The sequence below is a fragment of the Streptomyces sp. BHT-5-2 genome, from assembly GCF_019774615.1.
Classification (GTDB): Bacteria; Actinomycetota; Actinomycetes; order Streptomycetales; family Streptomycetaceae; genus Streptomyces.
This window is the reverse complement of sequence record NZ_CP081496.1, coordinates 1,029,745-1,491,117: the sequence shown is the minus strand read 5'-3', so window position 1 is coordinate 1,491,117 and position 461,373 is coordinate 1,029,745. Positions and strand designations below refer to the sequence as shown.

At 71.8% G+C, this 461,373-nt stretch carries 411 protein-coding genes, 16 tRNA genes, 3 rRNA genes, 5 pseudogenes and 2 riboswitches (2 of these 437 cut by a window edge); of the genes and pseudogenes, 290 read left to right on the top strand and 145 right to left on the bottom strand.

Annotation, left to right across the window (positions count from 1 at the left end; translation table 11 throughout):
• From dnaA to K2224_RS06450, 11 genes are all read left to right on the top strand, one after another.
• Positions 1-1,006, top strand: the 3' portion of a protein-coding gene (dnaA, locus tag K2224_RS06500) for a chromosomal replication initiator protein DnaA (RefSeq protein ID WP_221905675.1). The gene continues 851 nt to the left of window position 1, outside the view; only the last 1,006 of its 1,857 coding nucleotides appear in the window; the start codon falls outside the window, past its left edge; it ends in the stop codon at positions 1,004-1,006.
• Between the two features lie 963 nt (positions 1,007-1,969).
• On the top strand, positions 1,970-3,100 hold the full coding sequence (dnaN, locus tag K2224_RS06495; protein ID WP_221905674.1) for a DNA polymerase III subunit beta: 1,131 nt from the start codon (positions 1,970-1,972) through the stop codon (positions 3,098-3,100).
• Between the two features lie 171 nt (positions 3,101-3,271).
• A complete protein-coding gene (gnd, locus tag K2224_RS06490) occupies positions 3,272-4,150 on the top strand; it encodes a phosphogluconate dehydrogenase (NAD(+)-dependent, decarboxylating) (protein ID WP_221905673.1) in 879 nt (292 codons plus the stop codon).
• Positions 4,151-4,192: 42 nt separating this feature from the next.
• On the top strand, positions 4,193-5,326 hold the full coding sequence (recF, locus tag K2224_RS06485) for a DNA replication/repair protein RecF (protein ID WP_221905672.1): 1,134 nt from the start codon (positions 4,193-4,195) through the stop codon (positions 5,324-5,326).
• Positions 5,323-5,856 (top strand): DUF721 domain-containing protein, encoded by a 534-nt coding sequence (locus tag K2224_RS06480; RefSeq protein WP_221905671.1) that lies wholly within the window; start codon positions 5,323-5,325, stop codon positions 5,854-5,856. The genes recF and K2224_RS06480 overlap by 4 nt, the downstream gene beginning before the upstream one ends.
• 409 nt (positions 5,857-6,265) lie before the next feature.
• Positions 6,266-8,320 carry a DNA topoisomerase (ATP-hydrolyzing) subunit B gene (gene gyrB / locus K2224_RS06475; RefSeq protein ID WP_313904755.1) on the top strand — a complete coding sequence of 685 codons (2,055 nt, stop codon included), beginning with the start codon at positions 6,266-6,268 and terminating at the stop codon, positions 8,318-8,320.
• Between the two features lie 50 nt (positions 8,321-8,370).
• Entirely contained in the window at positions 8,371-10,995 is a 2,625-nt protein-coding gene (gyrA, locus tag K2224_RS06470) for a DNA gyrase subunit A (RefSeq protein WP_221905669.1), read from the top strand.
• Positions 10,996-11,010: 15 nt separating this feature from the next.
• Positions 11,011-11,724: a DUF3566 domain-containing protein gene (locus K2224_RS06465; RefSeq protein WP_221905668.1), complete on the top strand. Its 714-nt coding sequence runs from the start codon at positions 11,011-11,013 to the stop codon at positions 11,722-11,724.
• A 99-nt stretch (positions 11,725-11,823) separates the two neighbouring features.
• A tRNA-Ile gene (locus K2224_RS06460) sits at positions 11,824-11,900 on the top strand.
• A gap of 245 nt (positions 11,901-12,145) precedes the next feature.
• Positions 12,146-12,280 (top strand): DLW-39 family protein, encoded by a 135-nt coding sequence (locus K2224_RS06455; RefSeq protein WP_003958712.1) that lies wholly within the window; start codon positions 12,146-12,148, stop codon positions 12,278-12,280.
• A 187-nt stretch (positions 12,281-12,467) separates the two neighbouring features.
• A complete protein-coding gene (locus K2224_RS06450) occupies positions 12,468-14,465 on the top strand; it encodes a VWA domain-containing protein (RefSeq protein ID WP_221905667.1) in 1,998 nt (665 codons plus the stop codon).
• 44 nt (positions 14,466-14,509) lie between these two features.
• Here K2224_RS06450 and K2224_RS06445 read toward each other — a convergent pair whose 3' ends face one another.
• Both K2224_RS06445 and K2224_RS06440 read right to left on the bottom strand, forming a co-directional pair.
• Positions 14,510-15,937: a serine/threonine-protein kinase gene (locus tag K2224_RS06445; RefSeq protein ID WP_221905666.1), complete on the bottom strand. Its 1,428-nt coding sequence runs from the start codon at positions 15,935-15,937 to the stop codon at positions 14,510-14,512.
• Positions 15,938-16,016: 79 nt separating this feature from the next.
• Positions 16,017-16,565 (bottom strand): DNA-binding protein, encoded by a 549-nt coding sequence (locus K2224_RS06440; RefSeq protein ID WP_018542694.1) that lies wholly within the window; start codon positions 16,563-16,565, stop codon positions 16,017-16,019.
• A gap of 129 nt (positions 16,566-16,694) precedes the next feature.
• Here K2224_RS06440 and K2224_RS06435 point away from each other — a divergent pair.
• Positions 16,695-16,767 (top strand) — tRNA-Ala (locus tag K2224_RS06435).
• A 108-nt stretch (positions 16,768-16,875) separates the two neighbouring features.
• Here the strand turns inward: K2224_RS06435 and K2224_RS06430 are convergent.
• Entirely contained in the window at positions 16,876-18,255 is a 1,380-nt protein-coding gene (locus K2224_RS06430; protein WP_221905665.1) for an MFS transporter, read from the bottom strand.
• Between the two features lie 93 nt (positions 18,256-18,348).
• Between K2224_RS06430 and K2224_RS06425 the strand changes: the two genes are divergently transcribed.
• A complete protein-coding gene (locus tag K2224_RS06425; protein ID WP_221905664.1) occupies positions 18,349-19,269 on the top strand; it encodes a LysR family transcriptional regulator in 921 nt (306 codons plus the stop codon).
• Positions 19,270-19,326: 57 nt separating this feature from the next.
• Here the strand turns inward: K2224_RS06425 and K2224_RS06420 are convergent, their stop codons facing one another.
• Positions 19,327-20,043 (bottom strand): DUF5324 family protein, encoded by a 717-nt coding sequence (locus K2224_RS06420; protein WP_221905663.1) that lies wholly within the window; start codon positions 20,041-20,043, stop codon positions 19,327-19,329.
• A 291-nt stretch (positions 20,044-20,334) separates the two neighbouring features.
• Between K2224_RS06420 and K2224_RS06415 the strand changes: the two genes are divergently transcribed.
• Positions 20,335-20,862 carry a peptidylprolyl isomerase gene (locus K2224_RS06415; protein ID WP_221905662.1) on the top strand — a complete coding sequence of 176 codons (528 nt, stop codon included), beginning with the start codon at positions 20,335-20,337 and terminating at the stop codon, positions 20,860-20,862.
• A gap of 174 nt (positions 20,863-21,036) precedes the next feature.
• Positions 21,037-21,942: a rhomboid family intramembrane serine protease gene (locus tag K2224_RS06410; protein ID WP_221905661.1), complete on the top strand. Its 906-nt coding sequence runs from the start codon at positions 21,037-21,039 to the stop codon at positions 21,940-21,942.
• 259 nt (positions 21,943-22,201) lie between these two features.
• Here K2224_RS06410 and crgA read toward each other — a convergent pair whose 3' ends face one another.
• A complete protein-coding gene (gene crgA / locus K2224_RS06405; RefSeq protein ID WP_221905660.1) occupies positions 22,202-22,456 on the bottom strand; it encodes a cell division protein CrgA in 255 nt (84 codons plus the stop codon).
• 177 nt (positions 22,457-22,633) lie between these two features.
• On the opposite strand from crgA, the gene K2224_RS06400 reads away from it, so the two are divergent.
• The 6 genes from K2224_RS06400 to K2224_RS06375 all read left to right on the top strand — a co-directional run bounded on the left by K2224_RS06400 (position 22,634) and on the right by K2224_RS06375 (position 27,382).
• A complete protein-coding gene (locus K2224_RS06400; protein ID WP_221905659.1) occupies positions 22,634-23,404 on the top strand; it encodes a DUF881 domain-containing protein in 771 nt (256 codons plus the stop codon).
• Between the two features lie 36 nt (positions 23,405-23,440).
• Positions 23,441-24,142, top strand: coding sequence for a class E sortase (locus tag K2224_RS06395; RefSeq protein ID WP_221905658.1), 702 nt, complete (start codon positions 23,441-23,443; stop codon positions 24,140-24,142).
• 81 nt (positions 24,143-24,223) lie between these two features.
• Positions 24,224-24,400, top strand: a complete 177-nt coding sequence (locus K2224_RS06390; RefSeq protein WP_018542755.1) for a hypothetical protein — start codon at positions 24,224-24,226, stop codon at positions 24,398-24,400.
• Complete coding sequence (locus K2224_RS06385) at positions 24,397-25,053, top strand: aminodeoxychorismate/anthranilate synthase component II (RefSeq protein WP_221905657.1); 657 nt, start codon at positions 24,397-24,399, stop codon at positions 25,051-25,053. Before K2224_RS06390 ends, K2224_RS06385 begins: the two co-directional genes overlap by 4 nt.
• Positions 25,050-26,609, top strand: coding sequence for a class E sortase (locus K2224_RS06380; protein ID WP_221905656.1), 1,560 nt, complete (start codon positions 25,050-25,052; stop codon positions 26,607-26,609). The genes K2224_RS06385 and K2224_RS06380 overlap by 4 nt, the downstream gene beginning before the upstream one ends.
• Before the next feature lie 26 nt (positions 26,610-26,635).
• Positions 26,636-27,382, top strand: coding sequence for a class E sortase (locus K2224_RS06375; RefSeq protein ID WP_221905655.1), 747 nt, complete (start codon positions 26,636-26,638; stop codon positions 27,380-27,382).
• 207 nt (positions 27,383-27,589) lie between these two features.
• Here the strand turns inward: K2224_RS06375 and K2224_RS06370 are convergent, their stop codons facing one another.
• The 7 genes from K2224_RS06370 to K2224_RS06340 all read right to left on the bottom strand — a co-directional run bounded on the left by K2224_RS06370 (position 27,590) and on the right by K2224_RS06340 (position 36,845).
• Positions 27,590-27,841 carry a DUF397 domain-containing protein gene (locus tag K2224_RS06370; RefSeq protein ID WP_313904754.1) on the bottom strand — a complete coding sequence of 84 codons (252 nt, stop codon included), beginning with the start codon at positions 27,839-27,841 and terminating at the stop codon, positions 27,590-27,592.
• Between the two features lie 950 nt (positions 27,842-28,791).
• Positions 28,792-30,786 (bottom strand): Stk1 family PASTA domain-containing Ser/Thr kinase, encoded by a 1,995-nt coding sequence (gene pknB / locus K2224_RS06365; RefSeq protein ID WP_221905654.1) that lies wholly within the window; start codon positions 30,784-30,786, stop codon positions 28,792-28,794.
• Positions 30,787-30,932: 146 nt separating this feature from the next.
• Positions 30,933-32,402, bottom strand: coding sequence for a penicillin-binding protein 2 (locus K2224_RS06360; RefSeq protein WP_221905653.1), 1,470 nt, complete (start codon positions 32,400-32,402; stop codon positions 30,933-30,935).
• A complete protein-coding gene (locus tag K2224_RS06355; RefSeq protein WP_221905652.1) occupies positions 32,399-33,796 on the bottom strand; it encodes an FtsW/RodA/SpoVE family cell cycle protein in 1,398 nt (465 codons plus the stop codon). Before K2224_RS06355 ends, K2224_RS06360 begins: the two co-directional genes overlap by 4 nt.
• 22 nt (positions 33,797-33,818) lie before the next feature.
• Positions 33,819-35,354 carry a PP2C family serine/threonine-protein phosphatase gene (locus tag K2224_RS06350; RefSeq protein WP_221905651.1) on the bottom strand — a complete coding sequence of 512 codons (1,536 nt, stop codon included), beginning with the start codon at positions 35,352-35,354 and terminating at the stop codon, positions 33,819-33,821.
• 131 nt (positions 35,355-35,485) lie between these two features.
• On the bottom strand, positions 35,486-36,013 hold the full coding sequence (locus K2224_RS06345; protein WP_221905650.1) for an FHA domain-containing protein: 528 nt from the start codon (positions 36,011-36,013) through the stop codon (positions 35,486-35,488).
• Positions 36,014-36,023: 10 nt separating this feature from the next.
• Positions 36,024-36,845, bottom strand: coding sequence for a DUF3662 and FHA domain-containing protein (locus tag K2224_RS06340; RefSeq protein WP_221905649.1), 822 nt, complete (start codon positions 36,843-36,845; stop codon positions 36,024-36,026).
• Between the two features lie 455 nt (positions 36,846-37,300).
• Here K2224_RS06340 and K2224_RS06335 point away from each other — a divergent pair.
• Positions 37,301-37,384, top strand: a tRNA-Leu gene (locus tag K2224_RS06335).
• 123 nt (positions 37,385-37,507) lie between these two features.
• On the opposite strand, the gene K2224_RS06330 is transcribed toward K2224_RS06335, so the two are convergent.
• The gene (locus tag K2224_RS06330) at positions 37,508-38,485 is read right to left on the bottom strand and encodes a LysR family transcriptional regulator (protein WP_221905648.1); all 978 of its coding nucleotides are present in this window, start codon (positions 38,483-38,485) and stop codon (positions 37,508-37,510) included.
• A gap of 99 nt (positions 38,486-38,584) precedes the next feature.
• Here K2224_RS06330 and K2224_RS06325 point away from each other — a divergent pair, with 99 nt between their 5' ends.
• Complete coding sequence (locus tag K2224_RS06325; protein ID WP_260692352.1) at positions 38,585-39,850, top strand: MFS transporter; 1,266 nt, start codon at positions 38,585-38,587, stop codon at positions 39,848-39,850.
• Positions 39,851-40,014: 164 nt separating this feature from the next.
• Here K2224_RS06325 and K2224_RS06320 read toward each other — a convergent pair whose 3' ends face one another.
• Positions 40,015-40,665, bottom strand: coding sequence for an FMN-dependent NADH-azoreductase (locus K2224_RS06320; RefSeq protein ID WP_221905647.1), 651 nt, complete (start codon positions 40,663-40,665; stop codon positions 40,015-40,017).
• A 124-nt stretch (positions 40,666-40,789) separates the two neighbouring features.
• Here K2224_RS06320 and K2224_RS06315 point away from each other — a divergent pair, with 124 nt between their 5' ends.
• A complete protein-coding gene (locus K2224_RS06315) occupies positions 40,790-41,152 on the top strand; it encodes a helix-turn-helix domain-containing protein (RefSeq protein ID WP_221905646.1) in 363 nt (120 codons plus the stop codon).
• A 78-nt stretch (positions 41,153-41,230) separates the two neighbouring features.
• Here the strand turns inward: K2224_RS06315 and K2224_RS06310 are convergent, their stop codons facing one another.
• Positions 41,231-41,653: a MarR family winged helix-turn-helix transcriptional regulator gene (locus tag K2224_RS06310; protein WP_221905645.1), complete on the bottom strand. Its 423-nt coding sequence runs from the start codon at positions 41,651-41,653 to the stop codon at positions 41,231-41,233.
• A 195-nt stretch (positions 41,654-41,848) separates the two neighbouring features.
• Here K2224_RS06310 and K2224_RS06305 point away from each other — a divergent pair, with 195 nt between their 5' ends.
• Positions 41,849-43,144: an ABC transporter permease gene (locus tag K2224_RS06305; RefSeq protein WP_260692351.1), complete on the top strand. Its 1,296-nt coding sequence runs from the start codon at positions 41,849-41,851 to the stop codon at positions 43,142-43,144.
• 221 nt (positions 43,145-43,365) lie between these two features.
• Positions 43,366-44,958: a DUF2252 domain-containing protein gene (locus K2224_RS06300; protein WP_221905644.1), complete on the top strand. Its 1,593-nt coding sequence runs from the start codon at positions 43,366-43,368 to the stop codon at positions 44,956-44,958.
• Positions 44,959-45,021: 63 nt separating this feature from the next.
• Here K2224_RS06300 and K2224_RS06295 read toward each other — a convergent pair whose 3' ends face one another.
• Complete coding sequence (locus tag K2224_RS06295; RefSeq protein WP_221909414.1) at positions 45,022-46,224, bottom strand: IS110 family transposase; 1,203 nt, start codon at positions 46,222-46,224, stop codon at positions 45,022-45,024.
• A 379-nt stretch (positions 46,225-46,603) separates the two neighbouring features.
• On the opposite strand from K2224_RS06295, the gene K2224_RS06290 reads away from it, so the two are divergent.
• Both K2224_RS06290 and K2224_RS06285 read left to right on the top strand, forming a co-directional pair.
• On the top strand, positions 46,604-47,569 hold the full coding sequence (locus tag K2224_RS06290; protein WP_221905643.1) for a hypothetical protein: 966 nt from the start codon (positions 46,604-46,606) through the stop codon (positions 47,567-47,569).
• Positions 47,570-47,579: 10 nt separating this feature from the next.
• Complete coding sequence (locus tag K2224_RS06285) at positions 47,580-47,924, top strand: rhodanese-like domain-containing protein (RefSeq protein WP_221905642.1); 345 nt, start codon at positions 47,580-47,582, stop codon at positions 47,922-47,924.
• Positions 47,925-48,097: 173 nt separating this feature from the next.
• Here the strand turns inward: K2224_RS06285 and K2224_RS06280 are convergent, their stop codons facing one another.
• From K2224_RS06280 to paaA, 6 genes are all read right to left on the bottom strand, one after another.
• Positions 48,098-49,231 carry an acyl-CoA dehydrogenase family protein gene (locus K2224_RS06280; protein ID WP_221905641.1) on the bottom strand — a complete coding sequence of 378 codons (1,134 nt, stop codon included), beginning with the start codon at positions 49,229-49,231 and terminating at the stop codon, positions 48,098-48,100.
• A 111-nt stretch (positions 49,232-49,342) separates the two neighbouring features.
• Positions 49,343-50,389 (bottom strand): 1,2-phenylacetyl-CoA epoxidase subunit PaaE, encoded by a 1,047-nt coding sequence (paaE, locus tag K2224_RS06275; RefSeq protein ID WP_221905640.1) that lies wholly within the window; start codon positions 50,387-50,389, stop codon positions 49,343-49,345.
• A complete protein-coding gene (gene paaD, locus K2224_RS06270; protein WP_221905639.1) occupies positions 50,389-50,892 on the bottom strand; it encodes a 1,2-phenylacetyl-CoA epoxidase subunit PaaD in 504 nt (167 codons plus the stop codon). The genes paaE and paaD overlap by 1 nt, the downstream gene beginning before the upstream one ends.
• Positions 50,886-51,605, bottom strand: coding sequence for a 1,2-phenylacetyl-CoA epoxidase subunit PaaC (gene paaC / locus K2224_RS06265; RefSeq protein ID WP_221905638.1), 720 nt, complete (start codon positions 51,603-51,605; stop codon positions 50,886-50,888). Before paaC ends, paaD begins: the two co-directional genes overlap by 7 nt.
• Positions 51,602-51,922, bottom strand: coding sequence for a 1,2-phenylacetyl-CoA epoxidase subunit PaaB (gene paaB / locus K2224_RS06260; RefSeq protein WP_221909462.1), 321 nt, complete (start codon positions 51,920-51,922; stop codon positions 51,602-51,604). The genes paaC and paaB overlap by 4 nt, the downstream gene beginning before the upstream one ends.
• Positions 51,923-51,969: 47 nt before the next feature.
• On the bottom strand, positions 51,970-52,953 hold the full coding sequence (paaA, locus tag K2224_RS06255) for a 1,2-phenylacetyl-CoA epoxidase subunit PaaA (protein WP_221905637.1): 984 nt from the start codon (positions 52,951-52,953) through the stop codon (positions 51,970-51,972).
• 165 nt (positions 52,954-53,118) lie between these two features.
• Between paaA and K2224_RS06250 the strand changes: the two genes are divergently transcribed.
• The 3 genes from K2224_RS06250 to K2224_RS06240 are packed head-to-tail and all read left to right on the top strand — an operon-like array spanning position 53,119 to position 55,816.
• Positions 53,119-53,790 (top strand): DUF5819 family protein, encoded by a 672-nt coding sequence (locus K2224_RS06250; RefSeq protein ID WP_221905636.1) that lies wholly within the window; start codon positions 53,119-53,121, stop codon positions 53,788-53,790.
• Positions 53,787-55,154, top strand: a complete 1,368-nt coding sequence (locus K2224_RS06245; RefSeq protein ID WP_221905635.1) for an HTTM domain-containing protein — start codon at positions 53,787-53,789, stop codon at positions 55,152-55,154. The genes K2224_RS06250 and K2224_RS06245 overlap by 4 nt, the downstream gene beginning before the upstream one ends.
• Complete coding sequence (locus K2224_RS06240) at positions 55,151-55,816, top strand: TrmH family RNA methyltransferase (RefSeq protein WP_221905634.1); 666 nt, start codon at positions 55,151-55,153, stop codon at positions 55,814-55,816. Before K2224_RS06245 ends, K2224_RS06240 begins: the two co-directional genes overlap by 4 nt.
• Positions 55,817-55,927: 111 nt before the next feature.
• On the opposite strand, the gene paaN is transcribed toward K2224_RS06240, so the two are convergent.
• The gene (gene paaN, locus K2224_RS06235; protein WP_221905633.1) at positions 55,928-57,610 is read right to left on the bottom strand and encodes a phenylacetic acid degradation protein PaaN; all 1,683 of its coding nucleotides are present in this window, start codon (positions 57,608-57,610) and stop codon (positions 55,928-55,930) included.
• Between the two features lie 187 nt (positions 57,611-57,797).
• On the opposite strand from paaN, the gene K2224_RS06230 reads away from it, so the two are divergent.
• Both K2224_RS06230 and K2224_RS06225 read left to right on the top strand, forming a co-directional pair.
• Positions 57,798-59,318 carry a 3-hydroxyacyl-CoA dehydrogenase gene (locus K2224_RS06230; RefSeq protein WP_221905632.1) on the top strand — a complete coding sequence of 507 codons (1,521 nt, stop codon included), beginning with the start codon at positions 57,798-57,800 and terminating at the stop codon, positions 59,316-59,318.
• A 2-nt stretch (positions 59,319-59,320) separates the two neighbouring features.
• Positions 59,321-59,911: a TetR/AcrR family transcriptional regulator gene (locus K2224_RS06225; RefSeq protein WP_221905631.1), complete on the top strand. Its 591-nt coding sequence runs from the start codon at positions 59,321-59,323 to the stop codon at positions 59,909-59,911.
• 195 nt (positions 59,912-60,106) lie between these two features.
• On the opposite strand, the gene K2224_RS06220 is transcribed toward K2224_RS06225, so the two are convergent.
• Complete coding sequence (locus tag K2224_RS06220) at positions 60,107-60,637, bottom strand: Lrp/AsnC family transcriptional regulator (RefSeq protein WP_221905630.1); 531 nt, start codon at positions 60,635-60,637, stop codon at positions 60,107-60,109.
• 248 nt (positions 60,638-60,885) lie between these two features.
• Between K2224_RS06220 and pdhA (K2224_RS06215) the strand changes: the two genes are divergently transcribed.
• The 9 genes from pdhA (K2224_RS06215) (at position 60,886) to K2224_RS06175 (ending at position 71,050) form a co-directional block, all read left to right on the top strand.
• Positions 60,886-62,079 (top strand): pyruvate dehydrogenase (acetyl-transferring) E1 component subunit alpha, encoded by a 1,194-nt coding sequence (gene pdhA, locus K2224_RS06215; RefSeq protein WP_221905629.1) that lies wholly within the window; start codon positions 60,886-60,888, stop codon positions 62,077-62,079.
• Positions 62,076-63,110 (top strand): alpha-ketoacid dehydrogenase subunit beta, encoded by a 1,035-nt coding sequence (locus K2224_RS06210; RefSeq protein ID WP_221905628.1) that lies wholly within the window; start codon positions 62,076-62,078, stop codon positions 63,108-63,110. Before pdhA (K2224_RS06215) ends, K2224_RS06210 begins: the two co-directional genes overlap by 4 nt.
• Positions 63,110-64,477 carry a dihydrolipoamide acetyltransferase family protein gene (locus tag K2224_RS06205; RefSeq protein ID WP_221905627.1) on the top strand — a complete coding sequence of 456 codons (1,368 nt, stop codon included), beginning with the start codon at positions 63,110-63,112 and terminating at the stop codon, positions 64,475-64,477. The genes K2224_RS06210 and K2224_RS06205 overlap by 1 nt, the downstream gene beginning before the upstream one ends.
• A 69-nt stretch (positions 64,478-64,546) precedes the next feature.
• On the top strand, positions 64,547-65,461 hold the full coding sequence (locus K2224_RS06200; RefSeq protein ID WP_221905626.1) for an NTP transferase domain-containing protein: 915 nt from the start codon (positions 64,547-64,549) through the stop codon (positions 65,459-65,461).
• On the top strand, positions 65,458-66,990 hold the full coding sequence (locus K2224_RS06195) for a molybdopterin molybdotransferase MoeA (protein ID WP_221905625.1): 1,533 nt from the start codon (positions 65,458-65,460) through the stop codon (positions 66,988-66,990). Before K2224_RS06200 ends, K2224_RS06195 begins: the two co-directional genes overlap by 4 nt.
• Positions 66,987-68,126 carry a TrkA family potassium uptake protein gene (locus tag K2224_RS06190; RefSeq protein WP_221905624.1) on the top strand — a complete coding sequence of 380 codons (1,140 nt, stop codon included), beginning with the start codon at positions 66,987-66,989 and terminating at the stop codon, positions 68,124-68,126. Before K2224_RS06195 ends, K2224_RS06190 begins: the two co-directional genes overlap by 4 nt.
• 109 nt (positions 68,127-68,235) lie before the next feature.
• Positions 68,236-69,213, top strand: a complete 978-nt coding sequence (locus K2224_RS06185) for an NAD(P)H-quinone oxidoreductase (RefSeq protein ID WP_221905623.1) — start codon at positions 68,236-68,238, stop codon at positions 69,211-69,213.
• Positions 69,214-69,363: 150 nt separating this feature from the next.
• Positions 69,364-70,194 carry a hypothetical protein gene (locus tag K2224_RS06180; protein ID WP_221905622.1) on the top strand — a complete coding sequence of 277 codons (831 nt, stop codon included), beginning with the start codon at positions 69,364-69,366 and terminating at the stop codon, positions 70,192-70,194.
• Between the two features lie 295 nt (positions 70,195-70,489).
• Positions 70,490-71,050: a bacterial proteasome activator family protein gene (locus tag K2224_RS06175; protein WP_221905621.1), complete on the top strand. Its 561-nt coding sequence runs from the start codon at positions 70,490-70,492 to the stop codon at positions 71,048-71,050.
• 83 nt (positions 71,051-71,133) lie between these two features.
• On the opposite strand, the gene K2224_RS06170 is transcribed toward K2224_RS06175, so the two are convergent.
• Positions 71,134-72,789 carry a Stk1 family PASTA domain-containing Ser/Thr kinase gene (locus tag K2224_RS06170; protein WP_221905620.1) on the bottom strand — a complete coding sequence of 552 codons (1,656 nt, stop codon included), beginning with the start codon at positions 72,787-72,789 and terminating at the stop codon, positions 71,134-71,136.
• Positions 72,790-73,101: 312 nt separating this feature from the next.
• Here K2224_RS06170 and K2224_RS06165 point away from each other — a divergent pair, with 312 nt between their 5' ends.
• A complete protein-coding gene (locus K2224_RS06165; protein WP_221905619.1) occupies positions 73,102-74,766 on the top strand; it encodes a protein kinase domain-containing protein in 1,665 nt (554 codons plus the stop codon).
• Between the two features lie 38 nt (positions 74,767-74,804).
• Here K2224_RS06165 and K2224_RS06160 read toward each other — a convergent pair whose 3' ends face one another.
• From K2224_RS06160 to K2224_RS06150, 3 genes are all read right to left on the bottom strand, one after another.
• Entirely contained in the window at positions 74,805-75,848 is a 1,044-nt protein-coding gene (locus K2224_RS06160) for a phosphotransferase (RefSeq protein ID WP_221905618.1), read from the bottom strand.
• A gap of 52 nt (positions 75,849-75,900) precedes the next feature.
• On the bottom strand, positions 75,901-76,317 hold the full coding sequence (locus K2224_RS06155; RefSeq protein WP_221905617.1) for a pyridoxamine 5'-phosphate oxidase family protein: 417 nt from the start codon (positions 76,315-76,317) through the stop codon (positions 75,901-75,903).
• 128 nt (positions 76,318-76,445) lie between these two features.
• Positions 76,446-77,105: a response regulator transcription factor gene (locus K2224_RS06150; protein ID WP_313904753.1), complete on the bottom strand. Its 660-nt coding sequence runs from the start codon at positions 77,103-77,105 to the stop codon at positions 76,446-76,448.
• 325 nt (positions 77,106-77,430) lie between these two features.
• On the opposite strand from K2224_RS06150, the gene pdhA (K2224_RS06145) reads away from it, so the two are divergent.
• From pdhA (K2224_RS06145) to K2224_RS06135, 3 genes are read left to right on the top strand one after another with little or no spacing between them, the layout of a single operon-like run.
• Positions 77,431-78,642: a pyruvate dehydrogenase (acetyl-transferring) E1 component subunit alpha gene (gene pdhA / locus K2224_RS06145; protein ID WP_221905615.1), complete on the top strand. Its 1,212-nt coding sequence runs from the start codon at positions 77,431-77,433 to the stop codon at positions 78,640-78,642.
• 2 nt (positions 78,643-78,644) lie between these two features.
• On the top strand, positions 78,645-79,628 hold the full coding sequence (locus K2224_RS06140) for an alpha-ketoacid dehydrogenase subunit beta (RefSeq protein ID WP_221905614.1): 984 nt from the start codon (positions 78,645-78,647) through the stop codon (positions 79,626-79,628).
• A gap of 21 nt (positions 79,629-79,649) precedes the next feature.
• Entirely contained in the window at positions 79,650-81,107 is a 1,458-nt protein-coding gene (locus K2224_RS06135) for a dihydrolipoamide acetyltransferase family protein (RefSeq protein WP_221905613.1), read from the top strand.
• 106 nt (positions 81,108-81,213) lie between these two features.
• Here K2224_RS06135 and K2224_RS06130 read toward each other — a convergent pair whose 3' ends face one another.
• Positions 81,214-81,393 carry a hypothetical protein gene (locus tag K2224_RS06130; RefSeq protein WP_221905612.1) on the bottom strand — a complete coding sequence of 60 codons (180 nt, stop codon included), beginning with the start codon at positions 81,391-81,393 and terminating at the stop codon, positions 81,214-81,216.
• A 206-nt stretch (positions 81,394-81,599) separates the two neighbouring features.
• Here K2224_RS06130 and K2224_RS41300 point away from each other — a divergent pair, with 206 nt between their 5' ends.
• From K2224_RS41300 to K2224_RS06115, 3 genes are all read left to right on the top strand, one after another.
• The gene (locus tag K2224_RS41300; protein WP_221905611.1) at positions 81,600-82,460 is read left to right on the top strand and encodes a GNAT family N-acetyltransferase; all 861 of its coding nucleotides are present in this window, start codon (positions 81,600-81,602) and stop codon (positions 82,458-82,460) included.
• Positions 82,461-82,596: 136 nt separating this feature from the next.
• Positions 82,597-83,283, top strand: a complete 687-nt coding sequence (locus K2224_RS06120; RefSeq protein WP_221905610.1) for a GntR family transcriptional regulator — start codon at positions 82,597-82,599, stop codon at positions 83,281-83,283.
• Positions 83,284-83,390: 107 nt separating this feature from the next.
• Positions 83,391-84,644, top strand: coding sequence for a nitrate/nitrite transporter (locus K2224_RS06115; protein WP_399019966.1), 1,254 nt, complete (start codon positions 83,391-83,393; stop codon positions 84,642-84,644).
• Positions 84,645-84,748: 104 nt separating this feature from the next.
• Here K2224_RS06115 and K2224_RS06110 read toward each other — a convergent pair whose 3' ends face one another.
• Both K2224_RS06110 and K2224_RS06105 read right to left on the bottom strand, forming a co-directional pair.
• Complete coding sequence (locus tag K2224_RS06110; protein ID WP_221905608.1) at positions 84,749-85,573, bottom strand: maleylpyruvate isomerase family mycothiol-dependent enzyme; 825 nt, start codon at positions 85,571-85,573, stop codon at positions 84,749-84,751.
• 238 nt (positions 85,574-85,811) lie between these two features.
• Positions 85,812-86,342, bottom strand: coding sequence for an LURP-one-related/scramblase family protein (locus tag K2224_RS06105; RefSeq protein ID WP_221905607.1), 531 nt, complete (start codon positions 86,340-86,342; stop codon positions 85,812-85,814).
• Positions 86,343-86,406: 64 nt separating this feature from the next.
• On the opposite strand from K2224_RS06105, the gene K2224_RS06100 reads away from it, so the two are divergent.
• Positions 86,407-88,233 (top strand): NHL domain-containing thioredoxin family protein, encoded by a 1,827-nt coding sequence (locus K2224_RS06100; protein ID WP_221905606.1) that lies wholly within the window; start codon positions 86,407-86,409, stop codon positions 88,231-88,233.
• Positions 88,234-88,270: 37 nt separating this feature from the next.
• Here K2224_RS06100 and K2224_RS06095 read toward each other — a convergent pair whose 3' ends face one another.
• The 7 genes from K2224_RS06095 to K2224_RS06065 all read right to left on the bottom strand — a co-directional run bounded on the left by K2224_RS06095 (position 88,271) and on the right by K2224_RS06065 (position 97,709).
• A complete protein-coding gene (locus tag K2224_RS06095; protein ID WP_221905605.1) occupies positions 88,271-88,909 on the bottom strand; it encodes a DUF4232 domain-containing protein in 639 nt (212 codons plus the stop codon).
• Positions 88,910-89,060: 151 nt separating this feature from the next.
• Positions 89,061-89,966: a helix-turn-helix domain-containing protein gene (locus tag K2224_RS06090; protein ID WP_260692349.1), complete on the bottom strand. Its 906-nt coding sequence runs from the start codon at positions 89,964-89,966 to the stop codon at positions 89,061-89,063.
• A gap of 185 nt (positions 89,967-90,151) precedes the next feature.
• Positions 90,152-91,003, bottom strand: a complete 852-nt coding sequence (locus tag K2224_RS06085; protein WP_221905604.1) for a hypothetical protein — start codon at positions 91,001-91,003, stop codon at positions 90,152-90,154.
• 340 nt (positions 91,004-91,343) lie between these two features.
• Positions 91,344-92,159, bottom strand: a complete 816-nt coding sequence (locus K2224_RS06080) for a DUF4232 domain-containing protein (protein WP_221905603.1) — start codon at positions 92,157-92,159, stop codon at positions 91,344-91,346.
• A 162-nt stretch (positions 92,160-92,321) separates the two neighbouring features.
• Positions 92,322-94,292, bottom strand: a complete 1,971-nt coding sequence (locus K2224_RS06075) for a BTAD domain-containing putative transcriptional regulator (RefSeq protein ID WP_221905602.1) — start codon at positions 94,290-94,292, stop codon at positions 92,322-92,324.
• Between the two features lies 1 nt (position 94,293).
• Positions 94,294-95,589: a M18 family aminopeptidase gene (locus K2224_RS06070; RefSeq protein WP_221905601.1), complete on the bottom strand. Its 1,296-nt coding sequence runs from the start codon at positions 95,587-95,589 to the stop codon at positions 94,294-94,296.
• A gap of 293 nt (positions 95,590-95,882) precedes the next feature.
• Complete coding sequence (locus K2224_RS06065; RefSeq protein ID WP_221905600.1) at positions 95,883-97,709, bottom strand: acyl-CoA dehydrogenase; 1,827 nt, start codon at positions 97,707-97,709, stop codon at positions 95,883-95,885.
• Between the two features lie 191 nt (positions 97,710-97,900).
• Here K2224_RS06065 and K2224_RS06060 point away from each other — a divergent pair, with 191 nt between their 5' ends.
• The 3 genes from K2224_RS06060 to K2224_RS06050 all read left to right on the top strand — a co-directional run bounded on the left by K2224_RS06060 (position 97,901) and on the right by K2224_RS06050 (position 100,848).
• Positions 97,901-98,371, top strand: a complete 471-nt coding sequence (locus K2224_RS06060; protein ID WP_016571781.1) for an SseB family protein — start codon at positions 97,901-97,903, stop codon at positions 98,369-98,371.
• A gap of 205 nt (positions 98,372-98,576) precedes the next feature.
• Positions 98,577-99,530, top strand: coding sequence for a pirin family protein (locus K2224_RS06055; protein ID WP_221905599.1), 954 nt, complete (start codon positions 98,577-98,579; stop codon positions 99,528-99,530).
• Between the two features lie 160 nt (positions 99,531-99,690).
• On the top strand, positions 99,691-100,848 hold the full coding sequence (locus tag K2224_RS06050; protein WP_221905598.1) for an AI-2E family transporter: 1,158 nt from the start codon (positions 99,691-99,693) through the stop codon (positions 100,846-100,848).
• Here K2224_RS06050 and K2224_RS06045 read toward each other — a convergent pair.
• Complete coding sequence (locus K2224_RS06045) at positions 100,764-102,956, bottom strand: SpoIIE family protein phosphatase (RefSeq protein WP_221905597.1); 2,193 nt, start codon at positions 102,954-102,956, stop codon at positions 100,764-100,766. The genes K2224_RS06050 and K2224_RS06045 overlap by 85 nt on opposite strands.
• Before the next feature lie 271 nt (positions 102,957-103,227).
• Here K2224_RS06045 and aspS point away from each other — a divergent pair, with 271 nt between their 5' ends.
• Entirely contained in the window at positions 103,228-105,015 is a 1,788-nt protein-coding gene (gene aspS, locus K2224_RS06040) for an aspartate--tRNA ligase (RefSeq protein WP_221905596.1), read from the top strand.
• A 182-nt stretch (positions 105,016-105,197) separates the two neighbouring features.
• Here aspS and metG read toward each other — a convergent pair whose 3' ends face one another.
• Both metG and K2224_RS06030 read right to left on the bottom strand, forming a co-directional pair.
• Positions 105,198-106,913: a methionine--tRNA ligase gene (metG, locus tag K2224_RS06035; RefSeq protein WP_221905595.1), complete on the bottom strand. Its 1,716-nt coding sequence runs from the start codon at positions 106,911-106,913 to the stop codon at positions 105,198-105,200.
• A 309-nt stretch (positions 106,914-107,222) separates the two neighbouring features.
• Positions 107,223-108,779 carry a VWA domain-containing protein gene (locus K2224_RS06030; RefSeq protein WP_221905594.1) on the bottom strand — a complete coding sequence of 519 codons (1,557 nt, stop codon included), beginning with the start codon at positions 108,777-108,779 and terminating at the stop codon, positions 107,223-107,225.
• Between the two features lie 751 nt (positions 108,780-109,530).
• Between K2224_RS06030 and K2224_RS06025 the strand changes: the two genes are divergently transcribed.
• Positions 109,531-110,802, top strand: a complete 1,272-nt coding sequence (locus K2224_RS06025) for an esterase family protein (RefSeq protein ID WP_221905593.1) — start codon at positions 109,531-109,533, stop codon at positions 110,800-110,802.
• Positions 110,803-110,940: 138 nt separating this feature from the next.
• Here K2224_RS06025 and K2224_RS06020 read toward each other — a convergent pair whose 3' ends face one another.
• Positions 110,941-111,723: a polysaccharide deacetylase family protein gene (locus K2224_RS06020; RefSeq protein WP_221905592.1), complete on the bottom strand. Its 783-nt coding sequence runs from the start codon at positions 111,721-111,723 to the stop codon at positions 110,941-110,943.
• 301 nt (positions 111,724-112,024) lie between these two features.
• Here K2224_RS06020 and K2224_RS06015 point away from each other — a divergent pair, with 301 nt between their 5' ends.
• Genes K2224_RS06015 through K2224_RS06005 form a run of 3 tightly spaced genes read left to right on the top strand, consistent with a single transcriptional unit; the run spans position 112,025 to position 114,413 of the window.
• On the top strand, positions 112,025-112,756 hold the full coding sequence (locus K2224_RS06015; protein WP_221905591.1) for an ABC transporter permease: 732 nt from the start codon (positions 112,025-112,027) through the stop codon (positions 112,754-112,756).
• A complete protein-coding gene (locus tag K2224_RS06010; RefSeq protein ID WP_221905590.1) occupies positions 112,753-113,427 on the top strand; it encodes an ABC transporter permease in 675 nt (224 codons plus the stop codon). The genes K2224_RS06015 and K2224_RS06010 overlap by 4 nt, the downstream gene beginning before the upstream one ends.
• Positions 113,424-114,413: an ABC transporter substrate-binding protein gene (locus tag K2224_RS06005; RefSeq protein WP_221905589.1), complete on the top strand. Its 990-nt coding sequence runs from the start codon at positions 113,424-113,426 to the stop codon at positions 114,411-114,413. The genes K2224_RS06010 and K2224_RS06005 overlap by 4 nt, the downstream gene beginning before the upstream one ends.
• A gap of 84 nt (positions 114,414-114,497) precedes the next feature.
• Here K2224_RS06005 and K2224_RS06000 read toward each other — a convergent pair whose 3' ends face one another.
• Positions 114,498-115,655, bottom strand: coding sequence for an ABC transporter ATP-binding protein (locus tag K2224_RS06000; RefSeq protein ID WP_221905588.1), 1,158 nt, complete (start codon positions 115,653-115,655; stop codon positions 114,498-114,500).
• A 188-nt stretch (positions 115,656-115,843) separates the two neighbouring features.
• Between K2224_RS06000 and K2224_RS05995 the strand changes: the two genes are divergently transcribed.
• Complete coding sequence (locus K2224_RS05995) at positions 115,844-116,785, top strand: NADP-dependent oxidoreductase (RefSeq protein ID WP_260692348.1); 942 nt, start codon at positions 115,844-115,846, stop codon at positions 116,783-116,785.
• A gap of 91 nt (positions 116,786-116,876) precedes the next feature.
• Here the strand turns inward: K2224_RS05995 and K2224_RS05990 are convergent, their stop codons facing one another.
• Complete coding sequence (locus K2224_RS05990; RefSeq protein ID WP_221905587.1) at positions 116,877-117,887, bottom strand: hypothetical protein; 1,011 nt, start codon at positions 117,885-117,887, stop codon at positions 116,877-116,879.
• Between the two features lie 117 nt (positions 117,888-118,004).
• A complete protein-coding gene (locus K2224_RS05985) occupies positions 118,005-119,021 on the bottom strand; it encodes a cation diffusion facilitator family transporter (RefSeq protein ID WP_221905586.1) in 1,017 nt (338 codons plus the stop codon).
• Positions 119,022-119,488: 467 nt separating this feature from the next.
• Here K2224_RS05985 and cbiE point away from each other — a divergent pair, with 467 nt between their 5' ends.
• From cbiE to K2224_RS05970, 3 genes are all read left to right on the top strand, one after another.
• On the top strand, positions 119,489-120,802 hold the full coding sequence (cbiE, locus tag K2224_RS05980; RefSeq protein WP_221905585.1) for a precorrin-6y C5,15-methyltransferase (decarboxylating) subunit CbiE: 1,314 nt from the start codon (positions 119,489-119,491) through the stop codon (positions 120,800-120,802).
• A complete protein-coding gene (cobM, locus tag K2224_RS05975; protein WP_221905584.1) occupies positions 120,799-121,566 on the top strand; it encodes a precorrin-4 C(11)-methyltransferase in 768 nt (255 codons plus the stop codon). The genes cbiE and cobM overlap by 4 nt, the downstream gene beginning before the upstream one ends.
• 144 nt (positions 121,567-121,710) lie before the next feature.
• Entirely contained in the window at positions 121,711-122,088 is a 378-nt protein-coding gene (locus K2224_RS05970; RefSeq protein ID WP_260692347.1) for a hypothetical protein, read from the top strand.
• A 164-nt stretch (positions 122,089-122,252) separates the two neighbouring features.
• Here K2224_RS05970 and K2224_RS05965 read toward each other — a convergent pair whose 3' ends face one another.
• Positions 122,253-123,416, bottom strand: a complete 1,164-nt coding sequence (locus K2224_RS05965) for a cobalt-precorrin-5B (C(1))-methyltransferase (protein WP_221905583.1) — start codon at positions 123,414-123,416, stop codon at positions 122,253-122,255.
• Between the two features lie 17 nt (positions 123,417-123,433).
• On the opposite strand from K2224_RS05965, the gene K2224_RS05960 reads away from it, so the two are divergent.
• Positions 123,434-124,204: a cobalt-precorrin-6A reductase gene (locus K2224_RS05960; protein ID WP_221905582.1), complete on the top strand. Its 771-nt coding sequence runs from the start codon at positions 123,434-123,436 to the stop codon at positions 124,202-124,204.
• A gap of 10 nt (positions 124,205-124,214) precedes the next feature.
• Here K2224_RS05960 and K2224_RS05955 read toward each other — a convergent pair whose 3' ends face one another.
• From K2224_RS05955 to cobG, 3 genes are read right to left on the bottom strand one after another with little or no spacing between them, the layout of a single operon-like run.
• Positions 124,215-125,786: a precorrin-2 C(20)-methyltransferase gene (locus K2224_RS05955; RefSeq protein ID WP_399017790.1), complete on the bottom strand. Its 1,572-nt coding sequence runs from the start codon at positions 125,784-125,786 to the stop codon at positions 124,215-124,217.
• On the bottom strand, positions 125,783-126,415 hold the full coding sequence (locus K2224_RS05950; RefSeq protein ID WP_221905580.1) for a precorrin-8X methylmutase: 633 nt from the start codon (positions 126,413-126,415) through the stop codon (positions 125,783-125,785). The genes K2224_RS05955 and K2224_RS05950 overlap by 4 nt, the downstream gene beginning before the upstream one ends.
• Positions 126,412-127,881: a precorrin-3B synthase gene (gene cobG / locus K2224_RS05945; protein ID WP_221905579.1), complete on the bottom strand. Its 1,470-nt coding sequence runs from the start codon at positions 127,879-127,881 to the stop codon at positions 126,412-126,414. Before cobG ends, K2224_RS05950 begins: the two co-directional genes overlap by 4 nt.
• Before the next feature lie 84 nt (positions 127,882-127,965).
• Positions 127,966-128,118, top strand: a riboswitch (cobalamin riboswitch).
• Positions 128,119-128,150: 32 nt separating this feature from the next.
• On the opposite strand from cobG, the gene cobN reads away from it, so the two are divergent.
• A complete protein-coding gene (gene cobN / locus K2224_RS05940) occupies positions 128,151-131,753 on the top strand; it encodes a cobaltochelatase subunit CobN (RefSeq protein ID WP_221909458.1) in 3,603 nt (1,200 codons plus the stop codon).
• Positions 131,754-131,835: 82 nt separating this feature from the next.
• Here the strand turns inward: cobN and K2224_RS05935 are convergent, their stop codons facing one another.
• A complete protein-coding gene (locus K2224_RS05935; RefSeq protein ID WP_221905578.1) occupies positions 131,836-133,107 on the bottom strand; it encodes an MFS transporter in 1,272 nt (423 codons plus the stop codon).
• A 130-nt stretch (positions 133,108-133,237) separates the two neighbouring features.
• On the bottom strand, positions 133,238-133,975 hold the full coding sequence (locus K2224_RS05930; RefSeq protein ID WP_221905577.1) for a DUF4097 family beta strand repeat-containing protein: 738 nt from the start codon (positions 133,973-133,975) through the stop codon (positions 133,238-133,240).
• Between the two features lie 267 nt (positions 133,976-134,242).
• Here K2224_RS05930 and K2224_RS05925 point away from each other — a divergent pair, with 267 nt between their 5' ends.
• Positions 134,243-134,518 (top strand): DUF1876 domain-containing protein, encoded by a 276-nt coding sequence (locus tag K2224_RS05925; protein WP_221909457.1) that lies wholly within the window; start codon positions 134,243-134,245, stop codon positions 134,516-134,518.
• A 53-nt stretch (positions 134,519-134,571) separates the two neighbouring features.
• On the opposite strand, the gene K2224_RS05920 is transcribed toward K2224_RS05925, so the two are convergent.
• The 4 genes from K2224_RS05920 to K2224_RS05905 form a co-directional block, all read right to left on the bottom strand.
• Positions 134,572-135,906, bottom strand: a complete 1,335-nt coding sequence (locus tag K2224_RS05920; RefSeq protein ID WP_221909456.1) for an LCP family protein — start codon at positions 135,904-135,906, stop codon at positions 134,572-134,574.
• Between the two features lie 273 nt (positions 135,907-136,179).
• On the bottom strand, positions 136,180-136,428 hold the full coding sequence (locus K2224_RS05915; protein WP_260692346.1) for a hypothetical protein: 249 nt from the start codon (positions 136,426-136,428) through the stop codon (positions 136,180-136,182).
• Positions 136,429-136,574: 146 nt separating this feature from the next.
• A complete protein-coding gene (locus tag K2224_RS05910) occupies positions 136,575-137,540 on the bottom strand; it encodes a M56 family metallopeptidase (protein WP_221905576.1) in 966 nt (321 codons plus the stop codon).
• 3 nt (positions 137,541-137,543) lie between these two features.
• Positions 137,544-138,017, bottom strand: coding sequence for a BlaI/MecI/CopY family transcriptional regulator (locus tag K2224_RS05905; protein ID WP_221905575.1), 474 nt, complete (start codon positions 138,015-138,017; stop codon positions 137,544-137,546).
• Positions 138,018-138,237: 220 nt separating this feature from the next.
• On the opposite strand from K2224_RS05905, the gene K2224_RS05900 reads away from it, so the two are divergent.
• A complete protein-coding gene (locus tag K2224_RS05900; RefSeq protein WP_221905574.1) occupies positions 138,238-138,813 on the top strand; it encodes a TerD family protein in 576 nt (191 codons plus the stop codon).
• Positions 138,814-138,870: 57 nt separating this feature from the next.
• Here the strand turns inward: K2224_RS05900 and K2224_RS05895 are convergent, their stop codons facing one another.
• A complete protein-coding gene (locus K2224_RS05895) occupies positions 138,871-139,326 on the bottom strand; it encodes a tellurite resistance TerB family protein (RefSeq protein ID WP_221909454.1) in 456 nt (151 codons plus the stop codon).
• A 264-nt stretch (positions 139,327-139,590) separates the two neighbouring features.
• Here K2224_RS05895 and K2224_RS05890 point away from each other — a divergent pair, with 264 nt between their 5' ends.
• The 3 genes from K2224_RS05890 (at position 139,591) to K2224_RS05880 (ending at position 141,137) form a co-directional block, all read left to right on the top strand.
• Positions 139,591-139,815, top strand: a complete 225-nt coding sequence (locus tag K2224_RS05890; protein ID WP_260692345.1) for a hypothetical protein — start codon at positions 139,591-139,593, stop codon at positions 139,813-139,815.
• A gap of 31 nt (positions 139,816-139,846) precedes the next feature.
• Positions 139,847-140,284: a DUF5994 family protein gene (locus tag K2224_RS05885; protein WP_221905572.1), complete on the top strand. Its 438-nt coding sequence runs from the start codon at positions 139,847-139,849 to the stop codon at positions 140,282-140,284.
• Between the two features lie 346 nt (positions 140,285-140,630).
• Complete coding sequence (locus tag K2224_RS05880) at positions 140,631-141,137, top strand: DUF6344 domain-containing protein (RefSeq protein ID WP_221905571.1); 507 nt, start codon at positions 140,631-140,633, stop codon at positions 141,135-141,137.
• Between the two features lie 551 nt (positions 141,138-141,688).
• Here the strand turns inward: K2224_RS05880 and K2224_RS05875 are convergent.
• Positions 141,689-141,868 carry a DUF5708 family protein gene (locus K2224_RS05875; RefSeq protein ID WP_221905570.1) on the bottom strand — a complete coding sequence of 60 codons (180 nt, stop codon included), beginning with the start codon at positions 141,866-141,868 and terminating at the stop codon, positions 141,689-141,691.
• Positions 141,869-142,231: 363 nt separating this feature from the next.
• Here K2224_RS05875 and K2224_RS05870 point away from each other — a divergent pair, with 363 nt between their 5' ends.
• Positions 142,232-142,804, top strand: a complete 573-nt coding sequence (locus tag K2224_RS05870) for a transglycosylase family protein (protein WP_221905569.1) — start codon at positions 142,232-142,234, stop codon at positions 142,802-142,804.
• Positions 142,805-142,957: 153 nt separating this feature from the next.
• Positions 142,958-143,317 (top strand): hypothetical protein, encoded by a 360-nt coding sequence (locus K2224_RS05865; RefSeq protein ID WP_260692344.1) that lies wholly within the window; start codon positions 142,958-142,960, stop codon positions 143,315-143,317.
• Between the two features lie 99 nt (positions 143,318-143,416).
• Here K2224_RS05865 and K2224_RS05860 read toward each other — a convergent pair whose 3' ends face one another.
• A complete protein-coding gene (locus K2224_RS05860) occupies positions 143,417-143,815 on the bottom strand; it encodes a hypothetical protein (protein ID WP_221909452.1) in 399 nt (132 codons plus the stop codon).
• Positions 143,816-144,055: 240 nt separating this feature from the next.
• On the opposite strand from K2224_RS05860, the gene K2224_RS05855 reads away from it, so the two are divergent.
• Entirely contained in the window at positions 144,056-145,600 is a 1,545-nt protein-coding gene (locus K2224_RS05855; protein WP_221905568.1) for an alpha/beta hydrolase, read from the top strand.
• 258 nt (positions 145,601-145,858) lie between these two features.
• Here K2224_RS05855 and K2224_RS05850 read toward each other — a convergent pair whose 3' ends face one another.
• A complete protein-coding gene (locus tag K2224_RS05850; protein ID WP_221905567.1) occupies positions 145,859-146,260 on the bottom strand; it encodes a cupin domain-containing protein in 402 nt (133 codons plus the stop codon).
• A gap of 106 nt (positions 146,261-146,366) precedes the next feature.
• On the opposite strand from K2224_RS05850, the gene K2224_RS05845 reads away from it, so the two are divergent.
• Positions 146,367-147,473, top strand: coding sequence for a GlxA family transcriptional regulator (locus K2224_RS05845; RefSeq protein WP_260692343.1), 1,107 nt, complete (start codon positions 146,367-146,369; stop codon positions 147,471-147,473).
• Between the two features lie 28 nt (positions 147,474-147,501).
• Complete coding sequence (locus tag K2224_RS05840) at positions 147,502-148,617, top strand: CapA family protein (protein ID WP_221905565.1); 1,116 nt, start codon at positions 147,502-147,504, stop codon at positions 148,615-148,617.
• Between the two features lie 39 nt (positions 148,618-148,656).
• On the opposite strand, the gene K2224_RS05835 is transcribed toward K2224_RS05840, so the two are convergent.
• Together K2224_RS05835 and K2224_RS05830 are read right to left on the bottom strand one after the other, a co-directional pair.
• The gene (locus K2224_RS05835; RefSeq protein WP_221905564.1) at positions 148,657-149,550 is read right to left on the bottom strand and encodes a CoA ester lyase; all 894 of its coding nucleotides are present in this window, start codon (positions 149,548-149,550) and stop codon (positions 148,657-148,659) included.
• A gap of 4 nt (positions 149,551-149,554) precedes the next feature.
• Positions 149,555-150,625: a CoA ester lyase gene (locus K2224_RS05830; protein ID WP_221905563.1), complete on the bottom strand. Its 1,071-nt coding sequence runs from the start codon at positions 150,623-150,625 to the stop codon at positions 149,555-149,557.
• Between the two features lie 508 nt (positions 150,626-151,133).
• On the opposite strand from K2224_RS05830, the gene K2224_RS05825 reads away from it, so the two are divergent.
• The 5 genes and pseudogenes from K2224_RS05825 to K2224_RS40240 form a co-directional block, all read left to right on the top strand.
• The gene (locus K2224_RS05825) at positions 151,134-151,472 is read left to right on the top strand and encodes an RNHCP domain-containing protein (protein ID WP_260693414.1); all 339 of its coding nucleotides are present in this window, start codon (positions 151,134-151,136) and stop codon (positions 151,470-151,472) included.
• 25 nt (positions 151,473-151,497) lie between these two features.
• On the top strand, positions 151,498-151,941 hold the full coding sequence (locus K2224_RS05820) for an RNHCP domain-containing protein (protein WP_221905561.1): 444 nt from the start codon (positions 151,498-151,500) through the stop codon (positions 151,939-151,941).
• Between the two features lie 104 nt (positions 151,942-152,045).
• A complete protein-coding gene (locus K2224_RS05815) occupies positions 152,046-155,249 on the top strand; it encodes a BTAD domain-containing putative transcriptional regulator (RefSeq protein WP_221905560.1) in 3,204 nt (1,067 codons plus the stop codon).
• A gap of 79 nt (positions 155,250-155,328) precedes the next feature.
• Complete coding sequence (locus K2224_RS05810) at positions 155,329-155,718, top strand: hypothetical protein (RefSeq protein WP_221905559.1); 390 nt, start codon at positions 155,329-155,331, stop codon at positions 155,716-155,718.
• Between the two features lie 66 nt (positions 155,719-155,784).
• Positions 155,785-155,976 (top strand): annotated as a pseudogene (locus K2224_RS40240) (winged helix-turn-helix domain-containing protein); the annotation flags it as partial.
• Here K2224_RS40240 and K2224_RS40235 read toward each other — a convergent pair.
• Genes K2224_RS40235 through K2224_RS05800 form a run of 3 tightly spaced genes read right to left on the bottom strand, consistent with a single transcriptional unit; the run spans position 155,970 to position 157,940 of the window.
• Positions 155,970-156,101, bottom strand: coding sequence for a hypothetical protein (locus K2224_RS40235; RefSeq protein WP_260692342.1), 132 nt, complete (start codon positions 156,099-156,101; stop codon positions 155,970-155,972). The pseudogene K2224_RS40240 and the gene K2224_RS40235 sit on opposite strands and share 7 nt — an antisense overlap.
• A gap of 49 nt (positions 156,102-156,150) precedes the next feature.
• The gene (locus tag K2224_RS41295; RefSeq protein ID WP_221905558.1) at positions 156,151-157,233 is read right to left on the bottom strand and encodes a cell wall metabolism sensor histidine kinase WalK; all 1,083 of its coding nucleotides are present in this window, start codon (positions 157,231-157,233) and stop codon (positions 156,151-156,153) included.
• Positions 157,230-157,940 (bottom strand): response regulator transcription factor, encoded by a 711-nt coding sequence (locus K2224_RS05800; RefSeq protein ID WP_221905557.1) that lies wholly within the window; start codon positions 157,938-157,940, stop codon positions 157,230-157,232. Before K2224_RS05800 ends, K2224_RS41295 begins: the two co-directional genes overlap by 4 nt.
• Positions 157,941-158,125: 185 nt before the next feature.
• On the opposite strand from K2224_RS05800, the gene K2224_RS05795 reads away from it, so the two are divergent.
• The 7 genes and pseudogenes from K2224_RS05795 (at position 158,126) to K2224_RS05765 (ending at position 163,525) form a co-directional block, all read left to right on the top strand.
• Positions 158,126-159,130, top strand: coding sequence for a DUF1259 domain-containing protein (locus K2224_RS05795; RefSeq protein ID WP_221905556.1), 1,005 nt, complete (start codon positions 158,126-158,128; stop codon positions 159,128-159,130).
• A gap of 191 nt (positions 159,131-159,321) precedes the next feature.
• A complete protein-coding gene (locus K2224_RS05790) occupies positions 159,322-160,362 on the top strand; it encodes a YncE family protein (protein WP_221905555.1) in 1,041 nt (346 codons plus the stop codon).
• A 210-nt stretch (positions 160,363-160,572) separates the two neighbouring features.
• A pseudogene (locus tag K2224_RS05785) lies at positions 160,573-160,851 on the top strand (transposase); the annotation flags it as partial.
• A 131-nt stretch (positions 160,852-160,982) separates the two neighbouring features.
• Positions 160,983-161,246, top strand: a pseudogene (locus K2224_RS05780) (LysR family transcriptional regulator); the annotation flags it as partial.
• Between the two features lie 67 nt (positions 161,247-161,313).
• Positions 161,314-161,445, top strand: a pseudogene (locus K2224_RS05775) (DUF6192 family protein); the annotation flags it as partial.
• 38 nt (positions 161,446-161,483) lie between these two features.
• Complete coding sequence (locus K2224_RS05770) at positions 161,484-162,695, top strand: MFS transporter (RefSeq protein WP_221905554.1); 1,212 nt, start codon at positions 161,484-161,486, stop codon at positions 162,693-162,695.
• Positions 162,696-162,730: 35 nt separating this feature from the next.
• Positions 162,731-163,525, top strand: a complete 795-nt coding sequence (locus tag K2224_RS05765) for an alpha/beta fold hydrolase (protein ID WP_221905553.1) — start codon at positions 162,731-162,733, stop codon at positions 163,523-163,525.
• Between the two features lie 579 nt (positions 163,526-164,104).
• Here the strand turns inward: K2224_RS05765 and K2224_RS05760 are convergent.
• Positions 164,105-164,178 (bottom strand) — tRNA-Gly (locus tag K2224_RS05760).
• 270 nt (positions 164,179-164,448) lie between these two features.
• Here K2224_RS05760 and K2224_RS05755 point away from each other — a divergent pair.
• From K2224_RS05755 to K2224_RS05740, 4 genes are all read left to right on the top strand, one after another.
• Entirely contained in the window at positions 164,449-164,607 is a 159-nt protein-coding gene (locus K2224_RS05755) for a hypothetical protein (protein WP_221905552.1), read from the top strand.
• Between the two features lie 139 nt (positions 164,608-164,746).
• Complete coding sequence (gene dcd / locus K2224_RS05750; protein WP_221905551.1) at positions 164,747-165,322, top strand: dCTP deaminase; 576 nt, start codon at positions 164,747-164,749, stop codon at positions 165,320-165,322.
• A 69-nt stretch (positions 165,323-165,391) separates the two neighbouring features.
• Positions 165,392-165,889 (top strand): phosphoribosyltransferase, encoded by a 498-nt coding sequence (locus K2224_RS05745; RefSeq protein WP_018539917.1) that lies wholly within the window; start codon positions 165,392-165,394, stop codon positions 165,887-165,889.
• Between the two features lie 162 nt (positions 165,890-166,051).
• On the top strand, positions 166,052-167,617 hold the full coding sequence (locus K2224_RS05740) for a ricin-type beta-trefoil lectin domain protein (RefSeq protein ID WP_221905550.1): 1,566 nt from the start codon (positions 166,052-166,054) through the stop codon (positions 167,615-167,617).
• A 212-nt stretch (positions 167,618-167,829) separates the two neighbouring features.
• Here K2224_RS05740 and K2224_RS05735 read toward each other — a convergent pair whose 3' ends face one another.
• Both K2224_RS05735 and K2224_RS05730 read right to left on the bottom strand, forming a co-directional pair.
• Entirely contained in the window at positions 167,830-168,750 is a 921-nt protein-coding gene (locus tag K2224_RS05735) for a Yip1 family protein (RefSeq protein WP_221909451.1), read from the bottom strand.
• 585 nt (positions 168,751-169,335) lie between these two features.
• Entirely contained in the window at positions 169,336-171,618 is a 2,283-nt protein-coding gene (locus K2224_RS05730) for a (Fe-S)-binding protein (protein WP_221905549.1), read from the bottom strand.
• A gap of 334 nt (positions 171,619-171,952) precedes the next feature.
• On the opposite strand from K2224_RS05730, the gene dnaK reads away from it, so the two are divergent.
• The 4 genes from dnaK to K2224_RS05710 are packed head-to-tail and all read left to right on the top strand — an operon-like array spanning position 171,953 to position 176,194.
• Positions 171,953-173,833: a molecular chaperone DnaK gene (dnaK, locus tag K2224_RS05725; protein ID WP_221905548.1), complete on the top strand. Its 1,881-nt coding sequence runs from the start codon at positions 171,953-171,955 to the stop codon at positions 173,831-173,833.
• Positions 173,830-174,516 carry a nucleotide exchange factor GrpE gene (gene grpE / locus K2224_RS05720; RefSeq protein WP_221905547.1) on the top strand — a complete coding sequence of 229 codons (687 nt, stop codon included), beginning with the start codon at positions 173,830-173,832 and terminating at the stop codon, positions 174,514-174,516. The genes dnaK and grpE overlap by 4 nt, the downstream gene beginning before the upstream one ends.
• 45 nt (positions 174,517-174,561) lie before the next feature.
• Complete coding sequence (dnaJ, locus tag K2224_RS05715) at positions 174,562-175,737, top strand: molecular chaperone DnaJ (RefSeq protein WP_221905546.1); 1,176 nt, start codon at positions 174,562-174,564, stop codon at positions 175,735-175,737.
• Between the two features lies 1 nt (position 175,738).
• Positions 175,739-176,194: a heat shock protein transcriptional repressor HspR gene (locus K2224_RS05710; RefSeq protein ID WP_221905545.1), complete on the top strand. Its 456-nt coding sequence runs from the start codon at positions 175,739-175,741 to the stop codon at positions 176,192-176,194.
• Between the two features lie 69 nt (positions 176,195-176,263).
• Here K2224_RS05710 and K2224_RS05705 read toward each other — a convergent pair whose 3' ends face one another.
• The 3 genes from K2224_RS05705 to K2224_RS05695 form a co-directional block, all read right to left on the bottom strand.
• Positions 176,264-176,668 (bottom strand): hypothetical protein, encoded by a 405-nt coding sequence (locus K2224_RS05705; RefSeq protein WP_221905544.1) that lies wholly within the window; start codon positions 176,666-176,668, stop codon positions 176,264-176,266.
• A gap of 406 nt (positions 176,669-177,074) precedes the next feature.
• Entirely contained in the window at positions 177,075-177,479 is a 405-nt protein-coding gene (locus K2224_RS05700) for a pyridoxamine 5'-phosphate oxidase family protein (protein WP_221905543.1), read from the bottom strand.
• Between the two features lie 45 nt (positions 177,480-177,524).
• A complete protein-coding gene (locus tag K2224_RS05695; RefSeq protein WP_221905542.1) occupies positions 177,525-178,106 on the bottom strand; it encodes a Uma2 family endonuclease in 582 nt (193 codons plus the stop codon).
• 202 nt (positions 178,107-178,308) lie between these two features.
• On the opposite strand from K2224_RS05695, the gene clpB reads away from it, so the two are divergent.
• Positions 178,309-181,017, top strand: a complete 2,709-nt coding sequence (gene clpB, locus K2224_RS05690) for an ATP-dependent chaperone ClpB (protein ID WP_221905541.1) — start codon at positions 178,309-178,311, stop codon at positions 181,015-181,017.
• A gap of 117 nt (positions 181,018-181,134) precedes the next feature.
• The gene (locus tag K2224_RS05685) at positions 181,135-181,671 is read left to right on the top strand and encodes a YbjN domain-containing protein (protein ID WP_221905540.1); all 537 of its coding nucleotides are present in this window, start codon (positions 181,135-181,137) and stop codon (positions 181,669-181,671) included.
• Between the two features lie 76 nt (positions 181,672-181,747).
• Here K2224_RS05685 and K2224_RS05680 read toward each other — a convergent pair whose 3' ends face one another.
• A complete protein-coding gene (locus tag K2224_RS05680) occupies positions 181,748-182,926 on the bottom strand; it encodes a pyridoxal phosphate-dependent aminotransferase (RefSeq protein WP_221905539.1) in 1,179 nt (392 codons plus the stop codon).
• Positions 182,927-183,152: 226 nt separating this feature from the next.
• On the opposite strand from K2224_RS05680, the gene K2224_RS05675 reads away from it, so the two are divergent.
• From K2224_RS05675 to K2224_RS05610, 14 genes are all read left to right on the top strand, one after another.
• Positions 183,153-183,458, top strand: a complete 306-nt coding sequence (locus K2224_RS05675) for a hypothetical protein (protein WP_260692341.1) — start codon at positions 183,153-183,155, stop codon at positions 183,456-183,458.
• A gap of 453 nt (positions 183,459-183,911) precedes the next feature.
• Positions 183,912-184,430 carry a DUF2617 family protein gene (locus K2224_RS05670; protein ID WP_221905538.1) on the top strand — a complete coding sequence of 173 codons (519 nt, stop codon included), beginning with the start codon at positions 183,912-183,914 and terminating at the stop codon, positions 184,428-184,430.
• Positions 184,431-184,552: 122 nt separating this feature from the next.
• Positions 184,553-186,307 (top strand): polyamine aminopropyltransferase, encoded by a 1,755-nt coding sequence (locus K2224_RS05665; protein WP_221905537.1) that lies wholly within the window; start codon positions 184,553-184,555, stop codon positions 186,305-186,307.
• A gap of 126 nt (positions 186,308-186,433) precedes the next feature.
• The gene (locus K2224_RS05660; protein ID WP_221905536.1) at positions 186,434-187,312 is read left to right on the top strand and encodes a carbon monoxide dehydrogenase subunit G; all 879 of its coding nucleotides are present in this window, start codon (positions 186,434-186,436) and stop codon (positions 187,310-187,312) included.
• Between the two features lie 108 nt (positions 187,313-187,420).
• A complete protein-coding gene (locus tag K2224_RS05655; protein WP_260692340.1) occupies positions 187,421-188,254 on the top strand; it encodes an aldose 1-epimerase in 834 nt (277 codons plus the stop codon).
• Between the two features lie 42 nt (positions 188,255-188,296).
• Complete coding sequence (gene pyrE, locus K2224_RS05650) at positions 188,297-188,839, top strand: orotate phosphoribosyltransferase (protein ID WP_221905535.1); 543 nt, start codon at positions 188,297-188,299, stop codon at positions 188,837-188,839.
• 248 nt (positions 188,840-189,087) lie between these two features.
• A complete protein-coding gene (gene fbaA / locus K2224_RS05645) occupies positions 189,088-190,110 on the top strand; it encodes a class II fructose-bisphosphate aldolase (RefSeq protein WP_221905534.1) in 1,023 nt (340 codons plus the stop codon).
• A 109-nt stretch (positions 190,111-190,219) separates the two neighbouring features.
• Positions 190,220-191,770, top strand: a complete 1,551-nt coding sequence (locus K2224_RS05640) for an MFS transporter (protein WP_221905533.1) — start codon at positions 190,220-190,222, stop codon at positions 191,768-191,770.
• Positions 191,771-191,980: 210 nt separating this feature from the next.
• Positions 191,981-192,394, top strand: coding sequence for a DUF3151 domain-containing protein (locus K2224_RS05635; protein ID WP_221905532.1), 414 nt, complete (start codon positions 191,981-191,983; stop codon positions 192,392-192,394).
• Between the two features lie 201 nt (positions 192,395-192,595).
• Positions 192,596-193,486: a tryptophan 2,3-dioxygenase family protein gene (locus K2224_RS05630; RefSeq protein ID WP_221905531.1), complete on the top strand. Its 891-nt coding sequence runs from the start codon at positions 192,596-192,598 to the stop codon at positions 193,484-193,486.
• Positions 193,479-194,861 carry a kynureninase gene (gene kynU, locus K2224_RS05625; protein ID WP_221905530.1) on the top strand — a complete coding sequence of 461 codons (1,383 nt, stop codon included), beginning with the start codon at positions 193,479-193,481 and terminating at the stop codon, positions 194,859-194,861. Before K2224_RS05630 ends, kynU begins: the two co-directional genes overlap by 8 nt.
• The gene (locus K2224_RS05620; RefSeq protein WP_221905529.1) at positions 194,858-195,655 is read left to right on the top strand and encodes a S9 family peptidase; all 798 of its coding nucleotides are present in this window, start codon (positions 194,858-194,860) and stop codon (positions 195,653-195,655) included. The genes kynU and K2224_RS05620 overlap by 4 nt, the downstream gene beginning before the upstream one ends.
• An 85-nt stretch (positions 195,656-195,740) precedes the next feature.
• On the top strand, positions 195,741-197,114 hold the full coding sequence (locus K2224_RS05615; RefSeq protein WP_260693412.1) for a sensor histidine kinase: 1,374 nt from the start codon (positions 195,741-195,743) through the stop codon (positions 197,112-197,114).
• Positions 197,111-197,767, top strand: coding sequence for a response regulator transcription factor (locus tag K2224_RS05610; RefSeq protein ID WP_221905528.1), 657 nt, complete (start codon positions 197,111-197,113; stop codon positions 197,765-197,767). Before K2224_RS05615 ends, K2224_RS05610 begins: the two co-directional genes overlap by 4 nt.
• A 123-nt stretch (positions 197,768-197,890) precedes the next feature.
• Here the strand turns inward: K2224_RS05610 and K2224_RS05605 are convergent, their stop codons facing one another.
• Positions 197,891-199,549, bottom strand: a complete 1,659-nt coding sequence (locus K2224_RS05605) for an ABC transporter permease (RefSeq protein ID WP_221905527.1) — start codon at positions 199,547-199,549, stop codon at positions 197,891-197,893.
• The gene (locus tag K2224_RS05600) at positions 199,546-200,541 is read right to left on the bottom strand and encodes an ABC transporter ATP-binding protein (protein WP_221905526.1); all 996 of its coding nucleotides are present in this window, start codon (positions 200,539-200,541) and stop codon (positions 199,546-199,548) included. Before K2224_RS05600 ends, K2224_RS05605 begins: the two co-directional genes overlap by 4 nt.
• A 93-nt stretch (positions 200,542-200,634) precedes the next feature.
• Between K2224_RS05600 and K2224_RS05595 the strand changes: the two genes are divergently transcribed.
• On the top strand, positions 200,635-201,207 hold the full coding sequence (locus tag K2224_RS05595) for a GbsR/MarR family transcriptional regulator (RefSeq protein WP_221905525.1): 573 nt from the start codon (positions 200,635-200,637) through the stop codon (positions 201,205-201,207).
• Between the two features lie 48 nt (positions 201,208-201,255).
• Here K2224_RS05595 and K2224_RS05590 read toward each other — a convergent pair whose 3' ends face one another.
• Positions 201,256-202,239 (bottom strand): hypothetical protein, encoded by a 984-nt coding sequence (locus K2224_RS05590; RefSeq protein WP_221905524.1) that lies wholly within the window; start codon positions 202,237-202,239, stop codon positions 201,256-201,258.
• A 237-nt stretch (positions 202,240-202,476) separates the two neighbouring features.
• Between K2224_RS05590 and K2224_RS05585 the strand changes: the two genes are divergently transcribed.
• Positions 202,477-203,763 (top strand): adenylosuccinate synthase, encoded by a 1,287-nt coding sequence (locus K2224_RS05585; protein WP_221905523.1) that lies wholly within the window; start codon positions 202,477-202,479, stop codon positions 203,761-203,763.
• 46 nt (positions 203,764-203,809) lie between these two features.
• Here the strand turns inward: K2224_RS05585 and K2224_RS05580 are convergent, their stop codons facing one another.
• Complete coding sequence (locus K2224_RS05580; RefSeq protein ID WP_221905522.1) at positions 203,810-205,381, bottom strand: serine/threonine-protein kinase; 1,572 nt, start codon at positions 205,379-205,381, stop codon at positions 203,810-203,812.
• 362 nt (positions 205,382-205,743) lie between these two features.
• On the opposite strand from K2224_RS05580, the gene K2224_RS05575 reads away from it, so the two are divergent.
• From K2224_RS05575 to K2224_RS05560, 4 genes are all read left to right on the top strand, one after another.
• Positions 205,744-206,544, top strand: coding sequence for a polyphosphate polymerase domain-containing protein (locus K2224_RS05575; RefSeq protein ID WP_221905521.1), 801 nt, complete (start codon positions 205,744-205,746; stop codon positions 206,542-206,544).
• A 301-nt stretch (positions 206,545-206,845) separates the two neighbouring features.
• Positions 206,846-208,189 (top strand): aspartate aminotransferase family protein, encoded by a 1,344-nt coding sequence (locus tag K2224_RS05570; protein ID WP_221909447.1) that lies wholly within the window; start codon positions 206,846-206,848, stop codon positions 208,187-208,189.
• Between the two features lie 150 nt (positions 208,190-208,339).
• Positions 208,340-209,017, top strand: coding sequence for a GntR family transcriptional regulator (locus K2224_RS05565; protein ID WP_221905520.1), 678 nt, complete (start codon positions 208,340-208,342; stop codon positions 209,015-209,017).
• A 97-nt stretch (positions 209,018-209,114) separates the two neighbouring features.
• On the top strand, positions 209,115-209,765 hold the full coding sequence (locus K2224_RS05560; protein ID WP_221905519.1) for a hypothetical protein: 651 nt from the start codon (positions 209,115-209,117) through the stop codon (positions 209,763-209,765).
• Positions 209,766-209,813: 48 nt separating this feature from the next.
• Here the strand turns inward: K2224_RS05560 and K2224_RS05555 are convergent, their stop codons facing one another.
• The gene (locus K2224_RS05555) at positions 209,814-210,629 is read right to left on the bottom strand and encodes an SLATT domain-containing protein (RefSeq protein WP_221905518.1); all 816 of its coding nucleotides are present in this window, start codon (positions 210,627-210,629) and stop codon (positions 209,814-209,816) included.
• A gap of 319 nt (positions 210,630-210,948) precedes the next feature.
• Here K2224_RS05555 and purD point away from each other — a divergent pair, with 319 nt between their 5' ends.
• The 3 genes from purD (at position 210,949) to K2224_RS05540 (ending at position 216,256) form a co-directional block, all read left to right on the top strand.
• Positions 210,949-212,205 (top strand): phosphoribosylamine--glycine ligase, encoded by a 1,257-nt coding sequence (purD, locus tag K2224_RS05550; RefSeq protein WP_221905517.1) that lies wholly within the window; start codon positions 210,949-210,951, stop codon positions 212,203-212,205.
• Positions 212,206-212,728: 523 nt separating this feature from the next.
• Positions 212,729-214,597, top strand: coding sequence for a hypothetical protein (locus K2224_RS05545; protein ID WP_260692338.1), 1,869 nt, complete (start codon positions 212,729-212,731; stop codon positions 214,595-214,597).
• A gap of 177 nt (positions 214,598-214,774) precedes the next feature.
• Positions 214,775-216,256 (top strand): N,N-dimethylformamidase beta subunit family domain-containing protein, encoded by a 1,482-nt coding sequence (locus K2224_RS05540; protein WP_221905516.1) that lies wholly within the window; start codon positions 214,775-214,777, stop codon positions 216,254-216,256.
• Between the two features lie 17 nt (positions 216,257-216,273).
• Here the strand turns inward: K2224_RS05540 and K2224_RS05535 are convergent, their stop codons facing one another.
• Positions 216,274-217,182 carry a LysR family transcriptional regulator gene (locus K2224_RS05535; RefSeq protein ID WP_221905515.1) on the bottom strand — a complete coding sequence of 303 codons (909 nt, stop codon included), beginning with the start codon at positions 217,180-217,182 and terminating at the stop codon, positions 216,274-216,276.
• A 101-nt stretch (positions 217,183-217,283) separates the two neighbouring features.
• Between K2224_RS05535 and K2224_RS05530 the strand changes: the two genes are divergently transcribed.
• Together K2224_RS05530 and K2224_RS05525 are read left to right on the top strand one after the other, a co-directional pair.
• A complete protein-coding gene (locus K2224_RS05530; RefSeq protein WP_221905514.1) occupies positions 217,284-218,531 on the top strand; it encodes an MFS transporter in 1,248 nt (415 codons plus the stop codon).
• 111 nt (positions 218,532-218,642) lie between these two features.
• Positions 218,643-219,542, top strand: coding sequence for a phosphoribosylaminoimidazolesuccinocarboxamide synthase (locus K2224_RS05525; RefSeq protein ID WP_221905513.1), 900 nt, complete (start codon positions 218,643-218,645; stop codon positions 219,540-219,542).
• A 56-nt stretch (positions 219,543-219,598) separates the two neighbouring features.
• Here the strand turns inward: K2224_RS05525 and K2224_RS05520 are convergent.
• The 4 genes from K2224_RS05520 to K2224_RS05505 form a co-directional block, all read right to left on the bottom strand.
• A tRNA-Gly gene (locus K2224_RS05520) sits at positions 219,599-219,671 on the bottom strand.
• A gap of 538 nt (positions 219,672-220,209) precedes the next feature.
• Positions 220,210-220,282, bottom strand: a tRNA-Gly gene (locus K2224_RS05515).
• A 74-nt stretch (positions 220,283-220,356) separates the two neighbouring features.
• A tRNA-Gly gene (locus K2224_RS05510) sits at positions 220,357-220,428 on the bottom strand.
• 119 nt (positions 220,429-220,547) lie between these two features.
• On the bottom strand, positions 220,548-220,868 hold the full coding sequence (locus K2224_RS05505; RefSeq protein WP_039635016.1) for an Lsr2 family protein: 321 nt from the start codon (positions 220,866-220,868) through the stop codon (positions 220,548-220,550).
• A gap of 300 nt (positions 220,869-221,168) precedes the next feature.
• On the opposite strand from K2224_RS05505, the gene purS reads away from it, so the two are divergent.
• The 8 genes from purS (at position 221,169) to purM (ending at position 229,335) form a co-directional block, all read left to right on the top strand.
• Positions 221,169-221,432: a phosphoribosylformylglycinamidine synthase subunit PurS gene (gene purS / locus K2224_RS05500; RefSeq protein ID WP_221905512.1), complete on the top strand. Its 264-nt coding sequence runs from the start codon at positions 221,169-221,171 to the stop codon at positions 221,430-221,432.
• Positions 221,429-222,133, top strand: coding sequence for a phosphoribosylformylglycinamidine synthase subunit PurQ (gene purQ / locus K2224_RS05495; protein WP_221905511.1), 705 nt, complete (start codon positions 221,429-221,431; stop codon positions 222,131-222,133). Before purS ends, purQ begins: the two co-directional genes overlap by 4 nt.
• Positions 222,130-224,379 (top strand): phosphoribosylformylglycinamidine synthase subunit PurL, encoded by a 2,250-nt coding sequence (gene purL, locus K2224_RS05490; RefSeq protein WP_221905510.1) that lies wholly within the window; start codon positions 222,130-222,132, stop codon positions 224,377-224,379. Before purQ ends, purL begins: the two co-directional genes overlap by 4 nt.
• Before the next feature lie 160 nt (positions 224,380-224,539).
• Positions 224,540-225,079, top strand: coding sequence for a helix-turn-helix transcriptional regulator (locus tag K2224_RS05485; protein ID WP_221905509.1), 540 nt, complete (start codon positions 224,540-224,542; stop codon positions 225,077-225,079).
• Between the two features lie 28 nt (positions 225,080-225,107).
• The gene (locus K2224_RS05480; RefSeq protein WP_221905508.1) at positions 225,108-225,311 is read left to right on the top strand and encodes a hypothetical protein; all 204 of its coding nucleotides are present in this window, start codon (positions 225,108-225,110) and stop codon (positions 225,309-225,311) included.
• 81 nt (positions 225,312-225,392) lie between these two features.
• Positions 225,393-226,190 carry a maleylpyruvate isomerase family mycothiol-dependent enzyme gene (locus tag K2224_RS05475; protein WP_221905507.1) on the top strand — a complete coding sequence of 266 codons (798 nt, stop codon included), beginning with the start codon at positions 225,393-225,395 and terminating at the stop codon, positions 226,188-226,190.
• Between the two features lie 481 nt (positions 226,191-226,671).
• The gene (purF, locus tag K2224_RS05470; RefSeq protein WP_221905506.1) at positions 226,672-228,231 is read left to right on the top strand and encodes an amidophosphoribosyltransferase; all 1,560 of its coding nucleotides are present in this window, start codon (positions 226,672-226,674) and stop codon (positions 228,229-228,231) included.
• 33 nt (positions 228,232-228,264) lie between these two features.
• Positions 228,265-229,335, top strand: coding sequence for a phosphoribosylformylglycinamidine cyclo-ligase (purM, locus tag K2224_RS05465; RefSeq protein WP_221905505.1), 1,071 nt, complete (start codon positions 228,265-228,267; stop codon positions 229,333-229,335).
• A 118-nt stretch (positions 229,336-229,453) separates the two neighbouring features.
• On the opposite strand, the gene K2224_RS05460 is transcribed toward purM, so the two are convergent.
• Positions 229,454-229,699, bottom strand: coding sequence for a DUF3073 domain-containing protein (locus K2224_RS05460; RefSeq protein ID WP_221905504.1), 246 nt, complete (start codon positions 229,697-229,699; stop codon positions 229,454-229,456).
• A 313-nt stretch (positions 229,700-230,012) separates the two neighbouring features.
• Positions 230,013-231,131 (bottom strand): Glu/Leu/Phe/Val dehydrogenase dimerization domain-containing protein, encoded by a 1,119-nt coding sequence (locus tag K2224_RS05455; protein WP_221905503.1) that lies wholly within the window; start codon positions 231,129-231,131, stop codon positions 230,013-230,015.
• Positions 231,132-231,321: 190 nt separating this feature from the next.
• Between K2224_RS05455 and K2224_RS05450 the strand changes: the two genes are divergently transcribed.
• Both K2224_RS05450 and bldC read left to right on the top strand, forming a co-directional pair.
• A complete protein-coding gene (locus tag K2224_RS05450) occupies positions 231,322-232,158 on the top strand; it encodes a hypothetical protein (protein WP_221905502.1) in 837 nt (278 codons plus the stop codon).
• A gap of 500 nt (positions 232,159-232,658) precedes the next feature.
• The gene (gene bldC, locus K2224_RS05445; protein WP_003980577.1) at positions 232,659-232,865 is read left to right on the top strand and encodes a developmental transcriptional regulator BldC; all 207 of its coding nucleotides are present in this window, start codon (positions 232,659-232,661) and stop codon (positions 232,863-232,865) included.
• A 533-nt stretch (positions 232,866-233,398) separates the two neighbouring features.
• Here the strand turns inward: bldC and K2224_RS05440 are convergent.
• The 3 genes from K2224_RS05440 to hrpA form a co-directional block, all read right to left on the bottom strand.
• Complete coding sequence (locus tag K2224_RS05440; RefSeq protein ID WP_221905501.1) at positions 233,399-233,635, bottom strand: DUF6274 family protein; 237 nt, start codon at positions 233,633-233,635, stop codon at positions 233,399-233,401.
• 253 nt (positions 233,636-233,888) lie between these two features.
• A tRNA-Asp gene (locus K2224_RS05435) sits at positions 233,889-233,963 on the bottom strand.
• A 107-nt stretch (positions 233,964-234,070) separates the two neighbouring features.
• Entirely contained in the window at positions 234,071-238,165 is a 4,095-nt protein-coding gene (gene hrpA, locus K2224_RS05430) for an ATP-dependent RNA helicase HrpA (protein WP_221905500.1), read from the bottom strand.
• 130 nt (positions 238,166-238,295) lie between these two features.
• Between hrpA and K2224_RS05425 the strand changes: the two genes are divergently transcribed.
• Positions 238,296-239,378: an ABC transporter permease gene (locus K2224_RS05425; RefSeq protein WP_221905499.1), complete on the top strand. Its 1,083-nt coding sequence runs from the start codon at positions 238,296-238,298 to the stop codon at positions 239,376-239,378.
• Positions 239,379-239,596: 218 nt separating this feature from the next.
• Here K2224_RS05425 and K2224_RS05420 read toward each other — a convergent pair.
• From K2224_RS05420 to K2224_RS05395, 6 genes are all read right to left on the bottom strand, one after another.
• Positions 239,597-239,670 (bottom strand) — tRNA-Phe (locus K2224_RS05420).
• A gap of 4 nt (positions 239,671-239,674) precedes the next feature.
• A tRNA-Asp gene (locus K2224_RS05415) sits at positions 239,675-239,749 on the bottom strand.
• Positions 239,750-239,795: 46 nt separating this feature from the next.
• Positions 239,796-239,868, bottom strand: a tRNA-Glu gene (locus K2224_RS05410).
• A gap of 83 nt (positions 239,869-239,951) precedes the next feature.
• Complete coding sequence (locus K2224_RS05405) at positions 239,952-241,619, bottom strand: metallophosphoesterase (protein ID WP_221905498.1); 1,668 nt, start codon at positions 241,617-241,619, stop codon at positions 239,952-239,954.
• A 119-nt stretch (positions 241,620-241,738) separates the two neighbouring features.
• Positions 241,739-242,089 (bottom strand): metallopeptidase family protein, encoded by a 351-nt coding sequence (locus K2224_RS05400; protein ID WP_221905497.1) that lies wholly within the window; start codon positions 242,087-242,089, stop codon positions 241,739-241,741.
• Positions 242,077-243,339, bottom strand: a complete 1,263-nt coding sequence (locus K2224_RS05395) for a hypothetical protein (RefSeq protein WP_221905496.1) — start codon at positions 243,337-243,339, stop codon at positions 242,077-242,079. The genes K2224_RS05400 and K2224_RS05395 overlap by 13 nt, the downstream gene beginning before the upstream one ends.
• Positions 243,340-243,526: 187 nt before the next feature.
• Here K2224_RS05395 and K2224_RS05390 point away from each other — a divergent pair, with 187 nt between their 5' ends.
• The 5 genes from K2224_RS05390 to K2224_RS05370 all read left to right on the top strand — a co-directional run bounded on the left by K2224_RS05390 (position 243,527) and on the right by K2224_RS05370 (position 250,639).
• The gene (locus K2224_RS05390) at positions 243,527-245,818 is read left to right on the top strand and encodes a DEAD/DEAH box helicase (protein WP_221905495.1); all 2,292 of its coding nucleotides are present in this window, start codon (positions 243,527-243,529) and stop codon (positions 245,816-245,818) included.
• Between the two features lie 331 nt (positions 245,819-246,149).
• Positions 246,150-246,225 (top strand) — tRNA-Lys (locus K2224_RS05385).
• A gap of 286 nt (positions 246,226-246,511) precedes the next feature.
• Entirely contained in the window at positions 246,512-248,089 is a 1,578-nt protein-coding gene (locus K2224_RS05380) for an MFS transporter (RefSeq protein ID WP_260693411.1), read from the top strand.
• Positions 248,090-248,320: 231 nt separating this feature from the next.
• The gene (locus K2224_RS05375; protein ID WP_260692337.1) at positions 248,321-249,232 is read left to right on the top strand and encodes a LysR family transcriptional regulator; all 912 of its coding nucleotides are present in this window, start codon (positions 248,321-248,323) and stop codon (positions 249,230-249,232) included.
• Positions 249,233-249,469: 237 nt separating this feature from the next.
• Positions 249,470-250,639 carry a PP2C family protein-serine/threonine phosphatase gene (locus K2224_RS05370; protein WP_221909444.1) on the top strand — a complete coding sequence of 390 codons (1,170 nt, stop codon included), beginning with the start codon at positions 249,470-249,472 and terminating at the stop codon, positions 250,637-250,639.
• Between the two features lie 34 nt (positions 250,640-250,673).
• On the opposite strand, the gene K2224_RS05365 is transcribed toward K2224_RS05370, so the two are convergent.
• Positions 250,674-251,843 (bottom strand): DUF2332 domain-containing protein, encoded by a 1,170-nt coding sequence (locus K2224_RS05365; protein WP_221905493.1) that lies wholly within the window; start codon positions 251,841-251,843, stop codon positions 250,674-250,676.
• Positions 251,844-252,246: 403 nt separating this feature from the next.
• Positions 252,247-252,412: riboswitch (cyclic di-AMP (ydaO/yuaA leader) on the top strand.
• 11 nt (positions 252,413-252,423) lie between these two features.
• On the opposite strand from K2224_RS05365, the gene K2224_RS05360 reads away from it, so the two are divergent.
• Positions 252,424-253,698 carry a M23 family metallopeptidase gene (locus K2224_RS05360; protein ID WP_221905492.1) on the top strand — a complete coding sequence of 425 codons (1,275 nt, stop codon included), beginning with the start codon at positions 252,424-252,426 and terminating at the stop codon, positions 253,696-253,698.
• 100 nt (positions 253,699-253,798) lie between these two features.
• On the opposite strand, the gene K2224_RS05355 is transcribed toward K2224_RS05360, so the two are convergent.
• From K2224_RS05355 to K2224_RS05335, 5 genes are all read right to left on the bottom strand, one after another.
• Positions 253,799-254,101: a hypothetical protein gene (locus K2224_RS05355; protein ID WP_221905491.1), complete on the bottom strand. Its 303-nt coding sequence runs from the start codon at positions 254,099-254,101 to the stop codon at positions 253,799-253,801.
• A gap of 82 nt (positions 254,102-254,183) precedes the next feature.
• A complete protein-coding gene (locus K2224_RS05350; protein ID WP_221905490.1) occupies positions 254,184-255,485 on the bottom strand; it encodes a PrsW family intramembrane metalloprotease in 1,302 nt (433 codons plus the stop codon).
• Between the two features lie 94 nt (positions 255,486-255,579).
• A complete protein-coding gene (gene trmB / locus K2224_RS05345; RefSeq protein WP_221905489.1) occupies positions 255,580-256,434 on the bottom strand; it encodes a tRNA (guanosine(46)-N7)-methyltransferase TrmB in 855 nt (284 codons plus the stop codon).
• 177 nt (positions 256,435-256,611) lie between these two features.
• Entirely contained in the window at positions 256,612-257,895 is a 1,284-nt protein-coding gene (gene lhgO / locus K2224_RS05340) for an L-2-hydroxyglutarate oxidase (RefSeq protein WP_221905488.1), read from the bottom strand.
• 204 nt (positions 257,896-258,099) lie between these two features.
• Complete coding sequence (locus K2224_RS05335) at positions 258,100-259,548, bottom strand: MFS transporter (RefSeq protein ID WP_221905487.1); 1,449 nt, start codon at positions 259,546-259,548, stop codon at positions 258,100-258,102.
• Between the two features lie 691 nt (positions 259,549-260,239).
• On the opposite strand from K2224_RS05335, the gene K2224_RS05330 reads away from it, so the two are divergent.
• The gene (locus tag K2224_RS05330) at positions 260,240-262,312 is read left to right on the top strand and encodes an asparagine synthase-related protein (protein WP_221905486.1); all 2,073 of its coding nucleotides are present in this window, start codon (positions 260,240-260,242) and stop codon (positions 262,310-262,312) included.
• A 462-nt stretch (positions 262,313-262,774) separates the two neighbouring features.
• Here K2224_RS05330 and K2224_RS05325 read toward each other — a convergent pair whose 3' ends face one another.
• Positions 262,775-264,718, bottom strand: a complete 1,944-nt coding sequence (locus tag K2224_RS05325) for a sigma-70 family RNA polymerase sigma factor (protein WP_221905485.1) — start codon at positions 264,716-264,718, stop codon at positions 262,775-262,777.
• A 262-nt stretch (positions 264,719-264,980) separates the two neighbouring features.
• The gene (locus tag K2224_RS05320; protein ID WP_221905484.1) at positions 264,981-265,775 is read right to left on the bottom strand and encodes a TetR/AcrR family transcriptional regulator; all 795 of its coding nucleotides are present in this window, start codon (positions 265,773-265,775) and stop codon (positions 264,981-264,983) included.
• 432 nt (positions 265,776-266,207) lie between these two features.
• On the opposite strand from K2224_RS05320, the gene K2224_RS05315 reads away from it, so the two are divergent.
• The gene (locus K2224_RS05315) at positions 266,208-267,605 is read left to right on the top strand and encodes an NAD(P)/FAD-dependent oxidoreductase (RefSeq protein ID WP_313904752.1); all 1,398 of its coding nucleotides are present in this window, start codon (positions 266,208-266,210) and stop codon (positions 267,603-267,605) included.
• A gap of 295 nt (positions 267,606-267,900) precedes the next feature.
• The gene (locus K2224_RS05310; protein ID WP_221905483.1) at positions 267,901-269,658 is read left to right on the top strand and encodes a SpoIIE family protein phosphatase; all 1,758 of its coding nucleotides are present in this window, start codon (positions 267,901-267,903) and stop codon (positions 269,656-269,658) included.
• A 105-nt stretch (positions 269,659-269,763) separates the two neighbouring features.
• On the opposite strand, the gene K2224_RS05305 is transcribed toward K2224_RS05310, so the two are convergent.
• Positions 269,764-271,053, bottom strand: coding sequence for an MFS transporter (locus K2224_RS05305; RefSeq protein WP_221909442.1), 1,290 nt, complete (start codon positions 271,051-271,053; stop codon positions 269,764-269,766).
• Between the two features lie 196 nt (positions 271,054-271,249).
• On the opposite strand from K2224_RS05305, the gene K2224_RS05300 reads away from it, so the two are divergent.
• The 12 genes and pseudogenes from K2224_RS05300 to K2224_RS05245 all read left to right on the top strand — a co-directional run bounded on the left by K2224_RS05300 (position 271,250) and on the right by K2224_RS05245 (position 284,698).
• Positions 271,250-271,810 (top strand): MarR family winged helix-turn-helix transcriptional regulator, encoded by a 561-nt coding sequence (locus K2224_RS05300; protein WP_221905481.1) that lies wholly within the window; start codon positions 271,250-271,252, stop codon positions 271,808-271,810.
• Between the two features lie 706 nt (positions 271,811-272,516).
• A 16S ribosomal RNA gene (locus K2224_RS05295) occupies positions 272,517-274,045 on the top strand.
• Positions 274,046-274,347: 302 nt separating this feature from the next.
• Positions 274,348-277,470 (top strand): 23S ribosomal RNA (locus tag K2224_RS05290).
• Between the two features lie 71 nt (positions 277,471-277,541).
• Positions 277,542-277,658 (top strand): 5S ribosomal RNA (rrf, locus tag K2224_RS05285).
• Together the 16S, 23S and 5S rRNA genes form the textbook arrangement of a ribosomal RNA operon.
• A gap of 111 nt (positions 277,659-277,769) precedes the next feature.
• On the top strand, positions 277,770-278,420 hold the full coding sequence (locus tag K2224_RS05280; protein WP_221905480.1) for an HAD family phosphatase: 651 nt from the start codon (positions 277,770-277,772) through the stop codon (positions 278,418-278,420).
• A gap of 122 nt (positions 278,421-278,542) precedes the next feature.
• Positions 278,543-279,790, top strand: coding sequence for an MFS transporter (locus tag K2224_RS05275; protein ID WP_221905479.1), 1,248 nt, complete (start codon positions 278,543-278,545; stop codon positions 279,788-279,790).
• Positions 279,741-280,916, top strand: a complete 1,176-nt coding sequence (locus K2224_RS05270) for an acetoin utilization protein AcuC (RefSeq protein ID WP_221905478.1) — start codon at positions 279,741-279,743, stop codon at positions 280,914-280,916. The genes K2224_RS05275 and K2224_RS05270 overlap by 50 nt, the downstream gene beginning before the upstream one ends.
• 159 nt (positions 280,917-281,075) lie before the next feature.
• A complete protein-coding gene (locus K2224_RS05265) occupies positions 281,076-281,891 on the top strand; it encodes a phosphatase (protein ID WP_221905476.1) in 816 nt (271 codons plus the stop codon).
• 128 nt (positions 281,892-282,019) lie between these two features.
• A complete protein-coding gene (locus K2224_RS05260; RefSeq protein ID WP_014144137.1) occupies positions 282,020-282,229 on the top strand; it encodes a helix-turn-helix domain-containing protein in 210 nt (69 codons plus the stop codon).
• A gap of 120 nt (positions 282,230-282,349) precedes the next feature.
• Positions 282,350-282,448: a 30S ribosomal protein bS22 gene (locus K2224_RS05255; protein ID WP_003948845.1), complete on the top strand. Its 99-nt coding sequence runs from the start codon at positions 282,350-282,352 to the stop codon at positions 282,446-282,448.
• A 200-nt stretch (positions 282,449-282,648) separates the two neighbouring features.
• Positions 282,649-283,698: an NAD-dependent epimerase/dehydratase family protein gene (locus K2224_RS05250; protein ID WP_221905475.1), complete on the top strand. Its 1,050-nt coding sequence runs from the start codon at positions 282,649-282,651 to the stop codon at positions 283,696-283,698.
• Between the two features lie 14 nt (positions 283,699-283,712).
• Positions 283,713-284,698: pseudogene (locus K2224_RS05245) on the top strand (lysophospholipid acyltransferase family protein).
• A gap of 79 nt (positions 284,699-284,777) precedes the next feature.
• On the opposite strand, the gene K2224_RS05240 reads toward K2224_RS05245, so the two are convergent.
• The 4 genes from K2224_RS05240 to K2224_RS05225 form a co-directional block, all read right to left on the bottom strand.
• Positions 284,778-285,980 carry a DUF5667 domain-containing protein gene (locus K2224_RS05240; protein ID WP_221905474.1) on the bottom strand — a complete coding sequence of 401 codons (1,203 nt, stop codon included), beginning with the start codon at positions 285,978-285,980 and terminating at the stop codon, positions 284,778-284,780.
• Positions 285,981-286,249: 269 nt separating this feature from the next.
• Positions 286,250-287,038, bottom strand: coding sequence for an ECF subfamily RNA polymerase sigma factor, BldN family (locus K2224_RS05235; RefSeq protein WP_189857057.1), 789 nt, complete (start codon positions 287,036-287,038; stop codon positions 286,250-286,252).
• 330 nt (positions 287,039-287,368) lie between these two features.
• Positions 287,369-288,238, bottom strand: coding sequence for an HAD family phosphatase (locus K2224_RS05230; protein ID WP_221909441.1), 870 nt, complete (start codon positions 288,236-288,238; stop codon positions 287,369-287,371).
• Between the two features lie 250 nt (positions 288,239-288,488).
• Entirely contained in the window at positions 288,489-288,767 is a 279-nt protein-coding gene (locus tag K2224_RS05225) for a glutaredoxin family protein (RefSeq protein WP_221905473.1), read from the bottom strand.
• A gap of 332 nt (positions 288,768-289,099) precedes the next feature.
• Here K2224_RS05225 and K2224_RS05220 point away from each other — a divergent pair, with 332 nt between their 5' ends.
• From K2224_RS05220 to hemB, 5 genes are all read left to right on the top strand, one after another.
• Complete coding sequence (locus K2224_RS05220; protein WP_221905472.1) at positions 289,100-289,879, top strand: redox-sensing transcriptional repressor Rex; 780 nt, start codon at positions 289,100-289,102, stop codon at positions 289,877-289,879.
• A complete protein-coding gene (locus K2224_RS05215) occupies positions 289,876-291,273 on the top strand; it encodes a glutamyl-tRNA reductase (protein ID WP_221905471.1) in 1,398 nt (465 codons plus the stop codon). Before K2224_RS05220 ends, K2224_RS05215 begins: the two co-directional genes overlap by 4 nt.
• Positions 291,270-292,283, top strand: coding sequence for a hydroxymethylbilane synthase (hemC, locus tag K2224_RS05210; RefSeq protein WP_221905470.1), 1,014 nt, complete (start codon positions 291,270-291,272; stop codon positions 292,281-292,283). The genes K2224_RS05215 and hemC overlap by 4 nt, the downstream gene beginning before the upstream one ends.
• Positions 292,280-293,938 carry a uroporphyrinogen-III synthase gene (locus K2224_RS05205; RefSeq protein WP_221905469.1) on the top strand — a complete coding sequence of 553 codons (1,659 nt, stop codon included), beginning with the start codon at positions 292,280-292,282 and terminating at the stop codon, positions 293,936-293,938. Before hemC ends, K2224_RS05205 begins: the two co-directional genes overlap by 4 nt.
• Positions 293,939-294,053: 115 nt before the next feature.
• Complete coding sequence (gene hemB / locus K2224_RS05200) at positions 294,054-295,046, top strand: porphobilinogen synthase (RefSeq protein WP_221905468.1); 993 nt, start codon at positions 294,054-294,056, stop codon at positions 295,044-295,046.
• Between the two features lie 52 nt (positions 295,047-295,098).
• On the opposite strand, the gene K2224_RS05195 is transcribed toward hemB, so the two are convergent.
• Both K2224_RS05195 and K2224_RS05190 read right to left on the bottom strand, forming a co-directional pair.
• Positions 295,099-296,112: a CinY protein gene (locus K2224_RS05195; RefSeq protein ID WP_221905467.1), complete on the bottom strand. Its 1,014-nt coding sequence runs from the start codon at positions 296,110-296,112 to the stop codon at positions 295,099-295,101.
• Between the two features lie 117 nt (positions 296,113-296,229).
• Positions 296,230-297,309 (bottom strand): aldo/keto reductase, encoded by a 1,080-nt coding sequence (locus tag K2224_RS05190; protein ID WP_221905466.1) that lies wholly within the window; start codon positions 297,307-297,309, stop codon positions 296,230-296,232.
• Between the two features lie 269 nt (positions 297,310-297,578).
• Between K2224_RS05190 and K2224_RS05185 the strand changes: the two genes are divergently transcribed.
• Positions 297,579-298,145, top strand: a complete 567-nt coding sequence (locus K2224_RS05185; protein WP_221905465.1) for a Uma2 family endonuclease — start codon at positions 297,579-297,581, stop codon at positions 298,143-298,145.
• 73 nt (positions 298,146-298,218) lie between these two features.
• On the opposite strand, the gene argS is transcribed toward K2224_RS05185, so the two are convergent.
• Positions 298,219-299,973: an arginine--tRNA ligase gene (gene argS / locus K2224_RS05180; protein WP_221905464.1), complete on the bottom strand. Its 1,755-nt coding sequence runs from the start codon at positions 299,971-299,973 to the stop codon at positions 298,219-298,221.
• Positions 299,974-300,194: 221 nt separating this feature from the next.
• Between argS and lysS the strand changes: the two genes are divergently transcribed.
• Entirely contained in the window at positions 300,195-301,928 is a 1,734-nt protein-coding gene (gene lysS / locus K2224_RS05175) for a lysine--tRNA ligase (RefSeq protein WP_221905463.1), read from the top strand.
• Positions 301,929-302,044: 116 nt separating this feature from the next.
• Positions 302,045-302,371 carry a hypothetical protein gene (locus K2224_RS05170; protein ID WP_221905462.1) on the top strand — a complete coding sequence of 109 codons (327 nt, stop codon included), beginning with the start codon at positions 302,045-302,047 and terminating at the stop codon, positions 302,369-302,371.
• A gap of 61 nt (positions 302,372-302,432) precedes the next feature.
• On the opposite strand, the gene K2224_RS05165 is transcribed toward K2224_RS05170, so the two are convergent.
• Together K2224_RS05165 and K2224_RS05160 are read right to left on the bottom strand one after the other, a co-directional pair.
• Complete coding sequence (locus K2224_RS05165) at positions 302,433-303,149, bottom strand: DUF3558 domain-containing protein (RefSeq protein ID WP_221905461.1); 717 nt, start codon at positions 303,147-303,149, stop codon at positions 302,433-302,435.
• Positions 303,150-303,345: 196 nt separating this feature from the next.
• Positions 303,346-304,254, bottom strand: coding sequence for a hypothetical protein (locus K2224_RS05160; protein ID WP_221905460.1), 909 nt, complete (start codon positions 304,252-304,254; stop codon positions 303,346-303,348).
• 162 nt (positions 304,255-304,416) lie between these two features.
• Here K2224_RS05160 and K2224_RS05155 point away from each other — a divergent pair, with 162 nt between their 5' ends.
• The gene (locus K2224_RS05155; RefSeq protein WP_221905459.1) at positions 304,417-305,610 is read left to right on the top strand and encodes an RtcB family protein; all 1,194 of its coding nucleotides are present in this window, start codon (positions 304,417-304,419) and stop codon (positions 305,608-305,610) included.
• On the opposite strand, the gene K2224_RS05150 is transcribed toward K2224_RS05155, so the two are convergent.
• The 4 genes from K2224_RS05150 to K2224_RS05135 all read right to left on the bottom strand — a co-directional run bounded on the left by K2224_RS05150 (position 305,582) and on the right by K2224_RS05135 (position 309,959).
• Entirely contained in the window at positions 305,582-306,430 is an 849-nt protein-coding gene (locus tag K2224_RS05150; RefSeq protein WP_221905458.1) for a DUF2306 domain-containing protein, read from the bottom strand. The two genes, K2224_RS05155 and K2224_RS05150, sit on opposite strands and share 29 nt — an antisense overlap.
• A 188-nt stretch (positions 306,431-306,618) precedes the next feature.
• The gene (locus K2224_RS05145) at positions 306,619-307,386 is read right to left on the bottom strand and encodes an SDR family NAD(P)-dependent oxidoreductase (protein WP_221905457.1); all 768 of its coding nucleotides are present in this window, start codon (positions 307,384-307,386) and stop codon (positions 306,619-306,621) included.
• 404 nt (positions 307,387-307,790) lie between these two features.
• A complete protein-coding gene (locus K2224_RS05140; protein ID WP_221905456.1) occupies positions 307,791-308,126 on the bottom strand; it encodes a YnfA family protein in 336 nt (111 codons plus the stop codon).
• 201 nt (positions 308,127-308,327) lie between these two features.
• Positions 308,328-309,959, bottom strand: a complete 1,632-nt coding sequence (locus K2224_RS05135) for an FAD-dependent oxidoreductase (RefSeq protein WP_221905455.1) — start codon at positions 309,957-309,959, stop codon at positions 308,328-308,330.
• Between the two features lie 100 nt (positions 309,960-310,059).
• Here K2224_RS05135 and K2224_RS05130 point away from each other — a divergent pair, with 100 nt between their 5' ends.
• Positions 310,060-310,758 carry a TetR family transcriptional regulator gene (locus K2224_RS05130; RefSeq protein WP_221905454.1) on the top strand — a complete coding sequence of 233 codons (699 nt, stop codon included), beginning with the start codon at positions 310,060-310,062 and terminating at the stop codon, positions 310,756-310,758.
• Between the two features lie 110 nt (positions 310,759-310,868).
• Here the strand turns inward: K2224_RS05130 and K2224_RS05125 are convergent, their stop codons facing one another.
• Positions 310,869-311,279 (bottom strand): MazG-like family protein, encoded by a 411-nt coding sequence (locus tag K2224_RS05125; RefSeq protein ID WP_221905453.1) that lies wholly within the window; start codon positions 311,277-311,279, stop codon positions 310,869-310,871.
• A 146-nt stretch (positions 311,280-311,425) separates the two neighbouring features.
• Between K2224_RS05125 and K2224_RS05120 the strand changes: the two genes are divergently transcribed.
• The 3 genes from K2224_RS05120 to K2224_RS05110 all read left to right on the top strand — a co-directional run bounded on the left by K2224_RS05120 (position 311,426) and on the right by K2224_RS05110 (position 313,245).
• Positions 311,426-311,980 carry a cupin domain-containing protein gene (locus tag K2224_RS05120; protein WP_221905452.1) on the top strand — a complete coding sequence of 185 codons (555 nt, stop codon included), beginning with the start codon at positions 311,426-311,428 and terminating at the stop codon, positions 311,978-311,980.
• Positions 311,981-311,998: 18 nt separating this feature from the next.
• Positions 311,999-312,328, top strand: coding sequence for a hypothetical protein (locus K2224_RS05115; protein ID WP_221905451.1), 330 nt, complete (start codon positions 311,999-312,001; stop codon positions 312,326-312,328).
• Between the two features lie 98 nt (positions 312,329-312,426).
• Positions 312,427-313,245: an SDR family NAD(P)-dependent oxidoreductase gene (locus tag K2224_RS05110; RefSeq protein WP_221905450.1), complete on the top strand. Its 819-nt coding sequence runs from the start codon at positions 312,427-312,429 to the stop codon at positions 313,243-313,245.
• Positions 313,246-313,448: 203 nt separating this feature from the next.
• On the opposite strand, the gene K2224_RS05105 is transcribed toward K2224_RS05110, so the two are convergent.
• Positions 313,449-314,042, bottom strand: coding sequence for a hypothetical protein (locus K2224_RS05105; RefSeq protein ID WP_221905449.1), 594 nt, complete (start codon positions 314,040-314,042; stop codon positions 313,449-313,451).
• Between the two features lie 337 nt (positions 314,043-314,379).
• On the opposite strand from K2224_RS05105, the gene hemL reads away from it, so the two are divergent.
• The 7 genes from hemL to ccsB all read left to right on the top strand — a co-directional run bounded on the left by hemL (position 314,380) and on the right by ccsB (position 322,225).
• Positions 314,380-315,687 (top strand): glutamate-1-semialdehyde 2,1-aminomutase, encoded by a 1,308-nt coding sequence (gene hemL, locus K2224_RS05100; RefSeq protein ID WP_221905448.1) that lies wholly within the window; start codon positions 314,380-314,382, stop codon positions 315,685-315,687.
• Between the two features lie 35 nt (positions 315,688-315,722).
• On the top strand, positions 315,723-316,418 hold the full coding sequence (locus K2224_RS05095; protein ID WP_221905447.1) for a histidine phosphatase family protein: 696 nt from the start codon (positions 315,723-315,725) through the stop codon (positions 316,416-316,418).
• 144 nt (positions 316,419-316,562) lie between these two features.
• Positions 316,563-317,783: a hypothetical protein gene (locus K2224_RS05090; RefSeq protein WP_221905446.1), complete on the top strand. Its 1,221-nt coding sequence runs from the start codon at positions 316,563-316,565 to the stop codon at positions 317,781-317,783.
• 137 nt (positions 317,784-317,920) lie between these two features.
• The gene (locus tag K2224_RS05085) at positions 317,921-318,535 is read left to right on the top strand and encodes a TlpA disulfide reductase family protein (protein WP_221905445.1); all 615 of its coding nucleotides are present in this window, start codon (positions 317,921-317,923) and stop codon (positions 318,533-318,535) included.
• Positions 318,536-318,539: 4 nt separating this feature from the next.
• On the top strand, positions 318,540-319,304 hold the full coding sequence (locus tag K2224_RS05080; protein ID WP_221905444.1) for a cytochrome c biogenesis CcdA family protein: 765 nt from the start codon (positions 318,540-318,542) through the stop codon (positions 319,302-319,304).
• Positions 319,305-319,307: 3 nt separating this feature from the next.
• Entirely contained in the window at positions 319,308-321,137 is a 1,830-nt protein-coding gene (locus K2224_RS05075) for a cytochrome c biogenesis protein ResB (protein ID WP_221905443.1), read from the top strand.
• Positions 321,134-322,225 carry a c-type cytochrome biogenesis protein CcsB gene (gene ccsB / locus K2224_RS05070; protein ID WP_221905442.1) on the top strand — a complete coding sequence of 364 codons (1,092 nt, stop codon included), beginning with the start codon at positions 321,134-321,136 and terminating at the stop codon, positions 322,223-322,225. Before K2224_RS05075 ends, ccsB begins: the two co-directional genes overlap by 4 nt.
• A gap of 97 nt (positions 322,226-322,322) precedes the next feature.
• Here ccsB and K2224_RS05065 read toward each other — a convergent pair whose 3' ends face one another.
• From K2224_RS05065 to K2224_RS05050, 4 genes are all read right to left on the bottom strand, one after another.
• Positions 322,323-323,750 (bottom strand): alkaline phosphatase family protein, encoded by a 1,428-nt coding sequence (locus K2224_RS05065; RefSeq protein WP_221905441.1) that lies wholly within the window; start codon positions 323,748-323,750, stop codon positions 322,323-322,325.
• 422 nt (positions 323,751-324,172) lie between these two features.
• The gene (locus tag K2224_RS05060; protein ID WP_221905440.1) at positions 324,173-324,787 is read right to left on the bottom strand and encodes a DUF4291 domain-containing protein; all 615 of its coding nucleotides are present in this window, start codon (positions 324,785-324,787) and stop codon (positions 324,173-324,175) included.
• Positions 324,788-324,895: 108 nt separating this feature from the next.
• Entirely contained in the window at positions 324,896-325,471 is a 576-nt protein-coding gene (locus tag K2224_RS05055; protein ID WP_313904751.1) for a nucleoside deaminase, read from the bottom strand.
• Between the two features lie 67 nt (positions 325,472-325,538).
• Positions 325,539-325,964 carry a PLD nuclease N-terminal domain-containing protein gene (locus K2224_RS05050; protein ID WP_221905439.1) on the bottom strand — a complete coding sequence of 142 codons (426 nt, stop codon included), beginning with the start codon at positions 325,962-325,964 and terminating at the stop codon, positions 325,539-325,541.
• 87 nt (positions 325,965-326,051) lie between these two features.
• On the opposite strand from K2224_RS05050, the gene K2224_RS05045 reads away from it, so the two are divergent.
• The gene (locus K2224_RS05045; protein ID WP_221905438.1) at positions 326,052-327,506 is read left to right on the top strand and encodes a menaquinone biosynthesis decarboxylase; all 1,455 of its coding nucleotides are present in this window, start codon (positions 326,052-326,054) and stop codon (positions 327,504-327,506) included.
• A gap of 73 nt (positions 327,507-327,579) precedes the next feature.
• Positions 327,580-328,482, top strand: coding sequence for a menaquinone biosynthesis prenyltransferase MqnP (gene mqnP / locus K2224_RS05040; protein ID WP_221905437.1), 903 nt, complete (start codon positions 327,580-327,582; stop codon positions 328,480-328,482).
• A 118-nt stretch (positions 328,483-328,600) separates the two neighbouring features.
• On the opposite strand, the gene K2224_RS05035 is transcribed toward mqnP, so the two are convergent.
• Positions 328,601-329,206, bottom strand: a complete 606-nt coding sequence (locus K2224_RS05035; RefSeq protein WP_221905436.1) for a rhomboid family intramembrane serine protease — start codon at positions 329,204-329,206, stop codon at positions 328,601-328,603.
• 111 nt (positions 329,207-329,317) lie between these two features.
• On the opposite strand from K2224_RS05035, the gene K2224_RS05030 reads away from it, so the two are divergent.
• Complete coding sequence (locus K2224_RS05030) at positions 329,318-330,040, top strand: UbiX family flavin prenyltransferase (protein ID WP_221905435.1); 723 nt, start codon at positions 329,318-329,320, stop codon at positions 330,038-330,040.
• Here the strand turns inward: K2224_RS05030 and K2224_RS40215 are convergent.
• Complete coding sequence (locus K2224_RS40215; protein ID WP_260693515.1) at positions 330,037-330,171, bottom strand: hypothetical protein; 135 nt, start codon at positions 330,169-330,171, stop codon at positions 330,037-330,039. The genes K2224_RS05030 and K2224_RS40215 overlap by 4 nt on opposite strands.
• A 125-nt stretch (positions 330,172-330,296) precedes the next feature.
• Here K2224_RS40215 and K2224_RS05025 point away from each other — a divergent pair, with 125 nt between their 5' ends.
• From K2224_RS05025 to K2224_RS04995, 7 genes are all read left to right on the top strand, one after another.
• A complete protein-coding gene (locus K2224_RS05025; protein WP_018538856.1) occupies positions 330,297-330,755 on the top strand; it encodes an Lrp/AsnC family transcriptional regulator in 459 nt (152 codons plus the stop codon).
• Between the two features lie 191 nt (positions 330,756-330,946).
• Positions 330,947-332,110: an aminofutalosine synthase MqnE gene (gene mqnE / locus K2224_RS05020; protein WP_221909439.1), complete on the top strand. Its 1,164-nt coding sequence runs from the start codon at positions 330,947-330,949 to the stop codon at positions 332,108-332,110.
• Positions 332,111-332,150: 40 nt separating this feature from the next.
• Complete coding sequence (locus tag K2224_RS05015) at positions 332,151-332,675, top strand: GNAT family N-acetyltransferase (RefSeq protein ID WP_221905434.1); 525 nt, start codon at positions 332,151-332,153, stop codon at positions 332,673-332,675.
• A gap of 94 nt (positions 332,676-332,769) precedes the next feature.
• Positions 332,770-333,057 carry a DUF4229 domain-containing protein gene (locus K2224_RS05010; protein ID WP_221905433.1) on the top strand — a complete coding sequence of 96 codons (288 nt, stop codon included), beginning with the start codon at positions 332,770-332,772 and terminating at the stop codon, positions 333,055-333,057.
• A 478-nt stretch (positions 333,058-333,535) separates the two neighbouring features.
• Entirely contained in the window at positions 333,536-334,906 is a 1,371-nt protein-coding gene (locus K2224_RS05005) for a dicarboxylate/amino acid:cation symporter (protein WP_221905432.1), read from the top strand.
• A gap of 370 nt (positions 334,907-335,276) precedes the next feature.
• Positions 335,277-335,954, top strand: coding sequence for a TetR/AcrR family transcriptional regulator (locus K2224_RS05000; protein ID WP_221905431.1), 678 nt, complete (start codon positions 335,277-335,279; stop codon positions 335,952-335,954).
• Between the two features lie 386 nt (positions 335,955-336,340).
• Complete coding sequence (locus K2224_RS04995; protein ID WP_221905430.1) at positions 336,341-338,257, top strand: long-chain fatty acid--CoA ligase; 1,917 nt, start codon at positions 336,341-336,343, stop codon at positions 338,255-338,257.
• A gap of 135 nt (positions 338,258-338,392) precedes the next feature.
• Here the strand turns inward: K2224_RS04995 and K2224_RS04990 are convergent, their stop codons facing one another.
• From K2224_RS04990 to K2224_RS04980, 3 genes are all read right to left on the bottom strand, one after another.
• The gene (locus K2224_RS04990) at positions 338,393-338,704 is read right to left on the bottom strand and encodes a hypothetical protein (RefSeq protein WP_221905429.1); all 312 of its coding nucleotides are present in this window, start codon (positions 338,702-338,704) and stop codon (positions 338,393-338,395) included.
• A gap of 18 nt (positions 338,705-338,722) precedes the next feature.
• Entirely contained in the window at positions 338,723-338,860 is a 138-nt protein-coding gene (locus tag K2224_RS04985; protein WP_157846767.1) for a hypothetical protein, read from the bottom strand.
• A gap of 659 nt (positions 338,861-339,519) precedes the next feature.
• Complete coding sequence (locus tag K2224_RS04980) at positions 339,520-339,723, bottom strand: cold-shock protein (protein WP_003984261.1); 204 nt, start codon at positions 339,721-339,723, stop codon at positions 339,520-339,522.
• A 250-nt stretch (positions 339,724-339,973) separates the two neighbouring features.
• Here K2224_RS04980 and K2224_RS04975 point away from each other — a divergent pair, with 250 nt between their 5' ends.
• Positions 339,974-340,882 (top strand): menaquinone biosynthetic enzyme MqnA/MqnD family protein, encoded by a 909-nt coding sequence (locus tag K2224_RS04975; protein WP_399017706.1) that lies wholly within the window; start codon positions 339,974-339,976, stop codon positions 340,880-340,882.
• A gap of 45 nt (positions 340,883-340,927) precedes the next feature.
• Here K2224_RS04975 and K2224_RS04970 read toward each other — a convergent pair whose 3' ends face one another.
• A complete protein-coding gene (locus tag K2224_RS04970; RefSeq protein WP_221905428.1) occupies positions 340,928-341,941 on the bottom strand; it encodes an esterase family protein in 1,014 nt (337 codons plus the stop codon).
• 309 nt (positions 341,942-342,250) lie between these two features.
• Between K2224_RS04970 and K2224_RS04965 the strand changes: the two genes are divergently transcribed.
• The 4 genes from K2224_RS04965 to K2224_RS04950 all read left to right on the top strand — a co-directional run bounded on the left by K2224_RS04965 (position 342,251) and on the right by K2224_RS04950 (position 347,609).
• Positions 342,251-344,170, top strand: a complete 1,920-nt coding sequence (locus K2224_RS04965) for a serine/threonine-protein kinase (protein WP_221909437.1) — start codon at positions 342,251-342,253, stop codon at positions 344,168-344,170.
• A gap of 230 nt (positions 344,171-344,400) precedes the next feature.
• A complete protein-coding gene (gene mqnC, locus K2224_RS04960; protein WP_221905427.1) occupies positions 344,401-345,600 on the top strand; it encodes a cyclic dehypoxanthinyl futalosine synthase in 1,200 nt (399 codons plus the stop codon).
• 34 nt (positions 345,601-345,634) lie between these two features.
• On the top strand, positions 345,635-346,291 hold the full coding sequence (locus K2224_RS04955; protein ID WP_221905426.1) for an imidazolonepropionase-like domain-containing protein: 657 nt from the start codon (positions 345,635-345,637) through the stop codon (positions 346,289-346,291).
• 589 nt (positions 346,292-346,880) lie between these two features.
• On the top strand, positions 346,881-347,609 hold the full coding sequence (locus K2224_RS04950) for a demethylmenaquinone methyltransferase (protein WP_221905425.1): 729 nt from the start codon (positions 346,881-346,883) through the stop codon (positions 347,607-347,609).
• A 521-nt stretch (positions 347,610-348,130) separates the two neighbouring features.
• On the opposite strand, the gene K2224_RS04945 is transcribed toward K2224_RS04950, so the two are convergent.
• Entirely contained in the window at positions 348,131-349,042 is a 912-nt protein-coding gene (locus K2224_RS04945) for a D-alanyl-D-alanine carboxypeptidase family protein (protein ID WP_221905424.1), read from the bottom strand.
• A gap of 526 nt (positions 349,043-349,568) precedes the next feature.
• Here K2224_RS04945 and K2224_RS04940 point away from each other — a divergent pair.
• From K2224_RS04940 to K2224_RS04930, 3 genes are all read left to right on the top strand, one after another.
• Positions 349,569-350,852 (top strand): geranylgeranyl reductase family protein, encoded by a 1,284-nt coding sequence (locus K2224_RS04940; protein ID WP_398202399.1) that lies wholly within the window; start codon positions 349,569-349,571, stop codon positions 350,850-350,852.
• Between the two features lie 217 nt (positions 350,853-351,069).
• Positions 351,070-351,513 (top strand): carboxymuconolactone decarboxylase family protein, encoded by a 444-nt coding sequence (locus tag K2224_RS04935; protein WP_221909436.1) that lies wholly within the window; start codon positions 351,070-351,072, stop codon positions 351,511-351,513.
• Between the two features lie 219 nt (positions 351,514-351,732).
• Positions 351,733-352,548 carry an alpha/beta fold hydrolase gene (locus K2224_RS04930; RefSeq protein ID WP_221905422.1) on the top strand — a complete coding sequence of 272 codons (816 nt, stop codon included), beginning with the start codon at positions 351,733-351,735 and terminating at the stop codon, positions 352,546-352,548.
• An 81-nt stretch (positions 352,549-352,629) separates the two neighbouring features.
• Here the strand turns inward: K2224_RS04930 and K2224_RS04925 are convergent, their stop codons facing one another.
• A complete protein-coding gene (locus tag K2224_RS04925) occupies positions 352,630-353,439 on the bottom strand; it encodes a C40 family peptidase (RefSeq protein WP_221905421.1) in 810 nt (269 codons plus the stop codon).
• A 765-nt stretch (positions 353,440-354,204) separates the two neighbouring features.
• On the opposite strand from K2224_RS04925, the gene K2224_RS04920 reads away from it, so the two are divergent.
• Genes K2224_RS04920 through nuoN form a run of 14 tightly spaced genes read left to right on the top strand, consistent with a single transcriptional unit; the run spans position 354,205 to position 370,451 of the window.
• Positions 354,205-354,564 (top strand): NADH-quinone oxidoreductase subunit A, encoded by a 360-nt coding sequence (locus tag K2224_RS04920; RefSeq protein WP_221905420.1) that lies wholly within the window; start codon positions 354,205-354,207, stop codon positions 354,562-354,564.
• A gap of 9 nt (positions 354,565-354,573) precedes the next feature.
• Positions 354,574-355,164, top strand: a complete 591-nt coding sequence (locus K2224_RS04915; RefSeq protein ID WP_221905419.1) for an NADH-quinone oxidoreductase subunit B family protein — start codon at positions 354,574-354,576, stop codon at positions 355,162-355,164.
• On the top strand, positions 355,161-355,916 hold the full coding sequence (locus K2224_RS04910; protein WP_221905418.1) for an NADH-quinone oxidoreductase subunit C: 756 nt from the start codon (positions 355,161-355,163) through the stop codon (positions 355,914-355,916). The genes K2224_RS04915 and K2224_RS04910 overlap by 4 nt, the downstream gene beginning before the upstream one ends.
• A complete protein-coding gene (locus tag K2224_RS04905) occupies positions 355,916-357,250 on the top strand; it encodes an NADH-quinone oxidoreductase subunit D (RefSeq protein WP_221905417.1) in 1,335 nt (444 codons plus the stop codon). Before K2224_RS04910 ends, K2224_RS04905 begins: the two co-directional genes overlap by 1 nt.
• 35 nt (positions 357,251-357,285) lie before the next feature.
• The gene (nuoE, locus tag K2224_RS04900; RefSeq protein ID WP_221909435.1) at positions 357,286-358,128 is read left to right on the top strand and encodes an NADH-quinone oxidoreductase subunit NuoE; all 843 of its coding nucleotides are present in this window, start codon (positions 357,286-357,288) and stop codon (positions 358,126-358,128) included.
• Complete coding sequence (gene nuoF / locus K2224_RS04895; protein ID WP_221905416.1) at positions 358,128-359,507, top strand: NADH-quinone oxidoreductase subunit NuoF; 1,380 nt, start codon at positions 358,128-358,130, stop codon at positions 359,505-359,507. The genes nuoE and nuoF overlap by 1 nt, the downstream gene beginning before the upstream one ends.
• Positions 359,504-362,047, top strand: coding sequence for an NADH-quinone oxidoreductase subunit G (locus K2224_RS04890; protein ID WP_221905415.1), 2,544 nt, complete (start codon positions 359,504-359,506; stop codon positions 362,045-362,047). Before nuoF ends, K2224_RS04890 begins: the two co-directional genes overlap by 4 nt.
• Positions 362,044-363,426, top strand: a complete 1,383-nt coding sequence (nuoH, locus tag K2224_RS04885) for an NADH-quinone oxidoreductase subunit NuoH (protein WP_221905414.1) — start codon at positions 362,044-362,046, stop codon at positions 363,424-363,426. Before K2224_RS04890 ends, nuoH begins: the two co-directional genes overlap by 4 nt.
• Positions 363,419-364,036 (top strand): NADH-quinone oxidoreductase subunit NuoI, encoded by a 618-nt coding sequence (gene nuoI, locus K2224_RS04880; RefSeq protein ID WP_221905413.1) that lies wholly within the window; start codon positions 363,419-363,421, stop codon positions 364,034-364,036. The genes nuoH and nuoI overlap by 8 nt, the downstream gene beginning before the upstream one ends.
• Entirely contained in the window at positions 364,033-364,947 is a 915-nt protein-coding gene (locus K2224_RS04875; RefSeq protein WP_221905412.1) for an NADH-quinone oxidoreductase subunit J, read from the top strand. The genes nuoI and K2224_RS04875 overlap by 4 nt, the downstream gene beginning before the upstream one ends.
• Positions 364,944-365,243 carry an NADH-quinone oxidoreductase subunit NuoK gene (gene nuoK, locus K2224_RS04870; RefSeq protein ID WP_016573026.1) on the top strand — a complete coding sequence of 100 codons (300 nt, stop codon included), beginning with the start codon at positions 364,944-364,946 and terminating at the stop codon, positions 365,241-365,243. The genes K2224_RS04875 and nuoK (K2224_RS04870) overlap by 4 nt, the downstream gene beginning before the upstream one ends.
• Positions 365,244-365,256: 13 nt before the next feature.
• Positions 365,257-367,140, top strand: coding sequence for an NADH-quinone oxidoreductase subunit L (nuoL, locus tag K2224_RS04865; protein ID WP_221905411.1), 1,884 nt, complete (start codon positions 365,257-365,259; stop codon positions 367,138-367,140).
• Positions 367,141-367,143: 3 nt separating this feature from the next.
• Positions 367,144-368,802 carry an NADH-quinone oxidoreductase subunit M gene (locus K2224_RS04860; protein ID WP_221905410.1) on the top strand — a complete coding sequence of 553 codons (1,659 nt, stop codon included), beginning with the start codon at positions 367,144-367,146 and terminating at the stop codon, positions 368,800-368,802.
• On the top strand, positions 368,799-370,451 hold the full coding sequence (gene nuoN / locus K2224_RS04855; RefSeq protein ID WP_221905409.1) for an NADH-quinone oxidoreductase subunit NuoN: 1,653 nt from the start codon (positions 368,799-368,801) through the stop codon (positions 370,449-370,451). Before K2224_RS04860 ends, nuoN begins: the two co-directional genes overlap by 4 nt.
• Positions 370,452-370,538: 87 nt before the next feature.
• On the opposite strand, the gene K2224_RS04850 is transcribed toward nuoN, so the two are convergent.
• Together K2224_RS04850 and fahA are read right to left on the bottom strand one after the other, a co-directional pair.
• Positions 370,539-371,030 carry a hypothetical protein gene (locus tag K2224_RS04850; protein WP_221905408.1) on the bottom strand — a complete coding sequence of 164 codons (492 nt, stop codon included), beginning with the start codon at positions 371,028-371,030 and terminating at the stop codon, positions 370,539-370,541.
• A gap of 98 nt (positions 371,031-371,128) precedes the next feature.
• Positions 371,129-372,358, bottom strand: coding sequence for a fumarylacetoacetase (fahA, locus tag K2224_RS04845; RefSeq protein WP_221905407.1), 1,230 nt, complete (start codon positions 372,356-372,358; stop codon positions 371,129-371,131).
• 632 nt (positions 372,359-372,990) lie between these two features.
• On the opposite strand from fahA, the gene K2224_RS04840 reads away from it, so the two are divergent.
• The 4 genes from K2224_RS04840 to K2224_RS04825 all read left to right on the top strand — a co-directional run bounded on the left by K2224_RS04840 (position 372,991) and on the right by K2224_RS04825 (position 377,718).
• The gene (locus K2224_RS04840) at positions 372,991-374,004 is read left to right on the top strand and encodes a polyprenyl synthetase family protein (RefSeq protein WP_221905406.1); all 1,014 of its coding nucleotides are present in this window, start codon (positions 372,991-372,993) and stop codon (positions 374,002-374,004) included.
• 304 nt (positions 374,005-374,308) lie between these two features.
• On the top strand, positions 374,309-375,574 hold the full coding sequence (locus K2224_RS04835) for a DUF2092 domain-containing protein (RefSeq protein ID WP_221905405.1): 1,266 nt from the start codon (positions 374,309-374,311) through the stop codon (positions 375,572-375,574).
• 136 nt (positions 375,575-375,710) lie between these two features.
• A complete protein-coding gene (locus tag K2224_RS04830; RefSeq protein WP_398202331.1) occupies positions 375,711-376,745 on the top strand; it encodes an ABC transporter ATP-binding protein in 1,035 nt (344 codons plus the stop codon).
• On the top strand, positions 376,732-377,718 hold the full coding sequence (locus K2224_RS04825; RefSeq protein WP_221905403.1) for an ABC transporter permease: 987 nt from the start codon (positions 376,732-376,734) through the stop codon (positions 377,716-377,718). Before K2224_RS04830 ends, K2224_RS04825 begins: the two co-directional genes overlap by 14 nt.
• Here K2224_RS04825 and rarD read toward each other — a convergent pair.
• The 6 genes from rarD to K2224_RS04795 all read right to left on the bottom strand — a co-directional run bounded on the left by rarD (position 377,708) and on the right by K2224_RS04795 (position 385,928).
• Positions 377,708-378,763 carry an EamA family transporter RarD gene (gene rarD, locus K2224_RS04820; protein ID WP_221905402.1) on the bottom strand — a complete coding sequence of 352 codons (1,056 nt, stop codon included), beginning with the start codon at positions 378,761-378,763 and terminating at the stop codon, positions 377,708-377,710. The two genes, K2224_RS04825 and rarD, sit on opposite strands and share 11 nt — an antisense overlap.
• Before the next feature lie 244 nt (positions 378,764-379,007).
• Complete coding sequence (locus K2224_RS04815) at positions 379,008-380,102, bottom strand: 2-oxoacid:ferredoxin oxidoreductase subunit beta (RefSeq protein ID WP_221905401.1); 1,095 nt, start codon at positions 380,100-380,102, stop codon at positions 379,008-379,010.
• Positions 380,095-382,047: a 2-oxoacid:acceptor oxidoreductase subunit alpha gene (locus tag K2224_RS04810; protein WP_221905400.1), complete on the bottom strand. Its 1,953-nt coding sequence runs from the start codon at positions 382,045-382,047 to the stop codon at positions 380,095-380,097. The genes K2224_RS04815 and K2224_RS04810 overlap by 8 nt, the downstream gene beginning before the upstream one ends.
• Positions 382,048-382,353: 306 nt before the next feature.
• Positions 382,354-383,013 (bottom strand): response regulator transcription factor, encoded by a 660-nt coding sequence (locus K2224_RS04805; RefSeq protein WP_221909434.1) that lies wholly within the window; start codon positions 383,011-383,013, stop codon positions 382,354-382,356.
• A 198-nt stretch (positions 383,014-383,211) separates the two neighbouring features.
• On the bottom strand, positions 383,212-384,546 hold the full coding sequence (locus tag K2224_RS04800) for a sensor histidine kinase (protein ID WP_221905399.1): 1,335 nt from the start codon (positions 384,544-384,546) through the stop codon (positions 383,212-383,214).
• Positions 384,547-384,695: 149 nt separating this feature from the next.
• On the bottom strand, positions 384,696-385,928 hold the full coding sequence (locus tag K2224_RS04795) for a sensor histidine kinase (RefSeq protein WP_221905398.1): 1,233 nt from the start codon (positions 385,926-385,928) through the stop codon (positions 384,696-384,698).
• Positions 385,929-386,076: 148 nt separating this feature from the next.
• On the opposite strand from K2224_RS04795, the gene K2224_RS04790 reads away from it, so the two are divergent.
• The 15 genes from K2224_RS04790 to K2224_RS04720 all read left to right on the top strand — a co-directional run bounded on the left by K2224_RS04790 (position 386,077) and on the right by K2224_RS04720 (position 401,275).
• Complete coding sequence (locus K2224_RS04790; protein ID WP_221905397.1) at positions 386,077-387,216, top strand: secretion protein snm4; 1,140 nt, start codon at positions 386,077-386,079, stop codon at positions 387,214-387,216.
• A 460-nt stretch (positions 387,217-387,676) separates the two neighbouring features.
• Positions 387,677-388,930 carry a hypothetical protein gene (locus K2224_RS41290; protein WP_313904750.1) on the top strand — a complete coding sequence of 418 codons (1,254 nt, stop codon included), beginning with the start codon at positions 387,677-387,679 and terminating at the stop codon, positions 388,928-388,930.
• A gap of 282 nt (positions 388,931-389,212) precedes the next feature.
• On the top strand, positions 389,213-389,614 hold the full coding sequence (locus K2224_RS04780) for an NADH-quinone oxidoreductase subunit A (RefSeq protein WP_221905396.1): 402 nt from the start codon (positions 389,213-389,215) through the stop codon (positions 389,612-389,614).
• Positions 389,605-390,261, top strand: coding sequence for an NADH-quinone oxidoreductase subunit B (locus K2224_RS04775; protein ID WP_221905395.1), 657 nt, complete (start codon positions 389,605-389,607; stop codon positions 390,259-390,261). Before K2224_RS04780 ends, K2224_RS04775 begins: the two co-directional genes overlap by 10 nt.
• Positions 390,258-391,340 (top strand): NADH-quinone oxidoreductase subunit C, encoded by a 1,083-nt coding sequence (locus K2224_RS04770; protein WP_221905394.1) that lies wholly within the window; start codon positions 390,258-390,260, stop codon positions 391,338-391,340. Before K2224_RS04775 ends, K2224_RS04770 begins: the two co-directional genes overlap by 4 nt.
• The gene (locus tag K2224_RS04765) at positions 391,337-392,302 is read left to right on the top strand and encodes a complex I subunit 1 family protein (RefSeq protein WP_221905393.1); all 966 of its coding nucleotides are present in this window, start codon (positions 391,337-391,339) and stop codon (positions 392,300-392,302) included. The genes K2224_RS04770 and K2224_RS04765 overlap by 4 nt, the downstream gene beginning before the upstream one ends.
• A 54-nt stretch (positions 392,303-392,356) precedes the next feature.
• The gene (locus K2224_RS04760; RefSeq protein ID WP_260692334.1) at positions 392,357-392,899 is read left to right on the top strand and encodes a 4Fe-4S binding protein; all 543 of its coding nucleotides are present in this window, start codon (positions 392,357-392,359) and stop codon (positions 392,897-392,899) included.
• Positions 392,896-393,486, top strand: coding sequence for an NADH-quinone oxidoreductase subunit J (locus K2224_RS04755; RefSeq protein WP_221905391.1), 591 nt, complete (start codon positions 392,896-392,898; stop codon positions 393,484-393,486). Before K2224_RS04760 ends, K2224_RS04755 begins: the two co-directional genes overlap by 4 nt.
• Complete coding sequence (gene nuoK / locus K2224_RS04750) at positions 393,486-393,890, top strand: NADH-quinone oxidoreductase subunit NuoK (protein WP_221905390.1); 405 nt, start codon at positions 393,486-393,488, stop codon at positions 393,888-393,890. The genes K2224_RS04755 and nuoK (K2224_RS04750) overlap by 1 nt, the downstream gene beginning before the upstream one ends.
• Positions 393,887-395,884 (top strand): NADH-quinone oxidoreductase subunit L, encoded by a 1,998-nt coding sequence (locus tag K2224_RS04745; RefSeq protein WP_221905389.1) that lies wholly within the window; start codon positions 393,887-393,889, stop codon positions 395,882-395,884. The genes nuoK (K2224_RS04750) and K2224_RS04745 overlap by 4 nt, the downstream gene beginning before the upstream one ends.
• A 17-nt stretch (positions 395,885-395,901) precedes the next feature.
• Positions 395,902-397,509 (top strand): NuoM family protein, encoded by a 1,608-nt coding sequence (locus tag K2224_RS04740; RefSeq protein WP_221909432.1) that lies wholly within the window; start codon positions 395,902-395,904, stop codon positions 397,507-397,509.
• Positions 397,509-399,032 (top strand): NADH-quinone oxidoreductase subunit N, encoded by a 1,524-nt coding sequence (locus tag K2224_RS04735; protein WP_221905388.1) that lies wholly within the window; start codon positions 397,509-397,511, stop codon positions 399,030-399,032. Before K2224_RS04740 ends, K2224_RS04735 begins: the two co-directional genes overlap by 1 nt.
• A gap of 148 nt (positions 399,033-399,180) precedes the next feature.
• Positions 399,181-400,047 (top strand): zinc metalloprotease HtpX, encoded by an 867-nt coding sequence (gene htpX, locus K2224_RS04730; protein ID WP_221905387.1) that lies wholly within the window; start codon positions 399,181-399,183, stop codon positions 400,045-400,047.
• Between the two features lie 218 nt (positions 400,048-400,265).
• Positions 400,266-400,658 carry a YccF domain-containing protein gene (locus tag K2224_RS04725; RefSeq protein ID WP_221905386.1) on the top strand — a complete coding sequence of 131 codons (393 nt, stop codon included), beginning with the start codon at positions 400,266-400,268 and terminating at the stop codon, positions 400,656-400,658.
• Between the two features lie 242 nt (positions 400,659-400,900).
• Complete coding sequence (locus tag K2224_RS04720) at positions 400,901-401,275, top strand: hypothetical protein (protein WP_221905385.1); 375 nt, start codon at positions 400,901-400,903, stop codon at positions 401,273-401,275.
• Between the two features lie 196 nt (positions 401,276-401,471).
• Here the strand turns inward: K2224_RS04720 and K2224_RS04715 are convergent, their stop codons facing one another.
• Positions 401,472-401,747 (bottom strand): hypothetical protein, encoded by a 276-nt coding sequence (locus tag K2224_RS04715; protein ID WP_260692333.1) that lies wholly within the window; start codon positions 401,745-401,747, stop codon positions 401,472-401,474.
• A 212-nt stretch (positions 401,748-401,959) separates the two neighbouring features.
• Positions 401,960-402,448, bottom strand: coding sequence for a YajQ family cyclic di-GMP-binding protein (locus tag K2224_RS04710; protein WP_221905384.1), 489 nt, complete (start codon positions 402,446-402,448; stop codon positions 401,960-401,962).
• A 189-nt stretch (positions 402,449-402,637) separates the two neighbouring features.
• Between K2224_RS04710 and K2224_RS04705 the strand changes: the two genes are divergently transcribed.
• Positions 402,638-402,719 (top strand) — tRNA-Tyr (locus K2224_RS04705).
• Between the two features lie 209 nt (positions 402,720-402,928).
• Here K2224_RS04705 and K2224_RS04700 read toward each other — a convergent pair.
• Positions 402,929-403,591, bottom strand: a complete 663-nt coding sequence (locus K2224_RS04700; protein WP_221905383.1) for an NAD(P)H-binding protein — start codon at positions 403,589-403,591, stop codon at positions 402,929-402,931.
• A 126-nt stretch (positions 403,592-403,717) separates the two neighbouring features.
• Positions 403,718-404,971, bottom strand: coding sequence for an amidohydrolase family protein (locus K2224_RS04695; protein WP_221905382.1), 1,254 nt, complete (start codon positions 404,969-404,971; stop codon positions 403,718-403,720).
• Positions 404,972-405,152: 181 nt separating this feature from the next.
• On the opposite strand from K2224_RS04695, the gene K2224_RS04690 reads away from it, so the two are divergent.
• From K2224_RS04690 to K2224_RS04665, 6 genes are all read left to right on the top strand, one after another.
• Positions 405,153-405,225 (top strand) — tRNA-Thr (locus tag K2224_RS04690).
• A 47-nt stretch (positions 405,226-405,272) separates the two neighbouring features.
• Positions 405,273-405,345 (top strand) — tRNA-Met (locus K2224_RS04685).
• 89 nt (positions 405,346-405,434) lie between these two features.
• Positions 405,435-405,599 carry a 50S ribosomal protein L33 gene (rpmG, locus tag K2224_RS04680; protein ID WP_003956487.1) on the top strand — a complete coding sequence of 55 codons (165 nt, stop codon included), beginning with the start codon at positions 405,435-405,437 and terminating at the stop codon, positions 405,597-405,599.
• Positions 405,600-405,684: 85 nt separating this feature from the next.
• Positions 405,685-406,137 (top strand): MaoC family dehydratase N-terminal domain-containing protein, encoded by a 453-nt coding sequence (locus K2224_RS04675; RefSeq protein ID WP_221905381.1) that lies wholly within the window; start codon positions 405,685-405,687, stop codon positions 406,135-406,137.
• 1 nt (position 406,138) lies between these two features.
• Positions 406,139-406,573, top strand: a complete 435-nt coding sequence (locus tag K2224_RS04670; protein ID WP_221905380.1) for a MaoC family dehydratase — start codon at positions 406,139-406,141, stop codon at positions 406,571-406,573.
• 59 nt (positions 406,574-406,632) lie between these two features.
• Positions 406,633-407,697 (top strand): UDP-N-acetylmuramate dehydrogenase, encoded by a 1,065-nt coding sequence (locus K2224_RS04665; protein WP_221905379.1) that lies wholly within the window; start codon positions 406,633-406,635, stop codon positions 407,695-407,697.
• A gap of 51 nt (positions 407,698-407,748) precedes the next feature.
• Here K2224_RS04665 and K2224_RS04660 read toward each other — a convergent pair whose 3' ends face one another.
• Both K2224_RS04660 and K2224_RS04655 read right to left on the bottom strand, forming a co-directional pair.
• Entirely contained in the window at positions 407,749-408,777 is a 1,029-nt protein-coding gene (locus tag K2224_RS04660; protein ID WP_221905378.1) for an adenosine deaminase, read from the bottom strand.
• Positions 408,778-408,903: 126 nt separating this feature from the next.
• Complete coding sequence (locus K2224_RS04655) at positions 408,904-410,139, bottom strand: pyridoxal phosphate-dependent aminotransferase (RefSeq protein WP_221905377.1); 1,236 nt, start codon at positions 410,137-410,139, stop codon at positions 408,904-408,906.
• 188 nt (positions 410,140-410,327) lie between these two features.
• On the opposite strand from K2224_RS04655, the gene K2224_RS04650 reads away from it, so the two are divergent.
• From K2224_RS04650 to truA, 47 genes are all read left to right on the top strand, one after another.
• A tRNA-Trp gene (locus K2224_RS04650) sits at positions 410,328-410,400 on the top strand.
• Positions 410,401-410,506: 106 nt separating this feature from the next.
• Positions 410,507-410,803 carry a preprotein translocase subunit SecE gene (gene secE / locus K2224_RS04645; protein ID WP_221905376.1) on the top strand — a complete coding sequence of 99 codons (297 nt, stop codon included), beginning with the start codon at positions 410,507-410,509 and terminating at the stop codon, positions 410,801-410,803.
• A 71-nt stretch (positions 410,804-410,874) separates the two neighbouring features.
• Positions 410,875-411,753 carry a transcription termination/antitermination protein NusG gene (gene nusG, locus K2224_RS04640; RefSeq protein ID WP_221905375.1) on the top strand — a complete coding sequence of 293 codons (879 nt, stop codon included), beginning with the start codon at positions 410,875-410,877 and terminating at the stop codon, positions 411,751-411,753.
• 167 nt (positions 411,754-411,920) lie between these two features.
• The gene (gene rplK, locus K2224_RS04635; protein WP_016571043.1) at positions 411,921-412,355 is read left to right on the top strand and encodes a 50S ribosomal protein L11; all 435 of its coding nucleotides are present in this window, start codon (positions 411,921-411,923) and stop codon (positions 412,353-412,355) included.
• An 83-nt stretch (positions 412,356-412,438) separates the two neighbouring features.
• Positions 412,439-413,155, top strand: a complete 717-nt coding sequence (gene rplA, locus K2224_RS04630) for a 50S ribosomal protein L1 (RefSeq protein ID WP_221905374.1) — start codon at positions 412,439-412,441, stop codon at positions 413,153-413,155.
• Positions 413,156-413,322: 167 nt separating this feature from the next.
• A complete protein-coding gene (locus tag K2224_RS04625) occupies positions 413,323-414,177 on the top strand; it encodes a hypothetical protein (RefSeq protein ID WP_313904749.1) in 855 nt (284 codons plus the stop codon).
• Positions 414,178-414,486: 309 nt separating this feature from the next.
• Complete coding sequence (rplJ, locus tag K2224_RS04620; RefSeq protein ID WP_221905373.1) at positions 414,487-415,017, top strand: 50S ribosomal protein L10; 531 nt, start codon at positions 414,487-414,489, stop codon at positions 415,015-415,017.
• A gap of 106 nt (positions 415,018-415,123) precedes the next feature.
• Positions 415,124-415,510, top strand: a complete 387-nt coding sequence (gene rplL / locus K2224_RS04615; protein ID WP_221905372.1) for a 50S ribosomal protein L7/L12 — start codon at positions 415,124-415,126, stop codon at positions 415,508-415,510.
• 631 nt (positions 415,511-416,141) lie between these two features.
• Positions 416,142-419,627 carry a DNA-directed RNA polymerase subunit beta gene (gene rpoB / locus K2224_RS04610; protein WP_221905371.1) on the top strand — a complete coding sequence of 1,162 codons (3,486 nt, stop codon included), beginning with the start codon at positions 416,142-416,144 and terminating at the stop codon, positions 419,625-419,627.
• 100 nt (positions 419,628-419,727) lie between these two features.
• Positions 419,728-423,627: a DNA-directed RNA polymerase subunit beta' gene (locus K2224_RS04605; protein ID WP_221905370.1), complete on the top strand. Its 3,900-nt coding sequence runs from the start codon at positions 419,728-419,730 to the stop codon at positions 423,625-423,627.
• A 203-nt stretch (positions 423,628-423,830) separates the two neighbouring features.
• A complete protein-coding gene (locus K2224_RS04600) occupies positions 423,831-424,310 on the top strand; it encodes a DUF1707 and DUF4190 domain-containing protein (protein WP_221909429.1) in 480 nt (159 codons plus the stop codon).
• Between the two features lie 344 nt (positions 424,311-424,654).
• The gene (rpsL, locus tag K2224_RS04595; RefSeq protein WP_003948652.1) at positions 424,655-425,026 is read left to right on the top strand and encodes a 30S ribosomal protein S12; all 372 of its coding nucleotides are present in this window, start codon (positions 424,655-424,657) and stop codon (positions 425,024-425,026) included.
• Positions 425,027-425,028: 2 nt separating this feature from the next.
• Complete coding sequence (gene rpsG, locus K2224_RS04590) at positions 425,029-425,499, top strand: 30S ribosomal protein S7 (protein WP_018538761.1); 471 nt, start codon at positions 425,029-425,031, stop codon at positions 425,497-425,499.
• A 39-nt stretch (positions 425,500-425,538) separates the two neighbouring features.
• The gene (gene fusA / locus K2224_RS04585; protein ID WP_221905369.1) at positions 425,539-427,659 is read left to right on the top strand and encodes an elongation factor G; all 2,121 of its coding nucleotides are present in this window, start codon (positions 425,539-425,541) and stop codon (positions 427,657-427,659) included.
• A 156-nt stretch (positions 427,660-427,815) separates the two neighbouring features.
• The gene (gene tuf, locus K2224_RS04580) at positions 427,816-429,009 is read left to right on the top strand and encodes an elongation factor Tu (protein ID WP_221905368.1); all 1,194 of its coding nucleotides are present in this window, start codon (positions 427,816-427,818) and stop codon (positions 429,007-429,009) included.
• A gap of 425 nt (positions 429,010-429,434) precedes the next feature.
• The gene (gene rpsJ / locus K2224_RS04575) at positions 429,435-429,743 is read left to right on the top strand and encodes a 30S ribosomal protein S10 (protein ID WP_003948644.1); all 309 of its coding nucleotides are present in this window, start codon (positions 429,435-429,437) and stop codon (positions 429,741-429,743) included.
• Between the two features lie 17 nt (positions 429,744-429,760).
• Positions 429,761-430,405, top strand: coding sequence for a 50S ribosomal protein L3 (gene rplC, locus K2224_RS04570; RefSeq protein WP_018538758.1), 645 nt, complete (start codon positions 429,761-429,763; stop codon positions 430,403-430,405).
• A gap of 8 nt (positions 430,406-430,413) precedes the next feature.
• Entirely contained in the window at positions 430,414-431,064 is a 651-nt protein-coding gene (gene rplD / locus K2224_RS04565; RefSeq protein WP_221905367.1) for a 50S ribosomal protein L4, read from the top strand.
• Positions 431,064-431,387, top strand: a complete 324-nt coding sequence (gene rplW, locus K2224_RS04560) for a 50S ribosomal protein L23 (RefSeq protein WP_018538756.1) — start codon at positions 431,064-431,066, stop codon at positions 431,385-431,387. The genes rplD and rplW overlap by 1 nt, the downstream gene beginning before the upstream one ends.
• Before the next feature lie 40 nt (positions 431,388-431,427).
• Entirely contained in the window at positions 431,428-432,264 is an 837-nt protein-coding gene (rplB, locus tag K2224_RS04555; protein WP_016571056.1) for a 50S ribosomal protein L2, read from the top strand.
• Between the two features lie 12 nt (positions 432,265-432,276).
• Positions 432,277-432,558 (top strand): 30S ribosomal protein S19, encoded by a 282-nt coding sequence (rpsS, locus tag K2224_RS04550; protein WP_016571057.1) that lies wholly within the window; start codon positions 432,277-432,279, stop codon positions 432,556-432,558.
• A gap of 44 nt (positions 432,559-432,602) precedes the next feature.
• Entirely contained in the window at positions 432,603-432,950 is a 348-nt protein-coding gene (gene rplV / locus K2224_RS04545; RefSeq protein WP_221909428.1) for a 50S ribosomal protein L22, read from the top strand.
• The gene (gene rpsC, locus K2224_RS04540) at positions 432,950-433,774 is read left to right on the top strand and encodes a 30S ribosomal protein S3 (protein ID WP_221905366.1); all 825 of its coding nucleotides are present in this window, start codon (positions 432,950-432,952) and stop codon (positions 433,772-433,774) included. The genes rplV and rpsC overlap by 1 nt, the downstream gene beginning before the upstream one ends.
• 5 nt (positions 433,775-433,779) lie before the next feature.
• Positions 433,780-434,199 carry a 50S ribosomal protein L16 gene (rplP, locus tag K2224_RS04535; protein WP_016571059.1) on the top strand — a complete coding sequence of 140 codons (420 nt, stop codon included), beginning with the start codon at positions 433,780-433,782 and terminating at the stop codon, positions 434,197-434,199.
• Positions 434,199-434,423, top strand: coding sequence for a 50S ribosomal protein L29 (gene rpmC, locus K2224_RS04530; protein ID WP_004950453.1), 225 nt, complete (start codon positions 434,199-434,201; stop codon positions 434,421-434,423). Before rplP ends, rpmC begins: the two co-directional genes overlap by 1 nt.
• Entirely contained in the window at positions 434,423-434,704 is a 282-nt protein-coding gene (gene rpsQ / locus K2224_RS04525) for a 30S ribosomal protein S17 (protein ID WP_006604882.1), read from the top strand. Before rpmC ends, rpsQ begins: the two co-directional genes overlap by 1 nt.
• 174 nt (positions 434,705-434,878) lie before the next feature.
• Positions 434,879-435,247: a 50S ribosomal protein L14 gene (gene rplN, locus K2224_RS04520; protein ID WP_003998823.1), complete on the top strand. Its 369-nt coding sequence runs from the start codon at positions 434,879-434,881 to the stop codon at positions 435,245-435,247.
• Between the two features lie 3 nt (positions 435,248-435,250).
• Positions 435,251-435,574 (top strand): 50S ribosomal protein L24, encoded by a 324-nt coding sequence (gene rplX / locus K2224_RS04515; protein ID WP_018538752.1) that lies wholly within the window; start codon positions 435,251-435,253, stop codon positions 435,572-435,574.
• On the top strand, positions 435,574-436,134 hold the full coding sequence (rplE, locus tag K2224_RS04510) for a 50S ribosomal protein L5 (protein WP_018538751.1): 561 nt from the start codon (positions 435,574-435,576) through the stop codon (positions 436,132-436,134). The genes rplX and rplE overlap by 1 nt, the downstream gene beginning before the upstream one ends.
• A gap of 5 nt (positions 436,135-436,139) precedes the next feature.
• On the top strand, positions 436,140-436,325 hold the full coding sequence (locus tag K2224_RS04505) for a type Z 30S ribosomal protein S14 (protein WP_003956452.1): 186 nt from the start codon (positions 436,140-436,142) through the stop codon (positions 436,323-436,325).
• Between the two features lie 239 nt (positions 436,326-436,564).
• Positions 436,565-436,963 carry a 30S ribosomal protein S8 gene (gene rpsH / locus K2224_RS04500; protein ID WP_018538750.1) on the top strand — a complete coding sequence of 133 codons (399 nt, stop codon included), beginning with the start codon at positions 436,565-436,567 and terminating at the stop codon, positions 436,961-436,963.
• A 21-nt stretch (positions 436,964-436,984) separates the two neighbouring features.
• Positions 436,985-437,524, top strand: coding sequence for a 50S ribosomal protein L6 (rplF, locus tag K2224_RS04495; protein WP_018538749.1), 540 nt, complete (start codon positions 436,985-436,987; stop codon positions 437,522-437,524).
• A 3-nt stretch (positions 437,525-437,527) separates the two neighbouring features.
• Entirely contained in the window at positions 437,528-437,911 is a 384-nt protein-coding gene (gene rplR, locus K2224_RS04490; protein ID WP_221905365.1) for a 50S ribosomal protein L18, read from the top strand.
• Between the two features lie 46 nt (positions 437,912-437,957).
• Positions 437,958-438,560 (top strand): 30S ribosomal protein S5, encoded by a 603-nt coding sequence (gene rpsE, locus K2224_RS04485; RefSeq protein WP_221905364.1) that lies wholly within the window; start codon positions 437,958-437,960, stop codon positions 438,558-438,560.
• On the top strand, positions 438,557-438,739 hold the full coding sequence (gene rpmD, locus K2224_RS04480) for a 50S ribosomal protein L30 (protein WP_031050958.1): 183 nt from the start codon (positions 438,557-438,559) through the stop codon (positions 438,737-438,739). The genes rpsE and rpmD overlap by 4 nt, the downstream gene beginning before the upstream one ends.
• Position 438,740: 1 nt before the next feature.
• Positions 438,741-439,196, top strand: coding sequence for a 50S ribosomal protein L15 (gene rplO / locus K2224_RS04475; protein WP_221905363.1), 456 nt, complete (start codon positions 438,741-438,743; stop codon positions 439,194-439,196).
• Positions 439,197-439,424: 228 nt separating this feature from the next.
• Positions 439,425-440,738 carry a preprotein translocase subunit SecY gene (secY, locus tag K2224_RS04470; protein WP_018538744.1) on the top strand — a complete coding sequence of 438 codons (1,314 nt, stop codon included), beginning with the start codon at positions 439,425-439,427 and terminating at the stop codon, positions 440,736-440,738.
• Positions 440,738-441,391 carry an adenylate kinase gene (locus tag K2224_RS04465; RefSeq protein ID WP_221905362.1) on the top strand — a complete coding sequence of 218 codons (654 nt, stop codon included), beginning with the start codon at positions 440,738-440,740 and terminating at the stop codon, positions 441,389-441,391. Before secY ends, K2224_RS04465 begins: the two co-directional genes overlap by 1 nt.
• A gap of 198 nt (positions 441,392-441,589) precedes the next feature.
• Entirely contained in the window at positions 441,590-442,426 is an 837-nt protein-coding gene (map, locus tag K2224_RS04460) for a type I methionyl aminopeptidase (RefSeq protein ID WP_221905361.1), read from the top strand.
• 188 nt (positions 442,427-442,614) lie between these two features.
• Positions 442,615-442,836 (top strand): translation initiation factor IF-1, encoded by a 222-nt coding sequence (gene infA / locus K2224_RS04455; RefSeq protein WP_003956442.1) that lies wholly within the window; start codon positions 442,615-442,617, stop codon positions 442,834-442,836.
• 60 nt (positions 442,837-442,896) lie between these two features.
• Positions 442,897-443,010: a 50S ribosomal protein L36 gene (gene rpmJ, locus K2224_RS04450; protein ID WP_003956441.1), complete on the top strand. Its 114-nt coding sequence runs from the start codon at positions 442,897-442,899 to the stop codon at positions 443,008-443,010.
• A gap of 197 nt (positions 443,011-443,207) precedes the next feature.
• The gene (rpsM, locus tag K2224_RS04445) at positions 443,208-443,588 is read left to right on the top strand and encodes a 30S ribosomal protein S13 (protein ID WP_221905360.1); all 381 of its coding nucleotides are present in this window, start codon (positions 443,208-443,210) and stop codon (positions 443,586-443,588) included.
• A gap of 64 nt (positions 443,589-443,652) precedes the next feature.
• Complete coding sequence (gene rpsK / locus K2224_RS04440; RefSeq protein ID WP_004571845.1) at positions 443,653-444,057, top strand: 30S ribosomal protein S11; 405 nt, start codon at positions 443,653-443,655, stop codon at positions 444,055-444,057.
• A 27-nt stretch (positions 444,058-444,084) separates the two neighbouring features.
• On the top strand, positions 444,085-444,711 hold the full coding sequence (rpsD, locus tag K2224_RS04435; RefSeq protein WP_221905359.1) for a 30S ribosomal protein S4: 627 nt from the start codon (positions 444,085-444,087) through the stop codon (positions 444,709-444,711).
• A 109-nt stretch (positions 444,712-444,820) separates the two neighbouring features.
• Positions 444,821-445,843: a DNA-directed RNA polymerase subunit alpha gene (locus K2224_RS04430; RefSeq protein ID WP_003956430.1), complete on the top strand. Its 1,023-nt coding sequence runs from the start codon at positions 444,821-444,823 to the stop codon at positions 445,841-445,843.
• A 191-nt stretch (positions 445,844-446,034) separates the two neighbouring features.
• Positions 446,035-446,493, top strand: a complete 459-nt coding sequence (rplQ, locus tag K2224_RS04425; protein WP_221905358.1) for a 50S ribosomal protein L17 — start codon at positions 446,035-446,037, stop codon at positions 446,491-446,493.
• Positions 446,494-446,616: 123 nt separating this feature from the next.
• Positions 446,617-447,471 (top strand): tRNA pseudouridine(38-40) synthase TruA, encoded by an 855-nt coding sequence (gene truA / locus K2224_RS04420; RefSeq protein WP_221905357.1) that lies wholly within the window; start codon positions 446,617-446,619, stop codon positions 447,469-447,471.
• A 63-nt stretch (positions 447,472-447,534) separates the two neighbouring features.
• Here truA and K2224_RS04415 read toward each other — a convergent pair whose 3' ends face one another.
• Positions 447,535-448,398 carry a hypothetical protein gene (locus K2224_RS04415; protein ID WP_221905356.1) on the bottom strand — a complete coding sequence of 288 codons (864 nt, stop codon included), beginning with the start codon at positions 448,396-448,398 and terminating at the stop codon, positions 447,535-447,537.
• Between the two features lie 341 nt (positions 448,399-448,739).
• Between K2224_RS04415 and rplM the strand changes: the two genes are divergently transcribed.
• From rplM to glmM, 3 genes are all read left to right on the top strand, one after another.
• Positions 448,740-449,183, top strand: coding sequence for a 50S ribosomal protein L13 (gene rplM / locus K2224_RS04410; protein WP_221905355.1), 444 nt, complete (start codon positions 448,740-448,742; stop codon positions 449,181-449,183).
• 41 nt (positions 449,184-449,224) lie between these two features.
• Positions 449,225-449,734: a 30S ribosomal protein S9 gene (gene rpsI, locus K2224_RS04405; RefSeq protein ID WP_221905354.1), complete on the top strand. Its 510-nt coding sequence runs from the start codon at positions 449,225-449,227 to the stop codon at positions 449,732-449,734.
• A gap of 141 nt (positions 449,735-449,875) precedes the next feature.
• The gene (gene glmM, locus K2224_RS04400; RefSeq protein ID WP_221905353.1) at positions 449,876-451,234 is read left to right on the top strand and encodes a phosphoglucosamine mutase; all 1,359 of its coding nucleotides are present in this window, start codon (positions 449,876-449,878) and stop codon (positions 451,232-451,234) included.
• Between the two features lie 78 nt (positions 451,235-451,312).
• Here the strand turns inward: glmM and coaA are convergent, their stop codons facing one another.
• The gene (coaA, locus tag K2224_RS04395) at positions 451,313-452,302 is read right to left on the bottom strand and encodes a type I pantothenate kinase (protein ID WP_221905352.1); all 990 of its coding nucleotides are present in this window, start codon (positions 452,300-452,302) and stop codon (positions 451,313-451,315) included.
• 162 nt (positions 452,303-452,464) lie between these two features.
• On the opposite strand from coaA, the gene K2224_RS04390 reads away from it, so the two are divergent.
• The 8 genes from K2224_RS04390 to K2224_RS04355 all read left to right on the top strand — a co-directional run bounded on the left by K2224_RS04390 (position 452,465) and on the right by K2224_RS04355 (position 460,192).
• On the top strand, positions 452,465-452,722 hold the full coding sequence (locus K2224_RS04390) for a hypothetical protein (protein ID WP_221905351.1): 258 nt from the start codon (positions 452,465-452,467) through the stop codon (positions 452,720-452,722).
• A gap of 33 nt (positions 452,723-452,755) precedes the next feature.
• Positions 452,756-454,603 carry a glutamine--fructose-6-phosphate transaminase (isomerizing) gene (gene glmS, locus K2224_RS04385; RefSeq protein ID WP_221905350.1) on the top strand — a complete coding sequence of 616 codons (1,848 nt, stop codon included), beginning with the start codon at positions 452,756-452,758 and terminating at the stop codon, positions 454,601-454,603.
• Between the two features lie 4 nt (positions 454,604-454,607).
• Positions 454,608-454,976: a holo-ACP synthase gene (locus tag K2224_RS04380; RefSeq protein ID WP_221905349.1), complete on the top strand. Its 369-nt coding sequence runs from the start codon at positions 454,608-454,610 to the stop codon at positions 454,974-454,976.
• Between the two features lie 67 nt (positions 454,977-455,043).
• Positions 455,044-456,474 (top strand): NAD(P)H-hydrate dehydratase, encoded by a 1,431-nt coding sequence (locus K2224_RS04375; RefSeq protein WP_221905348.1) that lies wholly within the window; start codon positions 455,044-455,046, stop codon positions 456,472-456,474.
• Positions 456,475-456,588: 114 nt separating this feature from the next.
• Positions 456,589-457,788: an alanine racemase gene (alr, locus tag K2224_RS04370; RefSeq protein WP_221905347.1), complete on the top strand. Its 1,200-nt coding sequence runs from the start codon at positions 456,589-456,591 to the stop codon at positions 457,786-457,788.
• Positions 457,785-459,092, top strand: coding sequence for an alpha/beta fold hydrolase (locus K2224_RS04365; RefSeq protein WP_221905346.1), 1,308 nt, complete (start codon positions 457,785-457,787; stop codon positions 459,090-459,092). Before alr ends, K2224_RS04365 begins: the two co-directional genes overlap by 4 nt.
• Before the next feature lie 70 nt (positions 459,093-459,162).
• Complete coding sequence (gene tsaE, locus K2224_RS04360; protein ID WP_221905345.1) at positions 459,163-459,699, top strand: tRNA (adenosine(37)-N6)-threonylcarbamoyltransferase complex ATPase subunit type 1 TsaE; 537 nt, start codon at positions 459,163-459,165, stop codon at positions 459,697-459,699.
• Positions 459,700-459,877: 178 nt separating this feature from the next.
• On the top strand, positions 459,878-460,192 hold the full coding sequence (locus K2224_RS04355) for a hypothetical protein (protein WP_221905344.1): 315 nt from the start codon (positions 459,878-459,880) through the stop codon (positions 460,190-460,192).
• 48 nt (positions 460,193-460,240) lie between these two features.
• Here K2224_RS04355 and K2224_RS04350 read toward each other — a convergent pair whose 3' ends face one another.
• Positions 460,241-460,819 (bottom strand): hypothetical protein, encoded by a 579-nt coding sequence (locus K2224_RS04350; protein ID WP_221905343.1) that lies wholly within the window; start codon positions 460,817-460,819, stop codon positions 460,241-460,243.
• Positions 460,820-460,954: 135 nt separating this feature from the next.
• Here K2224_RS04350 and tsaB point away from each other — a divergent pair, with 135 nt between their 5' ends.
• Positions 460,955-461,373 carry the 5' portion of a tRNA (adenosine(37)-N6)-threonylcarbamoyltransferase complex dimerization subunit type 1 TsaB gene (tsaB, locus tag K2224_RS04345; RefSeq protein WP_221905342.1) on the top strand. Its footprint extends 241 nt past the window's final position, so only the first 419 of its 660 coding nucleotides appear in the window; its start codon is at positions 460,955-460,957; its stop codon lies off the right edge, out of view.

The following is a 461,373-nucleotide window of genomic DNA, read 5'->3' as shown; positions in this document are numbered from 1 at the left end:
CTTCGACACCTTCGTCATCGGTGCCTCCAACCGCTTCGCGCACGCCGCGGCGGTGGCGGTCGCCGAGGCGCCGGCCAAGGCGTACAACCCCCTGTTCATCTACGGGGAGTCGGGCCTGGGCAAGACCCACCTGCTGCACGCGATCGGGCACTACGCCCGCAGCCTCTACCCCGGCACCCGGGTGCGGTACGTGAGCTCGGAGGAGTTCACCAACGAGTTCATCAACTCCATCCGCGACGGCAAGGCGGACGCGTTCCGCAAGCGCTATCGGGACATGGACATCCTGCTCGTCGACGACATCCAGTTCCTGGCGAGCAAGGAGTCGACGCAGGAGGAGTTCTTCCACACCTTCAACACCCTGCACAACGCCAACAAGCAGATCGTGCTCTCCAGCGACCGGCCGCCCAAGCAGCTGGTCACCCTGGAGGACCGGCTGCGCAACCGCTTCGAGTGGGGCCTGATCACGGACGTCCAGCCGCCGGAGCTGGAGACCCGGATCGCGATCCTCCGCAAGAAGGCGGTGCAGGAGCAGCTGAACGCACCGCCGGAGGTGCTGGAGTTCATCGCGTCCCGGATCTCGCGCAACATCCGCGAGCTGGAGGGCGCGCTGATCCGGGTCACCGCGTTCGCGTCGCTCAACCGGCAGCCGGTGGACCTCGGGCTCACCGAGATCGTGCTGAAGGACCTGATCCCGGGGGGCGAGGACACCGCGCCGGAGATCACCGCGACCGCGATCATGGCCTCGACCGCCGACTACTTCGGGCTGACCGTGGACGACCTGTGCGGCTCCTCGCGCAGTCGGGTGCTGGTGACGGCCCGCCAGATCGCGATGTACCTGTGCCGGGAGCTCACCGACCTCTCGCTGCCGAAGATCGGCGCGCAGTTCGGCGGCCGCGACCACACGACCGTGATGCACGCCGATCGCAAGATCCGCGCGCTGATGGCCGAGCGGCGCTCCATCTACAACCAGGTCACCGAGCTGACCAACCGCATCAAGAACGGCTGAGGCGGCCCGCCGCCGGCCGGCACGCCATCAGGGCGCCCCGGGACCCGCTCCCGGGGCGCCCTTCGTCGTTCTCGGCCGCGGAGCGCTCCCGGAACCGCTGTGCGGCACGCCGGCGGGGCTCGCGGAGCGGCTTTCCCGGCCGGTGCGGCGGCCGGTCGCGGGTCGTGTGCACCGTCCGCCGTCGTCCCAAACCTGTGGAGGACGGCGGCTCTGTTCGATTCCCGGCGAGGTCACGGCCTCTCTCCACAGATTGGGCAAGAATCTTCCGTCCACAACCTGGGGAGGGGAAAGTTATCCCTGTGAGATCCACAGGCCGGTGTGCTGACGGGCCATCGGACGAGGTCAACCGCGTGTGGATTTGTGGCCAACCGCAATCCACAGCCTGTGGACAACGGACTCGTCCACAGACGTGTCGATGACTTGTCCACCGGCCACCCACAGGTTGGAGCCTGTTGTCCCCAGTGATCGCCGGCTTCTCCACACCGCTGTCCACTGTTCGGCAACGCGACACCACCTCTCACCACGCCGAGTGAAAGCGGTCACACCAAGGTGGTGGGTTGGGCTGTGGGGAACGTGGGTAAACCTGGGGACGGCACTGGGGAGAAGTGCCTCCGCCCTGTGCATGGGGTGTGCAGAACTTCTCCCGGTCCACAGTCGAGGCCGTTTATCCACGGCTTCCACCCACAGGCGCGGTGGACAAAAAATCGGCGCTGACCTGCGCAAAGTCAGTTGTCCACGGTTTCCACAGGGCCTACTACTACGACCACGGATATCTACCGGGGAATTCGTTCGGAATCGGGCCCTGTGCACAACCGGGCTCCGGAGCGCTTCGCTCCGGTCGGCCCGACTTGACCCCGAGCCGCACCGACTGTCGGTGGCGTGCGTCAGACTGGTCTCCGGCAACTCAGCCGACGACGAAGAGCCAGCAGGGCGAGAGCCAGCAACAGCAGGAGGCGGTTTCCGGTGAAGATCCGGGTGGAGCGCGATGTACTCGCGGAGGCAGTGGCCTGGGCGGCCAAGAGCCTCCCGGCCCGTCCGCCGGTGCCCGTCCTCGCGGGCCTCCTGCTGAAGGCCGACGACGGCGCACTGAGCCTCTCCGGCTTCGACTACGAGGTCTCGGCCCGGGTCTCGGTGGACGCGGAGGTGGAGGAAGAGGGCACCGTCCTCGTCTCCGGCCGGCTGCTCGCCGACATCTGCCGGGCCCTCCCCAACCGCCCGGTGGAGATTTCCACCGACGGTGTACGAGTGACCGTGGTGTGCGGCTCCTCCCGCTTCACCCTCCACACCCTGCCTGTGGAGGAGTACCCGTCCCTGCCGGCGATGCCCACCGCCACCGGCACCGTCTCCGGTGAGGTCTTCGCCGCGGCCGCCGCCCAGGTGGCCATCGCCGCCGGCCGTGACGACACGCTCCCGGTGCTCACCGGTGTGCGGATCGAGATCGAGGGTGACACCGTCACCCTGGCGTCGACCGACCGCTACCGCTTCGCGGTCCGCGAGTTCCTGTGGAAGCCGGAGAGCCCGGACGCCTCCGCCGTCGCCCTGGTCCCCGCCAAGACGCTGCTGGACACCGCCAAGTCCCTGAGCAGCGGCGACACCGTCACTCTGGCGCTGTCCGGCTCCGGCCAGGGCGAGGGCCTGATCGGTTTCGAGGGCGCCGGCCGGCGGACCACGACCCGACTGCTCGAGGGCGACCTGCCGAAGTACCGGACGCTCTTCCCGACCGAGTTCAACTCCGTCGCGGTGATCGAGACCGCCCCGTTCGTCGAGGCCGTCAAGCGCGTGGCGCTGGTCGCCGAGCGCAACACTCCGGTGCGGCTGAGCTTCGAGCAGGGCGTGCTGATCCTGGAGGCCGGCTCCAGCGACGATGCACAGGCTGTGGAAAGGGTCGACGCCGATCTGGACGGCGACGACATCTCGATCGCCTTCAACCCCGGCTTCCTGCTGGAGGGCCTGTCGGCGATCGACTCCCCGGTGGCCCAGCTGTCGTTCACGACCTCGACCAAGCCCGCGCTGCTCAGTGGCCGCCCGGCCAAGGACGCCGAGGCCGACGACGCCTACAAGTACCTGATCATGCCCGTGCGTCTGTCGGGCTGACGCCGGCGGACGGCTGTCGTACCGACCGGGCCCCGGCCGTCGCCGGGGCCCTTGCGGCGACCGGCTGACGGGCCCCGATGAGCGGCTGAGCCCACAGCTGTGCACAGGCCCTCGGGCGTAGGCTCGGACTCGGGTACGAACAGCAACGACTACGTGCAAAGAGGGTCTCTGATGGAGCTCGGTCTCGTCGGTCTCGGCAAGATGGGCGGCAACATGCGCGAGCGCATTCGCCGCGCCGGCCACACCGTCATCGGATACGACCGCAACCCCGACCTGGCCGATGTGGGCAGCCTCAAGGAGCTTGTGGACAGGCTCCAGGGCCCGCGGGTGGTCTGGGTCATGGTCCCGGCCGGTGCCGCCACCCAGTCGACGATCGACGAGCTGGCCGAGCTGCTCTCGCCCGGCGACCTCGTCGTGGACGGCGGCAACTCCCGCTGGACCGAGGATGAGAAGCACGCCGAGGAGCTTGCCGCCAAGGGCATCGGCTTCGTGGACTGCGGCGTCTCCGGCGGCGTCTGGGGCCTGGAGAACGGCTACGCGCTGATGTACGGCGGCGACAAGGACGACGTCGCCAAGGTGCAGCCGATCTTCGACGCCCTCAAGCCCGAGGGTGAGTTCGGCTCCGTGCACGCCGGCAAGGTGGGCGCGGGCCACTTCGCGAAGATGGTCCACAACGGCATCGAGTACGCGATGATGCAGGCGTACGCCGAGGGCTGGGAGCTGCTGGAGAAGGTCGACTCCGTCACCGACGTGCGCGAGGTCTTCCGGTCCTGGCAGGAGGGCACGGTCATCCGCTCCTGGCTGCTGGACCTCGCGGTCAACGCCCTCGACGAGGACGAGCACCTGGACAAGCTGCGGGGCTACGCCGAGGACTCCGGCGAGGGCCGTTGGACGGTCGAGGCCGCGATCGACAACGCCGTGCCGCTGCCGGCGATCACGGCGTCGCTCTTCGCGCGCTTCGCGTCCCGCCAGGACGACTCCCCGCAGATGAAGATGATCGCCGCGCTGCGCAACCAGTTCGGTGGCCACGCGGTCGAGAGCAAGAAGTAAGTACAACCAGCTGTAGCAGCCGGGGGAGGTCGGCGCGTAGCCATGCACGTATCGCACCTGTCGCTTGCCGACTTCCGCTCGTACGCCCGGGTCGAGGTCCCGCTCGACCCGGGCGTCACGGCGTTCGTGGGGCCCAACGGGCAGGGCAAGACGAATCTGGTCGAGGCGGTGGGGTATCTCGCCACGCTCGGCAGTCACCGGGTCTCCTCGGATGCTCCGCTGGTGCGGATGGGCGCGGACCGCGCGATTGTCCGGGCCGCCGTCGTCCAGGGCGAGCGCCAGCAGCTGGTGGAGCTGGAGCTCAACCCCGGCAAGGCGAACCGCGCCAGGATCAACAGATCGTCGCAGGTCAGACCGCGTGACGTGCTGGGGATCGTGCGGACGGTGCTGTTCGCGCCGGAGGACCTGGCGCTGGTCAAGGGCGATCCCGGCGAGCGCCGGCGCTTCCTCGACGAGCTGATCACCGCCCGCTCGCCCCGGATGGCCGGGGTCCGCTCGGACTACGACCGCGTCCTCAAGCAGCGCAACACCCTGCTGAAGACGGCGGCGCTGGCCCGGCGGCACGGCGGGCGGCAGATGGACCTGTCGACGCTGGACGTGTGGGACCAGCACCTGGCCCGCGCCGGCGCCGAACTCCTCGCCCAGCGGCTCGACTTGATCGCCGTGCTGCGGCCGCTGGCGGACAAGGCGTACGAGCAGCTGGCGCCGGGCGGCGGGCCGTTGGGGCTGGAGTACCGCGGCTCCGCGGGCGAGGCGGCGGCCGCCGGGAACCGCGAGGAGCTGTACGGCGTGCTGCTCGCGGCGCTGGGCGAGGCCCGCCGGAGCGAGATCGAGCGCGGGGTGACGCTGGTCGGGCCGCACCGGGACGATCTGCTGCTGAAGCTCGGGCAGCTGCCGGCGAAGGGCTACGCCAGCCACGGCGAGTCCTGGTCGTACGCCCTGGCGCTGCGGCTGGCCTCGTACGAGCTGTTGCGCGCGGAGGGCAACGAACCGGTGCTGGTCCTCGACGACGTCTTCGCCGAGCTGGACACCCGGCGCCGGGAGCGGCTGGCGGAGCTGGTGGCGCCGGGCGAGCAGGTCCTGGTGACGGCGGCCGTGGACGACGATGTGCCGGGAGTTCTGGTCGGAGCGCGGTACGCGGTCTCCGGCGGCGCGGTGGAGAGGGTGGAGCGGTGACCGAACCGCAGCCGGAGCGGCCCAGGACCCCGGAGCTGTCGGGTGTGGACCTGGCCCGCCAGGCGCTGGTGGCCGCCAAGGAGCAGGCCCGCGCCCGGGGCGCCGCCGCGCAGCAGAAGAAGCAGGCCCGGCGCGGAGGGCTGCGCTCGGGCGCGCGGGCGGACGGCCGGGACCCGCTGCCGCTGGGCGCCGCGATCAACCGTCTGATCACCGAGCGCGGCTGGGAGACGCCGGCGGCGGTCGGCGGAGTGATGGGCCGCTGGCCGCAGATGGTGGGTCCCGAGGTGGCCCAGCACTGCGAGCCGCAGCGGTACGACGAGGACGCCCGGGTGCTGACGGTCCAGTGCGACTCGACGGCCTGGGCGACGCAGCTGCGGCTGCTGGCGCCGCAGCTGGTGTCCCGGCTCAACGCCGATCTGGGCCATGGCACGGTCAAGCTGATCAAGGTCCTGGGGCCGGGCGGCACCGGCCGCCGGTACGGACCGCTGCGCGCGCCGGGCAGCAAAGGGCCCGGCGACACCTACGGCTGACCACTCCACCGTGACGGGGTGGCGCTGTGGAGGGGGCGGTGTTTCACGTGAAACACCGCCCCCTCGTGCTGTCTTGGCCGGTCACAGGCCGTTTCACGTGAAACAGCGCACTCTTGTACGAGCCCTGTAAACCCGTGTGACGTATGAGACTCCAGCCATGGTCGCCGCCGGTTGACATCTCGAAGCGCTGAGTGCCCGCGTGAGCGTCCTGAGGACCCGTCTCGCATATGGGGAGTCGGCGGACGTCAGTTCAGGGCGGCACATGACGACTCAGGCGCCTGCAAACCCCCATGAGTGTCGGCGCTACCGGTAGACTGGTGACAATCCCGCCCACTCGCGGAACAAGTCGAACGACGAGCCGCTCCCACCTGTCTTTCGCGGGGAGATCGCAACAGGTGCGGAAGGGCTCGTGCTGTGCCAGAAAGGGCGCTTCGTGGCCGACTCCGGCGACCTCAACGAGAACAACATGGCTTCTACCGAAGAGGGGGGTTCGGCCGGCGCCGTGGGCGACTCCTCGGCGGAGAAGTCGTACGACGCCAGCGCGATCACCGTCCTCGAGGGCCTGGACGCGGTCCGTAAGCGCCCTGGTATGTACATCGGCTCCACGGGCGAGCGCGGTCTGCACCACCTGGTGCAGGAGGTCGTCGACAACTCCGTCGACGAGGCGCTCGCCGGGCACGCCGACACCATCGAGGTGACGATCCTCGCCGACGGCGGTGTCCGGGTCGTGGACAACGGCCGCGGTATCCCCGTCGGCATCGTGCCGTCCGAGAACAAGCCGGCCGTCGAGGTCGTGCTGACGGTTCTGCACGCGGGCGGAAAGTTCGGCGGCGGCGGTTACGCGGTCTCCGGTGGTCTGCACGGTGTGGGTGTCTCCGTCGTCAACGCCCTGTCGACCCGGGTGGCCGTCGAGATCCGCACGGACGGCCACCGCTGGACGCAGGATTACAAGCAGGGTGTGCCGACCGCCCCGCTGGCCAAGCACGAGGCCACCGACGAGTCCGGCACCTCGGTGACCTTCTGGGCCGACCCGGAGATCTTCGAGACCACCACCTACAGCTTCGAGACGCTGTCCCGGCGCTTCCAGGAGATGGCCTTCCTCAACAAGGGGCTGACCATCTCGCTCAAGGACGAGCGCCCGGATCACGTGGACGAGGACGGCCGGCCGCTCTCGGTCCGGTACCACTACGAGGGCGGCATCGTCGACTTCGTGAAGTACCTCAACTCCCGCAAGGGCGAGCTGGTCCACCCGACGGTCGTCTCCGTCGAGGCCGAGGACAAGGAGCGGATGCTCTCCCTCGACCTCGCGATGCAGTGGAACACCCAGTACAGCGAGGGCGTCTACAGCTTCGCGAACATCATCCACACGCACGAGGGCGGCACCCACGAGGAGGGCTTCCGCGCCGCGCTGACGGGTCTGATCAACCGTTACGCCCGCGAGAAGAAGCTGCTGCGCGAGAAGGACGACAACCTCACCGGCGAGGACATCCGCGAGGGTCTGACCGCGATCATCTCGGTCAAGCTCTCCGAGCCGCAGTTCGAGGGCCAGACCAAGACCAAGCTGGGCAACACCGAGGTCAAGACCTTCGTCCAGAAGGTCGTCCACGAGCACCTCAACGACTGGCTGGACCGCAACCCCAACGAGGCCGCGGACATCGTCCGCAAGGGCATCCAGGCGGCCACCGCCCGGGTCGCGGCCCGCAAGGCGCGCGACCTGACCCGCCGCAAGGGCCTGCTGGAGACGGCGTCGCTGCCCGGCAAGCTGAGCGACTGCCAGTCCAACGACCCCACCAAGTGCGAGATCTTCATCGTCGAGGGCGACTCCGCCGGCGGCTCGGCCAAGTCCGGCCGCAACCCGGAGTACCAGGCGATCCTCCCGATCCGCGGCAAGATCCTCAACGTCGAGAAGGCCCGGGTCGACAAGATCCTGCAGAACAACGAGGTCCAGGCGCTGATCTCGGCGTTCGGCACCGGCGTGCACGAGGACTTCGACATCGAGAAGCTCCGCTACCACAAGATCATCTTGATGGCGGACGCCGACGTCGACGGCCAGCACATCAACACCCTGCTGCTGACCTTCCTCTTCCGCTTCATGCGCCCGCTGGTCGAGGCCGGTCACGTCTACCTCTCCCGCCCGCCGCTGTACAAGATCAAGTGGGGTCGGGACGACTTCGAGTACGCCTACTCCGACCCGGAGCGGGACGCGCTGCTCGAGCGCGGCAAGCAGAACGGCAAGCGGATCCGCGAGGACTCCATCCAGCGGTTCAAGGGTCTCGGCGAGATGAACGCCGAGGAGCTGCGCGTGACGACCATGGACGCCGACCACCGGGTGCTCGGCCAGGTCTCGCTGGACGACGCGGCCCGCGCGGACGACCTGTTCTCCGTCCTCATGGGCGAGGACGTCGAGGCGCGCCGCTCGTTCATCCAGCGCAACGCCAAGGACGTCCGCTTCCTCGACATCTGAGCCCTGTCGGCCCGCACAACAGCCGCAGCTCGAAAGGACTTTGAACCACCATGGCCGACGAGAACCCCCCTGTGACCCCGGACGGCGTGACCGCCGAGGGCGCGCCCGCCACCATCGAAGGTGTCGGGATGCGCGTCGAGCCCGTCGGGCTCGAAACGGAGATGCAGCGCTCCTACCTCGACTACGCGATGTCCGTCATCGTCTCGCGTGCGCTGCCCGACGTCCGCGACGGCCTCAAGCCGGTGCACCGCCGCGTGCTCTACGCGATGTACGACGGCGGCTACCGCCCCGAGAAGGGCTTCTACAAGTGCGCCCGCGTCGTCGGCGACGTCATGGGCACCTACCACCCGCACGGTGACACCTCCATCTACGACGCGCTGGTCCGCCTGGCCCAGCCGTGGTCGATGCGGATGCCGCTGGTCGACTCCAACGGCAACTTCGGCTCCCCGGGCAACGACCCGGCCGCGGCCATGCGGTACACCGAGTGCAAGATGGCGCCGCTGTCGATGGAGATGCTCCGGGACATCGACGAGGAGACCGTCGACTTCCAGGACAACTACGACGGCCGCAACCAGGAGCCGACGGTCCTGCCGGCCCGCTTCCCCAACCTGCTGATCAACGGCTCGGCCGGCATCGCGGTCGGCATGGCCACCAACATCCCGCCGCACAACCTCCGCGAGGTCGCCGAGGGCGCCCAGTGGGCGCTGGCGCACCCCGAGTCGTCCAGCGAGGAGCTGCTGGACGCGCTGATCGAGCGGATCAAGGGCCCCGACTTCCCCACCGGCGCGCTGGTGGTCGGCCGCAAGGGCATCGAGGAGGCGTACCGCACCGGCCGCGGCTCCATCACGATGCGCGCGGTCGTCGAGGTCGAGGAGATCCAGAACCGCCAGTGCCTGGTGGTCACCGAACTCCCCTACCAGGTCAACCCGGACAACCTCGCGCAGAAGATCGCCGACCTGGTCAAGGACGGCAAGATCGGCGGCATCGCGGACGTCCGCGACGAGACCTCCTCGCGCACCGGCCAGCGGCTGGTCATCGTCCTCAAGCGGGACGCGGTCGCCAAGGTCGTCCTCAACAACCTCTACAAGCACACCGATCTGCAGACCAACTTCGGCGCGAACATGCTCGCGCTGGTCGACGGCGTGCCGCGCACCCTCTCGCTGGACGCCTTCATCCGGAACTGGGTCACGCACCAGGTCGAGGTCATCGTCCGCCGGACGAAGTTCCGGCTGCGCAAGGCCGAGGAGCGCGCCCACATCCTGCGCGGTCTGCTCAAGGCGCTGGACGCGATCGACGAGGTCATCGCGCTGATCCGGCGCAGCGAGACGGTCGACGTGGCCCGCGAGGGCCTGATGGGCCTGCTGCGGATCGACGAGATCCAGGCCAACGCGATCCTGGAGATGCAGCTCCGCCGGCTGGCCGCCCTGGAGCGCCAGAAGATCACCGCCGAGCACGACGAGCTCCAGCGGAAGATCAACGAGTACAACGCGATCCTCGCCTCCCCCGAGCGCCAGCGCCAGATCATCAGCGACGAACTGGCCGCGATCGTCGAGAAGTACGGCGACGACCGCCGCACCCAGCTGGTGCCCTTCGAGGGCGACATGTCCATCGAGGACCTGATCGCGGAGGAGGACATCGTCGTCACCGTCACCCGCGGCGGCTACATCAAGCGGACCAAGACGGACGACTACCGCGCCCAGAAGCGCGGCGGCAAGGGCGTGCGGGGCGCCAAGCTCAAGGAAGACGACATCGTCGACCACTTCTTCGTCTCCACCACCCACCACTGGCTGCTGTTCTTCACCAACAAGGGCCGGGTCTACCGCGCCAAGGCGTACGAGCTCCCCGACGCCGGACGGGACGCCCGTGGCCAGCACGTGGCCAACCTCCTGGCCTTCCAGCCGGACGAGCAGATCGCGCAGATCCTGGCCATCCGCGACTACGAGGCGGCGCCGTACCTCGTCCTCGCCACCAAGGCCGGCCTGGTCAAGAAGACCCCGCTCAAGGACTACGACTCGCCCCGCTCCGGCGGTGTGATCGCGATCAACCTGCGCGAGCAGCAGGACGGCTCGGACGACGAGCTGATCGGCGCCGAGCTGGTCTCGGAGACCGACGACCTGCTGCTGATCAGCAGGAAGGCGCAGTCGATCCGGTTCACCGCGACCGACGAGGCGCTCCGCCCGATGGGCCGGGCCACCTCCGGTGTGAAGGGCATGAGCTTCCGCGAGGGCGACGAACTCCTCTCGCTGAACGTCGTCCGGGCGGACACCTACGTCTTCACCGCGACCGACGGCGGCTACGCCAAGCGCACCGCGGTCGACGAGTACCGCGTCCAGGGCCGCGGCGGCCTCGGCATCAAGGCCGCCAAGATCGTCGAGGACCGGGGTTCGCTGGTCGGCGCGCTGATCGTCGAGGAGACCGACGAGATCCTCGCGATCACGCTCGGCGGTGGCGTGATCCGTACGCGGGTCAACGAGGTCCGGGAGACCGGCCGTGACACCATGGGCGTCCAACTGATCAACCTGGGCAAGCGGGATGCCGTCGTCGGCATCGCGCGGAACGCCGAGGCCGGCCGTGAGGCCGAGGAGGTCGACGGGCCCGACGAGCCCGAGGAGACCGGCGCGGCCGAGGAGTCCGGGGCCACCGCAGCCGAGGGTGAGCAGCCCGCGGCGGAGTAGCACGAGGAGTAGGTCGTGACTGGAGCCACGGGCGCTGCGACGGGCGACGCGGGAGTCGATCAGGACTCCCCGACGGATCCCGCAACCGAGAAGGAACGCAGCGCCCGTGGCTCCGTCGCGTCCGACGGCACCCGGGACGAGGGCGCCCATGAGGGGGGAACCGTGAGCAACACTCGACAGCCGCAACCCCAGCCCCAGCCGCAACCCGGGCCGCAGGCCCGCGGCGGCGGCCGGGAAAAGCCGCAGGGCGGCGCACAGCAGCCCTACCAGCCGCCCCAGGCGTACCGCACGGACGACGGCGGGGCCGGCGCCGCCCAGGCCGTGCGTAAGCCGCGTACGGGCGCGAGCACGGCCCCGCGGACGCGCAAGGCCCGGCTCCGGGTGGCGCGCACCGATCCGTGGTCGGTGATGAAGGTGAGCTTCCTGCTGTCCATCGCGCTGGGCATCTGCACGGTGGTGGCGGTGGCGGTGCTGTGGATGGTGATGGACGCGATGGGCGTCTTCTCCACGGTCGGCAAGACCATCAGCGAGGCGACCGGCTCCGCCGAGGGCGGTGGCTTCGACCTCCAGTCGTTCCTCTCGCTGCCGCGGGTGCTGCTGTTCACCTCGGTCATCGCGGTGATCGACGTGGTGCTGGCGACCGCGCTGGCCACCCTCGGCTCCTTCATCTACAACCTGTCGGCGGGCTTCGTGGGCGGTGTGGAGCTGACCCTCGCGGAGGACGAGTGAGCGCTCCTCGAGGGGGAGGGCAGAGGGCGTTCCCGGGGCCTGGGGGACCGATTTTGGGAACGCCTCTGAAGTGCGCTAATCTTTCGGTGCAGCGAACGAGCGGCTATAGCTCAGACGGTTAGAGCGCTTCCCTGATAAGGAAGAGGCCCCAGGTTCAAGTCCTGGTAGCCGCACCACACAGTCGGCCCGGCCGGAGAATTCTCCGGCCGGGCCGACTGCTTTCGTCGGCGCCCCGGGGACTTTCGGCCGGCGGGGAACCACCACCGGTCGTGATTCGTTGTGAAGGGGCGGGAGTTGGGGCCTTTGGGCACCTCCGGACGGGGTGTTGTCGAGTACGGGCTAGATAACCGATCGGTATCGGCCGGTGTGTATCATCGGCCGACATAGGGTCCCCTACGTCAACGAAAGACGAGGTCGCGCGGTGAAGAAGCTTCTCCTGGTCGCACTGGCCGCCATCGGCGGGCTCCTCGTGTACCGCCAGATCCAGGCGGATCGCGCCGAGCAGGATCTGTGGACGGAGGCGACCGACTCCGTGCCCGCAGGTTCGGGTGTGTGAGACCACACGCACAGCACAGTTCGTATGGACCCCGGTTGCCCCAAGGGCGACCGGGGTTTCGTACGTACCGGGGGCGGGAACACGGGCCCCTGGATTTGCTATCGCACATTGATGGGTTGCAGCGGCAAAGTCGCTGGCCGTGAAGTCGATGTCCGGGCCTGACCTGCGGACGCGAGGGGGACGAGACATGGCACGACCACCACGCACGAGGACGGTGGCGCTGGGGAAACGCCCCGCTCGGACGACGTGGAGAACATGGGGAACGGCGTTGCTGGCCCTGGCCGCGGCGGCGCTCCCGGTCGCCGCGGCGCTCCCCTCGGTGGCCGCGCCGCGGGCGGCACCGGCCCCCGGGGGCAGCGGACTGGTGATGGTCCTCGACTCCTCCGGCTCGATGGCCGGGAGCGACGGGGCCGGCGGCCCCCTCCCCCAAGCTCTCAACTCCGTTCGAGCAGGAGGCACCCCCTTCGCCGCCGCCCGCAGAGCCGTCGGCTCCCTCGTCGACGCCCTGCCCGAGGGCTACCCCACCGGCCTGCGGGTCTACGGCGCGGACAAGCCCAAGGGCTGCGACGACACCCGGCTCGCCCGGCCCGTCGCCCCGCTGGACCGGGACGGCCTGAAGCGGGCCGTCGCGGGCGTGCGCCCCAAGGGAGACGCCCCCATCGGGCTCTCCCTGAGCAAGGCCGCGCAGGACCTCCCCGAGCCGGCGGCCGGCGGCGTCGGCAAGCGCACCATCCTGCTGGTCTCCGACGGCACGGACACCTGCCGGACCCCGCAGCCGTGCCAGGTCGCCTCCCAACTCGCCGCGTCCGGCAGCGATCTGCACATCGACGTCGTCGGCTTCCAGGCGGCCGGCAGCGCCCGCTCCCAGCTGGAGTGCGTCGCCAAGTCCGGCAACGGCCAGTACTACGACGCCCCGGACGCCGGGGCGCTCTCCCGCCAGCTGCAGCGTGCCGGCCAACTCGCCGCGGGCGGCTACCGGTTCCGGGGCACACAGGTCCATGGCACCGACGGCCGCCAGGGCGCCCCGGTCGTCGCCCCCGGGCAGTATCTCGACAGCATCGGCCCCAACGAGAAGCGGTATTACGCCGTCGACCTCGACGCGGAGTCGGTGGCCGACTTCTCGGCGACCATGGTGCCGCCGTCCGGCGCACCGATCGACTACCTCGACACCCTGCGCACCCAGATCGCCCACGGCACGGACAGCAGCTGTGCCTCGTCCACCGCGCTGTTCGGCCAGCGGGAGGGCGCCACACCGCTGACCTCCGGCGTCAGCCGCATCCCGACCCGGAACGGCACCGGGACCTGCGACAAGGCGGGCCGGTACTGGCTGGTCGTCGAACGCCACGCGGACACCGGCTCGGACGCCGCGCGCTGGCCGGTGGAGCTGACGTTTCACGTGGAACATCCGCTGGCGAAGGGCGTCACTGCCGCGCAGCCGTCACCGCAGTACGGCGCCGGCGGCAAGGACGCCACGCTGCCCGACACCCCGCCCAAGGCCGTCACCGGCGGCACCGGCTTCAACGACGCCAGCCCGCTGGGCCCGGGCGTCTGGCGCGACCAGATCCTCCCCGCGCAGACGCTCTGGTACAAGGTGCCGGTCGGCTGGGGCCAACAGCTCCGCTACGACGTGGAGTTCGCCGACGAACCGCGGACGCGCGGCGGTGCGCCCGTCTCGTTCGGCAGCACCCAGGTCTACACGCCCTACCGGGCACCGGTCGGCAGCGGCACCGGCGTCTTCAACCCCCAGGTGCCCTACACCGGGCGGTCGGCCAAGCTGAGCATGGGGACGGTGCCGGTCTCCTGGACCAACCGCTACGAGACCCGTCCCAACGTCATCCCCGTCCACGTCGACGGCGACTTCTACATCGCGGTCTCGCTCGGCGCCCGCGCCGCCCAGGTCGCGGAGAACCCGCGGATCGGCGTGGTGCTGCGGGTCGCCGTCCTGGGCCGGGCGAAGGCCGGCCCGGAGGCCGGGGCCGCGATCGCCAAGGGTCAGGCGTCCGACGGCGGTTCGGGCCCCGACGCCACCGGTGCGGCGGGCGGCGGACGCTGGTCCGGGCTCCGGGTCACCGGCGTCTCGGTGGGCGTGCTGGGCGTTCTGCTGCTGGCCGGGCTGGGCGCGGCGTACGTCCTGCCCCGGCGGCCGCGGCCGGGCCGTGCGGGGGGCGGCAGCGGCGCGAGGTGAGTGCGCGGGGCGGTCCGGTGGGTCGGCCGCCCCGGCACATCCGGTCAGCCGGCGAACAGCGCCCACACCCCGATCGCGATGCACACCAGCGCCACGATCAGGACCGGAACGGCGACCTTCGGCGGCGGGCCCGGCCTCCGTACGACCGCGGCCGGGGGCGGGGGCGGCACCGCCGGCACCTCGGCGCCGCCGGTCGGGGGCTGCTGCCCGGTCAGCGGCGGCTGCCCGGTGGTGTACGGGCGGGTCGCGGACGCCTCCGGGCGGGCCGCCGTCGGCTCGTAGCGCGGCATCGGCGCGGGGGAGGGGGCGACGGCCGGGGCCGGCGGCGGGGTCCGGGGCGGGGTGGTCGGCGGGGCCGGGACGGTACCGCGCGGCGGAGTGGCCCGTGGCGGCGCGGTGGCCGGCGGGGCCGGGGGCGGTGGCGGCGGGGCGCTCGGCGGCGGTGGGACGGACGGCTCCGGCGGCGCGAGATGGAAGCTTCCGGTGGTCGACGGGGACGCGCCCGGGCTCCCCGCGGCCCCGGCGCCGGTCATCGTGGTGCCGTCGGTGGCGTCGGAGCCGTCGGTGGCGTCCCCGCCCGGCGCGGGGCGCAGCGGCCCGTCCGGCCCGAACCCGGCCGGTAGCGGCCCGATGTGGTCGAAGACCTCGATGACCTCGTCCTCGAGCGTCGTCTCCGGCAACAGCTCGGCCGCCGCCAGCAGCGCCTTCCGCGCCCCCGTCGCGGTCCTGAACCGGGCGTCCGGATCCGGGTGCAGCAGCGATGCCAGCACCTGCCACAGCGGCTCCGGCACGTCCTCGGGCGCGTTCGGTATGCCGCCGCTGTCCATGAACCGCCGGACCAGTGCCTCGGTGTCCGGCTTGGCGCCGGTGAGCAGGCAGAGCGCGACCAGCCCGGCCGCGAACAGGTCCGCCGGGAAGTCCGGCTCGGCGCCCAGCATCTGCTCCGGAGCGAAGTAACCCGGCGTCCCCACCACGTAGTTGGCCTCGGTCAGCCGCGGCTCGCCCTTGCGCATCGCGATGCCGAAGTCGGACAGCCGCAGGTGCGGACGGCCGGTGCCGGTGGCCTCCAGCAGGAGGTTCGCCGGCTTGATGTCCCGGTGCACCACGCCCTCGGCGTGCACCGCGGTCAGCCCGGCCAGCAGCTGGTCCATCAGCGTGCACACCATCCGCGGCGGCAACGGGCCGTAGTCACCGATCAGATGGGCCAGCGAACCGCCGTGCACCAGATCCATGGTGAACAGCACCTTGTCGTCGTCCGCGGCCCAGCTCGCCGGGGCCAGGACGTGCGGATGGTCGATCCGCAGCGCCTGTTCCCGGACGAAGCGCAACAGGGTGTGCGCGTCGCTCTGCTGGAGCACCTTGGCCGCCACATAGCGGCGGCGCCGCTGGTCCCAGGCGCGCCAGACCGCGCCCACCCCGCCCCGACCGATCGGGTCCACGAGCTCGTACCGACCGGCGAAGATCTCACCCATTGCGCCCCGTCCGCTGCTGGATCCCGACTCCGGCGGCCAACTCCGCGGCGGCCGCCCGCGCTTGCCCGGTCCAGGGGCCCTAGCTCTGGTGCGCCTCGTAGTGGGCGACCGCGTCGGCGGTACGGCCGGCACCGTAGACCCGGAGGAACTCCGCCAGTTCGGGATGGGTGGCGGTGAGGCTGTTCGCCGCGTCGATGATGTCGCCGGCGTCGGAGACCGACCGCAGCAGCGACTGGATCTCCCGCACCACCCGGCGCACGGTGGTGGCGCCCGTCGACGACGTGGTCTGGGCGGTGTTGTTCAGCACCGACCCGCCCGCCGTCTTCTTGATCTCCTCCATCCGGTCGGTGGCCTCGGCGGCGCTGACCCTGCCGTCGGCGACCTGACCGGCCAGCTCCTGGAGCGCCTGCACCCGCTGCACCACGGCCGGGTTGCCTATCTTCGCGCGCTGCCCGCTCATCAGCTGGGACAACATCGGCGCGGACAGACCGAGCACCGCGGCCAGCCGGGCCTGGTTCAGCCCGAGGTCGTCGATGAGACGGCGGAACAGCGCGCCCAGAGGTTCCCCGTACCAACTGCGCTGGAGCTCCCGGGCCCGCGCGGTGGCTTCCTGCTGTGCTGCATCCATGCCGTCTCCCCTGTATCCCCGATCGCGCTTCGCTGCCGCGAATCTCGCGAAGCATCCTACGGAGAGCGACGGTGCGCGGCGATACCCGGTCGGGAAAGCACCCCGACACCGGGTACCCTGTTCGGCGAAGGGGCCTTAGCTCAGTTGGTAGAGCGCTGTCTTTGCATGGCAGATGTCAGGGGTTCGACTCCCCTAGGCTCCACCCCAAACCCCTCCGACCTGCGAGAACGCAGACGGAGGGGTCTTTTGTGTGCCGCCGTGGGCGGACCGGGGCCGTCGCCGGGCCGCCGAGCCGCACCGGCCGCCGCCGTCACCCGCGGCCCGTGGCGCCCGCGCGGAAGATCAGTACGACGGCGACGAGCCCGGCGGCGAGCAGCCCCCCGCCCGCGTGCGGCAGCCCGCCCAGGGTGCCCAGCACGGCGACCCCGAGTGCCGAGCCGGCCTGCCGGATCCCGTTGAGGGCGCCCTGCGCGGTGGCGGCCAGCTCCGGCGGCGCGGCGACGGCCATCGCGGCGGCCGCACCGGGGATGGACAGGGTGCCCGCGGCGGCCAGCGCCAGCTCGGCCACCAGGAGCAGCGGCAGCGGCGGCCGGCCGCCGGCGAACAGCAGCAGCGCCCCGGCCAGCGCGGTGGCCGTCATCCCGGCCAGCAGCACCGGGCGGGCGCCGTGCCGGGCCACCAGCCGCCCGGTGAAGAACGGCATCACGCACACCGGGAAGGTGAGCGGCAGCGAGGCCAGCCCGGCGGCGAGCGGCGCGAGCGCGTAGGTGCGCTGCAGCCACAGGGCGAGCAGGTACATCCCGCCGAAGTAGGCGAAGCAGGACACCGCCGCGGCCAGCAGGGCGGCCCGGACCCGGGGGAGGGCGAGCAGCGCCGGCGGCAGTACGGGCGCCGCGGCCCGGCGCTCCACGGCGGCCAGCGCGGCGAGGGCGAGCACCGCGGCCGCGACCGGCGCCCAGGCGGACGGCGCGGACCAGCCCTCGATACCCGCCTCGACCAGGCCGAAGGTGAGGGCGCCGAGCGCACCGGTGGACAGCAGCAGCCCGGCCCGGTCCAGGGTGCGCGGCGCGGCGCCGGCGGCCCGCGCGGGCGGCGCCGGGAGCCGGCGGGCGAGCAGCAGCGCGGCCAGCGCGATCGGCGGGTTCACCAGGAACACCAGCCGCCAGCCGCCGAGTTCGACCAGAGCGCCGCCCAGCACCGGGCCGGCCGCCGCGCCCAGCCCGCTCAGCGCGGCCCAGGCGCCGATCGCCCGGGTGCGCCGCGCCGGGTCGGGGTGGAGGGCGATCAGCAGCGCCAGCGAAGCGGGCACCAGACCGGCGCCGGCCGCACCCAGCAGCGCCCGCCCGGCGATCAGCGGGCCCGCGCCGGGCGCCGCGGCGCAGAGCACGGACAGCACCGTGAAGCCGACCAGCGACCAGGTGTACATCCGGCGGGCGCCCCACCGGTCGGCGAACACCCCGGCGGCCAGCAGCAGTCCGGCGAAGACCACCGTGTAGGCGTCGACCGCCCAGGGCAGCGCGGTGGCGGCCGGGTGCAGGGAGCGCCGCAGGTCGGGCAGGGCGACGTTGAGGATGGTGGTGTCCAGGAGGACGAGCAGATTGCCGGCGGCGATCCCGGCGAACGCGAGCCGGGACCGGGTGGGTGCCGGCGAGGTGGCGCCGGCGGCCGGCGCGACGGTGTCGGTGGTCATGGCAGCACGGTCGCGCGGAAGCGGCCCGGCCGGCGACGCCGCACTTCCGATATCCCCATCGGAAACTCCGATGCCCGGTGGCATCCTTGGGGCGTGGACTCCCGCTACCTTCGCGCCTTCGTCGCCGTCGCCGACCACGGCGGAATCTCCGCCGCCGCCCAGGAGTTGGGCTACGCCCAGTCCAGCGTGAGCGCCCAGCTCAAGCGGCTGGAGGCGGAGCTGGACACGGCGGTCCTGGTGCGCGCCGGCACCGGCGCCACGCTGACCGACGCCGGCCGCCGGCTGCTGCCGCACGCCCGCGAGGCCCTGGAGCTGGAGGAGCGGATGCGCCGGGCCGCCCGCGGCGACCGCCCCCGGCTGCGGATCGGCGCCCAGGAGTCGCTGGCGCACGGCTGGATGCCGGAGGTGCTGGCGGCCCTGGAGTACGGCGCGGCCGGGCCCGGCACCGGCGCCGAGGTCGAGCTGACGGTCGGCAACCGCGCCCACGTGCAACGGGCCTTCGGCGCGGGCGAGTTGGACGTGGCGTTCCAGTACGACAACGGGGGGCGGGCGCTCGGCCCGCACACCGTGGTCGGCCAGGACCGCACGGTCCTCGTGGCGGGCCCCGGCCACCCGCTGGCCAAAGAGGAGCGGGTGACGCCGGATCGGCTCCTGGACTGTGTGTTCCTGGTCGCCGAACGGGGCTGCACCTCCCAGATGCTGGTGGACCGGCTGGGCCGGGACCTGCTCGCCGGTGCGCACACGGCGCAGGTCACCGGCTCGCTGTCGGCGCTGCTCCGGCTGACCGCGCACGGCCACGGCATCACGCTGCTGCCGTCGCTGGCGGTCGCCCGGGAGCTGGAGCAGGGCGACCTCGTCACCCTCCGGCTCGTCGAGCCGATCCGCCCGGTCAGCATCGTCGCCCAGTGGCGCCCCCGCCTCGGCCTCGCCGAACGGTCCCTGCACGCCCTCCTCGACCTGGCCCGCCGCGCCGACCCGCTGGCGGGGGAGGAGACCCGGTCAGGGGTGTCCTGACCGGGCCCCGGGCCGCGCCCCTGTGGTGCGCGGCCCATCGGTGGTACGTCGGCGGGTTCAGGCGCCGTGGCCGCCGCCGCGCCGCTTGTCGGAGTCGGCCTGCTCGGCCTGGACCTCGGGGTCGAGCGGGGTGCCCTGGTTGCCGTCGACGGCGCTCAGGTGCCCGCGGTCGCCGACCTCGGTGGGCGCCGGCGGCTCGACCAGCCAGTCCGGGTTGGCCTGCTTGTCCCACCACTTCCAGGCGGCGACCGCGCCGGCCACCACGACGCCCAGCAGCGCCAGCCGCCGGGCAGCCCTGCCGCACGCCGCCCGGCGGCACTGCTTCTTGTGCAGCTTCTCGATCTCCTCGGCCGTCACCTGCCCGCGCAGCACTGCCAGCGCCGCGGCGCCCCGGGCCAGCGCCTCCTCGCGCACCGGCTCGGCCGCCGCCCGGGCGCTGACCACCGCGTTCTCCAGACGCGGGGCGGTGTAGTCGGCGGCCTGCCGGGCGGCCTTGCGGGTGCGGCGGGCGGCCCGGGTCGCCACCGCGTCCACCTTGGGCGGCAGTGCGCCGCGGGCGTGCTCGATCCGTGGGTGCAGACGGGTGTCGTACTGGGCACGGGCCTGGTGGGCGGCCTCGGCGACCTTGGGGGCAAGCCGGGCGCGCGCCTCGTGGGAGTAGTGGACAGCGGTGTCCTTGGCCGTACCGGCGTAGGGAGCCACCACCTCCGCTGCGTGCCGCACGCCGTCCTTGGCGGAATGGGTCGCGGCGCGCACGCTGTCCTTGCGGGTCACGGGGATCCTCCTCCTCGGTGGGGTCCGGGTCTGGGGGCTGCTCCCCCACCTCTGCTGAGTCGCCTGTCCACCCGATTGACGAGCATGCCCGCTCCCTGCCCGCACGGCATGTGCGAGCGGGCATCCGGGTCATTGGGGACTTTCCGGAGTCTTGTGACGACCATGCCATGCGGTGCCGCATCACGCGCAATAATTCAGTACGAACCGTAAGAAGAGGTGGCGGCCCGGCGCCCGGTGGCCGCTTCATGCGAGGATCGGGGACCGTCAGTGAAGACTTATGGAAGGTAGATCGTGGCTGAGCAGCTCTACGCCACCCTGAAGACCAACCAGGGCGACATCGAACTCCGGCTTCTGCCGAACCACGCCCCGAAGACGGTCAAGAACTTCGTCGAGCTCGCCAACGGCGAGCGGGAGTGGGTCGACCCCAACACCGGTCAGAAGACCACTGCCCGTCTCTACGACGGCACCGTCTTCCACCGCGTGATCAGCGGCTTCATGCTGCAGGGCGGTGACCCGCTGGGCAACGGCACGGGTGGCCCCGGATACAAGTTCGCCGACGAGTTCCACCCGGACCTGGCGTTCAACAAGCCGTACCTCCTGGCCATGGCCAACGCCGGCCCGGGCACCAACGGCTCGCAGTTCTTCATCACCGTCGCCCCGACGGCCTGGCTGACCGGCAAGCACACCATCTTCGGTGAGGTCACCGACGAGGCCAGCAAGAAGGTCGTGGACGCCATCGCGGAGACCCAGACCAACCCGCGCACCGACCGTCCCGTCCAGGACGTCGTCATCGAGTCCGTGGTGATCGAGACCCGCTGACCCGGGTCGCGTTCCCCGGCCCGCTCCGGGGAACCATCGCGCCCCGTCCGGTCGTAGATGATAGAGACGGGGCGCGAAGCTCGTCGTGGGGCGGTGGCCGGGCGACGGGAGGGCGGGGCGCGAAGCTCGTCGTGGGGCGGTGGCCGGTGGGAACGAGGACTTTTTAGGGGACCGATGGACCAGGCAGGCAGCCCGCAGGAGCCGCAGCAGGCGCACGGCCATGACGGCCTGCCCGTCTGCCGGAGCCACCCGGACCGCCCGACCGGCGTCCGCTGCACCCGCTGCGACCGGCCGATCTGCCCGGAGTGCATGATCAGCGCCTCGGTCGGCTTCCAGTGCCCGGACTGCGTCCGCACCGGCGGCGGTAGCGGCCCCGCCCCGCAGGCCAGCGCGCCGCGCACGATAGCGGGCGGCACCCTCGCCACCGACCCCCGGCTGATCACCAAGATCCTGCTGGGCCTCAACATCGCCGTCTTCATCGCGGTCACCGCGACCCACGGCGTGCTCGCCGACCGGCTCGACCTGATCGGCCTGGCCGTCGACCCCAGCCGCTACGAACTCGTCGGCGTCGCCCATGGCGAGTGGTACCGCCTGCTGACCGCGGTCTTCGTGCACCAGGAGATCGCGCACATCGGCTTCAACCTGCTCTCGCTGTGGTGGCTGGGTCCGCCCATGGAGGCGGCGCTCGGCCGGCTCCGCTTCACCGTGCTCTACCTGCTCGCGGGCCTGGGCGGCAGCGCCCTGTCCTACTTGCTCGCCGCGCAGAACCAGCCCTCGCTCGGCGCGTCCGGCGCGATCTTCGGGCTGATGGGCGCGACGGCGGTGCTGATGCGCCGGCTGCGCTACGACATGAAGCCGGTGTTCATCCTGCTCGCCCTCAACCTGGCCTTCACGTTCCTGTGGCCGAATATCGCCTGGCAGGCGCACGTCGGCGGCCTGGTCGTGGGTGCCGCGGTGGCGTTCGGGATGGTGCACGCGCCGCGCGACCGCCGGACGCTGGTGCACGTCGGGACGTGCGTGCTGGTCCTGTTGGCGATCGTCGCGACGGTGTGGGTACGGACCCTTCAACTGACCGGCTGAGGCCCTCGGCGCGCACGTTGTCCACAGTCCGTGAAGGATCTTGTGCATGCTGTGCGGACGCCTGTGCGGGCGCCGTGCAGGGTGGTGTTTCCGCAGGAAGGGACGGTTCGGAGGCCCTGTACCAGGGGGTACCGCCGGTCACACCGGCGTCAACCTCCCGAGGGTTATCCACAGATCTTCTGAAGTTTTCCCCGGCTGTGGATAACTGTGTGGATGGCCTTGGGCAGGGCTTGCGCCGCCTTCGGGGCCGCGTCCCGCGCTACTTCCACTGCGTGGAGACGCCGAACCCCACCGCGATGAAGCCGAAGCCGCACACGATGTTCCAGTTGCCCATCGCCTTGATCGGCAGGTCGCCCTCGGACACGTAGAACAGCACGATCCAGGCCAACCCGATCACGAACATCGCCAGCATCAGCGGCGCGACCCAGCCACGGCCCGCGTTCATCTTCAGGTTGGTGGACTTCGCCGGCGGCGGCGTGAAGTCGTCCTTCTTACGGATCCGTGACTTCGGCACGAGGAACTCTCCTGTCGATGTGCTGCTCCCCCGCTCTCCACGGCGAGCGGGCGGTTTCCCCCGCCGCGCGGGGCGCTACGGGACGGCAACCAGGGTACGGACACGAGGGGAACGGTTTTCCTTCCCGGGCGTCCGTTAGCGTAGTGCTTCCGCGGCGTCGTAAGGAGTAAGGGTACGTTGAGCACTTCCGCCGGCTCCCCCGGGCGCCCTTCCCGCCTCCGACTGCGGCCCGTCCGGCTCCTCACCCTCCTCGTCTTCGCCCTCGCCGGCCTGATGTTCTGGCTCAGCTTCGACACCGCCCGCGGCACCAACCTCCGCTCGGACGACTCGATGCTGCGGCTGTCCGACCTCATCCAGGAACGCAGCCACAAGAACGGCGTCCAGGACGAGCGGATGGCCGGCCTGCGCGCGGAGGTCGACGCCCTGGCCCGCCGCGACACCAGCCCCTCCGGCGCGGCGGAGGCCAGGCTCAAGGCACTGGAGCAGAACGCCGGCACCAAGCCGCTGTCCGGCCCCGGCCTGACGGTCACCCTCACCGACGCCCCGCCGAACGCCACCGCCAAGATCCCCGGCATCCCCGAACCCCAGCCCAACGACCTCGTCATCCACCAGCAGGACCTCCAGGCCGTGGTGAACGCCCTGTGGAACGGCGGGGCCAAGGGGATCAAGATCATGGACCAGCGGCTGATCTCCACCAGCGCGGTCCGCTGCGTCGGCAACACCCTGATCCTCCAGGGCCAGGTCTACTCCCCGCCCTACAAGATCACCGCGGTCGGCGACCGCGATGCGCTCAACCGCGCGCTCACCGCCTCCCCCGCCATCCAGAACTACCTCCAGTACGTCAACGCCTACGGCCTCGGCTGGAAAGTCGACCAGCACGAGACGGTGACTCTTCCCGGCTACTCCGGCACAGTGGATCTCCACTACGCACAGCCTGTGCAGCCGTAGCCCGCGCGCCGCGGGCCGGCGGGGAGGGGCGGCCCGATGACGGTGCGGTGGATCGTACGGACGGCCAGCGAGATCTGCCTCACGGCCGGCACCCTGATCGTCCTCTTCGTGGTCTACCTCCTCTACTGGACCGGCGTCCGGGCGGACAGCGCGATGGACGGCGAGATCGACCGGCTCCAGCAGCAGTGGTCCACCGGCCCGGTCGCCGCCGGCACCCCGGCCCCCGGCACCCCCGCGCCGACACCCGCCGCCCCGCCCGGCCGCTACGAGCCGGGCCGCTCCTTCGCCGTGATGTACATCCCCCGCTTCGGCCCGGACTGGGCCAAGCCCGTCCTGGAGGGCACCGGCACCGACGTCCTCCAGCGCGGCCTGGGCCACTACGACCGCACCGCCCGCCTCGGCGCGACCGGCAACTTCGCCGTGGCCGGCCACCGCCGCACCTACGGCGACCCCTTCAAGGACTTCCCCCGCCTGCGCCCCGGGGACGCCGTCGTCCTCACCGACGGCACCACGTGGTTCACCTACCGCATCGACAACCGGCCCTTCACCACGCTCCCCACCGACATCGGCGTGATCGACCCCGTACCGCGGGAATCCGGCTTCACCGGCCCCGGCCGCTATCTGACCCTGACCACCTGCGAACCGGAGTGGGGCCACAGCCACCGGCTGATCGCCTGGGCACACCTCGATTCCACCCAACCCGTCACACAAGGAAGGCCCTCGGCTTTGACCGGCTGACCCACCTGCCCACGGCCTCTCCCCTTACTCTGGTGTCGCAATCGACATCGTCAACGGCATCGGCAAGGGGACAGCGACAGCATGTACGGCTGGATCTGGCGGCATCTGCCGGGCAACACGTGGGTGAAGGCGCTGATTTCCGTGGTGCTCGCCCTGGCGGTGGTCTTCGTGCTCTTCCAGTGGGTCTTTCCGTGGGCGGAGCCCCTGCTCCCCTTCAATGACGTCACTGTCGACCAAGGGATGGCAGCCACCCGATGACCGCGCGGATTCTTGTCGTCGACAACTACGACAGCTTTGTCTTCAACCTCGTCCAGTACCTCTACCAACTCGGTGCCACCTGCGAGGTGCTGCGCAACGACGAGGTCGCCCCCCGCCACGCGCAGGACGACTTCGACGGCGTGCTGCTCTCCCCGGGCCCCGGTACGCCCGAGCAGGCCGGTGTCTGCGTCGACATGGTCCGGCACTGCGCCGCCACCGGCGTCCCGGTGTTCGGCGTCTGCCTGGGCCTGCAGTCGATGGCGGTCGCCTACGGCGGGGTGGTGGACCGGGCCCCCGAGCTGCTGCACGGCAAGACCTCGCCCGTCCTCCACGAAGGCGCCGGCGTCTTCGCCGGACTGCCCTCGCCGTTCACCGCCACCCGCTACCACTCCCTGGCCGTCGAACCGGACACCGTCCCCGACGAACTGGCCGTCACCGCCTGGACGGAGGCCGACGACGCCCCCGGCGGCCGGATCATCATGGGCCTGCGGCACCGCGAACTCCCCGTCGAGGGTGTGCAGTTCCACCCCGAGTCGGTCCTGACGGAATGGGGACACAGAATGCTGGCCAACTGGCTGGTGGAGTGCGGTGACAAGGAAGCGGTGGAGCGTTCGGCGGGGCTTGCCCCGGTGGTCGGCAAGGCCGGGGCGTGACCGCGCTGCGCCCCGAGCGCGACGGACGGCCCTACGAGCCGTACGAGGACCAGCCGTACGCCCCGCACCAGCCGGGCACCCCGTACGACCGGTCCGACGCGTTGGAGACGGCGGTTGAGCGGCTCGACGACCCGCTCAACGACCCCCTGCCCGGCCGTGCCCCCGGGCACCACCCGGGACCCCACCCGCAGGAAGCTCCGACCGTCCGCACCGGCGGAGGAGTCATGGCCGAGGGCTCGCCGTGGTTCCGGCCCCGCCAGGACCCCTCGGCGTCCCCCCGCCCCGCGCCGCACACCCCGCAGCGGCGCCCGGCCCGGCACCGCAAGCCCGACCCCGAGGACGCGGTGCCCCCGCCCCGGCCGGCCCGTGCCCACACCCCCGAGACCGACGCCTACAGCCAGGTGAACGGCGGCCTCGGACACGGCAGATACGCCCCGCCCGCCGATCGCATACCCGGCCCGCACGGCGTCTCGGAGGCCCTCACCGCGCCCCTCCCCACGATCCAGCCACTGCTGCCGCCGCGGTCCGTTCGGCCCGCCCGCTCCGGGCCGGCCGAGACTCCGTCGCGTTCGGACAACGAGACCATGGCGCTGCGCCAGGCCGAACAGCACGGCGGGGACACCGTTTCACGTGAAACCCGCGGCACCGTTTCACGTGAAACCGATGCCGCCACCGCCGTTTCACGTGAAACCACGACGCTTCCGGCGACGGGCGGCCGCGCGGCCCGCCGCAAGGCCGCCCAGGCCGCCGCCAAACGAGGAGGCCGCCACGGCCGCCACGGCTCCCGCGGCGCCTCGCCCTCGGCCTCCACTGCGTCGGCCGAGGCGCCCGAGGCCCCCCTGACCCGCGTCGAGGCCCGCCGGGCCCAGCGCGCCGCCAAGGACAGCCCCGGCCTGATCGCCAGCCGCGCACTGGGCGAAGTGTTCATCACCCTCGGCGTGTTGATGCTCCTCTTCGTCACCTACCAGCTGTGGTGGACCAACGTCATGGCCGACGAGGAGGCCGGCGGCGCCACCAAGAACCTCCAGCAGCAGTGGGACAAGGGCGGCGGAGAGAAGAAGAATCTCGCCGAGGGCGAGCGCTTCGGCATCATGTACATCCCCAAGCTGGATGTGAAGGCCCCGATCGCCGAAGGCATCGACAAGCACTCCGTCCTCGACCACGGCATGATCGGCCACTACGGCGCCGCCAGCGGCATCAAGACCGCGATGCCCTGGGACAAGACCGGCAACTTCGCCGTAGCCGCGCACCGCAACACCCACGGCGAGCCGTTCCGGTACATCAACCGCCTCACCAAGGGCGACAAGATCGTCGTGGAGACGCAGAGCGCCTACTACACCTACGAGATGGAGAGCGTCCTTCCGCAGACCTCGCCCAGCAACACCAGCGTGATCACCACGGTGCCGCCCGGCTCGGGATTCACCAGGCCGGGGCGCTACATCACCCTGACCACCTGCACCCCCGAGTTCACCAGTACCTATCGGCTGATCGTCTGGGGCAAGATGGTCGACGAGCGGCCGCGGAGCAAGGGCAAACCGGAAGCGCTCGCCGGCTGAGCGGACGACTGAAGTGGAGCTACGCGGTGACTGCCAGCGGTATCGACGAGGAACTCGACCGGCCCGCGATGTCACCGGAGCCGCGCCGAGGGTGGCGCACCTTCGCCTCCGTCGTCAGTGTCATCGGTGAACTCCTCATCACGACCGGCCTGGTCATGGGTCTGTTCGTCGTCTACTCGCTGTGGTGGACCAACGTCCTCGCCGACCGCGAGTCGCACAAGCAGAGCGACCAGATCCGCAAGCACTGGGCGGCGACACCACCGGGACCCAAGGGACCGGGGGAGCTGGACACCAAGGACGGCATCGGCTTCCTGCACGTCCCGGCGATGAACAACGGCGAGGTGCTGGTCAAGAAGGGCACCGACAGCGACATCCTCAACGAGGGGGTGGCGGGCTACTACACCAAGCCCGTCAAGTCCGGCCTCCCGCAGGACCCGCAGGGCAACTTCACCCTCGCCGCACACCGCGACGGCCACGGCGCGAAGTTCCACAACATCGACAAGCTCAAGGTCGGCGACCCGATCGTCTTCGAGACCAAGGACACCTGGTACGTCTACAAGGTCTACGCGACGCTGCCGGAGACCTCGAAGTACAACGTCAACGTCCTCGAAAAGATCCCGGCCGAATCCGGCAAGCACAAGGCCGGCCGCTACATCACCCTCACCACCTGCACCCCCGTCTTCACCTCGGAGTACCGCTACATCGTCTGGGGTGAACTGGAACGCACCGAAAAGGTCGACGCGAACCGCACGCCGCCCGAAGAACTCCGCTAGGCCAACCGTCAGGCCCTGTTTCTTCCGTATCGAGCTCGTGCCGGTACACCAAAAACTCCGGTGCGCCCTTTAAGCGCCGCCGGGACATCGCTGCAATGCAATGAGATGCATGCAGCCTCCAGGCCAGAGAGTTGCCGAACGTGGACGCGCCGTCGGCCCCACCGTGGTGCGATGGAGGGCGGTGATCCGAGGGACTTGCGGATTGGCTTATACAGAGAACTCCTCACACCTGACGGCGGATACAAATGCAGACCAGCCGCCGGGGGAGAAAGCCAATGTGGGGCTGTGCGGGTCCTTGGAGTCTCGGACAGCAATCGCTGCGTACGGTGCGTCGGCCAGGTCAGCGACCTCAGCACACTGGGACTGATCAGCCGCTGCGGGTGACGATAGCGGCCGAGGGGTCAGTGCCCCGCCCGCATCCGACTTCCTCCACCGTCCAAGCCCTGAGCAGGGGGGCAATAGTCATGCCGGGCCCGGAGGCGAGGAGCCCCGTTTCAGGGCCACGAAGAAAGTAACGGGGCATCCCGATTGCTCCCTTGAAGGATGCCACGCCAGGCCCGCCCGCGCGGTGAGGGAAACTGGTTCCGCCCTTCCCGGGCTCACTGGGGAAGGGCGGGACTACCCCTTCCCCACTGTCCCCGTTACTGAGGTTGTCGGTATCTCTATGGTGGGTGTATCCCGTTGCTGTTTATAAGAGATATTGAGGTCTATGCCAGGTCAACGGGGTTCAACGAAACGCGTGACAAGGGCAAGGGGCATGCGGTACTCCTAGGAGTTCTGCAGTTTGTAGCTATGTGGTGTCCATCCGTGGCTTGTTCCATCGGACATGTTTCGCGTCATGGCAAATTTTTTCCCTGTGCAGTTAGGGCCAGAGTAGAACACATACCACTTTCCATTTGTTATCTTCGCGGACCCGATCGTTAGGTCGTGGTAGCAGACGCTGTATATTCCTCCAGAAGTCAATAGCTGGCCCTGGTAGTTGGGTCGACTCCAAGTACACAAGGGGGAATCGCATGAGCTAGCTGCGCGTGCGGGAGTCCCGATTATCGGCATTGCGAATATCGCCGCCATGCATGCCCCAATAGCTGACATTTTCTTTACGGAAGTCATTTTCTCTCCTGGATTTCCAAATGCTTCCCGGTTGTCCGGGCTGCTGTCGCTGGATAGTCCGAGATGCTGTCAACTCAAACAAGAGTTCGCAAGTCAATCGTTCGAATTGGCTTGAATGCTTCACTGCATCGAATCCCTGTGGGTGATATATGCGATTCTGCCCTTATTGTGCTCTAATTTTCATGATGCCTGTCACCGCTCACGCAGACTGGGCCAGTTGTCTGCGACCTCGCCAAAGGCAAAGCCCCGGCCGCCCTCCAAGGGCCGCCGGGGCTCCGTCATACGGGGCCGTGCCTGCGCTAGTGCTTCTTCCCCCAGCCGAACGGCCCGCCGAAGATGCCGCCGCCGTTGTCGCCGTTGTCGCCACCCATGGTGGTCAGGTTCACGGTGGTCGACGCGGGGTCACCCTGGGTACCCGGCTGCGGGTCCTGGGCCGTGACCATGGCGTTGTCGTCCTGCGAACTGCCGTTGGCGAACTGGATGTGGGTGAAGCCGGCCTGCTGCAGGATCTGCTTGGCGTCCTTCACCTTCTTGCCCATCACCACCGGCACCTGCGCCTGCGCGGCCTTGCCGACCGTCAGCGTGATCGTCGAGTTCTGGTCCACCTGCTGGTTCCCCTGAGGGGACTGCGAGACGACCTTGCCGTTCTGCGACGGGTCGGTCACGTTCTGATAGGCCGGGTTGACGTGGAAGCCCTGGTCCTCCAGCTGCTTCTTCGCCGTGTTGAAGTCCTGACCCGTGACGTCCGGAACGGTCGCCTTCGGCGCCGCCTTGGCCACCGTCAGCGTGATCTGGGTGTCCTTGCCAGCCTGGGACTGTGCCTTGGGGTCCTGACCCATGACGACGCCCGGCGTCCGGTCGGACTCCTTCTCCGTCTTGGTGACGTTCTTGAAGCCCTTGCTGTTGAGCTCCTGCTGCGCGGCGTCGAACTGCATGCCCTGCACGTCGGGCACGGCCACCGTCACCGCACCCGAGCACATCGTGACCTTGACCGTGCCGCCCTTGTCGAGCTGGGCGCCGTCCGCCGGGTCCTGCTCGGTGATCTGCCCCTTCTTGGCGTTGTCACACTGCTTGCTGCCGTCCTTGACGACCTTGAAGGAGCTGTTCTCGCCGTAGGACTTCGCCTCTTGCAGCGACTTGCCGACGAGGTTGGGCACCGTGATGGAGTTGCTCTTGTTGCCGCCGCTGAACATCGCCTTGCCGATGAAGATCGCACCGACCAGGACCAGGACCGCCGCCAGCACCAGCAGGATCGTCGAGACGTTGCTCTTCTTCTGGCCGCCGCGCCGCCGGTCGCCGCGCTCCTCGTAGCCGTAGCCGCCGTCGTCCGGGTTCATCGGCGGCAGCATCGCCGTCTGCGGGCCGCCCGGATCCTTCTGCGCCCGCAGCATCGTCGTCGGCTGGTCCTGCTCGCCGTAGCCGACCGCGCCCAGCGCGGCGGTCGCCGCGACCGGCTGGCCGTCCAGCGCGGCCTCGATGTCGGCCCGCATCTCGTCCGCCGACTGATAGCGGTAGTCCGGGTCCTTGACCAGCGCCTTCAGGACGATCGCGTCCATCTCCGGGGAGATCTCCGGATCGAAGGTGCTCGGCGGCTGCGGTTCCTCCCGCACGTGCTGGTAGGCCACCGCGACCGGGGAGTCCCCGACGAACGGCGGCCGCACCGTCAGCAGCTCATAGAGCAGACAGCCCGTCGAGTACAGGTCGGAGCGGGCGTCGACCTGCTCGCCCTTGGCCTGCTCCGGCGACAGGTACTGCGCCGTACCGATCACCGCGGCGGTCTGCGTCATGGTCATCCCGGCATCGCCCATGGCCCGGGCGATGCCGAAGTCCATCACCTTGACCTGGCCGGTACGGGTCAGCATCACGTTGGCCGGCTTGATGTCGCGGTGCACGATCCCGGCGCGGTGCGAGTACTCCAGGGCCTGGAGCACCCCGATCGTCATCTCCAGCGACCGCTCGGGCAGCAGCTTCCGCCCGGAGTGCAGCAGCTCACGGAGCGTGGAACCGTCCACGTACTCCATGACGATGTACGGGATCGACACCCCGTCGACGTAGTCCTCACCGGTGTCGTAGACCGCGACGATCGACGGGTGGTTCAGCGAGGCGGCCGACTGGGCCTCACGGCGGAACCGGGCCTGGAAGGACGGATCGCGGGCGAGGTCAGCCCGCAGGGTCTTCACCGCCACGGTGCGGCCCAGGCGGGTGTCATGCGCGAGGTAGACCTCCGCCATGCCACCACGGCCGAGCACCGAGCCCAGCTCGTACCGGCCGCCGAGGCGACGCGGCTCTTCCATAAGCTTCTCCAGCCCTCTCCGTCAGTCCCGACCGCACCCGTGTGTGGTCCGGCGGTGTGCTGTCCGGGCATACCGTACCCGGCACGTCGTGTCGCACCGGACCGGAGCCGCAACCTGATACGTGACCGGTATCGCCATGACCCGCGTCACTTCTCGCCTTCGATGACCGCCTCCATCACGCCCTTCGCGATCGGAGCGGCGAGCTTGCCGCCGGCGATGTCGCCGCGCAGGGTGTCCGACCCCTCGATCACCACCGCCACCGCGACCGGCGTGCCCTTGCCGGTCTTCGCGTACGAGATGAACCAGGCGTACGGATTGTCCTTGTTGTTCTCGCCGTGCTGCGCGGTACCGGTCTTGCCGCCCACCGTCGCGCCGTCGATCTGCGCGCTGGTGCCCGTGCCCTCCTTGACCACGGTCTCCATCATGCTCTGGAGCTTCTGGGCGTTCTCCGGGCTCAGCGGCCGGCTCATCTCCTGCGGCGTGTGCTGCTGCACCACGTTGAGGTTCGGCGCCACCAGCTGCTCGACCATGTACGGCTTCATCAGCTTGCCGCCGTTGGCGACCGCCGACGCGACCATCGCCATCTGCAGCGGCGTGGCGCGGTTCGACGCCTGCCCGATGCCGGCCATCGCGTTCTGCGGCCGGTTGTCCTTGGGGAAGACGCTCTCCGCGGCCCGCACCGGAGTGTCGATCCGCGCGTTGTTGAAGCCGAACTTCTCCGCCTCGGCCTTCATCTTCGCGTTGCCGAGGTCCGCGCTGACCTTGCCGAAGACGGTGTTGCAGGAGAGCCGCAGGGCCTCCCGCAGCGACACGTTCTCGCAGGCGATGCTGCCCTCGTTGTTCAGCGGCTGGTGCGCGGTGTCCGGCAGGATGTACGGCACCGGCGAGTTGGTCTTGGCGTCGACATCGGTGTACAGGCCGTTCTCCAGCGCCGCGGCGGCCGTGACCACCTTGAACGTGGAGCCCGGCGGGTAGGTCTGCCGCAACGCCCGGTTCAGCATCGGGTCGTCGGGGTCGTTCTTCTTCTGCAACGCGTTGTACGCGGCGGCGTCCTTGTCCGTCATCCCCGCGAACGTCGACGGGTCGTACGACGGCGTGCTGGCCAGCGCCAGGATCGCCCCGGTCTCCGGGTTGAGCGCGACCACCGCGCCCTTCTTGTCCCCGAGCCCGTCGAACGCCGCCTTCTGCGCCTTGGCGTCCAGGGTGGTCACCACGTTCCCGCCCTTCTGCTTGCCGCCGGTGAACATGTCCACCGTGCGGCTGAAGAAGAGCCGGTCGTCGCTGCCGGTCAGGATCGCGTCGTTCAGCTTCTCCAGCTGGTTGGAGTCGAACGCCTGCGACGCGTAGCCCGTCACCGGGGCCCACATCTTGCCGTTCTTGTACGTGCGCTTGTACTTGAAGTCGCCGGTGTCGGTGGTCACCGAGCCGGTGACGGCCTTGCCGTCGACGATGATGTTGCCGCGCGGCGTGCTGTAGCGCTCGATCGCCACCCGGCGGTTGTGCGGATCGTTCTTGAGCTGGTCGCTCTCGACGAACTGCACCCAGTTCACGCGGACGAGCAGGGCGAGGACGAGCAGGCCGCAGAAGACCGCGACCCGTCGCAGTGGCTTGTTCACGGTCGGACCACCTGGGTCATCTCGGCGTCGGTGGACGGGGCGGGAGCAGGGGCGGGACGGCGCGCGGTGTCACTGATCCGCAGCAGGATGCCCACCAGCGCCCAGTTGGCGATCACGGACGAACCGCCCTGTGCCAGGAACGGCATCGTCATGCCGGTCAGCGGGATCAGGCCCGTCACACCGCCGGCGACGACGAAGACCTGCAGCGCGAAGGCGCCGGAGAGACCGACCGCCAGCAGCTTGCCGAACGGGTCGCGGGCGGCCAGCGCCGTACGGATGCCGCGCTCGATGAGCAGGCCGTACAGCAGCAGGATCGCCATCAGACCGGCCAGGCCGATCTCCTCGCCGACGGTGGCGAGGATGTAGTCGCTCTTCGGGGCGATGCCGCCGATGAGCCGCGAGTAGCCCTGTCCCAGGCCGGACCCCATCAGGCCGCCGGAGCCGAAGGAGTACATCGACTGCGCGGTCTCCGTCACACCGCCGTTCTGCAGCTCCAGCGGGTTGAGCCAGTTGTGGACGCGCACCTGGACATGGGATTCGAAGGTGGCCACCGCGACCGCGCCGCCGGCGCTCAGCAGCAGACCGAAGACGATCCAGCTGGTGCGCTCGGTGGCGACGTACAGCATGACCACGAAGAGGCCGAAGAAGAGCAGCGAGGTGCCCAGGTCGGTCTCGAAGACCAGGATCATCAGGCTCAGCGCCCAGATCACCAGGATCGGGCCGAGGTCCCGGCCACGGGGGAGGTACAGGCCCATGAAGCGGCGGCTGGCCAGCGCCAGCGCGTCCCGCTTCACCATCAGATAGCCCGCGAAGAAGATCGCGATGATGATCTTCGCGAACTCGCCGGGCTGCAGCGAACCGACACCCGGGATCGTGATCCAGATGCGCGCGCCGAAACGGGCCGGGAAGAAGATCGGGGCGATCAGCAGGACCAGCGCCACCACCATCGAGATGTAGGTGTAGCGCTGCAGCACACGGTGGTCCTTGAGGAAGACCAGCACACCCAGGAAGAGCGCGACGCCCAGCGTCGACCACATCAGCTGCCCCGGCGCCATGGCACCGCCCAGCTGCGGCGTGCTGATCTTCGGCTCCTGGTCGAGCCGCCAGATGAACACCAGCCCCAGACCGTTCAGCAGTGTCGCGACGGGCAGCATCAACGGATCCGCGTACGGCGCCCACTTGCGCACCACGAGATGCGTGACCCCCGCCAGCAGCCCCAGCCCCAGCGTGTAGCCCAGCGCCCCCGCGGGCACCGAACCGTCCTTCGCCAGACCGACGTTGACATAGGCGAACACCGGGATCAGCACCGCGAAGACCAGCAGGGCCAGCTCGGTGTTGCGGCGGCTCGGCGCGGCGAACGTACCCACGGTCGTCGTGGTCGTCGTACTGCTCATAAAACCTCCGACCCCTACGCCCTCACTGCTGGGTGCTGCAATTCTTCTCCAGCTTCTGCTGCTCCTCGGACGGAGTCTGACCGGGGGTGGGCGTGGGGGTGGTGCCGGCCGCCGCGGACAGTGTGCCGGCCACGCCGCTTCCGTCGGCCGTACCGGGCTTGGCGCCGGCGGTGGGCGTACCGGGCTTGCCGGCCTGGCCGCCCTTGCCCTTGGCGGCCGCGGCCGCGCGCTCGGCGGCCTCCCGCTGCTCCTTGGCCTGGCAGGCGTGCGCCTGCTTGCCGAGCTCGGTGACCTTCTCGCCGGCCTGGTTGCGGTTGTCGACCGCGATGGTCTCCTTGACCTGGTTGCGCTGGTACACCGGCAGGTACTTGAGTTCGATCTCGGGGTGGTCCTCGTCGACCGAGTTCAGCTTGATCCAGGCCAGGTCCTGGCTGATGCCGCGGTACAGCGCGACATGGTCGTCCTTGGCACCGACGAAGTACTGCGTCTGCGTCCACTGGTAGCCCGCGTACAGCCCGCCGCCGATCACACCCAGCGCCAGCACCGTGATCAGCGACGCCTTCAGCCACTTGCCGCGCCGCCGCGGCTTGAGGAAGTCCTCGTCCGTGAACGCCCCGAACGAGCCCTGCGGCATCCCGCCGACCTCCGGGCCCCCGCTTCCGGGCGGCCCGAAGGCGCCCCCCGGAGTGTGCTGGGAGTCCCGGCGGCCCAGCTCGGCGGCGCGCGCCGCCGGCGTCTGGAGCGTGCTGGGGTCGTTCAGCTGGTGCTGGTTCTCGGCGACCGCGCCGACGACGACCGGGGTGTCGTTGAACTGCCCGGCCGCCGCCTCGTTGCCGTCCACGTCCAGGACGTCGGCGACGATGCAGGTGATGTTGTCCGGACCGCCGCCGCGCAGCGCGAGCTGGATCAGTTCCTGGATCGTCTCGTGCGGACCCTGGTAGCCGGCCAGGGTCTCTTCCAGCGTTTGGTGGCTGACCACTCCGGACAGCCCGTCCGAGCAGATCAGATACCGGTCCCCGGCCCGCACCTCGCGGATCGACAGGTCCGGCTCGACGTGGTCGCCGCTGCCCAGCGCCCGCATCAGCAGCGACCGCTGCGGATGGGTGGTGGCCTCCTCCTCGGTGATCCGGCCCTCGTCGACCAGCCGCTGCACCCAGGTGTGGTCCTGCGTGATCTGGGTCAGCACCCCGTCCCGCAGCAGATACGCCCGGGAGTCGCCGACGTGCACCAGGCCGAGCCGCTGGCCCGTCCACAGCAGCGCGGTCAGGGTCGTCCCCATGCCCTCCAGCTGGGGGTCCTCCTCGACCATCATCCGCAGCTGGTCGTTGGCGCGCTGCACGGCGGTGCCCAGCGAGGTGAGGATGTCCGAACCGGGGACGTCGTCGTCGAGCTGGACGAGCGTGGAGATCACCTCGGAGGAGGCGACCTCGCCGGCGGCCTGGCCGCCCATGCCGTCCGCGATGGCGAGCAGCCGCGGCCCGGCGTAGCCGGAGTCCTCGTTGCCCTCGCGGATCATGCCCTTGTGCGATCCGGCGGCGAAGCGCAGGGACAGACTCATGCGCACCTCACCCGTCGGCTCGGGGTACAGCCGGTCTCGTCGAGCCACACTGCCCACCCTCCGGTCGGGAGCACGCCCGGGTCCGTCGAGTGGACCGTTACGGCTCGCTCGCTCCGCTCGCTCATGTCGTACTACTTCCGCAGCTCGATGACGGTCTTGCCGATGCGGATCGGGGCTCCCAGGGGAATCGGAGTCGCGGTCGTCAGTCGGGTCCGGTCAAGGTACGTGCCGTTCGTGGAACCGAGGTCCTCGACGATCCACTGGCCGTCACGGTCCGGGTAGATCCTGGCATGCCTGCTGGACGCGTAGTCGTCGTCCAGCACGATGGTGGAGTCGTGCGCCCGCCCCAGCGTGATCGTCTGGCCCTGCAGGGCGACGGTCGTACCGGCCAGCGTGCCTTCGGAGACCACCAGCTTGGTGGGGGACCCGCGCCGCTGCCGGTTCCCGCCGCGGCCGCCGGACTCCTGGCGGCGCTGCTGCTGGGGAGCGGCGGTCTGCCGCTGGGTGCGCGGTTCCGGGCCGCCGCGCCGGGCGGCACCGCGCTGTGTGACGCGCGTGCCGAACAGATCGCTGCGGATGACCTGGACGGCCACGATGACGAACAGCCACAGTACGGCGAGGAAACCCAACCGCATGACCGTGAGGGTCAGCTCTGACATTGCCCCCGCTTCACCCTTCGGCTTGCCGGTAAACGATGGTGGTACTGCCCACGACGATCCGCGAGCCGTCGCGGAGACTAGCGCGGGTGGTGTGCTGCCCGTCCACCACGATGCCGTTGGTGGAACCCAGATCCTGGACCGTGGGAGGCGTGCCGACCCGGATCTCGCAGTGCCGCCGGGAGACTCCCGGGTCGTCGATCCGCACGTCGGCATCGGTGCTGCGGCCCAGCACGAGGGTCGGGCGCGAGATCTGGTGGCGGGTGCCGTTGATCTCGATCCAGCGCCGGGTCTGGGCGTAGGGCTGCGGCCCGGCACCGGGCGCTCCCGTACGGGGCGCGGGCGCCGCGCCGGGCGGCGGGGACGACGGCATGGGCGGGGCCACATGGCCGCCCGCCTGGGGCGGACCGCCGGTGGAGCGGGCCGCCGCGGCCTGGCCGCCGGGCCGGTCCTGGGACGTGCTGGAGGCGAGGGTGCGGCTGCGGACGCGGTACAGACCGGTGTCGAGGTCCTCGGCCTTCTCCAGGTGGACCTTGATCGGGCCCATGAAGGTGTACCGCTGCTGCTTGGCGTAGTCACGGACCATGCCCGACAGCTCGTCGCCGAGCTGGCCGCTGTACGGGCTCAGCCGCTCGTAGTCCGGGGTGCTCAGCTCGACGATGAAGTCATTGGGGACGACCGTGCGGTCGCGGTTCCAGATGCTGGCGTTGTTGTCGCACTCGCGCTGCAGCGCGCCGGCGATCTCGACGGGCTGCACTTCGGACTTGAACACCTTGGCGAAGGTGCCGTTGACGAGACCTTCGAGTCGCTGCTCGAAGCGCTTCAGTACTCCCACGGGGCACCTCCTTCCTCAGTCTTCCTCGGGGTCGTCCTGATACTGCTTACTGATCGTATCCACGCGCCGGGAAATCGGCTGGTTCCCCTTTCCTGCCTGGAGGACGAGTGTCGCCCACCACAGGGTTGCCCGGTGGCCGCCGTACTGCCCGCCACTCTCCTCACGCCGCTTGCTGTGCACTGCGATCGTAGATGTGCCCCGTTAACAGTGTCCCGCAACCGCCGACCCGGGCAGGGGTCCGGGGGCCGACTCCGGCCGTCGTCCCCGGAGCTCCTCCGGAGAACGCGCGGCGGTGCCCCGGAGTGCCCCCGCACTCCCGCAGGCCCGGGACCGGGGGAAAGGCGTGTGAAGGCACCCCCGACACCGTGCTAATGTTCTCGATGTCGGAAGGCGCTCCCGCAAGACCCGGACCGAACGGCCCGGATCGCGTGAGAGAATAAACCGGCAGCACCCATGCGCGGGTGGCGGAATAGGCAGACGCGCTGGATTCAGGTTCCAGTGCCCGAAAGGGCGTGGGGGTTCAACTCCCCCCTCGCGCACAGATGAGGCCCCTGGTCTCCGGAGAAATCCGGGACCAGGGGCCTCGTTTCGTTCCCGGGAACGCCCGGACCCCGCGTCCGATGTGAGTGCGGCCACGTGACCCGTGCGACGTGAGCGCTACGTCACATCCCGCGCCGTTCTTGGTCGTTCGCCCCTCCGGGCGGCATCGAAGTGACTGCCGTCACATCCCGCACGGTGGTCGTGAAGGCACGGACCCGGGCGGTCTCCCGGGCCGCGTGGTGCACCACTCCCAGCGCCGAGTGCGGCAGTCCGGTGACGGGGACGAAGACGACGTCACGGCGCCCGTGGTACTCCGCCGTCGGCCGGCACAGCAGCATTCCGCCCCGGCCCGCCGCGGTCAGCGTCAGCCCCTCCTGGAGGGTGCTCACCCGGGGGCCGGCCGGTATGGGGCGGCCCCCGGGGGTGGCGGTGGGTGCCTGGGCGGTGCGCCAGTACACCGGCGCCGGACCGTCCGGGGAGATCAGGGGCAACCCTGCCAGCTCCTCGGCGCTCAGCGAGGCGCGGGACGCCAGCGGGTGCCGCACGGACAGCGCCACCGTCTGCTGCTGCGCCGAGAACACCGCTCCCAGGACGAGATCGGGCTCGGCAACCGGGAGCAGCGTCACCGCCACGTCCACCGCACCGCTCCGCAGCGCGCCGAACGGGTCGCACAGCGGGACCTCGACGATCTGTGTGACGCAGCCCGGATGCCGGGCGTGGAAGGCGTCGATGGCCCGCATGATCCGGTCGTCCGCGGTCCCCTGGAAGCCGATGGTGAGCCGGCCCTCGATGCCGCGGGCGGCCGCGCGGGCGCTGTCCACCGTGGCACGCAGCGCGTCGTAGGCCGGGCGCAGCGACGCGTGGAACTCCTCGCCCAGCGGCGTGAGGCGGACCCGGCGGCTGGTGCGGTCCACCAGGCGCGCCCCGATTCGGGACTCCAGGGAGCGCAGTAGCTGGCTGATCCGGCTCTGGGAGACGTAGAGCCGCTCGCCGGTGCGGCCGAAGTGCAGCTCCTCGGAGAGGACCAGGAAGCACTCCAGCTCGCGGAGTTCGAGTCCGGGCGCGCCGACGGCGCCGGCGGGCGCGGGCGGACCACTCATGCGTCCCTCCCCGGGTGCGGTCGATCGATGAGTCCTGCTCATAGAAGGGTGAGGAGTTCGCCGTTGTTCCCCCGCGGCGGCGCGGGAAGGGTGGGCACCATGGCGAAGAGCGAGAGCGCGGTGGGCGGCCCGGTTGCCCGGGGCGCGGTGGCCGGATCCCAACACCATCTGGCGGAAGGTGGGTTGAGACGTCCGAGGGGCGGCGGGTGGCCGGCGGTCGGGGCGCTGGCGGCGGGGACGTTCACGGTGGTGACGTCGGAGATGTTGCCGGTGGGGCTGCTGACGCCGATCGGCCGGGACCTGGGGGTCTCGGACGGGACGGCCGGGCTGACGGTGACCGTCACCGGACTGGTCGCCGCGGTCGCCGCACCGGTGCTGACGCTGCTGATCGGCCGCTGCGACCGGCGCGTCGTACTGGCCGCCCTGATGGGCACGTTGACCGTGGCGAACCTGCTGGCCGCCTACGCCCCGAACGTGCTGGTGCTGCTGGCGGCCCGGGTGCTGGTGGGGCTCGGGATGGGCGGGGTGTGGGCGATCGCGTCGGGGCTGGCGGTACGGCTGGTGCCCGAGCGGCGGGTGGCGGCGGCCACGTCCCTGATATTCAGCGGGGTCGCGGCGGCGTCCGTCCTGGGCGTACCGGCCGGTGCGCTGGTGGGCGAACTGGCCGGCTGGCGCGCGTCGTTCGTGGTGATGGTCGGGGTCTGCGCGGCGGTGGGCATCGCGCTGCGGGTGCTGCTGCCGCCGCTGCCGGCGGCCGGTGCCGTGCGGCTGGGCGGAGTCCTGGGGCTGCTGCGCCGGCCTGCGGTGCGCACCGGGTTGCTGGTGGTCGCGCTCCTGGTGACGGGTCACTTCGCCGCGTACACCTATGTGCGGCCGGTCCTGGAGGAGGTGGCCGGCGCGCGGCCCGGACAGATCGGCACCGTGCTGCTGGTCTTCGGGGTCGCCGGGCTGGCGGGGAACTTCGTCTCCGGAACCGGTGCGGCGCGCGCCCCGCGGGCCACGCTGCTGGGGATCTGCGCGGTGCTGGCCGCCGCGGTGCTGCTGGTGCCCCCGATGGGGCGCGCGGCCGGGGTCCTGGGCGCCGCGGCCCTGGTGGCCGTGTGGGGCCTGGCCTACGGGGGCGTGTCGGTCAGTACGCAGACCTGGCTGATGGCGGCCGCGCCGGACGCCCTGGAGGCGTCCTCCGCGCTGTTCGTGGCGGTGTTCAACGGGGCCATCGCGGCCGGCGCACTGGCCGGCGGGCAGGCCGCGGACGGCTGGGGGACCGGCGGCGTGATCACGCTGGGCGGGGTCCTCGCGGCGGGTGCGCTGCTGGCCGTGGCGCTGGGCAGGGGCCCGGCCAGGGGAGCGGCGTCCGCGGGGTGAGGTGTACGGGGCGCGGGCTCCGGCGCGCGGAAGGCGGTGCCGGGCCCGGCCAGCGGCCCTCGGGGCGGGCGGGTGACGGCCCGCCCCTGAGGCCGGACGGTGGGGCCCGCGGCATCGGACCGGCGCGGTCCGGGCGGGCCTCCCGTCGGCGGCGCGTCGCCCGGTCAGGCGGTGAAGCGCGCCACCAGCTCCTTGGCCCGGGCCTCCGCCTGCTCGTGGGCCTTGGCCCGGGAAGCCTCGAACAGCGGCACCAGCTCGGCCATCGCCGGGTTGCTCGCCGCCATCGTCAGCTCCGGCACGATGAACTCCACCTCGAGGCCGAAGCCGCCGTTCAGCACGGCCCCCAGGTAGTTCTGCACGTACTCGAAGGACTCGCGCGGCGTGCCCGGCGCGTAGGAGCCGCCGCGGCTGGCCACCACGACGACCGGCTTGCCCTTCGCCGACGGGTTCTCGCCGGCGGTGCGGCCCATGATGATCGTCTGGTCGAGCCACGCCTTCAGGGTCGACGGGATCGTCCAGTTGTACATGGGCGCGCCTATGACGATGACGTCGGCCCGCTCCAGTTCCTCGGCCAGCTCGTTGCGCAGCGCGAAGGCGGCCTGCTGCTCCGGGGAGTGGGTGGCCGGGTCGGCGAACGCGGAGGAGGCGGCGACGCCGTCGAGGTGCGGCAGCGGGTCGGCGGCCAGGTCGCGGTGGATGACGGTGCCGTCGGGGTGCTGCTCCTCCCAGGTCCTGCGGAACGCGGCGGTCACCGCACGGGACGCGGAGCCGCCCTCGGGGAAGACGGAGGAGTCGATGAGCAGGAGCGTAGCCATGGTGATCGTCCTTCGCTGGGCGGACGGGTGCGACCGACCGCTAGTTGAATTCCGTACGTCACTATTCATAACACGGGAACTTACTTTTCTATAGTAGCCAACGGCAGGGCGGTACCCTGGGTGCATGGCGGACCAGGGCGAGACGATGTGCAGACAGGTCGACGGCCGGATGACACGCGTCTTCGAGCTGTTCGGGAAGCGCTGGACGGGCCTGATCGTGGCCACCCTCATGCCCGGCCCCGTTCACTTCGCCGACCTGCGGCGGGCCATCCCCGGCATCAGCGAGCGGATGCTCTCCGACCGCCTGATGGAACTGGCCGGCACCGGCCTGGTCGTCCGCGAGGTCGCCGCCGGGCCGCCGCTGCGCGTCTCCTACCGGCTCACCGAGGCCGGCCTGGCCATGGAGCCCGCCCTCAAGGAACTGGGCCGCTGGGCCGAGACCTACCTCGCCGACGGCGGGCAGTGCCCGGAGCGCTTCCGGAAGTAGCGCCGCGAACGGCGCCGGGCGGCGGTCGCCGGCCCGGGCGCGTGCGCGCCCGTGGTTCCCGGTGCGTCAACCGGGCTGCTACCGGGCGGTGTTGTAGCGCACCAGATATGAGGCGAAGCGGTCGAGGTCGTCCTCGTTCCAGTCGGCGAGCCGCTCGTGGAACGCCTGGCGGCGGCTGGCGGTCACGTTGCCGAGCACCTGGGCGCCCTCCTCGGTGGGGTGCAGCACCTGGACGCGGTGGTCGTCCGGATCGATGCGCCGCTCGACGAAACCGAGCTTCTCCAGCGCGGCGATCTGCCGGCTGACCGTGGACTTGTCCAGGTGGTAGTGGGCCGCGAGGTCGGTGGCGCGGCATCCCTGCTGGTCGTCGAGGTGCGCGAGCAGGGTGTAGGAGACCAGGGAGAGCTCCGGGTGCATCCGGGCGGCGGCCGCGCGGGCCCGCCGGGCGAACGCGGTCATCTCCTGCTGGATGGTCTCGACGGAGTCGTCGCGATGGGTCACGGAGTTGCCTTTCGGAGAACTAGTTGTATAGTACAACGTGAAATGTGAGTTGTAATTGCCAACTAACGGGGTCGGCCGTCTGCCCATCCACCTCCGGGCGCCGGAACCCCCGCCCCGCTCCTCCTGGCCACAGCTGCACGACGACGACCGGGCCCTCAGGCACCCGGCCCGGACGACTACCGAGAAGGCTTGCCCATGACCGCGGACCGACGACGTCCCGACCACCGAAGCGACCAGCGGAACAACCAGTGGAACGAGCAGCGGAACGACCACCGGAGCGGTCACCGCAGTGAGCACCCGGGCGACCGGCGCACCGTCCGGGCCGGCGACCTGCGCCATGTGGTGACCCACCTGATCACCCCGCTGCTGATGTGCGTCGGCATGGGCCTCGCCTACCTCGGCGCGTTCGCCGACCCGGCGCCGCACCATCTGCCCGTCGCCGTCGTCGGAACGGGCACCCACGCCCAGGTGCTGGCCCAGACGATCAACGACAAGGCCCACGGCGAACTCGAAGCGCGCACCGTCCCCGACCGGGCCACCGCCGTCGGTCAGTTGAAGGACCAGGAGATCTTCGGCGCCTACCTGGCGGGCGGCAACCGGGCCCACGGCGCGAACGCCACCGGCCGGACCACCGCCTCCCCCGGTGGCGGCGACCCGCAGCGCGGCCCCGAACTCCTGGTGGCCACCGCCGGTTCCGACACCAGCGCCACCGTCGTCCAGAAGGTCTTCACCCCGCTCGCCGCCCAACAGGGCGCCCCGCTGAAGGTCACCGACGTCGCCCCGCCCGCCGCGCACGACCCGACCGGACAGGGCGTCTTCTTCCTGCTCGTCGCCCTCAGCATCGGCTCCTACGCCTCCGTCGCCGTCATCGGCGGCGCCGGCGCCGTCCTCCCGATGCGGTTCCGTGCCGCCCTGGCGATCGGCACCTCCTTCGTGGTCAGCATCCTCGGGAGTCTCTTCGCCGGGCCCGTCTTCCACCTCGTCGACCACGGCCTGTGGGGGCTGTGGGGCATGGCCTGGCTGTACTCCGCCGGCATCCTGCTCATCGGCACCGGCCTGCACACCTTCCTCAAGCGCTGGACCACGCTCGGCGTGATGGTGCTGTTCGTGATGCTCAACTTCACCTCCGCCGGCGGCGTCTTCCGCCCCGAGATGCAGAACGGCTTCTTCGCCGCCCTGCACTCCTTCTGGAACGGCGCCGGCTTCGTGGAGGGCACTCGCAGCCACGTCTACTTCGACGGCCACGGCCTCGCCGGACACGTCTGGACCCTCGTCGTGTGGCTGCTCGTCGGACTGCTGACGACCGGTGTGGCGGCGCTGGTCGAGAAGCGGCGGCGGGCGGTCGAGGCCGAAGCGGTGGCCAACGCCGGAGCGGTGGCCGCGGCCGCGGTGGCGGCCACGATGCCGGAGCGCGCCCCGGGCCACGCCCCCGGCCCTCCCGCGGAACGGGCCGGGGCGGAGGAGGAGATGGAGGAGGCCGTGGGCGTCTAGCGGGCGTCCAGGGGGCCTCCGGCGGCGTCGGTCCCAGGCCGCTCCGGACCGGCTCCGAGAGTTGTCCACAGCCCCGCCGGTCGCCGGACGAACATCGGTAACGTCGGTGACCGGCGGGCCGGAAACGGCCGCCGCATCGGACGGACGCGGGGGATGTCACGTGTGCCGGGCACACGCGGGATGCCGCGCGACACCAGGGCGTTGAAGGGGAGGGGGCCGCCATGACGCGCGTGCCGTACGTACCGGGGTTCGCCAGGGCGGACGAGGAGGGGCCGTCGGCCAAGGCCGTGGGGCGGGCGCTGCGGGAGCAACTGCCGCGCGGCGAGCAGGCGGTACTGCGGATCACGGCCGGGCGACCGGACGCGGTGGCGTCGGTCGAGGAGTCCAACGCCGGCCGGTTGCCCGAGCTGACGCCGATAAGGGTCGGGCGGATGGCCGCCGGCCCCTTCGCCTTCCTCCGCGGCTCGGCCGGGCTGATGGCCCACGACCTGGCGGAAGGCCCCGTCACCGGCATCGGGGCCCAGATCTGCGGAGACGCGCATGCCGCGAACTTCGGCGTCTACGCCGACGCCCGCGGCGGGCTGGTCATCGACCTCAACGACTTCGACGAGACCGTCCACGGCCCCTGGGAATGGGACGTCAAACGGCTCGCCACGTCGATGGTCCTCGCCGGCCGGGAAGCCGGCGCGAGCGAGGACGACTGCCGGGCCGCGGCCCAGGACGCCGCCGGCGCCTACCGCCGCACCATGTGGCTGCTGGCCAAGCTCCCGGTGACGGACGCGTGGAACGCCGTCGCCGACGAGGAACTCGTCTCGCACACCGACGCCCGGGACCTGCTGGGCACCCTGGAACGGGTCGAGGCCAAGGCGCGCAGGAACACCAGCGCGCGGTTCGCGGCGAAGTCCACCGAGCGCGGGCCGGACGGCGGCCTGCGGTTCGTCGACGCGCCGCCGGTGCTGCGCCGGGTGCCGGACGCGGAGGCCGCGGCGGTGGCCTCGTCGCTCGCCGCCTATCTGGCGACGCTCCCCGAGGACCGGCTGCCGCTCCTGGCCCGGTACGCGGTGCACGACGTCGCCTTCCGCATAGTCGGGACCGGCAGCGTCGGACTGCGGTCGTATGTGGTGCTGCTGCTGGACCACCGCGGCGAGCCCCTGGTCCTCCAGGTGAAGGAGGCCCGCCGCTCGGCACTGGCGCCCTATGTGACGAAGGCCGGCTTCCCGTCACCCCCGTCGGAACACGAGGGGCGGCGCGTGGTGCTCGGACAACGACGGATGCAGGTGGTCAGCGACCTGCTGCTGGGGTGGACGACGGTGGGGGAGGGCGCGGCGGATGTGACGGCCGCGGCGGGCGGCACAGTGGGCCCGGTGGACGCTGCGAGCGCAGTGGATCCGGCAGACATAGCGGGTGCGGCGGGTGCTGCGGACGGGATACGTGGGAGGCGTGGTGTATCCGGTGTTCCTGGCATAGCAGGGGGTGAACGGCAGAGTGCTGCGGGGGCGCCGGGCGCTGGTCCGGGCGCGGGACTGCCTTTCCAGGTACGGCAGTTCCGGAATCGCAAGGGCAGCGTGGATCCGTCCCGGCTGTCCGGCGAACAGCTCGACGACTACGCCCGGATGACCGGCGCGCTCCTGGCGCGCGCCCACGCCCACAGTGCCGACCCGCGCACAGTGGCCGGCTACTGCGGCAAGGGCGAGTCACTCGACGAGGCGATAGCAGCCTTCGCGGTGGCCTACGCGGAGCGCACGGAAGCGGATCACGCGGACCTGGTCGCGGCGATACGCAACGGCCGCATCGCGGCGGAAAGCGGGGTGTGAGGGGAGGGGCGTTCTACGGGGGTGGGCGCGGGAGGGGGCGGGGGGGTGCCCCTATGGGTTTCGTCAACCCGTGGGGGCTGGTTGGGGTTGGTAGAAGGTGCCGTCGCGGAGCATGGCGAAGAGCACGTCGGCTCGTCGTCTGGCGAGGCAGAGGAGGGCTTGGGTGTGGTGTTTTCCCTGGGCGATCTTCTTGTCGTAGTAGGCCCTGGAGACGGGGTCGGCCAGGGCGGCGAACGCGGAGAGGAAGAAGGCGCGTTTGAGCTGTTTGTTTCCTCTGCGCGATGGCTGTTCGCCGCGGATGGAGGACCCGGAACTGCGGGTTGCCGGGGCGAGGCCGGCGTAGGCGGCGAGGTGGGCGGCGCTGGGGAAGCTGCTGGCGTCGCCGATGTCGATGAGGATGCGTGCTCCGGTCCTGACGCCGATCCCCGGCATGGACGTCAGGACCTTGGAAAGAGGGTGAGCCTCCAGCAGTTCCTCGATCCTTGTGGCGAGGAGTTTGCGCTGGTCAAGTACCGACTGGAGCGAGCTGGCGAGGCTGGGGACGATCAATGCGGCCGCGGCCGTGCCTGGCACGACCACTGTCTGCTCGTCCAGGGCGGTGAAGATGTCATCGACGAGCCGTTCCGCCATCCGTGGTGCCTTTGGGCGGATCAGGTTCACCAGCCGACGCCGTCCGGCCTTGCGGACCTGGGCCGGCGAACCGCACTGGTCGAGCAGCTTGAGCACGGCTGGGTGCTGCATTCGCGGTCCCAGTACCCGTTCCAGCGACGGGTGGATCTGTGTCAGCAGTCCCCGCAGTCTGTTGCTGATGCGGGTGGCTTCGCCGGCCAGGTCGTCGTCGAAACCCACGATCATTTCCAGCTCGGCTACTGCCTCGTCGGCAAGCTCGACGGCCCGCAGAGTGTGCGGCATCGACCGGGCCGCGTCCGCGATGATGAAGGCGTCGCGGGCGTCGGTTTTGGCTTCACCGGGGTAGAGGTCGGCGATCCGCCGCATCGTCAGGCCCGGCAGGTAAGCCACGGGGCAGTCCATGTCGCGGGCCACGGCCAGCGGCAGGGCGCCGATGGAGGCGGGCTGGTCGACGACCACGAGCACGGTGCCGTGCTTGGCTTTCAGCTTGGCGAACACGTCGCGGAGCTTGGGTTCGCTGTTGGGCAGCCGCTTGTCGAAGGCCTTCCTTCCGGCCGGAGTGACGGCGGTGGCGTGGTGTTCGCTCTTGCCGACGTCCAGGCCGAGGAAGGCGCCGATCTCACTGACGTCGATCACGTGCGTCCTCTGGTCGTTCCCGCCCGGCCGTCCCACGGCACCGATCGCCACATCCACATTACGAAGAGCCTCCCGACCTGCGGACAAGCCGGTGGTCATGCCCCTAATCAGCGGTCTGTCGATGCCTCCGGAGCCGGTGACACCACCCCCCAGGCCATACGTTCGACAGGGGGAGAAAGTCATGCCAACTCCGAAGGCCGGGCGCCCCATTGCGGGGCCACCAAGAAGGTAATGGGGAGGGGCCCCAGGGGGCGAACCACGCCGGCCAGCGCCAATCGCGCCTGCTCCCTCCCTCGCCCCCTTTCCGCCTTCTACCCCCACCCCTCCCCCCCCGGGACGCCACCACGCACCCCCTCCCCCAGGGCCGTACGCTGACCGGGTGACGAACTCGCACGCGGAGAACGCGCAGGACGGCCAGGACCGACCGGACGTACCGGGGGCACTCGGCGACCCGGCCGCCCCGCGGGCGGCGGATGCCCGCGGGGCGGTGCCGGACGCGGAGCGGAGCGATCCGGATGCCGCCGCTGCCGGGGCGAGCCCGGAGGGGGCGGGGGACGGCGCGGAACCCCGGGACGAGGGGACCCGGCGGTTGGCGAAGGCGGTGCTGGCGGCCGAGCAGGCTCTGATCGAGTTCGAGATCGCGGTGGAGACCTTCCGGGTGGAGGTGGAGAACTTCTCCCGGCTGCACCACCAGCGGCTCGGCCCCCTGTACGCGCGGCTGGACGAGCTGGATGCGCAGATCGCGGAGGCCGTGGCGGCGCGCACCGGTGACCCCGAGGACATCCGCAAGGCGCGCGAGGCACGTGCGTCGGTGCTGCCGATGCCGCAGGTGGAGGAGCTGTTCCACGGCTGGCTCGGGTCGGAGGGGCTGTTCCCCGAGGCGCACGCGATGCTGACGGACCAGCCCGTCCAGCCGCCGCCGAAGGTCCGGCCGGGCGAGGAGGCCCGCAAGATCTACCGCGATCTGGTGCGCCGGGCGCATCCGGACCTGGCGCGGGACGACGCGGAGCGGGCCAGGCGGGACGGCTTCATCGCGCGGGTCAACGCCGCGTACGGGCGGGGCGACGTGGCGTTGCTGCGGGAGCTGGTGCGGGAGTGGGAGGCCGGTCCGGCGCCCGCCGAGCGGCGGCTGAGCGAGAGCGAGGAGCTCTACGCCCGGCTGGAGTGGCTGGCCGAGCGCAAGGAGCTGCTGTCCTCCGCCGTCGCGGAGCTGGAGGCCAGCGCGATCGGCTCGATGATCAGGATGGCGCCGGACGACCCGGACGCCCTGCTGGACGAGATCGCCGAGAAGCTGCTGGCCGACGTCCGGGAACGCGAGGCGTATCTCATGCAGCTGGTCGGGTAGCGTCGGAAGCATGCAATTTGGTTCTGTGCCCACGGTCGGTGTCGATGCCCTCACGCCCGAGGACTTCCTGCTGGACGTCCGTGAGGACGACGAGTGGGCGGCCGGGCACGCCGAGGGCGCGCTGCACATCCCGATGAGCGAATTCGTCGCCCGTTACGGGGAGTTGACGGAGGCTGCGCCCGAGGGCGGCAGGATCTTCGTGCTGTGCCGGGTCGGCGGGCGGTCGGCCCAGGTGGCGCAGTATCTGGTCGGGCAGGGCCTGGACGCGGTGAACGTCGAGGGCGGTATGCAGGCGTGGGAGGCGGCCGGGCGTCCGGTGTCGGACGGCAACGGCGGCGTGGGGACGATCGTCTAGGGCGTTGCTCCTGGCGGGGCCGCTGGCGGCTTCCCCCCGTTGGCGCTGCCCTGACGGTGCCGCCCCCGCCGCCCCGAGCGGTGCCCGACGGCGGACCTTCGCCGTGCGCGTCCGGTCCGTTGACGCCCGTCGTCGGCTGAGGTGCGGCGATCGGCTGATGCGCTGCGCGGCGATCAGCTGAGGGGGTGCGCGGCGAGGAGTTCGCCGAGTGCCTCCTCGTGGGCGGCGGCCGGGCCGAGGGAGAGTTCGAGCTGTTTGGCCCAGGCGTGGTAGCGGTGCAGCGGGTAGTCGGTGTCGGCGCCGAAGCCGCCGTGCAGGTGCTGGGCGGTCTGGACGATGCGGCGGACGCCCTCGGAGGCCCAGATCTTGGCGACCGCGATGTCCCCGGCGGGCGGTAGCGGTCCCGCCGCTCCGGTGGTGAGGCGCCAGGCCGCCTGCCAGAGGGTGGCTTCCATGGCGCGCAGGTCGATGAAGCGGTCGGCGGTCTGGACGGCGACGGCCTGGAAGGTGGCCAGCGGGTGGCCGAACTGCTCGCGCTTTCCGGTGTAGTCGCTGGTCATGGCCAGGACACGTGCGCCGAGGCCGAGGGCGAGTGCGCAGGTGCCGGTGGTGAGCAGGTCGCGCAGGGTGTCCCAGGCGGCCGGGTCGGTGAGGATGTCCCGGGCGCCGGCACGTACGGAGTCGAGGCGGATCTCGGCGTGGCGCTCGCCGGTGGTGGATATCTGGTCGCCGAGGGTGAGGCCGGTGCGATCGCAGGGGACGAGGGCGAGGACGGTGCGGCCGTCGGGGGTGTGGGCGGGGAGCAGGACGCGGTCGGCGGTGTGGGCCCAGGGAACGGCGGTGTGGGTGCCGTCGAGGGTCCAGGCGGTGCCGTCCTGCCGGGCGGTGACCGCGAGTTCGGCGGGGTCGTGGCCGGTGCGGCCGCCGGTGGCGGCGGTGAGGACGAGGTCGCCGGTGGCGAGTCGGGGCAGGATGTCGGCGCGCAGGTCGGCGGTCGCGTGGTGTCGGAGGGTGTGCGCGGCGGCGTAGGTCTCCAGGAGCGGGACGCGGGCGAGGACCTTGGCGGATTCACGGAGCACGAGGCAGAGGGCGATCGGGTCGAGGCCGGCGCCGCCGTGCTCGGGTGGGACGGGGAGGCCGAGGAGGTCGGCGTCGGCGAGGGTGCGCCACAGGGGGCGGTCGAAGTCGTCGGCGACGGGGCCGTGGGCGAGTGCCGGGCTGGGGACGCCGTCGGGGGCGACATCCGAGAAGACGGCCTGTGCTGCTTCGACGGCTGCCTGTTGTTCCTCGGTGAAGGTGAAGTCCACTGGTCCGTCCTCCCGCGCGCCGTGGCCGGTTCGGCGAGTGATTCCTGACGAGGCGTCAAGTTAGAACATGTTGCAGGAATTGGGAATGGTGCGGACGGCGGCGGGCGGCTCTCACCGGTCGAAGTCGAGCTCGACCTTCTCGGTGGCGGGGTGGGACTGGCAGGCCAGCACGTATCCGGCGTCGACCTCCTCGGATTCCAGGGCGAAGTTGCGGTCCATCCGGATCTCGCCGGAGACGAGGAAGGCGCGGCAGGTGCCGCAGACGCCGCCCTTGCAGGCGTAGGGGGCGTCGGGGCGGTTGCGGAGCACGGCTTCCAGGAGCGACTCGCCGTCGTGGACGGGCCAGGTGCCGGAGCGGCCGTCGAGGGTGGCGGTGACCGTGCTGTGCGCCGGCACGGTGGTGGCGGGCGCGGGGGCCGCGGCGCCGTTGTCGAGGTGGAAGATCTCTTCGTGGATGCGGGTGCGCGGTACGCCGAGGGCGCGCAGGGCCTGTTCGGCGCCCTGGACGAGGCCGTAGGGACCGCACAGGAACCAGCCGTCGACGGCGTCGGTCCGGAGCAGCGCGGGCAGCAGGGTGCGCAGGCGTTCCTGGTCGAGGCGGCCGGAGGGCAGGCCGGTCTGCCGTTCCTCGCGGGAGAGCACGTGCACCAGCTGGAACCGTTCGGGGTGGCGGTCCTTGAGGTCGGCGACCTCCTCCAGGAACATCGCGGAGGCCGTGGTGCGGTCGCTGCGGATCAGGCAGAAGTGGGCGTCGGGTCGGCGGGCGAGCAGGGTGGTGGCGATGGAGAGCACCGGGGTGATGCCGCTGCCGCCGACGATGCCCACGAACCGGCCGGGGCGTGGGGCGAGGGTGAAGCGGCCGGCCGGGGCCATGACGTCGACGGTGTCGCCGACGGCGAGTTCCTTGAGGGCGTAGGTGGAGAAGGCGCCGTCCTCGACCAGGCGGATGCCGACCCGCAGGACGGGGTCGTCGGTGGCGGGGGTGCAGATGGAGTAGGTGCGGCGGATCTCCCGGCCGTCGACCGTTCTGCGCAGTGCGATGTGCTGCCCGGGGATGTGCCGGAAGGTCGCGCGGAGCTCGGGTGGGACCGTGAAGGTGACGGCCACCGCGTCGTCCGTGAGTCGCTCGATCTCCCGCACCTGGAGCGGGTGGAACATCACAACTCCTTGAAGTGGTCGAAGGGTTCGCGGCAGGACTCGCAGCGGCGCAGCGCCTTGCAGGCCGTGGACGAGAACCGGCTGAGCAGGGTGGTGTCGGTCGATCCGCAGTGCGGGCAGCGGATGGTGAGGTCGAGGGGGACCGGTCCTCGGGTCGGCGCGGTGGGTCGGGGCGGGGCGATGCCGAACTCGGCGAGTTTCCGGCGGCCCTCGTCGGTGATCGCGTCGGTCGTCCACGGCGGGTCGAGGACGGTGCGGACCTCGACCTCGGGTATGCCGTGGTCGTGCAGGACGCGTTCTATGTCGGCGGACATCGCCTCGATGGCGGGACAGCCGGTGTAGGTGGGGGTGAGGGAGACCTCGACGCGGTCGGGGGCGGTGAGCCGTACGTCGCGCACCACGCCGAGTTCGGCGAGGGTGAGGACGGGCAGCTCGGGGTCGGGAACGGAGCCGGCGAGCGCCAGCAGCTCCGCTTCGAGGGCGGTGGGGGCGGGGGTCACCATGACGCCCCCGGGTGGCTGCGGTGGAGGTGCTGCATTTCGGCGAGCAGCCGGCCGAAGGATTCGGTGTGGATTCCCCGGCGGCCGCCGCCGGCGCTCCAGGCGCCGTGCCGGGGGCCGGTGGGGACGCTGAGCGTGGCGCGCTCCAGGGTGGCGGTGATGCGGGCGGTCCAGATGTCCTGGAGGGGCTGCCAGGGGACGTCGTCCAGTCCCTCCACGGGGTCGAAGAGTTCGCCGGTGTAGCGCCAGAGGGCGTCCAGGGCGCGCTGCATCCGGGTGTGGCTCTCGTCGGTGCCGTCGCCGAGCCGCAGGGTCCACTGTTCGGCGTGGTCGCGGTGGTAGGCGGTCTCCTTGACGGCCTTGCCGGCGAGCGGTGCCAGCTCGCTGTCGGTGGTGGCGAGGTGGTCGTGGAGCAACTCCTGGTAGGTGGAGAAGTAGAGCTGGCGGGCGATGGTGTGGGCGAAGTCGCCGTTGGGCTGCTCGACGAGCTGGACGTTGCGGAACTGGCGTTCCTCACGGAGATAGGCGAGTTCGTCCTCGTCGCCGGCGAGGGAGAGCAGGATTCTCGCCTGGCCGAGGAGGTCCAGGGCGATGTTGGCGAGGGCGACCTCCTCTTCGAGTACGGGGGCGTTGCCCGCCCATTCGCCGAGGCGGTGGGAGAGGATCAGGGCGTCGTCACCGAGGGGCAGTGCGGGGGTGGCGGTGCGGGGCGTCACAGGTGGTGCACCCCCTCGGGGATCTCGTAGAAGGTGGGGTGGCGGTAGGGCTTGTCGCCGGCCGGTTCAAAGAAGGCGTCCTTCTCGTCCGGGGAGGAGGCGGTGATCTCGGCGGACGGGACCACCCAGATGGAGACGCCTTCGGAGCGGCGGGTGTAGAGGTCGCGGGCGTTGCGCAGGGCCATCTGGGCGTCGGGGGCGTGGAGGCTGCCGGCGTGGGTGTGGGACAGGCCGCGGCGGCCGCGGACGAAGACCTCCCACAGGGGCCAGTCGGTGGGACCGGTGGTGGCCGTGGGGTCCGCGCCGGCCCGGGGCAGCGCCGTTGTGACGGGCGGGGGCGGGACGTTCGCGGGGCGTGGTGCCGTCATCGGGCCGCCTCCTCCTGGTCGGTGCCGCGGTGCGGGCTGCGGGCGGGGTGTTTGGCGGCGTGTGCGGCGGCGGCCTCGCGGACCCAGGCGCCTTCCTCGTGGGCGCGGCGGCGGCGGCCGATCCGTTCGTCGTTGCAGGGGCCGTTGCCCTTGAGGACCTCGCGGAATTCGGTCCAGTCGATGGGGCCGAAGTCCCAGTGGCCCCGTTCGTCGTTCCACCGGAGGTCGGGGTCGGGGAGGGTGAGGCCGAGGGCCTCGGCCTGGGGGACGCAGATGTCCACGAAGCGCTGGCGGAGCTCGTCGTTGGAGTGGCGCTTGATCTTCCAGGCCATGGACTGGGCGGAGTGGGCGGATTCGTCGTCGGGCGGGCCGAACATCATCAGCGAGGGCCACCACCAGCGGTCGACGGCGTCCTGGGCCATGGCGTGCTGGTCCTTCGTGCCGCGGCTGAGGGTGAGCAGGAGCTCGTATCCCTGGCGCTGGTGGAAGGACTCCTCCTTGCAGACGCGGACCATGGCGCGGGCGTAGGGGCCGTAGGAGCAGCGGCAGAGCGGGACTTGGTTGGTGATGGCGGCGCCGTCCACGAGCCAGCCGATGGCGCCGACGTCGGCCCAGGTCAGAGTGGGGTAGTTGAAGATCGAGGAGTATTTCTGGCGGCCGGTGTGGAGCTTGTCGAGGAGCTCGTCGCGGCCGGTGCCGAGGGTTTCGGCGGCACTGTAGAGATACAGGCCGTGTCCGGCTTCGTCCTGCACCTTGGCCATGAGGATCGCCTTGCGGCGCAGGGACGGTGCTCTGGTGATCCAGTTGGCTTCCGGCTGCATGCCGATGATCTCGGAGTGGGCGTGCTGGGCGATCTGGCGCACCAGTGAGGCGCGGTAGTCGTCCGGCATCCAGTCGCGTGGTTCGATCCGCTCGTCCGCGGCGATGGTGGCGTCGAACAGGGCCTCGTGGTCCGTGTTCTCCGGCGCGATCGTCGTCATGTGGTGCCCCCTCCTCCCGACCGACCGATCGTTCGGTTCAATGGTGAGTGGGCGGACCGCGGGTGTCAAGCCTGTGGATAACCGGGGGAAGGTGTGCTGGGGCGGGCCGCGTAGGTACCGTTCCGGAGCGGAGTCAGCCGGTCGAGAACGGGGAACGGGGCGGGAATGCAGTCATACGGGGACGAATCGCGGCCACTGTCCGCGCTGTCGCTGCCCTCGCGGATCGTCATAGGCGTGGCGGCCAGCGGTATCGCGGTCGCCGTCCTGATCCATCTCGCGATGATGTTCCTGCATGTCGCGCCGTCGAACACGCTCAGCAAGCAGCAGGCCGGGCTGATCGGCGACTACGTCTATCCCGAGTACGAGCAGAACTGGAAGCTGTTCGCCCCCAACCCGCTCCAGCAGAACACCGACGTCCAGGTCCGCGCCCAGCTGCGTGCCCAGGACGGCACCACGCGGACCACCGGCTGGACCGACCTGACCGCCCGCGACGGCCGGGCCGTGCTCCACAACCCGCTGCCCAGCCACACCCAGCAGAACCAGCTGCGCCGCGGCTGGGAGCTGCTCTCCAACACCCTCGACGCACAGAACCGCCCGACCGGCGAGCGCGGCGAGAACTTCGCCCGCTACATCCGCCGGATCGTGATGCTCCGGATGTCCGGCGAGTGGACCAGGGGCGGCGACCGGATCGAGCAGATCCAGGTCCGCTCGCAGACCACCCCGGTGCTCCCGCCGCCGTGGAGCGCCGAGAAGATCAGCGACAAGCCCGCCTACCGCGTACTGCCCTGGTGGCAGGTCACCGCGAACGACCTGCCCGAGGGGGCGACCACCCAGTGACGTCACCGACGCCGCAGCAGCCGCACACCGCCCCGCCCGCCCCCGGGACCCCGGAGGCCCCCACGGCGGCCCCCGGGGGCACCCCCGTCACCTACCGGGAGACCCGCCTCGAACGGGCCGTGGGCCGCGGCTTCGGCTGGGTCACCGCCCGGGCGCGGGCCCCGTACCAGACCGCCGTCATCCGGATCGGCTTCGCCGGCACCTGGCTGCTGTTCCTGCTGCGGGAATGGCCCCACCGGGAGCAGCTCTACGGACCCGGCGGCCCCTGGGACTTCGGCATGGCGCGCCGGCTGCTCGAGGGCAACCAGGGCTTCTCCGTCCTGGTCTGGTCCGACAGCGGCGGCTGGTTCGAGTGCGTCTACCTCCTCGCCGTCGTGGCCAGCGCGTTGCTGATGCTGGGCTGGCGCACCCGCACCATGTCGGTGCTGTTCATGATCGGCGTGCTGTCGCTGCAGAACCGCAGCGTCTTCATCGGGGACGGCGGCGACAACGTCATCCATCTGATGTCGATGTACCTCGTGCTGACCCGGTGCGGCCAGGTGTGGTCGCTGGACGCCCGCCGCGCCCGGCGGACGGCGGCCGCCGCCGGCACCGGGGGAGACGCCGCTGTCGCGCCCCGCGACCTGACCGGCACCGTCCTGTGGGCGGTGCTCGGCCTCGCCCTCGCCGTGGCCCAGCTGGCCGGCGCCCCCGGGCTCACGTGGTTCGGGCACGGACCGTTCCCGCACTTCGGCTGGAGCCTGGCCCTGTGGGGGCTGTGGGCGGCGCACGGCCTGTGGTGGGCGGCGCGGCGGTACGCCCCCGGGGAGCCCCGCATCGTCCTGGACACCCTCGCCAAGCTGGCGCACAACGGCGTCCTGCTGGTGATCATGGTCGAGGTCTGCCTCGTCTACGCCACCGCCGGCTGGTACAAGATCCAGGGCTCGCGCTGGCAGGACGGCACCGCCGTCTACTACCCGATGCACCTGGACTACTTCTCCCCCTGGCCGGGACTCTCCCAGCTGCTCGGCAGCAACGGCCTGATGGTCATGCTGATCACCTACGGGACGGTGATCGTCCAGGTCGCCTTCCCGTTCACCCTCTTCAACCGGCGCCTGAAGAACGTGCTGCTGGTCGCCATGATCTGCGAGCACCTCTCGATCGCGGTCCTGCTGGGGCTGCCGTTCTTCTCCCTGGCGATGATCACCGCCGATGCCGTCTTCCTGCCGACGACCTTCCTGACCGGGCTCGGCGGCCGGCTCTCCCGCCTGCGCCGCCGGCTGCTCCCGGGCCACGGCGGCCCCGGCGACGGCACGGTCCCCGGCGGTGGTGCGCCGCCGGCCGTTGCCCGCTCCGGCGGCGATGGCCATACGCTCATGGGGTGAGCAGCGAAACCACCGCCCCCGCCGAGCCCCTCCAGTACGACGAGGGATACGGGCCGACGATCGGCGTCGGCCCGCACCCGCAGCCCTGGCCGCAGGACGGTCGCTACGACCCCGAGCTGCTCGCCCACGGCGACCGCCGCAACGTCGTCGACCGCTACCGCTACTGGACCCGCGAGGCGATCGTCGCCGACCTCGACACCCGCCGCCACGACTTCCATGTGGCCGTCGAGAACTGGAGCCACGACTTCAACATCGGTTCGGTCGTCCGGACCGCCAACGCCTTCCTGGCCAAGGAGATCCACATCGTCGGGCAGCGCCGCTGGAACCGCCGCGGCGCGATGGTCACCGACCGCTACCAGCACGTCCGCCACCACCCGGACACCGCGGAACTGACCGCCTGGGCCGCCGCCGAGGAGCTGCCGATCATCGGGATCGACAACCTCCCCGGCTCCGTGCCGCTGGAGACCACGGTGCTGCCGCGCCGCTGCGTCCTGCTCTTCGGCCAGGAGGGGCCGGGGCTGACCGAGGAGGCCCGCGCGCACGCCTCGACGGTCTGCTCGATCGCGCAGTTCGGCTCGACGCGCTCCATCAACGCCGGGGCCGCCGCGGCTATCGCCATGCACGCCTGGATCGGTCGCCACGCGCAGATCCCGGACGCCTGACGCGGTCGTCCGGCGCGGACCCGTGACGTCGACGTCGGACCCGGGTGCCCGACCCGGCCGCCGCCCGGCCCACGAGGCCGGGGCCCGGGTGGCGCCCCGGGCCCCGGGAGCTCACGGCTCCCGCCGTACCTCCACCGTCCGGAACCTGTTGGCCACGAACGCGCCGTCGCACAGCGCCGCGTTGGCCGCCGGATTGCCGCCCGAGCCGTGGAAGTCGGAGAACGCCGCCGTCTGGTTCACATACACCCCGCCGGTCAGATTCAGCGACAGCTGGGCGCACTCCTCCAGACAGGCGTCCTCCACCAGCCGCTCCACCTCGGTCGAGGTGGTGTAGGCGCCGACCGTCATGGCGCCCTTCTCCCGGATCGTGCGGCGCAGCAGCGCCACCGCGTCGGCCGCCGAGTCGACCGCCACCGCGAAGGAGACCGGGCCGAAGCACTCCGAGAGATACGCCGCCTCGGACTCCGGCTTGGCGCCGTCCAGCTTGACGATCAGTGGCGTGCGGACCGTGGCCCCGGGGAACTCCGGGTTCACCACCTCACGGGAGGCCAGCGCCACCTCGCCGAGCCCGGTCGCCTCGTCGATCCGCTCCTTGACCTGCGGATTGACGATCGCGCCGAGCAGTGCGTTGGCCCGCGCGTCATCGCCCAGCAGGCCGCTGACCGCGCCCGCCAGATCGCCGACGACCTCGTCGTACGACTTCGGGCCGGCGTCGGTGTCGATGCCGTCCCGCGGGATCAGCAGATTCTGCGGCGTGGTGCACATCTGGCCGCTGTAGAGCGACAGCGAGAAGGCGAGGTTGGCGAGCATGCCCTTGTAGTCGTCGGTGGACTCGACGAGCACGCTGTTGACACCGGCCTTCTCGGTGTACACCTGGGCCTGGCGGGCGTTCGCCTCCAGCCAGTCGCCGAAGGCGGTCGAGCCGGTGTAGTCGATGATCCGGATCTCGGGCCGCACCGCCAGCGTCTTGGCCAGGCCCTCGCCCGGCCTGTCCACCGCCAGGCACACCAGGTCGGCGGGGAAACCGGCCTCGGCGAGCACCTCCCGGGCCACCTTGACCGTCAGGGCCAGCGGCAGCACCGCGCGCGGATGCGGCTTGACCAGCACCGGATTGCCGGTCGCGAGCGAGGCGAACAGGCCCGGATAGCCGTTCCACGTCGGGAAGGTGTTGCAGCCGATCACCAGGGCGACGCCGCGCGGCACGGCCGTGAACGTCTTGGTGAGCTCCAGCGGGTCCCGCTTGCCCTGCGGCTTGGTCCACGATGCCGTCCCGGGGGTGCGGGTCTGCTCCTCGTAGGCGTACGCCACCGCCTCCAGGCCGCGGTCCTGGGCGTGCGGCCCGCCCGCCTGGAACGCCATCATGAACGCCTGGCCACTGGTGTGCATCACGGCCTGCGCGAACTCGTGGGTGCGCGCGCTGATCCGGGCCAGGATCTCCAGGCACACCGCGGCACGCGCCTCCGGCCCGGCGCCCCGCCACTCGGGGAGCGTGGCCCGCATGGCCGGCAGCAGCACCGAGACGTCCGGATGCGGATAGGCGATGCCCAACTCCGGCCCGTAGGGCGAGACTTCCTCGCCCGTCCAGTCGTCGGTGCCGGGCTGGTCGAGCGCGAAGCGGTTGCCGCGCAGTGCCTCGAACGCGGCCAGGCCGTCCTGTGCGGCGTTCTCGCCGTACGCCTTGGGGTGCTCGGGGTGCGGGGACCAGTACGCCCGGGTGCGGATGGCTTCCAGCGCCTTGTCGAGGGTCGGGCGGTGCTTCTCGATCAACTGCGCTGCGGTCATTTCGGCGGCCATCGATGACCAACTCCTCGTCGACTGCGCGGAAAGCGGAAAGCGGAAAGCGGAAAGCGGAAAGCGGAAAGCGGAAAGCGGATAGGGACTGGGAGTGATGCGGCAACGGAGTTAGAGTAACCGAACGATCGGTCGGGGCAAGAGGGCCCGGTCAAGCTGTGGAAAACTCGGTCGGGGAGGATCAGCTGCGATGACGGCAATCGGGACCGACACCACCGTGGCGGTGGTGGGCACCGGCACCATGGGGCAGGGAATCGCGCAGGTGGCGCTGGTCGCCGGCCACCCCGTCCGGCTCTACGACAGCGCCCCCGGCCGCGCCGCGCAGGCCGCCGAGGCCATCGTCCGGCGGCTGGACCGGCTCGTCGAGAAAGGCCGGATCCCGACCGCCGAACGGGACGCCGCCCGGGCCCGCCTCTCCCCCGCCGACACGCTCGCCGAACTCTCCGGTGCCGCGCTGGTCGTCGAGGCCATCCTGGAACAACTCCCCGCCAAACAGGAGCTGTTCCGCTCCCTGGAGGACATCGTCCCGGCGGACTGCCTCCTGGCCACCAACACCTCCTCCCTCTCCGTCACCGCGGTCGCTGGCGGACTCCGGCACCCCGGTCGCTGTGTCGGCATGCACTTCTTCAACCCCGCGCCGCTGCTCCCCCTGGTCGAGATCGTCAGCGGCTTCGCGACCGACGGGACGGCCGCGGCCACCGCCTACGACACCGCCGCGGCCTGGGGCAAGGCCCCCGTGCGCTGTGCCGACACCCCCGGCTTCATCGTCAACCGCATCGCCCGCCCCTTCTATGCCGAGGCCCTGCGCCTCCACGAGGAGCGGGCCGCCGACCCCGCCACCATCGACGCCGTCCTGCGCGAGGGCAGCGGCTTCCGGATGGGCCCGTTCGAACTCACCGACCTCATCGGGCAGGACGTGAACGAGGCGGTCACCCACTCGGTGTGGACGGCCTTCTTCCAGGACCCGAAGTTCACGCCCTCCCTGGCACAGCGCCGCCTGGTGGAGGCCGGCCTGCACGGCCGCAAGACGGGACGCGGCTGGTTCGACCACACCGAGGGCGCCCCCCGCCCGGAACCGGCGACCGCCGCCCCCGCCCCCGGCCCGGCCTCGGTCACCCTGCACGGCGAACTGCCCCGCCCCGCCGCCGCACTGCCCGAGCTGATCGAGAACGCCGGCATCGAGGTCACCCGCGACGGCGCACCGGGGGAGTCCGAGGGCTTCGTCCGGCTTCCCGGCGGCGCCGCTCTCGCCCTCACCGACGGCCGTCCGGCCACGGGCCGGGACCGCGGCCCCACCCTCCGCTTCGACCTCTCGCTCGACTACCGGGCCGCGACCCGGATCGCCCTCGCCCCCTCGGCGACGGCCTCCGAGGCGGATGTCGCCGAGGCCGTCGGCCTCTTCCAGGCGCTCGGCAAACAGGTCAGCGTGATCGACGACGTCCCCGGCATGATCGTCGCCCGCACGGTCGCCATGATCGTCGACTTCGCGGTGGACGCCGCGGCCCGGGGCGTCGCCACCCCCGAGGACATCGACACCGCCATGCGGCTCGGCGTGAACTACCCCGGCGGCCCGATGGAGTGGGCCGACCGGCTCGGCGCTCCCTGGGTGCGGACGCTGCTGGACTCCCTGCACCACCAGAATGCCGGGGGACGCTACGTACCGTCCCGGGCGCTGCGGCGCCGTGCGGACCTCGAGGAATGGGTGCTCTAATCATGACCATGGCCAAGCGCGACGCCTACACGCCCGATTCGCTGCTCGCCGTCTCCGTCGAGGTGTTCATCGAGCGCGGCTACGACGGCACGTCCATGGAGCACCTCTCCAAGGCCGCCGGCATCTCGAAGTCGTCGATCTACCACCACGTGCGCAGCAAGGAAGAGCTGCTCCGCCGCGCGATAAGCCGCGCCCTGGACGGGCTCTTCGGCGTGCTGGAGGAACGGGGCGCCCAGGAGGGGCGGGCGATCGAGCGGCTGGAACACGTCACCCGGCGCGAGGCCGAGGTCCTGATGGACGAACTTCCCTATGTGACGCTGCTGTTGCGGGTGCGCGGGAACACCGACACCGAGCGGTGGGCCATGGAGCGCCGCCGCGAGTTCGACCACCGGGTCGCCGAGCTGCTGAAGGAGGCCGCCGCCGACGGCGACCTCCGGGACGACATGGACGTCCGGCTGGCCACCCGCCTGCTCTTCGGCATGATCAACTCGATCGTTGAGTGGTACCGGCCGGGGCGCGGGGGCGCGGCGAGCCGCGAGGAGGTCGCGGAGGCCGTGGTGCGGACGGCGTTCGACGGCCTGCGCAGGGTCTGACGGGGATCCGAACGAGGGCCTGAACGGTGCCGCGGGTACCGGACCGGGGTTGCCGGTACCGGCCCGCGGGGGCCTGGACACCGGCCGGGCCGCACGGGTACCGGCCCCGGATGCCGCGGACACTGCTTCTGCCCGCCCCGGACCCGCCGCGCCGCTCCCGCGTCCCCTGCGTGTGCCTTCCGTCGCTTCCGTCCCTCAGTCCCCGCCCCCCTCTTCCTCGGGTCCCAGGTCCGTCTCCTCGAAGACCAGCAGGGTGCGGGTGCTCAGCACCTCCGGTATGGACTGGATCCGGGTCAGGACCAGCTCCCGCAGCTCGCGGTTGTCCTTGGTGTGCACCAGTAGCAGCACGTCGAAGTCCCCGCTGACCAGGGCGATGTGGGCGGTTCCGGGCAGCGCGGTGAGCTGCTTGCGCACGGTCCGCCAGGAGTTCTGCACGATCTTCAACGTGACATAGGCGGACGCGCCCTGACCTGCCCTCTCCTGGTCGATGAGGGCACTGAAACCGCGGATGACGCCGTCGTCGATCAGCCGGTTGATCCGTGCGTAGGCGTTGGCGCGGGAGACATGCACCTGCTCGGCGACGGAGCGTATCGAGGCCCGGCCGTCGGTCCGCAGCAGGCGCAGGATGGCACGGTCGATGGCGTCCAGGGGCCGGGCGGCCGGCGGGGACGGGGCGGGCGCCGCCGGCGGCTGTCCGCCCGGATTGGCCATCTGTTCCTCCGGCATGTGCTCCCGCCTCCCCTTTGTGGACTCCCTGCCCTCATCACAAGCTGCGGCGAACCGTTTGTCCACAGGCTGAACCCGCCTGTAGCCAAAATGCATCAGCGACCGAACAATCGGTAGGGAAGGGCTCACCCGCCCCGAACGACGCGTCCTGCCCGTCCTCCCGGCGACCGCCGGGTGGCGGCACCCAGCTCGCCCACCACCCATGAGGCGCATCGCGCCACCCCTTCGATGACGAGGAGGTGCCCGTCATGACGGTCCTCGAGCAGCCCGGCAGCAGCAGGCACACCAGTGGCCCGGCCGGCCCGCCGCCCACCTGGCGGCCGCGCGTCGATCCCGCGCCCCTTCTGCCGGACGCCGAGCCGTATCGCCTCCTGGGCACGGAAGCCGCCCGCCGGCTCGACGCAGGGCTGCTGAAGCGGCTCTACGCCGAGCTGGTGCGCGGCCGCCGGTACAACGCCCAGGCAACCGCCCTGACCCGCCAGGGCCGCCTGGCGGTCTACCCCTCCTCCACCGGCCAGGAGGCATGCCAGGTCGCCGCGGCGCTCGCCCTCGAAGCGCAGGACTGGCTCTTCCCCAGCTACCGCGACACCCTCGCCGCCGTCGCCCGCGGCCTCGACCCCGTGCAGGCCCTGACCCTCCTGCGCGGTGACTGGCACACCGGCTACGACCCTCACGAGCACCGCGTGGCCCCCTTGTGCACCCCGCTCGCCACCCAGCTCCCGCACGCCGTGGGCCTGGCGCACGCCGCCCGCCTCAAGGGCGACGACGTGGTCGCCCTGGCGCTGGTCGGCGACGGCGGCACCAGCGAGGGCGACTTCCACGAGGCGCTCAACTTCGCCGCCGTCTGGCAGGCCCCGGTCGTCTTCCTCGTGCAGAACAACGGCTTCGCGATCTCCGTGCCGCTCGCCAAGCAGACCGCCGCCCCGAGCCTCGCCCACAAGGCGGTCGGCTACGGCATGCCCGGCCGCCTGGTGGACGGCAACGACGCCCCCGCGGTGCACGAGGTCCTCACCGACGCCGTGCGGCGGGCCCGTGAGGGCGGCGGCCCCACCCTCGTCGAGGCCGTCACCTACCGCGTCGAGGCCCACACCAACGCCGACGACGCCACCCGCTACCGCACCGAAGCCGAGGTCGAGGCATGGCGAGCCCACGACCCGATAGCCCTCCTGGAGCGCGAGCTGACCGCGCGCGGCCTGCTCGACGAGGAGCTCGCCGGCGCCGCCCGGGAGGGGGCCGAACGCCTCGCGGCCGACCTCCGGGAGCGGATGCACGCCGACCCACCGCTGGAGCCGATGGATCTGTTCGACCACGTCTTCACCGAACAGAGCGATCAACTCCGTGCCCAGGCCGCCCAGTTGCGCGCCGAGCTGGCCGCCGAGGCCGAAGGACACCCCGAGACCGCCACGGGCACCGCGCCCCCCGCCCAGGAGGCCAGGTCATGACGACCACCACCGCGCCCGCCGCGCGCAAACCGGCCACCATGGCGCAGGCGCTCACCCGCGCGCTGCGCGACGCCATGGCCGAGGACCCCGCCGTCCACGTCATGGGCGAGGACGTCGGCGCCCTGGGCGGCGTCTTCCGGGTCACCGACGGCCTGGCCGCGGAGTTCGGCGAGGACCGCTGCAGCGACACCCCGCTCGCCGAGGCCGGCATCCTGGGCACCGCCGTCGGGATGGCGATGTACGGGCTGCGGCCGGTCGTGGAGATGCAGTTCGACGCCTTCGCCTACCCGGCGTTCGAGCAGCTGGTCAGCCATGTCGCCCGGATGCGCAACCGCACCCGCGGCGCGGTCCCCATGCCGCTGACCATCCGCATCCCCTACGGCGGGGGTATCGGCGGCGTCGAGCACCACAGCGACTCCTCCGAGGCGTACTACCTCGCCACCCCCGGCCTCCAGGTCGTCACCCCCGGCACCGTCGAGGACGCCTACGGCCTGCTGCGCGCCTCCATCGCCTCCGACGACCCGGTCGTCTTCCTCGAACCGAAGCGGCTCTACTGGACCAAGTCCGACTGGTCCCCGGACGCACCCACCCCCGTCGCCCCCCTGGGCCGCGCCGAGATCCGCCGCCGCGGCAGCAGCGCCACGCTGCTCACCTACGGCCCGTCGCTGCCCGTCTGCCTGGAGGCCGCCGAGGCCGCCCGCGCCGAGGGCTGGGATCTGGAGGTCGTCGACCTGCGCACCCTGGTGCCGTTCGACGACGAGACGGTCTGCGCGTCCGTACGGCGCACCGGCCGGGCCGTCGTCGTCCACGAGTCCAACGGTTTCGGGGGCCCCGGCGGCGAGATAGCCGCGCGGGTCACCGAGCGCTGCTTCCACCACCTGGAGGCGCCGGTGCTGCGCGTCGCCGGCTTCGACATCCCCTACCCGCCGCCCATGCTGGAGCGGCACCACCTCCCCGGTGTGGACCGGATCCTGGACACCGTCGCCCGCCTCCAGTGGGAGTCGCGCTGGACCGAAGGACGTGATGCGTGATGGCCGTGGTGCGCGAGTTCACCCTGCCCGACCTGGGGGAGGGCCTCACCGAGGCGGTGATCGTGCGGTGGCTGGTCGAGGTCGGCGAGGTGGTGGCCGTCGACCAGCCGGTGGTGGAGGTCGAGACCGCCAAGGCGATGGTCGAGGTGCCGTGCCCGTACGGCGGGGTGGTCACCGCCCGCTTCGGCGCGGAGGGGGCCGAGGTCCCGGTGGGGGCGCCCCTGGTGACGGTCGCGGTGGGCGCGGCACCGGACGCTCGCGCCGGAGACGGAACGACCGGTCCCGGCCCCGCCGCGGTGCCGAACCCGACGCCGCCGGCTCCCGGCGCCGAAGAGCCGGCGGACTCCGGGTCGGGGAACGTCCTGGTCGGCTACGGCACCAGCGCCGCCACGGCCCGGCGGCGCAGGATCCAGCCGGCGCCCGCGCCCCGGCCGGCCGAGCCCGCGCCCCTCGCCACCGCCAACGGTGCAGCCCCTGCCACGGCGACGGCCGACGGCGCCCGCACGGTGGCCGTCATCTCCCCGCTGGTGCGCCGCATCGCCCGCGAACACGACCTGGATCTGCGGGAGATCCGGGGCACCGGGCGGGACGGCCTCATCCTGCGCACGGACGTCGAATCCGCGATCCGGGCGCGGGACGCACATGGTGCCGTCGTCGCCGCGACCGGGACCGTTCCCGGCGAGGAGCGGATCCCGCTCAAGGGCATGCGGGGCGTGGCGGCCGAGAAGTTCAGCCGCAGCCGCCGCGAGATCCCGGACGCGACCTGCTGGGTGGACGCCGACGCCACCGAACTCCTCGCCGCCCGCCGGGCGATGAACGCACCCGGCGCTCCCAAAGTGTCGCTGCTGGCGCTGCTGGCCCGAATCTGTACGGCCGCGCTCGCCCGCTTCCCCGAGCTCAACGCCACCGTCGACACCGCAGCGCAGGAGATCGTCCGGCTGCCGGCGGTTCATCTGGGTTTCGCGGCGCAGACCGACCGCGGTCTGGTGGTGCCGGTCGTCCGGGACGCCCAGGACCGCACGGCCGAGCAGCTGTCCGCCGAGATGGCCCGGCTCACCGATGCCGCGCGGGCCGGCAGGCTCTCCCCCGCCGAGCTGTCGCACGGCACGTTCACCCTCAACAACTACGGTGTCTTCGGAGTCGACGGCTCCACCCCGATCCTCAACCACCCCGAGGCGGCGATGCTCGGCGTCGGCCGGATCGCCGCCAAACCCTGGGTGCACGAAGGGGAGTTGGCGGTCCGGCAGGTGGTCCAGCTCTCGTTCACTTTCGACCACCGGGTGTGCGACGGCGGCACCGCCGGCGGCTTCCTGCGTTTTGTGGCCGACTGTGTGGAGCGGCCCGCGCTGCTGCTGCGCTCGCTGTGACGTTGTTTCACGTGAAACGAAGACGGTCGGCGGCGGGGTGAGCGCGACGTCCCCGGCCATACTCAAGGGGTGAACGACCACACCGACCACGACGCGATCGTGTTGGCCGGCGGCGCGGCCCGACGGCTCGGTGGGGCGGACAAACCCGCCCTTCCGGTCGGCGGCCGCGCTCTGCTGGACCGGGTGCTGGCCGCCTGCCCCGACGCTGCGGTCAGCGTCGTCGTAGGCCCAGCCCGTCCGACCGCGCGCCCCGTGGTCCAGGCCCTCGAAGACCCGCCCGGCGGCGGCCCGCTCGCCGCGCTCGACGCCGGACTGCGGCACACCACCGCCCCCACGGTGCTGGTTCTCTCAGCCGATCTGCCGTTCCTGACGGCCGGGACGGTGCGCGCCCTCCTGGAGGCGGCGACCGCCGGGGGCGACACGCCCCGGGACGGGGCACTGCTGCGCGACGCCGAAGGGCGGGACCAGCCGCTGGTGGCCGCCTACCGCGCGGCCCCGCTGCGCCGCGAACTGGACCGGCTGCGGACCGCGCACGGCACCCTGACCGGCCTGCCGCTGCGCCCCCTGCTGTCCGCGTTGGCGCTCGTCCGCGTCCCGGATCCCACGTCCACGGCGTCCTTCGACTGCGACACCTGGGAGGACCTGGGCACGGCGCGCGCCCGGATCAGGGAGCATGGACACGTGCTGGACGAATGGATCACCGCAGTCAAGGCCGAACTCGGCATCGACCTGGATGTCGACACGGCGGCACTCCTCGACCTCGCGCGGGACGCGGCGCACGGCGTGGCCCGCCCGGCCGCGCCGCTGACGACCTTTCTGATCGGTTACGCGGCGGGCCGGCAAGGTGGCGATGTGGCGGAGCTGTCGCGGCGGATCGGCGCGCTGGCCGACCGCTGGGCGGCCGAAGCCGCCGCCGAGGAGGCCGCCGCTGCGCGCGCGGCCGGTTCCGGTGCCCCGGCTGACGAAGCGCGGCCCGCGGAATGACCGACGGGGAGCGCGGCGACCCGTTCGGCGACGACTTCGCCGACGCGCTCGCCCTGGCCAACGGCGTCGCACCCGGCCCGCGTCGGCCCGGGCCCGCCGACCAGCCGCCCGGCGGCGCCGTGACCGGCGCCCACTCCGCCGACCGCGGGGGAGCGCCCCGCACCGGTGGCGAACCGGGTGCCGGCGCCGGTCCGGACCGCCCCGCCGGCCCCGGCAGGCGGCCCGCCGACCACTCCGCCGTCTCGTGGCGCACGGCCCGCGAGCGCGCCGAACACGCGCTGCGCGAGCCGCCCGGCCCCGGTACGGCCGAGCTGGCCGACGCCCTCGGCCGCACCCTCGCCGCTCCCATGGTGGCCCTCACCGACCTTCCCTCGTTCGACACCTCGGCGATGGACGGCTGGGTGGTCGCCGGCCCCGGCCCCTGGCGCATCGACCGCGCGTCGGACGCTGCCGACAGCGGCCCGGACACCGGCATCCTCGCCGGTCACGACGCCCCCGCGGCACTTCCCGACGGCCATGCGCTCCCGATCGCCACCGGAGCCCGCATCCCGGCCGGCGCCACCGCGGTGCTCCGCAGCGAACACGGCGAGATCCTCGAACTCCCCGACGGCCGGGCCCGGTTGTATGCGCCGCGGCCGGTGCCACCGGGCCAGGACATCCGCCCGCGCGGCCAGGAGTGCCGCTGCGGCGACCATCTGCTGCCCGCCGGCACGCTGGTCACGCCCGCGGTCCTCGGCCTGGCCGCCGCGGCCGGCTACGACGAGCTCTCCGTCCACCCCCGTCCCCGCGCCGAGGTGTTCGTCCTCGGCGACGAGCTGCTGCGCGGCGGACTGCCGGAGGGGGGCCGGATCCGTGACGCGCTCGGCCCGATGCTGGTGCCCTGGCTGCGCGCCCTGGGAGCCGAGACGGCCGCTCCGCGCCACCTCGGCGACGACGCCGACGCGCTCCACGACGCCCTGGCCGGCTCCACCGCCGACCTGATCGTCACCACCGGCGGTACCGCATCCGGGCCTGTCGACCATGTGCACCCCACACTCCGGCGGCTCGACGCGGAACTCCTGGTGGACGGCGTGGCGGTGCGCCCCGGCCACCCCATGCTGCTGGCCCGCCTCGCACCGCGCCGGCACCTCGTCGGCCTTCCGGGCAACCCACTGGCCGCGGTGTCCGGCCTGCTCACCCTCGCCGAACCGCTGCTGCGCACGCTCGCCGCCCGCCGCCCCACCGCGCCGTACCGGGTGCCGCTGGCCGCCGCGGCCGTGGGGCATCCGCAGGACACCCGGCTGGTCCCGGTGGCGTACCGCGACGACGACCGGCACGGACTGGTGGCCTCGCCGCTGCACTTCCACGGGCCCGCCATGCTGCGCGGGATCGCCGCCGCCGACGCGGTGGCCGTCGTCCCGCCCGGCGGCGCGGAGCGCGGCACGGAGGTCGAACTCCTCGAACTGCCCTGGCCGGCGGGCTGGTCGGCGGGCTGGCCGCCCCCGGACACCTCCTACGACCCGGCGGCCCCCTCCGGAGGTGCCCCGTGAAGCTCCCGTCCCACGACGCCGCAGCCCGCGGGGTCCCCGAGGACCGCTCCCACCGGGTGATACTGCCCCGCCGCACCCCGAAGGCACCGATACGGCAGGTCGCCCGACGGTTGATGATGGCCCTGCTGGTGCTCGTCGCGACGGTCTTCATCGTCTGGATCGACCGCGACGGTTACCACGACAACGCCGGTGGCCCCCTCGACCTGCTCGACTGCGTCTACTACGCCACCGTCACGCTCTCCACCACGGGTTACGGCGACATCGTCCCCTACAGCTCCGGCGCCCGGCTGCTGAACATCCTGCTGGTCACGCCGCTGCGTGTGCTGTTCCTGATCATCCTGGTCGGCACCACGCTGGAGGTCCTGACCGAGCGCACCCGCGAGCAGTGGAAATTGACACGCTGGAGAAACGCCTTGCGCGATCACACCGTCATCGTCGGCTACGGAACCAAGGGCCGGTCCGCCGCGCAGACCCTGCGGGCCACCGGTCTGCCGCGGGACCGCATCGTCGTCGTCGATCCCAGCACCAAGGTCGTCGAGTCCGCGGTGTCCGAGGGCTTCGCCGGTGTGGTTGGCGATGCGACCCGCAGCGATGTGCTGCTGCGGGCCGAGATCCAGCGCGCGCACCAGGTCGTCATCGCCACCCAGCGCGACGACACCGCCGTGCTGGTCTCCTTGACCGCGCGTCAGCTCAACAAGCGCGCCAACATCGTCGCCGCGGTGCGGGAGGAGGAGAACGCGCCGCTGCTGCGGCAGTCCGGTGCCGACGCGGTGATCACCTCGGCCAGTGCGGCCGGCCGGCTGCTGGGCCTCTCGGTGCACAGCCCCAGCGCGGGCGCCGTGATGGAGGACCTCATCCAGCAGGGCAGCGGACTGGACCTGGTGGAGCGGCCGGTGGTCAAGGCCGAGGTCGGCAGGTCGGTCCGGGAGACCGACGACCTGGTCGTCTCCGTCCTGCGCGGCCATCGGCTGCTGGGTTACGACGACCCGAAGGCGAGCCCGTTGCAGCCCGCGGACCGTCTGATCACCATCGTCCGCGCCGCCTCCGAGGAGGAGCCCGCCGCCTCCGGAAAGCCGTCCACCAGGCCGAAGTTGCCCGGCACCGCGGTCTCCCCCATGCGCCCGGCGGACGACTGACGGGCGGTCGGGCGGGGCGCCGGCGACCGGACTCCGCGGGTCGTGACCGGTAGTGGGGCCGGGCCCCGCCCTTTCGCTCCGTGGCCGGTCGGCGAGTAGCCTCGCGCCCATGCGAGCGATCACCATCCCCGAGCCCGGTGGCCCCGAAGCCCTCGTCTGGGCCGAAGTGCCCGATCCGCAGCCCGCCGAGGGCGAGGTCCTGATCGAGGTCGCGGCCAGCGCCGTGAACCGCGCCGACCTGCTCCAGCGCCAGGGCTTCTACGATCCGCCGCCCGGCGCCTCCCCGTACCCCGGTCTGGAGTGCGCGGGGCGGATCGCCGCGGTCGGGCCCGGTGTGCACGGCTGGGCGGTCGGCGACGAGGTGTGCGCGCTGCTGTCGGGCGGCGGGTACGCCGAGAAGGTCGCCGTGCCGGCCGGCCAGGTGCTCCCGCTGCCGCCCGGCGTCGACCTCGTCACCGCCGCCTCGCTCCCCGAAGTGGCCTGCACCGTCTGGTCGAACGTCTTCATGATCGCGCACCTGCGGCCCGGCGAGACCCTGCTGGTCCACGGCGGCGCCAGCGGCATCGGCACCATGGCGATCCAGCTCGCCAAGGCGGTCGGCGCGCGCGTCGCGGTCACCGCGGGCGGTCCCGAAAAGCTGGCCCGCTGTGCCGAGTTGGGCGCCGACATCCTCATCGACTACCGCGAGCAGGACTTCGTCCAGGAGATCCGCAAGGCCACCGACGGCAAGGGCGCGGACGTCATCCTCGACATCATCGGCGCCAAGTACCTCCAGCGGAACGTCAAGGCCCTGGCGGTCGCCGGCCGGCTGGCGATCATCGGGCTGCAGGGCGGCGTGAAGGCCGAGCTCAACCTCGCCGCGCTGATCTCCAAGCGCGCCGCGATCACCGGCACCGGACTGCGGGCCCGCCCGGTGAGCGAGAAGTCGGCCATCGTCGCCGCCGTCCGGGAACACGTCTGGCCGCTGATCGGCAACGGTCAGGTCCGCCCGATCGTGGACCGCACCCTGCCGATGGCGGAGGCCGCGGAGGCACACCGCATCCTGGACGCGAGCAGCCACTTCGGCAAGGTCGTCCTGACGGTCTGAGGGGCCGCCGCCCGTCGCCTCCGGGGCCCGAGCGTCCCTCGCCCCTCCCCGTGTCGGCCGGTCCCCCGGCGGACCGGCCCGAGATGCCGCGGTTCACCCGCCGTGTGACGCTGGGCACGTCACTCGACGGCTCGGCACGGGAGGGGCACCGTGGTCGCTCCAGGATTCCGTACGCGCATCGCCACAAGTCTGCTGGTGGTCGCCGCCGCCCTGCCCGTCTCCCTGATCGCCGGTCCGGCGCTGGCCGTGGACCACAAGGCCACCCCGGCCGCCCGCCCCGACGAGTCCCTCGACGCCTACACGCCGGACCTTCCGGTGTCCGTGGAACGTCTGGCCCGGCTGTACCCGGACCTGCCCGACGTGCCCGACCGGCTGCCCGACGTTCCCGGCGCCGACGGCCTGCGGGACCTGCCGGACCGCATCCTGCGCCTCACCGGCGCCCTGACCGGCTTCCCGCGCCATCACGCCGGTGCGCTCCTCCACGTACCGCGGCATCTTCACCGGCATCACCCTCACCCGTTCGGCCCCGACTTCCTCTGGCGTGCCGACCCCGCCCCGGACCCCGACGACAGCGTGCTGGACGGCCCGGACGCGGACGCTCCCGAGCCGGCCGAGGCGCCGAGCCCCCCGGCCGCCGACCCCGTGCAGCTGCCGCCCAGCCACCCCGCGCCGAGGAGGCACCACAGCGCTCCCTCGGCTGCGCCGAAGCCCCACCGGGCCCCACCCGAGGCCGGGCTGCCGTCCCCCTCGCGTCCCCGTGATCTCGCAGAGGGCCCCGCACCGAGCCCGCATCGACAGAAGCCGTCGCCCGCCCCCCAGCCGAAACCCGAGACCACCGTGGCCGGTCCGGACCCGGCGGCCAGCCCCTACGCCCTCGACGCTCCGGGTACCCGGGTCGAGCGGGTGCTTCCGATGGGCGCCGGAATGGCGCTCACGGGCCTGGGGCTCGCCTTCCTCGGCCTTCGGCTGCGGCGCCGCTGAGGCCCCGTTTCACGTGAAACGAAGGGGCGTCCTTTCACGTGAAGCACCGCCGGCTTTCGTCGTTTCACGTGAAACGGCTCGGCCATGGGTTCTCCGTGAAACGAGAGAATGGTCCGGTTTCGCGCGAAACAGTCGGGATTCCGCGGTTTCACGTGAAACAACACGCTGTGCAGACCGGGATCCGAGCAGGCGCCCATTCGGAAACCGCCCTGGTGATCCGCTGTCCCTGAAAGGGTGGATCACCTTCTGACAGGGGCACCACCGTTCTGAAGCTGTCGTACGAGAGAATGGCGGCATGGATATGCCGATGAACGAACGGTCGCAGGAGAACCAGCACGTCCTGGTCGTCGGCCCGGACGGCATGGCGCTCGGCAGCGCCGGCGCCGGTGGCGGGGACGAGGGCGAGGAGCCCCGTGAGGTTCCGGTGACGGACATGGTCGAGCAGCCTGCGAAGGTCATGCGCATCGGCAGCATGATCAAGCAGTTGCTGGAAGAGGTGAAGGCCGCCCCTCTCGACGAGGCGAGCCGGGTGCGCCTCAAGGAGATCCACGCCAGCTCGGTCAAGGAGCTGGAGGACGGGCTGGCGCCCGAGCTGGTCGAGGAGCTGGAGCGGCTCTCGCTGCCCTTCACCGACGAGTCGGTGCCCACCGAGGCCGAACTGCGGATCGCCCAGGCCCAGTTGGTCGGCTGGCTCGAAGGGCTTTTCCACGGCATCCAGACCGCGCTCTTCGCCCAGCAGATGGCAGCCCGCGCCCAGTTGGAGCAGATGCGCCGCGCACTGCCGCCCGGTTCACCCATGGAGGGGCACCTGGAGCAGCCCGGTCACGACGGTGCCCGTTCGGGCCCGTACCTCTGATCGTGGCGCAACGCCCGTAACGGCCGGAGGGGCCGGCACGCAGTTCGCGTGCCGGCCCCTCCGCTGTCGGAGCGCCGCTGCTGTCAGTTGCCGTGGCCCGACGAGATGGTCAGCTCGATGGTGTCGTTGCTGCGGGGGTCCCACCAGCTGACGGCCGCCGGGGTCTGGTCCGTCACGGTGTTCTTGGCCCAGAGCGCGTCGTTCTCTTCCCTGACCACCTTGTATCGCCAGCCGGCGGCCCTGATGCACGCCTCGACCGAATCCAGGTTCTTGAACTTGAAGTTGGGGAAGAGGACCTTGCCCTTCTGGGAGTAGCTCGGCGTCGGGTTGGTGCACTCGGTGCTCTGGATCGTCGCCGTCTTGTCCTCGGGCCGCACGCTGGCGGTGGGCGACGGGGTGTAGGAGTAGGCGGACGTCGGGCCGTCGCTGCCGCCCCCGCCGTCGCTGCCGGCGCTCAGGCCGATGCCGATCGCGATCGCGGTCACCACGATCACGCCCACCACCGCCGACACGATGATCACCGGGCTGTTGTTCTTCCGCGGCCGGGCCGGCGGCATCGAGCCCGTCACCGGCGCGGGCGGGCCGGGGAAGGGCGGCGGCGGGGCCTGGAAGCCGCCGCCGGCGAACGGCGCGGGCGTGGGTGCCGGGCCCGGTGCGGGCGTCGGGTAGGCGTTGTTCACCGGCGGCGGCGTCGAGGGGCCGAAGGCCGCCTGCGTCGGTTGGTACGGCTGCTGGACGTTCGGCGGCACCGGGTTCTGCGGGGCGCCGGAGGCGGTGGGGAACACCGCGGAGGAGACCGACGCGCCGCTGGTGCGGGCCCGCGGTCCCTCGCTGATGATCAGCGGCGTCGCCCCGGACTGCCCGGACCCGGCGATCCGCAGGCACTCGTCCCGCATCGCCTCGGCGGTCGGGAACCGTTCGTTGGGGTTCTTCTTCAGCGCGCGGGCCACCAGCGCGTCCACCGCCGGCGGCAGCGAGCGGTTGATGCTCGACGGGACCGGCGGCTCTTCCTGGACGTGGGCGTAGGCGATGGCCAGCGGGGAGTCCGCGTCGAACGGCAGCCGACCGGTCAGCAGCTCGAAGAGCATGATGCCGACCGAGTACAGGTCGGAGCGGGCGTCCACACCGCGGCCCAGCGCCTGCTCGGGCGAGAGGTACTGCGGAGTGCCGACGACCATGCCGGTCTGCGTCATCGAGGTCACGCCGGACTGCATGGCGCGGGCGATGCCGAAGTCCATGACCTTGACGACGTTGCGCTTGGTCATCATGACGTTGCCCGGCTTGATGTCCCGGTGGACCAGGCCCATCTCGTGGCTCGCCTCCAGGGCGGCGAGCACGTCGGCGGTGATCTTCAGTGCCTTTTCCGTCGGCATCGCGCCGTGCTGGGCGATGTCGCCGTCGAGCACGGAACGCAGCGGCAGGCCGGAGACGTACTCCATGATGATGTACGGCACCATGCCGCCGTCGAGCTCGTCCTCGCCGGAGTCGAAGACCGAGACGATGTTGGTGTGCGTGAGCTTCGCCACTGACTGCGCCTCGCGCCGGAAGCGCTCGCGGAACGCCTGCTCGCGGCCGAGCTCGGTGTGCAGTGTCTTGATCGCGACCTCGCGGTCCAGCACCGAGTCGTAGGCGAGGTGCACCGACGCCATGCCGCCGGCGCCAAGAAGATCACGAAGCTGGTAACGTCCACCGCCGACCGAACGGCCCTCGAATTGGCCCTGAGCGCCGTCCTGGCTCATCGTTCCGCGTCCCCCTGGGCGTACAGCCCGTGTATCCAGCGATCAAAATCCAGATTTCCGCAGCCAAGTCTGCCCCAGGCCACGGACACGTCAAGCTGTGTGCCCGTTCCGTGACCAGATGTGCAAGATCCGGTCACGGGCGTCAGGGTTCCGCACCCCCGATCACCCCGGGTGAACTTGCGGCTCTTGGTGAGAGGAAGGTTTGATGGCCGGTCCACCACGGACCGGTGGGTGCCGCAGAACCTGTAGCGTGCTCTAGCGAAGACCGAGACCTTACCGCTGTAACGCGGATCGATTCGACGGCGAGGACCGATGGCACCGACGCAGAGCCCCCAGGGGCCGTCCGATCCTGACGCCAACAGCTCCAGTGTCCCGGACGCACCGGAGATGTGGGGCAACGGCGGGCTGGTCGGCGACGGCCGCTACCGGCTGACGCGCCGGCTGGGCCGCGGCGGTATGGCGGAGGTGTTCGCTGCCGAGGACGTGCGCCTGGGCCGCACCGTCGCCGTGAAGCTGCTGCGCGCCGACCTCGCCGAGGACCCGGTGTCCAAGGCCCGCTTCACCCGCGAGGCACAGTCCGTGGCCGGCCTGAACCACCACGCGGTCGTCGCCGTGTACGACTCGGGCGAGGACTTCGTCGGCGGCAACACCGTGCCGTACATCGTGATGGAGCTGGTCGAGGGCCACACCATCCGTGATCTGCTGCTGAACGCCGAGGCCCCGCCGCCGGACCAGGCACTGATCATCGTCTCGGGGGTGCTGGAGGCGCTGGCCTACAGCCACCAGCACGGCATCGTGCACCGTGACATCAAGCCCGCGAACGTGATCATCACCAACAGCGGCGCCGTGAAGGTGATGGACTTCGGCATCGCCCGCGCCCTGCACGGCGCGCAGTCGACCATGACGCAGACCGGCATGGTCATGGGCACCCCGCAGTACCTCTCCCCGGAGCAGGCGCTCGGCAAGACCGTCGACACCCGCTCCGACCTCTACGCCACCGGCTGCCTGCTCTACGAACTCCTCGCGCAGCGGCCGCCGTTCACCGGTGAGACCCCGCTCTCGGTCGTCTACCAGCACGTCCAGGACATGCCGGTGGCGCCCTCCCAGGTCGCCGACGCGGTGCCGCCGGAGCTGGACGGCCTGGTGATGCGGTCGCTGGCCAAGGACCCCGACGACCGTTTCCAGACCGCCGAGGAGATGCGCGGCCTGGTCCAGTACTCGTTGCAGATGCTGCACGAGCAGGGCGGCCACACCGGTACCTGGAACACCGGCCCGGTCGCGCTGCCCGAGGGCGGGCACACCATGGCCCTGCGCGGCGGGGTCGCCGAGACCACCGCGCTGTCCCACCCCGACGCCGGGCAGACCACGGCGCAGCCGATGCTGACGCCCGGTATGCGGGACGACGACGGCGGTTTCGAGGGCGGATACCGCCAGGCCAAGGGCGGCCGGGGCAAGGTCTGGCTGATCGCCGTGCTGGCGCTGATCGCGATCGGCGTGGGCGTGGCCTTCGCGCTGCAGAACAAGAGCGGCCCCGACCACACGCAGAAGACGCAGGTCACCCAGTCCCCCTCGCCGTCGAAGTCCGACGAGACCACCGAGCCGCCGACGGACGAGCCGACCACCCCGGAGACCTACCCGGGCGGCTCCAGCGGCGGCGGGAACACCTACACCCGCCGGCCGAGCCACGAGCCCAGCACCCGGCCGTCGACCGAGCCGCCCAGCTCGCAGCCGCCGTCTTCCGAGCCGCCGACCAGCTCCACCGGTGGCACGACCGACGGGGGCACCACCAACGGCGGGACGACGGACGGTGGGACGACCGACGGCGGCACCACCAACGGGGGCACCACCAACGGGGGGACGAACACCGGCGGCACGAACACGGGCGGGACGAACACCGGCGGGACGAACACCGGCGGCACGTCCAACGGCTCCACCACCGGCGGCAGCACGCCGCTGGGCGGCGCGACCGGAGGCTGAGCGGAAGGGCCGCGGGCGGGGCCGGAGCCTCGCCCGCGTCAGCCCGTGAACGCCCTGCGCACGGCCGGATAGGCGCGGGTCCACCACACTGCCAGCGCGGCCGCCGCGGGGAACTGCGGATCGGTGCGCCGGTCGCCGAGCCGGTAGCGCCAGGTGAGCATCCAGAAGTCGTTCAGCCGCTCCCACCAGACCCGGTGCACGGCCGCGGCCAGCTCCTCGGCACCGGCTCCGCACACCCCGCGGTAGGCGCTCGCGTACGCGGCGACCTTCGCCAGGTCCAGCGTCCCGCAGGGGCGGACGAAGAAGATCGCGGCGGCGCGCACCGCCTCCTCGGCGCGCGGCTGGACGCCCAGCCGGTCCCAGTCGACGATCGCGGCCGGTTCGGCGCCGCGGTAGAGCACGTTCAGCGGGTGGAAGTCGCCGTGCACCCAGCCCGCCGCGGGCTCCGCGCCGGGGGCCGGCCGGCGGTGCGCCAGCCGCTCCAGCAGGGCCCGGCGTTCCAGGAGGCGGTGCTCGGCGAGCTCGTCGAAGCTGGTGCGCGGGCGGGCGCTGCGGGCCAGCGCCAGCAGCTCGTCGATCGTCTCGAAGGTCCGCTCGGGGTCGGCGGTGGCGTCCGTGCCGGGCGGCCGCGGCGGCGCCGGCTCGTCGGCCATGACCTGCTCCAGCGTGGTGTGGACGCGCCCGAGCAGGGCGCCCAGCCGCCGCGACTGACCGGTGGTCAGCTCGCCGCCGCTCAGGTGCCGCCCCTCGATCCAGGGGTGCAGGGCGTAGCAGCGGCCGTCCAGCACGGTGAAGGTCCGGCCGTCCGCCCCGGTGACGGGCGGGACGACCGGCAGGCCGAGCCCGGCGAGGCGGCGGGTGGCGCGGTGCTGGCGGGCGAGGGCGGCACGGTCGCCGTCGAGGTGGTGTTTGAGGAAGTAGCGGCCGCGCGTGGTGGCGAGGAAATAGCCGTGGTTGAGCAGTCCCTCGGCGACGGGTTCGCAGGACAGCGGTGCCCCGGCGCTGTCGTAGTGGCGCAGCAGGGATCCGAGGGTGTCGCGGTCGGGCGTCGTCGCCGACCGGACTACAGATGAGCGCAGCACGCGCCAGATGTTAGATCAACGTCGCCCAGTGGAGTGGGTGTCCCGGAAAGCCTTACAGAGGGTGTGCATATCCGAAGACCGGGACATCCGTGAGGTGATGCAGCGTCACGAACTCCGGCTCGATCCGCAGGAAGACCGGGTCGTACGGCTCACCGTCGGCCAGTCGCGGGGTGCGGCCGAACAGCGCCCGCTCGGCCGCGGTGGTCTCGATGACCCGGGCGGTGCCGGTGAACTGCACGGACCAGGTGTCCTGGGCACCGCAGTTGACGTTGTCCGCCTCGTACGCGACGACGCTGCCGTCCAGCGCCCGATGGTAGTCGTAGCCGCGGTGCAGCCGCAGGATGACCCGGTCGTCGACGACGAGGTGCCGGGTGACGGTGGTGAAGGGGAGCGCCCGCCGGCTGGCCGAGACCCGGCCGTAGGGGGTCCTGCTCAGCAGCTCGATGGCACGGAAGACGTCGGTGGGCATGGACACACCCTGCCCGTTCGGTGCGGCGCCGCATAGGGGCGGCCGCCCCCGGTGGGCGGGACGTTGGTCCCTGGTCCCGGCCGCGGAACGATCGCCTCCACGGCCGGGACCAGGGATTTTCCGCCAGGTCAGCGCCTTTCGGCCTGCATACGGGCGACATAGGCGGCGGCCTGCGAACGGCGTTCCATGCCGAGTTTGGAAAGCAGACTGGAGACGTAATTCTTGATCGTCTTTTCGGCGAGATGGAGTCGCTCGCCGATGACGCGGTTGGTCAGTCCCTCGCCGATCAGATCGAGGATCTTGCGTTCCTGCTCGGTGAGGCCGGCCAGCCGGTCGTCGCCCTTGGCGGCGCTGCCGTCGCGGAGCCGTTCCAGGACCCGGGCGGTGGCCACCGGGTCGAGGAGCGACTTCCCGGCCGCCACATCGCGGACCGCGGAGAGGAGTTCGCTGCCCCGGATCGCCTTGAGGACATAACCGGATGCACCGGCCATAATCGCATCGAACAGGGCCTCGTCATCGGCGAACGAGGTGAGCATCAGGCATTTGATGTCCTCGTTCTGCGAGCGGATCTCGCGGCACACCTCGACGCCGCTGCCGTCCGGGAGCCGGACGTCCAGCACGGCCACGTCCGGACGCGTCGCAGGGATCCTGACCAGGGCATCAGCCGCGGTGCCGGCCTCGCCGACGACTTCGATGTCCTCCTCGACCGACAGCATTTCGTGGACGCCCCGCCGTACCACCTCGTGGTCATCAAGCAGGAAAACAGTGATTTTTCCGTCTTCGCGCACGTCCCCAGTCTCACACATCGACTCTTCCCGTGCTCCAGGTCACCGATATAACGTGCCGTTGTCCCGGCGGCCTGCAACGCTGTGACCAGGAGTTGTTCCCAGCCTTCGCGATTTACTTGGAAATCCAAGCAAAATCGCAGGTCAGCGCCATTTCCACTTCGGCTTTGACAATGGGTAACGTGCAATGAGCAGGCCACTCCGGGGCGCTTTGTTCCACCCGGATCCGGCCGCGTTCGCACACACCCCGTGCGCCGTATCGGATACCGGGTGAGCCGCAAACGGCCACCGGCGGACCCCGGGGGCCGGACAGACGGAGGAGCAGCACGTGACCGTGGAAGGCACTGCCGAGCGGAAAACCGCCCGCGGCGGCAGCAAGCGCACCACCGCCAAAAAAGCGTCGCCGGCGAAAAAGGAGACGCAGTCCAGGGCCAGGAACAGCGCCCGGCCGGACCAGGCGGAGCACGACCAGCTCGTACAACTGCTGACCCCGGAAGGGGAGCGGGTCGAGCACCCGGAATACGCGATCGATCTCTCTCCCGAGGAACTGCGCGGGCTTTACCGCGACATGGTGCTGACCCGGCGATTCGACGCCGAGGCCACCACTCTCCAGCGCCAGGGAGAGCTGGGTCTGTGGGCCTCGCTGCTCGGCCAGGAGGCCGCCCAGATCGGCTCGGGCCGCGCGCTGCGCGACGACGACTACGTCTTCCCCACCTACCGGGAGCACGGCGTGGCCTGGTGCCGGGGCGTCGACCCGACGAACCTGCTGGGGATGTTCCGCGGTGTCAACAACGGCGGTTGGGATCCCAACAGCAACAACTTCCACCTCTACACCATCGTCATCGGCTCGCAGACCCTGCACGCGACCGGTTACGCGATGGGCGTGCAGAAGGACGGCGCCGATTCCGCGGTCATCGCGTATTTCGGCGACGGCGCCTCCAGCCAGGGAGATGTCGCCGAGTCCTTCACCTTCTCCGCGGTCTACAACGCCCCGGTCGTCTTCTTCTGCCAGAACAACCAGTGGGCGATTTCCGAGCCCACCGAGAAGCAGACCCGCGTCCCCCTCTACCAGCGCGCCCAGGGCTTCGGCTTCCCCGGCGTACGGGTCGACGGCAATGACGTGCTGGCCTGTCTGGCGGTGACCAAGGCGGCGCTGGAGCGGGCGCGCACGGGCCAGGGCCCCACGCTCGTCGAGGCGTTCACCTACCGCATGGGCGCCCACACCACCTCCGACGACCCCACGCGCTACCGCGCCGACGAGGAGCGGCTGGCTTGGGAGGCCAAGGACCCGATCCTGCGGCTGCGGAAGTACCTGGAGGCCGAGGGGATCGTCGACGATGCGTACCTCGCGGCGATCGACGAGGAGAGCGAGACCCTGGGCAAGCGGGTCCGCGACGCGGTACGGGCGATGCCCGACCCGGACCACATGGCGATCTTCGAGAACGTCTACGCCGACGGGCACGCGCTCGTCGACGAGGAGCGTGCGCAGTTCGCCGCCTACCAGGCGTCCTTCGCCGACGCCGCCGCGGAGGGGAACTGACCATGGCCGTCCACGAGAAGATCACCATCGCCAAGGCGATCAACGCCTCGCTGCGGGCCTCCATGGAGGCAGACCCCAAGGTCCTCGTCATGGGTGAGGACGTCGGCAAGCTCGGCGGCGTCTTCCGGGTCACCGACGGGCTCCAGAAGGACTTCGGCGAGGACCGGGTGATCGACACCCCGCTCGCCGAGTCCGGCATCGTCGGCACCGCGATCGGCCTGGCCCTGCGCGGCTACCGCCCGGTCGTGGAGATCCAGTTCGACGGTTTCGTCTTCCCCGCCTACGACCAGATCGTCACCCAGCTCGCCAAGATGCATGCGCGGGCGCTCGGCAAGGTCAAGATGCCGGTCGTCATCCGCATCCCGTACGGGGGCGGCATCGGCGCCGTCGAGCACCACTCCGAGTCCCCGGAGTCGCTGTTCGCGCATGTCGCGGGCCTCAAGATCGTCACGCCCTCGAACTCCTCCGACGCCTACTGGATGCTCCAGCAGGCCATCGCCGGCGACGACCCGGTCATCTACTTCGAGCCCAAGCGCCGCTACCACGACAAGTCGCGCCTGGACACCGAGTCGATCCCGGACCCGCTGCACAAGGCCCGGGTGACCCGGACCGGTTCGGACCTCACGCTGGTCGGCTACGGCCCGATGGTGAAGGTCTGCGAGGACGCCGCCAAGGTCGCCGCCGAGGAGGGCAAGTCGGTCGAGGTCGTCGACCTGCGCTCGATCTCCCCGATCGACTTCGACACCGTGCAGTCCTCGGTCGAGAAGACCGGCCGGCTGGTGGTGGTCCACGAGGCGCCGGTCTTCTTCGGCTCCGGTGCGGAGATCGCGGCCCGGATCACCGAGCGCAGCTTCTACCACCTGGAGGCACCGGTGCTGCGGGTCGGCGGCTTCCACGCCCCCTACCCGCCGTCCAGGCTGGAGGACGAGTACCTTCCGGGGCTGGACCGGGTGCTCGACGCCGTTGACCGCGCGCTGGCGTACTGAGGGCTGAGGAGAGTCGTGACCATGACTGCAGGGACCGCCGGCGCCGCGAACGCGCAGCGCATCCGCGAGTTCAAGATGCCCGACGTGGGCGAGGGGCTCACCGAGGCCGAGATCCTCAAGTGGTACGTCCGGCCCGGTGACACCGTCACCGACGGCCAGGTCGTGTGCGAGGTCGAGACCGCCAAGGCCGCCGTCGAACTCCCCATCCCCTATGACGGGGTGGTGCACACGCTGAACTTCGACGAGGGCACCACCGTCGACGTCGGCACCGTGATCATCTCGGTCGACACCGACCCCGGCGCCGGGCCCGTCCAGGAGCAGCCCGCGGAGGCCGCCGCGCCCGCCGCGGACGCCGAGGAGGAAGCCGAGCCGCAGGGCCGGCAGGCGGTGCTGGTCGGCTACGGCGCCGCGCCGTCCTCGACCAAGCGCCGGGCACGCAAGCCGCAGCCGGAGCCGGTGACCGCCGGGCTCCAGGCGGAGCTGAACGGGCGGGCCGCGCCGGCTCCGCCCGCCACCCCGGTCGCCGTGCCGGCGCCGCCGGTGGTGCCCGCCGCCTCCGCCCCGGTCGGTGAGCGTCCGCTGGCCAAGCCCCCGGTCCGCAAGCTGGCCAAGGACCTGGGCATCGACCTGGCGACGATCGCCCCGACCGGGCCGGGCGGCGTGATCACCCGCGACGACGTCCACGCGGCCGCCGCACCGGCCGAGGCGCCGGCCGCCGCTTCCGCCGAAGCCGAGGCGGGCGTCCCGGCCGTCGCCCCCGTCACCGCCTTCGACGCCGCTCGCGAGCGGCGGGTGCCGATCAAGGGCGTGCGCAAGGCCACCGCCCAGGCGATGGTCGCCAGTGCCTTCACCGCGCCGCACGTCACGGAGTTCATCACCGTCGACGTGACCCGCACGATGAAGCTCGTCCAGGAGCTGAAGCAGGACCCGGACCTGGCCGGGCTGCGGATCAACCCGCTGCTGCTGGTCGCCAAGGCGTTCCTGGTCGCCATCAGGCGTCACCCGGAGGTCAACGCCGCCTGGGACGAGGCGAATCAGGAGATCGTCTACAAGGACTACATCAACCTCGGCATCGCCGCGGCCACCCCGCGCGGGCTGATCGTCCCGAACATCAAGGACGCGGGCGTCAAGACGCTTCCGCAACTCGCCACGGAGCTGGCCGAGTTGGTGGCGACGGCGCGCGAGGGCAAGACCACTCCGGCGGCGATGACCGGTGGCACGGTCACCATCACCAACGTCGGCGTCTTCGGTGTCGACACCGGTACCCCGATCCTCAACCCGGGGGAGTCGGCGATCCTCGCCTTCGGTGCGATCAAGCTCCAGCCGTGGGTCCACAAGGGCAAGATCAAGCCGCGCCAGGTCACCACCCTCGCGCTCTCCTTCGACCACCGTCTGATCGACGGCGAGCTGGGCTCCAAGCTGCTCGCGGATGTCGCGGCGGTCCTGGAGCGGCCCAAGCGGCTGATCACCTGGGCGTGAGCCGCCGGGACTGACCGGCCGGGCCGGGCCCGTCACGGCAGCGGGGGCGGTGTTTCACGTGAAACGGTCGGCGCGTTTCACGTGAAACACCGCCCCTCGTCGTTGCTCAGCCCCTGACGAGCTCGACCACACGGCTGAAGTGCGCCAGCGGGCCGGTCGGGGCGGACGGGTCGGCCTGTGCGGCGGCGCCACGGGTCAGTGCGGCGCCCGCCCAGACGGCGGCGACGATCAGGGCCAGCACGGCGGCGTTGCGGGCGCGGCGGCCGGTGTGCGTCCTGGACTGCATGGTCAACTCCCCTTGTGCGGTAGGCCGTATCGGCTCCGTGGCTCCATTCACCCACGGAATCCGGCGCGTTCCGTACGCGTCAGGTACGGACTCGCGTACACCTTGAGTCGGACCCGGGATCAACCTGGGGTCCCCCTGTCGACCGGGGAGGGCGCCGGACGGGAATGGGTTTGCCGGTGCGGGCCCGGCTGTTTACGGTCGGCGAAATGAACAGTCACACGGTCATCCGGCGCTACCGCGATGCAGATCAGGACGTGGTGTGCGACCTGTGGTCCAGGGCGTCGCAGCAGGCGCATTCGATCACCGAGGGGGAAGGCGAAGGAGAGCGGGCCCGGGTCCTTCGTGAGGTGTATCCCGCCGGCGCGGAGAACTGGGTTGCCGAGCGCGACGGGGCCGTCACCGGACTGCTCCGGCTGCTGGGCGTCGGCGACGGCGGTGACCGCGACGTCGAGATCGGCGGGCTGTTCGTGGTGCCCGAGGCGCAGGGCGGCGGCATCGGCCGGGAGCTGGTGGAGCACGCGGCCGCGCGGTACGGCGCGCTGACCGCCGCGGTCTCCGAGGCCGACGACCGCGCCCGGCGATTCTTCGCCCAGCTGGGATTCACCGAGAGCGGGCGGCGGATCGACGACCGGACCGGGCACCCGCTGCTCACCATGGAGCGCGAAGCGCCCCTGCGGTCGGTGTCCTGGCTGCATGTGCGCGACGGACGGCTGCTGAGCGTGCGGACGAGGGGCAACGACACCTTCTACCTCCCCGGCGGCAAGTACGAGCCGGGGGAGACCGCGAACCAGGCGCTCTCCCGGGAGCTCTCCGAGGAACTCGGTCTGCGGATCGCCGCCGAAGAGCTGTCCGAGGCGTTCGTCGTCCACGACGTGGCGCACGGCAAGAACGGCCGCCGGCTCCACATGACCTGTTTCACCGGCGGCCCCCAGGACATCGAGCCGGCTCCCGGCCGGGAGATCGCCGAGTACGCGTGGTTCGACCGCGCGGAGTCCTTCGAGCGCTGTGCGCCCGCCCATCGCCAGGTCGTGGACCGCCTGGTCGCGCAGGGCCGGATGACTGTCTGAGCGCGGGCCGGCCGGTGGCTCGATACGGGCCCCGGCCGGTCACTCATAACGCCTCTATCAGGACAAACACCCTCTAGATCGTCCGCATCGCGGAACGGCGTACCGGCCACGAATCTGTTGTATCTATCCTGTGTGCATGCCATCAGCGTCCACCGCCCCCACAAGGGAGACCGGTCCCGTTTCCGCCAAACAGCCGCCCGCCGCCGAGCGGGTCTACACCCACATCAAGGACGCCGTCCTGGAGCGCCGCTACGAGGGCGGGATGCTGCTGACCGAAGGGGAGCTCGCCGAGGCCGTCGGGGTCTCCCGGACCCCCGTGCGCGAGGCGCTGCTGCGGCTGGAGGTCGAAGGGCTGATCAGGCTCTACCCGAAGAAGGGCGCGCTGGTCCTGCCGGTCTCCGCACAGGAGATCGCCGACGTCGTCGAGACCCGGCTGCTGGTGGAGAAGCACGCGGCGGCCAAGGCCGTGCCCGCCACCGAGGCGCTGATCAGCGAGCTGACCGAGCTGGTGGAGACCATGCGGGAGCAGGCCGCGGCGGGCGACCTGGCCGCCGTGTCGGTCACCGACCGCGCCTTCCACGCCGCCATCGTGCGCAGCGCCGGCAACCAGATCCTCGACCGGCTCTACGAGCAACTGCGCGACCGGCAGCTGCGGATGGGCGTCGCGGTGATGCACGCCCACCCCGACCGGATCGCCAAGAACATCGCCGAGCACACCGAAATCCTGGAGGCGCTGCGGGCCGGCGACGCCGAGGCCGCCACCGAGGCCGTGCAGCGGCACGTCAGCTGGGTCCGCAATCTCGCGCGGGGGGACGAGCGATGAGTGGCAGTGCCGACGGCGCCGCCGGAAGCAGCAGTTCCATCGGCGGCGGCATAGGGGCGGGCGGCACCCGCCTGCTGCCCTCGGACCCGCCCGGCGGCCGGAAGGCGGTGGCCGTCTGGAGCATCGGTGTCGCGGTCTACTTCGTCGCGATCACCTACCGCACCAGCCTCGGTGTGGCCGGCCTGGACGCCGCGCACCGCTTCCACATCAACGCCTCCGCGCTCTCGACCTTCTCCATCCTCCAACTGCTGGTCTACGCGGGGATGCAGATACCCGTCGGCGTGCTGGTCGACCGGCTGGGCGCGAAGAGGGTCCTGGCGCTGGGCGTGATCCTGTACACGGCCGGGCAGTTCGGCTTCGCGTTCTCGGACTCGTACGCCATGGCGCTCGGCTCACGGGCGCTGCTGGGCTGCGGCGACGCGATGACGTTCATCAGCGTGTTGCGGCTGGGCTCCCGGTGGTTCCCGGCCCGCCGCGGCCCGATGGTCGCGCAGATCGCCGCCCTGGTCGGGATGGCGGGCAATCTGATCTCCACGCTCGTCCTGGCCCGGCTGCTGCACACCTTCGGCTGGACGACGACCTTCGCCGGCAGTGCCGTGGGCGGGATCGCCGTGCTGGTCCTGCTGCTGCTCTTCCTCAAGGACCACCCCGAGGGCTTCGCCCCGCCGCCCGCGCCCCGCGAGCACGGCGGCGCGGCATTCGTCCGCCGGCAGATCGCCGACGCCTGGCGCGAGCCCGGCACCCGGCTGGGCATGTGGGTGCACTTCACCACGCAGTTCCCGGCGATGGTCTTCCTGCTGCTGTGGGGCCTGCCGTTCCTCGTGGAGGCCCAGGGGCTCTCCCGTGGCACGGCCGGTGAGTTGCTGACGCTCGTGGTGCTCTCCAACATGGCCGTGGGCCTGGTCTACGGGCAGGTCATCGCCCGCCACCACGCGGCCCGTTTGCCGCTGGCGCTGGGCACCGTCGTGGCCACCGCCCTGGTGTGGGCGCTCACCCTGAGCTGGCCCGCCGCGCATGCTCCCATGGCGCTGCTGATCGCGCTCTGCGCGGTGCTGGGCGCTTGCGGCCCCGCTTCGATGATCGGCTTCGACTTCGCCCGGCCGGCCAACCCGCCGGAGCGCCAGGGCACCGCTTCCGGCATCGTCAACATGGGCGGCTTCACCGCCTCGATGACCACCCTGCTCGCGGTCGGCGTCCTCCTCGACGCCACCGGCGACAACTACCGGATCGCCTTCGCCTCGGTCTTCGTGCTGGAGGCGCTCGGCGTCACCCAGATCCTGCGGCTGCGCAGCCGTGCGGCCCGGCGTGAGCGGGAGCGGCTGGTCGTCAGCAGGGTCGAGGCCGTGCACGTCCCGGCCTGAGAACGACCGGTGCCGGTGCCGCCTCCGGCGCACGCGCCTCGGGGCGGCACATCGGCGTCGACGTCGGCGAAGGCTTCGGTTTCACGTGAAACAGCGATCCGGCGTCACGGCGTCACCGCGAAGTTGTCGAGGATGGCCTGGGCCAGCTCCTGGTCACCGTCGATCTTGATGTGCTCGGCGACGGCGGCCGGCCGGACCCGGCCGCAGGCCAGCTGGTGGAAGGTGTCCCAGTCCATCGCCAGTGTCACCGTCGGCCCCAGCGAGACACTGCTGTCGACGGTGGCCTTGCCCTCGTCGTCGACCCGAACGGTGCGCATGAACTCCATCGGACCGCTGATGTCGAAGACCACCGCCGAACGGGCTGGTGCCTTGGCCCGGTTGGTGACGATGCCGGGCAGGACCCGCACCAGCAGATCGCGGGTCACCAGAGCGCCCGGCGAGTCGAGGTTTCCGGGCTTGCCGAGCGTACGGCGCAGGTCCTGCTCGTGTGCCCAGACGTCGAACGCCCGCTGTTCCAGGACGAATTCGAGGGTGCGCTCCTCGCCGAGCGGGCTGCGCACCACGCTGTCCGGCTGGCGGGTCTCGTTCCGCAGCTGCCGGGAACGCCGGATGACGGTGTATTCGAGCTCGCTGAGCATCTCCGGTGCGGTGTGGTGCCGGCGGACGTCGACCTGGACCTCCATCCGGCGGGCCGATTCGGTGCGCACGTGGTAGAGATCGCGCGGCAGCGTGTGGATCGGCCGGGGGTCGCCCAGCATCTCGCATTCCAGGCCGATGACATGGGAGACGATGTCGCGCACGGACCAACCTGGGAGGTCCGTCGCCCTGTTCCACTCCCCCTCGACGAGCGGCGTCACCAGCTCGGTTATCGCTTCTATGGAGTGCGTCCAGGCATCGATGGAGGACTGAAGGCTGGGATGGACGGTCACGGGACCCCTCGAACGGTTCGTACGCGGGCTGCTGTCTGGCAGTTAAGTTACGCTGCGCACGGGCACCCCGGCAGTGCTTTCGGGTGACCATCGTAGGTGGATGTTCGACGGCGGGGCCGCTCGAAAGCGTTGCCGGTGGTACTGTGCGCGATTCGCCGCTCCCGATGGGCGCTGAGCTGGTGGTACCGGCCAATTCCCGTCTGTTCCGGAGGATTTGACCGGTACGTCCGGGCCTTTCTCAGTCGTCCTCCCGTTCCCGCTCGGCCATCCGGATCACGGACACCGCGACGGCGATCAGCAGTGCCGGGTCCGCGTCGTCCCGGATGACGTTGACCCCGTAGGTCTCATGGACGGTCAGCCAGCGTCGGGAGATCTCGGCGAGCAGCTCGCCGTCGTACTCGATCGCGAACTCCCGGTCCAGGAGCTTGCCGCTGACGTCCAGCTCGGTGCCGTCGACCAGCTCGACGCGGTAGTGGTGGCGCAGCAGGGACAGCCGCTTGCGCTTGATCGTCGCCAGCGGCTGGTCGTCCCGCTCGATGGTCATCGTGTCGCGGATGCTGAACATCTTCTTGCGGATGGTGACCAGCACCCGCCGCTCGGTGTCCTTGAGCTCGAAGGTCTCCCGCAGACGCAGTGCCTTCCCGTCCACCAGGAAGGCGTGCCGGCCGTGCTCGTCGTCGACCCAGTAGTCCTCGCCGATGCCGAAGATCCGGTCGTGCACGAAGTACTTGCGGGAGCGGCGGGCGTGCTCCCCGTGGGATTGCAGCATGGGTGACGTGTTCCCCACGCCCCCTGCGGAATGCGTACGCACCGGAGTGACGTTGAATGTCCACATGGCTTCACGTGCGCGCGTCCGGGCCCCCGAGCTGATCGGCAAGGGCGGCTGGCTCAACACCGGCGGAAACGACCTCACTCTGTCCGACCTGCGAGGACGCATTGTCATCCTCGATTTCTGGACGTTCTGCTGTGTGAACTGCCTGCACGTCCTGGACGAGCTGCGGGAGCTGGAGGAGCGCCACCGCGACTCGGTCGTGATCATCGGCGTGCACTCCCCGAAGTTCGTCCACGAGGCCGAGCACCAGGCCGTCGTCGACGCCGTCGAGCGGTACGGCGTCGAGCACCCCGTCCTGGACGACCCCGAGCTGGCCACGTGGAAGCAGTACGCGGTCCGGGCCTGGCCGACGCTGGTGGTGATCGACCCCGAGGGCTATGTCGTGGCCCAGCACGCGGGCGAGGGCCATGCGCACGCCATCGAGAGCCTCGTCGAGGAGCTGATCGCCGAGCACGGCGCCAAGGGCACGCTGCGGCGCGGCGACGGCCCCTACGTACCGCCGGAGCCGGTCGCCACCGACCTCCGCTTCCCCGGCAAGGCGGTACGGCTGCCCGGCGGCACCTTCCTGGTCTCCGACACCACCCGGCACCAACTGGTGGAGCTGGCGGCCGACGGCGAGCAGGTGCTGCGCCGGATCGGCACCGGCGAGCGCGGGCTGGGCCCGGATTCCTTCAACGAGCCGCAGGGGCTGGCGCTGCTCCCCGACGGCAGGGTCGCCGTCGCGGACACCGTCAACCACGCCATCCGGGTCCTCGACCCCGCGACCGGCGCCCTGGAGACGGTGGCCGGCACCGGCAGGCAGTGGTGGCAGGGTTCACCGACCTCCGGCCCGGCGCGCGAGGTGGACCTCTCCTCGCCGTGGGACGTCGCCTGGTGGCAGGACCGGCTGTGGATCGCGATGGCCGGCGTCCACCAGATCTGGACCTACGACCCGGCCGACGGCACGGTGACGGTGGCGGCCGGCACCACCAACGAGGGCCTGGTCGACGGCCCCGCCGCGGAGGCGTGGTTCGCCCAGCCCTCCGGGATCGCGGCGGGCGGCGACCGGCTGTGGATCGCCGACTCCGAGACCAGCGCGGTCCGTTGGATCGAGCGGGCGGCGAACGGCGATCCGGGCGCCCCGGCCGACGGCCATGTCGTCCGCACGGCGGTCGGCACCGGACTCTTCGACTTCGGGCACCGCGACGGCGCCGCCGAGCAGGCCCTGCTCCAGCACCCGCTGGGGGTGACGGCACTGCCCGACGGCTCGGTCGCGATCGCCGACACCTACAACCACGCGCTGCGCCGCTACGACCCGGCGAGCGGCGAGGTGACCACGCTCGCGACCGATCTGCGGGAGCCCTCCGCGGCGGTCCTCGCCGACGACGACATCGTGGTGGTGGAGTCCGCGCGGCACCGGCTGACCCGGCTCCGGCTCCCCGAGGAGGCGGTCCGCGTCGAGTCGGTGGCCCACCGCACCCAGCGCGCCGCCACCGACATCGCCCCGGGCACACTCCGGCTGGACGTGGTCTTCCAGGCGCCGGCCGGCCAGAAGCTCGACACCCGCTACGGGCCCTCGACGCGGCTGCTGGTCAGTGCCACACCGCCGGAACTCCTCGCCGAGGGGGCGGGCGCGGGCACCGATCTGGCGCGGGACCTGGTCCTCGCGGACGATGTGACCGAGGGCGTGCTGCATGTCTCGGCGATGGCCGCGTCCTGCGACGACGCCCCGGACATCGAGTACCCGGCCTGCCATGTGCACCAGCAGGACTGGGGCGTCCCGGTCCGGATCACCGCGGACGGCGTGGCCCGGCTGGGTCTCGTGCTGGCGGGGCTGGACGCGGAGTAACTCCGGCCCCGGCCGGTGTGCCGCGGCCACGGGGGAGCTATCCGACGCCGGCTTCCAGCTTGGCGCCGGAGAGGCTGCTGTTCCAGTTGGTGACCTTGCTCCGGCCGACGGAGATCACGTCGTGCTTGGCCACGAAGTCGTAGACCACGGGCTCGTCGGTGGTCGGGGACCCCGAGGAGCGGCCCATGAACTGGACGGCCACGTTCTTCTGCTTGGTGCCCAGGGCCGCGGGGTTCGTGGTCGGGATGACCGCGTAGGCGGTGCCGTGCGGGCGGAGGGTCACGACGTGGCCCGAGCCCGGCCTCACCATCGGCAGCGGCGTCTTCGCCTGGTCGAACGACAGCAGCGGTGCGTTGTACAGCGTGCAGCGCAGCGTGCCGGAGGAGTTCTGGTACCGCACGGTCACATACCCCTTGGGGCCCGTCTGCTGGCCGAACTGGAGCCGGGACGTGGTGAGGTTGCAGTTCGACGCATGACGGTTGGCCGCCGCGCCCGCGCCCACCCCTGCCGCGGCGCCCCCACCGATGATCTTGCGCTTCTTGCTCTTGGAGGACGAGGAGCTCTTCTTCGACTTCGACGAGTGGCTGTTGCAGCCGGTCAGGGCGACCGAGCCGGCCAGGCCGAGCGCGAGCGCGGCGTAGGCGGCGGAGCGGCGGCGGGTGCGTCGTGCGGTCATGGAGGGTTCCCCCAGGGAGGTACTGCGGACGGCGGGGCGGCTACGTCATGGCACGGCCACGATAGCGACCGCCGCGGGGAAGGCCAGGGCGGGTCCGTTCCGCACCGCCCTGCGCTCGTCTTTCCCCGACACCGCCCGGCAAACCCGGCCCTCAGCGGTTTGCGCAGCGGGGCAGCGCGTCGTCGAGCTGCTCCGGCCGGATGCGGATGCCCGGCAGCCAGGCCGGACCGCCGCTGTGCGCGACCCGGAACCAGATGCTGCTGTGGCCGCCCGCCTCGTCGGTGACGGTGATCCCGTCGGCGATCTTGCAGACGGCGTGCAGCGTGTCACCGTGCCAGACGTGGCCCACGACGTTGGGGCGCTGGTACGGCGCATAGGGGTCGCGTGCCAGCCCGAGCGCGCAGTAGTCGGTACGGCTGTGCCGGCAGACCTGCTCGACGTTGTTCACGGTGACCCGGGCGGGGCCGGTCGCCGGGCCCGGGCTCGCCGCGGACGGGCCCCGTCCGGCGCCGTCCCCGCCCGTCCGGCCCTCGGGACCGGAGCCGGTCAGCGCCAGGACGGCGAACGCGGCTCCGGCGAGGACGGCGGCGGTGCCGAGCCCGGCGAGCGTCAGGCGCAGCCGGCGCCGCCGGGGCGGGAGGTCCCCGGGCTCGGCGCCCGCCGGTTCCGTCTGTTCCGCAGGCTCCTCGGCGCCCGGCCCGGTCCCGGTGTGCGGCGCCGCGGTGGGCGCAGGCGCCTCGTCCGCCGCCTCCTGGGCCCGATGCAGCAGCTTCACCAGCGCGGGCAGCCGGTCCTCGCCGGTGAAGGAGAGCTTGCACCACTGCACCAGCAGCCGCTCGTCGGGCAGGCTCTGCCCGCGCAGATACCGCGAGAGGGACGAGCGGCTGGCCGGCAGCCTTCCCGCCAACTCCTGGAGGCTGTATCCCAGTTCGCCGTGCATGCGGCGGAGTGCGGAGGCGAAGTCGCGTACGGGGCCGGAGAGTTCGGCTGGGAGCGGGGCCAGTGGTTTGCGGCGGATGTTCGTGGCGTCGTTCTCATGGCCGGGCACGTCTCGCATTCCAGCACAGTGGCCATGCGCGTGCGAGGGGCACTTCCGCTCCCCTGTGACGGAAGTGCCCCTCGTTACCCGATCCGGAACGAACACGGACCGTTCGGTGACGTTTCACGTGAAACGGTGCGCCGCCCGCTCGGTGGACTCCGTGGCCCGGACCCGCCGGACGGACCGGCCGCCGTCCGTGGCGTTCAGTCGCCGAACGCCACGGGCCGGTAGGGCTTGAACGCGCTGTCGCCGCCCGGCAGTCCGTAGGTCAGGCTCCGGTGGTCGGTGCCGTGGCCGCCGCGCTGCTCGAAGGCGGTGTACGAGGAGTGCGCGGGGTTGTTCCACGTCTCGAAGATGACGACATGCCGGCTGTTGTTGTCGCCCGTGGCGTCGATGAGCAGGTCCCCGCCCCGCAGCGCGCCGAGCGATATGGGTCGGGTGAGGCTGTGGTCGGTGGCCAGCCCCACGGTGTTGGTGCCCGGCGCCGGCAGTTCGAGTGCCATCGACACATAGCCGGAGCAGTCCTGGCGGTAGCCGTCCTTCCAGAACCTGTCCTGGCCGTACGGGACTTGCGCGCCGTTGTCGGCGGTCATCCAGGTGGCGGCGCGCGCCAGCATTTCCTGGCGCGAGGTGCCCGGTTGCGGCGGCGGACCGCCCTGGACGGGTATCCCCGGCAGCCGGTCCTGCGGTATGTCCACAGCGACCGCGGTGAGATAGCCGCGGAACGGTCGGGTGAGGTGGGCCATGAAGGTCGAGCAGGCGCTGCCCTCGCACACCCGGCGGCCGGTGTCGACCTGGTAGTCGGCGGTGATCCGGTCCCGTCCCGGCCCGGTGGTGTCGATCATCCCGACGGCGGGGGAGTGCGTGTCCGCGGTGGTGTGCACCACCCAACGGGTGCCCCAGGTGGGGAAGTCGGCGGCCGCGGCCTTCCGGGCCTCGGGTGCGGCGCCGCGCGCGACCCCGGCGAGTCCTCCCGTGGTGAGTCCGGCCGCGACGACCGCCGGAACCACCCGGCGCAGCAGGGTCCGACGGGCCGTGGCTCCTCCGAGCTCCACGGAGCTCGTGTCTTCCCCCGCCTGCGTGGTGCCGTGTTCGTCCATGCCCGGTGACCCTCCGCGTCCTCGGTCCCTGTGCCGCTCGCGTGATCGGCTCGCGGCGACGCAGACCATGGTCGGGCGGTGTACGGCCGTGCGGCCGCCGATGCCCGTACCGTGGGACGTACTTCCCGACCGGAAAGGCTTTGACCTGCGAAAACGCCACCCAGGGCGAGTGTTTTCGGGACACCGGCGGGGGCCGCTTGGGACATGACGGGACAGCGCCGGCAGGAGAAAGGGCGCCCGCGGGGGAGTTGCGGGCGCCCTGCTTCGGGGGACCGCCTTCGGGCGGCGGTCCGGGTTACCAGGAGGCGGCGGCCTTCGGGTCGGTCTGCCAGTACGAGACCCGCGCGTTGTCGTCGAGGTACACCGAGCCGCCGGGCAGCGCCACCTTCGCCGAGCCGCCGGCGCTCCCCTGGCCGTCGCGGCCGGCGAGATAGACGGACAGCGAGGTCGCCTGCCGGCCGTGCTCGCCCCCGTCGGCGCCGGACAGCAGTACACCGGCGTATCCGGACTCCCCCGGCGCAAGGGTGACCACGGCCTGCGGCTTGCTGTCCGGCATGTCGGCCAGCGGTGCCTGGGCGTCGTCGAACCGCAGGAAGGGGTAGGCATGGAGATCGCAGGTGGTGCCGGAGGTGTTGGTGGCCTGCAGCAGCAGATGGTTGATCGGGCGGGTCAGCGGCTTCGCCACGATGCGGATCCTGGCGGCGTCGCAGGAGGTCCGCCGGGCACCGGAGCCCTGGCCCCCGCCGGCGGAGGGCCGGCCCGCGCCGCCCGTGGAGGTGCGCTTCCCGCCGCCGGCCGCGCTCTCCGCGACGGTGGTGCCGCCCTTGCCCGACGAGCCGCCGTCGCTCTTCTTCGACGACCCGTCGCCGTCGTCCTTCCCCGTCGGGGCGTTGCTGCCCGGCCCGCCGTGGGCACCGTTGGCCGCCGGGTCCTCGGAGTCCTGCGGGGCCGGGTTGAACGGCTTGGCGTCGCTGGTCTTGAGCGGGTTGTTCTGGCCGCAGGCGGTGAGAGTGAGTGCGGCCACCGCGGTCAGCCCGGCCGCGGCGAGCCGCAACGTACGGTGGCGGGCCGAGCGGACGGGGCGGGCGGCGGTGGCGTCGGTGCGTGGCATGTCCGGTCTCCCCCGGTCGACGGAGGCTGTGGTGCGCTCCGCGGTCCGGCCCGGTGTGGTCGGTCCGGCCCGGTCTGTCCTGTGGTCTGTCCACAAGACTGCCGGGCACCGCTGCCGTCCGACTAACGCCTGCCTAACGCCCGCCCCGTGCGGCGGCGGCGCTCAGCCGGCCCCGCCGCCGGGGTGCCCGTCCCGGTCACCGGGTTCCGCCCCGTCGCCGCCATCCCCCCGCCGTGTGCCGTCCCCGCCCTCGTCCCGGGCGAACAGCTGGGTCAGGGTGCTGATGGTGTAGACGTCGGTGGCCTCCTCGTCCACCAGGTGCATGTCCGCGAGCCGTTCGAGCGCGTCCTGGGTGCGCTCCTGGTCGTAGCCGGCGAGTGCCGCGGCCGCCGAGGCGTTGAGATGCCCGTCGGGACTGTTCGCCAGCGCCCGGAGCAGTCGCGCGTCGTCCGCGGACAGCCGGGCGACGGACATCCGCAGCGCCGCCGCGATACCGGTGTCCTCCGCCGACAGCAGCGTCAGCCGCCGCCGCTCGTCGCGCAGCGCCGAGGCCAGCCTGGCCAGCCGCCAGCGCGGCCGGGCGGTCAGCTGTGCGGCCGCGGCCCGCAGCGCCAGCGGCAACCCGTCGCACAGGTCCACCAGTTCCCGGGCCGCGGCCGGGTCCTCCGCGACCCGCTCCGACCCGAGCATGGCGCCGAGCAGTGCCGCGCCTTCCTCGTGGCCGAGGGCCTGGAGGCCCACCGGCCGGGCGCAGTCCGTGGCCACCAGTCCGTCGAGCCGGCTGCGGCTGGTGACGACCGTGGCGCAGTGCGGGCCACCGGGCAGCAGCGGCCGCACCTGCGCCGAACTCCGCGCGTTGTCCAGGACGACCAGCAGCCGACGGTCGGCGACCAGCGAGCGGAACAGCGCCGAGGCGGCCTGGGCGGAGTTGGGCACCCGCTCCGGCGGTGTGCCGAGCGCCTGCAGGAAGTCGCGCAGGACTTCGGCCGGTGCCGCCTCGTCGCCCTCGCCGAAGCCGCGCAGATCGGCGAAGAGCTGCCCGTCGGGGAAGGCCCCGGCGTGCAGATGCGCCCACTGCACGGCGCACGCGGTCTTGCCGACCCCGGCCGGACCCGCGACCACCGCCAACGGGCTCTCCCCGGTCGTGCGGTCCGCCAACGCCTCGGTCAACGCGTTCAGTTGGCCCTGGCGCCCCAGGAAGCGGGCGGGCGGCCGGGGCAGCAACCGCGGTGCCGTACCGGCCTTGCCGCGAACGGGCTCCACCGCCGTGCCCGGTTGTGTGCCATCGGTGGACGACGCATCGTCGCGATGTTTCACGTGAAACGCGGGCTCGTCGGCCGGAGCGCCCTTGCCGCCGCGGGCCGGCTCCGCGGCCTTGCGGCCCCTGTCCGTGGCCTCCGCACGCAGGATCTCCTCGTACGCCGCACGCAGCCGCTCACCCGGATCGACGCCCAGCTCCTCGCTGAGCAGCCGCCGGGTGCGGTGGTACCACTCCAGCGCGTCGGACTGCCGTCCCGTGCGGAACAGCGCCCGCATCAGCGCGGCGATCAGGCCCTCCCGCAAGGGGTGGTTGACGGCCGCGGAGTACAGCAGGGCGGCGGCCTGTTCCTGTTCGCCGAGCGCACCGTAGGCCCGGGCCAGCGCCTCGACCGCGGAGAGCCTGCGCTCCTCCAGGGCATGCGCGGCGGCCGCGAAGGGCGGGCTGGTGACCGTGCCGGTCAGCGCGGGGCCGCGCCACAGCCCCAGCGCCTCGCGCAGCAGCGGCACCGCATCGCCCGGTGCGGCCTCCGGACGGGCCAACGCGACCAGTTCGCCGAACCGGTGAGCGTCGATCAGCTCCTCCGGGAGCCGCAGCAGATAGGCCGAGCCGTGGGTGGCCAGCTCGATGCCGTATGCCTCGGCGCCGCCCGCGGCCAGCGTGGCGCGCAGCCGCGAGACATGCCCCTGCACGACCGTGCGGGCATGCTCGGGTGGTTCGTCCTCCCACAGGGAGTCGATCAACTGCTCAAGTGGGACGGTGGTGTTGGGCTGCAGAAGCAGCAGTGCCAGCACACTGCGCCGTTTTGCGGGCCCGAGCGAAAGCTCCCCGGAACCGCTCGTCACGGAGATCGGGCCGAGCAGCGAGAATTCCAACTCAGCTCTCCAGGAAGGCCGTCAGGGCGTTCGCCAACAGGTACGGGTCCTGGGCGCCGCACAGTTCGCGGGCCGAGTGCATGGACAGGATCGCGACGCCGATGTCCACGGTCTGGATGCCGTGCCGGGCCGCGGTGATCGGGCCGATCGTGGTGCCGCACGGCATCGAGTTGTGCGACACGAAGGACTGCCATGGCACCCCGGCCCGTTCGCAGGCCGCGGCGAACACCGCCCGGCCGCTGCCGTCGGTGGCGTACCGCTGGTTGACGTTGACCTTGAGGATCGGCCCGCCGTTGGGCATCGGGTGGTGGCCCGGCTCGTGCCGGTCGCTGTAATTGGGGTGCACGGCGTGCCCGGTGTCCGACGACAGGCAGACGGTGCCGGCGAAGGCCCGTGCCCGGTCCTCGTAGGTGCCGCCGCGGGCGAAGACCGAACGCTCCAGCACCGTGCCGAGCAGCGGTCCGTCCGCGCCGGTGTCCGACTGGCTGCCGTTCTCCTCGTGGTCGAAGGCGGCCAGGACCGGGATGCCGGTGAGCCGGCTGCCGGCGGCGGCCGCTGCGGTGAGCGCGGCCGTACCGGCGTGCACGGACAGCAGGTTGTCCATCCGCGGCCCGGCGACCAGTTCGCGGTCCCGTCCGAGGTAGGCGGGCGGTTCCACGCTGTGCACCATCAGGTCCCAGCCCTTGATCTCCGCGGCCGGGACGCCGATCTCCTCCGCGACGAACGCGATCAGATCGCCCTCGGCGACCTCGCCCAGCCCCCAGATCGGCGTCATATGGCGCTGCTTGTCGAGCTTGAGGCCGTCGGCGTTCACCGACCGGTCCAGGTGCACGGCCAGCTGCGGCACCCGCAGCAGCGGCCGGTCCACGTCGACCAGCCGGTTGCTGCCGTCGCTCAGCGTCACCCGGCCGCTGAGCCCCAGGTCGCGGTCGAGCCAGGTGTTGAGGAGTGTCCCGCCGTAGATCTCGACGGCGATCTGCCGCCAGCCGCGGGAACCGGTGTCCGGGATCGGTTTGACGCGCAGGTTGGGGGAGTCGGTGTGCGCCCCGACGATGCGGTACGGGGTCGCGGCGGTCGCGCCCTCGGGCACGTACCAGGCGATGATCGCGCCGCCGCGCAGCACATAGCGTCCGCCGCTCCGGCCGTCCCAGGCGTCGGTCTCCGCCACCTGCCGGAAGCCGGCCTTCTCCAGCCGCGCCGCCGAGTTCGCCACCGCGTGGTACGGCGACGGGCTGGCGGCGAGGAAGGACATCAGGTCGTCGGTGTGGCCGCGGTCGAAGCGGGCGGAGTTGGTCATGGATTCAGCATAAGGAGCCAACTCCGCTCTTCCGCGTGCCCCTGGGGGGCGACTCCATTGCCTTCCGGCCACGATTTCCCCAACGCGGAGCGGATGCGCGGGCGGAGCGCGGGATTCCTCGGTCCACTCGGCCGCACGCGCCTCGGTGGTCTCGCCCGCCCCGGCATGACGGTGCCCGCCTCCCCGGGGGAAGAGAGGCGGGCACCTTCAGTGTGCGCAGTGATTCTGAGAGCTTTGTGAGAACGCTGTGACGGTCCGGGAACAGCCCCGGACCGTCAGGACGCAGCGGAGACTCAGAACGCGGCCTCGTCGAGCTCCATCAGGGACTGGTCGATGGACTCGGCCAGCGTGCGCTGGAGCGCGACGCCCGGCAGGACGTTCTGCGCGAAGAACTTCGCGGCGGCGATCTTGCCCTCGTAGAACGGCTTGTCCTTCGCCGACGCGTCGGCCAGCTTCGTGGCGGCCACCGCCGCGCCCTTCAGGAGCAGGTAGCCGACGACGACGTCACCGGAGGCCATCAGGAGGCGGGTGGTGTTCAGACCGACCTTGTAGATGGACTTGACGTCCTTCTCGGTGGCGGCGAGGTCGGTCAGCATGGCGCCGACGATCGCCTCCAGACCCTCGGCGGCCTTGGCCAGCTCACCGCGGGCCTGCTCCAGCTCGGCACCGCCCTCGCCGTCGGCCAGGAAGGTCTTGATGGTCTCGGCCAGCTGGGTCAGCGCGGCACCCTGGTTGCGGACGATCTTCCGGAAGAAGAAGTCCTGGCCCTGGATGGCGGTGGTGCCCTCGTAGAGAGTGTCGATCTTGGAGTCCCGGATGTACTGCTCGATCGGGTACTCCTGGAGGTAGCCGGAGCCACCGAAGGTCTGCAGCGACTGGGCCAGCTGCTCGTAGGACCGCTCCGAGCCGTAGCCCTTGACGATCGGCAGCAGCAGGTCGTTCAGCGCGTGCGCGGCGGAGGCGTCCTCGCCGGCGGCCTCCTTGATCAGGATCTCGTCCTGGACGGTGGCGGTGTACAGCACCAGGGCGCGCATGCCCTCGGCGTACGCCTTCTGCGTCATCAGGGAGCGGCGCACGTCGGGGTGGTGGGTGATGGTGACGCGCGGGGCGGCCTTGTCGGTGAACGCCGCCAGGTCCGCACCCTGCACGCGCTCCTTGGCGTACTCCAGGGCGTTGAGGTAGCCGGTCGAGAGGGTGGCTATGGCCTTGGTGCCGACCATCATCCGCGCGAACTCGATGATCCGGAACATCTGGCGGATGCCGTCGTGCTTCTCGCCGATCAGCCAGCCCTTGGCGGGGTGGCGGTCGCCGAACGTCATCTCGCAGGTGTTGGACGCCTTCAGGCCCATCTTGTGCTCGACGTTGGTGGCGTAGACGCCGTTGCGCTCGCCCAGCTCACCGGTCTCGAAGTCGAACTCGTACTTCGGCACGAGGAAGAGGGACAGGCCCTTGGTGCCGGGGCCGTGGCCCTCGGGGCGGGCGAGGACGTAGTGGAGGATGTTGTCCGCCATGTCGTGCTCGCCGGAGGTGATGAAGCGCTTCACACCCTCGATGTGCCAGGAGCCGTCCTCCTGCTTGACCGCCTTGGTGCGGCCGGCGCCGACGTCCGAGCCCGCGTCGGGCTCGGTCAGCACCATGGTGGAGCCCCAGCCCTTCTCCGTGGCGATCTTGGCGATGTGCTTCTGCTGCTCGGTGCCCTCCTCGAAGAGCACGCCCGCGAAGGCTGGGCCGGAGGCGTACATCCACACGGCGGGGTTCGAGCCCAGGATCGACTCGGCGAAGGCCCACAGCAGGGAACGCGGCGTCGTGGTGCCGCCGATCTCCTCCGGGACGCCCAGCCGCCACCACTCGGCGTCCATGTACGCCTGGTAGCTCTTCTTGAAGGTGTCCGGCACCGGCGCGGTGTTGGTGTCCGGGTCGAAGACCGGGGGGTTCCGGTCGGCGTCGGCGTAGGAATCGGCCAGCTCGTTCTCCGAGAGGCGGGCGATCTCGGAGAGCACGCTCTTGGCGGTGTCGACGTCCATCTCCGCGAACGGTCCGGTGCCGTACACGCTGTCACGGCCGAACACCTCGAAGAGGTTGAACTCGATGTCGCGGAGATTCGACTTGTAGTGCCCCATGGGTACGGCTCCGTAAGGGTTCGGGAGGGCCTCTGTACGAGGGAAGACCTCGACGCGAGGAAGGGACCTCGATACGCAATACCAGCAAGTAGCTACGATGATGCTACCCACGGGTAATAAGAAGCAACCCCTTACGGCCGATCTGTGACGAGCGTCCCCCCGCGCCGGCCCGAATCAGTACGCTGTGGCGCATGTACGGCTACGACCAGAACGCGGGCGCCGGGCAGCAGTACGGAGCGCCGCCCCCGCCGCAGCAACCGGCCCCCGGAGGCTACGGCGAGCAGCCGCTGTATCCCGAGCCGTCCCCGCCCTCGCTCGCCGACGCGGTGCGGGCCTTCACGACCGGCTCGATGTCGGCCGAGGACTTCCAGGGCATCTTCTCGACCTCCAAGGTCTACTGCCCGCGCGGCGACAACCCCGGTTTCCTGGCGCTGCACAACACCCAGCAGCCGGTGATCCCGATGTTCACCTCGCTCAAGGAGCTGCGCCGGTACGCGGGCAAGGAGTCCAAGTACTTCGTGATCACCGGCGCCGAGGTGCTCGACCTGCTGCCGACCGGCTACGGCTTCGTCCTCGACATGGAGGGCGACCACCGGATGGTCTTCGACGCCAAGGCCGTGGAGCAGATGGTCGACTTCGCGATGCGCAGGATGTACGGCTAGCCGCCCTCGCGCCGCGCCGGCCGACGGTGGCCTCGGGGCGGGCCGCGCCCGCCCCCTTCTCTTCGTCGACCTCCCCCTTCTCTGCTCTTCTCCCTCGCTGACCTGCGGAAATGTACGTGGGGTCGAAACGGGAATGCCGCACGCCTTGCCAGTTGTTCAGCATTCAACTAACTTGTTTGAAGCGCGAACGACCGAGGAGGCCGTCATGCCCGCCGTGACCGTAGAGAATCCGCTGACCCTGCCGAGGGTGGCCGCACCCGCCGGGGCGCGACCCCGGCCCGTACTGGCCGTCACCACCGCCCCGAGCGGCTTCGAGGGCGAGGGCTTCCCGGTGCGCCGCGCCTTCGCCGGCGTCGCCTACAAGCACCTCGACCCGTTCATCATGATGGATCAGATGGGCGAGGTGGAGTACGCGCCCGGAGAGCCCAAGGGCACGCCCTGGCACCCGCACCGCGGCTTCGAGACCGTGACGTATCTGATCGACGGCACCTTTGTGCACCGTGACTCCCAGGGTGGTGGCGGCGTCATCAACGACGGCGACACCCAGTGGATGACGGCGGGCTCCGGGCTGCTGCACATCGAGGCGCCGCCGGAGTCGCTGGTCATGTCGGGCGGCCTCTTCCACGGCCTCCAGCTGTGGGTGAACCTCCCCAAGAGCGACAAGATGATGGCGCCGCGCTACCAGGACATCGGTGGTGGCCGGGTCAAGCTGCTGACCTCCGCCGACGGTGGTGCGCTGCTGCGGCTGATCGCCGGTGACCTCGACGGTCACCAGGGGCCGGGCATCACCCACACCCCCATCACGATGATGCATGTGACGGTGAACCCGGGGGCCGAGGTGACGCTGCCCTGGCGCGCGGACTTCAACGGCCTCGCCTATGCCCTGGCCGGAAGCGGCACGGCCGGCGCGGAGGGCCGCCCGTTCCACATGGGGCAGGCAGTCGTCTTCGGCGAGGGAGACGCGCTCACGATCCGGGCCGACCAGAGCCAGGAGTCGCGCACCCCCAACTTCGAGGTGGTGCTGCTGGGTGGGCTGCCGATCCGCGAGCCGATGATGCACTACGGCCCGTTCGTGATGAACACCCATGCCGAACTGGCCCAAGCCTTCGAGGACTTCCAGGCCGGGCGACTGGGAACGATTCCCGCCGACGCGCTTTGAGCGGCCGCCGAACGCGGGATCGCGGGGGCGGTGTTTCACGTGAAACACCGCCCCCGCACTCATGTTTCACGTGAAACGCCGCGGTACGGGCCGAGCCCCGAACCGTGAGGAGGCCCTCCAATACCCGCCAACAGCCGCTCTGCCGTGGTGGACTGTCCGGGTGCGAAACGACTCGGATCAAGACCGGAGCGGTGCCGAGCCCGGCCGGCCGCCGCACTCCCCGCTGCTCCCGATCGAGGCCCGCCGCGCCGCGGCGTGGTGCGCGGCCGGACTGCTGGTCGCGGCGGTGCTGGCCCTCGGGGTGTGGCTCTGCGTCGAGTTGAGCGCCGCGGTCACGCCCGTCCTGCTGGCACTGCTCGGCAGCGGGCTGCTCGGTCCGGTGTACCGGCGGCTGGTGAAGATGCGGCTCAACCGCTCACTGGCGGCCGGGCTGACCTGCGCCCTTCTGGTGATCGTGGTCGGTGGTGCCGGCTACGTCGTGGTCAGCGCGCTGGTCGACACCGGGGACCAGATCGTCACCTCGCTCAAGAGCGCGGCGGAGGATCTGACCCGGCACTTCGGCGTGGCCGGGAACTCGCTCAGCGATCTGGCCACCAACGCGAAGACGCTGGTCACCAAGTTCGGCAGCACCGCGGCCTCCGGGCTGCTGGCCGGGGTGAGCATCGTCGGGCAGTTCATCGCCGCGGCGGTGCTGGCCCTGCTGCTGACGTTCTTCTTCCTGCGCGACTCGGACAAGGCGGTCCGCGCACTGCACGACTGGGCGCCGCGCAACTCGGCTCCGCAACTGGAACGGATGGCCCGCCGCGGCTTCCAGTCCATCGAGGGCTTTATGCGCGGCACCACCTTCATCGCGTTGATCGACGCCGTCTGCATCACCGTCGGCCTGCTCGTCCTGAAGGTCCCCGGGGCGCTCGGACTGGGCGCGCTGGTCTTCGTCGGCGCCTACATCCCCTACCTCGGCGCCTTCATCTCGGGCGCGGTGGCGATCCTGGTGGCCTTCGCGGACCGGGGCCTGGTGATCGCGCTCTGGGCGCTCGGGGTGGTCCTCGCCGTCCAGGTGCTGGAGGGCCATGTCCTCCAGCCGATGATCCAGAGTCGTACGGTGCAGATGCACCCGGCGGTCGTCATGCTGGCGATCACCGCCGGCGCGAGCGTCGCCGGCATCCTCGGCATGCTGCTGTCCGTCCCGCTGACCGCAGCCGTCTCCGGCGTCCTGCACGAACTGCGCAAGCATTACGCGGCGGGCTCGGGCACGGACTCCTCGGGGCCCGATGACGTCGCGCCGGGGGACTCCCCCACCGCCCCGGCGTCCTCGTAGAGCTCGAACCACGTCGACTTGCCGTCCCCGCGCGGATCCACGCCCCACGCCCCGGCCAGCAGCTCCAGCAGCACCAGCCCACGACCCGAGGACGCCAGTTCACCGGGCCGGCGGCGGTGCGGCAGTTCGTCGCTGCCGTCGGCGACCTCGACCCGGAGGCGCCGGGCACCGTGCTCACCGGCGACCTCCGCCACCAGCAGTGCGTCCCCGTCGGTGTGCGTCAGCACATTGGTGACGATCTCGGAGACCAGCAGCGCCGCGGAATCCACCTGCTCCGGGTCGCGCCAGTCGTGCAGCACATCGCGGATCTGGCGGCGGGCCGCGGCGATCCGCTCGGGCTCCGCCTGGGCGACGGAGAACACGGTGCGCCGCCCGGGCCGCGGTGCCAGCCGGCCCCCGGCTTCCAGACCACAGCCGGCGCTCTCGCGGGAGAGCAGCAGCAGTGCGATGTCGTCCTCGCGGCGATCCACCAGCGGGCCGGTGGTGTGGTGCGACGACGGGCCGTGCACCGCCTGGACCAGGGCGTCGGCCAGCCGCTCCAGGCTTTCCCCGGCCCCTTCCGCTTCCGCCGTGCCCGTGCCGTGCGTCTCGAAGACCTCGCGCAGCCGTCCCCAGCCGGTCTCCAGGTCGTGTCCGCCGGTCTCGATCAGCCCGTCGGTGCACACCAGCATCGTCTCGCCGGGCTCCAGCACGATTCGGGTGGTGGGGTAGTCGCTGTCCGGGTCGATGCCCAGCGGCAGCCCGCCCGATGTGGGCCGGACGATCACCGCGCCGTCGGCCATCCGGATCGCCGGGTCGGGATGGCCGGCCCGCGCCACGTCCAGCAGCCCGGTGGCCGGATCCACCTCGATGTACAGACACGTCGCGAAGCGCTGGTCCTCGCCGTTGCCGTGGAACTCGGTCTCGTTGATGCCGGCCAGGAAGCGGGAGGCGCGGGAGAGCACCGCGTCGGGGTGGTGGCCCTCGGAGGCGTAGGCGCGCAGCGCGATCCGCAGCTGTCCCATCAGGCCCGCGGCCCGTACGTCATGGCCCTGGACGTCCCCGATGACCAGCGCGATCCGTCCGGACGGCAGCGGGATCATGTCGTACCAGTCCCCGCCGACCTCCAGCCCGCCGCCGGTCGGCACATAGCGGGCGGCGACCGCCATCCCGGGGATGTCCGGCTGCACCGTCGGCATCATGCTCCGCTGGAGTCCCACGGCCAGCTCGTGCTGTGACTCCTGCACGCCGGCCCGGGCCAGTGCCTGGGCCAGCATCCGGGCGACGGTGGTCAGCACCGAGCGCTCGTCCGGGGTGAAGGCGACCGGTTCGGCGAAGCCGGCCATCCAGGCGCCGATCGTCCGGCCCGCGTTCACCAGCGGCAGATACGCCCAGGACGTGCGCTCGAAGCAGGCGGCCAGGGGCCAGGTGGCCGGGTAGCGGCGCTGGTAGTCCTCGCGGGTGGGCAGGTAGATGGCCCGTCCGGTGCGCACGACCTCGGCGGCCGGGTAGTCGGTCTCCAGCAGCATCTCGGAGTACGGCAGCCCGTCGTCCGGGAGGTGGCCGTGGTGGCCGATCACCGTGAGCCGGTCGCCCTGGATGCCGAAGACCGCCAGCCCGTCCGGCATGAAGCCCGGCATGGAGAGCCCGGCCGCGACCCGCAGTACCTCGGCCGTGGACCGCGCCTCGGCCAGCGCCCGGCCCGCGTCCAGCAGGAACGCCTCGCGCGAGCGCCGCCAGTCGCCGGTGACCGGGGCCCGCGCCGCCGAGGTGCCCGGCTGGGGCTCGGCCACCTCCTGGAGTGTGCCGACCAGCTCGAAGTCGCCGTCGACGATCCGGGGCCGGGAGCGGGTGCGTACGGTGCGCAGCACTTGCCCGCGCTCGTCCACGATGCGCAGCCGGGCCTCGGCGAGCGTCCCCTCGGAGACCGCGAGTTGCACGACACCGTTGATCTCGGCGAAGTCGACGGGATGAAAACGGGAGCGCACCGCGGCCTCGGTGAGGACGGCCGGCTCGGCGGGAAGGCCCAGCAGCCGGGCCGCCTCGGCGTCGAGGGTCACCCGGCCGGTTGCGTTGTCCCAGAGCCACAGGCCGGTCGCGACGGCGGCCAGGAGGTCCTCGGTGCGCATTGCATCACTTTAGGCGGGTTTGACGCGGCCCGACCAGCACGCCGGGCGTGACCATCGTCGCAGCCCGAGGGCCCGCTTCCACGCCGGGGCGCCGCTGATGGGTATATGTCAACCAGCTCGTCGGGCCCGGGCGGTAACCTGGAGCGGTTATGCCACTCCTGGGGTGGTCTTTCGGGTGATCCACAAGGCGATCGATCGGGCGCGCGAGCCTGCTATCTCCCCTTCTCGCCCGTCAGCTCCCCACCTCGACTCGCGACGACTTGGATGAGCGATGCATCGGTACCGGTCCCATAACTGCGGCGAGCTCCGAGCCGCGGACGTCGACACCGACGTCCGTCTCAGCGGCTGGCTGCACAATCGACGTGACCTGGGCGGCATCCTCTTCATCGATCTGCGCGACCACTACGGCCTCGTGCAGCTCGTCGCCCGTCCCGGCACACCGGCCAACGAGGTCCTCGGCTCGCTGACCAAGGAGACCGTCGTCCGCATCGACGGCAAGGTCAGCGCCCGCGGCGCGGACAACGTCAACCCCGACCTGCCGACCGGCGAGATCGAGATCGAGGTCACCGAGGTCGAGGTGCTCGGGGCCGCCGAGCAGATCCCGTTCACGATCAACGCCGAGGACGGTGTCAACGAGGAGAAGCGCCTCGAATACCGCTTCCTCGACCTGCGCCGCGAGCGCATGCACCGCAACATCATGCTGCGCACGGCCGTGATCTCCGCGATCCGGCACAAGATGGTGGCCCTCGGCTTCAACGAGATGGCGACCCCGATCCTGTCCGCGACCTCCCCCGAGGGCGCCCGCGACTTCCTGGTCCCCTCCCGTCTGCACGCCGGCAAGTTCTACGCGCTGCCGCAGGCTCCGCAGCAGTTCAAGCAGCTGCTGATGATCGCCGGCTTCGACCGCTACTTCCAGATCGCGCCCTGCTTCCGTGACGAGGACGCCCGCGCGGACCGCTCGCCGGGCGAGTTCTACCAGCTCGACATCGAGATGAGCTTCGTCGAGCAGGAGGACGTCTTCCGGCCCGTCGAGAAGCTGATGACCGAGCTCTTCACCGAGTTCGGCGACTGCCGCACGGTCACCTCCCCCTTCCCGCGCATCCCGTTCCGCGAGGCGATGCTCAAGTACGGCTCCGACAAGCCGGACCTGCGCGCCGAGCTGGAACTGGTCGACGTCTCCGACGTCTTCGCACAGTCCGGCTTCAAGGCGTTCGCCGGCAAGCACGTCCGCGCGCTGGCCGTGCCGGACACCGCCGACCAGCCGCGGAAGTTCTTCGACCAGCTGGGCGAGTTCGCTGTCGCCCAGGGCGCCAAGGGCCTGGCCTGGGTCCGCGTCGGCGAGGAGAACGCGCTCGCCGGCCCGATCGCCAAGTTCCTCACCGACGACGACATCAAGGCGCTGGTTGCGGCCCTCGACCTCAAGCCCGGCCACGCCGTCTTCTTCGGCGCCGGCGACTTCGACGAGGTCTCCAAGATCATGGGCGCGGTGCGCGTCGAGGCCGCCAAGCGGGCCGGCCACTTCGTCGAGAACGAGTTCCGCTTCTGCTGGATCGTCGACTTCCCGATGTTCGAGCGCGACGCGGACACCGGCAAGATCGAGTTCTCCCACAACCCGTTCTCCATGCCGCAGGGCGGCCTGGAAGCGCTGGAGACCAAGGACCCGCTGGACATCCTCGCCTGGCAGTACGACATCGTCTGCAACGGCACCGAGCTGTCCTCCGGCGCGATCCGGAACCACGAGCCGGACGTCATGTACAAGGCGTTCGCGATCGCCGGTTACGACAAGGAGACCGTCGAGGCCGAGTTCGGCGGCATGCTTCGCGCCTTCAAGTTCGGCGCCCCGCCGCACGGTGGTATCGCCCCGGGCGTCGACCGGATCGTGATGCTGCTGGCCGACGAGCCCAACATCCGCGAGACCATCGCCTTCCCGCTCAACGGCAACGCCCAGGACCTGCTGATGGGCGCCCCGTCCGAGGTCGACGAGGCCCGCCTGAAGGAGCTGCACCTGAGCATCCGCACGGGTCCGGCGAAGCCGACGCCGTACAAGCCGACCAAGTAGGGCGGCAGCAGGGGGCCCGGGACCGCAGCCGCGGTCCCGGGCCCTCGCACATTCCGCGAGGGGGCACCTCCCTGGCCCTCAATGCCTTGGGGGACTTCGCCGTCCGGCCCCATGACGAGGGCGTCCCCGGACCGACCGGTCCGGGGACGCCCTCGTGCTGTTTCAGGTGTGCGCGGCGGGCCTCAGCCCTCGTCGCCGCCGAACCGCTCCCGGTACGCCGCCAGGTCGTCCTCGGTGATCTTGGCGAAGAGCACCGGCGGCACCGTGAACGGCGTCCCGGCGGGCACGGACGCCAGCGCCCGGGCCTCCTCCGGCGAGACCCAGGTGGCGGTGTCGCCCGCCAGCGCGAACGCGCCCCGCATGGCCTTCGCCGACGCCGGGATGAACGGTTCGGAGACCACCGAGTAGAGGTGGATGAGGTTCATCGCGGTCCGCAGCGTCAGCGCCGCCGCGTCCTTGTCCGTCTTGATCTCCAGCCAGGGGGCCTTCTCCTCCAGGTAGGAGTTGCCGGCGCTCCACAAGGCGCGCAGCGAGGCCGCCGCCTTGCGGAACTGCAGCGCCTCCATGTGGCCCTCGTACTCCGCGAGCAGCCCGGCGATCTCCTCGCCCAGCTTCTGCTCGGCGGCCCCGGCGTCGGCGCCGGCCGGCACCTCGTCGCCGAACCGCTTGCGCGAGAACGAGAGCACCCGGTTGACGAAGTTGCCGAGGGTGTCGGCCAGGTCCTTGTTGACCGAGGACGAGAACAGCTCCCAGGTGAAGGAGGTGTCGTCCGACTCCGGGGCGTGCGCCATCAGGAAGTAGCGCCAGTAGTCGGCCGGCAGCAGCTCCAGCGCCGCGTCGGTGAAGATGCCGCGCTGCTGCGACGTGGAGAACTTCCCGCCGTAGTAGTTGAGCCAGTTGAACGCCTTGAGGAAGTCGACCCTCTTCCACGGCTCGCGGGTGCCCAGCTGGGTCGCCGGGAACATCACGCTGTGGAACGGCACGTTGTCCTTGGCCATGAACTCCGTGTAGCGGACGTCGTCGGCCTCGTACCACCACGACTTCCAGTCGCGCTCCTCCGGCGCCTGGTCCGCCCACTCCTTCGTCGAGCCGATGTACTCGATCGGCGCGTCGAACCAGACGTAGAAGACCTTGCCCTCCGCGGCCAGCTCCGGCCACACGTCGGCGGGCACCGGCACGCCCCAGTCCAGGTCGCGGGTGATCGCCCGGTCCTGGAGGCCCTCGGTCAGCCACTTGTGGGCGATGGACGACGCCAGGGTCGGCCACTCCTTGCTGCCGTTGCCCTCCAGCCAGCCCTCGACCTCGTGCTGGAGCTTCGCCTGGAGCAGGAAGAGGTGCTTGGTCTCGCGCACCTCCAGGTCACCACTGCCGCTGATCGCCGAGCGGGCGTCGATCAGGTCCGTCGGGTCCAGGACGCGGGTGCAGTTCTCGCACTGGTCGCCGCGGGCCTTGTCGTAGCCGCAGTGCGGGCAGGTGCCGATGATGTAGCGGTCGGGCAGGAAGCGGCCGTCGGCGTTGGAGTAGACCTGGCGGACGGCACGCTCTTCGATGAAGCCGTTCTCGTGCAGCTTGCGCGCGAAGTGCTGGGTCAGCTCGACGTTCTCCCGCGACGAGCTCCGACCGAAGTGGTCGAACTGCAAACCGAAGCCGTCGTAGATCGCCTTCTGCTTGTCGTGCTGCTCGGCACAGAACTCGGCGACGGACTGCCCGGCGTCCTTCGCCGCCAGCTCGGCGGGCGTGCCGTGCTCGTCGGTCGCGCAGATGTAGAGGACGTCATGACCGCGCTGCCGCAGGTACCGGGCGTACACATCGGCCGGGAGCATGGACCCCACCATGTTGCCCAGGTGCTTGATCCCGTTGATGTACGGAAGGGCGCTGGTGATGAGGTGTCGAGCCATTGCCGGCTGCTCCCAAGTCGCTACGGTGAGTGATGATTTGCTTTACGCAACGTCAATATCGTACTGGACGGGGTGGGTCGCCCCACCCGAGTATTTTCGGTCCCGGAGGCGGCCTGCGAGCGGCGGCTCGCCCCGCTCGTTTCACGTGAAACACGGCCTGCCCCCCTTCTCGTCCTTCATCATGTGCCTGGCCTGCGCCGCCGCCCCGTTTCACGTGAAACGGTCCTTGCGCTGAAGCGCACAGGGAAGAGGCCGCGGCCGAACCCGATCGGTCCGGCCGCGGCCTTGAGGGGTACGAGGCGAGGTGGCTCAGCTGTCCTTGAGGACCTTGGCGGCGCGGGCCTCGGCGAGCCACTCGGGGAACTCCACCATCAGCTGCTGGTAGAGCTCGTCGTGGGAGAGGCCGCGGGGGTCGCGACCGGCGTGGAAGAAGCCGGCGTTGTCGACCGCGCGCTTCTCCGGGACGGTCAGGTCGTCGAGCTTGCGAAGGAAGTCGAAGCCCTTGGCGTCGGGGTCGCCGAAGCCGATGAACTGCCAGAAGATCGGCAGGTCGGCCGCTTCGCACAGGGCCCGCTCGGCGGCCGGCTTGGATGTCGGCGCGCCGTCGGTCTGGAAGATGACGAAGGCGGGGCGGGTGGAGCCCGATGCCTTGTAGTGCTTGACGACGGCCTCGATGGCCCAGTGGTAGTTGGTGCGGCCCATGTGGCCGAGGCCGGAGTGCAGCTCCTCGATGCGGCCCTCGTGGTTGGTGAGGTCCAGGTCGGTGGTGCCGTCCACGTCGGTGGAGAAGAAGACGACCGGGACGGTGGCCTCTTCGTCGAAGTGCGCGGAGAGGGCCAGGGCCTGCTCGGCGAGGTGCTGGACCGTGCCGTCCTTGTAGTAGTTGCGCATCGAGCCGGAGCGGTCGAGAACGAGGTAGACGGTGGCGCGCTGGTCGGTGAGTTGGTGCTTCTCCAGCGTGGCCCGTGCGGCGTTGTAGAGGGGGAGGAGGGCCGGGGCGGCGGCTGCGACCGGGTTGGCCGCGCGGGGAGCGGGAGTCTCGGTCGTTTCGGCGGTCTCCGTGGCCTCGGCGACTGGAGCCGGCTCGGGCTTTGGCCCGGAAGTCGGTTCGGGCTTCGCCTCGTCGTCGGCTGCCGGCGTTTCCTCCGGGGCGCCCGCGCTCTCGGCCGCCTCGGCTGCGTTGGTCTTCTCCGGCGCCTCGGCGGTCTCGGACGACTCCGCCTTCTCCGGCTGGGCGTCCGTCGTCGGCTCGGGGGCAGTGGCCTCTGCCGTGTTCGGTGCCGGGTTGTCGAACGCCTGGCTGACCAGGTCGGCGGCGCTGGCGGGGTCGGTCGGTTCGGAGGTGGCCGGGGCCTGGGCCTCCGCGGCGGGCTCCGACGCGGTCTCGTCCTTCTCGTCCTCTTTCTCTTCCTTGTGGGTGTCCTCGTGGGCTCCCGTGCCCTGGCCCTTCGAGGTCTGTGTGCCCTCGTCGGCGGCCTTCGCGCTGGCGCTCTCCTCGGTGTCCGCGGGACGGGCCACGTCGGTGTCGGTCGTCGGGGCCGTCGCCTCGGGGGCGGGCGCGGGCTCATCCCGTACCGGGGTCTCGACCCGTGCGGGCGCCTCCTCCTTCGCCACGGGCTCCGGCGCGCGCTCAACCGGGCCGCCCTGCGCGGGTACCGAGGCCGTGGCCGGCGCGGGTGTCGGCTCGACGGGCTCGACGGGCGCAGTACGGGCGGCAGGGACCTCGGCTTCGGGGGCCGCGGTGGCCGGTGCCGGGGCGGCTTCCTCGCGAGCCTCCGGGATGGTTGCCGATTCCGGCTTGTCGGCGCTCTTCCGGGCCGCCTTGGAGCGACCGAAAGCGTTGCGCAGCAGACTCCGAATGCCCATCGGCTGACCTCTCTTGCGTGTGGTGGGTGCGGCGAATGTCCGTGAAGCGCGGACATGTCCCTGACCAGGACGGATACGTAAGAGTAGCGGTCGGCGCAGGCTTGATCGTGGGAACCCGCGCCTCGTGTGGTGGGCCATACGGGGTGTTGAGCGGGGGTCTGGTTTCGAGTGGCGCTTCGTCGAACCGGAAAGGGCGGACCGGTCGGTGGAAATGGTGCACGCGGCCTTTACGGAAAAGCCCGATTGATCGCCGGCAAAGAGGGCAGCGTGATCGTTTGTACGGCGGAGCTTGACCCCATGCATGGCGGGGAAGTTGCGTATGGGGTGCCCAAAGTGACGGATAGCGAAATTGTCCTGGATGTCGTTGTGAGGCTGAGGTTCCGGGACTCTTCTGTGTCAACTGGTGAGACGGGGTGGCAAGTTCGGGTCGGTGTGCAGGGCGCGGCGATGTTCCGGGGCGGCCCTGGAGCCGATGAGGGCGTCTTGTCGCCAGTTGTTCATCGGCGCTTCGTTTCACGTGAAACATCCACGTGGTTCCGTCGGTTGTCAGGGACCTCCCGGCCCCTTCGCGCGCATCACGTGAGGGAAACGAACAGGCAAGAGGTCGGTAAGAAGTAAGTCGTGCAGGTATCCGATTCACGGATGTGCCCGTCTTCTCCGGTGACCATTGTCCTGAGCCGCCCGTTGTGCCTCGGGGGGCGGCCGGTGAGAAGGCAAGAACCCTTTCGAGGGTGACGGGAGATGTGGGCGCATGGGGCTGACCAGTCAGTCGCTCGAAATCACGGTGATCGTGCTGGCGGTGGTCTGCGTTGCCGCGACGGTCTGGCTCTGGCCCCGGCTGGCGCGCAACGGGTGGCGCCACGTGCTGGGGAGGCTGGTGGCCATCATGGTCACCCAGGTGTCGATCGTGTCCGCGCTGGCACTGGCCGTGAACACCAACTTCGAGTTCTACGGCAACTGGGACGAGTTGCTGGGCAACAACGACCAGGCCCCGGCTTCGGTGAGCCAGGGTGACGGGCAGTACGCCACGGTCGGCAACATCAAGGGCGGGCTGATCCAGCCCGCCGGCCCCCAGGGGCTCGACCGGGTGACCGGGCTGCCGACGGGCCCGGCCGACAAGGTGGGGAAGGTCGAGTCCGTACGGATCATCGGCCGCCGTACCCGGGCCATCAACCCGGGCTTCGTGTATCTGCCGCCGCAGTACTTCCAGCAGCAGTTCCACCGGCAGCGGTTCCCCGTCATGGTCGTCATCAGCGGCTACCCGGGCGGCATCATGAACCTCGCGCAGCACCTCCAGATCCCGCAGAACGCGGGGCGGTTGATCTCGCAGGGCAAGATGCAGCCGACCGTGATCGTGATGGTGCGGCCGACGATCGCGCCGCCGCGCGACACCGAGTGCGTGGACGTGCCGGGTGGCCCGCAGGCCGAGACGTTCTTCACCAAGGACCTGCCGGACGCCATGAAGTCGGCCTACCGCGTGGGCCACGACCCCAGCGCCTGGGGCGCGTTCGGGTACTCGTCCGGCGGCACCTGCTCGCTCCAGCTGGCGATGCGCAACCCGAATGCGTACACCTCGGCGGTCTCGCTCTCCGGCGACTACTCGATCAAGGACGACCTCACCACCGGCAGCCTCTTCGGCCCCGGTCCGACCGGTGCCCAGCGCCAGCGCGAGCACGATCTGCTGTGGCGGCTGAAGAACCTGCCGGCGCCGCAGGTCTCCGCGCTGGTGGCCAGCAGCCGCCAGGGCGAGTCGGACTACGGCGACACCATGAACTTCATCCATGCGGCGAAGTCGCCGATGAGGGTCGACTCGATCATCCTGCCCCGCGGCAGCCACCAGTTCGGGACCTGGCGGCGGGAGGTCGTACCGGCCCTGGAGTGGCAGAGCCAGCAGCTGACCTTCCCGCAGGACACCGAGCCGGACAAGCCGGCGCCGGGTTCGACGAAGGGCACGTCCAAGGGGCAGGCGCCCGCCGAGGAGCGGTCCCACAAGCGAGTGGAGGCCGAGCGCCCTCAGGGGTGAGGCTGGCGCCATAAGGGCGGAAGCGCGAGGAAGGGGGCACCGGATCGGTCCGGTGCCCCCTTCCTCGTACGGCCGCTTCCCCGGGTGAGGACGCCGCTCCTGCCCCGGCCGGCTTCACCCGCGCCCGACGGACCCGGCTCACGGCCGGTAGACCATCCCCGGTTCCGGCTTCGCCGGGGAGAGCAGCTGGGACACGGTGACGACCGTGTAGCCGCGCTTCTTGAGCTCCTTGAGGATGCCGGGGACGGCCGGCACGGTGCCCTTGTAGATGTCGTGCAGCAGGATGATGCCGTCGCGCTCGGTCTGGTCGAGTACCCGCTTGGTGATCAGGGCTGAGTCGGTGGTCTGGTAGTCCTTGGCGGTCACGCTCCACAGGACCTGCGCCAGGCCGAGTTCCTTGCTGATCCGGGAGACCTCGCGGTCGGTCCGGCCCTGCGGCGGTCGCATCAGGGTGGGCGTCTTGCCGGTGATCCTGCGGACCTCGTCCTGGACGCTGGACAGCTCGCGCTTGACCTCGTCCGGCTTGATGTCGGTGAGGATCTGGTGGGACCAGGTGTGGTTGGCCAGCTCGTGGCCCTCGGCGTCGATCCGCTTCACCTCGGCGGGGCGCTCGGCGATGTGGTTCTTGCCGAGCATGAAGAACGTGGCGTGGGCCTTGTTCTCCTTGAGGATGTCCAGCAGCCGGTTGGTGTTCTCGCTCGGGCCCGCGTCGAAGGTCAGCGCCACGCACTTGGCCTTGCGGCAGTCGACGGCGCCGCTGCCCGCCGCGCCGGCCTTGACGTCGGCCGGGGCGTCGGCCCGCGCGTCGACCGGGGCGGTGACGTCGTACGAGGCGCAGCCGCTGAGCGCCAGGGCCAGGGAGACGGCCGTCAGCAGCCCGGCTGTGGACGAGCGGCGGGCCGCGGTTTTCTGCTTCGGCATCTGAAGGGCTTTCCTGTTCGCTGGGGCCGGCTGCTGTGGCGTTCTCGGCGGTTCTTCCTCGGACCCCTTCGCTCGGGGTGCCGCCCGGGAGCGTGCGCGGCCGGGATTCCGGGCATGGCGAAGCCGACGCGGATCAGCTCATGACTGGCGCGCCGACCGTCTGCCGAACGGACTCCAAGGACTATACACATGGCGTACACACTGCGTGTATAGCCGGGGGTGGGTGTGCCGTGGGGGCGGCGACAGCCCGATCGGGTGCGCCCCGCGCGACACCCCGCGGCGCCCGCGGTGGACTGCTGCTGTGACCGCCCCACCGGACGACTGCCTGGCCCGCAACGACTGGATCTGCGGCGACTACCTGAGCACCCGCCGCCAGATCCTGCTCGACGCGGTCGGCCAGCACGTGCAGCTGACGGTGGTCTCGGTGGGGCTCGGGCTGGTGGTCGCCTTCCCGCTGGCCCTGCTGGCCCGCCGCCGGCGCTGGACGCTCGGGCCGGTCCTCGGCCTCACCACCGTCGTCTACACGATTCCGTCGCTGGCGATGTTCTCGCTGCTGCTGCCGGTCTACGGGCTCTCCGCCACCCTCGTCGTGGTCGGCCTCGCGCTCTACTCCCTCACCCTGCTGGTCCGGAACATCCTCGCCGGGCTGGACGGTGTCCCGGCCGGCGCCAAGGAGGCCGCCCGCGGCATGGGCTACGGCCCGATGCGGCAACTGCTGACCGTGGAACTGCCGCTGGCGGTGCCCGCCGCCATGGCCGGCCTGCGCATTGCCACGGTCTCCACGGTCGCGCTGACCACCGTTGGCGCCATCGTCGGCTACGGCGGACTGGGCAACCTCATCTATGCGGGCATGAACGCCTACTTCAAGGCGCAGGTGCTGACCGCGTCCGTGCTCTGCGTGCTCATCGCGGTCGCCTTCGACCTGCTGTTGCTCGGCGCGGAACGGCTGCTCACCCCCTGGCGGCGGGCCGGGCGGAGCCCGCGGTCGGCCCGCGGGAGCAGGCCGCTCGCCGCCTCCGGACGGCGGGCATGAGCACCCTCGCCGCGGTCTGGGCCTGGCTGACCACCGCCGCCAACTGGTCCGGCGAGAACGGCGTCTGGCACCGGCTCGCCCAGCACGCCGCGCTCACCTTCGCCTGCCTGGTCATCAGCGCCCTCATCGCCCTGCCGATCGCGCTGACCCTCGGGCACCTGGGCCGCGGTGGCGTGCTCGCGGTCAACCTGGCCAACGTCGGCCGCGCGGTGCCGACCTTCGCGGTCCTCGTCCTGCTCCTGCTGACCCCGATCGGGCGGAACGGCCAGTGGCCGACGGTCATCGCGCTGGTGTTGTTCGCCGTGCCGCCGCTGCTGACCAACGCCTATGTCGGCATGCGCGAGGTGGACCAGGACGTGGTCCGGGCCGCGCGGGGCATGGGGATGACCGGGGTGCAACTGGTGTGGTGGGTGGAGGCGCCGCTCGCCCTGCCGCTGGTGCTGACCGGGGTGCGGATCGCCGCCGTGCAGCTCGTCGCCACCGCCACACTGGCCGCGCTGGTGGGCGGCGGCGGACTCGGCCGCATCATCACCGCCGGCTTCAACCTCGCCAGCACCCCGCAGGTGGTGGCCGGCGCGGTGGTGGTCGCGGTGTTCGCGCTGCTGATGGAGGCGCTGTTCGAGCTGGTGCAGCGGTTCGCGCCGGCCCGGGCGCGCGGGCGGCACCGGTGAGGGCGCTCCGCACGGCCCCGCTGCGCGCGGTCCACCGTGGCGTGTGGGGCGTCCTTGCCGTCCCGGCCGCGCTGGCCGGCCTCGTCTCCTGCACCGGCGGGCCGTCGCTGGAGCACCGTGGCGCAGTCACCGCCTCGCCCGGCGACAGCCGCGACCTCGCCATCGGCTCGGCCGGCTTCACCGAGAGCGAGCTGCTCGCCCAGATGTACGCGGCGCTGCTCCGCCAGGCCGGCTATCGCACCCGCGTCCTCACCGTCGGCAACCGCGAGCTGTACGAACCCGCGCTGGAGGCCGGTCAGATCGACGTCGTACCGGAATACGCCGCCACCTTCGCGGACTGGCTCAACGCCAAGAAGCACGGCCCCGAAGCCGCCCCGGTCGCCTCCCCCGACCTCGCCACCACCATGGCCGCGCTGCGCCGGCTCACCGCCCCGCGCGGTCTGACCGTGCTCCCGGCGGGCCGGGCCGTCGACCAGAACGCCTTCGCGGTGCGCGCCTCCTACGCCGCCGAACACCGGCTGCGCACCCTCAGCGACCTGGGCCGCGCCGGGCTCCCGGTGCGGTTGGCGGCGGGGGACGAGTGCGTCCAGCGGCCGTTCTGCGCACCGGGGCTGCGGAAGACATACGGCATCGACATCACCGCCGTGGACCCCAAGGGCGTCGGCACCACGCCCGCGAAACAGGCCGTCCAGAACGGCCAGGACCAGATGGTGCTGACCACCAGCACGGACGCCACGCTCGACCAGTTCGGACTGGTCGTCCTCGCCGACGACCGGAAACTCCAGAACGCCGACTACGTCGTCCCCGTCGTCCATCGCGCCAGGGCCGGAGGGCCCCGCCCGGCCGCCGCACTGGACCGCCTCAACCGCGTACTGACCACCGAAGACCTGGCCCGACTCAACGAACAGGTCGACAGCTGGCGTCGGCTCGCCTCGGACGTGGCCCACAACTACCTCGTGTCCAAGGGCCTGTTGAAGAGGAGCTGACGACGCCCGGGCGACGTTTCACGTGAAACACCGCTCCCTTAGCGTCGTTTCACGTGAAACAGCACGCTCACCCCGTGCCCCGCCTCATTCCGTCGGGACCGAATCCACCTCCGGCCGCCCCCGCGACACGCCGCGCTGCTCCGGTGCGATGGTGCGGCGCAGCGCCTCGTGCAGTGCCGTCGGGGTCAGCACGCCCAGAAACCGCTGCTCGTCCAGGACCGCGATCCAGCCTGCGTCGTGCTTGAGCATTTCGCTGAACGCGGCCTTGAGGGTCCCGGACGCGGGGATCCACGCCTCCATCCGCCGGGCGTGGTCGGCAACGGTTCCGCCTGCACCCGCCAGGCTCTCGGTGCCCACCCAGCCGTGCAGCGCCCCGTCCGCGTCCAGTACCACCGCCCAGCGCGCGCCCTCGGCACGCAGCCGGGACACCGCGTCCGCGGCCGGCTCGGCGAGCCGGGCGAACGGCGGGCGCTCCAGGTCCGCGCGGTCGATGGGAGTGACCGAGAGTTGCTTCAACGCCCGGTCCGCACCCACGAATTCGGCGACATAGGGAGTGGCGGGGGCGCCGAGCACCCGCGCCGGGGTGTCGAACTGCTCGATCCGGCCGGTGCCGTAGACCGCGATCCGGTCGCCGAGCCGGATGGCCTCCTCGATGTCATGGGTGACCAGCAGCACGGTCTTGTGCATGGTGGCCTGGAGCCGCAGGAACTCCGTCTGGAGGCGGTCCCGGACGACCGGGTCGACGGCACCGAACGGCTCGTCCATCAGCAGCACCGGCGGATCGGCCGCCAGCGCCCGGGCCACCCCGACCCGCTGGCGCTGGCCGCCGGACAACTGGTCGGGATAGCGCGAGCCGTAGACGCCGGGGTCCAGGCCGACCAGATCAAGGAGTTCGGCGGCCCGCTCGCGCGCCCTGGCCTTCTTCCAGCCGGACAGGTACGGCACGGTCGCGGTGTTGTCGAGGACGGTGCGGTGCGGGAAGAGGCCGGTCTGCTGGATGACATAGCCGATCCGGCGGCGCAGCCGGACCGGGTCGACACCGGAGACGTCCGCGCCGTCGACGAGGATCCGGCCGCCGGTGGGGTCGATGAGCCGGTTCACCATCATCATGGTCGTCGTCTTGCCGCACCCGGACGGTCCGACCAGGGTGACCAGCTCACCTTCCTCGACCTCGAAGGACAGGTCGTCGACGGCGGTGGTCCCGTCCGGGTAGCGCTTGGTGACCGACTCGAACCGGATCATTGCGCCATTGAATCCCGCGGCCCCGCACTGGTCCCGTCATGCGGGCAATCGAGTGGGCAAAGTGAACGGCGACGGGGGCCGTACGAGTTGCTTCCGGGGCACCGCCTCCCGTCCTGCCGCGCCGGGCCCGACCGCCGTGCTTACGATCCACCCGGCCGCCTCCTCGAAAGGGTGGAAGGAAACGCCACATGAGAGCCGTAGCAGTCAACGCCTTCGGTGCGGACCCGCAGCTCATGGAGCTGCCGCAGCCTGAACCGGGGCCCGGCGAGGTCCTGGTGCGGCTGGCCGCCGCCGGGCTCAATCCCGTGGACTGGAAGCTCGCCGACGGGGCGTTCGGGGATGCCGTCCAGGCCGTCTTTCCCCTGGTTCTGGGCGCGGACGGGGCGGGCGAGGTGGTCGCGGTCGGCAGCGGCATCCGGCGGTTCACCGTGGGTGACCCGGTGTTCGGCCAGTTCCAGCTGCCGGAGCGGGGCGGTGGTTCGTACGCCGAGTTCGCCGTGGCCAAGGAGGACGCCATCGCGCTGGCCGCCCGCAGCGTCACCTACGCGACCTCCGCGGCCGTGCCCACCGCCGGGATGACCGCGTACAACCTGGTGGAGGAGACCCGGATCGGCGAGGGCCGGCAGGTGCTGGTCGTCGGCGCGACCGGCGGGGTCGGCACCTTCGTCACCCAGCTCGCGGCCGGCCGCGGCGCCGAGGTGATCGCCACCGCCCGCCCGTCCAAGGCGGAGCTGATGCGGACGCTGGGCGCCGCGGAGACCGTCGATCACACCGCGGGCCCGGTCGCCGACCAGGTGCTGGCCGCCCACCCGGACGGGGTGGACGTGCTGATCGACATGGTCAGCGACGCCAAGGGATTCGTCGACCTGACCCGGACCGTACGGGACGGCGGGGTGGCGGTCTCGTTGATCGGCTCGGCCGATGCCGATGTGCTCACCGAGCACAACCTGCGCGGCTTCAACTTCGTCAACCGCCCCTCCCCGCAGCTCCTGGAGATCCTCGCGGGGCACCTCGACGCGGGCCGCCTCACCGTCCTCGTGGGCCTCGAAGTCCCCCTGGAGGAGGCCCCGGAGGCCCTGGCGGCCAGCCGCACCGGGCGAGCACAGGGGAAGACCGTCCTGGCGATCTGAGCACGGCCCGCCTCGGCCACCGGGCGGGCCGTTGCCATGGGGGCCGCCGCCCCGGCCTGCGGGGACGTGTTCGCCGTGTCGTCGTGGGACGCTACCGGCGCGGCCGGCCGACGACGACGCGGTGCGGACGGTCCAAGGCCGTCCGGCGACGGGGACGGGCGGTGAGCGGAGCCGCCGCGGCGAGGGCGGCGGTGGCTGTCGCGGTGCCGATCACCGTCCACGCACCCGAGCGCAGGGGTGCCATCAGGGCGGCCGTGTAGGCGTCGGCGGCCGGACGGGAGACCGCGGCGGGCAGGGCGTCCAGGAGCCGGCTGCGGAGCAACGCCAGCGCCGCCGCCAGGAGGGCGCAGGTCACCGCGCAGCCCGCCGCGGCGCAGACCAGCGCCCTCTGCCGGCGCCGGCTCAGCAGCAGGCCGCCCAGGAGGCAGAGCGCGGAGGCGGGCGGCAGCAGCAGCGCTGCACGCCGCGCGGCCTGGAAGCCGGCCCGCAGCCGGGGCACATCGGGGGATTTCAGCAGCACGATCGAGACGCCGGTGGGCGGCACCTTGCGGACGATGTCGAGGCCCAGCCCGTTGCCGGACAACTGGTGCCGGACCCGCTCGATGACCGGCGAGAGGTCGAGGGCGACGGGGGCGTCGCCGGACGCCGCCAGCGAGCCGTCCAGAGCCCGGTGGGCGGTGCGGTGCACCCCGGTCCAGACCGCGGGGAAGGTCCGGCCGGTGACGACCTGACGGACCTGTTTGTCGACGAACTCGCGGATGCCGCGGGTGAACTTCCGCCGCAGCGCGGGCCGTTCGGCCCGGGGCACCGCCTTGAGCAGGCCGTCCAGCCGGACATGGGGCATCACACCGTTGGTGACGTCGTCGACGATGGCGTTCTGGACGGCGGGGTCCCGGGCGAGCGGGGCGACGGCGGCCACATAGCGGTCGGTGTCGGTGAGTTCGGTGCGGGCCCAGACGGCGGCCAGGCTCAGCGGCAGCAGCAGCGTTCCGAGTACCAGCAGCGCCGCTCCGGCCGACGAGCGGCCGCGGCCCGCGCGTCGGGGCGGGCAGCGTGCCGGTGCCACCCGGTCGTCGGCGCGTGCGGGTGCACTCGCTGACATGCGTCCCGGTCCTTCCTGAAAGCGGCGATGGCTGCCACGCTCCAGGCAAGTCGGTTCGGCGGCGGGCCGCGACCGGGGCTGGTACCAGCGGGTGAACGGGGCCCGACGGCGGTCGGGTCAGTGGTGGTGCGGGCCCGGACGGTGCACGGGACCGTGGGAGTCGTCGCAGTGGCCGCCGGAGGGTTGCTCGGGACCGGGACCGGGCCCCAGCGTCAGCAGCTCGTCCTCGTCCTGTTCGCCGAGGTGGTCGACCTGGAGGGTGGCGTGGGTGATGCCGTACTCGCCGCGCAGCAGCGCCTGGAGGTTGCGGCGGACCTTGTGGCAGTCGCCGCCCGGTGCGACCAGGATGTGTGCGGACAGCGCGGGCTGCCCCGAGGTGATCTGCCAGATGTGCAGGTCATGGACCTCGACGACCTGGTCGGCGGCGACGAGGTGATCGCCCAGCGCGTCCGGGTCGATCCCGGCCGGGGCGGCCTCCATGAAGATCCGTCCGGATTCCCGCACCAGCCCCGTCCCGGCCTTCAGCATCAGCGCGACGACGACGAGCGAGGCGATCGCGTCGGCCCGCTCGAAGCCCGTGGTCAGCACGACGAGACCGGAGATCGCGGTGGCGATGAAGCCGAACAGGTCGGTGAGGATGTGCTGGTAGGCGCCCTCGATGTTCAGGCTGGAGCGGTTCGCCTTCGACAGGAACCAGGTGCAGATCAGGTTGATCACGACACCGGACAGCGCGGTGATCACCACCAGCCCGCCGGTGACCGCGGGCGGGGAGATCAGCCGCTGCACCGCCTCGTAGGCCAGCCAGACGGAGAGCACGAGCAGCGTGATGCCGTTGGCCTGCGCGGAGAGGATCTCGGCGCGCTTGAGGCCGTAGGTGTAGCCGCCCCGTGCGGGCTTCGCGGCCAGCCGCATCGCGACCAGGGCCAGCACGATCGAGACCGCGTCGGTGAGCATATGGGCGGCGTCCGAGATCAGCGCCAGCGACTGGGCCAGGACACCGATGACGACCTCGACCGCCATGTAGGCGGTGAGCAGGATGAGCGCGGCCCGCAGCCAGCGCCGATCGGCGTCCGGGGACACGGCATGGGAGTGGCTGTGCGCATGGCTGTGCCCACTGTGGGCGTGCTCGGTCATGGGCGCGCTCCTTTCTGGCTCCACCTTGCTCCTCGCAGCGAAGCAAACCGCACTTCGGCAAAAGATCCAAAGGCTGCACCGGTGACCGTTGTCATTACCGTCCAACGGGCTATCGCCCCTGGTCAGAGCGGTGCGGGGTGGGAAGGCGTCCGGAGTGGGTCGCCCGGTCGGTCGGGGCGCCCCACCCGTCGTTTCACGTGAAACGACAGGCTTCATGCGAAACGGGGCCGGGCGCCCGACACCCTCGGGCGGTCCGCGGCGACCGCAGCGGACGGTCTGCTGCGTGACGGCTCTCGGCCCGCCGTGCCAGCGGCGTGCCCGGCCAGGTGGTGCCATGCGCCGGGACGTGCCGGGGCACGTGGCCCTCCCCGGGAGCCGGGGCCGTGCGGCCGGTCAGTAGAGTTCGGCACCCGTCCCCGGACGCCCCCGACCTCCGTTTCGTCCCTTCGCGCCCCGAGGTGCCCGCCGTGACTGCCCCGCTTCCGCTCTCCGTCGTAGGTATCGGGGCCGACGGCTGGGACGGGTTGTCGCCGGCCGCGCGACGGGAGCTGGGCGCGGCCGAGGTGCTGATCGGCGGGGCACGGCAGTTGACGCTGCTGCCCGCGGAGTGCGCGGGCGAACGGGTGCCGTGGCCCTCGCCGCTGCGGCCGGCCGTGCCCGGGCTGCTCGCCGCGCACGCCGGCCGCAGGGTCTGCGTGCTGGCCAGCGGGGACCCGATGTTCTACGGGATCGGGCGGACGCTGACCGAGGTGATGGCGGCGGACGCCGCGGTACGGCGGCCGCTGCGGGTGGTGCCGCATCCGTCCTCCGTGGCGTACGCCTGCGCCCGGTTGGGCTGGGCCGTGGAGGACACCGAGGTCGTCACGCTCGTCGGGCGGCCCGCGGAGAACCTGGTGCGGGCGCTGTACGACGGGCGGCGGGTGCTGGTGCTGTCGGCCGGCGCCGGGACACCCGCCGAGGTGGCGGAGCTGCTGCGGGTCCGCGGCTTCGGGCCGAGCCGGATGCGGGTACTGGAACAACTCGGCGGCGCCCACGAGCGGATCGCCGAGGGCACCGCGGAGGACTGGGACGTGTCGCCCGGTGACCCGCTCAACGTGATCGCGCTGGACTGCGTGCGGGCGCCGGACGCACCGCGGCTGCCGGTCGTACCCGGACTCCCCGACGACGCCTACGAGCACGACGGCCAGCTGACCAAGCGTCATGTCCGGGCCGCCACGCTGGCCGCGCTCGCCCCCGAGCCGGGCGAACTCCTCTGGGACATCGGCGGCGGCTCCGGCTCCATCGCCGTCGAATGGCTGCGCGCACACCGCAGTTGTCAGGCGGTCAGCCTCGAACGGGACGCCGTGCGGGCGGCCCGGATTGGCCGCAACGCGCGGGCGCTCGGCGTGCCGGCGCTGCGCGTGGTGCACGGCGCCGCGCCCGCCGCGCTGGCCGGACTGCCGACGCCGGACGCGGTGTTCATCGGCGGTGGCCTGACCGCCCCCGGGCTGCTGGACGCCTGCTGGGACGCGCTCCCCCCGGGCGGCCGGCTCGTCGCCAACACCGTGACGCTGGAGTCGGAGGCGCTGCTGACCGAGTGGTACCGGCGCCACGGCGGCGAGTTGGTGCGGCTCGCGGTCGCCCACGCGGTGCCGGTCGGCGGCTTCACGGGCTGGCGGCAGGCCATGCCGGTCACCCAGTGGTCGGCGGTGAAACCCGCGCGGTCCGGCCCGCGGGGGACCACCGTGACGCCCCGCTCCCAGGACCCCTCGCAACCCCTCCCAGGAGACCGACAGCCATGACCGTCTACTTCATCGGTGCGGGCCCCGGCGCCGCCGACCTGATCACCCTGCGCGGCGCCCGCACCCTCGCCGCCTGCGGGGTGTGCCTCTACGCGGGCAGCCTGGTGCCGCGCGAACTGCTCGCCGAGTGCCCGCCGGGTGCCCGGCTGGTCGACACCGCGCAGCTGGACCTGGACGCGATCACGGCGGAGCTGGTCCGGGCCCACGAGGAGGGCCAGGACGTCGCCCGGCTGCACTCCGGCGACCCGTCCGTCTTCAGCGCGGTGGCCGAGCAGATGCGTCGCCTGGATGCGGCGGGGGTGCCGTACGAGGTCGTGCCCGGTGTGCCGGCGTTCGCCGCGGCGGCGGCCGCCCTCAAGCGCGAGCTGACCGTGCCCACCGTCGGCCAGACTGTCATCCTCACCCGTGTCGCGCAGCGGGCCACGCCGATGCCCGACGGCGAGGACCTGGCCACCCTGGGCCGCAGTGGCGCGCTGCTGGTGCTGCACCTCGCCGCGATGTACGTGGACCGGATCGTGGACGAACTGCTGCCCCACTACGGCGCCGACTGCCCGGCCGCGGTCGTGGCGATGGCCTCCCGCCCCGACGAACTCGTCCTGCGCGGCACGCTCGGCGACATCGCCGGCCAGGTGAAGGCCGCGGGCGTGGTGCGGACCGCGGTGATCTTGGTCGGCCGCACGTTGGGCGCCGAGCAGTTCCGTGACAGCCACCTCTACTCGTCGGAGCGCGAGCGGCCGCACGCACCGTGCGACGGCGGTGCCTGAGGGGCCGTCAAGGATCGGCGTGCACCGGGCCTGTCCGGCTGAATTGTATGACCGCATCGGGGTGAAAGTCCGTTTTTACGATCCCGGAGGTCGGTAAGGAAGCTGCGAGACACATGGGGGGCCGACGCAAAGGAGCACGCCAGAATGCGTACCAGAATGGCCGCCGCCGCGGTGGTCACCGCGACCGTGCTGACCCTCACCGGCGGCACCGTCGCCAACGCCAGCGGCAAGGACACCCCGCGCCGCTCGAAGGACAGCCCCATCAAGATGGCCGCCTGTGCCTTGGGCAGCGCGTTGGGCGCACTGACCGGCGGCGACGACAGCTGCATGCGCGACCGGATGGACCGCGCCCGCAAGGAGGCACGTCGCGAGGCGATGGAGCGCGAGGGCCGCATCGAGCACCGGAGGGCCCAGCGTTCCGAAGGTGCGGAGGACATGGGCCGCCAGGACGAAATGGGCCGCCAGGACGACATGGGGCGCGAGGAGGGGATGGACCGCGGCGAGTATCTGCCGCGGATGTGACGACGGGTGGCACGGCAGGGCGTCGGATCCCGGCTGTTCGGCCGGGGCGCGTTTCACGTGAAACATCCGACGCCGGTCGCGCCAGGGCATGTTGTCACGCTCCCGTCGTTCGCCCGGAGGGCGTGCAGGGCGCCGAACGCCAGGCGGGAGCCTGACCACAGGCCCTAGGCCGCCGGCCCCCGCGGCTCTGCCCGCCCCACCACCAGTCCGGCCCGGTCGATGCAGATGACGTCGACCGCGACCGGAGCTCCTCGCAGCACGGCCAGTGAAGCGTCCCGGGCCGTGACCGCCACCAGGTCGCCGAGCGGAACGCCGGCCGCCGCGCACAACTGGAGCGCGGCGAGGCCGGTGTTCGCCTCGGCCACCGCCTGTGCCAGCGCCTCGTCGGCACCGCCCTGCCGGGCCAGGTCGGCCAGGAAGCCCTTGTCCACCTGGGACCGCGCCGAGTGCAGATCCAGGTGCCCGGCCGCCAGTTTGGACAGCTTGGCGAAACCGCCGCAGATCGTCAGCCGGTCGACCGGATGGCGGCGGATGTACTTGAGCACCGCCCCCGCGAAGTCCCCCATGTCCAGCAGCGCGTCCTCGGGCAGGTGGTGCAGCGCGACGACGACCTTCTCCGACGTCGACCCCGTGCACCCCGCGACATGCCGCCGGCCGGCGGCGCGCGCCACGTCCACCCCGCGCCGGATCGAGTCGATCCACGCCGAGCAGGAGTAGGGCACGACGATTCCGGTCGTCCCCAGGATCGACAGCCCGCCCAGGATGCCCAGGCGCGGATTCCAGGTGCTGCGTGCGATCTCCTCGCCGTGATCGACCGAGATCTCGACCTCGACGTCCGCGGTCGCCCCGCCGCCCCTGTGCGCCTGCGCGACGCGGGTCAGATGTTCCCGGACCATCTGCCGCGGGACGGGGTTGATGGCCGGTTCGCCGACGTCCAGCGGCAGTCCGGGACGGGTGACGGTGCCCACCCCGGGCCCCGCCCTGAACACCACTCCGCTCCCGGCCGGCAGCGCCCGTACCGTGGCCCGCACCAGCGCCCCGTGCGTCACGTCGGGATCGTCGCCGGCGTCCTTCACCACCCCGGCCATGGCGGTGGCCGGCCCCGCACCGGCGGCGGTCAGCTCCTCCACCGCGAGTGCGAACGACGGCGTCTGCCCCTTCGGCAGCGTGATCGTCACCGGGTCCGGGAACTCCCCGCTCAGGAGCGCCGTGTACGCGGCCGTACCGGCCGCCGTGGCGCAGGCGCCGGTCGTCCACCCGTGCCGCAGCCCGGTGTGCGCGAGCTGGGCGCTCCGCCCTCCCGTACCCTTCGGTTGCGCTTCACCCACGGAGGAACCCGCCGCTCATGCCGTCTTCACCCGTCCACGACCCCGTCCGCCATGTGCTGGTTCTCGGCGGCACCACGGAGGCCCGCCGGCTGGCCGCGGCCCTGGCGGAGGAGCCGGGGGTGCGGGTGACGTCCTCGCTGGCCGGCCGGGTGGCGGCACCGCGGCTGCCCGCCGGGGAGGTGCGCATCGGCGGGTTCGGCGGCCCCGAGGGCCTCGCCCGCTGGCTGCGCGAGCATGCGGTGGACGCGCTCATCGACGCCACCCATCCTTTCGCCGACACGATCAGTTTCCACGCGGCCCGGGCCGCCGCCACCGCCCATGTTCCCCTGCTGGCACTCCGCCGGCCCGGATGGGTCGCACGACCCGGTGACGTGTGGCACCCCGTTCCCTCGCTCGCCGCGGCCGCCGCGGCCCTGCCCGCCCTCGGCAGCCGGATCTTCCTCACCACCGGCCGGATGGGCCTGGCCCACTTCGCCCACCTCACGGACCTGTGGTTCCTCGTCCGCTCGGTGGACGCCCCCGAGCCCCCGCACCCGCCCCGGATGACCACCGTCCTGGACCGCGGCCCGTTCACCCTCGACGGCGAACGGGAACTGCTGCGCCGCCACCGCATCGACGTCCTGGTGACCAAGGACAGCGGCGCCGCGGCGACCGCCCCCAAACTGGCCGCCGCGCGGGAGGCCGGGGTGCCGGTGGTGGTCGTCCAACGGCCGCCGGTCCCCGAGGGCGTCCCGGTGGCCGACGAGCCGGGCGCGGCCCTGGACTGGGTGCGGGCGAGCCTCGGCTGACGCCGCGCGCTCAGCGTTCCGGGTACCTCCGCGGCGTCCAGACCGTCTCCGTGCCGTCGTCGCGCCGCACCCGCCGGGTCAGGGACGAGCCGACGAGCAGGATCGTGCGCATGTCGACCTGGGCGGGATCGAGGTCGACGAGCGGGACGGTGCGCAGCGACTCCTCGGGGCCGCCGATGTCGCGGGCGAGCATGACCGGGGTGTCCGGCGCACGGTGCTCCAGGAGGACGTCCCGGGCCTTGCCGACCTGCCAGGTGCGGCTGCGGGAACCGGGGTTGTAGAGCGCCAGCGCGAGGTCGGCGGCGGCCGCCGCGCGCAGCCGCTCGGCGATCACCTCCCAGGGCTTGAGCCGGTCCGAGAGCGAGATCACCGCATAGTCGTGGCCCAGCGGGGCGCCGGCCCGGGCGGCGGCGGCGTTGGCGGCCGTGACGCCCGGCAGGACCCGTACCGGAACGGCCCGGTAGGGCTCCTCCGACGCCACTTCGAGGACCGCGGTGGCCATCGCGAAGATGCCGGGGTCACCGCCGGAGACCACGGCGACCCGGCGGCCGCGACGGGCCAACTCCAGGGCGAACTCGGCGCGTTCGGACTCGACCTTGTTGTCCGAGGGGTGCCGGCGCTGGCCCGGGCGCACCGGGACCCGGTCCAGATACGTGGTGTAGCCGACGAGGTCGTCGGCGGCGGCCAGCGCGCCGCGGGACTCCGGAGTGAGCCAGCGCGGACCGGCCGGCCCGGTGCCGACCACGACCACCTCACCGCGGTCCGCGGCGGCCGGCTCCGGCTGCCCGGAGGCGGAGGCGATGCGGCTCGGCACGACCGCGACGGAGAAGTACGGGACGGTGTCGTCGTCGACGTCGGCCAGCGCGCCGGTGCGCTCCCCGGTCATGGTGGCGCGCTCGACGTAGCGGGCCTCCGCCATCCGGCCGGAGCGCTCCAGGGCCCGGCGAACGCTGGGGAAGGTGCGCCCCAGCTTCATCACGACCGCGGAGTCGGCGGCGCTCAGACGGGCCGTCAGCTCCTCCTCGGGCAGGGTGCCGGGCAGGACGGTCAGCACCTCGTCGGCCTCGGTGAGCGGGGTGCCCAGGCGGGCCGCGGCGGCGCTGATGGAGGTGACACCGGGCACGACCTCGGTCGGGTAGCGGTGTGCCAGCCGCTTGTGCATGTGCTGGTAGGAGCCGTAGAAGAACGGATCGCCCTCGGAGATCACCGCGACGGTCCGGCCGGCGTCGAGATGGGCCGCGAGCCGTGCCGCCGCCGCCTCGTAGAACTCGTCGAGCGCCCCGCGGTAGCCGCCGGGGTGGTCGGTCGACTCGGTGGTGACCGGGTAGACGAGGGCTTCCTCGATGTGGTCCGGGCGGATGTGCCCGGCGGCGATGGACCGCGCGATGGAACGTCCGTGCCGGGCGCTGTGGTACGCCACCACATCGGCCCCGGCGATGATCTCCACCGCCCGCACGGTCATCAGGGACGGGTCGCCGGGGCCGAGGCCGACGCCGTAGAGGCGGCCGGTGGAACGCTCCGGGGAGGGCGCGGCCGGCTGGTCCGCCGCGCCGCTGCTGGCCTGCTGCTCGCTCACGCTCACTCTTCCTCGCTCGCCAGGGCGTTGATCGCGGCCGCGGCCATGGCACTGCCGCCGCGCCGCCCGCGCACCACGATGTGGTCCAGCTTCGACGGGTGGTCGATCAGCGCGTCCTTGGACTCGGCCGCGCCTATGAACCCGACGGGGATGCCGAGGACCGCGGCGGGACGCGGCGCGCCTTCCTCGATCATTTCCAGGAACCGGAAGAGCGCGGTGGGGGCGTTGCCGAAGGCGACCACGGCGCCCTCCATGCGGTCCCGCCACAGTTCGAGGGCCGCGGCGCTGCGTGTGGTGCCCATCCGCGCGGCCAGCTCCGCAACGGACGGATCGCCGAGGGTGCACAGCACTTCGTTGTCGGCGGGCAGCCGCTTCCGGGTCACTCCGCTGGCCACCATGGTGGCGTCGCACAGGATCGGCGCGCCGGCGCGCAGCGCGGCGCGGGCACCGGCCACGACCCCCGGTGTGAAGGCCAGGTCGCGGACGAGATCGACCATGCCGCAGGCGTGGATCATCCGGACCGCGACCCGGCTGACGTCGGCGGGCAGGCCGGAGAGGTCCGCCTCGGCGCGGATGGTGGCGAAGGACTGGCGGTAGATCGCCGCCCCGTCCTTTTCGTAGTCGAACGCGGTCACTGGGGCCTCGGGGTGGTGGGTTGAGGGGTGGAAGGAGAAGGAGAGGGGCAGAACGGCGGAGCGCCGGGCGGTGTTTCACGTGAAACGGTGCCCGGCCGGGGTGTTTCACGTGAAACTGGCGCTCGTAGCAGGGAGTTGGGGCCCACGACGGTGGCGCGATAGCCCTCGGGCGTCGCCAGCACATCGACCCAGGCGCCGTGCGGATGACCGCAACGCCGTTCGCAGCCCGACCAGTGGACGGGCAGTCCGGCGGGCACTTGGGAGGCGTCTGCCGGGACCGGTCGGCCCACGGCGAGCGAGGCCGCCGCATCGCTCCGCACGTCCCTGCGGGACTTGGCACAGCCGGGCAGGCCCGTGCAGGCGGTGACCCGGCGCCAGGGGGAGTCGGGGTCGGTGACCAGTCCGGCGGCGGCCAGATCGGTCAGCCTGCGGGCGGCCAGGGCGGTGGGCAGGCCGGGGACGACGATGCCGCGCCAGGGCGTGAGGCGCAGCGCACCGCGGCCGTCGTCGGCGGCGATCGAGGCCAGCAACCGCCACTGGGTCACGGACAGCCGGCCGAGCGGCGCCAGGGCCACGACGGCGCATCGCCCGTCGGACCCCTCGACCGCGCCCGGGGCGGTGGCATCGGCGTACGGAACGTCCGGTGCCGGGCCGGCGGAGTCCGCTTGCTCCGCGGCGATCCCCGCGGCCCGCAGCGCGCGCTCCACCTCCCGGGCGGTCAGCGGGCGTCCGGCGGGCAGTTCGCGGACCCGCCAGGCGCCGTTGCCGCCCTCCGCGGCGGCGGCCAGGAAGACCTCGGCGGCGGTCAGCGCCGCCCGCGGGACGTCGTCCGCCGCGATCCGCAGCACCGCCCGCTCGTCGCCGACCCGCAGCAACGCGCCGTACCCGGACGCGGCGCCCGGCGCGTACGCGGTGTCCGCCGGGGCCCGCCGGCCGGATTCTGCGAGCAAGGTCACATCGCCGCTCAGGCCCGCCACATCGCCCCGCCCGTCGTCGAGGACGAACAGGAAACGGCCCGAGAGCGCCGTCGCCGACTCGCTCGCGCACAGCAGCGCGTCCAGGCTCCGGGCCCACAACCGCACGTCGGAGGGGGTGTGCCGGTCCAGTCCGGCCAGCGGCGAGGCCAGCACATTGCGGATCCGCTCATGGCGGACGGACGGCAGCAGCCCGGCGTCGGCGAGCAGACCGGCGAGGGCCTGCCCGCAGCCGTCGGGCAGACCGCGCAGTTCGACGTTGCCGCGGGAGGTGAGCGAGAGGTGGCCGTCGCCGAGCCGGTCCGCGACGTCCGCCAGCGCGCGCGCCTGGCGCACCGTCAAGTCGCCGGCGGGAAGCCGCACTCGGGCCAGCTGCCCGTCGGCTGCGGAGTGCAGTCGCAGTGCTCCCGGGCAGGCGTCACCGCGGTCCCGAACCGGCGGTCCGGGCCGGTCGGGGCGGGGTGCGGGGGTGGGCGGCATGGCGGCGAGCATACCTACGTCGGTGGCGCCCGGAACCGGGGCGAGGGGGTCCGGCGGGACGGCTGCGGAGGCCCGCTCCCGCGGTCCGGCGGCAGCCCTTACTATGCAGGTCGGCGGGTCGGCTGACCCGCCGGACGCCAGCGACGGCGCCAAGGGAGGAAGCCCGGTGAGAATCCGGCGCGGTCCCGCCACTGTGAACCCGGCCACCACCGGGTGAGCCAGGAACTCCCGCCGTCCATACGACCACCCGGGGCGTGGACACCCCGAGGAAGGGCTGCGCCGTGATTCTGCTGCTGTCGACCTCCGACACCGACCTGCTCAGCGCACGTGCGGCCACCGGCCCCGTGCCGTACCGGCTCGCCAACCCCGCCCGCCTCGACGCCGCCGAACTCCCCGGCCTCCTGGAGGGCGCCGACCTCGTCGTCGTCCGCCTCCTCGGCGGTCTCCGTGCCTGGGAGGACGGCCTGGACGTGCTGCTGGCCGCGGACCAGCACCGCCCGGTCGTCGTGCTCACCGGCGAACAGGCCCCCGACGCCCAGCTCATGGAGGCGTCCACGGTCCCCGTCGGCATCGCCGCAGAGGCGCACGCCTACCTCGCGCACGGCGGCCCGGCCAACCTCTCCCAGCTGGCCCGCTTCCTCAGCGACACCGTCCTGCTCACCGGCCACGGCTTCGAACCGCCCGCGGCCGCGCCGTCCTGGGGCCCGCTGGAGCGCGCCGAGACGGAGGCGGCCGGCCCGACGGTGGCGGTGCTCTACTACCGCGCCCACCACATGAGCGGCAACACCCGCTTCGTCCACGACCTGTGCGACCAGATCGAGCGCGCCGGCGGCCGCCCGCTGCCGCGGTTCGTCGCCTCGCTGCGGTCCCCCGAGCCGGAGCTGATCGAGGAGCTGCGCGCGGCCGACGCCATCGTCACCACCGTCCTCGCCGCGGGCGGCACCAGGCCCGCCGAGGCGTCCGCGGGCGGCGACGACGAGTCCTGGGACGCGGGGGCACTGGCCGCCCTGGACGTGCCGATCCTCCAGGCGCTCTGCCTGACCGGGTCGCGCGCCGCGTGGGAGGAGAACGACGAGGGCCTCTCCCCGCTCGACGCCGCCTCGCAGATCGCCGTGCCGGAGTTCGACGGGCGGCTGATCACCGTGCCGTTCTCCTTCAAGGAGATCGACGAGGACGGCCTCCCGGTCTACGTCGCCGACGCCGAGCGGGCCGCCCGGGTCGCCGGGATCGCCGTCCGGCACGCCAGGCTGCGGCACATCCCGGCCGCCGAGAAGCGGCTGGCACTGGTGCTCTCCGCCTACCCCACCAAGCACTCCCGGATCGGCAACGCGGTCGGCCTGGACACCCCGGCCAGCGCCGTCGAACTACTGCGCCGCCTCCGCGCCGAGGGCTACGACTTCGGCGACGAGCCGGTGCCCGGCCTCGCGTCCGGCGACGGCGACGAGCTGATCTACGCCCTCATCGAGGCCGGCGGCCACGACCAGGAGTGGCTGACCGAGGAACAGCTGGCCCGCAACCCCGTCCGCATCCCCGCCGCCGACTACCGCCGCTGGTACGCCACGCTGCCGCAGGAGCTGCGCGAGTCCGTCGAGGAGCACTGGGGCCCGCCGCCCGGCGAGATGTTCGTCGACCGCAGTCGGAACCCCGAGGGCGACATCGTGCTGGCCGCCCTGCGCCGCGGCAATCTGCTGATCCTCATCCAGCCGCCGCGCGGCTTCGGCGAGAACCCGATCGCGATCTACCACGACCCCGATCTGCCGCCGTCCCACCACTACTTGGCGGCCTACCGCTGGATCGCCGCGCCCACCGCCGACGGCGGCTTCGGCGCCGACGCCATGGTCCACCTCGGCAAGCACGGCAACCTGGAGTGGCTGCCCGGCAAGAACGCCGGACTCTCCGCCGCCTGCGGCCCGGACGCGGCGCTCGGCGACCTCCCGCTCGTCTACCCGTTCCTGGTCAACGACCCGGGCGAGGGCACCCAGGCCAAGCGCCGGGTGCACGCCACCCTCGTCGACCACCTCGTCCCGCCGATGGCCCGCGCCGACTCCTACGGCGACATCGCGCGCCTGGAGCAGCTGCTCGACGAGTACGCCGCGATCTCCTCGATGGACCCGGCCAAGCTGCCCGCCATCCGCGCGCAGATCTGGACCCTCATCCAGGCCGCCAAGCTCGACCACGACCTGGGCCTGGAGGAGCGCCCCGACGACGACGGCTTCGACGACTTCCTGCTGCACGTCGACGGCTGGCTCTGCGAGGTCAAGGACGCGCAGATCCGTGACGGCCTGCACGTGCTGGGCGCCGCCCCGGCCGGCGAGGCCCGGGTCAACCTCGTCCTGGCCATCCTGCGCGCCCGGCAGATCTGGGGCGGCACCGCCGCACTGCCCGGACTCCGGGAGGCGCTCGGCCTGGACGAGTCCGCCGCCACCCGCACCGCCGCCGACGACGCCGAGGCCCTCGCCCGCGGCCTCGTCCAGGCCATGGAGGACGCGGACTGGGACCCCGCCGCCGCGGCCCGGGTCGCCGAGGGCCACCCGGCGGCGGTCGCCGACATCCTCGACTTCGCCGCCCGGGAGGTCGTCCCGCGGCTGGCCGCCACCACCGACGAACTCGACCACGCCCTGCACGCCCTGAACGGCGGCTTCGTCCCGGCCGGCCCGTCCGGCTCGCCGCTGCGCGGCCTGGTCAACGTCCTGCCGACCGGCCGCAACTTCTACTCCGTCGATCCCAAGGCCGTGCCGTCGCGGCTCGCCTGGGAGACCGGGCAGGCGCTCGCCGACTCGCTGCTCGACCGCTACCGCGACGACAACGGCGACTGGCCGGAGTCGGTGGGCCTGTCCCTGTGGGGCACCAGCGCGATGCGCACCTCCGGCGACGACGTCGCGGAGGCGCTGGCGCTGCTGGGCGTCCGCCCCGTCTGGGACGACGCCTCGCGCCGGGTGACCGGCCTGGAGGCCATCCCGCTCGACGAGCTGGGCCGCCCCCGCATCGATGTCACCCTGCGCATCAGCGGCTTCTTCCGCGACGCGTTCCCGCACGTCATCGGGCTGCTCGACGACGCGGTCCGGCTCGCCGCCGGCCTCGACGAGCCGGCCGAGCGCAACTTCGTCCGGGCCCACGCCCAGGCGGACCTCGCCGCGCACGGCGACGAACGCCGCGCCACCACCCGGATCTTCGGCTCCCGCCCCGGCACGTACGGCGCGGGCCTGCTCCAGCTCATCGACTCCCGCGACTGGCGTACCGACGCCGACCTCGCCGAGGTCTACACCGTCTGGGGCGGCTACGCCTACGGGCGCGGACTGGAGGGCCGCCCGGCCCGCGAGGAGATGGAGACGGCCTACAAGCGGATCGCGGTGGCCGCCAAGAACACCGACACCCGCGAACACGACATCGCCGACTCCGACGACTACTTCCAGTACCACGGCGGCATGGTCGCCACCGTCAAGGCGCTCAAGGGCAAGGCCCCCGAGGCGTACATCGGCGACTCGACCCGCCCCGAGACCGTCCGCACCAGGACGCTGGTGGAGGAGACCTCCCGGGTCTTCCGGGCCCGTGTGGTCAACCCCCGCTGGATCGAGGCGATGCGCCGCCACGGCTACAAGGGCGCATTTGAACTCGCGGCCACCGTGGACTACTTGTTCGGCTACGACGCCACGACCGGTGTCGTCGCCGACTGGATGTACGACAAGCTCGCCCAGACCTATGTCCTGGACCCGGAGAACCGCGCGTTCCTCCAGGAGGCCAACCCCTGGGCGCTGCACGGCATCGCCGAACGCCTCCTGGAGGCGGAGTCCCGCGGTATGTGGGAGAAGCCGGACGCCGAGACGCTCGCGGCGCTGCGGGAGGCGTTCCTGGAGACCGAGGGCGAGCTGGAGGGCGAGGACTGAGCGGCGCGAAGAGAGCGCGGCGGGGCGGTGTTTCACGTGAAACACCGCCCCGCTCTCTCCTTCCGCTCCGGGTCCCGTCCCCTCAACCCCGCGGCCACTCAAGGCGTTTGGCGAAGTGCAGCCACGCGGCCAGGACCACCAGGGCCGCGGTCGCCCCGCCCAGCGTCATCACCGCCGCGGGGGAGGTCCGGTCCACCACCAGTCCGCCGGCCAGCGCGCCGAGCGAGAACGTCGCCTGGAACGACGCGGTGAAGAGCACCGACGTCGCCTCGGGCGCACCGGGCGCCGCCTTGGCGAACCAGGTCTGCGAGGTCACCGGCACCGCCCCGTACGCGACGCCCCAGACCACCAGCAGCGCCAGTGCGCCGGCCGGCCCGCGGCCCAGGACCGGCAGCAGCAGCGTGGCGAGCGCCAGCAGCCCGGCCGCGGCCCCGAAGACCGTGCGCGGACGCCGCCCCACCACGGCACCGCCGGCGAAGTTCCCCACCACCCCCGCGACGCCGTAGACCAGCAGGAACACCGTCACCGTCCCCGCCGACGCGACATGGGCGGTCCGCTCCAGGAACGGCGTCACATAGGTGTACGCGCCGAAGTGCGCCAGCACGATCAGGAACGTCATCAGCAGCGCGAACCGCGTGTGCACCCCGCGCAGTACCTCGCGCAGCGCCGCCGGGCCGGTGGCGCGGACCGCCGGCAGCGGCGGCAGCACCAGCGCGGTCAGCACCAGCACCGCCACCGCCAGCGCGCCGACCGCGGCACAGGCGACGCGCCAGCCGGCCAGATCACCGAGGAAGGTCCCGGCGGGCACCCCGACGACCGAGCCCAGCGGCACCGCGGAGAAGACCACCGCGGTGGCCCGGCCGGCCGACTCCGCCGGCACCAGCCGCGCGGCGAGCCCGGCCCCGATCGACCAGAAGCCCCCGATCACCACGCCGACCAGGACCCGCGACAGCAGCACCAGCCAGTAGGCCGGCGCGGCCGCGGCCAGGAGGTTCGCCAGCGCCAGCAGGGCGACGAACGCGCAGAGCATCAGCCGCCGGTCGATCCGCGCGGTGGCCGGGATCACCGTCGGTGCGGCGCACGCGGCGAGGAGGCCGGGGAGCGTCATCATCAGCCCCGCGGTGCCGTCGGAGACCCCGAAGTCGCCCCCGATCCGCGTCAGCAGGCCGATCGGCAGGATCTCGCTGGTGACGATGGTGAAGATGCCCAGGGTCACGGCGAGCACGGCGAGCCGGCCCTTGAGGGGCGAACGGCCCGCCGGGGCCGGGGGTGTCGCGGGCCCGGAGCCCCGGCGGGCCGTCGGGCGCGGCCGGGATCCGGCGGGGGTGGGCGCGGTGCTGTCGATGGTCGTCATGCCGTCCGTCCTGAGAGGCGACCCGTTGCGGTGCCCTCAGTCCAGCAGCTGCCGCCCCCGCGGTCCGGCGGCTTTCCGACGTGGTGGTTCCCCTCGACGGTGCGCTGTCGGACCCACGCCCCGGGCGGGCTCAGCCGCCGGACTTCGCCACGTGGATCGCCCCGTTGCTGGTGGACAGATCGAGCCGGTAGCGGCCCGCCGGGTCGTTGCGGACCCCGATCTGCTTCCCGCCGTTGTCGGTCCGGGCGGACACCTGGTAGCGGGCGTCCGGCACGGTGACCGTGACCGCGCCGTTGGACGTCTTCGCGCGGACGTCCTGCGCTCTGGTCGCGGTCAGCTCGATCTCGCCGTTGGAGGTCTCGGCCTTGATGCCGTCGCCCGAAAGCCCCCGGCCGGTGATCGCGCCGTCGGTGCTGTGCACGTCCACCGGGCCGGACACCCCGTCCAGGTCGATGGCGCCGTTGCTGGTGGTCAGCCGCACCCAGGCCACCTTGGACAGGCTCAGCGCGCCGTTGGAGGTCTCGCCGGTCACCGGGATCGTGCCGGGCACGTCCACCGTGTACGTCACCGAGCAGCCGTCGCCGCAGCCGCCGAGCACGAGGGTCCCGCCCTCGACGCGGTGCGTCGGCCCCTGCGGCCGGTCGCCCCGGTAGGTCACCTTGCGGTGCACGCCGACCGTGCCGCCGCCCTTGCCGCCGTGCACCGTCACGCCGCCGTCGGCCGTGTCCACCCGCACCGACGTGATCTTCTGCGACACCGTGGCGTCGTCGGAGAAGGTCTCGCCGACCACCAGCCCGCACGCGCCGAGGGCCAGTACCCCGGCACCGACCAGTGCCACCGCTCCGGTGAAGCGGACGTGCCTGTGCATGAAATCCCCCTGGAATCCGGTCCGTTCACGGCTCCGGGCGGCTGCCCGCAGCCCCGTGGTCGGGCCCGGGGCGGGCGGCCTGCCGGCCGTCAGCCCCGGGCCCACCGCCTGACCTTAGGCAGCCCGCGGCCCGCCCGACCATGGGGCTAACCCCCGCTTCCCGGCGGGTGACTGCCTCCGGGTGCGGCGCCCGGGCGCCGGTGCGACGCTGGGAGACGGGGAGTGTTCCGCTGCGGCAGGAGGAGGCTTCCGGTGAGCGGCACGGGTATGCGTACCAACACGAAGGTGTGGAACACCGAGATCAGCATTGTCGAGTCCGGCAGCGAGGTGCGGGCCGAGGCCCGGCTGCGGGGCAAGGAGGGCGGGCAGATCGTCGGTGAGGGATCCGCCCGGTGCAATCCGGCGGACCAGAACGTCCCCGCGATCGGGGACGAGTTGTCGGTGGCGCGGGCGCTGGCGGACCTCAGTCACCAGCTGCTCAGCCGCGCCGCACACGACATCGAGGTGCACACCGCCCGCCCCGTCGAGCGGCTGCACGCCTGACGGGCCGGTGGCGCGGCGCCCGGGCGGCATCGGCCCGCCCGGGCGCACCCGTGTCAGCTGTCCTTCGCCGAGAAGTCCGGCCCGAGCGTGAGCGTCACCGCGCCCGGTGCCGCCTGCGCCGACTCCTCCGCCTTGGTGCCGGGCAGCCGAGCGGCGAGCACCTCGGCCTGGGTCTTCAGACCGGGCGGGTAGGTGATGGTGGTCTTGCCCGTGGACGAGCCGTTGGCGGTGGAGAGGACCGTGAAGCCCAGCCTGCGCAGCTTCTGGGCGCCTTCCGCGGCGAGTCCGGGCGTGCCGGCGCCGTTGAGCACCCGTACCCGCACCGAGTGCGCGGTCACCGGGTTCTTCTGCGCCTCCGCGAACTTCTGCTTCCCCGCGGCGCCGATCTCCCGGTCGTGGGCGAGGTCGCTGAACAGCTCGCTCGCCTCCGGGTACTGCCACATCACGTTGGCCTTGTCGGTGGGGACGTCGGCCTCGCGCGGATAGGTGGGGACGGTGAGGAAGGTGAGGCGGTCCGAGGGGATGTCCTTGACCGTCGACGCGAGGTCGTAGAGCTGCTTGAGCCCGGCCAGGTCCTGGTCGGTGGTCAGGGACTTGGTGGCCGAGTCCAGGAAGCCGTAGAGGGCGGTCGGGCTGGTCAGCTTGGACTGGGCCTTGGCCGCGAGCGCCTTCATGAACTCCTGCTGGCGGCCGATCCGGCCGAGATCGGAGCCGTCGCCGACGCTGTAGCGGGTGCGGACGTAACCGAGCGCCTTCTCGTCGGTGACGTTCTGGCAGCCGGCGTCCATGTCGAGGTGGGCCTTCTTGTCGTGGATGGCGTGCTTGGGGCAGACCTCGATGCCGCCCAGCGCGTTGACCATGCCCTTGAAGCCCTGGAAGTCGACCGAGACGAAGTGGTCGATGCGCAGCCCGGTGTTCTTCTCGATGGTCCTGATGCTGCACGCCGCCGCGTTGCCGACGTTGCCGCTGAGCCCGCCGATGCTGAACGCCTCGTTGATCTTGAAGTGGTGCGGCGCGGACTGCGCGCCGTTGCCCTTGTCGCACGCCGGGATCGGCACCCAGGAGTCGCGTGGGAAGGACAGCGCGGTGGCCCACTTGTGGTCGGCGGAGATGTGCACCACCATCAGCGTGTCCGACTGCATGGTGGTCAGGCCGCCGCCGTACTTCCCGCCGGTGCCCGCCCGGCTGTCGGAGCCGACGACCATGATGTTCTTGGAGCCGGGGCTGAGGTTGACCGGCCGGTCGCCGCCCAGCGTGTTGCCCAGGTCGGCGCTGTGGATGTTGCCGTTCAGGTGCTGGTACACCCACACTCCGGTCCCGGCCGTGCCCAGCAGGAGCACGCCGACCACCCCGCCCGTCCACGCCACGATCCGGCCGCGCCGGGTCATCCGGGCCTTCCCGGCCTTGCCGGAACCGTCGGCCCGCCGCCGCTCGGCCCGGCCGCCCGTGGCACGCTCGCCGTCCGCCGCCGGACCCCGGCCGCTCCGGTCGCCCCGTCGGGCCGCCTGCCTGTGCGTCGTCCTGTCATGCACGCCGATGGCCCTTCTGGTCCTTCTGGAATCGGTCTTGCTGGGCTGAGAGATGTGGGGGTGTGGGGGAGCGCACGGCGGCGGGCGGCGGTGCCGACCGGGGGCCGTGGAGCGGCGGGCCGCCGTGGTGGGTCAGATGCCCTCGGTGGGCAGCAGCCGTACGGACTCCGGGTCGTAGCGGAGCCACCGCGGACGGCCGTCGCCGGGCAGGGTGCGCAGCAGGCACCACTGTTCGCCCTCGTCGTCCTGCCACCATGCGCTGATCCGGCCCAATGCCCAGGCGCCGTCGGGGTATTGGACCTCGACCGGTTGGTAGACCCATCGCACCTCCGCCTCAGGAGGCGGGCTGTCCCAGGTCAGGGGTCCGCACCTCGTCGCCATCTCCCCCTCCGGCAGCGCCCGTTGCGCATGTCGGACGCAACCCTACAGATAACTTCTACAAGGCTGTAGAAGTTCGCAGCTGTGCTCCGGGTCACAAAAAGATATCCGTCGCGTGGCGCGCTGGAGAGTCCGGGATCAGTGTGCCCTCACCATGGCGTTGCCGCCTTCAGAACGAGGAACAGAGCTACCGCCGCGTTCAGCGAGGAAAGCGCGGAGGCCGCGGTGCCCGCCGCCGCGACCAGCGTGGCCAGTCCCGCCGGGGTCAGTGCCGGCGGCCAGCTGCGCGCCGACGGCACCGGCCCGAGCAGCGCCGCCACCCGCCGCGGCACCGGCCCCGGTTCGGGCGAGGCGAACTGCACCACCACCGGGTACGGCGCCGGCCGCGAGATCAGCGCGGCCTTCCCCACCGCGCGGGCGGTCAGCCGCCGGTCGCCGACCGCCCCCGCCGCCTCCTCGTCCGCCCACCGCTCGGCGCTGAAGGCGACCGCGGAACGCAGCGGCAGCAGCAGCGGGTTGACGCACCCGGCCAGCCGCACGGCCAGCAGATAGCGGTGGTGACCGCCCTGCAGATGCGCCCGTTCATGGGCGAACAGGGCGCGCCGCTCGTCGTCGTCCAGGCTGCGCAGCATGCCCCGGGACACCGCGATCCGGCCGGGCCGGGCCGGCCGCCCCGGCCGCGCACCGATGCCCGGCACGGCGTAGGCGTACGGCTCGTCGTCCGGCAGCACCGCCGGGTCGGCGCCGGCCGGCAGCACCGCCAGCGCGCGGTGCGCCCGCTCCCGGATCCGGTGGTCCCGGCGCAGCGCGACACCGCACACCGCGAGCGCGGCGGACAGCGCGAAGATCGCCGCGACCCCGGCCACCTCGGCGTACGGCACCGCGGCCCGCACCTCCGGGTCCGACCAGCCGTCCGGCAGCGGATTGCCGGGCAGTTGGGCGGTCCCGACGACCACCAGCAGCCCCAGGCAGAGCGTGCTGCACAGGCCGAGGACCACGGCCAGCAGGGTCAGCAGCCGGGTGGTGACCCGGGGGTGCAGGTGCTGCTCCGCGAGCCGGGCGATCGGCAGGGCGCTCAGCGGCAGGACGAGCGGCAGGAAGACGAAGACGCCCACCGGTCACCCTCCGCGTGCTTCGTCCGAGGCGCCCGTGCGGTCCGCCCCGGGGCCGTCGTCGGGGGCTCCACCGTCGTCCTCGGCGCGGGCCAGGAGGCTGCGCAGCACCTCCTCGTCATGGGCCGAGAGGGCCGAGACGAAGCTGGTCAGCACGGCGTCCCGGTCCGGTTCGCCGTCCAGGACGCGGCGCATCCGCAGCGCGGCGAGCCCGGCCTCGTCGGCCGCCGGCGTCCAGGCGTAGGCCCGGCCGGCGCGCTCGCGGGTGACCGCCCCCTTGGCGTGCAGACGGGACAGGATCGTCATCACGGTGGTGTAGGCGAGGTCGCCGCCGAGCCGCTCCTGCACCCAGGCCGCGGTGGCCGGGCCGGGCGCGTGGTGCAGCGCGGCCAGCACCTGCGCCTCCAGCTGGCCCTGTCCGCGCCGGGCCCGGTCCCGCCCGTTGCCGCCGAGGGCCTTGCCGAAGGGTGTTCCGCCCATGTCGTCGCCTCCCGTCGCACCGGGCGCCCCGCGGGCCGGGGACGCCGAGGCATTTTACGGCGGCGGCCGCCGCGCCCCGGGGGCCTTTTCACGGAATGCGCCCGGCGGCGTCGTGCTCCGCCGGCTTACTTCTACACTCCTGTAGTTTTCCGACAGGTCCTAGTTCACCGCCGGGGACCGGCAACGGCAACCGGCCCGGCCAATCATCTGGAGGGAAGCCATGGGAGTCTCGCTGGCCAAGGGCGGCAACGTCTCGCTGACGAAGGAGGCACCCGGCCTGACCGCGGTATCGGTCGGCCTCGGCTGGGACGTGCGGACGACCACCGGCGCCGACTACGACCTCGACGCCAGCGCACTGCTGTGCACCGACGCCGGCAGGGTCGCCTCGGACCGGCACTTCGTCTTCTACAACAACCTCACCAGCCCCGACGGTTCGGTGCAGCACACCGGCGACAACCTGACCGGCGAGGGCGAGGGCGACGACGAGACCATCAACGTCGCGCTGAACGGCGTCCCGGCGGAGATCACGAAGATCGTCTTCCCGGTCTCCATCCACGAGGCGCACACCCGCGGCCAGAACTTCGGCCAGGTGCGCAACGCCTACATCCGCGTCGTCAACCAGGAGGGCGGCGCCGAACTGGCCCGCTACGACCTGACCGAGGACGCCTCGACCGAGACCGCGATGGTCTTCGGCGAGCTCTACCGCCACAACGGCGAGTGGAAGTTCCGCGCCGTGGGCCAGGGTTACGCCTCGGGGCTGGCGGGCATCGCGGCGGACTTCGGCGTCAACGTCTGACGGACTGTCCGGAGCGGCGGGAGCGGGGCGCGCGCCGGCCCCGCTCCCGCCGTGCGCTCAGAGGTCGAACTCGGCCGGGGAGATCCCCAGCGCGAAGCACACCTCGCGCACCACGGCGCGCTCGGTCGGGTCGAAGTCGCCGTCCGCGCCGCCGATGACGATGCCGATCTGCAGCACCGCCCGTGCCTCCACCGGCTTCTTCTTCACCTTCCCGATCTCCTGCATCAGCGCCACCTTGCCGAAGTCGAAGTCGGCGGCGAGCTTGTCCAGGCAGCCCTCGAAGCGGAGCCGGAGGTCCTCCGCCGGGAAGTTCTGGAGCACCTCGTTGGTGGCGATCAGCTGCGCCACCCGCCGCCGCTCCGACGGGTCGACGACGCCGTCCGCGGCGGCCACCAGGGCGCACATCGCCATGCTCGCGTCGCGGAAGGCGCCGCTCTTGAGGTCGTTCTTCCTGGCGACGAGCTGGTTCTGCATCGTCTGCGCGGAGTCCTTGATCCGGTCCCACAGCGCCATGTGAATCTCCTCGGCTGGTCGTGCGGCGAGCATGCGGAGGGCGAGCCCTGGGCATGCTTCAGGCATGCGTTTGGTCATGCGTAAGTAAAATCTACAGCCCCGTAGAAGGCGCGCGGATGTCACCCCCGGCCGTCATGGCCACCTTTGGTGCGATATGCCGTCTGCGCCCGGAGTACGGTGGAAAAACCACCGCAAAGCGAAATGTTTCCGACGAGGCCCGGGATGCCCGGTCAGGGAAGACCCGGGGGTATGCGGGTGAGCGCCATGCAGACCTTCTTGTCCGTGCTCGTGCTGCTGGCCCTGATCGTGCTGGGCGTGCTGTTCCTCATCCGGGTCAACGACCAGACGGTCGGGCGCCCCGCCCCGCACCGCTACACGCATCTGAAGGAGACGTTCCAGCGGCGGCTGCACCGGCACCCGCACGCCGCCGCCCCGGGGCCGCACACGACGGGCCCACCGCCTTCCCGGGAGCCGGACGACCACCGGTGACCCCCGCCGCCCGTCGCGCCAGGAGCGCCGTATGACCACCGCCCCCGAGGACCGCTCCCCGCACCCCCGCCCCGCACGGCACCCCGCACCACCACCCGTCGCCCGCCTGGCCATCGCCCCGCACGGCGAGGTGACCCGGCGGCTCGACGGGGTGTGGTGGCCGCACTCCACCGACCTCGTCACCGAACTCCCCGAACTCCTCGCCGCGTTGCCCTTCGACTGGCCGCGGATCACCCATGCCACGGTGAACGGCTCCGGCTGGCCCGCGCTGCCCGGCCACATCCTCGTCGCCGGCCATGTCGTCCGGCTGCGCCGCACCACCAACCGCCCCGGCCCGGACACCCTCTGCATGGTCTCCGCCGGCCTCGGCCGCTGGGACCTGCTGATCCTCCCGCCCGCGACCCCCGAAGCCACCGCGGTCCGGACGATGGCGGAGATGGCCCGGACCGGAACACCGGCACCGGCCTGAGGGCGGTCGGACACCGGCCCGAGGGCACGCTTCACACGCGGGACGGCAGCCCGGCCCGCGCCCGCCTCCCGACGACCGTCATATCCCGGAGATCCGGTGCGCGCATCCGCGGACCCCGCTCCGACGCCCCCGCGACCGTGCCCTCCCGGCCGTCCCGGCCGCCCCGATCCCCCTTCGGCCTGCGCCTTTCCGCGTCCCGTTACTGCGCACGAGTGGTGTTCATCAGAAGAACGCCGTTCCAGCGGCGTCGGTCCGTGATTCCTCCCATTGCGTACTCATCATAAGAAAACGCAACAGAAGGGACGCGTGGATCCCGCTGAGGGATCCCGACCGAAAGCGAGGAATCATGGCTGCGAACAAGGTCATGCAGTTCTGGGCGGCTTGCCTGGCCGTGCTGGGCAAGTTGCTGGCGTCACTGGGTGTCTCCGCCGCCGCCTCCGCGGCCCGCCGGGAGGCCGCGGTCTACGAGCAGACCCTGGGCAGCACCGCTCCGGGGACGGACGGCCCCGACGCGGCGAGCTGCGCCGAACCCGAACATGATCCGGGCCCGCTGCCACCCGCCGCGAGGACGGCCCAGCCCTTCGTACCCGCCGCGCGCACCGCTCCCCGGTACGGCCAGGAAGGCTCCGTCCGTCGCGAGGTCCCGCTGCCGATGCTGCCGCCGACGATCAAGCAGCGGATCCGGGCCGAGGCACACGGCGCCTCCCCCACCGCCCGCGTCAACCGCGGCAACCGTGGCCAGTCGCTCTTCACCGTCGCCACCGGCGCCGAGGCGTACTTCGGCACCGCCCCGGTCCAGCCGACCATTCCGGCGGCCCGCCGCCGCGAGCACGCCACCGCCCGTGCCGCCTGAACCGCATCCGCGTACGTGCGCGACGGCCGCACGACACACCACCCCGTCCGCTGCCGCATACCGGCCGCACGACGACAACAGCCACGCCGGCAGCGAGCACCACGCCGCCGAGCACGAATACGCCGAGCACGACGGTGCAGAGCACGCGAGCGACAGGCCGGCCTGAGGCCGGAGCCAGGTGCGGAGCACAGCAGGATCCGGAGCGATACCGGAGCAGTACCCACAGACTTTGATGTGACGTCGCGTCCGACGTCGAGCAGGACGAGACCCGCCGCCGGGTACGAGAGGCCACCGCAGGAACCGCAGAGCACTGCAGGCATCCGCTGGTTTCACGTGAAACGGCGCACGGAAGAGGGCCGTTCGCGTTCGACCGATCGGCGACCAGGTCGTCGGGACGGGTCACACACCGCCGCACGCCGGGCCACGCGAGCCCGCCGCCGTGTGGCGCACAGGGGGGCGCGGCGCGACGCTGTCGCGTTCCGTCAGGCCGCAGCCGTCCGACCGGGCGGCGCTTTGGCATGCAGGGGGCGAGCGGCGAGGGGCCCGTGCCGCTATTTCGTGGACTTCTTCCCCAGGCTCAGTACGGCGAGCAGCGCCTCCGCGCCCCCGACGATCGCCAGGATCAGCCCGATCTTGTGCAGGGAGACGATCGGCGTCTCCACTTCCTTGGTGGTGAGCCACAGGATGACGCCGACGATCGCCAGCAGAATGCCGACGGCAATGCCCTTCATGAATTCCCACCCCTTGTCGTCGAAGCAGCCGAGGTCGCCGATGCGATGTCGGTCGATGCACCCCAGCCTCTCGTCCGCTTCGGACGGGGGGATCGTCCGCAGGTAGGCATCGGTCGGGCGCCGCCTGTCACTTTCTATGTACGCCGCTCCGCCCCCCTGACCGGGAAACACCCGTCAACCAGCCAAAATTGACGTCGCAACATCCGCGCATTCCTCCCGTCGGGGATCCGCGCGGGTGAAAAACCATCCGCATGGCTCACCCGGACCTGCCATGTGCCATGGCTACGGGTTACCTGGTGCCTGCCCCTCAGTCGTGGCGCTCACGATGTCGCGACGCCGCTGGAGCATGCAGGAGGAAGTGCCATGCCGTCGTCGATCGCCGGACGCACCGCCGGACCGATTCCGTCCGCGCTGCTGGGAATGCTCTCCCTCGTGATGGCGGCCGCCGGCCCTGCGGCCGCCGACCCCTCGCCGCCGTCGGGCACCGACTGGGACCAGATCGCCGCCTGCGAGAGCAGCGGCGACTGGCACATCAACACCGGCAACGGCTACCACGGCGGACTGCAGATCTCGTTGGCCACCTGGCGTGCGTACGGCGGCGAGCGCTATGCGCCGCGCGCCGACCTCGCCTCCCGTGACGAGCAGATCGCCATCGGCGAGCGGATCGTCCAGGACCGCGGACTGTCGCCCTGGCCCAACTGCGGCCGCACGGCCGGCTCGTCCGGTGACCGTGCCCTCCGCGCCCGCCCCACCTCGCCCTCGCTCACGGCCCAGGCCGGCACCTATGTGGTCCGCCTCGGCGACCGTCTCGCCGCCATCGCCCGGCGCAGTGGCATCCCCGGTGGTGCGGACGCCCTTTACACGCTCAACAAGGACCGCCTTCGTGACGGACCCGACCATATTTTTCCCGGTCAGATTCTGCGCGTGGAGGACTGAGGAGGACGAAGGGTCCGTCACGGTGAATCCGGGTGGTCGGTCAGAGTGAACGCGGAAGACCGGCCGCCCCTCAGGCTTGGCCCAGGTGAGTCCTGCCGGTAGCAAGACTGCGGGTTTACCAACCGCGAGGGTCAGGACCACACTGTGAAGAGAATGAGTCCCAAGAAGATGGCGATTGCGGGTCTTTTCGGCCTGCTCCTGGTCGGCAACGGCGCGTCGCCGGCCCTGGCCTCGCCTTGGGGGGACGGTCCGTTCAATGCGAACGGCGACACCTTCAACAAATTCATCGCCACGTTCGAGTGCGAGGGCCGGGCGCGTTACTGCATCAACGGCCCCGTCAACAGCGGCAACATCAAGAACGCCCAGAACGTGGGGATCAACGGGAATCCCAGCTCCAGCGGAACACCGACGAGCAACAGCGGATCGAACAACTCCGGGTCCACCGGCAGTGGTTCGTCGTCCGGCAGTTCCAACAAGCAGCAGCTCGGCGACGGTGGCAGCCTGCACCTGTGAGCCGAGGGCGGGCGTGGTGCCGCGCATGACTCAGGCCCCGGGAATTCCGGGGCCTGAGTCGTTTCCGGATCACATCCGGGAGAGTTCCGGATCTCCGGTTCAGTGCAGGACCTTGAGGATCCGGGAAATGTCGTTCCGGCTGCCGCTCTCCGAACCCGTGGCGGAGTTGAGGCTGTTGGTGGATCCGGCGGCGGTCTCGATGTTTCCGCTGTTCACCGGGTTACCGCGGTTGAGGTAGTTGTTGCTGTTCTTGCTGTTGCCGCTGCGGACCGGGCCGTTGACACACGGGTGCGGCGATTTCCGTTGCGGCGAACGGTAGTTGAAGTCGGCGAGGCGGTTGTCGCACATCACGCCGGAAATCATGCCGGTGATGGTGCCGACGTCGGCGCCCGCCACCGCGGAGAGCAGGGAATCGGCCGGGGGGGTCTGGGCCTGTGCGACTCCGGTGCCGAACAGCACCAGGCCGCATGCCGTCCCGGCGACGGTTCCCGCCTGCATTAGTTTTTTCACGACGCTCCTTGCGTGGTCGGCCTGCTGGTCGCAGACGTATCGTCCTGCGGTTCTCCGCCGCCGCCGCCGACAACCCGCAGGGATTCCAAACGCTCGCGAGCCATATTCAGCCGGGTGGCCCAACGGCCCGGCGGGCTCCCCGGCCGCGGTGCGGGCGGGGGAAAACCCCACCACGACCGGGCGGCTCGCCGGATGGGCGGGCGCCGGCGGGTCAACGAGCCTTGCTCCATGACGAGTTACAGGGGGCGAAAGGCCCAGAGGGCGTTGCTGCTGGGGCTGTCGGGAGTGATGGCCGCGGCGACGCTGACTGCCGTGGCGCCGGGCGCCCGGGCGGCGGACCGGGGCCGGAAGGACGCCGCGGCGGGAACACCGCGGCTGGCGTGGCGATCCTGCGAGCGCCCCGGTGGGCCGGTGGGGCAGGAGTGCGCCGAGCTGCCGGTGCCGCTGGACTACCGTGATCCGGCGGGACCGTGGATCACGTTGGCGGTGAGCCGGGTGCGCAGCGACCGGCCGGCGGCCCGCCGGGGCACGCTGCTGGTGATCCCGGGCGGTCCGGGCGGCTCCGGGATCGGCCGGTTGGCACAGAAGGGCGCGGCGCTGCAACGGGAGATGGCCGGCGCCTACGACCTGGTCGGCTTTGACCCGCGCGGTGTGGGCGGCAGCACCAAGGCCGGCTGCGGACTGGACGCCGGGGACCGGGAACTGGTGACGCTGCGGTCCTGGCCGGCGGCGGACGGCGGCATCGAGGAGAACGTCGCACGGTCCCGCCGGATCGCCGAGGCGTGCGCCCGCAACGGGGGCGCACTGGTGCGCAGCATGAGCACGGCGAACGAGGTGCGGGACATCGAGCGGCTGCGGCAGGCGCTGGGCGAACGGAAACTGTCCGCCTGGGGCGCGTCGTACGGGACGTACGTGGCGGCGGTGTACGCGCAGAAGTATCCCGAGCGGACCGACCGGTGGGTGCTGGACAGCACCGACGACCCGAACCCGCAGCGGCTGGAGCGGGGTTGGCTGGCCAACATGGCACAGGGGGCGGACGACCGGTTCCCCGACTTCGCGGCCTGGGCGGCGGACCCGGCGCGGACGGCGGACGGCCTGCGGCTGGCCCGCCGGGCCGACGAAGTACGTCCGTTGGTGCTGGCGCTCGCCGCGGAGCTGGACCGCAGGCCCAAGCCGTCGAACGTACCGGGGACCCCGCTGACCGGGAACCGGCTGCGGCAGGCGGTGCAGTCCGCGCTCTACGGCGACGAGACCGCCTTCGCCCGGCTGGCCGGACTGATCAGGGCGGCCCAGGACCCCGCCGCGACCCCGCGGCTCCCGGACGACCTGGCCGGGCCGCTGCCCGACCCGGACGCGGCCGTGACCGTGGCGACGATCTGCAACGACGTGGCGTGGCCGCGGGACGTGGCGAGCTACCGGCGGGCGGTCGCCGCCGACCGGGTGCGGCACCCGCTCACCGCCGGGATGACGGCGAACGTCACGCCCTGCGCGTTCTGGAAGGACCGGCCGGCCGACGAGCCGGTCCGGATCACCGACCGCGGGCCGGCCGACATCCTGATGATCCAGAACCTCCGGGACCCGGCGACGCCCTACTTCGGGGCGCGGAACATGCGGACCGCGCTCGGCCGGCGGGCCCGCATGGTGACCCTCGACCACGGCGGGCACGGGGTGTACCTGGCGAACGGGAACGCCTGCGGTGACCGGGCGGTGACCGGGTACCTGCGGGACGGCCGGTGGCCGCGGGGGGACGTGTTCTGCCCGAAGGAGAAGTAGCAGAGGGGCCGGGCCGTCTCCCGAGGCGGCCCGGCCCCGCGGTCTGGGCAGTGCGGTTCGGTCGCGGTCGGCCCGGCGGGCGTTCGACGGAGGCGCCCTGGTCCTTCGGAAAGCACTGGATGGAGGCGTCGCCGCTGGTGTCGTGGGTGTACTCGGTGGTGCCGTACGCGGTGTAGGGGTGGCGGTGCACGCGGATGGTGCGGAAGTGCGGGAGTGCTGCGGGGCGGCCCGGCGGCAGGCGTCGGGCCGCCCCGGCGATCACCCCAGCGCGTGCCCCGTGGTGGCGTCCACGTGGTCGGGGACCTCCTCGTGCCGGTCGCCGACCGTTGACGTCCCGGTGGGTTCGAAGACCAGCAGCGAGGCGCCGGACGGGGCGGACGGCTTGTGTTCGGTGCCCCGGGGGACGGTGAACACGGCGCCCTTGGGCAGCCGGACGGTGCGCTCCCCCGTCTCCTCGCGCAACGAGATCAGCAACTCCCCCTCCAGCACCAGGAAGAACTCGTCGGTGTCGTCATGGGCGTGCCAGAGGTGGTCGCCGGCGACCTTGGCGACCCGGACGTCGTAGTCGTTGACCCGGGTGACGATCCGGGGGCTCCACAGGGCGTCGAAGGAGGCCAGTGCCGCGGCGAGTTCCAGGGGCTGGTGTGCGTGTGTGCTCATGATCCGATCCTGGTCCGCCCTGCCCGGTCGCCGTGAGTGCTAGAAATCGCATATGCCGCAACGATCCTCGCAGCCGGACCGGATACCAGGCCGAATACCGGACCGCATGCCGGGCCGCGCAGCGCACCGCCCCGATCGCCCGAACCGCCCTGATCGCCCGCACCGCCCCGAGCGCCCGCACCGCGTAGTCGCCGTCGTCGACGAGAACACCAACCCCTTCGAACTCGGCTGTGCGATCGAGGTGTTCGGCCTCCAGCGCCCCGAAATAGGGCGCCCGCTCTACGACTTCGCCCTCTGTGCACCGGAGCCTCGGACCGTGATGCGCGACGGCTTCTTCACTCTCACCGGCGTCGCCGACCTGGCGGCGGCCGACAGCGCTGACACCGTGATCGTCCCCCACCGGCCCGATGTCGAGGTGCCCCGCCGGCCCGCCCTGCTCGACGCCGTCCGTCGCGCCCATGCCCGCGGCGCTCGGCTGATCAGTTTCTGCACGGGCGCCTTCACCCTCGCCGAGGCGGGCGTCCTCGACGGCCGCCGGGCCACCACCCACTGGCAGTGGGCCGATGTCTTCCGGGCCCGCTTCCCCGGCGTCCGCCTGGAACCCGACGTGCTGTTCGTGGACGACGGCGACGTCCTCACCGCGGCGGGCAGCGCGGCCGCGCTCGATCTGGGGCTGCATGTGGTCCGCCGCGACCACGGCGCGGAGATCGCCAACGCGGTCAGCCGCCGGCTGGTCTTCGCCGCCCATCGGGACGGCGGCCAGCGGCAGTTCGTGGAACGCCCGGTGCCCCGCATCCCCGACGCCTCGCTCGCCCCGCTCCTGGCCTGGGCCCAGGAACACCTGGACACCCCGCTCTCGGTGGCCGACCTGGCCGCCCGCGCCGCGGTCAGCCCCGCCACCCTCCACCGCCGCTTCCGTGCCGAACTCGGCACCACCCCGCTGGCCTGGCTCACCGGCGAACGGATCGCCCTGGCCTGCCGGTTGATCGAGCGCGGCGAGACCCGCCTCGATGTGGTCGCCCGCCGCAGCGGCCTGGGCACGGCGGCCCATCTGCGCGCCCTGATGCACCGCGAGACCGGTCTGACCCCGTCCGCCTACCGCCGCCGCTTCGGCCCGGACGTCGGCGACGGCGAGCCGTTTCACGTGAAACACGGTGTTTCACGTGAAACACCGCCCGCCGTCCGCCCGGCCGCCTCACCCATCGGCCCCTAACCTGGGAAAAGGAAGCCGGTGCGCGTCGATGACCGCTGAACCCGTCACCCTCGCACTCTGCGGCGATGTGATGCTCGGCCGCGGAGTCGACCAGATCCTGCCTTTTCCCGGCGACCCCGAGCTGCGCGAGCCGTATGTCCAGGACGCCCGGATCTACGTCGGACTGGCCGAGGCGGTCAACGGCTCGGTCCACCGCCCGGTCGCCTTCCGCTACCCCTGGGGCGACGCCCTGGCCGCCCTCGACGCCGCCGCGCCCGCGGCCCGGGTGCTCAACCTGGAGACCTCCGTCACCCGGCACGGCACCTTCGCCCCGGGCCGGGAGATCCACTACCGGATGCACCCGGCGAACCTTCCCTGCCTGGCCGCCGCCCGCCCGGACGTCTGCGTCCTCTCCAACAACCACGTCCTGGACTTCGGCCGCGACGGGCTGGCCGAGACCCTGCGGAGCCTGGCCGCCGCGGGCCTGCGCACGGCGGGTGCGGGCAATGACGCCGAGGCAGCCCGCCGCCCCGCGGTCGTCCATCTGCCCGGCGGTCACCGCCTGCTCGTCGTCGCCCTCGGCATGCCGTCCAGCGGCATCCCCCGCACCTGGGCCGCGACCGCCCGGCACAGCGGCGTCCACTGGGCCGACGGCCCCTCGCCGGCCACCGCCGCCGCGGTGGGCGCCCAGCTGCGCGCCCGCAAGCGGATCGGCGATCTGGCCGTGGTCTCGGTGCACTGGGGTTCCAACTGGGGCTATACCGTCCCCCGCGCCCAGACCGCCTGCGCGCGCGCCCTGATCGACGCCGGCGCGGACCTCGTCCACGGCCACTCCTCGCACCACCCGCGCCCCGTGGAGCTGTACGCGGGGAAACTCATCCTCCACGGCTGCGGCGACTTCATCGACGACTACGAGGGCATCACCGGCTACGAGCGCTACCGCGACGATCTGCGCCCGCTCTACCTCCCGGCCCTGGAACCCGGCACCGGCCGCCTGCGGGAACTGCGGATCGTCCCCTTCCAGAGCCACCGGATGCGGCTGCGCCACGCCTCGGCCGAGGACGCCCGCTGGCTCGGCGCCCTGCTGGACCGCCTCGCCGACGGATTCGCCCCCGGCATCCTGACCACCGACCCGGTCCCCGAGCTGATCCTCCGCCCAGCCTGACCGGCGCCGCCGCACCCCTACGGCACGTCGAGGCCCGGCCTACTCCCTCACGTCCGCCACCGCCGCCGCCAGTGCCAGCACCCGCCGCGCCTCCTCCACATGCAGGTTCTCGATCATCCGGCCGTCCACCGTGACCACTCCACGGCCCTCCCGGCCCGCCTCCTCGAACGCGTCGATGATCTTCCGCGCCCGTGCCACCTCCGCCTCGGCCGGCGCGAACGCCCGGTTGCACGGCTCGATCTGCGACGGATGGATCAGCGTCTTGCCGTCGAACCCGAACTGCTGCCCCTGGACGCACTCCGCCTCGAACCCGGCCAGGTCCTTGACGTCGTTGAACACCCCGTCCAGGATCGCCTTCCCCGCCTCCCGGGCCGCCAGCAGCGCCAGCGACAGCCCGGTCAGCAGCGGCGCCCGGCCCGGCACATGCGCGGCGTGCAGTTCCTTCGCCAGGTCGTTGGTGCCCATCACCAGCACCGTCAGCCGCTCGCTCGCGCCGGCCACCGCACGGGCGTCCAGCATCGCCCGCGGCGTCTCCACCATCGCCCAGATCGCCGTGCGGTCCGGGGCGCCGGCCGCCTCCAGCCGCCGCTCGACCTCCCGCACGGTCTCCGCGGACTCCACCTTCGGCACCACCACCGCGTCCGGACCGGCCTGCGCCGCCGCCCGCAGATCGTCCGCGAACCACTGGGTCCCCGGCCCGTTGACGCGGATCGTGACCTCCCGGCGGCCGTACGCGCCGCCGGCCACCGCCGCCGCGACCCGCTCCCGCGCCGCCTCCTTGGCGTCCGGGGCGACCGCGTCCTCCAGATCCAGGATCAGCCCGTCCGCCGGCAGCGACGCCGCCTTCTGCAGCGCCCGCTCGTTGGCGCCCGGCATGTACAGCACCGACCGTCGCGCCCGCACGCTTCCCTGTTCTCCGCCCGTCGTACCCATGGCCCTACTCCGCTCCCTCGCCGCTCGCCGCCGCATACGCCGCCCGCAGCTCGGGATCCCGTGCCACCAGCGCCTCGGCCAGCTCCACCACCACCTGGCACTGCTTGAACGTGGCGTCGTCCTGCATCTTCCCGTCGATCATCACCGCACCGGTGCCGTCGCCCATCTCCGCGATGACCCGGCGCGCCCAGGCGACCTCCGCCGGCGCCGGCGAGAACACCTTCTTCGCGATCCCGATCTGCACCGGGTGTAGGCTCCACGCCCCCACGCAGCCCAGCAGGAACGCGTTGCGGAACTGGTCCTCGCACGCCACGGTGTCCTTGATGTCGCCGAACGGCCCGTAGTACGGCAGGATCCCGTGCGCGGCGCAGGCGTCCACCATCCGCGCGATCGTGTAGTGCCACAGGTCCTGCTGGAACACCGCCCGCGGCGCGTCCGCCGCACCCGGCACGGGGTCCTCCCGGACGAGGTAGCCGGGGTGTCCGCCGCCCACCCGCGTCGTCTTCATCCGCCGGCTCGCCGCCAGGTCCGCAGGCCCCAGCGACATTCCCTGCATCCGCGGGCTGGCCCCGGCGATCTCCTCGACGTTGGCGACCCCGCGCGGCGTCTCCAGGATCGCGTGCAGCAGGATCGGCCGCCGCACCCCGGCCTTCGCCTCCAACTGCGCCACCAGCCGGTCGACATAGTGGATGTCCTCGGCGCCCTCGACCTTCGGCACCATGATCACGTCGAGCTGGTCGCCGATCTCGGTGACCAGCGTCAGCAGGTCGTCCAGTGCCCACGGCGAGTCCAGGCTGTTGATCCGGGTCCACAGCTGCGTCTCGCCGAAGTCGGTCGCGCGGGCGATCTCGACCAGCCCGTTGCGTGCCGCTTCCTTGCGGTCCGCGGCGACCGCGTCCTCCAGATTCCCCAGCAGCACATCGACGTCCGGCGCGATGTCCGGCACCTTGGCCGCCATCCGCGGGTTTCCCGGATCAAAGAAGTGGATCATCCGCGACGGTCGGAACGGCACCTCCCGCACCGGTTCCGGAGCCCCGACGGCCAGCGGACGGAAAAAGTCCTTCGGAGAGCGCACACTGCCTCCCAGTCGCACCGATCACCCGGCCCGGAGCCGGCCAACGGCGCACACTCTAGGCCCGCGACCCCCCGCTTGTTACCGCGCAGTACGTGTGCCGTTGATCACGGACCGCGAAGAGCCCGACGAGCCCGCCGGTCGCCCGCCCGGCCGGGCGCGGTCGCCCGCCCGCGAGTAATCCGTTGACACTCCGGCGCCGCCCTTGTTGGCTGAGGGCCGCGAGCCAACGCTCCGCGATCCGTTCCCCTCTGGGCACCCGCCCTGGAAACAGGTGTTTATGTTCCGGCCCGCGCCGAGTGCGCCTCGTCGTACCGCGTAACCGTCCGCCTCCGCCGCCCTTCCCGCGGCCGCCACCGGACGTCCGCCGCCGGTACCCCCTCCCCATCGAGGCCGCTCGGCCTGCTCTTGCTGTCATGACCCACCTCTCAGCAAGGAGCTCCGGGTGTCCGACCCGACCCACCCCGCGAACGCCGACCGCAACACCGCCCCCGACGCGTACCACACCCCCCTGAAGACCGACACCTTCGCCTGCGCCTGGTGCGGTCTGACCGTCTCCGCGGACGACGCCGACGGCGCCCGGCGCAACCACTGCCCCTCGTGCCTGCACTCCCGGCACGTCCTGGACCACGTCGAGGGCGGCCCCAGCACGTGCCACGGCCGGATGTCCCCGATCGCCGTCGCCGTGCCGCGCACCGGCGACTGGCAGGTCGTCCACCGCTGCGTGCGCTGCGACGAACTGACCTCCCATCCCGTCCGCCCCGACGACAACCAGCTCGTCCTGATGCGGATGGCGGTCCGGCCACTCGCCCAACCGCCGTTCCCGCTTGAGGCGTTCGGCACCCTCTGACCCCGTCCGGAAGGAGGAACGCACCATGCCACGACGCACCAACGCACCCGACCGCGCCCGTACGCGCCGCCCCCAGCGGCACAAATCCGTCCTCCGCGAACGGAACCGGGACCGGAACCGGGGCGATCACCGCGCCGACGCCTTCCGCTGCGCGGGCTGCCGGCTCGACGTGCCGACGACCGCCCCGGGCACCGCCCACCGCAACCACTGCCCGAACTGCCTGACCAGCCGCCACCTGGACGACCGGATCCCCGGCGACCGCGCCGCGGACTGCCGCGGCCGCATGGAGGCGGTGGCCATGTCCGTCCGGCCGGACGGCGAATGGCTGCTCATCCACCAGTGCCTGACCTGCGCCCGCCTCGGTGCCAACCGCATCGCCGGCGACGACAACCCCCTGGCCCTGGTCCACCTCGCCCTCAAACCCCTCCGTGACCCCACCTTCCCCACCCGAGCCCTCCTCGCCCTGTGACCACCCCCGGGGCCGTACGGACCGACGGCCCCGGGGAGGCAACTCACCTCCTGCCGGGAGAGGTTCGCCCCGAGCGTCCACCGCCCCCATGCCAAAATCACCCCGTGCAGATCGGGATGCTGGGGCCGTTGGAGGTGCGCGCGGACGACGGGGGTCTGGTCGAGGTGCCGGGCGCGCGGTTGCGCGGGCTGCTGGTCGCGCTCGCGCTCAGGCCGGGCCAGGTGGTCCCGAAGGCGGCGCTCGTGGACTGGATCTGGGGGGAGCACCCGCCCGCCGAGGCGGTGAACGCCCTCCAGCGCCTGGTTTCCCGGCTGCGGAAGGCACTGCCGGCCGGGGCGGTCGAAGGGCGGCCGGACGGCTACCGGTTGACGCTGGCGGCCGACGCCGTCGACGCCGTGCGGTTCGAGCGCCTCGTCGTCGCGGGCCGGGCCCGTACCGAGGACACCTGCCGACGGGCGCGGCTGCTGCGCGAGGCCCTCGACCTGTGGCGCGGCGCGGCCGCGCAGGACGCCGGCCCGCCGGACAGCGCCGCGTTCGACGCCGCGGTCGTCCGGCTGGAGGCGTTGCGCCTGACCGCCACGGAGGAGTGGGTCGACGCGGAGATCGCCCTCGGGCGCGGCGCGGAGCGGGTCGCGGAGCTGACCGACCTGGTGGCCGCGCACCCGGTGCGGGAACGGCTCGTCGCCGCGCTGATGCGCGCCCTGGCCGCGGCCGGTCGCGACAGCGAGGCGCTGCTGGTGTACCAGCGCGCACGGGAGGCCCTGGCCGACGCGCTGGGCGCCGACCCCTCGCCGGAACTGGCCGCGTTGCACGTCGCGCTGCTGCGGGGCGAGTTGGGGCGCGGCGGGCCGGGGCAGGGGGAAGCGGGCCGCCGGACCAATCTGCGCGCCGAGCTGACCACCTTCGTCGGCCGGGACGCCGAGGTCGCCGCGGTCCGCGAGCTGCTGGCCGAGCACCGGCTCACCACCGTGGTCGGGCCGGGCGGCTCGGGAAAGACCAGGCTGGCCGCCGAGACCGCGCGCACGCTGCTCGGCGAACTGCCCGACGGTGCCTGGCTGGTGGAGCTCGCCGGCCTCGGCGCGCACGGCGACGTGGGCGACGTCGCGCAGTCGACGCTGACCGCCCTCGGCCTCCGGGACGCCCTGCTCGGCGGCACCTCGAACGCGGAGCCGACGGCCCGGCTCGTCGCCGCGGTCCGCGACCGGGAGGCGCTGCTGATCCTGGACAACTGCGAGCACGTGATCGAGTCCGCGGCGCGTTTCGCCCACCGGGTGCTCGGGGAGTGCCGGCGGCTGCGGATCCTGGCGACGAGCCGGGAACCGCTCGGGATCACCGGCGAGGCGCTGTGGCCGGTCGAGCCGCTGGCCCTGCCGGAGGGCGGCGCCGGCCCGGAGGAGTGCGCGTCCGCCCCCGCCGTCCGGCTGCTGCGGGACCGGGCCGGGGCGGTGCGCCGGGATCTGGCGGCGGACGCCGGCACGCTGGCGACGATGGTGCGCGTCTGCCGGGCACTGGACGGGATGCCGTTGGCGATCGAACTGGCCGCGGCCCGCTTGCGCACCATGTCCGTCGACCAGCTCGCGGGCCGACTCGACGACCGGTTCCGCCTGCTGACCGGCGGCAGCCGGACCGCGCTGCCGCGGCACCGGACGCTGCGCGCGGCGGTCGACTGGAGCTGGGAACTGCTCACCGACGCCGAGCGGACGGTGCTGCGCAGGCTCTCGGTGTTCGCCGGCGGGGCGAGCCTGGAGGCGGCCGAACGCGTCTGCGCGGCCGACACCGGCGACACCGGCGACTCCGGCGACACCGGCGGTACGGTCGCGCCGGAGCAGGTACTGGAACTGCTCACCGCACTGACCGAGAAGTCACTGCTGCGCGCCGAGGACGGCACCGCCCCGCGCTACCGCATGATCGGCACGATCCGGGAGTACGCCGGACACCGGCTGGCCGAGGCGGGGGAGGCTGAGCCGGCGCGCCACGCGCATCTCGCGTACTTCACCGAACTCGCCGAGACCGCGGAGCCGCACCTGCGCCGCGCCGGTCAACTGCACTGGCTGGCCACGCTGGAGGCCGAGCACGACAACATCGGCGCGGCGATGCGCGGCGCCCTCGCGGCCGGCGAGGCGCAGGCGGCGCTGCGGCTCGCGGCGGGCGCCGGCTGGTACTGGTGGCTCAGCGGCCGCAAGACCGAGGGCCTGGAGCTGATCACCGCCGCCACCAGGGTGCCCGGCAGGACGACCGACGACGTCCGGGCCACGGCGTACGCCCTGGTCGTGCTGTTCCTGAACTCCGGTTGGGGTGACGAACACAGCGCCGCGGAGTGGATCCACCAGGCGTACGAACTCAGCCTGCGCTGCCGGCACCGCCACCCGCTGCTGGGGTTCGTCGCCCCGCTGGAACGCATGCTCCGGGCACCGGACGCGTCCCTGTCCGCCTTCGAGCCGCTCCTGGACGACGAGGACCCCTGGGCACGCGCACTGGCCCGGCTGCACCTGGGCAAGATGCGGATCGTGCTCGGCCGGGACGGGCGGGAGGCGGACGCGCATCTGGAGGCGGCGCTCGCCGAGTTCCGGGCGCTCGGCGAACGGTTCGGGACCTCGTTCGCGCTGACCGAACTGGCCGACCGGCTCGCCGTACGGGGCGAGTTCGCCGCCGCGTGCGCGCACTACGAGCGGGCGATCGCGGCCGTCACCGAGATCGGCGCCACCGAGGACCTCATCGGGATGCGGTCGCGGCAGGCGCGCCTCCACCGGCTGCTCGGCGACGGGGAGGCCGCCGCGGCCGCCGTCGCCGAGGCGCAGCGGTGCGCGGAGCGGGTCACCTGGCCGAACGCACTGGCCGAGCTGTCCCTCGTGAAGGCGGAACTCGCCCGTTGGGACGGCGACCCCGAGGAGGCCCGCAAACAACTCGCCCTCTTCGTACGCCTGTTGGGCGACGAGGCCGAACGGGCGAACACCCGCGCGGCCACCCACGACCTGCTCGGCTACCTCACCGACGACCTCGACGAGGCCCGGGCGCACCGCGCGGCGGCCTGCGCCGCGGCGGCCGAGGCCGGACACGCGCCGCTGATCGCGCAGGTGCTCGTCGGGGTCGCGGACCTGGCCCTGCGCCGCGACGAGCCCGAGCAGGCCGCACGGCTGCTCGCGGCGAGCGCGCGGGTCCGCGGCGCGTGGGACCGCTCCCACCCGGACGCCACCCGCATCGAGCACACCACCCGCCACCGCCTCGGCAACGCCCGCTTCACCGAACTGTCCCAGCGGGCCGCCCACCCCGACTGGCCTCAACTCGCCGAATCCACCCTCACCCCCTGAACACACGGCTCACCACACCCTCGCCTCGGCCGCCGTGCCAGGAGTGCTGTCAGCCCGGTGACCGTCCGGTGGCCGCCCGGTGGCCGCCCGGCGTCAGGGCGCCGGAGGAGCGTGGCGGCTGTCATCACTTCAGCGAGCGCGGCCGCGGGGCCGCGGAAAACCGGGGAACCACGCGATCCCCCTCCAGGGCCACCCGGAACCACCGGGCCCGCACACCACGGCTCGCCCGGCGAAGAGCGGCTACGGTCTCGGCCCGTTCGTCCAGAAGACGGGACCGAACTGCGGCGGCACCCGCTGCACCCACGACGGCCACGTCCAGGGCCACGCGACGCTGATGTACAGCCCGCCCGACGGCAGCAGGACCCTGGACGCGTCGTTCACCTACGCGGAGGACGCCGCCCGGTCCCAGGCCCAGGCGTACCAGAAGGCGGTACAGACGCGGGTGACGGGAATCGAACCCGCGCTCTGAGCTTGGGAATCAACGGGGTCATCAGTCGCTATTGGGTAGCTGGCCTGCGTAAACGCGGCCTGTGAGGCAGAGCAGTGCGCCGCGTCCCGGACCGTGGTGAGCCAGCATCTGGCGAAGCTACGGCTGGCGGGGCTGGTGGAGGCGCGGCGGGAGGGGAGGCACATCTACTACAGCCTTCGGGACGGGCATCTGCGGCGGCTGGTGATGGAGGCTCTCAGGCATGCCGATCACCGCGTCAGCGGCGCGGCCGTTCACGAGGTGACCTGGAGGGTTTCAGTCCCGCCGAGCCGGACGCATGCCGCGGGGCCGGCGAGGCCGGTCAGCAGCCATGGCGTGTGCCCGTCCGTGCAGTGGACGTTGTCCGGTCCATCAACGCTCCGCATGGCCAGTACGTTCTGAAGGCAACCAGGGTTGCATGGTGCTTGGGGTGCATCAAGCGGGCCTGGGCGGCGGAGGCAAGGCGGGGAGGGTGATCCATACGACGGCGCCGCCGTCGGGGTGGTTGTAGGCGCCGCACCCGCCGCCGGCGGCGCGGGCGATGGCGGCGGTGATGGCCAATCCGAGGCCGGTTCCGCTGGTTGCGCGGGAGCGGTCGGCCTGGGTGAAGCGGTCGAAGGCGTGCGGGAGGAAGTCGGGCGGGAAGCCCTGGCCGTGGTCGCGGACCTCGATGCGGACCTGCTTCTCATAGGCGCCAGCGGTGACTTCCACGGGGCCGCGGCCGTGCCGCTGGGCGTTGTGGACCAGGTTCGTCACCGCTCGTTCCAGTCGGTCGCGCGGGACGGCCGCGGTCAGTCCGTCGGGGCAGCCGACGGTGACGGCCCTGCCGGGGGAGCCGTTGCGCAGGCGGGCGGCCACACGGTGCAGGAGCCGGGCCAGGTCGGGCACGGCCGACCCGGTGGGGGTGGTGTCGCGGCGGTCGGTGCGGGCTAGGAGCAGCAGGTCCTCGGAGAGTTGGACGAGCCGTTCGGTCTCCTCGTGCGCGGAGACGAGGGCGGCGCGCAGTTCGGCGGCGTCGCGGGGGTGCCGGAGGGCGAGTTCGATCTCGGTGCGCAGCAGGCTGAGCGGGGTACGCAGTTCGTGGCTGGCGTCGGCGACGAAGAGTCGCTCGTGGTCGAGGGCGGTCTGCAGGCGGGTGAGCATGTCGTTGAGGGTGATGGCGAGGCGGGCGATCTCGTCGCGGCTGGGTGGTACGTCGAGGCGGTGGCCGGGGGTGTCCTCGGTGACGGCGGCGGCCTGGGTGCGCATACGTTCCACCGGGCGCAGGGCCGCGGCGGCCAGCAGGTAGGCGCCGATGGTGGCGAGCACGAAGACGAGGGGCAGGGCGGTGAGCAGTTCGCGGACCAGGTCGTCGAGGGCTTCCTGCTGGGCCTGGCGGGCGACACCGGTGACGGCGCCGTACTCGCTCTGGGACTCGTGGAAGCGGCTGAGGGTGAGATAGCCGGCACCGGCCAGGACCAGAGCCATCACGGCGGCGAAGATCGCGGTGAGGCGGATGCGGAGCGGGATGCGGTTCATGATGTGCTGGGGATGCTGCGGGTGGTGGTGCGTCCGCCGTCGCGGCGGATCCGGTATCCCGCGCCGCGGACGGTCTCGACGGCCCGGGTGCCGTAGGGGCGGTCGATCTTGTCACGCAGGGACTTGATGTGGGCGTCGACCACGTTGGAGCCGGGGCAGGTGCCCAGGTCCCAGCAGTGCTCGACGAGCATGGCGCGGGTCAGTACGGTGCCGGGGCGGTGCATGAGCGCCTCCAGGAGGGCGTACTCCTTGCCGGTCAGAGGGATCTCCTTGTCGCCGCGCCGCACCGTCCGGGTGGCCGGGTCCAGTGACAGGTCGCCGGCGGTAAGGATGGCCGGGCGCTCGAACGGGCCGTGGCGGATCAGGACCCGCAGTCGCGCGAAAAGTTCCTCCAGGCTGAAGGGCTTGGTGAGGTAGTCGTCCGCGCCGCCGTCCAAGCCACGCACCCGGTCGGCGACGGCGTCCTTGGCGGTGAGCATCAGTACGGGCAGCCAGATGCCGCGTTTCCGGAGCGTCGCGCAGACCTGGAAGCCGTTCAGGCCCGGCAGCATCACGTCCAGCACCATCGCGTCGTAGGTGGCCACGTCGGTGAGGGCGAGGGCCTGTGCGCCGTCGGCGGCCACATCCACGGCGTAGCCCTCCTCGGTCAGGGCCCGGCGCAGCAGGTCCCGCATCTTGGGCTCGTCCTCGACCACCAGGATCCGCATCGCACCGTCCCTCGTCCGCTGCTGCCACGTGCGTCGTCATGTCTCTCACGATCGTCGGCGCCGCTCATGAAGGTGGCATGAAGACCCACCGGCTCGGGTGGATCTTCATGCCAGCTTCATCCGGGGCGGCTTCGCTGGCCACACAGGCACCTCGACTTCGACAACGATCTCGACGAGGAGTGGTCATGTCATCCCGTTCGCTCACCAAGCCGGCCGCGGGGACCACGGCCGCGCTCCTCCTGGTGACGGGCGCCGGCCTGCTGGCAGGCTGCGGCACCCAGGTGAGAAGCGACGCTGCCGGCGGTACGAGCGCGGTCGCGGCGCAGGCCGCCTCCCAGAACGACCACCTTCAGCAGCCCGTGCAGACCAAGGAGGCGGACTGGAAGCCGGTCGCCGACGCCCTCGGCCGTACCGGGACGCTGATGAAGGGCACCGTCTACCGCGTCCCACTGCCCCGCAAGGACCTCAAGGTCACCACCGAAGGCGTCACCATCAAGCCGGGCCTGTCGCTCGGCGGTTACGCGGCCTTCGCCAAGTACAAGCACACGACCATGCTGATGGGCGACCTGGTCGTCACCGAGGACGAACTGCCCAAGGTCACCGACGCGTTGCAGGCCGCCGGCATCGAGCAGACCGCGCTGCACAAGCACCTGCTCCAGCAGTCCCCGGCGATCTGGTGGACGCATGTCCACGCCATGGGCGACCCGGTGAAACTCGCCAAAGGGCTGAAGCACGCGCTGGACGCGACCGGTATCCCGCCTGCCTCGCCGCCCCCGTCCACTCAGCCGCCGATCGCCCTGGACACCGCCGGTATCGACAAGGCGCTCGGCCGCAAGGGCACCGCCGACGGCGGCGTCTACAAGTTCACCGTCGCCCGCAAGAACACCATCGACGACGGGGAGCACGTGCTCCCGCCCGCCCTCGGCCTGACCACCGGCATCAACTTCCAGCCCCTGGGCGGCGACAAGGCCGCCATCAACGGCGACTTCGTCATGACCGCCCCCGAGGTGCAGAAGGTCATCCAGGCGCTCCGCAAGGGCAACATCGACATCGTCGAACTCCACAACCACTCCCTGGACGAGCACCCACGCCTGTTCTACATGCACTTCTGGGCCACCGCCGACGGAGTCACCCTGGCCAAGGCACTGCGCCCGGCTCTGGACGCCACCGCGCCGGCGCCCGCGTCATGATCGGCGCGACGTGACCGGCCGAGGCCGGATCGACTGCGGTGCGACGCCGCCGGCGTTGCTCGCCGCGTGACCCTCGCCGTACCCCTCGTCGTCGCTGTACCGAACGACCCGGCCGTCCCGCCGCCGCTCACCACCCACGGGCAGCGGCGGGCCGCCCTCGCCGCTTCACCGCCACCCCGGAAAGCCCGCACATGATCCGTCGCCTCAGCCCCCGCGCCCTGCTGTCCCTGACCGTGGGTCTGGCGCTCGCCGTCGTCGCCGTCGTGGCCGGCGTACTGCTCACCCGCGGTGGTCAGCCGTCCAAGGTGGCTCTGCCGCTTCGCGTGGTGAAGGAAATCGCCCTGCCGGGGGACAGCTCCCGCTTCGACTACGCGAGCCTCGATCCCGACCGCGGGCTGCTGTTCATCGCCCACCTCGGCGCGAGCCAGGTCATCGAGGTGGACGTCCGCGCGGGCCGCGTCGTACGGACCATCGACGGTCTGCCCGGCGTCCACGGCGTGCTGGTCGTCCCCGCCCTGCACCGCGTGTACGCCACCGCCACCGACGCCAACCAGGTGGTCGCCATCAACGAGGCTACGGGCACCGTCCTGCACCGCAGCCCCACTGGCGACTACCCCGACGGACTGGCCTACGACCCGCTGCACGGCACGGTGTGGACCACCAACGAATCCGGCGGCTCGGAGACCGTCGTCGACGCCGCCACCGGAGCGGCCCGCGGCACCGTCCCCCTGGGCGGCGAGGCCGGCAACGTCGCCTACGACCCCACCACCCGGCAGATGCTCGTCGATGTCCAGACCCGCAACGAACTCGCCGTCATCGACCCGACCACCCTCCACATCACCCGACGCGTCCCCCTGCCCGGCTGCGAACACGACCACGGACTGATCCTCGCCCCCACCGACCGGCTGGCCTTCGTCGCGTGCGACGGCAACGCGCGCCTGCTCACCTTCGACCTGACCACCTGGCACATCACCGGAACCGACCAGGTCGGCGACGATCCCGACGTACTCGCCTACGACCCCACCGCCAACCATCTCTACGTGGCCGCGGAGTCCGGGTGGGTCACCACCGCCGACAACCACGACCGGTACCTCACCCTCACCGGTCGCGCCCACCTTGCCGACGGCGCCCACGTGGTCGCCGTCGACCCCACCACCCACCTCAGCTACTACCCCGTCCCGCACGGCCCCGGTGGACACCCCGCACTCCTCGTGTACCGGCCACTGCCGTGACCTTTCCGACGAGAGCGGCCGAATTCATGAGATTCACGGTTGCGTGGAGCATGTCTGAAAGATCGTGTAAGTCCGCGATGCGACAGGCCGGCCGAGGCTCAGCCTCGGGCCCTGGCCAGCCGGGACGGACAGAGCATGACGGACAACGAGAAGACCCCGGCCGTCGAGCCGGTCGAGGACAAGCTGGTGGACGAGGTCGTCGAGCGGCTGATGGACCGCGCCGATGCCTCGGGAGCATCCCTGCTGGGCGAAGGCGGGTTGCTGACCGAGGTCACCCGGGCCGTGCTGGAGCGGGCCCTGGACGTCGAGATGACCGAGCACCTGGGCTATGAGAAGCATGATCCGGTCGGCCGTGGGTCGGGTAACAGCCGCAACGGGACCTCGGCGAAGACTGTGCTCACCGACGCAGGTGCGGTCACGGTCGCCGTGCCCCGGGATCGCAACGGCTCGTTCGAGCCGAGGCTGGTGCCCAAGCACGTACGGCGCCTGGCGGGTTTCCACGAGGCTGAGGTCAGCTCGGCTGAGGCTGCGCCTTTGATCCTGCTGCAGGTCGGATGGGGCATCAACGCGCACCTGCGCAACGATCGTGAAGCCCCGGTGAACGATGGCGGGGTATGGGGATGTTGGAGCGGTACGAGCTGGAGGCGTTCCTGACGCTCGCCGAGGAGTTGCACTTCGGCCGCACCGCCGAGCGGCTGCACGTGTCCACGGCCCGGGTCAGCCAGACGATCGCCAAGCTGGCACGCCGCATCGGCGTGCCACTGTTCCACCGCACCAGCCGCCGGGTGGAACTGTCGCCGGTGGGGCGGCAGTTGTACGAGGAGACACGGCCCGCCTGGGACCGGATCGCCGACGCGGTTGCCGACGACCTGGCCGCCTTCCGGGAGGAGCGGGCGATCACCGGATCGACGATGCGGCAGCGGCATCGCCCCTTGGCGAAGTCGCCACGCTTCGCACCCGCAGAAAGCCGAACGGGGCCGGCAAGCCCGCGAGCACTTCGAGGACATCAGTCCGGTCGCCCCGGCGGTCCGTCACATCGACCGCACGGTGGAGTTCCTGCACGTGACCTGCACCGCACCGCATTGACTCTCACACCGATGTGAGACTTTAGCGTCCCGGTCATGACCACCAGCACCGCACGCCCGGCGACCGAGACCTCCGTCCCGTCCGTACAGCGCCGCAGCGCCGCCGCCCTGGCGGTGCTGACCGCGTGCGTGTTCGTCGTGGGTACAGCCGAGTGGGTCATGGTCGGGCTGCTGCCGCAGCTGTCGGCCGACTGGAACCGTCCGCTGCCCGCGGTCGGTTCCCTGGTGACCTGGTACGCCCTGGTGGTCACCGTCGCCGGGCCGCTGGTGACGGTGGGGATGCTGCGGCTGGCGCGGCGCCGAGCGTTGCTGGTGCTGCTGGGCGTGTTCGTCGCCGGCAACCTCGCCGCAGCCCTGGCCGGCAGCTTCAACATCCTGGTGGCGGCCCGGATGCTGACCGCGCTCACACACAGCACGGCGTTCGCGACGGCGATGGTGATCGCCGTTGGCATGGTGCCGGCGGCCCGCCGCGGCCGCGCCGTCGCCGTCGTGACGGCCGGCTGGAATCTGGCCACGGTCCTCGGTGCACCGCTGGGCACCTGGATCGGCGACCACTACGGCTGGCGCACCACCTTCTGGGCCATCGCGGCCCTCGCCGCTGTCGTGCTCTGCGGCGTGGCCGCCCTCGTCCGCCCGCCGGCGCCGCGTGAGGCCGCTCGTCACGAGGGCGAGGCGCGGGGTCTGCTCCGGCCCCGGGTGGCCCTGGTGCTGGCGATCATCGTGGTTGCACAGGGCGGGCTGTTCACCGCCTACACCTACATCGCGCCCTTGTTGCAGCAGGTCAGCGGCTTCACTCCGTCCGCCGTCACCACCCTGCTCGCCCTGTTCGGGCTGGGCGCGGTCGCCGGCAACATCCTCGGCGGTCGCCTGGCCGACCACACCCCCTGGGCCGGGCTGTGCGCCCTGCTGGTCGGCCTGGCCGGTGTACTCGCCGCGTTGAGCTTCACCAGCCGGATCCGGTGGACGGCCGCCGTCACCGTTCTGGTCCTCGGTGTCATCGCGTCCGCCCTCATCCCGCTGCTGCAAGACCGGGCACTGGCCGCCGCCCCGACCGCACCCACCCTGGTCACCGCGATCAGCGCCTCCGCATTCAACCTCGGCGTCGCCGGGGGCTCCCAGCTCGGCGGCCACGCCCTCACCGCCGGCCTCTCCCTGACCGATCTGCCCTGGACCGGCGCTCTGCTCGCCGGCGGCGCCGTGCTCATCGCCGCCGCAACCGTCCGCCACCACCGCACCAGCCAGCAGTGATCACCCGCTGCCGGAACTCAAGGAGAAGAACGAACATGTCCCCTGCTCTGCCGACCTCTCGCCTCGGCCGCATCGTGCGCGGCACCGGCCCCGGCCTGCTCCTAGCCCACGGTGCCGGCGGCGGCATCGACGCCAACTACGGCCCCATCATGGACACCCTGACCGCCCAGCACACCGTGATCGGCCCGGACTACCCGGGCACCGGCCGCACCGAACGTGCCGAGGCGCCGCTCACCCTCAACGGCCTCGCCGACGAACTGGTCGCCACCGCCGTCGAAGAGGGCCAGGACACCTTCGCCATCGCCGGGTATTCGCTTGGCGGCCCGGTCGCCATCCGGGCCGCCACCCGCCACCCCGACCGCGTCACCGCCCTCGTCCTGACGGCCGGCTTCGCCCACCCCAACCCGCGCTTCCTCCTCGCCGCCAAACTGTGGCGCGACCTGCTGTGCGCCGGAAATCTGGAGCAGCTGGCCGCCTTCGTCTCGTTGATCGGACTGAGCGCACCGGCCCTGGAAGCCATCGGCCAGGACGACCTGGACACCGCCCTGAAGACCACCGCGGCCACCACCCCGCCCGGCACGCCAGAGCACCTCGACCTGCTCATCGACCACGTCGATGTCCGGGCCGACCTCGCCGCACTGACCGTGCCGACCCTCGTCATCTCCACCACGCTCGATCAGCTCGTGACGCCACACCACCACCGGCAGCTCGCCGAAGCCATCCCCGGAGCGCGCTACGCCGAGATCGCCACCGGGCACCTCCCGTTCGTCGAGCAGCCCGAACAATGGGCCACCCTCATCCGCGACTTCCTCCGCGACAGCCACACCTGACGGCAGCCGGTCCTGTCTGGAGCCCGCTGAGCGCGTCGCGCTCGACCAGGGGGGCAAGGGTTACACCCTGCGTGTCACGGCTGTGTCAGCGGTCCACCGCCAACTCCTTGCCCGCTGCCAGCCGCTCGACGTTGGCCAGAGCGTCCCCGCGGTCCCGGCCCAGCGCAAGGCCCGCCGCGAGTACGAGAACCGGGTCAGCACACTCGTGCCGCCTGGACCGTGATCGTTCTCACCGATAACCGCTGCGCCGATGTTCCCCGAGGCAGGATCGGTGGCCGTCTTTCAGGTGACAGCCGAGCCACGCCCTGCTAATACTCCCGCCCGTGCTCGTCATGACGAGCACGGGCCAACTGCCGCTTTGTGGATGCGAATTCGCACAGCCGCCATCAATAGATGACGCACGTCATGGAAAACGCGTCTCGCCATTCGAGACGACTCTGCGCTCGGATGTCTTGAGTGGGGCGCAAACACCCCTCCAGTCAGGGAAATTCCGCGAGTTGGGGCACGTGGAGGGCGCGCGGGACATCGAGAGGTCTAGACAACAAACAAGGCCCAGGTCGCTGACCTGGACCTCAACTATGGAGCGGGTGACGGGAATCGAACCCGCGCTCTGAGCTTGGGAAGCTCATGTTCTACCATTAAACTACACCCGCGTAACGCCGATCCGAATGCTGGAGCCGGAGCGTTGCCGCACACTCTACCCCATCACCGCGCCGCGGTGTATTTGGCATGTCCGGGGGTGGATCGCGCCGGCCGTGGAGGGGCTTCCGAGGTGGGTGGGCCGGTGGTCCCCGGGGGCGGGACGCGGGTGCGGGGGAAGGGAGTTGAGGCGTACCGTGGGGCACCGGAGTGCCGCCTGCGAGTGCATCCAGTTCATCCCCTAATGTGGCTTTTGTTGTCCATGCAGTTGGGAGAGGGACTTGATGGAGCGCACCGTCGTACGTTGTGCCGAGGGGCACGTCTTCAGCACCGCTTCGTTCCCCATGCAGGCCACCGACCGGCTCGGTCCCGGACGGCTGCTGCGCTGCCCGCGCTGTGCCCGGTTGCGGCACTCGGTGCCCGTGGAGCACGCGAAGCGGTAGCAGCGGTCCCGGGGTCGCGGGAAGGTCGGCGGTGATCTTCACCCGTGACGTCGAGGTGGGCTTGCTGGAGGCCCGGTCCCTGGTGGGGCCGGGCCCTCGTCGTACGGAGGGGGGTGTGCGGACGCGTATCCTCGACTGCGTGCTTCTCTCAGACAAGGACATCCGGGCCGAGATCGACGCAGGTCGGGTGCGCATCGACCCCTACGACGAGTCGATGGTGCAGCCGTCCAGCATCGATGTGCGGCTCGATCGCTATTTCCGGGTGTTCGAGAATCACCGTTACCCGCACATCGACCCCGCCGTCGAGCAGCCCGACCTGACCCGTGAGGTCGTGCCGGAGGGCGACGAGGCGTTCATCCTGCACCCCGGCGAGTTCGTGCTGGCCTCGACGTACGAGGTCATCACGCTGCCCGACGACCTCGCCTCGCGGCTGGAGGGGAAGTCCAGCCTGGGGCGGCTGGGGCTGCTGACGCACTCCACCGCAGGGTTCATCGACCCGGGGTTCAGCGGGCACGTGACGCTGGAGCTGAGCAACGTCGCCACGCTGCCGATCAAGTTGTGGCCGGGCATGAAGATCGGGCAGCTGTGCATGTTCCGGCTGGCCTCGCCGGCGGAGCATCCGTACGGCAGCGAGCGCTACGGCTCGCGCTACCAGGGGCAGCGCGGTCCGACGCCGTCCCGGTCGTTCAAGAATTTCCACCGTACGCAGGTGTGAGGTACCTCGCGCAGGCGCGGGGCGGGGCCGTCGCGGGCCCCGGAGACGAAGAGAAGGTCTGGGAGAGTCGTGGGTGACGTGCGGGAGAACCTGACGTACGAGCGCTTCGGCGGAGCGATCCGTGAGCTGGCGCAGACGATCGCCGATGACGGGTACGAGCCCGACATCGTGCTGTCGATCGCCCGGGGCGGGGTGTTCGTGGCCGGCGGTCTGGCGTACGCGCTGGACTGCAAGAACATTCACCTGGTGAACGTCGAGTTCTACACCGGGGTGGGGACCACCCTGGAGATGCCGGTGATGCTCGCGCCGGTGCCCAACGCGATCGACTTCTCGGACAAGAAGGTGCTGATCGCGGACGACGTCGCCGACACCGGCAAGACGCTCAAGCTGGTCCACGACTTCTGCCTGGGGACCGTCGCCGAGGTCCGCAGCGCGGTGATCTACGAGAAGTCGCACTCGCTGGTGAAGTGCGAGTACGTCTGGAAGCGCACGGACGACTGGATCAACTTCCCCTGGAGCGTCGAGCCGCCGGTGGTCCGGCGCGAGGGCCAGATCCTGGACGCCTGAGCGCGGCGCCGTCCTGCGTCCCCGTTTTCCGCGAGCCCGCGTACTACGTGGGCTCGCGGGCGTTTTGTGGCGCGCGTTTCGGCCAGTTCTGTTCCGGGTGTTCCACCGGTCACTACCTCCGAGTAGAAACCGGCGGTAACAGCAGACCGGAGGGGAGGCCCCATGGTGCGTGCGAGACGCGGGCGAGGGCGGTGGCTGCGGGCCGCCGTGGCGGTGTCGGCGGCCGCGCTGACCGCCGCGTTCACGGTGACGGCGGGCGGGGCCGGTGCGGTGGGTGCCGGTGGCGCGGCGCCGGGTACCGCGGCGACGGCCGGGCGGCCGACCGTCCGGGCGCTGTCGCCGGATCTGGAGCGGATCCGGGCACGGGAGGCGACGAAGCTCTATGGCGACGCCGCCGTGCGGCCGCTCGACGAACGGAAGACCTCGCTGATCTCGCTGGGTGACAGCGAGATCTCCGGGGAGGGCGTCGGGACGTACGAGCCGGGGACCGACGGGCCCACCAACTGGTGCCACCGGTCGCCGGATTCGGCGATCCACCGGACCGGGATCGCCGCCGACGTGACGTACAACGCGGCGTGCTCGGGTGCCTACACCGGCAACATCCGGATCGGCGGCAGCAAGCAGTACGCCGACGAGCTGGTGCAGAGCGACAGCCTGGCGATCGCGGCGCGCAACACCCGGCTGAAAATGGTGCTGTTGGTCGCCGGCGCCAACGACGACCTCCAGTTCGGTCCGGTGATGACGGACTGCGTCGAGCGCTGGTTCCTGCTCCAGGGCACCTGCGAGCCGAAGTACCGGCCGGGGTGGCAGGCGCGCGTCGACGGCCTGGTGCCGAAGGTCGAGGCCACCGTGCGGGACCTGCGGACCGTGATGCGGGACGCCGGGTACGCCGACGACGACTACCGGTTCGTGGTGATGTCGTACCCGAGCCCGATCGGCCCGGACGTCGAGGACAACCCGCACTACCCGGGGAAGATCCCGGGCGGCTGCACCGGTTACACCTCGGACGCCGGCTGGGGCCGCAACACCGCGGTGCCGGCCTTCGAACGCGGCGTCCGCAAGATCGCGCAGGACACCGGCGCCACCTACCTCGACGCCTCGCGGCTCTTCCACGGCCACGAGGTGTGCATGGCCGACACCTGGGCCCGCGGGCTGTACGTCAACATCTCCAACCCCTTCCCGCCGGACGCCAATTCGGTCCGCCAGTCCTTCCACCCCAACGCGCGCGGGCACGGCGCGTTCGCGTCCTGCCTGACCCAGCTGTACGCGGCGCCGCAGCTGCGCGAGGCGTCCTGCACCGACCCGGCGAACACCGGGCAGCCCAAGCTGTACCCGGGCGCCTGGGACGACGCCTACCGGCCGCTGAAGAACGCCGCGACCGGCACCTGCATGGACGCCACCGGCGGGCTGTCCCGCAACGGCACCGCGGTCGGCGGCTGGGACTGCAACGGGCAGCGCAACCAGGGCTGGTGGTACGACCAGGACCGCAAGTCGCTGCACGTGGAGCTGACCCAGGCCCGGTGCCTGGACGTGCCGGGGGCCCGCTACGAGGCCGGCGCCGGGCTGGTGCTGTGGAACTGCTCGGGAGCGGCCAACCAGCGGTTCGTCCGGGCCGGCGGCAGCCTCCGGCCGGCCGCGGCGCCGTCGCTCTGCCTGACGCTGGGGGCGGCGAAGGACCCGCTGCGGCTCCAGAAGTGCGACGGCTCGGCCGCGCAGCGGTTCGCCTGACCGCCTGCCGCCGGCGGTGAACGGCCCGTCCCCGTAAGGGAAGCCGTAAGGGAAGCCGTACGCGCCAGCCGCCCGCGGGAGCCGCGGACGAAGGCCGTCCGTACGGGCGAGGGGCCCGCCCCGGGAGGTGCCTGAGGTACACGAGGTACGTCAGGCACCACTCCCGGAGCGGGCCCCTCCTTGCCGTGGGCCGGGCCGCGGACGCGCGTCGGCTACAGCGTGCCCAGCTTCACCAGGGCCAGCAGCGCGACCAGCTGGATCGCGGAGGCGCCCAGGGCCTTGGGCCACGGCAGGTCGTGCGACTTGCCGACCATCGAGGTCAGCAGATAGCCGGTGGCGAGCCAGGTGGCCCACCCCAGGACCTGCACCAGCGGGCTGTCGCCGCCCAGGAACATCGCGAAGAGCAGCCGCGGCGCGTCCGGGATCGTCATGACCAGCATGGACAGGCCGACGGTCGGCTGCCAGGCACCGTCGCCGCCCAGCTGGCGGGCCATGGTGTGGGTGACCGCGCCCAGGATCAGGCTGCCGATGATGAACATCACCGCGGTGATCAGCACCCACGGGATGCTGTTGCCGAGTGTGGCGTTGAGCACGTCCGCGCGGGCCTTGTCGAAGCCGAAGACGGCGAGCAGGCCGTAGCCGAAGGTGACGATCAGCGCCGGACCCCACAGCGCGTGGTCCCGCATCTGCCAGAACGTCGGCGTGGGCCGCAGCACGATGCCGGACAGCAGCTGCTTCCAGTGCAGCCGCGGACCGGCCGGCGGCGCGCTCGTCTGTCCGGCGCGGTAGGTGCCGCCCTGTGCGTACTGGCCGTCGCCGCCGTACTGGTCGTCGTACGCCCCGTAGGAGTCCGGGGCGTCGCCGACGCTGAACTGCTGGGTGTGACCCGGGGCGTTGTTGCGGTTGTCGTAGGGCGCGTACGACGGCTCCTGGGGCTGGTAGCCGCCGTCGGCGAAGTACTCGGGCTGCCCCTGCGGCGCCGGCCCGCCGTACGGCCGCGGTGCCGCCTGCCACTGACCCTGCGGGGGCGGGGACTGTTGCCCGTACGACGCCGGCGGCCCGTACGCGTGCGGCCCCTGGGGCCCCGCCTGCTGTCCGTCCTGCGCGGGCCGGGCATCCCGTCCGCGCCCCATCCTGAATCCAGCCACGCCTTCGAAAGTACCTGGTCCCGCGGGGCGGTGGGCCCCGGCGGAAAGCCGATGGCTCCTTTGGAGCCATGCTGTGACATCCCCTAGGGGTTCCCCCTCCGGGGGTGTGCCCCCCCACGTCGTCGGCTTTCCCGCCGTGCGGGTTCCTGTTTTTGCGCCTGGCGGCCCCTCCGCTGCGCGGGGGCTGTTCCGGCCCGCTTCGCGGGCATTGCCGTTCCGCTGCGCGGGGCTGTTGGGTGCGGTGACGGGCCTCCGGGGCAGGGGGTGTGTCCGGACTGCTGCGCTTTACGTCCGGACACACCCCCTGCCCCTCCGACCCGTCCCCTCCCGTGGGTGGTCATGGAAAACGGTGGGCGGGGTGCACCCCGGTGGTTGTCTGACGGTCGTCTATCGGGGGGCTGCCGGTCACCCATCAGTCCGGGGCCTGCACCGGCCCACCGGCCTCCAGCCCCAACTGGCCTGTAGCCCACCCGTCACCGCACCCGACAGCCCCGCGCAGCGGCAACGCAAAAGGAAGACGGCCGGCCCCCGAGGGGCCGACCGTCCGTCACGGCGTCCGGGACGCCGGCACTACTGCGCCGGCGCCGGCTCCGGCGCATCCGCAGACGCTTCCTCGTCCGCCGGCGGGTCCATCGGTGTCTTGACGGAGTCCAGCAGCAGCTGGGCGACGTCCACGACCTGGATGGACTCCTTGGCCTTGCCGTCGTTCTTCTTGCCGTTCACGGAGTCCGTGAGCATCACGAGGCAGAACGGGCAGGCCGTCGAGACGATGTCGGGGTTGAGCGAAAGGGCCTCGTCGACGCGCTCGTTGTTGATGCGCTTGCCGATCCGCTCCTCCATCCACATCCGGGCGCCGCCGGCGCCGCAGCAGAAGCCGCGCTCCTTGTGGCGGTGCATCTCCTCGTTCCGCAGACCCGGGACCTTGCCGATGATCTCGCGCGGAGGCGTGTAGATCTTGTTGTGGCGGCCCAGGTAGCACGGGTCGTGGTAGGTGATGATGCCCTCGACGGGGGTGACGGGGACGAGCCTGCCCTCGTCGACGAGGTGCTGCAGCAGCTGGGTGTGGTGGATGACCTCGTAGTCGCCGCCGAGCTGCGGGTACTCGTTGCCGAGGGTGTTCAGGCAGTGCGGGCAGGTGGCGACGATCTTCTTGGACGCCTTGGGCTTCTTCGCGGACTCCTCGGAGTCGCCGTCGTCGCCGGTCTCGCCGAAGGCCGTGTTCAGCGCCTCGACGTTCTGCTGGCCGAGCTGCTGGAAGAGGAACTCGTTGCCCAGGCGGCGGGCCGAGTCACCGGTGCACGCCTCGTCGCCGCCCATGATCGCGAACTTCACGCCCGCGATGTGGAGGAGTTCGGCGAACGCCTTCGTCGTCTTCTTGGCGCGGTCTTCGAGGGCGCCGGCGCAGCCGACCCAGTAGAGGTAGTCGACCTCGGTGAGGTCCTCGATGTCCTTGCCGACGACCGGGACCTCGAAGTCGACCTCCTTGGTCCAGGCCAGCCGCTGCTTCTTGGCCAGGCCCCAGGGGTTGCCCTTCTTCTCCAGGTTCTTGAGCATCGTGCCCGCCTCGGACGGGAACGCGGACTCGATCATGACCTGGTAGCGGCGCATGTCGACGATGTGGTCGACGTGCTCGATGTCGACCGGGCACTGCTCGACGCAGGCGCCGCAGGTGGTGCACGACCACAGGACGTCGGGGTCGATGACCCCGTTCTCCTCCAGGGTGCCGATCAGCGGGCGCTCGGCCTCGGCGAGAGCGGCGGCGGGCACCTCGGCCAGCTGCTCCTCGGTCGCCTTCTCGTCGCCCTCGGCGGTCTTGCCGCCGCCGGCGAGCAGGTACGGCGCCTTGGCGTGCGCGTGGTCGCGCAGCGACATGATCAGCAGCTTCGGGGAGAGCGGCTTGCCGGTGTTCCAGGCGGGGCACTGCGACTGGCAGCGGCCGCACTCGGTGCAGGTGGCGAAGTCCAGCAGGCCCTTCCACGAGAAGTGCTCGATCTGGGAGACGCCGAACTGGTCGTCCTCGCCCGGGTCTTCGAAGTCGATCGGCTTGCCGGCCGAGACCATCGGCTGCAGCGCGCCGAGGGCGACGTCGCCGTCCGCCTCGCGCTTGAACCAGATGTTGGGGAAGGCCAGGAAGCGGTGCCAGGCCACGCCCATGTCGGTCTTCAGGGCGACCGTGATCATCCAGATGAACGAGGTCGCGATCTTCAGGCCGGCGAAGAAGTAGGTGAGGTTCTGGAGCGTGCCGACGCTCATCCCCTTCAGCCACGCCACGACCGGGTACGAGATGAAGAAGGACGCCTCGTAGCCGTCGACGTGGTGCTGGGCGCCCTCCAGCGCGTGCAGCATGAAGATGCAGACGCCGACGATGAGGATGACGGCCTCGACGAAGTACGCCTGGCCGAAGTTGGAACCGGCGAAGCGGGACTTGCGGCCCGGCTTGCCGGGCTTGGACAGCTGCCGGATGGCGATCAGGACGAGGATGCCGAGCGTCGTCATCGTCCCGACGAACTCGACGAAGACGTTGTACGGCGTCCAGTCCCCGATGATCGGCAGGATCCAGTCGGCCTTGAAGAGCTGCCCGATGGCGTTGACGATCGTCAGCAGCAGGGAGAAGAAGCCCACTGCCACGAACCAGTGCGCCACGCCGACGATGCCCCAGCGGTTCATCCGGGTGTGGCCGAGGAACTCCTTGACCACCGTGACGGTCCGCCGTGCGGGGTCGTCGGTGCGGGTGCCGGCGGGCACCGGCTGGCCGAGCCGCATGTGGCGGTAGATCTGCAGGATGGCACGGCCGAACAGCGCGACGCCGACCGCGATTAGGACCAGCGACACGATGATCGCGGCGAGTTGCATGGGTGGCTCCTCGAACCTGCGAGAGCGGGCGAAAACTTCGGGGATCCGCGCGATCGGGACGGCCGGGCCGCGAGGATCCGAGCGGAACTACTAAGCAGTAACTTTTCAGGTCTGCGGCTGAGGTTACCCAGTATTCCGGGCCCCTTGTAGCCGCCCGGCCGGTGATCTGTGTCGCGCGGGCAACCGTCCGACCGGTCGCGGCGTCCTCCGGAACGGGCCGGTGACGATAAGGGCGACATAAAAGTTGAGCGCACCCCACTCAGGTCTGTTGACAGGTCGGGATCGGTGCTGCACCCTTGAGCCTGTTCCACTCAAGTCAGCTGGAGGAATCGAAATGGCACGTGCGGTCGGCATCGACCTGGGCACGACTAACTCCGTCGTCAGTGTTCTCGAAGGCGGTGAGCCCACCGTCATCACCAACGCCGAGGGCGCCAGGACCACGCCGTCCGTCGTCGCCTTCGCCAAGAACGGCGAGGTGCTGGTCGGTGAGGTGGCCAAGCGCCAGGCGGTGACCAACGTCGAGCGGACGATCCGGTCGGTCAAGCGTCACATGGGCACCGACTGGAAGATCAACGTCGACGAGAAGGACTTCAACCCGCAGCAGATCTCCGCGTTCATCCTGCAGAAGCTGAAGCGGGACGCGGAGTCCTACCTCGGCGAGAAGGTCACCGACGCGGTCATCACCGTCCCGGCGTATTTCAACGACTCCGAGCGCCAGGCCACCAAGGAGGCCGGTGAGATCGCGGGCCTCAACGTCCTGCGCATCGTCAACGAGCCCACCGCCGCCGCCCTGGCCTACGGCCTGGAGAAGGAGGACCAGACCATTCTGGTCTTCGACCTCGGCGGTGGCACCTTCGACGTCTCGCTGCTGGAGATCGGCGACGGCGTCGTCGAGGTGAAGGCCACCAACGGCGACAACCACCTCGGTGGTGACGACTGGGACCAGCGCGTCGTCGACTACCTGGTCAAGCAGTTCGCGGGCGGCCACGGCGTCGACCTCTCCAAGGACAAGATGGCGCTCCAGCGCCTGCGCGAGGCCGCGGAGAAGGCGAAGATCGAGCTGTCGTCGTCCAGCGAGACGACGATCAACCTGCCCTACATCACGGCGTCCGCCGAGGGCCCGCTGCACCTGGACGAGAAGCTCACCCGCTCGCAGTTCCAGCAGCTGACCGCGGACCTCCTCGACCGCTGCAAGACCCCGTTCCACAACGTCATCAAGGACGCCGGCATCTCGCTGTCCGAGATCGACCACGTGGTCCTGGTCGGCGGCTCGACCCGTATGCCCGCCGTCGCCGAGCTCGTCAAGGAGCTGACCGGCGGCAAGGAGGCCAACAAGGGCGTCAACCCGGACGAGGTCGTCGCCATGGGCGCCAGCCTCCAGGCCGGTGTCCTCAAGGGCGAGGTCAAGGACGTCCTCCTGCTGGACGTCACCCCGCTGTCCCTCGGTATCGAGACCAAGGGCGGCATCATGACCAAGCTGATCGAGCGCAACACCACGATCCCGACCAAGCGCTCGGAGATCTTCACCACGGCCGAGGACAACCAGCCGTCCGTGCAGATCCAGGTCTACCAGGGCGAGCGCGAGATCGCGGCGTACAACAAGAAGCTCGGGATGTTCGAGCTGACCGGTCTGCCGCCGGCCCCGCGCGGCGTCCCGCAGATCGAGGTCTCCTTCGACATCGACGCCAACGGCATCATGCACGTGACCGCCAAGGACCTGGGCACGGGCAAGGAGCAGAAGATGACCGTCACCGGCGGCTCCTCGCTGCCGAAGGACGAGGTCGACCGGATGCGTGAGGAGGCCGAGCGGTACGCGGAGGAGGACCACAAGCGCCGCGAGGCCGCCGAGACCCGCAACCAGGGCGAGCAGCTGGTCTACCAGACCGAGAAGTTCCTCAAGGACAACGAGGACAAGGTGCCCGCCGAGGTCAGGACCGAGGTCGAGACCGCCGTCGGCGAGCTGAAGGAGAAGCTCAAGGGCGAGTCCGCCGAGGGCGACAACACCGCCGAGATCCGCACCGCGTCGGAGAAGGTCGCGGCCGTCTCCCAGAAGCTGGGTCAGGCCATGTACGCCGACGCCCAGGCCGCCCAGGGCGCGGCCGGCGCCGAGGGCGCGCAGGCCGGCGGCCAGCAGGCCAAGGCCGAGGACGACGTCGTCGACGCCGAGATCGTCGACGACGAGAAGCCCAAGGACGCCAAGGGTGGTGCGGCGTGACGGAGGAGACCCCGGGCTTCGAGGAGAAGCCCGACGTCCCTTCCGATGCCGCTCCCGAAGACGCGGCACGGGCCGAGTCCGCCGACAAGGCGGGCTCGGCCCCGGCCGGGGACGTCCACGACGTAGCGCTCCAGGCTCAGCTGGACCAGGTGCGCACCGCGCTCAACGAGCGCACCGCCGACCTCCAGCGGCTCCAGGCGGAGTACCAGAACTACCGCCGCCGGGTGGAGCGCGACCGCGTGACGGTCAAGGAGATCGCGGTCGCCAACCTGCTCTCCGAGCTGCTGCCGGTGCTCGACGACATCGGCCGGGCCCGGGAGCACGGCGAACTGGTCGGCGGCTTCAAGTCGGTCGGGGAGTCGCTGGAGACCGTGGTCGCCAAGCTCGGCCTGCAGCAGTTCGGCAAGGAGGGCGAGCCCTTCGACCCGACGATCCACGAAGCGCTGATGCACTCGTACGCGCCGGACGTCACGGAGACGACATGCGTCGCCGTCCTGCAGCCCGGGTATCGCATCGGTGAGCGCACGATCCGCCCCGCGCGGGTCGCGGTCGCCGAGCCGCAGCCGGGCGCACAGGGCGCCAAGTCCGCCTCCGACGAGGAGGGCAAGGGTGCCAAGGGCGGTAAGGGAGCCAAGGGTGCCAAGGCCGCGGACAAGGAGAACGGTGGCCCGGACGAGGGCTGACGCACGGGCCGACATGGGAACCGCCCGGAAGGAGGGACGTCGGGGATGAGCACCAAGGACTTCGTCGAGAAGGACTACTACAAGGTCCTCGGCGTCCCCAAGGACGCCACCGAGGCGGAGATCAAGAAGGCGTACCGCAAGTTGGCCCGGGAGAACCACCCCGACGCCAACAAGGGCGACGCCAAGGCCGAGGAGCGTTTCAAGGAGATCTCCGAGGCCAACGACGTGCTCGGCGACGCCAAGCGCCGCAAGGAGTACGACGAGGCCCGGGCGCTGTTCGGCAACGGCGGCTTCCGGGCCGGCCCCGGCGGGGGCGGGAGCTTCAACTTCGACCTGGGCGACCTCTTCGGGGGCTCGTCCGGTCAGGGCGGCGGCGCCGGCGGCTTCGGCGGCGGGCTCGGGGACGTCTTCGGCGGCCTGTTCAACCGCGGCGGCGGCACCGGCACCCGTACGCAGCCGCGCCGCGGCCAGGACATCGAGTCCGAGGTGACGCTCAGCTTCACCGAGGCGGTCGACGGGGCCACGGTCCCGCTGCGGATGTCCAGCCAGGCGCCCTGCAAGGCGTGCTCCGGCACCGGCGACAAAAACGGTACGCCTCGGGTCTGCCCGACCTGTGTCGGCACCGGCCAGGTCAGCCGGGGCGCGGGCGGCGGCTTCTCGCTCACCGACCCGTGCGCCGACTGCAAGGGCCGCGGCCTGATCGCCCAGGAGCCCTGCGAGGTCTGCAAGGGCAGCGGGCGCGCGTCCAGCTCCCGCACGATGCAGGTCCGCATCCCCGCGGGCGTCTCGGACGGGCAGCGCATCCGGCTGCGCGGCAAGGGTGCCCCGGGCGAGCACGGCGGCCCGGCCGGCGATCTGTACGTGGTCGTCCATGTGGACGCCCACCCGGTCTTCGGGCGCAAGGGAGACAACCTCACCGTCACGGTGCCGGTCACCTTCCCGGAGGCCGCGCTGGGCGGCGAGATCAAGGTGCCGACGCTGGGCGGTCCGCCGGTCACGCTGAAGCTGCCGGCCGGCACGCCCAACGGACGCACGATGCGGGCCCGCGGCAAGGGCGCGGCCCGCAAGGACGGCACCCGCGGTGATCTGCTGGTCACCATAGAGGTCGTCGTTCCCAAGGACCTCGGCGACAAGGCGAAGGAAGCGCTGGAGTCCTATCGCGAGGCGACCGTGGGCCCCGACCCGCGGGCGGAGCTGTTCCAGGCCGCGAAGGGAGCATGAGATGGACAGCCGGGGCGGGCAGCGTCGTAACCCCTATGAACTGACCGACGAATCGCCGGTGTACGTCATCTCCGTCGCGGCCCAGCTCTCCGGCCTGCACCCGCAGACCCTGCGGCAGTACGACCGTCTGGGCCTGGTCTCGCCCGACCGCACGGCCGGGCGGGGCCGCCGCTACTCCGCCCGCGACATCGAACTGCTGCGTACCGTGCAGCAGTTGTCGCAGGAGGAGGGCATCAACCTCGCCGGCATCAAGCGCATCATCGAGCTGGAGAACCAGGTCGCGGCCCTCCAGCAGCGGGTCGCCGAGCTCCAGGGCGCCCTGGAGGGTGCGGCCAGCGCGATGCGGCAGCGGGAGGCGGCGGTGCACGCCTCCTACCGCCGCGATCTGGTGCCGTATCAGGACGTGCAGCAGACCAGTGCGCTGGTGGTCTGGCGGCCCAAGCGGCCCTCCGAGTGAGGCCGCCTGCGACGTGGCGAAGGGCCGGGGTGGTGTGCCCACCCCGGCCCTTCGCCATGCCGCCGGCGGTCAGCAGCCGTTGTACCCCGCCGTCGGCATCGACAGCCGCCGGTGCACATGCGACTTCATCGCCAGGGTGTAGACCGGCTCGTCCAGGTCGGCGGTCTCCAGCCGGACCCCCGCCGCCGCGCACCGCGCGCCGAACTCCTCGGCGCCGTCGATGGCGTACTCCAGCGCCCGCCGGTTGGGCGTGACGAACACGTCGACCAGGCCCTCTTCGACGTCGCGCCACAGTGCGCCGTGGTCGGCGCGCAGCTGGTGCAGGCTGAGCTGGCAGGTCAGGCGGTAGTCACGGGCCGCCGCCCACTGTTTGCACATGGCGTGCTGGCTGCGGTCGTCGACCAGGAACGGATCCTCGTCCAGCTCGGACAGCGGCATCAGGCAGGCGATCGCCGTCACTCGGACCGAGTTCATCGTGCCCTCCGGGGCGTGGCGACTGTGGGGGCGACGATACCCCCGCCGGGGGCCCGGGGTGGAGGGGCGACGCCGGGCGGCGATGCATATCCGCAGGCGTGGCAGATCTTCCAGCCGTCCTGGTTCACGGCCAACTGGCCGCCGCACCGGGGGCAGTTCTCCGCGGACGGCCGGGGGCGGACCGTTCGCCTGCGGGGGCGGCGGCGCGGAACGGTCGTGGTGGTGCTGCCCAATGCCGACGCCATGCGGCCTCCAGCTGCCGTCTTTTTGCCCGGGACAGGTCCGTTGCCGCTCATCGTTGCACGGAGGTGTTCGGTTCCTGTCGTTCCTGAGTACCAGGTGGGCGCGCGGCGGCGGATCCATGGCGTCCGGTTTCGGCCAGGTCCGGACCTGGCCGCGGGCGGCCTCAGGCCCGGCCGAGCGCCCTGGTCACCGCGATCTCGATCATGACGCGGTCGGGGTTGGGCTCCGGGGTCCGGCCGTACCGCTCGGCGTACCGGCGCACCGCGTCGGCCACCGTCACCGCGTCCGTCCGCACTCGGGCGACGCCCTCCAGGGTCGCCCAGCGGCCGCGGTCCACCTGGCAGACCGCCACCCGCGCCCCGTCGGCGCCGGCCGCGAGGATGTTCCTGACCTTGGTGCTGTCCTTGCGCGTGATGATCCGCGCGATCCGCTGCCCGGCGTCGTAGGTCACGCCGACCGGGACGACGTGCGGGGTGCCGTTCGCCCGCAGCGTCGTGAGGGTCGGCATCTGGTACTCGCCCCAGAAGGCGAGGTACTCGGGGGACAGCGCGCTCAGGTCGTGGGCCATGGGGGCCAGGGTAGTGGGGGGCCGGGGCGGGCGGCCCCCGGCCGGTCACACGAAGTCGGCCGTCTCCAGGTCGAAGGAGAAGGGGGCGGGGAGGGGGAGGGGGTCGCCGAAGGGGGCGGAGTGGGTGGTGAGGTAGTCGTCGCCCTTCGGTTCGCTGAAGAGCGTGACCACGGACTTGCCGCGGTCGACGAGCAGATAGAGCGGAATGGCGGCACGTGCGTAGGCGTGGCGCTTGGCGACGCGGTCGTTGCGGGGCTTGCTCGACGTCACCTCGACGACCATGGCGACGCCGTCACTGGGCATCCATGGCTCCGCACCCCGGAAGAGGCGCAACGCGTATGGGGCGATGGTGGCGTCGGGGATCACATGGTCCGCGGGCTGGTCCTCCACGTTGGCAAGGACGAGTCCCTTGTAGCCCGAGATCTGCATGTCGGTTGCGGACCTTCGCGTCACCTGCCTGCCGATGATGCTCAGGTAGTCCTCGTGATCGCCATCCGTGGGTGGTGTCACCACGATCTCCCCCTCGACGAGCTCGACCCGGAACCCCTCAGGGGTGTCCAGGCTGAGAAAGAAGTCCAGGAGGGTTTCCTTGTCCGTGGCCAACGGCTCGTGTGCCATAGCCGTCATGCTGCACCTCCTTGTGGTCGAAGGCCAGTGTCATGGGCCGCCGCCTGCGGAAAGAGGCCGATGGTCGGATCTTCACTCGTAAGCGTGAGCGAATGCCTTGAGTGGAATAGACTCAACTTATCGCACGTTGGCAACGTCAGGATTGGATAGGGAAGCGCGCCGGGCGCCGGACGCACGAGGACACGAGGAGGACCAGGCAGACGTGGACGCCGAGCTGACGAACAAGAGCCGGGAGGCGCTGAGCGCCGCCAGTGAGCGGGCGGTCGCCGCCGGGCACGCGGACATGACGTCCGCGCATCTGCTGCTCGCGCTGCTCGCCGGGCAGGACAACGAGAACGTCATGGACCTGCTGGTGGCCGTCGAGGCGGACGCCGCCCAGCTGCGCTCGGGCGCCGAGCGGCAGCTCGCCGGGCTGCCCAGCGTCCAGGGCTCGACCGTGGCCCCGCCGCAGCCGGACCGCGAGCTGCTCGCCGTCATCGCCGACGCCGCGCAGCGCGCCAAGGAGCTGGGCGACGCCTACATCTCCACCGAGCATCTGCTCGTCGGGATCGCCGCCAAGGGCGGCCGCACCGGTGAGCTGCTGGAGCAGCAGGGCGCCACCGCCAAGAAGCTGCTGGCCGCCTTCGAGGCGAGCCGCGGCACGCAGCGGGTGACCAACCCGGACCCGGAGGGCACGTACAAGGCGCTGGAGAAGTTCGGCACGGACTTCACCGCGGCGGCCCGCGAGGGCAAGCTCGACCCGGTCATCGGCCGGGACCAGGAGATCCGCCGGGTGGTGCAGGTGCTCTCCCGCCGTACCAAGAACAACCCGGTGCTGATCGGCGAGCCGGGCGTCGGCAAGACCGCCGTCGTCGAGGGGCTGGCTCAGCGGATCGTCAAGGGCGACGTCCCCGAGTCGCTGCGCGACAAGCGGCTGGTCGCCCTCGACCTGGGCGCGATGGTCGCCGGCGCGAAGTACCGCGGCGAGTTCGAGGAGCGGCTGAAGACCGTCCTGGCCGAGATCAAGGCCAGCGACGGCCAGGTCATCACGTTCATCGACGAGCTGCACACCGTCGTCGGCGCGGGCGCCGGCGGCGACTCGGCCATGGACGCGGGCAACATGCTCAAGCCGATGCTGGCCCGCGGCGAGCTGCGGATGGTCGGCGCGACCACCCTCGACGAGTACCGCGAGCGGATCGAGAAGGACCCGGCGCTGGAGCGGCGCTTCCAGCAGGTGCTGGTCGCCGAGCCGACCGTCGAGGACACGGTGGCGATCCTGCGCGGCCTCAAGGGGCGCTACGAGGCGCACCACAAGGTCCAGATCGCCGACTCCGCGCTGGTCGCCGCGGCCACCCTCTCCGACCGCTACATCACCTCCCGCTTCCTCCCCGACAAGGCCATCGACCTGGTCGACGAGGCCGCCTCCCGGCTCCGGATGGAGATCGACTCCTCCCCCGTCGAGATCGACGAACTCCAGCGCGCCGTGGACCGCCTGAAGATGGAGGAGCTGGCGCTGCGCAACGAGACCGACGCCGGCTCGGTGGCGCGGCTGGAGAAGCTGCGCAAGGACCTCGCCGACAAGGAGGAGGAGCTGCGCGGCCTGACCGCCCGCTGGGAGAAGGAGAAGCAGAGCCTCAACCGCGTCGGCGAGCTCAAGGAGCGCCTCGACGACCTGCGCGGCCAGGCCGAGCGCGCCCAGCGCGACGGCGACTTCGACACCGCCTCCAAGCTGCTGTACGGCGAGATCCCGTCCCTGGAGCGGGAGCTGGCGGAGGCCGCCCGGGCGGAGGCCGAGCAGGAGGCGGCCAAGGGCGCCGGCGCCGGCGCCGGCAAGGAGTCGATGGTCAAGGAGGAGGTCGGCCCCGACGACATCGCGGACGTGGTCGGCTCCTGGACGGGCATCCCGGCCGGGCGCCTGCTGGAGGGCGAGACCCAGAAGCTGCTGCGCATGGAGGAGGAGCTCGGCAGGCGGCTGATCGGCCAGACCGAGGCGGTCCGCGCGGTCTCCGACGCGGTGCGCCGCACCCGCGCCGGCATCGCCGACCCGGACCGGCCCACCGGCTCGTTCCTCTTCCTCGGCCCGACCGGCGTCGGCAAGACCGAGCTGGCCAAGGCGCTGGCGGACTTCCTCTTCGACGACGAGCGGGCGATGGTCCGGATCGACATGTCGGAGTACGGCGAGAAGCACAGCGTGGCCCGGCTGGTGGGCGCGCCCCCCGGCTACGTCGGCTACGAGGAGGGCGGCCAGCTCACCGAGGCGGTGCGCCGCCGCCCGTACAGCGTGGTGCTGCTCGACGAGGTGGAGAAGGCGCACCACGACGTCTTCGACGTCCTGCTTCAGGTGCTCGACGACGGCCGGCTCACCGACGGCCAGGGCCGCACCGTCGACTTCCGCAACACCATCCTCATCCTCACCTCCAACCTCGGCTCGAACTTCCTGATGGACCCGCTGCTGAAGGAGGAGCAGAAGAAGGAGAAGGTGCTGGAGACGGTCCGGTCCGCCTTCCGCCCAGAGTTCCTCAACCGCCTGGACGACGTGGTCGTCTTCCACCCGCTCGGCACCGAGCAGCTGCAGCGGATCGCCCGGATCCAGCTGGACCACCTCCAGCGCCGCCTGGGCGACCGCCGGCTCACCCTGGACGTCACCGACCGGGCACTGACCTGGCTCGCCTGGCTGGGCACGGAGCCGGTCGCGGACGCCCCGGCTCCGGATCTCTCCTACGGTGCCCGTCCGCTGCGCCGCCTGATCCAGACGGCCATCGGCGACCAGCTGGCCCGCGCCATCCTGGCCGGCGACGTGCTCGACGGGGACACGGTCCGGGTCGACGTGGCCACGGCGGCCACGGCGGCCACGGCGGCCACGGCGGCCACGGCGGCTACCGCCGGCGACGGCGGGCGCCTGTCGGTCACGGCGGTCCGCCCCGCGGCCTGACGGCCGGGCGTCGCGCCACCGCCCCGCCCCCGTACGCGCCGCTCCGCCGCCCCGGGGTTGCCACGACCGGGCGCGTATGGGGGAGGATGGCAGGGACCATACGAAGGGAATTCCACGGTGAGCATCGACCCGTCCTCGATTCCGAATTTCGGGGGCCAGCCCGAACCTCAGCCGTCGGGGCCTGATGGTCCCGTCGTCCCCGACCAGGACCTGGTCAAGCAGCTCCTTGAGCAGATGGAGCTGAAGTACGTCGTCGACGAGGAGGGTGACCTCGCCGCCCCGTGGGAGCAGTTCCGCACGTACTTCATGTTCCGTGGTGAGGCGGAGCAGGAGATCTTCTCCGTCCGTACGTTCTACGACCGCGTCCACGGCATCGACGAGAAGCTGAAGCTGCTGGAGGCGATCGACGACTGGAACCGTCGGACGCTCTGGCCGAAGGTGTACACCCACACCCACGACGACGGCAGCGTCCGTCTGATCGGTGAGGCATCGATGCTGGTCGGCACCGGTGTCTCGCTCGAACACTTCGTGTCGAGCACGGTCAGCTGGGTGCGTGCCTCGATCGAATTCGACAGGTGGCTCGTCGAGCAGCTCGGTCTGGAGGCCGAGATCGAAGGCGACGCCGACGACAAGCCGGGCGACGACGAGAACTGACCCCGTCCCCGCCCCGCTGCGCGGGCCCCGGTGCCGATCCGCTCGGTACCGGGGCCCGCGTCGTGTGTTGCGCCGGCTACAGCCGCTTCAGCCGGCTCGCCGCCTCCTCCAGGACGGCGGTGCTCTTGCAGAAGGCGAAGCGCACGAAGGGGGCGCCCTCGTCCTGGTGGTCGTAGAAGACGGCGTTGGGGATGGCGACGACACCGGCGCGCTCGGGGAGGGAGCGGCAGAAGGCGAAGCCGTCCGTCTCTCCCAGGGGGCGGATGTCGGTGGTGATGAAGTACGTGCCGGCCGGCCGGAAGACCCCGAAGCCGGCGTCGGCGAGGCCGGCGGCGAGGATGTCGCGCTTGGCGCGCAGATCGTCGCGGAGCCCGGTGAAGTAGGAGTCGGGCAGCGCCAGCGCCTCGGCCACGGCGTACTGGAACGGGCCGGCCGAGACATAGGTGAGGAACTGCTTGGCCGAGCGGACGGCGTTGACCAGCGCGGGCGGCGCGGTGACCCAGCCGACCTTCCAGCCGGTGAAGGAGAAGGTCTTGCCGGCCGAGCCGATGGTGACGGTCCGCTCCCGCATGCCGGGGAACGACGCCAGCGGCAGGTGCTCGCCCTCGAAGACCAGGTGCTCGTAGACCTCGTCGGTGATCACCAGCAGGTCGCGCTCGACGGCCAGGGCGGCGATGGTGGCCAGCTCGTCCCGGGACAGGACGGTGCCGGTGGGGTTGTGGGGGGTGTTGAGGAGGATGAGGCGGGTGTCATCGGTGATGGCGTCGCGCAGCTCGTCGAGGTCGAGGCGGTAGGTGCCGGTCTCCGCCGACGGACGCAGCGTCACCGGGACGCGCTTGCCGCCCGCCATCGCGATGCAGGCGGCGTACGAGTCGTAGTACGGCTCCAGCGCGATCACCTCGTCGCCCGGTTCCAGGAGGGCGAGCAGCGACGCGGCGATGGCCTCGGTGGCGCCGGCGGTGACCAGGACCTCGGTGTCGGGGTCGTAGGAGAGGCCCAGGTGCCCGTAGAAGCGCTGGTGGTGGGCGGCGACGGCGGTGCGCAGCTCGGGGACGCCGGGGGCGGGCGGGTACTGGTTGCCGCGGCCGTCCCGGAGGGCGCGCACCGCGGCTTCCCGGACCTCCTCCGGGCCGTCGGCGTCGGGGAAGCCCTGGCCGAGGTTGATGGAGCCGGTGCGTTGGGCGAGTGCCGACATCTCGGCGAAGATCGTGGTGCCGAAGGCGGCGAGGCGGCGGTTGAGCAGCGGTCGGTCCATGTGCGCCATCCTCCGCCGAACCTCTGGAGTTCCTCAACTGTGCTTTTGAGTCGGCCGGGTCCGGGCAGGAGCCCCGCAGCAAGGACGAGGACGGCCGCCGACCAGGGCGGTCGCACGGCGCGGGACGGCGCCGGGCGGGGCGCCGACGGAGCGATGTCCCCCACTGCCCCGAGGGCGTGGGAGACGCCCCGTGCTTCGGGGGAAGGAAGGACGTGAGGCAGTGGTCATGGGGTTGGCGATGTTCGCGTTGATCGCGGTGGTGGTGCTCGTGGTGCTGGGCGTGGGGGCCATGGTCGCGCGGGGCGGCACCCGCAAGGGGAGCGGTACGCGCCGCGGGTACGGGGGATCGGGCAACGCCGTGGGCGGTGGGGGGAGTTGGTGGGTGGCCGGCGGCGGCGACGCCGGTTCCGGCTCGGGCGGCGGGCATCACCATCACCACTCGTGCGGCGGGGGCGGCGGCCACCACGGCGGGCACTCCTGCGGCGGGGGTTCCTCCTGCGGCGGCGGGGGCGGCTGCGGCGGTGGTTCCTGACAGCGACGCCCGGGGCCGCCGAGCCGCCCCACCGGCACGCGTACGCCTGTGCCCATGACCGCCGGACGCGCCCGTCCGCGGTCATGGGCACCGCGCTTTCCACCGCCGCGCCGGCCCCCTTTCCGCGCCCTTCCGTGCCGCCGCGGGACTACACATGCGGGCCGCCCATGCGGCCTCGCATATGCGCCTGGCGCATGGCGTGAAACCGCCCAACGACATTTGTGCGATCGGGTGTTGAACAGGTGAACTGCATGGCCCTCTAGGGGATGGAAACCAGGGCGAAGATGGGTAAAAACGCTGTGTGCGCCGCGCCGTCCGTGATTCCCTCTCCCTTGAGAATCCCCCAGTTCTCGGACCTTCGCGTGGGCACGAGCCGGCAGGCGGTCGTTCATCCCTGATCCCCATCTCGGGCGGGCCGGCCCACCATCCACTGCGTGCTTGCGGAGCCGACCCATGCTCACCACCTTGAAGACGGCTTACACCGATACCCGAGCATCCGACCTGGCCTGGGCCCTGGGCAGGGAACCCCTGCCGGCGCTGGCCGTACTGAACCTTCAACTCGACGACGCCCAGGTGCAGTTGAGGCTGCTCGGGGCTTCTCATCAGGTGCTGCTCGAAGAGGAGCACGGCACGTGTTCGGAGACCGTGGCCTGTATGCCGGGCAGCAGCACACCGCTGCCGCTGGGCGTGGCCAAACGGCTCGGCGACTGGGAGTACGAGTTCGCCGCGCACGTCGAGACGCTCTCCCGCGGCTCGTTCGCGGGGCGCGCGCAGGAGCTGCTCGCCCTGGTCGCCGAGCATCCGCACGGTCTCGCCGGCACCTTCCCGGGCTCGCCGCACGCGTTCACCGCGATGCTGGCGCAGCGTCGGCAGGGGCAGGTGCGCTGGCGCACCTGGCACGCGTATCCGCAGGAGGGGCGGCTGGTGGCGACCCGTACACGGGTGGGGGTGCGGGCGGTGGTCGCCGCCTGACGGCGGGCCCGCCGGGCCTGCGCGCGCCCGGTGCGTGACTGCTTCAACTGATGTGCATGGCACGCAGACTGCACTCGTGTGGGTGACGTAGGGGCACCGAATCGTCACGTAGCGTTCATGTCATGATCGACCCGCCAGAGCCTTTCGTCGCCGGCTCGCTCGGGCCGTCGGAGGCCCTGACTCCGGCGCGGCTGCCGGTGCCGTCCGCGCTCGGCCGGCTGCTGGTGCTCGCCGCGGTCTTCGTCTGCGCCGCCTGCGGCCTGGTCTACGAGCTCGAACTGGTCGCGCTGGCAAGCTACTTGATCGGCGACTCGGTCACCCAGGCGTCGGTCGTGCTGTCCTTCATGGTCTTCGCGATGGGCGTCGGGGCGCTGCTGGCCAAGCGGCTGCGGTGCCGCGCCGCGATCGGCTTCGGCGCCGTGGAGGCCGTGCTGGCGCTGGTCGGCGGCGGCTCGGCGATGGCGCTCTACGCCTGCTTCGCCTGGCTGGGCCAGTCCCGTTCCGCGCTGGTCGGCTTCTCGCTCGGCATCGGCGTGCTGATCGGCGCCGAGATACCGCTGCTGATGACCCTGATCCAGCGGGTGCGCCGGCAGGACGCCGGCGGCGCGGTGGCCGACCTCTTCGCCGCGGACTACGTGGGCGCGCTCGTCGGCGGCCTGGCCTTCCCCTTCCTTCTCCTGCCCTGCCTGGGGCAGTTGACCGGCGCGCTGGTCACCGGCGCGGTCAATCTCCTCGCCGGCGCGGTGCTGGTGCTGTGGCTCTTCGGCCGCGATCTGACGCCCCGTGCGCGGTGGGCGCTGTTCGCGGTCAATGCGCTGGTGCTCGCGCTGCTGGGCGCGGGCGTGGTGCTGGCCGGGCCGTTCGAGCGGGCCGCGCGCCGGGCGGTGTACGGCGCGTCGGCCCGGATCGCGGAGCAGACCGGCGTCCAGGAGGTGGTGCTCACCGGTGGCGTGGGCGGTGCGCCCGAGGGCGGGGCGGGCTCGGGGCGGGGGAGGAAAGGTTCCGGCAGCCCGCTGGAGCTCTTCCTCGACGGGCGGTTGAAGGTCGACTCGGGCGACGAGTGCGTCTACCACCAGGCGCTGGTGGGCCCCGCGATGGCGGGCGGCGCGCACGGCCGGGTGCTGGTCCTGGGCGGCGGTGACGGCCTGGCCGCCCGCGAGCTGCTGCGCTATCGCACGGTCCGGTCGGTGACGGTCGTCGAGATCGACCCGGAAGTGGTGCGGCTGGCGCGCACGGACCCGGGCCTGTCCGCCCTCAACCGCCATGCGTTCGGCGATCCCCGGGTGCGGGTGGTGACCGCCGACGCCTTCAACTGGCTGCGCGGGCCGGGCCGTTCGGCCGGCCGCCGGCCGGCGGGCTACGACGTGATCGTCTCGGACCTCCCCGACCCCGGGATCACCGCCAGCACCAAGCTCTACTCCCAGGAGTTCTACGGCCTCGCCGCGCGGATGCTGGCCCCCGGTGGACGGCTGGTGGTGCACGCCGGCCCCCCGCACGCCCGGCCGCGGACGTACTGGACGGTGGAGGCGACGCTGCGCTCGGTGGGCCTGCGGACCCTGCCGTACCGGATCCCCGTCCCCGGCCGCCGCTCGGGCTTCTCGGCCAGCCCGGACCGCTCGGCCGCCCCCTTCACCCCGCTGAACGGTCCCGGCCCGGACGCGGGCCCGGCCGCGCTCACCGGCGCACCGCCGGGTGAACCGCGGTACTGGGGCTTCGTCCTCGCCGCCCGCCGCCCGCCCCGCCTCGACACCGCCCCGGACGCCCCGTCCACCACCGTTCCCCCGGGCGCCGTGCGGAGCGGCTGGCGCGGCCAGGCCCGGGAGCGGATCCCCGGGCTGCCGCCCTCGACGCTGATGCATCCGCGCTATCTGCAGTGAGCGCCGGGGCGCGCCCCGCGGCGGGGGCCGCGGGCGCCGGTCGGCCGGGCCGGAGCCGCATCCCGCACCACGGACACCGACCAGGGGGTCCCCGCGGCGCGGGTGGAGGAATTAGGCTCCCATGCCATGGAGCATGAGGTGTACGTGCCGTTTCCCGTCGGGACCGTGCGACAGGCGCTCACCGAACCGGAGCGGGTGGCGCGCTGCGTCCCAGGAGTCCAGCTCGACGCCGATGCCGCCCCGCACCGCCCCGAGGGCCGGCTGCGGCTGCGGATCGGAGGCTCCACGATCACCTATCGCGGCGTGCTGACGGTCGACGGCGGTCCGGACGACGGCCAGGGGGACGGCGCTTCCGGGGCCGGCGGGACGGCCGCCCCGGTGGTCATCGAGGCCAGCGGCACCGAGATCCGGGGCGAGGGGACCGTGGCGCTGACGCTGGCCGTCCGGCCGGCCCCGGCCGCCGAGCCCGGTCCCGGGACGACGCTGGTGTGCACCGGCACGGTCCGCAGCGAGGGCCGGCTGGCCGCCGCCGACGACCGGTCCGCGGCGACCGCCGGCCGCCGCCTGCTGGACCGTTTCGCGGAGAACCTCGCGGCGGATCTGAGGGACCGCCCGGTCGCGGAGGCGCCGGAGGAGACCCCCGGGCCGCCGGCGCCCGGCCTCTTCGACACCGAGGTCCCGCCCTCGTCCCTCGATCCGCTCGCCGACGTCGACGACGCCCTGGAGGAGGCCGCGTTCGCCGACGACGAGGACGGGCCGGGTGCCGTGGGCGGTCCGGAGGAGCTGTCCGGGGTCGTGCCCGCGGAGGCCGCGCACGCCCGCCGCACGATGATCGGGCGCAGTGCGGAGGAGGTGGACCACGCCCCGCCGCGCGGCCGGTACGCGCCGGTGCCCGCGCCGGAGCCCGGCGGGAGTTCGGTGCCGCTGCGCTGGGCGGCACCCGCCGCCGCGGTGGTGCTGGCCTCGGCCGTGGTGGTCGGACGGGTGCTGCGGCGGCGCCGCTGACGACGCGGGACGAACCGGCCGCCGGGGCACGCACGTACCGGCGGCGGCGTGGTCCGCCCACCGTCCGGATCCCGGCGTGCGGCCGGGCGCACCGTTAGGGTCGCTTCCGTGAGCACCGAGAACACCATGCAGGAGCGCGGCGCGGACGGCGTACTGCTGTCCGCCGGGGACGCCGAACTGACCGTTCACCCGGACAACGGCTGCCGGCTCGGCAGCCTGCGCGTCGGCGGCACGGAGCTGCTGCGGCAGGGCGACAAGTACGGCTGCTTCCCGATGGTCCCGTGGTGCGGCCGGATCGACCACGGGCGGTTCCGCAACGGCGGAGAAGTGCACCAGATGCCGGTCAACTCCCCGCCGCACGCCATCCACGGCACCGGCCGTGACCTGCGCTGGCGCACCGCGCGCGCCGACGAGACCGGGGCCGCCTTCACCTATGACCTCTCCGACCCCGCGGCACCCTGGCCCTACCCGGGGACCGTCACCCAGGTCGTCGAGCTGGCCGAGGACGGCGGCTCGCTCACGCTCTCCATGGGCGTCGAAGCGACCGGCGACTCCTTCCCGGCGCAGGCCGGCTGGCACCCGTGGTTCCTGCGCAACCTCGGCGAGGGCGGCGATGTCCGGATCGACTTCGCGCCCGAGTGGCAGGAGGAGCGTGGCCCCGACCACCTCCCCGTCGGCCGCCGGATCACGCCGAAGCCCGGCCCCTGGGACGACTGCTTCGGGATGCCGCGCGGCGTCGAGGTGACGCTGACCTGGCCGGGCCGGCTGGAGCTGACGGTCTCCAGCCGCGCCGAGTGGGTCGTGGTCTACGACGAGCAGGAGGCGGCGGTCTGCGTGGAGCCGCAGTCCGGCCCGCCGAACGGGCTGAACACCGCCCCGCGCCTGGTCACCCCGATCGACCCGCTGGAGGTCTCCACGACCTGGAGCTGGCGGGCGCTGTAGCCGCGGGCGCCGTGCCGAGGGCGCTGTCCTAAGCTCGTGCGCATGACTGACGACGTGCGCGGCGAGCTGCTGCAGCAGATCAAGGACAAGGCCGTGGTGCACGGCAAGGTGACGCTCTCCTCCGGCAAGGAGGCCGACTACTACATCGACCTGCGCCGGATCACCCTCGACAGCCAGGCGGCGCCGCTGGTCGGTCGGCTGATGCTCGACCTCACCGCCGATCTCGACTTCGACGCGGTCGGCGGTCTGACGCTCGGCGCCGACCCGGTGGCGACGTCGATGCTGCACGCCGCCGCCGCCCGCGGCCGCCGGCTGGACGCCTTCGTCGTCCGCAAGGCGCAGAAGGCCCACGGCATGCAGCGTCGGATCGAGGGCCCGGACATCACGGGCCGCCGGGTCCTGGTCGTCGAGGACACCTCCACCACCGGCGGCTCGCCGCTGACCGCCGTCGAGGCGGCGCGGGAGGCCGGCGCCGAGGTCGTTGCGGTTGCGACGATCGTCGACCGGGGCGCCGCCTCGGCCATCGCCGACGCCGGGCTCCGTTACCTCACCGGCTACCAGCTCGGCGACCTCGACCTGGGCTGACGACCCGATCGGGTCCTTCTCGCCGACCCGTGGTTGTGCGCCGGGCCCGGTGTTTCACGTGAAACAGAGCAGCGTTTCACGCGAAACACCGGGTGCTGCCGCACGGAACGCCGTATCCCGCATCCGGCCGGCGGCCGTACGGGCGATGTGGAGCAATCCGGTGAGTCTGGGAAGATGTGCCACGGCGAAGTCCTCGCCCCCTGGTCAGGGCCAAGAACGCACACCCCGCACATACAAGGAGCGGACAGATGCCCATCGCAACCCCTGAGGTCTACAACGAGATGCTGGACCGGGCGAAGGCAGGCAAGTTCGCCTACCCGGCCATCAACGTGACGTCCACGCAGACGCTGCACGCGGCGCTGCGCGGTTTCGCCGAGGCCGAGAGCGACGGCATCATCCAGATCTCCACCGGTGGTGCGGAGTTCCTGGGCGGCCAGTACAGCAAGGACATGGTCACCGGCGCGGTGGCGCTGGCCGAGTTCGCGCACGTGGTCGCCGAGAAGTACGGCGTCAACATCGCCCTGCACACCGACCACTGCCCCAAGGACAAGCTGGACGGCTATGTCCGCCCGCTGATCGCGATCTCCGAGGAGCGCGTCAAGGCCGGCCGCAACCCGCTCTTCCAGTCGCACATGTGGGACGGCTCCGCCGAGACCCTCGCCGACAACCTCGACATCGCGCAGGAGCTGCTGGCCCGCGCCACCGCGGCCAAGATCATTCTTGAGGTCGAGATCACCCCGACCGGTGGCGAGGAGGACGGCGTCACCCACGAGATCAACGACGAGCTCTACACCACGGTCGACGACGCGCTGCGCACCGCCGAGGCGCTGGGCCTGGGCGAGAAGGGCCGCTACCTGCTCGCCGCCTCCTTCGGCAACGTCCACGGCGTCTACAAGCCGGGCAACGTCGTGCTCCGCCCCGAGCTGCTGAAGGACCTCCAGGCGGGCGTCGCCGCGAAGTACGGCAAGGCGTCGCCGTTCGACTTCGTCTTCCACGGCGGCTCCGGCTCCACCGAGGAGGAGATCGCCACCGCGCTGGAGAACGGCGTGGTCAAGATGAACCTCGACACCGACACCCAGTACGCCTTCACCCGCCCGGTCGCGGACCACATGTTCCGCAACTACGACGGTGTGCTGAAGGTCGACGGCGAGGTCGGCAACAAGAAGACCTACGACCCGCGCAGCTGGGGCAAGCTGGCCGAGGCCGGCATGGCCAAGCGGGTCACCGAGGCGTGCGCCAACCTGCGCTCCACGGGCACCAAGCTGAAGTAGCCGCCCGGCGGCTCCGCAGGGCCCCGCAGCCGTACCGGTTGCGGGGCCCTGCGCCGTTCGCGGGGCCGCCGGGTGGGCGGGCGCCCGTGGAACGGGGCATGCTCACCGTATGGAGCAACCCGTCAGGAGCGAGCCGGGGCGGGTCCGGCTGTCCTCGTCGCAGGGCCGCTGGGTGCTGGCCACGACCGTCCTCGGCTCGGGAATGGCGATGCTCGACAGCACGGTCGTCAATATCGCGCTGCCCAGGATCGGTGCGGATCTCGACGCGGACCTCGCGGTCCTCCAGTGGACCGTCACCGCCTACATGCTCACCCTCTCCTCGCTGATCCTGCTGGGCGGCTCGCTGGGCGACCGGTACGGCCGGCGCCGGATCTTCACCATCGGCGTCGTCTGGTTCGCGGTGGCCTCACTGCTGTGCGGGCTGGCCCCGAACGCCGGGGTGCTGGTCGCCTCCCGCGCGCTCCAGGGCATCGGCGGCGCCCTGCTCACCCCCGGCTCCCTCGCCCTCATCCAGGCCGTCTTCCACCCCGACGACCGGGCCCGCGCGGTCGGCGCCTGGTCCGGCCTGGGCGGGGTGGCCGCGGCCGTCGGCCCGTTCGTCGGCGGCTGGCTGGTGGACGGCGCCGGCTGGCGCTGGGTGTTCTTCCTCAACGTGCCGCTGGCGGCGGCCTGTGTCCCGATCGCGCTGCGGCACGTCCCCGAGACCCGCGAGCGGGGCACCGGCGAGGTCCGCGGTTTCGACGTACCCGGGGCGGTCCTGGGCGCGCTGGCGCTGGCCGGCGTCAGCTACGCGCTGATCGAGGCGCCGGGCCGCGGCGCCTCGCCCGCGGTGATCGTGCCCGCCGTGGCAGGGGTGCTGCTGGGCGCGGCCTTCCTCCACGTGGAACGGCGGCGGCCGGACCCGATGCTGCCACCCGCGATCTTCAGAAACCGCCAGTTCACCGCCGTGAACGCGGTGACGGTCTGCGTCTACGCCGCGTTCAGCGGCTTCTTCTTCCTCTCCGTGCTCCAGCTCCAGGTCGTCGTCGGCTACTCGGCCCTCCTGGCCGGCACCGCACTGCTGCCCACGACCGTGCTGATGCTGCTGCTGTCGGCCCGCTCCGGCGAACTGGGCCAACGCATCGGACCGCGGATACCGCTCACCGTCGGCCCGGTGCTCTGCGCGGTCGGCATGCTGCTGATGACCCGGGCCGGACCGGGCGCCTCCTACCTCGCCGACGTGCTGCCCGCCCTTGTGGTGCTCGGCGCCGGCATGGTGACACTGGTCGCCCCGCTCACCGCCACCGTGCTGGCATCCGTGGACGTCGACCGCGCGGGCCTGGCCAGCGGCATCAACAACGCCGCCGCCCGCGCCGCCGGCCTGGTCGCGGTGGCCGCCCTCCCCCTGCTGGCCGGCATGGGTCCCGAGACCTACCGCTCGGCCCCCGCCTTCGCCGCCGCCTTCCGCCGCGCCATGCCGCTGTGCGCCGCGATCCTCCTGGCCGGCGCCCTGATCGCCTGGCTGACCGTCCGCCGCGACATCCTCCGCCCCGCCCGCCCGGAAACCCCCGAACCCTGCCACACCGAATGCGCCTACCACTGTGGCGTGAACGCCCCACCCCTGGACCCCGGCGACACGGACACCCCCGACCAGCACCCCCACACCAACCCCCAACCCTGACCCGCCCCCGCACCGACCCACCGCCCCGTGCCTCCGCAGGCCCGTCACCGCCCCCGACAGCCCCGCGCAGCGGCACCGCGCCGCAGGCGCACAAACCAACGCACGACGGGAAAGCCGCCGACATGGGCGGCAGGCGCAGAACCAAGGCACGGCGTGAAAGCCGACGACGTGGGAAGCAGGCCAAGCGCAGCGAACGGGCACACTTGGCACATGCCCATTCACGAAAACCTCCTCGGGGGCCCGCCCCCGACCCACCTGCCCGACGACCCGGAGCCCCGCGCGCTGCTCGCCTCGGGCACCGCGCCCGCCGACGTCGCCGCGAAGTACCCGGCCTCCTCCCTGGCCTGGGCCCAGCTCGCCGACGACGCCTTCGAGGCCGGCCGGGTCGTCGAGTCGTACGCCTACGCCCGTACCGGCTACCACCGCGGCCTGGACGCGCTGCGCCGGGCCGGCTGGAAGGGCCACGGCCCGGTGCCGTTCGAGCACGAGCCCAACCGCGGCTTCCTCCGGGCGCTGCACGCCCTCGCCCGCGCCGCCCAGACCATCGGCGAGCAGGAGGAGTACGAGCGCTGCACGGCCTTCCTCCGGGACTCCTCGCCGACCGCGGCCGACACGCTCTCCTGAGCCGCCTCGACCGCCCGCTCCGGCCCGGGGCGGGCGGTCGCGGGCCGGGCCGCAAGATCATGCCCGGCCCTTGCGCGGTGCTGGTGCAGCACCGATGATTTCAGTGGGCCGGGTCATCCCGCGCCCGAGGGGACCGGGGCTCCCGAGCCGACGAGGAAGGAGCGGACCGCTACCCGGTAGTTCGCACCTGAGGAGTCCCTCATGTCGCAACCGTCTCCCACCCGTTCCGCGGACCAGGTCCCGGCGCCGGACGCCGCGCTCCCCGAGGCGGAACCGCCGCTCGGCCCCGATCTGAGCATCGGCGCCGGCACCACCACGCCGTACGAGGACTACGTCCGGGCGAGCGTCCTCACCCATCTCCAGCAGCTCCAGTCCGACGACCCGGGCGAGATGGTCTTCCTGGTGACCACCCAGGTGATGGAGCTGTGGTTCACCGTCATCGTCCACGAGTGGCAGACCGCCGCCGACGCGCTGCGCCGGGACGACCTGCCGGCGGCGACGGACGCGCTGCGCCGTTCCACGTGGGAGCTGGAGGCGCTCAACGCCGCCTGGAAGCCGCTGGCCCGGCTGACGCCCGCACAGTTCAACGCCTACCGCGGCGCGCTCGGCGAGGGCAGCGGGTTCCAGTCCGCGATGTACCGACGGCTGGAGTTCCTGCTCGGCGAGAAGTCCGCGTCGATGCTGGTGCCGCACCGCGGCTCCGCGGAGGACCACGCCGCGCTGGAGAAGGCGCTGCACGAACCGAGCCTGTACGACGAGGTGCTGCGGCTGCTGGCCCGTCGCGGCCACCCGGTCCCGGAGGCCGTGCTGCGGCGCGACGTGGCCGAGCGCTACGAGCCGGACCCGGCCGTCGAGGAGGTCTGGGCCGCCGTCCTCGCCGGACCGCAGGAGTCCGAACTCACCCGGCTCGGCGAGCTGTTGACCGATGTCGCGGAGCTGGTCTGGCGCTGGCGCAACGACCATCTGGTGGCGACCCGGCGGGCGATGGGCGCGAAAATGGGCACCGGCGGGTCCGCGGGGGTCGCCTGGCTGGAGAAGCGGGCCCGTAAGAACGTCTTCCCCGAGCTGTGGACGGCGCGAAGCCATGTCTGAGAGCCGCGAGACCCCGCAGAGCCCCGTCCCGGACACCGCCGGGGCCCGTACGGAGGCGGCCCGCGCCGCCGAACTGGACGCGGCCGGGCCGCTCACCGCCACCCGCGACCGGTTCGTCCTCGGCGCCTCGCCCGATCGGGCAACCGGCGAGGCGGACGTCTATCTCGACGGCAACTCCCTCGGCGCGCTGCCCCGTTCGGTGCCCGGCCGGATCGCCGAGGTGATCGAACGCGAGTGGGGCGAGCTGCGGATCCGGTCCTGGACCGAGGCCGGCTGGTGGACGGCGCCCGAGCGGATCGGCGAGAAGATCGCGCCGCTCGTCGGGGCGGCACCGGGCCAGGTGGTGGTCGGTGACTCCACCAGCGTGAACGTCTTCAAGGCGGTGGTCGGCGGCATCCGGATGGCCGGGAAGGGCTGCACGGAGATCCTGGTCGACGCCACGACCTTCCCCACCGACGGCTATGTCGCCCGCTCCGCGGCCCGGATGGCCGGCCTCGCGGTCCGGCCGGTGGAGCCGGCGCGGATCGCCGACGAGGTCACCGAGCGGACCGCGCTGGCGCTGGTCAACCACGTGGACTACCGCACCGGCGAGCTCAACGACATGGCCCAGATCACCGCCGCGCTGCACTCCGCGGGCGCGCTGGCGGTCTGGGACCTGTGCCACAGCGCCGGCGCGCTGCCGGTCGCGCTGGACGCGTGCGGGGTGGACCTCGCGGTGGGCTGCACCTACAAGTACCTCAACGGCGGCCCCGGTTCGCCCGCGTACCTCTACATCCGGCAGAGCCTCCAGGAGCGGTTCGAGTCGCCGCTGCCGGGCTGGAACTCGCACGCCGACCCGTTCGGGATGGAAACCGGCTTCACCCCGGCCGACGGTGTGCTGCGCGGCCGCGTCGGCACCCCCGACATCCTCTCGATGCTCGCCCTGGAGGCGGCGCTGGAGGCGTGGGAGGGCGTCGCCGTCGAGGACGTACGGGCCAAGAGCCTGGCGCTGACCGACTTCTTCCTGGAGTGCGTCGCCGCGTACGTGCCGCCGGGGCGGGTCCGTTCGGTGACGCCGTCCGAGCACCGGCGGCGCGGCAGCCAGATCTCGCTGGCGTGCTCCCCCAGGCTCTCCGCTTCGGTCGAGCAGGGAAGTACCCCCGTGGCCGGTGAGGTGATGGCGGAGCTGATCCGCCGCGGGGTGGTCGGCGACTTCCGCCCCCCGGACGTGCTGCGCTTCGGCTTCACCCCGCTCTACACCACCTTCGCGGACGCCGAGCGGGCGGCGTGGGTGCTCGGCGAGGTGCTGCGGGAGCGGTCCGCGGCGGAGCCGTCGGCCGGTGCGGAGTCGGCGGGCCCGGAGCAGGACGGTACGGCGGGCGGCGGCGCGGGGTGACCGCGGCCGACGAGGAGACGGCGCTGCTGGGGCTCGCCCCGGTGGCGCCGGACCGCACGGTGGCGTACGGCCCGCACCCGGACCAGCTCGTCGACTTCTACGGGCCGTGGCCCGGGTCCGGGCCCCTCGTCGTCCTGCTGCACGGCGGGTTCTGGCGGGCCGCGTACGACCGGCGCCACCTCTCGCCGTGTGCGGCGGAGCTGGCCCGGCACGGGCTGCCGGTCGCGCTGGCCGAGTACCGCAGGGTCGGTGCGGGCGGGGGCGCGCCGCGGACGTTCGAGGACGTCCCGGCGGCCGTGGCGGCCGCGGCCGGGGCGCCGCCCCGCGAGACGGTGCTCGTCGGGCACTCGGCGGGCGGTCACCTCGCGCTGCTCGCCGCCGCCCGCCCCGGCCCGCCGGTGACCCGGGTCGTCGCGGTGGCCCCGGTCGCCGATCTGGCCCGCGCCCATGAGCTGGGCCTGAGCGACGGCGCGGTGGCCGAGCTGCTCGGCGCCGGCCCCGGCTTCGCCGGCCGGCTGGCCGACGCCGACCCGGTCCGCCACCCGCCCGCCGGCATCCCCGTCACGCTGCTGCACGGCACCGACGACCCGGACGTCCCGCCGGAGCTCTCCCGCCGCTACGCCGCCGCCCACCCCGCCGCGACCACGCTGCGCGAACTGCCCGGCATCGGCCACTACGCCCCGGTGACGCCCGGCACCGACGCCTTCCGCACGCTGCTGGAACTCATCCGCGGCGGCGGGCCGGGCGCCGCGGAGGCCGTCGCCGAACCGCCCGGTGCCGGCCGCACCGGGTAGTGCCCGTGCCGCGTAGTACTTGAGACGGACCCCGGCAGATCCGCTTCGGTGGGGACGCCCCGAGGAGCCGCCGTTGCTTACCGTGGTGTACGTGAACGAGACCCCCCAGACACCGGGCGATCTGCGCTCCGAGGCGCGGATAGTCCACGGCGTGCTGCACACCCTGCGCCAGGACCTGTTCGCCGGTGCCTTCGCCCTCCGCCCGCTGCCGCCGCTGGACGACGCCAAGCTGGCGCGGCGGCTGTCCTGGCTGCCGGAGCGGGCCCGGCGGTGGGCCCGCTGGCTCCCGCACGGCGCCGTCGGCTTCCTGGCGGCCTGCATCTTCCTGGGGTCCGTCGGCCCCGGTTACGACGCCAGTGCGCCGCGGCAGATGCTGGACATCGTCCTCGCGCTGATGATGACGGTGCCGGCGGTGCTGGTGCTCTTCCGGCCGGTGGGCGCCTTCTGGCTGTCGTTTCTGGCGTTCGTCGTGGGGGCGATCGGCTCCCGGATCTTCTCGCCGTACGCCGACGTCTGGAGCTCCGCCTTCATCGTCCACCTCGCCGTGATGGCGTTGGTGGTGCTGCGCACCCGGCCGCGGCTGGCGGTGGAGATGTGGGCGGTCACCTTCGGGCTGGGGGCGGTGGTCTCGGTGCTCGTCCGGGGCGGCACGCTGGGCGACATGCCGCCGGTGGCGTTCTTCTCCGGCGTGGTGCTGGTCTCGGCCGCCGCGGTCCGGGCCTGGCGGGAGGAGCGCCGGCAGGTCGTCGAGACCCGCAGCGTCACCGCCGAGGAGCGCTCCCGCCGCACCCTGCTGGAGGAGCGCGCGCTGATCGCACGGGAACTGCACGACGTGGTCGCGCATCACATGTCGGTGATCGCCATCCAGGCCGAGGCCGCGCCCTACCGCGTCACCGATCCGCCGCCCGAGCTCGCCAAGTCCTTCGCCACCATCCGGGAGAACGCCGTCGCCGCGCTCACCGAGCTCCGCCGCATCCTCGGCGTGGTCCGCTCCGAGGACCCGGACGCCTTCGCCGAGCGCGACCCGGAGGCCCCGCAGCCGACGCTGGCCAGCCTGGACGCGCTGCTGGAGAGCGTCCGGGGCGCCGGGCTGACGGTCGAGGCGGTGATCACCGGGTCCGCCCGGCCGCTGCCGCAGGGCGTGGAGCTGTCGGCGTACCGGATCGTGCAGGAGGCGCTGAGCAACGCGCTGCGGCACTCGCCGGGCGCGGACGCGCGGGTGGAGATCTCCTACGTCCTGGGCGGGCTGGGGCTGCGGATCGTCAACGGCGCCCCGAGCCGGCTCGCCAAGCCGTCGCCGGGCGCCGGCCACGGACTGCTCGGCATGCGGGAGCGGGTGCAGATGCTCGGTGGCGAGATGACGGCGGACCACACCGGGGACGGCGGCTTCGAGGTCGCCGCCTTCCTGCCGGTGACGAACACCGCGGGCGAGGGCGCGCGGGGCGGGAGCGGGGCATGATCCGGGTACTGATCGTCGACGACCAGGTGATGGTCCGCGAGGGCTTCTCCGTGCTGCTCAACGCCATGCCGGACATCGAGGTCATCGGAGAGGCCGTCGACGGCCGGCAGGCGGTGGAGAAGGTCTCGCTCCTCAAGCCGGACGTCGTCCTGATGGACATCCGGATGCCGGAGATGAACGGCCTGGAGGCGACCCGCGAGATCGTCGCCGCCGACGCGGACGCCAAGGTGCTGGTGCTGACCACCTTCGACCTGGACGAGTACGTCTACCAGGCGCTGCGCGCCGGAGCCAGCGGCTTCCTCCTCAAGGACGCCTCGGCCGGCCAGCTCGCCGAGGGCGTGCGGATCGTCGCCGCGGGGGAGGCGCTGCTCGCCCCGACCGTCACCAAGCGGCTGATCAACGAGTTCTCCCGGCTGGGCTCGCCGCGCGCCCCGGCCCAGGAGCGGATCGGCGATCTGACGGAGCGGGAGACCGAGGTCCTGGTGCTGGTGGCGCAGGGACTGTCCAACGGCGAGATCGCGGCCCATCTCGTCGTCGCCGAGTCGACGGTGAAGACGCATGTCAGCCGGATCCTGGTGAAGCTGGGGCTGCGGGACCGGACCCAGGCGGCGGTCTTCGCCTACGAGGCGCGGCTGGTGACGCCGGGCGGCTGACGGCGGCGTCCGCCCGGACTGTCCACACCCTGTGGACAGCAGGTCGCGGAGAGCCGACCGCGGAGTGCGCCGCCGGGCTCCGCCATGGCTGCGGCGGCGCACGACCGGGGCGGGCCCCGACGGTCAGCCGATGTCGCGGCGGCGGAGGCCGACGAGACCGGCGGCCACCAGGGCAGCCGAGAGGGCCGTCAGCCAGAGGAACGGCGTGGCCGTCACCGCCCCGCCGGGCAGCTTGGGCAGCTGCCCGAACGGCGAGAGGTCCAGCGCCCACCGGGGGAGCCGCAGCACCGGCCCGAGCCAGCCGACGGCGAGGCACCCGCCGGTCAGGGCCCAGACCGCACCGGTGGCGCGGGGGAACAGGCCGAGCACGGCCGTCGCCGCCCCGGCGAGCGTCCACACCGCCGGGGCCTGGGCCAGCGCGGCGGCCAGCACCCGGCCGGTGCCGCCGGCGACATCGCCGACCGAGGCGCCGTAGGTGATCCCCAGGGTCAGGCCGCCGGCGGCCAGCACCACGGCGGTGCCGGCCAGCGCGAGGACCAGATGGCCGGCCGCCCAGCGCAGCCGGCCCACCGCACCGGCCAGGACCGGCTCGGCCCGCCCGCCGGTCTCCTCGGCGCGCATCCGCAGCACCGCGCCGACGGCGTAGAGCGCCGCGATCATGCCGAGCAGGCCGGTGATCGAGGCCAGGAAGGCGTCCGCCATGGACTGCTGCCCGCCGAGCCGCTCGAAGATCTCCCGGGCCCGCGCATTGCCGCCGACCAGGCTCGTGGCTCCCTTGACGATCCCGCCGAACACTCCACCGGCGAGTGCGAAACCGGCCGTCCAGCCCGCCAGGGTCGTCCGCTGCAGCCGCCAGGCCAGACCGGTGGGGCCGCCGAGCGAACGGGGCGCCCGGGCGGGCCCGGGACGGGCCGGCAGGAAGCTCATCCCGACGTCGCGGCGGGCGGTCAGGGCGTAGGCCGCCGCCGTCGCCAGCGCCGTCGCGGTGGCGGGCAGCAGCGCCACCCACCAGCGCTCGCCGGCGTAGGCGCGCAGATTCTGCGCCCAGCCGACGGGGGAGAGCCAGGTGAGCACGGAGCCGGTGCCGCCCCCGGGGGCGGCACCGGCGTCCGTCGCGTCGCCGGCGGCGCGCAGTGCGAAGGCGGCGCCCAGGACCGCGCCGGTCAGCCCCTTGGCCAGCCGGGCGCTCTCGGTGAGCTGGGCGGCGATGGCGGCCAGCGCGGCGAAGAGCAGGCCGGTGCCGCCGATCGCGACGGCCAGGGCGAGCGACCCGCCCGCCGGCAGTCCGGACGCGGTCAGCCCGGCGGCGGTCAGCGCCGCGACGCCGGCGTCGGCGAGCAGCGCCGCCAGCAGGGCCGCGGTCAGCGGCGCCCGCCGGCCGACCACGGCGGCGGAGAGCAGCTCCTGGCGGCCGGTCTCCTCCTCTTCCCGGGTGTGCCGGACGACGATCAGCAGGCTCATCACGGCCGCCAGCACCGCCCCGAGCCCGGCCATCCGCCAGGCGACCAGGCCGCCGAGGGAGTCGCCGAAGACCGGGCCGTACAGCGCGCGCAGCGAGCCGCCGGCGTTCATCGAGGCGGCCAACTGGGCGCGGTCGGCGGCGGTGGCGTAGAGCGACGCGAAGGCCGGGCCCATGGCGGTGACGGACAGGCCGAGGACCAGCACCCAGGCCGGGATCATCAGCCGGTCGCGGCGCAGTGCCAGCCGCAGCAGGGTGCCGGTGCCGGCCAGATGGCGCGGGCGGCCGGGGTGGACGGCGGCCGGCGCGGCCAGGGCGCTCATCGGCTGACCGTCCCTTCGGTCCGGGCGCCGTCCCGGCGGCGGGCCTCGGGGCGGAGGTCGTCCTGATAGTGCCGGAGGAAGAGCTCCTCCAGGGTGGGCGGGGCGCTGGTGAGACTGCGCAGGCCGGCCGCGCCGAGCGGGCCGAGCACCGCGCCGAGCCGGTCGGTGTCGGCCTGGAGCCGGACCCGGCAGCCGCCGTCCCCGAGCGGCTGGACGGAGAGGCCGTGCACACCGGCCAGCCCGTCGAGTCCGGTCGGCGGGCCGGCCAGCTCGGCGACGACGGTCGTCCGGGTCAGATGGCGCAGCTCCCCCAGTGAGCCGGACTCGACGGTGCGGCCCTTGCGGATGATGCTGACGCGGTCGCAGAGCGCCTCGACCTCGGACAGCACATGGCTGGAGAGCAGGACCGTGCGGCCGCGGTCGCGCTCCTCGGCCACGCAGCTCTGGAAGACCTCCTCCATCAGCGGGTCCAGTCCCGAGGTGGGCTCATCGAGGATCAGCAGATCTACGTCGGAGGCGAAGGCGGCGACCAGGGCGACCTTCTGGCGGTTGCCCTTGGAGTAGGTGCGCCCCTTCTTGGTGGGGTCGAGCTCGAAGCGCTCCAGCAGCTCGCTCCGCCGCGCGGCGTCCAGGCCCGCGGGCCGCTTCGCGCCGCCGCTCCGATGCAGCCGCCCGTAGAGATCGATGACCTCGCCGCCGGAGAGATTGCGCCACAGGGTGACGTCCCCGGGGACGTAGGCGACGCGGCGGTGGATCTCGACGGCGTCCTGCCAGGGGTCCTTGCCCAGGACCTGCGCGCTGCCGCGGTCGGCGCGCAGCAGGCCCAGCAGGACGCGGAGGGTGGTGGACTTCCCCGCGCCGTTGGGCCCGAGGAAGCCGTGCACCTCACCGGCCTCGACGCGGAGGTCGAGGCCGTCCAGTGCGCGGGTCCGGCCGAAGGACTTGGCCAGGCCGGACGCGTGGATCGCGGGGAAGGAGTGCGCCTTCGTCATGGTTCCGAAGGTACGCTATCTTCACAAAGTTGTGAAGTTAAAAAACCGTATAAAGTTGAGGGAACGGCGCTGAACAGGGGAGATGATGCGGACATGAGCGAGCAGCGAGACCGGGGAACGGGCGCGACGGCGGGCCGCGACGACGCGGCGGTGCTGACGTTCGTCGAGCGCTTCGCGGCGCAGATGGTCGACGCCGGCATGCAGCGGATGCCGGCCCGGGTCTTCTCCTGTCTGCTGGCGTCCGACTCCGGCGTCATGACCTCCGCCGAGCTGGGCGAGCGGCTCCAGGTCAGCCCCGCGGCCGTCTCCGGCGCGATCCGCTATCTCTCCCAGGTCGGCATGGTCGGCCGGGAGCGCGAACCCGGCTCCCGCCGCGACCGCTACCGCGTCCACAGCGACCAGTGGTACGAGGCCCTGACCCGCCGGGACAGCGTCCTGACGCGCTGGGAGGACGTGCTGCGCGAGGGCGTGGACAGCCTCGGCCCGGAGAGCGCCGCCGGCCGCCGTCTCGGCGAGACCCTGGCCTTCACGGAGTTCATGCAGCAGGAGCTCATGGGCATGATGCAGCGCTGGCGCGAGCACCTCGAAGAGCTCCGCACGGAGGAGCAGAAGGGCGGCCCGGCGGCCGCGGAGCCCCGGCAGGAGAACGGCCCGGCGCGGCGCTGACCCGGGGCCGCGGCCGCCGCCCCGCCCGTCCGGGCGCCGGACCCCGCCTCACCCCTGCCGCGGCAGCCGCAGCCGCCAGGCACCCGGCTGCACCGTCCACGTCCTGGTCCGCACCGGCCCGCCGACGAGCGCGTCCGCCCGGTAGCGGAAGTCCGACCCGGACACCGTCACGGCCCGCGCCTGTACCCGCATCGGCCGCTCCCCGCCCGGCCAGTGCACGACCACCTCGGCCAGCCCGCCGGGCCGCTCCGCGCGCCCGCCGGCGCCGTCCGCCCCGAGGCCGAGGTCCGCGGCGCCCGGCACCACCGACACCCCGCGCACCGGCCGGTCCAGATCCGCCAGCAGCGCCCCGTCCGCCTCGATCCGCAGCCGCAGCCGCTGCGCGGGCACCCGCCCCCGCCGCACGGCCGCCGGTGCGGCCAGCAGCGACAGCGCCGTACGGGCGGTGCGGGCCGCCGGCCGCCACCAGGGGCGCGGGCCGTCCCCCGGATCCACCGCGTCGGGGTCCGCGCCCCCGGGGGCCGCGGCCCGCTCCGGGCACCCGGCCGCCTCCGGCACCGCCCGGCCGGCGCGCTCCCCCGCGGTGCCGTACACCGCGTACCCCGACAGCGCCCCGTCCGCGTCTCCGCACGGGATCCGCAGTCCGCCCAGCACGATGCCGTCGCTGTCGTCCGTCAGCAGGTCCATCGGCCGCTCCCCGCCGTCCAGGACGGTCCGCGCGGCGGCCACCGCGTCCGTGGGGACGCCCAGCGTGCGGCTCAGGGCGACCGTCTCCGGCGTGCCCACCGGAACCAGCGACAGCGGCACCCCGGACAGTTCGCGCTCCCTGTGGAGCAGGCCCACCGCCCGCAGCAGCGCGCGGTCGTCACCGACCACCACGGGGTGGCGCCGGCCACGCCGGGCCAGCGCCTGGAGGAACTCCTCCGGCCCCTCCGGCAGGCAGATCTTCGCCCCCGCGCCGGCGGACAGGACGTCCTTCGCGATGCGCACGGACTCGCCGTCCGTCCTGCGGGCGACCGGGTCGATGACCACAAGCAGGGGGCACCCCCGAACGGAGTCCGCGGGAGAGTGCCCAGAAGACTGCGCCGACACCTCGGTCCTTCCTCAGGTAGCATCTCGGTGCAAGAGCCCCTTGCGCTATTGCGCCAGGGGCTTCGTCTATTCCGGGGCACCGGTCCGACGGCTCCGGCGACGACGTACGCGTGACCACGCGTGCGCCGCGCCATCCACGCACGTTGGACATGCCCCGCCCGGAAGGGGTGTACGCCTGTGCCCGCACTTGTGCTGCTCGGTGCTCAGTGGGGTGATGAGGGCAAGGGAAAGGCCACCGACCTGCTCGGTGGATCCGTGGACTACGTGGTGCGCTACCAGGGCGGCAACAACGCCGGCCACACGGTCGTCGTCGGCGACCAGAAGTACGCACTGCACCTCCTCCCTTCCGGAATCCTCTCGCCGGGGTGCACCCCGGTCATCGGCAACGGCGTCGTCGTGGACCCGGCGGTCCTGCTCTCCGAGCTGAGCGGGCTCAACGACCGCGGCGTCGACACGTCCAAGCTGCTGCTCAGCGGTAACGCGCACCTGATCACGCCGTACAACATCACCATCGACAAGGTGACGGAACGCTTCCTCGGCAAGCGGAAGATCGGCACCACCGGCCGCGGCATCGGCCCGACCTACGCCGACAAGATCAACCGCACCGGCATCCGCGTCCAGGACCTCTACGACGAGTCGATCCTGACGCAGAAGGTCGAGGCGGCCCTCGACGTCAAGAACCAGCTGCTCACCAAGCTCTACAACCGCCGCGCCATCGAGGCCGGGCAGGTCGTCGAGGAGCTGCTGGGCTACGCCGACAAGATCAAGGGCTATGTCGCCGACACCACCCTGATCCTCAACCAGGCCCTGGACGACGACAAGGTCGTGCTCTTCGAGGGCGGGCAGGGCACCCTGCTCGACATCGACCACGGCACGTACCCCTTCGTCACCTCCTCGAACCCGACCGCGGGCGGTGCCTGCACGGGCGCGGGCGTCGGCCCCACGAAGATCAGCCGGGTCATCGGCATCCTCAAGGCGTACACCACCCGCGTGGGCGCCGGCCCGTTCCCGACCGAGCTGTTCGACGAGGACGGCGAGGCGCTGCGCCGGATCGGCGGCGAGCGCGGTGTCACCACCGGCCGGGACCGCCGCTGCGGCTGGTTCGACGCGGTGATCGCCCGCTACGCCACCCGCGTCAACGGCCTGACGGACTTCTTCCTCACCAAGCTCGACGTCCTCACCGGCTGGGAGCAGATCCCGGTCTGCGTGGCCTACGAGATCGACGGCGAGCGCGTCGAGGAACTCCCGTACAGCCAGACCGACTTCCACCACGCCAAGCCGGTCTACGAGATGCTGCCGGGCTGGTCCGAGGACATCACCAAGGCCAAGACCTTCTCCGACCTGCCGAAGAACGCCCAGGCGTACGTCAGGGCGCTGGAGGAGATGTCGGGCGCCCCGATCTCCGCGATCGGCGTCGGCCCCGGCCGGGACGAGACGATCGAGATCAACTCGTTCCTGTCCTGAGCCGGTCGGCTTCCGGGGTGGCGGTGAAGGCCGGGTGCCTTCGCCGTCACCCCGTTTTCGTGTACAGCAGCGGCGCCAGGCCGCCCGCGTCGTCGAAGGTGCGCCGGAGCTGCCCGGCCATCAGCTGAAGGGTGCTGGGGGAACCGGCCCGGCAGGTGTCGGGCGGCCCGGAGACCACGGTGGACGGGCCGAGCCGCACCGGCGGGCCGGCGCTCTTCAGTGTCGCCGTGAACCGGCAGTCGTACGTGGGGCCGGTGGCCTGCATACGGAGCACCGTCTCCCCCGGCTTCCCCTGGACGAGGGTGAAGCGGCGGACGTCCAGGTCGGAGTCGCCCACCGTCGTCGACCAGACGCCCAGATAGCCGGCCGGGATGTCGCCCGGTGCGGCCGCCGGGGCCGGGGCCTTCTCGGTGGCGGCGGCGCTGCCGTCCGAGCCGCCCAACAGCGCGTACGCGGCGGCGGCCGTCCCGGCCAGCGCCAGTCCGCCCGCGAGCAGCAGCATCCGGCCGGTGCGGCGGCGTGCCGGGGTCGCGGCGGCCCGCGGGGCGACGGTGGCGGACGCCGGCTCGGCCGGGGCCGCGCCGGGCCGCCCGTGGGGGTGGACGGCGGTCGGCGCGGCGGACGCCCGCTCCGCGCCGTGCTGCGGGTCCTCGGCCTCCAGCAGTTCCACGGCGTGCCGCCCCAGGCGGGCGACCAGCGCCCCCGGGAGCCAGGGTTCGTCGTCGGCCGCGCCGCCGGGCAGTCCGCCCTCCGCCCGTGCCGCCAGCTCCTCGGGGGCAGGCCGCCGCGCGGGGTCCTTGGCCAGGCAGTCCGCGACCAGGCCGCGCAGTCCCTCGGGGAGACCGGTCAGGTCCGGCTCCTCCTGGGCGATGCGGTACATCATCGCGTGCGGCAGCGTCGTGTCGGTGCCGAACGGCTGCCGGCCGGTGGCCGCGTAGACCAGCACCGAGCCGAGCGAGAAGACGTCGCAGGCCGGGCCGAGCGGCTCGCCGCGGACCTGCTCGGGCGCCATGAAACCGGGGGAGCCGACCGCGGAACCGGTGGTTGTCACCGTGCCCGTGCCGAGGCCCTCCAGGGCCCGAGCGATGCCGAAGTCGATGACCCGCGGGCCGTCGAGGGTGAGCAGGACGTTGGACGGTTTGAGGTCGCGGTGGACGATGCCGGCGGCGTGGACGGAGCGCAGCGCGCGGGCGAGCCCGGCGGCCAGGATCCGCACCGTGCGCTCCGGCAGCGGGCCGCCTCCGCCGACGGCCTGCTGGAGCGAGGGCCCGGCGATGTAACCGGTGGCCAGCCAGGGCGTCTCGGCCTCGGTGTCCGCGTCCAGGACCGGCGCGGTCCACTCCCCGCCGACCTTTCGGGCGGCCCGCACCTCGCGGCGGAATCGGGCCCGGAACTCCTCCTGGTCGGCCAGTTCCGTGCGCACCAACTTGACCGCGACGGTCCGGCCGCGGTCCGAACGGGCCAGGAACACCCGGCCCATACCGCCCTCGCCGAGCCGTCCGAGCAGGCGGTAGTCGCCGATCCGCCGGGGGTCGTGGGCACCGAGCGGTGCCAGTCCCCCGAGCGGCGCCGGTCCCCCCGGCCGTCCGGCCGGTCCCTGCTGCCTCGCCTGTGCCATTGCTCCGCCGCCCCCTTCGCCCGGCCCGCCCGCCTCCCCTGCGGGAGCGGCCGCTCGTCCGCGGTGAGGATATCCAGGCCGTGCGGACGGCCGGTGGGGCGGTATTCGGCCAAGGCACGTGCCACGGAGGCGGATCGCGCCGCCGCCGCCCACCGGGCGGCGGCCATCTGCCGCGGGCATGCGGGCAGGTGAGGTGATATTTCGCCAGGAGCCCGGCACCGTGCGGGAGTTGACGGACTGGATGTCTGATTCCGCGTCCCGGAACTTCCCGGGGTTATCGATCGTAAAGAAAGGAGAAAAACCGCAGAGAGCGACGACAGGACCCGCACGATCCCCCGTTCCCCCTTCCGCAAGGAGACCGTGTGATACCCGCCGTACGAGCCATCGCGCGCGCCGCCATGGCCGCCCGCCCCGCCCCCCTGGCCGAGGTCCAGGCGCGCGCCGAACTCCTCGCGCGTTTCAGCACCGCCTACCTCGTCCCGGTCGACGTCTTCGCCGCCTTCGCGGCCGAACTCACCGACCGCCGGCGCCCCGGCGGCCCGTTCGCGGCGCTGTGCATCAACGGCCGCCGCTGGTTCCGCTACCGCTCCGTCTACTACGACACCCCCGACCTGCGCTCCTTCCACGACCACCGGCAGCGCAACGGGCTGCGCTTCAAGATCCGCGAGCGGCTCTACGCGGACACCGGCGAGCGGCAGTTCGAGGTCAAGCTCAAGGGCGAGCACGGCCGCACGGTCAAGCACCGGCGGCCCCTGATGCCCGGCGACCCGGCCCTCGGCCCGGCCCCGCGCGACTTCCTCGCCACCGTGCTCGACCGCTCCTACGGCATCCAGGCCCCCACCGAACTGGGCCGCTCCATCGAGACCGACTACCAGCGCGCCACCTTCGTCGCCGACGGGCAGCGCGTCACCTGCGACGCCGCGCTCGTCTGCCGCGACCTGGAGACCGGCCGCTCCATACGGGCCGACGGCGGTCTGGTCGTCGTCGAGACCAAGACCGCCGGCCGGCTCACCGAGGCCGACCGGCTGCTGGCCGGATACGGCGTCCCGGCCGCCGACTTCACCAAGTACTGCGGCGGGCTGTCGGCGCTCCGCCCGCACCTCCACGCCAACCACTGGCGCGGCCCGGTCCGGACCGCCTTTCCCGCCGCCGCGGCGGCCTGAGCGGTGCGCGGGGCGGCGCGCCCGGAACGCCGCGGATCCTGACGGTGCCCGGGGGCAGGTACCCACCCCCGGGCATCCCTGGAGTTTCCTACAGGACCGTAGACATTCTGTCCGCGCCCGTGGTGAGCGCCATACACAGTGTCGGTACCGGTCGGCGCACCGTGATCCCTAGGCTGGGAGCCGTTCGCCGTCCCGTCCGGCGACGGACCCCCGCGACCGATCCGAGGTACTGACCGTGAGCACGTTGCCCCCCGACCCTGCTGCAAACGAAAACCGCAGCGCGAAGCGCTTCCCGGGAAGGGTGGTGGAGGGTGACGGGCGGGCTGTGAAGGCGGCCGACCGTGCGCACGTCTTCCACTCCTGGTCCGCCCAGGGCCTGATCGATCCGCTGCCGGTCGCCGGCGCGGAGGGCTCGTACTTCTGGGACTACGACGGCAACCGCTACCTCGACTTCTCCTCCCAGCTGGTCAACACCAACATCGGCCACCAGCACCCCAAGGTCGTCGCGGCCATCCAGGAGCAGGCCGGCAAGCTGTGCACGCTCGCCCCCGGCTTCGCGGTGGACGTCCGCTCCGAGGCCGCCCGGCTGATCGCCGAGCGCACCCCCGGCGACCTCGACAAGATCTTCTTCACCAACGGCGGCGCCGAGGCGGTGGAGAACGCCGTCCGGATGGCCCGGCTGCACACCGGCCGCCCCAAGGTGCTCTCCACCTACCGCTCGTACCACGGCGCCACCGCGGCCGCGATCAACCTCACCGGCGACCCCCGCCGCTGGCCCTCCGACACCGGCGCGGCCGGCGTCGTCCACTTCTGGGGCCCCTTCCTCTACCGCTCGCCGTTCCACGCCGAGAACGAGGCCCAGGAGTGCGAGCGCGCCCTGGCCCACCTGGAACAGACCGTCGCCTTCGAGGGCCCCGGGTCGATCGCCGCGATCATCCTGGAGACCGTCCCCGGCACCGCCGGCATCATGGTCCCGCCGCCCGGCTACCTCGCCGGCGTCCGCGAGATCTGCGACCGCCACGGCATCGTCTTCATCCTCGACGAGGTGATGGCGGGCTTCGGCCGCACCGGCCACTGGTTCGCCGCCGACCACTTCGGCGTCACCCCCGACCTGCTGACCTTCGCCAAGGGCGTCAACTCCGGCTACGTCCCGCTGGGCGGCGTGGCGATCAGCGCCGAGATCGCCGCCACCTTCGACCAGCGGCCCTACCCCGGCGGCCTGACCTACTCCGGTCACCCGCTGGCCTGCGCCTCCGCCGTCGCCACGATCAACGCGATGGCCGAGGAGCGGATCGTGGAGAACGCCGCGGAGATCGGCGAGAGGGTCATCGGCCCGGCGCTGCGCGAGATGGCCGAGCGGCACCCCTCCGTCGGCGAGGTCCGCGGCCTGGGCGTCTTCTGGGCCCTCGACCTGGTCCGCGACAAGGAGACCCGCGAGCCGCTGGTGCCCTACAACGCGGCCGGCGCCGCCAACGCCCCGATGGCCGAGTTCGCCGCGGCCTGCAAGCGCGGCGGCCTGTGGCCGTTCGTGAACATGAACCGCACCCACGTCGTCCCGGCCTGCACCATCACCGAGGCCGAGGCCAAGGAGGGCCTCGCCGCCCTCGACGAGGCCCTGGCGACGGCGGACGCGCACACCGCCTGAGCGCCCCGCCGGCCGGCAGTCGCGCGGCCCTCGCCTATCGTGGGCGGGGCCGCGCCGCGTGGTTTCACGTGAAACCGCGGCACCCGCCTCGCCTATGGTGAGGAGGGGCCGCTCCCGACGCGGCCATGGACGTCGGAGGAGACGCACCGCATGGCCCCGGGCCCGGAGAGCTCAGTGATACGGCGCAGCACCCTGCGCGAGCAGATCGCCGACGCGCTGCGCGACGAGGTCCTGGCCGGCCGGCTCCCCTCCGGCCACCCCTTCACCGTCAAGGAGATCGCCGACCAGTACGGCGTCTCCGCGACACCGGTGCGCGAGGCGCTGCTCGACCTGTGCGCCCAGGGCCTGCTCGACGTCGAACAGCACCGCGGCTTCAAGGTCCACGCCTTCAGCGCCGACGACTTCCGCGCCATGGTCGAGGCCCGCACCCTGATCATCGAGGGCATCTTCCGCAGCAACGCCGAACGGGCGCTGCTGTCCACCCCCGCCGAGGTGCTGATCTCGATCCGCCGCCGCGCCGAGGAGGCCGAACGCGCCGCCCGGGCCGGCGACCTGGACGTCCTCATCGGCTACGACCTGCGGTTCTGGCGCGAGCTGAGCGGCATCGTCCAGAACCCCTACATCAGCGACTTCCTGGACCGGATCCGCGTCCAGACCTGGATGTTCGCGGTGCCGCTGCTGCGCCGCGAGCCGCACCTCAAGGGCAGCCTCTGGCACGGCCACAGTGAACTGGCCGACGCCCTGCTGCGGCACGACCTGACCGACGCCCAGCGGCTGATCGCCGACTACAACGCACACTCCCTCGCCCTCGTGGGAACGGCCGGGTAGCACTACGCTGTCCCGACCATCGGCCGCAAAGGGGCCGTCCTTCGTGGCCGTACGTGCGCCGGTGTCCCCGTCCCCGACCGGAAGCGAGCCCTCACCCGTGGCATGTGATCTGTGGCTGGTGCCCCTCGTCGACGTGCTGTGCCACAGCCCCGACAACCCGTTCTCCGAAGAGATCGCCGCCTACAACGACGCCCTGGTGGGCGCGGGCCTGCCGGAGATCCCGGTCTTCAGCTACATGCCGGGCCTCTCCGGTGACGTCGCGCCGGTCGCCGGTTTCGACTACGACGCCCTGCACTTCCTGCGCCGCGCCTATCTGCTGCGGCTGTGCGGCCTGGAGGTGAGCCCGGTCGACGAACTCGGCGGCGACTACGAGCAGTTGCTGGAGATGTTCGAGACCACCGCACAGCAGTCCCACCTGGTCTGGCACTACGACCACGCGGGCGCCTACGTCCCGGTCGACTTCCCGCACCCGCTCGCCACCGAGGAACTGCTGGCCGGCGGCGGCCCGTTGGGCTCCTCCCACGGCCTGCTGCGGGACCTCGAACTGGTCGCCCCGGCGCTGGGCATCGACCCGGCCAACCCGCCGGCCGCCCCCGCGCCGCCGGCCGGCCCCACCTCCCTGGAGGAGCGGGCCACCGCCGTCCCCCTGGACGACGGCCCGTTCGCCCGGGAACGGCACGTCTGGCTCGGACTGCACGCCGCCGCCACCCGGAGCCTGGGCCAGGGCTCCATGATCGTCTTCAGCTGAACGGGCCGGGCCGGCGGGGCGGCGCGCCCCGGCCCCGCCGGCCCGTGCTCAGCGCGGCGCCTCCGGCGGCCGCTGCCGCGGCATGTTCGGCCGCGTACCGGGCTGCCGCGGGTACCGCCCCTGCTGCCCCGGGCCGCCCTCCTGCCGCGCCGCCGACCACGGCAGCGCCGCGTGCGCGGCCTGCGGCACCGGAGCCGACCGGAACGCCACCATCCAGTCCGTCGTCTCCGTGCGCACCAGCTCCCCGATGTCCTCGTTGAACCGCCGCAGCACGCCCAGGCAGCGCTCCGCCGCCTCGCTCGCGGTCCCCTCGGCCGGCCCGAGCACCTCCCGCACGCTCTCCGTCGCCCAGTCGAACTGCAGCGCCTCCAGCCGCCGGTGGATCGCCTGCGCGGTGGCCAGGTCCCGCATCCAGCCCGCGGTCATCCCGAAGTACCGGTCACAGCCCACGCACACCGCCGCCAGCAGCAGCGTCAACGCGCCCCACGGCGCACCGTGCTCCCAGACGCCGGCGAGGTCGAGCAGCGGCAGCGTCCCGCTCGCGGCCGCCCCGGCGGCGGCCCCCAGCCGCAGCGCCCGCGCCCCGCGGCGCTTGGCCAGCCGGTCGCGCAGATACCAGTCGGCGGTGCGCAGCGCGCCCTCCTCGCTCCAGAGGTACAGCGCGTCCAGCCGCCCGCCCGGTTCCCCCCAGTCGCCGTGCGGGAACGCCCGGCCCACGAGATCGCCGCGGCCGCGGAGCGGGCCGGCCGGGCGCCGCTCGGGCCGGCCGTGGGGCCGGTGCCGGTCCGGGAACCGCCCGCGGCCCCGGTCGGACCCGCCCTCGCCCCGAGGGGGCCCCTCGGGCTGCATCTCCGGCTGACTCACCCGTGCGCTCCCTCGTACGCGGATCCGTGGAGTGCGCGCATGGCTGCGGAACGTCTGCGCACCGCCCCCTTCCTACCGCCGAACGGCTGGCCTCTGTCCCAAGATCGCCCGTTTTCCGCCCGGAAGTGGTGGGGGATCCGGTATAGGACGTGCGCGGATCTCACCCGAAAGAGTTGCCGTCGTGCGGCCGGACGACGGCGGCGCCGGCGTCCGCCGACGCCGCCGACGACACCGTCGGTTTTCGGCCGGGGCCCGTCCTTGTGCGATCAGGGCACGCCCGGCGGCGGCCCGCTTGGTGCATTCGTCTAGGCTTCACCCCGTGAAGGTCCTCGTCATCGGCGGCGGCGCCCGCGAACACGCCCTGTGCCGCTCTCTGTCCCTCGACCCCGACGTCACCGCGCTGCACTGCGCCCTCGGCAACGCCGGCATTGCCGAGGTGGCCGAACTGCACGGGGTCGACGCGCTCGACGGCCGGGCGGTGGCCGACCTCGCCGTGCGCCTGGAGGCCGACCTCGTCGTCGTCGGCCCGGAGGCGCCGCTGGTGGCCGGCGTCGCGGACGCGGTCCGCGAGCGCGGCATCCCGGCCTTCGGCCCGTCGGCCCGGGCCGCCGAGCTGGAGGGCTCCAAGGCGTTCGCCAAGGACGTGATGGCCACCGCGGGCGTGCCCACCGCCCGCAGCTACGTCTGCGCCACCCCGGAGCAGATCGACGCCGCCTTGGACGCCTTCGGCGCACCGTACGTCGTCAAGGACGACGGGCTGGCGGCAGGCAAGGGCGTCGTCGTCACCGAGGACCTCGCGACCGCCCGCGCCCACGCGCTGGCCTGTGACCGCGTAGTCATCGAGGAGTTCCTCGACGGCCCGGAGGTCTCCCTCTTCGCCGTCACCGACGGCGAGACCGTCGTCCCGCTCCAGCCCGCCCAGGACTTCAAGCGCGCCCACGACGGCGACGCGGGTCCCAACACCGGCGGCATGGGCGCCTACAGCCCGCTGCCCTGGGCCGACCCCGAGCTGGTCGACGAGGTGCTGCGGACCGTCCTTCAGCCCACCGTCGACGAGCTGCGGCGGCGCGGCACCCCCTTCTCCGGACTGCTCTACGCCGGCCTGGCGATCACCTCCCGCGGGGTCCGGGTGATCGAGTTCAACGCGCGCTTCGGCGACCCGGAGACCCAGGTCGTGCTGGCTCGTCTGAAGACCCCGCTGGCCGGCCTGCTGCACGCCGCCGCCACCGGCGCCCTGGCGGCCTTCCCGCCGCTGCGCTGGGACGACGGCGCCGCGGTCACCGTCGTCATCGCCTCCCACAACTACCCGGACACCCCGCGCACCGGCGACCCGATCGAGGGCCTGGCCGAGGTCGCCGAACAGGACGCCCCCGACGCCTACGTGCTGCACGCCGGCACCCGGCGCGACGCGTCCGGCGCGGTGCTCAGCGCGGGCGGCCGGGTGCTGTCCGTCACGGCCACCGGCGCCGACCTGGCCGCCGCCCGCGAGCGCGCCTACCGCGCCGTCGGCCGGCTCTCCCTGGAGGGCTCGCACCACCGCACCGACATCGCCGCGAAGGCGGCGGCGGGGGAGTAGGGGCGGCGCCCGGCCGCGGCCCGCACGTCATCGGCACCGAGCCCCGCAGCCACGACGACCGAGGCATATGTCCGCACTCCGGGATCTCCGGATCCCCGCGTCTCCGGGTCTCCGGTGACGGGTGCCGGCATATGCCTCGGTCGCGCTCCGAGGGCGTGCCGCCCGTCGGAAAGCGGCCCAGATCCGCCCCTTTCCGGTCCACGGCTTTACCCAAAGCCATTCCATCGAGTGACCGCGTGGGTATCCGGCTGACGAACCCGGAACCCCCAACTAGGGTGCCGCGCAAGCGTCCTGCGGTCAGCGGTGCCGACGGCAGGGGGCGCGGCGTCCGCCGCTCCAGTGGAGCCGGTGCCCGTACGGGGGCGAGAGTCCCGGCGGCGTCCGGCAACTGGCCCACCGACATTGCGATGTCAGTGGCCGGTGCCACAGTGGGTGGAGAGTGAGCTCGCTCGCTCGTCCGCACACCGCACGACCGTCGTCCGTCCGTCCCGCTCCGTCAGGACCGCTGGGGGTGTACAGGCTCGTGGCAAGTCCGGAAACAGGCGTCCTGGTGGCGCGTGCCCGCGCCCTCGCGGTGCTCCGCGTCCGCGGAGCGGCGCTGGCGGTGGCCCTGCTGCCGGCCGCGGCCGCCGTGGTCCTCCTCGTGGGCGGCGCCACCGGGCGGCTCGGCACCGAAGGCGGCTGGGCGGTGGCCCGCTGGACGGTCGGCGGGCTCACCGTGGCGAGCCTCCTGCTGGCCGCGCTGGTCACCGCCGTCGTCGTCCGCGCCCGGCCCGCGCTCAGCCCCTCCGTGCCGATCGCCGAGGACGCCGCCCCCGATCTCTACCGCCTGGTCCGCGACCTCGCCGACCGCCTCGAGGTCCCCGCCCCCTCGGCGATAGCGCTCACGCCCGACTGCGACAGCTGGCTGGAGGACCGCACGCACCGCGCGCACGGCCCGCCGCGCCCCGCCGGGCGGATCGGCCGCCGGGCGCCCGAGGCCCCCGTCCTGGTCATCGGCTCGCCGTTCCTGTGGTGGATGCGGGTCGCCGAGCTGCGCGCCCTGCTGGCCCCCGTGGTCGCCGGCACCGGCCCGTCCGCGCACCCGGACATAGCCGCCGCCCGCCGCTTCATCCGCGGCCTGGACGCGGCCGCCGCGGTCGCCACCCGCGCCCGCGATCCGCTGCGCGCCCTCCCGCTCCGCTTCGTCGGCCGGGTCGCCAGGCTGCTGCTGCGCGCCGCCCGCGAGCACGCCACCCTCATGGAGCGCGGGGTCGCGGCCGCCGCCTCCGAGCGCGCCCAGGGCGTCGACTACGGCCTGCGGATCGTCGCCCAGGAACAGGTCGGCCTGGCCTACGCGGGCTGGGACCGCCTGCTGACGAGGGTCGCGCTGCCCGCCTGGCGGCTGGGCCGCTGGCCCTCCCGGCTGGACGCCGGCGTGGTCTCCGCGCTCACCGAGCTCTCCCGCCGCGACCGGCTCGCCGAAGGGTTCGCCTCCCGTCTGGGCGAGCGGCCCGCCTGCGACCTGCTGGAGGAGCCCGGCACCATCGACCGCGCCGCCTCCCTGCTCGCCGCCCGGCTCTTCCACGGCGGCCCGGCCGAGCCCGGCCCGGACTGGTCACCGGTCGGCTGGCAGCAGTACCCGCAGGAGATCGTGGACCGCAAGTGGCGCCTGGAGGCCGCCCGGCTGCACCGCGTCCTCGACGCGCTCCCGCCGACCGGCCCGCACGATCCCGGCCGGGAGGCCGCGGACCGCCCCGCCGCCCCCGCGGACGCCCCGGCCCCCGCCGCCCCGCCCCTCACCTACGCCGGCGCCCGCAGCCGTACGCCCGCCGCGCACCATCCCGCGGGCCGCTCCCGCGCCCTCGACGCCGAGCGGACGGGCGGGGCCCCCGCCGCCGAGCCCGCCTCCCCCGCCCCGTCCGCGGCCGCCCCGCCCGCCGCCCCGACCCTGGAACGGGTCATCGACCGCCTGGCCCACGACACCGTCGCCGGCGATCTGCTCGCCGCCCGGCTCGGCGCCGAGGTCGCCCGCGAGGAGCACGAGGCGGCCGCCCGCCAGGCCGCCCGGGACCGTTCGGCGCAGCCCGGCGGCACCGCCACCGCCGGCGTCGTCTGGGGCGACGGCCCGGCCGACGGCCTCCCCCTCTTCCCCCTCCAGCCGCCCCGCACGGCCCGCGAACTCCTCGCCGACCACGTCACGGCGATGGTCTGCTGCGCCGCCGTGGACACCGCGGGCGCCGCCCCCGGCCTGGACTGGCTCGACGGCCCCGCCCTCCTCGTGGACGGCACCCGCCGCTCCGACCTGGGCCGCCCGGTCCTCAGCCTGGTCGACGACGGCGACGCCGAACCGCTCCGCGGCTGGCTGCACCGGATCGGCGTCCGCCCGGAGAAGCCGGTCCGGCTGGTCTGACCCGGGGGCCCACCGCCCGCCGGGGCGGCTGAATGTTCCCTTCCAGTTCGTGCTTCGGGCCAAGGGCGCCTAAATTCACGACGAAGGGTGACGAAGTGAGTGCGTAATGTGATGTGCTGGGGGATGGGTAAGGCCCGGTCGGCCGCGGCCATGGGGGACGCGGGAGGGGAGTGGAAGGTGGCGACGGAACAGATCAGGCGCTGGGAATCGGGCGCCCTCGCCCACGCGGTCACGGATCCGTTCGGACAGGGCCCGCTGCCCTGGCTGCGCGGCAGCGAGACCTACTTCGACTCCGGCCGGATCATCCCCTGGTACGTCGATCCCGCCGTCGCCCACGGCGACCTGCGGCTGCCCGCGCCCCGAAAACACAACGGCCCCCGCACCGCCGACGACGTCCACCGCCAGATCAAGGGCTTCGCCGTCCCCGGCGCGGTGGCCCCCGGCGAGGCCATCGACTTCCGGGTCTCGGTCGACCCGCCGCAGCCCTTCAGCATCGACGTCTACCGCATTGGCCACTACGCCGGCGCCGGCGCCGCCAAGATCACCACCAGCCCCCGCCTCGCCGGCATCGTCCAGCCCGCCCCGCTGCTCGTCGACCGCACCGTCTCCTGCCACCACTGGTGGCTGTCCTGGCGCCTCCAGGTCCCCACCTACTGGCAACTCGGCGCCTACGTGGCCGTCCTGACCACCGCCGACGGCCGCTACCGCTCCCACATCCCCTTCACGGTCCGCGACGACCAGCCCGCCGACCTCCTGCTGCTGCTCCCCGACATCACCTGGCAGGCGTACAACCTCTACCCCGAGGACGGCCGTACGGGCGCCAGCCTCTACCACGCCTGGGACGAGAAGGGCGCCCTCCTCGGCGAAGGGGACGCCGCCACCACCGTCTCCTTCGACCGCCCCTACGCCGGCGCCGGCCTCCCCCTCCATGTGGGCCACGCCTACGACTTCATCCGCTGGGCCGAGCGCTACGGCTACGACCTCGCCTACGCCGACGCCCGCGACCTGCACGCCGGCCGCGTCGACGCCACCCGCTACCGCGGCGTGGTCTTCCCCGGCCACGACGAGTACTGGTCGGTGCCCATGCGCCGCACGATCGAGGCCGCCCGGGACGCCGGCACCTCCCTGGTCTTCCTCTCCGCCAACACCATGTACTGGCAGGTGGAGCTCTCCCCCTCGCCGGCCGGCCCCGACTCCCTGCTCACCTGCCGCAAACGCCAGGGCCCCGGCCGCCCCGCCCTCTGGCGCGAACTGGGCAATCCCGAGCAGCGGTTGATGGGCATCCAGTACGCCGGCCGGGTCCCCGAGCCGGCCCCCCTGGTCGTGCGCAACGCCGACCACTGGCTGTGGGAGGCCACCGGCGCCCACGAGGGCGACGAACTCCCCGGCCTGGTCGCCGGCGAGGCCGACCGCTACTTCCCGCGCACCCCCCTCCCCGACCACACCCGCCGCATCCTGCTCTCCCACTCCCCGTACCGCGACGGCGAGGGCGTCCGCCGCCACCAGGAGACCTCGCTGTACCGCGCGCCCGGCGGCGCCCTGGTCTTCTCGTCCGGCACCTTCGCCTGGTCCCCGGCCCTGGACCGCCCGGGCCACATCGACGAGCGCGTCCAGCGCGCCACGGCCAACCTCCTCGACCGCATCTGCAAGCGCGACTGACCCACACCGGCCCCGCGCTAGCGCGCCGCGAACTCCCCCAGCTCGCGCGCCAGCGCCACGGTCAGCGCCCGGAAGATCCGCACCTCCGGATTCGGGTCGCCGGACCGCGTCGCCAGGACGCTCTGCGCGCTCGGCGCGTCCAGCACCGGCACGAACACCGTCCCAGGCCACGGGTAGTAGCGGGCGAAGGACTTCAGCCCGGAGCCCGCGCCGCGCCCCGCCGCCACGCTCGTCAGCACGTCGTGCGGGTTCAGCGCGCAGTCCGGCGCCCGCCGCTCGCCGTCCTGGAAGTAGAGGTAGTCGACGAACGGCCGCGGGGTGCGCGCCGGCAGCCGCAGGAACGGCAGCTCGATGACGTCCGCGATCCGCGCCCCCTCCCGGGCCGCGTCCGCCAGCGGCGACCGCGCGGAGACCGCCACGATCCGCTGCTCGGTCGTCAGGACGTCCACCTCGATGCCCTCGGCCCGCACCAGCGGCCGGACGAACGCCACGTCCACCCGCTCCTCGCGCAGCGCGCTGCAGTGCTCGGTGAAGTCCAACTGCACCAAGGTCACCGGAACTTCCGGCCGGGCCCGGCGGAAGGCGCTCACCGCGGCCGGGGTCACCTCCGCCGACCCGTGGCTCATCACCCCGACGCGCAGCCCGTGCCCTGGTGCCGGCCCGCCCCGGCCGGCCTCGGTCACGTCCTCCACCGCGGCGTTCGCGGCGGCCAGCAGCGTCCGGGCGTGCGACACCAGCCGCCGCCCGGCGACCGTCGGCACCACCGGGCCCCGCCCGCGGTCCAGCAGCCGCGTCCCGAACTCCCGCTCCAGCTGCTGCACATGCTGGGTGACCGCGGCCGGCGACAGGAACAGCCGGGTCGCGGCCCGCCCGAAGTGCTGCTCCTCGACCACCGCCAGGAACGAAGACAGCCGACGCAGATCCATACCCGCCACGATAAGCCGGGCCCGCGGCCCCGCCGCCGGGCCGTTCACGATTCCTGAACGGAGGCGGCGCGCCCGCCCGCCCGCGTCGTACAACGTCCCCCATGCCCCTGTCACACACCCCGACGGCGCAAGTCGCCGCCCCGGCCGCCACCGTGGCCCCGGCTCCCCGCCACTGGCTCCGTGCCGGCGGGCTGATGGCCGCCTCCGGGTGGAGCGCCAACCAGTACTCCTCCCTCCTCGGCGCCTACCGCGCCCACCTCGGTCTGACCGCCGCCACCACCACCGCCCTCTTCGCCGTCTACATCCTCGGCCTGATCCCGGCCCTCCTCGCGGGCGGCCCGCTCGCCGACCGCCTCGGCCGCCGCCGGGTCGCCCTGGCCGGCCTCGGCGTCTCGGCCCTGGCGACCTGCCTGCTGATGACCGGCCCGGCCGTCCCCGCGCTGCTGTGGCCAGGCCGCTTCCTCACCGGCGTCGGCGCCGGCACCCTGCTCACCGCCGGCAGCGTCTGGATCAAGGAACTCTCCGCCGCGCCGTACGGCACCGCCCCCACCCCCGGTGCCGCCGCCCGCCGCTCCGGCCTCTTCCTCTCCGCGGGCTTCGCCACCGGCGGCCTGGCGGCCTCCCTCATAGCCCAGTGGGCACCGCACCCGATGGTGCTGGCCTACGTCCCGCACCTCGCCCTGTCCGCGGCCGCCGCACTGAGCGCCGCCCGCGCCCCCGAGACCGTCCCGGCCCGGGCCCCGCACACGGGGGCGGCCGGGCCCGCCGCCCCCGTCCACCGCGTCCCCTTCCGCCGCCTCGTCGTCCCGGTGGCCCCCTGGGTCTTCGCCGGCCCCGCCCTCGCCTTCGCGGTCCTCCCGGGCCTCGTCGACGCCCGCCTGCACGGCTGGCAGACCGTCTACGCGGGCGTCGTCACCGCCGTCACCCCCGGCGCCGGCCTCCTGGTCGCCCCGCTCGCCCGCCGGCTGACCGTCCGGCACCGCCTCGCCACCGCCGCGGCCGGCCTGCTCGTCACCGCCGCCGGGCTGCTCCTCGGCGCCCTCGCCGCCGCCCACGCCCAGCCGGCGGCCGCCCTGCTCGCCGCCGCCCTGCTCGGTACCGGCTACGGCCTCTGCGTCGCCTACGGCCTCACCGAGGTCGCCGCCCTGGCACCGCCGCACCACCTCGCGGGCCTCACCGCGCGCTTCTGGGCCGTCTCCTACCTGGGCTTCCTCACGCCCTACGGGGTCACCGTGCTCAGCGGCGCGTTCGCCCCGCCGGCGATCCTCACCGGCGTCGCCGTCCTGGCCCTGCTCACCCTCGCCGTGCTGCTCCGCCCCGGAGCCCGCCACTCCGCTCCGCTCTCCTGAAAGGGCCGCCGTCCCACCGACCCCGGCCCCGACCCCGACCCTGCGGCGGAGCCGCCGACCCGCATACGGGAGAATCACCACGACTCCTGGATCAACCTACGCGGAGGCAGCGTGTCCGGATTCGTAGAAAAGCCCGAGCCCGTGCAGGTCCCGGGACTCACCCACCTGCACACCGGCAAGGTGCGCGACCTCTACCAGAACGCCGCCGGCGACCTCGTCATGGTCGCCAGCGACCGCACCTCCGCCTACGACTGGGTCCTCCCCACAGAGATCCCCGACAAGGGCCGGGTGCTGACCCGGCTCTCCCTGTGGTGGTTCGACCAGCTCGCCGACCTGGTCCCGCACCACGTCCTGTCCACGGAGATCCCCGAGGGCGCCCCCGCCGACTGGGCCGGCCGCACCCTCGTCTGCCGCTCCCTGGCCATGGTCCCGGTGGAGTGCGTCGCCCGCGGCTACCTCACCGGCTCCGGCCTCGCCGAGTACCGGGAGTCCCGCACGGTCTGCGGACTGGAGCTCCCCGAGGGCCTGACCGACGGCTCCGAGCTCCCCGCGCCGATCTTCACCCCGGCCACCAAGGCCGCCGTCGGCGACCACGACGAGAACGTCTCCTACGAGGAGGCCGCCCGCCAGGTCGGCGCCGAGACCGCCGCCCAGCTCCGCGAGGTGACCCTCGCGGTCTACGGCCGGGCCCGCGACATCGCCCGCGAGCGCGGCCTGATCCTCGCCGACACCAAGTTCGAGTTCGGTTTCCACGGGGAGCGGCTCACCCTGGCCGACGAGGTCCTCACCCCCGACTCCTCGCGCTTCTGGCCCGCCGACCAGTGGCGGCCGGGCCGCCCCCAGCCCTCCTTCGACAAGCAGTTCGTCCGCGACTGGCTGACCTCGCCCGCCGCGGACTGGGACCGCACCGGCGAGCAGCCCCCGCCGCCGCTTCCGCAGGAGATCGTCGACCGCACCCGCGCCAAGTACCTCGAAGCGTACGAGCGCCTCACCGGCCGACCCTGGGCCTGACCGCCCGCCCGGCCCACGCAAAAGGCCCCGGTCCATCGACCGGGGCCTTTTCCCTGAGCGGACGACGAGGCTCGAACTCGCGACCTCAACCTTGGCAAGGTTGCGCTCTACCAACTGAGCTACGTCCGCATGCTCCGTGCCGGGCTTCCGTTCCGGTCGCCACCGCGCGGTGCGAGCCCCACTATAGCCAACTTCCGGGCCGCCGTTGCACGGCTTCGCACACCGGCCCCCGCCGGCGCACCCCGCTCCCGCCCGCGTCAGCTGCTCCGACCTGCGATGCCCGCCGCCCTGCCCTCGGCCGCCCCGGCACAACTCACGTCCGGAATCCCCGCGTTCGCTTCCGCCGCCGCGCCCCGCCCGCCGGCCACGCCCCGGCCCCCACCCGCCGCCCGCCCCCACCCATGTGTCCATCGCCACACACCAGCGGACCCCGCCGTCGACTCCGCCCCGCCGGCCCGGCCGCGCGCCCGCCCTTCACGGACCCACCCGTCCGCTATTTCCCGTGAAAAGCAGCACCGCGCGACCGCGCCGCCCCACCGTGGCAACCACCCGAGACCCCCGGACCGATCGGGCCGACCGACCCGCAGGATCCCGGACCGCACGCCCCGCCATTTCGGGAGGGAAAACAACAAAGGCCCCGATCATGAAGATCGGGGCCTTTTCTCTGAGCGGACGACGAGGCTCGAACTCGCGACCTCAACCTTGGCAAGGTTGCGCTCTACCAACTGAGCTACGTCCGCAGGCATCCACTCGGCTTTCACCCAGTGGCGCGACAGCTACTCTACCTGATCCTTTGGACCGGTCGAACTGTCAGAGCGGGTGACAGGGATTGCACACTGCGCCTCCCCCTTGGAAAGGGGGCGCTCTACTACTGAGCTACACCCGCGTGACTCCTCGGGGTTCGGCCTTTCGGCCCCGCCCCTCGGCGTGCTCCAGACTCTAGCTGATCAGTGGGGGTGCTGTGCAAGTCGGCGGTGTGCGGACCCGGGGATGCCGGCAAGTCGGTTAGTGATTGGCCGCGTTGAAGGCTTCGTAGACCTTCTTGGGGATCCGGCCGCGCGGTGGGACGTCCATCTGGTGCGAGCGCGCCCAGGCGCGCACCGCCGCCGGGTCGGGGGTCACCGCGGTCCGGTGGAAGGTCTTGCCGGACTTCGCCCGCTTGCGGCCGGCCTCCACGTACGGAGCGAGGGCGCCGCGCAGTTTCTTCGCATTGGCGGGATTGAGGTCGATCTCGTACGACTTCCCGTCCAAACCGAAGATGACCGTCTCTGCGGCTTCTCCTCCGTCGATGTCATCGGAGAGCGTCACTACTACGCGCTGCGCCACGGATATCGGTCCTTTCGTGGAGCTACCCCTTGTTGACATGGGGTGATGCTCCGGATCCGGCTGATTGGGATCAATGCTTTTTCATTTGTACAGCGATGGGCATTGCATTGTGAAGCCCATTTAATTTCGTCAGCGTGTCCTGCCGCAATCCGGCCCCCCGTTCTTTTCGGAGATTTTCCCTGACGGGTACTCCCGCCGATACCGGCCCGTGATCGGAGCCCTTGCATATCTATGCGCGTAGATTTTCGAACACGGTACTGTGAGGGCACCGCCTTACGCACCACACCACCGGGAGTGCCAGTGGCACGCGTCGTAGTCGACGTCATGCTCAAGCCGGAGATCCTCGACCCGCAGGGGCAGGCGGTGCAGCGCGCACTGCCACGCCTGGGATTCGAGGGGATCGCCGACGTCCGTCAGGGCAAGCGTTTCGAACTTGAGGTGGAGGGCCCGGTCGACGACGCCGCCCTCGCCCGTATCCACGAGATGGCCGAGACCTTCCTCGCCAACACCGTCATCGAGGACTTCACCGTCCGGGTCGACGAAACCGCGCGGGCCGAGTCATGACAGCTCGGGTCGGAGTCATCACCTTTCCCGGCACGCTCGACGACCGCGACACCCAGCGCGCGGTCCGGGCGGCCGGGGCCGAGGCGGTGCCGCTGTGGCACCGCGACAAGGACCTCCACCAGGTCGACGCCGTGGTCCTGCCCGGCGGGTTCTCGTACGGCGACTACCTGCGGGCCGGGGCGATCTCCCGGTTCTCGCCGGTGATGGAGACCGTGATCGAACAGGCCCGGGCCGGGATGCCGGTCCTGGGCATCTGCAACGGCTTCCAGGTCCTCACCGAGACCCACCTGCTGCCCGGCGCGATGCTGCGCAACAACCACCTGCATTTCATCTGCCGCGACCAGAAACTGCGGGTGGAGAACGCCGCCACGGCCTGGACCACCGACTACGCGTCGGGCCAGGAGATCAGCATTCCGCTGAAGAACATCGACGGCCGTTATGTCGCCGACGAGCGGACGCTGGACATGCTGGAGGCCGAGGGCCGGGTGGCGTTCCGCTACGTCGCCGACGGCCCGGCCGCCGACGGCTACGGAAACCCCAACGGCTCGCTCCGCGACATCGCCGGCATCACCAATGAGGCGGGCAACGTCGTCGGCCTGATGCCGCACCCCGAGCACGCCGTCGAGCCGCTGATCGGCACCGGCCGCACCGACGGTCTCGGATTCTTCACCTCGATCCTGAAGAAGCTGGTCAACGCATGAGCCTCGACACCGTCAAGCACGCAGCCGAGACCCCGGACGCCGACCAGCCCTGGGCCGAACTCGGCCTCAAGGAGGACGAGTACGCGCGGATCCGGGAGATCCTGGGCCGGCGCCCGACCGGCGCGGAGCTGGCCATGTACTCCGTCATGTGGTCGGAGCACTGCTCGTACAAGTCGAGCAAGGTCCACCTGAAGCAGTTCGGCGAGAAGGCCCCCGAGAACGACGCCCTCCTCGTCGGCATCGGCGAGAACGCCGGTGTCGTGGACGTCGGCCAGGGCTACGCGGTCACCTTCAAGGTCGAGTCGCACAACCACCCCTCGTACATCGAGCCCTACCAGGGCGCGGCCACCGGTGTCGGCGGCATCGTCCGCGACATCCTGGCCATGGGTGCCCGCCCGGTCGCGGTGATGGACCCGCTGCGGTTCGGCGCCGCCGACCACCCCGACACCAAGCGCGTGCTCCCGGGAGTGGTCGCGGGCATCGGCGGCTACGGCAACTGCCTGGGCCTGCCCAACATCGGCGGCGAGGTCGTCTTCGACCCCTGCTACCAGGGCAACCCACTGGTCAACGCGCTCTGCGTCGGCGTGATGAAGCACGAGGACATCCACCTGGCGAAGGCGTCCGGGTCCGGCAACAAGGTCATCCTCTACGGCGCCCGGACCGGCGGCGACGGCATCGGCGGCGTCTCGGTGCTGGCCTCCGAGACGTTCGACTCCACGGGACCGGCCAAGCGGCCCGCCGTCCAGGTCGGCGACCCGTTCCAGGAGAAGCTGCTCATCGAGTGCACCCTGGAGATCTTCCGGGAGAAGCTGGTCGCCGGCATCCAGGACCTCGGCGGCGCCGGGCTGTCCTGCGCCACCAGCGAGCTGGCCAGCGCCGGCTCCGGCGGCATGCGGGTCGAGCTGGACACCGTTCCGCTGCGGGACTCCTCGCTCTCGCCCGAGGAGATCCTCATGAGCGAGTCGCAGGAACGGATGTGCGCGATCGTCGAGCCGGGCAAGGTCGACCGCTTCCTGGAGATCTGCGAGAAGTGGGACGTCATCGCCACCGTCATCGGTGAGGTGACGGACGGCGAGCGGCTGGAGATCTTCTGGCACGGCGAGCAGATCGTCGACGTCCCGCCGCGCTCGGTCGCCCACGAGGGCCCGACCTACCACCGGCCGTACGCCCGCCCGGAGTGGCAGGACGCCCTCCAGGCCGACGACGCGGCCAAGCTGCCCCGCCCGGCGGACGCCGAGGAACTCCGTGCCCAGGTGCTGCGGTTGGTCGGCTCGCCCAACCAGGCGTCCAAGGCGTGGATCACCGACCAGTACGACCGCTTCGTCCAGGGCAACACCGTGCTGGCGCAGCCGGAGGACTCCGGCATGGTCCGGATCGACGAGGAGACCAACCTCGGCGTCGCGGTGGCCACCGACGGCAACGGCCGGTACGCCAAGCTCGACCCGTACGCGGGCGCGCAGCTGGCGCTGGCCGAGGCGTACCGCAACGTCGCCGCCACCGGCGCCCGCCCGCTGGCCGTCTCCGACTGCCTGAACTTCGGCTCGCCCGAGGACCCGGCGGTGATGTGGCAGTTCGCCGAGGCCACCCGCGGTCTGGCCGACGGCTGTCAGGTGCTGGGCACGCCGGTCACCGGCGGCAACGTCTCGCTCTACAACCAGACCGGCGAGGCGGCGATCCACCCGACCCCGGTGGTCGCGGTGCTCGGCGTCATCGACGACGTCACCCGCCGCACCCCGGTCGGCTTCGCGGAGGAGGGCCAGCTGCTCTACCTCCTCGGCGACACCCGTGAGGAGCTGGGCGGTTCGGCCTGGTCGCAGGTGGTCCACGACCACCTGGGCGGGCTGCCGCCCAAGGTCGACCTGGAGCGCGAGCGGCTGCTGGCGGAGATCCTGATCTCGGCCTCCCGCGACGGCATGATCGACGCGGCGCACGACCTCTCCGACGGCGGCCTGGTCCAGGCCGTGGTCGAGTCGTGCCTGCACGGTGGCAAGGGCGCCCGCCTGGTCGTCCCGGACGCGCTGGACCCGTTCGTCTTCCTCTTCTCGGAGTCGGCGGGCCGGGCGGTCGTCTCGGTGCCGCGCAGCGAGGAGCTCCGCTTCACCGACATGTGCGGTGCGCGGGGGCTGCCGGCAACCCGGATCGGTGTCGTCGACGGCGAAGAGCTCGTGGTCCAGGGGCAGTTCACCCTCTCGCTGGCCGAGCTGCGGGAGACGCACGAGGCCACCGTCCCGGGGCTGATCGCCTAGCGCCGCCCGACGGGGCCGGCCGCGCGCCCCGTCGACGACCGTGCCGGAACGGCCCGCCAGGAGTGCCTGGCGGGCCGTTCCGCCGTTTCCGGGACCGCACGAACCGAGCGGCCCCCTTTTTCTGCTTGCTCGAAATTACGTAATTACGTAATCTGCTGTCGTGGATCTGGAGCAGCGGGTGGCCGAGCTGGAGCGCCGCCTGGCCGAGCTGGAGGCGGCCCACGGGGAGGGCGGCGCCCGGCCCGCCGGGCCGACGCCCGCTGCCTCGCCCGTGCGGGACCCGGGCGACGCGCTGTGGGCCCTGAACGGGCTGAAGCAGCAGTTCGCCGGCCTGGGTGCGGTCAACGGGGGCGTGCTGTTCACCGGCGCCGTAAGGACCCCGGTCGGGCTGCGCTACGAGTGGCAGTACGGCCTGCCCACCGACACCGTCCTGGACGGTGACTGGGAGGCGGCCGCCGAGTCCTTCGCGGCGCTCGGCCAGCCCGTGCGGCTGCGGGTGCTGCGCGAGATCCTCGGCGGTCGCTGCACCGCCGCGGAACTCACCGCGCTCGACGGCATGGGCACGTCCGGCCAGATCTACCACCACCTGCGGCAGTTGACCACTGCCGGCTGGCTGCGCACGGCCGCCCGCGGCCGCTACGAGGTACCGGCCGAGCGGGTCGTGCCGCTGCTGGTGATGTTGATTGCCGCCGGACGATGACGCCCGGCCGACTCTTGGGGAGGACCACGTGTACGACAACCGCGCTCTCTGGCCCGTTGCCACGGCTCTCACCGCGCTGGGCGCCGCGTTCTTCGCCCTCGCGGTACAACTCCACCTGGCCGACGAGGAGATGTACGTGGACGGGCTCTCCCGGTGCGCCGGGACGGCGCTGGGCCTGGCACTGATGGTCGCGGTCTGCGCATGGCAGGGCCGCCGTCTCAGCAGCAGCTGACGCGGGCCGGCGCGGGGCCGCTGCCGTCCCCGCGCCGGAAACCCCGCCGCACTGTCAGTGGCGCGCCCTAGGCTTGATCCCATGTCTCCCGCTGCCCGCGCACCGCGTCCCCGCCGGTACGACCCGGCCAGGACCCGCGCCGCCGTGACGGCCCAGTACGCCCACGTCCGCCGGGCCGTGGGGGAGTTGACGCCGACGCAGCTGGCGCTGCCCACCCGGCTCGGCGACTGGACGGTGCGGGAGCTGGCCGCGCATCTGTCCATGGCCGTCGGCAGCGTGACCCGCGCGCTGCGGCAGCCGGCCCCGGCCGCCGCGGAGGTCACCCTGCTGGACTGGCCGTCGGCGACCGCGCAGCACGCCACCGGGACAGACGAGTTCGTCCATCGGCTGGCGGGCGAGCAGGACCCGGTGGAGCTGCTGGAGCGCACCGCCGAGGAGTACGCCGAGGCGGTGGCGTCCGAGCCGGACGACCGGGTCGTCCCGAGCCGCCCCGGCGCGATGCTGCTCGCCGACTATCTCGTCACCCGCTGCGTCGAACTCGTCGTGCACACCGACGATCTGGCCGTCGCCCTCGGCCGGGATATCCCCTTCGACCGGCAGGCGCTGGCCACCACCACCCGGCTGCTGGCCGACGCACTGGCCGCCAAGGCACCCGGCGGCTCGGTCGAGGTCCGGGTGCCGCCGTTCGCCGTGGTGCAGTGCGTCGAGGGCCCCCGGCACACCCGCGGCACCCCGCCCAACGTCGTCGAGACCGACCCGCTGACGTGGATACGGCTGGCCACCGGCCGCACGGGCTGGGCCGAGGCGGTGGCCGCGGCCGCGGTCGGCGCCAGCGGCGAGCGGGCCGACCTCGGCGCCCTGCTGCCCGTCATGAGCTGAGCGGGCCGCCGACGAGCCCCCGAGAACCCGCCGCGAGAGGCCGGGAGCGCGGCCGGAGCGGGCCGGACTGCGAGACGTCGCGCATCTCACACTGCCGGGCCACGGCGCATTGCGGACGAATCACTGCACGGGCGCCCGGCAGGCCCCGCAGCATGATCGGCAGGAAACGCAAAAGCGCAGCTCAGAGGCGGCGACACGGTATCGGGTGCGGAGCGCGCCCGGCCACGTGAACCCCGGCGACAGGGTCCGCCGGCCGCCGCGCCGAGGTCGCCGCTGCGGCGCCGCACGAGACGCGCCGCGCGGCGGGGGCACCCGGTGACGCACCAGGCGCCCCAAGGGCTGCACGGGCCCGCATGGCCGAAAACGTCGCCGGAAGGCCGTGGCCACGTCAAGCACGCTTGACGCCCCGTTCATGCACTCCTCCAGTTGCCCGGCCATCCCCGGTTCGGATGAATCCGCGACCTGGCCTAGACTCTGGGACGTGCCACGTGGTGACGGACGACTCAACCACGACCTGCTCCCCGGTGAGAAGGGCCCCCAGGACGCCTGCGGCGTCTTCGGTGTCTGGGCCCCGGGAGAAGAGGTCGCCAAACTCACCTACTTCGGGCTGTACGCGCTGCAGCACCGTGGACAGGAGTCCGCGGGCATCGCGGTGAGCAACGGCTCCCAGATCCTCGTCTTCAAGGACATGGGACTGGTCTCCCAGGTCTTCGACGAAACCTCCCTCAGTTCCCTCCAGGGCCATATCGCCGTGGGCCACGCCCGTTACTCCACCACCGGTGCCTCGGTGTGGGAGAACGCGCAGCCGACGTTCCGCGCCACCGCGCACGGATCGATCGCGCTCGGCCACAACGGCAATCTGGTCAACACCGCCGAGCTGGCCGAGATGGTCGCCGCGCTGCCCCGCGAGGGCGGCCGGGCCACCCAGGTCGCGGCCACCAACGACACCGACCTCGTCACGGCCCTGCTGGCCGGCCAGGTCGACGAGGACGGCAAGCCGCTGACCGTCGAGGAGGCCGCACCGCGCGTCCTCCCGAAGGTCCGGGGCGCCTTCTCGCTGTGCTTCATGGACGAGCACACTCTCTACGCCGCCCGCGATCCGCAGGGCATCCGCCCGCTGGTCCTCGGCCGCCTGGAGCGCGGCTGGGTGGTCGCCTCCGAGTCCGCCGCCCTGGACATCGTCGGCGCCAGCTTCATCCGGGAGATCGAGCCCGGCGAGATGATCGCCGTCGACGAGAACGGCCTGCGCAGCTCGCGCTTCGCGGAGGCCCGCCCCAAGGGCTGCGTCTTCGAGTACGTCTATCTCGCCCGCCCGGACACCGACATCGCCGGCCGCAACGTCTACCTCACCCGGGTGGAGATGGGCCGCAAGCTGGCCGCCGAGGCGCCCGCCGACGCGGACCTGGTGATAGCGACCCCGGAATCCGGCACCCCGGCGGCCGTCGGCTACGCCGAGGCCAGCGGCATCCCCTACGGCTCCGGCCTGGTCAAGAACTCCTACGTCGGCCGGACCTTCATCCAGCCCTCGCAGACCATCCGCCAGCTCGGCATCCGCCTCAAGCTCAACCCGCTCAAGGAAGTCATCCGCGGCAAGCGCCTGGTGGTCGTCGACGACTCGATCGTCCGCGGCAACACCCAGCGCGCCCTGGTCCGGATGCTGCGCGAGGCCGGCGCCGCCGAGGTCCACATCCGGATCTCCTCGCCGCCGATCAAGTGGCCGTGCTTCTTCGGCATCGACTTCGCCACCCGCGCGGAGCTGATCGCCAACGGGCTGAGCGTCGAGGAGATCGGCAAGTCGCTGGGTGCCGATTCGCTGGCGTACATCTCCATCGACGGCATGATCGAGGCGACCACGATCGACAAGCCGAAGCTCTGCCGCGCCTGCTTCGACGGCGAGTACCCGATGGAGCTGCCGGACCCGGAGCTGCTCGGCAAGCACCTCCTGGAGTCCGAGACCAAGGCCCCGGCCGCCTCCGACGTGGACGGCGTCCGGACGCTCACCGCCGGGATCGGCGGCGCCGACGCACTGCGCCGCCCGTAGAGCTCGTACCCACCCAAACGAAAGTTCTCAGCCATGTCCGCTGAATCAACCGGTGCCAGCTACGCGAGCGCGGGTGTCGACATCGAGGCCGGCGACCGTGCCGTGGACCTCATGAAGAAGTGGGTGGCCAAGGCCACCCGTCCCGAGGTCGTCGGCGGGCTCGGCGGTTTCGCCGGTCTCTTCGACGCCTCCGCGCTCAAGCGCTACGAGCGGCCCCTGCTGGCCTCGGCCACCGACGGCGTCGGCACCAAGGTCGACATCGCCCGCAAGATGGGCGTCTACGACACCATCGGCCACGACCTGGTCGCCATGGTCGTCGACGACCTGGTCGTCTGCGGCGCCGAGCCGCTGTTCATGACCGACTACATCTGCGTGGGCAAGGTCTTCCCGGAGCGGGTCGCGGCGATCGTCAAGGGCATCGCCGAGGGCTGTGTGCTGGCCGGCTGCGCGCTGGTCGGCGGCGAGACCGCCGAGCACCCGGGCCTGCTCGGCGAGGACGAGTTCGACGTCGCCGGCGCCGGCACCGGCGTGGTCGAGGCCGACCGGGTGCTGGGCGCGGATCGTATCCGTACGGGCGACGCGGTGATCGCGATGGCGTCCTCCGGACTTCACTCGAACGGGTACTCCCTCGTCCGCCACGTCCTCTTCGACCGGGCCGGCCTGTCCCTGGACCAGGAGGTCCCGGAGCTCGGCCGCACCCTCGGCGAGGAGCTGCTGGAGCCCACCAAGATCTACTCGCTGGACTGCCTGGCCCTCACCCGCACCAGCGAGGTGCACGCCTTCTCGCACATCACCGGCGGCGGCCTGGCCAACAACCTGGCCCGGGTGATCCCGGACGGCCTGCACGCCACCGTCGACCGCTCCACCTGGGCGCCCGGCGCGATCTTCGACCTGGTCGGCAGCGCCGGCTCGGTGGAGCTGCTGGAGCTGGAGAAGACCCTGAACATGGGCGTCGGCATGATGGCCGTCGTCCCGCAGGAGTCGGTGGACGTCGCCCTGACCACCCTCGCCGACCGCGGCGTGGACGCCTGGGTCGGCGGCGAGATCGTCGAGCGCGGCGCGCACACCGAGGCAGTGACCCTCACCGGTGCCTACGCGAGCTGACACCGCCGCCGCGCGGGGTCACCGGCCCGGTGGCCCCGCGCGCAGCAGAGAACCCGGTCCGGGGATTCCCTGGACCGGGTCCGTGATGGTGTTGTGAGCCCCGCGACCGCGCAGAGTGTCAGGCGCGACGACGCTGGTGCGAGGAGTGGCCCTCGTCCTCGTCGTCCTCGCCGTTGTAGCGTTCTGCGTACCGCGCGTACGGGTCGTCGTCCTCGTCATCCTCGAACGGCTCGCGGTTCGGAGGTTGCTGGTTCGACTGCGATGCAAGCTCGTCGGCCAGTCGCGAGAGATCCGTCCCACCGCTGCTGTACTTCAGCTGGCGGGCGACCTTTGTCTGCTTGGCCTTGGCCCGGCCGCGCCCCATGGGTCGACCCCCTCAGTGACGGGGCTCGTCGGCCCCAGAGTCTTGACACGCGTTCATGATTCAGAGCGGACTCTCGACAGAGAGACCGGCCCCTAGGGCTTTAACGGTACCTGCTTCCGCGGCCATACGGTACGTCGCCCGCATCACCCGCTGCTCGGCACGACCGGCACGGCGCCCCGTCCACGCTGGTCAACTGCGATTTTAACCTGTCTTGTACGGCGACCCGCCGACGGGTGGTGAGGGATGTCTCGCCAACCACCCGCCAGGGGCCGCACAAGGGTGTGTTTCCGGCCACACCCGCCGGGTGCTCCGCTCAGGCTCGGCGCGCCTCCGCCATGCGCGCCTCCGCGATCCGGTCGGCCGCGGCGGCCGGCGGGATACCGTCGGCCTTCGCACGAGCGAATATCGACAGCGTGGTGTCGAAGATCTTCGCCGCCTTGGCCCGGCACCGGTCGAAGTCGAAGCCGTGCAGTTCGTCGGCGACCTGGATCACGCCGCCGGCGTTCACGACGTAGTCGGGGGCGTAGAGGATGCCGCGGTCCGACAGGTCCTTCTCCACCCCGGGGTGCGCGAGCTGGTTGTTGGCCGCGCCGCACACCACCTTCGCGGTCAGCACCGGCACCGAGGCGTCGTTCAGCGCGCCGCCCAGCGCGCAGGGCGCGTAGACGTCCAGGCCCTCGGTGCGGATCAGCGCGTCGGTGTCGGCGACGGCGGTCACCTGGGGGTGCCGGGCGAGGACCCGGTCCACCGACTCGGCGCGGACGTCGGTGATCACGACCTCGGCGCCGTCCTTGAGCAGGTGCTCGACCAGGTGGTGGCCCACCTTGCCGACGCCCGCGATGCCGACCCTGCGGCCGCGCAGCGTGGGGTCGCCCCACAGGTGCTGGGCGGAGGCCCGCATGCCCTGGAAGACGCCGTAGGCGGTCAGGACGGAGGAGTCGCCGGCGCCGCCGTTCTCGGGCGAACGGCCGGTGGTCCAGCGGTTCGTCCGGGCGATCACGTCCATGTCGGCGACATAGGTGCCGACATCGCAGGCGGTGACGTAGCGGCCGCCGAGGGAGGCCACGAACCGGCCGTAGGCGAGCAGCAGTTCCTCGGTCTTGATCAGTTCGGGGTCACCGATGATCACCGCCTTGCCGCCGCCGTGCTCCAGCCCGGCCAGGGCGTTCTTGTACGACATGCCCCGCGAGAGGTTCAGGGCGTCCAGCACGGCCTCGTCCTCGGAGGCGTACGGGTGGAAGCGGGTACCGCCCAGGGCGGGACCCAGGGCGGTGCTGTGGACGGCGATCACGGCCTTGAGGCCGCTGGCCCGGTCCTGGCAGAGAACGACTTGCTCGTGGCCGCCCTGCTCCGTGCGGAACAGGGTCTGCAGCACGCCGCCGGAGGCGCCTGCAGGGGCAGGACGTACGTCGGTCACGGTGGTGACTCCCATAGTCGCGGAGGACGCCCTCCGGAGGGTGGGGAGGGCCGGTTGGGACGAGCGTAAGACCTGGAGGGCGGGTCGATCGGTCAGGTCGGGAGGATCACCCCCTCCCGGGGGACGGGCGTGGGACGATCTGCCGTAACCGGACCGGGCGGGGCAGGCAACTCCGGGCGGTGGACTTTCCTTTGGAGGAGCGGGCGTGGCCTTGGCGTCGTCGGTGCGGGTCCCGTATGTGGCGTACCTGCGGGTCTACGAGCCACTGGCGGCGTTCCCCGAGCCGGAGCGCTCCTACTGGGCACGTTACGCCGCCCGCGAGGGCGCGCCCACGGCCGTGGACGAGCAGCGCCGGGCGCTGGCCGACCTGCTGCCGACCCCGCCGGTGCCGGTGCCGGTCCACGAGAGCGTCGACGCCTTCGTCGCCGTCGTGGACGACGTGACCTGCGTCTGCCCCTGGCGGACCCGGCTGCGCGCCTGGCAGGCGCTGCAGGGCCTGGAGGAGCTGCTGCCGGCTTCGGTGCTGGACGCCGCGCTGCCCCCGGTGGTGCGCCGCCAGGCGGCCACCGACTACGAGCGCTGGCGCGAGCGCAACCCCGACGCCCGGCCCTGGATCCGCGCGGCCACCTGGCACGTCCCGGTGCGCTGGTTCGTCCTCTTCGACGACGCCGAACGGGAGTACGCGAAGGGTGACCCGGCGGCTCTGTTGCGTTACCGCACGCCGATGGTGCAGGCGCGTCGCAGGGTCGCGCGCGGACTGCGTACGCTTCGGGACGCCCTGGAAGAGGGGCCGCTGATCGACGGCCTGGTAGATGTGGGGCGCTGGCTCGAGGAGTTCCATCCGCGTTCGCTCGTGGAGCTGGACTACGGAGGGCTGGTGCACGCGGTGCCCGAGGGGCAGCTCGCCGAGGACCGTTCCGTCGCGGAGGTGGCGGAGGGCCTGGCGGCGCTGCGCGAGGGGGACGGCGAGCGGGCCGGTGCCGCGTACGAGAGACTTTCGCAGCGGTGGCGCGGAGTGCGCGAACGCCAGTTCTCCAGCTGAACGCCGGAGGCCCGGGGCGGAGTTGCCGGTGTGGACGTCCGCTGACGGGACGTACGGGACGTAGGTCCCGATCCGGGCTATTGCCTCAAGCGTGACCTAAAGCACTGACTTCGGGTCTTGCTCCCAAGGTGCACCCTCGTGCCAAAATAGGACAAGGGGCCTGACTTGGGCTCCTTCCGTCCAACTAAGGGCGGATAGATCGGTATTGCGCTCCTTGAGGGGTCTCGTGACGGCTGGGCACGTTGTGACTGATCGTCACGGGGGTGTGACTGTCCGCTATGGCATGGTCCATCGGCATCCGCCAAGGTTGAACACCTGAGAGGGCAATTCCATCGGTTTGGCCGACGTGGCTGGACAGATGGTGTAGTTGTAGTGCCGAGGACAAGCCGTTCGTCCTATAACCGACTCGGCCCGCGTCTGCCATTTCGGGCAACGTGGGTCAAGGTGCAGAATTTAGAGGAAAGAACCGTGATGGTTCGGTTCTCCCGAGGAGGCCGCTCATGACCGCTCGCACCCCTGACGCCGAGCCGCTGCTTACCCCCGCCGAGGTCGCCACGATGTTCCGCGTGGACCCGAAGACGGTGACCCGCTGGGCCAAGGCAGGCAAGCTCACGTCCATCCGCACGCTCGGAGGGCACCGGCGTTACCGCGAGGCTGAGGTCCGCGCACTGCTCGCGGGTATTCCGCAGCAGCGCAGCGAGTCCTGAATAACCGCATAACCAGGCTGTTTTCGGGTCCCCCAACCCGGAAACGCCCGTTTTTGCGCCACAGCTCCACCTGCTTCACCACGCTCCAACAGAGCTCATACGACGCGGTGTCTGCCCCAACAGGCCCCACATCCGCTCCACCGGGTACGTCGTCGATCGCGCTGGACTCCGCCGGGTCCGGCGCGATCTCTTTTTTGTGTGCGGCCGCTCCCGGGCCGCTCGCGGCGCTCGGCCCGCCCCGGCGCCTGCCGGCCCCGGCAGGCGCGCCAGGGCCCCTTCAGGGGCTTTGAGGGGGCCCGTCAGGCCGGACCTGGCGGTTTCGTTCGGGAGTCCTGTGGGGGGAGTGCAATTGCACATATTAAATTGACAGGGTGTCGGGGGTTGGTAAGTTCCCCATCCCGCGAAACATGTTCGGTGACTCCCGTCACATCGCGGGCTTCTTGAACGCCGAACGGCACTGGGGTATAGCACCTTCCCGTCGTGCTGTTCTCAACAGCCTTCCACCACGAGGGCGGTGGCGCAGGCGGCGTTGGTCACCGGCCGGCGGGACTTTCGTCCTCCGCCGGCGGCTCGCAGGCGGCCCGGGAGGGAGCCGGGGTGGCCGGGGGCGCGGCGGGCGCGGAACGGGCGCCGTGCGGCTCCATGGCGAGCCGCAGCAGCTGGTGGCAGACGGGGCACTGCCGGGTGCGGTGGCGGTAGCCGTAGCGCAGGGCTGCCGACAGGTGGGCGCGCAGCAGCGCCCTCGTCTCGTGCCGTACCGCGGTCGTCATCGCACGCCACCTCCCGGCCCCACGCCTTCTGGTGAGTTGAGTACCGGCGGCAGGTGCCGCCGTCAAGACGGCCGCCCGCTTCCGTCCGCGCCTTCGGGCCACTCGGGGCCGCGGTCGAGCCTCTGATGCCGGGCCCGCCGGGCGGGTGCGCGTGCCGCGCCCCGGACGGCGCGACGGCCCGCACCGGGGAAGTCCTGGTGCGGGCCGGAGAGCAGAACGGCCCGCACCGGAGAACGGTGCGGGCCGTGAGATGCGGTCCTGACGGGATTTGAACCCGCGGCCTCCACCTTGACAGGGTGGCGAGCACTCCAAACTGCTCCACAGGACCTTGCGTTTCGCTTTCCGCTTGCGGCGGGCTGCGAAGCAAGACTGTACAGCAGGTCAGGGGGTGCGGTCGAACTCGGTCCCGGTCGCGGCCGCCGCGCTCGGTCCGCCCTACGGCGCCGCGGCGTCCACCGCCTTCATGATCCGTTTGTCGGAGACCGGGTAGGCCGTTCCCAGGGCGTGCGCGAAGTAGCTCACCCGGAGCTCCTCGATCATCCAGCGGACCTCCCGGGCCGCGGCCGGCACCGGCTGCCCCTGGGGGAACTGCTCCAGCAGCCAGGCGTATTCGTCCTGCATCTCCTTGATCTTCGCCATCCGGCTGCGGTCCCGTTCGGCGTTGGTGGGCAGCTGCGTCAGGCGGCGGTCGGCGGCCACGAGATAGCGCATCAGGTCCGGCAGCCGCCGGGCGCCGTGCGCGGTCACGAAGCCGGGTCTGATCAGCTCCGCCAGCTGCTCCTTGACGTCCGTCAGCGACGGCAGCAGCGAGGGGAAGGCGGTCGCCTTCAGCCGGCGCTCGCACGCCTGCCAGGCGGCCAGCACCTCCTGCACCTGCTGGATGGTCTTCAGCGTCGCGTCGACCAGGTCGGCCCGCACCGCGTCGAACAGCTTGCGGAAGGACTCCTCGTCCCACACCGGGCCGCCCCGGGCCGCGATCAGCCGGTCCGCGGCGGCCGTCACACAGTCCTCGAAGAGCGCCGCGATGGAGCCGTGCGGATTGCGGGAGAGCGCCAGCTTCTGCTGGTTGCTCAGCTTGTCCTGGGCGAACTTCGCGGGGTTGGCGGGGACGTTGAGCAGGATCAGGCAGCGGGTGCCGGCCCACATGGCGGTCTGCTGCTCGGCCTCGGTGTCGAACAGCCGCACCGCGACGGTGCTGCCCTCGTCGACCAGCGCCGGGTACGCCTTCACCGGCTGGCCGGCGCGGCGGGTCTCGAAGGTGCGCGGGAGCGTGCCGACCGTCCAGGACGTCAGGCCGGTGCGCTGCTCCGGGCCGGCCGGCGCGGCCTCGCCCCCGCCGCCCCTGCGGTCCTTGCCGGGCCGCTTCTCGGCCTGCTCGAAGGCCCGAGAGATGGCGGCCCGGGTCTTCGGCTTGAGCTGGAGCCGGAGTGCCTCCAGGTCCTTGGCCTCGGCGAGCTTGCGGCGGCGCTCATCGACCACCCGGAAGGTGATCTTCAGGTGGTCGGGGACCTTGCCGAGGTCGAAGTCCGCGGCCTCCACCGGCACCCCGACCATCCGCTGCAGGCCGGCGGCCAGCGAGGCCGTCAGCGCGCCCTGGAGGGGCACGGTGGTGTCCAGGAAGCGGGCGGCGAAGTTCGGCGCCGGGACGTAGTTGCGGCGGATCGGCTTGGGCAGCGAGCGGATCAGCTCGGTCACCAACTGCTCGCGCAGGCCCGGGATCTGCCAGTCGAAGCCCTCGGCCGAGACCTGGTTGAGGACGTGCAGCGGGATGTGGACGGTCACGCCGTCCGCGTCCGCGCCCGGCTCGAACTGGTAGGTGACCTTGAACTTCAGCTTCCCCTGCCGCCAGGAGTCCGGGTAGTCGTCCTTGGTGACGGCCTCGGCGGACTCGTTGATCAGCATCGAGTGCTCGAAGTTGAGCAGGTCCGGCTCGTCCCGGTGCTTCTGCTTCCACCAGGAGTCGAAGTGCGCCCCGGAGACCACGTGCGCCGGGATCCGCTGGTCGTAGAAGTCGAAGAGCGTCTCGTCGTCGACGAGGATGTCGCGGCGCCGGGCGCGGTGCTCCAACTCCTCGACCTCGCCGAGGAGTTTGCGGTTGTCATGGAAGAACTGGTGGTGGGTGCGCCAGTCGCCCTCCACCAGGGCGTTCCGGATGAACAGGTCGCGGGAGACCTCGGGGTCGATCCGGCCGTAGTTGACCTTGCGCTGGGCGACGATCGGGACGCCGTAGAGCGTCACCCGCTCGTGCGCCATCACCGCGGCCATCTTCTGTTCCCAGTGCGGTTCGCTGTAGGTGCGCTTCACCAGGTGCTGGGCGAGCGGTTCGATCCACTCGGGCTCGATCCGGGCGTTCACCCGCGCCCACAGCCGGGAGGTCTCGACCAGCTCCGCGGACATCACCCAGCGCGGCGGCTTCTTGAAGAGCGCGGAGCCGGGGAAGACCGCGAACTTCGCGCTGCGGGCACCGAGGTACTCGTTCTTGGCCTCGGCGTCCTTGAGTCCGATATGCGAAAGCAAACCGGAGAGCAACGACATGTGGATGTGCTCCGGCGGGGCGTCGCCCGGGGGCGGAGCCCCCTGATCAGACGCGGTGTTCAGATGGACGCCCATGCCCTTGGCGACCGTACGCAGCTGGGAGTAGATGTCCTGCCACTCGCGTATCCGCAGGTAGTTCAGGAACTCCGTACGGCACATCCGGCGGAACGCGGACGAGGACAGCGCCTTCTGCTGTTCGCGCACGTACCGCCAGAGGTTGAGGAACGCCAGGAAGTCCGACGTCTCGTCCTTGAAGCGGGCGTGCTGCTGGTCCGCCTGCTGCTGCTTGTCCGACGGGCGCTCGCGCGGGTCCTGGATGGAGAGCGCCGCGGCGATCACCATGACCTCGCGGACGCAGCCGTTGCGGTCCGCCTCCAGCACCATCCGGGCCAGCCGAGGGTCCACCGGCAGCTGGGAGAGCTTGCGGCCCAGCGGGGTCAGCCGCTTGCGGACGTCCTTCTGCGCGGTGTCCAGCGCGCCCAGCTCGCGCAGCAGGTCGACGCCGTCCTTGATGTTGCGGCGGTCCGGCGGGTCGATGAACGGGAACTTCTCGATGTCGCCGAGGCCGGCCGCGGTCATCTGGAGGATGACGGAGGCGAGGTTGGTGCGCAGGATCTCCGCGTCGGTGAACTCCGGGCGGGAGAGGAAGTCCTCCTCGGAGTACAGCCGGATGCAGATGCCGTCGCTGGTCCGGCCGCAGCGGCCCTTGCGCTGGTTGGCGCTTGCCTGCGACACCGGCTCGATGGGCAGCCGCTGGACCTTCGTGCGGAAGCTGTAGCGGGAGATCCGGGCCATGCCCGGGTCGATCACGTACTTGATGCCGGGGACGGTCAGCGAGGTCTCGGCGACGTTGGTGGCCAGCACGATCCGCCGGCCCGTATGGCGCTGGAAGACCCGGTGCTGCTCGGCGTGCGACAGCCGGGCGTACAGCGGCAGCACCTCGGTGGCGGGGAGGTTCTTCTTGTTGAGCGCGTCCGCGGTGTCGCGGATCTCCCGTTCACCGGAGAGGAAGACCAGGATGTCGCCGGGGCCCTCGGCCCGCAGCTCGTCCACCGCGTCGCAGATCGCGGTGATCTGGTCGCGGTCGCTGTCCTGGCCGCCCTCCTCCAGCAGCGGGCGGTAGCGCACCTCCACCGGATACGTCCGACCCGAGACCTCGACGATCGGGGCGCTCGGCCGCTCGCCGTCGCCGTGCCCGTCCTGCTCGCCGTCCCCGCCGGCCGGCCGTCCGTCGACGGCGGCGAAGTCCCCGAAGTGCCGGGCGAACCGCTCCGGGTCGATCGTCGCGGAGGTGATGACCACCTTGAGGTCGGGGCGCCTGGGCAGCAGCTGGGCGAGATAGCCCAGGATGAAGTCGATGTTGAGACTGCGCTCGTGCGCCTCGTCGATGATGAGCGTGTCGTACTGGCGCAGCTCGCGGTCCGTCTGGATCTCGGCGAGCAGGATGCCGTCCGTCATCAGCTTGACGAGGGTGTCGTCGCCGACCTGGTCGGTGAAGCGGACCTTCCAGCCGACCGCCTCGCCCAGCGGGGTCCTCAGCTCCTCGGCCACCCGCTCGGCGACCGTGCGGGCCGCGATCCGCCGCGGCTGGGTGTGCCCGATCAGCCCGCGGACGCCGCGCCCCAGCTCCAGGCAGATCTTGGGGATCTGGGTGGTCTTGCCGGAGCCGGTCTCGCCCGCGACGATCACCACCTGGTGGTCGCGGATGGCCGCCAGGATGTCGTCCTTCTTCTGGCTGACCGGGAGCTCTTCCGGATACCGCACCTCCGGCACCGCGGCGCGCCGCTGCGCCACGCGCAGCTCCGCCTCGTCGATGCCGTCGGCGATCTCGACGAGCACCGCCGCCCGGGCCTCGGGCTTGCGGATCCGGCGCGCGCCGTCGAGGCGGCGCCCCAGCCGCTGCTGGTCGCGCAGCATCAGCTCGGGAAGTCGCTTCAGCAGGGAGGGCAGCGTGGGGGCGCCGTCGGACGGGGCGGAGGCAGGCTGACTGGACATACGCTCCCCAGGATCTCACCTCGCGGAAAAGACTGGCGAACCATTTCACGGCGGCCCCCGCGCAGGCCCCGGCGGCGGGACCGCGGACCCCGGGCGGTATGTCCGACATCGGTGCCTTAGCGTGTTCGGCATGCATGATCATGAAGGCGACACCGTCCCGCACGGCGCACACGGCCGGACCCGGACCTGGCCCGAACACTGGGCGGCCTTCAAGAGATCGCCGTTCCTCCCGGCGGTCGTCCTGATGTTCATCCTCGCCGCGGCGGCCGGCCTCTTCGCCGGCTCCTACACCTACGCCATGGCCAACCCGGCCCCCCGGCACATCCCCACCGCCGTGGTCACCACCCCCGCCGCCGCCCCGCAGCACAAGGCGTTCGTCGTCGGCATGGAGAAGGCCCTCGACGCCTCCCTCCGGCTCACCGGGTACGCCACCTACGACGCCGCCCGGAACGCCGTCGACGAACAGCGCGAGTACGCGGTGCTGCGCGCCCGCGGCTCCGGCGTGGAACTGGACGTCGCCGGCGCCTCGGGCGCGTCCGTCGCACAGCTGCTCTCCGAGGCCGCCCGCAAGGTCGGCCCGGCCACCGGCGTGCACGTCACCGTCCGCGACATCAAGCCGCTACAGGAGGGCGACCCGCGCGGTCTGGCGCTCTTCTACATCTCCCTGGCGGCCGTGATCATCGGCTTCGTCGGCGCGATCCAGCTCAGCGTGCACGCCCGCGGCCTCAACCCGCCCGAGCGGATCGCGTTCATCCTCGCCTACGCCCTGCTCGGCGGCTTCGCCATCGCCGCGGTGGCCGACTGGTGGCTGGGCGCGCTCCGGCTGCCGTTCGTCGAGTCCTGGATGATCCTCGCGCTGACGATGTTCACGTCCGGCATGGTCTTCACGATGTTCAACACCCTGATGGGCCGCTGGGCGATGATCCCCACCTGGGGCCTGATGGTCCTGCTGGGCAACCCCTCGTCCGGCGGCGCGGTCTCCTGGCCGCTGCTCCCGTCCGTACTCGGCGCCATCGGCCGCTGGCTGCCGCCCGGCGCCTCGGTCAACGCCCAGCACACCGCGGTCTACTTCGGCGGTCACCAGCACGCCTTCCCGTTCCTGGTGCTGGCCGGCTGGTCCGCGGTCTCCTGCACGGTCTTCTGGGTCTGGCGGCACCGCCATCCGGGCGGCCGCGAGCCGTCCCCCGCGCCCGCGCACGCCGCCGACACGTGACCCGGCGGGCCCCGCGCGGTCCCGCCGCCTCCGGCGAACGGCCCGGGATCCGCACGCGACCGGAAGGCCCGGACGGTGAAACCGGATCGCGGAACCGGGCGGGGCACCGGGGGAAGGGAAACCAGGAAGGGAAACCAGGAAGGGGAACCGGGGCAGCGCAGCCGGACAACGAAGAAGGTCCCGGTTCGCAGTGAACCGGGACCTTCTCCCAATGGGTGTGGCTGGGGCCGGGGTCGAACCGGCGACCTTCCGCTTTTCAGGCGGACGCTCGTACCAACTGAGCTACCCAGCCGCAGCGGTCCTGACGGGATTTGAACCCGCGGCCTCCACCTTGACAGGGTGGCGAGCACTCCAAACTGCTCCACAGGACCTTGCATTGTGCGAGTGGCGTGAACCAGTCTCGCACACGGTGGTGCGTGCCCCCAACGGGATTCGAACCCGTGCTACCGCCTTGAAAGGGCGGCGTCCTGGGCCACTAGACGATGAGGGCTGATGGCCCGCCTTGGCGCCGTTACCGGCCCCGTCGGGGACGTGAGAAGCATATGGGATGGGAGGACCGTTCGCCAAAACGGTTTACCCGGACCGACCGGACGGCGTCGCCGACGGGCTCGGGGAGGGGGTGGCGCCCGGTGTCCCGGGCTGGTTCTCGCGGGCCAGATGGCGGCTGACCTCGGCACGTGTCAGCCCCAGACCGCCCAGCGTGATCTCGTCCCACGCCTGGAGCCGCCGGGTGGTGCGGTCCAGGTAGAGCACCGACGCCTCGACGGGCGCGGGCTTCGCGTCCTGGACCGCGCGCAGCCCGCCGCCGCCCGTGGTGCCCTCGACCATCAACCGGGTGCCCCGGGGGAGCGTGCTGACCTCGCGCTGATGGAGGTGGCCCGCCAGGGTCAGCGGCACCAGGCCGTCCGTCTGCGCCGCCGCGACCGGGTTGTGGGCCAGCGCGATGTCCACCGGGGTGCCCGCCAGCCGCTGGGTGCGCAGCGCGTCGGCGAGCCGGCCGCCGGCGGCGCGCTCGGCCGGGTCGCCGGCCGGTGCCACCGAGCGGTCCGGGGTGAACTGCGGGTCGCCGACGCCCGCGATCCGCAGCCCCGCCACCCGGGTGACCCGGCCGTCGTCGAGGACCGTGACGTTCCGGCGGCCGGCCAGATAGCGCTGGGTGGTGCGCGAGTCGTGGTTCCCGCGGACCCAGACGTACGGGGCGCCGAGGGTGGCGGCCGGGTCCAGGAAGTGGTTCTCGGCGGCCGAGCCGTGGTCCATGGTGTCGCCGGTGTCGATGATCACGTCGATCCGGTACTGCTTCACCAGTGAGGCGATGAGGTGCCAGCCGGCCGGGTTGAGGTGGATGTCGGAGACGTGCAGGACGCGCAGGGTGGTCGGGTCCGGCCGGTAGGCGGGCAGCGTCGAGGCGGTGTCGTAGAGCTTGCTGACGTTGGTGACCAGGCGCGCCAACTCCTTTTGGTAGACGTCGAATTCGCTGACGATGCTGCGCGCTGTGCCGACCACGGACGGGGCCGAGGAGAGCAGCCCGGAGAACCGTGGCTCCAGGACGGACCTCGGGTTCCAGGTGGCGTACGCGGCGGTGCCTGAGGCGCTGAGCAGGGCCAGGGCGAGGCCGCCGGCGGCCAGCGCGCGGCGCGGCCGGCGGTAGACGACCAGGCCCAGCGCGGTGGCGCCGGCGGCCGCCGCGGCGCAGGAGGCCACCACCAGGCCGGCGGCGCCGTGCAGCACGTCGTGGGTGACCTGCCGCTGGAGCCCGGCGAACCGTTCCGGGTGGTCGACCAGTTCGGCGGAGCGGACCGGGTCCAGCCGGTCGACGGCGACGTCGAGGCGGACCGGCGCGGCGTGGCTGTCCAGTTCCAGGTCGCCCAGGGGCGGGACGGTGATCCGGGTGCCGCCGGTCAGCGAGGGGCGCAGCGCCATGCTGGTGTCCATCGGGCCCACCGGCGCCCGTACGCCGCCGAGCAGCAGCAGCCCCAGCCACGCACCGAGCAGGCTGACGGCCACCAGCCCGAGGGCCCGGGCGTACGGGCGCGCGGGCGGCACGAGCCAGCCGCCCGGGGGCGTACGGCGGGACGGGCGGGGGCGGCGGCGGAGGGCGGTGCGCAGCCTCCCCGGGGCGCCGGACCGGTCGTGGTCGGCGGGGCGGCGGCGGTGGCCGGGACGGCGGGGCCCCGGCAGGCGGAGACGGGGGCGGCCTGGCGGGTCGGGTCGTGGTGTCCGGGAGCGCGCGGCGCGGGCCATTGGTCCCGTATGCCCGCCGTGCCCGTCCGTCATGCGGGACGGAGCGGCTCCGCTTCGGCGGCGGACGGGGCCCGCGGAAGGCCGCCGGGAAACACCGGGGGTGACGGCAGCGGAGCGGATCAGCCCCAGCCCAGCTCGTGGAGGCGGGCGTCCTCGATCCCGAAGTGGTGGGCCACCTCGTGGATCACGGTGACGGTGACCTCGTGCACCACGTCCTCCGGCGTCCGGCAGTACCGCAGTGTGGGGCCCATGTAGAGCGTCACGCGGTCGGGCAGGACCGCCGCGTACCACTCGCCACGCTCCGTGAGCGGGGTGCCCTCGTACAGGCCCAGGAGTTCCGGGTCGGCCGGGTCCGGCTCGTCCTCCACGAAGACGGCCACGTTGTCCATCAGCCGTGTCAGCTCCGGCGGAATCCGGTCCAGCGCGTCGCTGACCAGACCTTCGAACTCCTCGCGAGTCATCTCCAGCACGTGGCCATTGTCCGGCAACGGCCCGGTTCCTGTCGCGCATGTGGGGCCCCGATCACGCGCTGCCGCCCCGGCCCGCCGAACTCGTGGCCCGTCCCGGGAACGTGGTGCGCGTCGAAGGCCGCGATGCGGAACTGCCGCTCGGTGTCCGGGGTGTTGTCGAGCGAGGCGCCGGTCCGGTCGTCGAATCCGGCGCGGTGCTCCGGGCCACGGACCACCCTGACGTCGTGTTCCGCCGGGTGCCCGGCCTTCGGGTCCCTGTTCGGTGGGTGGTCGTGGTGCGCGAGCGCGCGCCGCACGTCGGTGGTGACGACGCGCGGCTGCACTTGCTCGGCCACGGGCGGGGAGCGGCGGGCCGGGGCGCGCGGGGGACCCGGCGGGCCGACGCCGGCGGGTGTCCCGCGCCGCGTGTCCTCAAGCAGGGGGCGGGAGTTGGGCAGGGCGTCCGACGCCGTCCCTGCGCCCCGGATCCCGGAGGTCCCGCCCGTGTGCCCGATGCCCCCTCGCCCGCCGTCCGCCGCCGACCCGTCCACCACGAGGGCGCCCGCGCGGCGGCCGGGCGCGCGCTCGGCGGCACGGGTCACGGCCGCGGCGGTGACCGTCTCCGCGCTCGCCGCCGCGCTGGCCGGCTGCATGAGCGTCAGCGATCCCGGGCGCCCCGCGCCGTCGGGCAGCGCCGCCCGGCCCGGCGACGGGAAGGCGGGGGCTCCCGGCCGCGCCGGTCCGAGCGCCGACGGGCGGGGCGGCGGGCACCGGCGGACGGGCCACGGCCCCGGCCGTCCGGCGGGCGGCGACGCCGCGAAGGGCCGCGGGGAGGACGCCGGGGCGTCGCCGAGCGCGGTGCCGTCCGCCTCGCCGACGGTGCCGGCCGCGCCCGACCGTCCGGCCCGACCGTCCGGCCCGGAGCCGGGACCCGGGCACGGCGCGGCCCCCGGCCCCGGTGGCTCCTCGGGGCCCGCGCGCCCCTCGCCGTCCCGTCCCGGCCCGCCGCCGTCGCCCAGCGCGCCGGCCCCCGGCTCGCCGAGTGCGCCGCCCAGCCGGCCGCCGGGCGGCTCCGCGTCGCCGGGCGGCGGCGCCCAGGCGTCCGGGCCGTCGCCCCTCGCCCCGAAGTACTCCCCGAAGTCGTCCGCCGCCGCGTCCGCCTCGGCCCCCGCGCAGGCGTCCGAGCCGGGCGGCGGCGCGGCCTCGCTGTCCTCGCCGATGTCGCCCCAGGTCGAGTGGGACGCCTGAGAAACGGGGCCCGACGAGGGCATTTGCCTTGTGGGGGCCTGGGTGCGTATGGTGGTAGATCGTTTGATCCCATTTGCCCGGCGCCTTGAAAACAGCGCGCCGTGTGGCGCGTTCTCTCCCTTACCGTGGCTGACCGCATAGAGGCGGTCTTGGTGAAATCACACGGAGTTGTGGGCGCGTGCCGAGACTCCGGAAGGTTTCGCATTTCGCATGTCCGTTTCCATTGATCAGTCCGTCCTGCCCGCGAACGACGAGCAGCCCGAAGCGCCGGCCTCCGAGACGGTCGAGGCCACCGCGCCCGAGACCGCCGAGACCGGGACCACCGAGCTCGTCGAGGCCGAGGACGTCGCCGGCGCCGAGGACGGCGACGAGGGCGACACCGCCACCGTGACCTTCGCCGACCTGGGCCTGCCCGAGGGCGTCGTCCGCAAGCTCGGCCAGAACGGCGTCACCACCCCGTTCCCGATCCAGGCCGCGACCATCCCGGACGCGCTGGCCGGCAAGGACATCCTGGGCCGCGGCCGCACCGGCTCCGGCAAGACGCTCTCCTTCGGTCTGCCGACCCTCGCCCGCCTGGCCGACGGCCGCACCGAGAAGAAGAAGCCGCGCGCGGTCATCCTCACCCCGACCCGCGAGCTCGCGATGCAGGTCGCGGACGCCCTCCAGCCCTACGGCGACGTGCTCGGCCTGAAGATGAAGGTCGTCTGCGGCGGTACGTCCATGGGCAACCAGATCTACGCCCTGGAGCGCGGCGTCGACATCCTCGTCGCCACCCCGGGCCGGCTGCGCGACATCATCAACCGCGGCGCCTGCTCCCTGGAGGACGTCCAGGTCGCCGTCCTCGACGAGGCCGACCAGATGTCCGACCTGGGCTTCCTGCCCGAGGTCACCGAACTGCTGGACCAGGTGCCCGACGGCGGCCAGCGGATGCTGTTCTCGGCCACGATGGAGAACGAGATCTCCACGCTGGTCAAGCGCTACCTGACCAACCCGGTCAGCCACGAGGTCGACAGCGCCCAGGGCAACGTCACGACCATGACCCACCACGTCCTCGTCGTGAAGCCGAAGGACAAGGCGCCGGTCACCGCCGCGATCGCCGCCCGCAAGGGCCGCACCATCATCTTCGTCCGCACCCAGCTGGGCGCCGAGCGGGTCGCCGAGCAGCTGATCGAGGCCGGCGTCACGGCCGACGCGCTGCATGGCGGCATGACGCAGGGCGCCCGTACCCGGGTGCTCGCGGACTTCAAGGACGGCTACCTCAACGCGCTGGTCGCCACCGACGTCGCCGCCCGCGGCATCCACGTCGACGGCATCGACCTGGTCCTCAACGTCGACCCGGCCGGTGACCACAAGGACTACCTGCACCGCTCGGGCCGCACCGCCCGCGCCGGCCAGTCCGGCACCGTCGTCTCGCTCTCCCTCCCGCACCAGCGCCGGCAGATCTTCCGCCTGATGGAGGACGCGGGCGTGGACGCCTCGCGCCACATCGTCGGCGGCGCCGGTGCCTTCGACGAGGACCTGGCCCGCATCACCGGTGCGCGCTCGCTCACCGAGGTCCAGGCCGAGTCGGCGAACAACACCGCCAAGCAGGCCGAGCGCGAGGTCGGCGTCCTGGCCAAGGAGCTGGAGCGGCTCCAGCGCCGCGCCGCGGAGCTGCGCGAGGAGGCCGACCGGCTGACCGCGCGGGCCGCCCGCGAGCGCGGCGAGGACCCGGCGGAGGCGCTGGCGGAGTCCGCCAAGGCCGCCGCGGAGGCGGTGGCCGAGGCCGCGACGGCCTCGGTGCCGGCACAGCCCGGTCCGGCCGACCGCCGTCCGTACGAGCGCCGGGACGACCGCCGGGACGAGCGGCGCGGCGAGCGTCGTGACGAGCGTGGCGGTTTTGGTCGGGATCGTGACCGGGATCGTCGGGATGACCGTGGTGGGCGTTCCTTCGAGCGTCGTGATGACCGTCGTGACGAGCGTGGTGGCTTCGGTCGGGATCGTGACCGGGATCGTCGGGATGACCGTGGTGGGCGTTCCTTCGAGCGTCGTGATGACCGTCGTGACGAGCGTGGTGGCTTCGGCCGGGATCGTGACCGGGATCGTCGGGATGACCGTGGTGGGCGTTCCTTCGAGCGTCGTGATGACCGTCGTGACGAGCGTGGTGGCTTCGGCCGGGATCGTGACCGGGATCGTCGTGACGACCGCTTCGGCGGCCGCTCCTTCGACCGCCGGGACGACCGGCGCGACGACCGTGGCGGCGTCCACCGGGACCGCGGTGAGCGCCCGGCCCGTTCGTTCGGCCGCGACGACCGCTCCGGCGGCCGCCCCTCCGGTGGCTACCGCTCCGGCGGCGGCGACCGCCCGTTCAACCGTGACGACCGCTCCGGCGGCCGGCCGACCTCCGGCTACCGCTCCGGCGGCGACCGTCCGTACGGCCGGCGGGACGACCACCGCGGCTCCGGCAGCACGTCCGGTTTCGGTCGTCGTGAGGACAAGCCGCGCTGGAAGCGCAACGGCTGATCCGGCCGCTGCCGGCAGCCCGGCCGGGGGCCGGCGCCGCTGAACCTGAACGGCTCTCCAGGGCCCGTACCGCACACAAGTGCCGTACGGGCCCTGTGTGTTGAGGCGCCGTGGGGGATGCGTGGTGGGGGCGTCGGCGTGCGTGTTGGCGCGTTGCGGGGCGCGTGCCGTACCGGGTGCGCGGTGATGCCGGGCGCCTTCCGGGAGCGCGGCGGACGGCCCGTAGCTGCGGAATCGCGGGCGGCGGGGCACGGGTGCGGCACGCCGGGGATCGGCCAGATCCACAATGCCTTCGGGCTGCGGCGCGTCCTCGGGCTATGCTGCTCGGTGCGGGCCATTAGCTCAATTGGCAGAGCAGTGGACTTTTAATCCATTGGTTCAGGGTTCGAGCCCCTGATGGCCCACCAGAGGGAGCACACGGTGCTCCGGTGATGTGAGGAGCGGCGCTCCGACCGGTACGGCGGTCGGGGCGCCGTTCGTCGTGTGCGGGGCGGTCGACGGGCGGGTGCGGGGTCGGGGCGGGTGGCGCGCCGCGAGGGACGGCCCGCGGATCCATGTACCGGGCGTATGAGTCGGACGCGGCGGCTATTTGTCCGGGCGGGATGCCCTGCCTAGCGTCGTCGGGGAAAGACGGGGGAGTGGCGTGGACGTTGTCCGCCGGTCCGAGGGTGGGAAATCGTGGCGACCGAGTACGTGAATTCCGCAGAGTGCGCGAGGGACGGGGGCGCGCCCGCCCCTGAAGGGGCCGGGGCGGCCCGGAGATGGCGGGCATTCGCCGGGCTGGGCATCATCAGTTTCCTCGGATGCATCGATCTCACCATCGTCAATACCGCGGCGCCGGCAATTCAGCGGGACATGGGGGCCACGGTCACCGAACTCCAGCTGGTCGTCAACATCTTCATCGTCGCGCTGTCGATGTTCATGGTGACGATGGGGCGGCTCGCCGACCACCACGGCCGGCGGCGGGTCCTGTACACCGGGACCGCGGTCTTCGGCGTCGCCTCACTGGCGGCCGGCTTCGCCGGGGACGTACGGGTGCTGATCCTCTGCCGCTTCGTCCAGGGGGCGGCCTGTGCCGTGCTCTACACCAGTACCGGCGCCCTGGTCTCCGACACCTTCCCGCCGGAGCAGCGCGGCCGGGCCATCGGGGCGCTCTACGGCGTCAACGGGCTCGGCCTGGCGATCGGGCCGATGCTGGGCGGGTTCGTGGTCGGCCTGCTGGACTGGCGGTGGGTGTTCTGGCTGAACGTGCCGCTGACGGTCGTCGGGCTGGCGGTGTGCCTTTCCGCGGTACGGGAATCGCGCGGGCGGAATACCGGGGCAGGAAAGCCGGACTGGCCCGGACTGACGCTGATCAGCCTCGCCCTGCCCGCAGTTGTCCTTGCTCTCACGCTCGGCGATTCGTGGGGATGGGCGTCCGGCCGCATTCTCGGTCTGCTGGCCGTGGGAATCGCCGGTGTCGCGGCGTTCTGCGTCGTGGAGCGGAAAGTCGTGGCGCCGATCATCGATTTCCGGCTGTTCGCGAACCGTACTTTCCTCGGTGCGCTCACCGCCGATTTCTGCCTGGCGTTCTTCTACTGCCTGGCGTTCTTTCTGATGCCGCTGTACCTGGTGTCGGTACGCCACTACGGGGGCACCGCGAGCGGACTGATGCTGCTGCCGTGCACGGCGGTGATGGCGGTGCTGTCACCCGTGGTGGGGCGGCTGGTGGACCGTTGCCCGCCGCGGCTGCTGCTCTGCGCGGGGTTCGCGGCGTTCGCGCTGTCGGCGGCGCTGCAGGCGCGGTTCGACCGGGACAGCGGGGTCGCGTCCGTGGTGGTCGCGTTCGCGTTGATGGGCGTCGGCTGGGCCCTCGTCCTGGGGCCGGCCACCGTGGCCGCGCTGTCGGCCGTACCGGAGCGGCTGGCGGGGACGGCGGTCGGCTCGTCGTGGACCTTCCACAACCTGGGCGGGGCGATCGGGCTGGCGGTGGGGATGGCCGTCCACCGCCGGTCGGCGCGGGACGCGCTGGACGCCGTGCTCGCCGCGCACCATCTGCCGGGCGGGGCGTGGACGGCGCGGGCCGTCGCCGATCCCGGTGGGGGCGCCGGGCTGCTGCAGGCGCACACCGGGTGGGACGGGCGCGCCGTGGAGGCGCTCGCCGGCGACCTCTTCCTCCGGGGCAACCAGGCGTCGATGTGGCTGCTGTGCGGAGTGGCCGGGGCGGCGTTCCTGGTGATCGGGGCGGGGATGCGGGCGCGGCGGGGGACGGCCGGGGCGCGGGGACGCTGAACGGCGGGTGCGGGGGCGGCGGACCGCCTCGGCGCGGCGGGCGGCGGGCGGTGGGCGACGGACGGCGACGGTGTGAGGGGGTGAACGGCGATGGTGCGGCGGCCGGTTGAGACGCGGGGGAGGGGCGGCCCTGGCCGCGAAGGGGGCGTGGGCGCCCTGCGCGGGGCGTCGGGCGGCGCGGGGTCGTCCGGCCCCGCCCGGGCCGTCACGCGGCCGCCTAGGATTTCGATCATGGCGATACCGGGGATCGAGCTGCACCACCTCCGCTGCTACCTGGCCCTCGCCGAGGAGCGCCACTTCACCCGCGCCGCCGACCGCCTCGGCCTGTCGCAGCCGACGGTGAGCCGCACCATCCGCCGCCTGGAGGAGCTGCTCGGCCGGCGCCTCCTGGAGCGCACCACCCGCCGGGTCGCGCTCACCGCGGCCGGCGAGCGGCTGTACGGCGAACTCCGCGAGCTGCTGCCCCGTTTGGAGGCGGCGCTCCTCCCGGACCCGGAGGCACCCGTCTTCCGTATCGGCTTCGCCTGGGGGTTTCCGGCCACCTGGCCACAGGCGGCCATCGAGCGGTTCGAGGCGGAGACCGGGGTCGGGGCGCGGGTCTACCGGAGGGATGCGGCCCTGGCCGGGGTGGACAGCGGCGACGTCGATGTCGCGATCCTGCGCGGGGACCTCGCCGTGCCGGGTCTGGCCGCCGAGACGCTGCTGCACGAGCGGCGGATCGCGGCGGTGTCGGTGCGCTCCCCGCTCGCGGCGCGGGACGAGGTCGGCTGGCGGGAGCTGGCCCGTGTGCCGCTGGTGCTGAACGAGGCCGGTGGGACGACGGGGGCGTCGGAGTGGCCGCCCGGTGAGCGGCCGGAAATCGCCGTCCGCTGCGGGAACTTCGACGAGTGGCTGGAGGCGGTCGCCGGCAACCGGGGCGTCGGGGTCGTCCCGGAGTCGATCGGCCGGCAGCGGGTGCACCCGTTCGTCTCCTTCGTGCCGATCCCCGACGCGCCCCTGATGCCGCTGCAGATCGTCTTCCCGCGGCACAACGGGCATCCGCTGACCCGGCGCTTCCTCGCCCATGCGCGCGCCACGGTCCGTCAGTGCGAGGGCGGGGGCGGGGGCGAGGGCGGGGTGGTCCGTATGGGCCGTAAGGGGTGAGGGGGGCGGGCCCGTAGGGGGTGAGGCGGCCCCAGCCTGTTTCTACCCCGTTCGGCTCAGGAGGACTCGCCGGGCGGTGCGGCGTTGGCAAGCCTTGAAGCGGCACGACCCGGGGAACGGCGTACGACGGCGCGGCGGCCGGCAGCGGAACGGCGGCCGCGGCGGCGTGCGGCGGTGCGCGGCGGTGCCGGGACCGCGCCGGGCGTCACCGGGCGGGCGGAGTGGAGGCCGGTGCGGATGCTTCGAGGCGGCGGAAACCGCACAGGCGCGGCGGAGTGGCGGGCGCGTCGCGACCGGGTGTCCCCGCTCGGCCGCCGGCTCGCGCGCGGTCTCCCCGTCGGCCTGATCGTCATCGGTGTGCTCGTCGACCTCGCCACGCCGCCCCAGTACACCGCGGCCCCGTTCTTCTCGGCCGCCCCCTTGATCGCGGCCCCGCTGTACCCCCTGTGGGCCACCGCCGGCACGGCTCTGGCCGCCGCCGTCAGCGAACTCCTGCTCGCCGTCTACCACGGTGTCCAGGACTACCGGCAGTCGGCGACCGAGGTCAGCACCGTCGTCGTGGTGGCCCTGCTCGCGCTCGTCATCAACCGGGTCGTCCGGGCCGGCGAGGCCCGGCTGGCCTCCGAACGGGACGTCTCGGAGGCCGCCCAACGGGCCGTCCTGCCCGCGCCGCCGGCCCGTCTGGCCGGTCTCGTGATCGCCGCGCGCTACGTAGGCGCCCGGGCCGGCGCCCGTATCGGCGGCGACCTGTACGCCGTCCAGGACACCCCGCACGGCGTGCGGATGATCGTCGGCGACGTCCGGGGCAAGGGCCTGGAGGCGGTGGAGGCCGCGGTGGTCGTGGTCGGCGCCTTCCGGGAGGCGGCGGAGCAGGAGGCCACCCTGGAGGCGGTCGCGCACCGGCTGGAACGGGCCCTCCGACGGGAGGGCGGGCGCCGCGCCGGCATCGACGAGCACGAGAGCTTCGCCACGGCCGTACTGGCGGAGATCCCCGCCGGCGGCCGGTCCCTGCTCCGCATCCTGAACCGCGGACACCCGCCCCCTGTGCTGCTCACCCCCGAAGGCGGTCTGCGGGAACTGGTCCCGTCCACCGCCGCGCTGCCGCTCGGCCTGGGCGACCTGGACGGCCGGCCGGACCGCTCGGACGAGACGTTCCTCCCGGCCGGGGCGCTGCTGCTCCTGTTCACCGACGGGGTGACCGAGGCCCGCGACCGGGCCGGGCGGTTCTACGACCCGCGCGCCCGGTTGCGCGGGAGTCAGTTCAGCGGGCCCGACGACCTGTTGGACGTGGTGGTCGAGGACGTCGCCCGGCACACCCGTGGGGGCCCCGCGGACGACATGGCCCTGCTGGCGGTCCAGCGGCCCCTGGACATCCAGGGGCCGTCCGACGGGGCGTCGCCGCGCTGACGGTTTCCGGCCGGGCCGGGCGGCCCCCGCGCGGCTACGGCAGCGCGGGGCCGAGCCAGCGCACGTGCTGGCCGTGCGGGCCCGTCAGGGCCACCGGGCGCTCGTCCACGGCGAGGGTCAGCAGCAGGGCGTCGTCCGGCCCCGGGGAGCGGTGCTCCGGCGCGTCGATCCACGGGAGCACGCTGTGGTGCTCCTGGGAGATCCAGTGGCCCCCGCCGTCCCGTTCGGCGAGCAGCGACCGCACGAGGCGGGCGAACTCCTCGCGCCGGGCGAGCGGAAGGTAGTTCAGCACCGAGCTGTGGAACACCACGAGGGTCGCCTCGGGCGGCGCCTGGGCGGCCAGCGCCGGCAGTTCGTCCACCAGGTCGCCGCGCACCAGGACCGGGCGCGGCGCGCCCCGCACCGCCTCGACGGCCGCCGAGAGCCGCGCCGTACGGGCCTCGTCGCCGGGCCAGAGGAGGGCGCGCAGCCAGCGCAGATCGTCCGGCTCGCCGACCGGGTCGAGCGGGTTCAGGTCGATGCCGCCGCGCCAGACGATCTCGGGCAGCGCGCCGCGCAGCGCCCCGTCGCCGCCGGGCGCGGGACCGCTGGTCCGGCAGGTGAAGGTGACCGGGCTGCCCGGGGCACCGGCCGTGAAGGTCGCGCCGCCTTCCCCGGCGTCGCTCCCGTAGGGGCCGTCCTTCCCGGGCCGCCCCTCCTGGACGTACCGGTAGCGGTAGCGGTCCGGGTGCAGGCACAGCCCCGCCGAGGTGCCGACCTCCAGGAGGGCCAGCGGCTGCGGCAGACGAGCCAGCAGCGGCAGCAGCGTGGCGCAGCGCGCCGGTTCGTTGGTCTGGGTGGCGCGGCTCATGATCACCGCGCGGACCTCGTCCCAGTGCCGGATGGTCCACTCGCGCCAGCGCCCGTACGCCGACTCGCCGCGCGGCCCCGACTCCGCGTGCGGGCCGTCGAGATGGCGCACCGCGGCGAGCAGGAGGTCGGGCTGCTGCTTGTTGCCGGCCGGCAGCGAGGCCGCGATCAGCTCGCACAGCTCGTCGTCCCGGCCGATCCGGGCGGTCAGCTCCTCGTGGGCGTCGGACCGGCCCCGCGCCTGCTGCCGGGAGAACTCCCGGTACCTGGCCGCCACTTCCTGCGGGCTGTTGACGGTGTTCCCGGTGTTCCCGGCGTTTCCGCCGTTTCCGGTGTGCGCGACGTTGACGACCATGGGGCGACGTTATCGCCCTTACGCTCCGTGATCGTGGTGCGTCCCTCCGCATAACAACTGGTGCACAATCGTCGCGAGATCGTTTGGCGAGGCGGGGGCAACTCGCCCCGTTTACGGCAGAGATGGCAGTAAAAGTTCCCGTCAGGGCCCCCGCGGGAGGCTTGCGGAACGCCCGCAGATTCGTGGGAACGCTTGGATTTCCCCAGCCGTCTCTATTACTGTCCGATAACGGAGCGCGGTCGTCCCAGCCGTCGCCAGTGGCGGCTCCGTGCGCCGACGCCGAATCCTGTACGCGCTGTTCCCGCACGTCCAGAACGACCCTCATGTCACCCGCCCGAGCCAACGGTTCGAACGGCGCGACCCGTGTCCTCGACCCGGGTCGACTCGCCCGGATCGGACGGTTTCGCGGGCACTGCCGGATCCGCCTGGAATTGCAGGGAATTGAGTCGAGGGAACCGGGGAACCACCATCTTGGGGTGAATCGGGCGCCGCTCGCCAAGGGGTGCCCGTAGGAGACCTTCCTGCTCCGAACCCGTCAGCTAACCCGGTAGGCGAGAAGGAAGGAAAGGAGAACGCCCCCGTGGCGTCCAACAGGCCCGCCCCACAAGGCCCGTCCACCTATGGCCCCGGCGGCCCCGCCGACTTCGGCGGCGCGGTCGGTCCCGGCGGCCCCGCCGGCCCCGGTGCCCCCGCCGCTGCCGGTTCCCCCGTCATGCCGGCCCAAGTTCCGTCGTCCTACGAGGAGTTGGCGGACGGCGCGCCGCCTCGGGAGCCGTTCTTCCACGACCGGTCCTCCCAGGCGGCGGCCCGGGCAGCACAGACATCCCAGGCGACCCAGGTGCCCCAGGGCGAGCGGGGGCGGCCGTCCGGTGACGAGCCGTCCCACGGCCCCGCCGGCGACGCGGACGACTGGCTCCCGGGCGACGAGACGGGCGACGGCGACGCCGGCCGCCCGGTCCGCGGCAAGCACCGGGTGGCGAGGCAGCGCGGCGGCCTCGCACGCGGCGGTACGGCGCTGGGCGTCGGCGTGATCGCGGCGGTCGGCGCGAGCGGGGTGGCCGCGGCCGAGGGCCGGCCGCCGGTCCCGATCTCGATGCCCGACCCCGGCGGGGCGGTCGACGACACCGCCGGCACGCTCCGGGACGCCCCCGCGCCGCCCTCCCGGACCGCTGACGCCGACGGGGACGCCGGGGCCGCGGGCCCCGCCGAGGCGCTGCGCCACCGCATCCTCCAGCAGGCCGACGCCCGGCAGAGCGCCGCGGAACAGGCCGCCGAGGCGGCCGAGGCGGCCGCGGACGCGCCCGGCCGGCAGCAGGAGGAGGCCGCGCAGCCGACCTCGACGACCGCGGAGGAGAAGGCGGAGCCGCAGGGCACGACGGCCGCGGCGACCGGGCACCAGGCGGCGGCGCCCGTGGCCCGGCACCCGAATGCGGCGGCCGAGCACCCCGCCCACCAGGCGAGGACGTCCGTCGCCCCGCTCTCCTCGTACACCCTCGGCGCCGGCTTCGGGCAGGCCGGCGACCGCTGGGCCGCGGAGCACACCGGGCAGGACTTCACCGCCCCAACGGGCACGCCGGTCAAGGCCGTTCACGACGGGACCATCACCCAGGCGGGCTGGGCCGGCGCATACGGCTACCGCATCGTCCTCACCCTCGACGACGGCACCCAGCTGTGGTTCTGCCACCTGTCCTCCATGGTCAGGACGACGGGCCGGGTCCACACGGGCGACGTGATCGGCCGCGTCGGCGCCACCGGGAACGCCACCGGCCCGCACCTCCACCTGGAGGTCCGCCCGCACGCCGGCGCCCCGGCGGACCCGCTGCCCTGGCTGCGCGCCCACGGGGCCGCCGTCTGACGGACCGGCGCCGTAGGGGCCCGCACGGGTGCCGCACACGGGAACGGTGCGGGGCGCGCAGCATCGCCGCGCGCCCCGCACCGTCCACCGACCAGGCTCGCTAGCCGCGCCGGTCCGCCACCGCCCACGAGGCCAGGGCGACCCCGCCCGCCACCGCGAACACCGACGGCCACGCCCCGATCTTCTTGGCCAGCGGGTGCGAGCCCGCGAACGCCGCCACATAGGCACCGCTCAGCGCCGCGGCCGCCTTCGTGCCGGCCTTCTGCTGCCAGCCCCGGGCCGCCACCGCACCGGCGGCCGCCAGCGCGACCCCGCCCAGCGGCCGCTTCCTGGTCCAGCGGGCCACGCCGTAGCCGCCCACCAGGCCCGTGGCCGCCACCACGCTCGTCGGTATCCCAGCCATCGCAGAATCCTCCCTTGTACGGACAACTCCCCTGAGCCTACGCGCGGCCCACGGCCCCTACGGGAGCACGGTCGCTACCGGCTCACGGCTCCCGGCGCGGCTCGCCGGCCGGTGGCGCGGCGGGGCCCGGCATGCCCGTCCCGCCCGCCCACGCCTGGAGCAGCGCCGGTCCCGCCCACGGCCGGTGGCGCCACAGGCCCTCCAGCAACTCCCGCTCCCGGGCGGCGAAGTCCGGCGGCGGACCCGTCAGACGGGCGCGTCGGCGGTGGAAGGAGAGGGCGGTGGCCAGGGCCACGTAGGAGGTGACGGCGCGGGCGGCGGCCGGGCCGTGGGCACGGCGGGCGATGTCGCGGGCCAGCGCGCGGGTGCGGAGGGAGGAGAGCGCGGTGGGTTCCGGCGACGCCAGCCAGCCGGTGGCGACATACGGGGCGAGATGCTCGCGGACGGAGAGCAGCTCCTGCCGTCGGGCCCAGAGCGCCAGCCAGGTCAGGCCCAGCAGGACCGGGACCATGAACAGGCCGTAGACGCTGAGGAAGCCGGCGTCGCCGAGGTCGGAGGCGGCGTTCCAGATGCCGTGCAGCAGGACGGCGGTGGCCAGGCCGAGGAGGACGAGCCCGGCGCGGGCCCCGCGGCGCCGCGGATAGCGGGCCGCCGCCGCCCCGACCGCCAGGCCGGTGAGGATCGTGAAGAGCGGATGCGCGAACGGGGACACCACGATCCGCACGAAGAAGGTGCCGGCGGTGAGGGAGTTCAGGCCGGTGTGCCCCATGGACTGGTCCTCGCCGAAGGCGCTGCCCAGATAGAGGACGTTCTCGGTGAAGGCGAAGCCGGTGGCGGTGATCCCGGCGATCACGATGCCGTCGGTGATGCCGTCGAAGTCCCGGCGGCGGAAGCGGTAGAGCAGCAGGACGGCGGCGGCCTTCATCACCTCCTCGACGATCGGGGCGATGACCGTCGAGCCCCACGCCTGGGCCTCGGTCGGCGACGCCGAGGCGATGTTGTTGGCCAGCCAGTCGGTGGCGAAGCCGTTGGCCAGGACCGCGACCAGGGTGGCGGCGCACGACCCCCAGGCGAAGGCGAACGCGAGGTTCCGCCACGGCTCGGGCTCGATCCGGTCCAGCCAGCAGAAGGCCGCGATGAGCAGCGGCACCGGGAAGACGGCCAGCCCGACGCCGACCAGGAACCCCTCGGTGCCGGTCTGCCGCCGCACTATCCCGAGGATGAGCACCCCGGAGAGCGTGAGCAGCGCGGCCAGTGCGACGGCCCGGACGGTCCTGCTGTGCCAGGGCGCGGACCAGCGCCGATGCCCCCGGTGGGCGTCGGCGTACGTGTACGGCGACGGGCCGGCTGCGTGCTCGGGGAGCGGCGGCGGTGACGGGTACACCCATCGACCCTAACGACGGCGGGGGAGTGCGGGCATACGGGTTTACCGGGCCTGGACCAGGATCTTCCGCGGGCTGCTGCCCCGGGGGCGGCCGTCAGCCCCGTCGGCGGAAGAGCAGGTCGTGCACGACGTGCCCCTTGTCCAGCCCCTGGCCCTCGAACCGGGTGAAGGGCCGGAAGTCGGGCCGGGGCGCGTAGCCGGAGTGCAGATTCTCCAGCGTGGGCTCGGCGGAGAGCACCTCCAGCATCTGCTCGGCGTAGGGCTCCCAGTCGGTGGCGCAGTGCACCAGGGCGCCGGGCGCGAGCCGGGTGGACGCCAGGGCCACGAACTCGGGCTGGATCAGCCGGCGCTTGTGGTGGCGCTTCTTGGGCCAGGGGTCCGGGAAGTAGATGCGCAGGCCGGCCAGGGACTCCGGGGCGAGCATCTCGCGCAGCAGGATGATCGCGTCGCCGTTGGCCACCCGGACGTTGGACAGGCCGTTCCGCTCCGCGAGACCGAGCAGGTGGCCCTGGCCGGGTGTGTGCACATCGCAGCCGAGGATGCCGGTGCCCGGGTCGGCCGCGGCCATCTGCGCGGTGGCCTCGCCCATCCCGAAACCGATCTCCAGCACGACCGGCAGTCCGCCGAAGAACGCGTCGAGGTCCAGACGGGAGAGCCCGTCGACGTCCACGCCCCAGGTGGGCCACAGGCGGCGCAGGGCCCCGGCCTGGGAGGCGGTGACGCGGCTGCGGCGCGGCTGGAAGGACCGGATCCGCCGCTCGTGGTGCGAGCCAGCGGGGTCGGCCGCAGGGCCCGTACCGTCGGGGAACATCGGGGCGCCGCGCCGGGGCACGGCGGCCGAGGCGGCGGTGGCGCCGAGCGGGCGCGCGGCGGCGGGCACCCCGGCGTCCGCGCCCGTGGCGTCGGCGTCGGGGGCGGTGGTCTCGGGGAGGGCGGGATTCTCGGGCACAGTGCTCCCGATTCTACGGACGCCGCCGCGGTGGACCGGAACGCCGCCGGCCGCCCGACGGCCCGCGGCCCCGGCCGGCGCCCGGCTCCGCAGCCCGGCATCGCATCGAACGCGCAGGTCAGCGTCCCACCGCGGGACCCTGCCGGCCGCCGGGCCGCGGCCCGCCCCGGCGGTCGCTCACCCCGCGAAGCCCCCGGGACCCCCAAGCCCCCCGGAGCCCCCGGGACCCTCGTCCGTCGCCGCGCGCTCCGGTATCCCCAGCAGCCGCGTCACCCGCCGGGCCACCTCCCGCCCGATCGGCAGGGAGGCCGTCGCGGCCGGCGACGGGGCGTTGAGAACGTGGATCATGCCGGGGGACTCGGCGAAGAGGAAGTCGTCGACGAGGGTGCCGTCGGGCAGCACGGCCTGGGCGCGGACCCCGGCCGGCGCCGGCCGGAGGTCCTCCTCACGGGCGGCCGGCAGCAGCCGGCGGACCGCTTCCGTGAAGGCGCTGCGGGACAGCGAGCGGTGCAGCTCGCCCGCGCCGTAGCGCCAGTGGCGGCGGGCTATCCGCCAGGAACCGGGATAGCCGAGCGTCCCGGCCAGCTCGGCGGGGCGGACGGTGCGCCAGTCGTAGCCCTCGCGGGCCAGTGCGGGCACGGCGTTCGGCCCGATGTGGACGGAGCCGTCGACGCCGCGGGTGAGATGGACGCCCAGGAACGGGAAGGCCGGGTCGGGGACCGGGTAGACCAGACCGCGGACCAGTCCGGCGCGCTCCGGCGCCAGCGTGAAGTACTCGCCCCGGAACGGGACGATCCGCATGCCCGGGGCGTCGCCCGCCAGCCGTGCCACCCGGTCGCAGTGCAGCCCGGCGCAGTTCACCAGGGCGCGGGCGCGGTGGACCGTGCCGCCGGCGGTGCGGACCGCGACCCGCCCCGGCCGCCGGGCGATCGTGGTGACCTCCTCGCCGAACACGACCCGGGCGCCGTCCTCCTGCGCGAGACGCCCCAGCTGCCGAGCCACCGCACCGAAGTCGCAGACACCGGTCGTGCCGACATGGATGGCGGCCAGGCCGCGCACCTCGGGTTCGTACTCGGCGATCTGCGCGGGGCCCAGCTCCCGCACCGGCAGGCCGTGCTCGCGGCCGCGCTGGATGAGGCCGTGCAACCGGGGCAGCTCGGCGCGCTCCGTGGCGACGATCAGTTTGCCGGTGACCTCGTGCGGGATGTCGTGCTCGGCGCAGAACTTCACCATCTCCGCCGACCCGCGCAGGGCGAAGCGGGCCTTCAGCGAGCCCGGCGGGTAGTAGATGCCGCTGTGGATCACGCCGCTGTTGCGCCCCGTCTGGTGGCGGGCCGCGCCGTCCTCCTTCTCCAGCACCACGACGCGTATGCCCGGCGCCGCACGCGTGAGGGCATGGGCCGTGGAAAGCCCCACGATCCCGGCACCGATCACCAGCACATCGCAGTCGTACGCCGCCACTGCACCTCCCCAACCGCATGACCACCGGCCCACCCGTCGCCGCGGGCCCGCGCGTCAACGCCGACGACGTAGTCCATCATGACGGGCCCCACCGACAATCCGCAGTGACCTGTCTGACCTGCGGCGAAGGACAGCCCACCGGCGCGCTCCCGGCGGCCGCCGCCCGGCCCCGCCGAGCGCCTCCCCTGCCCGGCCGCACCGCCGCTATGCCGGCGCCGCCAGCAACGGCCGCGCCCGCTCGCGGAGTTCGACCACCCGGGGCTCGTCCCCGTACGGCTCCAGGCGGTGCAGCAGATCGCGGACGTACTCCGTGGTGCGGGCCGAGGAGATCCGCCCGGCGACCTCGACGGCCCGGGCACCGGCGGCACAGGCCGCGTCCAGATTGCCGGACTCCAGTTCGGCGACGGCGGACACGACGAGGCGCAGGCCGTGCGACCGGACGAACTCCTCCGTCGGCCGGGACAGCGCCTGCTCGGTGAAGCGCCGCACCTGACGGGGCAGCCGCAGATCCCGATAGCACTCGGCGGCGTCGGCCGCGAAGCGCTCGTAGGAGTAGAAGTCGAGCCAGGACGGATCCGGGTCGCCGCTGCGGGACCGCTCCAGCCAGCCCTCGGACGCCTTCAGCGCCACCTCGCAGGCCCGCGCCTCCCCGGCCTTGGCCTGCGCCCGTGCCTCCACCAGGCGGAAGAAGCTCATGGTGCGCGCGGTGGCCAGCCCGCGGTTGCGCTCCAGGGCGGCCTGGGCCAGATCCACGCCCTCGTCGGCGAACCCGCGGTAGGTCGCCTGCAGGGACATCGACGCCAGTACGTACCCGCCCAGCGGGACGTCGGCGGCGGCCCGGGCCAGCCGCAGCGCCTGGATGTAGTACCGCTGGGCGGCCTCCTGCTGGCCGGTGTCGAAGGCCATCCAGCCCGCCAGGCGGGTGAGTTCGGACGTCGCCCCGAAGAGCGCCCGGCCCACCTCGTCGCTGTACGAGGCGAGCAGCAGCGGCGCCGCGTCCACCCGGAGGCACTCCGGCACCATGGACGAACGCCAGTCCCCGCCCCCGTACTTGGAGTCCCAGCGCCGGGCGTCCTCGGCCGCCTCGCGCAGTTTGGTGACGTCACTGTGGCCGACGTGCTGCGGGACGCCCGCGTCACCGGCGGCCGCCGCGTCCTTCTCCCGCGCCTCGGCCGCCTCCCGCGCCACCGAACTGTCGGTCGGCGATATCAGCCAGCGGGACGTGGGGGTGGCGTACGCGCTGACGGCGAAGGATCCGGCCAGGCTCTGCCAGATGCCGCCGCCGTTGCCCCGCCGTCCGGCGAGATCGAGACGGTACAGCTCGGTCGCCGAACGCACCGCCGCGCCGACGTCGCGAGGGAAGGCGAGCCCCACTTCGGGCGCCGGATCGGCGTCGGCCAGCCCGATCTCGTGCAGCGGGACCGGGCGCCCGAGCTTGCTGCCGATCGCCGACGCGATCAGATGGGGCGCGGCGCCCTGGGGCACCATGCCCTTGGAGACCCATCGGGCCACCGACGTCTTGTCGTAGCGAAGCGTCAGGCCGCGCTGCGCGCCGAGGTCGTTGACCCGGCGCGCCAGTCCGGCGTTGCTGATCCCCGCGAGGGCGAGAACGGTGCCGAGCTTTTCGTTCGGCCCGCGTGTATTGCTGGACATGCGCACCCCTCGACACAGCGACAGCCGCCCCGTACCCCGGGGCATGCGTCCACCCAGAGTAGTTCGCCGGATCCCTACCGTTAAGAGTCGGTGTCTTGGATGGCGAGATTCGTGTTCAAACGGGGGTGCGGGAATTGGCATGTGCTCCGGGTACGTGTGCCCATGCGCCCGTGCGTGCGCGCTGGCCGCTCAACGACCCCGGCGCTTCGATGAGTTCTGCGTGGGTCGGCCCGCTGCACTGGATCCAGTGGGCTGGGGGACACCGCCACCTCATTCCCCGCGGGTGGCGGTCCGGTCCGGGAGGCGCAGCCCGCTTCCCGGACCGTCGCGGGGACCGGGCCGGGCCCGGCCGCCGCACCGCACAGCGCCGTGGCCGTCGCGGCGTCCGCGCACCAACTCGTCTGCCGCGTAAGGAGTTTGGCCGAAAAGCGACGGGTGGTGCTTTCACGCCGTCGGCCGCTCCGGGGGCCACACGGGGGGTCATCCGGGGCCGCCGGCGCACGCCCCGCGCGGCACCGTGCCGCCCTGGTGCGCCACCCCTCCGCGCCCGCCACCCGCCCGTGTCCGGGCCTCCTCCGACGCCTCCCACCGGCCACCGCCATGGCAGCATGGTCCGCACGACGGCTGGGGAATCCGCTGTGCGGGGCGGTCCCGACCACCCCGGCGGACGGGGAATCGGGTGGAGGCGGCGATGCGCTGGCTGGTGGGATGGAGCAGTGCCGCGACCACCGGCAAGGAGTGCCGGGCGCTGCTGCCCGTGGGCGCGCAGCTCCTGTGGGGCGACCCCGACCCCCTCTGGGCGGTGGGCGACTGGCGGCCCCACGAGGTCCGCGTCGTCCAGTCCGACCCGGAGACCCGGCTCGCCGTCTTCGGGGTCTGCGGCGCCACCGACGACCAGCTGAAGGTGGCCCTGCTCGCCGCCCGCGGAGGCGCGCTGCGGCACCTCACCGCCTGGCCGGGCGGCTACACCGCCGTCGCCCGAGTGGGCCGCCGGATCACCATCACCGGGGATCTGGCCGGCGCCCGCCCCGTCTTCCACACCCGGTGGGCCGGCGGGACCGCCTACGCCACCGCCGCCCTGCCGCTGGCCGACCTCGTGGGCGCCGGCCTCGACGTCGGCCACCTGGCCGCCCGGCTGGCCTGCCCGGACGCCCCCGAGGCACTGGGCGCCGGCACCCCCTACGACGGCGTCCGCCGGATCCCGCCCGGCCACGCCCTGGTGCTGCGCACCGGCAGCAGCGAGATCGCCTCCTACGAGCCGCCCGCCTCCCTGGCCGTCGCCGCCCCCCAACTCGCCCCGGAACAGGCCGTGGACGGCGTCCGCGAAGCCCTCGTGGAGGCCGTCCGCGCCCGCCTGGCGGCCCCCCGCTTCGCCCCCGACCCGGACGGCCCCGACCGGCTCGATCCCGGCCCGGTGCCCGGCATGGGCCCCGCGGAGCGGCGGGCGGCGCGCGGCGGCCCCGCCCCCGGCATCGGCGCCGACCTCTCCGGAGGCAGCGCCTCCGGCACGCTCGCCCTCCTGGCCGCCGGCCTCCCCGGGCAGCCCGGGCGGATCGACGGCCACGGCGAGCGCCTGCTGGCGGTCACCTTCAACGACCGCGCCGCGCACGGCGACCGGGCCCAGCACGAGGCGGAGCTGGAGCGCGCCCGCGGCCTCGCCGCCGATCCCCGGCTGCACCACGTCGTCGTCGCGGCCGGCGAGGAGGCCCTCCCGTACACCGGCCTGGACGCCCTCCCGCTCACGGACGAGCCCGGCCCCTCGCTGACCCTCGCCGGCCGGCACCGCAGACGCCTGCTGTCCGGCGGCGCCGACCACTTCGTCGGCAACGGCGCCCGCCAGGTCCTCGACGCCCACCCGGCCCGCCTCGCCGACCTCCTGATGGACCGCCGCCGGCGCCATCTGCTGCGCCCGGTCACCGCGTTGGCCAGGGCCGACGGCCCGTCCGCGCACTCCGTCCTGGTCCCGTTCACCGTCTACCGCGCCGCCCGGAAGCTCGCCCGCACCCCCTACGCCACCGGGATCGCCGAGGCCGCGCGCCTCCTGTTGGAGCGGCGGTTCGCCGACGAGCCGGTGGCCGCCGGCGCGGTGGACGCCTCACTGGCCGCGCTCACCTGGTGCCGCCCCGGGCCCGCGGCCCGCTGGCTCACCGGGGAGGCCCTGGCCGAGGTGTCGGTCCGCCTCGGGGACGCCGCGCACCGCTCGCCGGCCGCGGGCCGCCCCGGCGAACGGCGGGCCCGCGCCGCCCTGGCCCGTCAGGCCGCCGACCACCGGATCTTCGAGCAGGCCGCCGAGGTCCGCAGCCAGCGGCTGCACGCCCCCTTCCTGGACAACCAGGTGGTGCTCGCCTGCCGCGCGCTGCCCGACACCCTCCGGGTCCAGCCCGGCGCCCGGGCGTCCGTCCTGCGCGCGGTCCTGGCCGGCGCCGGCGTACGGGACCTGCCGCCCGGCTGGGGCGCCGCCGTCCCGCACACCCACACCGCCGCCGCCCGCGCCGGCCTGCGCGCCGCGGTCGGCGAACTGCTCCGGCTCTTCGACGCGCCGCTGCTCGCGGACGCCGGGCTGATCGAGGCACGGGTGGTCCGCAGCGCACTCCGGGCGGCGGCCGACGGCGCCCCGCTCCCCCTGGACGGTCTGGCCGAACTGGCCGCCACGGAACTGTGGTTGCGCCGACTGCTGGCCCGCCGCGGCTCGTGCTGGACGGGCGCGGAGGCCCCCCGGCAACGGGCGCTCGCCGGGGGCGTCCCCCGCGCACGACTCACCTGACCCGCCCGGCACCGGGCCCCGCCGCCCCGGGACGACCACTCCCACCGGCCACCCCGCCCCGCCCTTCCCTGGGGGCGGACATCCGGCGCACGCCCACCCTCCGACGCGCCCGGCAGAACGGCGCCGACCTCCGGCGCACGGCGACCGGACGCACGCTGGGGAAGCGACCGACTCGCCCGCGGGTCGGACCGCTGCACGCCGGCGCTCGCTCCGGAGCTTCGGCCATGACTGCCCTGCCGGCCGCCTCCCGAGGCATGCTGCGCCCCGTTGGGCGGCTACGGCCGACGGAGCCACTACGCCCCAGTGGACAGCGAACAGGAGGAGCCCCCGGCCCCCGCCACCACAGACGACCAGCGACCCCGACGGGAGCCCCGCCCCCACAGGAGCCCGCCCCGACGAACCGGGCCGGGCGCCCGGACGGAACCAGCCCGAACGCCCCGACAGAACCGGGGCGTCGGCCGCTCACCGACAGCTGATCCGCGCCCGGGCCCAGTCCCCCAGCGCCACCAGATCGCCCGCCTCCCGCGGTTCGACCACCAGGCGCAGCGTCTTCCGCCCCGCCAACGGGACATGTACCGGCACCGCCGCCTCACCGCCGTGCACCACCGCCGACCGCCACAGCCGCACCCCGTCCGCGTACACCGAGAAGCGCAACGCGCCCAGCCCCAGGCCGAGGTCGTCCACACCGGCCATCGCGTCGTAGGCCGTGCACTGCCGGTTGAGGTCGATGACCACCGAGGACGAGGCGTGCACGCTCACCCCGTTGGGATAGGCCGTCCCGCCGATGCTCGGGTGGTGCCGCCGCCACAGCCAGCTGCTGTCGAGCGTACGGACCTCCGGTCCGGTGCCGTCCCCCGCGAAGTCGTATGCCAGTGCGTCGACTTGATAGGTCGTCGGCGGCGTGGGGGCAGGCGTGGGAGTCGGTGTGGGTGTGGGTGTGGGTGTGGGTGTCGGCGTGGGTGTGGCAGGTGGCGACGGCTTCGGCGGCGCCGGACTGGGCGTCGGGGCCGGCGTACGGGTCGGCTCGGACGGCGTGGGCGTGGGCGTGGGCGTCGGAGTCGGCTCCGGGACCGGCTTGGCGCCCGGCGCGCCGACCGGCGGCCGCGGGGTGGGCGACGGCGCCGGGGCGGGCACGGACGACGGCCGCGGCTGCGCCCGCGGGTGCGGCGCCGGTGCCGGCGACCCGGCCAGCGCGAACGCCAGCGCCGCACCCGCCGCGACCACCAGCCCGGCCCCGATGCCGATCTTCACCGGCGCGGCCAGCCCCTCGCCCGCGGCCGCCCCGCCGGCACCGCCCGACGCCCCGGAACCGGACCCCGAGGCGGCCGCGGCCGCCCCGGCCCCGGCCGCCGCCCCGGCCCCGGCGAACCCGGCCACCGCGGCGGCCCCCTTGACGGCGTACCCGGCCGCGAACCAACCGATGACCGCGACCGGCAGCAGCGCCCCGATCCGCTCGTTGACGTCCGCGACCTCCAGCGCCGCGCTCCGGCACCGCGCGCACTCCTCCAGATGCTTGCGCAGCCCCCGCTCGGCCCGCGTCCGCAACCCGCCCCGGGCGTACGCGCCGAGCCGGTCGGCGTACCGCGCGCAGTCGCCGCCCGCGGTCAGCGACTGGCTCACATGCGCCTGCAGGTACGCCTGCTTGAGCCCTTCCCGGGCGCGGTGCGCCAGCACGGCGGTGGCGTTGGCGGTCAGCCCGAGCAGCGGCGCGACCTCGCTCGGCGACCCGTCCTCGACGGTGGTGTGCCACAGCACCGTCTGATAGCGCTCCGGCAGACTGCGGAACGCCTGCACCGCCATGGTCTGCTCGGCCTCGTGCATCGCCCGCACGTCCGCACCCGGATCCATGGTGTCGTCGTCCAGCGCCGTACCGGCCGCCGACACCGCGAACACCGCGAAGTCCTCGACCAGTTGCTCCCGCCGGGCGGTCCGCGCCCAGTGCGCGGCGACCCGCCGGACGGTCGTCAGCAGATAGGCGCGCACCGCCGCATCCGGCCCCGCCCCGCCGCGCACCGCCTGGAGGGTCCGCGCGAAGACCTCGCCGGTCAGGTCCTCTGCGGTGTGGGCGTCCCGGCAGCAGCCGCGCGCGTACCGGCGCACCGCCTCGGCGTGCCGGCGGTACAGCTCCTCGTAGGCGCTGTCGTCCCCGGCCCGCAACGCGGCGAGCAGCACGGCGTCGGACGGCGGCAGTCCCGCGCCCCGCTCCTCGGCCGCCCCGTCCACCAGCCCGTCGGAGGGCTGCTCCGGCCGCCGGGAGCGGCTGCGCTGCGCCGGCACACTGGGCCCGGTCTCCTCCGTGCCGTCGCCCGTGGACGCCGCATCCGGCGGCCCGGCCTGGCCCGGCACCTGGTCCGACGGCCGTTCCACGCTCTCGCCGCGCCGCTCGTCCCGCCCGTCAACACCCATCGCCCAGGCCCCCGAAGCCGCCGTCGCACCGCACCACCGCGCAAGCCTGCCACACCCGCCGCCCGGGCTTCAGTGCTCCGACGGGCAACCACTCATCCGGGGCGACCACACTGGCGTTCACCCGTACGGAACGTCCCGCGGCCGGCACCCCCAGGGGCGGCCGCCCCATCGGGAGGCCCCGCACCCGGGACCCCCGGCGCGCACACCGGCTCCTCGGGAGCGCCCGACGGGGCGCCCCCACCGCGGAGCCGGTCGCCGCACCTCACCGGGCGGGCCGTGACCGCAGCCCTTCCAGCAGGATCTCCAGCAGCCGCGCGGACGCCGCCTGCTGCTGCCCCGGATCGGGCAGTGCCGGTGCGCCCGTGGCGATGACCAGCAGCACATCGGAGACCGTGACATCGGTCCGCAGCGCACCCGCCGCCCGGGCCCGCTCGACCAGCCGCCCGACGACCTCCAGCAGCGCCTGCCCGCCGGGCGTCTCCTCGGACTCGGCACCCGCCCGCGGCACCTCCGCCTCACCGGGCGCCACCCGCTGCAACGGCACCCGGGCCTCGGTGCCGCCCTCCGGCAGCCGCGGCTCGCCCGCACCGCCCGGCGCCCGCTCCTCGCCCGCGTCCACCCGCAGGATGCCCGGCGGCAGCAGCCGCCCGGCCCCCGAGGCGACCGACGTCCGCAGGAAGCGCGCCAGCGCCGACCACGGGTCGTCCTCCTGACCCAGTGCGGCCCGCGCCTGCTCGGTCAGCCGGGAGGTCTCCTCCTCGGCTATCCGCCGGACCAGTACGTCCTTGCTCGGGAAGCGGCGGTAGACCGTTCCCACTCCGACCCGGGCGCGCCGCGCCACGTCCTCCATCGGCGCGCCGTACCCCAGCTCGCCGAAGACCTCGCGGGCCGCCCGCAGCACGTGTTCCAGATTGCGCTGGGCGTCCACCCGCAGCGGCGTGCTCCGGCCGTTGGCGCCGGTCATCGCGCCCGTTCCGTTGCCGCCGGCGCCGTTCGCACCGTCGGAGGCGGCGGTCACCGCGACCGCCGCCGGCCATTGAGAGCCCTGAATGTGCATAAGTGATCCCCCGGTAATGACGTCTCCCCCCGGAGACTCCCCGCCCTGACGGTCGGGGTCACCCGACGAGAGGGTGCACCCCAACGACATACGAACATAGTTGAGCCCGCGTCAAGATTGAAGGGGGCGCTCCGCACCCCGTGCCCCCCGATCGGCCCAATGGACCCGATCCGCCCCGCTCGCCCGTCCTTCCACTCCGCGCCAATCTCCGCCTGACCAGCGTACTTCGCACCGCTCGGCCGGAATGTCCGGCTCCGCACCGCCGCTCGCCGCGGACATACTTTTCGCCCGGCCTGTGGACAAAGGCGTCGCGGCAGTGCGTCATGGAACAGTGCTGTGCGCGCCGGGGGCACAGCACCCGACGGTGGCCGTGCCGCCCGCCCGGCCGCCCGGTGGCGCCCCGGCCTGGTCGACACCGCGAGGAGAACCTCTGTGAAGACTGTGTCCTCGGAGTATTCGGACGACGTGGCACGCATCCTGGTGGTCGGCGGCGGCTACGTGGGGATGTACACCGCCCTGCGGCTGCAGCGGACGCTCAGGCAGGAGCTGCGACAGGGCACGGTCGAGATCGTCGTCGTCGACCCCGAGCCGTACATGACGTACCAGCCGTTCCTGCCGGAGGCCGCCGCCGGCGCCATCTCCCCGCGCCACGTCGTCGTCCCGCTGCGCCGCGTCCTGCCGCACTGCACCGTCGTCATCGGCGAGGTCACCGCCCTCGACCACGACGAGCGCACGGCCACCATCTCCACCCTGGCCGCGGAACAGGCCGGCGCCGCCGCCCTCACCTTCGCCTACGACGAACTGGTCCTCGCGCCCGGCTCGGTCTCCCGCACCCTCCCCGTCCCCGGCCTGGCCGACGTCGGCATCGGCTTCAAGACCGTCGAGGAGGCCATCGGGCTGCGCAACCACGTCCTCGAACAGCTCGACATCGCCTCCTCCACCCGCGACCCCGAGATCCGCGACGCGGCACTGACCTTCGTCTTCGTCGGCGGCGGCTTCGCCGGCGTGGAGGCCCTGGCCGAGCTGGAGGACATGGCCCGCTACGCCGCCCGCTACTACCACAACGTCCGCCCCGAGGACATGCGGTGGATGCTGGTCGAGGCCAGCGGCCGGATCCTGCCCGAGGTCGGCCCCGACATGGGCCGCTACACCGTCCGCGAACTGCGCGCCCGCAACATCGACGTCCGGCTGGAGACCCGCCTGGAGTCCTGCGAGAAGCGCGTCGTCCGGCTCAGCGACGGCTCCCGCTTCCCCACCAGGACGGTGGTGTGGACCGCCGGCGTCAAACCGCACCCCGTCGTGGCCGCGAGCGGACTGCCGCTGACCGACCACGGCCGCCTCAAGTGCACCGCCGCGCTCCGGCTGGACGGCGTGGAGCACGCCTGGTCGGCCGGCGACGCCGCGGCCGTCCCCGACCTCACGGCCCCGCCGCCCGCCACTCCCGACGCCCCCCGCGCCATCTGCGCCCCCAACGCCCAGCACGCCCTCCGCCAGGCCAGGGTGCTCGCCCAGAACCTCACCGCCGTCCTGCGCGGCGGCGAGATCCGCAACTACGAGCACGCCTACGTCGGTTCGGTTGCCTCGCTCGGCCTGCACAAGGGCGTCGCCCACGTCTACGGCCGCAAACTCAAGGGCTACCCCGCGTGGTTCATGCACCGCGCCTACCACCTCAGCCGGGTGCCCACCTTCAACCGCAAGGCCCGGATCCTCGCCGAATGGATCCTCGCCGGGCTCTTCAAACGCGAGATCGTCTCCCTCGGCTCGCTGGAGAACCCGCGCGCCGAATTCGAACTCGCCGCGGGCACCGGCCGGCACAACGAAACCAGCTGACCGGCCGCCCCACCAGGGACGTTGACCACCCGCCCGGCCGCCGCACACCGGCCGCCCCGGCACCGTGAACTACGCCCCGGCGCCCGGCGTCTGACGGAAGACCGTCCGGTCGGCCACACTGGACGTGTGACCATGGGTGGGCTCGTATCTGCGAAGAGTGACAATCACGAGGATTCAGGACGTTTGCTGCATTCCGCCAGAGGGTGCCGATCGTGCCCCCCGCCCTGCCCCGGGGCCTGCCCCCACACCGACGGCCCGACCCCGCGCGACGACGCGAAGTAAGAGGTACCCCTCCGTGATCTTCACGCGCTGGAGCGCCAAGTTCCCCGGCACGCAGCGGCGCACCGCCGCCCGGTCCGACCGCGCCGCCACCCCGCCCGCGGGACCCACGGCGCACTCCGCCCCGCCGGCAGCCGCCGACGACGCGCCCGCCGCCGTCCCCGCCGCCCGCGCCGAGGACCCCACCGGCGAGGACACCCCGCCGCCCGCCGCGCCCCCGACCGTCGACGCGCTCTCCGTCCACGACATCCTCGGCACCATCCCCGCCCTGGTCGCCGTCGTCTACGGCCCCGAGCACCGCATCGCCTACGTCAACAGCGCCTACGCCGGCGTCTTCGGGCCCCGCCCGGCCGGCCGCACCGCCCGCGAGGCCCTCCCCGAACTCGGCGAACTGGGCCTGCTGCCCCTGATGGACCAGGTCCTGCGCAGCGGCAGACCACGCACCGTCAAGTCCCGCAAGGTCCCCGCCGGCGCCGGCGGGGACCGCACCCGCGACGGCTACTACACCTTCACCTGCACCCCCATCGAGGTCGCCGCCAGCGGCCCGGCACCCGACCCCGAGGTCGCCTGCGTCGCCCCGCACAAGGGCGTCCTGGTCTTCGGCGCCGAGGTCACCGACCAGATCGAGTCCGCCGAACGGCTGCGCGCCAGCGAGGCCCGCCAGCGCGCCGCCGCGGTCACCCTCCAGCGCTCCCTCCTGCCCCAGGAACTGGAGCAGCCCGACGACCTGTGCGTCGCCGCCACCTACCAGCCCGGCGGCACCGACGCCGCGGTCGGCGGCGACTGGTACGACGTCATCACCCTCGGCGCCGGCCGCACCGCCCTGGTCATCGGCGACGTCATGGGCCGCGGGGTGCGCGCCGCCGCCGTCATGGGCCAGCTCCGCACCGCCGTCCGCGCCTACGCCCGCCTCGACCTCCCGCCCCACGAGGTCCTCCAGCTGCTGGACGGCCTGGCCGCCGAGATCGACGCCAGCCAGATCGCCACCTGCGTCTACGCCGTCCACGACCCCAACGAGGGCCGCCTGGTCTACGCCTCGGCCGGCCATCTGCCGATGCTCGTCCGCGACGCCGACGGCAGTGTCCGCCGGGCCGCCGAACCCACCGGCCCGCCGCTCGGCACCGGCGGCTGGCTGCACACCTCCGGCTCCGTCCCGCTCGGCCCCGGCAGCAGCGCCGTCCTCTACACCGACGGCCTCGTCGAACGCCGCGACAAGGACATCGACGAGGGCGTCGCCGCCCTGGAGCGCGCCTTCGCCGGCGCCACCGGCAGCCCCGACATCGTCTGCGACCGGCTGCTGCGCTCCCTGGGCATCACCGCCGCCCACGACGACGACGTCGCCATCCTCGTCATCCAGAACCCGGTCCGCACCGGGCACGACGCCGAGCTGTTCCACAACGCCGCCCTCGAACTGCACGGCGGCACCGAGGCGGCACCCCGCGCCCGCGCCTTCGCCTCCGGCGTCCTCGCCTCCTGGCGCTTCTCCCCGGAACTCCACGACCTCGGCGTCCTGGCCGCCAGCGAACTCGTCGCCAACTCCCTCCAGCACGGCACCCCGCCGATGCGCCTGCGGCTGCGCCGCACCGACCGCCGACTGATCATCGAGGTCACCGACGGCGACGACCATCTGCCCCGCCGCCGGCGGGCCGAGCCCGTCGACGAGACCGGCCGCGGCATCTCGATCGTCGCCACCATCGCCTCCTCCTGGGGCTCCCGCCGCACCCCCGGCGGCGGCAAGGCCGTCTGGTGCGAATTCGCCCTGCCCCGGGGCTAGGCCCTGTCGTCAAACAACCGTCTGCCGGGCGTTCGACGACAGGATCTGGGCCGTCTCCGTCCGGGGCAGCACCGCGCAACAGCGGGCGCCCCCCCGGAGCCCTGCTCACACGCCCGCGGCCACCGGTTCGGCCTCCACCCGCTGCGCCGGCACGGCGACCGCCCGGTGCGGCTGGTCCTGGGCCGGGCTGAGCATCCGCCCAAGCCGCAGCGCCAGCACCGTGATCCCGACCGCGCACGCCACGAGCATCGCGATGTACGCGACATACATCCCGTGCCCGACCATCAGCGCTCCGACGGCCGGCCCGACCGCCAGCGCCAACTGCTTGACCAGCGCGAACGCCGAGTTGTACTGGCCTATCAGCGAGGCCGGCGCCAGATCCGCCACCAGCGGTGCCACCGTCGGCGACAGCAGCGACTCCCCGATGCCGAACAGCGCATACGTGGAGATGAGCAGCACGGTCGCCACCACCTGGCTCCCGTGCACCAGCCCGGACAGGCCGGCGGCTATCCACGCCACCGTCCAGACCATGCCCACCAGCGCCATCACCCGGCTCCGGCGCCGCCGCTCGACCAGCTTCAGCACCACGAACTGCGCCGCCACGATCGCCGCCGTGTTGGCCGCCAGCGCGATGCCCAGTGTGGCCGGCTCGATCCGGGTGACCTCCGTGGCATACGCCGCCAGCCCCGACTCGAACTGCCCGTAGCAGGCGAAGAACAGCACGAAGCCCAGCACGCACAGCCGCATCATCCGCCGGTCGCCGAACAGCGCCCGCCACGCGCCCCTGGCCCGCTCCTCGGTCGGCACCGCGTCCTCGACCTTCGGCGCCCGCGGCAGCCGCACGGAAGCGATCGCCGCCCCCAGCACCAGGAACATCACGGCCTCGATGGCGAACAGCCGCACAAAGCTCGACGCATGCGCCTCGTCGACCAGCTGACCACCGACCAGGCCGCCTATGCCCAGTCCCAGGTTGTTCAGGAAGAACTGCGTGGCGAACGCCCGCGACCGGGTCACCGTCGTCGAGCACCACACGATCATCGTGGCCAGCGCCGGCTGGATCACCGCGATACCGGCCCCCAGCGCCACCGCCGACGCGACGACCATCGGCTCGGTCTCCGCCAGCCCGATCCCCAGCGACCCGACGGCGGCCGCGACCGTACCGGCGACGGCCACCGGCAGCGGCCCCCGCCGGTCGATGGCCCGCCCGGTCAGCGGCAGCACGACCAGCGCGGAGATCGCCAGCATCGCCAGCACCACACCAGCCGTACTCGCACCGAGATGCCGCACGTTCGCCACGTAGACGTACAGATACGGCACGGTGAAGCCGTTGCCGAACGCGCTCAGCGCGTTCCCCAGCTGGATCCGGCGCAGCGCGGCGCCCATCGCGGTGGTCACACTCACCTACCTAGGTCAGGTCATGAATACGGATACGGGTCGGAACCCCCGAGCCGAGCCGAGGCGGCGTACGCGACGCCCGGGACGTCCAAGACCGGACAGTCACACCCTCAAGACTTCGACCCTAAAGTTCGAAGCTAAAGACTACACGACGAAGAACTTCAACGCCAATGGCTTTCGTGTCATACTGCGCCGCATGTCAGAGCCCTCAGATGCGGCCCAAGGCGGCACCGAGCCGAGCCTCGAGGAACAGATCGCGGCCTACCAACGCGAGTTCCAGGACCTCGACCCCCAGGTGGAGCAGGTCGTCTCCGCACTCCAGCGCCTCAACCGGCGGATGAACGTCGCCTACGGACGGCAGACCGCCACCCTCGGCATCAGCAACGCCGAGTGGGAGGTCCTCAAGGCACTCGTCGTCTCCGGCGCGCCCTACCGCATGGGCCCCGGCGAACTCGCCAAGCGCCTCGGCCTCACGCCGGCCGCCATGACCCATCGCATCGACCGGCTGGCCAACGAGGGCCTGGTGACCCGCGAGCGCGACGAGACCAACCGCGTCCGCGTCATCGTCGAGCTGACCCACGAGGGCCGCGAGAAGTGGACGGAGGCGATGCGCATGGCGACGGTCTTCGAGGAGGACCTCCTCCAGGACCTCTCCGGCGAGGAACGCCGCATCCTCGGCGATGCGTTGACCCGCCTGCTGCGCCGCGTCGAGGACACCCAGCCGGACGCCGACGGCCGCCTGAGCGACCTCGACTGACCCCGGTTTGACACGCCCCTCCTCGATCCGTAGTGTTCTCCGAGTTGCCAACGAGCCGGAACGGTTCTGCGGCAGCCATTTCGCCGCTTCGCGGCAACCCACTACTGCACGGCCCCTCAACGGGACTGAATTTCGCATGTCGAAATGTGTTCCGGGCGTCTGATTAGGCGTCACCGAGGAATTCCGCTAACGTAGTGAACACCCCGCCGACAGGGGAATCGGATCGAAATTCGAACCGCCCGCAACTCACCGAGAAGCGGACCGGAACGGAAAGAAGATCTGATAAAGTCGGAAAGGCCGAAAAGCGAAAGCGAAACGGCCGCCCCCACTCCGGCAGGGGGCCAGAGACGGAAACGGATCTGGTAAGGTCGGAGCCGCGAGAAAGCCGAAAGGCCGGATCGCACCGGCGGAAATCAGGGCCGAAAGGGTCTGATAGAGTCGGAGACGCAAGACCGAAGGGAAGCGCCCGGAGGAAGCCCGCGAGGGCAGGCCGAAGGAAGCGTCCGTTCCTTGAGAACTCAACAGCGTGCCAAAAGTCAACGCCAGATATGTTGATACCCCGTCTCCAACGTCATGTTGGGGCGAGGTTCCTTTGAAAGTCCTTCCAAAGCTTTGGGAGGCGCACAGCGAGGACGCTGTGAACCGCGGGGATTATTCCTCCTTGTGGTTCCGCTCTCGTGGTGTTCGCCCCGATTACGGGGAAGCATTCACGGAGAGTTTGATCCTGGCTCAGGACGAACGCTGGCGGCGTGCTTAACACATGCAAGTCGAACGATGAACCGGCTTCGGTCGGGGATTAGTGGCGAACGGGTGAGTAACACGTGGGCAATCTGCCCTTCACTCTGGGACAAGCCCTGGAAACGGGGTCTAATACCGGATATGACACACGGAGGCATCTTCTGTGTGTGGAAAGCTCCGGCGGTGAAGGATGAGCCCGCGGCCTATCAGCTTGTTGGTGAGGTAATGGCTCACCAAGGCGACGACGGGTAGCCGGCCTGAGAGGGCGACCGGCCACACTGGGACTGAGACACGGCCCAGACTCCTACGGGAGGCAGCAGTGGGGAATATTGCACAATGGGCGAAAGCCTGATGCAGCGACGCCGCGTGAGGGATGACGGCCTTCGGGTTGTAAACCTCTTTCAGCAGGGAAGAAGCGAGAGTGACGGTACCTGCAGAAGAAGCGCCGGCTAACTACGTGCCAGCAGCCGCGGTAATACGTAGGGCGCGAGCGTTGTCCGGAATTATTGGGCGTAAAGAGCTCGTAGGCGGCTTGTCGCGTCGGATGTGAAAGCCCGGGGCTTAACTCCGGGTCTGCATTCGATACGGGCAGGCTAGAGTTCGGTAGGGGAGATCGGAATTCCTGGTGTAGCGGTGAAATGCGCAGATATCAGGAGGAACACCGGTGGCGAAGGCGGATCTCTGGGCCGATACTGACGCTGAGGAGCGAAAGCGTGGGGAGCGAACAGGATTAGATACCCTGGTAGTCCACGCCGTAAACGTTGGGAACTAGGTGTGGGCGACATTCCACGTCGTCCGTGCCGCAGCTAACGCATTAAGTTCCCCGCCTGGGGAGTACGGCCGCAAGGCTAAAACTCAAAGGAATTGACGGGGGCCCGCACAAGCAGCGGAGCATGTGGCTTAATTCGACGCAACGCGAAGAACCTTACCAAGGCTTGACATACACCGGAAAACTCTGGAGACAGGGTCCCCCTTGTGGTCGGTGTACAGGTGGTGCATGGCTGTCGTCAGCTCGTGTCGTGAGATGTTGGGTTAAGTCCCGCAACGAGCGCAACCCTTGTTCTGTGTTGCCAGCATGCCTTTCGGGGTGATGGGGACTCACAGGAGACTGCCGGGGTCAACTCGGAGGAAGGTGGGGACGACGTCAAGTCATCATGCCCCTTATGTCTTGGGCTGCACACGTGCTACAATGGCCGGTACAATGAGCTGCGATACCGTGAGGTGGAGCGAATCTCAAAAAGCCGGTCTCAGTTCGGATTGGGGTCTGCAACTCGACCCCATGAAGTCGGAGTTGCTAGTAATCGCAGATCAGCATTGCTGCGGTGAATACGTTCCCGGGCCTTGTACACACCGCCCGTCACGTCACGAAAGTCGGTAACACCCGAAGCCGGTGGCCCAACCCCTTGTGGGAGGGAATCGTCGAAGGTGGGACTGGCGATTGGGACGAAGTCGTAACAAGGTAGCCGTACCGGAAGGTGCGGCTGGATCACCTCCTTTCTAAGGAGCACTTCTTACCAGGCTTCGGTTTGGTCAGAGGCCAGTACATCAGCGAGTGTCTGATGCTGGTTGCTCATGGGTGGAACGTTGACTATTCGGCACGATCGTGATGGGGACTGTTAGTACTGCTTCGGCGTGGAACGCGGGGTCTCATCTGGTCGGGTCGGGCGCGCTGTTGGGTGTCTGAGGGTGCGAGCGTTGCTTGCCCTTCGAACGCCGGTCCCGGTGAAGCGCCACGTTGGTGGTGTGTGACGGGTGGCTGGTCGTTGTTTGAGAACTGCACAGTGGACGCGAGCATCTGTGGCCAAGTTTTTAAGGGCGCACGGTGGATGCCTTGGCACCAGGAACCGATGAAGGACGTGGGAGGCCGCGATAGGCCCCGGGGAGCTGTCAACCGAGCTTTGATCCGGGGGTGTCCGAATGGGGAAACCCGGCAGTCGTCATGGGCTGTCACCCGCTGCTGAACACATAGGCAGTGTGGAGGGAACGCGGGGAAGTGAAACATCTCAGTACCCGCAGGAAGAGAAAACAACCGTGATTCCGGGAGTAGTGGCGAGCGAAACTGGATGAGGCCAAACCGTATTGGTGTGATACCCGGCAGGGGTTGCCAGTGCGGGGTTGTGGGATCTCTTTTCTGCAGTCTGCCGGCTGTGGGACGAGTCAGAAACCGTTGATGTAGGCGAAGGACATGCGAAAGGTCCGGCGTAGAGGGTAAGACCCCCGTAGCTGAAACATTAGCGGCTCGTTTGAGAGACACCCAAGTAGCACGGGGCCCGAGAAATCCCGTGTGAATCTGGCGGGACCACCCGTTAAGCCTAAATATTCCCTGGTGACCGATAGCGGATAGTACCGTGAGGGAATGGTGAAAAGTACCGCGGGAGCGGAGTGAAATAGTACCTGAAACCGTGTGCCTACAAGCCGTGGGAGCGTCGCGCAGAGACTTGTTCTTTGCGTCGTGACTGCGTGCCTTTTGAAGAATGAGCCTGCGAGTTAGCGGTGTGTAGCGAGGTTAACCCGTGTGGGGAAGCCGTAGCGAAAGCGAGTCCGAAGAGGGCGTTTGAGTTGCACGCTCTAGACCCGAAGCGGAGTGATCTAGCCATGGGCAGGTTGAAGCGGAGGTAAGACTTCGTGGAGGACCGAACCCACCAGGGTTGAAAACCTGGGGGATGACCTGTGGTTAGGGGTGAAAGGCCAATCAAACTCCGTGATAGCTGGTTCTCCCCGAAATGCATTTAGGTGCAGCGTCGTGTGTTTCTTGCCGGAGGTAGAGCACTGGATAGGCGATGGGCCCTACCGGGTTACTGACCTTAGCCAAACTCCGAATGCCGGTAAGTGAGAGCGCGGCAGTGAGACTGTGGGGGATAAGCTCCATGGTCGAGAGGGAAACAGCCCAGAGCATCGACTAAGGCCCCTAAGCGTGTGCTAAGTGGGAAAGGATGTGGAGTCGCAGAGACAACCAGGAGGTTGGCTTAGAAGCAGCCACCCTTGAAAGAGTGCGTAATAGCTCACTGGTCAAGTGATTCCGCGCCGACAATGTAGCGGGGCTCAAGTACACCGCCGAAGTCGTGTCATTGCGATATTACTCCTAACGGGGATCGTGATGGGTAGGGGAGCGTCGTGTGCCGGGTGAAGCAGCCGTGGAAGCGAGTTGTGGACGGTTCACGAGTGAGAATGCAGGCATGAGTAGCGATACAAGAGTGGGAAACTCTTGCGCCGATTGACTAAGGGTTCCTGGGTCAAGCTGATCTGCCCAGGGTAAGTCGGGACCTAAGGCGAGGCCGACAGGCGTAGTCGATGGACAACCGGTTGATATTCCGGTACCCGCTTTGAAGCGCCCAGTACTGAATCAGGCGATGCTAAGTCCGTGAAGCCGCCCTGATCTCTTCGGAGTTGAGGGGAGTGGTGGAGCCGACGGACCAGACTTGTAGTAGGTAAGCGATGGGGTGACGCAGGAAGGTAGTCCAGCCCGGGCGGTGGTTGTCCCGGGGTAAGGGTGTAGGCCGTGTGATAGGCAAATCCGTCGCACGTTAAGGCTGAGACCTGATGCCGAGCCGATTGTGGTGAAGTGGATGATCCTATGCTGTCGAGAAAAGCCTCTAGTGAGTTTCAAGGCGGCCCGTACCCTAAACCGACTCAGGTGGTCAGGTAGAGAATACCGAGGCGTTCGGGTGAACTATGGTTAAGGAACTCGGCAAAATGCCCCCGTAACTTCGGGAGAAGGGGGGCCATTTCTGGTGAGGGAACTTGCTTCCTGAGCTGGGGGTGGCCGCAGAGACCAGCGAGAAGCGACTGTTTACTAAAAACACAGGTCCGTGCGAAGCCGTAAGGCGATGTATACGGACTGACGCCTGCCCGGTGCTGGAACGTTAAGGGGACCGGTTAGTCAATCTTCGGGTTGGCGAAGCTGAGAACTTAAGCGCCAGTAAACGGCGGTGGTAACTATAACCATCCTAAGGTAGCGAAATTCCTTGTCGGGTAAGTTCCGACCTGCACGAATGGCGTAACGACTTCTCGACTGTCTCAACCATAGGCCCGGTGAAATTGCATTACGAGTAAAGATGCTCGTTTCGCGCAGCAGGACGGAAAGACCCCGGGACCTTTACTATAGCTTGATATTGGTGTTCGGTTCGGCTTGTGTAGGATAGGTGGGAGACTGTGAAGCGCCAACGCCAGTTGGTGTGGAGTCGTTGTTGAAATACCACTCTGGTCGTGCTGGATGTCTAACCTGGGTCCGTGATCCGGATCAGGGACAGTGTCTGGTGGGTAGTTTAACTGGGGCGGTTGCCTCCTAAAGGGTAACGGAGGCGCCCAAAGGTTCCCTCAGCCTGGTTGGTAATCAGGTGTTGAGTGTAAGTGCACAAGGGAGCTTGACTGTGAGACTGACGGGTCGAGCAGGTACGAAAGTAGGGACTAGTGATCCGGCGGTGGCTTGTGGAAGCGCCGTCGCTCAACGGATAAAAGGTACCCCGGGGATAACAGGCTGATCTTCCCCAAGAGTCCATATCGACGGGATGGTTTGGCACCTCGATGTCGGCTCGTCGCATCCTGGGGCTGGAGTCGGTCCCAAGGGTTGGGCTGTTCGCCCATTAAAGCGGTACGCGAGCTGGGTTTAGAACGTCGTGAGACAGTTCGGTCCCTATCCGCTGTGCGCGTAGGAGTCTTGAGAAGGGCTGTCCCTAGTACGAGAGGACCGGGACGGACGGACCTCTGGTGTGCCAGTTGTTCTGCCAAGGGCATGGCTGGTTGGCTACGTTCGGAAAGGATAACCGCTGAAAGCATCTAAGCGGGAAGCCTGCTTCGAGATGAGGGCTCCCTCCCACTTGATGGGGTAAGGCTCCCAGTAGACGACTGGGTTGATAGGCCAGATATGGAAGCATCGTAAGGTGTGGAGTTGACTGGTACTAATAGGCCGAGGGCTTGTCCTCAGTTGCTCGCGTCCACTGTGTTGGTTCTGAAGCCACGAACAGACCAACGGTTTTTCTAAGTTTCATAGTGTTTCGGTGGTTTTAGCGTTAGGGAAACGCCCGGTTACATTCCGAACCCGGAAGCTAAGCCTTTCAGCGCCGATGGTACTGCAGGGGGGACCCTGTGGGAGAGTAGGACGCCGCCGAACAAATTTTGATTAAGCCTCGTTCCCCGAGTTTCGACTCGGGGAACGAGGCTTTTTTGCGTTGTATGTCCTTGCGTTGTATCTCAGGAAAGCCCGGATGGGTACGCTCGGGAGATGCGTTACGACCTGGTCATTTTCGATAATGATGGTGTCCTGGTGGACAGCGAGCCGATCTCCAATGAGATCCTCGCCGACCATCTCACCGAACTGGGGCACCCGACCACGTACGAGGAATCGCTGCGTGACTTCATGGGTGGGTCGGTACAGCGCGTGCGTGACCTGGTGCTGGAGAAGTCCGGCCGGGCGCTGCCGGCAGCCTTCGAAGGGGACTTTCATGCGCGGGTCTTCGACGCGTTCCGGCAGCGGTTGCAGCCGGTGCCGGGCGTGGAGACCGTACTGGAGAAGCTGGCCGCGGACGGTGTGCCGTACTGCGTCGGGTCGTCGGGGAGCCATGAGCGGATTCGGGTGGCGCTGACGAAGACCGGGCTGTGCGAGCGGTTCGGCCGGGGACGGGTGTTCTCGTCACAGGACGTGGCGCGGGGGAAGCCGGCGCCCGACTTGTTCCTGCACGCGGCGCGGGAGATGGGGGTCGCGCCCGAACGGTGTGCGGTGGTCGAGGACAGCCCGTTGGGCGTGCGGGCGGCGGTGGCCGCGGGGATGGACGTGTACGGGTTCACGGCGATGACTCCGGCGTCGAAGCTGGTGGAGGCCGGGGCCACCGCGCTGTTCACCGATATGGCAGAGCTGCCGCAGCTGTTGCAGTAGGGGTAGGGGTGGTTGTGGGGCGGGACCGAACGCGATCGGGCCGGAACTGTTCGTACGGCAGGGCGAATTGGTCGGGTGATCCATCTCCCCAGCGGTAGGCGGGAGTTCTAGGCTGGCGCGCCATGACGCCCCCTCAGGTACCGGGAGCGCGGCTGCGGCACGGCCGGGTTGCGCTCGCCCTCAGCTTCTTCGCGCAGGGGGTGGTCTTCGCCCTGCTCGTGACCCGGATACCGGCGATCCAGGTGCGCTACGGCATCTCGGACGGCCTGCTGCCGGTCTTCCTGGCGGCCGTTCCGGTGCTCGCCGGCGTCGGCAGCGTGGGCACCGAGCACCTGGTGAAGCGGATGCGGCCCAGCATCGTGTTGCGCGTTGTGCAACCGGTGGTGTGCCTGGCGTTGCTGGCCGTCGGAGCGGGCGGCTCGCTGGCCCAGGCGGCGGTGGCACTGGCCGCGTTCGGGCTGACGGTGGGCGCCCTGGACGCGTCGATGAACATGCTCGGGGTGAGCCTCCAGCGGGCCTACGGGCGCAGCATCATGCTCGGCTTCCACGCCGCGTACAGCCTGGGCGGGATCGTCGGGGCGTCGCTGGCGTGGGCGGGCGCGCACTGGGGGCTGCCGCTGGTGCTGCTGTACGGGCCGGTGGTGGCGGTCGTCGTTCCGTTGGTGCTGGTCGCCGGCCGGTGGTTCGTGGACGGGGACGAGCGGGGTGGGCCCGAGGGAGGGGCCGGGGCCGGGACACCGGTGGCCATGCGGCTGCTGTTGCCGCTGTGTCTGGTGATGGCGTTTGCGTACATCGGGGATTCGACGGTCTCCAACTGGAGCGCCAAGTATCTGAAGGACGTCCTGGGCAGCTCGGAGCAGCTGTCGACCGTCCCGTACAACGTCTACATGGTGATGACGCTGCTCGGGCGGACCGTCGGCGACCTGGGGGTGCGGCGCTTCGGGCCGGTCGCGGTGGTGCGGACCGGGACGGTGGTCGCGGCGGCCGGCTTCGCGGTGGTGGCCGCGGCGCCGGGGGCCTGGGCAGGGATGGCGGGCTTCGTCCTGCTGGGGCTCGGGCTGTGCGTCGTGGTGCCGCAGACCTTCGCGGCGGCCGGGCGGTACGCCGTCGAGCGAGGCGGCCCCAGCGCTTCGGATCCGACCATCGCGCGACTGAACATCTTCAACTATGTGGGATTTCTGATCGGTTCTCCGTTGGTCGGGGCTGTCGGGGACGCCTGGAGCTATCGCGGCGCGATGCTCGTACCGATGGCGCTGGTCCTGGTGACACTGGTCTACGCCCGCTCGTTCGGGTCGTCTCCGGCCCGATACGGTGACGACCATGAGCGGCCGCGCACAGCTGATGTGGGACGAGGCAGTAACGGGCTATGACTTCGGGCCGGGGCATCCGATGGACCCGGTCCGGCTCGCCTTGACGATGCGTCTGGTGGAGGCGTTCGAGCTCCACCGCGGGCCGCTGGAGGTGGTGGCTGCCAAGCCGGCCGGCGACTCCACGCTGGGTCTGGTGCACCGGGCGGACTACATCGAGGCGGTCCGCCGGGCGTCCGCGGACCCGTCGTCCGCGGACCTGGATTACGGGCTGGGCACCGAGGACGACCCGGCGTTCCCGGGGATGCACGAGGCGTCGGCGCTGATCGCCGGGCAGTCGGTGGGCGCCGCGGAGGCCGTCTGGCGCGGGGAGGCGTCGCACGCGGTGAACTTCGCCGGCGGGCTGCACCATGCGATGCCCGGTGGCGCGTCGGGCTTCTGTGTCTACAACGACGCGGCGCTGGCGGTCGCCCGGCTGCTGGAGCTGGGGGCCGAACGGGTGGCGTACGTGGATGTGGACGTGCACCACGGCGACGGTGTCCAGGCGGCGTTCTGGGAGGACCCGCGGGTGCTGACGATCTCGTTGCACGAGCATCCGCGGACGCTGTTCCCGCAGACCGGCTGGCCGGAGGAGACCGGCGGCGAGGGCGCGGAGGGCAGTGCGGTGAACGTGGCGCTGCCGGCCGGGACCGGCGACGCCGGCTGGCTGCGGGCCTTCCACGCGGTGGTGCCGGAGCTGCTGGCCGCGTTCCGTCCCCAGGTCCTGGTCACCCAGCACGGCGCCGACACCCATTTCGAGGATCCGCTCGCGCATCTCGCGGTGAGCCTGGACGCGCAGCGGGCGGTGGCCGAGTCCTGCCACGCCCTGGCGCACGAGCACACGGAGGGGCGCTGGGTCGCGCTCGGGGGCGGCGGGTACGCGGTGGTGGAGGTGGTGCCGCGCAGCTGGACGCATCTGGCGGCGATCGCCGGGCACCGGCCGATCGACCCGACGTCGCGGGTGCCGGAGGAGTGGCGGCACGAAGTGTTCCGCAGGACCCGCCAGTTGGCGCCGCAGCGGATGACGGACGGGCGGACGCCGCAGTGGCGGGACTTCGCCGAGGGCGGCTACGACCCGGCCGACCGGCTCGACCAGGCGGTGCTGGCCACCCGGAGGGCGGTGTTCCCGGCACACGGGCTGCTGCCGTGAGGGGGCAGGGGCGGACGGAGTGCCACCGCGCCGTAGTGGCCGGGCCGTGGGGGCTGGGGCCCGACCCCGGTGGGCTGGCTCCGGAAGCGCTGGCCCGGATGTGTGACTACTCGTCGGTTCGGGCACCGGGCGGGCGGTCGGCGGGTGAGCATGTGGCGTGTGTGGGGCACCGGGGAGCTGCGGGCGCATCTGATCGAGGCGGGGCTCGCGGGGACGATCGCGACCACGCGGGAACAGAGTCTGCGTCGCTACCGGCTCTTCGCGGCGCGTGATCCCCGGGTGCTGCTGGGGCTGACACCCGAGCGGGACTGGTCCTTCGGTGACGTCCTGGGGCTGATGGGGCAGAAGTGTGGGGTTTCGGCCGATCCCACGCACACTTCCGGACTGGATGTGATCGACCCTGACCGGACCATCGCAGCCTTGGACGCCTTCGCCGACCGGCTCGCCGCGGCCGCCGCCCGACGGGTGCCGGTACTGCTCGGCACCGGCCATCCGCACCGGCTGCTGGACTTCTACGCCGCCCTCGCAGACGCCCTCTCGTCGGCGGGCTGCCCCGTCCTCACCTCCGCGTATGGCCATAGTGTCGACATGGCGACCCGGTTCGGCGTACGTACCCGGGTCCTCGACTACGTACGGGGAGTCGCGCTGATGCGCGAGCCCGGCGTGCGGGGCGCACCTTCCGTGGGGGGCGTGCACACCCATTCACCGCTCCCGGTGCGGACCGTTCTGGAGGCCGCCGCGAGGTCCGCGGGGCCGTTTCCGGAGTTGGTCGTCGGGGACCATGGATGGGTCTGCGGAGCAGGTCAGCTGGGCATCGAGGCCATCGGGCTGGCCGACGCCGACGACCCGGCGCCGTTCGTCGGACAGGCCGAGGGGCGGCTGTCCGCGGTGGTGCCGCTCGATGATGCCGTGCGGTCCGCTCACTACCGCCCACTGGTGCGCTATGTCCTGAATCAGGCAAAGTTGCCCCGATAGGCGGCCGTTAGCTGCTCCTCTTCCCCACTCGCATCACCCGCCCCTAATCTGGGGAGTGAACGCATGGCGACGAAGAGTCACCGGAGGGGAAGCCGGTGCCCGTCTTATGCGGAAGGTGCAGGTGTGTGATGGCTGCGGACCAGAGGCCGTTGAACGAAGTTGTGTTTCTGACAGTGGCGGAGGTTGCCACGGTGATGCGAGTGTCGAAGATGACCGTGTACCGCCTGGTGCACAGCGGTCATCTGCCCGCGATCCGCGTGGGTCGGTCCTTCCGGGTGCCGGAGCAGGCGGTCCACGACTATCTCCGTGAGTCGTATGTGGGGGTGGAGTCGGCCTGACGGCTCGTTCGACGACCCTCGGATTACGCGGTACGGCCGGCGCCGGGTACCCTGGCCCGATGTAGGTAGTGTGGGCTCGGACGCCCCGCACCGAGTGATACGAAGTGAGCGAGGGTAGTCGTGGGCTCTGTTATCAAGAAGCGGCGCAAGCGGATGGCGAAGAAGAAGCACCGCAAGCTGCTCAAGCGCACCCGTGTGCAGCGTCGCAACAAGAAGTAAGCGACGCTGATCGCGATTTCGCGGCCCCTCACCGCCCCGGGTGGTGAGGGGCCGTGGTGCTTTTGTGGGCCGTATGGACGGTGGCCGTACGCAAATGTCGTTATGGGCATCGTGCGGTCATCGTCGTGCAACACCGACCCGATAGCGTGAGCCGCACAGCTCGGCGCAGGTGGCAGCCGCTGCGGGAAGGAGAGCCGATCTTGGGCAACGTCGTGCTCGTCACGGGCGTCGCACGGCAGCTGGGGGGCCGGTTCGTCCGCCGGATCCAGCGCGATCCCGACGTCGACCGGGTGATCGGGGTCGATGCCGTGGTACCGGAGCACCCGCTCGGCGGGGCCGAATTCCTCAGGGCCGACATCCGGCATCCGGCGATCGCCCGGGTCCTGGCCGAGACGGGGGCCGACACCGTCGTCCACATGGACATCAACGGCACGCCGCTGGGCAGCCGGGGCGGCCGGACCACGGTCAAGGAAACCAACGTCATCGGCACCATGCAGCTGCTCGGCGCCTGCCAGAAGGCGCCGAACGTCCAGCGCGTGGTCATCAAGTCCAGTACCAGCGTCTACGGCTCCGCACCCCGCGACCCGGCCGTCTTCACCGAGAACACCCCGCCCAAGTCGCTGTCCAGCGGCGGCTTCGCGAAGGACACCGTCGAGGTCGAGGGATACGTCCGCGGTTTCGCCCGGCGCCGCCCGGACGTGGCGGTCTGCGTGCTGCGCTTCGCCAACATCCTCGGACCGTGCGCGGATTCCCCGCTCGCCGAGTACTTCGCGCTGCCCGTCCTGCCCACCGTCCTCGGCTACGACCCGCGGCTGCAGTTCGTCCACGAGGACGACGCGATCGACGTGCTGCGGATCGCCGCCGCCGCGCCGCGCCGCGGCACCCTCAACAGCGGCACGTTCAACATCGCCGGTGACGGCGTCCTGCTCCTCTCGCAGGTCTCCCGGCGCCTGGGACGGCCCACGCTGCCGCTCTTCCTGCCCACCGTGACCTGGGCCGGCACCGTTCTGCGGTCCCTCGGCATCACCGACTTCTCCCCCGAGCAGATCCGGATGCTGACCCACGGGCGGGTCGTCGAGACCACGCAGATGCGCGAGACACTGGGCTTCCACCCCGGGTACACCACGGCGGAGACCTTCGAGGAATTCGCCCGCAGCCGCGGACCCGGGCTGCTGCCGCCCGAGTCGCTCGCCCGCACCGTCGACCGGCTCGCCGGCGTGCTGTCCGCGCGCCGCGGCCCGAGCCAGTGAGGAGTTCACCCACGATGGCGGACGCCAAGGTCATTCCCTTCGGCGAGGAGCCGCGGACGCGCCGCAAGGCCCGGCGGACCGCGCGGGCCACCGCGCTGGCACCCGTCCCGGAGGCCCGCACCGAGCCGGCGCCGGCGCCCGCCCCCCGGCCGGCCGGCGGCCGGACCCTGGACGAGCGGATCGCGGGCGGGCTGGCCTTCCTGCGCCGGCGGATCACCGGCGACTACGAGGTCGACGACTTCGGCTACGACAAGGAGCTGACCGACCAGGTCCTCATGTCGCTGCTGCGGCCGATCTACGAGAAGTACTTCCGGGTCGAGGTGAAGGGGCTGGAGAACATCCCCGCGGACGGCGGCGCGCTGATCGTCGCCAACCACTCCGGAACGCTCCCGCTGGACGGCCTGATGCTCCAGGTCGCGGTGCACGACAATCACCCGGCACAGCGCCATCTGCGGCTGCTGGCGGCCGACTTGGTGTTCGTCCTGCCGGTGATGAACGAGTTGGCCCGCAAGGCCGGGCACACCCTGGCCTGCGCGGAGGACGCCCAGCGGCTGCTGGAGCGCGGCGAGATCGTCGGGGTGATGCCGGAGGGCTTCAAGGGCATCGGGAAGCCGTTCGCGGACCGCTACAAGCTCCAGCGCTTCGGGCGGGGCGGCTTCGTCTCCACGGCGCTCAGGGCCGGGGTGCCGATCGTGCCGTGCTCGATCGTGGGCGCGGAGGAGATCTACCCGATGATCGGGAACGCCAAGACCCTGGCGCGGGTGCTGGGGCTGCCGTACTTCCCCGTCACGCCGACCTTCCCGTGGCTGGGGCCGCTCGGTGCGGTGCCGCTGCCGACGAAGTGGACGATCCAGTTCGGTGAGCCCATTGCCACCGACGGCTATCCGGCGGAGGCGGCGGACGACCCGATGCTGATGTTCAACCTGACCGACCAGGTCCGGGAGACCATCCAGCACACCCTCTACAAGCTGCTCGTGCAGCGCGCTCGGTGTTCTTCTGAGGGAGTACCGGAAGAACACCGAGCGCCGGGAGGCTGCCGCGCCGGCCGCCGCGTGACCGCGCGGCGCCGGGCGGGCCGGTTACTTGGACAGGTTGTCGCCGTCGATGCCCAGGTCGGGCAGGAGCCCGGGCAGCAGCGGCGGCAGTGTGACGTCGGGGTGGCTGCCGGCGTCCTTGCCGTGGCTGCCGGCGTGCGGCGAGGCGCTGCCCTTGCCGGGCGAGCCGAGCAGCCCGCCCGTGCCGCCGCCGAGCAGTCCGTCCTGCTCCTGGGACGGCGAGGCCGAGGGGCGCGGGGCCTGCTGGGCCGTGCCGTGGGAGCCGGGCGCGGACTCGCTGCCGGCCGGGGACGGGCGGCCGGCGTCGCCGGTGGCACCCCTGTCGGCGGGCGTGTCGCGGTGGTGGCTGTGGCTGTCCGGGCCCGAGGGGAGCAGCGAGCGCAGCGGGTTGACCTCGTCGTCTATGGCGTCGAAGACCGAACTGACCTCGTCGCGGACGTCGGTGAGCTGCACCGGGAGCCGGTCGCGCAGCTGTGTCCAGCTGCCACGGTGCGACTTGGCGAAGGAGTTCAGCGCCTGGATGGGGCCGAGGGAGCCGTCGCGTTCGTAGGCCGCGTGCAGCAGGCGGTGGCCCTCGCCCGCGTCGTGCCGGACGCCGGCCAGCGCCCGGCGGACCTCGGAGATCGACTCGTGGTCGAGCTGCGCGGCACGGCCGCGCTCCATCAGGCGGCGGGCCTCCATCATGCGGGTGGACGCCTGGTCGAGATAGAGCTGGCCGCGGTCGGAGTCGTCGCCGGCCATGGTGAGCCGGAGGTCCTCCATGCCGCGCTTGAGGCCGTAGAGGGAGTCGCCGGGGAGGGCGTCGGTGCTGGCCGCGGCGACGCCGGTGAACGCGCCGGCGGCGACGCCGACCGTCAGGCCGCCCGCCGCCAGCCCCTTGGAGAGGCGGGAGCGCGGCCGCAGCCGGCCGAGCGGTTTCCCTGCCCGGTGGCCGCCCCGGGCCTCGCGTTGCTCGGGCACCCGGGCGTCGCCGGACGTGGCGCCTTCGGCGAAGGCGGCCTCCATCGCGGCGATGAGCTGGGCACGCTGGACGGTCTTGACCTCGGTGGCCATCTCCGGCCTCGGGAGCTCCCCGAGGCCGTCGGCGACCGCCAACAGCCGTGCGTCGACCGGCGCTTGCGCCGCGCTGTCGACCTGGTCCTCGGTCGCCGCGCCCCTGAGCTCCTGCTCCTCCAGGGCCTGGGCGAAGGCGTTGGCCCGCCGGTGCACCGAGACATTCGTGATCACGGGCGGCACCTCCTCTCGTCATCCCGCTCGACTCCCCGGACTGGCATTGACTATCCAGACGGGCCGGATGGTTGCACGCCGCTGTCCGTGGCCACTCGAACGAGTGAGACGCAGCGGACATGGCGTGACCGCGTGGAGCCTGCATCCCGGACAACGAGCGGCGCGGCACTCGGGTTACGCACTCACGATGATCTGACCGTTCGGGCATGCCCGGTCACCAAAGGTGAGCGGTTGTCGGGGTGTTGGGGATGGCGGGCGGCGAGCGGCCGTCAGCGGGCGTCTTCGGGGAGGAGCCGCGCCAGGGTGCGGACGGCCCGGTACTGGAGGGTCTTGATGGCGCCCTCGTTCTTGCCCATGACGCGGGCGGTCTCGGCGACCGAGAGGCCCTGGAGGAAGCGAAGGGTGACGCATTCCTGCTGCTGGGGGTTGAGCTTGCGGACCGCCTCCAACAGGGCGGCGTTGGAGAGGGATTCGAGGACCGAATCCTCGGGGCTGCGCTCGACCTCGTTGGCGTCGAGCATCTCTCCGGTGGTGACTTCCAGGCGGAAGCGGGAGGACTTGAAGTGGTCGGCGACGAGGTTGCGGGCGATGGTCACCAGCCAGGCGCCGAAGTCACGGCCCTGCCAGGTGAACGTGCCGATGCGGCGCAGCGCGCGGAGGAAGGTCTCGCTGGTGAGGTCCTCGGCGGTGGCCCGGCCACCCACGCGGTAGTAGATGTAGCGGTAGACGGTGTCGGCGTACTGGTCGTAGAGGCGGCCGAAGGCGTCGGCCTCGCCGGCCTGGGCGCGTTCGACGAGGTCCATCATGCGACGGCTGTCGCTGTCCGCGGGGCGCCGGGCGGTGGTGGTGCCGGTGCCCGCGCGGCGGCTTCTGCCGGCGGTGGCGGCCTTGCCGACCGCAGCGCTCCCGTCGGCCAGCGCGTAGCAGGGGCCGGTGGGCACGGCTGTGGCGAATGCGGGGACGGCGTACGCGGTGGGGACAAAACTGCGCAGGTGGTCGACGAGTGTCGTACGCAGCGTAGCCAGGCCCGAGGCGTCAACCCCGACGTGTGGGTACACGGGACTCCCAGAGGCAGAGCTTCCATCACGTGCAGTGCGGGACCGTTCACTCGTCGTAGGGACGTGTGGGTTCCGGAATGCGTCTGAGGAGAATAACGCTTCGTACAGGCAGCGCTACACCCAGTTGCTCAAATCATCGATTACTTACGGTCCGTGTCCGGTTGGTGGCGGATCAAGTATCGAATATTGAGCAAGTATTGATCGGAAGGGAGCGCAATCTGCCTGGTTGAAGGGCGTGTTGTGGTTAACCGGCAGGAAAGGGACTGACGGGGCGGCGGTGGGGGTAGGGAGTGCGGTTGGTCCGGCGCCGCGCGCGGTGATCAAGGACGGTCAGCGGCGGCGGCGCTGGAGGGCGGCGGCGGCCGCCGCGCCGCCCGCGAGTGCGCCCACCCCGGCGGCCGCCGGGATGCCGATCCGGACGGCCTTGCGCCCGGTCCGGTAGTCGCGCACCCGCCAGCCGTGCTCCCGGGCGTGCTTGTGCAGCCGGCTGTCGGGGTTGATCGCGTAGGGGTGGCCGACGAGCGAGAGCATCGGGATGTCGTTGGCCGAGTCGCTGTAGGCGGCGCAGTGCGAGAGGTCCAGGCCCTCGGCGGCGGCCAGTGCGCGCACCGCCTCGGCCTTCGCCGGGCCGTGCAGCGGCTCGCCGACCAGCTTGCCGGTGTAGACCCCGCCGACGGACTCGGCGACCGTGCCGAGGGCGCCGGTCAGGCCCAGCCGGCGGGCGATGATCGTCGCGGTCTCGATGGGCGCGGCGGTCACCAGCCAGACCTTCTGGCCGGCGTCGAGGTGGGCCTGGGCCAGCGCGCGGGTGCCGGGCCAGACGCGCTCGGCCATGTACTCGTCGTAGATCTCCTCGCCGATGGCCATCAGCTCGGCGACGCGGTGGCCCTGGACGATGGACAGGGCGCTGTTGCGGACGTCGGCCATGTGCTCGGGGTTCTCCGAGCCGGCCAGCCGGAAGTAGACCTGCTGCCAGGCGAAGCGGGCCAGGTCGCGCTTGTGGAAGAAGTGCCGCTTGTACAGGCCGCGGCCGAAGTGGAAGAGGGCGGCGCCCTGCATGACGGTGTTGTCGAGGTCGAAGAAGGCCGCCGCGCTGGCGTCGCCGGCGACCGGGAACTCCGGCTCGGCGGGGGCCTCGGCGGGCGGTGCCTCCTGCGAGGACTTCCGGGCGGCCTCGGCCGCGGCCTCGCCGGCCAGCACGCTGCGCGCCGTGGCGGGTCGTCTGCGGCGGGGGAACCACCCGGTGGGGAAGAGTGCCCCGGTGGGGCTCCGGTCGGGGCGGTGAGCGGGCGACGGGCGGGCCATGCGGCTAGCGTAGCCAGTTTGTTCGGTGCAGCCGGTTACGGGCGCGTGTCAGGAAGCACCGGGGTGGCCGACGGCAGCGTTACGCACCGCGTTACGGCCAACCGGGGAGGGGCCGGCGGGGCGTCGCACGCGGGGCTGGTGGTGCTCAGGCGCCCAGTGCGGTGCGCAGGCGCACGGGGTCGACCCGCCAGAAGTCGTGCTGGGCGCCGTCCACGAGAACGACCGGAATCTGCTCCCAGTACTTGTGGTGCAGCTCGGCGTCCTCGGTGATGTCCTTCTTCTCCCAGGAGGCGCCGGTCTCCGCGCACACCTTCTCGATCACCGCCTGCGCGTCGTCGCAGAGGTGGCAGCCCGGCTTCCCGATGAGGGTGACCGTGCGGTCGGCGGGGTTCTTGCGGGGGGCGCGGCTGAACAAGGGGGCCATGGGGCCATTGTGCCGGTTCGCGGGGGCGCCCGAGGTGGATGGTTTCGCTTACCATCGATGGGCGGTTTGTAGGTTTCCGGGGGTATGGCGGTGAGGAGTGAGAGCGCGTGCTCCCGTCAGTGCTGCCGCGAATCGCCGGTGACGCGAGTGAACGGTGTGGTCTGGGAGTTGGTTCCGCGAACCCCTGTAAAAGCTGCGTGAGCCCTGTCACTTTGGCCGGACAAAGCGGACACCATCTTTGTGCACGCGTTCACAAAGACATAGCCTGCACTGGACGGGGCGGTCGGGTTCCTCACGGCCGTCCACAGCCCCGCTCTACCCGCAGGAGCACCGTGGCAACTGGCCGAACTCACCGACCGGCGACCCGAAGCCGAGGCATCCCCGAGGCCACCGTCGCCCGGCTACCGCTGTATCTGCGCGCCCTGACCGCGCTCTCCGAGCGCTCGGTCCCCACGGTGTCCTCCGAGGAGCTCGCGGCCGCGGCCGGCGTGAACTCCGCGAAGCTGCGCAAGGACTTCTCCTACCTCGGCTCCTACGGGACCCGTGGCGTCGGCTACGACGTGGAGTACCTCGTCTACCAGATCTCGCGGGAGCTCGGCCTCACCCAGGACTGGCCCGTCGTGATCGTCGGTATCGGCAACCTCGGCGCCGCGCTCGCCAACTACGGCGGCTTCGCCTCCCGCGGCTTCCGGGTCGCGGCCCTGATCGACGCCGACCCGGCCATGGCGGGCAAGCCGGTCGCCGGCATCCCGGTCCAGCACACCGACGAGCTGGAGCAGATCATCCGGGACAACGGCGTCTCGATCGGCGTCATCGCCACGCCGGCCGGCGCCGCCCAGCAGGTCTGCGACCGCCTGGTGGCCGCGGGTGTCACCTCGATCCTGAACTTCGCGCCGACCGTGCTGACCGTCCCGGACGGGGTGGACGTCCGCAAGGTCGACCTCTCCATAGAGCTGCAGATCCTCGCCTTCCACGAGCAGCGCAAGGCGGGCGAGGAGACCGGGGCGCCCGGCCCGGAGGGCGCGCCGCCGGCGGCGCCGGCCCGGTCCGAGGGCGTCGCGACCGACCGCAAGGGACCTGACGGGGACGTGCCCGCCGTGATGCCGGCATGAGTCTTCTGGTCGTCGGACTGAGCCATCGCAGCGCGCCGGTGAGCGTGCTGGAGCGGGCCGCGCTCGCCCCGGAGGGCCGCGGCAAGCTGCTGCAGGACGTGGTGTCGGCCGAGCCGGCCACCGAGTCCGCGGTGCTCTCCACCTGCAACCGCATCGAGCTCTACGCCGACGTGGACAAGTTCCACGCCGGTGTCGCCGAGCTGTCCACCCTCCTGGCCCGCCACAGCGGCGTCGGCCTGGAGGAGCTGACCCCCCATCTCTACGTCCACTACGAGGACCGCGCCGTCCACCACCTCTTCTCGGTGGCCTGCGGCCTGGACTCCATGGTCGTCGGCGAGGGCCAGATCCTCGGCCAGATCAAGGACGCGCTGGCCGTCGCCCAGGACCAGCACACCGCCGGGCGGCTGCTCAACGACCTCTTCCAGCAGGCCCTGCGGGTCGGCAAGCGGGCGCACAGCGAGACCGGGATCGACAAGGCCGGCCAGTCGCTGGTCACCTTCGGCCTGGAGCAGCTGGCCGGCGGCGCGGACGTCACCGGCTGGGCGCACGGCAGGCGCGCGCTGGTGATCGGCGCCGGCTCGATGTCGTCGCTGGCCGCCACCACCCTCGCCCGCAACGGCGTCGGCGAACTGGTCGTCGCCAACCGCACGGTGGCCCGCGCCGAGCGGCTCGTACAGATCCTCACCGAGCCCGGTGGGCCGGGGGCGGCCAGCGGGCTGACCGCCCGCGCCGTCGCCATGGACGCGGTCGCGGACGAGCTGGCCCGTGCCGAGGTCGTCATCTCCTGTACCGGCGCGTCCGGGCTGCTGCTGACCGGTGAGCAGATCACGGCGGCGCTCGCCGGGCGCACCGACCGGATGTGGCTGCTCGACCTCGCCATGCCGCGCGACATCGACGCCGCGGCGCACCGGATCGACGGCGCCCGCCTGGTCGACATCGAGTCGCTGGCCGAGGCGTCGGCGACCGGGTCCGACGAGTCGACGCCGGCGGCCGGTCCGATGGCCGCCGACGTGGACAAGGTGCGCGGCATCGTCGCCGACGAGGTCGCCGCCTTCGGCGCCGCCCAGCGGGCCGCGCACATCACGCCGACCGTCGTCGCCCTGCGCACCATGGCGGCGGACGTCGTCAGCAGCGAGATCGCCCGGCTGGAGGGCCGCCTCCCCGACCTCGACGACAAGCAGCGGGCGGAGATCACCCAGGCCGTCCGCCGGGTCGTCGACAAGCTCCTGCACGCGCCGACCGTGCGGGTCAAGCAGCTCGCCAGCGAGCCCGGCGGCGCCGGGTACGCGGACGCCCTGCGGGAGCTCTTCGACCTCGACCCGCAGACGGTCGCCGCCGTCAGCCGGGCCGACACCCGAGCCGACCGGCACGACGCAGCACGGGAGCGGGCATGACCGACAACACGAGGAGCCCGCTGCGCCTGGGCACCCGGCGCAGCAAGCTCGCCATGGCCCAGTCCGGGCAGGTGGCCGAGGCGGTGCGCGAGCTGACCGGCCGCCCCGTCGAGCTGGTGGAGATCACCACCTACGGCGACACCTCCCGCGAACACCTGGCGCAGATCGGCGGCACCGGCGTCTTCGTCTCGGCGCTGCGCGACGCGCTGCTGGCCGGCGAGATCGACTTCGCCGTCCACTCGCTGAAGGACCTGCCGACCGCGCAGCCCGCGGAGCTGGCCCTGGCGGCCATACCCGTGCGCGTGGACCCCCGGGACGCGCTGATCGCGCGGGACGGGCTCACCTTCGAGGAACTCCCCGACGGCGCCCGCGTGGGCACCGGCTCGCCCCGGCGGATGGCGCAGCTCAACGCCTGGGCCAGGACGCTGGGCAAGCGCATCGAGACCGTCCCGGTCCGCGGCAATGTCGACACCCGGATCGGCTTCGTGCGGAAGGGCGAGCTGGACGCGGTCGTGCTGGCCGCCGCCGGCCTCACCCGGATCGGCCGGATCGACGAGGCGACGCAGCTGCTGTCGCCCGACGTGGTTTTGCCCGCCCCCGGCCAGGGGGCACTGGCGATCGAGTGTGTCGCGGCCAACGCGCCCCTCGTCGCCGCGCTCGGCGAGCTCGACGACCCGGTCACCCGGGCCGCCGTGACCGCCGAGCGTTCCCTGCTCGCCGCCCTGGAGGCCGGCTGCTCCGCCCCCGTGGCGGCACTCGCCGACCTTCCCCCGCTCTCGGCTCCGTCCGAGCGCGGGGACCCCCAGGCTGACGAGCAGGCTGTCAACGAAATGCACCTGCGCGGGGTCGTCGGCACGCTCGACGGCACGACGCTGGTGCAGCTGTCCACCACCGGGCACGTACCTGCCTCTCTTGACGACGAGTCGGTCCCGCTTCGCATGGGCCGGGAACTCGCCGTCGAGATGCTCGCAAAGGGTGCGGCCGGTCTTATGGGGGAGCGAGCACTTTGAACCCCACCGCCCCAAACCACTCCGCCTCCGGTCAGGTCACCTTCCTCGGTGCCGGGCCGGGAGACCCGGGTCTGCTGACACTGCGCGCCGTGGAGGCGCTGGCCTCCGCGGACGTCCTCGTCGCCGATCCGCAGGTCCTGGACGTCGTGCGTGTGCATGCGCGTGCGCAGGTGGACGTTCCACTGCAGGCGTCAGCTGACGAGGCGTCAAGCCCCGGCAGCCCCAGTGGCGTTTCCGCCCTTCGGGACACCGCCAATCTTGTCATGGCGGCCGCCCGCGCGGGCAGGCGGGTCGTCCGCGCGGTGACCGGCGACCCCGGCCTCGACGGCAATGTCGCCGAGGAGATGCTGGCCTGCGCCGCCGAGGGCATCGTCTTCGAGGTCATCCCCGGCATCGCCGCCGCGGTCGGCGTGCCCGCGTACGCCGGTGTGCCGCTGCGCGACGCCCAGGGCACCGACGTGCGCTTCGTCGACGCCCGCAGCGCCGACGACCGCTGCTGGGCCGAGCTGGGCACCAGCGACGCCACCGCGGTGGTCTCCACCAGCCTGGACTCGGTGGCCGCGGCCGCCGGTGAACTGGTGGCGGCCGGCCGCAAGCCGGACACCCCGATGACCGTCACGGTCGCCGGCACCACCACCCGGCAGCGCACCTGGACCGCCACCCTCGGGAACGTCGCCCAGGTGCTCAAGGCCGCCAAGGTGCTGCCGTCGCCGGACGGCGGGCAGCCGGTCATAGCCGTGGTCGGTGAGCGCGGCGCCACGGCGCAGCGGGACCAGCTCTCGTGGTTCGAGAACAAGCCGCTGTTCGGCTGGCGGGTGCTGGTGCCGCGGACCAAGGAGCAGGCCGCGTCGCTCTCCGACCAGCTGGTCTCCTACGGCGCGGTGCCGCACGAGGTCCCGACCATCGCCGTCGAGCCGCCGCGCACCCCGCAGCAGATGGAGCGCGCGGTCAAGGGCCTGGTCACCGGCCGCTACGAATGGATCGCCTTCACCTCGGTCAACGCCGTCAAGGCGGTCCGGGAGAAGTTCGAGGAGTACGGGCTGGACGCCCGGGCGTTCGCCGGGATCAAGGTCGCGGCGGTCGGCGAGCAGACCGCCAAGGCGCTGATCGCCTTCGGCGTGAAGCCCGACCTGGTGCCGTCCGGTGAGCAGTCCGCGGCCGGTCTGCTGGAGGACTGGCCGCCCTACGACCCGGTCTTCGACCCGATCGACCGGGTGTTCCTGCCGCGCGCCGACATCGCCACCGAGACCCTGGTCGCCGGGCTGATCGAGCTGGGCTGGGAGGTCGACGACGTCACGGCCTACCGGACCGTGCGCGCCTCGCCGCCGCCGGCCGAGACCCGCGAGGCGATCAAGGGCGGCGGCTTCGACGCGGTGCTCTTCACCTCGTCCTCGACGGTGCGGAACCTCGTCGGCATCGCCGGCAAGCCGCACAACGTCACGGTGATCGCCTGCATCGGTCCGGCCACCGCCAAGACCGCCGAGGAGCACGGGCTGCGGGTGGACGTGATGTCGCCGGAGCCGTCGGTGCACAAGCTGGCCGAGGCGCTCGCGGACTTCGGCGCGGCGCGGCGCGACGCCGCGCTGGAGGCCGGCGACCCGGTGACCCGGCCCAGCGAGCGGCGGCCGGGCTCGCGCCGGCGGGCCCGCAGCTGAGCTGCGAAGGGACCACGGCCGTGAAGGGCGCCTCCGTGCGGGGCGCCCTTTTCGCAGGTGCGGGCCGACGCGGCGTCGGCAAAGGGGGGCCCGGGGCGGGCGTAGCGTGGACGGCATGACGAAGTACGGAAGCTTCCCGGGTGCGCGGCCGCGCCGGCTGCGCACCACCCCCGCCATGCGGCGGATGGTCGCGGAGAACCGCCTGCATCCGGCCGACCTCATCCTCCCCGCGTTCGTGCGGGAGGGCATCGCCGAGCCGGTGCCGCTCGCCGCGATGCCCGGCGTCGTCCAGCACACCCGCGACACGCTGCGCAAGGCCGCGGTCGAGGCGGTCGAGGCGGGGCTCGGCGGCATCATGCTCTTCGGCGTCCCGGAGGACGCGAACAAGGACGCGGCCGGCACGGCAGGCACCGACCCGGACGGCATCCTGCAGCTCGCCATCCGGGACGTCCGGTCCGAGGTCGGCGACGACCTGGTGATCATGTCGGACCTCTGCCTGGACGAGTACACCGACCACGGCCACTGCGGCGTCCTGGACGCCGAGGGGCGGGTGGACAACGACGCGACCCTGGAGCGCTACGCCGAGATGGCGCAGGTCCAGGCCGACGCCGGCGTCCATGTCGTGGGCCCCAGCGGCATGATGGACGGTCAGGTCGGCGTCATCCGGGACGCGCTGGACCAGACCGGCCACGAGGACGTCTCGATCCTCGCCTACACCGCGAAGTACTCGTCGGCGTTCTACGGGCCGTTCCGCGAGGCGGTGGGCTCGTCGCTGAAGGGCGACCGCAAGACCTACCAGCAGGACCCCGCCAACCTCCGCGAGTCGCTGCGCGAGCTGGCGCTCGACCTGGCGGAGGGCGCCGACATGGTGATGGTCAAGCCGGCGCTGCCCTACCTGGACGTGCTGGCGAAGATCGCGGACGAGGTGGACGTGCCGGTGGCGGCGTACCAGATCTCCGGCGAGTACGCGATGATCGAGGCGGCCGCGGAGAAGGGCTGGATCGACCGCGACAAGGCGATCCTGGAGACCCTGACCGGGATCAGGCGGGCGGGCGCCGGCATGATCCTCACCTACTGGGCCACCGAGGTCGCCCGGAAGCTGGGCTGAGGCGCTTCCGACGGTCCGGTCCGCGACCGCACCCGCGCGCTCCGCAGGAGCGTCAGGCGCAGTCGCGGACCGGGTCGTCGTGGGTGATGACGCAGACGATGCGCGCGCCGCGCTGCTTGCCGTACCGCTGGAGGAGCGCCGCGCGGAACTGCTTCCACTGGCGGCGGGTGTCGATGACGGCGCCGCGCACCGCCCGGGCGAAGTTCCCCGCGACCCGGCCGCGGGCCGTGGCGGGAGCGCCGGCGGAGCCGGAGGCCGGGTCGACGAACCCCTCGTCCTTGTTGAGGTCGGTGTGCCCGACGCGGTGGGAACAGGCGCCGACCAGGAGCGAGAAGCAGCCCGTCGTCAGATCCCGCGGGACCGCCGACGGCCGGGGAGGCCGCGGTGCGGCGAGATCGAGCAGCGGCGAGGGCGCGGTGCGGCCCAGACCCGGGGGGTTGTCCACGCCGACGGGGCGGGACCGGTCGGTGCGATCCGTCCAGTTGCTGTGCGCGTAGAAGTCCTGGACTCCGTGCAGGGCGCGGCCGAATCCTTCCACGGCCTCGCACTTGGCCCGGCCGCGCAGCCCGAGTGTGAAGGTGCAGTCTCTTCGCAGCGCCGTCTCGGAGGCCACGACGCGCCCCCGGGGGTCGAGGGTTCCCCCGGCCGCGGCGAGACCCTGCCGGAATCGCGCCTGCAGATGGGCCGTGCAGGTGCGCAGCGCCTCGGTGGCTTGTCGTCGGCTCTGCGGATAGCCCGGCACAGCCAGATAGTCCGCGTTGTCGCAGTGCGCGGCGGAGTCGAGGAACTCGTCCGAGTCCGGCGCGCCGACGGCGCCGAACGTCCAGCGGTGCCCGGCGAGTTGGTCGAGCGAGCGGGGCTCGAAGCAGGAACCGTCGGACGGGACCCCCGGAGCGCAGGCCAGCGCGGCCCGGGTGATCCGCTCGTGCTCGGCGTGCTGCCCGAACGCGTTGACCGTGCCGAAGGCGTCCGCGGGCCGGGCGGTCGCCAGCAGCAGGGCCGGAGTGACCGCCGCCGTCGCCAGGAAAGCGGGCAGCCGGTGCCCCGTTGTGATACGCCCCCGCACGTGCAGCCCTCATGGTTCCGTGATTCCGCATGCCCGCCCCGGGCCGACGGCCAAGTCTAGATCGCGCCACGGGGCCCGAGGCCCCGGGCACCTGGGTCTCGTCGTGAACGGCCGTCCTCAGGCGCCGCGTTCGGCCCGCGGGCGGCGGCGCAGCGCGGCGTCGGCCAGCGCGGGCGGGGTGTGGTCGGTGTCCGAGGGGTTGAGGTCGGTGCCCGGTGCCACCAACGCGTCGATGCGGTCCAGGACGTCGTCCTCCAGCACGACGTCCACGGCGCCCAGCAGGTCGTCGAGCTGCTCGGCCGTGCGCGGGCCGATGATGGCCGAGGTCACGGCGGGGTGGCTGAGGACGAACCCCAGCGCCAGGTGGGTGAGCCGGTGGCCGCTGTCGGCGGCCAGCTTCACCAGCTCCTCGACGATCTCCAGCTTCCGCGCGTTCCCGGGCAGGCTCTGGTCGAACTTGTGCGGGATCAACTCGCGCCGGAAGTCGTTCAGCGCCAGCCCGGCGGACTTGCGGTACTTGCCCGCCAGCCAGCCGCTGGCCAGCGGGCTCCAGGTGAGTACGCCCATGCCGTGGCGCTGCGCGGTCGGCAGCACGGCCCGCTCGACGCCCCGCGCGAAGATCGAGTACGGCGGCTGCTCGGTGTGGAACGGGACGTGGTTGCGGCGCTCCGCCACCCACCTCGCCTCGACGATCTCCTCGGCGGGGAAGTCCGAGCAGCCGATCGCCATGACCTTCCCCTCGCGCACCAGATCCGAGAGGGCGGACAGTGTCTCGGCGATGTCCGTGGTCGGGTCCGGGCGGTGTATCTGGTACAGGTCGATGTAGTCGGTCCCCAGGCGGCGCAGGCTGTTCTCGACCTCGCGCTTGATCCAACGCCGGGAATTCCCGCTGCGGTTGGGGTCGACGGGGGCCGGGGAGCCGGCCGGGGCGGTGCCGTCGCCCATCGGGAAGTGCACCTTCGTCGCCAGGATCACCTCGTCCCGGCGCCCCTTGAGGGCCTTGCCCACGATCTCCTCGGACTCGCCCGCCGAGTACATGTCGGCCGTGTCGATGAAGTTGATGCCCGCGTCCAGCGCGGTGTGCACCAGGCGCACGGCCTCGTCGTGGTCCGCGTTGCCCCAGGCCCCGAGCATCATGGTGCCCAGGCAGAGCCGGCTCACCGAGATGCCGGTGCGTCCAAGGATGGTCCTGCGCATAGGTGTTGCTCCCCAACTCGTCGTCATACGTGGTCGTGCGCCGTCGGCCGTCGCCGTCGGACCTCGTCGTCAGCTGTCGTCGCGAGCCGACGGGACCACTCTGCGGCCGTCGCGGACCGCCTGCCAGGTCCGGCGTTTCCTGGGCACCCCGTTCCTGGTGTTGCCGGTACCAGCCAAGGACGGCCGGGTCGGTGACGGCCGGGCGCGGTCAGCATCACCTGCCGGGAGCGGCCTCGTTAGACTCGATGGGTAGCGGAAGGGAGCCCGTCATGACTCTCATGAACCCGGAGCGCGCGATGACACCGCTGCGCAAGGCCGCCGAGGCGGCTGAAGAAGCCAGTGGCCTGCGGGCCGAGATCATCCGGGGGGTTCTCATGATGTCGCCGACTCCGCGTGGCAAGCACGCCGGGACCATCAACGCGATCAGCAAACAGCTCCTCGGGGAGTTGCCTTCGCAGCTGGACGTGTTCCAGGTCGCCTCGGTCCCCCTCCCCGGCGACCCCGACGACTACGCCACCCCCGATCTCCTGGTCTGCGACGCGGGGTTCGGTGAGTCCGACGAGTGGCTGGCGGACCTCGGCGACGTGGAACTGGTCGTCGAGGTGGTGTCCAAGGGGAACAGCACCAAGGACACCCGTGACATGGTCGCCTGGTACGCCGACGCGGGCATCCCGGTGTATCTCCTGGTCGATCCGCGTGACGGCACATGGACCGTGTACTCCGTGCCGCGGGGCGGCGAGTACCAGGGGCGCAGGCACGGCCTGTACGGGGAGGACGTCGAGGTCCCCGGCCTCGGAGTGAAGATCACGACGGGGAGCCTGGCCCGTTACGCCTGAACGACCCTGAACAGCGTCGAGCCCCCCGCAGCCGGATGCGGGGGGCTCGTGCATGCGGTCCTGGGCCGCGTCCCTACAGCCGCTCGGGCGTCCGGATGCCGAGGAGGGCCATGCCGCGGTGGAGGGTGCGGGCCGTCAGGTCGCACAGGAAGAGGCGGTTCTCCACCTGCTCCGGGGTGTCCGCCTTCAGGACCGGGCACTGGTCGTAGAAGGTCGTGTACAGCGACGCCAGCTGGTAGAGGTACGCGGCCAGCTTGTGCGGTGCGTACTCGGCCGCCGCCTCGGCGACGGTTTCGCCGAACGCGTCCAGGTGCAGGCCCAGTGCCCGCTCCGCCGGGGCGAGCGCGAGCTCCGGGTGCGCGGCCGGCTTCGTCTCGCCGGCCTTGCGCAGGATGGACTGGATCCGGGCGTACGCGTACTGGAGGTAGACGGAGGTGTCGCCGTTGAGCGAGACCATCTGGTCCAGGTCGAACTTGTAGTCGCGGCTCGGGGACGTCGACAGGTCGGCGTACTTCACCGCGCCGATGCCGACCTGCGCGGCCCGCTCCTGGATCTCGTCCTCGGTGAGGTCCTGCGCCTTCTCCCGCACCACCTCGGCGGCGCGCTGCACCGCCTCGTCGAGCAGGTCCTCCAGCCGGACCGTCTCGCCCTCCCGGGTCTTGAACGGCTTGCCGTCGGCGCCGAGGACCGTGCCGTAGCCCATGTTGTGGGCGGTGACGTCGTCGTTCAGCCAGCCCGCCCGGCGGGCCGTCTCGAAGACCATCCGGAAGTGCAGCGACTGGCGGACGTCGACGACGTAGAGCAGGGTCGTGGCGCCGAGGTCGAAGACGCGGTTGCGGATCGCCGAGAGGTCGCTCGCGGCGTACCCGAAGCCGCCGTCCGCCTTCTGCACGATCAGCGGGACCGGCTTGTCGTCCTTGCCCTTGATGTCCTCGAAGAAGACCACCAGCGCGCCCTCGGAGCGGACGGCGACGCCCGACTCCTCCAGCATCCGGGCCGTCTCGGCCATCATGGCGTTGTACGCGGACTCGCCGACGATCTCCTCGTCGCGGATCTCCATGTCCAGCTTCTCGAAGACCGAGTAGAAGTAGACCTTCGACTCGTCCACGAACCGCTGCCACAGCTCCAGGGTCTGCTCGTCGCCGGACTGCAGGGCGACGACCCGCCTGCGGGCCCGCTCCTTGAACTCCTCGTCGGAGTCGAAGACCGCGCGCGACGCCTTGTAGACGCGGTTCAGATTCGACATGGCCTGCTCGCCGTCCACGTCGGCCGCCGGGGCGAGTTCGTCGGGATTCTCGATCAGGTACTGGATGAGCATGCCGAACTGCGTGCCCCAGTCGCCGATGTGGTGCCGGCCCACCGTCTTCTCGCCGGTGAAGTCGAGCATGTTGCGCAGCGCGTCGCCGATCACCGCCGACCGCAGGTGGCCGACGTGCATCTCCTTGGCGACGTTCGGCTGCGCGTAGTCGATGACCGTGGTGCCGGTGGTGGCCGCGTACGGCACGCCGAGCCGGTCGTCGGCGGCGCGCTCGGCGAGCGTGCCGGTGATCGCCGCGTCGGCGACGGTGATGTTGAGGAAGCCGGGGCCGGAGACCTCGACATCCTTCAGCAGGCCCTCGGCGGCGATCGCGTCGACGACCCGGCCGGCCAGCTCCCGCGGGTTGCCCCCCAGCTTCTTGGCGAGCGCCAGCAGGCCGTTGGCCTGGAAGTCGGCCCGGTCGCTGCGTCGCAGCAGCGGGTCCGCGGCGCCGGCCTCCGGCAGGGCTGCCGAGAGGGCGTCCGCGACGCGCTGGTTGACCGTAGCTGCGAGGGAGGGGACCGAGGCCATTGAGCTGCCGTTCCGTTGGAGTGGAAAGGGTTTGCCATGAGTATCCCACGGCACTACCACTGAATTTCCGGGCGGCGGGCGTCTGGGACAATGGGCTCCGTCGGGCTTCTGCCCGTCCGGACGGTTCCGCCCGCAGCGGGCGGAGGCCGAGCGCGGCGCCGGAGAGCGCGCAGGGGCGCAGCGGGAAAGCATCAGGACACCAGGAAGAGGAAGGGCCGATCGTGGCTCAGCAGAGCACCGAGACCGACTGGGTCTCCAGGTTCGCGGACGAGGTCGTTGCCGAGGCGGAGCGCCGCGCCGCCGGCAAAGCGACGGGCGTCGTCGTCGCCTCGGGGCTGAGTCCGTCCGGCCCGATCCACCTCGGCAACCTCCGCGAGGTGATGACCCCGCACCTGGTCGCCGACGAGATCCGCCGCCGCGGCATCCCGTGCGTGCACATCCTGAGCTGGGACGACTACGACCGGTACCGCAAGGTCCCGGCCGGCATCGACCCGTCCTGGGAGGAGCACATCGGCAAGCCGCTGACCGCCGTGCCCGCCCCGCCGGGCAGCCCGCACGCCAACTGGGCCGAGCACTTCCGCTCCGCCATGGAGGAGTCCCTGGCGGAGCTGGGCATCGAGTACCGCGGCATCAGCCAGACCGCCCAGTACACCTCCGGCGCCTACCGCGAGCAGATCCTGCACGCGATGAAGCACCGCAAGGAGATCGACGCCGTCCTGGACCGCTACCGCACCAAGGACAAGGCGACCGGCAAGCCGAAGAAGCAGCAGCAGAAGCCGGTGGACGAGGCGGAGCTGGAGGCGGCCGAGGGCTCCGGCGCGGCCAGCGAGGACGACGGCAGCGCGGGCGGCGCGGGCTACTTCCCGTACAAGCCGTACTGCACGGTCTGCAACAAGGACTTCACCAAGGTCATCGGCTACGACGACGAGACCACGCAGATGTCCTACGAGTGCGTCGCCTGCGGCCACTCCGAGACCGTGGCGCTGCGCGAGTTCGACCACGGCAAGCTGGTCTGGAAGGTCGACTGGCCGATGCGCTGGGCCTACGAGGGCGTGGTCTTCGAACCCTCCGGGGTCGATCACTCCTCGCCCGGCTCGTCGTTCGTCGTCGGCGGCCAGATCGTCCGCGAGGTGTTCGGCGCCGACCAGCCGATCGGCCCGATGTACGCCTTCGTCGGCATCAGCGGCATGGCGAAGATGTCCTCGTCCAAGGGCGGGGTGCCCACCCCGGGCGACGCGCTGAAGATCATGGAGGCGCCGCTGCTGCGCTGGCTGTACGCCCGCCGCAAGCCCAACCAGTCCTTCAAGATCGCCTTCGACCAGGAGATCCAGCGGCTCTACGACGAGTGGGACAAGCTCGCCGCCAAGGTCGCGGACGGCACCGCACAGCCCGCGGACGCCGCGGCGTACACCCGCGCGGTCGGCACCGCCGCCGGTGAACTGCCGCGCACGCCGCGCCCGTTGCCGTACCGCACGCTGGCCTCCGTCGTGGACATCACCGCCGGTCACGACGAGCAGACCCTGCGGATCCTGAGCGAGCTGGACCCGGAGAAGCCGGTCGGGTCCCTGGCCGAGACCCGGCCGCGGCTGGACAAGGCGGAGCACTGGATCAGCACCCAGGTCCCCGCCGACCAGCGCACCGTCGTCCGCGACCAGCCCGACACGGAGCTGCTGGCCTCCCTGGACGACCAGTCCCGGGGCGCGCTGCGGCTGCTGCTCGACGGTCTGGACGACCACTGGTCGCTGGACGGCCTGACGACGCTGGTCTACGGCGTTCCGAAGGTCCAGGCGGGCCTGACCCCGGAGGCCAAGCCGACGCCGGAGCTGAAGGTCGCCCAGCGCGCGTTCTTCGCGCTGCTCTACGACCTCCTGGTCGGCCGCGACACCGGCCCCCGGCTGCCCACGCTGCTGCTCGCGGTGGGTGCGGACCGGGTCCGCAAGCTGCTGGGCGACTGAACGGCCCGCGCCGGGCGGGGGGTTCTCCCGCCCGGCGGGACAGGGCGGCCCCGACCCGCTGACGGGGGGCAGGGAGCGCGCGCTCCAGCAGGAGTACCGCCTCCACGCTCACGGCGATGAACGAGGGCGAGAACCTCGTGCTCCGGATCAGCACCTCGGCGCTGAGCGCGCTGGCCGGCATATCGGCCGGTGCCACGGGCTCCTTCAAGTTCCGCGAGCGGGGCTACCACCTGCGGTCGACGGCGGACGACATCGAGGAGCACTCCGACGCCTCGCAGTTCATGCTCGACGACTACGCCGGGCCGGACCCGTCGCGGCCGCTGTCGGAGCAGGACCGGCCGAGGACGTTCGCGCGCTTCGCCGAGCGGCTGAAGGAGGAGCAGCGCAAGCGCGAACTCCGGCTGGAGCAGCAGAGTTCCGCGCGCGAGGAGCGCTCCTGCTGACGGGCCCGTCCCCGGCTCGGCCGAGCCGGGGAGGGACGCGGAGGGCAGTGGAGGATCCGGGTCAGCCCTGGTTGGCCTTGGCCGCGGCGGCGACGGCTTCCTTGGTGGCGGCCTGGGCGGCCTTCAGCAGGTCGTTGCCGTTGGGGTCGTCGGCGCCGGCCATCCCCGCGCCGTTGTAGTTCACGGTGACGACGATGTTGGCGGTGCGGGCAACGATCGTCGTGTTCTTGAAGTCGTTGCCCTCCTTCGCGATGTCGTAGGTGACGGCGGTGGCCGCGTCGCCGGTGCCCGCGGTCGCCACGGTGGCGACCTTCTTGGCGCCCTGGGTGCCCTTGGCGGCGTTGATCTGCTCGGTGTAGAAGTCCGTGGCGCGCTTCTCGCCCGTGCCGAGGGCCGGGTCGGAGTCGTAGCGCTGGAAGGCGACGTCCAGCCACCGGAACTGCGTGCCGTCGACGCCCTGGTCGTCCGAGCTGGTCCAGGAGCAGGCGCCGCGGGCGGTCGGGTCGGTGGACTTGCCCTGCTGGCCGGCGGCGTCCTTCACCTTGGGCAGCAGCTTGTCGAGGGTGCCCTTGGAGAACGCCGTGCAGGGGTTCGGCAGCTTCTTGAACTTCGCGGCGGCGACGGTCGGCGACGGGGAGGCGCCGGCGGCGCTGGACGAGCCGGAGGGAGTGCTGTCACCGGAGCTCTTGCCGTCCGAGCCGGAACACCCGGCGACGAGCAGCATCGGCACTGCTGCGCAGGTGAGGAGGCCGGCGAGTCGCTTGGCTGATCGGTGCATGGTTCCTTCGCTGTTCGTCGTCGAGTCGTTGCGGACCCTTGTGGAACGGGCGGCCCGGACCCCGGTCGGGGCGGGTCCTAGGGCACGGTACGCGGCGGAGCGAGCCGGGGGGACCGGTTCGCGACGACCGCACGGCGGGACGAATCGGGCGTTTCCCGAACGAAGTTCTCCTTCGGGGTGTTCTGCCGATTTAGAACTATTCGCTGAGGCTGTCGGCGAGTTCACCGGCCAGGGAACGGGCCTTGTCCTGCAGTTCCTGGCTTTCCGGCAGCCTCGTCTTGTCCGCGGACCACTGGTCGTAGACGAGCGTCACGATGACGTTCGACGTGCGAAAGACCACAGTGACATCGCGGTGCACCCCGGAGTCGGTGGTGATCAGCTGGTCGTTGAGGAAGGCCGCGTCGCCCAGGCCGTCCAGGACGCGCGGGGCGAGCGGGCTGCCGGGGCCCGTCTCGGGGTCGGAGGGCGACGCGGACGGGGCCGAGGGGGTGGCCGACGGGCTGCCCGCCGTGCCGTCCGGCTTCTTCCCGCCGTCGTTCCCGCCCTTGCCGCCGCCGGCGTCCGTGGCGCCGCCCGTCGGCTTCGGCTGGTCCTTGGGCTGGTCCTTCGGGTTGGGAGGCGTCGAGGGCGCGCCGGGGGCCGCGGCCGGGATCTTGGCGGCCCGCTCCTTGCCGAGGTAGATCTCCTGCGCCCGGTCGTCGTCGCTGACCGCGGCGTTGTACGAGACCACGCGCTGGATGTCGAGCGTGAGGTGGCGGGTGCCCGCGGAGGTCTCCCGGGTCCACTGGCAGCCCACCCGGCGGTCGGTGTCGTAGGTGACGTCGGCCCGGCCGCCGAAGATCTTCTGTGCGTCCGCCTGCGACAGCGGCTGGCCGTCGCCGGGCAGCATGTCGTGGAGCGTGCCGGCGGACGGCAGGCCGCAGGCTTCCGGCAGGGTCTGGTAGCGGCCGGGCTGGGCGGACTGGCTGGCGGCGGCGGTGTCGCCGTTCTTGCCGTCGCCGCCGCCGGTGCCGGAGGGGGAACCGCCGGAGCAGCCGGTGAGGCCGGCGGCCAGTGCCGCGGTCACCAGCAGCGCGGCACCCGGTACGAACGACTTGCGCGGCATCGCTCGCGGCTCCTTCCCTGCGGAAATGCGGTTGCCGCCGAGTGGCGGCCGGTGGAGACAATGTGTACCGCACGTCGCGAGGTGAACGCCGGTTCGCCGTCCAACATAAGGCGTATTGTCCGCCTTTTGCGTTTTTCTGTTTTCCGGGGGAAAGAGTCAGCTATGTCGTACACCGAAGTGCCCGGTGCCCAGGTGCCGATCCGGATGTGGACCGACCCGGCCACGGTCGAGGGCGTCGCGATGCAGCAGCTGCGCAACGTCGCCACGCTACCGTGGATCAAGGGCCTGGCCGTGATGCCGGACGTGCATTTCGGCAAGGGGGCCACGGTCGGTTCGGTCATCGCGATGCGCGGCGCCGTCTGCCCGGCCGCGGTCGGCGTGGACATCGGCTGCGGAATGAGCGCGGTCCGGACCTCGCTCACCGCGAACGACCTGCCGGGCGACCTCTCCCGGCTGCGCTCCCGGATCGAGCAGACCATCCCGGTCGGCCGGGGGATGCACGACGACCCGGTGGACCCGCGCCGCATCCACGGCTTCCCCGCCGCGGGCTGGGACGACTTCTGGGGCCGCTTCGACGGCGTCGCCGAGGCGGTCAGGTTCCGTCACGAGCGGGCCGCCAGGCAGATGGGCTCGCTGGGGTCCGGGAACCACTTCATCGAGGTCTGCCTCGACGAGACCGGCGCGGTCTGGCTGATGCTGCACTCCGGCTCCCGCAACATCGGCAAGGAGCTCGCCGAGCACCACATCGAGCAGGCCCGCAAGCTCCCGCACAACCAGGGGCTGGTCGACCGCGACCTCGCCGTCTTCGTCGCGGACACCCCGCAGATGGCGGCGTACCGCAACGACCTGTTCTGGGCGCAGGAGTACGCGCGGCACAACCGCGAGGTGATGATGGCGCTGTTCCAGGACGTCCTCCGCAAGGAGTTCCGCAAGGCCCGGCCGGCCTTCGAGCCGGTGATCTCCTGCCACCACAACTACGTGGCGGAGGAGACCTACGACGGCATGGAGCTGCTGGTGACCCGCAAGGGCGCGATCCGCGCCGGCAGCGGCGAGTACGGGATCATCCCGGGCTCGATGGGCACCGGCTCGTACATCGTCCGGGGCCTGGGGAACGCGGCGTCCTTCAACTCTGCCTCGCACGGCGCCGGCCGCAAGATGAGCCGGAACGCCGCGAAGAAGCGCTTCTCCACGCGCGATCTGGAGGAGCAGACGCGGGGTGTGGAGTGCCGCAAGGACTCCGGGGTCGTCGACGAGATCCCCGGCGCGTACAAGCCGATCGAGCGGGTCATGGAGCAGCAGCGGGACCTCGTCGAGGTCGTCGCCAAGCTCAAGCAGGTGGTGTGCGTGAAGGGGTGAGGGGGACGGCCGCGGGGCCGGCGCCGGTGCCGATGTCGGTGTCGTGGGGGTGCGGCTGACGGTCGGCGTTCTGCCGGGTGTCCTGTGGGACGGTCTTCCGGGTGTCCTGCGGGGTGGGGCGCGTGGGTCGGCGGCGCTGGATGAGGTACTCGGCGGCGATCAGGTTCAGGACCAGCGCGCCCCAGGACGAGGTGCTGGCGATGTCGTGCCCCGCCGCCAGCGGGTCGCCCGCGTACGCGACCGGGTCGCCGGCCTGGGCCGCCACCAGGTGCTCGACCAGCGGCTGGACGATCCGCGAGGTGAGCGCGACGAGGGTCAGTGCCATATTGCGGATCATCCACACCCGGTGGTCGGCGTAACGGCGCCGGAGGGCGGCGCGGTAGCCGGCGACACCGGTGACGATCCAGAGCACGTCCAGCACCCCGAGGGACAGCTGGTTGCTCAGCCCCAGGGGGACGTAGCAGACGACCGGGATGCCGATCAGCGCCGACGGGAAGACCCCGCCGAAGAAGTAGACCCGGCCGGTCCACCGGTGGACGGCGGGGTGCCGGCGGCGCAGCCAGGGCCAGCACTGGGCGAGGCCGGTGACCACCGCGACCGCGGCGGTGAAGATGTGCGCCACCAGCAGCACGTAGTGCAGCTCGCTGCGTGGCGGGACCCGGCTGGTGTGCAGATCGGGCGGGACGTAGGCGCTGACCGCCTGCGCGGTGACCAGCAGTGATATCGCTGCCAGCGGGACCAGCCAGCGGGCGGTCCGGGCCGGCCGGCGGCGCGGTGCCGACCGGCCGGCGGGGGCGGATCTCGGGGTGGTGGTTGCCATGCCCTCCACTGTCGTGGCGCACGGAACCCGCGACACGGGGCCCGCACACCCGATGGGGGTGTACGTAGGCCCCCTGTTTGGCCCCTGTTTTCTGCCGGGGTGGCGCGGGGTGGGGGAGGGGACGGGGAGAGCGCCCCTCGACGGCGGCCCGCCCCTTCCTCCACCCTCACCTCACTCCCGCTCCTGCCTCAACTGCTGCGGTGCACCTTGGTGTTGGACGCCTGCGCCCGGGGGCGGACGACCAGCAGGTCGATGTTGACGTGCGGGGGACGGGTGACCGCCCAGGCGACGGTGTCGGCGACGTCCTCCGCGCTGAGCGGCGCGTCCACGCCCTCGTAGACCCTGGCGGCCTTGTCGGCGTCGCCCCGGAAACGGGTGGTCGCGAACTCCTCGGTCTTGACCATGCCGGGTGCCACCTCGATGATCCGCACCGGCTCGCCGCACAGCTCCAGGCGCAGCGTCTCGGCGAGGACATGGGCGCCGTGCTTGGCGGCGACATACCCCCCGCCGCCCTCGTACGTCGCGTGCCCGGCGGTGGACGAGAGGACGACGACGGTGCCGTCGCCGGAGGCGGTCAGCGCGGGCAGCAGCGCCTGCGTCATGTGGAGCACGCCGAGCACATTGACCTCGTACATCGCCCGCCAGTCGGCCGGGTCGCCGGTGGCGACGGGCTCCGCGCCCAGCGCGCCGCCGGCGTTGTTGACCAGGACGTCGACGGAGGGGAAGCGGTCGAGGGAGCGTGCGAAGGCGTCGACGGCGGCGCGGTCGGTGACGTCGAGCGCGCACGCCTCGGCGTGCGGCAGCTCCGCGGCGAGGGCCTCGATGCGGTCCTTGCGGCGGGCGGTGAGCACGACGCGGTAGCCGGCGGCGGCCAGTGCGCGGGCGGTGGCGGCGCCGATGCCGCTGCTCGCTCCGGTGACGACGGCGGTACGGAGGCCGGCAGTGTCGGCGGTCATAGTGCGCTCCCTTTACACGGTGCGTGTGCGAACAGTGAGCCGTGGTACGGCTCGTGAGCCGTGATGCAGCTCAGGAACCATGGTGCGGTTCGAGAACCGGTGTCGTTCGAGAACCGCGGTGCCGTTGGTGAACCGGTGCCGTTCGTGAATCCGACGGTTCCGTGAACTCGGTGTGGTTCGTGGAGCCGATGTGGTTCGCGAAGCTGTTGCGGTTCGAGAGCCTGGTGCGGTTCACGAACCTGGAGTGGTCCCTGAGCGGTGGTGCGGGTGTTGCGGATGATGCGTGTGCGGCCAGGATATGCAACGGGGGATGGTGAGTTGGCGGCCGGAGGGGGCCGGGGCCGGCCTGGCGGGTCCGGCCGGCGCGGGGCGCGGGGACGTGCCTGCCCGAGGCCGGTCGGGCTTCAGCGGCCGCGCGGGGCGTACATGATCACGGCCATGCCGACCAGGCAGATCAGCGCGCCGAGGACGTCCCAGCGGTCGGGGCGGTAGCCGTCCGCGACCATGCCCCAGGCCAGCGACCCCGCCACGAACACCCCGCCGTACGCGGCGAGGATCCGGCCGAAGTGGGCGTCCGGCTGGAGCGTCGCGACGAAGCCGTAGATCCCCAGGGCCACCACCCCGGCGCCGATCCACGCCCACCCACGGTGCTCCCGCGCCCCTTGCCACACGAGCCACGCACCGCCGATCTCGAAGAGCGCGGCGACGACGAACAGAACTGCGGACCGGGCGATGAGCATGCCGCTCAGCGTAAGGAGACGGGCCGGGGCGAGCGAGGCCAGGGGACGCCGAGGCGCGGCCGGGTCACCGAGCCGGGTCGCCGGGGCCGCGACCGACGACGGGAGGCAGGGCGGTCGGCGGTGACGGGCGCCGGGTGACGCCTGACGGTGACGGGCGGCCGGGGCCGGCGGCGGACCAGGCAGGGGTCGGCCACCGGCGGTTCATATCTGTGCGGCAGGGCGCACGGGCTCATGTGGGGCCGGGGCTGCGGCGGGGACGGGGACGGCCGGAGAGCCGGTCCAGTGGGCCAGGGCGGTGCGGAGCGCCTCGGCACGCTCGGCGGGGGCGACGGCATCGGTGGCCCAGGCGATATGGCCGTCGGGGCGGACCAGGAGGGCCGTCCGCCGTCCGCTCGCCCAGGACGCGGTGACGACCCGGTCGGGCGCGGCCGACGGGCGAGCGCCCTCCGTAAGCTCCGGCGACAGCTCGTCCTTCGGGGCTATCAGGACGAACCTGCCCTTCCGGAGCAGTTCGTACAGCCGCGCGCCGCCCGCGAGGCGGATGTCGGGGGCGCGCCGGCCGGCCAGCCGATGGGCACCCCGCCCGGCCGGATAGGCGATGTCGATACCGGAGACACGGCCGATGGCGCGCCGGGACAGCGGCCGCACCCGCGTCAGGAGCTGCCCGCCGAGGTGGCGCAGTGCCCGGCCCGGCGCGGAGCGCATCAGCGCGACCCTGAGGATGGCGCCGCTGCTGCGCAGCACCGCCCTGCCGACCGGGTGGCGCTCGTCCTGATAGCTGTCCAGCAGGCCGTCGGGGGCGTGGCCGTTGACCGTCGCCGCCAGCTTCCAGCCGAGGTTGGCCGCGTCCTGGAGGCCCGCGTTCATCCCCTGGCCGCCGGCCGGGGAGTGGACGTGCGCGGCGTCGCCGGCGAGGAAGACCCGGCCGACGCGGTAGGCGGGTGCCTGTCGCTCGTCGCTGTGGAAGCGCGAGATCCACCGGGCGTCGTGCATGCCGTAGTCGGTGCCGAAGGCGAGCCGGGTGACCTCGCGGACCTCGTCGAGATCGACGGGCGCGTCGTCGTCGGCCCGGGCATGGCGGCTCCAGCCGATGACGCGGTACCAGCCGTCGCCGAACGAGCCGATCAGCGCGAAGGAGTCACCCTGGGCGTTGACCGTGAACGGGGACTCGGGCGTCCGGGCCAGCCGGACGTCGGCGAGGACGACGGACCGGATGACCGCCTTGCCGGGGAAGGGCAGCCCGATCGCCTCGCGCACCGCACTGCGGGCGCCGTCCGTGCCCACCACATAGGCGGCACGGAGGCTCCGCGCCCCCTCGGTGGACCCCTCGGCCGCGTCCTCGACCGTACGGAAGTGCACCGTCGCCCCGTCCGCGTCCTGATCGAGGCCCAGCACCTCCGATCCGTACCGGAAGGTGACGCCGGCCTGTCGGGCGCGCCGCAGCAGCAGCCGCTCGACCTCGTACTGCGGCGTTATCAGGACCAGGGGGAAGCGGCTGCGGAGCTGGTCCGCGGGGAGGGTCGCGCCCCCGAACACCTGGAGGGCGGGGAGGCGGTGGCCGCCGGCGATCAGCTCGTCGGCGAGCCCGCGGGCGTCCAACTGCTCCAGGGAACGGGCGTGCACGGCAAGCGCCCGGCTGAGATTGCTGGTGGTGTCGTCGCGCCGCTCCAGGAGCGTGACGGCGAGGCCGGCCTCGGCGAGATCACCGGCGAGCAGCAGGCCGGTCGGGCCGGCGCCGACGACGATCACGTCCGCCTCCCGGCCGGGACGTGGGCCGCCGTCGGTGTCGGTGTCGTCGCGGGTGACTTCCGGCTTGCGGTCGAGAGCATCCATGATTACCGCCTCCTGCCAACGCATGTTGGTCAACGCTTGTTGGCAAGCCTACGACCCGCGCAACTCGCATGTCAACGCCCGTTGGCCTACCTTTGTTGGCATGGTCGAACGCGATCCTTCCCCCGCCCCCGCCCCCGCCGCCGGTCGCGCCGGTGCCCGTTCGCGCACTCCCGCGGCCCGTCCCGAGATCGACGCCGGGCCGCCCCCGGTCGCCGCCGAGGCCCCCGACGCCGGCACCCACCCGCGCCCCCGCCGCTCCGACGCCACCCGCGCCGCGATCCTCGCCGCCGCCCGGGACCGCTTCGCCGCCGACGGCTACGAACGCGCCACCATCCGCGCCATCGCACGGGACGCGGGCATCGACCCGTCGATGGTGATGCGCTACTACGGCAACAAGGAGGGCCTCTTCGCCGCCGCCTCGGAGATCGATCTGCGGGCCCCGGACCTCACCAAGGTCCCGCCGGAGGAGCGCGGCGCCCGGCTCGTGCGCCACTTCGTCGAGCTGTGGGAGAGCGACGAGACGCTGACGGCGATGATGCGCGTCGGCGTCACCAACGAGGCGGGCGCCGAACGCATGCGGCAGATCTTCGCCGGGCAGGTGCGCCCGCTGCTCGACGCGGTCTGCGCGGTACCGGAGGAGGCGCCGAGCCGCGCCGCCCTGATCGGGTCGCAGATCCTGGGCCTGGCACTGTGCCGCTACGTCCTGCGCATCCCGCCCGCCGCCGAATTCACCCATGACGAACTCGTCGCCTGGCTGGCGCCCACCATCCAGCGCTACATGACGGCGGAACGGCCGTAGCGGGGAGGGGCGGTCACGGCGAGCGGCCCGTACCGAGCCGGATGCCTGGGGCCGACCCCTGAGCCGGGGCATGGGCCGGGGGCCTGAGCCGGGAGCCCGTACCGAAGGGTTCAGGGCGAGGCGGCCCCCGGCACCCGCTCGGCGACCCGCCGCAGATGGCCCGCGAAGACCTGCCGCGCCTCGGGCGTCAGCGTCCGCAGCGCCACCATCGCCGTCACGATCACATCGCACAGCTCCGCATGGACGTCGTCCCAGGTGTGGCTGCGCCCCTTGCGCGGATTCTGGCCGGTGGCCCCAATGACGGCCTGGGCGACCTCGCCCGCCTCCTCGGAGAGTTTGAGGAGGCGCAGCAGCCGCTCCTGCTCCGCCGGGAGCACGCTCTCCCGGTCGAGCCAGCCGACGAGCACGTCGATGGTGTCCCAGGGGGCCGTGTCAGTAGGAGAGGCGGGCGAAGGGCCGGGAAAAGCAGGGGAGTTGGCGGACGTGGCGGTAACCGGGGAGGCGGTGTCGGGATCGGACATGGCCCGATTCTGCCGCTCGTTCCGCGTTCTGGGCCTCTCCCGCCCCTAGGGTGAGGCGGCAACCGGCCAACAGGCGGCAGCCGCCCGGCCGGTGGACCGGCGGACCGCCCCACGGCACGGCGGACGAGCGGAAGGCGGCCAGACGGATGGACGAGCACCCCGCGATGCCCCGGGACCGGTTCCCGCAGGAGCTGATCGCCTTCTACGGACTGACCCGGCTGCCCCGTGAAGGCGGCTGGTACCGGCCTACCTGGGCCGGGCCGGAACGGCCGGACGGGCGGCCGGAGGGCTCGGCGATCGTGATGCTGCTGACCGCCGAGCCGGGCGTCTTCTCCGCGCTGCACCGGTTGCCGACCGACGAGATCTGGCACTTCTACCGGGGCGATCCGCTCACCCTGTTCCTGCTCACCGAGGCCGGTGACGCGGGTGGCGGGACCGGCGCGGGTGACACGGCCGGCGCCGGGGCCGCCCGTACGGCCGTCCTCGGCCCGGACGTCCTGGCCGGCCAGCATGTGCAGTTCACGGTGCCGGCCGGCACCTGGATGGCCGCCGAGGTCGCCGCCGGCGGTTCCTGGACGCTCTTCGGCTGCACGATGGCGCCCGGCTTCACCTTCGAGGACTACGAGCACGGGGAGGCGGGGCGGCTGGCCGCGCGGTTCCCGCGGGAGGCGGCGCGGATCGGGGCGCTGAGCCGGGCATGACAGTGGTGCGGACCCCTCATGAGCCGAACGGTGGGGAAGTGGGCGGTACTTCCGAACGGGACGGTGAGCAGGGCGGATTCGGCCAGACCGCCCCTCCAACCGGGTCGGCGCACACCGACCCCGCAAACCGGGGAGGCCGGGAAACCGGAGGGGAGCGGGAAGGCGCGGGAGGCAGAGGAGACGAGGGAGACAGGGGAGACGGGCAAGGCAGAGAAGAGGGAGAAGACCGAGAAGACCGAGAAGACCGAGAAGAGGGGGCGGGCCAAGGACACCGTGGAGCTGGGGGAGGCGGCGGACGCGGGATCGACGGGAGCGCCGAGATCGACGGGAGAGCTGGTATCGCCGTGACAGGCGGGGGCGACGGAACAGGCGGGGGAGTCAGCCGAGGCAGTCGAGACAACCGAGACGGTCGAGACGGTCGAGACAGGGACGCACCCGGGCGGTCCGTGGCGGCTGTCACCCGCCCCGTCGCTTCCTCCCACCCTCAGCTCCCCGATCTTTCCGGGCAGGTGGTGCTGGTCACCGGGGCGTCGGGTGGGATCGGGCGGGGGATCGCGTTGCGGTTCGCCGCGGCCGGCGCGGACGTGGTGGTGCACTACCGGTCCGGGGCCGCGGCCGCGCGGGCGCTGGTCGAGGAGATCGAGCAGATCGGGGAACTCGGGCAGGGCGGCGGGAGCGCCCTCGCGCTGCGCGCCGACCTCGCCGTGGAGGAGGAGTGCCACCGGCTGGTGGCGGAGGCGGCCGCCTGGCGCGGCCGGCTGACCGCACTGGTCAACAACGCGGGCGTGCAGCCCACCCAGGAGCTGGCCGGGATGTCGCTCGCCGACTGGCGGGCCGTCGCCGACCCCAACGTGCACAGCGTCTTCGCCTGCACCCAGGCCGCGGTGCCGGTGCTGCGCGAGGCCGGCGGCGGATCGGTGACCCATGTCGCCTCGATCGAGGCGGACCGCCCGGCGCCGCGGCACGCCCACTACTGCGCGTCCAAGGCGGCGGTGGTGATGCACGCCCGAGCGGCGGCCCTGGAGTACGGGCCGTACGGGATCCGCGTCAACAGCGTCTCGCCGGGACTGATCGCCCGGCCCGGCCTGGCCGAGGACTGGCCGGAGGGGGTGGCCCGCTGGCAACGGGCGGCGCCCACCGGCCGGTTGGGGCGCCCCGAGGACATCGGCGACGCCTGCGTCTTCCTCGCCTCGCCGATGGCCTCCTGGATCACCGGCCACGATCTCGTCGTCGACGGCGGGGTCTCGGCCCGCCCGACATGGTGAGCCGCGCCCCCGCCGCCGACCTCGCCTGCCTGATCACCCCGCCCGACCCGAACCGATCGAACCCCGACCCGAACCGAGCGGACCGTAGGCCCAGCCGGTCGTTCCCCGGCCCGACGAGCCGGAGTCGGCCCACCAGGCAGCCGCCGACGAACGCACCGCCCCGCCTTGCCCGGTTGCCCCTCGGCTCCCCTGCTCCCCGGCCGTTACGGCCACACCAGGCAGTAAGCCTGGTGTCCCGCCTCGTGGAGGCGGTGGGAGAAGTCCTGCCACTCGTGGAGGAGCTGGTAGACGCTGAAGGCGTCGCGGGGGCCGCCGCGGTCGGGGACGGTGGACCAGATGAAGGCGGCCGCGCCGACGGACTCCTCGCCTACGCCGCGCAGCGGGTCGACCACGGTCATGGGGAGCTTGACGACGGCGTAGTCGGGGTGGAGGACGACCAGCTCCAGCGGGGGGACCTTGTGCAGCGGTATGCCCTCTATACCGGTGAGGACCATGGCGGCCATGGTCTCCGGCTTGATCTTGGTGAACATGCCGCCCATGCCGAGCTCGTCGCCGCCGAGTTCCTCGGGGCGCATCGAGATCGGGACCCGGGCGGCAGTGGCACCGTTGGGCGCACCGAAGTACTTGTACGTCACCCCCATGCGGCCGCCCCTGTTTTCCCCGCCCGTAATGCTCTCGGTGCCCTTGCGCCGGTCGTCGCCGAGGTTCTCCGCTCCCTCGCGCCGGTGACGGCCGCGCTGGGCGCGCTCGGGACCCCGGTCATTGGTTCCCTCGCCCAGTTCGCCACCGCGATGCATATCTCCACCCGACCACTCGCAGCCTCAGCCGCGCAACCCGATCATCGTCTCAGAGACCTCCCCCGTCACCGGCGCGTGAAACGCCCGGCCGCACGCCCCCGTGCGCCTCTGAGACCATTGCTTGCGTGACTTACTCGTACGACGCCCCAGTTTCGCAGACGCGCGGGGGCTGACGCCCGGTCGCGAGCGAGAGGAACGAAAAAGAAACCAAGAGGGAATGAAGGGGAATCGCACGGGCGGGCCGGGTGGTCCGCGGGGCGATTCCCGCACCGCTGTCAGCCGGGCCGTGTCCGCGCGCCGCCGCCCTCCTCCCCCGTATACGCAGGTCAGGATCCCCGTGTCTTTTCCTTATGAAGCCCCTGTTTCGCAGTCGCTGTTCGACCGCGCGTCCGTGGTGACGCCCGGCGGCGTGAACTCTCCGGTGCGGGCGTTCCGCGCCGTGGGCGGTACGCCCCGGTTCATGGTGTCCGGCACCGGTCCGTACCTCACCGATGCCGATGGCCGCGAGTACGTCGACCTGGTGTGTTCGTGGGGACCGATGATTCTCGGCCACTCGCACCCCGAGGTGATCGCCGCGGTCCAGGAGGCGGTCGCCCGCGGGACGTCCTTCGGGACGCCCGGTGCCGGCGAGGTCGAGCTGGCCGAGGAGATCGTGGCCCGGATCGCGCCCGTCGAGCAGGTGCGCCTGGTCTCGTCCGGCACCGAGGCGACGATGTCGGCGATCCGGCTGGCGCGCGGGTTCACCGGCCGGGCCAAGGTGGTCAAGTTCGCCGGCTGCTACCACGGGCACGTGGACGCGCTGCTGGCCGCGGCCGGTTCGGGCGTGGCGACGTTCGGGCTGCCGGACACCCCCGGGGTGACGGGTGCGCAGGCCGGCGACACCCTCGTGCTGCCGTACAACGACCTGGCCGCCGTCCGTGCCGCGTTCGCCGCGCACGAGGGCGAGATCGCCTGCGTGATCACCGAGGCGTCACCGGGCAACATGGGCGTCGTCCCGCCGCTGCCCGGCTTCAACCAGGGCCTGGCGGACCTCTGCCGGGAGAACGGCGCGCTCTACGTCTCCGACGAGGTCATGACCGGCTTCCGGGTCAGCCGGGCCGGCTGGTACGGCATCGACGGGGTCCGCCCGGACCTGATGACGTTCGGCAAGGTCATGGGCGGCGGCTTCCCGGCGGCGGCCTTCGGCGGCCGGGCCGACGTCATGGCGCACCTCGCCCCGGCCGGGCCGGTGTACCAGGCGGGCACGCTGTCGGGGAACCCGATCGCCACCGCCGCCGGTGTCGCACAGCTGCGGCTGCTGGACGACGCCGCCTACGAGAAGGTCGACGCGGTCTCCGCCGAGATCCGCGGGCTGGTCACCGCGGCGCTGGCCAAGGAGGGCGTGGCGCACCGGCTCCAGGTCGCCGGGAACATGTTCTCGGTGTTCTTCACGGACGCCGAGGTGACGGACTACGAGGCGGCCAAGGCGCAGGAGTCGTTCCGCTTCACCGCCTTCTTCCACTCGATGCTGGCGCAGGGCGTCTACCTCCCGCCGTCCGCGTTCGAGTCGTGGTTCGTCTCGACCGCGCACGACGACGCGGCCGTCGAGCGGATCGCCGCCGCGCTGCCGGCCGCCGCCCGGGCCGCCGCGGAGGCGACGGCATGAGCGGTAGCGGTGCCACGGAGCGGAGGACGGGCGAGATGAGCAGTGGCGGGACCGGTGGTGACGAGATCACCGTCGTCCATCTGATGCGGCACGGCGAGGTGCACAACCCCGAGGGTGTGCTCTACGGGCGCCGACCCGGTTACCACCTCTCCGACCTGGGCCGGAAGATGGCCGACCAGGTCGCCGAGCACCTCGCGGACCGGGACATCACGCATGTGGTGGCCTCGCCGCTGGAGCGTGCGCAGGAGACCGCGGCGCCGATCGCCGGGGCGCACGGCCTGGAGATCGCCACCGACGAGCGGCTGATCGAGGCGGCCAACGTCTTCGAGGGCAAGACCTTCGGGGTGGGCGACGGTGCGCTGAAGAAGCCGGGGAACTGGAAGTACCTGACCAACCCGTTCCGGCCCTCGTGGGGCGAGCCGTACATCGAGCAGGTCGTGCGGATGATGGCGGCGCTCGGCGCGGCCCGGGACGCGGCCCGCGGCCACGAGGCGGTGGCGGTCAGCCACCAGCTGCCGATCTGGATCGTGCGCAGCTTCGCCGAGCGGCGGCGGCTGTGGCACGACCCGCGGAAGCGGCAGTGCACCCTGGCCTCGCTGACGTCGTTCACCTTCCACGGCGACAAGATCATCTCGGTGGGGTACAGCGAACCGGCGCGTGACCTGGTCCCCGCCCACCTGCTGGCCGGCGCCAAGCCGGCCAAGGGGAAGTCCAAGGCATTCGGGGCCTGACGAGGTGTCAGGTGGCGAAATGTCAAATTCGCCGGAAATGAAAAATTCGGGCCTATAGCACGGAACCACGCCGTCCGACACTCCCTCTTCGAAGATGTCCGAATTTATGGATATCGAGTTCGAGTACGGATGGGGAACGACGTCATGGGCGCGATCAGTCGGCGGGGTCTGCTGGGGATGGGAGTGGGGGCGGCCGCCGCCCTGGGCGTCGCCGGGTGTGCCTCCTCCAAGCAGGACGGTGCGGGGGGCCGGCGGGTCGAGGACGCGGCGCCGGCCCACCCCAAGCCCATAGGCGACGGCTCGACCGCCGACTCCGGCAAGCAGCCGCACCAGCCCGGCGCGCCCGAGCGGCTGGAGCCGGGGCAGACCCCGCCGCAGTTCGTGATCTTCTCCTGGGACGGGGCGGGAGAGGTCGGCAACGGCCTCTTCCCGCGCTTCCGCAAGCTCGCCAAGGACCACGGCGCGGCGATGACCTTCTTCCTCTCCGGGCTGTACCTGCTGCCCGAGGCGAAGAAGCACCTCTACCTCCCGCCGAACAACAAGCCCGGCGCCTCCGACATCGGCTACCTCAGCGACGGGCACATACGCGCAACCCTCAACAACGTCCGCCAGGCGTGGCTCGACGGGCACGAGATAGGCACCCACTTCAACGGCCACTTCTGCACCGGCCGCGGCAGCGTCAAGCACTGGACGCCCGCGCAGTGGCAGTCCGAGATAGACCAGGCCATGGCCTTCGTCACCAAGTGGCGCACCAACACCGGCTTCCGGGACGCCGAACCGCTGCCGTTCGACTACCGCAAGGAACTCGTCGGCGGCCGCACCCCCTGCCTGCTCGGCCAGGACAACCTGCTGCCCACCGCCCGCAAGCTGGGCTGGCGCTACGACGCCAGCTCGCCCGGCGGCCGCCAGGTGTGGCCCCGCAAGAAGAACGGCATCTGGGACTACCCGCTCCAGCAGATACCGTTCCCCGGCCACTCCTTCGAGGTGCTCTCGATGGACTACAACATCCTGGCCAACCAGTCCAAGAACTCCACCAAGGCGCCGCCGGCCAACTACCCGGGCTGGCGCAAGCAGGCCAGCGAGGCGTACATATCCGGCTTCCGGCGGGCCTACGAGACCAACCGCGCGCCGTTCTTCATCGGCAACCACTTCGAGCAGTGGAACGGCGGCATCTACATGGACGCCGTCGAGGAGGCCCTCAAGCACATCGCCGACGACAAGCGCAAGGACGTCCGGCTGGTCTCCTTCCGGCAGTTCACCGACTGGCTCGACGCCCAGGACCCGCGGATCGTCCGCAAGCTGCAGGGGATGGGCGTCGGCCAGCGGCCGGCCGGCGGCTGGCAGGGATTCCTCTCCCAGGTCTGACCGCCGGGCACCCCCAAGGCCCGCGGGGCGCACCGGAAGATACCGTTCCGCAGGGCCTGACATGCACCTTCGTCCGGGGCGCGACGGGGCGAGGGGGGCGCGGAAGATCCGTAATCGGCCCATGCGAAACTTTTCACATGAGTGACAGCCGCGCCCTCCGCCGCCTCACCAGTCGCCGCCGTCTCGCCCTGTACGCCGCGGGAGCGGCGGCCGCCTCGCTGACGCTGAGCGCCTGCGGCGACGGTGCCGCCGGAGGCTCGGCGCAGACCCGCTTCGTCCAGGGCAAGAACGGTGTCGACACCGTCAAGCCCGACGAGCGGCAGCCGGCGCCCGAACTGTCCGGCGAGACCACCACCGGCAAGCACCTGGACGTCGCCGCCTACAAGGGCAAGGTCGTCGTCGTCAACGTCTGGGGATCGTGGTGCGGCCCCTGCATCGCCGAGGCCCCCAACTTCGCCAAGGTCGCGAACGAGGTCAAGGACAAGGGCGTCCAGTTCGTCGGGATCAACACCCGTGACGCCGAGAAGTCGCAGGCCACCGAGTTCGAGTCGGAGCACAAGGTGCCCTACCCGAGCCTGTTCGACCCCACCGGCAAGCTGATGCTGCGCTTCCCCAAGGGCAGCCTCAACCCGCAGTCGATCCCCTCCACCATCGCCATCGACCGGCAGGGCCGGATCGCCGCACGGTCGATCGGCCCGCTCGCCGAGGACGACCTGCGCAAGATGGTCGACCCGCTGATCGCCGAGAAGTGATCGCGTGATCGCGCTCGCCGCCACCGCAGCGGAGAACCAGACCGTCCTCAGCGGCGCCCTGATCGCGGCCGTCCCGGTGGCCCTCTTCGCCGGCCTGGTCTCGTTCTTCTCGCCCTGCGTCCTGCCCCTCGTCCCCGGCTACATGTCCTACGTCACCGGCGTCACCGGCACCGACCTCGCCGACGCCCGGCGCGGCCGGATGCTGGCCGGCGCCGGCCTCTTCGTCCTCGGCTTCACCGCCGTCTTCGTCTCCGGCGGCGCCCTCTTCGGCTTCTTCGGCAAGACCCTCCAGGACTACAAGGACGTCATCTCGCGCGTCCTGGGCGTGCTGATGATCCTGCTCGGGCTGGCCTTCGCCGGCGTCCTGAAGCGGTTCGGCCAGCGCGAAGTGCGGTTCCACAAGAAGCCCGCGATGGGGCTGGCCGGCGCGCCGGTGCTCGGCGTGCTCTTCGGTGTCGGCTGGACGCCCTGCCTCGGCCCCACCCTCACCGCCGTCAACACCCTCTCCTTCTACGACGCCAGCGCCGGCCGCGGCGCGCTGCTCACCGTCGCGTACTGCCTGGGCCTGGGGCTGCCGTTCATCGCGGTGGCGCTCGCCTTCCGCCGGATGCTCGGCGCCTTCGGCTGGGTCAAGCGGCACTACGTCTGGGTGATGAGGGCCGGCGGGGGCATGATGATCGCCCTCGGCGTCCTTCTCCTCACAGGTGTCTGGGACATCCTGATGTCCCAGCTGCAGAGCTGGACGCAAAGCATCACCGTTGGGATCTGATTGATGTCCACCAAGACCGACGCCCCGGACGAGCCGGGCGCCACCGCCGACGAGAGCGGTGATCTCGGCGCCGCCGGATCCCAGCTCAGCACCGCGCCCAAGGAGGACGTCTCCCTCCCCTCGCTCGGCCCGATCGGCTGGGTGCGCTGGTTCTGGCGCCAGCTGACCTCCATGCGGGTCGCGCTGCTGCTGCTCTTCCTGCTGTCCATCGGCGCGATCCCCGGCTCGCTGATCCCGCAGACCAGCATCGACCCGGTCAAGGTCGACGCGTTCAAGGAGAAGCACGCCACCCTCGCCGAGGTCTACGACAAGCTGGGGATGTTCCACGTCTACAGCTCGGTGTGGTTCTCGGCGATCTACCTGCTGCTGTTCATCTCGCTGATCGGCTGCATCGTGCCGCGCGCCTGGCAGTTCGTCGGGCAGCTCCGCGGCCGCCCGCCGGCCGCCCCGCGCCGGCTGACCCGGCTGCCCGCGTACACCACCTGGCACACCGACGCGCGGCCCGAGCAGGTCCTGGACGCCGCCGAGCGGATGCTCCGGAAGCGGCGCTTCCGGATCCGCCGGGAGGGCACCGCGGTCGCCTCCGAGAAGGGCTATCTGCGCGAGGCCGGCAACCTCCTCTTCCACGTCGCGCTGATCGTGATGCTGGTGGCGTTCGCCGTCGGCGGCCTGTGGAAGTCCGAGGGCGGCAAGCTGGTCACCGAGGGCGACGGCTTCTCCAACAGCCTCACCCAGTACGACGACTTCTCCTCCGGCCCGTTCTTCGACACCGACACCATGGAGCCGTTCGGCTTCACCATGGACTCCTTCGACGCGACCTACGAGCGGACCGGCCCGCAGAAGGGCACCCCCCGCACCTTCCGCGCCAACATCACCTACTTCACCGGCGCGGACGGCACCGAGCACAAGAAGTCGATCGAGGTGAACACCCCGCTCGACATCGCCGGCAACAAGGTCTACCTGCTCTCGCACGGCTACGCGCCGGTCGTCACCGTCAAGGACGGCCGCGGCAAGGTCGTCTACCACGGCGCGGTGCCCTTCCTCCCGCAGGACCCGAAGAACTTCACCTCCTCCGGCGTGGTGAAGGTCCCCGGCGCACAGAACAAGGACGGCAAGCGCAACCAGCTCGGCTTCCAGGCGCTGTTCGTCCCGACCTTCGGCGGCAAGAACTCCGGGTCGATGTTCTCCCAGTTCCCCGCCCCGGACTTCCCCGTCCTGTCGGTGAACGCCTGGCACGGCGACCTCGGCATGGACTCCGGCCTGCCGCAGAACGTCTACCAGCTCGACACCAAGCGCCTGACGCAGTACAAGGACGCCAGCGGCGACTTCTTCAAGAAGATGCTGCTGCCCAAGGACCGGGCGGCACAGATGCTCGGCCACACAGGCGCCAGGCTGACGCCCGAGCAGCTCGCGGCCGAGTCCACGATGAACCTCCCCGACGGGGACGGCTCCATCACCTTCGAGGGCATCAAGACCTGGGCCAGCTTCAAGATCGCCCACCAGCCCGGCAACGGCCTCGCGCTGACCGGCGCGGTCTGCGCCCTGCTCGGCCTCGCCGCCTCGCTGTTCATCCAGCGGCGCCGGGTCTGGGTCCGCGCCGAGCGCGCCGACGACAGCGGCGTCACCGTCGTCGAGATGGCCGGCCTCGGCCGCAGCGAGTCGGCCCGGGTGGCGGAGGAACTCGCCGCCCTCGCGGCCGAGCTGACCCCCGGCGCCCCCCTCGCCTCGCCCGCCGCCGACACCGCGGACGGTCCCGGCACGTCCGCCGAAGACCCGACGGAGCCGTCCGACTCTGCCGATCCTGCTGATCCCTCCGAAGGAGCGCGCGCGTGAATCTCGCTGCCGCAGCCAACGAGACACTGGCCCACTACAGCAACGTGCTGGTCTACTCGGCGATGGCCGTCTACACCCTCGCCTTCATCGCCCACATGGCCGAGTGGGTGTTCGGCAGCCGCAGCAAGGTCGGCCGGACCTCGGCCGCCCTGACCACCGCGGGCGGCGCGGCCGCCGCGGCCCCCGTCCGGACCGCGGCCGCCGGCGGCACCGGCACCGCCGTCCTGGAGCGCCCCAAGGTCGTCACCCGGTCCGTGGCCGGCGGCCCTGACGTCCCCGACGGCCCCGGCGCGCACGGCGGCACCGAGAAGGGCGACCTCTACGGCCGGATCGCGATCTCGCTGACCGTCCTGGCCTGGGCGCTGCACGTCGGCGGCATCGTCACCCGCGCCGTGTCGGTGCAGCGTGCCCCCTGGGGCAACATGTACGAGTTCTCCACGACCCTGGGCGGGGCCGCGGTGACGGCCTACCTCGTCCTGCTGCTGCTCAAGAAGAACGTCCGCTGGCTCGGCCTGCCGCTGGTCACCACCGTCCTGCTCGACCTGGGCCTGGCCGTCAGCGTCCTGTACACCGCCAGCGACCAGCTGGTGCCGGCGCTGCACTCGTACTGGCTGTGGATCCACGTCTCCTGCGCGATCCTCTCCGGCGCGGTGCTCTACCTCGGCGCGGTCGCGAGCGTGCTCTTCCTCTTCCGCGACCGCCACGAGGCCAAGCTCGCCGACCCGGACGGCAAGCAGCCCGGCGCCTTCGCCACCTCGGTCCTCACCCGGCTGCCCTCGGCCGCCTCGCTCGACAAGTTCGCCTACCGCGTCAACGCCACCGTCTTCCCGCTGTGGACGTTCACCATCATCGCGGGCGCCATCTGGGCCGAGGCCGCCTGGGGCCGCTACTGGGGCTGGGACCCCAAGGAGGTCTGGTCCTTCATCACCTGGGTCGCCTACGCCTGCTACCTGCACGCCCGGGCCACCGTCGGCTGGAAGGGCCGCAAGGCCGCCTGGCTGGGTGTGATCGCCTTCGTCTGCTACCTCTTCAACTACTTCATCGTGAACATCTTCGTCACCGGCCTGCACTCCTACGCCGGCGTCTGAGCCCGCCCGACCCGCAACACACCGGTGCCGTACGCACCGGCCTCATGAACGAGGCCGGTCCGTACGGCACCGTCGTGTGTACGGGAGCCGCCCCGCCTCAGCGCCGCCTGCGCCGGCCGGGCTCCTGGTGCGGCGGCTTCTGGGCCGCCCCCGGCAGCGTCGGCTTCTTCAGGTGCGCCACCTCCCACCGCGCCTCGGCCAGCTGCTCGGCGGTGTTCCGCGGCAGCCGCGGCGGGCGGTGCGCCGGCGACCGGAAGCCGAACGCCGACGTCAGGTCGCCGAACGTCGCCCGCCGCCAGTCGCTGATGTTGGGCTCGGTCACGCCCGTGAAGCGCTCCAGGAACTGCAGCACCGAGGTGTGGTCGAAGGCGTCGCCGGCCGCCCAGCCGCCCACCGTCCAGGGAGAGACGATCAGGCAGGGGACCCGGAAGCCGGCCCCGATCGGCAGGCCGCCGACGAACTCGTTCCGCGTCCCGGCCGGTGCCACCGGCGGCGGCACATGGTCGAAGAGGCCGTCGTTCTCGTCGTAGTTCAGGATGAAGGCGGTCTTGGCCCACACCTTCGGGTTCGCGGCGATCGCCTCGATCTTCTTGGCCACGAAGTCGGCGCCGGCCGCCGGCAGGTAGTCCGGGTGCTCCGACTGGTAGCTGGTGGGGATGATCCAGGAGACCGCCGGCAGCCGGTCGTTGCGGGCGTCCTCCTCGAAGGCGTCGGCCGGCCCCGGCCGCACCCCCCTCTCGTACAGCGGGCTGCCCGGCTTGGCGTCCCGGAACGTCTGGAACTGCTCCAGCAGGTTGCAGCCGTAGTCGTCCTCCTCCTGGTACACCTTCCAGCTGATGCCGGCCGCCTGGAGCCGCTCCGCGTACGTCGTCCAGCGGTACGGCTTGGGCGCGGTGTTGTTCAGGACCGGGCCGCCGTGGGTGCCGCCCGGGTCGAGGGTGCCGGTCATCCAGTACAGCCGGTTGGGCCAGGTCGGCCCGAAGACCGAGCAGAAGTAGTTGTCGCAGAGGGTGAACGCCTCGGCGAGGGCGAACTGGAAGGGGATGTCCTCGCGGGTGTGGTAGCCCATCACGTACGGGCCGTTGACGCCGTCGGCCTTGCGGTGCGCGGGCAGCCAGCGGTCCATCTTGCCGCCGTGCCACGCCTCGTGCTGGACCGACCAGGCGTGGCTGGTGGAGGGGATGGCCTGGGCGCTGGAGGTGTGGGTGTTCAGACGGAACGGCAGCAGATAGCCGTCGGGGTTCTCCGGGTCCGGCTGGTAGAAGACGGACCGCCCGGTGGAGAGGGTGAGCGCGTCCGGGTCGGCGAAGCCGCGGACGCCGCGCAGGGTGCCGAAGTAGTGATCGAAAGAACGGTTCTCCTGCATCAGCAGGACGACGTGCTCGATGTCGCGCAGTGAGCCGTGACGCGGGGGACCGGCGGCGACGGCCTTCTGGACGCTGGGCGGCAGCAACGACAGCGCGGCCGTGCCACCGATCGCCCCGGCCGCCGAGCCGAGGAGTCTGCGTCGGGTCATATCCGGCATGAATGCCACTCTCCCTGAGTCGCGTGCGGCCTCGGTGGGCCGTCCCGACTGTGGCGGCGGGGCAGTTTCCCGGGCAGGGGGAGGTTGCTGAACGCTGAGTCAAATGGCCGTGAACAGACCAGAGTTGGCCGACCGGTCCTACGTTCCGTACGTCGCCTGCGGCAGCGCCCGACCGGCCGATCACGACCCCGGCTACGCCTTTGTGGCGATTGACGGGGACACGCCGCTTACGTCCGGGAGTTCCCCCGGGTGCCGGGCACGGGCGCCGGGCGGCGCCGGGGGCGGCCACTCCCATGGCGCACTTCGCCCGGCGGCGGGCCCCCGCCCGCCGGTTCCGCCGCACGGTAGCGGACCCCCATGGCGCGCCTCAACAGCGGCCGGGCCCGGGCGGGATGGCCGGAAGCCGCCGCAACCCCGCCGGCTCAGCACAGCTGTGCCAGGGCCTCCTCCGGGGCGGGGTAGGGGCGCTCGTCGGGGAGCAGGGCCCGGGCGGCGGCGTCGTCGCCGGCGCGGACCAGGGCGTGGATCTGCCGGGCCAGCGGCGTCACATCGCGGATGGCGACCGTCCACTCGTCCGCGTAGGCCCGCGCCAGGTCGCCGGACAGGCCGAGCTGGAGGGAGCGGTGGGGGAGCGGCCGGAGGTGCAGATCGCGCTCGGGGTCCCACTGGACCCGGGCCGGGGAGTGCCGCAGCGCGCGCTGCCAGGCGTCGCGGTCCGGGTGCAGCCCGGGGACGTAGTGCGACAGGCAGGCCCGGCGCAGCGCCCGGTCGAAGCCCTCGCGGCTGATCTCGACGGCCAGGACCGTCTCCTGGTCGGCCTTGGCGGCCCAGCCGCAGCGGTACATCATCCACAGGAACGACGGCTTGATCCACGTCATCCGGTCGCGCTTCCAGGCGGCGGGGAAGTGGCCGTCCCGCGCGGCGGGCAGGCCCAGCGACGGCGCGTACGCCTGATAGACGGTGACGGTGTCCGCGGTGTGCAGCGCCCGGATGCGGCGGGGCGGCTCGGGGGCGGCGGTGGTGGTGCCGGTGCTCATGGCGGCCCATCCTGCCCCCGGCCGGGCGCCGCCGGCCACCGGATTACCCGCCGCCGCGAGCTGCGGCGGGCAGGCGGGCGGGCGGGCCGGGCGGCGGCCGGCCCGGTCTCAGAGCCCGCCGATGTCCTCCTGCCACAGTTCCGGCCGCGCCCCGATGAAGTCGCGCATCATCGCCGCGCACGCCGGATCGTCCAGCAGCACGATCCGCACGCCGTGCCGGGCCAGCCAGTCGTGGCCGCCGTGGAACGTCCGGGACTCGCCGATCACCACCCGGGAGATACCGAACTGGCGCACCAGTCCGCTGCACAGCCAGCACGGCGAGAGCGTGGTGACCATCGTCGTGCCGCGGTAGTCGCGCTGCCGCCCGGCCGCCCGGAACGCCGCGATCTCGGCGTGCAGCGCGGGATCGCCGTCCTGGACGCGGCGGTTGCGCCCGCGCCCCCACAGCGTGCCGTCCGGCCCGTAGAGCGCCGCCCCGATGGGGATGCCGCCCTCGGCCAGCCCCGCCCGCGCCTCCTCGACGGCGGCGGCGAGCATGGCGCGGGCCTGCTCCTGGAGGTGTGCGGGGTCGCCGGAGGCGTCGTGACGGCCGTCCACGCGGCCGTAGCCGCGGACGGCGTCGCGGTCCCGCCCCCACGCCCGCGTCCGGTCCTGATCCGGTGCCCGATCCGGTGCCTGGTCCATGCCGGTACTCTTCCCGCCCGGCCGGGGACCGGCAACGGGGGCTGGGCCGGACGGGCCTGACGGTGGATCAGGAAGCGGTGGGCGGGGTGTCCTCGGGCCCCTCGGCCTCCCGGCGGCGCAGCTCCTCCTCGCGGCGCCGCAGATCGGCCTCCCAGTCCTTCAGCAGCGCCTCGTCCTTCTTGTTCTCCTCGCGCAGCGACCGCAGGAACTCCGGATTGTCGTCCGGCGCCACCCATGCCGCCCGGGGCTTCGCGCCGTGGTTGCGGTGCCACTCGGAGGGCGTGCTGCCCCGGCCGCCCGCCACCCGGTGGCGTTCCTTGCCCGCCACCAGCCAGGCGACCGGCCCGATCAGCACCTCGCCGAAGAGCAGGATGATCAGCACCCAGACCACTTTGGGCAGGCCGCGGACCTGCGACTCGGGGGTGTTGACGCAGTCGACGAAGGCGTAGATCCACAGTGCCAGCACCAGTAGGAACGGCAGATACCTGAGCATTGCGGATGGTCCCCCTGCACGCATGGGCGGGCCCTTCGGCGGGCCCCGTGACCCGTACAGGGTAGTGCGTACCGGATACTGGGGCGTATGGCTTACGACGATCTTCGCTCCCTGCTGCGGGCCCTGGAGCGCGAGGGCGACCTGACGCGCATCAAGGCCGAGGTCGACCCGTATCTGGAGGTCGGCGAGATCGTGGACCGGGTGCAGAAGGCCGGCGGTCCGGCGCTGCTCTTCGAGAACGTCAAGGGCTCCTCGATGCCGCTGGCGATGAACGTCTACGGCACCGACCGCCGGCTGCTGAAGGCCCTCGGCCTCACGTCGTACGGGGAGATCAGCGAGAAGATCGGCGGGCTGCTCAGGCCCGAGCTGCCGCACGGCTTCGTCGGCGTCCGCGAGGCGTTCGGCAAGCTCGCGAACATGACGCACGTCCCGCCGAAGAGGGTCAAGGGCGACGCGCCCGTCCAGGAGGTCGTGCTCACCGGCGACGACGTCGACCTGGAGAAGCTGCCCGCGCTGTTCACCTGGCCCAAGGACGGCGGCTCCTTCTTCAACCTCGGCCTGACCCACACCAAGCACCCCGAGACCGGCGTCCGCAACCTCGGCCTCTACCGCCTCCAGCGCCACGACGCGCGCACCATCGGGATGCACTGGCAGATCCACAAGGACAGCCGCAACCACTACCAGGTCGCCGCCCGGCGCGGCGAGCGACTGCCGGTCGCCATCGCCTTCGGCTGCCCGCCGGCCGTCACCTACGCCTCGACCGCCCCGCTGCCCGGCGACATCGACGAGTACCTCTTCGCCGGCTTCCTCCAGGGCAAGCGGATCGAGATGGTGGACTGCAAGACCGTCCCGCTCCAGGTCCCGGCCCACGCCGAGGTCGTCATCGAGGGCTGGCTGGAACCCGGCGAGATGCTGCCGGAGGGGCCGTTCGGCGACCACACCGGCTTCTACACGCCGCAGGAGCCCTTCCCGGCGCTGAAGATCGACTGTGTGACGATGCGGAAGCGCCCGCTGCTCCAGTCGATCGTGGTGGGCCGCCCGCCGACCGAGGACGGGCCGCTGGGCCGGGCCACCGAGCGGTTCTTCCTCCCGCTCCTCAAGATCATCGTGCCGGACATCGTGGACTACCACCTCCCCGAGTCCGGCGGCTTCCACAACTGCGCGATCGTCTCGATCGACAAGAAGTACCCCAAGCACGCCCAGAAGGTGATGCACGCCATCTGGGGCGCCCACATGATGTCGCTGACCAAGCTGATCGTGGTGGTCGACGCGGACTGCGACGTGCACGACCTCCACGAGGTCTCCTGGCGGGCGCTGGGCAACACCGACTACGCCCGCGACCTGACCGTCGTCGAAGGCCCCGTCGACCACCTCGACCACGCCTCCTACCAGCAGTTCTGGGGCGGCAAGGCGGGCATCGACGCCACCCGGAAGTGGCCCGAGGAGGGCTACACCCGCGACGGCGGCTGGCCGGACATGGTCGAGTCGGACCCGAGGACCGCGGCGCTGGTCGACCGCCGCTGGAAGGAGTACGGGCTGTGAGCGAGCCTGGCGAGCGAACCATCAAGAGGTGCGCGCCGCGCGCATGCGGGGCCGAGCGCGGCGAGGTTTCGGCATGAGCGCAACTGCCGCCGCGGTACCGCAGCCGGGACGGACGCGGGCCTTTCTCCGGCTCGTCGTCATCGAGCACTCGGTCTTCGCGCTGCCCTTCGCCTACATCGCGGCCTTCACCGCGATGCACCAGCTGGACCGGCACGTCCACTGGCTCCGGCTGCTGCTCGTCACCGTCGCGATGGTCGGCCTGCGCACCTTCGCGATGGCCGTCAACCGCATCATCGACCGGGAGATCGACGCCCGTAACCCGCGCACGGCCGGCCGCGAGCTGGTCACCGGCGCGGTGTCGGTCCGGTCCGCCTGGACCGGCGCGCTGGTCGCCGTGGTGGTCTTCCTGGGCGCGGCCGCGCTGCTCAACCCGCTGTGCCTGGCGCTGGCGCCGGTCGCCGTCGTGCCGATGGTGGTCTACCCCTACGGCAAGCGCTTCACCAACTTCCCGCACGCGATCCTCGGCCTGGCCCAGGCGATGGCCCCGGTCGGCGCCTGGATCGCGATCACCGGCGCCTGGTCCTGGGAGTCGGTGATCCTCGGCCTGGCGGTCGGCATCTGGATCGGCGGCTTCGACCTGATCTACGCCTGCCAGGACGTCGAGGCGGACCGCGAGAACGGCGTGCTGTCCGTCCCGGCCCGCTTCGGTGTGCCGGGCGCGCTGTGGGGCGCCCGCTGGTGCCATGTCGTGACCACCGCGCTGCTGGCGTGGTACGGCGTCGCCATCGGCGCCGGGGTCTTCTTCTGGGCCGGGCTGGTGATCGTGGCGGTGGCCTTCTGCTACGAGCACGCGATCGTGCGGCCGCACGACACCTCGCGGCTCAACCGGGCGTTCTTCCAGGTCAACAGCTTCATCGGCATCGCGCTGTTCGTCTGCGCGCTGCTCGATCTCTTCGTCCGCGGCCTGACGCCCTGACGCTCCGACGGCCGGGCGGGGCCGGACGGCTCCGCCCGCCGTGGTCCGTGTCAGGCGTTGAGGTCCAGGACACGGACTGCTTCTCCACCCCATCGCCCGTACCCGCGGGCCTTCGCGATTACGGGACGGGCCCGACAACGGCGCCGGCCGCCCGCACCGCCCGCCTCCGCTCGCGCAGTACGAACGCCGCCAGCACCCCGCCGACCAGCCCGAACAGATGGGCCTGCCAGCTGATCCCGCTCTCCGTGGGCAGCGCGCCCCACAGGATCGAGCCGTAGACCAGGCCGACGCCCAGCCCTATCCCGATGTCCAGCAGCTTGCGCTCGATGAAGCCGCGGACCAGCAGGTATCCGAAGAGCCCGAAGACGACGCCGGAGGCGCCCGCGGTGTTGCTGTGCGGCGGGGCGGTCAGCCAGACGCCCAGCCCGCTGACGACGATGATCGTCAGCACGGCGGCGAGGAACCGGCGGATCCCGCTGCGCAGCGCGGCGACGAAGCCCAGCACCAGCAGCGGGAGGGTGTTGGCCGCCAGGTGGCCGAAGCCGAAGTGCAGGAAGGCGGCGGGCACCACGTCGACCAGCTCGGCGGGATCGCGGGGTTGGATGCCGAAGGCGTCCAGGGCGTGGCCGCTGAGGGTGTCGACGCCCTCCAGGACCCACAGCAGCGCCACCCAGCCCAGCATCAACATCAGCGCGGGCCGGGCCCGTGCGGTGCGTGGTGTCATCTGAAGGCCCCCTCGTCGTCGGCGTCCGCGGTCCCGCTCCCGGCATCACACCGGCGCACAGGTAGTAACGGTCGTGACGGCCCCGCCGGTTCCGCCGGATAGGCTCGATCCGTGGAGCCGCCGCACAACAACGACACCAGCAAGCAGGACCCGGGGCGCCGCCCGTGGGTCGTGGGGATCTCCGGCGCGTCCGGGACGCCGTATGCCGCGTCCGTGGTGCGCGGGTTGCTCGCGGCCGGGGAGGCGGTGGATCTCATCGTCAGCCGGGCCTCGCGGCTGACCCTCCTGGACGAGACGGGGATCGCCTTCCGGGACGCGCACTGGCGCAGCGACCTCAGGGAGTGGCTGGCGCGCGGCGCGGACGGCAAGCCGGACACCTTCCGGGTGGGCGAGGAGGCGCTGGCGGCGGTCCGGCACTGGCCGGCCGGGGATCTGGCGGCGGGCCCGTCGTCGGGTTCGTATCCGGTGAAGGGGATGCTGATCGTCCCGGCGAGCACGGCGTGTGTGGCCGGGGTGGCGCTCGGGCTGTCGAAGGACCTGCTGCAGCGGGTGGCGAGCGTGACGCTCAAGGAGCGGCGGCCACTGGTCGTCGCGGTGCGGGAGACCCCGCTGAACGGGCCGACGCTGAAGCATCTGGTGGCGCTGGACGAGGCGGGCGCCGTGGTGCTGCCCGCCTCTCCGGCGTTCTACGCGGGTGCGACGCACATCCAGGATCTGGTGGACTTCGTCGCGGGCCGGGTGCTCGATGCGGCGGGCGTGCCGCACGGGCTGTACCGGCGGTGGGAAGGGGAGCTCGGGGGCGGCTCCAAGGGGGAGGCCCCGAAGGCTCGTTAGCGCTTCTTGGCGGCGGCGCGGCCCAGGCGGCGCCGGGCCCGCGAGGTGGCGGGCTGCTGGGCGGCACGAGAACGATTGGCCTGGTCCTGCATCTCACGCATGCGGGCGTAGGCCATCTCGATCGAGTACACGGTGACAACTCCTGTTGAAAGATCGTCCTTGATCATTCTGACTGAATCACAGGGTCGAAGCCCTGTATGCCTTAGATTCTACATGCAGAACGCAGAAACGCGGAAAGATTGGAAGGCTTGAGGGCATGGACGCGGTGGATAGGCAGCTCATCCAGGCACTTCGTGAGAACGGCAGGGCCTCCTATGCGGAGCTCGGCCGCCTCGTCGGCCTCTCCGGTCCCAGCGTCACGGACCGGATCAACCGCCTGGAGGCGGCCGGCGTGATCACCGGCTACCGGGCGACGGTCGACGCCGCCTCGCTCGGGCTCGGCGTCACCGCCCTGGTCGGCATCTCCCTGTCGGACGCCGCCGACCACGAGGACGTCGCCCGCCGGCTCAAGGACCTCGCCGAGATCGAGGACTGCTGGTTCATCGCCGGCGACGACTCGTACATGCTCAAGGTCCGGGTCGGCGACGTGGACGGGCTTGAGCGCACCATCCGGCGACTGTCCGGCACCAAGGGCGTCTCCCGTACGCGGACCACGATCGTGCTCTCCACCAAGTGGGAGAACCGCGTCGGCGAACTCCCCGACGAGGTCGACTGAACCGGGCCCGGACACGGGCGCACACCGAGGGCGGACGGCGGCCCGGGCCCGCTCCCAAGGGGCCTCCGTCCGCCGCGGAACCGGGGGAGTAGGCTCGGCGAAGCCCGTTTTTCGCACGAAACGGCCAGCGTTTCACGTGAAACGGCCGGTGACAGACAGAGATGGTGGGAGGCGACCCGATGGCTGCGTCGATGGATGCCGGCCTCAAGCGCGAGCTGGAGGCGAAGGTCCACGCCGGCGAACGGCTGACCCGCGAGGACGGAATCGCCCTCTACGAGTCCGACGACCTGGCCTGGCTGGGCGGCCTCGCCCACGAGGTCCGCACGCGGAAGAACGGCGACGCCGTCCACTTCAACGTCAACCGCCACCTCAACATGACGAACGTGTGCACCGCGTCCTGCGCGTACTGCTCGTTCCAGCGCAAGCCGGGCGAGAAGGACGCGTACACCATGCGCATCGAGGAGGCCGTCCGCCTCGCCAAGGCGATGGAGAACGACAACCTCACCGAGCTGCACATCGTCAACGGCCTCCACCCGACCCTGCCGTGGCGCTACTACCCGCGCTCGCTGCGGGAGTTGAAGAAGGCGCTGCCGAACGTCTCGCTCAAGGCGTTCACCGCCACCGAGATCCACCACTTCGAGACCATCTCCGGCCTGTCCGCCTCCGAGATCCTCGACGAGCTGATCGACGCCGGCCTGGAGTCGCTGACCGGCGGCGGCGCCGAGATCTTCGACTGGGAGGTCCGGCAGCACATCGTCGACCACCGCACCCACTGGGAAGACTGGTCGCGGATCCACCGCCTCGCCCACGAGAAGGGCCTCAAGACGCCCTGCACCATGCTCTACGGGCACATCGAGGAGCCCCGCCACCGCGTCGACCACGTCCTGCGGCTGCGCGAGCTCCAGGACGAGACCGGCGGCTTCCAGGTCTTCATCCCGCTGCGCTACCAGCACGACTTCGTGGACATGCAGGACGGCAAGGTCCGCAACAAGCTCCAGGCGCGGACCACGATGGCCACCGGCGCCGAGGCCCTGAAGACCTTCGCGGTCTCCCGGCTGCTCTTCGACAACATCCCGCACGTCAAGGTGTTCTGGGTGATGCACGGCGTGCAGACCGCTCAGCTGGCCCTCCAGCACGGCGCCGACGACATGGACGGCTCGGTCGTCGAGTACAAGATCACGCACGACGCCGACAACTACGGCACGCCGAACAAGCTCACCCGCGACGACCTGCTGGAGCTGATCCGCGACGCCGGCTTCCGCCCCGTCGAGCGCAACACCCGCTACGAGAACATCCGCGAGTACCCCGGCCCGGACTCCGAGCGCCGCGAGTCCCCGCAGCCGATGCGGATCTGACGACGACCCCGCCCCCGGGGGCCCCGGTAGGGTCCGCTCCATGAGCGCGCGCTTCGAGCTGGACCCTGCCGTCACCCCGGAAGTCCGCGACGGGATCTGCGCGTTGTGGGTGGACGTCTCCAACGCGGGCGGCGCGGTCGGCTTCGTCCCGCCCGTGACCTCCGAGGACATCCGCCCCGCCCTCGTCCGCCATCTCGCGGCGCTCGCCGAGGGCCGCGAGCGGCTGCTCGTCGGCCGGGACGCCGACGGCCGGATCGTGGCCACCGCGTTCCTCACCCTCAACCGGCACCGTATGTACACCCACTGGCTGTGGGTCTACACGGTCATGGTCCACCCCGCCCTCCAGGGCCGCGGCGTCGGCCGGGAGCTGATGGCCGCGGTCGCCGGTGCCGCCCGCTCCCTCGACGGCATCATCGGCCTCCGCCTCACCTGCCGCGGCGGCACCGGCCTGCACCGCTTCTACGAGAGCTGCGGCTACCACGAGATCGGCCGCGCCCCCCGCGCGATCAAGCTCGCCGACGACGACTTCCGCGACGACATCACCATGTGGCTGGACCTGGCCTGACGCCCCCCGTGCCGGGGGCCCGGAAGATCGCCCAGCCTCCTGTGCTTGACTGGACGGGACCCTTTCGGTTGCCGTTGAGAAGAAGGTCCCGACCGTGAGTAGCCCCAAGTTCGCCTCGCTCCGCTACACCGCCCTTCGCATCGGCCTGTTCGCCGTCTGCTTCGCCGTGGTGTGGGTGCTGGCGTACTTCCGGATCATCCCGCTCGGCGTCGGCGACTCCAACACCGTCTGGATGCTGCTCCTCGCCATCGTCATCTCCGCGCCGCTCAGCTTCGTACTGCTGCGCAAGCAGCGGGACGCGATGTCCGAGCAGATCGTGGCCAAGGTGGACCGCCAGAAGGAGCGCCTGGCCGCCAACCAGCGCATGGAGGACGGGCTCTAGAGACCCCGGCCGGCGCCCCTCCGGGGTCCGCCGCCCGCTTCTGGTCTGCTTCCGCCCGTTCCCAGGGCTGTAAGACGCGTCACGTCGACGCGCCGCCCGCACCCCCACCTCGACCGACGCCCGGTCCGCGGAGTCCCAACTCCCCGGACCGGGCGCCTTTTTGTGCGCCCGCGCCGCTTCCATGGCGGTTCGCCGGCCCTGTCCCCTACCCAAAGATTTTCTTTGGGTTCCTCAAAGTTCAAGTGTTAACGTGCATGTCATGAAGACCGCAGCTGCGCCCTCGACCCCCATGAGCGTCCCGCTCGTGGTGCGCCTGCACGTCGATCTTTGCCGCTGTATGTCCGCGGCCTGTTGCCGCCGCTGACACGTCCCCCAGCGGCCGGAGATCCTGCCTGTACGTACGGACCTCCTGGCGCCCTGTCACGCCGTCCCCGACGCCCCGCGTCCCCACGCCTTCACCGTTCCCGGAGTGTGTCCGTTGTCCACGCCCGCCCAGACCCCCGCGCCCGCGACGGCGCCGAAGTCCCCGAAGTCCTCCCGAATACCCAAGATCCCGTTCTGGGTGCAGATCCTGGCCGGCCTCGTCCTCGGCGTGCTGCTCGGCTGGGTCGCCAAGAGCGGTGACGTCGGCTGGCTCGGCTCCACCCTGGAGCACATCGGCGACCTCTTCGTCCAGCTGCTGAAGCTGGCCGTCGCCCCCCTGGTCTTCTTCGCGATCCTGGTCTCGATCACCAACCTGCGGCAGGTCAACAACGCCGCCCGGCTGGCCACCCGCACCCTGCTGTGGTTCATGGTCACCTCGCTCGTCGCGGTGGCCATCGGCCTGGCCATCGGCCTGCTGAGCAACCCCGGCGCGGGCACCGGCCTGACCCCCAAGGACGGCAAGCTCCCCCAGCACACCGGCTCCTGGATCGACTTCCTCACCGGCATCGTCCCCAAGGACGTCATCACGCCGTTCACCGAGCTCAACGTCCTGCAGATCGTCTTCATCGCGGCCGTCGCCGGCATCGCCGCGCTCCAGCTCGGCGAGAAGGCCGAGCCGGTCCTCAAGATCAGCCGCGCCGCCCTGGAACTGCTCCAGAAGGCCCTGTGGTGGGTCATCCGGCTCGCCCCGATCGGCACCGTCGGCCTCATCGGCAACGCCATCGCCACCTACGGCTGGAACCTCATCGGCAAGTACGCGACCTTCACCGTCGACATCTACATCGGCTGCGCACTGGTCCTCTTCGGCGTCTACCCGCTCCTGCTCTCCACCGTCGCCAAGGTCAACCCGCTCCAGTTCTTCCGCGGCGCCTGGCCCGCCATCCAGCTGGCCTTCGTCTCCCGCTCCTCGGTCGGCACCATGCCGGTCACCCAGAAGGTCACCGAGCGCCTCGGCGTGCCGAAGGAGTACGCCTCCTTCGCGGTGCCGTTCGGCTCGACGACCAAGATGGACGGCTGCGCCTCCATCTACCCGGCGATCGCCGCGATCTTCATCGCCCAGATCTTCGGCGTCCACCTGAGCGTCGCCGACTACGTCCTGATCGCCTTCGTCTCGGTCATCGGCTCCGCCGCCACCGCCGGCCTCACCGGCGCCACGGTCATGCTGACCCTGACCCTCTCGACGCTGGGCCTCCCGCTGGAGGGCGTCGGCCTGCTGATGGCCATCGACCCGATCCTCGACATGATGCGCACCGCCACCAACGTCGCCGGCCAGGCGGTCATCCCGATCCTGGTCTCGGCCCGCGAGAAGATCCTGGACCGCGACGCCTACGCCCGCGCCACCAGCATCCGCATCGGCGAGACGGAGACCACCGCCGACGCCGTGCAGCCCGCCGCCGACCGCGAGCCGGCCCCGGCCGCGGCCTGACGCCACCACCGGGGCCCGCCCCCGCAGCGCACCGCGGCGCCCCGCGGCCCGTACGAGGCCGCGGGGGCGCCGCGCTGTGCGCCCGGCCCCCGCATGCCGGCGCGGCTCAGCCGGCGGCAGCGCATGCCCCGGCCCCGGGATCTCGACCGGCGCGGGCACCTCGTTGCGCGCCGGCTCCGCGGTGCGCAGTATCCCGCCGTCGTCGGCACGCCCGTGGGCGGTGCCCACCATCCAGGCGCAACGAACCGCATCCGCGTCGTCCCGTCATGTGCGCGCATCACGTCAAGCGGCCGGCCCGGGAGGCCGAAGATCGTAAACTTCCTTTGCGGTAACCGCCGCAAAGGGGTGGGGCGCTGGAGGGGGCTTCAGGGTGGGTGCTGCCAAGAGCAAACGGGTGCCGCGGGCGGTCCGGGAGCAGCAGATGATGGACGCCGCGGTGCGGACCTTCGCACGGCGCGGATACCGGGCGGCCTCCATGGACGAGATCGCCGAACTGGCCGGCGTCTCCAAGCCGCTGGTCTACCTCTACCTCAACTCCAAGGAGGACCTCTTCAGCGCGGTCATCCGGCGGGAGTCCGCGGCCCTGGTGGCGGCCGTCACCGCGGCCGTGGAGAAGGGCGCCCCCGCCGACCGCCAACTCTGGAGCGGCCTGACCGGCTTCTTCGCGCACACCTCCGAACACCCCGACGCCTGGGCGGTGTTGCACCAGCAGGCGCGGTCCCAGGGGGAGTCGTTCGCGTCCGAAGTGGCGGCGATGCGGGCGGAGATCGTCGGTTTCGTCACCGCCCTGATCGCCGCCGCCGCGAAGGAGGCGGGCTGCGCCGGCGAACTGGCCGACCGGGAGGTCGCGGGCCTGGCGCACGCCCTCGTAGGCGCCGCCGAATCACTCGCCGACTGGGCCAACGTCAGCGAAACCGACGGCACTTCGCCCCCCGGACCCGCCGGCGACGGCGAGCAGACGCCGGCCGGGGAAGCCGCCGCCACCCTGATGAACTTCGCCTGGTCCGGGCTGGGCCACCGCATGCGCGGCGAACGCTGGACCCCCTAGGGCCCGTCAAAATTCCCCGCCCACCGACGAATGCCGTGCAGGACCATTGGCTGCTCCCGCACCGGCGCGTACATTTACCGCGCAGTAAGGTTACCGTCGGGTCAGCGCCGAAAGGGGCCGGCACCTTGCCGCATCCACCGTGCCCCGCCGCCGAGACGGCGGGGAAGCCGCGTGCCGACCCCACCACCAGCCGCAGGCGAGGCCAGCCCAGCCACCACGGCACAGGCACCCGACAACACGGGGCGCCCACCAACACCCCCCCCCGCCGCCACGGTGAGCAACCCCCACCTACCGGGCCCGGCGGAACAAAGAACCCACCGCAACCACAAGGTGGGAAGCCCGCAAAAACCCAACCACCACGCGCGCCCGACACCAAGGAGCCGCTCGTGCCCAACCAGCCCAGCGCACCCCCACCCACCCCCGCCCCCCAACTCACCGAACCCCTCAGGACGTTGACCGACGGCACCGTCCGCGAGGTCTCCCTCCCCCCGCTCGCCCCACCCGTCCGCACCGGCTCCCTGGGCGACATCCCCTTCACCAACGCCGCCGAGGCCCCGCACGAGACCGTTCTCTCCCGCAAGCGCCCCGACGGCACCTGGCGCGACCTCACCGCCGCCGAGTTCGCCGCCGAGGTCCGCGCCGTCGCCAAGGGCCTGATCGCACACGGCCTCCGCCCGGGCGACCGGCTCGCCATCATGGCCCGTACGACCTACGAGTGGACCCTCCTCGACTTCGCCGCCTGGGCCGCCGGCCTGGTCACCGTCCCCCTCTACCCGACCTCCTCCGCCCACCAGGCGCAGTGGATCCTGCACGACTCGACGACCCGCGCCTGCGCCGTCGAGGGTGTCGACGAGGCCCGCCTGATCAGCCAGATCCGCGGCGCGCTGCCCGCCCTCGACCACCTCTGGCAGTTCAGCACCGGCGCCGTCGCCCAACTCGTCGACGCCGGCCGGGACCTCCCCGACGAGATCGTCGACGAACGCCGCGCCACCCTCACCCCGCACGTCCTGGCCACCCTCGTCTACACCTCCGGCACCACCGGCGACCCCAAGGGCTGCGCCCTCACACACGCCAACTTCTTCGCCGAGATCGACAACGCCATCGCCCTCCTCCACCCCGTCTTCACCTCGGTAACCGAGGAGCCCGCCGCCACCCTCCTCTTCCTGCCCCTCTCGCACGTCTTCGGCCGCATGGTCGCCATCGGCTGCCTGCGCGCCCGGGTCCGCCTCGGCCACGCCCCCGGCATCGGGACCGACGACCTCCTCGCCGACCTCGCCGCCTTCCGGCCCACCTTCCTCCTCGCCATCCCCTACGTCCTGGAGAAGGTCTTCAACACCGCCCGCGCCACCGCCGAGAAGATGGGCCGGGCCGCCTCCTTCGACCGCGCCGTCCGCATCGCCCGCTCCTACGGGGAGGCCGTCGAGGCCCGCGAACACGGGACGGGCCCCGGCCCCGGCGTCGCCCTCAAGGCCGCCCGCAAGCTCTACGACCCGCTCGTCTACCGCCGGATCCGCGCCGCCCTCGGCGGCCGCGTCCGCTACGCGATCTGCGGCGGCTCCCCGCTCGGCCACCGCCTGGCCGCCTTCTACTCCGGCGCCGGCATCGAGATCTTCGAGGGCTACGGCCTGACCGAGACCACCGCCGCGTCCACCGTCACCCCGCCCCTGCGCCCCCGCATCGGCACGGTCGGCTGGCCGCTCCCCGGCAGCGCCGTCCGGATCGCCGACGACGGCGAGATCCTGCTCCGCGGCCCGCACGTCTTCTCCGGCTACTGGGACGCCGCCGCCGGCACCGTCCGCCCCGCCGCCGGTCCGGACGGCTGGCTGGCCACCGGCGACCTCGGCGCCCTCGACGCCGACGGCTACCTCACCATCACCGGCCGCAAGAAGGAGATCATCGTGACCAGCGGCGGCAAGAACGTCGCCCCCGCGCCCCTGGAGGACCGCCTCCGCGCCCACCCCCTCATAGGCCAGTGCATGGTCGTCGGCGACAACCGCCCCTACGTCACCGCCCTGCTCACCCTGGAACCCGACGGCCTCGCCCACTGGCGCCAGATGACCAAGAAGGGCGACGTCCCGCTCACCGCGCTCGTCCACGACGAGCGCCTGCTCGCCGACCTCCAGCACGCCGTCGACGACGCCAACAAGCTGGTCTCCCGCGCCGAGTCCATCCGCCGCTTCGCCGTCCTGCCCGCCGAGTTCACCGAGCAGAGCGGCCACCTCACGCCGTCCCTCAAACTCCGCCGGGCCGCCGTCGCCCGCGACTTCGCCCAGGAGATCGCGCGGCTTTACGAAAGGCAGTGAATCCGGCTCTGGAGCCGGGGCCCTCCGCACGCCAAACTGGAACCCCCGTGTCACCTCTGTGGGGGAGGTGGCACGGGGCCTTCCTGCCCTGCCCCGCCGCCTCGCGGGCGCCCGGGGCGGGGCCGCCGCCCGGGATCACCGGGGCGGCAGCGCCACCGCCGTCTGCATATGGCAGGAGTTGCACCAGAACGCCCACCCGTTGGCGTCCACGGACCGCGAACCGCACGCCAGACACGGATCGCCGACGAAGCTCGCCGCCACCCACGCCCCGGCCGTCGCGGCCCGCCGCCCCGCCGCCGCCCGCTCCTCCGCATAACAGGGAATGCACACGCCGCCCTCCCGGCCCGGCAGCTTCATCGGCCGCAACCCGCAGACGGCACACGGGAGTCTGCCGACGTACTGCGCGTCCAGGCCCACCGGCTTGCCGCTTGCGCTGAAGGCCGCCATGGTCTGCGTCCGCCTCCTCTATGCCAGGACGGTTCCGGTGCCGGCGCAGCCGGAGCACTGCGTGGTGACCTTGTGGCCGCCGGGGGTCTCCCACTCGACGGTCCCCGCGCCGCCGCAGTCCGGACAGGGCTTCTGCGGAGGCATGCTCTCGCTCATTGTGCCCACGGTAGAACCTGTCATGTGGCCATGCGACCACTTTCCGTGATCAGGCCCGGGACTTCGTCCGCATCGTGCAGAGCCTTCCGGCTTTGCGTCCTGGTCCGGTTTTTCCGGCCGCGTCCGAATTCGCCGGGCGGATGCCGGTTCCGGGGCCCGGCGGGCCGTGCGGCGCGGGGAGTCCGCAGGCCAGCGCGGTGCCAAGGCCCCGCCCGGCGCCCGCGGGAGTGGGCCCGCCGTGAATTGGCCGGGATTTTCCGGGCCGGCGAATCGCGCCAATGCCCGGGAATCCTTCTTCCCTCTTCCTGGTCTTCCCGCGGATCTCCGCGGATTTCCGGGGCATCGCCGGTACGGGAATTACCCGCGCCGTTCCCGGCGCCGGCCGTTCGTCCGGAGCCCCGGGCGGCCGCCCTGGCCGGAAGGGGGCGGCGCCGGGTGGCGGGCGACCCGGCGCCGTGCGCCGCCCAACGGCCGGGAACCGAAGGGGTATTCACCTGGTATTCATTTTCCCGGGCCGCGGGCCGGCGGAAATGCGGCCGAGCCGCCGGCTGTACGAAAGGCTGTACAAAAAGGCAGGAGCCCCGCTCTCCGCCCGAAGGCGGAGGGGGGCTCCTTGGGTGCTACGGGTCGATCAGATGAGAAAGACCGGAGCGGGTGACTCAGACAGGGGTGACGTTCTCCGCCTGCGGGCCCTTCGGGCCCTGCGTGACGTCGAAGTTAACCTGCTGGTTCTCCTCGAGCGAGCGGAAACCGCTGGCGTTGATCGCGGAGTAGTGGACGAAGACATCCGGGCCGCCGCCGTCCTGGGCGATGAAGCCGAAGCCCTTTTCAGCGTTGAACCACTTGACGGTTCCGGTAGCCATGAGCCCTCCTTGGGCCAAAGGGTCGCCCTGCTCCAGAACCTGCAAAGAAGTCTGAAAACTACAAAAGCCTGCGGGTCACATGCTCCGCAGGCTCTGTACTGCAAGGGAAACCAAACTGCAACTTGGCTTGAGCCTAGCATGGTGTGCTCCGAAGGTGGAAGAGCTAAAGATCACGTTTGGCGGGCAGCGGGAAAGTCCCCGGCGGGCCCCCGGCGTACGACGTCGGAAGCGGCGGGTCTAGCCTCCGCATGTGGACAATTCAACCTTTGGAGACGCACCCGCGGCAGCCGACGCAGACCACCGTCGCCGCCGGCCGCGAGTGGGCCACATCCAGTTCCTGAACTGCCTGCCCCTTTACTGGGGCCTGGCCCGTACGGGCACCCTGCTCGATCTGGACCTCACCAAGGACACCCCCGAGAAGCTCAGCGAGCGGCTGGTGCGCGGGGAGCTCGACATCGCGCCGATCACCCTCGTCGAGTTCCTGCGGGCCGCCGACGACCTCGTCGCCTTCCCCGACCTCGCGGTCGGCTGCGACGGGCCCGTCATGTCCTGCGTGATCGTCTCGCAGAAGCCGCTGGAGCAGCTGGACGGCGCCCGCGTCGCCCTCGGCTCGACCTCGCGGACCTCCGTCCGCCTGGCGCAGCTGCTGCTCGCCGAGAAGATCGGGGTACGGCCCGACTACTTCGCCTGCCCGCCCGACCTCGGGCTGATGATGCAGGAGGCCGACGCGGCCGTCCTGATCGGCGACGCCGCGCTCCGCGCCAACCTGCACGACGCGCCCAAGCTCGGCCTGGACGTCCACGACCTCGGCCGGATGTGGAAGGACTGGACGGGACTCCCGTTCGTCTTCGCGGTCTGGGCGGCCCGCCGCGACTACCTGGAGCGCGAGCCGGAGGTCGTGCAGCAGGTGCACGAGGCGTTCCTGGCCTCCCGCGACCTGTCGCTGGAGGAGGTCGGCAAGGTCGCCGAGCAGGCCGCCCGCTGGGAGCACTTCGACCAGGAACTCCTGGAGCGGTACTTCACCACGCTGGACTTCCGCTTCGGGCCGGACCAGCTGCGCGGCGTCACCGAGTTCGCCCGGCGGGTGGGCCCCACCACCGGCTTCCCGGCCGACGTACGGGTCGCACTGCTGGCGGCGGGCGCCGACGCCCGGCCCTAGCGCCGCCGCACGGACGGCGGCCGGGCCCCCGGGCCGCTACGGGCCTTACGGCGCCGGCGTCGGGCCGCGGAGGACCTTGCTGAGGGCCTCCAGGCTCACGTCCCGCATCCCGCGGAGATAGCTGCGGGCGTTGTGGCCGCCGTCCTCGATGACATGCAGCCGGGCATGCACCGGCCCCTTGGCGTACCGCTGGACGAAGCGCTCCAGGTTGGCCCGGCCGCCCTCCCGCGTCCCGATCTGGAACTGCACGTAGACGTCGGGGGAACCAGGGGTGGCGGCCAGGCGCTGCGCCAGCCGCTCCGGGTCGTTGGCCCGCATCTCCGCCCGGTGGCCGCGCCACAGCGGCGAGTCCGGGCGGGTGTCCGGACCGCTGGCGATCACCGCCTTGAACCGGTCCGGGTGCTTCAGGACCTGCTTCAGGGCCACGAAACCACCGGACGAGGACCCCATGAACGCCCAGCCGTCGCGACTGGTGAACGTCCGGAAGTTGGCCTTGACCAGATCCGGGACGTCGTCGGACATCCAGGTGCCCATCCTGGGCTGTCCGGGGATGTCGCTGCCGTCGTAGTAGCGCTTACCGGCGTTCAGGACCGGCATCACGACGATGAACGGCCGGCTGCGGCCCAGCGCCACCAGGTCGGTGACGGTCCGCTGGAGCTTGTGGCCGGTGGCCGCCCAGTAGTTGGACGGGTAGCCGTAGCTGCCCGGCAGGGCGATCAGGACCGGGAAGGCGCTGTTCCGGTAGCGCTCCTCGTAGTACTCCTTCGGCGCCCAGATCCACACCTTGCCCGTGAAGCCGGACTTCCTGCCGTGCAGGGTGGTGACACCGATCTTCGTGCCGTCGTCGAGCGTGGCCGCCGTACGGAACGCGGCCTGCGGGCCGGTCGGCATCCGGACCGCGGGATCGGCCGCGGACGCGTGCGCCGGGTCCGCGGCACCGTCCGGCAGCGCCCGGCTGAACGACATCGGTTCCCCGACGTCGTTCAGCACGTCCAGGTACTTGACGGCCGGATAGGCGCAGAGGCCGGCCAAGGCCACCAGGCCGGTGAGGAAGGACATCCGCCACCGGGGACGGCCGGCCGGCCCGTGCTCCCGTGTGCGCCGGGCGGAACGGCCGCGTCCCAGGAGGCGGGCGCGGCTTCGCAGACCGCGGCGGCCGCCCCGGGCCTCCTGGCACGGGTCGTACGGGCGGTCCCCGGGGGCGTGAGGCACGGGCGTTCTCCCGATGGACGGGCCCTGGGCCGGTGGCCATGGGGGCGGATGGTGGGCTTACGCCCTGTTTGATGAGGAAAGCGGGGCCCCGGGTTTCGGGAACACGGCATGACCTGGGTCATAAGCTGGGGCCGCCGTCAGGAGGGGGAGGGCGCCATGGAACCGCTGACCGACGAGGACCCGCGGACCCTGGGCGGGTACCGGCTGCTCGGCCGCCTGGGAGCGGGCGGCATGGGCCGCGTCTACCTGGGGCGCAGCGCCGGCGGGCGGACCGTGGCGGTCAAGGCGGTACACGCCCAGTACGCCGCCGACGACCAGTTCCGGGCCCGTTTCCGCCGCGAGGTCGCCTCGGCACGACGGGTCGGCGGCGCCTGGACCGCCCCCGTCCTGGACGCCGACCCCGACGCTCCCGTCCCCTGGGTCGCCACCGGCTACGTCGCCGGCCCCGCCCTCTCCCGCGCGATCACCGACCACGGCCCGCTCGCCGACCACTCCGTGCGGGCCCTGGGCGCCGGACTGGCCGAGGCGCTCCTCGCGGTGCACGCGCTGGGCCTCGTCCACCGGGACGTCAAACCCTCCAACGTGCTGCTGACACTGGACGGGCCACTGCTGATCGACTTCGGGATCGCGCGGGCCACCGACGGCACCGCCTCGCTGACCTCCACCGGGGTCTCGGTCGGCTCGCCCGGCTACATGGCGCCCGAGCAGATCCTCGGCAAGGGGGCGGAGGCGGCCGCCGACGTCTTCTCCCTGGGCGCGGTCCTGGCGTTCGCGGCAACGGGCGCCGCGCCCTTCACCGGGGACTCCTCCGCCGCGCTGCTCTACAAGGTGGTGCACGAGGAACCCGAACTGGGCCCGGAACTCACCGGCGAACTACGGGAGTTGGCGGCCGCCTGCCTGGCCAAGGACCCGGCGCGGCGGCCCGCCCCGGAGGAGGTCGCGGCGCGGCTCGCCGGGGACGGCGGCGGCGCGGCCGGCCTGGTCCGCGCCGGCTGGCTGCCGGGCCCCCTCGTCGAACAGGTCAGCCGCCAGGCGGTGGCGCTGCTGAACCTGGACGCGGAGGGGGACGGTGGCGGGGGCGTCGCCGGCCCTGGTGGCGGGGGCGTGGGCGGGGTGGCACCGGGGACCGGGACCGGTGGGGCGTTCGGGGCGCCGGAGCCGTCGTACGCGGCAGGGTCCGGGCTGATCCCGTTCGACACGCCGGCGCAGAGCGTGGGGCCCGCTACGGAGACGGGGCCGGGCGCGGGCGGGGGCGCTGCCGGTACGGACGTGGGCACCGGGGCGGGCGCGGTGGCCGGCGCGGGCGCGGCCGCCCCGGCCACCTGGCCGGTGGCCGGTGCTCCGCACCCCGGGCCCGGGGCCAGGTCCGGGGCCAGATCCGGGGCCGCGTCCGCCTCCGGCCTCGCCGACCTGCCGACCGACGCGGCCGCGGCCCCGGGGACCCCGTCCGCTGCGGGGACAGCCCCGCCCGGAGCGCCTCCCCCGGCCGACGGTCACGCCCCCAAGGAACGGCGCATCGCCCTCTCCGGCGTGCTCGGCGGCAAGGAGCGCCCCCGGAGGATGAGCTGCACGCTGGTGCTCTCCGTCGCGGGCGCGCTGGCGGTGGCCACCACCACCGCGGTGTTCTTCGCCGCCCTCAACGGGCCGGAGGGCGGCGGCAGCACCGCCAAGCCGCCGTCCGGGCACACCCCGCCCGCCGGATCGACCGACCCGGCCGCCGGCAACCACGTCCCGAAGGGCTTCCTCGGCACCTGGAACGGCACCGTCACGATGGCCAACGGGATCCCCAACGGCACCATGACCAGCGTCATCAAGGCCGGCGACAAGGGCGACGTCGTGGTGCGGACCACCTACGACGTGGTGCTGCTGCGCTGCCAGGCCAAGGCGAAGCTGCTGTCGGTCACCGGCGACGCCCTCGTCCTCCAGGAGACCCCCGACGGCAAACAGGGGCCGGCCTGCACCGGCAACACCTCCACGGTGACCTACACCCTCGGCAAGGACGGCACGCTCACCTTCGCCTCGGACGACAAACGGGGCGGCACCCCGAAGGCGACCCTGACGAGAAGCGGCGGCTGAGGCCGGGCCGCGAGGGCCCGCGGACCGGAGCGACGGGACCGGCGGTCCGGAGCAGAGGCCGACGGACGAGCCGATGGGTCGGTGGGCCGGTGGACGGACAGGGCGGACGGACCGGCCGTTCGCCCACCGACCGGCCCCCACCGACGCTGTCGGACCCCTGGCGTAGGCTGGTTGAGTCCTTGAGTGCTCCGTGCGCTTGCTGTTTGTCCGCCTCCGAAAGGGACGCCCCGGTGACCGAGAACGCCGACCTCCAGTCCGTACTCGACCGCGCCGCGCAGGGCGGCCGCATCACGCCGGAGGAGGCGCTCGACCTCTACCGTTCCGCGCCGCTGCACGCGCTGGGCCAGGCCGCCGACGCCGTCCGCCGCCGACGCTACGCCGGCACCGAGCACATCGCGACGTACATCATCGAGCGCAACATCAACTACACCAACGTCTGCGTGACGGCCTGCAAGTTCTGCGCCTTCTACGCCGCACCCAAGGACACCGCGAAGGGCTGGACCCGCGACCTCGACGACATCCTGCGGCGCTGCGCGGAGACCGTCGAGCTGGGCGGCACCCAGATCATGTTCCAGGGCGGCCACCACCCGGACTACGGCGTCGAGTACTACGAGAAGCACTTCTCGGCCATCAAGAAGGAATTCCCCCAGCTGGTCATCCACTCCCTCGGCGCGTCCGAGATCGAGCACATGGCCCGGATCTCCAAGGTGTCCGTCGAGGAGGCGATCTCGCGCATCCACGCCGCCGGCCTGGACTCCTTCGCCGGCGCCGGCGCCGAGCTGCTCCCCGCCCGGCCCCGCAAGGCCATCGCGCCGCTGAAGGAGTCCGGCGAGCGCTGGCTGGAAATCATGGAGGCCGCGCACAAGCTGGGCGTGGAGTCGACGTCCACGATGCTGATGGGCACCGGCGAGACCAACGCCGAGCGCATCGAGCACCTGCGCATGATCCGCGACGTCCAGGACCGTACGGGCGGCTTCCGCGCCTTCATCCCGTACACCTACCAGCCGGAGAACAACCACCTGAAGGGCCGCACGCAGGCCACCATCTTCGAGTACCTGCGCATGATCGCCGTCGCGCGCATCTTCCTCGACAACGTCGCCCACATCCAGGGCTCCTGGCTGACCACCGGCAAGGAGATCGGCCAGCTGTCGCTGCACTACGGCGCCGACGACCTCGGCTCGATCATGCTGGAGGAGAACGTCGTCTCCTCCGCCGGCGCCAAGCACCGCTCCAACCGCCTGGAGATCATCGACCTCATCCGCAAGGCGGGCCGGGTCCCGGCGCAGCGCGCCACGACGTACGAGCACCTGGTCGTGCACGACGACCCGGCCGACGACCCGGTCGACGACCGCGTCGTCTCGCACCTCTCCTCGACGGCCATCGAGGGCGGCACCGCCCACCCCGAGCTGACCTTCGTCGAGGCCAACTGACCGCCGGCGAGGCCAACTGACCACCGGCACACGGATGCTGACGCTCCATCGGGTCCGGGCCGTCCGGCTCACCCGCACCGAGGACGCCGAGCTGCTCCCCGGCTATGCGGTCCTCGTCGACGGCGACCGCGTGGCCGCCATCGGCCCCTACGAGCAACTCCTGGCGACCTACGGCACCGGCGTCCATGGGGCGGGCGCCTCGCCTGCCGGTGCGGAACGGCCGGGGGCGCGGCCGGGCGTCCCGGGCGGCGTCCGCGTCCGGGAGTGGGACGGGGTCCTGACGCCCGGCCGCCACGAACCGAACGGCGCGGCACTGCTGGAGGCCGCCTACCACCCCGACCCGCGCGAGGCCGCCGAGCTGGGCACGGAGCCGCTGACCGGCGCGGCGCTGGCCGCCCTGCCGATGACCGAGACCCGCTGGGGCGCCAGCGCCCGTCGCGGCCTCCAACGCCTCCTGGCCGTCGGCACCACCACCCTGGCGGGCACGTTCACCCACCCCGCGGTCCGCACCGCCGTCCAGCGCTCCGGCCTCCGCCGGACCAACGCCCCGGAAGGCGAAGGCGCCGAGCCGCCCCCGTCCACCTCCCCGGCCCTCGCGCCCGGCGCCCCGGCCGACTTCGCCGTCTTCGCCCCGGACGGCACCTGCCTGGTCACCGTCCTCTCCGGCCGCCTCGTCCACCGCCGCCGCTGACCCCCTGACAGCATCCCTCCTTCCCACTGACAGCATCCCTCCTTCCCAACTACACTCCGTAACGAAGTCGGAATTTCTCACGCTCCGTAATCGTTGCCGTAAAAGAAGGAAGGAGGCGGGCGGGCTCAAGGCGGACAAGGCGACACCTGCGCCCTCTCGTTAAGGACTCGTCAAGGCCCCTCGGCTGCACGTCAGGGCAGTGTCAACGGAACCGGAAGCACGGATTCAGCCCGGCAGGATCTTGGTTGCGGGGATGGCCGTCGCCCGGCCGCTCACGATGCGTTACGCACCGCCCAACCGCCGGAATGTCAGAGGGGGGCATGACGGCCGTCCCCGACCAAAGCCTCGCCGCGCGGCGAACGAGTCGCCGCGCGGCGCTTGAACGAGTCGCCCCCGGCGAACGCCTCACCCGGTCGCGTCCCGCCTTGCCGCAGCCCCCCCGCCTCGGCCCCCCTCCGACTCCCCGCCTCGCCCCCTCCGGCCCCCCGTCTCGCCGTAGCCTGCCCCCGCTTCGTCCGGCTGGGCTCGGGCCGCTCGGTGCTCGATGCCCGGTGCCCGGGTTCGGTGGGGCACGGTGGAGAATGGCCGGGTGACCCGAGCATCCCTGGACAAGCAGCCGAACGAAGTCGCCGCGATGTTCGACGACGTGGCGGCCCGGTACGACCTCACCAACGACGTGCTCTCCCTGGGCCAGGCGCGGCTCTGGCGCAAGGCGGTGGACCGAGCGGTGGCCGCGCGGCCCGCCGAGCGGGTGCTCGACCTCGCGGCCGGGACCGGCACGTCCTCGCTGCCGTTCGCGCGGACCGGGGCGTACGTGGTGCCGTGCGACTTCTCGGTCGGGATGCTGCGGGAGGGCAAGAAGCGGCACCCGTGGCTGCCGTTCGCGGCCGGGGACGGGATGCGGCTGCCGTTCGCGGACGGGGTGTTCGACGCCGTCACCATCTCCTTCGGGCTGCGGAACATCCAGGACACGGATGCCGCGCTCGCCGAGCTGTACCGGGTCACCAGGCCCGGTGGGCGGGTGGTGATCTGCGAGTTCAGCGAGCCGACCTGGGAGCCGTTCCGGACCGTCTACACCGAGTACCTGATGCGGGCGCTGCCGGCGGTCGCGCGCGTGGTCAGCAGCAACCCGGAGGCGTACGTCTACCTCGCGGAGTCCATCCGGACCTGGCCCAACCAGCCCGAGCTGGCCGCCCGGCTCCAGGGCGTGGGCTGGACCGAGGTCGCCTGGCGCAACCTGTCCGGTGGGGCCGTGGCGCTGCACCGGGGTACCAAGCCGGTTGAGGGCGTCGAGGGCGTGGAGGGCATCGAGGGCTGAGCCGGGGCCGGGAGGCGCCGCGCCGGCCGGCGTTCCCTGGGTCCGGGGGCCCGGGGGCTCGGGGGCTCGGGGGCCCGGGGCTCAGGGTTTCAGTGTTTGGGAGTTGCGGGCCGGCGCCCGCGGCCCGGTCCGGCCCCGGTAGTCCCGTAGGCCCCGGTAGTCCCGGTAGTACGTGAAGGAGTCCCGGTAGTACGTGAAGGGCCCGCTCCCGTCGGGTTGTTGCCGTCGGGGGCGGGCCCTTGTTTGTGCCGGGTGGTGTGGTGGGTCGGCGGTGGCTCAGCGGTGGCCCGGTGGCGGGGCCCGGGGCCTTTAGTGGCCCCGGGCCCGTTCACCGGGGTCCGACTCGCGGAGCCGTTGCCGAGCCTGTTCAGCGGGCCCGACTGCTGGACCTCTCACCAGGTCCCCTCACCGGGTCCGTCTGCCCAGGTCCCTTCACCAGGTCCACCAGGTCCGTCCACCCAGGCCGTCCAGCAGGTCCGTTCGCCGGGTGCTGGTCGTTGCCGTCGTGTCCGGTGGCCGGGTTACTTCTTGAAGGCGTAGTCCAGCAGCTTTTTGGCGTCCGCGGTCCGGTTGTTCAGGGACGAGGAGGCCAGGACCGTGCCGATGACGGTCTTGCCGCCGCGGGTGGCGGCGAAGACCAGGCAGTACTTGGCCTCCGGGCCCGAGCCGGTCTTCACGCCGATGGTGCCCTGGTAGCTGCCGAGCAGGTTGTTGGTGTTGGTCCACGACATGTAGCGGTAGCCGCCGTTCTGCGTGGTGACCTTCTGCTTGGTGGACTTCGTCCCCACGACCGTGCGGAAGGTGGAGAACTTCATCGCGTTGCTGGCGAGCTTGGTCAGGTCGCGCGGGGTCGAGTAGTTCGTACCACGCCCTATTCCGTCGAACGAGTCGAAGTGGGTGTTCTTCATGCCCAGGCTCTTGGCGGTGGCGTTCATCTGGCCGATGAACGACTTCACCCGGGCGTCCCGGGTCGAGCCGCTGCCGAACGTGTCGGCCAGCGCGTAGGCCGCGTCGCAGCCGGACGGGAGCATCAGCCCGTAGAGCAGCTGACGGACCGTCACCTTGTCGCCGACGATCAGGTGGGCCGACGAGGCCCAGTTGTTGTTGACGATGTAGTCGCTGTACGCCTTCTGGATCGTGACCTTGGAATCCAGGTTGAGGTTCTTCTGGGCCAGCACCACCCGGGCCGTCATGATCTTGGTGGTGGAGCCGGTGGACCGGCGGGTGTCCGCGGCCTTGCCGTAGAGCGTCGCCCCGCTGCCGTTGTTCATCACGAAGCCGCCGGCGGCGGTGATGCTGGGCGTCGGGAGGGCGGCGGCCTGCGCCTGGGAGCCGAACGCCCCGGCGGTCAGGACGGCTCCGGTGGTGAGGGCCACGGCCGATGCGCGCCGAATGCCCTTGATGCGCCTGATGCCTTTGATGCCAATGTTCAAGTGGATGCTCCAAATACCCCTGCAGTGCGGTCACATGCAGCTGCGGTCACCTGAGAGTGCCGCTGCCACTTGAGACATCCTGGGTACGGCAATGGATGCATGGGAGGCGCTCTTCTTTCGGTCAAATCCGGGGTCAGCCCCATCCCCCTCACGCCTCCTCGTGGGTACCCCTTGCCCCAGTAAGCCCGGCCGAGCCGCTCCCGAGTTCTCGGCTGCGCCTGAACAAGGGGACCCCCGTGGCCTGAACAGGGGGACCCCCGTGCCGAACGAAGTCGAGAGTCCGGGGAAGGCGAGTTCCCCGTAGACCGGGAGTTCGGCGGGGGGACCGAGGTTCGGTGGGCGCGCGGGCCGTGGTGCGGGTCCGGACGGCAGGGGACAACCCTTCAGTTTCCGATCATCACGGCCCCCATAGACTGCACTTGCCCAGTGCCGGTCGGCACCCAGATATCCACAGCGGATATCCCGATATCGACTTCCGGGAGACAATGCCGTGACCGAGTCCGCGTCCGCATCCGTGACCGAGCCCGTGAACGCGCCCCGATCGGAGCGCAGCGCGGATGTGATCGTCGTCGGTGCCGGGCCGGCCGGCGCGACCACCGCGTACCACCTCGCCAAGTCCGGTCTGGACGTGCTGCTCCTGGAGAAGACCGCGTTCCCGCGCGAGAAGGTCTGCGGCGACGGGCTCACCCCGCGGGCCGTCAAGCAGCTGGTGGCGATGGGCATCGACATCTCCGAGGAGGCCGGCTGGCTGCGCAACAAGGGCCTGCGCATCATCGGCGGCGGCTCCCGGCTCCAGCTGGACTGGCCGGATCTGGCCTCCTTCCCGGACTACGGGCTGGTCCGCAGGCGCGACGACTTCGACGAGCAGCTGGCCCGCCAGGCGCAGAAGGCCGGGGCCCGGCTCCACGAGCAGTGCAACGTGGGCGCCCCGATCGTGGACGAGCTGACCGGGCACATCACCGGCGTGCACGCCAGGCTCGGCGAAGAGAAGACGCCGGTGACCTTCCACGCCCCGGTCGTGGTGGCCGCCGACGGCAACTCCACCCGGCTGTCGCTGGCGATGGGGCTGCACCGGCGCGAGGACCGGCCGATGGGCGTCGCGGTGCGGACGTACTTCACCTCGCCGCGGCACGACGACGACTACCTGGAGTCCTGGCTGGAGCTGTGGGACCGCCGGGGGGCGCAGGACCGGTTGCTGCCGGGCTACGGCTGGATCTTCGGCATGGGCGACGGCACGAGCAACGTCGGCCTCGGGATCCTCAACTCCAGCTCCGCCTTCCGGGAGCTGGACTGGCGTGAGGTCCTCAAGGCGTGGTGCGCGTCCATGCCGGAGGACTGGGGCTACACCCCGGAGAACATGACCGGTCCGATCCGCGGCGCGGCCCTGCCGATGGCCTTCAACCGCCAGCCGCACTACACCAAGGGCCTCCTCCTGGTCGGTGACGCGGGCGGGCTGGTGAACCCGTTCAACGGCGAGGGCATCGCCTACGCGATGGAGTCCGGCGCGATCGCGGCCGAGGTGATCGTCCAGGCGCACGCGCGCGCCACGTACGCCCAGCGCGAGCTGGCGCTGCACCGCTACCCGAAGGTCCTCAAGGACACCTACGGCGGCTACTACTCCCTGGGCCGGGCGTTCGTGAAGCTCATCGGCAACCCCAAGGTGATGCGGATCGCCACCCAGCGCGGTCTGACCCACCCGCTGTTGATGCGCTTCACGCTCAAGATGCTCGCCAACCTCACCGATCCGACGGGCGGCGACGCCATGGACCGGATCATCAACGGTCTGAGCAAGGTCGCGCCGAAGGCGTGAGCCCCGCCGGGCAGCACTCCTCGAACCGTCGTCGAACGGCCGTCGAACCGCTGCCGACCAGGTGCGTTGCCGTCGCGGGCCGGCTCCGGAAAAAAAGGGGCCGGCCCGCTGTCACGTTCTCCGCGCGGGATCCGTCGATGCGGTGAGGGCGCCTGGCCGAGGCGCCGGACGAGATGCGAGGAGAGCAGTGATGGACGCACGAGTGCCGGAAGCGCGTATGCAGAACCCCGCGGTGGTCCTCCCGGAGGCCATGCAGCCGCTGCTGGCCGTGGCCAAGGCGACCCGCACGGGCGGGGTGTCGGAGGAGACGCTGGAGCTGGTGCACCTGCGGGCCAGCCAGATCAACGGGTGCAGCTTCTGTGTGGACGGCGGGGTCAAGAACGCCCGCAGGGCGGGGGTCGGCGACGACAAGCTGTTCGCGGTGGCCGCCTGGCGGGAGGCGCCGTACTTCAGTGACGAGGAGCGGGCCGCGCTGGCCCTCACCGAGGCCGCGACCCGGCTCGCGGACAGTTCCGACCCGGTGCCGGACGCGGTCTGGGATGCCGCCGCCGACCACTTCGACGAGAAGCAGCTGGCGGCGATCGTCCTGACGATCGGGCTGACCAACCTCTTCAACCGGCTCAACGCCACCACCCGGCAGCCGGCGGGCGCGGGCTGGTGAGCCACGGGCCGCGGCCGGCGCCGGCCCGCCCGCGCCGGCCGGCCCGGCCCGTCCAACTCCCATGACCACCGAGGTAATTGAGCCACTCCTCCGGCCCGGGCATCGTGGTGCCCGTCGCAAGGAAACGCAGCGGGACGCAATGCAACGCAGCTAAACGCGGCGAAATACGGCGAAACGCAGTGCGGTGCGGCGGACAGCGCCACAACGGGAGGAGACGCCATGTTCTTCGAGGGCCACGACGGGACCCGCCTCTGGTACGAGGAGTACGGCCGGGGCGAGCCGCTGGTGTTCGTGTCGAGCGCGATGCTGCCCACCGACATGTGGGAGTACCAGATCCCCTACTTCGTGGAGCGGGGCCACCGCTGCATCACGTTCGACCGGCGCGGGCACGGCCGCTCGGACCGGCCGGCCGGCGGCTACGACACCGACTCGACCTCGGACGACCTGGCCGCCCTGCTGGACCGTCTCGACCTGACCGGGGTGACCCTGATCGGGCACTCGCTGGGCGGTGCGGAGGTCGCCCGTTATCTGGCCCGGCACGGTTCCGGGCGGGTCCGCCGGGCCGCGTTCGTCGCGGCGACCCTGCCGTTCATGAAGCGGACGGAGGACAATCCCGAGGGGCTGCCGGAGGCCGCCTTCGAGAAGTCGATGGCGCTGCTGCGGAGCGACCGGCCGCGGTGGCTGGCCCAGCAGGCGCAGGTCTTCTTCGCCACCCACCTGGGCACCGACATCCACCCCCTCATGATCGACCTCACCCTCCGGCAGGCGCTGTCGTGCGCGCCGTACGCGACGCTGCGGGTGCAGCACGCGGTCTTCCACACCGACCACCGGGCGGGGCTGCGCGAGATCGACGTCCCGACGCTGGTGGTGCACGGCACAGCCGACTGCTCGGCGCCGATCGACGTCACCGGCCGGCGGACCGCCGAGCTGATCCCGGGGGCCGTCTACAAGGAGTACCCGGACGCCGGCCACGGCCTCTACGCCAGCCACCATGCACGGCTCAACGAGGACCTGCTGGAGTTCCTCAAGAGCTGACGGGGGCCCGGGAAATGCGGAACCGCCCCTTCCGAGCGGGGAAGGGGCGGTTCCGTCGAACGGGCCGGGGTGCGCCGGTCGTCAGAGGACGCGCACCGCGCCGGTGGGCATGTCGTAGCTGAGGGGGCGCTCGACGATGCCGGTGCTCGGGTTCTGGGCGCCGATGAAGTTGCCGTTCCCGACGTAGACGGCGACGTGGTAGGCGCTGCCCGCGCTGCCCCAGTAGAGGATGTCGCCGACCTGGAGGTTGCCGAGGCCGACCTGGGAGCCGGTGGTCGACTGGCTCTGCGAGACGCGCGGCAGGTCGATGCCGATCTGCGCGAACGCGGCCTGGGTCAGGCCGGAGCAGTCGTAGGAGGACGGGCCGCTGGAGCCGAGCACGTACGCCTTGCCGAGCTGCGCCTTCAGGAAGGAGACGAGGGTGGCGACGCTGCCGCTGCCGGTGGAGGGGGCGTCGGAGACGGCGGAGAGGGTGCTGCGCGCGTCGGAGCGGGAGGCGCGGGTCTGCGCGGCCTCCTTGGCCTTGGCGGCCTCTTCGGCGGCCTTCTTCGCCTCGGCCTCGGCCTTGGCCTTCTTCTCGGCGGCTTCCTTGGCCTTGTTCGCGGCCTTGTCGGCCTTGGCGGCCGCCGCGTCCTGGAGCGCCTGCCGCTCGTAGTTGAACGCGGCCTGCTGGGCGGCGTCGGCGCTCTTGGCGGCGCTGGTGGCCAGCGCCGTGGTGATGGTGGGCATCTCCTGGGTTTCGGAGACGGGCTTCTCGACGGCGTTCGCCGGCACGGTCGCGCCGGTCACCGCGAGGGTGAGGAAGCCACCGGTCACGCCCGCACGCAGGGCCCGCGAGGACGCGGAGCGGCGGGGCTTCCGGTGGCTGGGTATGAGTGCGTTCGGGGACATGGCACCACGGCTATCAGGAGCCGCAGGTTGCTGCCAACAAAGGTGGGGTGCGCCACACTTGACGTGTACGCGACGAATAAAACGGACTTTTCGTCAGGCGGCGGCGCCCTGACGCGATGTCCGAATTTCGCGATCATGTTCCTACGCACGGCATTTGATGGCCGGCGCGGCCTCCGGGCGCGCTTATCACTTACTGATCCGCCACGCCAAGGCTTCCCGGGCGTCAAGGTCTCATGACTCCAAATCGCGTGGGATAGGTCACTCGTGAGTGTCCGTTATGTTCCCGTGACCGATGGTCGGCCGTCGGTCGGCCGTGCGCCGCCCCCGAGTTCCGCGAATCCGCCCCCCGCTCGTGAACGGGAGCACGCGCCGACGATCACGGCGGGGTCACGAGCGCATCACGTCTACGGCCGTCGCGCATATAGCAGTTGGCCGGTATCCAGCGCCAATTTGCTTGCAGTGGCTGCCTCTTGATAATGAAACAACCTCGCTGACCAGCGGTAACCCCGACGAATATCACCTCTCGTGATCACTCGCCTGCTTCGTGTGCAGAGATCACCGGTCATCCGGCTTCATGATCCTTCGTCAGGTGGTGAAGATCACAAAGCCGTTGTCCGGACCCGTGTCGCAGATCACAGACCGACGGGCATAAGATGCGGGCATCGGGCTTGTGAACTGCCTCACATATGCACGATCACCGTGGGGCGGCCGATGGGCCCGAGCGGACCGCCATCCAGTCATCGTCGACTGAAGGGAGCGAGGACGGTGAACGCCTATGCGCCCATCCTCGTACTGGGAGCCCTCGGGGCAGGCTTTGCGATCTTCTCCGTGGTCATGGCCACGCTCATCGGCCCCAGGCGCTACAACCGGGCCAAGCTCGAAGCGTACGAATGCGGAATCGAGCCGACGCCACATCCGTCCGGTGGCGGTCGCTTCCCGATCAAGTACTACCTGACGGCGATGCTCTTCATCGTCTTCGACATCGAGATCGTCTTCCTCTATCCCTGGGCGGTCAGCTTCGACGCCCTGGGGATGTTCGGGCTCGTCGAGATGCTCCTCTTCGCGCTCACCGTCTTCGTCGCCTACGCCTACGTCTGGCGTCGCGGCGGCCTGGAATGGGACTAGGGGTCACCCATGGGACTGGAAGAGAAGCTGCCCAGCGGCTTTCTGCTGACCACTGTCGAGCAGGCCGCGGGCTGGGTGCGCAAGTCGTCGGTCTTCCCCGCGACCTTCGGGCTGGCCTGCTGCGCCATCGAGATGATGACCACCGGCGCCGGGCGCTACGACCTGGCCCGCTTCGGCATGGAGGTCTTCCGCGGCTCCCCGCGGCAGGCCGACCTGATGATCGTGGCCGGCCGGGTCAGCCAGAAGATGGCGCCGGTGCTGCGGCAGGTCTACGACCAGATGCCGAACCCGAAGTGGGTGATCTCCATGGGGGTTTGCGCCTCCTCGGGCGGCATGTTCAACAACTACGCGATCGTGCAGGGCGTCGACCACATCGTCCCCGTCGACATCTATCTGCCGGGCTGCCCGCCCCGCCCCGAGATGCTCATGGACGCCATCCTCAAGCTCCACCAGAAGATCCAGAGCAGCCGGCTCGGGGTCAACGCGGTACGGGCGGCACACGAGGAGGAGGCCGCGGCGCTCCGGGCACTCCCGCTGATCGAGATGGACCGCTCCACCGAGAAACCCTGTCTGTCGGAGAAGGAAGGGCTGCCGCGGTGAGCGAGCCGACCAACCCCAACGGCCCGGACGCCCCACAGGAGGCGGTCCCGGCGCAGCGCGCGGACACCGGCGAGGTGATCGGCACCCGCCGCGGGATGTTCGGCGCCAACAACGGCGGCGACACCTCCGGTTACGGCGGCCTGGTCCGCACCGTCCGGCTGCCGGGCGCCAGCACCCGGCCCTATGGCGGGCCCGCCGGCACCGAGGGCGCCGGCGTCTTCGACGAGATCGCCGACGAGCTGGAGGGCGCCCTCGAAGAACAGGGTCTGGTGCCGGAGAACGTCATCGAGAAGACCGTCGTGGACCGCGGCGAACTCACCTTCCACGTCGAGCGCGAGTACCTGCCGGTGGTCGCCCGGACGCTGCGCGACGACCCCGCGCTCCGCTTCGAGCTGTGCACCGGCGTCAGCGGTGTGCACTACCCCGGCGAGACCGGCCGCGAGCTGCACGCCGTCTACCACCTGCGGTCGATCACCCACAACCGGCTGATCCGGCTGGAGGTCGCCGTCCCCGACGCCGACCCGCACCTGCCGTCGATCGTGGGTGTCTACCCGACCAACGACTGGCACGAGCGCGAGACCTACGACTTCTTCGGCCTGATCTTCGACGGGCACCCGGCGCTCACGCGGATCATGATGCCGGACGACTGGCAGGGCTACCCGCAGCGCAAGGACTACCCCCTCGGCGGCATTCCCGTCGAGTACAAGGGCGCGCAGATCCCGGCTCCCGACCAGCGGAGGTCGTACACCTGATGAGCACTCCCAGCGAGGCGTCCCGCGCAACTCCCCGCGAGACCACCGAGGGCCCCGTCTACACCGTCACCGGTGGCGACTGGGACGAGATCGCCGCGGCCGCCGCCAAGTCCGACGACGAGCGGATCATCGTCAACATGGGGCCGCAGCACCCCTCCACGCACGGCGTGCTGCGGCTGATCCTGGAGATCGACGGCGAGACCGTCACCGAGGCCCGCTGCGGCATCGGCTACCTCCACACCGGCATCGAGAAGAACCTCGAATTCCGGACGTGGACCCAGGGCACCACCTTCGTGACGCGGATGGACTACCTCACGCCGTTCTTCAACGAGACGGCGTACTGCCTGGCCGTGGAGAAGCTGCTCGGCATCACCGACGACGTCCCGGACCGCGCCACCGTCATCCGGGTGCTGCTGATGGAGCTCAACCGGCTCTCCTCCCACCTGGTGTGCATCGCCACCGGCGGCATGGAGCTGGGCGCCACCACGATCATGATCTACGGCTTCCGCGACCGCGAACTGATCCTGGACATCTACGAGCTGATCACCGGCCTGCGGATGAACCACGCCTACGTCCGCCCCGGCGGCCTGGCCCAGGACCTGCCGCCCGGCGCCGTCGACCAGATCCGCGCCTTCGTCAAGAAGATGCAGAAGAACATGGTCGAGTACGACAAGCTCGCCACCGGCAACCCGGTCTTCAAGGCGCGCATGGAGGGCATCGGCTACCTCGACCTGGCCGGCTGCATGGCCACCGGTGCCACCGGGCCGCTCGTCCGCTCCGCCGGACTGCCCCATGACCTGCGCAAGGCGCAGCCGTACTGCGGGTACGAGACCTACGACTTCGAGGTGCCGACGGCCGACACCTGCGACGCCTACGGCCGGTTCCTGATCCGGCTGGAGGAGATGCGCCAGTCGCTGCGGATCGTCGAGCAGTGCCTGGACCGGCTGGAGCCGGGGCCGGTGATGGTCGCCGACAAGAAGATCGCCTGGCCCGCCCAACTCGCCCTCGGCCCCGACGGCCTCGGCAACTCCCTGGACCACATCAAGAAGATCATGGGTACCTCGATGGAGGCCCTGATCCACCACTTCAAGCTGGTGACGGAGGGCTTCCGGGTCCCGCCGGGACAGGCGTACGCCGCCGTCGAGTCGCCCAAGGGCGAGCTGGGCGTGCACGTGGTCAGCGACGGCGGCACCCGGCCCTACCGGGTGCACTTCCGCGACCCGTCCTTCACCAACCTGCAGGCCATGGCAGCGATGTGTGAAGGCGGCCAGGTCGCCGACGTCATCGTCGCCGTCGCGTCCATCGACCCCGTGATGGGAGGCGTCGACCGGTGAACGCCACTCCGGCACCCAAGGACGTCCAGCTGGGGATGCCCCGGCTTCCGGCCCCCGACTACCCGGCCGACGTCAAGGCCCGGCTCGCCGCGGACGCCGAGGAGGTGATCGCCCGCTACCCCGACTCCCGTTCGGCGCTGCTGCCGCTGCTGCACCTCGTCCAGGCCGAGGAGGGCCACGTCAGCCGCACCGGCATCCGCTTCTGCGCCGAGCAGCTCGGACTTACCACCGCGGAGGTCACCGCCGTCTCGACCTTCTACTCCATGTACCGCCGCCGGGCCGGCGGCGACTACCAGGTCGGGGTCTGCACCAACACCCTGTGCGCGGTGATGGGCGGTGACGCGATCTTCGAGGACCTCAAGGAGCACCTCGGCGTCGGCAACGGCGAGACCACCGAGGACGGCGCGATCACCCTCGAACACATCGAGTGCAACGCCGCCTGCGACTTCGCCCCCGTGGTGATGGTCAACTGGGAGTTCTTCGACAACCAGACGCCGCGCTCGGCCCGGCAGCTCGTCGACGACCTGCGGGCCGGCCGGACCGTCGAACCCACCCGCGGCGCCCCGCTCTGCTCGTTCAAGGAGACCGCGCGGATCCTCGCCGGCTTCCCCGACGGCCGGCCCGGTGCCGTCGCGGCGACCGGCGGCGCCGGCCCCGCCTCCCTGGCCGGGCTGCGGCTGGCCCGCGGCGAGGCGCCCGGGGGCACCACGGACCACGTGATCGCCCCGCGGACCGCCGCCCCCGCCGAGGAACCGCCCGGCGGCCGGCCCGGCGAGCAGCCGCCGCCGGGACACCCCAGTTCGCACGACGCCCCGCACGAGACCTCGGCCTCCGACGAAGCCTTCCCGGCCGGGCCCGCCGCAGAGGAGGGGGAGTGATGACCGTGGCAGCCGAATTCGGCGGCGCCTCCCGGCCGCACACCGGAGGGACCAGCCCGGAGAAGGTCCTCGCCCCCGTGCTCTCCGCCTTCTGGGACGCCCCCGAGTCCTGGACGCTGGAGACCTATCTGCGCCACGACGGCTACGAAGGGGCCCGCAGAGCCCTCGCCATGGACCCGGACGACGTCATCGCCTACGTCAAGGACTCCGGGCTCCGCGGCCGTGGCGGCGCCGGCTTCCCGACGGGGATGAAGTGGCAGTTCATCCCGCAGGGCGACGGCAAACCGCACTACCTCGTCGTCAACGCCGACGAGTCCGAGCCCGGGACCTGCAAGGACATCCCGCTGCTCTTCGCCAATCCGCACGCCCTCATCGAGGGGATCGTGATCGCCGCTCACGCGATCCGTTCGAACCATGCCTTCATCTATCTGCGCGGCGAGGTCGTGCCCGTCCTGCGCCGGCTGCACGAGGCCGTGCGGGAGGCGTACGCGGCGGGCCACCTCGGCAAGGGCGTCCTCGGCTCGGGCCGCGACCTGGACGTCACGGTGCACGCCGGCGCCGGCGCGTACATCTGCGGAGAGGAGACCGCGCTGCTGGACTCCCTGGAGGGCCGTCGCGGACAGCCCCGTCTGCGTCCCCCCTTCCCGGCCGTGGCCGGCCTCTACGCCTGTCCCACTGTGGTGAACAACGTCGAATCCATCGCCTCGGTTCCCGCGATCCTGAACAAGGGCAAGGAGTGGTTCAGGTCGATGGGCAGCGAGAAGTCCCCGGGCTTCACGCTCTACTCGCTCAGCGGCCACGTCGCCAACCCCGGCCAGTACGAGGGCCCGATGGGCATCACACTGCGCCAACTCCTCGACGTCAGCGGGGGGATGCGCCCCGGCCACCGGCTGAAGTTCTGGACGCCGGGCGGCTCCTCGACGCCGCTGCTCACCGAGGAGCACCTCGACGTGCCGCTCGACTACGAGAACGTCGGCGCGGCCGGCTCGATGCTCGGTACCAAGGCGTTGCAGTGCTTCGACGAGACCACCTGCGTCGTGCGGGCGGTGACCCGCTGGACGGAGTTCTACGCCCACGAGTCCTGCGGCAAGTGCACACCGTGCCGTGAAGGGACCTACTGGCTGGTGCAGTTGCTGCGCGACATCGAGGCGGGCAAGGGCCGGCCCGAGGACCTCGACAAGCTCGCCGACATCGCCGACAACATCAACGGCAAGTCCTTCTGCGCCCTCGGCGACGGCGCCGCCTCGCCGATCTTCTCCTCGCTCCAGTACTTCCGCGCGGAGTACGAGGAGCACATCACCGGCCGGGGCTGCCCGTTCGACCCCGCCAAGTCGACCCTCTGGGCCGACCGCGACGCTCACCTGGGGGTGAACGCATGACCGTCACCACAGCGGGGTCGAGCAGTGGCTCCGCGGCCGTGCCACCGGAGGACCTCGTCACCCTGACGATCGACGGCACCGAGATCTCCGTCCCCAAGGGGACGCTGGTCATCCGGGCCGCCGAACTCCTCGGCATCGAGATCCCGCGCTTCTGCGACCATCCGCTGCTGGACCCGGCGGGGGCCTGCCGGCAGTGCATCGTCGAGGTCGAGGGCCAGCGCAAGCCGATGGCCTCGTGCACCATCACCTGCACCGACGGGATGGTCGTCCGCACCCAACTGACCTCCCCGGTGGCGGAGAAGGCGCAGCGCGGCGTGATGGAGCTGCTGCTGATCAACCACCCGCTCGACTGCCCGGTGTGCGACAAGGGCGGCGAGTGTCCGCTACAGAACCAGGCGATGCAGGTCGGCGACCCCGACAGCCGCTTCGAGGGGAAGAAGCGCACCTACGAGAAGCCGGTGCCGATCTCCACGCAGGTGCTGCTGGACCGCGAACGGTGCGTGCTGTGCGCACGGTGCACCCGCTTCAGCAATCAGATCGCCGGCGACCCGATGATCGAGCTGGTCGAGCGGGGCGCCCTCCAACAGGTCGGCACCGGCGAGGGCGACCCCTTCGAGTCGTACTTCTCCGGGAACACCATCCAGATCTGCCCGGTGGGCGCGCTCACCTCCGCCGCGTACCGCTTCCGTTCCCGCCCCTTCGACCTGGTCTCCTCGCCGTCGGTGTGCGAGCACTGCGCGGGCGGCTGCGCGACCCGGACCGACCACCGCCGGGGCAAGGTCCTGCGGCGGCTGGCGGCGGACGACCCCGAGGTCAACGAGGAGTGGATCTGCGACAAGGGGCGGTTCGCCTTCCGGTACGCGCAGGCCCGGGACCGGCTGGAGCACCCTCTGGTGCGCAACGCCGAGTCCGGTGAGCTGGAGCCGGCGAGCTGGCCGGCCGCGCTGGACGCCGCGGCCCGCGGTCTGGTCGCCGCCCGGGGCCGGGCCGGGGTGCTGACCGGCGGCCGGCTGACCGTCGAGGACGCCTACGCCTACGCCAAGTTCGCGCGGGTCGCGCTGCACACCAACGACATCGACTTCCGGGCCCGGCCGCACAGCGCCGAGGAGGCCGACTTCCTGGCCGCCCAGGTCGCCGGCCGCGGCCGCGACCTGGCGGGGGAAGGCGTCACGTACACCTCGCTGGAGCAGGCGCCGGCGGTCCTGCTGGCCGGGATCGAGGCGGAGGAGGAGGCGCCCGGCGTCTTCCTGCGGCTGCGCAAGGCGCACCGCAAGCGGGGCCAGCGCACCTGGGGCCTGGCAAGTCACGCCACCCGTGGGCTGATCAAGGCCGGCGGGCGGCTGCTGCCGGCGGCGCCCGGCACCGAGACCGAGTGGCTGACAGCTCTCTCTCAGGAGGGGCTGGCGGGCGGGGCCGGGCTGGACGGTGAGGGGCGGTCCGCCGCGGAGGCGCTGCGCGCGGCGGGTGCGGTGATCGTCGTCGGCGAGCGGCTGGCGACGGTCCCCGGGGCGCTGACCGCGGCGCTCCGCACGGCCGCCGCCACCGGCGCCCGTCTGGTGTGGATGCCGCGCCGGGCGGGCGAGCGGGGCGCGGTGGAGGCCGGGGCGCTGCCCGGGCTGCTGCCCGGAGGCCGGCCGGCCACCGACCCGGTGGCCCGGGACGAGGTCGCCGCCGCCTGGGGCGTGGCCGCGCTGCCGCACCGGCACGGCCGGGACACCGGCCAGATGATCGAGGCCGCGGCCACCGGTGAGCTGGCCGCCCTGCTGGTGGCGGGCGTGGAGGTGGCCGATCTGCCGGATCCGGCGCGGGCGTTGACCGCTCTGGACGAGGTCGGTTTCCTGGTCAGCCTGGAGCTGCGGCCGTCCGCGGTCACCGAGCGGGCGGACGTGGTCCTTCCGGTGGCGGCGGTGGTCGAGAAGGCCGGGACGTTCCTCAACTGGGAGGGCCGGGCCCGGTCGTTCGAGGCCGCGCTCAAGCCGGACCAGATGACCCGGCGGCAGCTCCTGCCGGACGCGCGGGTCCTGCAGATGCTCGCCGACGCCATGACGGGGACCGACGGCGGTTCCGCCGTGGGAGCCCTGGACCTGCCGGACGTCCGCGCGGTGCGCCGGGAGCTGGACCGGCTCGGCGGCTGGCGCGGCCCGTACGCCGGGGAGCCGCGGGAGACGGGGCGGTCGCTGCCCCGTCCGGGCGCCGGCGAGGCGGTGCTGGCCGGGCACCGGCTGCTGCTGGACCAGGGGTTGTTGCAGGAGGGCGACGAGGCGCTGGCCGGCACCCGGCACGCCGCGGTGGCCCGGCTGTCGGCGACCACCGCCCGGGAGGCGGGGGCCGAGGACGGCGGGCTGCTGGAGGTCACCGGGCCGGCCGGTTCGGTGCGGCTGCCGCTGCGGGTCACGCCGATGCCCGACCGGGTGGTGTGGCTGCCGTTGAACTCCGTGGGCGGTGGCGTCGCCGCCGACGCCGGGGCGCACCCCGGTGAGCTGGTGAAGGTCAGTGCGGTCCCGGGTACGCCGGCGCCGGCCAAGGAGGTGGACGCATGATGCACCGTCCCGGTTTTCCGCTGGCCGCGCTGGCCGCCCAGGAGGACCTGTCGATGTTCGGGCGGGACCCGTGGTGGCTGGTCGTCATCAAGGCGGTGTTCTGCTTCGCGTTCCTGATGCTGACGGTGCTGTTCTCCATCGTCTGGGAGCGCAAGGTCGTCGCCTGGATGCAGCTGCGGATCGGGCCCAACCGGCACGGGCCGTGGGGAATGCTCCAGTCCCTGGCCGACGGCATCAAGCTGATGCTGAAGGAGGACCTGGTCGTCCGGGGCGCCGACAAGGCGGTGTACGTTCTCGCGCCCGTGGTGGCGGCGATCCCGGCCTTCATGGCGATCGCGGTGATCCCCTTCGGCCCGGCGGGCAACGAGATCTCGATCTTCGGGCACCGCACCCCGATGCAGCTCACCGACCTCCCGATCGGCGTCCTCTACATCCTCGCCACGGCCTCGGTGGGCATCTACGGCATCGTGCTGGCGGGCTGGTCGTCCGGTTCGACGTATCCGCTGCTGGGCGGTCTGCGGTCGTGCGCGCAGATGATCTCGTACGAGATCGCGATGGGGGCGGCGTTCGCGTCGGTCTTCCTCTACTCCGGGTCGATGTCGACGTCGACCATCGTGGAGTCGCAAACGAACAAGTGGTACGTGCTGCTGCTGCCGGTGTCGTTCCTCCTCTACATCGTGACGATGGTGGGGGAGACCAACCGCGCGCCGTTCGACATGCCGGAGTCCGAGGGCGATCTGGTCGGCGGCTTCAACACCGAGTACTCGTCGATCAAGTTCGCGATGTTCATGCTCGCCGAGTACGTCAACATGGTCACCGTCTCGTCGGTCGCGGTCACCCTCTTCCTGGGCGGCTGGCGGGCGCCCTGGCCGATCTCGACGTTCTGGGAGGGCGCGAACCACGGCTGGTGGCCGATGCTCTGGTTCACCGTCAAGGTGCAGCTGCTGCTGTTCTTCTTCATCTGGCTGCGCGGCACCCTCCCCCGGGTCCGCTACGACCAGCTGATGCGGCTGGGCTGGAAGGTCCTCATCCCGGTGTCGATGGTGTGGCTGCTGCTCGTCGCCACCGTCCGGGCGCTGAAGAACGAGGGCTACGACTTCTCGCAGATCGTGCTGTACGTGGGCGGCGGTGCGGTGGCACTGCTGCTGATCTCGCTGGTCGTGGACTTCTTCCGGCGGGTGGAGCCGGAGGACGGCGACGGCGCGGCCGCGTTCGATCCGATGGCCGGCGGGTTCCCCGTCCCGCCGCTGCCCGGGCAGACCCTGCCGCCGGTGCCGCGCCGACGCCCCCGCCGTGACGGGGAGTTGATTGTCAGTGGTCGGGTGGACACTGTGAGTGAGGGAAATGAGAGCGACGGAAAGGGGGGCGACGGTGCCTGAGTTCCAGAACCCGGTGGCCGGCTTCGGCGTGACCTTCAAGGCCATGTTCAAGAAGCGGCTGACCGAGCAGTATCCCGAGGAGAAGAAGCCGACGGCGCCGCGTTTCCACGGCCGGCACCAGCTCAACCGCCATCCGGACGGGCTGGAGAAATGCATCGGCTGCGAGCTGTGCGCGTGGGCCTGCCCGGCGGACGCGATCTATGTCGAGGGCGCCGACAACACCGACGAGGAGCGCTACTCCCCGGGCGAGCGGTACGGCGCCGTCTACCAGATCAACTACCTCCGCTGCATCCTGTGCGGCCTGTGCGTGGAGGCGTGCCCGACCCGCGCGCTCACCATGACCAACGAGTACGAACTCGCCGACCGCTCCCGCGCCTCGCTCATCTACACCAAGGAAGAGCTGCTGGTGGGCCTGTCGGAGGGGATGGTCGACTCCCCGCACGCGATCCACCCGGGGATGACCGAACGGGACTACTACAACGGGCTGGTGACGGAGGCCGCGCCGGGCACGGTCCGGCAGGTCGCGGTCTCCAAGGGCGAGCGGCCGGGGGACGCCGCGGGCGCGCCGGCCGCGCAGCAGGACGCCCCGGGCGAGGAGGCGCACGCATGACGGATCTCGCCGCCGCGGCCTCCTCGGGGGAGGCCGTGCAGTTCTGGCTCCTGGGCATCGTCGCCGTCGCCGGCGCACTGTGCACGATCCTGATGAAGCGGGCCGTGCACAGCGCCCTCTCGCTCGCCGGGACCATGATCGTCCTGGCGGTCTTCTATCTGGCCAACGGTGCGTACTTCCTCGGCATCGTGCAGATCGTGGTCTACACCGGCGCGATCATGATGCTGTTCCTCTTCGTCGTGATGCTGGTCGGCGTCACCGCGGCGGACTCCCTCAAGGAAACCCTCAAGGGGCAGCGCTGGCTCGCCGCCGGGCTGGGCCTCGGCTTCGGCATCCTGCTGATCGCCGGCATCGGCAACGCCTCGCTCAAGGAGTTCAACGGCCTGGGCGACGCCAACTCCGGCGGCAACGTCCAGGGCCTGGCCGCGCTCATCTTCACCAAGTACGTCTTCGCCTTCGAGCTCACCGGCGCGCTGCTGATCACCGCGGTGGTCGGCGCGATGGTGCTCACCCACCGGGAGCGCACCGAGCGCGCCCGGACCCAGCGGGAGCGCTCCGAGGCCCGGATCCGCGAGGGCAAGCAGGCCCGCCCGTCGCCCGACCACCGCCCCTCGACGTCAGGCTCCGCCTGGCCCCTTCCGACCCCGGCGCCCGCACCGGGTGTCTACGCCCGGCACAACGCAGTCGACATCCCCGGTCTGCTCCCGGACGGCACCGCCTCCGAGCTGACGGTCAGTCCGACGCTGCGCGAGCGCGGCCAGGTGCGGGACGTCTCGGGCCAGTCGCTGGCCGAACTCAAGGCGCTGGAGCAGCGGTCCGAGGAGTGGCTGGGGCGGGCGCCCGACCGGTCCGGGAAGGACGGGAAGCGGCGTTCCGGCCCCGCGGAGCCGAAGGAGGGCGCCCAGAAATGAATCCGGTCTACTACCTCTACCTCGCCGCCCTGTTGTTCACCATCGGCGCGGCAGGCGTGCTGATCAGGCGGAACGCCATCGTGGTGTTCATGTGCATCGAACTGATGCTGAACGCCTGCAACCTCGCCTTCGTCACCTTCTCGCGGATGCACGGGAATCTCGACGGCCAGATCATCGCCTTCTTCACGATGGTCGTCGCCGCGGCGGAGGTCGTGGTCGGCCTGGCCATCATCGTGTCGATCTTCCGTACCCGTCATTCGGCCTCGGTCGACGACGCCAGCCTGATGAAGCTGTAAGGGGTCGCCCAAAGTGGAGAACTTGATCGCGCTGCTCGTCGCGGCACCGCTGGTCGGTGCGGCCCTGCTGCTGTGCGGCGGCAAACGCCTGGACCGCGCCGGCCACTGGATCGGCTCGCTGCTGGCGGTGGCCTCGTTCGCCGTCGGGGTGGTGCTCTTCGTCGACATGCTCGGCCGCAGCCCCGAGCACCGGGCGCTGCACCAGCACCTCTTCAGCTGGATCCCGGTCGGCGGCTTCCGGGCCGATGTCGCCTTCCAGCTGGACCAGTTGTCGATGACCTTCGTCCTGCTGATCACCGGGGTCGGCTCGCTGATCCACATCTACTCGATCGGCTACATGGAGCACGACGAGCGGCGCCGCCGCTTCTTCGGCTACCTCAACCTCTTCCTGGCGGCGATGCTGCTGCTGGTCCTCGCGGACAACTACCTCCTGCTGTACGTCGGTTGGGAGGGCGTGGGCCTGGCGTCGTACCTGCTCATCGGGTTCTGGCAGCACAAGCCCAGTGCGGCCACCGCCGCGAAGAAGGCGTTCCTGGTCAACCGCGTCGGCGACATGGGCCTGTCCATCGCGATCATGCTGATGTTCACGACGTTCGGTACGTTCGCCTTCGGGCCGGTGCTCGCCGCGACCGGCGGCGCTTCCGAGGGGAAGCTGACCGCCATCGGCCTGTTGCTGCTGCTGGCCGCCTGCGGCAAGTCGGCGCAGGTGCCGCTCCAGTCCTGGTTGGGCGACGCCATGGAGGGCCCGACCCCGGTCTCGGCCCTGATCCACGCCGCCACCATGGTCACCGCCGGGGTGTATCTGATCACCCGCTCCGGCGCGATCTTCAACGCCGCACCGGACGCCCAGACCGCCGTGGTCGCGGTCGGCGCGGTCACCCTGCTGTTCGGTGCGATCGTCGGTTGCGCCAAGGACGACATCAAGAAGGCGCTGGCCGGTTCGACGATGTCGCAGATCGGCTACATGGTCCTGGCCGCCGGCCTGGGCCCGATCGGCTACGCCTTCGCGATCATGCACCTGGTCACCCACGGCTTCTTCAAGGCGGGCCTCTTCCTCGGCGCCGGTTCCGTGATGCACGCGATGAACGACGAGGTGGACATGCGCCGTTACGGCGGTCTGCGCACGTACATGCCGGTCACCTTCGTCACCTTCGGGCTCGGCTATCTGGCCATCATCGGCTTCCCCGGGCTGTCCGGCTTCTTCTCCAAGGACAAGATCATCGAGGCGGCGTTCGCCCGCGGCGGCACCGAGGGCTGGATCCTCGGCGGCGCGGCCCTGCTGGGCGCCGCGATCACCGCGTTCTACATGACGCGGGTGATGCTGATGACGTTCTTCGGCGAGAAGCGGTGGGACCCCTCGGAGTTCCGTCCGCACGAGTCGCCGAAGGTGATGACGATCCCGATGATCCTGCTGGCCGTCGGCTCGGTCTTCGCGGGCGGGCTGTTCAGTGTGGGGGACGCCTTCGTCGGCTGGCTGGAGCCCGTCACCTCCTTCGCGCACGGCCACTCCCCGGTGAGCGCCGGTGTGGTCACCGCCGCCACGATGGTGGTGCTGGTCGTCGGCGTCGGCATCGCCTGGCTGAGGTACGGCCGCCGGGAGGTCCCGGCCACCGCCCCGCGCGGTTCGCTGCTGACCCGGGCCGCCCGCCGGGATCTGCTCCAGGACGACTTCAACCACGTCGTCCTGGTGCGCGGCGGCGAGCACCTGACCCGCACGCTGGTCTATCTCGACCACTCCCTGGTGGACGGCGCGGTCAACGGCACGGCGGCCCTGATGGGCGGACTCTCCCGCCGGCTGCGCCAGTTGCAGACCGGCTTCGTCCGCTCGTACGCGGTCCAGATGCTGGGCGGGGCCGCCGTTCTCGTCGCCGCGACCCTGCTGATGAGGGGTGTCTGAGCCATGTCGTTTCCCCTGTTGACGGCCACCGCCGCGGTGCCGGCGATCGGTGCGGTCGCCACCGCCGCGGTGCCCGCCGCCAGGCGCGCCGCCGCCAAGTGGCTGGCGCTGCTGTTCTCGCTGGCCACCCTGGCGCTGGCGGTGCTGGTCGCGGTGCGCTTCGACCCGGGTGCCCGGGGGCCGTTCCAGCTCACCGAATCCCACGCCTGGATCCGGGACTTCGGCGTCCGGTACGACCTCGGTGTGGACGGCATCGCGGTCGCGCTGATCGCCCTGACCGCGCTGCTGATCCCGTTCGTCATCCTGGCGGGCTGGCACGACGCCGACCCCCTGGAAGGGGCCGAGCCGAACCGACGCTGGCGCCCCACCCAGGGCTTCTTCGCGCTGATCCTGGCCGTCGAGGCGATGGTGGTGCTCTCCTTCGAGGCCACCGACGTCTTCCTCTTCTACCTCTTCTTCGAAGCCATGCTGATCCCGATGTACTTCCTCATCGGCGGCTTCGGGGACCGCGCCGGCGGCCGCGGCGAGCAGCACGCCGCCGCCCAGCGGTCGTACGCTGCGGTGAAGTTCCTGCTCTACAACCTCGTCGGCGGCCTGATCATGCTGGCCGCGGTGATCGGGCTGTACGCCGCCACCGCGCACCATCTGGGCACCGGCACCTTCTCGCTGACGCAGATCGTCGACGCCCGGGCATCCGGCGCGCTGCGCCTGGACACCGGCACCGAGCGGCTGCTCTTCCTCGGCTTCTTCTTCGCCTTCGCGGTGAAGGCGCCGCTGTGGCCGCTGCACACCTGGCTGCCCAACGCCATGGGCGAGGCGACCTCCCCGGTCGCGGTGCTGATCACCGCGGTCGTCGACAAGGTCGGCACCTTCGCGATGCTGCGCTTCTGCCTCCAGCTCTTCCCGGAGGCCAGCAGCTGGGCCACCCCGGTCATCCTGGTGCTGGCGCTGATCAGCATCGTCTACGGCGCGCTGCTCGCGGTCGGCCAGCGGGACATCAAGCGGCTGATCGCCTACGCCTCGATCTCCCACTTCGGCTTCATCATCCTGGGCATCTTCGCGATGACGACCCAGGGCCAGGGCGGCGCGACGCTCTACATGGTCAACCACGGCATCTCCACCGCCGCGCTGATGCTGGTCGCCGGCTTCCTGATCAGCCGCCGCGGCTCGCGCCTGATCGCGGACTTCGGCGGGGTGCAGAAGGTCGCCCCGGTGCTCGCCGGCACCTTCCTCGTCGGCGGTCTGGCCACCCTGTCGCTGCCCGGCCTGGCCCCCTTCGTCAGTGAATTCCTGGTCCTGGTCGGCACGTTCAGCCGCTATCCGGTGATCGGGATCATCGGCACCGTCGGCATCGTGCTGGCCGCGCTCTACGTCCTCGTCCTCTACCAGCGGACGATGACCGGCCCGGTCAGGGCGGAGGTCACCGGGATGCCCGACCTCAGGGTGCGGGAGCTGGTGGTGGTCGCCCCGCTGATCGCGCTGCTGATCTTCCTCGGGGTGTATCCCAAGCCGCTCACCGACATCGTCAACCCTGCGGTCCGGCACACCATGTCCGTCGTGGACAAGCAGGATCCCAAGCCCACCGTGCGGGTGGACGCCGTGCCCGGCGGAGGCCGGCACGGCCGGACCGCGCAGACCCAAGACGGGGAGGCCGCGAAGTGAGTTCCGTGGCAAGTGTCCACAGCCTGTGGACGGCGGCGGCCGGGGCGCCGGGCAGGATCCCGGCCCCGAAGATCGAATACGTCCAGCTGTCGCCGACGCTCATCGTCCTCGGTGCCGCGGTCGTCGGCATCGTGATCGAGGCGTTCCTGCCGCGCCGCGGCCGCTACTACGCCCAGCTGCTGCTGACGGTGGTGGCGCTGGCCGCCGCGTTCGCCGCGGTGATCGGCCTGGCGGCGGGCGGCTTCGGCTCGGCCAAGGCGCATGTGGCCGCGATGGGCGCGATCGCGGTGGACGGTCCGGCGCTGTTCCTCCAGGGCACGATCCTGCTGGTGTCGCTGATCGCGGTCTTCACCTTCGCCGAGCGCCGGCTGGACCCGGCGGCCCACGGGAAGCCCGTGGACTCCTTCGCCGCGCAGCCCGCGGCCGTCCCCGGCGGCGAGGCCGAACGGGCCGCGGTCAAGGCCGGGTTCACCACCACCGAGGTCTTCCCGGTGCTGCTCTTCGCGGTCGGCGGCATGCTGGTCTTCCCCGCCGCCAACGACCTGCTGACGCTCTTCATCGCGCTGGAGGTCTTCTCCCTCCCGCTGTACCTCCTGTGTGCGCTGGCCCGCCGCCAGCGGCTGCTCTCCCAGGAGGCCGCGGTGAAGTACTTCCTCCTCGGCGCCTTCTCCTCGGCCTTCCTGCTGTTCGGCGTGGCCCTGCTCTACGGCTACGCCGGCACCGTGGGCTACGCCGGGATCGCCGAGGTCGTCTCGGACGGCGCCCGGCAGATCGACCCGGCGCTGGCCGGCACGATGGGCAACGACGCGCTGCTGCTGATCGGCGGGGCGCTGGTGCTGATGGGCCTGCTGTTCAAGGTCGGCGCGGTGCCCTTCCACATGTGGACGCCGGACGTCTACCAAGGCGCCCCGACGCCGGTGACGGGCTTCATGGCGGCCGCCACCAAGGTCGCCGCGTTCGGCGCGCTGCTGCGCCTGCTGTACGTCGTCCTGCCGGGGATGCGCTGGGACTGGCGGCCGGTGATGTGGGGCGTGGCGATCGTGACGATGCTGGGTGGCGCGGTGCTGGCCATCACCCAGACCGACATCAAGCGGCTGCTGGCGTACTCCTCGATCGCGCACGCCGGCTTCATCCTCGCCGGTGTCATCGCCACCAGCGAGGACGGCATCTCCTCGGTGCTCTTCTATCTGGCGGCGTACTCCTTCGTCACGCTCGGCGCGTTCGCCGTGGTGACGCTGGTCCGGGACGCCGGCGGCGAGGCCACCCACCTGTCCAAGTGGGCCGGGCTCGGGCGGCGTTCGCCCCTGGTGGCCGCGGTCTTCGCGGTGTTCCTGCTGGCCTTCGCGGGCATTCCGCTGACGTCCGGGTTCGCCGGGAAGTTCGCGGTGTTCAAGGCGGCGGCGGAGAGCGGCGCGGGCTGGCTGGTGGTGATCGGTGTGATCTCCTCGGCGATCGCGGCGTTCTTCTACATCCGGGTGATCGTGCTGATGTTCTTCAGCGAGCCGAAGGCGGACGGCCCGACGGTCGCGGTGCCCAGCGTCCTGACGTCCACCGCCATCGCGGTCGGCGTCGCGGCCACGCTGGTGCTGGGCGTGGCACCGCAGTACTTCCTCGATCTGGCCGGGCACGCGGGGGTCTTCATCCGCTGACCGGCCGACCCGGCCGCGACGCACGGCCGCCGCCCGGTGCCCCCGAGGGGGAGCCGGGCGGCGGCCGTCGTGCGTTCCGCGGCGCGGTCAGCTCTTGGGCAGGTCCGGCAGCTTGGGCAGGTCCGGGATCTTGATGCTGCCGTCGTCGGTCCGGGTGTACTTCTCGGTCGGGCCGTTCTTCCAGTCGACGGTCAGCGTCCTGCCGTCCGCGCCGGGCTTGAGGGTGCCCATGGTGCGGGTGGTGTCGCCGTCGGTGCACTTGAGGACGGCCATGGTCATGCCGGCCATCTTCTCGGCCTTGCCCATGCAGGCGGACCGGTGGCCGTTGCTGAACGCGACGGTGCCCTTGGCGACCACCAGGACCAGCGGCGCGGCCGTCGTGCCGCCCTTCCAGGCGCCCTCCACGGCGGTGGGGTCCGCGGCCTTGCCGTCGCCGCCGCCCGCGGTCGACGGGGCGGCCTCCGGCGTCCTGCCGGGGGTGCTCGCGTCCTTGCCGCCGCTGCCGCCGCTGCTTCCGCAGCCGCTGAGCAGCAGCGCGGCGACGGCGGCCGCCCCGGCGAACTGCGCTGCCTTGCGCACGTGCGTCTCCTCCGTTGTGGGACAGGTGACGCGAGGCTAGCAGCGGGCCGCGGCGGACGGGGGCGGGCGGCGGGGCCCGCTGCCCGCCGCGGACCGGGTCATGCCGGGGCGCCGTCGGCCGGTGCCGCGGCGGGCAGCACCCGGCCGGCGACCTCGCCGAGGCCGATCCGGGCGCCGTCCGGGCCGGGCGCCCAGGCGGTGAGGGTGACCTCGTCGCCGTCCTGGAGGTAGGGGCCCTTGCCCTGGGTGAGCTCCAGCAGGCAGCCGAGCTGGTCGGGTTCGGGGCCCGAGACGGTGCCGGAGGCGTAGAGGTCGCCGGTGCGCAGCGAGGCGCCGTTGACGGTCATGTGGGCCAGCTGCTGGGCGGCCGTCCAGTACATCGCGGCGAACGGCGGGCGGGAGATCACCTCGCCGTTGAGCCGCACCTCGATCCGCAGGTCGAGGCCGCCCGGTTCGGCGGCGCTGTCGTCGAGGTACGGCAGCGGCGGCACGTCCCGGGCGGGCGGCGCCGTCCGGGAGGCGTCGAAGGCGTCCAGCGGGGTGACCCAGGCGGAGACGGAGGTCGCGAAGGACTTGCCGAGGAACGGGCCGAGCGGGAGGTACTCCCACGCCTGGATGTCGCGCGCCGACCAGTCGTTGACCAGGCAGACGCCGAAGACGTGCTCCCGGAACGCGGACAGGCCGACCGGTGTGTGCAGCGTGGAGGGGGTGCCGACGACGAAGCCGACCTCCGCCTCGATGTCCAGGCGGGTGGACGGGCCGAAGACCGGCGCCGGATCGGCCGGGGACTTGCGCTGGCCGTGCGGCCGCACCACGGGGGTGCCGGAGACGACGACGGTGCCGGCCCGGCCGTGGTAACCGATCGGCAGGTGCTTCCAGTTGGGCGGCAGGGCGGCGCCGTCGGGACGGAAGATCCGGCCGACGTTGGTGGCATGGTGCTCGCTGGAGTAGAAGTCGACGTAGTCGGCGACCTCGAAGGGCAGATGCAGGGTGACGTCGTCCAGCGGGCGCAGCAGCGGGGCCACCGCGGTGCGGTGCGCGGGGTCGGTCAGCGCGCTGCGGACGGCCGCGCGGACCTGCTGCCACACGGGGCGGCCGGCGGCCAGCAGGGGGTTGAGGGTGGCGGCGGTGAGCAGTGCGGCGTGTGGCGCGGCGGCGCTGCCGGGCAGGGCGTCCGGCAGGGCGGCCAGGTCGAGGACATGACGGCCGTAGCGGACGCCGAGCCGGCGCAGGCCGGGCGCCTCGGCGGTGCTGAAGACGCCGTAGGGGAGGGTGTGCGGGCCGAAGGGGTCGCCTTCTGCCAGGTCGAACGGGCTGTGCTCGGGCATGGACACTGCTCCTCGCGTTCGTCGTCGCCGGTGGGCGGCCGGCCACGGGGAGCGCCCCTGCTCGGACCGGGTGGAGAGCGGGGGCCGTGGGCCGGCGGGTCCGTCGATCAGGGTACGACCGCCGGCGATCACGTGGGGGGCGGTCCTCGGCCGGAACGGGCGGCCCCGGGCCGGGAGGCCGCCGCGCGGGGCGGCGGCGTGCGGCGCACCGGCCGCCGCATACGGTAAATACCTTGCCGTAACGCGTAATTCGGTCCCGGCGGGCGCGTCGGGCGGCGCGGTCGAACGGTGCGTTGCCTGCTCGTCCACCGGGGAGAGTGAACCGTCCCGTGAACGGCACCGTCTCACCGACGGAACCCGGCAGTCCCTGCCGGGTGCGCGGCGCGCCGGTCACCGCTGTGACGCCAGGGGTCTTTTGAGGTATCTCACGTCACTGCCGCCCCACCGCTTTCAGGGAAAGCCGCGCCCGGCGGCGAGCGGGAACCTGGCCTCGGGGCGGGTTCTGTGCTGGCCGAGTGGTTCGGGGGGCGGGCGCTCGTGGTGATCCAACCGTGACCGGATACGCTGGCCAATGGTGGAGACAGCGACAGATCGACATTCGGTTTGATCGTCAGCAGACAGGAGTACCCCTCGTGACCGTCGTCGGGCCCATTGGGCTGAGCGTGCGGGACAAGGCTCTCGAAGCCGATGTCCAGGCCGGATTGGCGGCTGTCGAGGAGGGCCTGCTGGAATCCACCAAGAGCGACGTGCCGTTCATCACCGAGGCCGCGCAGCATCTGGTGCGTGCCGGGGGCAAGCGGTTCCGGCCGCTGCTGGTGATGCTGGCCGCCCAGTTCGGCGACCCCTACAGCCCGGGTGTGGTGCCCTCGGCCGTCGTCGTGGAGCTCACGCACCTGGCGACGCTCTACCACGACGACGTGATGGACGAGGCCGGTGTGCGCCGCGGGGTGGCCAGCGCCAACGCCCGCTGGGGCAACTCCGTCGCGGTGCTGACCGGTGACTTCCTCTTCGCCCGCGCCTCGCACATCCTCGCCGACCTCGGGCCGGAGGCCGTCCGGATCCAGGCCGAGGCGTTCGAGCGCCTGGTGACCGGTCAGATCCTGGAGACCGCCGGACCGCGCGACGGCCGCGACCCCGTCGACCACTACCTCGACGTCCTCGCGGGCAAGACCGGTTCGCTGGTGGCCGTCGCCTGCCGCTTCGGCGCGATGATGTCGGGCGCCGACGAGACCACCGTCAACATCCTCACCCAGTACGGCGAGCGGCTGGGCACCGCCTTCCAGCTGGCCGACGATGTCCTGGACATCGCCAGCGACTCGCACGAGTCCGGCAAGACGCCCGGCACGGACCTGCGCGAGGGTGTCGCGACGCTGCCCGTGCTGCGGCTGCGCGCGCTCGCCGAGAGCAGCGCCGGCACCGCCGAGGACCGCGCCCTGTGCGAGCTGCTGGCCGGCGACCTCACCGACGACGCCCGGCACGCCGAGGCGCTCGCCGGGCTGCGCGCCCACCCGGCGCTGGAGCAGGCCCGCCGGGACACCGTGCGCTACGCCGAGGACGCCCGCGCGACGCTGGCGCCGCTGCCGGCGTGCATGGCGAAGACGGCGCTGGAAGAGCTGTGCGACGCGGTGGTGCACCGGGCACGCTGAGCGGGGCCGGAGGCCGGGGCGAAGCCGAGGACGGGGCCGGAGGCCCGGGGTTTCCCCCACGTCTCCCCGACAGGCCCTAGGGCTTCCCCTCGGGGCGGTGCGACCGTCGGAGTACGGGTCCGGCCGATCCGCGGCGGGGTGTCATCCCTCAGCAGTACGCGGAGTTGGCCCTGCGGGTTGACGCCGGAGGCCGCGTCATTTGGTGAGATGGAAAGCACCACGAGGCGGCGGGGCGGGCCATGATGGTCCGGCGGGTGGACAAGTGGACGACGCAGGACCGCCGCACACGACGGAGGTAGGCCAGATGCCACGGAACGAACCGACCGAGGTCACCGAGGAGCGGGACGGGGGGCGCACCGCACGGCGCCGTAAGGCGGTGCGGTACGCCGTGCCGGTCGCGGTGGCGGGGGTGACGGCCGCGACGATCGGGTTGGTCCCGGCGTTCGCCGGATCCGGTTCTCCCGACCTGCCGAAGATCTCCGCCCAGGACCTGATAGCGAAGATCGCCAAGTCCGACGTCCAGCAGCTGTCCGGCACGGTCCAGGTCACCACCGACCTCGGCCTGCCCGCCCTGCCGGGCGGCGCGGGCGCCGGAGCCTTCGGCGGCGGACAGGGCGGGGACGGCGCGGGCGCCGCCGCGTCGCCGCAGAGCAAGCTGACCGAGCTGGCGGCCGGCACGCACACCCTGCGGGTCGCCGCCGACGGCCCCGACAAGCAGCGGGTCTCGATCGTCGGCAAGTCCGCCGACTACACCCTCGTCCACAACGGCAAGGACGTCTGGGCGTACGACAGCGGCAGCAACAGCGCCGTGCACCACACCGCCCCCAAGGACGCCCGCCGCGGCACGCACCGCGGCGCGCCCGAGGGAGTGCCCCAGGGCCTGCAGAACGCCACCCCGCAGGAACTGGCCAAGGAGGTCCTGAAGGCGGCCGGGGACACCACCTCGGTGACCGTCGGCGACACCGCCAGGGTCGCCGGACGGGACGCGTACCAGCTCGTCATCAAGCCGAAGCAGTCCGCCTCCACGGTCGGTTCGATCCGGGTCGCGGTGGACGCCGCCAACGGCGTCCCGCTGAAGTTCACCCTCACCCCGAAGAGCGGCGGCCCGGCCGCGGTCGACGTCGGCTACACCCGCGTCGACTTCGCCCGTCCGGCCGCGGACACCTTCGCCTTCACCCCGCCCAAGGGCGCCAAGGTGGTGGACGGCGACCGGGCCGCGCACGGCAAGGGCGAAGGCCGCAAGGGTCTCGACGGCTTCGGTGGTCTCCCCGGCTTCAAGGACCACCAGGGCCCGAAGGGCGCCGGCGGGTTGGAGGTGCTCGGCAAGGGCTGGACGTCCGTTGCCGCCCTCAAGGCCCCCGGTGGTCCCGGCGGCAAGGACCAGCTCGCCAAGGGCGACGCCGGCAAGTTCCTGGACAGCCTGGGCAGCAAGGTGTCCGGTGGGTTCGGCTCCGGCCACGTCTTCAGCACCCGCCTGGTCAACGCCCTGATCACCGACGACGGCAGGGTCTACGTCGGTGCCGTCGACCAGCAGGCGCTGATAGCCGCGGCCGACGCCGCGAAGAAGTAGCCGCCGCGCGGAAGCAGCGGAAGCAAGGGGCCACGGCCGGCGGCCGGGCCGCGCCGCACCTCCGCCGGGGAGCGGCGCGGCCCGGCCCGCGGGTCCGCGCGCCCGGCCGTACGGCCCCGACGGGCCGGCGGACGCCATGAGTTGGGGGGAGACCGTGTCACCACCACCCGCCGCGGACGACGGAAGCGCGGCGCCCGCCGGCGAGCACCGGGTGATCGAGACCCGGGGGCTGACCAAGGCGTACCGCGGCGGCCGCCCCGCCGTCGACGGGCTCGACCTCGCCGTGCCGCGTGGCAGCGTCTTCGGCTTCCTCGGCCCCAACGGCTCCGGCAAGACCACCACCATCCGGATGCTGATGGGCCTGATCGAGCCGACCGCCGGCACGGCGCGGGTGCTGGGCCGGCCGATGCCCGGCGCGGCCCGCCAGGTGCTCCCCGAGGTCGGCGCACTCATCGAGGGCCCGGCGCTCTACGGCTTCCTCAGCGGGCGGGACAACCTCCGGCGGTTCGACGCCGCCGACCCGACCGCCGAGCCGCGCACCCGCACCGAGCGGGTCGGCCGGGCGCTCACGCGGGTGGGCCTGGCAGCCGCGGCGGACAGGAAGGCGCGCACCTACTCCCTCGGCATGAAGCAGCGGCTGGGGCTGGCCGCCGCCCTGCTCCGGCCCCGCGAGCTGCTGGTGCTGGACGAGCCGACCAACGGCCTGGACCCGCAGGGCATGCGGGAGATCCGCACCCTGGTGCGGGAGCTGGCGGCGGACGGCACCACCGTCTTCCTCTCCTCCCACCTCCTCGACGAGATCGAGCAGGTCTGCACGCACGCCGCGGTGATGGCCCGCGGCCGGCTGGTCACCCAGGGGCCGGTCGCCGGCCTCACCGCCGCGGTCCTCGGCCCGGGCGGCCACGGCCGGCTGGCGGTGACCACCCCCGATCCGGCCGACGCGGTGCGGGTCCTGACGGAGCACGGGCTGACCGGTCTGCGGGCCGACGGCGACCGGGTCACCGGCGAGCTGCCCGCGGCAGCGCCGGACGGCCCGCCGCCGGACCCGGCGGAGCTGAACGCCGCACTGGTCCGCGCCGGGGTCCGGGTCCGGGCCCTGGGCACCGAACGGCCGTCGCTGGAGGACGTCTTCGTCCGGCTCACCGGGGAGGGATTCGATGTCGCGGGCTGAGAGCCGGCCGCCGGCCGAACCGGCACCCGAGGGGCCCCGGGCGCCCCGAGCACCCCGGAGACCCTGGACGTCCAAGGCACCCGCGGCCCCCCAGGCGCCCGACGCGTCCCACTCGGACCGCGCGTCCCGCTCCCGGGCGTCGTGGTGGTCGCCGGACCTGCTGCGCAGCGAGATCGCCGTCACCTTCCGGCGCTGGCGCACCCTGGTGCTGCTGGCCGTGCTCGCGGGCGTCCCGGTGCTGGTCGGCGTGGCCGTCCGGATCCAGACCGGGCGGCACGGCGGCCCGGGCGACGACGGCCGCGGCCCGGCGTTCCTCGCCGGGATCGCCGGCAACGGCCTCTTCCTGGTCTTCACCGCCCTCGCCGTGACGCTGCCGGTGTTCCTGCCGATGGCCGTCGGGGTGATCGCCGGCGACTCCCTCGCCGGCGAGGCGCACACCGGGACGCTGCGCTACCTCCTCGTCGCCCCGGCCGGCCGCGCCCGCCTGCTGCGCGCCAAGTTCGCCACGGTCGTGGTGTTCTGCCTGGCGGGCACGCTCGTCGTGGCGCTCTCCGCACTGGTCACCGGTGCGCTGCTGTTCCCGCTGGGCCGGGTGACGCTGCTGTCGGGCACGTCCATATCCTTCGGCGAGGGGCTGCTGCGGGCGCTGGCCGTGGCGGGCGTGGTGGCGTTCTCCCTGCTCGGGGTGGCGGCCCTCGGCCTGTTCGTCTCCACGCTCACCGACAGCGGCATCGCCGCGATGGCCACCACCGTCGGGCTGGTGCTCACCGCCCAGATCCTGGACGGCATACCGCAGCTCCAGGCCGTCCAGCCGTATCTCTTCCCGCACTACTGGCTGTCCTTCGCGGACCTGCTCCGCGACCCCGTCTACGTCGACGGGATCCTGCGGAACCTCGGCCTCCAGGCGCTCTACGCGGCGGTGTTCGGGTCGGCGGCCTGGGCGCGGTTCACCACCCGCGACATCACGGCCTGACGGGCCCCCGGGCGGCCTCCGGGTCCGCCGTCGCTGCCGCCCCCAAGTTCTCGGCTCCGCTCGAACAGGGAGGTGCCCCCATGGCCGCGGCCGCCTCGCCGGCCCGCGCCCCGGCGGCGGCCAGCTCGCTCCGCGCCCGCCGGGCGGTCCGCAGCGCGTCCCAGGTCAGCACGGCCAGCGCCGCCCACACCAGCGCGAAGCCCGCCCAGCGCTCCGGCGGCATCTCCTCGTGGAAGACCGTCAGGCCCAGCAGGAACTGGAAGGTCGGCGCCAGGTACTGCAACATCCCGAGGGTGGTCAGCGGCAGCCGCACCGCCGAGGCGCCGAAGCAGATCAGCGGCACCGCGGTCGCGATGCCGCAGGCCGCGAGCAGCAGCGCCTGCCCCGTCCCGCCGGTGACGAAGGCGGACTCGCCGTGCACCCCGAGGTAGATCAGAAAACCCAGCGCCGGCAGCGCCTGCAGGGCGGTCTCGGCGCTGAAGCCCTCGATGCCGTCGAGTCCGATGCCCTTCTTCACCAGCCCGTAGGTGGCGAACGACAGGGCCAGCCCGAGGGCGATCCAGGGCATCCGCCCGTAGGCGACGGTCATCACGACGACGGCCAGGGCGCCGACGCCCACCGCGGCCCACTGCAGCGGCCGCAGCCGCTCGCGCAGCACCAGCACCCCGAACGCGATGCTCACCAGAGGGTTGATGAAGTACCCCAGCGAGGCTTCCAGGACGTGCCCGGCGTTGACCGCCCAGATGTAGAGGAACCAGTTCAGCGAGATCACCGTGGCGCAGATCAGGACCAGTCCGAGCCTCCCCCAGCCAACGCCGGGGGGACCCCCTGGCTGCCGCAGCAGCAGCGGGCGTATCCAGGACCAGCGGCGCAGCACGGCCAGGATGACCAGCGCGACCGGCAGCGACCACAGCATGCGGTGGGCCAGGATCTCGGACGGTGCGGCGGCGTCCAGCAGGTGCCAGTACAGCGGCAGCAGGCCCCACATGGTGTAGGCGGCGACGCCGTAGGCGAGGCCGGCGCGCTGGTCGGTTCGAGACGGCAAGGGGCCCTCCTGGTCGTGCGCGGTCGATGCTGTGGCAACGTAGCGCCGTCCACCCCGGCTGTCATGTCCGTTCCGCATAACGGTCATGACACCGGGGTGAAGAACGGCGCCCGGCGCGCGAGCGGGGGCGGACCGCCGCCCGCCCGCTCCCCGGCTCCCGGCCCACCACGCACACGCGGGTGTCCGCGGGAGCACCGTGCGGCGCTCCCGCGGACACCCGCGGAGGAATTTCCGGCCGGGGCGGCTAGCCGACGACCGTCCAGGTGTCGTTGCCGGTCAGCAGGGCGGAGAGGTCGCCCTTGCCCTTCTGCTCGACGGCGGTGTCCAGTTGCTCGGACATCAACGTGTCGTAGACGGGGCGTTCGACGTCGCGCAGGACGCCGATCGGGGTGCGGTGGAGGGTGTCGGGGTCGGCGAGGCGGGAGAGGGCGAACGCCGTGGTGGGGGAGGGGGTGTGGGCGTCGTGCACCAGGACGCCGTCGGTGCCCTCCTCGGTGACGTCGACGACCTTGAGGTCGCCGGTGGCCGCGTCGCGGACCACGCCCTTGGAGCCGAGGCCGTCCGGTGCGGGGGTGCCGAACCGGATCGGCTGCCCGTGCTCCAGCCGGATCACCGCCTCCTGGGCCTGCTCCTTGTCCTTGAGGGCCTCGAAGGCGCCGTCGTTGAAGATGTTGCAGTTCTGGTAGATCTCCACCAGTGCCGTGCCGGGGTGGGCGGCGGCCGCGCGCAGCACCGAGGTGAGGTGCTTGCGGTCGGAGTCGACGGTGCGGGCCACGAAGGTCGCCTCGGCGCCGAGCGCCAGCGAGACCGGGTTGAACGGGGCGTCCAGCGAGCCCATCGGCGTCGACTTGGTGATCTTGCCGACCTCGGAGGTGGGGCTGTACTGGCCCTTGGTCAGCCCGTAGATCCGGTTGTTGAACAGCAGGATCTTGAGGTTGACGTTGCGGCGCAGGGCGTGGATGAGGTGGTTGCCGCCGATGGAGAGGGCGTCGCCGTCGCCGGTGACGACCCAGACCGACAGGTCGCGGCGCGAGGACGCGAGCCCGGTGGCGATGGCCGGGGCGCGGCCGTGGATGGAGTGCATCCCGTAGGTGTTCATGTAGTACGGGAAGCGGGAGGAGCAGCCGATGCCGGAGACGAAGACGATGTTCTCCTTGGCCAGGCCTAGCTCCGGCATGAAGCCCTGGACGGCGGCGAGGACGGCGTAGTCACCGCAGCCGGGGCACCAGCGGACCTCCTGGTCGGACTTGAAGTCCTTCATGGACTGCTTCGCCGTGGCCTTGGGCACCAGGGAGAGCGCCTCGATCTGCGCGGACCGCTCCGAGACCGTGTCAGTCATTGATGGCCTCCTTGAGGACCTGCGCGAGCTGCTCGGCCTTGAACGGCATCCCGCTGACCTGGGTGTGCGAGTGCGCGTCGACGAGGTACCGCGCGCGCAGCAGGGTGGCGAGCTGGCCGAGGTTCATCTCCGGCACGACCACCTTGTCGTAACGCGCCAGGACCTCGCCCAGATTCCCGGGGAAGGGGTTGAGGTGGCGCAGATGCGCCTGGGCGATGCGCTGCCCCGCGCCGCGGACCCGCCGGACCGCCGCGGTGATCGGCCCGTACGTCGAGCCCCAGCCCAGGACGAGGGTGCTCGCGCCCTGTCCGGTCTCGTCCACCGGGTCGTCCACCTCGACGTCGGGGACGGTGACGCCGTCCACCTTGGCCTGGCGGGTGCGGACCATGAAGTCGTGGTTGGCCGGGTCGTAGGAGATGTTGCCGGTGCCGTCCTGCTTCTCGATGCCGCCGATGCGGTGCTCCAGGCCGGGCGTGCCGGGGACGGCCCAGGGGCGGGCCAGGGTCTCGGGATCGCGCTTGTAGGGCCAGAACACCTCGGTGCCGTCCGCCAGCTCGTGGTTGGGGGCACCGGCGAACCGCACGCGCAGATCGGGCAGTTCGTCGACCTCGGGGATCCGCCAGGGCTCCGAGCCGTTGGCCAGATAGCCGTCGGAGAGCAGGAAGACCGGGGTGCGGTAGGTGAGCGCGATCCGGGCCGCGTCCAGCGCCGCGTCGAAGCAGTCGGCGGGCGTCCGCGGCGCCACGATCGGCACCGGCGCCTCACCGTTGCGGCCGTACATCGCCTGTAGCAGGTCGGCCTGCTCGGTCTTGGTCGGCAGACCGGTCGAGGGACCGCCGCGCTGGATGTCCACGATCAGCAGCGGGAGTTCCAGGCTCACGGCCAGGCCGATGGTCTCGGACTTCAGCGCCACACCCGGGCCGGAGGTCGTCGTCACCGCCAGCGAGCCGCCGAACGCCGCGCCCAGCGCCGCGCCGATGCCCGCGATCTCGTCCTCCGCCTGGAACGTCCGCACGCCGAAGTTCTTGTGCCGGGACAGCTCGTGCAGGATGTCCGAGGCCGGCGTGATCGGGTACGAGCCGAGGTACAGCGGCAGATCGGCCTGCTCGGAGGCGGCGATCAGCCCGTAGGCCAGCGCGAGGTTGCCGGAGATGTTGCGGTAGGTGCCGGTCGGGAAGGCCGTGGTGGCCGGCGCGACCTCGTAGGACGTGGCGAAGTCCTCGGTGGTCTCGCCGAAGTTCCAACCCGCCCGGAACGCCGTGACGTTGGCCTCGGCGATGTCCGGCTTCTTGGCGAACTTCGCCCGCAGGAACTTCTCCGTCCCCTCGGTCGGCCGGTGGTACATCCACGACAGCAGGCCCAGCGCGAACATGTTCTTGCTGCGCTCGGCCTCCTTCCGGGAGAGCCCGAAGTCCTTGAGCGCCTCGATGGTCAGCGTCGTCAGCGGCACCGGGTGGACGTGGTACGCCGACAGCGAGCCGTCCTCCAGCGGATTGCTGTCGTAGCCGACCTTGGCCATCGGGCGCTTGGTGAACTCGTCGGTGTTGACGATGATCTCCGCGCCGCGCGGCACGTCGCCGATGTTGGCCTTCAGGGCGGCCGGGTTCATCGCGACCAGGACGTTCGGCGCGTCGCCGGGCGTGAGGATGTCGTGGTCGGCGAAGTGCAGCTGGAAGCTGGAGACGCCCGGGAGGGTTCCGGCGGGGGCCCGGATCTCGGCCGGGAAGTTCGGCAGCGTCGACAGGTCGTTGCCGAACGACGCCGTCTCGGACGTGAAACGGTCACCGGTGAGCTGCATACCGTCACCGGAGTCGCCGGCGAACCGGATGATCACCCGGTCCAGGCGCCGGACTTCCTTGCCCGGGCCGCCGTCGCCGGACGTGCGCTGTTCCCCGACTAGCGCTCCGTCGGCCTGCTCGGCTGTGCTACTGACCTGGCTGGTCACTGCTTCGGACCTCCCTCAAGGGGTGCGGCGTCCCCGCCGGACGCAGGGCGTGGGACGGGTCGTACCGACCGGTTGTCCCATAACCATCGTACTTGGGTAAGGGTGCCCTTCCCTGGTCCGGTCACATGCTGGACGTCGAGATGAGACACCGTTCTGTCATGGTTTGTCATCGAATCACTGCCCCCGTCACCCCTGTCTCATGACGCACCGGCCTCGTCCATTGGTGCTAGGACCATCGTTCTACGACCCGGCCCCGGACCGCCGGTGAATCCGGGTACCGCACATATCTGACAGAGTGTCAGGTCGTCAGGATTCGAGATAGGTGAGGACCGCGAGCACCCTGCGGTGATCCCCGTCACTCGGCGTCAGCCCCAGCTTCAGGAAGATGTTGCTGACGTGCTTCTCCACCGCGCCGTCGCTGACCACCAGCCGGCGGGCGATCGCCGCGTTGGTCCGCCCCTCGGCCATCAGCCCCAGCACCTCGCGCTCGCGCGGCGTCAGGTGCGCCAGCACGTCCTGCTTGCGGCTGCGGCCCAGCAGCTGCGCCACCACCTCCGGGTCCAGCGCGGTGCCGCCGCGGGCCACCCGGACCACCGCGTCCACGAACTCCCGCACCTCGGCGACCCGGTCCTTCAGCAGATAGCCGATGCCCCGGCTCGACCCGGCCAGCAGCTCGGTCGCGTACTGCTCCTCGACGTACTGCGACAGCACCAGCACCGCGACCCCGGGGTGGTCCCGGCGCAGCCGCAGCGCGGCCCGGACGCCCTCGTCGGTGTGGGTGGGCGGCATCCGGACGTCCGCCACCACCACGTCCGGCGGGGTGCCCGCGCCGGCCAGTTCGGCGACGGTCCGCACCAGCGCCTCGCCGTCGCCCACGCCCGCCACGACGTCGTGGCCGCGGTCGGTCAGCAACCGGGTCAGACCCTCCCGCAGCAGCACCGAGTCCTCGGCGATGACCACCCGCACCCGGTCCCCTGCGTCCACTGCGCTCACCCTGTCCACCACGTCGCCCACGACGTCCTTCCCCCGTGCTCCTGCGGTCCGGCCTGCCGGTCCCCAGCATTCCAGCATCCGGACCGGGACGGGCGGGCGCGGGGCGGAACGGGAACGGGCGGCGGGGGCAACGGGACGGGGGCCGGGGGTGAACGGGAGCGGCCGGCGCGGTCAGCCGCGCCAGGGCAGCTCGGCGGTCACGGTGGTGGGACCGCCGGCCGGGGAGTCCACCACGAGCAGGCCGTCGACGGAGCCCAGCCGCTCGGCGAGCCCGGCCAGCCCGCCGCCGGCCCCGGTGCTCGCACCGCCCCGGCCGTCGTCCGACACCGTCAGCATCAGCATCTGCCCGGTGCACCAGACGTCCACCGACGCGTGCCGCGCCCCGCTGTGCTCGGCGACGTTCTGCAGCAGCTCGGAGACGGTGAAGTAGGCGATGCCCTCGATGGCCGGGGCCGGGCGGCGGGCCAGGTCCACCTCGACCGTCACCGGCACCGGGCAGCGGCCGGCCAGCGACGCCAGCGCCGGGCCCAGCCCGCGGTCGGTGAGGATCGCCGGGTGGATGCCGCGGGCCAGGTCCCGCAGCTCCTGGAGCGCGATCTTCACCTCGCCGTGCGCCTCGTCGACCATCCGCGCCACGGTCTCGTCGGCCGTGCCCTCCGCCAGCCGCTCCTTCGCCGTCCCCAGGTCCATCGCCAGCGCCACCAGCCGGGCCTGCGCGCCGTCGTGCAGATCCCGCTCGATCCGCCGCAGATCGGCGGCGGCGGTGTCGGCCACCACCCCGCGGTCCGACTCCAGCTCGCCGACCCGGGTCGCCAGCGGCGACGGCCCCAGCAGCCCGCGCACCAGCAGCCCGTCCACCGCCGCCAGCCCGCGGATCACCCACGGCCCGGCCAGCACCGCCAGCAGCCCGAGCACGCCGGTCACGCCGGCCGTCACCGCCGGGCTCACGTAGAGGACGGCGCCGTCGTCCCCCCACAACCGGATGCCGGGCAGCGCGGCGTACCGGGGCAGCAGCCAGTAGTAGAGCGGGAAAACGAGCATCGCCCAGGCCAGCGACCAGAACGTCACCGAGAGGACGAACGCGAACAGCGCCCACGGGAAGTGCAGGAACCCGTAGAGCAGATGCCGCCAGGACGCCCCGTTCCTGAGCATCGCCGCGACCCACGGCATCAGCCCCGGCTTCGCGGGCCGCAGCGGCTCCGGGGCGGCCACGTCCAGCCCCAGCAGCGCCCGCGCCCGGGCCCGCTCCACGACGCCCAGCCCCCGGGCCCCGGCCAGCCCCCCGGCCAGCAGCGGGATGCCCAGGAACGTGATCAGCAGCCCGGCGCTCACCGACACCACGGTGACCGCGTAGGCGAACGTCACACCGGCCACCGGGAGGCCCAGGAACAGGTGCAGGAACTCCCGCCAGGTGCGCGCCGAGAAGGGGGCGCGCAGCCCCGCGGGCACCCGGTGGCGGCGGGACCGCGGGGGGTGGGCGGGGTACGCGGTGTAAGCGGTGTCCATGGCTCGTCGTCCGTTTCGTTCCGCAGGGCGTCGGGTGCCGACGCACGCCGGCACGCTCCAGGTTCGGCGACCGGCGCGGCCGGTGCCATGAGGCTGCTCGCAGTCTTCCGCCGGGGGTTTTCCCCACCTCGGGAGCCGGGCCGCGGTCTTCAGTGCCCGGTCGCGCCCCGGCCGCCGGGACGGCGGCCCGCCCCCGGCTGCGACCGCGGCCGCCACGGCACCTCCGCCGTCACCCGGGTCGGCCCGCCCGCCGGCGAGTCCAGCACGAACAGCCCGTCCACCGCCCCCAGCCGGTCCGCGAGCCCGGCCATCCCGCTGCCGCCGTCGAGCCGGGCTCCGCCCCGCCCGTCGTCCTGCACCTGCAGCAGCAGCCGTCCCCGGGTCTGCCACACCTCCACCGACGCCTGCCGCGCCCCGCTGTGCTTGGCGACGTTCTGCAGCAGCTCGGAGACGGTGAAGTAGGCGATGCCCTCGATGGCCGGCGCGGGCCGCTCGGCCAGGTCCACGGACGTGGTGACCGGCACCGTGCAGCGGCCGGCCAGCGACGCCAGCGCCGGGCCCAGCCCGCGGTCGGTGAGGATCGCCGGGTGGATGCCGCGGGCCAGGTCCCGCAGCTCCTGGAGCGCGATCTTCACCTCGCCGTGCGCCTCGTCGACCATCCGCGCCACGGTCTCGTCGGCCGTGCCCTCCGCCAGCTTCTCCTTCGCCAGGCCGAGCCCCATGGCGAGCGCCACCAGCCGGGCCTGCGCCCCGTCGTGCAGATCCCGTTCGATCCGCCGCAGATCGGCGGCCGCGGTGTCGGTGACCACCCTGCGGTCCGACTCCAGCTCGGCGATCCGCCGCTCCAGCTCGTCGGAGGGCGACAGCAGGCCGCGCACCAGGGCCCGGTCCACGTCGGCCAGTCGGCGCGCCACCCACGGCAGCACCGGCCACCCCACGAACAGCGAGACCAGCACGATCGAGAAGGTGAGGACGCCCCACGGCAGCCGGACCACCGCGAACAGCGCGTGCCGCCACGCCACCGGGTCCTTCAGCCGCGGCCACAACCACCCGAGGAACCCGTGCTCGTGACTCCGCAGCGGGCTCGGTTCGGCCACCTTCACCCCGAGCCAGGCCCGCGCCCGGGCCCGCTCCAGCCGCCCGTAGAGCCGGCAGACCGTCAGGCCCGCGGCCAGCAGCGGCAGTCCGACGACCGTGACGGAGAGCCCCAGCCCCAGCGTCAGCCACACCACCAGCACCGCGAACGCCGTCACGGTCAGCGGGAGGTTGGCCAGCAGATAGCCGATCTCCCGCCAGGTCCAGGCGTCGAGGGGTGCCCGGGGCGGCGGGAGGGAGACTCCGTCGTCGTCGGCGTCTGCGGTGAGCTGGGAACTTTCCGTCATACGCCCCAGCTTGCCGGGGTCCGCGCCGGTCTGCCATGGGGTTCGTCGGGTGACGGGCCGGGGGTTTCCCCCACCTCCCGTCCACCGGGCCCGGATTGCCGCGGGACACCGTGGACAGGGGGCGGCGCCGGGACCGTATGGTGTTGCGGTGCAGAACGGCCGCGTGGACATGACGAATGCGACGCCGGGCGCGGACACGGGCCCCGGACAGCACGGCGGCCCCCGGCCCCCGGCCCCGGCGCGGCCCGCCATGGCGCCCACCGGACCGGCCGACCTCCCCGCCGCCGGCGGCCTCCGCTGGGACGACCGCAGCCGCGCCCGGACCGCGGCCGCCGCGAGCGTGCTGCTCGCCGCCGTCGCCGGGATCGCCGCCACCACCTGGTACGCGGCCGGCGCCGCCCCGTGGCTGGGCGGCGCGGCCCTGCTGGCCGCGGGCGGCGGCGCGGCGCTCACCGCCACGCCCGCCCGGCGCGCCGCGGGCACGGCCCTGCTGCTCACCGGCACCACTCTCGGGCTCCTCGCCGCCTGGCACGCGGCCCCCGGCGGTGCCGCCCGGCTCGCCGCCACCGGACTCGCCGCGGCCGCCGCGCTGGCCCTGCTCGGCCTGCGCACCGGCCTGGGCCGCGGCGGCCTCACCGGCGCGGCCGCACTCGCGCTCGCGGTCGGCGCCTGGGAACTCCTGCTCGCCCTGACCGACCCGGTCCGCACCGGCGTCGCCCTCGGCTTCCTCTCCGTACTGGCCCTCGGGACGCTGCCCCACCTGGCTCTGCGCGCGGCCGGACTGGCCGGGCTCGACGACCGGCACGTCGGCGGCACCCCGGTCGGCCACCACCGGGCGGCCGCCGCGCTGGCCACCGCCCACCGGGGGCTGGCCCCGGCCACCGTGGCGACCGCCGCCTCGGCCGGCGCGGCCGGCGTCCTCGTGGCGGGCCGGCCCGGCCTCTGGACGGTGCTGACGGCGCTGCTGCTCGCCGTCGTCCTGTTCTCCCGGGCCCGCGCCTACCCGCTGGCCGCCGAGGTGATCGCCCTGCTCGCCGCCGGAACGGCCGTCTGCGTACGGCTGGTTCTGCTCTGCGCGACGGACGGCGGGGGCCCCGCGCTCGCACTGGCCGCGCTGGGTCTGCTGGCCGCCCTGCCGGTGGCGGCGCTCGCCGTCCGCCCGCCGGAACCGCTCCGCGGCCGGCTGCGGCGCTGGCTGGACCGTGTGGAGTCGGTGAGCGTGGTGGCGCTGATCCCCGTGGGCCTGGGCGCGTTCGGCCTCTACGGGCTGCTGCTCGGCGGCACCTGAGGGGAGAGCCTGTGAAGAATCGCGTGCGGACCGGCCGGCGCCGGAACGTTCCGGCCGGGCCCGGGAGTTCTGGAACGTGGCGGCGGGACGATCGGGCGGGACGGCGGACATGGGGAACGCGAGACAGGGCGGAGGTGAGGGCCGGGTGACGACGGAGGGCACGGGAGGCGTGGGCGGTGCGGCGATGGACGCGGTGAGCGGGACGGTTTCCGCCGGGGCCGACGGGTGGGGCGGTTCAGGCGGTTCAGGCGGTTCGAGCGGGCCGGGCGGTGCGGCGGTGAACGGTGCGGTGCCGGGCGCGCTGCCGGATGCCGTTCCGATGCCGGCGGCCGGGCCGATGCCTGCCACGCCGATGCCCGCCACGCCGATGCCCGCTGCGCCCGAACCGTCCCCGTTCGACCCGGTTCCTACGTATACGGCCGCCGCCTCTCCTCCTGCTCCTGCGGCCCCCGCAGCCCCTGTGGCTCCTCCGGCACCACCCACACCAACTGCTGCCCCATCCGCGCCGACCGCCCCACCCCCCTCACCCATCCCTCCGGCCCCCGCGGCCGCCCAGCCTCCGCCCGCCTCCGGGCGCTACGGGCGTTCCGGGCTGCCGGCCCGTACGCCCGTCTCCGTACCGCTGCTGCCGCCCGAGCTGGCCGACGGGCAGCCCCGGCCACGGCGCGGCGACCCGCTGGCCCGGCGTGCCGGCCGGGCCCTGCGCCGGGTGTTCGCGTCCTCGCCGGCCGCCGAGACCGCCGCCCTCACCCAGGCCGCGCACGCCATCCAGCAACCGGTCCCCAGCGGCCGGCAGATCGCGGTGTCCAGCATCCGCGGCGGCGCGGGCAAGTCCACCGTCGCCGCCCTGCTCGCGCTGACCTTCGCGCACTACCGCCCCGACCCGGTGCTCGCCGTCGAGGCCGACCCGGCGCTGGGCACCCTCCCGCACCGGCTCGGTGCCCGCGAGGTCCGCTGGTCGGGCAGCGACCTGGCGCAGATCCTCGACCCGTCGATGCTGATCACCGACCTGACGGGCTATCTGCTGCCGTTCACCGGCGGCGGCTGGCTGCTGCCCGGCAGCCAGGGCGCCATCGGCACCCGCCTGGACCTGGAGACCTACCGCGTGGTGATGACCTCGTTGCGCCGTCACTTCGCCGCCACGGTGGTGGACTGCGAGACGCTGCCCGCCGAGGTGGCGCGCACCGCGCTGGTGACGACCCAGGCCCGCGTCCTGGTCACCCCGGCGACCCCGGAGGGGGTGGCCGCCACCCGTTCCGTACTGGACTGGGTCGGCGGTCTGCACCCCGGACTGCTGCCGACGACGGTCGTGGTGCTCACCCACCCGTCGCCGGACAGCGGCGTCGACGTCCGCAGGGCCGCCGCGCATCTGGGCGCCGGCGGCGCGGCGGTGCTGCCGCTGCCCTACGACCGTCACCTGGCGGCGGGCGGCGCCATCCGCGCCGAGCTGCTGGGCGCCCGGACGCAGGAGGCGGCGGCCCGGATCGCGGCCGAGACGATGGACCGCGCGGTCTCCCGTGACCCGTCCCGGCGCCGCCCCCCACCGCCCCCGGCTCCCACCCACCAGCCCCAGGCCCAGGCCCGGCCGCAGCCCCGGCCCCAACCTCCCGCCGCACCGCCGCCCCCGGTGCACCCCCGGACGTACCCCCACCCCCAGGCGCCCCCGCCCCCGGCGGACCCCCGGACCCCGTTCAACGGCGGCCCGCTGCGCTGACGGACCCCCGGCACCCGCCCCGGCACCGCACCGGACGCGGCGCCCGCCCGTCGTCCGCATCCCACCAGGCGGACGATTTCCGTCCGCGCCCTGAGACGCCCGGTAGCGCAACCGAGCCGTCCGTCTACGCTGCCGGCCACCCAGGTAGGGCGAAGTACGGACAACCCCGCCTGTCGCGGCCCACGCGGCTTCCCGGGGCGGCCCGGGCAGGGCCTAGACTCCCGTCCGTACAGATCGTGTAAAAGTCGTTTCAAGAAGCGCAGGCAGGGAGCGAGGGCGGACGTGCCGGATGCGACCGTACGCACCACCGTCGCCGCGGACTACTTCCAGGGCTATTCGGCCGTCGGGATCATCGCCGTGGTCGGGGTGCTGTTCGTCGCCGTGGCCTTCGGGGCCGGGCGGCTGCTGCGACCTGTCGTGCCCACGCCCGAGAAGCTGCTGACGTACGAGTGCGGAGTGGACCCGGTCGGCGAGGGCTGGGCGCACACCCAGGTCCGCTACTACGTCTACGCCTTCCTCTACGTCGTCTTCGCCGTCGACTCGATCTTCCTGTTCCCCTGGGCGACGGTCTTCGCCGCGCCCGGTTTCGGCGGGGTGACGCTGGTGGAGATGTTCGTCTTCCTCGGCTTCCTCGCCGTCGGCCTGCTCTACGCGTACAAGAAGGGCGTCCTGGAATGGACGTGACCCCCGCCCCCGCCGGCTCCGAGGCCGCACCCCGGAGCGCCGGCCCCGAGTTCCTGCCGGAGCCGCGGCGCCTCGGCGCGCTGGCCCGGCTCGCGCCGGAACCGATGAAGGTGGTCCTCAACTGGGGCCGCCGCTACAGCCTGTGGGTCTTCAACTTCGGACTGGCCTGCTGCGCCATCGAGTTCATCGCCGCGTCCATGGCCCGGCACGACTTCATCCGGCTCGGCGTGATCCCGTTCGCGCCCGGCCCGCGCCAGGCCGACCTGATGGTCGTCTCCGGCACGGTGACGGACAAGATGGCCCCGGCCGTCAAGCGGCTCTACGAGCAGATGCCCGAGCCCAAGTACGTCATCTCCTTCGGCGCCTGCTCCAACTGCGGCGGTCCGTACTGGGACTCGTACGCGGTGACCAAGGGCGTCGACCAGATCATCCCGGTGGACGTCTACGTCCCCGGCTGCCCGCCCCGCCCGGAGGCGCTGCTCCAGGGCATCCTCAAGCTCCAGGAGAAGATCGCCCGCGAGTCGCTCGGCGAGCGCTACCAGCGCGCCGCCCGGCCGTCCGCCGCGGCGCTGCGCAGCGGCCTGGTGCCGCCGCCGGCCGCCCCGGCGCCGGACGTGTCCGGCACGGCGGGGGAGGACCCCCGATGACCGAGCAGCCCGAGCAGCCCGAGCGCTCCGAACAGCCCGAGCGGCCCGACCGGCAGGGCACCGGGGCGGCCGCCGAGCCGGTCGTCGGTTGGCTGCCGGGCCCGGCCACCGAGCTCTTCGGCACCGGCGCCACCGCCGAGCTGGCGTACGACCTGCTGACCGTCGACGTCCCGGCGGACGCCTGGCTCGCCGCGCTGACCGCCGCCCGGGACACCCTCGGCTGCACCTACTTCGACTGGCTGAGCGCCGTCGACGAGCCCGGCACCGGCTTCCGGATCTGCGCCCATCTCGCCGATGTGGCGCGCCCCGGCACCGTCCGCCGGCTGGTCGTGCGGACCACCGTGCCGCACGACGCGCCCGCGCTGCCCACCGCCGTGGACGTGTTCGCGGGCGCCGGCTGGCACGAGCGGGAGACCCACGAGATGTTCGGCGTGGACTTCACCGGCCACCCGCACCTCGTGCCGCTGCTGCTGCCGGACGCGTTCGAGGGCCATCCGCTGCGCAAGGACTTCGTCCTGGCGGCCCGGGTCGCCAAGGCGTGGCCCGGTGCGAAGGAGCCGGGCGAATCGGAGCACGGCGGGCCCAAGCGGCGGCAGATGCTGCCCCCGGGCGTCCCCGACCCCAACGAGTGGGGCCCGCTCAAGGGCCAGTTGCCGCCCGCCCCGGCGCGGCCGGCCCGCGGTGCGCGGGCGGCGGCCGCCGGCGGCGAGCGCCCGCCCCGCCGCACCCGCAGCGCGAGCGCGGGCTCGGCGAGCCAGCAGCCGTCCGCGGCCGAGGCGCCGGAGGCCGGCACCCCGGCCGAACGCCCGGCCCGCGCCGCGGGCCCGGACCGCCCGCCCCGTCGCAACCGGTCGGTGAGCGAGGGCTCGGCCAGCCAGCAGGCGGCCGCCCGGCCGGCGGCGCCCGAGCCCGCCGCGCCCCCGCGCTCCGCCGATGCGCCCTGGCACCACGCCCGCCCGGCCTTCGACGAAGCGGAAGCCGCCGGGAAGCCGGCGCCGGCCCCCGAGCCCGCGCCGGCCCCCGAGCCCGACGGACCGCCCGCCCGGCGGCCCGAAGACGAAGGAGGCGACACCCCGTGAGCGACACCCTCGCCCTGGTGCTGCGCCTGCTCGCCGTCTTCGTCGTCTTCCTGGTCTTCCCGCTGGTCATCGGCCAGACCGAGCACAAGGTCATGGCCCATATGCAGGGCCGCCTCGGTCCCATGTACGCCGGCGGTTTCCACGGCTGGGCGCAGCTGGTCGCCGACGGCGTGAAGTTCGCGCAGAAGGAGGACGTCGTCCCGGCCGGCGCCGACCGGCGGATCTTCCAACTCGCGCCCGCGGTCGCGCTGCTGCCGTACCTCCTGGTCATGGTCGCCATCCCGATCGGGCCGGGCAACGCGGTCGGGCAGGCCCTGGACGCCGGCGTCTTCTTCGTGCTGGCCGTGATGGGCGTCGGCGTGCTCGGCTCCCTGATGGCGGGCTGGGCGTCGGCGAACAAGTTCTCCCTGCTCGGCGGTCTGCGGACGGCCGCGCAGCTGCTCGCCTACGAACTCCCGATGCTGCTGGCCGCCGCGTCCGTCGCGATGGCCGCCGGCACCCTCTCGCTGCCCGGCATCCTCGACGCCTTCCACTGGTGGTGGGTGCCGTGGCAGATCATCGGCGGGGTGGTGTTCTTCACCGCCGGCCTCGCCGAGCTCCAACGGCCGCCGTTCGACATGCCGGTCGCCGACTCGGAGATCATCTTCGGCGCGTACACCGAGTACACCGGGCTGCGCTTCGCGCTCTTCCTGCTCGCCGAGTACGCCGGCATCGTCGTGCTCAGCGCCCTGACCGCGGTCCTCTTCCTGGGCGGCTGGCACGGCCCGTTCGGCGCCGACGGCCTGGGCTGGCTGTGGACGCTGGTCAAGACCGCGGCGCTCGCCTTCGTCGTCATCTGGCTGCGGGTCACCTACCCGCGGCTGCGCGAGGACCAGTTGCAGAAGCTCGCCTGGACGGTCCTGATCCCGCTCGCGCTCGTCCAGATCGCCCTCACCGGCGTCGTCAAGGTGGTGATCTCCTAAGTGGGCATTCCTGGTTCCGGTCTCGCCAAGGGCCTGGCCGTCACGCTCCGGACGATGACGCGGAAGTCCGTCACCGCGCAGTACCCGGACGTCCAGCCCGACCTCGCGCCGCGCACCCGCGGCGTCATCGGGCTGTTCGAGGAGAACTGCACGGTCTGCATGCTGTGCGCCCGCGAGTGCCCCGACTGGTGCATCTACATCGACTCCCACAAGGAGACGGTGCCGCCGGCCGCCCCCGGGGGCCGGGAGCGCAGCCGCAACGTCCTGGACCGCTTCGCGATCGACTTCGCGCTGTGCATGTACTGCGGCATCTGCATCGAGGTGTGCCCCTTCGACGCGCTGTTCTGGTCGCCGGAGTTCGAGTACGCCGAGACCGACATCCGTGAGCTGACCCACGAACGCGACAAGCTGCGCGAGTGGATGTGGACGGTGCCCGAGCCGCCCGCCCTGGACCCGGCGGCCGAGGAGCCCAAGGAGATCGCGGCCGCCCGCAAGACCGCGGACAAGCTCGCCGCCCAACAGGCCGTCGCCGCACCGGAACAGCAGGCTGCCGACACAGCCACCGCCACCGACACCGGCAAGGGGGAGGAGACGTGACGCTCGCCGCCGCAAGCCACGGCTTCCTCTCGCCCACCGGCGTCGAGATCGCCTTCGTCCTCGTCGGCATCGCCACCCTCGGCGCGGCGCTGATGACCGTCGGCTCCCGCCAACTGGTGCACGCCGCGCTGTGGCTGGTGGTCGCCCTCGGCGGGATCGCCGTGGAGTACCTCCTGCTCACCGCCGAGTTCATCGCCTGGGTGCAGGTGCTGATCTACGTCGGGTCGGTGGTCGTGCTGCTGCTCTTCGGGCTGATGCTGACCAGGGCGCCCATCGGGCCGTCCCCGGACGCCGATTCCGGCAACCGCTGGGCCGCGCTCACGGTGGCCGGCGCCTCCGCCGCGGCCCTGGTCTGGGTCGTCGTCGACGCCTTCCGCGCCACCTGGATCGACCTCGACGGAGCCGCCCAGGGCACCGCCGAGGTCTCCGGCAACAGCCTCTTCCGCTACTGGGTGCTGCCCTTCGAGGCGCTCTCCGTCCTGCTGCTCGCCGCGCTCGTCGGCGCGATCGTGCTGTCCCGGCGGGGCGGCGGCGCGAAGGGCGCCGCCGAGACCACGCCCCCGGCCGCGGGGGAGGGGCGGCACTGATGCATCTCGCGTACCCGGCGGTCCTCGCCGTCCTCCTCTTCTGCACCGGCCTGTACGGCGTGCTCGCGCGCCGCAACGCGATCCTGGTGCTGATGTCCGTCGAGCTGATGCTCAACGCCGTCAACCTCAACCTCGTCGCCTTCGACGTCTGGCTGCGCGACACCCTGCACGCCGGACAGGCGCTCACCCTCTTCACCATCGCCGTCGCCGCCGCCGAGATCGGCATCGGCCTGGCGATCGTGCTGCTCGTCTACCGCAACCGCGGCAGCTCCGACATCGACCGGCTCCGCGACCTCGCCGAGCGGCCGGCCGGACCCGCCGGCCCGGGCGACCCGGGAAGCCCGGTCGGTGCGGCCGGGGCGCGGCAGCCGCAGCCCGACACCGGGGCGGAGGCCACCGCGTGACGCTCACGACCACCGCCGTACTCGTCCCCCTGCTGCCCTTCCTCGGGGCCGTCGCCGGGCTCCTCACGGGCCGCCGGTCGCCCGGCTTCGTCCGGCCGCTGGCCGTGCTGCCGACGCTCGCCGCGGCGGTGCTGGCCGTCGCCGTCGCCGTCGGCCAGGGCGGCGGCCCGGCCACCGACGTCGCCACCCGGCTCACCCCGACCGGCTCGCTCCCGATCGACCTGGCGCTGCACATCGACGGCTTCGCCGCGCTGATCGGCGTCCTCGTCGGTGTCGTGGCGACCTGTGTGCAGATCTACTCCACGGCGTATCTGCGCGACGATCCGCGCTACCCCTCCTACGCCGCGCTGGTCTCGCTCTTCACCTCCGCGATGCTGCTGGTCGTCTACACCGGCGACCTGATGGTGCTGCTGGTCGGCTGGGAGGTCATGGGCATCTGCTCGTACTTCCTCGTCGGCCACTACTGGGAGACCGAGGCCGCCCGCGCCGCCTCCCTCAAGGCGTTCCTCGTCACCAAGCTCGGCGACGTCCCCTTCCTCTTCGGCATCTTCGCGCTGGCCGCCGACGCCGGGACCTTCCGGATCACCGGCATCCTGGGCCATGTCGCCCGCGACGGGCTGCACCACCCGACGCTGATCGCGCTGCTTCTGCTGGCCGGCGTCGCCGGCAAGTCGGCGCAGTTCCCGCTGCACACCTGGCTCCCGGACGCGATGGCCGGCCCGACGCCGGTCTCCGCGCTGATCCACGCCGCGACGATGGTCGCCGCCGGCGTGTACGTCGTCGCCCGCCTCCTCCCGGTCTTCGCCGCCTCCGCGGCGGCGCTGGTCGTGCTCGCCGTGACGGCCGCGGTGACCATGGTCGGCTCCGCCCTGGCCGCGCTGGCCCAGGACGACATCAAGCGCGTGCTGGCCTACTCGACCGTCGGCCAGCTCGGCTACATGACCGGCGCGCTGGCCGTCGGCGACCGCGGCGCCGCCGTCTTCCACCTCCTGTCCCACGGTGCGTTCAAGGCCCTCCTCTTCCTCGGCGCGGGCGTGGTCATCCACGCCGCGGGCACCAACTCGCTGGCCGCCATGTCCCGCATGGGCGGACTGGCCCGGCGCGTCCCGGACGCCTTCTGGACGCTGACCGTCGCCCTGCTCGCGCTCGCCGCGATCCCGCCGTTCGCCGGCTTCTTCTCCAAGGAAGCCGTCCTGGGCGCCGCCGAGCACGCCGCCACCGGCCACGCGGCCGGCGTCCCCGGCGCCGCCGGCTGGACCGTCCTGGTCTCCGGCCTGCTCACCGCCCTCCTCACCGCCGCCTACGCCACCCGGCTGTGGCTGCTGACGTTCCGCGGCAGCGGCCCCGAGGTCCCCGACCACGGTCGTCAGCCGCTCGCCATGACCGCCACCCTGTGGGTGCTCTTCGTCCCCACGGTCGGCTTCGGACTGACCGCCCCCCTCCTGCCCGCGTGGTTCGACGGGCGCCCGCTCGAACCGACGGCCACCACCTCCGTGCTCGGCACCGGCGTCGCCCTCATCGGCGGCCTGCTCACCTACGCCGCCTGGCGCCACACCAGTGCCCGCGCCGCCCGCACCCCGATGGGAGCCGTCGCGGTCGTCGAGGACGCCGGCCCCGCGCTCGCCGAGGAACTGGCCATCGTCGGCCACCCCCCGGCCTACGGGGACGCCGCCGGCGCCACCGACCCGGCCGACCCCGGCCGGCTCCTGCTCGGCCCGCTGCACCGCCACGCGGCCGTCGGCTTCCACCTCGACGCGGTCTACTCCGCGCTGTTCGTCCGGCCCACCCGCGCGGCCGCGACCCTCGTCCGCTTCCTGGACCGGGCGGTCGTCGACACCTACGTCAGCGGCGCGGGCGCCGCCCCCCGCTGGCTGGGCGCCGCCGTCCGCCGCGCCCAGACCGGGAACGTGCAGACCTACCTCGGGGCGCTGCTGGGCGGCGCGCTCGTCCTGGCCATCGCCGCCGCCCTCGTCGCTACGGGCACGGGAGCCTGACCGTGAACCACACCGCCATGCAGATCCTCCTCGCGGGCGCCGTCGTCCTCCCGCTCGTCGGCGCGCTCGCCGCGCTGCTCCCGGCCCCGCCCGGCCTCAAGGGGAAGAACCCCGAACAGGCCGTGCTGCGCCACGGCGTGACCGTCACCGGCGTGGTGCTCGCCGCCACCATCGCGCTGGCCGCCGGCTTCGACCACGCTCACCCGGCGCGTATGCAGGCCACCACCGACCTCAGCTGGATCCCGGCCCTCGGCATCCGCGTCCACCTCGGTGTCGACGGCATCTCGCTCCCCCTTCTCGTCCTGACCGCGCTGCTGACCTTCCTCTGCGCCGTCTACAGCTACTTCAACATGCCTACGGGCCCGTCCCCCAAGGCATTCGTCGCACTGATCCTCGTCCTGGAATCCGGCACCCTCGCGACCTTCGCCGTCCTGGACCTGATGCTCTTCTTCCTCGCCTTCGAGATGGTCCTCATCCCGATGTACTTCCTCATCGCCCGCTGGGGCGGCGCCGGAAGGCAGGCGGCGGCCTGGAAGTTCATCCTCTACACGCTGCTCGGCTCGGTCGTCATGCTGCTCGGCCTCCTCCTCATCGGGCTGAAATCCGGCACCTTCGACATGGTCGCACTGGCCACTGACAACGGCCCGAAAGCCCAGCTCAGCCACACTGCCCAGGTCGTCGCGGTGCTCGCCGTCGGCATCGGACTGGCCGTCAAGTCCCCGATGTGGCCGCTGCACAGCTGGCTGCCGGACGCGCACACCGCCGCCCCGACCGCCGGCTCGGTGCTGCTGGCCGGCGTCCTGCTGAAGATGGGCACCTACGGCTTCGTCCGGATCGCGCTGCCGGTCACCCCCGACGGCCTGCACACCCTCGCGCCCTACCTCGGCGCCCTGGCCGCCGTCGGCATCGTCTACGGCTCGCTGGCCTGCCTCGCCCTCGTGCGCACCGGCGCCAAGGGAGACCTCAAGCGCCTGATCGCCTACAGCTCCGTCGGCCACATGGGCTTCGTCCTGCTCGGCATCGCGAGCATGACCCCCACCGGCGTCAACGGCGCACTGTTCGCCAACATCGCCCACGGCCTGATCACCGGCCTGCTCTTCTTCCTCGTCGGCGGTCTCAAGGACCGCACCGGAACCACCGACCTCGACGCCCTCTCCGGCACCACCGGTGCCGCCCTCTACGGCCGAGCCCCCCGCTTCGGCGGGCTCCTCGCCTTCGCCGCCGTCGCCTCCCTGGGCCTGCCCGGACTGGCCGGCTTCTGGGGCGAGATGCTGGCGATGTTCGGCGCCTTCCACCCCGCCGCCGGCCTCAGCCGCCCCGCGTTCCTGACGTTCATGGCCCTGGCCGGCCTCGGCACCCTGCTGACCGCCGCGTACCTGCTGCTGGTCGTCCGCCGGGTCTGCATGGGCGGCACCCTGAAGGCCCAGGCCGCCCCGACCGGCCCCGCCGCCCCGGACGACACCGGCGGGCCGGCCACCGCCCCCGCCCTCCCCGACCTCGCGCGCTACGAGTACGCGGCCTGGAGCCCCCTGGCCGTCCTCACCGTCCTCGCCGGACTGTGGCCCGCGGCCCTCCTCGGCCTCACCGACCCGGCCGTCCAGCAGCTCCTCGGAGGCGGCAAGTGATGACCCAGGCCCTCTCGCTGGTCCAGTCCGTCGACTGGCTCGCCATCGCCCCGCCCGTCCTCACCGCGGCCGTCGCCCTGGTCGTGCTGGTCGCCGACCTCTTCCTGCCCGCCGCCCGGAAGCCCCTGCTGGGCTGGGTCGCGACCGCCGGCCTGGCCGCCGGGGCCCTCCTGCTGCTGCCCCTCCTGGACGGCCGGCGGCACACCTTCTGCCTGACGGGCACCCCCGCCGCGTGCAGCTACGTGGCCGACCACTTCACCCTGATCGTCCAGTTCCTGGTGCTCGGCGGCGCGCTGCTGACGGCACTGCTGTCCATCGACACCATCAAGGACCACGACCTGCCCGCGGGCGAGTACTGGTTCCTGCTGCTCTCCTCCGCGGCCGGCGCCGCCCTGCTGCCCGCCTCCCGCGACCTGGCCACCCTGGTCATCGCCCTGGAGGTCGCCTCGCTGCCCGCCTTCGCCCTGGTCGGGCTGCGCCGCGGCGACCGCCTCTCCTCCGAGGCGGCGCTGAAGTTCTTCCTCTCCTCGGTGGCCGCCACCGCCGTGATGCTCCTCGGCGTCAGCTTCGTCTACGCCGCCACCGGGAGCCTCCACCTCTCCCGGGTGGCGCACGCCCTCACCGCCCTCCCGGATCCCCGGCTGGCCACCCTGGCCGGCACCGGTGTCGCCCTCACCCTCGTCGGCTTCGCCTTCAAGACCGCCGCCGCCCCGTTCCACTTCTGGGTGCCCGACACCTACGTCGGCGCGCCGCTGCCGATCGCCGCGTACCTCTCCGTGGTCGGCAAGGCCGTCGGCTTCTCCGGCCTGATCCTCGTCACCGTCCAGGGCTTCCCCGCGTACGCGGACGTCTGGGGCCCGGCGCTGGCCGTGCTCGCCGCGCTCACCATGACCGTCGGCAACGCCGCCGCGCTCCGCCAGGACCCGGCCCGCACCCACAGCGCCGTCCGCCTGCTCGCCTGGTCCTCCGTCGGTCAGGCCGGATACCTGCTGGTCCCGATCGCCGCGGCCGGCTACGCCCACGACCCCGCGCACGCCGTCGGCTCCACCGTGGCCTACGCCCTGATGTACGCCGCGGTGAACCTCGGCGCCTTCGCCGTCGCCGCCCTGGTGGCCCGCACCAGCCCCGCCAACCGCCTCGCCGACTACCGGGGCCTCTACCACCGCCGCCCCCTGGTGGCGCTCGCCCTCGGCTTCTTCCTGCTGTGCCTGGCGGGCCTGCCGCCGGGCATCATCGGCCTGTTCGCCAAGGTGACGGTCTTCTCGGCGGCGGTCGACGCCGGCCTGGGTTGGCTCGCGGTCGTCATGGCCGTCAACGTCGTGATCGCGCTCTACTACTACCTCCAGTGGACCGCGCTCCTCTTCCGGCCCGCGAAGGCTCCGGCCGGCGAGCCCGCCGAGCAGCTCCGCGCCCCGATCCCGGCGGCCCTGTCCACCGCCCTGGCCCTCGCCACCGTGCTGGGCGTCGCCCTCTCCGGCGCCCCCCAGCTGGTCCTCCGCTTCGCCGCCGGCGCCCTCCTCTAGCCCGACCGGCCCGGCCCACCCCGCCCCGCTGGCCGCGCGCCGGGGAACCACCCCCGCCGCTCTCGCGTTGACCAGTGAGCAAGGGTCCACTGGAGAGTGGAGAAACGAAGCAAAGGGTTCCCCTGCCGCACCACTTGGAGGGCGTACCGTGCACCGCCGGCACAACGGGCTCAGGACCGCCGTACTCCTCGGGGGACTGTCCGCACTCATCATCGTCATCGGCAGCCTCTTCGGCCGGACGGGACTGATCATCGCCGTCCTCGTAGCGCTGGCCACCAACGCCTACGCCTACTGGAACAGCGACAAGCTCGCCCTGCGCGCGATGCGGGCCCGCCCGGTCAGCGAGTTCGAGGCGCCCGGGCTCTACCGCATGGTCCGCGAGCTCTCGACCGCCGCCCGCCAGCCCATGCCCCGGCTCTACATCTCCCCGACCCAGGCACCCAACGCCTTCGCCACCGGCCGCAACCCCCGCAACGCCGCCGTCTGCTGCACCGACGGCATCCTCCAGATCCTCGACGAGCGCGAACTGCGCGGCGTCATCGGCCACGAGCTGAGCCACGTCTACAACCGCGACATCCTCATCTCCTCGGTGGCCGGCGCCCTGGCCTCGGTCGTGATGTTCCTGGTCAACTTCGCCTGGCTGATCCCCTTCGGCCGCTCCGACGACGACGAGGGCCCCGGCATCGCCGGCATGCTGCTGATCATGATCCTCGGCCCGGTCGCCGCCTCGCTCATCCAGCTCGCCGTCAGCCGGTCCCGCGAGTACCAGGCCGACGCCTCCGGTGCCCGGCTCACCGGCGATCCCCTCGCCCTGGCCTCCGCGCTCCGCAAGCTGGAGATCGGCACCCAGCAGCTCCCGCTGCCCCCCGAACCCCGCCTGGAGACCGCCGGCCACATGATGATCGCCAACCCGTTCCGCCCCGGTGAGGGCCTCTCCCGCCTCTTCTCCACCCACCCCCCGATGCGCGACCGCATCGCCCGACTGGAACAAATGGCTGGCCACCACCACCCCTGATCCCCCCACGCCCCGAAGCCCACGGGAGTGGCCCGCGCCGTTCCGCGTGGCCGTGCGAAGAGAGCGCTGGGCCCGCCCGCAATACCTTGAACACGGCCGGCCTGCGGCAGACTGAAAGAAGCCCGATTGCGGCACTGCCCGCCGCAACGGTTGGCGACGGTCGGCGCGTCTACCAGGTCAGAACCGTTCGCCGATGTGCCCGTGGAAGGCTGCCGATCATGAAGTTCATCCTCAACGTTATCTGGCTGGTCCTCAGCGGCTTCTGGATGGCACTCGGGTACGTCCTCGCGGGCGTGATCTGCTGCATCCTGATCGTCACGATCCCGTTCGGCATTGCCAGCTTTCGTATCGCCGGCTACGCGCTGTGGCCGTTCGGCCGGACGACGGTGGAGCGTCGGGACGCCGGTGCCGGTTCGGCGGTCGGCAATCTGATCTGGATCGTCTTCGCGGGCTGGTGGCTGGCCTTGGGCCACATCGCCACCGGGATCGCGCTGTGCGTGACGATCATCGGGATCCCGTTCGGCATCGCCAACTTCAAGATGATCCCGCTCTCCCTGCTGCCCCTCGGCCGCGAGATCGTCCCCACCGACCAGCCCTTCGCCACCCGCTGACCAGGCGGCGCCGTGCGCCGCGCCTTCCCGCTCACCGACTCAAAACGGATCAAATCGAACCAGCCGGACCGAGCGAACCGAGGTGCGCCGCCCCGCCCACCACCACGAATTCCAGAAACGCGAACCCGGCCAAATCGAGTGATCCGTGACGGCCTATTCCGCGAATTGCCGCTATTCGCGCCTTTCACCCGATCGGCTCTCCTCGGGGCGAAATCTTCCGCGGGCGTGTGCATGGTGGTCCCATGGACACAAAGCGCATGAATCGCCAGAAGAAATCCGTTTCTCGAATATTCGCGGTCGGTGCCGCTCTGGGCATCGCTCTCGCGGCGGGGGCGCCGACGGCCGCCCTCGCCGCCGGGAAGCCCGACCCGGACGGGGGCAAGGGCAGCAGCCACTCCTCGTCCAAGTCGGATACGACCAGCAAGCACGGCGCCGGCAAGGGGGATTCACGACACGACGGTGCCGACAAGGGGGGCTCCCGGAGCGACGGTGACGGCGAGAGCGACTGGGGCTTCCTTGAGCGGGGCCACCAGGGCGGCCACGGAAATCGCGGCGGCCACGGCGGCGAGGGCGAAGACGGTGACTGCAAAGGACTCATCGTCCTGCTCTGCGCGTAACGGAATTCCGCGGACACGGGGCGAGGCGGGGAATGAGCCGCGCGAATGCGTCGCCCTCCGCTCCCGCCTCGCCCCTCGCCCCTGACGGAAATCTCGCGCCGGAGTTTCTCCAGCATCTACCGCAGAGGTTTTCCTTTCCCCGTGCAAATAACGCCGCGCCCCCGGAGCGCATTGCTCCGGGGCGCGGTCGCCTGGGTCAGCGGCCGCCTCTCCGGCCGTCCAGCACGGTGGTGGCGGCGTTGCCGCCGGCCCGCTGGTCGACCTTGGTGATCCGCTTGTGGTTGTCGATGAAGAGGTCCGTGCGGCAACCATCGGTGGGCGGGAAGAGCAGGCTGAGACTGAACGAAGGTGTGCACCGCACGTTCTCGAAGAAGCCCTCACCCCCGCCCCTGGCGTCAGCCGTCCCCGCCACCGACAGCAGCAACGCACCGGCGCCCAGGGCGCCCGCGACCACACGCAATGCCTTTCCCACGACGGAACATCCTTCCTGTCCTGGTCCCGGACCGTTGCCGGGATCGTTGCGATAACGAAGCAGCAAAGCGTTGATCACGAACCGTTACGCCGTCGCGGTGACGGCTCTTCGTGACGCACCGGCCGGACCGTTGCGGGGACGCCGACGGGGCGGCGCGCTCCCGTGTCGCGCCGCCCCGTCGGCTCACTGCGTAACGCCCCCGCCGGGGACGCTCAGCGGTAGTTGACGAACTGGATCGCGAAGTCCAGGTCCTTGCCGCGCAGCAGCTGCTGGACGGCCTGGAGGTCGTCCCGGCTCTTGGAGCTGACGCGCAGCTCGTCGCCCTGCACCTGCGCCTTGACGCCCTTCGGCCCCTCATCGCGGATGATCTTGGCGACCTTCTTCGCGTTCTCCTGCGAGATGCCCTCCTGCATGGACGCGGAGATCTTGTACTCCTTGCCCGACGCCTGCGGCTCGCCGGCGTCCAGCGCCTTCAGCGAGATGCCTCGCTTGACCAGCTTGGACTGGAAAATGTCCAGGACGGCCTTCACCCGCTCCTCGGCGTTGGCCCGCATCTCGATCTTCTCGCCCGACCACTGGATCGACGCGTCCACGCCCTTGAAGTCGTAGCGCTGCGAGATCTCCTTGGCGGCCTGGTTGAGGGCGTTGTCGACCTCCTGCCGCTCGACCTTCGAGACGATGTCGAAACTGGAGTCGGCCATCGTGAGTTGGCTCCTCGTACGTAGATCCATCAGAGATGCGGTCCTTCCCGGACCGCCCGCCCAGCCTAGCCACCCGGCCAAGATCCATCGCTTCGGAAGCGAGTGGCAGAGCACCCCCCGCCATCGGGTATGGTTTACGTCGTTGCCAGCGAGCGCCGCCCCACAGCGGGGCTTCTGACGACACAACCCGGCGGTGTGCCCGAGCGGCCAAAGGGAGCAGACTGTAAATCTGTCGGCTATGCCTACCCAGGTTCGAATCCTGGCGCCGCCACAGCCATGAAAACCCCTGGATCGTAGAAATACGGTTCAGGGGTTTTTGCTGTGCCCACTTTCGTGTGGGGTCACGGGCCGCCGGATTCCCCCGACCACCGGCGTGTCGCACCACCGGCCGGGCCCGAAAGAACGGCGGACACGCCCTCGGTCCTACGAGGACGCGCCCGCCGCCCGGCCGCTCGGAGCAGCGCTGAGTCTTGCTGCGGCTCAGTGCGACGCCACGTTCCGCACCGCGTCCGCCACCGGCACGTCCCCGCCGATCAGCTCCAGCGTCCGCCCGGTCGTGCCCGGCTCGTCCAGCAGCGCCGCCAGGACGGCCGCCACGTCGTCCCGCGGGACCGCGCCGCGCCCGGTCGCGTCGGCCAGCGTCACCTGCCCGGTGCCGGGGTCGTCGGTGAGCCGTCCGGGCCGCAGGATCGTCCAGTCCAGCCCGGCCCGGGCCCGTACGTCGGCGTCCGCGGCGCCCTTGGCCCGCAGATAGGCCGCGAAGACCGGATCGGTGCCCTCCGGGGGCTCCCGGTCCGCGCCCATCGCCGAGACGACCACGAAGCGCCGCACCCCGGCCGCCTCGGCGGCGTCCGCGAACAGCGTCGCCGCGCCGCGGTCCACGGTGTCCTTGCGCGCGGCTCCGCTGCCCGGCCCGGCGCCCGCCGCGAAGACGGCCGCGTCCGCGCCCTCCAAGTGCCGGGCGACGTCGGCCACCGACGCCGACTCCAGGTCGCAGACCACCGGTTCGGCACCCGCGGCCAGCAGGTCGCCGGCCTGCTCCGGCCGCCGGATGATCCCCGCCACCTCGTCCCCGCGCGCATGCAGCAACCGCTCCAGCCGCAGCGCGATCTGACCATGTCCACCTGCGATGACAATGCGCATGCTGCCGACCGTACGCCCAACCGCCCCGACACACCGGGGGACAGGTCCCCGACCGGCCGTCAAACCCCCGCCTGCCGCCCGCCGTCGACTCGCCGCCCGGGCGCACGACGGACCCGGCGACCCGCCCTAACGCTGCGACTGCCGGGGCAACTCCAGTGCCACGTCCACCGAATCGCAGTACTCGCGCACCGCGCTGGTGCGCGCCACCACCCGCCCCCGGTGCACCACGATCCGGCTGTACGCCAGCGACAGCACCCCGGCGATCCGCTCCCCGCGCACCGCCAGCAACTCCGCCGGGAAGCCCGCCTCGACGCGCACCTCCGGCAGCCCCAGCGTCGCCCGCGCCGCCGAACTCACCGTCTCGTACGCCGCCTCGGGCGTCGCCTCGCCCAAGGACGCCAGCAGGTACGCGGCCTCCAACGGGTCGCCGCGCCCGACCGGGTTCGCCGCGTCCCGCAGCGCCCCGCTGCCCGCCGCCACCCGCACCCCGGCCGCCCGCAGCAGCCGCACCGGTGCCGGCCGCGACACCCGGTTGCCGTTCCGCTCCAGCCCCGTGCAGTCGCCCTGCGGCAGGCAGACGACCGCCACATCGGCCGCCGCCAACTGCTCCGCGACCCGCGCCGCCACGCTCCGCGGCATCCGCGCCATCCCGGCGCACGGACCGATCGCCACCCCCGGCCGCAGCCCGCCGCACATCGTCGCGACCCGGGCCAGCCGCGCCGGGTCGTCGCCGTCGGTGTGCAGGTCCACCGGGCAGCTGTGCTCGCCGGCCATCTCCAGGACGGTCTCCACGTACCCGGTCGGGTCGGGGTCCAGGTCCGGGCAGCCGCCGATCACCGTGGCGCCCATCTTGACCGCGTCCCGCAGCATCGCCACCCCGTTCGCGCCGGCCACTCCGGTCAGCACCCGCGGCACCGCCACCGCCGCCAGATCCGCCAGCCCGCGCAGCGCCCGCCGCGCCTGGAGCACCGCCTCCAGCGCCCGCAGCCCCTGGACGCCGCCGATCCGCACATGGCTCCGGGAGGCCGTGGCCCCGTGCCCGAGCTGGAGCAGCGCCGCCTCGGTCGTGCGGCGCTGGACGTCCTCGGCGGAGTCGGAGGCGGGCCCGTCGGCGTCCGCGGTCAGGGCGGTGTCGCAGTGCGCGTGCGGTTCGGCGGGAGCCGGGAGCAGCAGATAGCCGGCGAGGTCCACCCGGGCGCCCTGCGGGGCGAGGCTGCCGGCCGTGCCGACCGCCTCGATGCGTCCGCCGCCGAGCCGGACGTCCACGGTGCGGCCGTCGGCGAGCCGGGCGCCGCACAGGACCAGCGCGCCGGAATCCGGCCGGGTGTACCGGCCGGCACCCCCAGGCTTCCCCGGCTGCGGCGAACTGTTGTCGGACATCGCGCTCCTCGAAGCCACGGCGTGCAAGATCACGCGGCGTGGGTCCGAGCCTAGGGCGCGGCCCGGAGAGCTTCGCGCAGGCGCGAAATAGTCGTACCGGTGTGGTGCGGGGGGCTGCCGGGGCGCGTCGCGGATACGGATTTCACGTTTGGCGGCGGGCCGTGTAATGTCTTCATCGCTCGCCCCAATAGCTCAGTCGGCAGAGCGTCTCCATGGTAAGGAGAAGGTCAACGGTTCGATTCCGTTTTGGGGCTCTGATGTGTGGGGGACCCCGTCCTCGGACGGGGAACTCTCGCATCACAGCGGTGTAGCTCAGTCGGTAGAGCAAGCGGCTCATAATCGCTGTGTCACCGGTTCAAGTCCGGTCACCGCTACTGACAGTAGCCGATTGTGGGGTCGGTCCTCCGGTCGGCTACTCTTCTATGCGTTCAGTCCGACCATCCGTCCGTCAAGGAGCACTCACGTGGCTGCCACCGACGTCCGCCCGAAGATCACGCTGGCCTGCGTGGAGTGCAAGGAGCGGAACTACATCACCAAGAAGAACCGGCGCAACAACCCGGACCGCCTTGAGATGAAGAAGCACTGCCCCCGTTGCAACTCGCACACCGCGCACCGCGAGACGCGATAAATCAGGCTCGTCCATGAGGCCGTCCCCATTTCCTGGGGGCGGCCTCATGGCTTTGGCACCATCAGTTCAGGGAGGTTGCGAGCCCATGGCGCTCGACCAGTCATTCGTCGGACGCACTTACCCGCCCACCGACCCGTACGAGGTCGGCCGGGAAAAGATCCGCGAATTCGCCGAGGCGATCGGTGACACCAACCCCGCCTATACCGACACCGAAGCCGCCAAGGCGCTCGGTCACCCCGATGTGATCGCGCCGCCGACTTTTGTGTTCGCCATCACTTTCAAGGCCGCCGGGCAGGTCGTCGCCGACCCGCAACTCGGTCTGGACTACAGCCGGGTGGTCCACGGCGACCAGAAGTTCGCCTACCGCCGGCCGGTGCGCGCCGGCGACCGCCTGACCGTGACCTCCACCATCGAAGCGATCCGGTCCATGGCCGGCAACGAGGTCATCGACATCCGCGGCGAGGTGCACGACGAGGCCGGTGACCACGTTGTGACCGCCCTCACCAAGCTCGTCGCCCGGCCCGCTGAGGAGTCCTGAGATGACCGCGAAGATCGCCTACGACGACGTCGAGGTCGGCACCGAACTCCCCGCGCAGACCTTCCCCGTGACCCGCGCCACGCTCGTCCAGTACGCCGGCGCCTCCGGGGACTTCAACCCGATCCACTGGAACGAGAAGTTCGCCAAGGAGGTCGGGCTGCCGGACGTCATCGCGCACGGCATGTTCACCATGGCCTCGGCGGTCCGGGTGGTCACCGACTGGGTCGGCGACCCGGGCGCGGTCGCCGAGTACGGCGTGCGCTTCACCAAGCCCGTCGTCGTTCCCAACGACGGGACCGGCGCGCTGATCGAGGTCAGCGGCACGGTCGCGGCCAAGCTCGACGACGCGGAGCGGACGGTCCGGATCGACCTCACCGCCAAGAGCGCGGGCCAGAAGGTGCTCGGCATGGCCCGCGCCGTGGCCCGGCTCGCCTGACGCAGCCGCACGGGGCGGCCGGCCCGGCGCCGCCGGACCGCCCCCGTACCCTTGGGTGCGTGCAGGAACGTCACGTAACAGAGAACGCCCCCCTCGCCCCGCTGACCACCTTCCGTCTCGGCGGCCCCGCGAGCCGGCTCGTCACGGCCACCACCGACGACGAGGTGGTCGCGGCCGTCCGCGAAGCAGACGAGGCCGGCACCCCGCTGCTGATCATCGGCGGCGGCAGCAACCTCGTCATCGGCGACAAGGGCTTCGACGGCACCGCCCTGCGCATCGCCACCCGCGGCGCCACCCTCGACGGCACGGCCCTGGAGCTCGCCGCGGGCGAGAACTGGTCGGACGCCGTCGCCCGCACCGTCGGGGCCGGACTGGCCGGCGTCGAGTGCCTGGCCGGCATCCCCGGCTCGGCCGGCGCCACCCCGATCCAGAACGTCGGCGCCTACGGCCAGGACGTCTCCGAGACCCTCACCGAGGTCGTCGCCTACGACCGCGGCACCGGCGAGACGGTCACCCTCACCAACGAGGAGTGCGGCTTCTCCTACCGCCACAGCCGCTTCAAGCAGCACCCCGAGCGCTTCGTGGTGCTGCGCGTCCGCTTCGCCCTGGAGGACGCGGGCGGCCTCTCCGCGCCCCTGAGGTACGACCAGACGGCCCGCGCCCTCGGTGTCGGCACCGGGGACCGGGTGCCGCTCGCCGTCGCCCGCGAGACCGTCCTGGCGCTCCGGGCGAGCAAGGGCATGGTGCTGGACCCGGACGACCACGACACCTGGTCGGCCGGTTCCTTCTTCACCAACCCCGTCCTCACCGAGGCCGAGCACGCCGAGCTCGTCCGCCGGGTCCACGACCGGCTCGGCCCCGACGTCGCGCCGCCCGCCTTCCCGGACGGCGACGGCCGGGTGAAGACCTCCGCCGCCTGGCTCATCGACCGGGCCGGCTTCACCAAGGGCCACGGCAGCGGCCCGGCCCGGATCTCCACCAAGCACACCCTGGCCCTCACCAACCGCGGCGAGGCCACCACCGAGGACCTGCTCGCCCTGGCCCGCGAGGTCCGCGACGGGGTCCGGGACGCCTTCGGCGTCACCCTCGTCAACGAGCCGGTGACGGTCGGCGTCAGCCTCTAGGCCCTGCCGTCGGAAGCGTCCTGGGCCCGCGGGCGGCCGCTCGCGGGCCCGTCACGGCGCCGGGGCGGCCAGCCAGGCGTCGATGTCCGCCAGGGTCGTCCGCCGCAGCTCCTCGGGCGCCCGGGAGGCGCGTACGGACTGCCGGGCGAGCTCGGCCAGTTCGGCGTCGGTGAAGGCGTGCGCGCCGCGGGCGATCTCGTACTGGGCGGCCAGCCGCGAGCCGAAGAGCAGCGGGTCGTCGGCGCCCAGCGCCATCGGGACGCCCGCCGCGAAGAACGCCCGCAGCGGCACGTCCTCGGGCTTCCCGTAGACGCCCAGCGCCACGTTCGACGCCGGGCACACCTCGCAGGTCACCCCCTGGGCCGCCAGCCGGCGCAGCAGCTCCGGGTCCTCCGCGGCCCGCACCCCGTGCCCGATCCGGCCGGCGTGCAGATCGTCCAGGCAGTCCCGGACGCTGGCCGGCCCGGACAGCTCGCCGCCGTGCGGGGCCGACAGCAGGCCGCCGTCCCGGGCGATGGCGAAGGCCCGGTCGAAGTCCCGCGCCAGGCCCCGCCGTTCGTCGTTGGAGAGCCCGAAGCCGACCACCCCGCGGTCGGCATGGCGCACCGCCAGCCGGGCCAGCGTGCGGGCGTCCAGCGGGTGCTTCATGCGGTTCGCGGCGACCAGCACCCGGATGCCCAGCCCGGTGTCCCGGGAGGCCCGCTCCACCGCGTCCAGGATGATCTCCAGGGCCGGGATCAGCCCGCCCAGCCGCGGTGCGTACGAGGTCGGGTCGACCTGGATCTCCAGCCACCGCGAGCCGTCCCGGACGTCCTCCTCGGCGGCCTCCCGCACCAGTCGCTGGATGTCCTCGGGCGCCCGCAGACAGGACCGGGCGATGTCGTAGAGCCGCTGGAACCGGAACCAGCCGCGCTCGTCGGTGGCGCTCAGCCGGGGCGGTGTGCCGCTGGTCAGCGCGTCCGGGAGGTGGACGCCGTACTTGTCGGCGAGGTCCAGCAGGGTCGCCGGCCGCATCGAGCCGGTGAAGTGCAGGTGCAGATGGGCCTTCGGCAGTTGACGCAGATCACGAACACGCTCCATCCCGAGATACTGCCGCACCCGCGCCCCGCGGCATAGGCCCCGCCCCGAACGAAGGGACCCCCGCAAAAGCGTGCGGGGCCGGACGAACCGCCCGACCCCGCACGCCCAGTGGCCTCACCCGCCCCGCTACTTGGCGTCCGCCAGCAGCTTCTGGATCCGGGAGACGCCCTCGACCAGGTCCTCGTCGCCCAGCGCGTACGAAAGGCGCAGGTAGCCGGGGGTGCCGAAAGCCTCACCCGGGACGACGGCGACCTCCGCCTCCTCCAGGATCAGCTCGGCCAGCTCGACGCTGGACTGCGGCCGCCTGCCGCGGATCTCCTTGCCCAGCAGCCCCTTCACCGACGGGTAGGCGTAGAACGCGCCCTCCGGCTCCGGGCACAGCACGCCGTCGATCTCGTTGAGCATCCGCACGATGGTCTTCCGGCGCCGGTCGAAGGCCACCTTCATCTCCTCGACGGCCGTCAGGTCGCCGCTGACCGCCGCGACGGCCGCGGCCTGCGCCACGTTGGAGACGTTGGAGGTGGCGTGCGACTGGAGGTTGGTGGCCGCCTTGACGACGTCCTTGGGGCCGATCGCCCAGCCCACCCGCCAGCCGGTCATCGCGTACGTCTTCGCCACACCGTTGACGACGATGCACTTGTCGCGCAGCTCCGGCACCACCACCGGCAGCGACGAGAACTCGGCGTCGCCGTAGACCAGGTGCTCGTAGATCTCGTCGGTCAGCACCCACAGGCCGTGCTCCGCGGCCCAGCGGCCGATCGCCTCGACCTGCTCGCGCGGGTAGACCGCGCCGGTCGGGTTCGACGGCGAGACGAACAGCAGCACCTTGGTCCGCTCGGTGCGGGCCGCCTCCAGCTGCTCGACGGTCACGCGGTAGCCGGTGGTCTCGTCGGCGACGACGTCGACCGGCACGCCGCCCGCGAGCCGGATCGACTCGGGGTAGGTGGTCCAGTACGGCGCCGGCACGATGACCTCGTCACCCGGGTCCAGGATGGCCGCGAACGCCTCGTAGATGGCCTGCTTGCCACCGTTGGTGACGAGGACGTTCGCGGCCTCGATCTCGTAGCCGGAGTCGCGCAGGGTCTTCGCGACGATCGCGGCCTTCAGCTCGGGGAGCCCGCCGGCGGGCGTGTAGCGGTGGAACTTCGGGTTCCGGCACGCCTCGACCGCCGCCTCGACGATGTAGTCGGGGGTGGGGAAGTCGGGCTCGCCGGCGCCGAAGCCGATCACCGGGCGCCCGGCGGCCTTGAGGGCCTTGGCCTTGGCGTCGACGGCGAGGGTGGCGGACTCGGAGATCGAACCGACCCGGGCGGAGACCCGGCGGTCGGCGGGGGACGATGCGGAGGGAGTGGCAGCGCTCATAGGGGCATCGTCGCAGACCGCCGACGGCCCCGACACACGGGTTTGCGGGGCGGTACGAGAGGTTCCTGTTCGACGCCCGGCCTCGAAGCACGTACACTCGCTGACCGTTGGCTCCCATCGGGTCACCGCGGCGTACGGCGCACGACACAGTGCAGTCGCCCGCATGCGGTAGGTTGGGGGAACCACAAAGGGTCGTAGCTCAATTGGTAGAGCACTGGTCTCCAAAACCAGCGGTTGGGGGTTCAAGTCCCTCCGGCCCTGCTACACGCACCGATCATCGGGTGCGTGCACGCGTACGTACGAAATGCACCGCCGTGCGGCCGGGCCGGGCGCAGCACGGCCACGACCCGGATTCAGGTGAGGACGAGTGACGGACGCCCTGGGCTCCATCGACATGCCTGAGCGCGGTCGTTCCGAGGACGACACCACGGAATCCCAGAAGAAGCCCCGCCGCGGCGGCAAGCGCGGCAAGAAGGGCCCCTTCGCACGTCTCGCGCTCTTCTACCGCCAGATCATCGCGGAGCTCCGTAAGGTCGTCTGGCCCACGCGCAGCCAGCTGTCGTCGTACACCACCGTGGTGATCGTCTTCGTAGCCATCATCATTGGTCTCGTAACCGTGATTGACTTGGGAATCAACCGAGTCGTCGGGTACGTCTTCGGCTGATCCCGCGGGGGCCGCCTCCGTGGGCGGCCTTTCGCACGTTCAACCCCTTGAAGCAAGGAAGAAGCAGCCACGTGTCTGACCCGAACCTGAACGACGCCACCGAGCCCGTCGCGGCTGCAGAGGCCGAGGTCGACGAGGCCGTCTCGGCCGAGGTCGAGGGGGACGCGGCCGCCATCGCTGACGAGGAAGCCGCCGTGGAGACCGCCGCGGACGCCGAGGGCGCCGACGAGCTGGACGCCGAGGACGCCGACGCCGGCGAGCCCGCCGACGCGGACGCGGCGGAGGCCGAGGAGGCTTCCGAGGACGCGGCGGACGCCGAGGAGCAGGAGCCGGTCGACCCGGTGGCCGCCCTCCGTGACGAGCTGCGCGGGCTTCCCGGCGAGTGGTACGTCATCCACACCTACGCGGGATACGAGAACCGCGTGAAGACCAACCTCGAACAGCGCGCCGTCTCGCTGAACGTCGAGGACTACATCTTCCAGGCCGAGGTGCCGCAGGAAGAGGTCGTGCAGATCAAGAACGGCGACCGCCGCACCGTCCGCCAGAACAAGCTTCCGGGCTACGTCCTGGTGCGCATGGACCTGACGAACGAGTCCTGGGGCGTCGTCCGCAACACCCCGGGCGTCACCGGCTTCGTCGGCAACGCCTACGACCCGTACCCGCTGACCCTCGACGAGATCGTCAAGATGCTCGCCCCGGAGGCCGAGGAGAAGGCCGCCAAGGAGGCCGCCGCGGCCGAGGGCAAGCCGGCGCCGTCCCGCAAGGTCGAGGTCCAGGTCCTGGACTTCGAGGTGGGCGACTCCGTCACCGTCACCGACGGCCCGTTCGCGACGCTCCAGGCCACGATCAACGAGATCAACGCCGACTCGAAGAAGGTCAAGGGCCTGGTCGAGATCTTCGGTCGCGAGACCCCGGTCGAGCTGAGCTTCGACCAGATCCAGAAGAACTGACTTCTTCCGGACCTTCAGCCACCGACCAGGTCAGACCGGCACAGAGCCGGTCTGACCTGCGCGGTTTTTAGCCCCACGGCGATACCCGTTATCGTTGTGCGGTATGCCTCCATCCGGATGATCCGGATCGCGGGGCGAACCACCTCTCACTAGGACCCGGAGAGAGCATGCCTCCCAAGAAGAAGAAGGTCACGGGGCTGATCAAGCTCCAGATCCAGGCCGGTGCCGCCAACCCGGCTCCGCCGGTCGGCCCCGCGCTGGGTCAGCACGGCGTCAACATCATGGAGTTCTGCAAGGCCTACAACGCCGCGACCGAGTCGCAGCGTGGCATGGTCGTGCCGGTGGAGATCACGGTCTACGAGGACCGTTCCTTCACCTTCGTCACCAAGACCCCGCCGGCCGCGAAGCTCATCCTGAAGGCCGCGGGCGTGGAGAAGGGCTCCGGCGAGCCGCACAAGACCAAGGTCGCCAAGATCACCGAGGCGCAGGTCCGCGAGATCGCCACCACCAAGATGCCCGACCTGAACGCCAACGACCTGGACGCCGCGTCGAAGATCATCGCCGGCACCGCCCGTTCCATGGGCATCACGGTCGAGGGCTGAGCCCCAGCCCTACAAGGCACTTACGTGGCAGGGCCAGGCGCTGGTCCGTACCACGACTCCACCCCACTGCATCAGGAGCAGAAGTGAAGCGCAGCAAGACTCTTCGCAACGCGGACGCGAAGATCGACCGGGAGCGGCTCTACGCCCCGCTCGAGGCCGTCCGTCTCGCCAAGGACACCGCGTCCGCCAAGTTCGACGCGACCGTCGAGGTCGCCATGCGTCTGGGTGTCGACCCGCGCAAGGCCGACCAGATGGTCCGTGGCACCGTGAACCTCCCGCACGGCACCGGCAAGACCGCCCGGGTCCTGGTCTTCGCGACCGGTGACCGTGCTGCGGCCGCGGAGGCCGCCGGCGCCGACATCGTCGGCTCGGACGAACTGATCGACGAGGTCTCCAAGGGCCGCCTGGACTTCGACGCCGTCGTCGCCACCCCGGACCTCATGGGCAAGGTCGGCCGCCTCGGCCGCGTGCTCGGTCCCCGTGGCCTGATGCCGAACCCGAAGACCGGCACCGTCACCCCGGATGTCGCCAAGGCCGTCACCGACATCAAGGGCGGCAAGATCGAGTTCCGCGTCGACAAGCACGCGAACCTCCACTTCATCATCGGCAAGGCGTCCTTCGACGACGCCAAGCTGGTGGAGAACTACGCCGCGGCGCTGGAGGAGATCACCCGTCTGAAGCCGTCCGCCGCCAAGGGCCGCTACATCAAGAAGACGACGATCACCACCACCATGGGCCCCGGCATCCCGGTGGACAGCAACCGCACCCGCAACCTCCTCGTCGAGGACGAGGCCGTCTGATCCTCCCGATCGACGCCTCGTAGCGCGTGACGCGTGACGACGGGCCCCGCCTTCCGTACGGAGGGCGGGGCCTGACGCGTTCATAACAGGGCCTGCCGCGTGCGCTGTCGGCGGCCTGCACTACAGTCCCCTGCGAGGTCCGTAGAGGAGAACAAGGGGGAGCCTCAGTGCGCAGCACGCGTATAACCGCCGCCGTCGCGGCGGGAGTTGTCATGATGGCCGGTCTGACCGCCTGCAACAGCGGTGGCGACAAGAGCAACGGCACCGGCGGCGGCAGCGCCGGCGGCAGCAGCGACGCCTCGGGGGCGAAGTCCCCGCTGGACGCCGCGCTGGCCTCGCTGAAGACGGCGTCGCAGCAGACGAGCGACAAGAAGTCCGCCCAGATCGACGGCACGCAGAAGACGGGCCCGGCCACGCGCACGCTGAAGGGCGCGATGGACTGGTCGAACGGCATCAACATGACGCTCGACATCACCACGACCGGCGGTCCGATGGCGTCCGGCAAGCCCATGAAGGCGCTGTACACGCCCCAGGCGATGTACATGAACACGGGCATGTCGGTGGGCGGCAAGAGCTGGCTCAAGTACGACTACGACGCCCTGGCCAAGAAGGGCCCGGCCGGCGCCGTGTTCAAGGACGCCATGCAGAACAACGACCCGGTCAAGTCGGTGGACATGCTGATCGCCACCGGCAAGGTCCAGGAGGCCGGCAAGGAGAGCGTCCGCGGGGTGCAGGCGACGCACTACACCGGCACGGTCGACGTGGCCGAGATGGCCAAGATGCAGTCCAAGAGCCTCAGCGCGGCCGACCTCCAGGCGCTGGAGCAGTCGCTCAAGCAGTCCGGCGCCACGAAGGAGACCATCGACCTGTGGATCGGCCCGGACAACCTGCTCGTCAAGAAGCGTGAGCAGCTGGACGGCAAGCAGGCGTCGGACTCCACCGTCTTCTACTCGAACTACGGGACCAAGGTCACCGTGACCCCGCCGCCGGCCGGCGAGATCATGACGACCCCCGGCATGTGAGCAGCGCGGCGGCGGTGAGGTGTCCGAGGCGCCCCACCGCCGCCGCCGAGCGGCCGATTTGCCTGTGCGTGGGCCGTTCCCGTACGGTGTCCCGGAAGCCAAAGACCGCTGGTTGTCTCTGCGCGTCCGATTCCGGGCGTGTGGTGGCCGAAGGATCCGCTAGCTGCGGACGGCCTGCGCAGGTTGTGTGGAGAGACTCCCGGACAGTTCTCTGTTCGGTCGAGTAACGCCCCGTGCCCTGCGCCGGGGCGTTTGTTTTGCCCAGCCCCTTCTGCGCGGTCCTCATCACCCGGAAGGAGGCCGAGGCTCATGGCGAGGCCCGACAAGGTCGCAGCCGTCGACGAGATTGCCGAGAAGTTCCGCAGCTCGAACGCCGCTGTTGTGACCGCGTACACCGGTCTTACCGTTGCGCAGATCAAGAATCTGCGCCGTTCGCTCGGTGACAACGCTCAGTACCGTGTGGTGAAGAACACGCTGACCAAGATCGCGGCCAAGGAGGCCGGGATCTCCGCGCTGGACGAGCACCTCAGTGGCTCGACGGCCGTCGCCTTCGTTACCGGTGACCCGGTCGAGGCGGCGAAGGGTCTTCGTGACTTCGCCAAGGAGAACCAGAACCTCGTCATCAAGGGCGGCGTCCTTGACGGCAAGGCTCTCTCCGCCGACGAGATCAAGAAGCTTGCGGACCTCGAGTCCCGCGAGGTTCTGCTCGCCAAGCTGGCGGGTGCCATGAAGGGCAAGCAGTCCCAGGCTGCCGCGCTCTTCCAGGCGCTCCCGTCGAAGTTCGTCCGCACTGCGGAAGCGCTTCGCGCCAAGAAGGCCGAGCAGGGCGGTGCCGAGTAATTCGGCTCGCGTCATGATCCGCGTCGCCTGACGCGGGTCACAGCGGGCCGCACGCCCGCCGAAATGTACATCCGGCACCAGCCGATTTAGTGGAAGGACCGCCACCATGGCGAAGCTCACCCAGGACGAGCTCCTCGAGCAGTTCGAAGGCATGACCCTCATCGAGCTGGCGGCGTTCGTCTCCGCCTTCGAGGAGAAGTTCGACGTCACCGCCGCCGCCCCGGCCGCCGTTGTGGCCGCCGGCGTTCCGGGTGCCCCGGCCGCCGCCGCCGAGGAGGAGAAGGACGAGTTCGACGTCATCCTCACCGGCGCCGGCGACAAGAAGATCCAGGTCATCAAGGTCGTGCGCGAGCTGACCTCCCTCGGCCTGAAGGAGGCCAAGGACCTGGTCGACGGCACCCCGAAGCCGGTTCTGGAGAAGGTTGCCAAGGACGCCGCCGAGAAGGCCGCCGAGGCCCTCAAGGGCGCCGGTGCCTCCGTCGAGGTCAAGTGACCTTGGTGAGTCTCACGACTCCCGTCCGACGCGCCTGAGGGCGTAACGCGGACACCGCGAAGGGCGATCACCCATACGGGTGGTCGCCCTTCGGCGTCCCCGCCCCGGCTGCACCGTCCCGCGCCGGAGTGCGAGTATGGTGATCTTCGTTGTCCGGGCGCACCTCCATGTGACGATCTCCCAGAGGCGGGGGGCCTTGACGAACCGGACGCGGCGCGCAATTCTCGGGACGCGACACAGAAGCGGTCCAGGGTCCGAGGCATGGATCGCCGACGAAGAGGGAAGCATCGGTGTGCGCCACTGGCGCAAGGGCTTTCGGCAGGCGCAGGGCATTGGGCGAAGTGAAGAACAACGAGGGGCTCCTCCGTCGCGGAGGGGATGACCTCCCGGAGGGAGAAGATCGGGACGCGGTGCGGTACCGGTCTCCGGAAACTCGCTCTGGACATCAGTGGGCCATGTGGCTACACTGACCCTTTGCGCTGCCTGTTAGCTGCTCCCTGCCCGTCACCAGGGGCATGCCCGAGCCCGAGTGAAGCCGAACGAACCGCCCTGACCTGGGCCTCTCGACCGCTTTGCTCGATTCGGGACCGGCACGCGCGTAGTGAGTCCGAGCCCTCGGAAGGACCCCCTCTTGGCCGCCTCGCGCAACGCCTCGACTGCCAATACGAACAACGGCGACAGCACCGCCCCGCTGCGCATCTCCTTTGCGAAGATCAAGGAGCCCCTCGGGGTTCCGAACCTCCTTGCGCTGCAGACCGAAAGCTTCGACTGGCTGCTCGGCAATGCCGCATGGAAGGGTCGCGTCGAGGCTGCGCTGGAGAGTGGGCAGGAAGTTCCCACCAAGTCCGGTCTGGAAGAGATCTTCGAAGAGATCTCCCCGATCGAGGACTTCTCCGGGTCGATGTCGCTGACGTTCCGCGACCACCGCTTCGAGCCTCCGAAGAACTCCATCGACGAGTGCAAGGAGCGCGACTTCACGTACGCGGCTCCGCTGTTCGTCACCGCGGAGTTCACCAACAACGAGACCGGCGAGATCAAGTCCCAGACGGTCTTCATGGGCGACTTCCCGCTCATGACCAACAAGGGCACCTTCGTCATCAACGGCACCGAGCGTGTCGTGGTGTCGCAGCTCGTCCGCTCGCCGGGTGTGTACTTCGACAGCTCCATCGACAAGACGTCCGACAAGGACATCTTCTCCGCCAAGATCATCCCGTCCCGGGGTGCCTGGCTGGAGATGGAGATCGACAAGCGCGACATGGTCGGTGTCCGCATCGACCGCAAGCGCAAGCAGTCCGTCACCGTCCTGCTCAAGGCGCTCGGGTGGACCACCGAGCAGATCCTCGAGGAGTTCGGCGACTACGAGTCGATGCGCGCCACCCTGGAGAAGGACCACACCCAGGGCCAGGACGACGCGCTGCTCGACATCTACCGCAAGCTGCGCCCGGGCGAGCCCCCGACGCGTGAGGCCGCGCAGACGCTGCTGGAGAACCTCTACTTCAACCCCAAGCGCTACGACCTCGCGAAGGTCGGCCGCTACAAGGTCAACAAGAAGCTCGGCGGCGACGAGCCGCTGGACGCCGGCGTGCTGACCGTGGACGACATCATCGCCACGATCAAGTACCTGGTGAAGCTGCACGCGGGCGAGACCGAGACGGTCGGCGAGAACGGCAACAACATCGTTGTCGAGACCGACGACATCGACCACTTCGGCAACCGCCGCCTGCGCAACGTCGGCGAGCTGATCCAGAACCAGGTCCGTACGGGTCTCGCCCGTATGGAGCGCGTCGTGCGCGAGCGCATGACCACCCAGGACGTCGAGGCGATCACGCCGCAGACCCTGATCAACATCCGGCCGGTCGTCGCCTCCATCAAGGAGTTCTTCGGCACCAGCCAGCTGTCCCAGTTCATGGACCAGACCAACCCGCTGTCGGGTCTGACCCACAAGCGCCGTCTGTCGGCGCTGGGCCCGGGTGGTCTCTCCCGTGAGCGGGCCGGTCTGGACGTCCGTGACGTGCACCCCTCGCACTACGGCCGCATGTGCCCGATCGAGACCCCCGAAGGCCCGAACATCGGTCTGATCGGTTCGCTCGCGTCCTACGGCCGGGTCAACGTCTTCGGCTTCATCGAGACGCCGTACCGCAAGGTCGTCGACGGCCAGGTCACCGACCAGGTGGACTACCTCACCGCCGATGAGGAAGACCGCTACCTGATCGCCCAGGCGAACGCCAAGCTCAGCGAGGACCTGCGCTTCGCCGAGAACCGTGTGCTGGTCCGCCGGCGTGGCGGCGAGGTCGACCTCGTCCCCGCCGACGAGGTGCACTACATGGACGTCTCGCCGCGCCAGATGGTGTCGGCCGCGACCGCCATGATCCCCTTCCTCGAGCACGACGACGCCAACCGCGCGCTCATGGGATCGAACATGATGCGCCAGGCCGTTCCGCTGATCAAGGCGGAGTCGCCGCTGGTCGGCACCGGCATGGAGTACCGCTGCGCGGTCGACGCCGGTGACGTCATCAAGGCCGAGAAGAACGGTGTGGTCCAGGAGGTCTCCGCGGACTACATCACCGTCGCCAACGACGACGGCACGTACACCACGTACCGCGTCGCCAAGTTCACCCGCTCCAACCAGGGCACCTCCTTCAACCAGAAGGTCGTCGTGGACGAGGGCGCGCGGGTCATCGAGGGCCAGGTCCTCGCCGACGGTCCGTCCACGGACGAGGGCGAGATGGCGCTCGGCAAGAACCTGCTCGTGGCGTTCATGCCGTGGGAGGGCCACAACTACGAGGACGCGATCATCCTGTCGCAGCGCCTCGTGCAGGACGACGTCCTCTCCTCGATCCACATCGAGGAGCACGAGGTCGACGCCCGTGACACCAAGCTCGGCCCCGAGGAGATCACCCGGGACATCCCGAACGTCTCCGAGGAGGTCCTCTCCGACCTCGACGAGCGCGGCATCATCCGGATCGGTGCCGAGGTCGTCGCCGGCGACATCCTCGTCGGCAAGGTCACGCCCAAGGGCGAGACCGAGCTGACCCCCGAGGAGCGCCTGCTCCGCGCGATCTTCGGCGAGAAGGCGCGCGAGGTCCGCGACACCTCGCTGAAGGTCCCGCACGGCGAGATCGGCAAGGTCATCGGCGTCCGCGTCTTCGACCGCGAGGAGGGCGACGAGCTGCCCCCGGGCGTGAACCAGCTGGTCCGCGTCTACGTCGCGCAGAAGCGCAAGATCACCGACGGTGACAAGCTCGCCGGCCGCCACGGCAACAAGGGCGTCATCTCGAAGATCCTGCCGGTCGAGGACATGCCGTTCATGGAGGACGGCACCCCGGTCGACATCATCCTCAACCCGCTGGGTGTCCCGTCCCGAATGAACCCGGGACAGGTCCTGGAGATCCACCTCGGCTGGCTCGCCAGCCAGGGCTGGGACGTCTCCAGCCTCGGTGAGGAGTGGGCCCAGCGCCTGCAGGTCATCGGCGCCGACCAGGTCGACCCGCGCACCAACGTCGCGACCCCGGTCTTCGACGGTGCCCGCGAGGACGAGCTGGCCGGTCTGCTGGAGAACACCCGCCCGAACCGCGACGGCGACCGCATGGTCCTCCCGTCCGGCAAGGCGCGGCTGTTCGACGGCCGCTCCGGTGAGCCGTTCCCGGACCCGATCTCGGTCGGGTACATGTACATCCTCAAGCTGCACCACCTGGTCGACGACAAGCTGCACGCCCGCTCGACCGGTCCGTACTCGATGATCACCCAGCAGCCGCTGGGTGGTAAGGCTCAGTTCGGTGGCCAGCGCTTCGGTGAGATGGAGGTGTGGGCGCTGGAGGCTTACGGCGCCGCGTACGCCCTCCAGGAGCTGCTGACGATCAAGTCCGACGACGTCACCGGCCGCGTGAAGGTCTACGAGGCCATCGTCAAGGGCGAGAACATCCCCGAGCCCGGCATCCCCGAGTCCTTCAAGGTGCTCATCAAGGAGATGCAGTCCCTGTGCCTCAACGTGGAGGTGCTGTCCTCGGACGGCATGTCCATCGAGATGCGCGACACCGACGAGGACGTCTTCCGCGCTGCGGAGGAGCTCGGCATCGACCTGTCCCGGCGCGAGCCGAGCAGCGTCGAAGAGGTCTGACGGGTCTGGCCGGGATCTCCCTCGTACGAGAGAGATCCCGGCCCCGCCCCGGACCCCGTACAGACCATCTAGACACGACCCTGAGAGGGATTGACGCATAGTGCTCGACGTCAACTTCTTCGACGAGCTGCGGATCGGCCTCGCCACCGCTGACGACATCCGTCAGTGGTCCCACGGCGAGGTCAAGAAGCCGGAGACCATCAACTACCGCACCCTCAAGCCCGAGAAGGACGGCCTCTTCTGCGAGAAGATCTTCGGCCCCACCCGGGACTGGGAGTGCTACTGCGGTAAGTACAAGCGCGTCCGCTTCAAGGGCATCATCTGCGAGCGCTGCGGTGTCGAGGTCACTCGCGCCAAGGTGCGCCGTGAGCGGATGGGCCACATCGAGCTGGCGGCGCCCGTCACCCACATCTGGTACTTCAAGGGCGTGCCGAGCCGGCTGGGCTACCTGCTGGACCTCGCGCCCAAGGACCTCGAGAAGGTCATCTACTTCGCCGCGTACATGATCACGTTCGTGGACGAGGAGCGCCGCACCCGCGACCTGCCCTCGCTGGAGGCGCACGTCTCCGTCGAGCGCCAGCAGATCGAGAACCGCCGCGACTCCGACCTGGAGGCCCGCGCCAAGAAGCTCGAGACCGACCTGGCCGAGCTGGAGGCCGAGGGCGCCAAGGCGGATGCCCGCCGCAAGGTGCGCGAGGGTGCCGAGCGCGAGATGAAGCAGCTGCGCGACCGTGCGCAGCGCGAGATCGACCGCCTCGACGAGGTCTGGAACCGCTTCAAGAACCTCAAGGTCCAGGACCTGGAGGGCGACGAGCTCCTCTACCGCGAGCTGCGGGACCGCTTCGGCACGTACTTCGACGGTTCGATGGGTGCCGCCGCGCTGCAGAAGCGGCTGGAGACCTTCGACCTGGAGGAGGAGGCCGAGCGCCTCCGCGAGATCATCCGGACCGGCAAGGGCCAGAAGAAGACCCGTGCGCTCAAGCGCCTGAAGGTCGTCTCCGCCTTCCTGCAGACCCGCAACAGCCCCAAGGGCATGGTGCTGGACTGCATCCCGGTGATCCCGCCGGACCTGCGTCCGATGGTGCAGCTGGACGGTGGCCGCTTCGCGACCTCCGACCTGAACGACCTGTACCGCCGCGTGATCAACCGCAACAACCGCCTGAAGCGGCTTCTCGACCTCGGCGCGCCCGAGATCATCGTGAACAACGAGAAGCGCATGCTCCAGGAGGCCGTCGACGCGCTCTTCGACAACGGCCGCCGCGGCCGCCCGGTGACGGGCCCCGGCAACCGTCCGCTGAAGTCGCTGTCCGACATGCTCAAGGGCAAGCAGGGCCGCTTCCGTCAGAACCTGCTCGGCAAGCGCGTCGACTACTCGGCCCGTTCCGTCATCGTCGTCGGCCCGCAGCTCAAGCTGCACCAGTGCGGTCTGCCCAAGGCCATGGCGCTGGAGCTGTTCAAGCCGTTCGTGATGAAGCGCCTGGTGGACCTCAACCACGCGCAGAACATCAAGTCGGCCAAGCGCATGGTCGAGCGCGGCCGCACCGTGGTGTACGACGTCCTCGAAGAGGTCATCGCCGAGCACCCGGTGCTGCTGAACCGTGCGCCCACCCTGCACCGCCTCGGCATCCAGGCCTTCGAGCCGCAGCTGGTCGAGGGCAAGGCCATCCAGATCCACCCGCTCGTCTGCACCGCGTTCAACGCGGACTTCGACGGTGACCAGATGGCCGTGCACCTGCCGCTGTCCGCGGAGGCGCAGGCCGAGGCACGCATCCTGATGCTGTCCTCGAACAACATCCTCAAGCCGGCCGACGGCCGTCCGGTCACCATGCCGACCCAGGACATGGTGCTGGGCCTCTTCTTCCTCACCACGGACGAGGAGGAGCGCGAGGTCAAGGGTGAGGGCCGTTCGTTCGCCTCGGTCTCCGAAGCGATCATGGCCTTCGACGCCCGCGAGCTCTCGCTCCAGGCGAAGGTCGACATCCGCTTCCCGATCGGCACCGTGCCGCCGCGTGGCTGGACCCCGCCGGCCCCCGTCGAGGGCGAGCCGGAGTGGCAGCAGGGCGACAGCTTCCGGCTGCGGACGACCCTGGGCCGCGCGCTCTTCAACGAGCTGCTGCCCGAGGACTACCCGTTCGTCGACTACTCGGTGGGCAAGAAGCAGCTCTCCGCGATCGTCAACGACCTGGCCGAGCGCTACCCGAAGGTCATCGTGGCGGCGACGCTCGACAACCTGAAGGCGTCCGGCTTCTACTGGGCCACCCGTTCCGGCGTCACCGTCGCCGTCTCCGACATCGTCGTGCCGGAGGCCAAGAAGGCGATCGTCTCCGGCTACGAGGCCCAGGACGAGAAGGTCCAGAAGCAGTACGAGCGCGGTCTGATCACCAAGGACGAGCGCACGCAGGAGCTCATCAACATCTGGACCAAGGCGACCAACGAGGTCGCCGAGGCGATGAATGAGAACTTCCCCAAGACCAACCCCATCTTCATGATGGTTGACTCGGGTGCCCGAGGAAACATGATGCAGATGCGGCAGATCGCCGGTATGCGTGGTCTGGTGTCGAACGCCAAGAACGAGACCATCCCGCGTCCGATCAAGGCGTCCTTCCGCGAGGGCCTGTCCGTGCTGGAGTACTTCATCTCCACCCACGGTGCCCGTAAGGGTCTGGCGGACACCGCCCTGCGTACCGCCGACTCCGGTTACCTCACCCGTCGTCTGGTCGACGTCTCCCAGGACGTCATCATTCGCGAGGAGGACTGCGGCACCGAGCGCGGCCTCAAGCTGCGGATCGGTTCGAAGGGCGCGGACGGCATCCTGCGCAAGGCGGACGACGTCGAGTCCTCCGTGTACGCGCGGATGCTCGCCGAGGACGTCGTGGTGGACGGCAAGGTCGTCGCACCGGCCAACGTCGACCTCGGTGACGTGCTGATCGACCAGCTGATCGCGCACGGCGTGGAGGAGGTCAAGACCCGCTCGGTCCTGACCTGTGAGTCCGCGGTCGGTACCTGTGCGTACTGCTACGGCCGTTCGCTGGCCACCGGCAAGCTGGTCGACATCGGTGAGGCGGTCGGCATCATCGCCGCCCAGTCCATCGGTGAGCCCGGCACCCAGCTGACGATGCGTACCTTCCACACCGGTGGTGTGGCCGGTGACGACATCACCCTGGGTCTGCCGCGTGTCGTCGAGCTCTTCGAGGCCCGTACGCCCAAGGGCGTCGCCCCGATCTCGGAGGCGGCCGGCCGCGTCCGCATCGAGGAGACCGAGAAGACCAAGAAGGTCATCGTCACGCCGGACGACGGCAGCGACGAGACGGCCTACGGCGTCTCCAAGCGCGCCCGCATGCTGGTGTCCGAGGGTGACCACGTCGAGGTCGGCCAGCCGCTGACCGTCGGTGCGATCAACCCGCACGACGTGCTGCGGATCCTCGGCCAGCGTGCCGTCCAGGTCCACCTGGTCGGCGAGGTCCAGAAGGTCTACAACAGCCAGGGCGTGGCGATCCACGACAAGCACATCGAGATCATCATCCGGCAGATGCTGCGCCGTGTGACGATCATCGAGTCCGGCGACGCGGAGCTGCTGCCGGGCGAGCTGGTGGAGCGCTCGAAGTTCGAGGGCGAGAACCGTCGCGTGGTGGCGGAAGGCGGCCACCCGGCCTCCGGCCGTCCGCAGCTGATGGGTATCACCAAGGCCTCGCTGGCGACGGAGTCCTGGCTGTCGGCCGCCTCCTTCCAGGAGACGACCCGAGTCCTGACGGACGCGGCGATCAACGCCAAGTCCGACAGCCTCATCGGCCTCAAGGAGAACGTCATCATCGGTAAGCTCATCCCGGCCGGTACGGGCCTGTCCCGCTACCGCAACATCCGGGTCGAGCCGACCGAGGAGGCCAAGGCCGCGATGTACTCGGCCGTCGGTTACGACGACATCGACTACTCGCCGTTCGGCACCGGTTCCGGCCAGGCGGTCCCGCTGGAGGACTACGACTACGGTCCGTACAACCAGTAAGGCCACACGCGCCTGAACAGGGCGGTCACCCCACCGGGGTGGCCGCCCTGCGGCGTTCGCAGGGCCGCGGGAACTTGTCCTCCCATTGCCGCGTCTGTGATGAGAAGATGGGGACGACAATTGAGCGGGGGGAGGTTCGCGACGTGGCATTCCAGCCGTGGCAGGGTGGGCATCCCGCGCAGAACCCGTATCAGGTGCCTGCGATGCGGGCCTCGCACGCCGACCGCGAGCGCGCGGTCGACGTGCTGAAGGCGGGTTTCGCCGAGGGGCGTCTCGGACAGGCCGAGTACGAGCAGCGGATGGGCCGGGCCTATCAGGCGCAGACCCACGCCGAGTTGCAGATGCTGGTCGCCGATCTTCCGCAGGGCCCGGTGCCGCAGGCGCAGTTCACGCCGCGGCCCGCAGTGCCGGCTACGTTCATGCCCCTCCAGATGCCGATGCCGCAGACCACCAACGGCGCCGCCACGGGCGCGCTGGTCTGCGGGCTGATAGGCCCGTTCACCTGGGGTCTGACGTCGATCCCCGCGGTGATCCTGGGGCACAAGGCGCGGGCCGAGATCCGGCGGACGGGGGAGCGGGGCGACGGCCAGGCGATCGCCGGGCTGGTGCTCGGCTGGCTCGGGATCGGTGCCTGGGCCCTGTTCTTCCTGGTGATGGTGTTGCTGGCGGTGACCCGCGGCTGACGGGTGTGCGCCTTCTTCCGTAGGCCCGTGGATCCCACTACGGTGGCCGCAACGCCGTCCGAGTCCGGCGTGTCCTTCGCGTGTGCATTTGTTTTGACCGCAGCCCATGCGCTAGGTACGCTCTGACCTTGTGCCTGGGGTGTCCCTGGGCTGCCGTGCGCGCCTTCTCCCACCAGTCCGGCCGGAGAGTCCCGGCAGCGCGGAAGCCGGGTTTTGACACCGCAATCTGCCGCCTCCTCGTTCCAGCGAGGCCGGTCTGCAGTATTCGACACACCCGACCGCGTGGGTCGGGAAATGTTCCAGGTTAGCTTTACCGAGACTGGCACACAGAAACCGGAGAAGTAGTGCCTACGATCCAGCAGCTGGTCCGTAAGGGCCGGCAGGACAAGGTCGAGAAGAACAAGACGCCCGCACTCGAGGGTTCGCCCCAGCGCCGCGGCGTCTGCACGCGTGTGTTCACGACCACCCCGAAGAAGCCGAACTCGGCCCTGCGTAAGGTCGCGCGTGTGCGTCTGACCAGTGGGATCGAGGTCACCGCTTACATTCCGGGTGAGGGCCACAACCTGCAGGAGCACTCGATCGTGCTCGTGCGCGGCGGCCGTGTGAAGGACCTGCCGGGTGTTCGGTACAAGATCATCCGCGGCTCCCTCGACACGCAGGGCGTCAAGAACCGCAAGCAGGCTCGCAGCCGCTACGGCGCCAAGAAGGAGAAGTAAGAATGCCTCGTAAGGGCCCCGCCCCGAAGCGCCCGGTCATCATCGACCCGGTTTACGGCTCCCCCCTGGTGACCTCCCTCATCAACAAGGTGCTGCTGAACGGCAAGCGCTCCACCGCCGAGCGCATCGTCTACGGCGCCATGGAGGGTCTGCGTGAGAAGACCGGCACCGACCCGGTCATCACGCTGAAGCGCGCGCTGGAGAACATCAAGCCGACCCTCGAGGTCAAGTCCCGCCGCGTCGGTGGTGCGACCTACCAGGTCCCGGTCGAGGTCAAGCCCGGCCGCGCCGCCACCCTCTCGCTCCGCTGGCTCGTGGGCTACTCCCGCGCCCGCCGCGAGAAGACCATGACCGAGCGCCTCATGAACGAACTGCTCGACGCCTCCAACGGCCTCGGCGCTTCGGTCAAGAAGCGTGAGGACACGCACAAGATGGCCGAGTCCAACAAGGCCTTCGCGCACTACCGCTGGTAGTCGCAACCCACATCGAGACCGAGAGAAGACTGAGCCACTATGGCTACCACTTCGCTTGACCTGGCCAAGGTCCGCAACATCGGGATCATGGCCCACATCGACGCGGGCAAGACGACCACCACCGAGCGGATCCTGTTCTACACCGGTGTTTCGTACAAGATCGGTGAGGTCCACGACGGCGCTGCCACGATGGACTGGATGGAGCAGGAGCAGGAGCGCGGCATCACGATCACGTCTGCCGCGACGACCTGCCACTGGCCGCTGGACAACGTCGACAACACCATCAACATCATCGACACCCCGGGCCACGTCGACTTCACCGTCGAGGTGGAGCGTTCGCTGCGCGTGCTCGACGGTGCGGTGACGGTGTTCGACGGCGTTGCCGGTGTCGAGCCCCAGTCCGAGACCGTTTGGCGTCAGGCGGACCGCTACGGCGTTCCGCGCATCTGCTTCGTCAACAAGCTCGACCGCACGGGTGCCGAGTTCCACCGCTGCGTCGACATGATCACGGATCGCCTGGGCGCGACCCCGATCGTGATGCAGCTGCCGATCGGCACCGAGGCCGACTTCAAGGGCGTCGTCGACCTCGTGACGATGAAGGCCCTGGTCTGGTCGGCCGAGGCCGCCAAGGGCGAGATGTACGACACCGTCGACATCCCGGACACGCACATCGAGGCCGCCGACGAATGGCGCGGCAAGCTCCTCGAGACCGTGGCCGAGAACGACGAAGAGATCATGGAGCTGTACCTGGAGGGCCAGGAGCCCACCGTGGAGCAGCTCTACGCCGCGATCCGTCGTATCACCATCGCCTCCGGCAACGCCGACGTCACCACCGTCACCCCGGTGTTCTGCGGTACCGCGTTCAAGAACAAGGGCGTACAGCCCCTGCTCGACGCGGTCGTGCGCTACCTCCCGTCCCCGCTGGACGTCGAGGCCATCGAGGGTCACGCGGTCAACAACCCGGACGAGGTCGTCAAGCGGCGCCCGTCCGAGGAGGAGCCGCTGGCCGCCCTCGCCTTCAAGATCGCGAGCGACCCCCACCTGGGCAAGCTCACCTTCATCCGGGTGTACTCGGGCCGCCTCGAGGCCGGCACGCAGGTGCAGAACTCGGTGAAGGGCAAGAAGGAGCGCATCGGCAAGATCTACCGGATGCACGCGAACAAGCGTGAGGAGATCGACGCGGTGGGTGCCGGCGACATCGTCGCCGTCATGGGTCTGAAGCAGACCACCACCGGTGAGACCCTCTGCGACGCGGGCTCCCCGGTGATCCTGGAGTCGATGGAGTTCCCGGCCCCGGTCATCCAGGTCGCCATCGAGCCCAAGTCCAAGGGCGACCAGGAGAAGCTGGGTGTCGCCATCCAGCGCCTCGCCGAAGAGGACCCCTCGTTCCAGGTGCACACCGACGAGGAGACCGGCCAGACCATCATCGCGGGTATGGGCGAGCTGCACCTCGACGTGCTGGTCGACCGTATGAAGCGTGAGTTCCGGGTCGAGGCCAACGTCGGCAAGCCGCAGGTCGCGTACCGCGAGACCCTGCGCAAGCCGGTCGAGCGTCTCGACTACACGCACAAGAAGCAGACTGGTGGTTCCGGCCAGTTCGCGAAGGTGCAGATCGCGCTCGAGCCGCTCGAGGGCGACGGGTACGAGTTCGAGAACAAGGTCACCGGTGGCCGCATCCCGCGGGAGTACATCCCGTCCGTGGACGCGGGTTGCCAGGAGGCCATGGAGTTCGGTGTCCTCGCCGGTTACCCGCTGACCGGTGTCAAGGTCACGCTCCTCGACGGCGCGTTCCACGAGGTCGACTCGTCGGAAATGGCGTTCAAGATCGCCGGTTCGATGGCCTTCAAGGAGGCCGCCCGCAAGGCCAGCCCGGCCCTGCTCGAGCCGATGATGAAGGTCGAGGTCACCACGCCCGAGGACTACATGGGCGACGTGATCGGCGACATCAACTCCCGTCGTGGTCAGATCCAGTCCATGGAGGACCGCGCCGGCGCCAAGCTCGTCACGGGCCTGGTTCCGCTCTCGGAGATGTTCGGCTACGTCGGAGACCTCCGCAGCAAGACGTCGGGTCGCGCGAGCTACTCGATGCAGTTCGACTCCTACGCCGAGGTTCCCAAGAACGTCGCCGAGGAGATCATCGCCAAGGCCAAGGGCGAGTAACTCACCCGTCGAGTTCACGCTCTAGGCTTGACTCCGGTGCCTGTCGGGGCATTCCACCGCAACAGCGGAGGAATGCCCCCGGGCCCGGGCTATCCAGCAAAGATCACCTGGCGCCGATGAGTAAGGCGTACAGAACCACTCCACAGGAGGACCCCAGTGGCGAAGGCGAAGTTCGAGCGGACTAAGCCGCACGTCAACATCGGCACCATCGGTCACATCGACCACGGTAAGACGACCCTCACGGCCGCCATTACCAAGGTGCTGCACGACGCGTACCCGGACCTGAACGAGGCCTCGGCCTTCGACCAGATCGACAAGGCTCCTGAGGAGCGCCAGCGCGGTATCACCATCTCCATCGCGCACGTCGAGTACCAGACCGAGACGCGTCACTACGCCCACGTCGACTGCCCCGGTCACGCGGACTACATCAAGAACATGATCACCGGTGCCGCCCAGATGGACGGCGCGATCCTGGTGGTCGCCGCCACCGACGGCCCGATGCCGCAGACCAAGGAGCACGTGCTCCTGGCCCGCCAGGTCGGCGTTCCGTACATCGTCGTCGCCCTGAACAAGGCCGACATGGTGGACGACGAGGAGATCCTGGAGCTCGTCGAGCTCGAGGTCCGTGAGCTCCTCAACGAGTACGAGTTCCCCGGCGACGACGTTCCGGTCGTCAAGGTCTCCGCTCTGAAGGCCCTCGAGGGCGACAAGGAGTGGGGCAACTCCGTCCTCGAGCTGATGAAGGCCGTCGACGAGTCGATCCCGCAGCCGGAGCGCGACGTCGACAAGCCGTTCCTGATGCCGGTCGAGGACGTCTTCACGATCACCGGTCGTGGCACCGTCGTCACCGGTCGTATCGAGCGCGGTATCCTGAAGGTCAACGAGCAGGTTGACATCATCGGTATCAAGCAGGAGAAGACCTCGACCACCGTCACCGGTATCGAGATGTTCCGCAAGCTGCTCGACGAGGGCCAGGCCGGTGAGAACGTCGGTCTGCTGCTTCGCGGCATCAAGCGCGAGGACGTCGAGCGCGGCCAGGTCATCATCAAGCCGGGCTCGGTCACCCCGCACACCGAGTTCGAGGCGCAGGCCTACATCCTCTCCAAGGACGAGGGTGGCCGCCACACGCCGTTCTTCAACAACTACCGTCCGCAGTTCTACTTCCGTACGACTGACGTGACCGGTGTTGTGACCCTCCCCGAGGGCACCGAGATGGTCATGCCGGGTGACAACACCGAGATGAAGGTGGAGCTCATCCAGCCCGTCGCCATGGAGGAGGGCCTGAAGTTCGCCATCCGTGAGGGTGGCCGGACCGTCGGCGCCGGCCAGGTCACCAAGATCAACAAGTAATTGCTGATCCGGTCGACCCGGTAGCTCTCCGGAGCAGCGGGAAGCCCCGCCCACCAGTAGGTGGGCGGGGCTTCTTGACAGTTGGGGCCCGATTGGCCTTACGCGTCCCGCGTATGGCACACTGTCCAGGTTGCTCGGTTGAGTGCCGATGCTGCGCGCCTCCCGCCGGGGGGACTGGAAGCGAGTCCCAGGTATTCGTCGCCTCTTCTCAGGGGCGGAAGTACGGGAATCTTCCGGGAAGTGTCAGCGGGGTGCCTCGGCCAGGCGCCCGGTGGGTGTTCTTCCCCCACGTTCTCCTCCTCGAGGGATCTCTCCTGCGGAGATTTACGAGAAGGAGCGCGACACGCCCGACCGCGTGGGTCGGAGGAAAGTAGTGGCCTCACCGGGTCCCAGAGCGTTACGAGAGACAGGACTACGAAGTAGCCATGGCGGGACAGAAGATCCGCATCCGGCTCAAGGCCTACGACCACGAGGTCATCGACTCCTCGGCGAAGAAGATCGTCGAGACGGTGACCCGTACTGGTGCGTCGGTCGCGGGCCCGGTGCCGCTGCCCACTGAGAAGAACGTGTACTGCGTCATCAAGTCGCCGCACAAGTACAAGGACTCGCGCGAGCACTTCGAGATGCGCACGCACAAGCGCCTGATCGACATCCTCGACCCGACGCCGAAGACCGTTGACTCCCTGATGCGACTCGACCTCCCGGCCGGTGTCGACATCGAGATCAAGCTCTGAGGGTCGGTGATCTGAGAATGGCTAAGCAGATCAAGGGGCTCCTGGGCGAGAAGCTCGGCATGACGCAGGTGTGGGACGAGAACAACCGTGTTGTTCCGGTCACCGTCGTCAAGGCCGGGCCCTGCGTCGTGACCCAGGTGCGCACCAATGACCAGGACGGCTACGACTCCGTCCAGATCGCCTTCGGCGAGATCGACCCGCGCAAGGTGAACAAGCCCCTCAAGGGCCACTTCGCGAAGGCCGACGTCACCCCCCGTCGCCACCTCGTCGAGGTCCGTACCGCCGACGCGAGCGAGTACACCCTCGGCCAGGAGCTGAGCGCCGACGTCTTCGAGGCGGGCGTGAAGGTGGACGTGACCGGCAAGAGCAAGGGCAAGGGCTTCGCCGGTGTCATGAAGCGTCACGGCTTCGGCGGTGGCAAGGCTTCGCACGGTGCCCACCGCGTGCACCGCAAGCCGGGCTCCATCGGTGGCTGCGCCACCCCGGGCCGCGTGTTCAAGGGCATGCGGATGGCCGGCCGTATGGGCAATGAGCGGGTCACCACCCAGAACCTGACCGTCCACGCCGTTGACGCGGAGAAGGGCCTGCTGCTCATCAAGGGCGCAGTTCCTGGTCCGAACGGCGGCCTCGTCCTGGTCCGTACCGCGGCCAAGGGGGCCTGAGGTAACCGATGAGCACCATTGACATCCTTTCGCCGGCAGGCGACAAGGCCGGGACCGTCGAACTCCCCGCGGAGATCTTCGACGCCAAGGTCAGCGTTCCGCTGATCCACCAGGTCGTTGTCGCGCAGCTGGCCGCGGCCCGTCAGGGCACGCACAAGACCAAGACTCGCGGCGAGGTCCGCGGCGGTGGCAAGAAGCCGTACCGCCAGAAGGGCACCGGCCGCGCGCGCCAGGGTTCGACCCGTGCGCCGCAGTTCGCCGGCGGTGGCGTCGTCCACGGCCCCGTGCCGCGTGACTACAGCCAGCGGACCCCGAAGAAGATGAAGGCCGCCGCCCTGCGCGGTGCCCTCTCGGACCGGGCCCGCCACAGCCGCATCCACGTCGTTTCCGGCGTGGTCGACGGCGCGGTGTCCACCAAGGCCGCCAAGGGCCTGCTCGGCAAGATCAGCGAGCGCAAGAACCTGCTCCTGGTCGCCGAGCGCTCCGACGAGGCCGCGTGGCTGTCCGCCCGCAACCTGCCCCAGGTCCACATCCTGGAGCCGGGCCAGCTGAACACGTACGACGTGCTCGTCTCCGACGACGTGGTCTTCACCAAGGCCGCTCTCGAGTCCTTCGTGTCTGGCCCCAAGGCCGTTGAGACCGAAGGGAGCGACGCCTGATGACTGAGGCCGTCGTCACCAGCAAGACCTTCACGGACCCGCGCGACGTCCTCGTCAAGCCGGTTGTTTCCGAGAAGAGCTACGCGCTGCTGGACGAGAACAAGTACACGTTCATCGTCGCGCCCGGCGCGAACAAGACCCAGATCAAGCAGGCCGTCGAGGCGGTCTTCTCGGTCAAGGTCACCGGGGTCAACACGATCAACCGGCAGGGCAAGCGCAAGCGCACCCGCACTGGTTTCGGTAAGCGCGCCAACACCAAGCGCGCCATCGTGACCCTCGCCGAGGGCGACCGTATCGACATCTTCGGCGGTCCGACCGCCTGACGGCGGTCCGGATCGTCCGAAATCGGACGAGGACTGAGAAATGGGTATCCGCAAGTACAAGCCGACGACCCCGGGCCGTCGTGGCTCCAGCGTCGCCGACTTTGTCGAGATCACGCGGTCCACGCCGGAGAAGTCGCTGGTCCGCCCGCTGCACAGCAAGGGCGGCCGTAACAACGCCGGTCGTGTGACCGTTCGCCACCAGGGCGGTGGCCACAAGCGCGCCTACCGAGTGATCGACTTCCGTCGTCACGACAAGGACGGCGTGCCGGCCAAGGTCGCGCACATCGAGTACGACCCCAACCGCACCGCGCGCATCGCGCTCCTGCACTACGCGGACGGCGAGAAGCGCTACATCATCGCCCCGCGCGGCCTCCAGCAGGGCGACCGGATCGAGAACGGCGCTGGCGCCGACATCAAGCCGGGCAACAACCTGCCGCTGCGCAACATCCCGGTCGGTACGACCATCCACGCCATCGAGCTGCGGCCCGGCGGCGGCGCGAAGTTCGCCCGCTCCGCGGGTGCCTCCGTGCAGCTGCTGGCGCGGGAGGGCTCCATGGCCCACCTGCGCATGCCGTCCGGTGAGATCCGCCTGGTCGACGTCCGCTGCCGCGCCACCGTCGGCGAGGTCGGCAACGCCGAGCAGTCGAACATCAACTGGGGCAAGGCCGGCCGTATGCGCTGGAAGGGCGTCCGCCCGACCGTGCGTGGTGTCGTGATGAACCCGGTCGACCACCCGCACGGTGGTGGTGAGGGCAAGACCTCCGGTGGTCGCCACCCGGTCTCGCCCTGGGGCAAGAAGGAGGGTCGTACTCGCTCGCCGAAGAAGGCCAGCAACAAGTACATCGTCCGCCGCCGCAAGACGAACAAGAAGCGCTAGGAGCGGGTTTAGATGCCGCGCAGTCTCAAGAAGGGGCCCTTCGTCGACGACCACCTCGCCAAGAAGGTGGACGTACAGAACGATGCAGGCACCAAGAACGTCATCAAGACCTGGTCCCGCCGCTCCATGATCGTCCCGGCCATGCTCGGCCACACGATCGCGGTGCACGACGGCCGCAAGCACGTCCCGGTGTTCGTCACCGAGTCGATGGTCGGCCACAAGCTCGGCGAGTTTGCGCCGACCCGCACCTTCCGCGGCCACGAGAAGGACGACCGCAAGTCGCGTCGTCGCTGATCGACCGGAGTGCGAAGACTATGACTGACACCGAAGGGACAACCATGGAAGCCAGGGCCCAGGCGCGGTACATCCGCGTCACGCCCATGAAGGCCCGCCGCGTGGTGGACCTTATCCGTGGCATGGATGCCACGGAGGCTCAGGCGGTCCTGCGTTTCGCCCCGCAGGCCGCGAGCGTGCCGGTGGGCAAGGTGCTGGACAGCGCCATTGCCAATGCCGCGCACAACTACGACCACACGGACTCCTCCACGCTGTTCATCAGCGAGGCGTACGTGGACGAGGGCCCGACCCTGAAGCGGTTCCGTCCGCGTGCCCAGGGCCGTGCCTACCGGATCCGCAAGCGGACCAGCCACATCACCGTGGTCGTCAGCAGCAAGGAAGGAACCCGGTAATGGGCCAGAAGGTAAACCCGCACGGGTTCCGGCTCGGTGTGACCACGGACTTCAAGTCCCGTTGGTACGCCGACAAGCTGTACAAGGACTACGTCAAGGAAGACGTCGCCATTCGTCGCATGATGACGAAGGGCATGGAGCGCGCCGGTATCTCCAAGGTGGAGATCGAGCGCACCCGTGAGCGCGTCCGCGTTGACATCCACACCGCTCGCCCGGGCATCGTCATCGGCCGCCGCGGCGCCGAGGCCGACCGCATCCGCGGTGAGCTGGAGAAGCTGACCGGCAAGCAGGTCCAGCTGAACATCCTCGAGGTCAAGAACCCCGAGACCGATGCTCAGCTCGTGGCCCAGGCCGTCGCCGAGCAGCTGTCCTCCCGCGTCTCCTTCCGTCGCGCCATGCGCAAGAGCATGCAGTCGACGATGAAGGCCGGCGCCAAGGGCATCAAGATCCAGTGTGGTGGCCGTCTCGGCGGTGCCGAGATGTCCCGCTCGGAGTTCTACCGCGAGGGCCGTGTGCCCCTGCACACGCTCCGTGCGAACGTCGACTACGGCTTCTTCGAGGCCAAGACCACCTTCGGCCGGATCGGCGTGAAGGTCTGGATCTACAAGGGCGACGTGAAGAACATCGCCGAGGTGCGTGCCGAGAACGCCGCCGCGCGTGCGGGCAACCGCCCGGCCCGCGGTGGTGGCGACCAGCGTCCGCGCCGCGGTGGCGAGCGTGGCGGTCGCGGCCGCAAGCCGCAGCAGCAGAGCGCCGCTGCCGAGGCCCCCAAGGCCGAGGCCGCTGCCGCTGCTCCGGCGGAGAACCCTGGAACGGAGGGCTGACCGACATGCTGATCCCTCGCAGGGTCAAGCACCGCAAGCAGCACCACCCGAAGCGGAACGGTATGGCCAAGGGCGGTACCGAGCTGGCCTTCGGTGAGTACGGCATCCAGGCCGTTACCGCGGCCTACGTGACGAACCGGCAGATCGAGTCCGCTCGTATCGCCATGACCCGTCACATCAAGCGTGGCGGCAAGGTGTGGATCAACATCTACCCCGACCGTCCGCTGACGAAGAAGCCGGCCGAGACCCGCATGGGTTCCGGTAAGGGTTCGCCGGAGTGGTGGATCGCGAACGTCAAGCCCGGTCGGGTGATGTTCGAGCTGTCTTTCCCGAACGAAAAGGTTGCCAAGGAGGCGCTGACCCGCGCCGCCCACAAGCTTCCGATGAAGTGCCGCATCGTGCGGCGCGAGGCAGGTGAGTCGTGATGGCGGCCGGTACCAAGGCGACCGAGCTGCGCGAGCTGAACAACGAGGACCTCGTTGCCAAGCTGCGTGAGGCCAAGGAGGAGCTGTTCAACCTCCGCTTCCAGGCGGCGACCGGACAGCTCGAGAACCACGGCCGGCTGAAGGCCGTCCGCAAGGACATCGCCCGGATCTACACCCTGATGCGGGAGCGCGAGCTCGGCATCGAGACGGTGGAGAGCGCCTGATGAGCGAGAAGAATGTGACTGAGACGAACGAGCGCGGTTTCCGCAAGACCCGTGAGGGTCTGGTCGTCAGCGACAAGATGGACAAGACCGTCGTCGTCGCCGTCGAGGACCGCGTCAAGCACGCGCTGTACGGCAAGGTCATCCGCCGTACCAACAAGCTCAAGGCGCACGACGAGCAGAACGCTGCCGGTGTCGGCGACCGCGTCCTCCTGATGGAGACCCGGCCGCTGTCCGCCACCAAGCGCTGGCGCATCGTCGAGATCCTCGAGAAGGCCAAGTAATTCCCGGCTGGGAATTCCTCGTGAGGGGGATTCCCGCACGGGGATTTCGACAGGCAAGCACATCCCTCCTGGGGGGACCCCCTAGGAACAGTTCCGCCAGGCTCGGCAGGGGCTGACGTCCCGTAAGGGAACGAAGGCCCCTGCCGGGAACCGGCAGACATTCAGGAGATAGACGTGATCCAGCAGGAGTCGCGACTGCGCGTCGCCGACAACACTGGTGCGAAGGAAATCCTTTGCATCCGTGTTCTCGGTGGTTCCGGTCGCCGCTACGCGGGCATCGGTGACGTCATCGTCGCCACCGTCAAGGACGCGATCCCCGGTGGCAACGTGAAGAAGGGTGACGTCGTCAAGGCCGTCATCGTTCGCACCGTCAAGGAGCGCCGCCGCCCCGACGGCTCGTACATCCGCTTCGACGAGAACGCGGCCGTCATCCTCAAGAACGATGGCGACCCCCGCGGCACCCGTATCTTCGGCCCCGTGGGCCGTGAGCTGCGCGAGAAGAAGTTCATGAAGATCATCTCGCTCGCGCCGGAGGTGCTGTAACCGATGAAGATCAAGAAGGGCGACCTGGTCCAGGTCATCACCGGTAAGGACAAGGGCAAGCAGGGCAAGGTCATCGCGGCCTACCCCCGCGAGGACCGCGTCCTGGTCGAGGGTGTCAACCGGGTCAAGAAGCACACCAAGGCCGGACAGACCGCTCGTGGAGCGCAGACCGGCGGCATCGTGACGACCGAGGCCCCCATCCACGTCAGCAACGTTCAGCTGGTCGTGGAGAAGGACGGCAAGAAGGTCGTCACCCGCGTCGGGTACCGCTTCGACGACGAGGGCAACAAGATCCGCGTTGCCAAGCGGACCGGTGAGGACATCTGATGACTGCCACCACCAACGCGCCGCGTCTGAAGACGCGCTACCGCGAAGAGATCGCCGGGAAGCTGAAGGACGAGTTCTCCTACGAGAACGTCATGCAGATCCCCGGCCTCGTGAAGATCGTGGTCAACATGGGTGTGGGCGACGCCGCCCGCGACTCCAAGCTGATCGAGGGCGCCGTGCGCGACCTCACCACGATCACCGGCCAGAAGCCGGCCGTCACCAAGGCCCGTAAGTCCATCGCGCAGTTCAAGCTGCGTGAGGGCCAGCCGATCGGTGCCCACGTCACCCTCCGCGGTGACCGCATGTGGGAGTTCCTGGACCGCCTGCTGTCGCTGGCGCTGCCGCGCATCCGCGACTTCCGCGGTCTGTCCCCCAAGCAGTTCGACGGTCGGGGCAACTACACCTTCGGTCTCACCGAGCAGGTCATGTTCCACGAGATCGACCAGGACAAGATCGACCGTACCCGGGGTATGGACATCACCGTGGTCACCACGGCGACCAACGACGACGAGGGCCGCGCCCTGCTTCGTCACCTCGGCTTCCCGTTCAAGGAGGCGTGAGCGAGATGGCGAAGAAGGCTCTGATTGCCAAGGCTGCTCGCAAGCCCAAGTTCGGTGTGCGCGCGTACACCCGCTGCCAGCGCTGCGGTCGTCCGCACTCCGTCTACCGCAAGTTCGGCCTCTGCCGCGTGTGCCTTCGTGAGATGGCTCACCGTGGCGAGCTGCCGGGCGTGACCAAGAGCTCCTGGTAATCCCCTAGTTGGGAATTACCGGACGCTCTCGGTAAGCATTGGGACGGCGGGCGTCCCAGACCTCTTCCCGTACGCTGGAAGGGTTTGGGCGCCCCGCCGCCCGAGACCGACCGCGGGTTCCACCCGCATAACGTCGCTTACTACGCCGTAGGTCCCCGCGCCGCACCCGTCCCGACCGAGATCGGGGAGAGGGATGGCGCAGATAGGAAACCCCGGCGAGAGAGGCCGAAGGCCAATTCATGACCATGACTGATCCCATCGCAGACATGCTGACCCGTCTGCGGAACGCGAACTCGGCGTACCACGACACCGTGACGATGCCGCACAGCAAGATCAAGTCGCACATCGCGGAGATCCTCCAGCAGGAGGGTTACATCACCGGCTGGCGCGTCGAGGACGCCGAGGTCGGCAAGAACCTCGTCCTCGAGCTGAAGTTCGGGCCGAACCGCGAGCGCTCGATCGCCGGCATCAAGCGGATCTCGAAGCCGGGTCTGCGGGTCTACGCAAAGTCCACCAACCTGCCGAAGGTCCTCGGCGGCCTGGGCGTGGCGATCATCTCCACGTCCCACGGTCTCCTGACCGGCCAGCAGGCCAGCAAGAAGGGCGTGGGTGGGGAAGTCCTCGCCTACGTCTGGTAATCGGGAACGGAGGAATAGCTAATGTCGCGCATTGGCAAGCTGCCCATCCAGGTTCCCGCTGGTGTGGACGTCACCATCGAGGGCCGCACGGTCAACGTGAAGGGCCCCAAGGGTTCCCTTTCGCACACCGTCGCGGCGCCCATCGAGGTCGCCAAGGGTGAGGACGGCGTCATCGCCGTCTCCCGTCCGAACGACGAGCGTCAGAACAAGGCCCTGCACGGCCTGTCCCGCACGCTGGTGGCGAACATGATCACCGGCGTGACCCAGGGCTACGTGAAGAAGCTCGAGATCAGCGGTGTTGGTTACCGCGTCCAGGCCAAGGGTTCCAACCTGGAGTTCTCCCTGGGCTACAGCCACCCGATCCTGATCGAGGCGCCCGAGGGCATCTCGTTCAAGGTCGAGTCGCCGACGAAGTTCAGCGTCGAGGGCATCGACAAGCAGAAGGTCGGCGAGGTCGCCGCGAACATCCGCAAGCTGCGGAAGCCCGACCCGTACAAGGCCAAGGGCGTCAAGTACGAGGGCGAAGTCATCCGCCGCAAGGTCGGAAAGGCGGGTAAGTAAGCCATGGCATACGGTGTGAAGATCGCTAAGGGCAACGCCTACAAGCGCGCTGCCGCCAAGCGTCGCCACATCCGCATCCGCAAGCGGATTTCGGGTACTGCGGAGCGTCCGCGTCTGGTCGTGACGCGGTCCAACCGCGGCATCTTCGCCCAGGTGATCGACGACGTCCAGGGTCACACCCTGGCGTCGGCTTCGACCCTGGACGCGTCGATCCGTGGTGGCGAGGGCGACAAGAGCGCCCAGGCCCAGAAGGTTGGCGCCCTGGTCGCCGAGCGTGCCAAGGCCGCCGGTGTCGAGGCCGTCGTGTTCGACCGCGGTGGCAAGCAGTACGCCGGGCGGATTGCCGCTCTGGCCGACGCCGCCCGCGAAGCCGGGCTGAAGTTCTAAGCCCCGGTTCCGGAGCTAGCGGACGTAACAGAGAGAGGTAATTCCAATGGCTGGACCCCAGCGCCGCGGAAGCGGTGCCGGTGGCGGCGAGCGGCGGGACCGGAAGGGTCGCGACGGTGGCGCTGCCGCCGAGAAGACCGCGTACGTTGAGCGCGTTGTCGCGATCAACCGCGTCGCCAAGGTTGTCAAGGGTGGTCGTCGCTTCAGCTTCACCGCGCTCGTCGTGGTGGGTGACGGTGACGGCACCGTAGGTGTCGGTTACGGCAAGGCCAAGGAAGTTCCGGCTGCCATCGCCAAGGGCGTGGAAGAGGCCAAGAAGAACTTCTTCAAGGTCCCCCGTATCGCCGGTACCGTCCCGCACCCGATCCAGGGCGAGAAGGCTGCGGGCGTCGTCCTGCTCAAGCCGGCTTCCCCCGGTACCGGTGTGATCGCCGGTGGCCCGGTGCGCGCCGTCCTGGAGTGCGCGGGCATCCACGACGTGCTGAGCAAGTCGCTCGGCTCGTCGAACCCGATCAACATCGTGCACGCCACGGTGGAGGCGCTCAAGGGCCTGCAGCGGCCCGAGGAGATCGCCGCCCGTCGTGGTCTGCCGCTGGAGGACGTTGCTCCCGCCGCTCTGCTGCGGGCGCGTGCCGGGGTGAATGCGTGATGCGCATCAAGATCACCCAGACCAAGTCCTACATCGGTAGCAAGCAGAACCACCGTGACACGCTCCGTTCGCTCGGCCTCAAGCGCCTGAACGACAGCGTCGTCCGGGAGGCCCGTCCGGAGGTCGTCGGCATGGTCCACACCGTGCGTCACCTCGTGACGGTCGAGGAGGTCGACTGACATGGCGGAGACCAACCCGCTGAAGGTCCACAACCTCCGGCCCGCCCCGGGCGCCAAGACCGCCAAGACCCGTGTCGGTCGTGGTGAGGCGTCCAAGGGTAAGACCGCTGGTCGTGGTACCAAGGGCACCAAGGCCCGTTACCAGGTTCCGGAGCGCTTCGAGGGTGGGCAGATGCCCCTCCACATGCGCCTCCCGAAGCTGAAGGGCTTCAAGAACCCCGCCCACAAGCAGTTCCAGGTCGTGAACCTGGAGAAGCTGGCCGCGCTCTACCCGCAGGGTGGCGAGGTCACGGTGGCCGACCTGGTCGCCAAGGGCGCGGTGCGCAAGAACGAGCTCGTCAAGGTCCTGGGCCAGGGCGAGATCTCCGTGGCGCTGCAGGTTTCGGTTGACGCCGTCTCCTCCTCCGCCAAGGAGAAGATTGCCGCCGCCGGCGGCACCGTCACCGAGCTCATCTGAGTTCGTTGGTTCAACTGACCGGGGATGCCCATCGTTTGGGGCATCCCCGGTTGGTCGTTCCACGGGGGTACGGTCGCCGGTAAGGTGGCCTGCACTGTTTGATTTGTCCGGGGTCCGCCCCGGCACCCGCCGCGTGGGGGAGCTCCGCGCGGTACAGCCGCTACGTATTCGTCGATCCTCAAGACCGTCACCTCCTGGCCCTCAAGGGCGGGAGGCGCAGGAGGCACCGTGCTCACCGCGTTCGCCCGAGCGTTCAAGACGCCCGACCTGCGCAAGAAGCTGCTGTTCACGTTGGGCATCATCGTGCTCTACCGGATCGGAGCGCACATCCCGGTCCCAGGGGTGAACTACGCGAACGTCGAGACCTGCATGAAGCAGGCCGGCGGCAACAGCGGGTTGTTCGCCCTGGTGAACATGTTCAGCGGTGGAGCGCTGCTGCAGATCACGATCTTCGCGCTGGGGATCATGCCGTACATCACGGCGAGCATCATCCTCCAGCTGCTGACCGTCGTGATCCCACGGCTGGAGGCCCTCAAGAAGGAGGGGCAGTCCGGCCAGGCGAAGATCACCCAGTACACCCGCTATCTGACCGTGGCGCTGGCCGTGCTGCAGGGCACCGGCCTGGTGGCCACCGCCCGCAGCGGCGCGCTCTTCCAGAGCTGCCCGGTCGCCAGCCAGATCGTGCCCAACGACTCGATCTTCACCACCATCACGATGGTGATCACGATGACCGCCGGCACCTGCCTCATCATGTGGCTGGGCGAGCTGGTCACCGACCGCGGCATCGGCAACGGCATGTCGATCCTGATGTTCATCTCGATCGCCGCCGGCTTCCCGGGCGCGCTGTGGCAGATCAAGCTGACCGGCAAGCTGGCCGACGGCTGGATCGAGTTCTTCTCCGTGATCGCGGTGGGCCTGGCGATGGTCGCCCTCGTGGTCTTCGTCGAGCAGGCGCAGCGGCGCATCCCGGTGCAGTACGCGAAGCGGATGATCGGGCGCCGGTCCTATGGCGGTACGTCCACGTACATCCCGCTCAAGGTGAACCAGGCAGGTGTGATTCCTGTCATCTTCGCGTCGTCGCTGCTCTACATCCCGGCGCTGATCGCTCAGTTCAGCGGGTCGAAGGCGGCTTGGGCGACCTGGATCGCCACCAACTTCACCAAGGGAAATCACCCGGTTTACATCGTCACGTACTTCTTGCTCATCGTTTTCTTCGCCTTCTTCTACGTGGCCATCAGCTTCAACCCCGAAGAAGTTGCCGACAACATGAAGAAGTATGGTGGCTTCATCCCGGGCATCCGGGCTGGTCGCCCGACGGCCGAGTACCTCAGCTACGTGCTCAACCGGATCACGTGGCCGGGCTCGCTGTACCTGGGGCTGATCGCGCTCGTACCAACAGTGGCGTTGGTGCTGTTCAACGCGAACCAGAACTTCCCGTTCGGCGGGACGAGCATCCTGATCATCGTGGGTGTGGGCCTGGAGACCGTGAAGCAGATCGAGAGCCAGCTTCAGCAGCGCAACTACGAAGGGTTCCTCCGCTGATGCGAATCGTCCTCGTCGGACCCCCGGGGGCCGGTAAGGGTACGCAGGCCGCGTACCTGGCCAAGAACCTGGCGATCCCGCACATCTCCACGGGTGACCTGTTCCGGGCCAACATCTCCCAGGGCACGCCCCTGGGCGTCGAGGCGAAGTCCTACATGGACGCCGGCAACCTCGTGCCCGACTCGGTCACCATCGGGATGGCCGAGGACCGGATGGACCAGGCGGACGCGGCCGAGGGCTTCCTGCTGGACGGCTTCCCCCGCAACCTCGGCCAGGCCGAGGCGCTGGACGCCTACCTTCAGGGCAAGGGTCTGAAGCTGGACGCCGTCCTGGACCTGGAGGTCCCGGAGGACGAGGTGGTCAAGCGGATCGCCGGCCGCCGGATCTGCCGCAAGGACTCCAGCCACGTCTTCCACGTCGAGTACAACCAGCCGAAGGCCGAGGGCGTCTGCGACACCTGCGGCGGCGAGCTGTACCAGCGCGAGGACGACCGCGAGGACACCGTGCGGAAGCGGCTCGAGGTCTACCACGCCGAGACCGAGCCGATCATCGACTTCTACCGCAACCAGGGCCTGGTCTCCACGATCCCGGCCCTCGGCAAGGTCGCCGAGGTCACCCAGCGGGCGATGGACGCCCTGGGGAGCGGCGAGTAGAAGCGGCGCGACTCCGGTACGGCCGCGGTTGTCCAGCATGGGCGCCGCGGCCGTCTGCTGTTGACCGGCTACGGTTAAGGCAGCAACCAGTCATCGAGTAACCAGAGCAGAGCGTAACCACCTCCGCGAGAGCGATGGGGGTCCCCCCACGCCTGAAGCGTGGGGGAGGTTCAGCCGCAGAGAGGCGCAGGCACCGGCATGCTGGAGATCAAGAACCCCGCGCAGATCGCGAAGATGCGCGAGGCGGGGCTGGTGGTCGCCGCCATTCACGCGGCGACCCGTGAGACCGCGGTGCCCGGCGCCACCACCAAGGACCTGGACGAGGCGGCCCGCAAGGTCCTCGCCGAGCACGGCGCCAAGTCCAACTTCCTTGGCTACGGCGGCTTCCCGGCCACCATCTGCACCTCCGTGAACGACGTCGTCGTCCACGGCATCCCGTCCGCCGACACCGTGCTCCAGGACGGCGACATCATCTCCATCGACTGCGGCGCGATCATCGACGGCTGGCACGGCGACGCCGCGTACACCGCGTTCGTCGGCTCCGGTCACGCCGCGGAGCTGGTCGAGCTCAGCCGGGTCACCGAGGAGTCGATGTGGGCGGGGATCGCCGCGGTCGCCAAGGGCAACCGGCTGGTGGACATCTCCAAGGCGATCGAGGGCTACATCCGCCGCCAGCCCCGGCCGGCCAGTGGCAAGTACGGCATCGTCGAGGACTACGGCGGCCACGGCATCGGCTCGCAGATGCACATGGACCCGCATCTGCTGAACTACGTCGACCGCAAGCGCGGTCGCGGCCCGAAGCTGGTGCCCGGCTTCTGCATCGCCATCGAGCCGATGGTGAACCTCGGCACCGCCAAGACCCACGTCCTCGACGACGAGTGGACGGTCAAGTCCAACGACGGCAGCTGGTCCTCGCACTGGGAGCACTCGGTCGCACTGACCGAGGACGGCCCGCTGGTCCTCACCGCTCCCGACGGCGGCCGGGCCAAGCTGGCGAGCCTCGGGATCACCGCGGCGCCGGACCCCCTGGCGTAGCCGCGCGCCGGTGCCGTCCGCGGCCTCCGTGCGTAATGATCTCCGCGGTTGGGCAATAGTCCTGGATTCGTCTTTTCTCAGGCACTGACGTAGACTGACGCGTCGGCTCTCGTGCACCCGTGTGCCCGCACGTCGGGTGCGGACAGTGCAAGTGAGTCGATCAAGGTAGCCGATCCGAAAGGCGAAGCGTGGCCAAGAAGCAAGGTGCCATCGAGATCGAGGGCACCGTGATCGAGTCTCTGCCGAACGCAATGTTCAAGGTGGAGCTCCAGAACGGTCACAAGGTCCTCGCGCACATCAGCGGCAAGATGCGGATGCACTACATCCGCATCCTCCCGGATGACCGGGTCGTCGTGGAGCTCTCTCCCTACGACCTGACGCGTGGCCGAATCGTCTACCGCTACAAGTAGATCTTGCCGACGCCCCGCTCCCGTGGGGCATTGGCACTGACCCGGAGAACCTCACATCCCATGAAGGTCAAGCCGAGCGTCAAGAAGATCTGCGACAAGTGCAAGGTGATCCGCCGCCACGGCCGGGTCATGGTCATCTGCGACAACCTGCGCCACAAGCAGCGCCAGGGCTGACGCACGCCGACCACCTGCAACTTCGCAGTTCGCGCGACGCAAGCAATACACGTACATACGCAGTCACCCGACCCCCGCGCCGCGCGCGAGGGACGACACCCCCGGCTCGGAGGCCGGGGACCCGGCTCGTAATGCCGCAGAGTCTTACGGGAACGGTGCTGCGGAAGACCTCCGAATAGCCATCAGGAGCCACATCAATGGCACGCCTCGCAGGCGTTGACCTCCCGCGCGAAAAGCGTGTGGTGGTCGGCCTCACCTACGTTTTCGGCATTGGGCGCACGCTCTCGGAGCAGACCCTCGCCGCGACCGGCGTGAACCCGGACACCCGGGTCCGCGACCTGACCGAGGAAGACCTCGTCAAGATCCGCGAGTACGTGGACAACAACCTCAAGACCGAGGGTGACCTCCGCCGCGAGATCCAGGCCGACATCCGCCGCAAGGTCGAGATCGGCTGCTACCAGGGTCTGCGTCACCGTCGCGGCCTGCCGGTGCACGGTCAGCGCACCAGCACGAACGCCCGTACCCGCAAGGGTCCGCGTCGCGCGATCGCCGGCAAGAAGAAGCCGGGCAAGAAGTAGTCCTCAGCAGGACCCCGCCAGCGGTCTTCGCTGTAGGACCGACCACCTCCACGGGAGAATTTGAATGCCTCCGAAGGGCCGTACGGCCGGCGCCAAGAAGGTGCGCCGCAAGGAGAAGAAGAACGTCGCCCACGGGCACGCTCACATCAAGAGCACGTTCAACAACACGATCGTCTCGATCACCGACCCGACCGGGAACGTGATCTCCTGGGCCTCTGCCGGCCACGTCGGCTTCAAGGGCTCGCGCAAGTCCACCCCCTTCGCCGCGCAGATGGCCGCCGAGTCGGCCGCCCGCCGCGCGCAGGAGCACGGCATGCGCAAGGTCGACGTCTTCGTCAAGGGTCCCGGCTCCGGCCGTGAGACCGCGATCCGCTCCCTCCAGGCCACCGGCCTCGAGGTGGGCTCGATCCAGGACGTCACCCCCACCCCGCACAACGGATGCCGCCCGCCCAAGCGTCGCCGCGTCTGACCCACTGAAGTAGGAGACAACTAGACAATGGCGCGTTACACCGGGGCCGACTGCAAGCGTTGCCGTCGGGAGAAGCAGAAGCTCTTCCTCAAGGGGAGCAAGTGCGAGAGCGCGAAGTGCCCGATCGAGATCCGTCCTTACCCCCCGGGTGAGCACGGTCGCGGGCGCACCAAGGACAGCGAGTACCTGCTGCAGCTGCGTGAGAAGCAGAAGTGCAGCCGTATCTACGGCGTCCTTGAGAAGCAGTTCGTGAACTACTACAAGGAAGCGAACCAGAAGACCGGCAAGACCGGTGAGAACCTTCTGCGCATCCTTGAGACCCGCCTCGACAACGTGGTCTACCGGGCCGGCTTCGCCAAGTCCCGCGACCACGCCCGTCAGCTGGTCCGTCACGGACACATCCAGGTCAACGGCCGCAAGACCGACATCCCGTCGGCGCGCGTGGCCGTGCACGACGTCATCGAGGTCCGCGAGGGCTCCCGCAACCTGACCCCCTTCGAGGTGGCCAAGGCGGAGGCCAGCGAGAAGACCGTCCCGGCGTGGCTGGAGGCCATCCCCACGCAGCTGCGGGTCCTCGTGCACAGCCTGCCCGAGCGCCAGGTGATCGACACCCAGGTGCAGGAGCAGCTGATCGTCGAGCTCTACTCCAAGTAAAGAGCTGACCGGTGGGGGCGGTACGGAGCCGATGGCGCCGTACCGCCCGTACCCTTGTCAGTACAGCGGACGTCAAATAGCGGGCGTCCACGACTGAAGGACACACACCATGCTGATCGCTCAGCGTCCCTCGTTGACCGAAGAGGTCGTCGACGAGTACCGCTCCCGGTTCGTGATCGAGCCGCTGGAGCCGGGCTTCGGCTACACCCTCGGCAACTCCCTGCGCCGGACCCTCCTCTCCTCGATCCCGGGTGCGGCGGTCACGTCCATCCGCATCGACGGCGTGCTGCACGAGTTCACCACCGTGCCGGGCGTCAAGGAGGACGTCACCGACCTGATCCTGAACATCAAGCAGCTGGTCGTCTCCTCGGAGCACGACGAGCCGGTCGTGATGTACCTGCGCAAGCAGGGCCCGGGTCTGGTCACCGCCGCCGACATCGCCCCGCCGGCCGGCGTCGAGGTGCACAACCCCGACCTGGTCCTGGCCACGCTGAACGGCAAGGGCAAGCTGGAGATGGAGCTGACCGTCGAGCGCGGTCGCGGCTACGTCTCCGCCGTGCAGAACAAGCAGGTCGGCCAGGAGATCGGCCGGATCCCGGTCGACTCGATCTACTCGCCGGTGCTCAAGGTCACGTACAAGGTCGAGGCGACCCGTGTCGAGCAGCGCACCGACTTCGACAAGCTGATCGTCGACGTCGAGACCAAGCAGGCGATGCGTCCGCGCGACGCCATGGCGTCGGCCGGCAAGACCCTGGTCGAGCTGTTCGGTCTCGCCCGCGAGCTGAACATCGACGCCGAGGGCATCGACATGGGCCCGTCCCCGACGGACGCCGCCCTCGCCGCCGACCTGGCGCTGCCGATCGAGGAGCTGGAGCTCACCGTCCGCTCCTACAACTGCCTCAAGCGCGAGGGCATCCACTCCGTGGGTGAGCTCGTGGCGCGCTCCGAGGCGGACCTGCTCGACATCCGCAACTTCGGTGCGAAGTCGATCGACGAGGTCAAGGCGAAGCTGGCCGGTATGGGCCTGGCCCTCAAGGACAGCCCGCCCGGATTCGACCCGACCGCCGCGGCCGACGCCTTCGGCGCCGACGACGACGCGGACGCCGGGTTCGTCGAGACCGAGCAGTACTGATCCGCCTGACGGCGGGGTGGCCGAGCGTGCTCGGCTGGCCCGCCGTTTCCGGCTGAGTTCTGTCCTCAAGCGCCGGACGGGCTTAATTTTTGCGCCCGGGCTGATTTTTTATGACTTCCGCGGGGCGGCCGCCTCGCGGGAACTGACACCGGTACCTGATACGGCCGGTGCAGCAATGAAGGAGAAACACCATGCCGAAGCCCTCCAAGGGCGCCCGTCTGGGCGGCAGCGCTGCGCACGAGAAGGCGCTCCTGCGCAACCTGGCGACCAACCTCTTCGAGCACGGCCGCATCACGACGACCGAGGCCAAGGCCCGTCGTCTGCGCCCGTTCGCGGAGCGTCTGGTGACCAAGGCGAAGAAGGGCGACCTTCACAACCGCCGCCAGGTCATGGAGCTGATCACGGACAAGAGCGTCGTGCACACGCTCTTCACCGAGATCGCGCCGCGGTTCGCGGAGCGTCCGGGTGGCTACACCCGTATCACCAAGATCGGCAACCGCCGCGGTGACAACGCCCCCATGGCCGTCATCGAGCTGGTCGAGGGCGAGATCGCCAAGAAGGCGACCGTCGCCGAGGCCGAGGCCGCTGCCAAGCGCGCGGTCAAGGAGGCCGACGAGGCCAAGGCTGCCGAGGCTCCGGCCGAGGACTGAGCCCGTGCTCCGCGTGAGCGGAGGTGACCCGGACGCCTGAGTCCGTCGTCACCGAGCGGTGAGCGGGTCCGCCCTTCGGGGCGGGCCCGCTTTCGCGTGCGGCGGGCCTGAGAGGATTGCGGTGTGAGTGACGAAGTGAAGCCCGGTTTCGTCCGGGTGCGGCTGGACCTGTCGTACGACGGCACGGAGTTCTCCGGCTGGGCCAAGCAGCGTGAACGGCGCACGGTCCAGGGCGAGTTGGAGGACGCGATCCGGACCGTGACGCGGTCCGGCGAGACCTACGAGCTCACCGTCGCGGGGCGGACCGACGCCGGGGTGCACGCCCGGGGCCAGGTCGCGCACGTCGATCTGCCCGAACCGGTGTGGCGCGAGCACCACGAGAAGCTGCTCAAGCGGCTCGCCGGGCGCCTGCCCAAGGACATACGGGTGTGGGCCCTGAGGGAGGCGCCGCACGGCTTCAACGCGCGCTTCTCGGCGATCTGGCGGCGCTACGCCTACCGCGTCACCGACAACCCGGGCGGGGTGGACCCGCTGCTGCGGGGCCACGTCCTGTGGCACGACTGGCCGCTCGACGTGGACGCCATGAACGCGGCCGCCCAGCGGCTCCTCGGGGAGCACGACTTCGCCGCGTACTGCAAGAAGCGTGAGGGCGCGACCACGATCCGTACGCTCCAGGAGCTGAGCCTGGTCAAGGGGGCGGACGGGATCATCACCGCGACGGTGCGGGCCGACGCCTTCTGCCACAACATGGTGCGCTCGCTGATCGGCGCGCTGCTCTTCGTCGGCGACGGCCACCGGGGCCCCCAGTGGCCGGGGAAGGTGCTGGCCGCCGGGGTGCGGGACTCCGCGGTGCATGTGGTGCGGCCGCACGGGCTGACGCTGGAGGAGGTCGGCTACCCGGCCGACGAGCTGCTGATGGCCCGGAACCGGGAGGCGCGCAACAAGCGGTCGCTGCCGTCGGGCGACGGCTGCTGCTGACCTGCCTGGCGGGGTGCCCGCCCCGGATCGCCGACGGGCGCGGGGCGGGCGCCGGCGGGGCCGTCAGGAGGTCCGGCCGGCCTTCCGCTGGGCCTCCTTGAGCTGCTGGGCGGCGGCCCTGGCGGCCTGGTCCTTGCCGCGCTGGGCGATCTGGGCGAAGGCGTAGGAGCCGCCGTCGCGGGCGATCTGCTGGGACTGGGTCTCGCCGGCGGTGACGTCCTTGCCGTTGGTGTAGCCGGCGATGGTGAAGTAGGCGTAGCGGCCGGTGGCGTTGGTGGTCATCCGGCACTTGCTGCCCTGGCAGAAGTTCGCGGGCACGCCGCTGCCGGCCAGCGGCATGAGGTTGGGCTTGCTCTCGTTCATGACCGCGGCGGCCTGGGCGGGCGAGTCGAAGACCGCGACGCCGATGGTGACCGCGACCCCGTCCTTGGCGTAGGTGGCCCGCAGCAGCTGCTTGCAGCCGTTGTGGGTGAGCGAGGACACCAGGGGGCCCTGGGCGCCGGCGGTGCAGTCCGCGGTGCTCGCGGTGGCGGTCTGCGGGTAGCTGTGCTCGCCGACGACCATGGGCTTCTGCCCGAAGAGGGTGGCCGGGGTGAGCGGCGCGGTGTCCTTCTTCGGGTCGGAGATGTAGTCCTGCGGGTTGGGCGGGGGCGGGACCGAGACGTCGGGGAAGGACGGCCTGTCGTCCGGTACGGCGGACTGGCCGGAGGGGGTGGCGTGGGCCGAGGCGCTGTCGGCGGACGAGCCGGTGCTGGTGATCACGGCGGTGGCGACGATGCCGGCGACCGCGACCGCGGCGACCGCGCCGCCGCCGATCAGCATCCAGCGCCTGCGGCGGGAGCGCGCCTCGCTCTCGTCGGCCAGCGCCGCCCAGTCCGGAGTGGAACCCCCCGGGCCGTCGAACGGCCCCCCTTGCCCAAAACTCATGCCGCGCATCCTAGTGCGCGGGCCCGCGGCTGTGGCGGGCGGAGCGGATCCGGTCCGGGGCGGGGCGCGGGGGACCCGCCCGCACGTCTGTCCGGGGCGCGTTTTGACCCGTCCGGGGTCGGTTCAGTATCCTGCTGGTTCGTTATGCGTATGGGCTTGCTCTATCTCACGTGAGGGGCCTTACGCCGGCTAGCCGGTTCAGCTGACCAGTGGTGGACGATCGGGTTGCGTCGCCCGTAGTGCCACGTGCTGTGTGAGCAGTCGCGGTGCCAGTACAGGACCCTTCCCCGCGGTTCTCGCGAACCGAGGGGGTACCCAACTCACGAAGCGAAGGCTAAGACGTGCGTACGTACAGCCCCAAGCCCGGCGATGTTCAGCGCCAGTGGCACATCATCGACGCGCAGGACGTCGTCCTGGGCCGTCTGGCCAGCCAGGCCGCGTCCCTCCTGCGGGGTAAGCACAAGCCGGTTTACGCCCCCCACGTTGACACCGGTGACTTCGTCATCATCATCAACGCCGACAAGGTGCACCTCTCCGGCAACAAGCGCACCCAGAAGATGGCCTACCGCCACTCCGGCTTCCCGGGTGGTCTGCGCTCCGTCCGTTACGACGAGCTGCTGGACAAGAACCCCGAGAAGGCCGTCGAGAAGGCCGTCAAGGGCATGCTCCCCAAGAACACCCTCGGCCGTCAGATGCTCTCGAAGCTGAAGGTCTACGCGGGCGCCGAGCACCCGCACGCTGCGCAGCAGCCGGTCCCGTTCGAGATCACCCAGGTCGCGCAGTAAGTCCGGCCACCCCAAGACGACAGAGAATCTGAGGAAGCATCGTGGCTGAGACCACCCCCGAGACCCCGCTGGACGAGGTCGAGGTCGAGCAGTACACCACCGAGACCGAGGTCGTGGAGGGCGAGTACACCTCCGAGTCCCTCGCGTCCCGCTTCGGCGAGCCGCAGCCGGCCGCCGGCCTGGGCCGTCGCAAGAACGCCATCGCCCGCGTGCGGATCGTCCCCGGCTCCGGCCAGTGGAAGATCAACGGCCGCACCCTTGAGGACTACTTCCCCAACAAGGTGCACCAGCAGGAAGTCAACGAGCCCTTCAAGGTGCTCGAGCTGGACAACCGCTACGACGTCATCGCCCGCATCGCCGGCGGCGGCATCTCCGGCCAGGCCGGTGCGCTGCGCCTGGGCGTGGCCCGTGCGCTGAACGAGGCCGACGTGGACGCGAACCGTCCGGCCCTGAAGAAGGCCGGGTTCCTCAAGCGTGACGACCGTGCGGTCGAGCGCAAGAAGGCCGGTCTCAAGAAGGCCCGCAAGGCGCCGCAGTACAGCAAGCGCTGATCACGCGCTGCGCGCAGGCAGCTCTTGGCGAACGCCCCGGTGGCACTTCCGTGCTGCCGGGGCGTTCGGCTTTCCCACCGACCGCGGCGTATACCTGGAATCCAAGCCCCGGTCACAGCTCATCTACTTCGGAGGACACCAGTGGCACGACTCTTCGGCACGGACGGTGTGCGCGGCGTCGCCAACGCGGACCTGACGGCGGAGCTGGCGCTCGGCCTGTCGGTCGCGGCGGCCCACGTGCTGGCCGAGGCGGGTACGTTCGAGGGCCATCGGCCGGTGGCGGTGGTCGGGCGCGATCCGCGCGCGTCGGGGGAGTTCCTGGAGGCCGCGGTGGTCGCCGGCCTGGCGAGCGCCGGGGTGGACGTGCTGCGGGTGGGCGTGCTGCCGACCCCGGCGGTCGCCTATCTGACCGGGGCGCTCGGCGCCGACCTGGGCGTGATGCTGTCCGCCAGCCACAACCCGATGCCCGACAACGGCATCAAGTTCTTCGCCCGCGGCGGCCACAAGCTCGCCGACGAGCTGGAGGACCGCATCGAGGAGACCTACCGCGCGCACAGCTCCGGTGAGCCGTGGGAGCGGCCGACCGGTTCCGGGGTGGGCCGGGTCGACGACTACGACGAGGGCTTCGACAAGTACGTCGCGCACCTGGTCGGGGTGCTGCCCAACCGCCTGGACGGGCTGAAGATCGTCATCGACGGGGCGCACGGTGCCGCGGCCCGGGTCTCGCCGGAGGCGTTCGCGCGGGCCGGCGCCGAGGTCGTCACCATCGGCACCGAGCCGGACGGTCTGAACATCAACGACGGCTGCGGCTCCACCCACCTGGACAAGCTGCGGGCCGCGGTCGTGGAGCACGGCGCCGACCTGGGCGTCGCGCACGACGGCGACGCCGACCGCTGCCTGGCTGTGGACCACACCGGCAACGAGGTCGACGGCGACCAGATCCTCTCCGTGCTGGCGCTCGGCATGCGCGAGGCGGGCACGCTGCGCAAGAACACCGTCGTCGCGACCGTCATGTCCAACCTGGGCTTCAAGCTGGCCATGGAGGGCGCGGGCATCGAGCTGGTGCAGACCGCGGTCGGCGACCGGTACGTCCTGGAGGCGATGAAGGCGCACGGCTACGCGCTGGGCGGCGAGCAGTCCGGGCACGTCATCGTGCTGGACCACGCCACCACCGGCGACGGCACGCTGACCGGCCTGATGCTCGGGGCGCGGGTGGCGTCGACCGGCCGGCCGCTGGCCGAGCTGGCCGCCGCGATGGAGCGGCTGCCGCAGGTGCTGATCAACGTCCCCGACGTCGACAAGTCGCGGGTGGGCAGCTCCGCCGAGCTGGCCGCGGCGGTCACCGAGGCGGAGCGGGAGCTGGGCGCCACCGGGCGGGTGCTGCTGCGGCCGTCCGGCACCGAGCCGCTGGTCCGGGTGATGGTCGAGGCGGCCGACGCCGAGCAGGCGCGGTCGGTGGCCCAGCGCCTCGCCGACGCGGTCAAGTCCGCCCTGGGGTAGGGCGGCCGGACGTCCCGGGTGGGGCCGTCGGCAGGCGGCAGCGACGCTGCCGTACGCCGACGGCCCCACCGTCGGTTGCTACAGCTTCCGCAGCGACAGGCGCTGCACCTTGTGGTCCGGGCCCTTGCGCAGCACCAGGTTGGCGCGCCCGCGGGTGGGGGCGACGTTCTGCTCCAGGTTGGGCCGGTTGATGGTGCGCCACATCATGCGGGCGTAGTCCAGGGCCTCCTCCTCGGAGACCTGGGTGTACTTGCGGAAGTACGACGACGGCTTCTGGAAGGCGGTCGCGCGCAGCTTGCGGAAGCGGCCGAGGTACCACTGCTCGATGTCCTCGGTGCGGGCGTCCACGTAGACGGAGAAGTCGAAGAAGTCGGCGAGGCCCAGCCGGGTGCGGCCGTCCTTGCCGGGCAGGGCCGGCTGGAGGACGTTGAGGCCCTCGACGATGAGGATGTCGGGCCGGTGCACGGTGAGCCGCTCGCCGGGCACGATGTCGTAGATCAGGTGCGAGTAGACGGGCGCGGTGACCTCCGCCTTGCCGGACTTCACGTCGGCGACGAAGCGGGTCAGCGCCCGGCGGTCGAAGGACTCGGGGAAGCCCTTGCGGGACATGAGTCCGCGCCGGTGCAGTTCGGCGTTGGGGTGGAGGAAGCCGTCGGTGGTGACCAGCTCGACGCGCGGGTGCTCGGGCCAGCGGGCCAGCAGCGCCTGGAGCAGCCGGGCGGTGGTGGACTTGCCGACCGCGACGCTGCCCGCGACCCCTATGACGAACGGGGTGCCGGGCTGGGAGCCGTGGCCGTTGCCGGCGTCGCCCAGGAAGGTGTTGAGGGCGCCGCGCAGGTTGCTGGTGGCGCCGACGTAGAGGTTGAGCAGCCGGGAGAGCGGGAGGTAGACGTCGCGGACCTCGTCGAGGTCGATGACGTCGCCCAGACCGCGGAGCCGCTCGACCTCCTCGGCGGTCAGCGGCAGCGGCGTCTTCTCCCGCAGGGCGCTCCATTCGGCGCGCGTCAGGTCGACATACGGCGAACTGTCGGAGCGGCGTCGGTGCTGCGGATCCGTCGTCAGAGGCACGGGCCCATTGTCCGCCGCGCGCCCGGGCGTTCCGCGGCGGGGTGGTGCCGGCGCCGCCCGGTGCGGCCGGACCCGTGTGTCTGTACCCGGTGGGCGGGCGCCCGGTACGGTCGGTGGCCGGGGGCGGCGCCGGGGGCGCGCCGTGGAGAACAGGGGGGTGGCGTGCGGGCACGCCTGAGGGAACTGCTGCGCGAGCGGGCCCGGGAGCGCCGGCTGCGGGCCGCGGGCGCGCGGGCGGCCGCGGACGGCCTCGCGGCCCGTGTGCACGCCGAGTTGGCCGAGGAGTTCCCGGACGAGGACCTCGGCGAGGACCTGGCGGACTTCCTGGAGCACCACGAACCGGGCCCCGACCCGGAGGCCGACGAGGAGCTCCTCGACCGCGTCCGGGAGGCACGGGACCGGACGGCGCGCGGGTGTTGAGGAAGGCCCGAGGACAGGGCCTAGGCTGCCCCCATGTGCGGAATCGTGGGATACGTGGGTGGGCAGAGTGCCCTTGAGGTGGTGCTGGCCGGGCTGAGGCGGCTGGAGTACCGGGGCTACGACTCGGCCGGGGTGGCGGTGCTGGCCGACGGCGGGCTGGCAGCGGCCCGGAAGGCCGGCAAGCTGGCCAATCTGGAGAAGGAACTGGCCGATCGGCCGCTGCCCTCGGGCACGGTGGGCATCGGCCACACCCGGTGGGCGACGCACGGCGGGCCGACGGACGCCAACGCCCACCCGCACCTCGACAACGCCGGCCGGGTGTCCGTCGTCCACAACGGCATCATCGAGAACTTCGCCGCGCTGCGCGCCGAACTCACCGACCGCGGGCACGCGTTGACGTCCGAGACCGACACCGAGGTGGTCGCGCACCTGCTGGCCGAGGCGTACTCCTCGTGCGGGGAGCTGGCCGAGTCGATGCGGCAGGTGTGCCGGCGGCTGGAGGGGGCGTTCACCCTCGTCGCGGTGCACGCCGACGCGCCGGACGTGGTCGTCGGGGCGCGCCGCAACTCCCCGCTGGTGGTGGGCATCGGCGAGGACGAGGCGTTCCTGGCCTCGGACGTGGCGGCGTTCATCGCGTACACGAGGGAAGCCGTCGAGCTGGGGCAGGACCAGGTCGTGGAGCTGCGCCGGGACGGGGTGACGGTGACCGGCTTCGACGGGGCGCCCGCGGAGGTCCGCGCGTACCACGTCGACTGGGACGCCTCGGCCGCCGAGAAGGGCGGCTACGACTACTTCATGCTCAAGGAGATCGCCGAGCAGCCGAAGGCGGTCGCGGACACCCTGCTGGGCCGGGTCGACGCGGCCGGGGTGCTCTCGCTGGACGAGGTGCGGATCCCGCCGGCGGTGCTGCGGGAGGTCAGCAAGGTCGTCATCGTGGCGTGCGGCACCGCCTACCACGCCGGGATGATCGCCAAGTACGCCATCGAGCACTGGACGCGGATCCCCTGCGAGACCGAGCTGGCCAGCGAGTTCCGCTACCGCGACCCGATCCTCGACGACCGCACGCTGGTGATCGCCATCAGCCAGTCCGGCGAGACCATGGACACCCTGATGGCGCTGCGGCACGCCCGCGAGCAGGGCGCGCGGGTGCTGGCCATCTGCAACACCAACGGCTCGACGATCCCCCGCGAGTCGGACGCGGTGCTCTACACCCACGCCGGGCCGGAGGTCGCGGTGGCCTCCACCAAGGCGTTCCTGACCCAGCTGGTCGCGGTCTATCTCGTCGCGCTGTATCTGGGGCAGGTGCGCGGCACCAAGTGGGGCGACGAGATCCGGGACGTGGTGCGCGAACTCGCCGCCATCGGCACGCAGGTGCAGCAGGTCCTGGGCACCATGGAGCCGGTCCGCGAGCTGGCCCGCTCGCTCGTGGACAAGAACACCGTGCTGTTCCTGGGCCGTCACGTGGGCTACCCGGTGGCGCTGGAGGGGGCGCTCAAGCTCAAGGAGCTGGCGTACATGCACGCCGAGGGCTTCGCCGCCGGCGAGCTCAAGCACGGCCCGATCGCGCTGATCGAGGAGGACCTGCCGGTCGTCGTGGTCGTCCCCTCGCCGCGCGGCCGGTCCGTGCTGCACGACAAGATCGTCTCCAACATCCAGGAGATCCGGGCCCGCGGCGCCCGCACCATCGTCGTCGCCGAGGAGGGCGACGAGGCCGTGGTCCCGTACGCCGACCACCTCGTCCGGATCCCGCGGACGCCGGTGCTGCTCCAGCCGCTGGTGTCCTCGGTGCCGCTGCAGGTGTTCGCGTGCGAGCTGGCCACCGCCCGTGGCAACGAGGTCGACCAGCCGCGCAACCTCGCCAAGTCCGTCACGGTGGAGTGACCGGGTGATCATCGGGGTCGGGATCGACGTCGCGGAGATCGACCGGTTCGAGGCGGCGCTGCGGCGGACGCCGGAACTGGCGCACCGGCTGTTCATCGGGACGGAGTTGACGCTGCCGAGCGGCGAGCGGCGCGGCATCGCCTCGCTCGCCGCCCGGTTCGCCGCCAAGGAGGCGGTGGCCAAGGCGCTGGGCGCGCCGGGCGGGCTGCACTGGACGGACGCCGAGGTGTACGTGGAGGACAGCGGCCGGCCGCGGCTGCGGGTGCGCGGCACGGTGGCGGCCCGCGCCGAGGAACTGGGCGTGCGTTCCTGGCATGTGTCGCTCAGTCATGACGCGGGGGTGGCCTCGGCGGTGGTGATCGCCGAGGGGTAGGCCGGTGCCGGCGGTGCGTCCGCCGACGGCCTGACGATTCGCCGGTCGGCGGTGTGAGACTGGCCGCATGAGGACTGCCTACAGCGTTGTGACCGTGCGGGCCGCCGAGCGGGAGCTGATGGCCCGCCTGCCCGAGGGGGCCCTGATGCAGCGGGCCGCGGCCGGACTGGCCGCCGCCTGCGCCGAGTTGCTGGGCCGGGTGTACGGCTCCCGGGTGGTGCTGCTGGTGGGCAGCGGCGACAACGGCGGGGACGCGCTGTACGCCGGCGCCCGGCTGGCCCGCCGCGGCGCCGGCGTGGCCGCCGTGCTGCTCGCGCCGGAACGGGCGCACGCCGGCGGCCTGGCGGCCCTGCGCGCGGCCGGCGGCCGGGTGTCGGCCGACCCGCCGCGCGACCTTCGCCGGGCCGATCTGGTGGTGGACGGCATCGTCGGCATCGGCGGCCGCGGCGGGCTGCGCCCGGAGGCCGCCCGGCTCGCCCGCGCGGCCCGGGAGGCGGCGACGGTGGTGGCGGTGGACCTGCCGAGCGGGGTGGACGCCGACACCGGCGAGGTGCCCGGGGACGCCGTTTGGGCGGACGCCACCGTCACGTTCGGCGCGTACAAGCCGGGCCTGCTGATCGACCCGGCGCGGGAACGGGCCGGCGCGCTGCGGCTGGTGGACATCGGCCTGCGCCCGCCGGCCGCCGCCGACGCGGAGGCGCTCCAGCACGCGGACGTGGCGGAGCTGCTGCCGCGGCCGGCCGCGGAGAGCGACAAGTACCGGCGGGGCGTGGTCGGGGTGGTCGCCGGGTCGGCGCGCTATCCGGGGGCGGCGGTGCTGGCGGTGGCCGGCGCGCTGCGCGGCGGCGCCGGCGCGGTGCGGTACGTGGGCCCGGCGGCCGACGCGGTGCTGGCGCGCTTCCCGGAGGCGCTGGTGCACGCCGGCCCGCCGCGGAAGGCGGGCCGGGTCCAGGCATGGGTCGTCGGGCCGGGCCTGGGCGACGAGTCGGCGGCGCTGGACGACGTACTGGCGGCGGACGTCCCGGTGTTGGTGGACGCGGACGGGCTGCGGTTCCTGACGCCCGACCGGGTGCGGCGGCGGACCGCCGGGACCTTGCTGACGCCGCACGCCGGGGAGGCGGCGGCGCTGCTGGGGCGGGGGCGCGAGGAGGTCGAGGCGGCGCGGCTGGACTCCGTACGGGAGCTGGCGGGGCGGTTCGGGGCGACGGTGCTGCTGAAGGGCTCGACGACGCTGGTGGCCAATCCGGACGCCGGGGTTCCGGTGCGGGTCAACCCCACCGGCACGGGCTGGCTCGCCACCGCCGGCAGCGGCGACGTGCTCTCCGGCCTGGCCGGATCGCTGCTGGCCGCGGGCCTCGCGCCGCGCGACGCGGGCTCGGTGGGCGCCTATCTCCACGGCCTCGCGGGCCGCCACGCGGCCGCCCCGCACGGCGAACCGATCGCCGCCTCGGAGGTCGCCGGCGCCCTGCGCGAGGCATGGGCGAACGTGCTGGCGTAGGGCCCCGCGGAGGTGCCCGGACCGGGGGGCCGGTGCGGCCGGAATGCGAACCGCGCCGCCACCACAACGCGGGAAGGCGGCCGGCGGAGCGCCTCGCCTGCGACACTGAGGGGGATGAACGAGACAGCGAAGCGAGCCCGTGCCGCCATCGACCTCGCCGCCGTGCGGTCGAACGTCCGCGCACTGCGCGACCTCGCCCCCGGGGCGCAGCTGATGGTGGTCGTCAAGTCCGACGCCTACGGCCACGGCGCGATCCGCTGCGCCCGCGCCGCCCGGGAGGCCGGTGCGCCCTGGCTGGGCACGGCGCTCCCCGAGGAGGCGCTCGCGCTGCGCGCGGCCGGGGACACCGGCCGTCTGCTGTGCTGGCTGTGGACGCCCGGCGGCCCCTGGGGCCGGGCGATCGAGCAGGACGTCGATGTCTCGGTGAGCGGTATGTGGGCGCTGCGGGAGGTCACGGACGCCGCGCGGGCCTGCGGCCGCGCCGCCCGGGTGCAGCTCAAGATCGACACCGGGCTGGGCCGCAACGGCTGCCAGCCCGCGGACTGGACGGAGCTGACCGCCGCCGCCCGCGCCGCCGAGGCGGCCGGCCTGCTCACGGTCACCGGGGTCTGGTCGCACTTCGCCTGCGCCGACGAGCCCGGGCACCCCTCGATCGCCGCCCAGCTGGCGGAGTTCCGCCGGGCACTGGAGGTCGCCGGGGCGGCCGGGCTGCGCCCGGAGGTGCGGCACATCGCCAACACCCCCGCGCTGCTCACCCTCCCCGAGGCCCACTTCGACCTCGTACGCAGCGGGATCGGGGTCTACGGCGTCTCGCCCAGCCCCGAGGTCGGCACGCCCGAGGACTTCGGGCTGCGGCCGGTGATGACGCTGGAGGCGTCCCTGGCGTCGGTCAAGCGGGTGCCGGGCGGCCACGGGGTCTCGTACGGGTACCACTACACGACGCCGGGGGAGACGACGCTGGCGCTGGTCCCGCTGGGCTACGCCGACGGCATCCCGCGGCACGCCTCGGGAACGGGCCCGGTGCTGATCGCGGGGAAGTGGCGGACGGTCGCCGGGCGGGTGGCGATGGACCAGTTCGTCGTCGATCTGGGCGGCGACCACGCCGCGGCCGGCGACCAGGCGGTGCTGTTCGGGCCCGGCGACCGCGGCGAGCCGAGCGCGGAGGACTGGGCGCGGGCGGCCGGCACGATCGGGTACGAGATCGTCACGCGGATCGGCGGGCGGGTGCCGCGCGTCTATGTGGACAGCGAGGTGCCCGCGCAAGGCGGGGGCCGCAGCGAGGACGACACCGCGCTCACGGGGGGTGTGGCATGACCGACGGCACGGAGGCGGCGGCGCAGGCGGTGGAGACCGCCGCGGAGGCGGCCGGGAACTGGGCCCGGGCGGGCCGCCAGGCGGGCATCGCGGGCCTGGCGATCGGCGTCGTCGCGGCGGGCGCGGCCGCCGGGGTGGCCATGGAGCGGCTGACGGTCGGCCGCGGGATGCGCCGCCGGGCCCGGCTCGCGCTGGACGCGTCCGGCCCCTACGGCACCCTGCGCGGCACCCCGGGCGCGGCGATCGCCGAGGACGGCACCGAGCTGTACTACGAGGTCGACGAGGTGACGGACGGCCCGGCGCCCAAGGCCCCCAAGGGCGGCAGGACGGTCGTCAACGGCACCAAGGGCGGGCGCGCCGGCAAGGAGGCCCGGGCCGCCCAGGACGCCCGGGGCGGGCTGCACAGGCGCGTCATGGCGGCCCTGGGGCGGCGCTCCCAGGCGCCCACGGTGGTCTTCAGCCACGGCTACTGCCTGAGCCAGGACTCCTGGCACTTCCAGCGCGCCGCGCTGCGCGGCGCGCTGCGCACCGTCCACTGGGACCAGCGCAGCCACGGCCGCTCCGGCCGCGGCCACGGCCAGATCGACGGCACGGAACCGGTCACCATCGACCTGCTGGGCCGGGACCTGAAGGCGGTGCTGGACGCCGCGGTGCCCGAGGGGCCGATCGTGCTGGTCGGGCACTCCATGGGCGGGATGACGGTGATGGCGCTGGCCGACCAGTTCCCCGAGTACGTCGCGGAGCGGGTGGTCGGCGTGGCGCTGATCGGGACGTCCGCGGGCCGGCTGAGCGAGGTCGGGTTCGGGCTGCCGTCGATGGGCTCCAAGGCGTTCCACTGGCTGGCGCCGGGGGTGCTCAAGGCGCTGGGCCGGCAGAGCGAGATCGTCGAGCGCGGGCGGCGGGCCACCGCCGACCTCTTCGCGGGGCTGATCAAGCGCTACTCCTTCGGCACCCAGGACGTGGATCCGGCGATCGCGCGGTTCGGGGAGCGGCTGATCGAGGCCACGCCGATCGACGTGGTCGCCGAGTTCTTCCCGGCGTTCGCGGTGCACGACAAGACCGAGGCGTTGGTGGCGTACGACGCGGTGCCCGCGCTGGTGCTCGCCGGCGAGAAGGACCTGATCACCCCGGCCGAGCACAGCCGGACCATCGCCGAGGTGCTGCCCGACGCGGAGCTGGTGTGCGTCCCCGGGGCCGGGCACCTGGTGATGCTGGAGCGGCCCGAGCTGATCAACGACCACCTGGTGGCGCTGGTGGAGCGGGTGGGCGCGGCGGCCCGCCGGTCGCGCGGCGCACGGGCCTGAGCCGGACCCGGGCACCGCTCCCGGGCCCGGTGCGGGCCCGCGGGCCCGTCCGCGCCGTACCATTTGCGGCATGAGCACCACTGGCGCGACTGCCCGCGTAACCGTCAAGTCCCCCGATCAGATGCAGGAGTTGGGTCGCCGGCTGGCGCCGCTGCTGCGCCCCGGCGACCTGGTGCTGCTCACCGGTGAGCTGGGCGCGGGCAAGACGACGCTCACCCGCGGCCTGGGCGAGGCCCTGGGCGTGCGCGGCGCCGTGACCTCGCCGACCTTCGTGATCGCCCGGGTGCACCCGTCGCTCACCGGCGGCCCGGCGCTGGTGCACGTCGACGCCTACCGCCTCGACGGCGGCCTGGACGAGATGGAGGACCTGGACCTCGACGTCTCGCTGCCGGAGTCGGTGGTGGTCGTCGAGTGGGGCGAGGGCAAGGTCGAGGAGCTGGCGGAGGACCGGCTGCACGTCGTCATCGGGCGGGCCGTGGGAGCAGACGCCCCCGGCGGACCGGACGGGCATCCCGAGGAGGACGCCGACGACGTCCGCGAGGTGACGGTCACCGGCATCGGCGCGCGCTGGGCGGACGCCGGGCTTCCGGAGCTGGAGATCTGCTGACGAACGGCGCATACCGGCCGCTGTCGGGCCATCCGGTGCGGTAGTTTCCGACAGGCCGTCGGCAAGATGTTGCATCCGTGGCCCCGGGCGTGGTCACATGGGGTGCGAGAGCCCTGGTTAGGTGTGCCTAAGTAGAGCCTAACCTCTGTCGCTTGCCCCAGGAGCCCGGGAGGCGTCCATGTCCCCCCACCAGCCCTCACCCCCGCCCGCACGGCGCGCGGGCGGCCCCGTCGCGGCGGCCGGGCGCGCCGAGGACGCGCGGAAGACCCCGCCGACGATGAACGAACTGCTCGCCGCCTGCGCCGCGGCCACCGCCGTCTCCACCCCGCCCGACGCCGCCGAGGACACCCGCGCGCAGAAACGGAACGGCGCGACGGAGCCCAAGGACGAGAACGGCGGGAACGGCACGGCGGAGAACACCGGGACGGCCGGGACGCACGACGGCCCCCGGCCCACAGGAAGCGCGTCCACACCGGGACGCGACGCCGCGTAACCCACAGGGACGAAGCGGCCCGGCACCGGCCGGGCCCGCGCGGCGGGCTCAGCGCACCACGACGACCTTCACCCCGCGCACCGCGAAGTCCCACAGCGCCGCGCCGTCCTCACGCGACTCCCGGATGCCACCGGTCTTCTTCGCGTGCGCACCACCCGGCGTCGGCGTGGAACCGTCGACCGCCGCACTGAAACCGACGACCACGCCGTCCACACTGGCGAACCGCACCACGTGCTCGACCGCCACCCCGTCCGAGCCGGTCACGCTCACCGACCGCGAGGTGACCGGGTACGCCCCCGGCAGCGGGCTCACCGCACTCGGCGCCACCGCGAACGTCCGCTGCGCGGCACCGTCCGCGCCGACCAGCCAGACCCGCTTCGCGCCCAGCGCGTAGACCACGCGCTTGCCGGAGCCCGACTGCGCCGGGACCGCGGCCGGGGCCGGCGGCTTGTCCTTCTTGTCGTGCCCGCCGCCGGCGGCGGGCTTCTCGCCGGCCGAGGGGGCGTCCCCCCGGACCGGGGCCAGCGGACCGGAGGCGGACGCGGACGCCTGGAAGCCGAGCACGCCGATCGCGACCAGGGCGGCCGCGGTGAGACCGGTGACGATCGTGCTGCTCTTAGCGGGCACCGCGGTGCCACCTTTCGGTACGCCCCCGCCCGCGGGCGGGGAGGCTGGCTGTGCTTGACGGGCCGGTCGGGGCCGGCCGGGGATCGACGGTAGCACCGGAACGGGCACCGCCGGCCGCGCCGTAGTCTTTAAGGCGTGCTGCTGCTAGCTCTTGACACCGCTACCCCCGCCGTCACCGTCGCGCTCCACGACGGCTCCCGCACCCTCGCCGCCGCCGGCGAGGTGGACGCGCGCCGGCACGGCGAACTCCTGCTGCCCGCCGTCGACCGGGTGCTGGCCGAGGCCGGGCACAAGCTCGCCGAGGTCACCGACATCGTCGTCGGCGTCGGCCCCGGCCCGTACACCGGGCTGCGGGTGGGGCTGGTGACGGCCACCACCTTCGGGGCGGCGCTGGACGTGCCCGTCCACGGCCTGTGCTCGCTGGACGGCATCGCCCACGCCGCCGGACTGACCGAACCCTTCGTCGTGGCCACCGACGCCCGCCGCAAGGAGGTCTACTGGGCCCGCTACGGGGACGGTCGGACGCGACTGACCGAGCCCGCCGTGGACCGCCC

Coding starts and splice junctions, on each gene's coding strand:
- metG (WP_221905595.1), bottom strand. CDS start 106,913: ATGGCTCGACACCTCATCACCAGCGCCCTTCCGTACATCAACGGGATC.
- K2224_RS05095 (WP_221905447.1), top strand. CDS start 315,723: ATGAGCAGTGGCGGGACCGGTGGTGACGAGATCACCGTCGTCCATCTG.
- K2224_RS05355 (WP_221905491.1), bottom strand. CDS start 254,101: ATGGCTGGGATACCGACGAGCGTGGTGGCGGCCACGGGCCTGGTGGGC.
- K2224_RS04770 (WP_221905394.1), top strand. CDS start 390,258: ATGACCGAGCAGCCCGAGCAGCCCGAGCGCTCCGAACAGCCCGAGCGG.
- K2224_RS06030 (WP_221905594.1), bottom strand. CDS start 108,779: ATGGGCATTCGGAGTCTGCTGCGCAACGCTTTCGGTCGCTCCAAGGCG.
- rpsG (WP_018538761.1), top strand. CDS start 425,029: ATGCCTCGTAAGGGCCCCGCCCCGAAGCGCCCGGTCATCATCGACCCG.
- K2224_RS04930 (WP_221905422.1), top strand. CDS start 351,733: ATGTTCTTCGAGGGCCACGACGGGACCCGCCTCTGGTACGAGGAGTAC.
- K2224_RS05845 (WP_260692343.1), top strand. CDS start 146,367: ATGCCGGGCCGCGCAGCGCACCGCCCCGATCGCCCGAACCGCCCTGAT.
- K2224_RS05390 (WP_221905495.1), top strand. CDS start 243,527: ATGTCCGTTTCCATTGATCAGTCCGTCCTGCCCGCGAACGACGAGCAG.
- rplO (WP_221905363.1), top strand. CDS start 438,741: ATGGCGGAGACCAACCCGCTGAAGGTCCACAACCTCCGGCCCGCCCCG.
- K2224_RS05185 (WP_221905465.1), top strand. CDS start 297,579: ATGACTCTCATGAACCCGGAGCGCGCGATGACACCGCTGCGCAAGGCC.
- K2224_RS04725 (WP_221905386.1), top strand. CDS start 400,266: ATGAAGTTCATCCTCAACGTTATCTGGCTGGTCCTCAGCGGCTTCTGG.
- K2224_RS04375 (WP_221905348.1), top strand. CDS start 455,044: ATGAGGACTGCCTACAGCGTTGTGACCGTGCGGGCCGCCGAGCGGGAG.
- paaE (WP_221905640.1), bottom strand. CDS start 50,389: ATGTTCCACCCGCTCCAGGTGCGGGAGATCGAGCGACTCACGGACGAC.
- K2224_RS06220 (WP_221905630.1), bottom strand. CDS start 60,637: ATGCCGGAGGAACAGATGGCCAATCCGGGCGGACAGCCGCCGGCGGCG.
- K2224_RS04740 (WP_221909432.1), top strand. CDS start 395,902: ATGCAGATCCTCCTCGCGGGCGCCGTCGTCCTCCCGCTCGTCGGCGCG.
- K2224_RS05335 (WP_221905487.1), bottom strand. CDS start 259,548: ATGTCCAGCAATACACGCGGGCCGAACGAAAAGCTCGGCACCGTTCTC.
- K2224_RS05330 (WP_221905486.1), top strand. CDS start 260,240: ATGCGCTGGCTGGTGGGATGGAGCAGTGCCGCGACCACCGGCAAGGAG.
- K2224_RS41295 (WP_221905558.1), bottom strand. CDS start 157,233: ATGAACCGCATCCCGCTCCGCATCCGCCTCACCGCGATCTTCGCCGCC.
- K2224_RS04935 (WP_221909436.1), top strand. CDS start 351,070: ATGCAGAACCCCGCGGTGGTCCTCCCGGAGGCCATGCAGCCGCTGCTG.
- K2224_RS06105 (WP_221905607.1), bottom strand. CDS start 86,342: ATGCTGCAATCCCACGGGGAGCACGCCCGCCGCTCCCGCAAGTACTTC.
- rplL (WP_221905372.1), top strand. CDS start 415,124: ATGGCGAAGCTCACCCAGGACGAGCTCCTCGAGCAGTTCGAAGGCATG.
- rplC (WP_018538758.1), top strand. CDS start 429,761: ATGGCTAAGCAGATCAAGGGGCTCCTGGGCGAGAAGCTCGGCATGACG.
- K2224_RS06045 (WP_221905597.1), bottom strand. CDS start 102,956: ATGCGCACCGAGGACCTCCTGGCCGCCGTCGCGACCGGCCTGTGGCTC.
- gyrA (WP_221905669.1), top strand. CDS start 8,371: ATGGCCGACGAGAACCCCCCTGTGACCCCGGACGGCGTGACCGCCGAG.
- K2224_RS06320 (WP_221905647.1), bottom strand. CDS start 40,665: ATGGCTACGCTCCTGCTCATCGACTCCTCCGTCTTCCCCGAGGGCGGC.
- bldC (WP_003980577.1), top strand. CDS start 232,659: ATGACCGCTCGCACCCCTGACGCCGAGCCGCTGCTTACCCCCGCCGAG.
- rpsQ (WP_006604882.1), top strand. CDS start 434,423: ATGAGCGAGAAGAATGTGACTGAGACGAACGAGCGCGGTTTCCGCAAG.
- K2224_RS04800 (WP_221905399.1), bottom strand. CDS start 384,546: ATGGACACCGCTTACACCGCGTACCCCGCCCACCCCCCGCGGTCCCGC.
- K2224_RS06315 (WP_221905646.1), top strand. CDS start 40,790: ATGGCGGACCAGGGCGAGACGATGTGCAGACAGGTCGACGGCCGGATG.
- K2224_RS05695 (WP_221905542.1), bottom strand. CDS start 178,106: ATGACGGCTATGGCACACGAGCCGTTGGCCACGGACAAGGAAACCCTC.
- aspS (WP_221905596.1), top strand. CDS start 103,228: ATGCATCGGTACCGGTCCCATAACTGCGGCGAGCTCCGAGCCGCGGAC.
- K2224_RS04695 (WP_221905382.1), bottom strand. CDS start 404,971: ATGTCCGACAACAGTTCGCCGCAGCCGGGGAAGCCTGGGGGTGCCGGC.
- K2224_RS05675 (WP_260692341.1), top strand. CDS start 183,153: ATGGGGTTGGCGATGTTCGCGTTGATCGCGGTGGTGGTGCTCGTGGTG.
- K2224_RS04735 (WP_221905388.1), top strand. CDS start 397,509: ATGACCCAGGCCCTCTCGCTGGTCCAGTCCGTCGACTGGCTCGCCATC.
- K2224_RS05375 (WP_260692337.1), top strand. CDS start 248,321: ATGGCGATACCGGGGATCGAGCTGCACCACCTCCGCTGCTACCTGGCC.
- K2224_RS05370 (WP_221909444.1), top strand. CDS start 249,470: ATGCTTCGAGGCGGCGGAAACCGCACAGGCGCGGCGGAGTGGCGGGCG.
- K2224_RS04965 (WP_221909437.1), top strand. CDS start 342,251: ATGGAACCGCTGACCGACGAGGACCCGCGGACCCTGGGCGGGTACCGG.
- K2224_RS05035 (WP_221905436.1), bottom strand. CDS start 329,206: ATGACACCACGCACCGCACGGGCCCGGCCCGCGCTGATGTTGATGCTG.
- K2224_RS06445 (WP_221905666.1), bottom strand. CDS start 15,937: ATGGGTGAGATCTTCGCCGGTCGGTACGAGCTCGTGGACCCGATCGGT.
- K2224_RS05600 (WP_221905526.1), bottom strand. CDS start 200,541: ATGACGAAGGCGCACTCCTTCCCCGCGATCCACGCGTCCGGCCTGGCC.
- K2224_RS05105 (WP_221905449.1), bottom strand. CDS start 314,042: ATGCATCGCGGTGGCGAACTGGGCGAGGGAACCAATGACCGGGGTCCC.
- K2224_RS04970 (WP_221905428.1), bottom strand. CDS start 341,941: ATGTCCTTCCTCACCGGCCTGGTGGCCTTGGCCGGCCTCTGCGCCTAT.
- K2224_RS05735 (WP_221909451.1), bottom strand. CDS start 168,750: ATGGGGCGCGGACGGGATGCCCGGCCCGCGCAGGACGGACAGCAGGCG.
- K2224_RS05065 (WP_221905441.1), bottom strand. CDS start 323,750: ATGCCGGATATGACCCGACGCAGACTCCTCGGCTCGGCGGCCGGGGCG.
- alr (WP_221905347.1), top strand. CDS start 456,589: ATGAACGAGACAGCGAAGCGAGCCCGTGCCGCCATCGACCTCGCCGCC.
- K2224_RS05135 (WP_221905455.1), bottom strand. CDS start 309,959: ATGGATGCTCTCGACCGCAAGCCGGAAGTCACCCGCGACGACACCGAC.
- K2224_RS06350 (WP_221905651.1), bottom strand. CDS start 35,354: ATGAGTCTGTCCCTGCGCTTCGCCGCCGGATCGCACAAGGGCATGATC.
- K2224_RS05015 (WP_221905434.1), top strand. CDS start 332,151: ATGAGCGCGCGCTTCGAGCTGGACCCTGCCGTCACCCCGGAAGTCCGC.
- purM (WP_221905505.1), top strand. CDS start 228,265: ATGTCCGCTGAATCAACCGGTGCCAGCTACGCGAGCGCGGGTGTCGAC.
- nuoK (WP_221905390.1), top strand. CDS start 393,486: ATGCATCTCGCGTACCCGGCGGTCCTCGCCGTCCTCCTCTTCTGCACC.
- nuoE (WP_221909435.1), top strand. CDS start 357,286: ATGCCCCGGCTTCCGGCCCCCGACTACCCGGCCGACGTCAAGGCCCGG.
- pyrE (WP_221905535.1), top strand. CDS start 188,297: ATGACTGACGACGTGCGCGGCGAGCTGCTGCAGCAGATCAAGGACAAG.
- K2224_RS05890 (WP_260692345.1), top strand. CDS start 139,591: ATGCAGACCTTCTTGTCCGTGCTCGTGCTGCTGGCCCTGATCGTGCTG.
- rplF (WP_018538749.1), top strand. CDS start 436,985: ATGTCGCGCATTGGCAAGCTGCCCATCCAGGTTCCCGCTGGTGTGGAC.
- K2224_RS05820 (WP_221905561.1), top strand. CDS start 151,498: ATGCCACGACGCACCAACGCACCCGACCGCGCCCGTACGCGCCGCCCC.
- K2224_RS05530 (WP_221905514.1), top strand. CDS start 217,284: ATGCCCCTGTCACACACCCCGACGGCGCAAGTCGCCGCCCCGGCCGCC.
- K2224_RS04860 (WP_221905410.1), top strand. CDS start 367,144: ATGTCGTTTCCCCTGTTGACGGCCACCGCCGCGGTGCCGGCGATCGGT.
- K2224_RS05150 (WP_221905458.1), bottom strand. CDS start 306,430: ATGGCAACCACCACCCCGAGATCCGCCCCCGCCGGCCGGTCGGCACCG.
- K2224_RS04660 (WP_221905378.1), bottom strand. CDS start 408,777: ATGGAGCGTGTTCGTGATCTGCGTCAACTGCCGAAGGCCCATCTGCAC.
- K2224_RS05190 (WP_221905466.1), bottom strand. CDS start 297,309: ATGCGCAGGACCATCCTTGGACGCACCGGCATCTCGGTGAGCCGGCTC.
- K2224_RS06345 (WP_221905650.1), bottom strand. CDS start 36,013: ATGTCAGAGCTGACCCTCACGGTCATGCGGTTGGGTTTCCTCGCCGTA.
- K2224_RS05225 (WP_221905473.1), bottom strand. CDS start 288,767: ATGGCCCCCTTGTTCAGCCGCGCCCCCCGCAAGAACCCCGCCGACCGC.
- hemB (WP_221905468.1), top strand. CDS start 294,054: ATGACGAAGTACGGAAGCTTCCCGGGTGCGCGGCCGCGCCGGCTGCGC.
- pknB (WP_221905654.1), bottom strand. CDS start 30,786: ATGGAAGAGCCGCGTCGCCTCGGCGGCCGGTACGAGCTGGGCTCGGTG.
- K2224_RS05160 (WP_221905460.1), bottom strand. CDS start 304,254: ATGCCGCGCAAGTCGTTCGTACCGGGTGCCGCGCTGCTGGTGACCGCG.
- nuoF (WP_221905416.1), top strand. CDS start 358,128: ATGACCGTGGCAGCCGAATTCGGCGGCGCCTCCCGGCCGCACACCGGA.
- K2224_RS05905 (WP_221905575.1), bottom strand. CDS start 138,017: ATGGGCGGAACACCCTTCGGCAAGGCCCTCGGCGGCAACGGGCGGGAC.
- K2224_RS05580 (WP_221905522.1), bottom strand. CDS start 205,381: ATGGCACAGGCGAGGCAGCAGGGACCGGCCGGACGGCCGGGGGGACCG.
- K2224_RS05885 (WP_221905572.1), top strand. CDS start 139,847: ATGACCACCGCCCCCGAGGACCGCTCCCCGCACCCCCGCCCCGCACGG.
- K2224_RS05610 (WP_221905528.1), top strand. CDS start 197,111: ATGATCCGGGTACTGATCGTCGACGACCAGGTGATGGTCCGCGAGGGC.
- K2224_RS06120 (WP_221905610.1), top strand. CDS start 82,597: ATGCCATCAGCGTCCACCGCCCCCACAAGGGAGACCGGTCCCGTTTCC.
- K2224_RS05855 (WP_221905568.1), top strand. CDS start 144,056: ATGACGAGTTACAGGGGGCGAAAGGCCCAGAGGGCGTTGCTGCTGGGG.
- K2224_RS05140 (WP_221905456.1), bottom strand. CDS start 308,126: ATGCTCATCGCCCGGTCCGCAGTTCTGTTCGTCGTCGCCGCGCTCTTC.
- K2224_RS41300 (WP_221905611.1), top strand. CDS start 81,600: ATGAACAGTCACACGGTCATCCGGCGCTACCGCGATGCAGATCAGGAC.
- fahA (WP_221905407.1), bottom strand. CDS start 372,358: ATGCCCGAGCACAGCCCGTTCGACCTGGCAGAAGGCGACCCCTTCGGC.
- K2224_RS05865 (WP_260692344.1), top strand. CDS start 142,958: ATGAGTCCCAAGAAGATGGCGATTGCGGGTCTTTTCGGCCTGCTCCTG.
- K2224_RS06100 (WP_221905606.1), top strand. CDS start 86,407: ATGGCTTCACGTGCGCGCGTCCGGGCCCCCGAGCTGATCGGCAAGGGC.
- K2224_RS05835 (WP_221905564.1), bottom strand. CDS start 149,550: ATGGGTACGACGGGCGGAGAACAGGGAAGCGTGCGGGCGCGACGGTCG.
- K2224_RS06070 (WP_221905601.1), bottom strand. CDS start 95,589: ATGACCAACTCCGCCCGCTTCGACCGCGGCCACACCGACGACCTGATG.
- rpsH (WP_018538750.1), top strand. CDS start 436,565: ATGACCATGACTGATCCCATCGCAGACATGCTGACCCGTCTGCGGAAC.
- K2224_RS06010 (WP_221905590.1), top strand. CDS start 112,753: ATGAGCACCCTCGCCGCGGTCTGGGCCTGGCTGACCACCGCCGCCAAC.
- K2224_RS04795 (WP_221905398.1), bottom strand. CDS start 385,928: ATGACGGAAAGTTCCCAGCTCACCGCAGACGCCGACGACGACGGAGTC.
- rpsM (WP_221905360.1), top strand. CDS start 443,208: ATGGCACGCCTCGCAGGCGTTGACCTCCCGCGCGAAAAGCGTGTGGTG.
- K2224_RS05790 (WP_221905555.1), top strand. CDS start 159,322: ATGATCCGTCGCCTCAGCCCCCGCGCCCTGCTGTCCCTGACCGTGGGT.
- K2224_RS06025 (WP_221905593.1), top strand. CDS start 109,531: ATGGGGCTGACCAGTCAGTCGCTCGAAATCACGGTGATCGTGCTGGCG.
- K2224_RS05840 (WP_221905565.1), top strand. CDS start 147,502: ATGACCGCTGAACCCGTCACCCTCGCACTCTGCGGCGATGTGATGCTC.
- K2224_RS06055 (WP_221905599.1), top strand. CDS start 98,577: ATGCCCGCCGTGACCGTAGAGAATCCGCTGACCCTGCCGAGGGTGGCC.
- K2224_RS04890 (WP_221905415.1), top strand. CDS start 359,504: ATGACCGTCACCACAGCGGGGTCGAGCAGTGGCTCCGCGGCCGTGCCA.
- K2224_RS06395 (WP_221905658.1), top strand. CDS start 23,441: ATGACGGTGCGGTGGATCGTACGGACGGCCAGCGAGATCTGCCTCACG.
- K2224_RS05050 (WP_221905439.1), bottom strand. CDS start 325,964: ATGCTCAGGTATCTGCCGTTCCTACTGGTGCTGGCACTGTGGATCTAC.
- recF (WP_221905672.1), top strand. CDS start 4,193: ATGCACGTATCGCACCTGTCGCTTGCCGACTTCCGCTCGTACGCCCGG.
- K2224_RS05320 (WP_221905484.1), bottom strand. CDS start 265,775: ATGCACATTCAGGGCTCTCAATGGCCGGCGGCGGTCGCGGTGACCGCC.
- K2224_RS04415 (WP_221905356.1), bottom strand. CDS start 448,398: ATGAGTTTTGGGCAAGGGGGGCCGTTCGACGGCCCGGGGGGTTCCACT.
- K2224_RS04600 (WP_221909429.1), top strand. CDS start 423,831: ATGCGGGCCTCGCACGCCGACCGCGAGCGCGCGGTCGACGTGCTGAAG.
- K2224_RS04710 (WP_221905384.1), bottom strand. CDS start 402,448: ATGGCCGACTCCAGTTTCGACATCGTCTCGAAGGTCGAGCGGCAGGAG.
- K2224_RS06155 (WP_221905617.1), bottom strand. CDS start 76,317: ATGCCCACCGACGTCTTCCGTGCCATCGAGCTGCTGAGCAGGACCCCC.
- rpsK (WP_004571845.1), top strand. CDS start 443,653: ATGCCTCCGAAGGGCCGTACGGCCGGCGCCAAGAAGGTGCGCCGCAAG.
- cobM (WP_221905584.1), top strand. CDS start 120,799: ATGACCGTCTACTTCATCGGTGCGGGCCCCGGCGCCGCCGACCTGATC.
- paaN (WP_221905633.1), bottom strand. CDS start 57,610: ATGGCCGCCGAAATGACCGCAGCGCAGTTGATCGAGAAGCACCGCCCG.
- K2224_RS05630 (WP_221905531.1), top strand. CDS start 192,596: ATGTCGCAACCGTCTCCCACCCGTTCCGCGGACCAGGTCCCGGCGCCG.
- purL (WP_221905510.1), top strand. CDS start 222,130: ATGAGCCTCGACACCGTCAAGCACGCAGCCGAGACCCCGGACGCCGAC.
- K2224_RS05640 (WP_221905533.1), top strand. CDS start 190,220: ATGGAGCAACCCGTCAGGAGCGAGCCGGGGCGGGTCCGGCTGTCCTCG.
- rplD (WP_221905367.1), top strand. CDS start 430,414: ATGAGCACCATTGACATCCTTTCGCCGGCAGGCGACAAGGCCGGGACC.
- K2224_RS06170 (WP_221905620.1), bottom strand. CDS start 72,789: ATGAGCCAGGACGGCGCTCAGGGCCAATTCGAGGGCCGTTCGGTCGGC.
- paaD (WP_221905639.1), bottom strand. CDS start 50,892: ATGGTGACCCCCGCCCCCACCGCCCTCGAAGCGGAGCTGCTGGCGCTC.
- K2224_RS04915 (WP_221905419.1), top strand. CDS start 354,574: ATGGGACTGGAAGAGAAGCTGCCCAGCGGCTTTCTGCTGACCACTGTC.
- rpmJ (WP_003956441.1), top strand. CDS start 442,897: ATGAAGGTCAAGCCGAGCGTCAAGAAGATCTGCGACAAGTGCAAGGTG.
- K2224_RS05710 (WP_221905545.1), top strand. CDS start 175,739: ATGGACAGCCGGGGCGGGCAGCGTCGTAACCCCTATGAACTGACCGAC.
- K2224_RS05970 (WP_260692347.1), top strand. CDS start 121,711: ATGCGTACCAGAATGGCCGCCGCCGCGGTGGTCACCGCGACCGTGCTG.
- K2224_RS06185 (WP_221905623.1), top strand. CDS start 68,236: ATGCGAGCGATCACCATCCCCGAGCCCGGTGGCCCCGAAGCCCTCGTC.
- K2224_RS04815 (WP_221905401.1), bottom strand. CDS start 380,102: ATGACTGACACGGTCTCGGAGCGGTCCGCGCAGATCGAGGCGCTCTCC.
- K2224_RS04760 (WP_260692334.1), top strand. CDS start 392,357: ATGACGCGGAAGTCCGTCACCGCGCAGTACCCGGACGTCCAGCCCGAC.
- K2224_RS05770 (WP_221905554.1), top strand. CDS start 161,484: ATGACCACCAGCACCGCACGCCCGGCGACCGAGACCTCCGTCCCGTCC.
- K2224_RS05145 (WP_221905457.1), bottom strand. CDS start 307,386: ATGACCGCCGACACTGCCGGCCTCCGTACCGCCGTCGTCACCGGAGCG.
- K2224_RS04955 (WP_221905426.1), top strand. CDS start 345,635: ATGCTGACGCTCCATCGGGTCCGGGCCGTCCGGCTCACCCGCACCGAG.
- K2224_RS06325 (WP_260692352.1), top strand. CDS start 38,585: ATGGCGAAGAGCGAGAGCGCGGTGGGCGGCCCGGTTGCCCGGGGCGCG.
- K2224_RS06080 (WP_221905603.1), bottom strand. CDS start 92,159: ATGCCACGCACCGACGCCACCGCCGCCCGCCCCGTCCGCTCGGCCCGC.
- rpsE (WP_221905364.1), top strand. CDS start 437,958: ATGGCTGGACCCCAGCGCCGCGGAAGCGGTGCCGGTGGCGGCGAGCGG.
- K2224_RS06205 (WP_221905627.1), top strand. CDS start 63,110: ATGGCCGTGGTGCGCGAGTTCACCCTGCCCGACCTGGGGGAGGGCCTC.
- hrpA (WP_221905500.1), bottom strand. CDS start 238,165: ATGTCCAGTCAGCCTGCCTCCGCCCCGTCCGACGGCGCCCCCACGCTG.
- K2224_RS06165 (WP_221905619.1), top strand. CDS start 73,102: ATGGCACCGACGCAGAGCCCCCAGGGGCCGTCCGATCCTGACGCCAAC.
- K2224_RS05405 (WP_221905498.1), bottom strand. CDS start 241,619: ATGGCCCGCGCCGCGCGCTCCCGGACACCACGACCCGACCCGCCAGGC.
- K2224_RS04355 (WP_221905344.1), top strand. CDS start 459,878: ATGTCCCCCCACCAGCCCTCACCCCCGCCCGCACGGCGCGCGGGCGGC.
- K2224_RS06355 (WP_221905652.1), bottom strand. CDS start 33,796: ATGAGCAGTACGACGACCACGACGACCGTGGGTACGTTCGCCGCGCCG.
- hemC (WP_221905470.1), top strand. CDS start 291,270: ATGACCGACAACACGAGGAGCCCGCTGCGCCTGGGCACCCGGCGCAGC.
- K2224_RS05935 (WP_221905578.1), bottom strand. CDS start 133,107: ATGACGACCATCGACAGCACCGCGCCCACCCCCGCCGGATCCCGGCCG.
- K2224_RS05280 (WP_221905480.1), top strand. CDS start 277,770: ATGCGTTACGACCTGGTCATTTTCGATAATGATGGTGTCCTGGTGGAC.
- K2224_RS05460 (WP_221905504.1), bottom strand. CDS start 229,699: ATGGGGCGCGGCCGGGCCAAGGCCAAGCAGACAAAGGTCGCCCGCCAG.
- K2224_RS05740 (WP_221905550.1), top strand. CDS start 166,052: ATGGTGCGTGCGAGACGCGGGCGAGGGCGGTGGCTGCGGGCCGCCGTG.
- K2224_RS06410 (WP_221905661.1), top strand. CDS start 21,037: ATGGACCAGGCAGGCAGCCCGCAGGAGCCGCAGCAGGCGCACGGCCAT.
- K2224_RS06450 (WP_221905667.1), top strand. CDS start 12,468: ATGGCACGACCACCACGCACGAGGACGGTGGCGCTGGGGAAACGCCCC.
- K2224_RS06020 (WP_221905592.1), bottom strand. CDS start 111,723: ATGCCGAAGCAGAAAACCGCGGCCCGCCGCTCGTCCACAGCCGGGCTG.
- argS (WP_221905464.1), bottom strand. CDS start 299,973: ATGGCCTCGGTCCCCTCCCTCGCAGCTACGGTCAACCAGCGCGTCGCG.
- K2224_RS05155 (WP_221905459.1), top strand. CDS start 304,417: ATGTCGTACACCGAAGTGCCCGGTGCCCAGGTGCCGATCCGGATGTGG.
- K2224_RS05055 (WP_313904751.1), bottom strand. CDS start 325,471: ATGGACCAGGCACCGGATCGGGCACCGGATCAGGACCGGACGCGGGCG.
- K2224_RS05535 (WP_221905515.1), bottom strand. CDS start 217,182: ATGGATCTGCGTCGGCTGTCTTCGTTCCTGGCGGTGGTCGAGGAGCAG.
- K2224_RS06095 (WP_221905605.1), bottom strand. CDS start 88,909: ATGACCGCACGACGCACCCGCCGCCGCTCCGCCGCCTACGCCGCGCTC.
- dnaJ (WP_221905546.1), top strand. CDS start 174,562: ATGAGCACCAAGGACTTCGTCGAGAAGGACTACTACAAGGTCCTCGGC.
- K2224_RS05300 (WP_221905481.1), top strand. CDS start 271,250: ATGTCAGAGCCCTCAGATGCGGCCCAAGGCGGCACCGAGCCGAGCCTC.
- K2224_RS06175 (WP_221905621.1), top strand. CDS start 70,490: ATGGATATGCCGATGAACGAACGGTCGCAGGAGAACCAGCACGTCCTG.
- rpsS (WP_016571057.1), top strand. CDS start 432,277: ATGCCGCGCAGTCTCAAGAAGGGGCCCTTCGTCGACGACCACCTCGCC.
- K2224_RS05455 (WP_221905503.1), bottom strand. CDS start 231,131: ATGGGAGTCACCACCGTGACCGACGTACGTCCTGCCCCTGCAGGCGCC.
- K2224_RS05395 (WP_221905496.1), bottom strand. CDS start 243,339: ATGCCCTCGTCGGGCCCCGTTTCTCAGGCGTCCCACTCGACCTGGGGC.
- K2224_RS05025 (WP_018538856.1), top strand. CDS start 330,297: ATGGACGCGGTGGATAGGCAGCTCATCCAGGCACTTCGTGAGAACGGC.
- rpsC (WP_221905366.1), top strand. CDS start 432,950: ATGGGCCAGAAGGTAAACCCGCACGGGTTCCGGCTCGGTGTGACCACG.
- K2224_RS05925 (WP_221909457.1), top strand. CDS start 134,243: ATGCGTACCAACACGAAGGTGTGGAACACCGAGATCAGCATTGTCGAG.
- K2224_RS05595 (WP_221905525.1), top strand. CDS start 200,635: ATGAGCGAGCAGCGAGACCGGGGAACGGGCGCGACGGCGGGCCGCGAC.
- K2224_RS05605 (WP_221905527.1), bottom strand. CDS start 199,549: ATGAGCGCCCTGGCCGCGCCGGCCGCCGTCCACCCCGGCCGCCCGCGC.
- K2224_RS05875 (WP_221905570.1), bottom strand. CDS start 141,868: ATGAAGGGCATTGCCGTCGGCATTCTGCTGGCGATCGTCGGCGTCATC.
- K2224_RS05085 (WP_221905445.1), top strand. CDS start 317,921: ATGAGTGACAGCCGCGCCCTCCGCCGCCTCACCAGTCGCCGCCGTCTC.
- K2224_RS05565 (WP_221905520.1), top strand. CDS start 208,340: ATGGCCCCGGGCCCGGAGAGCTCAGTGATACGGCGCAGCACCCTGCGC.
- K2224_RS04990 (WP_221905429.1), bottom strand. CDS start 338,704: ATGGCGGCCTTCAGCGCAAGCGGCAAGCCGGTGGGCCTGGACGCGCAG.
- K2224_RS04775 (WP_221905395.1), top strand. CDS start 389,605: ATGGACGTGACCCCCGCCCCCGCCGGCTCCGAGGCCGCACCCCGGAGC.
- tsaE (WP_221905345.1), top strand. CDS start 459,163: ATGAGCACCACTGGCGCGACTGCCCGCGTAACCGTCAAGTCCCCCGAT.
- K2224_RS05730 (WP_221905549.1), bottom strand. CDS start 171,618: ATGCAACTCGCCGCGATCATCGTGTCGCTGGTCCTAATCGCGGTCGGC.
- K2224_RS05115 (WP_221905451.1), top strand. CDS start 311,999: ATGAGCCGAACGGTGGGGAAGTGGGCGGTACTTCCGAACGGGACGGTG.
- fbaA (WP_221905534.1), top strand. CDS start 189,088: ATGCCCATCGCAACCCCTGAGGTCTACAACGAGATGCTGGACCGGGCG.
- rplW (WP_018538756.1), top strand. CDS start 431,064: ATGACTGAGGCCGTCGTCACCAGCAAGACCTTCACGGACCCGCGCGAC.
- K2224_RS05960 (WP_221905582.1), top strand. CDS start 123,434: ATGCCGTCTTCACCCGTCCACGACCCCGTCCGCCATGTGCTGGTTCTC.
- K2224_RS05705 (WP_221905544.1), bottom strand. CDS start 176,668: ATGAACTCGGTCCGAGTGACGGCGATCGCCTGCCTGATGCCGCTGTCC.
- K2224_RS06065 (WP_221905600.1), bottom strand. CDS start 97,709: ATGGGGCACTACAAGTCGAATCTCCGCGACATCGAGTTCAACCTCTTC.
- K2224_RS05680 (WP_221905539.1), bottom strand. CDS start 182,926: ATGGACCGACCGCTGCTCAACCGCCGCCTCGCCGCCTTCGGCACCACG.
- K2224_RS06330 (WP_221905648.1), bottom strand. CDS start 38,485: ATGAGTGGTCCGCCCGCGCCCGCCGGCGCCGTCGGCGCGCCCGGACTC.
- K2224_RS05895 (WP_221909454.1), bottom strand. CDS start 139,326: ATGGCGCTGTGGGACCGGATCAAGGACTCCGCGCAGACGATGCAGAAC.
- rplX (WP_018538752.1), top strand. CDS start 435,251: ATGAAGATCAAGAAGGGCGACCTGGTCCAGGTCATCACCGGTAAGGAC.
- K2224_RS05365 (WP_221905493.1), bottom strand. CDS start 251,843: ATGGTCGTCAACGTCGCGCACACCGGAAACGGCGGAAACGCCGGGAAC.
- K2224_RS06195 (WP_221905625.1), top strand. CDS start 65,458: ATGACCGACGGGGAGCGCGGCGACCCGTTCGGCGACGACTTCGCCGAC.
- K2224_RS05665 (WP_221905537.1), top strand. CDS start 184,553: ATGATCGACCCGCCAGAGCCTTTCGTCGCCGGCTCGCTCGGGCCGTCG.
- K2224_RS06135 (WP_221905613.1), top strand. CDS start 79,650: ATGACTGCAGGGACCGCCGGCGCCGCGAACGCGCAGCGCATCCGCGAG.
- K2224_RS04365 (WP_221905346.1), top strand. CDS start 457,785: ATGACCGACGGCACGGAGGCGGCGGCGCAGGCGGTGGAGACCGCCGCG.
- K2224_RS04465 (WP_221905362.1), top strand. CDS start 440,738: ATGCGAATCGTCCTCGTCGGACCCCCGGGGGCCGGTAAGGGTACGCAG.
- K2224_RS04980 (WP_003984261.1), bottom strand. CDS start 339,723: ATGGCTACCGGAACCGTCAAGTGGTTCAACGCTGAAAAGGGCTTCGGC.
- rplV (WP_221909428.1), top strand. CDS start 432,603: ATGGAAGCCAGGGCCCAGGCGCGGTACATCCGCGTCACGCCCATGAAG.
- K2224_RS05660 (WP_221905536.1), top strand. CDS start 186,434: ATGGAGCATGAGGTGTACGTGCCGTTTCCCGTCGGGACCGTGCGACAG.
- mqnP (WP_221905437.1), top strand. CDS start 327,580: ATGAGCGCAACTGCCGCCGCGGTACCGCAGCCGGGACGGACGCGGGCC.
- rplJ (WP_221905373.1), top strand. CDS start 414,487: ATGGCGAGGCCCGACAAGGTCGCAGCCGTCGACGAGATTGCCGAGAAG.
- K2224_RS06440 (WP_018542694.1), bottom strand. CDS start 16,565: ATGGATGCAGCACAGCAGGAAGCCACCGCGCGGGCCCGGGAGCTCCAG.
- K2224_RS04670 (WP_221905380.1), top strand. CDS start 406,139: ATGACCGCGAAGATCGCCTACGACGACGTCGAGGTCGGCACCGAACTC.
- K2224_RS06285 (WP_221905642.1), top strand. CDS start 47,580: ATGCAATTTGGTTCTGTGCCCACGGTCGGTGTCGATGCCCTCACGCCC.
- mqnE (WP_221909439.1), top strand. CDS start 330,947: ATGGATGCCGGCCTCAAGCGCGAGCTGGAGGCGAAGGTCCACGCCGGC.
- K2224_RS04825 (WP_221905403.1), top strand. CDS start 376,732: ATGTCGCGGGCTGAGAGCCGGCCGCCGGCCGAACCGGCACCCGAGGGG.
- K2224_RS04905 (WP_221905417.1), top strand. CDS start 355,916: ATGAGCACTCCCAGCGAGGCGTCCCGCGCAACTCCCCGCGAGACCACC.
- K2224_RS05635 (WP_221905532.1), top strand. CDS start 191,981: ATGCCCATTCACGAAAACCTCCTCGGGGGCCCGCCCCCGACCCACCTG.
- K2224_RS05915 (WP_260692346.1), bottom strand. CDS start 136,428: ATGGCGACGAGGTGCGGACCCCTGACCTGGGACAGCCCGCCTCCTGAG.
- rpsD (WP_221905359.1), top strand. CDS start 444,085: ATGGCGCGTTACACCGGGGCCGACTGCAAGCGTTGCCGTCGGGAGAAG.
- K2224_RS05275 (WP_221905479.1), top strand. CDS start 278,543: ATGACGCCCCCTCAGGTACCGGGAGCGCGGCTGCGGCACGGCCGGGTT.
- purQ (WP_221905511.1), top strand. CDS start 221,429: ATGACAGCTCGGGTCGGAGTCATCACCTTTCCCGGCACGCTCGACGAC.
- K2224_RS04700 (WP_221905383.1), bottom strand. CDS start 403,591: ATGCGCATTGTCATCGCAGGTGGACATGGTCAGATCGCGCTGCGGCTG.
- rpmC (WP_004950453.1), top strand. CDS start 434,199: ATGGCGGCCGGTACCAAGGCGACCGAGCTGCGCGAGCTGAACAACGAG.
- K2224_RS06390 (WP_018542755.1), top strand. CDS start 24,224: ATGTACGGCTGGATCTGGCGGCATCTGCCGGGCAACACGTGGGTGAAG.
- K2224_RS05165 (WP_221905461.1), bottom strand. CDS start 303,149: ATGCACCGATCAGCCAAGCGACTCGCCGGCCTCCTCACCTGCGCAGCA.
- K2224_RS06430 (WP_221905665.1), bottom strand. CDS start 18,255: ATGACCACCGACACCGTCGCGCCGGCCGCCGGCGCCACCTCGCCGGCA.
- nuoK (WP_016573026.1), top strand. CDS start 364,944: ATGAATCCGGTCTACTACCTCTACCTCGCCGCCCTGTTGTTCACCATC.
- K2224_RS05120 (WP_221905452.1), top strand. CDS start 311,426: ATGGACGAGCACCCCGCGATGCCCCGGGACCGGTTCCCGCAGGAGCTG.
- K2224_RS06090 (WP_260692349.1), bottom strand. CDS start 89,966: ATGCGAGACGTGCCCGGCCATGAGAACGACGCCACGAACATCCGCCGC.
- fusA (WP_221905369.1), top strand. CDS start 425,539: ATGGCTACCACTTCGCTTGACCTGGCCAAGGTCCGCAACATCGGGATC.
- K2224_RS05900 (WP_221905574.1), top strand. CDS start 138,238: ATGGGAGTCTCGCTGGCCAAGGGCGGCAACGTCTCGCTGACGAAGGAG.
- map (WP_221905361.1), top strand. CDS start 441,590: ATGCTGGAGATCAAGAACCCCGCGCAGATCGCGAAGATGCGCGAGGCG.
- K2224_RS05920 (WP_221909456.1), bottom strand. CDS start 135,906: ATGACCCGGCGCGGCCGGATCGTGGCGTGGACGGGCGGGGTGGTCGGC.
- K2224_RS04655 (WP_221905377.1), bottom strand. CDS start 410,139: ATGAGCGCTGCCACTCCCTCCGCATCGTCCCCCGCCGACCGCCGGGTC.
- K2224_RS04720 (WP_221905385.1), top strand. CDS start 400,901: ATGGACACAAAGCGCATGAATCGCCAGAAGAAATCCGTTTCTCGAATA.
- K2224_RS05930 (WP_221905577.1), bottom strand. CDS start 133,975: ATGCACAGGCACGTCCGCTTCACCGGAGCGGTGGCACTGGTCGGTGCC.
- K2224_RS05475 (WP_221905507.1), top strand. CDS start 225,393: ATGTCTCCCGCTGCCCGCGCACCGCGTCCCCGCCGGTACGACCCGGCC.
- rplR (WP_221905365.1), top strand. CDS start 437,528: ATGGCATACGGTGTGAAGATCGCTAAGGGCAACGCCTACAAGCGCGCT.
- K2224_RS04925 (WP_221905421.1), bottom strand. CDS start 353,439: ATGTCCCCGAACGCACTCATACCCAGCCACCGGAAGCCCCGCCGCTCC.
- glmS (WP_221905350.1), top strand. CDS start 452,756: ATGTGCGGAATCGTGGGATACGTGGGTGGGCAGAGTGCCCTTGAGGTG.
- K2224_RS05215 (WP_221905471.1), top strand. CDS start 289,876: ATGAGTCTTCTGGTCGTCGGACTGAGCCATCGCAGCGCGCCGGTGAGC.
- K2224_RS04835 (WP_221905405.1), top strand. CDS start 374,309: ATGCCACGGAACGAACCGACCGAGGTCACCGAGGAGCGGGACGGGGGG.
- K2224_RS06060 (WP_016571781.1), top strand. CDS start 97,901: ATGTACGGCTACGACCAGAACGCGGGCGCCGGGCAGCAGTACGGAGCG.
- K2224_RS06210 (WP_221905628.1), top strand. CDS start 62,076: ATGACGACCACCACCGCGCCCGCCGCGCGCAAACCGGCCACCATGGCG.
- K2224_RS04505 (WP_003956452.1), top strand. CDS start 436,140: ATGGCGAAGAAGGCTCTGATTGCCAAGGCTGCTCGCAAGCCCAAGTTC.
- rplK (WP_016571043.1), top strand. CDS start 411,921: ATGCCTCCCAAGAAGAAGAAGGTCACGGGGCTGATCAAGCTCCAGATC.
- kynU (WP_221905530.1), top strand. CDS start 193,479: ATGTCTGAGAGCCGCGAGACCCCGCAGAGCCCCGTCCCGGACACCGCC.
- K2224_RS06000 (WP_221905588.1), bottom strand. CDS start 115,655: ATGATCCGGTTCGAGTCGGTCACCAAGCGCTACCCGGACGGGACCACC.
- K2224_RS04985 (WP_157846767.1), bottom strand. CDS start 338,860: ATGAGCGAGAGCATGCCTCCGCAGAAGCCCTGTCCGGACTGCGGCGGC.
- K2224_RS04830 (WP_398202331.1), top strand. CDS start 375,711: ATGAGTTGGGGGGAGACCGTGTCACCACCACCCGCCGCGGACGACGGA.
- K2224_RS06300 (WP_221905644.1), top strand. CDS start 43,366: ATGACGCGCGTGCCGTACGTACCGGGGTTCGCCAGGGCGGACGAGGAG.
- K2224_RS06140 (WP_221905614.1), top strand. CDS start 78,645: ATGGCCGTCCACGAGAAGATCACCATCGCCAAGGCGATCAACGCCTCG.
- K2224_RS06305 (WP_260692351.1), top strand. CDS start 41,849: ATGACCGCGGACCGACGACGTCCCGACCACCGAAGCGACCAGCGGAAC.
- paaA (WP_221905637.1), bottom strand. CDS start 52,953: ATGACGACGATCGCGCCGGAGAACACGGACCACGAGGCCCTGTTCGAC.
- K2224_RS05270 (WP_221905478.1), top strand. CDS start 279,741: ATGAGCGGCCGCGCACAGCTGATGTGGGACGAGGCAGTAACGGGCTAT.
- K2224_RS05995 (WP_260692348.1), top strand. CDS start 115,844: ATGAGAGCCGTAGCAGTCAACGCCTTCGGTGCGGACCCGCAGCTCATG.
- K2224_RS04430 (WP_003956430.1), top strand. CDS start 444,821: ATGCTGATCGCTCAGCGTCCCTCGTTGACCGAAGAGGTCGTCGACGAG.
- K2224_RS05860 (WP_221909452.1), bottom strand. CDS start 143,815: ATGCAGGCGGGAACCGTCGCCGGGACGGCATGCGGCCTGGTGCTGTTC.
- K2224_RS05870 (WP_221905569.1), top strand. CDS start 142,232: ATGCCGTCGTCGATCGCCGGACGCACCGCCGGACCGATTCCGTCCGCG.
- K2224_RS05425 (WP_221905499.1), top strand. CDS start 238,296: ATGCATGATCATGAAGGCGACACCGTCCCGCACGGCGCACACGGCCGG.
- K2224_RS05990 (WP_221905587.1), bottom strand. CDS start 117,887: ATGTCAGCGAGTGCACCCGCACGCGCCGACGACCGGGTGGCACCGGCA.
- rplQ (WP_221905358.1), top strand. CDS start 446,035: ATGCCGAAGCCCTCCAAGGGCGCCCGTCTGGGCGGCAGCGCTGCGCAC.
- cobG (WP_221905579.1), bottom strand. CDS start 127,881: ATGCTCGCCGCCATGCCGCCCACCCCCGCACCCCGCCCCGACCGGCCC.
- K2224_RS04675 (WP_221905381.1), top strand. CDS start 405,685: ATGGCGCTCGACCAGTCATTCGTCGGACGCACTTACCCGCCCACCGAC.
- K2224_RS05755 (WP_221905552.1), top strand. CDS start 164,449: ATGGAGCGCACCGTCGTACGTTGTGCCGAGGGGCACGTCTTCAGCACC.
- pdhA (WP_221905629.1), top strand. CDS start 60,886: ATGACGGTCCTCGAGCAGCCCGGCAGCAGCAGGCACACCAGTGGCCCG.
- rplE (WP_018538751.1), top strand. CDS start 435,574: ATGACTGCCACCACCAACGCGCCGCGTCTGAAGACGCGCTACCGCGAA.
- K2224_RS05125 (WP_221905453.1), bottom strand. CDS start 311,279: ATGTCCGATCCCGACACCGCCTCCCCGGTTACCGCCACGTCCGCCAAC.
- K2224_RS05795 (WP_221905556.1), top strand. CDS start 158,126: ATGTCATCCCGTTCGCTCACCAAGCCGGCCGCGGGGACCACGGCCGCG.
- K2224_RS06385 (WP_221905657.1), top strand. CDS start 24,397: ATGACCGCGCGGATTCTTGTCGTCGACAACTACGACAGCTTTGTCTTC.
- K2224_RS05325 (WP_221905485.1), bottom strand. CDS start 264,718: ATGGGTGTTGACGGGCGGGACGAGCGGCGCGGCGAGAGCGTGGAACGG.
- K2224_RS05800 (WP_221905557.1), bottom strand. CDS start 157,940: ATGCGGATCCTGGTGGTCGAGGACGAGCCCAAGATGCGGGACCTGCTG.
- rpsJ (WP_003948644.1), top strand. CDS start 429,435: ATGGCGGGACAGAAGATCCGCATCCGGCTCAAGGCCTACGACCACGAG.
- K2224_RS05765 (WP_221905553.1), top strand. CDS start 162,731: ATGTCCCCTGCTCTGCCGACCTCTCGCCTCGGCCGCATCGTGCGCGGC.
- K2224_RS06130 (WP_221905612.1), bottom strand. CDS start 81,393: ATGCAGTCCAGGACGCACACCGGCCGCCGCGCCCGCAACGCCGCCGTG.
- K2224_RS05700 (WP_221905543.1), bottom strand. CDS start 177,479: ATGGCCCACGACCTGAGCGCGCTGTCCCCCGAGTACCTCGCCTTCTGG.
- K2224_RS05880 (WP_221905571.1), top strand. CDS start 140,631: ATGGCTGCGAACAAGGTCATGCAGTTCTGGGCGGCTTGCCTGGCCGTG.
- gnd (WP_221905673.1), top strand. CDS start 3,272: ATGGAGCTCGGTCTCGTCGGTCTCGGCAAGATGGGCGGCAACATGCGC.
- K2224_RS06230 (WP_221905632.1), top strand. CDS start 57,798: ATGACGGCAATCGGGACCGACACCACCGTGGCGGTGGTGGGCACCGGC.
- K2224_RS05045 (WP_221905438.1), top strand. CDS start 326,052: ATGGCTTACGACGATCTTCGCTCCCTGCTGCGGGCCCTGGAGCGCGAG.
- K2224_RS05090 (WP_221905446.1), top strand. CDS start 316,563: ATGGGCGCGATCAGTCGGCGGGGTCTGCTGGGGATGGGAGTGGGGGCG.
- K2224_RS05985 (WP_221905586.1), bottom strand. CDS start 119,021: ATGACCGAGCACGCCCACAGTGGGCACAGCCATGCGCACAGCCACTCC.
- dnaK (WP_221905548.1), top strand. CDS start 171,953: ATGGCACGTGCGGTCGGCATCGACCTGGGCACGACTAACTCCGTCGTC.
- K2224_RS05670 (WP_221905538.1), top strand. CDS start 183,912: ATGCTCACCACCTTGAAGACGGCTTACACCGATACCCGAGCATCCGAC.
- rplB (WP_016571056.1), top strand. CDS start 431,428: ATGGGTATCCGCAAGTACAAGCCGACGACCCCGGGCCGTCGTGGCTCC.
- nuoH (WP_221905414.1), top strand. CDS start 362,044: ATGATGCACCGTCCCGGTTTTCCGCTGGCCGCGCTGGCCGCCCAGGAG.
- rplP (WP_016571059.1), top strand. CDS start 433,780: ATGCTGATCCCTCGCAGGGTCAAGCACCGCAAGCAGCACCACCCGAAG.
- K2224_RS05075 (WP_221905443.1), top strand. CDS start 319,308: ATGTCCACCAAGACCGACGCCCCGGACGAGCCGGGCGCCACCGCCGAC.
- K2224_RS06225 (WP_221905631.1), top strand. CDS start 59,321: ATGACCATGGCCAAGCGCGACGCCTACACGCCCGATTCGCTGCTCGCC.
- K2224_RS05260 (WP_014144137.1), top strand. CDS start 282,020: ATGGCTGCGGACCAGAGGCCGTTGAACGAAGTTGTGTTTCTGACAGTG.
- K2224_RS40235 (WP_260692342.1), bottom strand. CDS start 156,101: ATGCGGAGCGTTGATGGACCGGACAACGTCCACTGCACGGACGGGCAC.
- K2224_RS04875 (WP_221905412.1), top strand. CDS start 364,033: ATGACGGATCTCGCCGCCGCGGCCTCCTCGGGGGAGGCCGTGCAGTTC.
- K2224_RS05060 (WP_221905440.1), bottom strand. CDS start 324,787: ATGAGCACCGGCACCACCACCGCCGCCCCCGAGCCGCCCCGCCGCATC.
- K2224_RS05130 (WP_221905454.1), top strand. CDS start 310,060: ATGGTCGAACGCGATCCTTCCCCCGCCCCCGCCCCCGCCGCCGGTCGC.
- K2224_RS05850 (WP_221905567.1), bottom strand. CDS start 146,260: ATGAGCACACACGCACACCAGCCCCTGGAACTCGCCGCGGCACTGGCC.
- K2224_RS05440 (WP_221905501.1), bottom strand. CDS start 233,635: ATGACGACCGCGGTACGGCACGAGACGAGGGCGCTGCTGCGCGCCCAC.
- K2224_RS06250 (WP_221905636.1), top strand. CDS start 53,119: ATGCAGTCATACGGGGACGAATCGCGGCCACTGTCCGCGCTGTCGCTG.
- K2224_RS05170 (WP_221905462.1), top strand. CDS start 302,045: ATGAACGAGGGCGAGAACCTCGTGCTCCGGATCAGCACCTCGGCGCTG.